The 416,563-nt window shown below is 72.7% G+C and carries 394 protein-coding genes, 3 tRNA genes, 5 pseudogenes and 2 riboswitches; of the genes and pseudogenes, 247 read left to right on the top strand and 155 right to left on the bottom strand.

Annotation, left to right across the window (positions count from 1 at the left end; translation table 11 throughout):
• Window positions 1-538 precede the first annotated feature (538 nt).
• The 15 genes from ABIB53_RS11160 to ABIB53_RS11090 all read left to right on the top strand — a co-directional run bounded on the left by ABIB53_RS11160 (window position 539) and on the right by ABIB53_RS11090 (window position 16,135).
• Window positions 539-1,282, top strand: a complete 744-nt coding sequence (locus tag ABIB53_RS11160; protein ID WP_191563667.1) for a tetratricopeptide repeat protein — start codon at window positions 539-541, stop codon at window positions 1,280-1,282.
• The gene (locus tag ABIB53_RS11155; protein ID WP_354588195.1) at window positions 1,279-2,286 is read left to right on the top strand and encodes an HAD-IIA family hydrolase; all 1,008 of its coding nucleotides are present in this window, start codon (window positions 1,279-1,281) and stop codon (window positions 2,284-2,286) included. The genes ABIB53_RS11160 and ABIB53_RS11155 overlap by 4 nt, the downstream gene beginning before the upstream one ends.
• Before the next feature lie 971 nt (window positions 2,287-3,257).
• A complete protein-coding gene (locus ABIB53_RS11150) occupies window positions 3,258-3,473 on the top strand; it encodes a hypothetical protein (protein ID WP_354588194.1) in 216 nt (71 codons plus the stop codon).
• Window positions 3,466-4,317 carry a TlyA family RNA methyltransferase gene (locus ABIB53_RS11145; protein WP_354588193.1) on the top strand — a complete coding sequence of 284 codons (852 nt, stop codon included), beginning with the start codon at window positions 3,466-3,468 and terminating at the stop codon, window positions 4,315-4,317. Before ABIB53_RS11150 ends, ABIB53_RS11145 begins: the two co-directional genes overlap by 8 nt.
• A complete protein-coding gene (locus ABIB53_RS11140; protein WP_068276314.1) occupies window positions 4,314-5,228 on the top strand; it encodes an NAD kinase in 915 nt (304 codons plus the stop codon). Before ABIB53_RS11145 ends, ABIB53_RS11140 begins: the two co-directional genes overlap by 4 nt.
• Window positions 5,225-6,970: a DNA repair protein RecN gene (gene recN / locus ABIB53_RS11135; RefSeq protein WP_354588192.1), complete on the top strand. Its 1,746-nt coding sequence runs from the start codon at window positions 5,225-5,227 to the stop codon at window positions 6,968-6,970. The genes ABIB53_RS11140 and recN overlap by 4 nt, the downstream gene beginning before the upstream one ends.
• A gap of 71 nt (window positions 6,971-7,041) precedes the next feature.
• The gene (steA, locus tag ABIB53_RS11130; RefSeq protein WP_354588191.1) at window positions 7,042-8,226 is read left to right on the top strand and encodes a putative cytokinetic ring protein SteA; all 1,185 of its coding nucleotides are present in this window, start codon (window positions 7,042-7,044) and stop codon (window positions 8,224-8,226) included.
• The gene (locus ABIB53_RS11125; protein WP_123091599.1) at window positions 8,223-9,188 is read left to right on the top strand and encodes a copper transporter; all 966 of its coding nucleotides are present in this window, start codon (window positions 8,223-8,225) and stop codon (window positions 9,186-9,188) included. Before steA ends, ABIB53_RS11125 begins: the two co-directional genes overlap by 4 nt.
• On the top strand, window positions 9,185-10,036 hold the full coding sequence (locus ABIB53_RS11120) for a hypothetical protein (RefSeq protein WP_354588190.1): 852 nt from the start codon (window positions 9,185-9,187) through the stop codon (window positions 10,034-10,036). Before ABIB53_RS11125 ends, ABIB53_RS11120 begins: the two co-directional genes overlap by 4 nt.
• Window positions 10,033-11,622: a lipid II flippase MurJ gene (locus ABIB53_RS11115; protein ID WP_163562363.1), complete on the top strand. Its 1,590-nt coding sequence runs from the start codon at window positions 10,033-10,035 to the stop codon at window positions 11,620-11,622. The genes ABIB53_RS11120 and ABIB53_RS11115 overlap by 4 nt, the downstream gene beginning before the upstream one ends.
• The gene (locus tag ABIB53_RS11110; protein WP_354588189.1) at window positions 11,619-12,743 is read left to right on the top strand and encodes a glycosyltransferase family 4 protein; all 1,125 of its coding nucleotides are present in this window, start codon (window positions 11,619-11,621) and stop codon (window positions 12,741-12,743) included. Before ABIB53_RS11115 ends, ABIB53_RS11110 begins: the two co-directional genes overlap by 4 nt.
• A gap of 11 nt (window positions 12,744-12,754) precedes the next feature.
• A complete protein-coding gene (gene pyrG / locus ABIB53_RS11105; protein WP_068276301.1) occupies window positions 12,755-14,488 on the top strand; it encodes a CTP synthase in 1,734 nt (577 codons plus the stop codon).
• Complete coding sequence (locus tag ABIB53_RS11100; protein ID WP_191681314.1) at window positions 14,485-15,129, top strand: NUDIX domain-containing protein; 645 nt, start codon at window positions 14,485-14,487, stop codon at window positions 15,127-15,129. The genes pyrG and ABIB53_RS11100 overlap by 4 nt, the downstream gene beginning before the upstream one ends.
• Window positions 15,102-15,557, top strand: a complete 456-nt coding sequence (locus ABIB53_RS11095) for a YchJ family protein (protein ID WP_354588188.1) — start codon at window positions 15,102-15,104, stop codon at window positions 15,555-15,557. Before ABIB53_RS11100 ends, ABIB53_RS11095 begins: the two co-directional genes overlap by 28 nt.
• Before the next feature lie 77 nt (window positions 15,558-15,634).
• Window positions 15,635-16,135 (top strand): PadR family transcriptional regulator, encoded by a 501-nt coding sequence (locus ABIB53_RS11090; protein WP_123091604.1) that lies wholly within the window; start codon window positions 15,635-15,637, stop codon window positions 16,133-16,135.
• A gap of 24 nt (window positions 16,136-16,159) precedes the next feature.
• Here ABIB53_RS11090 and ABIB53_RS11085 read toward each other — a convergent pair whose 3' ends face one another.
• Complete coding sequence (locus ABIB53_RS11085) at window positions 16,160-17,704, bottom strand: hypothetical protein (RefSeq protein WP_354588187.1); 1,545 nt, start codon at window positions 17,702-17,704, stop codon at window positions 16,160-16,162.
• A gap of 169 nt (window positions 17,705-17,873) precedes the next feature.
• Between ABIB53_RS11085 and aspS the strand changes: the two genes are divergently transcribed.
• From aspS to ABIB53_RS11070, 3 genes are read left to right on the top strand one after another with little or no spacing between them, the layout of a single operon-like run.
• Complete coding sequence (aspS, locus tag ABIB53_RS11080; protein ID WP_201468288.1) at window positions 17,874-19,697, top strand: aspartate--tRNA ligase; 1,824 nt, start codon at window positions 17,874-17,876, stop codon at window positions 19,695-19,697.
• Window positions 19,694-20,317: an HAD family hydrolase gene (locus ABIB53_RS11075; protein ID WP_354588186.1), complete on the top strand. Its 624-nt coding sequence runs from the start codon at window positions 19,694-19,696 to the stop codon at window positions 20,315-20,317. The genes aspS and ABIB53_RS11075 overlap by 4 nt, the downstream gene beginning before the upstream one ends.
• A 4-nt stretch (window positions 20,318-20,321) precedes the next feature.
• Complete coding sequence (locus tag ABIB53_RS11070; protein ID WP_354588185.1) at window positions 20,322-20,996, top strand: thiopurine S-methyltransferase; 675 nt, start codon at window positions 20,322-20,324, stop codon at window positions 20,994-20,996.
• Window positions 20,997-21,002: 6 nt separating this feature from the next.
• Here the strand turns inward: ABIB53_RS11070 and ABIB53_RS11065 are convergent, their stop codons facing one another.
• The 4 genes from ABIB53_RS11065 to ABIB53_RS11050 all read right to left on the bottom strand — a co-directional run bounded on the left by ABIB53_RS11065 (window position 21,003) and on the right by ABIB53_RS11050 (window position 25,456).
• Window positions 21,003-21,842 (bottom strand): alpha/beta fold hydrolase, encoded by an 840-nt coding sequence (locus ABIB53_RS11065; protein ID WP_354588184.1) that lies wholly within the window; start codon window positions 21,840-21,842, stop codon window positions 21,003-21,005.
• Between the two features lie 110 nt (window positions 21,843-21,952).
• Window positions 21,953-22,714 carry a GNAT family N-acetyltransferase gene (locus ABIB53_RS11060; RefSeq protein WP_354588183.1) on the bottom strand — a complete coding sequence of 254 codons (762 nt, stop codon included), beginning with the start codon at window positions 22,712-22,714 and terminating at the stop codon, window positions 21,953-21,955.
• On the bottom strand, window positions 22,711-24,933 hold the full coding sequence (locus tag ABIB53_RS11055; protein WP_354588182.1) for an MMPL family transporter: 2,223 nt from the start codon (window positions 24,931-24,933) through the stop codon (window positions 22,711-22,713). The genes ABIB53_RS11060 and ABIB53_RS11055 overlap by 4 nt, the downstream gene beginning before the upstream one ends.
• A 73-nt stretch (window positions 24,934-25,006) precedes the next feature.
• A complete protein-coding gene (locus ABIB53_RS11050) occupies window positions 25,007-25,456 on the bottom strand; it encodes an NUDIX hydrolase (protein ID WP_354588181.1) in 450 nt (149 codons plus the stop codon).
• A 133-nt stretch (window positions 25,457-25,589) separates the two neighbouring features.
• On the opposite strand from ABIB53_RS11050, the gene ABIB53_RS11045 reads away from it, so the two are divergent.
• Entirely contained in the window at window positions 25,590-26,993 is a 1,404-nt protein-coding gene (locus ABIB53_RS11045) for a replication-associated recombination protein A (protein WP_354588180.1), read from the top strand.
• A 19-nt stretch (window positions 26,994-27,012) separates the two neighbouring features.
• Here ABIB53_RS11045 and ABIB53_RS11040 read toward each other — a convergent pair whose 3' ends face one another.
• A complete protein-coding gene (locus tag ABIB53_RS11040; RefSeq protein WP_354588179.1) occupies window positions 27,013-27,885 on the bottom strand; it encodes a hypothetical protein in 873 nt (290 codons plus the stop codon).
• A 48-nt stretch (window positions 27,886-27,933) separates the two neighbouring features.
• Between ABIB53_RS11040 and ABIB53_RS11035 the strand changes: the two genes are divergently transcribed.
• The 10 genes from ABIB53_RS11035 to aroB all read left to right on the top strand — a co-directional run bounded on the left by ABIB53_RS11035 (window position 27,934) and on the right by aroB (window position 39,100).
• Window positions 27,934-28,311, top strand: coding sequence for a VOC family protein (locus ABIB53_RS11035; RefSeq protein ID WP_354588178.1), 378 nt, complete (start codon window positions 27,934-27,936; stop codon window positions 28,309-28,311).
• Between the two features lie 28 nt (window positions 28,312-28,339).
• On the top strand, window positions 28,340-28,984 hold the full coding sequence (locus ABIB53_RS11030; RefSeq protein ID WP_354588177.1) for a LysE family translocator: 645 nt from the start codon (window positions 28,340-28,342) through the stop codon (window positions 28,982-28,984).
• 112 nt (window positions 28,985-29,096) lie between these two features.
• Window positions 29,097-30,758 (top strand): HNH endonuclease, encoded by a 1,662-nt coding sequence (locus tag ABIB53_RS11025; protein WP_354588176.1) that lies wholly within the window; start codon window positions 29,097-29,099, stop codon window positions 30,756-30,758.
• Between the two features lie 215 nt (window positions 30,759-30,973).
• The gene (gene alaS / locus ABIB53_RS11020; RefSeq protein WP_354588175.1) at window positions 30,974-33,661 is read left to right on the top strand and encodes an alanine--tRNA ligase; all 2,688 of its coding nucleotides are present in this window, start codon (window positions 30,974-30,976) and stop codon (window positions 33,659-33,661) included.
• Window positions 33,658-34,188 carry a Holliday junction resolvase RuvX gene (ruvX, locus tag ABIB53_RS11015; protein WP_123091616.1) on the top strand — a complete coding sequence of 177 codons (531 nt, stop codon included), beginning with the start codon at window positions 33,658-33,660 and terminating at the stop codon, window positions 34,186-34,188. The genes alaS and ruvX overlap by 4 nt, the downstream gene beginning before the upstream one ends.
• The gene (mltG, locus tag ABIB53_RS11010; protein ID WP_354588174.1) at window positions 34,185-35,333 is read left to right on the top strand and encodes an endolytic transglycosylase MltG; all 1,149 of its coding nucleotides are present in this window, start codon (window positions 34,185-34,187) and stop codon (window positions 35,331-35,333) included. The genes ruvX and mltG overlap by 4 nt, the downstream gene beginning before the upstream one ends.
• A gap of 8 nt (window positions 35,334-35,341) precedes the next feature.
• Complete coding sequence (locus ABIB53_RS11005) at window positions 35,342-36,208, top strand: shikimate dehydrogenase (protein WP_354588173.1); 867 nt, start codon at window positions 35,342-35,344, stop codon at window positions 36,206-36,208.
• Window positions 36,209-36,255: 47 nt separating this feature from the next.
• On the top strand, window positions 36,256-37,497 hold the full coding sequence (gene aroC / locus ABIB53_RS11000) for a chorismate synthase (protein ID WP_068276251.1): 1,242 nt from the start codon (window positions 36,256-36,258) through the stop codon (window positions 37,495-37,497).
• The gene (locus ABIB53_RS10995) at window positions 37,494-38,033 is read left to right on the top strand and encodes a shikimate kinase (RefSeq protein ID WP_354588172.1); all 540 of its coding nucleotides are present in this window, start codon (window positions 37,494-37,496) and stop codon (window positions 38,031-38,033) included. The genes aroC and ABIB53_RS10995 overlap by 4 nt, the downstream gene beginning before the upstream one ends.
• Window positions 38,030-39,100 (top strand): 3-dehydroquinate synthase, encoded by a 1,071-nt coding sequence (gene aroB / locus ABIB53_RS10990; protein WP_354588171.1) that lies wholly within the window; start codon window positions 38,030-38,032, stop codon window positions 39,098-39,100. The genes ABIB53_RS10995 and aroB overlap by 4 nt, the downstream gene beginning before the upstream one ends.
• 15 nt (window positions 39,101-39,115) lie before the next feature.
• Here aroB and ABIB53_RS10985 read toward each other — a convergent pair whose 3' ends face one another.
• Both ABIB53_RS10985 and ABIB53_RS10980 read right to left on the bottom strand, forming a co-directional pair.
• The gene (locus ABIB53_RS10985) at window positions 39,116-39,778 is read right to left on the bottom strand and encodes a response regulator transcription factor (protein ID WP_354588170.1); all 663 of its coding nucleotides are present in this window, start codon (window positions 39,776-39,778) and stop codon (window positions 39,116-39,118) included.
• Complete coding sequence (locus tag ABIB53_RS10980) at window positions 39,775-41,004, bottom strand: sensor histidine kinase (RefSeq protein ID WP_354588169.1); 1,230 nt, start codon at window positions 41,002-41,004, stop codon at window positions 39,775-39,777. The genes ABIB53_RS10985 and ABIB53_RS10980 overlap by 4 nt, the downstream gene beginning before the upstream one ends.
• Before the next feature lie 141 nt (window positions 41,005-41,145).
• Between ABIB53_RS10980 and ABIB53_RS10975 the strand changes: the two genes are divergently transcribed.
• Window positions 41,146-42,072, top strand: coding sequence for an ABC transporter ATP-binding protein (locus tag ABIB53_RS10975; protein WP_354588168.1), 927 nt, complete (start codon window positions 41,146-41,148; stop codon window positions 42,070-42,072).
• Window positions 42,069-42,791 carry an ABC transporter permease gene (locus ABIB53_RS10970; protein ID WP_201466666.1) on the top strand — a complete coding sequence of 241 codons (723 nt, stop codon included), beginning with the start codon at window positions 42,069-42,071 and terminating at the stop codon, window positions 42,789-42,791. Before ABIB53_RS10975 ends, ABIB53_RS10970 begins: the two co-directional genes overlap by 4 nt.
• 111 nt (window positions 42,792-42,902) lie before the next feature.
• Here ABIB53_RS10970 and ABIB53_RS10965 read toward each other — a convergent pair whose 3' ends face one another.
• Window positions 42,903-44,495 (bottom strand): glutamate synthase-related protein, encoded by a 1,593-nt coding sequence (locus ABIB53_RS10965; RefSeq protein ID WP_354588167.1) that lies wholly within the window; start codon window positions 44,493-44,495, stop codon window positions 42,903-42,905.
• 75 nt (window positions 44,496-44,570) lie between these two features.
• Here ABIB53_RS10965 and ABIB53_RS10960 point away from each other — a divergent pair, with 75 nt between their 5' ends.
• The 4 genes from ABIB53_RS10960 to ABIB53_RS10945 all read left to right on the top strand — a co-directional run bounded on the left by ABIB53_RS10960 (window position 44,571) and on the right by ABIB53_RS10945 (window position 48,574).
• On the top strand, window positions 44,571-45,812 hold the full coding sequence (locus ABIB53_RS10960; protein ID WP_354588166.1) for a lipase family protein: 1,242 nt from the start codon (window positions 44,571-44,573) through the stop codon (window positions 45,810-45,812).
• Between the two features lie 129 nt (window positions 45,813-45,941).
• Window positions 45,942-46,502 carry an elongation factor P gene (efp, locus tag ABIB53_RS10955; RefSeq protein WP_068276228.1) on the top strand — a complete coding sequence of 187 codons (561 nt, stop codon included), beginning with the start codon at window positions 45,942-45,944 and terminating at the stop codon, window positions 46,500-46,502.
• The gene (gene nusB / locus ABIB53_RS10950; protein ID WP_201466672.1) at window positions 46,503-46,916 is read left to right on the top strand and encodes a transcription antitermination factor NusB; all 414 of its coding nucleotides are present in this window, start codon (window positions 46,503-46,505) and stop codon (window positions 46,914-46,916) included. It begins immediately after the preceding gene.
• 131 nt (window positions 46,917-47,047) lie between these two features.
• Window positions 47,048-48,574, top strand: coding sequence for an AI-2E family transporter (locus ABIB53_RS10945; protein ID WP_354588165.1), 1,527 nt, complete (start codon window positions 47,048-47,050; stop codon window positions 48,572-48,574).
• Window positions 48,575-48,609: 35 nt separating this feature from the next.
• Here ABIB53_RS10945 and ABIB53_RS10940 read toward each other — a convergent pair whose 3' ends face one another.
• The 4 genes from ABIB53_RS10940 to ABIB53_RS10925 all read right to left on the bottom strand — a co-directional run bounded on the left by ABIB53_RS10940 (window position 48,610) and on the right by ABIB53_RS10925 (window position 52,311).
• Entirely contained in the window at window positions 48,610-49,458 is an 849-nt protein-coding gene (locus ABIB53_RS10940) for a MetQ/NlpA family ABC transporter substrate-binding protein (RefSeq protein WP_354588164.1), read from the bottom strand.
• 85 nt (window positions 49,459-49,543) lie between these two features.
• Window positions 49,544-50,245, bottom strand: a complete 702-nt coding sequence (locus ABIB53_RS10935) for a methionine ABC transporter permease (RefSeq protein ID WP_068276216.1) — start codon at window positions 50,243-50,245, stop codon at window positions 49,544-49,546.
• Window positions 50,242-51,240 (bottom strand): methionine ABC transporter ATP-binding protein, encoded by a 999-nt coding sequence (locus tag ABIB53_RS10930; RefSeq protein WP_236571989.1) that lies wholly within the window; start codon window positions 51,238-51,240, stop codon window positions 50,242-50,244. The genes ABIB53_RS10935 and ABIB53_RS10930 overlap by 4 nt, the downstream gene beginning before the upstream one ends.
• Window positions 51,241-51,354: 114 nt before the next feature.
• Window positions 51,355-52,311 carry a pirin family protein gene (locus ABIB53_RS10925; RefSeq protein WP_354588163.1) on the bottom strand — a complete coding sequence of 319 codons (957 nt, stop codon included), beginning with the start codon at window positions 52,309-52,311 and terminating at the stop codon, window positions 51,355-51,357.
• Between the two features lie 141 nt (window positions 52,312-52,452).
• Here ABIB53_RS10925 and pyrR point away from each other — a divergent pair, with 141 nt between their 5' ends.
• The 22 genes from pyrR (at window position 52,453) to ABIB53_RS10815 (ending at window position 74,828) form a co-directional block, all read left to right on the top strand.
• Window positions 52,453-53,043, top strand: coding sequence for a bifunctional pyr operon transcriptional regulator/uracil phosphoribosyltransferase PyrR (gene pyrR, locus ABIB53_RS10920; protein ID WP_068276210.1), 591 nt, complete (start codon window positions 52,453-52,455; stop codon window positions 53,041-53,043).
• On the top strand, window positions 53,040-54,053 hold the full coding sequence (locus ABIB53_RS10915) for an aspartate carbamoyltransferase catalytic subunit (RefSeq protein WP_229298846.1): 1,014 nt from the start codon (window positions 53,040-53,042) through the stop codon (window positions 54,051-54,053). Before pyrR ends, ABIB53_RS10915 begins: the two co-directional genes overlap by 4 nt.
• Window positions 54,050-55,369, top strand: a complete 1,320-nt coding sequence (locus ABIB53_RS10910; protein WP_201466683.1) for a dihydroorotase — start codon at window positions 54,050-54,052, stop codon at window positions 55,367-55,369. Before ABIB53_RS10915 ends, ABIB53_RS10910 begins: the two co-directional genes overlap by 4 nt.
• Window positions 55,366-56,544, top strand: coding sequence for a glutamine-hydrolyzing carbamoyl-phosphate synthase small subunit (gene carA / locus ABIB53_RS10905; protein ID WP_354588162.1), 1,179 nt, complete (start codon window positions 55,366-55,368; stop codon window positions 56,542-56,544). Before ABIB53_RS10910 ends, carA begins: the two co-directional genes overlap by 4 nt.
• Entirely contained in the window at window positions 56,544-59,849 is a 3,306-nt protein-coding gene (carB, locus tag ABIB53_RS10900; RefSeq protein WP_354588161.1) for a carbamoyl-phosphate synthase large subunit, read from the top strand. The genes carA and carB overlap by 1 nt, the downstream gene beginning before the upstream one ends.
• A complete protein-coding gene (locus ABIB53_RS10895) occupies window positions 59,846-60,757 on the top strand; it encodes a dihydroorotate dehydrogenase electron transfer subunit (protein WP_354588160.1) in 912 nt (303 codons plus the stop codon). The genes carB and ABIB53_RS10895 overlap by 4 nt, the downstream gene beginning before the upstream one ends.
• A complete protein-coding gene (locus ABIB53_RS10890; RefSeq protein ID WP_354588159.1) occupies window positions 60,757-61,782 on the top strand; it encodes a dihydroorotate dehydrogenase in 1,026 nt (341 codons plus the stop codon). Before ABIB53_RS10895 ends, ABIB53_RS10890 begins: the two co-directional genes overlap by 1 nt.
• Window positions 61,779-62,687, top strand: coding sequence for an orotidine-5'-phosphate decarboxylase (gene pyrF, locus ABIB53_RS10885; protein ID WP_354588158.1), 909 nt, complete (start codon window positions 61,779-61,781; stop codon window positions 62,685-62,687). Before ABIB53_RS10890 ends, pyrF begins: the two co-directional genes overlap by 4 nt.
• 46 nt (window positions 62,688-62,733) lie before the next feature.
• Window positions 62,734-63,051, top strand: a complete 318-nt coding sequence (gene mihF, locus ABIB53_RS10880) for an integration host factor, actinobacterial type (protein WP_123091635.1) — start codon at window positions 62,734-62,736, stop codon at window positions 63,049-63,051.
• Window positions 63,048-63,659 (top strand): guanylate kinase, encoded by a 612-nt coding sequence (gene gmk / locus ABIB53_RS10875; RefSeq protein ID WP_191562793.1) that lies wholly within the window; start codon window positions 63,048-63,050, stop codon window positions 63,657-63,659. The genes mihF and gmk overlap by 4 nt, the downstream gene beginning before the upstream one ends.
• A gap of 8 nt (window positions 63,660-63,667) precedes the next feature.
• Complete coding sequence (rpoZ, locus tag ABIB53_RS10870; RefSeq protein ID WP_068276183.1) at window positions 63,668-64,024, top strand: DNA-directed RNA polymerase subunit omega; 357 nt, start codon at window positions 63,668-63,670, stop codon at window positions 64,022-64,024.
• Window positions 64,025-64,034: 10 nt separating this feature from the next.
• The gene (gene coaBC / locus ABIB53_RS10865) at window positions 64,035-65,288 is read left to right on the top strand and encodes a bifunctional phosphopantothenoylcysteine decarboxylase/phosphopantothenate--cysteine ligase CoaBC (protein ID WP_354588157.1); all 1,254 of its coding nucleotides are present in this window, start codon (window positions 64,035-64,037) and stop codon (window positions 65,286-65,288) included.
• 121 nt (window positions 65,289-65,409) lie between these two features.
• Window positions 65,410-66,633: a methionine adenosyltransferase gene (gene metK, locus ABIB53_RS10860; RefSeq protein ID WP_123091638.1), complete on the top strand. Its 1,224-nt coding sequence runs from the start codon at window positions 65,410-65,412 to the stop codon at window positions 66,631-66,633.
• Between the two features lie 47 nt (window positions 66,634-66,680).
• A complete protein-coding gene (locus tag ABIB53_RS10855; protein WP_354588156.1) occupies window positions 66,681-68,738 on the top strand; it encodes a primosomal protein N' family DNA-binding protein in 2,058 nt (685 codons plus the stop codon).
• A 23-nt stretch (window positions 68,739-68,761) separates the two neighbouring features.
• Window positions 68,762-69,709, top strand: coding sequence for a methionyl-tRNA formyltransferase (gene fmt / locus ABIB53_RS10850; protein ID WP_354588155.1), 948 nt, complete (start codon window positions 68,762-68,764; stop codon window positions 69,707-69,709).
• Window positions 69,702-71,192, top strand: coding sequence for an RsmB/NOP family class I SAM-dependent RNA methyltransferase (locus tag ABIB53_RS10845; RefSeq protein ID WP_354588154.1), 1,491 nt, complete (start codon window positions 69,702-69,704; stop codon window positions 71,190-71,192). The genes fmt and ABIB53_RS10845 overlap by 8 nt, the downstream gene beginning before the upstream one ends.
• Window positions 71,192-71,575: a VOC family protein gene (locus ABIB53_RS10840; protein ID WP_191681160.1), complete on the top strand. Its 384-nt coding sequence runs from the start codon at window positions 71,192-71,194 to the stop codon at window positions 71,573-71,575. Before ABIB53_RS10845 ends, ABIB53_RS10840 begins: the two co-directional genes overlap by 1 nt.
• 14 nt (window positions 71,576-71,589) lie before the next feature.
• Window positions 71,590-72,249, top strand: a complete 660-nt coding sequence (gene rpe / locus ABIB53_RS10835) for a ribulose-phosphate 3-epimerase (protein ID WP_354588153.1) — start codon at window positions 71,590-71,592, stop codon at window positions 72,247-72,249.
• A 105-nt stretch (window positions 72,250-72,354) separates the two neighbouring features.
• Window positions 72,355-72,481: riboswitch (FMN riboswitch) on the top strand.
• 12 nt (window positions 72,482-72,493) lie between these two features.
• On the top strand, window positions 72,494-73,258 hold the full coding sequence (locus ABIB53_RS10830; protein ID WP_068276161.1) for a nicotinamide mononucleotide transporter family protein: 765 nt from the start codon (window positions 72,494-72,496) through the stop codon (window positions 73,256-73,258).
• A gap of 11 nt (window positions 73,259-73,269) precedes the next feature.
• Window positions 73,270-73,533: a phosphoribosyl-ATP diphosphatase gene (locus ABIB53_RS10825; RefSeq protein WP_068276158.1), complete on the top strand. Its 264-nt coding sequence runs from the start codon at window positions 73,270-73,272 to the stop codon at window positions 73,531-73,533.
• A 15-nt stretch (window positions 73,534-73,548) separates the two neighbouring features.
• Complete coding sequence (hisG, locus tag ABIB53_RS10820) at window positions 73,549-74,388, top strand: ATP phosphoribosyltransferase (protein ID WP_191562797.1); 840 nt, start codon at window positions 73,549-73,551, stop codon at window positions 74,386-74,388.
• A complete protein-coding gene (locus tag ABIB53_RS10815; protein ID WP_354588152.1) occupies window positions 74,376-74,828 on the top strand; it encodes a PH domain-containing protein in 453 nt (150 codons plus the stop codon). The genes hisG and ABIB53_RS10815 overlap by 13 nt, the downstream gene beginning before the upstream one ends.
• Before the next feature lie 58 nt (window positions 74,829-74,886).
• Here the strand turns inward: ABIB53_RS10815 and ABIB53_RS10810 are convergent, their stop codons facing one another.
• On the bottom strand, window positions 74,887-75,978 hold the full coding sequence (locus tag ABIB53_RS10810; RefSeq protein ID WP_354588151.1) for an FUSC family protein: 1,092 nt from the start codon (window positions 75,976-75,978) through the stop codon (window positions 74,887-74,889).
• Window positions 75,975-76,535 carry a nucleoside/nucleotide kinase family protein gene (locus ABIB53_RS10805; RefSeq protein WP_354588150.1) on the bottom strand — a complete coding sequence of 187 codons (561 nt, stop codon included), beginning with the start codon at window positions 76,533-76,535 and terminating at the stop codon, window positions 75,975-75,977. Before ABIB53_RS10805 ends, ABIB53_RS10810 begins: the two co-directional genes overlap by 4 nt.
• Before the next feature lie 37 nt (window positions 76,536-76,572).
• Between ABIB53_RS10805 and hisF the strand changes: the two genes are divergently transcribed.
• Complete coding sequence (gene hisF / locus ABIB53_RS10800; protein ID WP_068276148.1) at window positions 76,573-77,361, top strand: imidazole glycerol phosphate synthase subunit HisF; 789 nt, start codon at window positions 76,573-76,575, stop codon at window positions 77,359-77,361.
• A 15-nt stretch (window positions 77,362-77,376) separates the two neighbouring features.
• On the opposite strand, the gene ABIB53_RS10795 is transcribed toward hisF, so the two are convergent.
• A complete protein-coding gene (locus ABIB53_RS10795; protein WP_354588149.1) occupies window positions 77,377-78,015 on the bottom strand; it encodes a TIGR03085 family metal-binding protein in 639 nt (212 codons plus the stop codon).
• 93 nt (window positions 78,016-78,108) lie between these two features.
• Between ABIB53_RS10795 and ABIB53_RS10790 the strand changes: the two genes are divergently transcribed.
• From ABIB53_RS10790 to ABIB53_RS10715, 16 genes are all read left to right on the top strand, one after another.
• Window positions 78,109-80,007, top strand: coding sequence for an ABC transporter ATP-binding protein (locus tag ABIB53_RS10790; protein ID WP_201466719.1), 1,899 nt, complete (start codon window positions 78,109-78,111; stop codon window positions 80,005-80,007).
• The gene (locus ABIB53_RS10785) at window positions 80,004-81,815 is read left to right on the top strand and encodes an ABC transporter ATP-binding protein (RefSeq protein WP_201466721.1); all 1,812 of its coding nucleotides are present in this window, start codon (window positions 80,004-80,006) and stop codon (window positions 81,813-81,815) included. Before ABIB53_RS10790 ends, ABIB53_RS10785 begins: the two co-directional genes overlap by 4 nt.
• Window positions 81,816-81,899: 84 nt before the next feature.
• Window positions 81,900-82,280, top strand: coding sequence for a phosphoribosyl-AMP cyclohydrolase (gene hisI / locus ABIB53_RS10780; RefSeq protein WP_354588148.1), 381 nt, complete (start codon window positions 81,900-81,902; stop codon window positions 82,278-82,280).
• A complete protein-coding gene (locus ABIB53_RS10775; protein ID WP_354588147.1) occupies window positions 82,277-83,854 on the top strand; it encodes an anthranilate synthase component I in 1,578 nt (525 codons plus the stop codon). Before hisI ends, ABIB53_RS10775 begins: the two co-directional genes overlap by 4 nt.
• A complete protein-coding gene (locus ABIB53_RS10770; RefSeq protein ID WP_354588146.1) occupies window positions 83,851-84,432 on the top strand; it encodes a Trp biosynthesis-associated membrane protein in 582 nt (193 codons plus the stop codon). The genes ABIB53_RS10775 and ABIB53_RS10770 overlap by 4 nt, the downstream gene beginning before the upstream one ends.
• Window positions 84,433-84,475: 43 nt before the next feature.
• On the top strand, window positions 84,476-85,258 hold the full coding sequence (trpC, locus tag ABIB53_RS10765; protein WP_068276129.1) for an indole-3-glycerol phosphate synthase TrpC: 783 nt from the start codon (window positions 84,476-84,478) through the stop codon (window positions 85,256-85,258).
• Window positions 85,255-86,535 (top strand): tryptophan synthase subunit beta, encoded by a 1,281-nt coding sequence (gene trpB / locus ABIB53_RS10760; RefSeq protein WP_201466737.1) that lies wholly within the window; start codon window positions 85,255-85,257, stop codon window positions 86,533-86,535. Before trpC ends, trpB begins: the two co-directional genes overlap by 4 nt.
• On the top strand, window positions 86,532-87,347 hold the full coding sequence (gene trpA / locus ABIB53_RS10755) for a tryptophan synthase subunit alpha (protein ID WP_123091655.1): 816 nt from the start codon (window positions 86,532-86,534) through the stop codon (window positions 87,345-87,347). Before trpB ends, trpA begins: the two co-directional genes overlap by 4 nt.
• Window positions 87,347-87,853, top strand: a complete 507-nt coding sequence (locus ABIB53_RS10750) for a MauE/DoxX family redox-associated membrane protein (RefSeq protein ID WP_354588145.1) — start codon at window positions 87,347-87,349, stop codon at window positions 87,851-87,853. The genes trpA and ABIB53_RS10750 overlap by 1 nt, the downstream gene beginning before the upstream one ends.
• 48 nt (window positions 87,854-87,901) lie before the next feature.
• Window positions 87,902-88,672: a DsbA family protein gene (locus ABIB53_RS10745; RefSeq protein WP_354588144.1), complete on the top strand. Its 771-nt coding sequence runs from the start codon at window positions 87,902-87,904 to the stop codon at window positions 88,670-88,672.
• The gene (gene lgt / locus ABIB53_RS10740; RefSeq protein WP_354588143.1) at window positions 88,672-89,583 is read left to right on the top strand and encodes a prolipoprotein diacylglyceryl transferase; all 912 of its coding nucleotides are present in this window, start codon (window positions 88,672-88,674) and stop codon (window positions 89,581-89,583) included. Before ABIB53_RS10745 ends, lgt begins: the two co-directional genes overlap by 1 nt.
• A 173-nt stretch (window positions 89,584-89,756) precedes the next feature.
• Window positions 89,757-94,310 (top strand): glutamate synthase large subunit, encoded by a 4,554-nt coding sequence (gene gltB / locus ABIB53_RS10735; RefSeq protein WP_354588142.1) that lies wholly within the window; start codon window positions 89,757-89,759, stop codon window positions 94,308-94,310.
• A complete protein-coding gene (locus tag ABIB53_RS10730) occupies window positions 94,303-95,760 on the top strand; it encodes a glutamate synthase subunit beta (protein ID WP_251720281.1) in 1,458 nt (485 codons plus the stop codon). The genes gltB and ABIB53_RS10730 overlap by 8 nt, the downstream gene beginning before the upstream one ends.
• Before the next feature lie 99 nt (window positions 95,761-95,859).
• The gene (gene pyk / locus ABIB53_RS10725) at window positions 95,860-97,305 is read left to right on the top strand and encodes a pyruvate kinase (protein ID WP_354588141.1); all 1,446 of its coding nucleotides are present in this window, start codon (window positions 95,860-95,862) and stop codon (window positions 97,303-97,305) included.
• A gap of 37 nt (window positions 97,306-97,342) precedes the next feature.
• A tRNA-Leu gene (locus ABIB53_RS10720) sits at window positions 97,343-97,425 on the top strand.
• Between the two features lie 51 nt (window positions 97,426-97,476).
• Window positions 97,477-98,085, top strand: coding sequence for an ANTAR domain-containing response regulator (locus ABIB53_RS10715; RefSeq protein ID WP_123091662.1), 609 nt, complete (start codon window positions 97,477-97,479; stop codon window positions 98,083-98,085).
• A 48-nt stretch (window positions 98,086-98,133) separates the two neighbouring features.
• On the opposite strand, the gene ABIB53_RS10710 is transcribed toward ABIB53_RS10715, so the two are convergent.
• The 3 genes from ABIB53_RS10710 to ABIB53_RS10700 all read right to left on the bottom strand — a co-directional run bounded on the left by ABIB53_RS10710 (window position 98,134) and on the right by ABIB53_RS10700 (window position 101,010).
• On the bottom strand, window positions 98,134-98,886 hold the full coding sequence (locus ABIB53_RS10710) for a DUF554 domain-containing protein (protein WP_354588140.1): 753 nt from the start codon (window positions 98,884-98,886) through the stop codon (window positions 98,134-98,136).
• Window positions 98,883-100,124 carry a hypothetical protein gene (locus tag ABIB53_RS10705; protein ID WP_354588139.1) on the bottom strand — a complete coding sequence of 414 codons (1,242 nt, stop codon included), beginning with the start codon at window positions 100,122-100,124 and terminating at the stop codon, window positions 98,883-98,885. The genes ABIB53_RS10710 and ABIB53_RS10705 overlap by 4 nt, the downstream gene beginning before the upstream one ends.
• 529 nt (window positions 100,125-100,653) lie before the next feature.
• On the bottom strand, window positions 100,654-101,010 hold the full coding sequence (locus ABIB53_RS10700) for a hotdog fold thioesterase (protein ID WP_123091664.1): 357 nt from the start codon (window positions 101,008-101,010) through the stop codon (window positions 100,654-100,656).
• Between the two features lie 208 nt (window positions 101,011-101,218).
• On the opposite strand from ABIB53_RS10700, the gene polA reads away from it, so the two are divergent.
• Complete coding sequence (polA, locus tag ABIB53_RS10695; protein WP_354588138.1) at window positions 101,219-103,894, top strand: DNA polymerase I; 2,676 nt, start codon at window positions 101,219-101,221, stop codon at window positions 103,892-103,894.
• 14 nt (window positions 103,895-103,908) lie between these two features.
• Here the strand turns inward: polA and ABIB53_RS10690 are convergent, their stop codons facing one another.
• Both ABIB53_RS10690 and ABIB53_RS10685 read right to left on the bottom strand, forming a co-directional pair.
• Entirely contained in the window at window positions 103,909-104,970 is a 1,062-nt protein-coding gene (locus ABIB53_RS10690; protein WP_354588137.1) for a sugar phosphate nucleotidyltransferase, read from the bottom strand.
• Window positions 104,967-106,880: an acyltransferase family protein gene (locus tag ABIB53_RS10685; RefSeq protein ID WP_354588136.1), complete on the bottom strand. Its 1,914-nt coding sequence runs from the start codon at window positions 106,878-106,880 to the stop codon at window positions 104,967-104,969. The genes ABIB53_RS10690 and ABIB53_RS10685 overlap by 4 nt, the downstream gene beginning before the upstream one ends.
• A gap of 123 nt (window positions 106,881-107,003) precedes the next feature.
• On the opposite strand from ABIB53_RS10685, the gene ABIB53_RS10680 reads away from it, so the two are divergent.
• Window positions 107,004-107,561: a hypothetical protein gene (locus ABIB53_RS10680; protein WP_354588135.1), complete on the top strand. Its 558-nt coding sequence runs from the start codon at window positions 107,004-107,006 to the stop codon at window positions 107,559-107,561.
• Window positions 107,561-108,397 carry a class I SAM-dependent methyltransferase gene (locus ABIB53_RS10675; RefSeq protein WP_229298871.1) on the top strand — a complete coding sequence of 279 codons (837 nt, stop codon included), beginning with the start codon at window positions 107,561-107,563 and terminating at the stop codon, window positions 108,395-108,397. Before ABIB53_RS10680 ends, ABIB53_RS10675 begins: the two co-directional genes overlap by 1 nt.
• Window positions 108,398-108,401: 4 nt before the next feature.
• Here ABIB53_RS10675 and ABIB53_RS10670 read toward each other — a convergent pair whose 3' ends face one another.
• The gene (locus ABIB53_RS10670) at window positions 108,402-109,661 is read right to left on the bottom strand and encodes a polysaccharide biosynthesis protein (protein WP_354588134.1); all 1,260 of its coding nucleotides are present in this window, start codon (window positions 109,659-109,661) and stop codon (window positions 108,402-108,404) included.
• A gap of 122 nt (window positions 109,662-109,783) precedes the next feature.
• Between ABIB53_RS10670 and ABIB53_RS10665 the strand changes: the two genes are divergently transcribed.
• The 5 genes from ABIB53_RS10665 to ABIB53_RS10645 all read left to right on the top strand — a co-directional run bounded on the left by ABIB53_RS10665 (window position 109,784) and on the right by ABIB53_RS10645 (window position 117,933).
• A complete protein-coding gene (locus ABIB53_RS10665; protein ID WP_354588133.1) occupies window positions 109,784-114,064 on the top strand; it encodes an alpha-(1->3)-arabinofuranosyltransferase domain-containing protein in 4,281 nt (1,426 codons plus the stop codon).
• The gene (locus tag ABIB53_RS10660; RefSeq protein ID WP_354588132.1) at window positions 114,045-114,890 is read left to right on the top strand and encodes a glycosyltransferase family 2 protein; all 846 of its coding nucleotides are present in this window, start codon (window positions 114,045-114,047) and stop codon (window positions 114,888-114,890) included. The genes ABIB53_RS10665 and ABIB53_RS10660 overlap by 20 nt, the downstream gene beginning before the upstream one ends.
• Window positions 114,887-115,984 (top strand): glycosyltransferase, encoded by a 1,098-nt coding sequence (locus ABIB53_RS10655; RefSeq protein ID WP_354588131.1) that lies wholly within the window; start codon window positions 114,887-114,889, stop codon window positions 115,982-115,984. Before ABIB53_RS10660 ends, ABIB53_RS10655 begins: the two co-directional genes overlap by 4 nt.
• Window positions 115,981-117,708, top strand: a complete 1,728-nt coding sequence (locus tag ABIB53_RS10650; RefSeq protein WP_354588130.1) for an MmpA family trehalose lipid delivery protein — start codon at window positions 115,981-115,983, stop codon at window positions 117,706-117,708. Before ABIB53_RS10655 ends, ABIB53_RS10650 begins: the two co-directional genes overlap by 4 nt.
• A 75-nt stretch (window positions 117,709-117,783) precedes the next feature.
• A complete protein-coding gene (locus tag ABIB53_RS10645; protein ID WP_163562367.1) occupies window positions 117,784-117,933 on the top strand; it encodes a DUF2613 family protein in 150 nt (49 codons plus the stop codon).
• Window positions 117,934-117,994: 61 nt separating this feature from the next.
• On the opposite strand, the gene ABIB53_RS10640 is transcribed toward ABIB53_RS10645, so the two are convergent.
• On the bottom strand, window positions 117,995-119,245 hold the full coding sequence (locus tag ABIB53_RS10640; protein WP_354588129.1) for a glycosyltransferase family 4 protein: 1,251 nt from the start codon (window positions 119,243-119,245) through the stop codon (window positions 117,995-117,997).
• Window positions 119,246-119,307: 62 nt separating this feature from the next.
• Here ABIB53_RS10640 and ABIB53_RS10635 point away from each other — a divergent pair, with 62 nt between their 5' ends.
• From ABIB53_RS10635 to ABIB53_RS10625, 3 genes are read left to right on the top strand one after another with little or no spacing between them, the layout of a single operon-like run.
• Complete coding sequence (locus ABIB53_RS10635; RefSeq protein WP_354588128.1) at window positions 119,308-120,183, top strand: class I SAM-dependent methyltransferase; 876 nt, start codon at window positions 119,308-119,310, stop codon at window positions 120,181-120,183.
• Between the two features lie 10 nt (window positions 120,184-120,193).
• Window positions 120,194-120,925, top strand: a complete 732-nt coding sequence (locus tag ABIB53_RS10630; RefSeq protein WP_354588127.1) for a class I SAM-dependent methyltransferase — start codon at window positions 120,194-120,196, stop codon at window positions 120,923-120,925.
• On the top strand, window positions 120,892-125,037 hold the full coding sequence (locus ABIB53_RS10625) for an alpha-(1->3)-arabinofuranosyltransferase domain-containing protein (protein WP_354588126.1): 4,146 nt from the start codon (window positions 120,892-120,894) through the stop codon (window positions 125,035-125,037). Before ABIB53_RS10630 ends, ABIB53_RS10625 begins: the two co-directional genes overlap by 34 nt.
• On the opposite strand, the gene ABIB53_RS10620 is transcribed toward ABIB53_RS10625, so the two are convergent.
• Entirely contained in the window at window positions 124,949-126,118 is a 1,170-nt protein-coding gene (locus ABIB53_RS10620; protein WP_354588125.1) for an acyltransferase family protein, read from the bottom strand. The genes ABIB53_RS10625 and ABIB53_RS10620 overlap by 89 nt on opposite strands.
• 93 nt (window positions 126,119-126,211) lie before the next feature.
• On the opposite strand from ABIB53_RS10620, the gene ABIB53_RS10615 reads away from it, so the two are divergent.
• The 5 genes from ABIB53_RS10615 to ABIB53_RS10595 all read left to right on the top strand — a co-directional run bounded on the left by ABIB53_RS10615 (window position 126,212) and on the right by ABIB53_RS10595 (window position 130,626).
• Window positions 126,212-127,258 (top strand): GHMP family kinase ATP-binding protein, encoded by a 1,047-nt coding sequence (locus tag ABIB53_RS10615; protein ID WP_191562822.1) that lies wholly within the window; start codon window positions 126,212-126,214, stop codon window positions 127,256-127,258.
• A complete protein-coding gene (locus ABIB53_RS10610; protein ID WP_354588124.1) occupies window positions 127,255-127,863 on the top strand; it encodes a D-sedoheptulose-7-phosphate isomerase in 609 nt (202 codons plus the stop codon). Before ABIB53_RS10615 ends, ABIB53_RS10610 begins: the two co-directional genes overlap by 4 nt.
• Window positions 127,860-128,423 (top strand): D-glycero-alpha-D-manno-heptose-1,7-bisphosphate 7-phosphatase, encoded by a 564-nt coding sequence (locus tag ABIB53_RS10605; RefSeq protein ID WP_354588123.1) that lies wholly within the window; start codon window positions 127,860-127,862, stop codon window positions 128,421-128,423. Before ABIB53_RS10610 ends, ABIB53_RS10605 begins: the two co-directional genes overlap by 4 nt.
• A 135-nt stretch (window positions 128,424-128,558) precedes the next feature.
• The gene (gene pgfA / locus ABIB53_RS10600) at window positions 128,559-129,632 is read left to right on the top strand and encodes a cell envelope lipid trafficking protein PgfA (RefSeq protein ID WP_148041564.1); all 1,074 of its coding nucleotides are present in this window, start codon (window positions 128,559-128,561) and stop codon (window positions 129,630-129,632) included.
• 1 nt (window position 129,633) lies between these two features.
• Window positions 129,634-130,626, top strand: a complete 993-nt coding sequence (locus tag ABIB53_RS10595; protein WP_201466785.1) for a UDP-glucuronic acid decarboxylase family protein — start codon at window positions 129,634-129,636, stop codon at window positions 130,624-130,626.
• An 11-nt stretch (window positions 130,627-130,637) separates the two neighbouring features.
• Here ABIB53_RS10595 and ABIB53_RS10590 read toward each other — a convergent pair whose 3' ends face one another.
• The gene (locus ABIB53_RS10590; RefSeq protein WP_354588122.1) at window positions 130,638-131,444 is read right to left on the bottom strand and encodes a class I SAM-dependent methyltransferase; all 807 of its coding nucleotides are present in this window, start codon (window positions 131,442-131,444) and stop codon (window positions 130,638-130,640) included.
• 211 nt (window positions 131,445-131,655) lie between these two features.
• On the opposite strand from ABIB53_RS10590, the gene rpsA reads away from it, so the two are divergent.
• A complete protein-coding gene (gene rpsA / locus ABIB53_RS10585) occupies window positions 131,656-133,149 on the top strand; it encodes a 30S ribosomal protein S1 (RefSeq protein WP_068276069.1) in 1,494 nt (497 codons plus the stop codon).
• Window positions 133,150-133,238: 89 nt separating this feature from the next.
• Entirely contained in the window at window positions 133,239-134,150 is a 912-nt protein-coding gene (gene coaE / locus ABIB53_RS10580) for a dephospho-CoA kinase (protein ID WP_354588121.1), read from the top strand.
• Here the strand turns inward: coaE and ABIB53_RS10575 are convergent.
• Window positions 134,147-134,743, bottom strand: coding sequence for a CHAP domain-containing protein (locus tag ABIB53_RS10575; protein ID WP_354588120.1), 597 nt, complete (start codon window positions 134,741-134,743; stop codon window positions 134,147-134,149). The two genes, coaE and ABIB53_RS10575, sit on opposite strands and share 4 nt — an antisense overlap.
• A 53-nt stretch (window positions 134,744-134,796) precedes the next feature.
• Between ABIB53_RS10575 and ABIB53_RS10570 the strand changes: the two genes are divergently transcribed.
• Window positions 134,797-135,147 (top strand): hypothetical protein, encoded by a 351-nt coding sequence (locus ABIB53_RS10570; protein ID WP_354588119.1) that lies wholly within the window; start codon window positions 134,797-134,799, stop codon window positions 135,145-135,147.
• Here the strand turns inward: ABIB53_RS10570 and ABIB53_RS10565 are convergent, their stop codons facing one another.
• Window positions 135,148-135,954, bottom strand: coding sequence for a LacI family DNA-binding transcriptional regulator (locus ABIB53_RS10565; RefSeq protein ID WP_354588118.1), 807 nt, complete (start codon window positions 135,952-135,954; stop codon window positions 135,148-135,150). It abuts the gene before it with no gap.
• Entirely contained in the window at window positions 135,915-136,184 is a 270-nt protein-coding gene (locus ABIB53_RS10560; protein ID WP_354588117.1) for a LacI family DNA-binding transcriptional regulator, read from the bottom strand. Before ABIB53_RS10560 ends, ABIB53_RS10565 begins: the two co-directional genes overlap by 40 nt.
• Before the next feature lie 264 nt (window positions 136,185-136,448).
• On the opposite strand from ABIB53_RS10560, the gene ABIB53_RS10555 reads away from it, so the two are divergent.
• From ABIB53_RS10555 to ABIB53_RS10540, 4 genes are all read left to right on the top strand, one after another.
• The gene (locus ABIB53_RS10555; RefSeq protein WP_354588116.1) at window positions 136,449-137,138 is read left to right on the top strand and encodes a DUF1349 domain-containing protein; all 690 of its coding nucleotides are present in this window, start codon (window positions 136,449-136,451) and stop codon (window positions 137,136-137,138) included.
• A gap of 131 nt (window positions 137,139-137,269) precedes the next feature.
• Complete coding sequence (locus tag ABIB53_RS10550) at window positions 137,270-138,172, top strand: glycoside hydrolase family 43 protein (protein WP_354588115.1); 903 nt, start codon at window positions 137,270-137,272, stop codon at window positions 138,170-138,172.
• 49 nt (window positions 138,173-138,221) lie between these two features.
• Window positions 138,222-140,312 carry an excinuclease ABC subunit UvrB gene (uvrB, locus tag ABIB53_RS10545; RefSeq protein WP_068276044.1) on the top strand — a complete coding sequence of 697 codons (2,091 nt, stop codon included), beginning with the start codon at window positions 138,222-138,224 and terminating at the stop codon, window positions 140,310-140,312.
• Between the two features lie 295 nt (window positions 140,313-140,607).
• A complete protein-coding gene (locus ABIB53_RS10540) occupies window positions 140,608-141,591 on the top strand; it encodes a TerC family protein (protein WP_201466810.1) in 984 nt (327 codons plus the stop codon).
• A gap of 361 nt (window positions 141,592-141,952) precedes the next feature.
• Here the strand turns inward: ABIB53_RS10540 and ABIB53_RS10535 are convergent, their stop codons facing one another.
• The 3 genes from ABIB53_RS10535 to ABIB53_RS10525 all read right to left on the bottom strand — a co-directional run bounded on the left by ABIB53_RS10535 (window position 141,953) and on the right by ABIB53_RS10525 (window position 145,409).
• Window positions 141,953-142,843: an EamA family transporter gene (locus ABIB53_RS10535; protein WP_123091969.1), complete on the bottom strand. Its 891-nt coding sequence runs from the start codon at window positions 142,841-142,843 to the stop codon at window positions 141,953-141,955.
• Window positions 142,840-143,526 (bottom strand): MBL fold metallo-hydrolase, encoded by a 687-nt coding sequence (locus ABIB53_RS10530; protein WP_354588114.1) that lies wholly within the window; start codon window positions 143,524-143,526, stop codon window positions 142,840-142,842. Before ABIB53_RS10530 ends, ABIB53_RS10535 begins: the two co-directional genes overlap by 4 nt.
• Window positions 143,527-143,615: 89 nt before the next feature.
• Window positions 143,616-145,409 (bottom strand): glycoside hydrolase family 15 protein, encoded by a 1,794-nt coding sequence (locus ABIB53_RS10525; protein WP_354588113.1) that lies wholly within the window; start codon window positions 145,407-145,409, stop codon window positions 143,616-143,618.
• Between the two features lie 75 nt (window positions 145,410-145,484).
• Here ABIB53_RS10525 and uvrA point away from each other — a divergent pair, with 75 nt between their 5' ends.
• Entirely contained in the window at window positions 145,485-148,691 is a 3,207-nt protein-coding gene (gene uvrA, locus ABIB53_RS10520) for an excinuclease ABC subunit UvrA (protein ID WP_354588112.1), read from the top strand.
• 97 nt (window positions 148,692-148,788) lie between these two features.
• Here the strand turns inward: uvrA and ABIB53_RS10515 are convergent, their stop codons facing one another.
• From ABIB53_RS10515 to ABIB53_RS10495, 5 genes are all read right to left on the bottom strand, one after another.
• Window positions 148,789-149,493 carry an ABC transporter ATP-binding protein gene (locus tag ABIB53_RS10515; RefSeq protein WP_240341679.1) on the bottom strand — a complete coding sequence of 235 codons (705 nt, stop codon included), beginning with the start codon at window positions 149,491-149,493 and terminating at the stop codon, window positions 148,789-148,791.
• A 5-nt stretch (window positions 149,494-149,498) separates the two neighbouring features.
• Window positions 149,499-150,419 carry an ABC transporter ATP-binding protein gene (locus ABIB53_RS10510; protein ID WP_083968863.1) on the bottom strand — a complete coding sequence of 307 codons (921 nt, stop codon included), beginning with the start codon at window positions 150,417-150,419 and terminating at the stop codon, window positions 149,499-149,501.
• Window positions 150,416-152,137, bottom strand: coding sequence for a branched-chain amino acid ABC transporter permease (locus ABIB53_RS10505; RefSeq protein ID WP_354588111.1), 1,722 nt, complete (start codon window positions 152,135-152,137; stop codon window positions 150,416-150,418). The genes ABIB53_RS10510 and ABIB53_RS10505 overlap by 4 nt, the downstream gene beginning before the upstream one ends.
• A complete protein-coding gene (locus ABIB53_RS10500; protein ID WP_123091694.1) occupies window positions 152,134-153,117 on the bottom strand; it encodes a branched-chain amino acid ABC transporter permease in 984 nt (327 codons plus the stop codon). The genes ABIB53_RS10505 and ABIB53_RS10500 overlap by 4 nt, the downstream gene beginning before the upstream one ends.
• A gap of 140 nt (window positions 153,118-153,257) precedes the next feature.
• Window positions 153,258-154,496, bottom strand: a complete 1,239-nt coding sequence (locus ABIB53_RS10495) for a branched-chain amino acid ABC transporter substrate-binding protein (protein ID WP_068276026.1) — start codon at window positions 154,494-154,496, stop codon at window positions 153,258-153,260.
• Between the two features lie 201 nt (window positions 154,497-154,697).
• Between ABIB53_RS10495 and ABIB53_RS10490 the strand changes: the two genes are divergently transcribed.
• The 10 genes from ABIB53_RS10490 (at window position 154,698) to ABIB53_RS10445 (ending at window position 163,991) form a co-directional block, all read left to right on the top strand.
• Complete coding sequence (locus ABIB53_RS10490) at window positions 154,698-155,129, top strand: Rieske (2Fe-2S) protein (protein ID WP_123091695.1); 432 nt, start codon at window positions 154,698-154,700, stop codon at window positions 155,127-155,129.
• 44 nt (window positions 155,130-155,173) lie between these two features.
• Window positions 155,174-157,186, top strand: coding sequence for an excinuclease ABC subunit UvrC (gene uvrC / locus ABIB53_RS10485; protein ID WP_068276019.1), 2,013 nt, complete (start codon window positions 155,174-155,176; stop codon window positions 157,184-157,186).
• On the top strand, window positions 157,183-158,100 hold the full coding sequence (gene rapZ, locus ABIB53_RS10480) for an RNase adapter RapZ (protein ID WP_123091697.1): 918 nt from the start codon (window positions 157,183-157,185) through the stop codon (window positions 158,098-158,100). The genes uvrC and rapZ overlap by 4 nt, the downstream gene beginning before the upstream one ends.
• Before the next feature lies 1 nt (window position 158,101).
• On the top strand, window positions 158,102-159,112 hold the full coding sequence (locus tag ABIB53_RS10475; protein ID WP_123091698.1) for a gluconeogenesis factor YvcK family protein: 1,011 nt from the start codon (window positions 158,102-158,104) through the stop codon (window positions 159,110-159,112).
• 9 nt (window positions 159,113-159,121) lie between these two features.
• A complete protein-coding gene (gene whiA, locus ABIB53_RS10470) occupies window positions 159,122-160,102 on the top strand; it encodes a DNA-binding protein WhiA (protein ID WP_068276011.1) in 981 nt (326 codons plus the stop codon).
• A gap of 173 nt (window positions 160,103-160,275) precedes the next feature.
• Entirely contained in the window at window positions 160,276-161,283 is a 1,008-nt protein-coding gene (gap, locus tag ABIB53_RS10465; protein WP_068276008.1) for a type I glyceraldehyde-3-phosphate dehydrogenase, read from the top strand.
• 30 nt (window positions 161,284-161,313) lie between these two features.
• Window positions 161,314-162,528, top strand: a complete 1,215-nt coding sequence (locus tag ABIB53_RS10460) for a phosphoglycerate kinase (protein ID WP_354588110.1) — start codon at window positions 161,314-161,316, stop codon at window positions 162,526-162,528.
• Window positions 162,525-163,316, top strand: coding sequence for a triose-phosphate isomerase (gene tpiA, locus ABIB53_RS10455; RefSeq protein ID WP_354588109.1), 792 nt, complete (start codon window positions 162,525-162,527; stop codon window positions 163,314-163,316). Before ABIB53_RS10460 ends, tpiA begins: the two co-directional genes overlap by 4 nt.
• A gap of 65 nt (window positions 163,317-163,381) precedes the next feature.
• On the top strand, window positions 163,382-163,627 hold the full coding sequence (gene secG, locus ABIB53_RS10450; RefSeq protein ID WP_123091700.1) for a preprotein translocase subunit SecG: 246 nt from the start codon (window positions 163,382-163,384) through the stop codon (window positions 163,625-163,627).
• A gap of 10 nt (window positions 163,628-163,637) precedes the next feature.
• Window positions 163,638-163,991 (top strand): RNA polymerase-binding protein RbpA, encoded by a 354-nt coding sequence (locus tag ABIB53_RS10445; RefSeq protein ID WP_083968861.1) that lies wholly within the window; start codon window positions 163,638-163,640, stop codon window positions 163,989-163,991.
• A gap of 12 nt (window positions 163,992-164,003) precedes the next feature.
• On the opposite strand, the gene pgl is transcribed toward ABIB53_RS10445, so the two are convergent.
• The 6 genes from pgl to tkt are packed head-to-tail and all read right to left on the bottom strand — an operon-like array spanning window position 164,004 to window position 172,389.
• Window positions 164,004-164,747, bottom strand: a complete 744-nt coding sequence (pgl, locus tag ABIB53_RS10440) for a 6-phosphogluconolactonase (RefSeq protein ID WP_354588108.1) — start codon at window positions 164,745-164,747, stop codon at window positions 164,004-164,006.
• Window positions 164,744-165,871, bottom strand: a complete 1,128-nt coding sequence (opcA, locus tag ABIB53_RS10435; protein ID WP_123091703.1) for a glucose-6-phosphate dehydrogenase assembly protein OpcA — start codon at window positions 165,869-165,871, stop codon at window positions 164,744-164,746. The genes pgl and opcA overlap by 4 nt, the downstream gene beginning before the upstream one ends.
• Entirely contained in the window at window positions 165,868-167,409 is a 1,542-nt protein-coding gene (zwf, locus tag ABIB53_RS10430; protein ID WP_354588107.1) for a glucose-6-phosphate dehydrogenase, read from the bottom strand. The genes opcA and zwf overlap by 4 nt, the downstream gene beginning before the upstream one ends.
• A complete protein-coding gene (locus ABIB53_RS10425) occupies window positions 167,406-169,022 on the bottom strand; it encodes a glucose-6-phosphate isomerase (protein ID WP_354588106.1) in 1,617 nt (538 codons plus the stop codon). The genes zwf and ABIB53_RS10425 overlap by 4 nt, the downstream gene beginning before the upstream one ends.
• On the bottom strand, window positions 169,019-170,146 hold the full coding sequence (gene tal / locus ABIB53_RS10420) for a transaldolase (protein WP_354588105.1): 1,128 nt from the start codon (window positions 170,144-170,146) through the stop codon (window positions 169,019-169,021). Before tal ends, ABIB53_RS10425 begins: the two co-directional genes overlap by 4 nt.
• A 5-nt stretch (window positions 170,147-170,151) precedes the next feature.
• A complete protein-coding gene (gene tkt / locus ABIB53_RS10415) occupies window positions 170,152-172,389 on the bottom strand; it encodes a transketolase (protein WP_240341680.1) in 2,238 nt (745 codons plus the stop codon).
• A gap of 202 nt (window positions 172,390-172,591) precedes the next feature.
• On the opposite strand from tkt, the gene ABIB53_RS10410 reads away from it, so the two are divergent.
• Window positions 172,592-173,578 carry a heme o synthase gene (locus tag ABIB53_RS10410; protein WP_251718790.1) on the top strand — a complete coding sequence of 329 codons (987 nt, stop codon included), beginning with the start codon at window positions 172,592-172,594 and terminating at the stop codon, window positions 173,576-173,578.
• Here ABIB53_RS10410 and ABIB53_RS10405 read toward each other — a convergent pair.
• From ABIB53_RS10405 to ABIB53_RS10380, 6 genes are all read right to left on the bottom strand, one after another.
• Window positions 173,502-174,881: an MFS transporter gene (locus ABIB53_RS10405; protein WP_354588104.1), complete on the bottom strand. Its 1,380-nt coding sequence runs from the start codon at window positions 174,879-174,881 to the stop codon at window positions 173,502-173,504. The genes ABIB53_RS10410 and ABIB53_RS10405 overlap by 77 nt on opposite strands.
• On the bottom strand, window positions 174,878-175,474 hold the full coding sequence (locus ABIB53_RS10400) for an ArsR/SmtB family transcription factor (RefSeq protein WP_354588103.1): 597 nt from the start codon (window positions 175,472-175,474) through the stop codon (window positions 174,878-174,880). Before ABIB53_RS10400 ends, ABIB53_RS10405 begins: the two co-directional genes overlap by 4 nt.
• An 85-nt stretch (window positions 175,475-175,559) precedes the next feature.
• Window positions 175,560-176,486, bottom strand: a complete 927-nt coding sequence (locus ABIB53_RS10395; RefSeq protein WP_354588102.1) for a COX15/CtaA family protein — start codon at window positions 176,484-176,486, stop codon at window positions 175,560-175,562.
• A gap of 58 nt (window positions 176,487-176,544) precedes the next feature.
• Complete coding sequence (locus tag ABIB53_RS10390) at window positions 176,545-177,069, bottom strand: DUF2231 domain-containing protein (protein ID WP_201466850.1); 525 nt, start codon at window positions 177,067-177,069, stop codon at window positions 176,545-176,547.
• 127 nt (window positions 177,070-177,196) lie between these two features.
• The gene (locus ABIB53_RS10385) at window positions 177,197-177,964 is read right to left on the bottom strand and encodes an ABC-2 transporter permease (RefSeq protein WP_354588101.1); all 768 of its coding nucleotides are present in this window, start codon (window positions 177,962-177,964) and stop codon (window positions 177,197-177,199) included.
• Window positions 177,961-178,665 carry an ABC transporter ATP-binding protein gene (locus ABIB53_RS10380; protein ID WP_354588100.1) on the bottom strand — a complete coding sequence of 235 codons (705 nt, stop codon included), beginning with the start codon at window positions 178,663-178,665 and terminating at the stop codon, window positions 177,961-177,963. The genes ABIB53_RS10385 and ABIB53_RS10380 overlap by 4 nt, the downstream gene beginning before the upstream one ends.
• Before the next feature lie 113 nt (window positions 178,666-178,778).
• On the opposite strand from ABIB53_RS10380, the gene ABIB53_RS10375 reads away from it, so the two are divergent.
• From ABIB53_RS10375 to ABIB53_RS10325, 11 genes are all read left to right on the top strand, one after another.
• Window positions 178,779-179,525: a helix-turn-helix transcriptional regulator gene (locus ABIB53_RS10375; protein ID WP_354588099.1), complete on the top strand. Its 747-nt coding sequence runs from the start codon at window positions 178,779-178,781 to the stop codon at window positions 179,523-179,525.
• A complete protein-coding gene (gene sufB, locus ABIB53_RS10370; protein WP_123091714.1) occupies window positions 179,522-180,943 on the top strand; it encodes a Fe-S cluster assembly protein SufB in 1,422 nt (473 codons plus the stop codon). The genes ABIB53_RS10375 and sufB overlap by 4 nt, the downstream gene beginning before the upstream one ends.
• On the top strand, window positions 180,940-182,145 hold the full coding sequence (gene sufD, locus ABIB53_RS10365; RefSeq protein WP_502914639.1) for a Fe-S cluster assembly protein SufD: 1,206 nt from the start codon (window positions 180,940-180,942) through the stop codon (window positions 182,143-182,145). Before sufB ends, sufD begins: the two co-directional genes overlap by 4 nt.
• Window positions 182,142-182,495 (top strand): non-heme iron oxygenase ferredoxin subunit, encoded by a 354-nt coding sequence (locus ABIB53_RS10360; RefSeq protein ID WP_123091716.1) that lies wholly within the window; start codon window positions 182,142-182,144, stop codon window positions 182,493-182,495. The genes sufD and ABIB53_RS10360 overlap by 4 nt, the downstream gene beginning before the upstream one ends.
• Before the next feature lie 50 nt (window positions 182,496-182,545).
• Window positions 182,546-183,304, top strand: coding sequence for a Fe-S cluster assembly ATPase SufC (sufC, locus tag ABIB53_RS10355; protein ID WP_068275960.1), 759 nt, complete (start codon window positions 182,546-182,548; stop codon window positions 183,302-183,304).
• Window positions 183,304-184,608 (top strand): aminotransferase class V-fold PLP-dependent enzyme, encoded by a 1,305-nt coding sequence (locus ABIB53_RS10350; protein ID WP_354588098.1) that lies wholly within the window; start codon window positions 183,304-183,306, stop codon window positions 184,606-184,608. Before sufC ends, ABIB53_RS10350 begins: the two co-directional genes overlap by 1 nt.
• Window positions 184,608-185,075 (top strand): Fe-S cluster assembly sulfur transfer protein SufU, encoded by a 468-nt coding sequence (gene sufU / locus ABIB53_RS10345; protein WP_201466855.1) that lies wholly within the window; start codon window positions 184,608-184,610, stop codon window positions 185,073-185,075. The genes ABIB53_RS10350 and sufU overlap by 1 nt, the downstream gene beginning before the upstream one ends.
• Window positions 185,072-185,398 (top strand): metal-sulfur cluster assembly factor, encoded by a 327-nt coding sequence (locus ABIB53_RS10340; RefSeq protein WP_068275952.1) that lies wholly within the window; start codon window positions 185,072-185,074, stop codon window positions 185,396-185,398. Before sufU ends, ABIB53_RS10340 begins: the two co-directional genes overlap by 4 nt.
• 39 nt (window positions 185,399-185,437) lie before the next feature.
• The gene (locus tag ABIB53_RS10335) at window positions 185,438-186,589 is read left to right on the top strand and encodes a serine hydrolase domain-containing protein (RefSeq protein ID WP_354588097.1); all 1,152 of its coding nucleotides are present in this window, start codon (window positions 185,438-185,440) and stop codon (window positions 186,587-186,589) included.
• Complete coding sequence (locus tag ABIB53_RS10330; RefSeq protein ID WP_354588096.1) at window positions 186,582-187,133, top strand: acVLRF1 family peptidyl-tRNA hydrolase; 552 nt, start codon at window positions 186,582-186,584, stop codon at window positions 187,131-187,133. The genes ABIB53_RS10335 and ABIB53_RS10330 overlap by 8 nt, the downstream gene beginning before the upstream one ends.
• An 87-nt stretch (window positions 187,134-187,220) precedes the next feature.
• Window positions 187,221-189,236 carry a BNR-4 repeat-containing protein gene (locus ABIB53_RS10325; RefSeq protein ID WP_123091722.1) on the top strand — a complete coding sequence of 672 codons (2,016 nt, stop codon included), beginning with the start codon at window positions 187,221-187,223 and terminating at the stop codon, window positions 189,234-189,236.
• A 48-nt stretch (window positions 189,237-189,284) separates the two neighbouring features.
• Here the strand turns inward: ABIB53_RS10325 and ypfJ are convergent, their stop codons facing one another.
• Window positions 189,285-190,193 (bottom strand): KPN_02809 family neutral zinc metallopeptidase, encoded by a 909-nt coding sequence (gene ypfJ, locus ABIB53_RS10320; protein ID WP_354588095.1) that lies wholly within the window; start codon window positions 190,191-190,193, stop codon window positions 189,285-189,287.
• Between the two features lie 169 nt (window positions 190,194-190,362).
• Between ypfJ and ABIB53_RS10315 the strand changes: the two genes are divergently transcribed.
• The 7 genes from ABIB53_RS10315 to ABIB53_RS10285 all read left to right on the top strand — a co-directional run bounded on the left by ABIB53_RS10315 (window position 190,363) and on the right by ABIB53_RS10285 (window position 198,353).
• Window positions 190,363-191,961, top strand: a complete 1,599-nt coding sequence (locus ABIB53_RS10315; RefSeq protein ID WP_191681759.1) for an ABC-F family ATP-binding cassette domain-containing protein — start codon at window positions 190,363-190,365, stop codon at window positions 191,959-191,961.
• A gap of 83 nt (window positions 191,962-192,044) precedes the next feature.
• Window positions 192,045-193,709, top strand: a complete 1,665-nt coding sequence (locus ABIB53_RS10310) for a nitrite/sulfite reductase (RefSeq protein ID WP_502914638.1) — start codon at window positions 192,045-192,047, stop codon at window positions 193,707-193,709.
• Complete coding sequence (locus ABIB53_RS10305; protein ID WP_201466868.1) at window positions 193,706-193,888, top strand: hypothetical protein; 183 nt, start codon at window positions 193,706-193,708, stop codon at window positions 193,886-193,888. The genes ABIB53_RS10310 and ABIB53_RS10305 overlap by 4 nt, the downstream gene beginning before the upstream one ends.
• Window positions 193,885-194,631 carry a phosphoadenylyl-sulfate reductase gene (locus ABIB53_RS10300; protein WP_354588094.1) on the top strand — a complete coding sequence of 249 codons (747 nt, stop codon included), beginning with the start codon at window positions 193,885-193,887 and terminating at the stop codon, window positions 194,629-194,631. The genes ABIB53_RS10305 and ABIB53_RS10300 overlap by 4 nt, the downstream gene beginning before the upstream one ends.
• Entirely contained in the window at window positions 194,628-195,731 is a 1,104-nt protein-coding gene (gene cobA, locus ABIB53_RS10295) for a uroporphyrinogen-III C-methyltransferase (RefSeq protein WP_354588093.1), read from the top strand. Before ABIB53_RS10300 ends, cobA begins: the two co-directional genes overlap by 4 nt.
• A complete protein-coding gene (locus tag ABIB53_RS10290) occupies window positions 195,728-196,411 on the top strand; it encodes a sirohydrochlorin chelatase (RefSeq protein WP_354588092.1) in 684 nt (227 codons plus the stop codon). The genes cobA and ABIB53_RS10290 overlap by 4 nt, the downstream gene beginning before the upstream one ends.
• Before the next feature lie 70 nt (window positions 196,412-196,481).
• Complete coding sequence (locus ABIB53_RS10285; protein ID WP_123091973.1) at window positions 196,482-198,353, top strand: ABC transporter ATP-binding protein; 1,872 nt, start codon at window positions 196,482-196,484, stop codon at window positions 198,351-198,353.
• 140 nt (window positions 198,354-198,493) lie between these two features.
• On the opposite strand, the gene ABIB53_RS10280 is transcribed toward ABIB53_RS10285, so the two are convergent.
• From ABIB53_RS10280 to ABIB53_RS10270, 3 genes are read right to left on the bottom strand one after another with little or no spacing between them, the layout of a single operon-like run.
• Complete coding sequence (locus ABIB53_RS10280; RefSeq protein WP_354588091.1) at window positions 198,494-199,333, bottom strand: SURF1 family cytochrome oxidase biogenesis protein; 840 nt, start codon at window positions 199,331-199,333, stop codon at window positions 198,494-198,496.
• A complete protein-coding gene (locus ABIB53_RS10275) occupies window positions 199,330-199,560 on the bottom strand; it encodes a hypothetical protein (RefSeq protein ID WP_251718810.1) in 231 nt (76 codons plus the stop codon). Before ABIB53_RS10275 ends, ABIB53_RS10280 begins: the two co-directional genes overlap by 4 nt.
• Window positions 199,557-199,835: a DUF3099 domain-containing protein gene (locus tag ABIB53_RS10270; protein WP_354588090.1), complete on the bottom strand. Its 279-nt coding sequence runs from the start codon at window positions 199,833-199,835 to the stop codon at window positions 199,557-199,559. The genes ABIB53_RS10275 and ABIB53_RS10270 overlap by 4 nt, the downstream gene beginning before the upstream one ends.
• Window positions 199,836-199,988: 153 nt before the next feature.
• On the opposite strand from ABIB53_RS10270, the gene fabG reads away from it, so the two are divergent.
• Window positions 199,989-200,711, top strand: a complete 723-nt coding sequence (gene fabG / locus ABIB53_RS10265; RefSeq protein ID WP_201466880.1) for a 3-oxoacyl-ACP reductase FabG — start codon at window positions 199,989-199,991, stop codon at window positions 200,709-200,711.
• Between the two features lie 59 nt (window positions 200,712-200,770).
• Window positions 200,771-201,526, top strand: a complete 756-nt coding sequence (fabI, locus tag ABIB53_RS10260) for an enoyl-ACP reductase FabI (protein ID WP_191564883.1) — start codon at window positions 200,771-200,773, stop codon at window positions 201,524-201,526.
• 115 nt (window positions 201,527-201,641) lie between these two features.
• Here fabI and serB read toward each other — a convergent pair whose 3' ends face one another.
• Both serB and glgC read right to left on the bottom strand, forming a co-directional pair.
• Window positions 201,642-202,328, bottom strand: a complete 687-nt coding sequence (gene serB, locus ABIB53_RS10255) for a phosphoserine phosphatase SerB (RefSeq protein ID WP_502914637.1) — start codon at window positions 202,326-202,328, stop codon at window positions 201,642-201,644.
• A gap of 59 nt (window positions 202,329-202,387) precedes the next feature.
• Window positions 202,388-203,638 carry a glucose-1-phosphate adenylyltransferase gene (gene glgC / locus ABIB53_RS10250; protein ID WP_354588089.1) on the bottom strand — a complete coding sequence of 417 codons (1,251 nt, stop codon included), beginning with the start codon at window positions 203,636-203,638 and terminating at the stop codon, window positions 202,388-202,390.
• Between the two features lie 66 nt (window positions 203,639-203,704).
• Here glgC and glgA point away from each other — a divergent pair, with 66 nt between their 5' ends.
• The gene (gene glgA / locus ABIB53_RS10245; protein WP_354588088.1) at window positions 203,705-204,895 is read left to right on the top strand and encodes a glycogen synthase; all 1,191 of its coding nucleotides are present in this window, start codon (window positions 203,705-203,707) and stop codon (window positions 204,893-204,895) included.
• Between the two features lie 12 nt (window positions 204,896-204,907).
• Here glgA and ABIB53_RS10240 read toward each other — a convergent pair whose 3' ends face one another.
• Window positions 204,908-205,654 (bottom strand): Rv1486c family protein, encoded by a 747-nt coding sequence (locus ABIB53_RS10240; RefSeq protein ID WP_068275902.1) that lies wholly within the window; start codon window positions 205,652-205,654, stop codon window positions 204,908-204,910.
• A 30-nt stretch (window positions 205,655-205,684) separates the two neighbouring features.
• Here ABIB53_RS10240 and ABIB53_RS10235 point away from each other — a divergent pair, with 30 nt between their 5' ends.
• From ABIB53_RS10235 to ABIB53_RS10210, 6 genes are all read left to right on the top strand, one after another.
• Complete coding sequence (locus tag ABIB53_RS10235) at window positions 205,685-206,470, top strand: ABC transporter ATP-binding protein (RefSeq protein ID WP_123091737.1); 786 nt, start codon at window positions 205,685-205,687, stop codon at window positions 206,468-206,470.
• 40 nt (window positions 206,471-206,510) lie between these two features.
• Window positions 206,511-206,963 (top strand): NfeD family protein, encoded by a 453-nt coding sequence (locus ABIB53_RS10230; protein ID WP_123091738.1) that lies wholly within the window; start codon window positions 206,511-206,513, stop codon window positions 206,961-206,963.
• Between the two features lie 61 nt (window positions 206,964-207,024).
• Entirely contained in the window at window positions 207,025-208,287 is a 1,263-nt protein-coding gene (locus ABIB53_RS10225) for an SPFH domain-containing protein (RefSeq protein WP_354588087.1), read from the top strand.
• A 61-nt stretch (window positions 208,288-208,348) separates the two neighbouring features.
• Window positions 208,349-209,119, top strand: coding sequence for a sulfite exporter TauE/SafE family protein (locus ABIB53_RS10220; protein WP_123091740.1), 771 nt, complete (start codon window positions 208,349-208,351; stop codon window positions 209,117-209,119).
• Between the two features lie 13 nt (window positions 209,120-209,132).
• A complete protein-coding gene (locus tag ABIB53_RS10215; protein WP_354588086.1) occupies window positions 209,133-209,846 on the top strand; it encodes a TSUP family transporter in 714 nt (237 codons plus the stop codon).
• Between the two features lie 9 nt (window positions 209,847-209,855).
• Window positions 209,856-210,662, top strand: coding sequence for a TrmH family RNA methyltransferase (locus ABIB53_RS10210; protein WP_354588085.1), 807 nt, complete (start codon window positions 209,856-209,858; stop codon window positions 210,660-210,662).
• Between the two features lie 139 nt (window positions 210,663-210,801).
• On the opposite strand, the gene ABIB53_RS10205 is transcribed toward ABIB53_RS10210, so the two are convergent.
• Genes ABIB53_RS10205 through ABIB53_RS10195 form a run of 3 tightly spaced genes read right to left on the bottom strand, consistent with a single transcriptional unit; the run spans window position 210,802 to window position 212,563 of the window.
• Window positions 210,802-211,362: a YbhB/YbcL family Raf kinase inhibitor-like protein gene (locus tag ABIB53_RS10205; RefSeq protein ID WP_354588084.1), complete on the bottom strand. Its 561-nt coding sequence runs from the start codon at window positions 211,360-211,362 to the stop codon at window positions 210,802-210,804.
• A gap of 50 nt (window positions 211,363-211,412) precedes the next feature.
• Window positions 211,413-211,793 carry a DUF3037 domain-containing protein gene (locus ABIB53_RS10200; RefSeq protein WP_354588083.1) on the bottom strand — a complete coding sequence of 127 codons (381 nt, stop codon included), beginning with the start codon at window positions 211,791-211,793 and terminating at the stop codon, window positions 211,413-211,415.
• Window positions 211,790-212,563 (bottom strand): HipA family kinase, encoded by a 774-nt coding sequence (locus tag ABIB53_RS10195; RefSeq protein WP_354588082.1) that lies wholly within the window; start codon window positions 212,561-212,563, stop codon window positions 211,790-211,792. The genes ABIB53_RS10200 and ABIB53_RS10195 overlap by 4 nt, the downstream gene beginning before the upstream one ends.
• Window positions 212,564-212,704: 141 nt before the next feature.
• On the opposite strand from ABIB53_RS10195, the gene ABIB53_RS10190 reads away from it, so the two are divergent.
• Window positions 212,705-212,790: transfer RNA gene (locus ABIB53_RS10190), tRNA-Leu, on the top strand.
• 69 nt (window positions 212,791-212,859) lie between these two features.
• On the opposite strand, the gene ABIB53_RS10185 is transcribed toward ABIB53_RS10190, so the two are convergent.
• Window positions 212,860-213,996 carry a serine hydrolase domain-containing protein gene (locus tag ABIB53_RS10185; RefSeq protein ID WP_354588081.1) on the bottom strand — a complete coding sequence of 379 codons (1,137 nt, stop codon included), beginning with the start codon at window positions 213,994-213,996 and terminating at the stop codon, window positions 212,860-212,862.
• A 147-nt stretch (window positions 213,997-214,143) separates the two neighbouring features.
• Between ABIB53_RS10185 and ABIB53_RS10180 the strand changes: the two genes are divergently transcribed.
• The gene (locus ABIB53_RS10180; protein ID WP_068275876.1) at window positions 214,144-215,466 is read left to right on the top strand and encodes a M20/M25/M40 family metallo-hydrolase; all 1,323 of its coding nucleotides are present in this window, start codon (window positions 214,144-214,146) and stop codon (window positions 215,464-215,466) included.
• On the opposite strand, the gene ABIB53_RS10175 is transcribed toward ABIB53_RS10180, so the two are convergent.
• A complete protein-coding gene (locus ABIB53_RS10175; protein ID WP_068275873.1) occupies window positions 215,450-215,662 on the bottom strand; it encodes a DUF5703 family protein in 213 nt (70 codons plus the stop codon). The two genes, ABIB53_RS10180 and ABIB53_RS10175, sit on opposite strands and share 17 nt — an antisense overlap.
• Before the next feature lie 37 nt (window positions 215,663-215,699).
• Here ABIB53_RS10175 and ABIB53_RS10170 point away from each other — a divergent pair, with 37 nt between their 5' ends.
• A complete protein-coding gene (locus ABIB53_RS10170) occupies window positions 215,700-216,032 on the top strand; it encodes a primosomal protein (RefSeq protein WP_068275871.1) in 333 nt (110 codons plus the stop codon).
• A gap of 9 nt (window positions 216,033-216,041) precedes the next feature.
• Here ABIB53_RS10170 and ABIB53_RS10165 read toward each other — a convergent pair whose 3' ends face one another.
• Entirely contained in the window at window positions 216,042-217,085 is a 1,044-nt protein-coding gene (locus ABIB53_RS10165; protein WP_201466907.1) for a magnesium and cobalt transport protein CorA, read from the bottom strand.
• 31 nt (window positions 217,086-217,116) lie between these two features.
• Between ABIB53_RS10165 and ABIB53_RS10160 the strand changes: the two genes are divergently transcribed.
• The 4 genes from ABIB53_RS10160 to mshC are packed head-to-tail and all read left to right on the top strand — an operon-like array spanning window position 217,117 to window position 220,458.
• Window positions 217,117-217,824, top strand: a complete 708-nt coding sequence (locus ABIB53_RS10160; protein ID WP_354588080.1) for an MSMEG_4193 family putative phosphomutase — start codon at window positions 217,117-217,119, stop codon at window positions 217,822-217,824.
• 9 nt (window positions 217,825-217,833) lie between these two features.
• Window positions 217,834-218,379: a DUF3090 family protein gene (locus ABIB53_RS10155; protein WP_354588079.1), complete on the top strand. Its 546-nt coding sequence runs from the start codon at window positions 217,834-217,836 to the stop codon at window positions 218,377-218,379.
• Window positions 218,349-219,188 (top strand): SCO1664 family protein, encoded by an 840-nt coding sequence (locus ABIB53_RS10150; protein WP_354588199.1) that lies wholly within the window; start codon window positions 218,349-218,351, stop codon window positions 219,186-219,188. The genes ABIB53_RS10155 and ABIB53_RS10150 overlap by 31 nt, the downstream gene beginning before the upstream one ends.
• 19 nt (window positions 219,189-219,207) lie before the next feature.
• Entirely contained in the window at window positions 219,208-220,458 is a 1,251-nt protein-coding gene (gene mshC / locus ABIB53_RS10145; protein WP_123091751.1) for a cysteine--1-D-myo-inosityl 2-amino-2-deoxy-alpha-D-glucopyranoside ligase, read from the top strand.
• Window positions 220,459-220,600: 142 nt separating this feature from the next.
• On the opposite strand, the gene ABIB53_RS10140 is transcribed toward mshC, so the two are convergent.
• Complete coding sequence (locus tag ABIB53_RS10140) at window positions 220,601-221,125, bottom strand: putative immunity protein (RefSeq protein WP_229298922.1); 525 nt, start codon at window positions 221,123-221,125, stop codon at window positions 220,601-220,603.
• A 17-nt stretch (window positions 221,126-221,142) separates the two neighbouring features.
• Entirely contained in the window at window positions 221,143-222,000 is an 858-nt protein-coding gene (locus ABIB53_RS10135; RefSeq protein ID WP_354588078.1) for a PAC2 family protein, read from the bottom strand.
• A gap of 89 nt (window positions 222,001-222,089) precedes the next feature.
• Between ABIB53_RS10135 and ABIB53_RS10130 the strand changes: the two genes are divergently transcribed.
• From ABIB53_RS10130 to ABIB53_RS10120, 3 genes are all read left to right on the top strand, one after another.
• Window positions 222,090-222,761, top strand: a complete 672-nt coding sequence (locus ABIB53_RS10130) for an HAD family hydrolase (RefSeq protein ID WP_354588077.1) — start codon at window positions 222,090-222,092, stop codon at window positions 222,759-222,761.
• Window positions 222,762-222,800: 39 nt separating this feature from the next.
• Complete coding sequence (locus tag ABIB53_RS10125; RefSeq protein ID WP_354588076.1) at window positions 222,801-223,904, top strand: alpha/beta fold hydrolase; 1,104 nt, start codon at window positions 222,801-222,803, stop codon at window positions 223,902-223,904.
• A 147-nt stretch (window positions 223,905-224,051) separates the two neighbouring features.
• Complete coding sequence (locus ABIB53_RS10120) at window positions 224,052-224,915, top strand: class I SAM-dependent methyltransferase (RefSeq protein ID WP_354588075.1); 864 nt, start codon at window positions 224,052-224,054, stop codon at window positions 224,913-224,915.
• A 7-nt stretch (window positions 224,916-224,922) separates the two neighbouring features.
• Here the strand turns inward: ABIB53_RS10120 and ABIB53_RS10115 are convergent, their stop codons facing one another.
• Window positions 224,923-225,759, bottom strand: a complete 837-nt coding sequence (locus tag ABIB53_RS10115; RefSeq protein ID WP_354588198.1) for a RecB family exonuclease — start codon at window positions 225,757-225,759, stop codon at window positions 224,923-224,925.
• 18 nt (window positions 225,760-225,777) lie between these two features.
• Entirely contained in the window at window positions 225,778-229,542 is a 3,765-nt protein-coding gene (gene metH / locus ABIB53_RS10110; protein WP_502914636.1) for a methionine synthase, read from the bottom strand.
• A 20-nt stretch (window positions 229,543-229,562) separates the two neighbouring features.
• On the opposite strand from metH, the gene ABIB53_RS10105 reads away from it, so the two are divergent.
• The 3 genes from ABIB53_RS10105 to arc are packed head-to-tail and all read left to right on the top strand — an operon-like array spanning window position 229,563 to window position 233,500.
• Complete coding sequence (locus ABIB53_RS10105) at window positions 229,563-230,705, top strand: site-2 protease family protein (RefSeq protein WP_354588074.1); 1,143 nt, start codon at window positions 229,563-229,565, stop codon at window positions 230,703-230,705.
• A gap of 43 nt (window positions 230,706-230,748) precedes the next feature.
• Window positions 230,749-231,783, top strand: coding sequence for a tRNA (adenine-N1)-methyltransferase (locus ABIB53_RS10100; protein WP_354588073.1), 1,035 nt, complete (start codon window positions 230,749-230,751; stop codon window positions 231,781-231,783).
• A 46-nt stretch (window positions 231,784-231,829) separates the two neighbouring features.
• Window positions 231,830-233,500, top strand: coding sequence for a proteasome ATPase (gene arc, locus ABIB53_RS10095; protein ID WP_083968855.1), 1,671 nt, complete (start codon window positions 231,830-231,832; stop codon window positions 233,498-233,500).
• A 6-nt stretch (window positions 233,501-233,506) separates the two neighbouring features.
• On the opposite strand, the gene ABIB53_RS10090 is transcribed toward arc, so the two are convergent.
• From ABIB53_RS10090 to ABIB53_RS10075, 4 genes are read right to left on the bottom strand one after another with little or no spacing between them, the layout of a single operon-like run.
• Window positions 233,507-234,076, bottom strand: a complete 570-nt coding sequence (locus ABIB53_RS10090) for a DUF3054 domain-containing protein (RefSeq protein WP_354588072.1) — start codon at window positions 234,074-234,076, stop codon at window positions 233,507-233,509.
• On the bottom strand, window positions 234,069-235,052 hold the full coding sequence (locus ABIB53_RS10085) for a ribose-phosphate diphosphokinase (RefSeq protein ID WP_354588071.1): 984 nt from the start codon (window positions 235,050-235,052) through the stop codon (window positions 234,069-234,071). The genes ABIB53_RS10090 and ABIB53_RS10085 overlap by 8 nt, the downstream gene beginning before the upstream one ends.
• Window positions 235,049-236,161 carry an alpha/beta hydrolase gene (locus tag ABIB53_RS10080; protein WP_354588070.1) on the bottom strand — a complete coding sequence of 371 codons (1,113 nt, stop codon included), beginning with the start codon at window positions 236,159-236,161 and terminating at the stop codon, window positions 235,049-235,051. Before ABIB53_RS10080 ends, ABIB53_RS10085 begins: the two co-directional genes overlap by 4 nt.
• The gene (locus ABIB53_RS10075) at window positions 236,158-237,165 is read right to left on the bottom strand and encodes an alpha/beta hydrolase (protein WP_354588069.1); all 1,008 of its coding nucleotides are present in this window, start codon (window positions 237,163-237,165) and stop codon (window positions 236,158-236,160) included. The genes ABIB53_RS10080 and ABIB53_RS10075 overlap by 4 nt, the downstream gene beginning before the upstream one ends.
• 36 nt (window positions 237,166-237,201) lie before the next feature.
• On the opposite strand from ABIB53_RS10075, the gene dop reads away from it, so the two are divergent.
• From dop to ABIB53_RS10050, 5 genes are all read left to right on the top strand, one after another.
• Window positions 237,202-238,692 carry a depupylase/deamidase Dop gene (gene dop / locus ABIB53_RS10070; protein WP_354588068.1) on the top strand — a complete coding sequence of 497 codons (1,491 nt, stop codon included), beginning with the start codon at window positions 237,202-237,204 and terminating at the stop codon, window positions 238,690-238,692.
• 36 nt (window positions 238,693-238,728) lie between these two features.
• Window positions 238,729-238,929, top strand: a complete 201-nt coding sequence (locus ABIB53_RS10065) for a ubiquitin-like protein Pup (protein ID WP_068275815.1) — start codon at window positions 238,729-238,731, stop codon at window positions 238,927-238,929.
• A 42-nt stretch (window positions 238,930-238,971) separates the two neighbouring features.
• Complete coding sequence (gene pafA, locus ABIB53_RS10060) at window positions 238,972-240,366, top strand: Pup--protein ligase (protein WP_354588067.1); 1,395 nt, start codon at window positions 238,972-238,974, stop codon at window positions 240,364-240,366.
• A 103-nt stretch (window positions 240,367-240,469) separates the two neighbouring features.
• Complete coding sequence (locus ABIB53_RS10055) at window positions 240,470-241,429, top strand: FKBP-type peptidyl-prolyl cis-trans isomerase (protein WP_191564917.1); 960 nt, start codon at window positions 240,470-240,472, stop codon at window positions 241,427-241,429.
• Window positions 241,430-241,492: 63 nt separating this feature from the next.
• A complete protein-coding gene (locus ABIB53_RS10050; RefSeq protein ID WP_068275809.1) occupies window positions 241,493-241,879 on the top strand; it encodes an FKBP-type peptidyl-prolyl cis-trans isomerase in 387 nt (128 codons plus the stop codon).
• Window positions 241,880-242,076: 197 nt separating this feature from the next.
• Here ABIB53_RS10050 and ABIB53_RS10045 read toward each other — a convergent pair whose 3' ends face one another.
• Window positions 242,077-243,186 carry a DUF3866 family protein gene (locus ABIB53_RS10045; RefSeq protein ID WP_354588066.1) on the bottom strand — a complete coding sequence of 370 codons (1,110 nt, stop codon included), beginning with the start codon at window positions 243,184-243,186 and terminating at the stop codon, window positions 242,077-242,079.
• 85 nt (window positions 243,187-243,271) lie between these two features.
• Between ABIB53_RS10045 and ABIB53_RS10040 the strand changes: the two genes are divergently transcribed.
• From ABIB53_RS10040 to ABIB53_RS10015, 6 genes are all read left to right on the top strand, one after another.
• Window positions 243,272-244,267: a helix-turn-helix transcriptional regulator gene (locus tag ABIB53_RS10040; protein ID WP_354588065.1), complete on the top strand. Its 996-nt coding sequence runs from the start codon at window positions 243,272-243,274 to the stop codon at window positions 244,265-244,267.
• Window positions 244,264-245,226, top strand: coding sequence for a helix-turn-helix transcriptional regulator (locus ABIB53_RS10035; protein WP_354588064.1), 963 nt, complete (start codon window positions 244,264-244,266; stop codon window positions 245,224-245,226). Before ABIB53_RS10040 ends, ABIB53_RS10035 begins: the two co-directional genes overlap by 4 nt.
• A gap of 48 nt (window positions 245,227-245,274) precedes the next feature.
• Window positions 245,275-245,580, top strand: coding sequence for a Sec-independent protein translocase subunit TatA (gene tatA, locus ABIB53_RS10030; protein WP_229298930.1), 306 nt, complete (start codon window positions 245,275-245,277; stop codon window positions 245,578-245,580).
• Between the two features lie 77 nt (window positions 245,581-245,657).
• On the top strand, window positions 245,658-246,437 hold the full coding sequence (gene tatC, locus ABIB53_RS10025; protein WP_068275800.1) for a twin-arginine translocase subunit TatC: 780 nt from the start codon (window positions 245,658-245,660) through the stop codon (window positions 246,435-246,437).
• A 16-nt stretch (window positions 246,438-246,453) separates the two neighbouring features.
• On the top strand, window positions 246,454-247,350 hold the full coding sequence (locus ABIB53_RS10020; RefSeq protein WP_201466954.1) for a diacylglycerol kinase: 897 nt from the start codon (window positions 246,454-246,456) through the stop codon (window positions 247,348-247,350).
• Window positions 247,351-247,376: 26 nt separating this feature from the next.
• Window positions 247,377-250,112 (top strand): DEAD/DEAH box helicase, encoded by a 2,736-nt coding sequence (locus ABIB53_RS10015; protein ID WP_354588063.1) that lies wholly within the window; start codon window positions 247,377-247,379, stop codon window positions 250,110-250,112.
• 52 nt (window positions 250,113-250,164) lie between these two features.
• Here ABIB53_RS10015 and ABIB53_RS10010 read toward each other — a convergent pair whose 3' ends face one another.
• Window positions 250,165-251,106 carry a 5'-3' exonuclease gene (locus ABIB53_RS10010; RefSeq protein WP_354588062.1) on the bottom strand — a complete coding sequence of 314 codons (942 nt, stop codon included), beginning with the start codon at window positions 251,104-251,106 and terminating at the stop codon, window positions 250,165-250,167.
• A gap of 54 nt (window positions 251,107-251,160) precedes the next feature.
• On the opposite strand from ABIB53_RS10010, the gene ABIB53_RS10005 reads away from it, so the two are divergent.
• The 4 genes from ABIB53_RS10005 to ABIB53_RS09990 are packed head-to-tail and all read left to right on the top strand — an operon-like array spanning window position 251,161 to window position 254,523.
• Window positions 251,161-251,586 (top strand): Lrp/AsnC family transcriptional regulator, encoded by a 426-nt coding sequence (locus ABIB53_RS10005; RefSeq protein WP_354588061.1) that lies wholly within the window; start codon window positions 251,161-251,163, stop codon window positions 251,584-251,586.
• A 51-nt stretch (window positions 251,587-251,637) separates the two neighbouring features.
• Window positions 251,638-253,230 (top strand): apolipoprotein N-acyltransferase, encoded by a 1,593-nt coding sequence (gene lnt, locus ABIB53_RS10000; RefSeq protein ID WP_354588060.1) that lies wholly within the window; start codon window positions 251,638-251,640, stop codon window positions 253,228-253,230.
• A complete protein-coding gene (locus ABIB53_RS09995; protein WP_354588059.1) occupies window positions 253,223-254,005 on the top strand; it encodes a polyprenol monophosphomannose synthase in 783 nt (260 codons plus the stop codon). Before lnt ends, ABIB53_RS09995 begins: the two co-directional genes overlap by 8 nt.
• A complete protein-coding gene (locus ABIB53_RS09990) occupies window positions 254,002-254,523 on the top strand; it encodes an FxsA family protein (protein WP_354588058.1) in 522 nt (173 codons plus the stop codon). The genes ABIB53_RS09995 and ABIB53_RS09990 overlap by 4 nt, the downstream gene beginning before the upstream one ends.
• Window positions 254,524-254,667: 144 nt before the next feature.
• Here ABIB53_RS09990 and ABIB53_RS09985 read toward each other — a convergent pair whose 3' ends face one another.
• Window positions 254,668-255,024 (bottom strand): RNA polymerase-binding protein RbpA, encoded by a 357-nt coding sequence (locus tag ABIB53_RS09985; RefSeq protein WP_068275780.1) that lies wholly within the window; start codon window positions 255,022-255,024, stop codon window positions 254,668-254,670.
• A 245-nt stretch (window positions 255,025-255,269) separates the two neighbouring features.
• Between ABIB53_RS09985 and ABIB53_RS09980 the strand changes: the two genes are divergently transcribed.
• Complete coding sequence (locus ABIB53_RS09980) at window positions 255,270-256,640, top strand: MFS transporter (protein WP_354588057.1); 1,371 nt, start codon at window positions 255,270-255,272, stop codon at window positions 256,638-256,640.
• On the opposite strand, the gene ABIB53_RS09975 is transcribed toward ABIB53_RS09980, so the two are convergent.
• A complete protein-coding gene (locus ABIB53_RS09975; protein WP_354588056.1) occupies window positions 256,641-258,017 on the bottom strand; it encodes a D-alanyl-D-alanine carboxypeptidase family protein in 1,377 nt (458 codons plus the stop codon).
• Between the two features lie 147 nt (window positions 258,018-258,164).
• Entirely contained in the window at window positions 258,165-259,283 is a 1,119-nt protein-coding gene (locus ABIB53_RS09970) for a methyltransferase (protein WP_354588055.1), read from the bottom strand.
• Between the two features lie 134 nt (window positions 259,284-259,417).
• On the opposite strand from ABIB53_RS09970, the gene ABIB53_RS09965 reads away from it, so the two are divergent.
• From ABIB53_RS09965 to ABIB53_RS09950, 4 genes are all read left to right on the top strand, one after another.
• Window positions 259,418-259,762, top strand: a complete 345-nt coding sequence (locus ABIB53_RS09965; protein ID WP_354588054.1) for a single-stranded DNA-binding protein — start codon at window positions 259,418-259,420, stop codon at window positions 259,760-259,762.
• Between the two features lie 12 nt (window positions 259,763-259,774).
• Window positions 259,775-260,062, top strand: a complete 288-nt coding sequence (locus tag ABIB53_RS09960; RefSeq protein WP_502914635.1) for an ECF-type sigma factor — start codon at window positions 259,775-259,777, stop codon at window positions 260,060-260,062.
• Between the two features lie 9 nt (window positions 260,063-260,071).
• Window positions 260,072-260,653: a GrpB family protein gene (locus ABIB53_RS09955; protein ID WP_354588053.1), complete on the top strand. Its 582-nt coding sequence runs from the start codon at window positions 260,072-260,074 to the stop codon at window positions 260,651-260,653.
• 87 nt (window positions 260,654-260,740) lie between these two features.
• Window positions 260,741-261,637, top strand: a complete 897-nt coding sequence (locus ABIB53_RS09950) for a DUF6892 domain-containing protein (protein WP_354588052.1) — start codon at window positions 260,741-260,743, stop codon at window positions 261,635-261,637.
• A gap of 89 nt (window positions 261,638-261,726) precedes the next feature.
• Here ABIB53_RS09950 and ABIB53_RS09945 read toward each other — a convergent pair whose 3' ends face one another.
• On the bottom strand, window positions 261,727-262,239 hold the full coding sequence (locus ABIB53_RS09945) for an MSMEG_6728 family protein (RefSeq protein WP_354588051.1): 513 nt from the start codon (window positions 262,237-262,239) through the stop codon (window positions 261,727-261,729).
• A 104-nt stretch (window positions 262,240-262,343) separates the two neighbouring features.
• On the opposite strand from ABIB53_RS09945, the gene ABIB53_RS09940 reads away from it, so the two are divergent.
• Window positions 262,344-263,135 (top strand): alpha/beta fold hydrolase, encoded by a 792-nt coding sequence (locus tag ABIB53_RS09940; RefSeq protein ID WP_123091780.1) that lies wholly within the window; start codon window positions 262,344-262,346, stop codon window positions 263,133-263,135.
• A gap of 163 nt (window positions 263,136-263,298) precedes the next feature.
• On the opposite strand, the gene ABIB53_RS09935 is transcribed toward ABIB53_RS09940, so the two are convergent.
• Window positions 263,299-264,345: an NAD(P)/FAD-dependent oxidoreductase gene (locus ABIB53_RS09935; protein ID WP_354588050.1), complete on the bottom strand. Its 1,047-nt coding sequence runs from the start codon at window positions 264,343-264,345 to the stop codon at window positions 263,299-263,301.
• Between the two features lie 65 nt (window positions 264,346-264,410).
• Between ABIB53_RS09935 and ABIB53_RS09930 the strand changes: the two genes are divergently transcribed.
• The 7 genes from ABIB53_RS09930 (at window position 264,411) to arfB (ending at window position 269,673) form a co-directional block, all read left to right on the top strand.
• On the top strand, window positions 264,411-265,256 hold the full coding sequence (locus ABIB53_RS09930) for a UbiA family prenyltransferase (RefSeq protein ID WP_354588049.1): 846 nt from the start codon (window positions 264,411-264,413) through the stop codon (window positions 265,254-265,256).
• Window positions 265,253-266,365, top strand: coding sequence for a type III polyketide synthase (locus ABIB53_RS09925; RefSeq protein WP_354588048.1), 1,113 nt, complete (start codon window positions 265,253-265,255; stop codon window positions 266,363-266,365). Before ABIB53_RS09930 ends, ABIB53_RS09925 begins: the two co-directional genes overlap by 4 nt.
• The gene (locus tag ABIB53_RS09920; RefSeq protein WP_251718887.1) at window positions 266,362-266,919 is read left to right on the top strand and encodes an isoprenylcysteine carboxyl methyltransferase family protein; all 558 of its coding nucleotides are present in this window, start codon (window positions 266,362-266,364) and stop codon (window positions 266,917-266,919) included. The genes ABIB53_RS09925 and ABIB53_RS09920 overlap by 4 nt, the downstream gene beginning before the upstream one ends.
• Before the next feature lies 1 nt (window position 266,920).
• Window positions 266,921-267,709, top strand: coding sequence for an MBL fold metallo-hydrolase (locus tag ABIB53_RS09915; protein ID WP_354588047.1), 789 nt, complete (start codon window positions 266,921-266,923; stop codon window positions 267,707-267,709).
• Window positions 267,710-267,711: 2 nt separating this feature from the next.
• Window positions 267,712-268,593, top strand: coding sequence for a DUF72 domain-containing protein (locus ABIB53_RS09910; RefSeq protein ID WP_354588046.1), 882 nt, complete (start codon window positions 267,712-267,714; stop codon window positions 268,591-268,593).
• A gap of 111 nt (window positions 268,594-268,704) precedes the next feature.
• The gene (locus ABIB53_RS09905) at window positions 268,705-269,178 is read left to right on the top strand and encodes a universal stress protein (RefSeq protein ID WP_123091786.1); all 474 of its coding nucleotides are present in this window, start codon (window positions 268,705-268,707) and stop codon (window positions 269,176-269,178) included.
• Between the two features lie 42 nt (window positions 269,179-269,220).
• The gene (gene arfB / locus ABIB53_RS09900) at window positions 269,221-269,673 is read left to right on the top strand and encodes an alternative ribosome rescue aminoacyl-tRNA hydrolase ArfB (RefSeq protein ID WP_201466977.1); all 453 of its coding nucleotides are present in this window, start codon (window positions 269,221-269,223) and stop codon (window positions 269,671-269,673) included.
• On the opposite strand, the gene ABIB53_RS09895 is transcribed toward arfB, so the two are convergent.
• From ABIB53_RS09895 to ABIB53_RS09885, 3 genes are all read right to left on the bottom strand, one after another.
• Window positions 269,670-270,101 carry a DUF309 domain-containing protein gene (locus ABIB53_RS09895; RefSeq protein ID WP_201466978.1) on the bottom strand — a complete coding sequence of 144 codons (432 nt, stop codon included), beginning with the start codon at window positions 270,099-270,101 and terminating at the stop codon, window positions 269,670-269,672. The genes arfB and ABIB53_RS09895 overlap by 4 nt on opposite strands.
• Window positions 270,098-271,045, bottom strand: coding sequence for a VOC family protein (locus tag ABIB53_RS09890; RefSeq protein ID WP_354588045.1), 948 nt, complete (start codon window positions 271,043-271,045; stop codon window positions 270,098-270,100). The genes ABIB53_RS09895 and ABIB53_RS09890 overlap by 4 nt, the downstream gene beginning before the upstream one ends.
• A gap of 96 nt (window positions 271,046-271,141) precedes the next feature.
• Entirely contained in the window at window positions 271,142-272,173 is a 1,032-nt protein-coding gene (locus tag ABIB53_RS09885; RefSeq protein ID WP_354588044.1) for a TerC family protein, read from the bottom strand.
• A 220-nt stretch (window positions 272,174-272,393) separates the two neighbouring features.
• Here ABIB53_RS09885 and ABIB53_RS09880 point away from each other — a divergent pair, with 220 nt between their 5' ends.
• A complete protein-coding gene (locus tag ABIB53_RS09880; RefSeq protein ID WP_354588043.1) occupies window positions 272,394-273,605 on the top strand; it encodes a DUF8462 domain-containing protein in 1,212 nt (403 codons plus the stop codon).
• A 4-nt stretch (window positions 273,606-273,609) separates the two neighbouring features.
• On the opposite strand, the gene ABIB53_RS09875 is transcribed toward ABIB53_RS09880, so the two are convergent.
• A complete protein-coding gene (locus ABIB53_RS09875; protein WP_354588042.1) occupies window positions 273,610-274,065 on the bottom strand; it encodes a DUF4190 domain-containing protein in 456 nt (151 codons plus the stop codon).
• A gap of 115 nt (window positions 274,066-274,180) precedes the next feature.
• On the opposite strand from ABIB53_RS09875, the gene tdh reads away from it, so the two are divergent.
• Together tdh and ABIB53_RS09865 are read left to right on the top strand one after the other, a co-directional pair.
• The gene (tdh, locus tag ABIB53_RS09870; RefSeq protein ID WP_354588041.1) at window positions 274,181-275,218 is read left to right on the top strand and encodes an L-threonine 3-dehydrogenase; all 1,038 of its coding nucleotides are present in this window, start codon (window positions 274,181-274,183) and stop codon (window positions 275,216-275,218) included.
• 4 nt (window positions 275,219-275,222) lie between these two features.
• Window positions 275,223-276,413, top strand: coding sequence for a glycine C-acetyltransferase (locus ABIB53_RS09865; RefSeq protein WP_191681915.1), 1,191 nt, complete (start codon window positions 275,223-275,225; stop codon window positions 276,411-276,413).
• 95 nt (window positions 276,414-276,508) lie between these two features.
• On the opposite strand, the gene ABIB53_RS09860 is transcribed toward ABIB53_RS09865, so the two are convergent.
• From ABIB53_RS09860 to ABIB53_RS09850, 3 genes are read right to left on the bottom strand one after another with little or no spacing between them, the layout of a single operon-like run.
• A complete protein-coding gene (locus ABIB53_RS09860; protein WP_123091792.1) occupies window positions 276,509-277,135 on the bottom strand; it encodes an L-threonylcarbamoyladenylate synthase in 627 nt (208 codons plus the stop codon).
• A 34-nt stretch (window positions 277,136-277,169) separates the two neighbouring features.
• Window positions 277,170-278,216: an ArsO family NAD(P)H-dependent flavin-containing monooxygenase gene (locus ABIB53_RS09855; protein WP_354588040.1), complete on the bottom strand. Its 1,047-nt coding sequence runs from the start codon at window positions 278,214-278,216 to the stop codon at window positions 277,170-277,172.
• Window positions 278,209-278,685 carry an OsmC family protein gene (locus tag ABIB53_RS09850; RefSeq protein ID WP_191681913.1) on the bottom strand — a complete coding sequence of 159 codons (477 nt, stop codon included), beginning with the start codon at window positions 278,683-278,685 and terminating at the stop codon, window positions 278,209-278,211. The genes ABIB53_RS09855 and ABIB53_RS09850 overlap by 8 nt, the downstream gene beginning before the upstream one ends.
• 107 nt (window positions 278,686-278,792) lie before the next feature.
• Here ABIB53_RS09850 and ABIB53_RS09845 point away from each other — a divergent pair, with 107 nt between their 5' ends.
• Complete coding sequence (locus ABIB53_RS09845; protein ID WP_354588039.1) at window positions 278,793-279,422, top strand: histidine phosphatase family protein; 630 nt, start codon at window positions 278,793-278,795, stop codon at window positions 279,420-279,422.
• Between the two features lie 67 nt (window positions 279,423-279,489).
• Here the strand turns inward: ABIB53_RS09845 and ABIB53_RS09840 are convergent, their stop codons facing one another.
• Window positions 279,490-280,971, bottom strand: coding sequence for a glutamate-cysteine ligase family protein (locus ABIB53_RS09840; RefSeq protein ID WP_123091796.1), 1,482 nt, complete (start codon window positions 280,969-280,971; stop codon window positions 279,490-279,492).
• 175 nt (window positions 280,972-281,146) lie between these two features.
• On the opposite strand from ABIB53_RS09840, the gene ABIB53_RS09835 reads away from it, so the two are divergent.
• Both ABIB53_RS09835 and ABIB53_RS09830 read left to right on the top strand, forming a co-directional pair.
• Window positions 281,147-282,319 (top strand): exonuclease SbcCD subunit D, encoded by a 1,173-nt coding sequence (locus ABIB53_RS09835; RefSeq protein ID WP_191563684.1) that lies wholly within the window; start codon window positions 281,147-281,149, stop codon window positions 282,317-282,319.
• Entirely contained in the window at window positions 282,316-285,483 is a 3,168-nt protein-coding gene (locus tag ABIB53_RS09830) for an AAA family ATPase (protein ID WP_354588038.1), read from the top strand. Before ABIB53_RS09835 ends, ABIB53_RS09830 begins: the two co-directional genes overlap by 4 nt.
• A gap of 328 nt (window positions 285,484-285,811) precedes the next feature.
• Here ABIB53_RS09830 and gcvP read toward each other — a convergent pair whose 3' ends face one another.
• The 10 genes from gcvP to ABIB53_RS09780 form a co-directional block, all read right to left on the bottom strand.
• Entirely contained in the window at window positions 285,812-288,715 is a 2,904-nt protein-coding gene (gene gcvP, locus ABIB53_RS09825) for an aminomethyl-transferring glycine dehydrogenase (protein ID WP_354588037.1), read from the bottom strand.
• Window positions 288,716-288,790: 75 nt separating this feature from the next.
• Window positions 288,791-288,884: riboswitch (glycine riboswitch) on the bottom strand.
• 88 nt (window positions 288,885-288,972) lie between these two features.
• A complete protein-coding gene (locus tag ABIB53_RS09820) occupies window positions 288,973-289,554 on the bottom strand; it encodes a MerR family transcriptional regulator (protein ID WP_191563686.1) in 582 nt (193 codons plus the stop codon).
• Window positions 289,555-289,722: 168 nt separating this feature from the next.
• Window positions 289,723-290,253, bottom strand: coding sequence for a bifunctional nuclease family protein (locus tag ABIB53_RS09815; RefSeq protein ID WP_083968841.1), 531 nt, complete (start codon window positions 290,251-290,253; stop codon window positions 289,723-289,725).
• Window positions 290,254-290,312: 59 nt separating this feature from the next.
• A complete protein-coding gene (gene ftsR / locus ABIB53_RS09810) occupies window positions 290,313-291,020 on the bottom strand; it encodes a transcriptional regulator FtsR (RefSeq protein WP_354588036.1) in 708 nt (235 codons plus the stop codon).
• Complete coding sequence (locus ABIB53_RS09805; protein WP_068275705.1) at window positions 291,021-291,470, bottom strand: FHA domain-containing protein; 450 nt, start codon at window positions 291,468-291,470, stop codon at window positions 291,021-291,023.
• A 92-nt stretch (window positions 291,471-291,562) separates the two neighbouring features.
• Window positions 291,563-291,943, bottom strand: coding sequence for a glycine cleavage system protein GcvH (gene gcvH, locus ABIB53_RS09800; RefSeq protein WP_068275701.1), 381 nt, complete (start codon window positions 291,941-291,943; stop codon window positions 291,563-291,565).
• Window positions 291,944-292,036: 93 nt separating this feature from the next.
• Window positions 292,037-292,876: a DUF881 domain-containing protein gene (locus ABIB53_RS09795; RefSeq protein ID WP_083968839.1), complete on the bottom strand. Its 840-nt coding sequence runs from the start codon at window positions 292,874-292,876 to the stop codon at window positions 292,037-292,039.
• Window positions 292,873-293,205: a small basic family protein gene (locus ABIB53_RS09790; protein ID WP_068275698.1), complete on the bottom strand. Its 333-nt coding sequence runs from the start codon at window positions 293,203-293,205 to the stop codon at window positions 292,873-292,875. The genes ABIB53_RS09795 and ABIB53_RS09790 overlap by 4 nt, the downstream gene beginning before the upstream one ends.
• Window positions 293,202-294,119: a DUF881 domain-containing protein gene (locus ABIB53_RS09785; RefSeq protein ID WP_240341648.1), complete on the bottom strand. Its 918-nt coding sequence runs from the start codon at window positions 294,117-294,119 to the stop codon at window positions 293,202-293,204. The genes ABIB53_RS09790 and ABIB53_RS09785 overlap by 4 nt, the downstream gene beginning before the upstream one ends.
• Entirely contained in the window at window positions 294,109-294,708 is a 600-nt protein-coding gene (locus ABIB53_RS09780; protein ID WP_224766839.1) for a CDP-alcohol phosphatidyltransferase family protein, read from the bottom strand. The genes ABIB53_RS09785 and ABIB53_RS09780 overlap by 11 nt, the downstream gene beginning before the upstream one ends.
• Before the next feature lie 41 nt (window positions 294,709-294,749).
• On the opposite strand from ABIB53_RS09780, the gene ABIB53_RS09775 reads away from it, so the two are divergent.
• The 8 genes and pseudogenes from ABIB53_RS09775 (at window position 294,750) to ABIB53_RS09740 (ending at window position 304,220) form a co-directional block, all read left to right on the top strand.
• Complete coding sequence (locus ABIB53_RS09775; RefSeq protein ID WP_354588035.1) at window positions 294,750-295,892, top strand: MalY/PatB family protein; 1,143 nt, start codon at window positions 294,750-294,752, stop codon at window positions 295,890-295,892.
• 255 nt (window positions 295,893-296,147) lie between these two features.
• Window positions 296,148-296,237: a potassium-transporting ATPase subunit F gene (locus tag ABIB53_RS09770; protein WP_068275687.1), complete on the top strand. Its 90-nt coding sequence runs from the start codon at window positions 296,148-296,150 to the stop codon at window positions 296,235-296,237.
• On the top strand, window positions 296,237-297,904 hold the full coding sequence (gene kdpA, locus ABIB53_RS09765) for a potassium-transporting ATPase subunit KdpA (RefSeq protein WP_354588034.1): 1,668 nt from the start codon (window positions 296,237-296,239) through the stop codon (window positions 297,902-297,904). The genes ABIB53_RS09770 and kdpA overlap by 1 nt, the downstream gene beginning before the upstream one ends.
• On the top strand, window positions 297,904-300,054 hold the full coding sequence (kdpB, locus tag ABIB53_RS09760) for a potassium-transporting ATPase subunit KdpB (RefSeq protein WP_354588033.1): 2,151 nt from the start codon (window positions 297,904-297,906) through the stop codon (window positions 300,052-300,054). The genes kdpA and kdpB overlap by 1 nt, the downstream gene beginning before the upstream one ends.
• A gap of 17 nt (window positions 300,055-300,071) precedes the next feature.
• Window positions 300,072-300,686: pseudogene (kdpC, locus tag ABIB53_RS09755) on the top strand (potassium-transporting ATPase subunit KdpC).
• 1 nt (window position 300,687) lies between these two features.
• Entirely contained in the window at window positions 300,688-303,183 is a 2,496-nt protein-coding gene (locus tag ABIB53_RS09750; RefSeq protein WP_354588032.1) for a DUF4118 domain-containing protein, read from the top strand.
• Window positions 303,180-303,869, top strand: coding sequence for a response regulator (locus tag ABIB53_RS09745; protein WP_068275672.1), 690 nt, complete (start codon window positions 303,180-303,182; stop codon window positions 303,867-303,869). Before ABIB53_RS09750 ends, ABIB53_RS09745 begins: the two co-directional genes overlap by 4 nt.
• A 102-nt stretch (window positions 303,870-303,971) precedes the next feature.
• Window positions 303,972-304,220 carry a hypothetical protein gene (locus ABIB53_RS09740; RefSeq protein ID WP_354588031.1) on the top strand — a complete coding sequence of 83 codons (249 nt, stop codon included), beginning with the start codon at window positions 303,972-303,974 and terminating at the stop codon, window positions 304,218-304,220.
• Between the two features lie 22 nt (window positions 304,221-304,242).
• Here the strand turns inward: ABIB53_RS09740 and ABIB53_RS09735 are convergent, their stop codons facing one another.
• Window positions 304,243-304,818, bottom strand: coding sequence for a TetR/AcrR family transcriptional regulator (locus tag ABIB53_RS09735; RefSeq protein ID WP_354588030.1), 576 nt, complete (start codon window positions 304,816-304,818; stop codon window positions 304,243-304,245).
• Window positions 304,819-304,904: 86 nt separating this feature from the next.
• Between ABIB53_RS09735 and ABIB53_RS09730 the strand changes: the two genes are divergently transcribed.
• Window positions 304,905-306,092, top strand: a complete 1,188-nt coding sequence (locus ABIB53_RS09730; protein WP_354588029.1) for an MFS transporter — start codon at window positions 304,905-304,907, stop codon at window positions 306,090-306,092.
• A 75-nt stretch (window positions 306,093-306,167) separates the two neighbouring features.
• Here ABIB53_RS09730 and ABIB53_RS09725 read toward each other — a convergent pair.
• The 10 genes from ABIB53_RS09725 to ald all read right to left on the bottom strand — a co-directional run bounded on the left by ABIB53_RS09725 (window position 306,168) and on the right by ald (window position 315,479).
• Window positions 306,168-306,241, bottom strand: a tRNA-Pro gene (locus ABIB53_RS09725).
• Between the two features lie 131 nt (window positions 306,242-306,372).
• Entirely contained in the window at window positions 306,373-307,920 is a 1,548-nt protein-coding gene (der, locus tag ABIB53_RS09720; RefSeq protein ID WP_502914634.1) for a ribosome biogenesis GTPase Der, read from the bottom strand.
• A gap of 51 nt (window positions 307,921-307,971) precedes the next feature.
• Entirely contained in the window at window positions 307,972-308,664 is a 693-nt protein-coding gene (gene cmk, locus ABIB53_RS09715; protein ID WP_354588028.1) for a (d)CMP kinase, read from the bottom strand.
• Between the two features lie 22 nt (window positions 308,665-308,686).
• Entirely contained in the window at window positions 308,687-309,814 is a 1,128-nt protein-coding gene (locus ABIB53_RS09710) for a prephenate dehydrogenase (RefSeq protein WP_191682139.1), read from the bottom strand.
• Window positions 309,811-310,761, bottom strand: a complete 951-nt coding sequence (locus ABIB53_RS09705) for a pseudouridine synthase (RefSeq protein WP_354588027.1) — start codon at window positions 310,759-310,761, stop codon at window positions 309,811-309,813. The genes ABIB53_RS09710 and ABIB53_RS09705 overlap by 4 nt, the downstream gene beginning before the upstream one ends.
• Window positions 310,758-311,384, bottom strand: coding sequence for an SMC-Scp complex subunit ScpB (gene scpB, locus ABIB53_RS09700; protein ID WP_229298963.1), 627 nt, complete (start codon window positions 311,382-311,384; stop codon window positions 310,758-310,760). Before scpB ends, ABIB53_RS09705 begins: the two co-directional genes overlap by 4 nt.
• Window positions 311,381-312,394, bottom strand: a complete 1,014-nt coding sequence (locus tag ABIB53_RS09695) for a segregation and condensation protein A (RefSeq protein ID WP_354588026.1) — start codon at window positions 312,392-312,394, stop codon at window positions 311,381-311,383. Before ABIB53_RS09695 ends, scpB begins: the two co-directional genes overlap by 4 nt.
• A gap of 4 nt (window positions 312,395-312,398) precedes the next feature.
• Window positions 312,399-313,274, bottom strand: coding sequence for a ParA family protein (locus tag ABIB53_RS09690; protein ID WP_232311864.1), 876 nt, complete (start codon window positions 313,272-313,274; stop codon window positions 312,399-312,401).
• A gap of 145 nt (window positions 313,275-313,419) precedes the next feature.
• Window positions 313,420-314,331, bottom strand: a complete 912-nt coding sequence (gene xerD, locus ABIB53_RS09685; protein ID WP_123091818.1) for a site-specific tyrosine recombinase XerD — start codon at window positions 314,329-314,331, stop codon at window positions 313,420-313,422.
• 32 nt (window positions 314,332-314,363) lie between these two features.
• Entirely contained in the window at window positions 314,364-315,479 is a 1,116-nt protein-coding gene (ald, locus tag ABIB53_RS09680; protein WP_191565034.1) for an alanine dehydrogenase, read from the bottom strand.
• Window positions 315,480-315,638: 159 nt separating this feature from the next.
• Between ald and ABIB53_RS09675 the strand changes: the two genes are divergently transcribed.
• The gene (locus tag ABIB53_RS09675; RefSeq protein WP_201467026.1) at window positions 315,639-316,268 is read left to right on the top strand and encodes a hypothetical protein; all 630 of its coding nucleotides are present in this window, start codon (window positions 315,639-315,641) and stop codon (window positions 316,266-316,268) included.
• A gap of 269 nt (window positions 316,269-316,537) precedes the next feature.
• The gene (locus tag ABIB53_RS09670; protein ID WP_354588025.1) at window positions 316,538-317,170 is read left to right on the top strand and encodes a helix-turn-helix domain-containing protein; all 633 of its coding nucleotides are present in this window, start codon (window positions 316,538-316,540) and stop codon (window positions 317,168-317,170) included.
• On the opposite strand, the gene hisS is transcribed toward ABIB53_RS09670, so the two are convergent.
• Together hisS and ABIB53_RS09660 are read right to left on the bottom strand one after the other, a co-directional pair.
• Window positions 317,115-318,476, bottom strand: a complete 1,362-nt coding sequence (gene hisS, locus ABIB53_RS09665; protein WP_201467030.1) for a histidine--tRNA ligase — start codon at window positions 318,474-318,476, stop codon at window positions 317,115-317,117. The genes ABIB53_RS09670 and hisS overlap by 56 nt on opposite strands.
• The gene (locus ABIB53_RS09660; protein WP_251718918.1) at window positions 318,473-319,177 is read right to left on the bottom strand and encodes an MBL fold metallo-hydrolase; all 705 of its coding nucleotides are present in this window, start codon (window positions 319,175-319,177) and stop codon (window positions 318,473-318,475) included. Before ABIB53_RS09660 ends, hisS begins: the two co-directional genes overlap by 4 nt.
• 48 nt (window positions 319,178-319,225) lie before the next feature.
• Between ABIB53_RS09660 and ABIB53_RS09655 the strand changes: the two genes are divergently transcribed.
• The gene (locus tag ABIB53_RS09655) at window positions 319,226-320,635 is read left to right on the top strand and encodes a DUF349 domain-containing protein (RefSeq protein WP_354588024.1); all 1,410 of its coding nucleotides are present in this window, start codon (window positions 319,226-319,228) and stop codon (window positions 320,633-320,635) included.
• A gap of 5 nt (window positions 320,636-320,640) precedes the next feature.
• On the opposite strand, the gene ABIB53_RS09650 is transcribed toward ABIB53_RS09655, so the two are convergent.
• From ABIB53_RS09650 to ABIB53_RS09610, 9 genes are all read right to left on the bottom strand, one after another.
• A complete protein-coding gene (locus tag ABIB53_RS09650) occupies window positions 320,641-322,962 on the bottom strand; it encodes a RelA/SpoT family protein (protein WP_354588023.1) in 2,322 nt (773 codons plus the stop codon).
• 9 nt (window positions 322,963-322,971) lie between these two features.
• The gene (locus ABIB53_RS09645) at window positions 322,972-323,523 is read right to left on the bottom strand and encodes an adenine phosphoribosyltransferase (RefSeq protein WP_354588022.1); all 552 of its coding nucleotides are present in this window, start codon (window positions 323,521-323,523) and stop codon (window positions 322,972-322,974) included.
• Window positions 323,520-324,743, bottom strand: a complete 1,224-nt coding sequence (gene secF, locus ABIB53_RS09640; protein WP_354588021.1) for a protein translocase subunit SecF — start codon at window positions 324,741-324,743, stop codon at window positions 323,520-323,522. Before secF ends, ABIB53_RS09645 begins: the two co-directional genes overlap by 4 nt.
• Window positions 324,740-326,698, bottom strand: a complete 1,959-nt coding sequence (gene secD, locus ABIB53_RS09635; RefSeq protein WP_354588196.1) for a protein translocase subunit SecD — start codon at window positions 326,696-326,698, stop codon at window positions 324,740-324,742. Before secD ends, secF begins: the two co-directional genes overlap by 4 nt.
• Window positions 326,698-327,087, bottom strand: a complete 390-nt coding sequence (gene yajC / locus ABIB53_RS09630; RefSeq protein WP_354588020.1) for a preprotein translocase subunit YajC — start codon at window positions 327,085-327,087, stop codon at window positions 326,698-326,700. Before yajC ends, secD begins: the two co-directional genes overlap by 1 nt.
• Before the next feature lie 144 nt (window positions 327,088-327,231).
• A complete protein-coding gene (gene ruvB / locus ABIB53_RS09625; RefSeq protein WP_354588019.1) occupies window positions 327,232-328,380 on the bottom strand; it encodes a Holliday junction branch migration DNA helicase RuvB in 1,149 nt (382 codons plus the stop codon).
• On the bottom strand, window positions 328,377-328,973 hold the full coding sequence (ruvA, locus tag ABIB53_RS09620) for a Holliday junction branch migration protein RuvA (RefSeq protein WP_354588018.1): 597 nt from the start codon (window positions 328,971-328,973) through the stop codon (window positions 328,377-328,379). The genes ruvB and ruvA overlap by 4 nt, the downstream gene beginning before the upstream one ends.
• Complete coding sequence (gene ruvC, locus ABIB53_RS09615) at window positions 328,970-329,533, bottom strand: crossover junction endodeoxyribonuclease RuvC (protein WP_354588017.1); 564 nt, start codon at window positions 329,531-329,533, stop codon at window positions 328,970-328,972. The genes ruvA and ruvC overlap by 4 nt, the downstream gene beginning before the upstream one ends.
• Window positions 329,534-329,646: 113 nt before the next feature.
• On the bottom strand, window positions 329,647-330,423 hold the full coding sequence (locus ABIB53_RS09610; protein WP_123091832.1) for a YebC/PmpR family DNA-binding transcriptional regulator: 777 nt from the start codon (window positions 330,421-330,423) through the stop codon (window positions 329,647-329,649).
• Between the two features lie 93 nt (window positions 330,424-330,516).
• On the opposite strand from ABIB53_RS09610, the gene ABIB53_RS09605 reads away from it, so the two are divergent.
• Window positions 330,517-331,035: a GNAT family N-acetyltransferase gene (locus ABIB53_RS09605; RefSeq protein ID WP_354588016.1), complete on the top strand. Its 519-nt coding sequence runs from the start codon at window positions 330,517-330,519 to the stop codon at window positions 331,033-331,035.
• On the opposite strand, the gene ABIB53_RS09600 is transcribed toward ABIB53_RS09605, so the two are convergent.
• On the bottom strand, window positions 331,032-332,402 hold the full coding sequence (locus ABIB53_RS09600) for a hypothetical protein (protein WP_354588015.1): 1,371 nt from the start codon (window positions 332,400-332,402) through the stop codon (window positions 331,032-331,034). The genes ABIB53_RS09605 and ABIB53_RS09600 overlap by 4 nt on opposite strands.
• 128 nt (window positions 332,403-332,530) lie before the next feature.
• Between ABIB53_RS09600 and fdhD the strand changes: the two genes are divergently transcribed.
• Window positions 332,531-333,364 (top strand): formate dehydrogenase accessory sulfurtransferase FdhD, encoded by an 834-nt coding sequence (gene fdhD / locus ABIB53_RS09595; protein ID WP_191564257.1) that lies wholly within the window; start codon window positions 332,531-332,533, stop codon window positions 333,362-333,364.
• Window positions 333,365-333,411: 47 nt separating this feature from the next.
• Here the strand turns inward: fdhD and ABIB53_RS09590 are convergent, their stop codons facing one another.
• Genes ABIB53_RS09590 through pgsA form a run of 4 tightly spaced genes read right to left on the bottom strand, consistent with a single transcriptional unit; the run spans window position 333,412 to window position 336,717 of the window.
• Entirely contained in the window at window positions 333,412-333,984 is a 573-nt protein-coding gene (locus tag ABIB53_RS09590) for a hypothetical protein (RefSeq protein ID WP_191681819.1), read from the bottom strand.
• A complete protein-coding gene (locus ABIB53_RS09585) occupies window positions 333,981-335,132 on the bottom strand; it encodes a glycosyltransferase family 4 protein (RefSeq protein ID WP_354588014.1) in 1,152 nt (383 codons plus the stop codon). Before ABIB53_RS09585 ends, ABIB53_RS09590 begins: the two co-directional genes overlap by 4 nt.
• Entirely contained in the window at window positions 335,129-336,079 is a 951-nt protein-coding gene (locus ABIB53_RS09580) for a phosphatidylinositol mannoside acyltransferase (RefSeq protein ID WP_354588013.1), read from the bottom strand. Before ABIB53_RS09580 ends, ABIB53_RS09585 begins: the two co-directional genes overlap by 4 nt.
• Window positions 336,080-336,084: 5 nt before the next feature.
• Window positions 336,085-336,717 carry a phosphatidylinositol phosphate synthase gene (gene pgsA, locus ABIB53_RS09575; protein WP_123091838.1) on the bottom strand — a complete coding sequence of 211 codons (633 nt, stop codon included), beginning with the start codon at window positions 336,715-336,717 and terminating at the stop codon, window positions 336,085-336,087.
• A gap of 94 nt (window positions 336,718-336,811) precedes the next feature.
• Here pgsA and ABIB53_RS09570 point away from each other — a divergent pair, with 94 nt between their 5' ends.
• Entirely contained in the window at window positions 336,812-337,270 is a 459-nt protein-coding gene (locus ABIB53_RS09570) for a hypothetical protein (RefSeq protein ID WP_354588012.1), read from the top strand.
• Window positions 337,267-338,148, top strand: a complete 882-nt coding sequence (locus tag ABIB53_RS09565; RefSeq protein ID WP_354588011.1) for an HTTM domain-containing protein — start codon at window positions 337,267-337,269, stop codon at window positions 338,146-338,148. Before ABIB53_RS09570 ends, ABIB53_RS09565 begins: the two co-directional genes overlap by 4 nt.
• Here ABIB53_RS09565 and ABIB53_RS09560 read toward each other — a convergent pair.
• The 6 genes from ABIB53_RS09560 to ABIB53_RS09535 all read right to left on the bottom strand — a co-directional run bounded on the left by ABIB53_RS09560 (window position 338,066) and on the right by ABIB53_RS09535 (window position 344,398).
• Entirely contained in the window at window positions 338,066-338,623 is a 558-nt protein-coding gene (locus ABIB53_RS09560; protein ID WP_068275577.1) for an HIT family protein, read from the bottom strand. The two genes, ABIB53_RS09565 and ABIB53_RS09560, sit on opposite strands and share 83 nt — an antisense overlap.
• 33 nt (window positions 338,624-338,656) lie before the next feature.
• Window positions 338,657-339,112: a GNAT family N-acetyltransferase gene (locus ABIB53_RS09555; protein WP_191564251.1), complete on the bottom strand. Its 456-nt coding sequence runs from the start codon at window positions 339,110-339,112 to the stop codon at window positions 338,657-338,659.
• A gap of 107 nt (window positions 339,113-339,219) precedes the next feature.
• Window positions 339,220-341,214 (bottom strand): threonine--tRNA ligase, encoded by a 1,995-nt coding sequence (gene thrS / locus ABIB53_RS09550; protein ID WP_191564250.1) that lies wholly within the window; start codon window positions 341,212-341,214, stop codon window positions 339,220-339,222.
• Window positions 341,215-341,332: 118 nt separating this feature from the next.
• On the bottom strand, window positions 341,333-342,322 hold the full coding sequence (locus tag ABIB53_RS09545) for a phosphotransferase enzyme family protein (protein ID WP_354588010.1): 990 nt from the start codon (window positions 342,320-342,322) through the stop codon (window positions 341,333-341,335).
• Window positions 342,319-343,548, bottom strand: coding sequence for an FUSC family protein (locus ABIB53_RS09540; RefSeq protein ID WP_354588009.1), 1,230 nt, complete (start codon window positions 343,546-343,548; stop codon window positions 342,319-342,321). The genes ABIB53_RS09545 and ABIB53_RS09540 overlap by 4 nt, the downstream gene beginning before the upstream one ends.
• Window positions 343,549-343,630: 82 nt before the next feature.
• Window positions 343,631-344,398, bottom strand: coding sequence for an aspartate/glutamate racemase family protein (locus tag ABIB53_RS09535; protein WP_354588008.1), 768 nt, complete (start codon window positions 344,396-344,398; stop codon window positions 343,631-343,633).
• Between the two features lie 76 nt (window positions 344,399-344,474).
• Between ABIB53_RS09535 and ABIB53_RS09530 the strand changes: the two genes are divergently transcribed.
• The gene (locus ABIB53_RS09530) at window positions 344,475-345,407 is read left to right on the top strand and encodes a LysR family transcriptional regulator (protein WP_354588007.1); all 933 of its coding nucleotides are present in this window, start codon (window positions 344,475-344,477) and stop codon (window positions 345,405-345,407) included.
• On the opposite strand, the gene map is transcribed toward ABIB53_RS09530, so the two are convergent.
• The 4 genes from map to ABIB53_RS09510 all read right to left on the bottom strand — a co-directional run bounded on the left by map (window position 345,388) and on the right by ABIB53_RS09510 (window position 349,920).
• Window positions 345,388-346,161 (bottom strand): type I methionyl aminopeptidase, encoded by a 774-nt coding sequence (gene map, locus ABIB53_RS09525; protein ID WP_191564246.1) that lies wholly within the window; start codon window positions 346,159-346,161, stop codon window positions 345,388-345,390. The genes ABIB53_RS09530 and map overlap by 20 nt on opposite strands.
• A 213-nt stretch (window positions 346,162-346,374) precedes the next feature.
• On the bottom strand, window positions 346,375-347,226 hold the full coding sequence (locus ABIB53_RS09520) for a MaoC/PaaZ C-terminal domain-containing protein (protein WP_354588006.1): 852 nt from the start codon (window positions 347,224-347,226) through the stop codon (window positions 346,375-346,377).
• Window positions 347,226-348,563 (bottom strand): 3-oxoacyl-ACP reductase, encoded by a 1,338-nt coding sequence (locus ABIB53_RS09515; protein WP_354588005.1) that lies wholly within the window; start codon window positions 348,561-348,563, stop codon window positions 347,226-347,228. The genes ABIB53_RS09520 and ABIB53_RS09515 overlap by 1 nt, the downstream gene beginning before the upstream one ends.
• Before the next feature lie 61 nt (window positions 348,564-348,624).
• Window positions 348,625-349,920, bottom strand: a complete 1,296-nt coding sequence (locus ABIB53_RS09510; RefSeq protein ID WP_354588004.1) for an acetyl-CoA C-acetyltransferase — start codon at window positions 349,918-349,920, stop codon at window positions 348,625-348,627.
• 118 nt (window positions 349,921-350,038) lie between these two features.
• On the opposite strand from ABIB53_RS09510, the gene ABIB53_RS09505 reads away from it, so the two are divergent.
• Entirely contained in the window at window positions 350,039-350,722 is a 684-nt protein-coding gene (locus ABIB53_RS09505; protein ID WP_068275547.1) for a TetR/AcrR family transcriptional regulator, read from the top strand.
• Between the two features lie 31 nt (window positions 350,723-350,753).
• Window positions 350,754-352,676: an acyl-CoA dehydrogenase family protein gene (locus ABIB53_RS09500; protein ID WP_354588003.1), complete on the top strand. Its 1,923-nt coding sequence runs from the start codon at window positions 350,754-350,756 to the stop codon at window positions 352,674-352,676.
• A 46-nt stretch (window positions 352,677-352,722) separates the two neighbouring features.
• Here ABIB53_RS09500 and ABIB53_RS09495 read toward each other — a convergent pair whose 3' ends face one another.
• Window positions 352,723-353,469 (bottom strand): flavodoxin family protein, encoded by a 747-nt coding sequence (locus ABIB53_RS09495; protein WP_354588002.1) that lies wholly within the window; start codon window positions 353,467-353,469, stop codon window positions 352,723-352,725.
• A 107-nt stretch (window positions 353,470-353,576) separates the two neighbouring features.
• On the opposite strand from ABIB53_RS09495, the gene ABIB53_RS09490 reads away from it, so the two are divergent.
• Window positions 353,577-354,758, top strand: a complete 1,182-nt coding sequence (locus tag ABIB53_RS09490; protein ID WP_354588001.1) for a MarP family serine protease — start codon at window positions 353,577-353,579, stop codon at window positions 354,756-354,758.
• A 7-nt stretch (window positions 354,759-354,765) separates the two neighbouring features.
• Here ABIB53_RS09490 and ABIB53_RS09485 read toward each other — a convergent pair whose 3' ends face one another.
• Window positions 354,766-355,134, bottom strand: coding sequence for a winged helix-turn-helix transcriptional regulator (locus ABIB53_RS09485; RefSeq protein WP_354588000.1), 369 nt, complete (start codon window positions 355,132-355,134; stop codon window positions 354,766-354,768).
• 231 nt (window positions 355,135-355,365) lie between these two features.
• Here ABIB53_RS09485 and ABIB53_RS09480 point away from each other — a divergent pair, with 231 nt between their 5' ends.
• Window positions 355,366-356,016, top strand: a complete 651-nt coding sequence (locus ABIB53_RS09480) for an NAD(P)-dependent oxidoreductase (protein ID WP_123091853.1) — start codon at window positions 355,366-355,368, stop codon at window positions 356,014-356,016.
• A 71-nt stretch (window positions 356,017-356,087) separates the two neighbouring features.
• Here ABIB53_RS09480 and ABIB53_RS09475 read toward each other — a convergent pair whose 3' ends face one another.
• A complete protein-coding gene (locus ABIB53_RS09475; protein WP_354587999.1) occupies window positions 356,088-356,321 on the bottom strand; it encodes a superinfection immunity protein in 234 nt (77 codons plus the stop codon).
• Window positions 356,322-356,359: 38 nt separating this feature from the next.
• Window positions 356,360-357,037 carry a response regulator gene (locus ABIB53_RS09470; protein WP_354587998.1) on the bottom strand — a complete coding sequence of 226 codons (678 nt, stop codon included), beginning with the start codon at window positions 357,035-357,037 and terminating at the stop codon, window positions 356,360-356,362.
• 78 nt (window positions 357,038-357,115) lie between these two features.
• On the opposite strand from ABIB53_RS09470, the gene ABIB53_RS09465 reads away from it, so the two are divergent.
• Genes ABIB53_RS09465 through ABIB53_RS09450 form a run of 4 tightly spaced genes read left to right on the top strand, consistent with a single transcriptional unit; the run spans window position 357,116 to window position 362,254 of the window.
• Entirely contained in the window at window positions 357,116-358,432 is a 1,317-nt protein-coding gene (locus tag ABIB53_RS09465) for an NAD(P)/FAD-dependent oxidoreductase (protein ID WP_354587997.1), read from the top strand.
• A 42-nt stretch (window positions 358,433-358,474) separates the two neighbouring features.
• Window positions 358,475-359,701 (top strand): MFS transporter, encoded by a 1,227-nt coding sequence (locus tag ABIB53_RS09460; protein WP_354587996.1) that lies wholly within the window; start codon window positions 358,475-358,477, stop codon window positions 359,699-359,701.
• 31 nt (window positions 359,702-359,732) lie between these two features.
• Window positions 359,733-360,665, top strand: a complete 933-nt coding sequence (locus ABIB53_RS09455; RefSeq protein ID WP_354587995.1) for an ABC transporter ATP-binding protein — start codon at window positions 359,733-359,735, stop codon at window positions 360,663-360,665.
• On the top strand, window positions 360,662-362,254 hold the full coding sequence (locus ABIB53_RS09450) for an ABC transporter permease (RefSeq protein WP_354587994.1): 1,593 nt from the start codon (window positions 360,662-360,664) through the stop codon (window positions 362,252-362,254). Before ABIB53_RS09455 ends, ABIB53_RS09450 begins: the two co-directional genes overlap by 4 nt.
• Window positions 362,255-362,258: 4 nt before the next feature.
• Here ABIB53_RS09450 and ABIB53_RS09445 read toward each other — a convergent pair whose 3' ends face one another.
• Both ABIB53_RS09445 and ABIB53_RS09440 read right to left on the bottom strand, forming a co-directional pair.
• Entirely contained in the window at window positions 362,259-362,864 is a 606-nt protein-coding gene (locus tag ABIB53_RS09445; RefSeq protein ID WP_354587993.1) for a GNAT family N-acetyltransferase, read from the bottom strand.
• Between the two features lie 129 nt (window positions 362,865-362,993).
• Window positions 362,994-364,286, bottom strand: a complete 1,293-nt coding sequence (locus ABIB53_RS09440) for an HNH endonuclease signature motif containing protein (protein ID WP_354587992.1) — start codon at window positions 364,284-364,286, stop codon at window positions 362,994-362,996.
• A gap of 66 nt (window positions 364,287-364,352) precedes the next feature.
• Here ABIB53_RS09440 and ABIB53_RS09435 point away from each other — a divergent pair, with 66 nt between their 5' ends.
• From ABIB53_RS09435 to ABIB53_RS09410, 6 genes are all read left to right on the top strand, one after another.
• Entirely contained in the window at window positions 364,353-364,862 is a 510-nt protein-coding gene (locus ABIB53_RS09435) for a GNAT family N-acetyltransferase (RefSeq protein ID WP_354587991.1), read from the top strand.
• Window positions 364,863-365,399: 537 nt separating this feature from the next.
• Window positions 365,400-366,647 (top strand): tyrosine-type recombinase/integrase, encoded by a 1,248-nt coding sequence (locus ABIB53_RS09430; protein ID WP_354587990.1) that lies wholly within the window; start codon window positions 365,400-365,402, stop codon window positions 366,645-366,647.
• A 238-nt stretch (window positions 366,648-366,885) separates the two neighbouring features.
• A complete protein-coding gene (locus ABIB53_RS09425) occupies window positions 366,886-367,029 on the top strand; it encodes a hypothetical protein (protein ID WP_354587989.1) in 144 nt (47 codons plus the stop codon).
• Complete coding sequence (locus ABIB53_RS09420; RefSeq protein ID WP_354587988.1) at window positions 367,022-367,759, top strand: hypothetical protein; 738 nt, start codon at window positions 367,022-367,024, stop codon at window positions 367,757-367,759. The genes ABIB53_RS09425 and ABIB53_RS09420 overlap by 8 nt, the downstream gene beginning before the upstream one ends.
• Complete coding sequence (locus ABIB53_RS09415) at window positions 367,756-367,944, top strand: hypothetical protein (RefSeq protein ID WP_354587987.1); 189 nt, start codon at window positions 367,756-367,758, stop codon at window positions 367,942-367,944. Before ABIB53_RS09420 ends, ABIB53_RS09415 begins: the two co-directional genes overlap by 4 nt.
• Window positions 367,945-368,269: 325 nt before the next feature.
• Window positions 368,270-368,782 carry a thermonuclease family protein gene (locus ABIB53_RS09410; RefSeq protein ID WP_354587986.1) on the top strand — a complete coding sequence of 171 codons (513 nt, stop codon included), beginning with the start codon at window positions 368,270-368,272 and terminating at the stop codon, window positions 368,780-368,782.
• 342 nt (window positions 368,783-369,124) lie between these two features.
• On the opposite strand, the gene ABIB53_RS09405 is transcribed toward ABIB53_RS09410, so the two are convergent.
• Window positions 369,125-370,003, bottom strand: coding sequence for a hypothetical protein (locus ABIB53_RS09405; RefSeq protein ID WP_354587985.1), 879 nt, complete (start codon window positions 370,001-370,003; stop codon window positions 369,125-369,127).
• Window positions 370,004-370,226: 223 nt separating this feature from the next.
• Between ABIB53_RS09405 and ABIB53_RS09400 the strand changes: the two genes are divergently transcribed.
• Window positions 370,227-370,571, top strand: coding sequence for a hypothetical protein (locus tag ABIB53_RS09400; protein WP_354587984.1), 345 nt, complete (start codon window positions 370,227-370,229; stop codon window positions 370,569-370,571).
• The gene (locus ABIB53_RS09395; RefSeq protein WP_354587983.1) at window positions 370,568-372,046 is read left to right on the top strand and encodes a hypothetical protein; all 1,479 of its coding nucleotides are present in this window, start codon (window positions 370,568-370,570) and stop codon (window positions 372,044-372,046) included. The genes ABIB53_RS09400 and ABIB53_RS09395 overlap by 4 nt, the downstream gene beginning before the upstream one ends.
• Window positions 372,047-372,257: 211 nt before the next feature.
• Here ABIB53_RS09395 and ABIB53_RS09390 read toward each other — a convergent pair.
• Window positions 372,258-372,623 (bottom strand): annotated as a pseudogene (locus ABIB53_RS09390) (transposase); the annotation flags it as partial.
• A gap of 222 nt (window positions 372,624-372,845) precedes the next feature.
• On the opposite strand from ABIB53_RS09390, the gene ABIB53_RS09385 reads away from it, so the two are divergent.
• From ABIB53_RS09385 to ABIB53_RS09360, 6 genes and pseudogenes are all read left to right on the top strand, one after another.
• Window positions 372,846-374,969 carry a GmrSD restriction endonuclease domain-containing protein gene (locus ABIB53_RS09385; protein WP_354587982.1) on the top strand — a complete coding sequence of 708 codons (2,124 nt, stop codon included), beginning with the start codon at window positions 372,846-372,848 and terminating at the stop codon, window positions 374,967-374,969.
• Between the two features lie 225 nt (window positions 374,970-375,194).
• A pseudogene (locus ABIB53_RS09380) lies at window positions 375,195-375,374 on the top strand (integrase core domain-containing protein); the annotation flags it as partial.
• 39 nt (window positions 375,375-375,413) lie between these two features.
• Window positions 375,414-375,707: a transposase gene (locus ABIB53_RS09375; protein ID WP_354587981.1), complete on the top strand. Its 294-nt coding sequence runs from the start codon at window positions 375,414-375,416 to the stop codon at window positions 375,705-375,707.
• Window positions 375,704-376,312: pseudogene (locus ABIB53_RS09370) on the top strand (DDE-type integrase/transposase/recombinase); the annotation flags it as partial. The gene ABIB53_RS09375 and the pseudogene ABIB53_RS09370, both read left to right, overlap by 4 nt.
• A 58-nt stretch (window positions 376,313-376,370) precedes the next feature.
• Window positions 376,371-377,767: pseudogene (locus ABIB53_RS09365) on the top strand (IS30 family transposase).
• Window positions 377,748-378,056: an integrase core domain-containing protein gene (locus tag ABIB53_RS09360; protein ID WP_502914633.1), complete on the top strand. Its 309-nt coding sequence runs from the start codon at window positions 377,748-377,750 to the stop codon at window positions 378,054-378,056. Before ABIB53_RS09365 ends, ABIB53_RS09360 begins: the two are co-directional and overlap by 20 nt.
• A gap of 207 nt (window positions 378,057-378,263) precedes the next feature.
• On the opposite strand, the gene ABIB53_RS09355 is transcribed toward ABIB53_RS09360, so the two are convergent.
• The 3 genes from ABIB53_RS09355 to ABIB53_RS09345 form a co-directional block, all read right to left on the bottom strand.
• Window positions 378,264-378,875, bottom strand: coding sequence for a CueP family metal-binding protein (locus ABIB53_RS09355; protein ID WP_354587979.1), 612 nt, complete (start codon window positions 378,873-378,875; stop codon window positions 378,264-378,266).
• A 136-nt stretch (window positions 378,876-379,011) separates the two neighbouring features.
• Entirely contained in the window at window positions 379,012-381,360 is a 2,349-nt protein-coding gene (locus ABIB53_RS09350) for a heavy metal translocating P-type ATPase (RefSeq protein ID WP_354587978.1), read from the bottom strand.
• A gap of 65 nt (window positions 381,361-381,425) precedes the next feature.
• Complete coding sequence (locus ABIB53_RS09345) at window positions 381,426-382,040, bottom strand: DUF305 domain-containing protein (protein WP_354587977.1); 615 nt, start codon at window positions 382,038-382,040, stop codon at window positions 381,426-381,428.
• 261 nt (window positions 382,041-382,301) lie between these two features.
• Here ABIB53_RS09345 and ABIB53_RS09340 point away from each other — a divergent pair, with 261 nt between their 5' ends.
• Entirely contained in the window at window positions 382,302-383,021 is a 720-nt protein-coding gene (locus ABIB53_RS09340) for a response regulator (protein WP_268884189.1), read from the top strand.
• Complete coding sequence (locus ABIB53_RS09335; protein ID WP_354587976.1) at window positions 383,018-384,211, top strand: sensor histidine kinase; 1,194 nt, start codon at window positions 383,018-383,020, stop codon at window positions 384,209-384,211. Before ABIB53_RS09340 ends, ABIB53_RS09335 begins: the two co-directional genes overlap by 4 nt.
• Window positions 384,212-384,399: 188 nt before the next feature.
• On the opposite strand, the gene ABIB53_RS09330 is transcribed toward ABIB53_RS09335, so the two are convergent.
• A complete protein-coding gene (locus tag ABIB53_RS09330) occupies window positions 384,400-384,756 on the bottom strand; it encodes an ArsR/SmtB family transcription factor (protein WP_354587975.1) in 357 nt (118 codons plus the stop codon).
• A 158-nt stretch (window positions 384,757-384,914) separates the two neighbouring features.
• On the opposite strand from ABIB53_RS09330, the gene ABIB53_RS09325 reads away from it, so the two are divergent.
• The 9 genes from ABIB53_RS09325 (at window position 384,915) to ABIB53_RS09285 (ending at window position 393,259) form a co-directional block, all read left to right on the top strand.
• On the top strand, window positions 384,915-386,501 hold the full coding sequence (locus ABIB53_RS09325; RefSeq protein ID WP_354587974.1) for an HAD-IC family P-type ATPase: 1,587 nt from the start codon (window positions 384,915-384,917) through the stop codon (window positions 386,499-386,501).
• A gap of 437 nt (window positions 386,502-386,938) precedes the next feature.
• A complete protein-coding gene (locus ABIB53_RS09320; protein ID WP_354587973.1) occupies window positions 386,939-387,424 on the top strand; it encodes a SigE family RNA polymerase sigma factor in 486 nt (161 codons plus the stop codon).
• A complete protein-coding gene (locus ABIB53_RS09315; protein ID WP_354587972.1) occupies window positions 387,421-388,536 on the top strand; it encodes a hypothetical protein in 1,116 nt (371 codons plus the stop codon). Before ABIB53_RS09320 ends, ABIB53_RS09315 begins: the two co-directional genes overlap by 4 nt.
• Before the next feature lie 658 nt (window positions 388,537-389,194).
• Window positions 389,195-389,677 (top strand): RNA polymerase sigma factor, encoded by a 483-nt coding sequence (locus ABIB53_RS09310; protein WP_354587971.1) that lies wholly within the window; start codon window positions 389,195-389,197, stop codon window positions 389,675-389,677.
• The gene (locus ABIB53_RS09305; RefSeq protein WP_354587970.1) at window positions 389,674-390,870 is read left to right on the top strand and encodes a hypothetical protein; all 1,197 of its coding nucleotides are present in this window, start codon (window positions 389,674-389,676) and stop codon (window positions 390,868-390,870) included. Before ABIB53_RS09310 ends, ABIB53_RS09305 begins: the two co-directional genes overlap by 4 nt.
• Before the next feature lie 470 nt (window positions 390,871-391,340).
• Entirely contained in the window at window positions 391,341-391,676 is a 336-nt protein-coding gene (locus ABIB53_RS09300; RefSeq protein WP_123093777.1) for a cupin domain-containing protein, read from the top strand.
• 20 nt (window positions 391,677-391,696) lie between these two features.
• A complete protein-coding gene (locus ABIB53_RS09295; protein ID WP_354587969.1) occupies window positions 391,697-391,984 on the top strand; it encodes a hypothetical protein in 288 nt (95 codons plus the stop codon).
• A gap of 157 nt (window positions 391,985-392,141) precedes the next feature.
• A complete protein-coding gene (locus ABIB53_RS09290; protein WP_354587968.1) occupies window positions 392,142-392,858 on the top strand; it encodes a helix-turn-helix transcriptional regulator in 717 nt (238 codons plus the stop codon).
• Window positions 392,859-393,091: 233 nt separating this feature from the next.
• Entirely contained in the window at window positions 393,092-393,259 is a 168-nt protein-coding gene (locus ABIB53_RS09285) for a CsbD family protein (RefSeq protein WP_354587967.1), read from the top strand.
• Window positions 393,260-393,276: 17 nt separating this feature from the next.
• Here the strand turns inward: ABIB53_RS09285 and ABIB53_RS09280 are convergent, their stop codons facing one another.
• Entirely contained in the window at window positions 393,277-393,411 is a 135-nt protein-coding gene (locus ABIB53_RS09280) for a hypothetical protein (protein ID WP_354587966.1), read from the bottom strand.
• A 676-nt stretch (window positions 393,412-394,087) separates the two neighbouring features.
• Here ABIB53_RS09280 and ABIB53_RS09275 point away from each other — a divergent pair.
• The 4 genes from ABIB53_RS09275 to ABIB53_RS09260 all read left to right on the top strand — a co-directional run bounded on the left by ABIB53_RS09275 (window position 394,088) and on the right by ABIB53_RS09260 (window position 397,255).
• Window positions 394,088-394,882, top strand: coding sequence for a mechanosensitive ion channel family protein (locus ABIB53_RS09275; protein ID WP_354587965.1), 795 nt, complete (start codon window positions 394,088-394,090; stop codon window positions 394,880-394,882).
• 127 nt (window positions 394,883-395,009) lie between these two features.
• Window positions 395,010-395,831, top strand: coding sequence for a DUF2382 domain-containing protein (locus ABIB53_RS09270; protein ID WP_354587964.1), 822 nt, complete (start codon window positions 395,010-395,012; stop codon window positions 395,829-395,831).
• A 92-nt stretch (window positions 395,832-395,923) separates the two neighbouring features.
• Entirely contained in the window at window positions 395,924-396,625 is a 702-nt protein-coding gene (locus ABIB53_RS09265; RefSeq protein ID WP_354587963.1) for a hypothetical protein, read from the top strand.
• Between the two features lie 480 nt (window positions 396,626-397,105).
• On the top strand, window positions 397,106-397,255 hold the full coding sequence (locus ABIB53_RS09260; protein ID WP_354587962.1) for a hypothetical protein: 150 nt from the start codon (window positions 397,106-397,108) through the stop codon (window positions 397,253-397,255).
• Here ABIB53_RS09260 and ABIB53_RS09255 read toward each other — a convergent pair.
• Window positions 397,252-397,563 carry an ArsR/SmtB family transcription factor gene (locus tag ABIB53_RS09255; RefSeq protein ID WP_251720802.1) on the bottom strand — a complete coding sequence of 104 codons (312 nt, stop codon included), beginning with the start codon at window positions 397,561-397,563 and terminating at the stop codon, window positions 397,252-397,254. The two genes, ABIB53_RS09260 and ABIB53_RS09255, sit on opposite strands and share 4 nt — an antisense overlap.
• A gap of 113 nt (window positions 397,564-397,676) precedes the next feature.
• The gene (locus tag ABIB53_RS09250) at window positions 397,677-398,327 is read right to left on the bottom strand and encodes a TetR/AcrR family transcriptional regulator (RefSeq protein ID WP_240312406.1); all 651 of its coding nucleotides are present in this window, start codon (window positions 398,325-398,327) and stop codon (window positions 397,677-397,679) included.
• 185 nt (window positions 398,328-398,512) lie between these two features.
• On the opposite strand from ABIB53_RS09250, the gene ABIB53_RS09245 reads away from it, so the two are divergent.
• A complete protein-coding gene (locus ABIB53_RS09245) occupies window positions 398,513-399,424 on the top strand; it encodes a MerR family transcriptional regulator (RefSeq protein WP_285838458.1) in 912 nt (303 codons plus the stop codon).
• 615 nt (window positions 399,425-400,039) lie between these two features.
• On the opposite strand, the gene ABIB53_RS09240 is transcribed toward ABIB53_RS09245, so the two are convergent.
• Window positions 400,040-400,702, bottom strand: a complete 663-nt coding sequence (locus ABIB53_RS09240) for a GntR family transcriptional regulator (RefSeq protein ID WP_354587961.1) — start codon at window positions 400,700-400,702, stop codon at window positions 400,040-400,042.
• 197 nt (window positions 400,703-400,899) lie between these two features.
• Here ABIB53_RS09240 and ABIB53_RS09235 point away from each other — a divergent pair, with 197 nt between their 5' ends.
• A complete protein-coding gene (locus tag ABIB53_RS09235; RefSeq protein ID WP_354587960.1) occupies window positions 400,900-402,282 on the top strand; it encodes a purine-cytosine permease family protein in 1,383 nt (460 codons plus the stop codon).
• A gap of 36 nt (window positions 402,283-402,318) precedes the next feature.
• Complete coding sequence (locus ABIB53_RS09230; RefSeq protein WP_354587959.1) at window positions 402,319-402,975, top strand: flavin reductase family protein; 657 nt, start codon at window positions 402,319-402,321, stop codon at window positions 402,973-402,975.
• A gap of 256 nt (window positions 402,976-403,231) precedes the next feature.
• Here the strand turns inward: ABIB53_RS09230 and ABIB53_RS09225 are convergent, their stop codons facing one another.
• The gene (locus ABIB53_RS09225; RefSeq protein WP_354587958.1) at window positions 403,232-404,218 is read right to left on the bottom strand and encodes a glycosyltransferase; all 987 of its coding nucleotides are present in this window, start codon (window positions 404,216-404,218) and stop codon (window positions 403,232-403,234) included.
• A gap of 640 nt (window positions 404,219-404,858) precedes the next feature.
• A complete protein-coding gene (locus tag ABIB53_RS09220; RefSeq protein WP_354587957.1) occupies window positions 404,859-405,101 on the bottom strand; it encodes a hypothetical protein in 243 nt (80 codons plus the stop codon).
• Window positions 405,102-405,273: 172 nt separating this feature from the next.
• Between ABIB53_RS09220 and ABIB53_RS09215 the strand changes: the two genes are divergently transcribed.
• From ABIB53_RS09215 to ABIB53_RS09185, 7 genes are all read left to right on the top strand, one after another.
• Window positions 405,274-405,885 carry a hypothetical protein gene (locus tag ABIB53_RS09215; protein WP_354587956.1) on the top strand — a complete coding sequence of 204 codons (612 nt, stop codon included), beginning with the start codon at window positions 405,274-405,276 and terminating at the stop codon, window positions 405,883-405,885.
• 147 nt (window positions 405,886-406,032) lie between these two features.
• Window positions 406,033-406,539, top strand: a complete 507-nt coding sequence (locus tag ABIB53_RS09210; RefSeq protein ID WP_354587955.1) for a hypothetical protein — start codon at window positions 406,033-406,035, stop codon at window positions 406,537-406,539.
• A 340-nt stretch (window positions 406,540-406,879) separates the two neighbouring features.
• Window positions 406,880-407,269 carry a hypothetical protein gene (locus ABIB53_RS09205; protein ID WP_354587954.1) on the top strand — a complete coding sequence of 130 codons (390 nt, stop codon included), beginning with the start codon at window positions 406,880-406,882 and terminating at the stop codon, window positions 407,267-407,269.
• A gap of 76 nt (window positions 407,270-407,345) precedes the next feature.
• Complete coding sequence (locus ABIB53_RS09200) at window positions 407,346-408,161, top strand: hypothetical protein (protein ID WP_354587953.1); 816 nt, start codon at window positions 407,346-407,348, stop codon at window positions 408,159-408,161.
• Between the two features lie 652 nt (window positions 408,162-408,813).
• Complete coding sequence (locus ABIB53_RS09195) at window positions 408,814-409,890, top strand: hypothetical protein (protein WP_354587952.1); 1,077 nt, start codon at window positions 408,814-408,816, stop codon at window positions 409,888-409,890.
• Window positions 409,891-410,396: 506 nt separating this feature from the next.
• The gene (locus ABIB53_RS09190) at window positions 410,397-410,888 is read left to right on the top strand and encodes a SigE family RNA polymerase sigma factor (RefSeq protein WP_354587951.1); all 492 of its coding nucleotides are present in this window, start codon (window positions 410,397-410,399) and stop codon (window positions 410,886-410,888) included.
• A complete protein-coding gene (locus ABIB53_RS09185) occupies window positions 410,885-412,405 on the top strand; it encodes a WD40 repeat domain-containing protein (protein ID WP_354587950.1) in 1,521 nt (506 codons plus the stop codon). The genes ABIB53_RS09190 and ABIB53_RS09185 overlap by 4 nt, the downstream gene beginning before the upstream one ends.
• A 104-nt stretch (window positions 412,406-412,509) precedes the next feature.
• Here the strand turns inward: ABIB53_RS09185 and ABIB53_RS09180 are convergent, their stop codons facing one another.
• From ABIB53_RS09180 to ABIB53_RS09155, 6 genes are all read right to left on the bottom strand, one after another.
• On the bottom strand, window positions 412,510-413,121 hold the full coding sequence (locus ABIB53_RS09180) for a hypothetical protein (protein ID WP_354587949.1): 612 nt from the start codon (window positions 413,119-413,121) through the stop codon (window positions 412,510-412,512).
• Window positions 413,122-413,435: 314 nt separating this feature from the next.
• Window positions 413,436-413,834 carry a hypothetical protein gene (locus ABIB53_RS09175; protein WP_354587948.1) on the bottom strand — a complete coding sequence of 133 codons (399 nt, stop codon included), beginning with the start codon at window positions 413,832-413,834 and terminating at the stop codon, window positions 413,436-413,438.
• Between the two features lie 142 nt (window positions 413,835-413,976).
• Entirely contained in the window at window positions 413,977-414,756 is a 780-nt protein-coding gene (locus ABIB53_RS09170; RefSeq protein ID WP_354587947.1) for a hypothetical protein, read from the bottom strand.
• Window positions 414,695-415,264, bottom strand: a complete 570-nt coding sequence (locus ABIB53_RS09165; RefSeq protein ID WP_354587946.1) for a peptidase associated/transthyretin-like domain-containing protein — start codon at window positions 415,262-415,264, stop codon at window positions 414,695-414,697. Before ABIB53_RS09165 ends, ABIB53_RS09170 begins: the two co-directional genes overlap by 62 nt.
• Window positions 415,265-415,433: 169 nt before the next feature.
• Complete coding sequence (locus tag ABIB53_RS09160) at window positions 415,434-415,766, bottom strand: hypothetical protein (protein WP_354587945.1); 333 nt, start codon at window positions 415,764-415,766, stop codon at window positions 415,434-415,436.
• A 261-nt stretch (window positions 415,767-416,027) separates the two neighbouring features.
• Window positions 416,028-416,390, bottom strand: a complete 363-nt coding sequence (locus ABIB53_RS09155; RefSeq protein WP_354587944.1) for an ArsR/SmtB family transcription factor — start codon at window positions 416,388-416,390, stop codon at window positions 416,028-416,030.
• Window positions 416,391-416,563 lie beyond the last annotated feature (173 nt).

Raw genomic sequence — 416,563 nt, 5'->3', positions numbered from 1 at the left:
GGAAGCTAAGCCCTTCAGCGCCGATGGTACTGCACTGGTGACGGTGTGGGAGAGTAGGACGCAGCCGGACAACCATTCACCACCCCCATTGCGGGGTGGACAAGAAACGCCCCGCGAGACCCCTTCTTCTTCACGAAGAAGCGATGGTCTTGCCGGGCGTTTCTTGCATGTCCGGGCCACGGCTAGTCTGAGGGCCCCCGGTAGACGAAGGAGTGAGCTGGTGAGCGATCAGCGGCGTGAAGGCGGTCCCGAGCGAGGTCGAGGCGATCGGGACGGCGGGCCGCGCGGAGCCGGCGGCGGTCGACCCAGCAGCGGCCGACCCGGAGGCGGGCGACCTGGCAGCGGTCGACCCAGCAGTGGTCATCCCGGAATCGACCGACCGGGCTCGGATCGTCGCGGACGCGACGACCAGGGCCGGGGTCGTGACAGCCGCACGGGCGCAGACCGCCCGGGTGGCCGTGACGCCCAGCGTGATCGCGACGGTCGTCCCTCTCGCGGAGGGGCGGACCGCGACGCACGGGAGAGCGGCCCTCGTCTGGTGCCCAAGCAGGGGCGCAGGCCCGAGCCGGCGATCGACGACGACGTCACCGGTGGCGAGCTCGACCGCTCCGTGCGCGGTCAGCTCCGCACCCTGAGCAAGGAGAACGCCGAAGGGGTGGCCCAGCACCTCGTCATGGTGGCCCGTCGCCTCGAGGAGGAGGACTACGTCGGAGCTCTCGCGCACGCCGAGACGGTCGTGCGTCGTGCCGGCCGGGTGCCCGCGGCTCGTGAGGCCCTCGGCTTCGTCGCGTACCGCTCCGGCGACTACGCCCGTGCGCTCACCGAGTTCCGCACGGTGCGCCGGCTCAGCGGGTCCTCCCACCTCCTGCCCCTCATGGTCGACTGCGAGCGTGGTCTCGGACGGCCCGAGCGAGCCCTGGAGCTGCTCCGCTCCCCGGAGGCTCGTGCGCTCGGCCCGGAGGACCAGGTCGAGATGCTCATCATCGGCTCCGGCATCCGTCGCGACATGGGCGCGCCCCAGGCTGCGGTGCTCGCCCTCCAGGGCAAGCTCGCCGGACCGCCCCGCCCGTGGTCGGCCCGTCTCTACTACGCCTACGCGGACGCCCTGCTCGACGCCGGCCGTCGTGACGAGGCTCGTGAGTGGTTCGGCAAGGCAGCCGTCGCCGACGCCGACGGCGAGACCGACGCCGCGGAGCGCCTCGACGAGCTCGACGGCATCCAGGTCATCGAGGACGGTGTCGAGGCCGGCGTCGAGGTCGACGAGGACAGCTCGCCGGCATGACCGACTCGCGTCCCCTCGTCGAGCGGTACGACGCACTCATCTGCGACCTCGACGGGGTGGTCTACAAGGGCGCGGTCGCCGTGCCGCACGCGGTGGACGTCCTCGAGTCGCTGCGCCAGCCGGTCGTCTACGCGACGAACAACGCCTCGCGCACACCGGCTGACGTCGCGGCGCACCTGCGGGAGCTAGGGCTCAGCGCTCTGGACGACGCCGTCGTCACGAGCTCCACCGCCGCCGCGGGAGTGCTGGCCGTAGAGCTCGATCCGGGAGCCCTGGTGCTCGCGGTCGGGGGTCCTGGGGTCGCGGACGCGCTGACCGCTGCCGGGCTCGTCCCCGTGGCGCCGTCGGCTCGTGCAGGACGGCACGTCGCCGCGGTCGTGCAGGGCTACGGTCCCGATGTCACGGCCGCGGACCTCGCCGAGGCTGCCTACGCGATCCAGGACGGCGCACGCTGGGTCGCGACGAACGTCGACCGGACGCTGCCCACCGATCGCGGTGTCGCCCCGGGCAACGGCTCGCTCGTCGGTGCCGTCCGTCTGGCCGTCGACGTCGAGCCCGAGGTGATGGGCAAGCCCGCCGCCCCGATGTACACGATCGCTGCCCGGTCCCTCGAGATCTCGCCCGACCGGGTGCTCGCTGTCGGCGACCGGCTCGAGACAGATCTCGGCGGGGCCGTGGCTGCTGGTACGGCTGGTCTGCTCGTCCTCACCGGTGTCCATGGGTGGGCCGATGCCGCTGCAGCCGGGCCGTCCACCCGGCCGGACCACGTCGTCGAGGACCTGCGAGGCCTGCTCGAGCCCTACCCCTACGGACGCGTGGAGGACGGCCGGCATCACCGGGGCTCGGCCGTGGCTGCCGTCCACGGCGGCGAGCTGCACGTCGAGGACGACGGGGTCGACGCGCTCCGCGCCGCGCTCGACGCGATCTGGGCCGCTCGAGACGCAGGAGCGAGCGAGCAGTGGTGCCGGGACTCCATGGCCGAGCTCGTCGGTACCGCGGGGTAGCGTGATCGCACGACGTGCCCGCCCGGGTGCCGCGACCGACGAAGGAGATGACCGATGGATCCCGCTCGACAGCTCGTACACCTCTCGCTGACGGTGGCGGACGGGGTGCTCTCCCGCACCCTCGACGTCGTCCGACTCGTCGACGGCCTGCTCGTCTCGGGCGCCCAGGCCAACGCCGCCTCGTCCCGGGAGCAGTCCGTGCGACGCTGGCCGGAAGAGGAGCAGGGCGACCTCGCGGGGGCGTCGGCGGCGCTGCGGACCCGCATCGAGCCCTCCTCTGCCAGTGCCGACGGGTCGGCGCGACCGGCCCGACCGGTCCGCACCCCGGCGCGGCGCGCCGCCACGACGACGAGCTCGAGCACCCCCCGGCGGGCTCGGGCGGCGGCGACGACCCCGGCGAAGACGACGACGCCGAAGACGACGACGCCGAAGAAGAGCACGGCCAGGAAGAGCACGGCCCAGAAGAGCGCTGCGACGACGACCAGCCCGGCCACGCCGTCGACGAAGAGCACCGCGAAGAAGAGCTCTGCCACGAAGAGCACTGCGAAGAAGGCTCCGGCGTCGGCGACCACCGCCTCGAAGTCCACCGCCTCGAAGTCCACCGCCTCGAAGTCCACCGCCTCGAAGTCCACCCCGGCGAAGTCCACCCCGGCGAAGTCCACCCCGGCGAAGTCCACCCCGGCGAAGTCCACCCCGGCCAAGCGCTCCGCCTCGAAGGCGTCGGCGACGACGTCCACGGCGAACCGTCCCGCGAAGAAGGCTCCGGCGACCAAGGCCGCCTCGACGAAGGCCACCTCCTCGAAGGCGTCGACGTCGACGGCCCCCACCACGAAGACCGGGGCGGGCGCGCCCCCTTCGTCCGCCGCCGCGACGGCCGCCTCCGCACCCAGCACCCCCAGCACGTCCACCCCCAGCACCTCCACGACCACGACCTCGTCGGCCGCCCCGTCGACGGGTGCCGACAGCCAGGCATGAGCTCGCACCCGGTGCCGGGGCCGCCGACGCCACGGCCGCCCGGCGTGCCGAGCCCGGCCGACGTCGCCCCGCCCGGCGAGGGAGACGCCGCCGTCGACGCGGCGCTGGCCGAGCTCGACGCCGCCGACCCGGCCGATCTCGACGCGGTGCTCTCGAGCGCCGAGTCGGTGCTCGCGACCCTGCAGCACCGGCTGCGCGACATCGGTGACTGAGCCGACGAGCCCCGCCGACGCGCGGCTCGACGTCGCGCTCGTCGCCCGGGGGCTGGCCCGATCCCGCGGTCAGGCGGCTGATCTCGTCGCCCGCGGCGCCGTGACCGTCGCCGGTCGGCCCGCCTCGAAGGTCTCCCTGCGGGTCCGCGCCGACGAGGAGATCCTCGTCGAGGGCGACGACGCGCGCCTCGTGAGCCGAGCCGCGCACAAGCTGCAGGGCGCCTTCACCACCTTCGGGCCGCAGGGCTGGCAGGTGACCTCGGCCCGCTGCCTCGACCTCGGGGCGTGCACCGGGGGCTTCACCCAGGTGCTCCTCGAGCAGGGTGCCACCGAGGTCCTCGCGCTCGACGTCGGGCACGACCAGCTCGACCCCGAGATCGCCGCGGACCCCCGGGTCGTCGACCTCAGCGGGACCACCGTGCGCGGCCTCGTCCCCACGGACATCGACGGACGGGTCGACCGGGTCGTCGCCGATCTCAGCTTCATCTCCCTACGCCTGGCCCTGCCCGCCGTCCGTGACTGCCTCGACGGCGCGGGCGAGGCGATGCTCCTCGTCAAGCCGCAGTTCGAGGTCGGACGCGCCCGGCTCGGCAAGCAAGGGGTCGTCACCGACCCGCGAGCACGGGCCGACGCCCTGCACGGCGTCCTCACCGACGCCGCGGAGCTCGGCCTGGGCGTCCTCGGCATCGCGCAGAGCCCGATCGCCGGGGGAGTGGGCAACGTCGAGTACCTGCTGTGGCTGAGCGCGCGGGCCGACGTCGGCATGCCGTGGCAGGCTCAGCTCGAGCAGGTCGCCGCCCTCACCGGCACCCGTACCCGCACCGACACGAAGGGAGCCCGATGAGCACGCGCCGCATCCTCCTCGTCGCCCACCCCGGCCGGCCGGAGGCGCTCGAGATCGCCGGCCAGGTCATCGACCGCCTGCGCGAGGCGGGCATCGAGGTGGCCCTGCCCACGGGAGAGCTCCTCGACGGACCCCTCGGCCGTGACCACGACGTCGTGCCAGCCGATGCCGACCAGCCCGGGGGCTGCGCGGCCGGCGTCGAGCTCGTCGTCGTCCTCGGCGGCGACGGCACGATCCTGCGCGGCGCCGAGATCGCCCGGGGGAGCGAGGCGCCCCTGCTCGGGGTCAACCTCGGCCACGTGGGCTTCCTCGCCGAGGCCGAGCGCGACGACCTCGAGGCGACCGTCGAGCACATCGTGCGACGGGCCTACACCGTCGAGGAGCGGATGGCCCTCGAGGTCACCGGGACCCTCGACGGCGAGCTGCTGTGCAGCAGCTGGGCGCTCAACGAGGTGACGGTCGAGAAGGCGTCGCGCGAGCGGATGCTCACCCTCACGGTCGAGATCGACGGTCGTCCGCTGTCGACCTGGGGCTGCGACGGCGTCGTCATGGCGACCCCCACGGGCTCGACCGCCTACGCCTTCAGCGCCGGCGGTCCGGTCGTGTGGCCCGGCGTCGAGGCCGTCCTCGTCGTGCCGATCAGCGCCCACGCCCTCTTCGCCCGGCCGCTCGTCCTCGCCCCGCAGGCCCACCTCGCCGTCGACCTCGTCGCCGGCACCGAGGGCCACGGGGTGCTGTGGTGCGACGGTCGTCGGGCCGTCGACCTGCCCCCGGGCGCTCGGGTCGAGGTGACCCGCTCCAGCGTGCCGGTGCGTCTCGCCCGCCTCACGAGCTCGCCCTTCACCGACCGGCTCGTGGCGAAGTTCGACCTCAGCGTCGCCGGCTGGCGAGGACGGCAGAGCGCGCAGTGATCGAGGAGATCCGCATCCGTGACCTCGGGGTCATCGAGGAGGCGACGGTCTCGCTCCACCCGGGGCTCACCGTGCTCACCGGTGAGACCGGGGCCGGCAAGACGATGCTCGTCTCGAGCATCGAGCTGCTCCTCGGCTCGCGCGCCGACGCGGCCCTCGTGCGCACCGGGGCGCAGGAGGCCGCGATCGACGCGGTCCTCGAGGTCGCCGACCCCGAGCTGGCGCGCGCCGCGGACGACGCCGGCGCCTCGGTCGAGGACGGCGAGCTCACCGTGAGCCGTGTCCTGCGCTCGACCGGACGCAGTCGGGCCTACGCCGGCGGGCGGACCGTGCCCGTCGGCACGCTCGGCGAGATCACCCAGGGCCTCGTCGCCCTGCACGGCCAGGCCGACCAGTGGCGGCTGCGCCAGAGCGCCCAGCACCGCGAGGTGCTCGACGCCTACGGCGGCGACCCGGTGCGGGAGGCAGCGACCGCCTTCGCGAAGGCGCGGCGGGCCTGGGTCGACGCGCGCCGTGAGCTCGACGAGCTGACGACGAGTGAGCAGGCCCGGGCGCAGGAGCTCGACGCCCTCACCTACCAGCTCGAGCAGGTCGACGCCGTCGACCCCCGCCCGGGCGAGGACCTCGAGCTGCGCGCCGAGAGCGAGCGCCTGGCCCACGCCGACGACCTGCGTCTGGGCTCCGCCCGGGCCCACGCCGCCCTCGCCGACGGCGAGCTGCCGGAGCGACCCGACACCCTCGCCCTGCTCGCCACCGCGGAGCAGTCGCTCGGCCCGCTCGTCGACGCCGACCCCGGGCTGGCCCCCTTGCGCGACCGTCTCGTCGAGCTGCGCGCGCTCGTCGCCGACGTCGCCGCTGATCTCAGCTCCTACTCGGCCTCCATCGAGGTCGACCCCGCCCGGCTCGACGCCGTGCACACCCGCCGGGCCGCCCTCACCGAGCTCACCCGGCGCTACGGGGGCGACGTCGACGCGGTGCTCGCCCGTCGTGACCGCTCCCGCGCCCGCGTCCTCGAGCTGCAGCAGGCCGACGACCGTCTCGGTGGCATGGCCGAGCAGGTCGAGTCCGCGGCCGCCGAGGTCGCCCGCCGCGCTGCCCACCTCACCGCGGCTCGCACGGCCGCGGCCGAGCGGCTCGGCGCCCGCGTGCAGGAGGAGCTGCGCCGCCTCGGCATGCCCCAGGCGGTCGTCGAGGTCTCGGTGACGCCGACGACGGGCGACGGGCCGGACAGCGTCCCGGCCGCCGATCTCGAGCCGGGGGATCGGGTCGTCGTCGGCGCCCACGGCGTCGACGTCGTCGAGATCCGCCTCTCCGCCAACCCCGGCAGCCCGGCCCGCCCAGTCACCCAGGCCGCGTCGGGCGGAGAGCTCTCCCGGATCATGCTCGCCCTCGAGGTCGCCGTCGCCGACGCGGGCGCCAGCGTGCCCACCTTCGTCTTCGACGAGGTCGACGCCGGCGTCGGCGGCAAGGCCGGGATCGACGTCGGCGCCCGCCTGCAGGCCCTGGCCCGCAACGCCCAGGTCCTCGTCGTCACCCACCTCGCCCAGGTCGCCGCCCACGCCGACCGCCATCTCGTCGTGCGCAAGTCGACCGACGGCGAGGTGACGTCGAGCGACGTCAGCGAGGTGAGCGGCGAGGACCGCCTCGCCGAGCTCGCGCGGATGATGGGCGGGGCCGGCACCTCCGCCGGTCTGCGCCACGCCGAGGAGCTGCTCGACGCCTGCCGCCGTCCCGCAGGGTGAGGCCGCACACCCTCGCCCCGCGCGCGCGAGCCTGGACGGGCACGGTCCCCCTTCGTGGGACGATGCCCGGGATGACGCTGCGCCCGAACCGATCTCGCTCCCGTGACGTGGACCCCTCCGGTCTGCACGGCACGGTGCGGGTCGACCGCCGCACGAAGAACCTCACGAAGCGGCTGCGCCCCGGCGACATCGCCGTCATCGACCACGAGGACATCGACCGCGTGAGCGGCGAGGCCCTCGTCGCGTGCCGACCGGCAGCCGTCGTCAACGCCTCGCCGTCGATCACCGGGCGCTACCCGAACCTCGGTCCCCAGGTCATCGTCGACGCCGGCATCCCGCTGCTCGACGACGTCGGCAGCGACGTGCTCGACCGGGTGAGCGAGGGCGAGGAGGGCCAGGTCGTCGACGGGGTGCTGCGCTGCGGTGACGTCGAGATCCCCGGCACGCTCCTCACGAGCGGCGGGGTGGCCGACGCGATGGTCGCGGCGCGCGCCGGCCTCACCACCCAGCTCGAGGCCTTCGCCGAGAACACGATGGAGTACATGCTCAAGGAGCGTGACCTCCTCTTCGACGGCGTCGGCATCCCCGACGTGCGCACGGACTTCACCGACCGGCACGCGCTCGTCGTCGTCCGCGGCTACCACTACAAGGAAGACCTGCAGGCGCTGCGCCACTACATCCGCGAGTACAAGCCGGTGCTCATCGGCGTCGACGGCGGCGCCGACGCGCTCCTCGAGCTCGGGCTGCGCCCCGACATGATCGTCGGCGACATGGACTCGGTCTCCGACGCGACGCTCACGTGCGGCGCCGAGGTCGTCGTCCACGCCTACCGCGACGGCCGCGCGCCCGGCGTCGAGCGGGTCGAGCAGCTCGGCGTCGAGGACTTCGTCGTCTTCCCCGCGACCGGCACGAGCGAGGACATCGCGATGCTCCTCGCCGACGACTGCGGGGCCAGCCTCATCGTGGCCGTCGGCACCCACGCCACCCTCGTCGAGTTCCTCGACAAGGGGCGGGCGGGGATGTCGAGCACCTTCCTCACCCGGCTGCGGGTGGGCGGCAAGCTCATCGACGCGAAGGGGGTGAGCCGGCTCTACCGGAGCAGGATCTCCGCCTGGTCGATCGTCGGGCTCGCACTCGTCGGGCTGCTCGCGGTGCTCGTCGCGATGTCCGCCACGCCCACTGGGCGTGCTCTGCTCCAGATCATCGGTGCCTGGTGGGACGACCTCTGGGCCGCACTCTCGGGGATCGTCACATGATCGACTTCCGCTACCACATGGTCTCGCTCGCGGCCGTGCTCATCGCGCTGTCCATGGGCGTCGTGCTCGGCGCCGGGCCGCTCAACGACGACATCGGCAACACCTTGACCAACGAGGTCACGCGGCTGCGCCAGGACAAGGACGACCTGCGTCGTCAGCTGACCCAGGAGCAGCGCACGGGGGAGGCCCAGGAGTCCTTCGGCGAGGAGGTCCTGCCCCAGCTCGTCTCCGGTGTGCTCGACGGCACGTCCGTCGCCGTCGTGCGCCTGCCCGAGTCCGACGACACCGAGGTCGCCGAGCTGCGCGAGACCCTCGAGCTCTCCGGGGCCAGCGTCGAGCCGACGGTCTCCGTCGCCGCCTCCTGGGTCGCCGGCGGAGAGGATGCCCAGGCCTCGCGAGAGCGCGCCGCCTCCGAGGCGCTCTCCGCGCTCGGGCGCAGCGACGCCGACGGCGCGGGGCTGGACGAGGCGCTCGGCGCCGTGCTCGGCGGTCGCGGCGAGGACGGGATGCCCGCACCGACCGACAGCCAGCGCACCGACGCCTTCGAGCGGCTCTCCGACGCCGGTCTCGTGAGCGGCGACGCCCCGACCTCGGCCGCCGACGTCGTCCTCGTCGTCGCCGGTCCGGTGGCGGGCGACCCCCAGGACTCCCCGGCCGACGCCGATCCCGCAGCCACCGCCTCGGCGACCCGGTGGGTCGAGCTCGCTGCAGCGCTCGACGCCCGCTCCGCGGGGGCGGTCCTCACGTCCGGTCCGGTGACCTACGGCTCCGGCGACGCCTCGCCGGTCACCGTCGCACGCGCCGACAGCGGTCTCAGCGAGGGGCTGAGCACCGTCGACACCCCGGAGAGCGCCGTGGGTCGCGCCGACGTCGTCCTCGGCCTCGACGAGCAGACCCGCGGCGACGCGGGCCACTACGGCCTCGCCGACGACGCCAGCGCCGCCATCCCGGAGGCCCCGTGACCGACCTGTGCTCCCTGGCCCTGCCCGCCGGGGCGGCGGTGCTGGGGGTGCACGGGATGCTGCGCGCGGTCGAGCGCGGTCCGGCCCGAGTGCGACGCGCGCTCGGCCGCACGAACTTCGCGGGTGACCCGGTCACCCTGGCGCAGGGCCCCGCGTGGGTCGGCGGGGTCGCCCTCGGCGCCCTCCTCGCCGCCGACCCGGTGGCCGCGGCCGCCGTCGCCGTGCCCGGTGCGGTGGGCCTGGTCGACGACCTCATGGGCGACCGCTCGACGAAGGGGATCCGAGGTCACCTCGGCGCGCTGCGGCGCGGCCGGGTCACGAGCGGTGCGGTCAAGGTCGCCGTCCTCGGCGCGACCGCCCTCGTCGTCGCGGTCGTCGAGCACGACCACGACGCCCCGCTCACCTCGCGGCTGCCGGCTCTCGTCGTCGACGCCGGCGTCGTCGCGGGCACCGCGAACCTCCTCAACCTCTTCGACCTGCGCCCCGGCCGGGCGCTCAAGGTCGCGGCGCTGATCGGGGCGCCGCTGCTCGTCGCCGCTCCGGGCCGTGCCCGGCCCGCCCTCGTCGCCGGTCTCGCCGCGACGGCCGCAGCGCTGCCGGGGGACCTCGCGGGTCGCTCGATGCTCGGTGACTGCGGCGCGAACGCCGCCGGCGCCCTCGTCGGCCAGGGTCTCGTGCGCTCGCTGCCGCTCGCCGGACGCGCCGGTGTGCTCGCCGCGGTGACGGCGCTCACCCTGGCCTCGGAGCGGGTGAGCTTCAGCCGGGTCATCGACCGCACGCCCGCGCTGCGGGCGCTCGACGCGTGGGGGCGCCCCACCCCTGCACCGGTCACACCGGTCACGCCGTGACCGAGGTGAGGACCGCCCCGGGGCTGCGGCGCACCGCCTCGCAGGTCGCCCTCGTCACCGTCGCCGCTCGCGTGGCCGGCCTGCTGCGCTGGGTGGCCTTCGCCCTGGCCGTCGGGGCCTCCGGCGTCGGCACCGTCTACCAGAGCGTCAACGCCGTGCCGAACCTCGTCTACGAGGTCGTCGCCGGGGGCGTCCTCGCCGCGGTCGTCGTGCCGCTCGTCGCCTCCGCCCGACGCACCGGTCGGGCCGACGAGGTCGGCTCGAGCCTGCTGACGCTCGCCGTCGTGCTGCTCCTGCCCGTCACGCTCGTCCTCGCGCTCGGCGCGCCGTGGCTGAGCAGGGTCCTGCTCGACGGGGTCGAGGCGCCCGGGGCCGCCGAGCTCGGCACCCGGCTGCTCGTCCTCTTCAGCCCCCAGGTCGTGCTCTACGGCATCGGCGTCGTCGTCGCCGGTGTGCTCCAGGCGCACGAGCGCCTCCTCGCCGCCGCGCTCGCGCCGCTGCTGTCCAGCCTCGTCGTCATCGGGACCTATCTCGCCTACGCCTGGGGTGTCGAGAGCACCCCGGCGGACACCGCGGTCCTGCCCACTGCCGGATGGCTGGTCCTCGGCATCGGGACGACCCTCGGCGTGGTCGCCCTGTCGCTGCCGCTGCTCGTCGTCGCCGCCCGCGCCGGGATCAGGCTGCGGCCGCGCTGGGCGCTCACCCCGCAGGACCGCACGCGGGCCCGCCAGCTCGCCGGTGCCGGGCTCGTCGGGCTCGTCGCCCAGCAGCTCGCCCTCCTCGCCGTCCTGCGCGTCGCGAACCGCTCGGGCGGTGACGGCACCTTCGTCGTGCACCAGTACGCGCAGACCGTCTACCTCCTGCCCTACGCCGTGCTCGCCGTGCCGGTCGCCACCACGGCCTTCGCCCGTCTCGCCGGCGACCCGGAGGGCGAGGGGGCGGCGCGCACGCTCAACCGCGCGCTGCGCGTCGTCCTCGCGCTGTCCGGGGCCGCCGCGGCCGCGCTCGTCGCCGGCGCCCCCGGGGTCGGCACGGTCTTCGGCATGCTCGACCGCAGCGCCGGCCGGGGCGAGCCGGGTCGCGCGCCGCTCGAGGCGATGCCCCAGGCCCTCGCGACGACCGCGGTCGGTCTCGTCGGCTTCAGCCTCGTCGCGCTCGCCCTGCGGGCCCTCCTCGTGCGCGGCAGCGCCCGGCGCGCCGGCTGGTCGGTCGCCGCCGGGTGGGCCGTGCTCGCCGTCGTGCCCGCGCTGTGGCTCAGCCGTGCCGACGGACCGGCCGAGACCCTCACCGTCATCGGCGCGTCGTCTGCCGTCGGCATGACCCTGTCGGCCGCGCTGCTCCTCCACGGGGTACGGCGGGCGTGGGGCGAGGAGAGCACGAGCGGCCTGCTGCGGCTGACCGGTGCCGTCGCCGCCGGTGTCGTGCTCGGCGGCGTGTGCGCGCTGGCGCTCGTGCGAGCGGACCTGACCGGCGCCGCCCAGGTCGGGGCCGCGGCGGGCCTGGGCGTCGTCTGCGCCGCCGTGTGCGCGGCGCTGGCCCTCGCGGTCGACCCCACGCTGCGCGAGGCCGTGAGGAGGCGCCCGTGAGCCGGGTCGTCCTCGTGCTCGGCCGCAGCGCCGGGGGCATCGGGGCGCACGTGCGCTCGCTCGCCGCCGAGCTCCTCGCCCTGGGCGATGACGTGCGGGTCGTGGCTCCCGGAAGCACCCACGCGGCCTTCGAGCTGCCCGGTGCCGTGCCGTGGTGGCCCGGCCGGACGGGCGCGGGCCCCACCGTCGAGAGCACGACGGCCGTGCGCCGGCTGCTCGCAGGTGCCGACGCCGTCCATGCCCACGGCCACCAGGCGGGCGTCGTCGCGGCCGCACTGCTCGCGGGGGTCGGCCGTGCCAGGCCGCGGCTGGCCACGAGCCTGCACAACGAGCTGCGGGGCGACCCGCGCTCCGCCCGGCACCGGCTCGGCACCCTGGCGGTACGGACCGCTCTCTCACGCGCCGACCTCGTCACCGGGGCGTCCACCGACCTCGTCGACCTCGCCGAGCAGCTCGGCGCCCGGCGTGCCGCGATCGACGAGGTGCCCTCGCCTCTCGTGCCGGGCCTCCTCGCCACCGACCGAGAGCAGTGGCGGGCCGCCCGTCGTGACGCGTTCCTGCGTGCCCACGACCTTCCTGTCGACCGACCCGTCGTGCTCACCGTCGCCCGCGTCGCGCCGCAGAAGCGGCTCGAGGACGTCCTCGCCGTCGCCGACCTCGTCGCGCTCGGGTCCGGGGAGGGGAGAGGGTCCCCCTTCGTCGTCGTCGGAGGGGGCGACGACGACCTGCGCCGTCGCCTCGTGTCCACGGCCGGACCCGACGTCCACCTCCTCGGGCCGAGCGACTCCGTCGTCGGCTGGCTGCTCGCCGCCGACCTCTTCCTCCTCACGAGCGAGTGGGAGGCGCGGGCGCTCGTCGTGCAGGAGGCGATGGCGGCCGGTCTGCCCGTCGTCGCCACCCGGACCGGGGGGCTGCCCGGTCTCGTCGAGGGGGTCGGTGCGCTCGCCCCCGTCGGCGACGTCGACGCGCTCGCCGCCCGCGTCCGGGACCTGCTGCGAGACACGCAGGCCCGGCGTGAGGCCGGGGAGCGGGGACGCGAGCGGGCGCGCACGTGGCCGAGCACGCACGAGCGGGCGGCCCGCTGGCACACCTGGTACGAGGGCGGCCCGGACGTGCCGTAAGGTGGAAGCCCGTGGCGGCACTCACCAAGCACATCTTCGTGACCGGAGGCGTAGCCTCCTCCCTCGGCAAGGGTCTGACGGCGTCAAGCCTGGGACATCTGCTCCGCGCTCGCGGTCTGAGCGTGACGATGCAGAAGCTCGACCCCTACCTCAACGTGGACCCGGGGACGATGAACCCCTTCCAGCACGGCGAGGTCTTCGTCACCGAGGACGGTGCGGAGTGCGACCTCGACATCGGCCACTACGAGCGCTTCCTCGGCGTCGACCTGCTCGGCAGCGCCAACGTCACGACGGGGCAGGTCTACAACCGCGTCATCGCCCGTGAGCGTCGCGGCGAGTACCTCGGTGACACCGTGCAGGTCATCCCGCACATCACCAACGAGATCAAGGACCGGATGCGGGCCGCGGCGGCCGGCAGCCCGGGGATCTCCGACGTCGACGCGCCCGACATCATCATCACCGAGATCGGCGGCACCGTCGGCGACATCGAGTCGTTGCCCTTCCTCGAGGCCGCGCGCCAGGTGCGCCACGAGATCGGGCGCGACAACTCCTTCTTCCTCCACGTCTCGCTCGTGCCCTACCTCGCGCCGAGCGGCGAGCTGAAGACCAAGCCCACCCAGCACTCCGTCGCCGCGCTGCGCCAGGTCGGCGTCCAGCCGGACGCCCTCGTGCTGCGCGCCGACCGCGAGATCCCCGCCGACATCAAGCGCAAGATCTCGCTCATGTGCGACGTCGACACCGATGCCGTCGCCGCGTGCATCGACGCGCCGAGCATCTACGACATCCCGAAGGTCCTGCACGCGGAGCAGCTCGACACCTACGTCATCCGCCGGCTCAGCCTGCCCTTCAAGGACGTCGACTGGGCGTCGTGGGACCTGCTCCTGCGCCGCGTCCACGAGCCCGAGCACGAGGTCGAGGTCGCCCTCGTCGGCAAGTACGTCGACCTGCCCGACGCCTACCTGTCGGTGACCGAGGCGCTGCGCGCCGGCGGCTTCCACCACGACGCGCGGGTCTCGATCCGCTGGGTCGCCTCCGACACCTGCCAGACGCCGGCGGGTGCCCAGCAGGCGCTCGGCGGGGTCGACGCCGTCCTCGTGCCCGGCGGCTTCGGCGTGCGCGGCATCGAGGGCAAGCTCGGCGCACTGCGCTGGGCCCGCGAGCAGCAGGTGCCCACGCTCGGCATCTGCCTGGGCCTGCAGTGCATGGTCATCGAGTACGCCCGCGACGTCGCCGGCATCGAGGGCGCGAGCTCGACGGAGTTCGACCCCGGCACCCCGGCTCCCGTCGTGTCGACGATGGAGGAGCAGAAGAGCTTCGTCGAGGGCGCGGGCGACCTCGGCGGCACGATGCGCCTGGGCTCCTACCCGGCGCAGCTGCTCGAGGGCTCGGTCGCGGCGACCGCCTACGGCGCCACGTCGGTCACCGAGCGCCACCGTCACCGCTACGAGGTCAACAACGAGTACGTCGACCAGCTGACGCAGGCCGGTCTCGTCGTCAGCGGCACGCACCCCGAGCTCGGTCTCGTCGAGTTCGTCGAGCTGCCGACCTCGGTGCACCCGTACTACGTCGCGACCCAGGCGCACCCCGAGTTCAAGTCCCGTCCCGACGCCGCGCACCCGCTCTTCGCCGGGCTCGTCGGCGCCGCCGTCCAGGCGCAGCGCGACGCGCGCCTCGTCGAGGTCGAGCGCCCCCGTCGCGACGAGGACGCCACCCGCGAGGACGACGTCGAGGTCACCCCCGCGTGAGCACGGACGGCGCGGGCCCCGGCCTGCACGACGAGCTCGTCACGCCCGACGTCCGGCGCAGCGAGGTGCTGCACGACGGCGCCGTGTGGGACGTGCGGGCCGACACCTTCGTCTACGAGGGCCAGGAGCTGACCCGGGAGGTCGTCGACCACCCGGGCGCGGTCGCCGTGCTCGCCCTCGACGACGACGACCAGGTCGTCCTCATCCGTCAGTACCGCCACCCCGTCGCCGCGCTGGACTGGGAGATCCCCGCCGGGCTGCTCGACGTCGCCGACGAGGACCCCGTCGTCGGCGCGCGCCGAGAGCTCGCCGAGGAGGTCGACCTCGTCGCCGACGAGTGGGCGGTGCTCACCGACCTGTGGACCTCGCCCGGCGGCATGAGCGAGGCGATCCGCATCTACCTCGCGCGCGGTCTGCGACCGGTGCCCGAGGCCGAGCGCTTCGAGCGCGAGCACGAGGAGGCCCACCTCGTCGTGCGCCGCGTCGACCTCGACGAGGTCCACGCCGCGGTCCTCGCGGGCACGGTGCACAACTCGACCCTCATGATCGCCGTCCTCGCGGCCCATGCGCAGCGGGCCCAGGGCTGGAGCGGGCTGCGCCCGGCCGACAGCCCGTGGCCGGAGCACCCGGGCCGCCGATGACCCCGGCCGCGGACCAGGCCCAGGCCTGCCCGTGCGGGGCGGGCACCCCCTTCGTCGAGCACTGCGGCCCCGTCCTCGACGGGACGCCCGCGGACACCGCCGAGGCGCTCATGCGCTCGCGTTACACCGCCTACGCCCTGCTGCAGCAGGGTGACCAGCGGGCCGGCGACCACCTGTGGCGGACCTGGCACCCCCGGACCCGCCCCGAGGTCGTCGAGCCCGGTCCTGGTCTGCGCTGGGTCGGCCTCGAGGTGACGCAGACCGAGGACGGCGGGGCGCAGGACGACCGCGGGGTCGTCGCCTTCGTCGCCCGGTGGACGACCGGCGAGGGGGAGCACCGCCAGGACGGCGAGCTCGTCGAGCGCTCGGACTTCGCCCGCCGTGGCGGGCGATGGGTGTACGTCGGGGCGCTCTCGGACGAGGTCTGACAGCTCCCTCGTCACGGGTCGTCTCGACTTCGTCCAAACCCCCGTCCGGAGGGGATCACCCGTCCTAGGCTGACGGCGTGGAGAAGGTCTCGACCGCGGGATACCTCGTCCTGGGTCTGATCGACCGACTGGGCGAGGCGACCCCCTATGACGTCAAGCAGGCGGCGCAGCACACCAATGCGTTCTTCGCCCTGCCGCACACGCAGATCTACGTGCAGTGCACGCGGCTCGTGTCCGTGGGCTACCTCGACGAGCAGCAGGAGGAGCACGGCCGCCGCCGCCGGCTGCTCACCGTGACGCCCGAGGGGCAGGCGGCGCTGCGCGACTGGGCGGACAGCGGCGTCGACACCCAGGTCGAGGCGCGCGACATCGCGCTGCTCAAGCTGTACTTCGAGGCCGACCCGGAGCGTCTGGCCCGCCAGCAGCTCACCGCCCACGAGGAGCTGCTCGCCCGGTACGAGGAGATCGCCGGCCAGGCCGAGGGGCTCGACCCCGGGCCGCGTCGCACGCTGCGCTTCGGGCTGGCCTTCGAGCGGATGCAGGTCGACTTCTGGAGCGGGCTCATCGCCGACGCGTGAGCACGCGTCAGGAGTCGAGCGGGCCTACTGGTACGACACGAAGCGGGGGCGCGGTCGCACGTCGAGCATCGTCTGCCGCGGGGTGAAGGTCGGGGTGTCCTCGTCGATGAAGTTCTTCCACCCCAGCTCGACCCCGTCGGGCAGGTCGGCCCGCACGGCGTCCCACGTCTGCTGCTTGAGCTCGGGGGTGCCGTGCCCGTCGGCGTGCACGACGGTGACGAGCTCCGGGCGGTCGGTGCGCAGCTGGTCGCGGTCGCGCAGCATCTGCAGCTGGAACTGGTGGAGCATGAAGACCTTCTGCGGCAGGTCGTGCTCGCGCACGAGCTCGGCCAGCCAGTCGGCGACCTCCTCGACCTCGTCGACCTCGACGTGCCCGATCTGCTCGAGCGGGCGCTGCCCGGGCTCGAGGCGCCACTCGGGGTCGAGGGCGAGACCGACGTGCGGCTCGAGGAGCAGCTCCTCGTAGCGCTTCGCCTGGCTGAGGAAGTCGGCCCGCCCGCTCTGGAGGTCGAGCAGGACGTAGACCCCGTCGTCGTGAGCCGCGTCGACCCAGGGCCGGTAGGTCGACGGGTCGCCCTCGGAGGAGTAGTCGCCGTCGGCACCGGGGGAGGAGTCGGCGATCGTCGCGATGATCTCGAAGGCCGGCAGGAAGGTGTCGCCCGTCGTCTGGGCGTACTCCTCGACGAGGTCCGTGACCCGCTCGACCGAGGCGTCGACGTCCTGCTCGCCGAGCAGCCCGAGGCCGGGGACGCCGGGGTGGCCGTACAGCGCGATCATCCGGCGGTCGCCGCCGAGCGGCAGCACCCCGCCGGTCGGCAGCTCGGTGGCGCGGGCCGCCATCGCCGCGGCGACGACGAGCGCGTCGCCGCCGAGGTGGTCGCCCTCCCCGAGGACGACGAGGGGGGTGTCGTCGAGGCGTCGCAGAGTGGTCATGACCTCGTCCTCGCGCGGGTCGGCGGCCTCGAGGACCTCGCTGTCCTCGTGCTGGCCGAGCACCGCGCGCACGGTGGCGAGCGCAGCGGCGTGGCCGGGCTCGTCGGGCGTCGTCACGACGACGCGCAGCGGGGCGTCACGGGTCACCGGGGGCAGGTCGTCGACGCTCTCCCGGGACGACACGGCCGGCCCGAAGGGGGTCCCTCCCGTCTCCTCGTCCGGCGCACCCATCCGCAGGACCGACTCGACGCCGAGCCGGTCGAGCTCGGCCCCGAGGTCGGGGCCGTCGACGAGGCAGGGGACCCCGGCGGCGACCGCTGCCGCGGCTGCGTCGGTGACGGCCTGCTCAGGTGCGTCCGGATGGAGGACGACGGCGGCGGGGGAGGAGTCGACGAGCGCCGCGGACACCGCGATCGCGCTCGCGGCCCCGTCGCCGGCGGCGACGACGGGCCACGTCGGGTCGGGGACGGGCACCGCTCCCGCGGCGGCCTCGTCGTCGGGCGAGCCACCGGGCAGGTCGACCGAGGTGCAGCCGGCGAGGCCGACAGCGCCGACCGCGCCGGCACCGGCGACCCAGCCGAGCACGGCTCGTCGGGTCGGCCGGGCGGACGGGGATGCGGTGTCGGGCCAGGTCACGGGCCCACGCTAACGACGCGGCCGGGGCCTGGCGTCGGCGCCCCGCCGCAGCGGGACGGCCCCGTGCGGTGGGCGGTCGGGCGTGGCCGAAAACCCCTTCGCGCTGTCCGTAGACTGGCCGGTGCTGCCCGCGACCGCGGTCAGGACCCTCCGCCTCGACAAGGACGACATGCTTCGCACCCACCAGGCCGGCACGCTGCGCGCCGAGCACACCGGGACCACCGTCACCCTCACCGGATGGGTGGCCCGGCGCCGCGATCACGGCGGCGTCGCCTTCGTCGACCTGCGTGACGCGAGCGGTGTCGTGCAGGTCGTCGCCCGTGACGAGGTGCTCACCGGTGCGGCTCACGGGCTGCGCGGCGAGTACTGCATCAAGGTCGTCGGCGAGGTCACCCCGCGCGAGCCCAAGGACGTCAACCCCGGTCTGCCGACCGGCGAGGTCGACGTCGTCGCGAGCACCATCGAGGTCCTCTCGGCCAGCGAGCCCCTGCCCTTCCAGATCGACGAGCGCGTCACCGTCGGCGAGGAGGCGCGCCTCAAGCACCGCTACCTCGACCTGCGCCGCCCGGGCGCGACCTCGGCCGGCGCCGGTCTGCGCCTGCGCAGCAAGGTCAACGCCGCGGCTCGCTCGGTCCTCGCCGAGCGTGACTTCGTCGAGATCGAGACCCCGACGCTCACCCGCTCCACGCCCGAGGGCGCCCGCGACTTCCTCGTCCCCGCGCGCCTCGCGCCCGGCGAGTGGTACGCGCTGCCCCAGAGCCCGCAGCTCTTCAAGCAGCTGCTCATGGTCGCCGGGATGGAGCGCTACTACCAGATCGCACGCTGCTACCGCGACGAGGACTTCCGCGCCGACCGCCAGCCGGAGTTCACCCAGCTCGACATCGAGATGAGCTTCGTCGAGCAGGACGACGTCCTCGAGCTCGGCGAGGCCGTGGCGAAGGCGGTCTGGGCGACGATCGGGGTCGAGCTGAGCACCCCCTTCGCCCGGATGACCTACGCCGACGCGATGGCGCGCTACGGCAGCGACAAGCCCGACCTGCGCTTCGGCCAGGAGCTCACGGACTGCACCGAGTACTTCGCCGGCACGCCCTTCCGGGTCTTCCAGGCCGAGTACGTCGGTGCCGTCGTCATGCCCGGCGGCGCGAGCCAGCCCCGTCGTCAGTTCGACGCGTGGCAGGAGTGGGCCAAGCAGCGCGGCGCGAAGGGGCTCGCCTACGTCACCGTCGGCGAGGACGGCGAGCTCGGCGGTCCCGTCGCCAAGAACATCTCCGAGGAGGAGAAGGCCGGTCTCGCGGCGCACGTCGGTGCGGCCCCGGGCGACGCGATCTTCTTCGGCGCCGGTGCCCCGAAGAGCAGCCGCGCCCTGCTCGGCGCCGCCCGGGTCGAGATCGGCAAGCGCTGCGGCCTCATCGACGAGTCGGCGTGGGCCTTCGTGTGGGTGCTCGACGCGCCGCTCTTCGAGCCTGCGAGCGAGGCCGTGGCCGCCGGTGACGTCGCCGTCGGCGGGGGTGCCTGGACCGCGGTCCACCACGCCTTCACCAGCCCGAAGGCGGAGTACCTCGACACCTTCGACACCAACCCCGGTGAGGCGCTCGCCTACGCCTACGACATGGTGTGCAATGGCAACGAGATCGGCGGCGGGTCCATCCGTATCCACCGCCGCGACGTCCAGGAGCGCGTCTTCTCCGTCATGGGCCTGGACGCGGAGTCGGCCCAGGAGAAGTTCGGCTTCCTCCTCGAGGCCTTCAAGTTCGGCGCCCCTCCGCACGGCGGCATCGCCTTCGGGTGGGACCGGATCTGCATGCTGCTCCTCGGGGCCGACTCGATCCGCGACGTCATCGCCTTCCCGAAGTCGGGCGGCGGCTACGACCCGCTGACCGACGCGCCCGCCCCGATCACGCCGGAGCAGCGCGCCGAGGCCGGCATCGACGCCACCCCCGAGAGCGACGAGGCCGCGCTCGGTGCGCCCGAGGTGTCGCCGACGCAGTCGTGATCTCGGTCCTGCTATGGGACTGCGACGGGGTCCTGCAGCACACGGCCCGTGACTGGGGCGCCGCGCTCGACGAGCGCGGCGGCCCCGGTCTTGCACGCCGGGTCTTCGCGGCGGAGGGGCCCGCGCTGCGCGGGGAGACCACCCTCGCCGCCGCGCTCGAGGTCGCCCTCGTCGAGCACGAGGCCACGACCGGGTCGCGCCCGGTCGAGGTGCCCGAGCTGCTCGCCATGTGGGAGAGCGTCGAGCTCGACCCGGACGCCGTCGAGGTGCTCGGTCAGGTGCGCTCGCTCGGCGTGAGCTGCCACCTGGCGACCAACCAGCAGGACCACCGCGTGCGCCACATGCGCGAGGTCATGGGCTACGACGCGCTCGTCGACGGCTCCTTCTACTCCTCGCTGCTCGGGGTAACCAAGCCGGACCCGGTCTTCTTCGAGCGCGTGCTCGACGCGCTCGGCGTGCCCGCCCACGACGTCGGCTTCGTCGACGACGTCGTGGCGAACGTCGAGGCGGCGGCCGCGCTCGGCATCCGCGCCGTGCACCACGACCCCGCGACCGGGGCCGCCGGGCTGCGACGCGACCTCGAGCCCCTCGTGCCGGGGCTGGTCGCGGTGGGAGCATGAGCCGGTGGAGATCGACCTCGACTTCTGGCGCCAGGCGTGGGTCGAGGGCCGCACGGCCTTCGACCAGCCGCGCCCGAACGACCTGCTCGTCGAGCACCTGCCGGCCCTCGGCCTCGCGCCGGGCTCGCGGGTCCTCGTGCCTCTGTGCGGTCGCAGCGTCGACCTCGACCACCTGCTCGCGGCCGGCCACGAGGTCGTCGGCACCGAGCTGAGCGAGATCGCCGTCGGCTCCTTCTTCGCCGCACGCGGCCTCGAGCCCCGGGTCGCGCGGGCGGGGGAGCGGCGGGTCTACGAGGCGCCCGGGATCACGATCTACCAGGGCGACCACTTCGAGCTCACCTCGCACGACGTCGAGGGCGTCGCCGCCGTCTACGACCGGGCCAGCCTCGTCGCGCTGCCGGAGACGCTGCGCGACCGGTACGCCGAGCACCTGCGCTCGGTGCTGCCCGCCCCGGTGCCGATGCTCGTCATCACCTTCGAGTATGACGAGGGGTCCTTCGAGGGCCCGCCGCTCAGCGTGCCCGTCGAGGAGGTCGAGCGGCTCTTCGGCACGACCCATGACGTCGAGGTCCTCGAGCGGGTCGACCTCGCCGCCCGCGGCGGCTCCTCCCGCCTCGTCGAGGCGGGGGTGCGCGGTGTCGAGGAGGTCGCGACCGCCCTTCGCCCCCGGCGGGGCTGACACGCGTCAGCGCGAGAGGAAGTCCACGAGGACGCGGTTGAGCTCGTCGGCGTGCGAGACGTTGATGCCGTGCGGCCCGCCGCTGATGACGTGCAGCTCGCTGTGGGGGATCGCCGTGTGGGTGCGGGCGCCGGAGCCCTCGAAGGGGACGGTGCCGTCGCCGTCGCCATGGACGACGAGGGTCGGCACCGTGACCTTGGGCAGGTCCTCGCGGAAGTCGCTGATGCCGAAGGACTGCATCGCCTCGAGCGCGGCGATCTTGCCGGCCTGCTGGCACAGGGTGATCGCCTCCTGGCGCTGCTCCTCGGTGACCTTGAGCTCGCCGTCGACCGAGAAGAAGTCGGTGGTGAACTGGTCGAAGAAGGCGTCCTTGTCAGCCGTGAGCGCGGCGGTCATCTTCGCCGCCTCGGCGGGCTCGAGCGGCCCGTCGGGGTTGCCCGGGGTCTTCATCATCATCGGGGGCACCGCCGCCGCGAAGACGACGCTGCGCAGCCGCTCCTCGCCGTGGTTGGCGACGTAGCGGGCGACCTCGCCACCGCCCATGGAGAAGCCGACGAGGGTGACGTCACGCAGGTCCAGCTCGGTGAGCAGCGCGTCGAGGTCGCCCGCGAGCGTGTCGTAGTCGTAGCCGGTCTTGGGCTTGTCGGCCTGCCCGAAGCCGCGGCGGTCGTAGGTGATGACGCGGTACCCGGCCGAGGTGAGCGCGGGGACCTGCTCCGACCAGGAGGCTCCGGAGAGGGGCCAGCCGTGGATGAGGACGACGGGCCGGCCGGTCCCTCCGGTGTCCTCGACGTGCACGGAGACGTCGGGGCGGATCGTGCGCTTGTCGACGGTGATGTCGGGCATGCAGGTGCTCCTAGGCAGGGGGTGCGGGGCTGTGCTCTGACGACGCTAGTTCGGCGCCGACCCTGCCCGTGGATGGGCGGGCCCCCTGTCCAGGGTCGCGTCTGCCCAGGTCAGGGCCTCGCGCCCGAGGTCCAGGCCGCGGTCTGCCCGTAGCCCAGATCGGTGTAGAGATGGCGCGCCACCGCGTTGTCGCTGTAGAGCTCGAGGGTGCACACGGGCGCCTCCGAGAGCCCGAGGCGGGTGAGCGCCCCGGTGAGCTCGCGACCCAGGCCTTGCCCGCGCGCGTCGGCCCGCACGACGATGCCGGTGAGGAGCGGGTGGCCGGCTCCGGTGTGCGCGCGGCACCCCGCGGCGAGCAGCTCGCCGGCGGCGTCGCGCACCCCGAGCCATCGCTGCCCGGGCCAGGCGAAGGGTCGGCCGTCGGTGCGTGGGTTCTCGCGCAGGATGAAGTCGGTGATCTCTGCGGCGTGCTCCTCGGGCAGGTCGACGACCCGCGCCCTCGGCGCCGGGGGCACCTCGGTGGTGACCATCCACTCCCACTGCACGAAGTCGCGGAGGTCGCCCCCGAGCGCGGCGACGACCGCCGCGGCCCGCTCGCTCTGGATCGTCACACCGGTGCAGCCCGTGCGGTCGAGCCACCGGCTCGTCGCCGGGTCGGTCATGACCTCGACGGCGAGCTCGTCGCAGCTCGCCACGAGGTTCATCGCCGTGCCGTGGGCGTGGGTCGGCCGCACGAAGGCTGCCGCCCACCCGGCCGGCGCACGCACCCCCTTCGCCTCCACGCGCGGGTCGGTGTCCCAGCGCACGTAGGGCAGGTCGTCGGTGAGCGCGAGCAGCTCGGACTTCGAGCCGATGTCCTGCACCCGGCTCACTCGGTGATCCCGACGCGCTCGTGCAGGCCCTTCATCCACCGCGGCGCCCACCAGTTCCACTCGCCGAGCACCGACATCGTCGCGGGCACGAGGAGCATCCGCACGAGCGTCGCGTCGATGACGATGGCGAGCACGAGGGCGACGCCGGTCTGCTTGACGGCGAGCACCTGCGCGAGGACGAAGCCGGAGAAGACGACGACCATGAGCAGCGCGGCGCTCGTGATGATGCGCCCGGAGCGCTGCAGGCCCAGCCGCACCGCCTCGTCCGTCGGGTGCCCCTGCTCGTGCAGCTCGACGACGCGCGAGAGCAGGAAGACCTCGTAGTCCATCGACAGCCCGAAGCCGAAGGCGAGGGCGAGGATCGGGATCGAGGCCTCCACCCCGCCCGTCGAGCTGAAGCCGAGGAGCCCCTCGAGGTGGCCGTCCTGGAAGACCCACACGAGCGCGCCGAGCGAGGCGCCGAGGGAGACGACGTTCATGACGAGCGCCTTGAGCGGCACGACGAGCGAGCCGGTCATGAGGAAGAGGAGCAAGAAGGTCGCGAGCACCACGGTGAGGACCGCGTAGGGCGCCCGCTCGGCGATGACGTCGGTGAAGTCGTGCAGCCCCGAGGCCTGGCCGCCGATGTGCCCGGCGAAGGGGGGGCGCTGCTCGTGCAGGGCGTCGACGAGGTCGCGGCTCGCGTCGCCCAGCCCGCCGTCGCCGGTGCGCAGCTCGACGACGCGCACCTGGGTGCCGGAGCCCGCCTCGCCGACGGTCTCGACGACCGGGTCGGTGACGAGACCGGGCAGCTCGCTCGCCGCCCCCTTCGCCCACCGGGTGACCTCCGACTCGGGGGCTGTCGTCACGTAGGTGACGTCGGCGCCGGCGAGGTCGGGGTAGTCCTCGCGGAAGGTCTCGAAGAAGGTCCGCTCGGGCGCCCCCTTCGGCAGCATCTCCGGGCCCGAGGAGGTGAGGTGCAGGCGCAGGGCCGGCAGGGCGAGGGTGACGAGGAGGGCGAGGACGACGGCGATGACCGCCCACGGCGCCCGCTGCACCCCGCTCGCCAGACGAGAGAAGACACCCGCGTCGGGGGCCTGCTCGGTGCCGCGGCGCAGCAGACGGCGCGCGGAGAGCGCGCACAGCGCCGGGATGAGGCTGACCCCGACGAGCAGCGCGAGGACGACGATGGAGACGCCGGCGGCGCCCGACGCGCGCATGAAGACGACGGGGAAGAAGAGCAGCCCGGTGAGAGAGATCGCCACGGTGACCGCGGAGAAGATCACGGTCCGTCCGGCACGGTCGAGGGTGAGCCCGGTGATGTGGGCGACGTCGGCGGGCGTGAGGGTGTCGGCGGGGGCGCCGTCGAGGACCCCGCGCGCCTCCTCGCGGAAGCGCGAGACGACGAGCAGCCCGTAGTCGATGCACAGACCGAGGCCGAGGACGGTGACGATGTTGACGACCGTCGCGTCGAGGTCGATGACGTGGGCGAAGCCGAAGAGGGTGGCGAGCGCGCCGCCGATCGAGGCGACCGCGCCGAGGATCGGCAGCCCGGCGGCGAGGAAGCCGCCGAAGACGACGACCATGATCGCGAAGGAGACGGGCAGGGCCAGACCCTCGCCGGTCTTCATGTCCGAGCCGACCTGGCCGATGATCGCGTCGACGAGGGCCTGGACGCTGCCGCGCTGGCTGTCGGTGGCCCGCGACGCGCTGACGACCTCGTCGAGCTGGGTGCTCACCTCGGCGCGGGCCGCCTCGAGCTCGGCGTCGCCGAGCCCGTCGTCGTAGGTGACGACCGTCGCGAAGCCGTCGGGGTCGTCGGCCGGGCCGGTGACGAAGGGGGCGGCCGCCGGGTCGCGCGGGCCCTGCTCGAAGACGAAGGGGTTGACGACGGAGGCGACGCCGTCGACGTCGGCGATGGCCTGCACCGCGTCGGCGTTGCCGCGGGCGACCTCACGGTCGTCGAGGTCGGCGACGCCCTCGACGAGGAGGGTGTCGGTCGTGAAGCCGCCCCCGCCCGCGCTGTCGAGGAGGGCGCTCGCCCGGTCGGCCTCGCCGGGGGCGACGATGTCGCCGGAGTGCAGCCGGTCGAAGAGGCCCTCGCCCGTCACCGCGCCGAGCGCGGTGGCGAAGGAGAGGACGACGAGGACCAGCCAGGTCGTCACGACCGCCCAGGGGCGGCGGCCGGTGAGGACGCCCCACCGGTAGAGCGCCGAGCGGCGGGTGGGGGTGCGCGTCACCGGGACATCGTGCCAGGTGGGCGGGGGTCGCCCGGCGCGGGTGGCTCGGCGCGGGTGGCTCGGCGCTGGTGGCTCAGCGCGGGAGCCGGTCGAGGAAGTCGGTCTGTGCCGCGACGAGGCACTCGCGGGCGGCGTAGAGGTCGAGCCACTGCGCGGTGTCGACCTCGGGGAAGGACCGGCGTCGACCGGAGCGGGGCGGCCACTCCATCTCGAAGGTCTCGCTCGCGACGAAGGCGAGCTCGGCGCCCGCCTCGACTGCCCAGACGTGCACGCGCTTGCCGCCGGACTGACGGACCTCGCCGAGGTCGGTGCGGGGACCGGGTGGTGCGTCGACGCCCACCTCCTCGCGGAACTCGCGCTCGGCGGCGGCCAACGGCTCCTCGTCGGCGCCGTGCTCGCCCTTGACGACGCTCCAGGCACGCTCTCGGCGGGCCCACAGCGGTCCGCCCATCCGGGCGACGAAGACGAGCGTGCGCTCGCCGTCGTGACGGTAGGGGAGGAGTCCGGCGCTCGTGCGGGGCATGCGGCGACGCTACGCCCGAGGTCCGACGACGCCAGGGCGAAGGGGCGGCCCGCCCGGGGCGAAAGGGGGGCGTTGCCCGCGCGAAGGTGGCGGCCCGCCCGGGCCGTCGGTCGTGGCGGCTAGCCTGCGGGACGTGCCAGACGACCTCTTCGCCGCCGCCGCGGACGACACCGGTGGCCGCAGCGACCTGCGCGCCCCGCTCGCCGTGCGCATGCGGCCGCGCTCCATCGACGAGGTCCGTGGCCAGGCCGAGGTGCTGCGTCCCGGGTCCCCCCTTCGCCGTCTCATCGAGGGCGCGTCCGGGTCGGCCGGCCCCATCTCCGCGATCCTCTGGGGGCCTCCGGGGACGGGCAAGACGACCCTCGCCCACCTCGTCGCGACCGCCGCCGACCGCGACTTCGTCGAGCTGTCCGCGGTGACCGCGGGCGTGAAGGACGTCCGCAAGGTCATGGAGGACGCGGCGGTGTCGCGTTCCCTCTACGGGCGGGCGACGGTCCTCTTCCTCGACGAGATCCACCGCTTCACCAAGGCGCAGCAGGACGCGCTCCTGCCGGGCGTCGAGAACCGCGACGTCATCCTCGTCGCCGCGACGACCGAGAACCCGTCCTTCTCCGTCATCGCCCCCCTGCTCTCGCGCTCGATCCTCGTCACCCTCGAGTCGCTCACCCGCGAGGAGGTTGCCGAGGTGCTCGACTCCGCGGTGGCCGACGAGCGTGGGCTCGAGGGCGAGTACGTCCTGCAGGACGACGCCCGCGACCACCTCGTCGCCGTCGCCGGGGGCGACGCACGCCGCGCGCTGACGAGCCTCGAGGCCGCGGCCGGGGTGGCCCTCGACGACGCCGGGGTGCGCCTCGACACCTCGACCGCGCTGCCGATCACGCTCGCCCACGTCGAGCAGGCCGTCGCGCGGGCGGCGGTGCGCTACGACCGCACCGGCGACCAGCACTACGACGTCGCCTCTGCCTTCATCAAGTCGATGCGCGGGTCTGACGTCGACGCCGCGCTGCACTACCTCGCGCGCCAGCTCGAGGCCGGCGAGGACCCCCGATTCATCGCGCGGCGGGTCGTCATCTCCGCGAGCGAGGACGTCGGTCTCGGTGACCCGACGGCGCTGCAGACCGCCGTCGCCGCGATGCACGCCGTCGCCCAGATCGGCATGCCCGAGGCGCGGATCATCCTCGCCCAGGCGGTCGTGCACAACGCCCTCGCGCCGAAGTCCAACGCCGCCTACACCGGCATCAACGAGGCGATCGCCGACGTGCGCGCCGGCAAGGTCGGCGCGGTCCCGCCGCACCTGCGGGGGAGCGGGTACACCCAGGCGTCGGACCGGGCGAAGGGGGCGAGCGGCGGCCAGAAGGTCGCCGGCTACGTCTACTCGCACGACGAGCCCGACGGCGTCGCATCGCAGCAGTACCTGCCCGAGGAGCTCCACGCCGAGCTCGCCGACCGCTCGTACTACCGGCCGACCGACCGGGGCTTCGAGGCCCGGCTGCAGGAGCGGTGGAGCTGGCTGCGGGGACGGCTGCGGGGGCGCTAGGGGCGCCAGGCGCCCCGGCTCAGCCGTCGAGACGCGAGGTGGTCATCTCGCGGTGGCCGTCCGCGTCGTCGACGACGAGGGTGCGTGCGCCCAGCATCTCCGCCTGCACCACGGCGCCGGCGATCAGAGCGTCACGCGTGCCCTCCGGCGCGTCGGGGGTCGTCTCGAGCAGGAGCACGTGCACGACGCCGTCGCGCACCGTGCCGAGGAGCACGTGCCCTGCCCACCCGGCGTGCTCGTCGTCGGGCGTCGCCTGCAGCCAGGCACCCAGCTCACCCTCCTCCCGAAGCCGGCGGGCGGCCGCCGCGTCGAGACCGGCCTCGGCGAGGTGGGCTCCGTCGGTGAGGCCGTCACCGGGCTCTGCGGTCGCATCGCCCATCCACGCGATCGTCACCGGCCCCTCCACCCCGGACTCGACCATCTGGGCCCACCGCTGGAGGACCTCGGGCGGGACCGCGGGGGAGTACTGGGGGACGGGCGAGATGTCGAGGCCCGTCGTCGGCCGAAGAGGGAGGTCGACGCGCGGCTCGGGAGGCAGCAGCTCGACCCGATCGCCGTCCGGTCGTCGGCGGGCACGCGCGGCGTACCCCGTGTCGAGCTCTTCCATGAGCCAGAAGCGCGTGTCGAGCGCCCACGCCTCTGGCCATCCGGGCTCCTCGACGCTCGTCTCAGGGGTCCACACCCCGTAGACCCCGTCATCAGCCGCCAGCCGGATGACGAAGGGGTGGGGTGCGTCGTGCCAGCGGAAGACGATCGCCACCCGGTCGCCCTCGGCGTGCACCTCCTCGACGACGCAGCCGTCCGTCGGCGGGCTGCTCACGAGGTCCTGCGCGGCCTCGGCGCACCGTCGCGCGAGGTCGGTGGTGTCGTCGGTGCCCATCTCGTCGCTCATGGACCCGATCCTGCCCGGGCTGTCACCCCTTCGCCCTAAGGTCGGCAGATGATCGACCACCTCGGGATCACCTGCGCGGACCTCCCGGCCGCGGCCGCCTTCTACGACGAGGTCCTCGCGGTCCTCGGTCACCGCCGGCTCATGGACCACGGCGTCGCCATCGGGTACGGCACCCACCAGCCGACCTTCTGGGTCGCTCGGGCCGAGGGCGACGGGCCGGGCCATGAGGTGCACGTCGCCTTCTCGGCGCCCGACGCGGCGACGGTGCGCGCCTTCCACGACGCGGCCCTGCGGCACGGCGCCGAGAGCCTCCACGCGCCACGGATGTGGCCCGAGTACCACGATCATTACTACGGCACCTTCGTGCGCGACCCCGACGGCAACAACGTCGAGGCGGTCTGCCACACCGCCACGGACGGGGACTGACGAGGTGGTGCGGCCCTAGAGTGCGCTGATGGTGACCATCGAGCAGGTCGTCGGCATCGCGCTGGCGAGCGTCGTCCTCATCGCCGTCCCGGGGCCCTCCGTGATGTTCGTCGTCGGTCGCGCGCTGAGCCACGGCCGTGGCAACGCCCTGGCGAGCGTCGTGGGCAACACGGCCGGCTGCTACCTGGCCGGGATCGCCATCGCTGTCGGTCTGGGGCCCCTGCTGGAGCGCTCCGAGCTGCTCTTCCAGGCGATCAAGTGGGTGGGCATCGCCTACCTGCTCTACATCGGCGTGCAGGCGATCCGCCACGCCGGGCCGCTGACGGAGGACGACGGGCGCGCGGTCCGCCCCCGTGACCGCAGCGCCTGGGGCGCCGTGCGCACCGGCGTCGTCGTCGGGGTGACCAACCCCAAGACCTTCGTCCTCTTCACCGCGGTCGTACCCCAGTTCGTCGACCCCGCTGCAGGTGGCACGACGGTCCAGATGCTTGTGCTGGGCGTCGTCCCGATGCTCATCGGCCTCGTCACCGACACGACGTGGGCGCTCGCAGCCGGCCGTGCTCGGATGTGGTTGGCGAGCTCGCCGCGCCGGATGACGACCGTGGGTCGAGCCGGCGGCGCCTGCATCATCGGGGTGGGTCTCTCCGTCGCCGGTTCAGGCGACCACCGCTGACCGGGCGCAGCAGCGCCGGCGCCATCTGTCTGACACCGCTGATCGCGCCATCTGTCTGACACCGCTGATCGCGCCGCGCAGCGTTGTCGGTGGTCATCAGTAGCGTCGTGACATGGACCTGATGGAGAGGGTGCCGGTGGCGACGCAGCCACCGCTCGACGCGACCGACGTGGCGTCGTGGTGCCAGGCGCTGCGCGCTCTCGGCGGGCCCGTCCCCGAGGACGAGGCGATCGAGCAGGTCGCCGCGCTCGAACGCCTGAAGTCCGCGGCGGCGGCCGCCCAGGCGCGGGTCAGCGCGACCCTCTGGCAGGCGCGGGTCGCCCGTGAGACCGACGCCGGGGTGCCGGCCGACCAGCGCGGCCGGGGTCTGGCCGACGAGATCGCCCTGGCCCGGCGCGAGCACCCGAGCCGGGGCTCGCGTCATCTCGGCCTCGCACGGGCCCTCGTCGAGGAGCTGCCGCGCACCCTCGACCACCTCGCCACCGGCACCACGAGCGAGTGGACGGCGACCGTCATGGCCCGCGAGACGGCCGTGCTCGAGCCCGACGACCGACGCCAGGTCGACGCCGAGCTCGCCGGTCGTCTGTCCGAGATGACCCCGCGGCAGGTCGAGCGGGCCGCTCGTGCCAGGGCGCAGGCGCTCGACGCGGCGGCAGTGGTCCGCCGACGCGCTCGCGCGGTCGCCGAGCGGAGGGTCTCCCTTCGGCCGCAGCCGGACGCCATGGCCTCGCTCACCGGGCTCGTCCCGATGGAGCAGGGGGTCGCCGCCTGGGCGGTGCTGCGGCGCGACGCCGAGGCCCGCAAGGCAGCGGGCGACGCCCGTGGCATCGGCCAGCTCATGGCCGACCTCCTCGTCGAGCGGGTGACCGGGCAGGGCACGGCCGACGCCGTCCCCGTCGAGGTGCAGCTCGTCATGACCCCGGGAACCCTGCTCGGCCTCTCCGACGCCCCCGCCGATCTGCCGGGGCACGGCCTGCTCCCGGCGGAGGTGGCCCGGGTCCTCGTGCTCGGCGGCGACGTGCCCCCAGGCACTCACGCAGGTACCCGCCCGGGGAGAGCAGGTACCCACGCGGGGGGAGACGCAGGCACTCGCGCGGGGAGAGACGCAGGCACTCGCGCGGGGAGAGCAGGTACCCGCGCGGGGAGAGATGCAGGCACCGACGCTGGCCCCCGCGCAGACATCGACGCGGAGCCAGACGCAGACGCAGACACAGACGCGGCTGACCCTGGCGAGGTCTGGGGCGGACGTCCTGCAGCCAGGGTCTGGTTGCGGCGGGTCTTCACGGACGAGATGGGTCGGGTCTGCGACGTCGACAGCCGCCGACGGCTCTTCCCCGCCGCGGTGCAGCGCCTGCTCCGGGTGCGTGACGGCGTCTGCCGCTTCCCCTTCTGCGACGCACCGGTCCGCCACGCCGACCATGTCGTCGGTGTCGTGCTCGGCGGGTCGACCTCTGCCGCCAACGGCCAGGGCCTGTGCGCCCGCCACAACCTCGTCAAGGCGCTCCCGGGCTGGGCCGCGGTGGTGTCCACGTCGGGCACCGAGGCCGTCGTCGTGACGACGACCCCGACGGGACATCGCTACCGCAGCCCGGTGCCCCCGGTCACGGAGCTGGCGCAGTGGCGTGGGGGCCGGCAGCAGGACGACGACCTCCGGCGCGGCGAGGCTTCGTGGAGGGACGAGGAGTCCCGGGCGCGTGAGGGGGATGAGCTGGGCGCGGAGCCCCACGTCTGGCAGGACGAGTGGAGCGACGACTGGTGGCAGGACACCGGCTGACCCAGGTCGGGCCGGTGGTGCCCGAATGGGCAACCGCCCGGCCGAGCACGCCGAGTACCCTGTCGTGGATGACTGTGCACCCCGGTGCGGCGAGCGCCGCGCGAGCTATGACGGGGGTCGCCGGACCCGGATCGGTCCGCTGACCCCCCTTCGCCCCTGCTCGCACCCTCACCGAACCCCCCACCGCCTGCACCAGACAAGGACTGAAACCCGAGATGGAAACTGCCGAGATCCGGCGTCGTTGGCTCGCCTTCTTCGAGAGCAAGGGGCACACGGTCGTGCCGTCCGCCCCGCTCATCCACGAGGACCCGAACCTCCTCTTCGTCAACGCCGGCATGGTGCCCTTCAAGCCCTACTTCCTCGGGCAGGAGACGCCCGCCTGGCAGCGCGCCACGAGCGTGCAGAAGTGCGTGCGCACCGGTGACATCGAGGAGGTCGGCAAGACCTCGCGTCACGGCACGTTCTTCCAGATGAACGGCAACTTCTCCTTCGGCGACTACTTCAAGCGCGACGCCATCACCTTCGCGTGGGAGCTGCTCACCTCGAGCCTCGAGGACGGCGGCTACGGGCTGGACCCCGAGCGCCTGTGGGCGACCGTGTACCAGGACGACGACGAGGCGGCGGCGCTGTGGCTCGAGCACACGTCGATCCCCGCCGAGCGCGTCGTGCGCCGGGGCAAGAAGGACAACTACTGGCACATGGGTGTGCCCGGCCCCGGCGGGCCGTGCTCGGAGATCTTCTACGACCGCGGGCCGGAGTACGGCCAGGAGGGCGGTCCGGAGGTCGACGAGGACCGCTACATGGAGATCTGGAACCTCGTCTTCATGCAGTACGAGCTGTCCGCGGTCCGCGCGAAGGACGACTTCGACGTCGCGGGCCCGCTCCCGGCGCAGAACGTCGACACCGGGATGGGTCTGGAGCGCATCGCGAGCATCCTCCAGGGCGTCGACAACCTCTACGACATCGACGAGGTGCGGCCGGTCCTGGCCAAGGCGGCCGAGATGACCGGCAAGACCTATGGCGCGACCGGCGCGAAGACGGCTGGCGAGTCGCACCCCGACGACGTGCGCCTGCGCGTCGTCGCCGACCACGTCCGCTCCTCGCTCATGCTCATCGGTGACGGAGTCACCCCGGGCAACGAGGGCCGCGGCTACGTCCTGCGCCGCATGCTGCGCCGTGCGGTCCGCTCGATGCGCCTGCTCGGCTACGACGAGCCGGCGCTGCCGCACCTGCTGCCCCTCTCGATGGAGCGGATGAGCGCGTCCTACCCCGAGCTGCGCACCGGCTTCGACCGGATCGCGCAGATCGCCTACGCCGAGGAGGAGGCTTTCCGGCGCACCCTCGCGCAGGGCACCCAGATCCTCGACACGGCGGTCGAGAGCACGAAGGGGGGCGGCGGCGACACCCTGTCCGGCGGCGAGGCCTTCCGACTGCACGACACCTACGGGTTCCCCATCGACCTCACCCTCGAGATGGCGGCCGAGCAGGGGCTGTCCGTCGACCGCGAGGGCTTCGTCGCCCTCATGGACGAGCAGCGCCAGCGCGCCAAGGCCGACGCCCGCGCCAAGAAGGGCGGTCACGCGAACACCGAGGTGTGGAAGCAGCTGCGCGCCGCCGGCGAGACCGACTGGCGCGCGTACGAGGAGCTGAGCTCCGAGGCCCGCGTCGTCGGCCTGGTGCGCGACGGCGAGAGCGTCGAGGAGCTGCTGCCGGGCGAGTCCGGCCAGGTCGTCCTCGACCGCACCCCCTTCTACGCCGAGTCCGGCGGCCAGGTCGCTGACGCAGGAGTCATCGGCGGCGACGGCAGCCACCTCGTCGTCAAGGACGTCCAGCGCCCGGTCAAGGGCCTCGTCGCGCACACCGTCGAGGTCGTCACCGGCCCGCTGCGCGTCGGCGGCCAGGTGCTCGCCGAGGTCGACCCGCAGTGGCGCGTCGACGCGTGCCAGGCGCACTCGGGCACCCACGTCGTCCACGCGGCGCTGCGCCAGGTGCTCGGCCCCACGGCCCTGCAGTCCGGCTCGTACAACAAGCCCGGCTACCTGCGGCTCGACTTCGCGTGGGGCCAGGCGCTGTCCGCCGACGCCCGCGCCGAGATCGAGCACGTCGCCAACCTCGCGGTGCGCGACGACCTGCCCGTCTCCGCGGCCTACATGACCCTCCCCGAGGCCCGCGAGCAGGGTGCGCTCGCCCTCTTCGGCGAGACCTACGGCGAGAAGGTCCGCGTCGTCGAGATCGGCGGCCCGTGGTCGCGCGAGCTGTGCGGTGGCACGCACGTGCGCCGGTCCGCCCAGATCGGGGCTATCACCCTCACCGGTGAGTCCTCCGTGGGCTCCGGGGTGCGCCGCGTCGAGGCCTTCGTCGGCATGAACGCGCTGTCCTACCTCGCGACCGAGCGCGCGCTCGTCGCCGAGCTCTCCGAGATCGTCAAGGCCCCCGGGCCGCAGCTGCCCGAGCGGGTCGCCGAGCTCGTCGCGCGGCTTCGCGAGACCGAGCGCGAGCTCGAGCGCATGCGTCGTGACCAGGTGAGCGCGGCCGCGGGCTCGCTCACCGACGACGCGAAGGACATCTCCGGCGTCACCGTCGTCGCGGCCCATGTCGCCGGGGGCGGCGCCGACGACGTGCGCCGCATGGTGCTCGACACGCGCGGCAAGCTCGGCGAGGAGCGTCCGGTCGTCGTCGCCCTCACGGGTGACGGCGGCGCGAAGCCCGTCGTCGTCGTCGCGACGAACGAGTCGGCCCGGGGCCGGGGGATCAAGGCCGGCGCGCTCGTGCGCGTCGCCGCCCAGACCCTCGGCGGCGGCGGTGGCGGCAAGGACGACATCGCCCAGGGCGGTGGCGCGGACCCGGCGAAGGTCGGGGACGCGCTCGCCGCCGTCGAGCGCGAGATCGGGGCGCTCTCCTGAGCGCCGCCTGGCGACCGGGGACCCGGGTCGGCGTCGACGTCGGCGCCGCTCGGGTCGGTGTCGCCGCGTGCGACCGGGACGGCGTGCTCGCCACCCCGGTCGCCACCCTGGCCCGCGACATGGAGAGCGGGTCCGACGTGCGCGAGCTCGTCGAGATCGTCCGCGAGCGCGAGGCGATCGAGGTCGTCGTCGGCCTGCCCCGCTCCCTCGACGGGAGCGAGGGACCGGCCGCCGAGCACGTCCGGGCGTGGTGCGCACAGCTGCACCAGGCCCTCTCCGGGCCGGGCGGCATCCCGGACACGCCGGTCCGCCTGGTGGACGAGCGCCTGACGACGGTGGATGCTCACCGTGGTTTGCACGCCAGCGGATTGCCGGGGCGCGCGCACCGCCGGGTCGTCGACCAGGCGGCTGCCGTCCTCATCCTCCAGGCCGCGATCGATCGCGAGCGCAGCCTGGGCGAGCCCCTCGGGGAGCTCTTCGCCGGACCCCCTGCTCGCAAGCCGCGACGTAAGGAACGACGAGCATGAACGCCCATCTCGAGGACGACATCTTCGACGACGACCGGCACCACCACTCCCACCGCAGCCGTCGCGACGCATCCCGCGCCCGCCGGCCGAAGCGGCGCGGACGGACCGCCGTCGCGCTGCTCCTGGCGGTCGCCGTCATCGCCGGTGGCGGCTACCTCGCCTTCGGCTCGCTGCGCGGCATCGTCCCCTCCTTCGGCTCCGACGCCGTCGAGGACTTCGCGGGCCCGGGCGCCGGGCAGGTCGAGATCACCGTCGAGGAGGGTGCCACCGGCTCCGACATCGGCTCGGCGCTCGAGGAGGCCGGGGTCGTCAAGTCCTCCGGCGCCTTCGTCCAGGCCGCCGCGGCCGAGCCCGACAAGGCCGCGAAGATCCAGCCCGGCACCTACGAGCTGAAGAAGGAGATGAAGGCCTCCGACGCCTTCACCTGGCTCGCCGACAACGCCAACCGCGTCGCCCAGGGCGTGACGATCCCCGAGGGTCTGTGGGCGATCGAGATCTACGAGCGCCTGTCCAAGGCGACGAAGATCCCCGTCGCCCGCTACGAGGCCGCGGCGACGTCGGAGCAGCTGAAGCTCCCCACGGAGGCCGGCGGCTCGATCGAGGGCTGGCTCTTCCCCTCGACCTACGAGTTCCCCAAGGACTCCACCCCCGTCCAGCAGCTCGACACGATGATCGCCAAGACCCAGGAGGAGCTGCAGAAGGCCGATGTGCCGCGCGCCCGCTGGGAGCGCACGCTCACCGTCGCCTCGATCGTCGAGGGCGAGTCCGGTGCCGCGGACCGCGGCAAGGTCGCCCGCGTCGTCGAGAACCGTCTGGCCGACCCCACCGGGCCGACCGTCGGGATGCTCCAGATGGACAGCACCATCCACTACCTGCTGAAGAAGCGCGGCACGATCACGACGTCGGACAAGGAGCGCGAGTCCGACAGCCCGTACAACACGTACAAGAACAAGGGCCTGCCCCCCGGCCCGATCAACAACCCGGGCGCCGCGGCCATCGAGGCCGCCGCCGACCCGGAGCCGGGGAAGTGGATCTTCTTCGTCACCGTCGACCCCGACACGGGCGAGACGAAGTTCGCCACGACGACCGCGCAGCACGAGCGCAACGTCCAGGAGTTCTGCCGCAACACGGGCAGCTGCGAGTGACGCAGCCGGTGACGCGGCGCGCGGCGGTCCTCGGCTCGCCGGTCTCGCACTCGCTCTCACCGGCGCTGCACCACGCGGCCTACGCGGCGCTCGGCCTCGACGACTGGGCCTACGAGCGGCACGAGGTCGACGAAGGGGGGCTCGCCCCCTTCGTCGCGAGCCTCGACCCGTCGTGGGCCGGGCTGAGCCTGACGATGCCGCTCAAGGTCGCGGCCTTCGACGTCGCGACCGAGGTGAGCCCGCTCGCCCGGGCCACCGGCGCGATCAACACACTCCTGCGCACGCAGTCCGGGTGGTCCGGTGACAACACCGACGTGCACGGCGTCGTCGCCGCGCTGCGCGAAGGGGGAGCCGAAGGCGCACGCAGGGCCCGGGTCCTCGGCGCCGGGGCCACCGCTCGCTCGGCCCTCGTCGCGCTCCAGGAGCTCGGCGTGCAGCAGGTCATGGTCGCCGCCCGCGACGAGATGAAGGCCGCCCGTCTCGTCCGCAGCATGGACCTCGACGTGCTCGTCGAGATCCGCGGCCTCGACACCTGGGTCTACGACTGGCCACCGGCCGATGTCGTCGTGAGCACGCTTCCCGGGGGGCCGGCGAACGAGGCGGCCGCGTCGGTCGTCACGGGGGCCGGCGCGGACCACGTGCGCCGCGGCCGGGTCAGCGAGATCGCCGACGGCGTCCTCCTCGACGTCGTCTACGCCGACTGGCCGACCCCCCTCGCCCGGGCGGCGGCGCGGGGAGGAGCCACGGTCGTGCCCGGCACCCGCATGCTCCTGCACCAGGCCGCCCGCCAGGTCGAGCTCATGACCGGCCGGTCGGTCGACGACGACGTCCTCGCCGCGATGTCGGCCGCGCTGCCCCCGCTGCCCCCCACCTGACGGACACGTGCGCGGAGCACCCCGCACCGGGTGCGAGGATTGGCCCCATGCTGCGTTGGTTGACCGCTGGTGAGTCGCACGGGCAGGCGCTCGTCGCGACCCTCGAAGGACTGCCCGCCGGCGTCGAGGTGACCACCTCCGACGTCGCCGGCGCGCTCGCCCGTCGACGCCTGGGCTACGGCCGGGGCGCGCGGATGAAGTTCGAGCAGGACGAGGTGACCTTCCTCGGCGGCGTGCGCCACGGGTCGAGCATCGGCTCCCCGGTCGCCGTGATGATCGGCAACACCGAGTGGCCCAAGTGGCAGACGGTGATGAGCGCCGACCCGGTCGCGGCCGACGCCCTCGCCGCCTCCGACGACATCGGTGCCGAGAAGGAGATCGCGCGCAACAAGCCGCTGACGCGTCCCCGGCCCGGCCACGCCGACCTCGTCGGGATGCAGAAGTACGGCGTCGACGACGCCCGCACGATCCTCGAGCGCGCCTCCGCCCGCGAGACGGCCGCACGCGTCGCCCTCGGCGAGATCGCCGAGCGCTTCCTCGAGCAGGCCTACGGCATCCGTCTCGTCGCGCACACCGTCGCCATCGGCGAGGCGTCCGTGCCCCAGGACGCCGACCTGCCGACCCCCGACGACACGGCCGCGCTCGACGCGAGCCCGGTCCGCTCGCTCTCGCGCCCCGGCACCGACGCGATGGTCGCAGAGATCGAGGCGGCCAAGAAGGACGGCGACACGCTCGGCGGTGTCGTCGAGGTCCTCGCCTACGGCCTGCCGCCGGGCCTGGGCAGCCACGTCCACTGGGACCGCCGTCTCGACGCCCGGCTGGCCTCCGCCCTCATGGGCATCCAGGCGATCAAGGGCGTCGAGGTCGGCGACGGCTTCACGACCGCGCGTCGCCGCGGCTCGGCCGCGCACGACGAGATCGTGCGCGGCGAGGACGGCGTCATCCGTCGCCGCACCGGCCGCGCCGGCGGGACCGAAGGGGGCATGAGCACCGGCGAAGAGCTGCGCGTGCGAGCCGCGATGAAGCCGATCAGCACCGTGCCCCGCGCGCTGCAGACCGTCGACGTCACCTCCGGCGACTCCGCGACGGCGATCCACCAGCGCTCCGACGTGTGCGCCGTGCCGGCCGCCGGCGTCGTCGCCCAGGCGATGGTCGCCCTCGTCCTCGCCCAGGCCTGCCTGGAGAAGTTCGGCGGCGACTCGCTCGCCGAGACCTCGCGCAACCACCGCGCCTACCTCGACTCGATCCCCGAGCTCATGCGCTCGTGGGACGAGCAGGACGCGCTGTGAGCGCCGTGAGCACGGCCCCGCTCGTCGTCCTCGTCGGCCCCCCCGGGGTCGGCAAGTCCACCGTCGCCGCGCTCCTCGCCGAGCGCGTCGGCGCCCCGCTGCGCGACAGCGACTCCGACGTCGAGGCGGCCGCTGGCCGCCCGATCGCCGACATCTTCGTCGAGGAGGGCGAGGAGTACTTCCGCGGTCTCGAGACCGCCGCGGCCGCGGCGGCCCTCGCAGAGCCCGGGGCTGTCGTCTGCCTCGGGGGAGGGGCGGTCATGACCCCGGCGGTCGACGAGGCCGTCGCCGCCGCCGCGTCGGCCGGTGCGCGGGTCGTCATGCTCGACGTCGGCATCGCCGACGCCGCGCGGCGGATCGGCCTCAACCAGTCGCGTCCGCTCCTCGCCATCAACCCCCGCGCCTCCTGGATCGCCATGATGGAGACGCGTCGCCCGACGTACGAGCGGCTCGCGACCGATGTCGTCGACACGGCCGGCCGCGACCTCGACAGCGTCGTCGCCGAGGTCGAGGCCCTCGTGCGAGACGCGTCGTGAGCGTCACGACTATCCCCGTCGGCCAGGACTACGAGGTCCTCGTCGGCCACGGCGTGAGCGACCAGGTCGCCGGCCTCGTGCCGAAGGGGGCGCAGCGCGCCCTCGTCGTCCACCCGGAGCCGCTCGCCGAGCTCGCCGGACCGGTGATCTCCTCCCTTCGCTCCCTCGGGCTCGAGGTGCTTCCCGCCGCCGTCCCGGACGCGGAGGCGGCCAAGGACATCTCCGTGGCGGCCCGGCTGTGGTCGCTCATGGGCGAGGCCGAGATGACCCGGACCGACGTCGTCGTCGGCGTCGGCGGCGGCAGCGTCACCGACCTCGCCGGCTTCGTCGCCGCCACGTGGCTGCGCGGCGTGCCGGTGATCCACGTGCCGACGACGGTGCTGGGGATGGTCGACGCCGCCGTCGGCGGCAAGACCGGGGTCAACACCCCGGAGGGCAAGAACCTCGTCGGCGCCTTCCACCTGCCCGTGGGGGTCCTGTGCGACCTCGACACCCTGCGCACCCTGCCGCCGGCCGACCTGCGGGCCGGTCTGGCCGAGGCGGTCAAGGGCGGATTCATCGCCGACCCTCGCATCCTCGAGCTCGTCGAGGCCGACCCGGCCGACCTCGTCGACCCGAGCTCGGCGCGCCTGCGCGAGGTCGTCGAGCGCAAGATCGCGGTCAAGGCGCAGGTCGTCGCCGCGGACCTGCGGGAGTCGCACCTGCGCGAGATCCTCAACTACGGGCACACCCTCGGCCACGCGATCGAGCACCACGAGCACTACCGGATGCGCCACGGCGAGGCCGTGGCCGTCGGCATGGTCTTCGCCGCCGAGCTCGCGCACCGCAGCGGGCTCCTCGACGCCGCGGTGCTCGCTCGGCACCGCGACGTGCTCACCTCGCTCGACCTGCCGACCGGGTACGACGGGGCGACCTTCGACGAGCTGCACGCGGCGATGCGTCGTGACAAGAAGACGCGGGGAGCGACCCTGCGCTTCGTCGTGCTCGACGCGCTCGCGAGCCCGACGCGTCTCGAGGGGCCCTCGGAGCAGCTGCTGCGCGAGGCCTACGCCGCGATCTCCGGCTGACCTCAGACCCCGTCCTCAGGCCTGCGCGTCGCGGACGACGAGCGCGACCTGCACGCGGTTCTCGACGTCGAGCTTGGTGAAGATCCGCCCGACGTGCGACTTCACGGTGGGCACGGAGAGGTAGAGCTGCTGCGAGATCTCGGTGTTCGACAGTCCCCGCGCGACTGCGCGGGCCACGTCGAGCTCACGCTCGGTGAGCCGGCCCAGCTGCTCGCGGGCCCGGTCGCGCACCGGGCCCTGCCCCTCGCCGTCGGTCACCGCCGCGATGAGCTGGGCCGTGACCGTGGGCGAGAGGGTGGGCTCGCCCCGCGCGACGGAGTGGATCGCGGCGACGAGGGCATCGGGGCGGGTGTCCTTGAGTAGGAAGCCGGCCGCCCCGACCTGCAGGGCCCGCAGGACGAGCTCGTCGGCGTCGAAGGTCGTGAGGACGAGCACCCGCGGCGGACGGGGTCGGGCGAGCAGGGCCTGCGTCGCCGCGATGCCGTCCATGCGCGGCATGCGGATGTCCATGAGCACGACGTCGGGCTCGTGGCGGGGCACGACCTCGAGGGCCTCGAGCCCGTCGGCGGCCTCGGCGACGACCTCGACGCCCTGGCTGCCCCCGACCATGAGGGTGAGACCGGCGCGCACCAGCGGGTCGTCGTCGACGACGACGACGCGGACGACCTCGCCGCTCATGCCGGCCACGGCAGGCGGACCTCGAGGGCGAAGCCCCCGCCAGGACGGGCGCCCGCGCGGGCGCTGCCGCCGAGCAGCTCGGCCCGCTCGCGGATGCCGAGCAGGCCCAGGCCCGAGGGGGTGCCGGACGGGGGAGGGCTCGCCGGGGCGATGTTGACGACGCTCACGAGGACATCCTCCCCGGGCGTGACGTCGACGCGCGCGACGGTCGGCGCGCCGGGGGCGTGCTTGCGCACGTTCGTCAGCCCCTCCTGCACGACGCGGTAGGCGGCCCGGGAGACCTCCTCGGGCACCTGGGCGACGAGGGTGTCGTCGTGCGCCCGTCCGCCGAGGGGGAGCACGAGGTCGACCGGGCCGTGCTCGCGCGCGTCGGCGACGAGCGCGTCGAGGACGGCGAGGGTCGGCTGCGGCGGCTCCTTCTCGGCGGCCCCGACGCCGGGGTCCCCGTCGCGGAGCACCCCGAGCACCGATCGCAGGTCGCGCATCGCCGCGCGCGAGCCGTCCTCGATGACACGGGCGGCCTCCCTCACCTGGTCGGGGGTGAGGTCGGTGCGCGAGGCGAGGGCGCCGGCGTGCATCGTCACGACGGAGATGCGGTGGGCGAGCACGTCGTGCATCTCGCGGGCGATCCGGTTGCGCTCGCCCGTGCGGGCCTGCTCCTCGCGGGCCTGCTGGGCACGCTCGGCGGCCTCGGCCCGGGCGAGCAGCGAGCCGACGAGCTCGCGGCGGGCGCCGATGTAGTAGCCGATGGCGACGAAGAGCGCGGTGATGACGAGGCTGAGCGCCACGTAGACGAGGAGCGGCATGCCGAGCTCGGTGACGCTGAAGAAGGACTCGTAGACGGCGGTCGCGACCACCGTCGGCACGAGGACGACGGCCACCTCGCGCCACCGACGCCGGGTCGCCAGCGACATGAGCGCGAGCATCGCGGGACCGGCGGCGACGGTGGAGAAGACCGAGACGACGGAGAGCGCGAGCGCGACGGCGACAGGCCAGCGCCGGCGGAAGAGGACGAGCGGGGCGGTGAGGACGCCGACGACGAGATCGAGCCAGAGCCGGGCGTCGTGAGCCGGGTCCCACGCCCAGCTGCCGTCGGGCAGGGTGCGCCCGAGCTCGCTCACCTGCACGGAGAAGAGGACGAGCGAGCTGAGGGCGACGACGCCCAGGCGCCACGTGTGACCCCACCACGAGATGCGGGGCTGGGAGGCAGGCGCGGGTCTGAGCACATCCACCACAGTAGGCAGCCCGTGGGCCCACCGGCAGGGACCCAGGGCTCGGCGCGGGCCGTGCGGGCCATACCCAGGTATGACACAGGGTCATCCGTCCGGCCGATGCGCCGGGGGAGGACGGCGGGCGAGGGTGGAGCCATGATCCAGATCGAGCACCTCACGAAGCGCTACGGCTCCTTCACCGCCGTCGACGACGTCTCCTTCACCGTCGAGCCCGGCAGGGTCGTCGGCTTCCTCGGCCCGAACGGCGCGGGCAAGTCCACGGCGATGCGCATGCTCGTCGGGCTCACGCCCGCCACCTCGGGCCGGGCGCTCGTCCACGGCCGGCCCTACCGGCTGCTCGAGCAGCCCGGACGCCACGTCGGCGTCATGCTCGACGCCTCCGCCCAGCACCCCGGCCGCACCGGCCGCGAGGTCATCCGTCTCGCCGCGATCCAGATGGGTGCGCGCCGCGGACGGGTCGACGAGGTGCTCGACCTCGTCGGGCTCACACCGAAGGAGTCCTCGCGCCGGGTGCGCAACTACTCGCTCGGGATGCGTCAGCGTCTCGGGCTGGCCGCGGCCCTCGTCGGCGAGCCCGAGGTGCTCGTCCTCGACGAGCCGGCCAACGGCCTGGATCCGCAGGGCATCCACTGGATGCGCACGCTGCTGCGCGACTTCGCCGACGACGGCGGGACCGTGCTGCTCTCCTCGCACCTGCTGCACGAGGTGCAGGTCATCGCCGACGAGCTCGTGATGATCGGCCACGGCCGGGTCGTCGCCCAGGGCTCGGTCGAGGACCTGCTCAGCGGGCGCGGGAGCCGGGTCCGCTCGGCCGACGACGACGCTCTCGCCGCGGCCCTGCGCGAGCAGGGTCTCGAGGTCACCGCAGCCGCAGGGGGGCTGCAGGTGGCCGGCGAGAGCGAGGTCGTCGGACGGGTGGCCCTGGCGGCCGGGGTGCCGCTCGTGTCCCTGGCCGCGGCGAGCGAAGGGGCGCTCGAGGAGATCTTCCTCGAGCTCACCTCGGCGCAGGCCCGCTCCGGGCACGACCAGGCGGCCCAGGACCGGGCGGAGGTGGCGGCATGAGCGCCCTCGCCACGACCACCTACGTCGAGCTGCGCAAGATGGTCGACACCCGGGCGGGCCGCTGGCTGCTCGTCGTCATGGCCGCGGTCGGCGGGGCGGCCGTCGCCGCCGTCGCGATCTGGGGCGATGCGCAGGAGCAGAGCCTGCAGACCTACCTCTCCTTCGCCGCCCTGCCGCTCGCCCTCCTCCTGCCCGTCCTCGGCATCATGTCGGCGACCCAGGAGTGGACGCAGCGCACGGGTCTGGTGACCTTCACCCTCGAGCCGCGGCGCGGTCGGGTCGTCCTCGCGAAGTCGCTCGCCGCTCTCGTCCTCGGCGTCGTCGTCCTCGCCGCCGCCGCGCTCGCCTGCGCGATCGCGACGCTCTTCTCGACCAGCCCCCAGGCGTGGGACCTGCCGGGCGCGATGGCCGGCGGGGTCGTCCTGGCCATGGGGATCTACCTGCTGCAGGGGCTCGCCTTCGGCATGGTCTTCCTCAGCACGCCCCTGGCGATCGTCGCCTCCTTCGTCCTGCCGACCGTGTGGACGATCGTCTCGACGCTCAACGAGCGCTTCGAGACCGCGGCGAGCTGGCTCGACCTCAGCCGGGTCACCGAGCCGCTGCTCGCCGGGCAGATGGCCGGCGACGACTGGGGGCGTCTGGCCACCTCGAGCCTGCTGTGGCTGGGGCTGCCGATGGCGCTCGGCACGTGGCGGGTCCTCACCCGCGAGGTGAAGTAGGAGCCGGCCCGGCGCATCGAACCACCCGTGCGCCCGTCGTCCACAGGGGGACGGCGGGCGCACGGGTCTGCCGACGGGGGTCTGCGCGGGGTGGCCCGCCGCGGGGCCAGGTCAGGAGGTGGGTGCGTCCTGGGGCCGGCGCTCCTCGGGCTCGACGAGGCCGCGCATGAGGTCGACGACCTCGTCGGCCAAGCCCGGCCCGAGCGATCCCCACCCGGGCTGGTAGCCGTAGATCTCGCGCAGCGGCACACCCGTGCGCGCCTCGCTGACGAGCTCGATGTCGTCGGCGTCGACGAGCCCCGGGTGCCACACCCCGACGGCCTCGGAGACCTTGAGCAGGTCGCGGCGCAGGGTGTTGAGATAGCTCGCGAGACGCACGGCCTTGAGCTGCGGGTCGAGGCCGTGGGCCAGCCACGGCGACTGGGTCGCCACCCCGGTGGGGCAGTGGTCGGTGTGGCACTTCTGCGCCTGGATGCACCCGATCGACAGCATCGCCTCCCGCGCGACGTGGAGCACGTCGCACCCCATCGCCATCGCGACCATCGCGTTGTCGGGCAGCCCGAGCTTGCCGGCGCCGACGAAGGTCACGTCGTCGGCGAGCCCGGCCCGCGCGAAGGTCGCGTAGACGCGGGCGAAGCCGAGGCGGAAGGGCAGGGCGACGCTGTCGGTGAAGATGAGCGGGGCCGCGCCGGTCCCCCCTTCGCCCCCGTCGACGGTGACGAAGTCGACACCGCGCTGCCGGTCGACCATCGCCTCGGCGAGCTGCTCCCAGAAGACGAGGTCGCCGACGGCGGACTTGATGCCGACGGGCAGCCCGGTGCGCTCGGCGATCTGCTCGACGACATCGAGCATCGAGTCGACGTCGGTGAAGGCGGTGTGCCGCGACGGGCTCGCGCAGTCCTGCCCGAGGGGGATGCCGCGGATCTGCGAGATCTCCGGCGTGATCTTCGCCGCGGGCAGCATGCCGCCCAGCCCCGGCTTGGCGCCCTGGCTCAGCTTGATCTCGACGGCGCGCACGGGAGCCGAGGCGCACAGCTCGACGAGCCGCTCGATGTCGAAGCGGCCGTGCTCGTCACGGCACCCGAAGTACGCGGTGCCGACCTGGAACATGAGGTCGCCGCCCTGGCGGTGGTGGTCCGACAGGCCCCCCTCGCCGGTGTTCTGGTAGGCGCCAGCGAGGGCGACGCCGTGGTTGAGGGCCTGAATCGCGGGACCGGACAGGGAGCCGAAGCTCATCCCCGAGACGTTGACGACCGACTCCGGGCGGAAGGCGTGCCGCCGGCCCCGCGGCCGGCCGATGACCTTGGCGGCCGGGAGACGGACGAGGTCGTCGTGCTCTCCCTTCGCCCCGTGCGCGAGCGCGGAGGAGGGGGCGACGTCGGAGAAGGTCCGGTGCTTGATGATGACGTAGGACTCGCCGCGCTCGACGTCGTTGTCGGTCCCGAAGCCGGTGTAGTTGTTCTCGAGCTTGCTGCTCGCGTAGACCCACGAGCGCTGGTCGCGGCTGAAGGGCCGCTCCTCGTCGTTGCTCGTGACGATGTACTGGCGCAGCTCGGGGCCGACGCGCTCGAGGGCGTAGCGCAGGTTGCCCACGACGGGGTAGTTGCGCCGGATCGCATGGGTGCGCTGGGTGAGGTCGCGGGCGGCGACCGCGGCCACCGCGCCCAGACCGCCGAGACCGGCCCACAGGGGAGTGCGTGACATGCCCGCAGTCTGCCCCCGCGCAGGTGCGCGTGGGACGATGCGCCGGTCCATCTCCACGACGAGAGGCAGCCGACGGTGAGCCCGACCCCCGATCGTCCTGCGCGCACCCGCGTCCTGCTCGCGGCGCTGCTCGCCGTGGCCCTGCTCGCGGGCGCCGCCGGCTGGTGGGTCGCGCGCGACGACGGCTCTGCCGCCGACGTCGCGGCCGGGCTCTCGGGAGCACCGGCCGGCGCGGACTTCTACCGCGCCGACGCGCAGGAGATCCGCGACGGCGAGCACGGCAGCCTCATCTGGTCGCGGGAGGAGACCGGGACCGGCCTCGAGGGGGCCCGCACCCACCTCGTCCTCTACCGCTCGGTGGGGGCGAAGGGGGAGCCCGTCGCGGTCTCCGGGACCGTCACCCTGCCGCCCGGCGAGCCGCCGGAGGGCGGCTGGCCGGTCATCTCGTGGGGGCACGGCACGACGGGGACGGCCGACACGTGCGCGCCCTCGCTCACCACGCTGCAGGGCCAGGCCCGCTTCTACACGAGCCTGACGCAGCGGGTGCTCGACACCTACCTCCAGCGCGGATACGTCGTCGTCGCCAGCGACTACGAGGGGCTGGGCACGCCCGGCCCTCACCCCTACCTGCTCGGCGAGAGCGCGGGTCGGGCGATGACCGACATCGTCAGCGCCGCGCGCGAGCTCGACGACCGGGTCTCCGGCACGTGGCTGGCGGCCGGGCACTCGCAGGGCGGCCAGGCCGCGCTCTTCACCGCGCAGTCCGTCGACGGGTACGCCCCGGACCTCGACCTGCAGGGCATCGCGGCGATCGCTCCGCCCTCGCAGCTGCGCCGGGCCCTCACGACCTCGATCCGGGACGACCTCGACCGCTCGACCTTCCTCGGCCCGCTGCTCTCCTCCGCCGCCGCGGTCGCGGGGGTGCCGCGCGACCGGGTCTTCAGCGCCCGGGGCGTCGCCCTGCTGCCCCAGCTCGAGGACCGGTGCCTCGAGGGGCTGTCCGCGCAGGACTCCTTCGGGGGCGTGCGCACGGGCGACCTCGTCCGACCGGGCGTCGGTCTCACCGAGGTCGAGAGGGTCGTCGCCGACAACGACGCGAGCGCGCTCACCCCCGAGGTGCCCGTCCTCGTCGTCCAGGGCACGGCCGACACGACGGTGCCGGTGATCCTCACCGACGCCCTCGCCCGGCAGTGGCGCGCAGACGACGTCGACCTCACCTACCGGCGCGTCGCCGGCAAGGGGCACGTCGACGTGCTCGAGGACGCCCGCACCTCCGTCGACCGCTGGCTGCAGCAGACGGCCCCCGCCCTGCCCTGACCCCCGCACGTCTCGCCCGTCCCTCGCCCCACGCGGTCGGGGCCCGGGCCCGCAGCCGATAGGATGCACGACGTCCCGTGCGCGGGGGCTCCTCCCGCGCGACCCCCGAGCACGAAGGCGCATCCCCACGTGGCTAGCACGAACGACCTGAAGAACGGCATGGTCCTCCGCATCGACAACCAGCTCTGGTCGGTGGTGGAGTTCCAGCACGTCAAGCCCGGCAAGGGCCCGGCCTTCGTCCGCACGAAGCTGAAGTCCGTCACGACCGGCAAGGTCGTCGACAAGACCTTCAACGCCGGCACGAAGGTCGAGACGGCCAACGTCGACAAGCGCACGATGCAGTACCTGTACAACGACGGCACCGACTACGTCTTCATGGACCCGGACACCTACGACCAGATCCCGGTCCCGCCCGAGACCGTCGGCGACGCCGCGAAGTACATGCTCGAGAACCAGGAGGCGGTCGTCGCCCGCCACGACGGCTCGGTGCTCTTCATCGAGCTGCCCGCCTCGGTCGTCCTCGAGATCACCTACACCGAGCCGGGCCTGCAGGGCGACCGCTCCACCGGTGGCACCAAGCCGGCGACCGTCGAGACCGGCGCCGAGATCGCGGTCCCGCTCTTCGTCGAGCAGGGCACGAAGATCAAGGTCGACACCCGCGACGGCAGCTACCTCGGCCGCGTGAGCTGAGTGGCGGCTCGCACCAAGGCCCGCAAGCGCGCGCTCGACCTCCTCTTCGAGGCCGAGTCGCGTGGCCTCAACGTCTCGACCCTGCTCTCGCAGCGGGTCGAGGCGCCGGTGACCGAGCACCCGCTGCCCGACTACACCCGTGAGCTCGTCGAGGGCGTCGTCGCGCACTGGAAGGACATCGACGAGCTGCTGTCGACGTACAGCCAGGGCTGGAGCGTCGAGCGCATGCCCGACGTCGACCGCGCGATCCTTCGCATCGGCACCTTCGAGGTGCTGTGGTCCGCGGACGTCCCGGAGTCGGTGGCGATCGCCGAGGCCAAGGCGCTCGCGACCGAGCTGAGCACCGACGAGTCCCCGCGCTTCGTGCACGGCCTGCTCGCCCGGATCGCCGAGGTCAAGCCGACCCTCATCTGAGGCGGGGGACCCCTCACGGGGGTCCCGACGCCCCTGCCGCAGGCCGCGCCCGACGATCCGGGCGCGGCCTGCCGCGCGTCGCGGCTCCGCGCTGGCGCATGCTGGACCCACCGACCCGACGAGGAGCACGCATGGGAGCCCACCGGGCCACCGAGCACGACGGTGACGACGTCACCGAGACCGCGCACGACGACGAGACCCGCCGCAACCCGGGGGCGCCCGACCTCGCCGCCGACACCGCGGTCGCGGCGACGGCGGGGGAGCGGACCCGCTCGATGGCCGCGCCCGGCACCGAGCGCCCGCCCCTGCCGGGCATGGAGGACACGACCAACCGCGGCGTCGACCGCGGGGTGATCATCGGCCAGGGGCTCGCAGCCCTCGCCCGCTGGTCCGTGCGCGGCATCGTCGTCGTCCTCGCGCTCGCCGGCTTCCTCTACCTGCTCGGCCGGGTGTGGGTGGGGGTCTTCCCGCTCGTCCTCGCGCTGCTCGTCACGACCGTCCTGTGGCCCCCGACCGCCTGGTTGCGCCGGCACGGGGTGCCGGCGGCGCTGTCGGCCATCATCGTGCTGCTCGGCTCGCTGGCGGTCTTCGCCGGCGTCATCGCGGCCATCGCGCCCTCGCTCGTCGACCAGTCCGGCGAGGTCGCGAGCGCCGCGAGCGGCGGGCTCACCGAGCTGCAGGACCGGCTCGGCGCCCCGCCCTTCAACGTCGACAGCACGACGGTCGACGAGCTGGTCTCGCAGGCCCAGGAGTGGCTGCGGGCGCGCTCGGGCGACATCGCGTCCGGCGTCTTCACCGGGGTGAGCGTCGTCGGCAACGCCCTCGTCACCCTGGCCCTCGTCCTCGTCCTCGTCTTCTTCTTCCTCAAGGACGGGCCGAACTTCCTCCCCTTCGTGCGCCGCGTCTCCGGCCGCACCGCCGGTCGCCACCTCACCGAGGTCTCGGTCCGGTCCTGGTACACGTTGAGCGGCTTCATCCGCACCCAGGCGATCGTCTCGGCGGTCGACGCCGTGCTCATCGGCACCGGTCTCGTCGTCATGCAGGTGCCGCTCGCCTTCGCGCTGGCCGTCCTCACCTTCTTCGGCGGCTTCGTGCCGATCATCGGTGCGGTGACCGCGGGCGCGCTCGCCGTGCTCGTTGCGCTCGTCTCGCAGGGCCTGACGACCGCGCTCGTCGTGCTCGCCATCGTCCTGGCCGTCCAGCAGCTCGAGGGCAACGTCCTGCAGCCGCTGCTCCAGGGGCGCTCGATGCAGCTGCACGCCGGCGTCATCCTCCTCGCCGTCGCCGCGGGCAGCACCCTCTTCGGCATCGTCGGGGCCTTCCTCGCCGTGCCCGTCATCGCGACCGTCGCGGTCGTCATGCGCTACATCAGCGAGCAGGTCGACCTGCGCACCGGCGACCTCCATGCCGACGAGGTGCCCGTGGCGACCAAGGACGGAGAGATCTCCGCCCGTCAGGGCGAGCTGGCCGCCGCGGGATACGTCGACCAGCCCGACGCGACGACCCTCGCCGAGGAGCTCACGGCAGCGCGTGAGGCACAGGACGAGGGTCGTCGGGGTCGGTCGGGCGTCGGCTCGCGGCTGGCCCGCACCGTGCGCTCGGCCCGCCAGGCCTGGCGCGAGGACGAGAGCCGCGCGGGGTCCGGCGCGAGCAGCTAGCGGCTGAGCAGGCCGGAGCTCAGCAGGCCGGGAGCTCAGTAGGCCGGGAGCACCGAGCCGTCGGACCAGGTGTCCTCGATGTACTTCTTCACCTCGGGGGAGTGCAGGAGGGTGTCGAGCTCCTTGAGGGCCGGGTTGTCCTCCTGGCCGGCCTGCACGGTGAGGAAGTTCGCGTAGACGTTGCCCTCGGCCTTCTCGACGAGCAGGGCGTCCTTCGTCGGGCTGAGTTCGGCCTCGATGGCGTAGTTGCCGTTGATGACCGAGGCGTCGAGGTCGTCGAGCGAGCGCACGAGCTGGGCCGGGTCGGTCTGCTTGAACTCGAGGTTCTTCGGGTTCTCGTCGACGTCGTAGAGCGTGGCCGACGTCGCGTCGACCCCGTCCTTGAGCGTGATGAGGTCGGCGTCGGCGAGCAGCTGGAGCGCGCGGCCCTGGTTCGACGGGTCGTTGTTGATGCCGATCTGGGCGCCGTCGGGCAGGTCCTTCACGTCCTCGACCGAGGTGCTGTACAGCGCGAAGGGCTCGTAGTGGATGCCCTCGAAGTGCGCGAAGTCGTAGCCGCGGTCCTTGACCTGCGCCTCGTAGTACGGCAGGTGCTGGAAGTAGTTCGCGTCGAGCGTGCCCTCGGAGAGCTGGACGTTGGGCTGGACGTAGTCGTCGAAGACGGTGATGTCGAGGTCGAGCTTCGCGTCGGGGGCGAGCTCCTCGTCGACGTACTCGAGGATCTTCGCGTGCGGGGTCGAGCTCGCGCCGACGGTGAGCGTCGTGACGCCGTCGGAGCCGGCGGCCGGGCCCTCGGCGTCGTCGCTGCCCGCGCCGCAGGCGCTGAGCGCCAGGGCGGCGCCAGCGGTCAGGGCGAGCAGGCGGGTGGTGCGGGAGGCGGTCATCGTCGTGCCTTTCGAGGAGATGGGTGTGGCGAAGGGGTGGACGCGGCGCTGCGTCCCGGGAGCCCGGCCCGGGGGCCGGGGCAGGTCAGCGGTGGTCGACCCGGCGGGCGAGCGCGTCGCCGAGCATCTGGACGAGCTGGACGAGCACGAGGAGCAGGACGACGCAGGCGATCATCACGTCGGACTCGAAGCGGTTGTAGCCGTACGTCATGGCGACGGCGCCGAGTCCACCGGCGCCGATCGCGCCGGCCATCGCGGTGTAGCCGATGAGCGCGATGACGGTCGTCGTCATGCCGGCGACGAGCCCGGGGCGGGCCTCGGCGAGGAGCACCTTGCGGGTGAGCTCCCAGCGGGTGGCGCCCATCATCGTCGCGGCCTCGACGGTCCCGCCGCTCACCTCGCGCAGAGAGGTCTCGACGAGCCGGGCGTAGAAGGGGATGGCCCCGATCGTCAGCGGCACGCACGCGGCCTGCCAGCCCACGGTCGTCCCGACGAGGAGCCGGGTGAGCGGGATGATCGAGATCATGAGGATGAGGAAGGGCAACGAGCGGCCGACGTTGACGACCGCGCCGACGGCCCGGTGGACCGCGGGGCTCGGGCTGATCCCGCCCGGCGAGGTCTGGTGGAGCAGCACGCCGACGGGGATGCCGACGAGCGCGGTGAGCAGCGCGGCGACACCGGTCATCGCGAGGGTCTCCCACGTCGCGGTGAGCAGCCCCTCGCGGATGACGGGGTTGTCGAGCCAGCGGCCGTCCTCGAGCGGGACGAGGGCGAGAGCAGGGGTCATGCCCGGGCCTCCTGCAGGGTGCGCTCGGCGAGGTCGCGGTCGCTGCCGACGGGCAGCAGCAGGCGAGCCCGGCCGAGGGTGACGTCGTCGATCGTCTCGATCGTCGCGGCGTGGACGCGCGCGGGCATGCCCGCGGCACGCAGGGTGGTGAGGGCCTGCTCGAGCTCGTCGGGCCCGCCGTGCCCGAGGGTGACCTCGACGACGCGGTCGGCCTCGTCGGCCGCGGGCACTGGCAGGGGCAGCAGGTCGCGGTGGACCTGCGTGGCGGGGTCGGCGGCGAGCGCGGCGATGGGACCGCTCTCGGTGACCCGGCCGTCCTGGAGCACGGTGACGACGTCGCAGATCTCGCGCACGACGGAGGGCTCGTGGGTGATGACGACGACGGTGATGCCGAGCTCGTCGCGCAGGTCGGACAGCAGCGCGAGCACCGAGCGGGTGGTCGCGGAGTCGAGCGCCGAGGTCGGCTCGTCGCAGATGAGGATGTCGGGCCGGGTGGCGAGCGCGCGGGCGATGCCGACGCGCTGCTGCTGCCCGCCGGAGAGCTGCGCTGGGTAGCTGTCGCCGCGGCCCGCGAGCCCGACGAGCTCGAGCAGCTCGGCGACCCGCGTGGCCCGCTCGGCCGCCGGACGCCCGGCGATCTCGAGCGGGAGGGCGATGTTCTGCGCCGCGGTGCGCGAGGAGAGCAGGTTCGCGTGCTGGAAGACCATGCCGAAGCGCCGGCGGAAGGCGCGCAGCTCACCGCCCCGCAGCCCGGCGACGTCCGTGCCGTCGAGGTCGACGTGACCAGAGGTCGGCGTCTCCAGACCGGTGATCGTGCGGATGAGGGTGGACTTGCCGGCGCCGGAGCGGCCGATGATCCCGTGGATGGAGCCGCGGTCGACGGTGAGGTCGATGTCGTCGAGCGCCCGGACCTCCCCGGCCCGGGTGCTGAAGCTCTTGCTCAGGGACCGCAGCCGCAGCAGCGGCGTCGGGCTCGGCGTGGGTGTCTCGATCACGAGAGACATAATGCGGCGTTATGGGTTCCAGAACCAAATCGGGGGTTGACACGCCCGCTCGTCCGTGGGTGTAGGTCGGGAGGTGCCCGCCGCGCGGCGCCGCGGAGGTGGTGCTCAGGCGGGCAGCCGGCCCCGGCGGTTCCTCGCCCGCAGTCGTACGGGTGGCAGCGGGGGTGCCGGGATGCGCGTGCGCTCGCCGTCGTACCCCGGGACGGTGCCGAACTGCTCCGAGCCCGCCTCGTAGGCCTCGCGGTAGGCGACGACCTCGTCGTGGGTGCGCCCGACGAAGTTCCACCACATGACGACCTCCTCCTCGAAGGGGGTGCCGCCGATGAGGACGAGCCGGGCACCGCTGTCGCCGGCGACGAGACGCACCGAGCGGGGGCCCGGGTCGAGGCAGGCCAGGTCGGCGGGCGAGAGCGCGACCCCGTCGACGCCCACCTCGCCCTCGTCGAGGAGCACGCCGTGCTCGAAGGCGGTGTCTACGGCGAGGTCGAGCGCGGCACCCGGGGCGAGGTCGAGCTGGGCGCCGAGCAGCGGGGTGCTCGTGCGCACGGGGGAGACGTCGACGCCGGGCAGGGTGCCGAGGAAGACGAGCGCCGTGCCGGCGCCGCCGGGCAGCGGGACCGCCTCCGGGGCGTGGTGCTCGAAGCCGCGCCCGCCGTGCCGGTCGGCGTCGGGCAGGGCGACCCAGAGCTGGACGCCGTGGAGGCGCTCCGACTCGTCGGTGCTCACCTCGGAGTGGGCGATGCCGGACCCGGCGGTCATGAGGTTGACCTCGCCGGGCAGGACCCGGGCGCTCACACCGGCGCTGTCGTCGTGCTGCACGACGCCCTCGAAGAGCCAGGACACGGTCTGCAGGCCGGTGTGCGGGTGCGGGGGCACGTCCATGACGCGCTCCCCGGGCCCGACGGGGACCGGGCCGTAGTGGTCGACGAAGCACCACGCCCCGACGAAGGAGCGGTCGCGGTGGGGGAGCGTGCGGCGCACGGTGAGGGCGCGCTGGCCGCCCAGGGGGACCTCGCGGCCCGCGAGCACCTGGACGTGCCCCGTCTCGTCCTCGCCTGCCATGTCCTCAGGGTAGGCCCCGGGCCCGGGCGTCCCTCGATCCGGACCAGGTCGTGGGCAGGGCGCCGGACGTCCTAGAGTGGCTCGCGACCGACATCCTTTAACCGCTGTCCTGTGAGGCAGGCAAGGAGGTCTGAGGCACTGATGTGTCCTGACACCGCACGACCCGGTCCGGCGAGCGACCCCGGACCCCCCGACGGCCGCGAGGTCCTCTCCGAGGACGACGTCGCCCGGGCCCTCAAGCGCATCGCGCACGAGATCATCGAGCACAACCGCGGGGCCGAGGGTCTCGTCCTGCTCGGCATCCCCAGCCGCGGCGTCGAGCTGGCCCGCCGGCTCGCCGCGCTCGTCACCGAGGTCGAGGGCAGCCCCGTGGCCTGCGGCTCGCTGGACGTGACGATGTACCGCGACGACCTGCGCGCCCAGCCGACCCGCGCCCCGGCCCAGACCCAGATCCCCGCCGGCGGCATCGACGGGCGCACCGTCGTGCTCGTCGACGACGTCCTGTACTCGGGGCGCACCGTGCGTGCGGCGCTCGACGCGCTCGCCGACTACGGCCGGCCGCGCACCGTGCGTCTCGCCGCGCTCGTCGACCGCGGCCACCGCGAGCTGCCGATCCGGGCCGACCACGTCGGCAAGAACCTGCCGACCTCGCACACCGAGCGCGTCGCCGTCCGGCTGCGCGGGTACGACGGCGTCGCCGACTCCGTGACGATCCGAGGAGGAGCCCGATGACCCGTCACCTGCTGTCCGTCGCCGACCTCGACACCGCGGGCGTGCGAGAGCTGCTCGACACGGCCGCCGAGATGCACCTGGTGCAGCGCCGCGAGGTCAAGAAGATCCCGACCCTGCGCGGCCGGACCGTCATCAACCTCTTCTTCGAGGACAGCACCCGGACCCGCTCCTCCTTCGAGATCGCGGGCAAGTGGATGTCGGCCGACACGATCAACATCACCGGCAAGGGCTCCTCGACGAGCAAGGGCGAGTCGCTGCGCGACACGACGATGACCATCGCCTCGATGGGCGTCGACGCCATCGTCATGCGCCACCACGCCTCCGGGGCGGCCCACCAGGTCGCCCGCTGGCTCGACGAGCTCGGCACCGGGACGAGCGTCATCAACGCCGGCGACGGCACGCACGAGCACCCGACCCAGGCACTGCTCGACGCGTACACGGTCGAGCAGCGGCTCGGCTCGCTCGAGGGGCGCCACGTCGCGATCGTCGGCGACGTCACCCACAGCCGGGTCTTCCGCTCCAACCTCGTGAGCCTGCGCCTGCTCGGCGCCCGCGTCACCGTCGTCGCCCCGCCGACGCTCATGCCGAGCGGTGCCCGGGCATGGGCCGAGCGCGACGGCTTCGCGCTGAGCCACGACCTCGACGCGGTGCTCGCCGGGACGCACGCCCCCGTGCCCGACGTGCTCATGATGCTGCGCGTGCAGCACGAGCGGATGAGCGGCGGGTACTTCCCGACACCGCGCGAGTACACCGTCGGCTACGGCCTGACCCGCGACCGCCTCGCGACCTTCACCGCGGCCAGCCCGGAGGGCGTCATCTGCCACCCGGGTCCGATGAACCGCGGTCTGGAGATCGCGGCCGACGCCGCCGACGCGGCGAGCTCGCTCGTCCTCGACCAGGTGAGCGCCGGCGTCGCGGTGCGGATGAGCGTCCTGTACCACCTGCTGGCCTCGGGAGAGGGCGATGTCCTGAGGCGCGAGGGACGAGCCTCGAAGGGAGCTGCGGCATGAGCCTGCTCGTCACAGGGGCCCGCCTGCTCGACGGCCCCGCCCAGGACCTCTTCGTCGAGGACGGCCGCATCGCCGCCCTCGGAGCCCGGGCCGGTGAGGCCGCGCGGGCCGCGGAGGACGTCGAGGTGCTCGACGCCGACGGCCTGCACGTCCTGCCGGGCCTGGTCGACCTGCACACCCACCTGCGCGAGCCGGGACGCGAGGACGCCGAGACGATCGCGACCGGGTCCGCCGCGGCGGCCGCGGGCGGCTTCACGGCGATCCTCGCCATGGCCAACACCTCGCCGGTCACCGACACCGCCGAGGCCGCCGAGCGCGTCCTCGACCTCGGCCGCGCGGCCGGTCTCGTCGACGTCCAGCCGATCGGCGCGGTGACGAAGGGGCTCGACGGCCACGAGCTCGCCGAGCTCGGCCTGATGCACCGCTCCCGCGCCGGTGTCACCGTCTTCTCCGACGACGGGCGGTGCGTCGCCGACGCCCGCGTCATGCGTCGCGCGCTCGAGTACGTCCGCGCCTTCGACGGCGTCGTCTCGCAGCACAGCCAGGACCCGGAGCTCGCCGGGGCGTCGGCGTGCTGCCACGAGGGCGAGCTGTCCGGACGGCTCGGGCTGCCCGGCTGGCCGGCGGCGGCCGAGGCGAGCATCATCGCCCGCGACGCCCAGCTCGCGCTCCTCACCGGCAGCCGGGTGCACGTCGCCCACGTCTCGACCGCCGAGGGCCTCGAGGTCGTGCGCTGGGCCAAGGCCCGCGGCGCCCGGATGACCGCCGAGGTCACGCCGCACCACCTGCTGCTGACGACCGACCTGCTGAGCGGCTACGACCCCGTGTACAAGGTCAACCCGCCGCTGCGCCCCGACGAGGACGTCGCGGCGCTGCGCGAGGGCCTGGCCGACGGCACGATCGACGCCGTGGCCACCGACCACGCCCCGCACGCCCGGCACGACAAGGAGCACGCCTTCGTCGACGCCGCCTTCGGGATGACCGGGCTGGAGACCGCCTTCGCGGTCGTCCACGACGTCATGGTGCGCCAGGGGAGCATGGACCTCGCGGGCCTGGCCCGCGTCATGTCGAGCGCACCGGCCCGCATCGCCGGTCTCGCCGAGCACGGCGGCGAGCTCGTCGTCGGGGCGCCGGCGCACCTCGCGCTCGTCGACCCGGGCGCCACGGTCACCGTCGACCGTGCCGCGACGGCCTCGCTCTCGCGCAACACGCCCTTCCACGGGCGCACCCTCACCGGCTCCGTCGTCGCGACGGTGCTGCGCGGTGCGCTCACCCGCACCAGTCCCGACCGCACGACCACGAAGGTGACCGCATGACGACCCGTACCGACCGGCAGCCCGCCCTCCTCGTCCTCGAGGACGGCCGCACCTTCGCCGGCGACGCCTACGGCGCGGTGGGCGAGACCGTCGGCGAGGCCGTCTTCTCCACCGGCATGACCGGCTACCAGGAGACCCTCACCGACCCGAGCTACCACCGCCAGGTCGTCGTCATGACGGCCCCGCACGTCGGCAACACCGGCTGGAACGACGAGGACGACGAGTCCACCCGGATCTGGGTGAGCGGCTACGTCGTGCGCGACCCCGCGATCCGCCCGAGCAGCTGGCGCAGCCGCCGCAGCCTCGGCGACGAGCTCGCGACGCAGGGCGTCGTCGGCATCAGCGGCATCGACACCCGCGCCCTGACCCGGCACCTGCGCGAGCGCGGCGCGATGCGCGTCGGCATCTTCTCCGGCGAGTCCCTCGCCGGCACCGAGGAGCTGCTGCAGCGCGTCCAGGACGCGCCGCAGATGACCGGCGCGGCCCTGGCCGCCGAGGTCGCGACCGCCGAGCCCTACGTCGTCGAGGCGAAGGGGGAGAAGCGCTTCACCGTCGCGGCCATCGACCTCGGCATCAAGTCGATGACCCCCGAGCTCATGGCGCAGCGCGGCATGGAGGTCCACGTCCTGCCCGCGACGACCCCCTTCGAGCGGGTCCGTGAGATCGCGCCCGACGGGGTCTTCTTCTCCAACGGACCCGGCGACCCCGCCGCGGCCACCCATGAGATCGAGCTGCTCCGCGAGGTGCTCGACGCGGGGATCCCGTACTTCGGCATCTGCTTCGGCAACCAGCTCTTCGGCCGGGCGCTGGGCTTCGGCACCTACAAGCTCAAGTACGGCCACCGCGGCATCAACCAGCCGGTCATGGACCGCTCGACCGGCAAGGTCGAGGTGACGGCGCACAACCACGGCTTCGCCGTCGACGCCCCCCTCGACGGGGCGACGGACACCCCCTTCGGCTCGGCCACCGTGAGCCACGTCTGCCTCAACGACGACGTCGTCGAGGGCTTAGAGCTACGCAGTGCTGCGGGCCGGTTGCTCGCCTTCTCCGTCCAGTACCACCCCGAGGCGGCCGCCGGCCCGCACGACGCGGCCTACCTCTTCGACCGCTTCGTCGACCTGCTGAGCTCGAGCAGCGACGCCACCCCCACCACCGACCAGGAGACCCACGCCTGATGCCCAAGCGCGACGACATCCGCAGCGTCCTCGTCATCGGCTCCGGCCCGATCGTCATCGGTCAGGCCTGCGAGTTCGACTACTCCGGCACCCAGGCCTGCCGCGTCCTGCGCGAGGAGGGCATCCGCGTCATCCTCGTCAACTCCAACCCGGCGACGATCATGACCGACCCGGAGTTCGCCGACGCGACCTACGTCGAGCCGATCACGCCCGAGGTCGTCGAGGCGATCATCGAGCGCGAGCGCCCCGACGCGGTCCTGGCCACCCTCGGCGGCCAGACCGCCCTCAACACCGCGATCGCCCTGCACGACGCGGGCGTCCTCGAGCGCTACGGCTGCCCGCTCATCGGCGCCAACGTCGAGGCCATCGAGCTCGGCGAGGACCGCGAGCGCTTCAAGGGCGTCGTCGAGCGCGTCGGCGGCGAGTCCGCCCGCTCGCAGATCTGCCACACGATGGACGAGTGCCTCGCGGCCGTCGACGGCCTCGGCGGCTACCCCGTCGTCGTGCGCCCGTCCTTCACCATGGGCGGGCTCGGCTCCGGCTTCGCCTACGACGAGACCGACCTGCGCCGCATCGCCGGTGCCGGTCTGCAGTACAGCCCGGTCACCGAGGTCCTCCTCGAGGAGTCGATCCTCGGCTGGAAGGAGTACGAGCTCGAGGTCATGCGCGACCACGCCGACAACGTCGTCGTCGTGTGCTCGATCGAGAACCTCGACCCCATGGGCGTGCACACCGGTGACTCCATCACCGTCGCGCCCGCGCTCACCCTCACCGACCGCGAGTACCAGCGCCTGCGCGACATCGGCATCGCCGTCATCCGCGAGGTCGGCGTCGAGACCGGTGGCTGCAACATCCAGTTCGCCGTCAACCCCGCCGACGGCCGGATCATCGTCATCGAGATGAACCCCCGCGTCTCGCGCTCCTCGGCGCTGGCGAGCAAGGCGACCGGCTTCCCGATCGCCAAGATCGCGGCGAAGATGGCCATCGGCTACACCCTCGACGAGGTCCCCAACGACATCACCGCCGAGACGCCGGCCTCCTTCGAGCCCTCGCTCGACTACGTCGTCGTCAAGGTGCCGCGCTTCGCCTTCGAGAAGTTCCCGGCCGCCGACCCCACGCTGACGACGACGATGAAGTCCGTCGGCGAGGCGATGTCGATCGGGCGCTGCTTCACCGAGGCGCTGCAGAAGGCGCTGCGCTCGATGGAGCGCTCGGGCGCCGCCTTCCACTGGGACGGCGACCAGCCCAGCCTCGAGCGCGGGCGCGAGATGCTCGACGAGGCGCGCACGCCCACCGACGGCCGTCTCGTCCTCGTCCAGCAGGCGATGCGCGCCGGCTGCGGCGTCGAGGAGGTCCACGACGCGACGAAGATCGACCCGTGGTTCCTCGACCAGATCGCCCTCATCAACGAGGTCGCGCAGGAGGTCCACGACGCCGACCAGCTGACCGCCGAGGTGCTCGCCGAGGCCAAGCGCCACGGCTTCTCCGACGGCCAGGTCGCCCGCCTGCGCCGGATGCCCGAGCAGGTCGTGCGCGGCGTGCGCCACGCCCTCGGCGTGCGCCCGGTCTACAAGACGGTCGACACGTGCGCGGCGGAGTTCGCCGCCCGCACGCCGTACTACTACTCCGCCTACGACGAGGAGGACGAGGTCGAGCCCCGCGAGCGCGAGGCCGTCATCATCCTCGGCTCGGGGCCGAACCGGATCGGCCAGGGCGTCGAGTTCGACTACTCCTGCGTCCACGCGAGCTTCGCCCTGCGCGAGGCCGGCTACGACACGGTGATGGTCAACTGCAACCCCGAGACGGTCTCGACCGACTACGACACGAGCAGCCGGCTGTACTTCGAGCCCCTGACCCTCGAGGACGTCCTCGAGGTCATCCACGCGGAGACCCAGGCCGGGCCCGTCGCCGGCGTCATCGTCCAGCTCGGCGGGCAGACCCCGCTCGGCCTGGCGCAGGCGCTCAAGGACGAGGGCGTGCCGGTCGTCGGCACCTCGCCGGAGGCCATCGACCTCGCCGAGGACCGGGGCCACTTCGGCCGCGTGCTCGCCGAGGCCGGGCTCAACGCCCCCAAGCACGGCACCGCCTTCAGCGCCGACGAGGCCGTGACGATCGCCGACGAGATCGGCTACCCGGTCCTCGTGCGCCCGAGCTACGTCCTCGGCGGGCGCGGCATGGAGATCGTCTACGACGACGAGACCCTCTCGGAGTACGTCACCCGCGCGGCGATCGCCAGCCCGGAGCACCCGATCCTCGTCGACCGCTTCCTCGACGACGCCATCGAGATCGACGTCGACGCCCTCTACGACGGCGAGGAGATGTACCTCGGCGGGATCATGGAGCACATCGAGGAGGCCGGGATCCACTCCGGCGACTCCAGCTGCACCCTGCCGCCGGCGACCCTCGGCGAGAGCGAGCTGCGCCGCGTGCGCGAGGCGACCCTCGCCCTGGCGAAGGGGATCGGGGTGCGCGGCCTGATGAACGTCCAGTTCGCGCTCGCCCAGGACGTCCTCTACGTCCTCGAGGCCAACCCGCGGGCCAGCCGCACCGTCCCCTTCGTCGCCAAGGCCACCGGTGTCCCGGTCGCCAAGGCCGCGGCCCGCGTCATGCTCGGCGCGAGCATCGCGCAGCTGCGCGACGAGGGCATGCTGCCCCGGCACACCGACGGCGGCTCGATGCCGGCCCACGCGCCGATGTCGGTCAAGGAGGCGGTCCTGCCCTTCAAGCGCTTCCGCACCCGTGAGGGCGACGTCGTCGACAGCCTGCTCGGCCCGGAGATGCGCTCGACCGGCGAGGTCATGGGCATCGACACCGACTTCGGCGCCGCCTTCATGAAGAGCCAGCTCGGCTCGCTGAGCACGGGGCTGCCCACCTCGGGCCGGGTCTTCGTCTCCGTCGCCAACCGCGACAAGCGGGCGATGATCTTCCCCGTCAAGCGCCTGCGCGACCTCGGCTTCACCATCGTCGCGACGGCGGGCACCGCCGAGGTGCTGCGCCGCAACGGCCTCGAGGCCGAGGTGGCCCGCAAGCACAGCGAGCGCACCGAGGGCGAGCCCGGCATCGTCGAGCAGATCCTCGCCGGCGAGATCGAGATGGTCTTCAACACCCCTTCGGGCCAGGACGCGCGGGCCGACGGCTACGCGATCCGTGCGGCGACCACCGCGATGGACAAGCCGATCGTCACGACCGTGCAGCAGCTCGGCGCCGCGGTCCAGGCCATCGAGGCGCGCATCCACGGCGAGCTGCGGGTCAAGCCGCTGCAGGAGCACGCGGCCGACCTCGACCTCTACGGGGCGAAGGGATGAGCACCGGCTCGATCGGCGCCGAGGCGGCCCGTCCGGGCGCCGGGGTGGTGCAGGTCGAGGCCGAGGTCATCGCCAACCAGCGGGTCGGGGCGTACCACCACCTCACGGTGGTGGCGCCCGGGCTGCCCGAGCTGGCCCGGCCGGGGCACTTCGTCGCGCTCGCGGTCGGGGGCACGCACTCGTCGATGCTGCTGCGCCGCAGCTTCTCCATCCACCGGGTGAGCCCGCGCGGCACGTACGGCCCGACCGTCGAGGTCGTCGTCGCCGCGCACGGGCCCGGCACCGAGGAGATCGTCGGGCTGCCGGTCGGGGCGCACGTCAACGTCATCGGCCCGCTCGGCCGGCCCTTCCCGGTGCCCAGCACCCCGGTCGCCTGCGTGCTCGTCGGCGGCGGGTACGGCTCGGCCCCGCTCTTCTGGCTCGCCGAGGTGCTCCGCGAGCGCGGCTGCCACGTCGAGGTCGTCCTCGGCGCGGCGAGCGCGGACCGGCTCTTCGGGGTCGTCCAGGCCCGCCGGGTCGCCGACGGCGTGAGCGTCACGACCGACGATGGCTCCGCCGGGACGAAGGGGTGGGTGAGCGACGTCCTGCCCGAGATCATCACGCGCACGGGCGCCTCGGTCGTCTACGGCTGCGGCCCCATGGGCATGCTGCGCTCGCTGCACGAGATCGCGCAGGAGCACGGCGCCGTCGCCCAGGTGGCGGTGGAGGAGGCCATGGCGTGCGGCATCGGCATCTGCATGACGTGCGTCATGCCGGTGCGCGACGACGACGGGGTCACCTCGATGGTCCGCTCGTGCGTCGAGGGCCCGGTCTTCCGCGGCGACCGGGTGCGGTGGGACGCCTTCGTCGACGGGCGCTGCCTCGTGCCGTCCGACGCCGTCGGCGCCCCGCAGGAGGTGGTGCGCTGATGGGTCACGACATCCACGAGGACGCTCAGGAGGAGCTCGCGCCGGTCGCGACGGCGCGCCCCGGTGCCTCCGTCGACATGTCCGTCGACCTCGCGGGGGTGCGGCTGCCGAGCCCGATGATGACGGCCTCCGGCTGCGCGGCCAACGGCCGGGAGATGCACCGCTTCGTCGACGTCGCCGAGCTCGGCGCCTTCGTGACGAAGTCGGTCAAGCTCGGTGCCGTCAGCGGGCGCGGGACGCCCCGCATGGCCGAGACCGACTCGGGCATGCTCAACAGCATCGGGCTCCAGGGCCCGGGGGTGCAGGCCTTCGTCGAGCGCGACCTCGCCTGGCTGCACTCGGTCGGGGCGCGGGTCGTCGTCTCGGTCGCCGGGTCGACGGCGAGCGAGTTCGCCGCCGTCGCTCGCACGGTGTGCCGCTCGCCCTACGCCTCGGCGGTCGCGGCGATCGAGGTCAACATCTCCTGCCCGAACGTCGCCAACCGCGGGCTCGTCTTCGCGTGCGACCCGGTGAGCTCGCACAAGGTGCTCACCCTCGTGCGCGAGGAGGTGCCGCGCGGCATCCCCATGCTCGCCAAGCTCAGCCCCGACGTCACCGACATCACCGAGATCGCGGCGGCCGTGCTGCGGGCCGGTGCCCACGGGCTGACGATGATCAACACCCTGCTCGGGGTCGTCATCGACCCGGTCCGGCTGCGCCCCCACCTCGCGGGCACGACCGGCGGCCTGTCCGGGCCGGCGATCCGTCCCGTCGCGGTCCGCGCGATCTGGCAGGTCACCGCCGCGATGCGCGACGGGCGCATCCCCACGGTGCCGGTCGTCGGCGCCGGTGGGGTGCGCACCGGGGCGGACGCCCTCGAGCTCGTCGCCGCCGGCGCGAGCGGGATCCAGGTCGGCACCGCCGCCTTCAACGACCCGACCGCCCCGGTGCGCGTCGGGCACGAGCTCGCCGCCGACCTCGAGCGGCGCGGGATCACCCGCCTCGCCGACGTCGTCGGCATCGCCCACGACGGAGGACTGGGATGAGCGAGACGGCGACCACGGCCTTCGGGGTGCGGCTGCAGGCCGCGATGGCGGAGCACGGACCGTTGTGCGCGGGGATCGACCCGCACCGCTCGCTCGTCGAGTCGTGGGGGCTCACCTACGACTACGCCGGCGTCGAGCGCTTCGCCCTCACCTGCGTCGAGGCCTTCGGGGGAGCGGTGGCGGCGGTCAAGCCGCAGTCGGCCTTCTTCGAGGTCTTCGGCAGCCGGGGCGTCGCCCTGCTCGAGCGCGTGCTCGACGAGCTGCGCGCCGCGGGCACGCTGAGCGTCCTCGACGTCAAGCGCGGCGACATCGGCACGACGGTCGACGCCTACGGCGAGGCCTTCCTCGGCACGCACGCCCCCTCGCCGGCCGACGCGATCACCCTCAGCCCCTACCTCGGCTACGAGTCGCTGCGCCCCGCGATCGACCTCGCCGTGCAGACCGGCCGCGGGGTCTTCGTCCTCGCGCTCACCTCCAACCCCGAGGGCGCGAGCGTGCAGCACGCCCGCGACGCGGCCGGTCGCTCCGTCGCGGCCGGTGTCGCGCAGGGCGCGGCCGGGGACAACGCCGCCGCGCGCTCACGGGGTGAGCTGGGCAGCGTCGGCCTCGTCGTCGGCGCCACCGTCGGCGACGCCGTGCGCGAGCTGGGGGTCGACCTGCCCGGGTCCGGCGCGCCGCTGCTGGCACCCGGTCTGGGGGCCCAGGGCGCGACCGCCGCGGACGTGCGGCGGGTCTTCGCCGGTGCCCTCGGGCAGGTGCTCGCGTCGAGCAGCCGCGACGTGCTCTCGGCCGGCCCGGACGTCGCCTCCCTTCGTGCCCGCGCCCGCTCGGTGGCTGCCTCGGTGGCCGAGGTCGTCGCCGATGACGAGGTGGCCGACGGCGTCCTGGGCGCGGGCGGCGAGTAGCATCCGACCCATCCCTCGTCCGTCAGCCGTGAATCGGAGTCTCGCCGTGGCCGTCCCACCCCTCACCCCGGAGCAGCGTGCCGAGGCCCTCGCGAAGGCGGCCGCGGCCCGTCGCGAGCGCGCCGCGATCCGTCTGCGGCTCAAGACCTCCGGCGGGTCGATCCGCGAGGTCATCGAGGACCGGCGGGGCAACGAGGCCGTGGCGAAGATGCGCGTGCTCGCGCTCGTCGAGTCGATGCCCGGCATCGGCCGGGTCAAGGCCGAGCGGATCATGGACGAGCTCGGCATCGCCCGCTCGCGTCGCGTGCGCGGCCTCGGCCAGCACCAGGTCGCCGCCCTCGTCGCCCGGTTCGAAGGCTCGTGACCGCCCGCCTGACCGTCCTGGCCGGTCCGACGGCCGTCGGCAAGGGGACCGTCGCCGCCTACATCCGCGAGCACCACCCCGAGGTCTGGCTCTCCGTCTCGGCGACGACGCGCCCGGCGCGACCCGGTGAGGTCGACGGCGTCCACTACCACTTCGTGCCCGGCGAGACCTTCGCCGAGATGGTCGCGACCGGCGAGATGCTCGAGTGGGCCGTCGTCCACGGCCGCGCCTCGTACGGCACGCCGCGCGGCCCGGTCGAGCAGGCGCTGGCCGACGGCCTGCTCCCGCTGCTCGAGATCGACCTCCAGGGCGCCCGCCAGGTGCGCGCGTCGATGCCCGAGGCCCAGTTCGTCTTCCTCGCGCCCCCGTCCTGGGACGACCTCGTCTCTCGCCTCGTCGGCCGGGGCACCGAGACGGAGGAGGAGCGGGCCGTGCGTCTCGAGACCGCGAAGGTCGAGCTGGCCGCCCAGAGCGAGTTCGACGCAGTCATCGTCAACGACGACGTTCGGCGTGCGGCCGAGGAACTCGTATCATTGATGAGATCCCCGTCGCGCGAGGCCTCTGCCGGCCTGCGCGCGGGACCGAAGGACCACCACCCCGAGCAGTGAGGACACCCGTGTCTGGCACCCAGGCCAACCCCATCGGCATCACCAACCCGCCGATCGACGACCTCCTGACGAAGGCTGACAGCAAGTACGCCCTCGTCCTCTACGGCGCGAAGCGCGCGCGTCAGATCAACGCCTACTACAGCCAGCTCCAGGAGGGGCTGCTCGAGTACATCGGCCCGCTCGTCGACGCCCAGGTGCACGAGAAGCCGCTGTCGATCGCCCTTCGCGAGATCAACGAGGGTCTGCTCACCAACGAGCCGACCCCCGAGCAGGACGAGTCCGGCGCCGCCGTGGCGGACGCCCCGGCGCTCGAGACCCCCGCCGACAGCGCTCCTACCAGCAGCGCTCCCGCCGACCAGGCCTGAGCGGGCTGACGTGCGCGTCGTCCTCGGCGTGACCGGGGGCATCGCCGCCTACAAGGCGGCGCTGCTCCTGCGTCTGCTCACCGAGTCCGGCCACGAGGTCACCGTCGTGCCCACCGAGGCGGCGCTGCGCTTCGTCGGCGCCCCGACGTGGGAGGCGCTCTCGGGACGCGCGGTCCAGACCGACGTCTGGACGGGCATCACCGACGTCCCGCACGTGCGGATCGGCCAGGAGGCCGACCTCGTCGTCGTCGCCCCGGCGACGGCCGACCTGCTGGCGCGGGCCGCGCACGGCCTCGCGGGCGACCTGCTGACGAACGTCCTGCTCACGGCGCGCTGCCCCGTCGTCATGGCCCCGGCCATGCACACGGAGATGTGGCAGCATGCCGCGACCCAGGCCAACGTCGCGACCCTGCGCGAGCGCGGGGTCGTCGTCGTCGAGCCCGACTCGGGACGTCTCACCGGCGCCGACACCGGACCCGGGCGGCTGCCCGAGCCGGAGGCGATCCACGCCGCGGCGATGGCCGCGGTCGAGGCGCGACGTGTCGACGGGCCCGCCCAGGACCTGCTCGGCCGCCGAGTGCTCGTGAGCGCCGGTGGCACCCGCGAGGCGCTCGACCCGGTGCGCTACCTCGGCAACCGCTCCTCGGGCAAGCAGGGCGTGGCGCTCGCCCGCGCCGCCGCGCAGCGTGGGGCGCACGTCACCCTCGTCGCCGCCTCGGTCGAGGTGCCCCTGCCCACGGCCGCCGAGGGCGTCGACGTCGTGCGCGTCGAGAGCGCCCTCGAGCTCGAGGCCGCCGTGCACGAGCGCGCGCCCGAGCACGACGCCGTCGTCATGGCCGCGGCCGTCGCCGACTTCCGCCCTGCGAGCTATGCCGGCAGCAAGATCAAGAAGTCGCACGACGGGCCGCAGGACGACTCGGCGCCGAGCATCACCCTCGTGCGCAACCCCGATGTCCTCGCCGGTCTCGTCGCGTCGCGGGCGGCCTCTGCCGACCCCACGTCGCCGGTCGTCGTCGGCTTCGCCGCGGAGACCGGGGACGACGAGGGTTCGGTCCTCGAGCACGGCCGGGCCAAGCTCGCCCGCAAGGGGTGCGACGCGCTCGTCGTCAACGAGGTCGGGGTCGGCGTGACCTTCGGCCAGGACACGAGCACCGTCCACCTGCTGCGGCCCGGTCACCCCGAGCGCACGGTCGGACCCGCGGACAAGGGCGTCCTCGCCCACGCCGTGCTGGACCTCCTGCTCGAGCTCCTGCCCGCCACCTAGACTGACCGCGCCCCGCACGACGCCGCGCGTCGTCGGGGCCTGCACTGCCCGCAGTGCGTCTCACCCCCGTACCTCGACACCCTGTCCGACACACACGCCCAACACACACCAGGAGCACCGCGTGGCTGGTCGCCTCTTCACCTCCGAGTCCGTCACCGAGGGTCACCCCGACAAGATCTGCGACCAGATCTCGGACACGATCCTCGACGCGATGCTCGAGCAGGACCCGCACAGCCGGGTCGCCGTCGAGACGATGGTGACGACCGGTCTCGTGCACATCTCCGGCGAGGTGACGACCGAGGGCTACGTCGAGATCCCCAAGCTCGTGCGCTCGCTCGTCGCCGAGGGCGTCGGCTACGACTCCTCCGAGAAGGGCTTCGACGGCCGCTCGTGCGGGGTCTCGGTCTCCATCGGGCAGCAGAGCCCCGACATCGCGCAGGGCGTCGACACCGCCTTCGAGAACCGCACCGGCGGGATCGACCCCAAGGACAAGCAGGGCGCCGGCGACCAGGGGCTGATGTTCGGCTACGCGTGCGACGACACCCCTGAGCTCATGCCGCTCCCGATCTTCCTGGCCCACCGCCTCAGCCAGCGCCTCACCGAGGTGCGCAAGACCGGTGTCCTGGACTACCTGCGCCCCGACGGCAAGACCCAGGTGACGATCGACTACGACGGCGACCGTGCCGTACGGCTGGACACCGTCGTGCTGTCGACCCAGCACAGCGCCGAGGTCGACCACGAGCGCCAGCTGCCGGCCGACATCCAGGAGCACGTCATCGGCCCGGTGATGGACGCCCTGCTCGACTCCGGTGTCGACCTCGACGTCTCGGCCTACCGCACCCTCATCAACCCCACCGGCAAGTTCGTCATCGGCGGTCCGATGGGCGACGCGGGCCTCACCGGCCGCAAGATCATCGTCGACACCTACGGCGGCATGGCCCGTCACGGCGGCGGCGCCTTCTCCGGCAAGGACCCGAGCAAGGTCGACCGCTCCGCCGCGTACGCGATGCGCTGGGTGGCGAAGAACGTCGTCGCCGCCGGTCTGGCGACCCGCTGCGAGGTCCAGGTCGCCTACGCGATCGGCGCCGCGCAGCCCGTCGGCCTCTACGTCGAGACCTTCGGCACCGAGACCGTGCCGGTGGAGAAGATCCAGGCGGCCGTGACCGCGGTCTTCGACCTGCGCCCGCTCGCCATCGTCGAGGAGCTCGACCTGCTCCGCCCGATCTACCGCCCGACGGCCGCCTACGGCCACTTCGGCCGCACGCAGGCCGACGGCTACGAGGACGCCTTCACCTGGGAGCGCACGACGAAGGTCGAGGCCCTCCAGGCAGCCGTCCGGGGCTGACCTCGCCGGGCGGCCGGCTGTCGGGGCCGGCCGCTAGGTTGACGCACGTGCTGGAGATCGAGATGCCGGCCGGGCCGGTGGATCAGGACCCAGGAGCGCGCCCCGCGCTGCCGGTGGCCCGTGTGCTCGTCGACACCGGGCTGGCGCACCTCGACCGCCCCTTCGAGTACACGGTGCCCGTCGAGCTCGACGAGCGCGCCGTGCCCGGCGCCCGGGTCAAGGTCCGCTTCGCCGGGCAGGACCTCGGCGGCTACCTCGTCGAGCGTGTGCCGGCGGCCGAGCACGAGGGGCGGCTCGCCCCCCTTCGCACCGTCGTCAGCGACGAGGCCGTCCTCGTCCCGCACGTGCTGCAGACCGCGCAGCGGCTCGCCCGCGAGCAGGCCGGCACGGTGATGGACGTGCTCCGCCTCGCCGTGCCACCGCGGCACGCCCGTGCCGAGCGCTCCCTCACCGAGCGCGCCCCCGAGGCCGTGGGCCCGCCCGACGCCCCGGACGCGCCACCCGTGTCGTGGACCCGCTACCGGGCCGGGGCGGCGCTGTGGAGCCGACTGAGCACCGGGCAGTCGCCGCGGGCCGCGCTCCTCACGACCCCCTCGCACGACCCGCTCGCCGACTGGCCCCGCACCCTGGCCGACGCCGCCCTGGCCACCGCCGCATCGGGGCGGGGGAGCGTCCTCGTCGTGCCCGACCGCCGTGACCTCGACCGGGTCGACGCCGCGCTCCTGGCCGCCCTGGGTCCCGACCGCCACGTCGTGCTCCACGCCGACCAGGGGCCCCAGGCCCGCTACACCGCATGGCTGAAGGTGCTGCGCGGTCACGTGCGGGTCGTCGTGGGGACCCGCGCTGCCGCCTTCGCCCCCGTGCACGACCTCGGTCTCGTCGCGTGGTGGGACGACGGCGACGACCTGCACGTCGAGCCGCGGGCTCCCTACCACCACGTGCGGCAGGTCCTGCTCGCGCGGGCCGAGCTCGCCGGGGCCGCGGCGCTCGTCGCGGGCCCGAGCGTGAGCACCGACGTCGTCGACCTCGTCGAGCGCGGCGAGCTCGTGGCCGTCGGCGGTCTCGGCGAGCGCACGTCGGCCGCTCGCGTGCGGGTCGCGGGCGAGGGACACGACGCCGAGCGCGACGGGCCCGCCGCCCGGGCGCACATCCCCTCCGCCGCGTGGCGTGCGGCCCGGGCCGCGCTCGACCACGGCCCCGTCCTCGTCCAGGTGCCCCGGCGCGGCTACGTGCCCGCCACCCGGTGCGCGACCTGCCGGGCCCCGGCGCGCTGCGCGACCTGCCACGGCCCGCTGTCCCTGCCCGGGTCCGGCGGTCAGCCCGTGTGCGGCTGGTGCCACCGTCGAGACGAGTCCTGGAGCTGCCCCGAGTGCGACGGGCGCACCCTGCGGGCGAGCGTCGTCGGCGCGCGGCGCACGTCCGAGGAGATCGGCCGCGCCTTCCCCGGGGTGCCGGTCGTGCGGTCGGGCGCCCCGGACGTCGTCGCGTCGGTGCCCGCCCGGCCCGCGATCGTCGTGGCGACCCCGGGTGCGGAGCCGGTCGCCGAGGGGGGCTACGCCGCGGCCCTGCTGCTCGACGCCTGGGCGCTGCTCGACCGCCCCTCGTTGCGCGCCTCCGAGGAGAGCGTGCGGCGCTGGCTCGGCGCCGCGGCTCTCGTGCGGTCGTGGGCCGACGGGGGAGAGGTCGTCCTGGCCGGCGCCCCGGAGCACGCCGTCATCCCGGCGGTCGAGGCCCTCGTGCGGTGGGATCCGGCCTGGTTCGCCGCCCGCGAGCTCGTCGAGCGGGCCGAGCTCGACCTGCCCCCGGCCGCGTGGGCGGCGCAGGTGCTCGGCAGCCGCGACCACCTGCGCGAGGTGCGCGACGGGCTGCTCGCCCTCGGGGCCGAGGTGAGCGGGCCTGCGCCGACGAGCGGCGCCGGGGCGCACGGCACCGCGCCGACGGCCCCCGCCCGCGAGGAGCACCTCGTCGTCCGGGTGCCGCGCTCGGCCGACCCGGGGCTCGTCGAGCAGGTCCGTGCCCATCTCGCCGTGCTGCGGGCCACCGAGTCGGGGCGCAAGGTCGCCGACCCGGTCCGCGTCCGCGTCGGGCCGCACGTGCTCGACTGACGAGGGCACCTAGACTGCCGCGGGTGCGCGTGATCTTTGCCGGGACCCCTGACGTGGCCGTGCCCTCCCTGCGTCTGCTCCTCGACAGCCCGCACGAGGTCGTCGCGGTCCTCACCCGACCCGACGCCCGCTCCGGCCGGGGCCGCACCCTCACCCCCTCGCCCGTGAGCGTCGTGGCGCAGGAGGCGGGCGTGCCCGTGCTCGCCCCGCGCAGCCTGCGCGACGAGGGGGTCGCCGAGCAGCTGGCGGCGCTGGAGGCCGACGTCGTCGCCGTCGTCGCCTACGGCGCGCTCGTCCCGGCCGCGCTGCTCGCCGTGCCGACCCACGGCTGGGTCAACCTCCACCTCTCCCTCCTGCCCGCCTGGCGCGGCGCCGCCCCGGTGCAGCGGGCGATCATGGCCGGCGACGAGGTGAGCGGGGCGACGACCTTCGTCATCGAGGAGGGCCTCGACACGGGGCCCGTGCTCGGCACGATGGCCGAGCAGGTCCGTCCCGACGACACCTCCGGCAGCCTGCTCGCGCGTCTCGGCAGCGCGGGGGCACCGCTCCTGCTCGCCAGCCTCGAGGGTCTCGTCAGCGGCGAGATCACCCCGCAGCCGCAGGGCGCCGACGGCGTGAGCCACGCGCCGAAGCTCACCGTCGAGGAGGCCGAGGTGCGATGGGCCGACCCCGGATTCGCCGTCGACCGGCACGTGCGCGGGTGCACCCCGGACCCGGGCGCGTGGACGACCTTCCGAGGTGACCGGCTGCGAGTCGGCCCCCTCGACCGGTCGGCCGACCGGCTGCCCGATCCTCGACCCGAGCTCGCCCCCGGCGAGCTCGCCGTCGGCAAGTCCTGGGTGCTCGTCGGCACGGCCGACGGGCCGGTCCGGCTCGGCGAGGTGACCCCTGTCGGCAAGCGGCCGATGGCGGCGGCGGACTGGGCGCGCGGCGCCCGGGTCCAGGCAGGAGAGAGGCTCGCAGATGGCTGACCAGCACGAGCGACGGCGCGGCCCCCGGCAGCGCTCCCGCAACGCCCCCGCGCAGCGAGCCCGTCAGGGCGACCCGGCCCGGCTGGCCGCCTACACGGTCCTGCGCGCGGTCGCCGAGGGCGCCTACGCCAACCTCGAGCTGCCGCACGAGCTGCGCCGCCGCCGGCTGTCGGGCCGCGACGCGGGCTTCGCGACCGAGCTGACCTACGGCACCCTGCGGATGCAGGGGCTCTACGACCCGATCATTGCCGTCGCCGCCGACCGGCCGGTAAGCCGCCTCGACGGGGGAGTGCTCGACGTCCTGCGCCTGGGCACCCACCAGCTGCTGAGCATGCGCGTGCCCCAGCACGCCGCCGCCGACCAGAGCGTCGCCCTGGCCCGCCAGGTCAACGGCGCCGGCGCCGCGGGGCTCGTCAACGCCGTCATGCGCCGCGTGAGCGAGCGCACCGTGCAGGAGTGGCGCGAGGCGGTCGTGCCCGCCGAGCCGACGAGCACCCGTCTGGCCGTGTCGACGTCTCACCCCGAGTGGGTCGTCAAGGCGTTGCGCCAGGCCCTCGTCGGTCACGGGGCGAGCGACGCCGCCCACGTCGACGCCGATCTCGAGCGCCTGCTCGAGGCGCACAACGCCGCCGCCCCCGTCGCCCTCGTCGCGCGGCCGGGTCTGTCCGACGTCGAGGAGCTGCTCACCGCCGAGCACCTCGAGACCGCCCCGGGCGACCACTCTCCCTTCGCCGTCCTCCTCCTCGGGGGCGACCCGGCGGGCATCCCCGCCGTCCGCGACGGCCGGGCGGCCGTGCAGGACGAGGGCAGCCAGCTGCTCGCCCTGGCCCTCGCGGGGGCGCCGGTCACCACCCCGGCCGGGCGCCGTGAGCGCTGGCTCGACCTGTGCGCCGGACCCGGCGGCAAGGCGGGCCTGCTCGCCGCCCTCGCCCGCGAGCACGGCGCCGACCTCGTGGCCAACGAGATCTCCGAGCACCGCAGCGACCTCGTGCGCGCCACCCTGCGCCCCTCGCTCGAGGCCGCGCGCGAGGCCGGGCTCGAGCTGACCGTGCGCACCGCCGACGGTCGTGAGGCAGGGGCAGACGAGCCCGGGCGGTACGACCGGGTGCTCGTCGACGCGCCGTGCACGGGTCTGGGGGCCCTGCGACGCCGGCCCGAGGCCCGCTGGCGCCGCACCCCGGCCGATCTCGCCGGTCTCGGCCCGCTCCAGCGCGACCTGCTCGCGAGCGGGCTCGACGCCCTGGCGCCCGGGGGCGTGCTCGCCTACGCGACGTGCAGCCCGCACCTGTCCGAGACCTCCTTCGTCGTGCGGGACGTGACCCGCCGACGTGACGACGTCGAGGCGCTCGACGCCCCGGCCGTCCTGCGCGAGGTCGCGAGCAGCGAGCTCGCCGGTCTCGGCGACGGGCCGGCGGCGCAGATGTGGCCCCACTTGCACGGCACGGACGGCATGTACCTGCACCTGCTGCGCAAGCGGGCCTGATGCACGTCCTCGTCACCGGCGTGCACGTCGACGACCCCGCCCGGGCGTACGCCTTCTACACCGAGGTCCTCGGCTTCCGCGACGTGCTCGTCGTGCCCGGCAGCGACCTGTACATCCTCGGCCCGAGCACCGGGTGGGAGCTCGGCGCGCAGATCAACCTCGAGCCGATCACCGACCCGCTGACCCGCGCCTACCAGCAGCACTGCCTGCGCGAGGCGCGCCCGGTGCTCATGCTCGGGGTCCCCGACGCCGAGCTCGAGTACCGCCGGCTCAAGGAGCGCGAAGACCTCGTCTTCCGCCTCGAGCTCACCCGCGACGCCATCGGTCTGCACTTCCAGATCGAGGACACCGTCGGCAACGTCCTGTCCATCCACGAAGCCTGAGGACACCAGACCCCGTGCAGATCTCCCCGAGCATCCTCTCCGCCGACTTCGCCCACCTCGCGGACGAGCTCGACGCCATCGCGACCGCCGATTGGGCGCACGTCGACGTCATGGACGCGCACTTCGTCCCCAACCTCACCCTCGGCCTGCCGGTCGTCGAGTCGCTGCTCGCCGTGAGCCCGATCCCCATCGACTGCCACCTCATGATCGAGGACCCCGACCGCTGGGCCCCGCCGTACGCCGAGGCGGGCGCGCAGTCGGTGACCTTCCACGTCGAGGCGGCGAAGGACCCGGTGCGCCTCGCGCGCGACCTGCGGGCGGCCGGCGCCCGGGCGAGCATGGCGATCAAGCCGGGCACCGACTTCGCGCCCTACGAGGACCTGCTGCCCGAGCTCGACATGGTCCTCGTCATGACCGTCGAGCCCGGCTTCGGCGGGCAGTCCTTCATGGCCGACCAGATGCCGAAGGTGCGCCAGGTGCGCGAGGCCGTGCGTCGCCACGGCGGCGAGATCTGGGTGCAGGTCGACGGCGGCGTCTCCGCGCGGACCATCGAGCAGTGCGCCGAGGCGGGCGCCGACGTCTTCGTCGCCGGGTCGGCCGTGTACGGCGCGGAGTCCGCGGCCGACGCGGTGGCCGAGCTGCGCGAGCTCGCGCAGCGGCACGCCCACGCCTGACCCGTCCCCCTTCGCCCTCGTCGCGTCCCGCGTGGGTGCGGCATCGGCGAGATCACACGCCGCGGGTTTTGCCCCGGGTGCCCGGGCGCGCGACGATGGCCCGAGCACGTGCCTCGTGACTCGGTGAAACTCCGAACCGGCGGTGAGAGCCCGCGACCCGGCCATGGTGGTCGGTGAACTCTGGTGAGACCCCCAGGGCCGACGGTCATAGTCCGGACGAGAGAGGCGCTGCGGGAGGACAGTCATGCCTGCAGAGGGTCAGAACCTCTTCCAGGAGATCATCGCCGCGCACCTGCAGATCGGGCCCTACGCCCTGTACTGGCTCGAGGCGGTCGGGATCCTCATCGGCGTCGTCAGCGCCTACCTCGGGATGAAGCGGTGGGTGTGGGCCTGGCCGGTCGGCATCAGCGCCAACATCATGCTCTTCGCGGTCTACCTCGGCGCGCTCTTCGGCGCCGACGAGCGGATCCCGCTCTTCGGGCAGGCCGGGCGTCAGGTCTTCTTCATCGTCACGAGCATCTACGGCTGGTGGCGCTGGACCCAGATCAAGCGCGAGCGCACGGCGGCGGAGCCGGGCGCGGTCGGCAGCGAAGGGGGAGCCGCGATCGTCCCGCGGTGGGCGACCTCGCGCGAGCGTCTCGTCGTCGCCGGCGTGTGGCTCGGTGGCACGGTCGTCGCGCACCAGGCCTTCGTCACGCTGTGGGCCGCGGCGCCGAACCCGTACTGGCAGCCCCAGTGGTGGTACTTCTGGAGCGACTCGTGGATCTTCGTCGGGTCGATGCTCGCGACGTACATGATGGCGCGCGGGTGGAACGAGTTCTGGCTCGCCTGGATCGCCGTCGACCTCGTCGGGGTCCCGCTCGGCTTCGCCACGGGGTACGTGCCCACCGCCGTCATGTACATCGGTTACGGCGCCTTCGTCCTCTACGGCTTCACCCAGTGGGTGGCGGCCACCCGGCGCGCGGCCGCGACCCCGACCGGGTCAGGGGAGCGCGTCGGCGCCGCCTAGACTGGGCGCCTGTGAAGACCTTCGACTCCCTCTTCGCCGAGCTCACGGCGACCGCGCAGACCCGGCCCGAGGGCTCGGGCACCGTCGCAGCGCTGGACGCCGGCACCCATGCCATCGGCAAGAAGGTCGTCGAGGAGGCCGCCGAGGTGTGGATGGCCGCCGAGCACGAGGGCAAGGAGCGCCTCGCCGAGGAGATCAGCCAGCTGCTCTACCACCTCCAGGTGCTCATGCTCGCCAACGACCTCGAGCTCGACGACGTCTACACCCACCTCTGATCAGGCAGGACCTCCGTGCGCATCGCCGTCCCCAACAAGGGCTCGCTGTCCGAGCCGTCCGTCGCCATGCTCCGAGAGGCCGGCTACCGCGTGCGCCGGGACTCCAAGGAGCTCGTCGTCGCCGACCCCGACAACGGGGTCGAGTTCTTCTACCTGCGCCCGCGTGACGTCGCCGTCTACGTCGGGCAGGGCCAGGTCGACGCCGGCATCACCGGCCGCGACCTGCTCCTCGACTCCGGCTCGGCCGCCGTCGAGATCATGTCGCTCGGCTTCGGCGGCTCGACCTTCCGCTTCGCCGGCCGGGCCGGCACGGCGAGCGGCGTCGGCGACCTCCAGGGCCGCCGCGTCGCGACGTCCTACGCCGGGCTCGTCGCCGCGCACCTCGCCGACCACGGCGTGCAGGCCGAGGTCGTGCGGCTCGACGGAGCGGTCGAGACGGCGATCACCCTCGGCGTCGCCGACGCGATCGCCGACGTCGTCGAGACCGGCACCACCCTGCGCAACCAGGGCCTCGAGGTCTTCGGCGAGCCGATCCTGCGCAGCGAGGCCGTCCTCGTGCGCCGGGCCGATGCCGCCGAGTCCGCGGTCGAGGTCCTGCACCGCCGGCTCATGGGCGTCGTCACGGCGCGCCACTACGTCATGCTCGACTACGACTGCCCGACGACGATCGTCGAGCAGGCGGTGACCCTCACCCCGGGCCTGGAGTCGCCGACGATCTCGCCGATGCACGACAAGGACTGGGTCGCCGTGCGGGCCATGGTCCCGCGCGGACGGACCAACGCGATCATGGACGAGCTCTACGACATCGGGGCCCGCGCGATCCTCGTCACCGAGATCACCGCGTGCCGGCTGTGAGCGGCGCAGGACGTCCCGGCGACGGGACGAATGCCCCCTTCGTCCCCCGGCGCGGGCGCCTCGTGGCGAGCGTCCTCGCCGTCCTCACCCTCGTCATCTTCCTGCTCGTCGCGATCTTCGTGCCCGAGCGCTTCCACCTCGTCGACCGGCTCGGCTTCTTCCTCATCGGGCTCGGCGTCGCCGGGCTGCTCAGCCGGTACATGACGATCCGGGCGGTGCCGCGGGCCGACGGCCTGCTCGTGCGCAACCTCGGGCCGCAGCAGGTCGTGCCGTGGGAGGACATCGAGGCGGTGCGCTTCTCCGACGGCATGCCGTGGGTGCGGCTCGACCTCGCCGACGGCGACGACATGGCGGTCATGGCGATCCAGCGGGCCGACGGCTCCGGCTCGCTCGCCCAGGCCCAGCGGCTCAGCGACCTCGTCGGCGCCCACCAGCGCTGATCACTCTGCGCGCTGCTCCGCGCGCACGAGCGCCGCTACTCCGCGCGCACGAGCGCCGCTACTCCGCGCGCACGAGCGCGACGGCGTCGGCGTACTCGAGGCCGGTGACCATGAGCAGGTCGACGACCATCGAGCGCACCTGCGCCCGGATGAGCTCGGCCGACAGGGTCGCCCCGGGCTCGCCCCGACCCGCGGCGCGCCCCACCCGCACGAGCTGCTCGCGCACCTCGATGCCCAGCCGCCCCTGGTCGAGCTCGCGGGCGAGCTCCTCGACGACGACCGCGAGACGGTCGACGACCCGCAGGTAGGGCTCGGGCACGGCCTCGCCGACCCTGACGGCGACACCCGTGCGGCGGGCGAGCACGCGCATGTTGCGCACGCACCGGTCGAGCGGGTTGATCGCCGAGGAGATGAGGCGCACCTCGGCGCGATGGCGCGCGTGCAGCGGTGAGATCGCGGCGATCTCGTTGGCCGCACCGGCCCCGTCGCGCAGGGAGGCGATCATCGCCTCGGTGCCCCGCGCCCGGCGCAGGACGTCGTCGGCGGCCTCGACGTCGCGCTCGCGCACGGCCGACGTGCACTCGTGCAGGACCGCCCCGATCTCCTCGGCGAGGTCGACGATGTCGCGGCGCGGTCTCGTCACGGGGGCGGCCGGCGCGATCATCGCGAGGGTGAGGGCGACGACACCTCCGAGCACCGCGTCGAGCCAGCGCGAGAAGGCCTGGTCGGGAGCGGCGACGAGGGTGGTGATGATGATCGACTGCACCCCGGCCTGGCTGGTGAGCAGCAGCCCGGCGCCGAGGAAGGTCGCGATGGTCATCGCGAGGGTCGCGACGACGGCGAGCTGCCACACCCCGCTGCCGAAGAGGTAGACGAAGAGGTCGCCGACGAGCACCCCGACGGCGACGCCGACGACGAGCTCGCTGACCCGCCGCAGCCGCTGGCCGTAGCTGAGCCCGAGCGTGACGACGACGGTGACGGGGGCGAAGAAGGGCTGCGGGTGACCGAGCAGGTCGCGGGCCAGCCACCACGCGAGGGCCGCGCCGAAGGCCGCGGTGAGGATGCGCACGCCGCGCTCCTGCACGCGGCGCACGCGGCTGCGCAGGCCCGCCCGGGGCCGCAGCGAGCGCATCTCGGCACGGATGCTCATCCGAGTCCGCTCGTGTCGAGGACGAGGTCGGCGCGCTCGGCCACGCCGCGCAGGACCTCGGCCTCCTGCGCGGCCCACCGCTCCCAGTGCGGGGCGAAGGTCTGCCCGTCGCGCGAGAGGGCTCGCTCGCGGCGCAGCCCCTCGGGGGCCTCGAGCCAGACGAGGAGGTCGACGAGCCCGCCCGCGGGCGGCGCGCCGGTGCCGCAGCCCTCGACGAGGACGTGCGGGGTCCACGGCAGGTGGGCGGTCGGGCCGGGAGCACCGGCGACCCAGTCCCACGTCGGCCAGGAGGCGTCGCGCCCGTCGCGAAGGGGGAGGAGCACGTCCCTCGCGAGGACGTCGGGGGCGGTGGCCAGACCGTCCCAGCCCGGGTAGATCTCGTCGAGCCGCACGACCGGCCAGCGAAGCGTCGCGGCGAGCTCGTCGGCCAGGCGGGTCTTGCCCGACCCGCTGCGGCCGTCGAGGCCGACGACGACGGTGCGGGTCGAGGGCGGGAGCGCCCGGACCCGTCGCAGGACCTCGTGCGCGGGCGCGACGTCCGGGGGCTGGGCTCTCACGACGGGCGAGCCTAGCCGGGGCACTACCCTGACCGACGTGTCCGTCGCCGTCCGTGTCATCCCCTGCCTCGACGTCGACGCCGGGCGCGTCGTCAAGGGCGTCAACTTCGCCGAGCTGAGAGACGCGGGCGACCCCGTCGAGCTGGCCCGCCGCTACGGCGCCGAGGGCGCCGACGAGCTGACCTTCCTCGACGTCACCGCGAGCAGCGGCGACCGGGCGACGACCTACGACGTCGTGAGCCGCACCGCCGAGGAGGTCTTCATCCCGCTGACCGTCGGCGGCGGGGTGCGCACGGTCGACGACGTCGACCGGCTGCTGCGCGTCGGTGCCGACAAGGTCGGGGTCAACACCGCGGCGATCGCCCGCCCTGAGCTCATCAGCGAGGTCGCCGACCGCTTCGGCGCCCAGGTGCTCGTCCTGTCCGCCGACGTGCGCCGTCGCCGGGGCGAGGACGGGGCGCTCGTCGGGGGCTTCGAGGTGACGACCCACGGCGGCCGTCGGGGGACCGGCATCGACGCGATCTGGTGGTGCGCGCGAGCCGCCGAGCTCGGCGCCGGCGAGATCCTGCTCAACTCGATGGACGCCGACGGCACGAAGGCCGGCTTCGACATCGAGCTGCTCGCCGCGGTCCGGGCCGAGGTCGGCGTGCCGGTCATCGCGAGCGGGGGAGCGGGCAGCGCCGAGCACTTCGTGCCCGCGGTGGCCGCCGGGGCCGACGCCACGCTGGCCGCGAGCATCTTCCACTTCGGCGAGGTCGGCATCGGCGAGGTCAAGGACGCCCTCGAGGGCGCCGGCTACCCGGTGCGCCGGGGCCGCGCACTCTGAGCGGCCCCGCCGACCTCACATCCCGAGGTCGGCCTCGGTGAGGGTGGCGACCGCAGCCTTCTCGCCGACGAACTCGACCTGGGCGACGCCCTTGCGCCCCGAGAGGAAGAGCAGGATCTCGCCCGGGTGACCGTGCACCTCGACGACGGGGTGGCCGGTGCCGACCCGCTTGCGGTGCTTGGCCGTGACGAGCTCGACGTCGACCCCCTTCGCCCCGCGCAGGAGGAGGGGGGCCATCTTCGCGAGCTGCTTGCCGAGGGCGGTCGTCAGCTCCTGGGGCAGGTGGCGGGGGTTGGCGTCGGCGGTGCCGCGACGCACGTCCTCGTGGTGAATGAACATCTCGACGAGGTTGGCCGCCTCGTCGACCCGGGCGACGCGGGTGGGGTGCCAGGCCGGCGGCCCGGTGCGCACGCGCTCGACGAGGGTGGCGAAGGGGGTGCGCGCGGCCAGCGACCGGGTCGCGGCGTCCGTGCGCCCGGCGAGGGCCGGGACGACGATGCCCGCGGCGAGGTCGAGACGGGCGCTCTCGCGGATGACGAGGTGCGCGGCGAGGTCGGCGACGCCCCACGTCCCGCACAGCGTCGGGGCGTCGGGACCGGCTGCGAGCATCGTGTCGCAGAGCGCTCCGCGCTCGTCGTGGGCGAGTCGGCTCATGGGTCTACCTCACTGGGGTGGTCCGGTGTGTGTCCTGCGCTGTCGTCCTGACGTGGGAGGGTATCCCGGCGGAGCAGGCGGAAGGGGTCTGGGATGGGTGAGGTCGCGGTGGAGCAGCAGCTCCGGCGGCGCGGACAGCTCGCGACGATCCTGCGCGCGCTGCGCATCATCGGGTGGGGCGTGCGGGTGACCCCCGGCACCTTCGCCCTCGCGGTCGTCGGCAGCGTGATCTTCGGCGTGGCCACCGCGGGCATGGCCTGGGCCGTCGGCTGGGTCACCGAGCACCACGTGACGCCCGCCGTCACCGCCGGCGAGGTCGACGGGGGCCGCCTGGCGATCATCTTCGGCGCGATCGCGGCCGTCGTCGCCGCGACGACGGTCGGCGTGCTCGGGCGGCGCATCTTCGGCGCGATGGTCATGTACGGCATCGCGGCCGACTACCGACGCCGCGTCACGCGCCAGTACCTGCGTCTGCCCCTCACGTGGCACCACCGCCACCCCTCCGGCCAGCTCCTGTCGAACGCGAACGCCGACGTCGAGGCGACGTGGTTCGTCTTCATGCCGCTGCCCATGGCGCTCGGCGTGCTCGTCATGCTCGCCTTCGGGCTGGTCCAGATGGCTCTCGTCGACCCGGTGATGATGCTCGTCGGGCTCACCTGCTTCCCGCTGCTCATGATCGCCAACGGCGTCTACCAGCGCCGGATGACGCCGCTGGCGACGACCGCCCAGCAGCTGCGCGCCGAGGTGAGCGAGGTCGCCCACGAGTCGCTCGAGGCGGCGCTCGTCGTGAAGTCGATGGGCGCCGAGGAGCGCGAGACGCGCCGTTTCGCCGAGGTCACCGGCCGGCTGCGCCAGGCCAACATCGCCGTCGGTCGCACCCGCGGCACCTTCGACCCCGTCATCGAGGCCATCCCGCAGCTCGCCACGCTCGTCGTCCTCGCCGCCGGCACCGCACGGGTGGGCAGCGGGGCGATGACCCCCGCCGAGGTCGTCCAGGTCGCCTACCTCATCGCCGTCCTCGCCTTCCCCGTGCGTGCCTTCGGCTGGGTGCTCGGCGAGCTGCCGCGCACCGTCGTCGCCTACGAGCGGGTCGAGCGCGTCCTGCTCGAGAGCGGGCACACGACCCACGGGCCGCGGCGCCTCGACGGCCGCGGGCCGGTCGAGCTCGCCCTGGAGGGCGTCTCCTTCCGCTACGAGAGCGCCGAGCGCACCGATCTCGCCGAGCGCGACGAGGACGAGGTCGCCGCGTCCGTCGGCGTCCCCGACCGCCCGCTGGCCGTCGACGGCGTCGACCTGCGCATCGCGCCCGGGCGCACCGTGGCGCTCGTCGGCCCGACCGGGTCGGGCAAGTCGACCCTCGCCGCGCTCACCACCCGTCTGCTCGAGACCACCGCCGGCACCGTGCGCTACGACGGCGTCGACCTCACCGAGCTCGCCGCCGGCGAGGTCAGCCGGGCGGCGGCCCTCGTGCCGCAGGGCACCTTCCTCTTCGACGACACCGTCCGGGGCAACATCACCCTCGGCGAGGAGATCGACGACGACGCGGTCGAGCGCGCCCTGCGCCTGGCGCAGGCGTGGGACTTCGTCGACCGGCTGCCGCACGGGCTCGACACCGAGGTCGGCGAGCGCGGCGCGTCGCTGTCCGGCGGGCAGCGCCAACGGCTCGCGCTCGCCCGGGCGGTCGTGCGAGAGCCCCGGCTGCTCGTCCTCGACGACGCCACCTCGGCGGTCGACCCCTCCGTGGAGCTGGCGATCCTCCACGGCCTGCAGGAGCGCAGCGGGGGCTCCACGGTGCTGCTCGTCGCCTACCGGCTCTCGACGATCGCGCTCGCCGACGAGGTCGTCCACCTCGAGGGCGGCCGGGTCGTCGACCGGGGGACCCATGCCGAGCTGCTCGGTCGGGACGCCTCCTACGCCCACCTCGTCACCGCGTACGCGCGCCAGGCCGAAGAACGCGCCGAGCGCGCCGAGCGCGCGGAGGCGAGCGCATGAGCACCGACACCCGTCCCGCGCAGGACGAGGCGCTGCCCGGTCTCGTCAGCTCGCAGGGGTCGACGTGGTCGACCTTGCGCCGCGGTCTCGCGCTCTCGCCCGAGCTGACCCGCGGCATCTGGGTGACGCTCGCGCTCGCCGGGCTCATGACGCTCGGCCGGGTGGTCATCCCGGTCGCGGTCCAGCAGGTCACCGACCACGGCTTCGGCGCGCCCGGCGGGGTCGACACCGGCTACGTCTGGCGGCTCGTCGCGGTGTGCGCCGTCGTCGTGCTCCTCACCGCGTGGTGCGGCTACCTCGTCAACGTCCGCCTCTTCACGGCCTCGGAGTCGGGGCTGGCGACGCTGCGCACGACGGCCTTCCGGCACATCCACGACCTGTCGATGCTCACCCAGAGCTCCCAGCGCCGCGGGTCGATGACCTCACGGGTGACCTCCGACGTCGACACGATCAGCCAGTTCGCCCAGTTCGGCGGCATCATCCTCGTCGTCAGCACCGGTCAGATCCTCGTCTCGCTGCTCCTCATGGCCTTCTACAGCCCGGTGCTGCTCCTCGTCGTGCTCGTGAGCTTCGTGCCGCTCTTCGTCGCCGTGACGCGGCTGCAGCGGGTCCTCGGCCGGGCCTACCTCGCGGTGCGCGAGCGCGTCGGCGACATGCTCGCCGCGATCTCCGAGTCGATCGGGGGCGCCGAGACGATCCGGGCCCACCACGTCCAGGACCGCACGGCAGCCCGGATCGACGGTGCGGTCGAGGCCCACCGCTCCGCCGCCGTGCGGGCCCACGTCCGCTCCTCGCTCGCCTTCGGCGTCGGGCAGTTCTTCACCGGCCTGACCCTGGGCACCGTGCTCGCGGTCGGCACGTGGCTCGCCGTGCACGGTCACCTCACCCTCGGCGAGCTGCTCGCCTTCCTCTTCCTCGTCAACCTCTTCACCCAGCCGGTGCAGCAGGCCACCGAGATCCTCAACGAGCTGCAGAACGCCGTCGCCGGGTGGCGCCGGGTCCTCGACGTCGTCGAGACCCCGGCCGACATCGCCGACCCGGGCGAGGACGGCGAGGTGCTCCCGCGCGGTCCCGTGGCCGTCGAGCTGAGCGACGTCGGCTTCGCCTACCCGGGCGGACCGCCGGTGCTCACCGACGTCAGCTGGCGGGTCGAGCCGCGCAGCCGCGTGGCCGTCGTCGGCGAGACCGGGTCGGGCAAGTCGACGCTGGCCAAGCTGCTCACCCGCCTCGTCGACCCCTCGTCGGGCGAGGTGCGCCTCGACGGCGTCGAGCTGTCGCGGGTGCGCTTCTCCAGCCTGCGCGAGCGCGTCGTCCTCGTGCCGCAGGAGGGCTTCCTCTTCGACGCCGACCTCGCGACGAACATCCGGCTCGGCGCGCCCGACGCGAGCGACGCGCGGATCCAGGCCGCCGTCGACGACCTCGGGCTCGGCCCGTGGCTGTCCGGCCTGCCGGCCGGGCTCGCCTCGCAGGTCGGCCCGCGCGGCGAGTCGCTCTCGGCGGGCGAGCGCCAGCTCGTCGCCATCGTCCGCGCCTACCTCGCCGACCCCGACCTCCTCGTCCTCGACGAGGCGACGAGCGCGGTCGACCCGGCGACGGAGGTGCGCATCCAGGACGCCCTCGACCGGCTGCTCGAGGGCCGCACCTCGGTGACGATCGCCCACCGCCTCTCCACTGCGGAGGCGGCCGACGAGGTCGTCGTCGTCGACGCGGGCCGCATCGTCGAGCGCGGGCCGCACCGCGACCTCGTCGGTGCCGGTGGCACCTACTCGGCGCTGCACGCGTCCTGGGCGGCCCAGCAGCAGCACTGAGGGTCGGTCAGGGCCCAAGGGTCAGGGTGGCCCGGGTGACGGGCGAGTTGTCGGGCGCGGGTGTCGCTGAGGCACGATGTGCGGGTGCCCGAGACCACCCCTTCGCCCCTGCCCGCCGAGATCGCCGACCGGCTCTCGCGCGACCCCGCCGGCCTCGTCGCCGCGGTGATCCAGCAGCACGACACCCGTGAGGTGCTCATGCTCGGGTGGATGGACGACGAGGCCCTGCACCGCACGCTGACGACCGGGCGGGTGACCTTCTGGTCGCGCAGCCGCGGCGAGTACTGGCGCAAGGGCGACACCTCGGGCCACGCCCAGCACGTGCGCTCCGTCGCGCTCGACTGCGACGGGGACGCGCTCCTCGTCCAGGTCGAGCAGGTCGGCGCGGCCTGCCACACCGGGGACCGCACGTGCTTCGACGCGGGCCGGCTCGACGCCGCCGTCGGCGACGGGGGAGCGGCATGACCGCGCTGCCCGAGCTCGGCTACGGACGCACGTGGCCCGATGCCGACACCTTCGGCGTCCTCGCCCGCGACCGGCGCGTCATCCCCGTCGTGCGCCGGCTCATGGCCGACGCCGAGACCCCGCTCTCGGTCTACCGCAAGCTGGCGAAGGGGGAGCCCGGCACCTTCCTGCTCGAGTCCGCCGAGCAGGGCGTGTGGTCGCGCTGGTCGATCATCGGGGCCCGCAGCCGCGCCACCCTCACCGAGCGCGACGGCGAGGCGCTGTGGATCGGCCAGCCGCCGGCCGGGGTGCCGACGACCGGCTCGCCGGTCGAGGTCCTGCGGGCCACCCTCGAGGCCCTGCGCACCGAGCCGGTCGAGGGCCTGCCGCCGCTGACGTCCGGGATGGTCGGCGCGATCTCCTACGACGCGGTCCGGCGCTGGGAGCGGGTCCCGGCGACCCTGCCCGACGTGCTCGGCGTCCCCGAGGTCGGCATGGTGCTCGCCACCGACGTCGCCGTCCTCGACCACTCCGACGGCTCGCTGCTCCTCATCGCCAACGCGATCAACTACGACGACACCGACGAGCGGGTCGACCAGGCCTACGACGACGCGGTGGCCCGTCTCGACGAGATGGTGCTCGCCCTCGCCGAGCCGGCGCCCAGCACGGTCGCCACCGTCGACCCCGACGTCGTCGCCGACGCCATGGCCTCGGTGACGAGCGACGTCACCCCCGAGCGCTACCAGGAGATCGTCGAGGAGGCGAAGGAGGACATCCGCGCCGGCGAGGTCTTCCAGGTCGTCCTCTCGCAGCGCTTCTCCATGGACTGCCCGGCCGACCCGACGGAGGTCTACCGCGCGCTGCGGGCGGCCAACCCGAGCCCGTACATGTACTTCTTCCGCCTGCCGCGCGCCGACGGCAGCACCTACGACGTCGTCGGCGGCTCGCCCGAGGCGCTCGTCACCGTCACCGGCCGCGAGGCGCTGACCCACCCGATCGCCGGCACCCGGCCCCGGGGCAAGACCCTCGAGGAGGACATCGCCCTCGCCGAGGAGCTGCTCGCCGACCCCAAGGAGCGTTCCGAGCACGTCATGCTCGTCGACCTCGGGCGCAACGACCTCCAGCGGGTGTGCGAGGCGGGCACCGTCGACTGCCTCGAGCTCATGGACGTCCGGCGCTACAGCCACGTCACCCACCTCGAGTCCACGGTCGTCGGCCGGATGCGCCCCGAGGTCAGCGCCTACGACGTCCTCGTCTCGACCTTCCCCGCCGGCACCCTGTCGGGGGCGCCCAAGCCCCGTGCCCTCGCCCTCATCGAGCACTACGAGCGCAGTCGCCGCGGCGTCTACGGCGGGGTCGTCGGCTACCTCGACTTCCACGGCGACATGGACATGGCCATCGCCATCCGCACCGCGCTCGTCGTCGACGGGCGGGCGCACGTCCAGGCCGGCGCCGGCATCGTCGCCGACTCCGTGCCCCACCTCGAGCACGCCGAGTGCGTGGCCAAGGCCGGGGCCGCCCTGCGGGCAGTCGCGACGGCCGGGGCGATGCGCACGGTGGGCCCCGCCCGGCCGTCCGACGGGGGCAGGGCATGAGGTCCGTGCTCACCCGCAAGCTCGTCGTCCTGCTCCTCGCCCTGCTCGGCGCGCTCGTCGCCCTCGCCGCCACCCGCGGGGTGTGGGTGAGCGGCACCGTCACCGACGTCGCCGGGGCCACCCCCGCCGAGGCGACCGGGGGAGAGGCAGCCCCGGGCCTGGCCGGTGTCGCCCTCGTCGGCGCGGCGGCCGCCGTCGCGGCCCTCACGAGCGGTCGGATCGGTCGCGTCGTCTCCGCGCTGGCCCTCATCGGCGTCCTCGTCGTCGTCGTCGTGCTCGTCGTACGGGTCCTGCTCGACCCCGCGGCGGTGCTCGGCTCGGTCGCCGGGGGCCGCTCCGGCACCACGGCGACCCTGCCGGCCGAGGCGTCCGTGACGGCCTGGCCGTGGGTCGCCGTGGCGAGCGTCGTCCCCTTCGCCCTGGCCGCCCTCGGCGTCCTCCTCGCCGGCGGCCGGTGGAGCGCGCTCGGCGCTGACTCCTCGGGAGGGCGCTCCGCGACCGTGGCCGGCGGCACCGGCACGGGTGCCCCGCGCTCGGACTGGGACCGCCTCAGCGAGGGCGAGGACCCCACGACGTGAGGCAGCGTGCCGGGGGCCCAGCCGCGGAGACTAACCTGGCCCCATGCCCAGCGTCCTGACCCAGATCATCGACGGCGTGCGCGAGGACCTCGCCGCCCGGGAGCTCGATCTCCCGCTGCGCGACGTGCAGCGACGGGCCGAGGAGGCCCCCGCCCCGCGCGACGCGTGGTCGCGGCTGCGCGCCCCCGAGCTGAGCGTCATCTCCGAGGTCAAGCGCTCGAGCCCGAGCAAGGGCCCCCTCGCCGAGATCCCCGACCCCGCAGCCCTGGCGAGCCAGTACGCGCAGGGCGGGGCGGCCGCGATCTCCGTGCTCACCGAGCAGCGCCGCTTCGGCGGCTCGCTCGCCGACCTCGACGCCGTGCGCGCCGCGGTCGACGTGCCCGTGCTGCGCAAGGACTTCGTCGTCACGCCCTACCAGGTGTGGGAGGCCCGGGCCCACGGCGCCGACATCGTCCTGCTCATCGTCGCCGCCCTCGACGACCTCCAGCTCGCCGAGCTGCTCGCCCTCACCGGCCGGCTCGGCATGACCGCGCTCGTCGAGGTGCACGACGAGGCGGAGACCGTCCGCGCCGTCGACTCCGGCGCCTCGGTCATCGGCGTCAACAACCGCAATCTCAAGACCCTGGAGGTCGACATCTCCACCTTCGCCAGGCTCGCCCCGCTCGTCCCCGACGGGTGCGTCAAGGTCGCCGAGTCCGGCGTCCGCGACGTCGCCGACGCCGCTACCTTCGCCGCTGCCGGCGCCGACGCGATCCTCGTCGGCGAGGCCCTCGTCACCGGCGGCGACCCGGCCGCCGCGGTCGCCGCGATGCGAGGCGTGCGATGAGCGCCCCCGTCCAGGCCGGCCGCTTCGGCCGCTTCGGCGGCCGGTACGTGCCCGAGGCCCTCATCCCCGCGCTCGAGGAGCTCGACGAGGCCCGCCAGAAGGCCGTCCTCGACCCCGACTTCACCGACGAGCTCGACCGGCTGCACCGCACGTACACCGGTCGTCCGAGCATCATCACCGAGGTGCCGCGCTTCGCCGCGCACGCCGGCGGGGTGCGGATGATCCTCAAGCGCGAGGACCTCAACCACACCGGCTCGCACAAGATCAACAACGTCCTCGCGCAGTGCCTGCTCGCCCAGCGGATGGGCAAGCGCCGCGTCATCGCCGAGACCGGCGCCGGCCAGCACGGCGTCGCGACGGCGACCGCCGCCGCGCTCATGGGTCTCGAGTGCACCGTCTACATGGGCCGGGTCGACACCGAGCGCCAGGCGCTCAACGTCGCCCGCATGCGCATCCTCGGGGCCGAGGTCGTCGCCGTCGAGCACGGCAGCGCGACGCTCAAGGACGCCATCAACGAGGCCCTGCGCGACTGGGTGACCAACGTCGGGCACACCCACTACGTGCTCGGCACGGTGACCGGGCCGCACCCCTTCCCCGAGATGGTCCGCGACTTCCACAAGATCATCGGCGAGGAGGCGCGCGACCAGGTGCTCGGGCTCACCGGTCGTCTGCCCGACGCCGTCGTCGCCTGCGTCGGCGGGGGGTCCAACGCGATGGGGATCTTTCACCGCTTCGTCGAGGACACCGACGTGCGCCTCGTCGGGATCGAGGCCGCGGGTGCCGGGGTGACGACGGGCCGGCACGCCGCCCGCTTCGCCACCGCCGACCCCGGCGTGCTCCACGGCGCGATGAGCTACCTCATGCAGGACCGCGAGGGTCAGACCCTCGAGACCCACTCGATCTCCGCCGGCCTGGACTACCCGAGCGTCGGCCCCGAGCACGCCCACCTGCGCGACACCGGTCGGGCCGAGTACCGGTACGCCACGGACGACGAGGCCATGGAGGCCTTCCGCCTGCTGTGCCGCACCGAGGGCATCATCCCGGCCATCGAGTCGGCCCACGCCCTCGCGGGCGCCCTCGTGCTCGGGCGCGAGCTCGGCCCCGACGGGCTCGTCCTCGTCAACCTCTCCGGTCGCGGCGACAAGGACATGCACACCGCCGCCCAGTACTTCGGGCTCGTCGACGGCGAGCTGCCGCCGCCGAGCGAGGAGGCGACCGCCGACGGCGGCGCCGAGAGCGTCACGCCCGTGCAGGACGACGGGGGAGTGCAGGAGTGAGCGTGCAGACCACGGACCTCGGTGTCGGCGAGGTCCTCGCCCGGTGCCGTGCCGAGGGGCGCGCCGCGCTCGTCGGCTACCTGCCCGTCGGCTACCCCGACGTCCCGACCTCGATCCGCGCGATGGAGGTCATGTGCGCCGCCGGGGTCGACGTCGTCGAGGTCGGCATGCCCTACAGCGACCCCCTCATGGACGGGCCGGTCATCCAGCGCGCGGCCACCGAGGCCCTCGAGCGCGGCGTCCACGTCGACGACGTCTTCGCCGCGACGGCCGCGGTGCGGGCCACCGGCACGCCGCCGCTCGTCATGTCGTACTGGAACCTCGTCCTGCGGCGCGGGGTGGCGCAGTACGCCGCCGACCTCGCCGCCGCCGGGGGAGCGGGTCTCATCACCCCCGACCTCGTGCCCGACGAGGCCCAGGACTGGGTCGAGGCCTCCGACGAGCACGGTCTCGACCGGGTCTTCCTCGTCGCCCCGAGCTCGACCCCGGAGCGGCTCGAGCGGGTCACCGCGGCCTGCCGCGGCTTCGTCTACGCCGCGTCGACGATGGGCGTCACCGGCGCCCGGACGAGCGTCGGCGACACCGCGGGCGAGCTCGTCGCCCGGGTGCGCGAGCACACCGACACCCCGGTCTGCGTCGGTCTCGGCGTGTCGACCCGCGAGCAGGCGGCACAGATCGCCCGATTCGCCGACGGGGTCATCGTCGGGTCCGCACTCGTCGCCACCCTCCAGGACGTCCCGGCGCAGGAGGGCCTGGAGCGCCTCGACGCGCTGACCCGCGAGCTCGCCGCCGGCGTGCGCGAGGGCCGGTGATGACCGGGACGACGACGACCGCGGACGCGACGACGACGTCGCGCCGCCCGCTCGTCCTCGACGTCCTCGGGCTGCTCGCCCGGCTCGTCCTCGGCGGGGCGCTCCTGCTCGCCGGCGGGCTGAAGATCGGCAACCCCTCCGGCTCGGCCCGTGCCGTGCAGGCCTACGACGTCCTCCCCTTCGAGGTGGCCCGGGTCGTCGGCTACGGGCTGCCCTACGTCGAGGTGATCCTCGGCCTGCTCCTCGTCCTCGGGCTCTTCACCCGGGCGAGCGCGGTGCTCGGGGGTCTGCTCATGGTGGTCTTCGTCGTCGGCATCGCCCAGGCCTGGGCCCGCGGCCTGACCATCGACTGCGGCTGCTTCGGCGGCGGCGGCCAGGTCGCCGCCGACCAGACCGAGTACGGCACCGAGATCCTGCGCGACCTCGGCCTGGCCCTGTGCGGCGCCTACCTCGTCGTGCGACCGCGCACCCTCGCCGGTCTCGACCGCGCCCTCCTCGGGCGCTGACCCCCCTTCGTCCCCACCCGACCAGACGCACAGCAAGGCAGGCACGTGATGAGCCAGGACAGGCAGGCCAAGATCCAGGCCGCGGCGAAGGGGCAGCGCACCGGCGCCAACCCCCTCCTCGTCGGCGGCATCGTGCTGATCGTCGCGGTGGTCGTCGTCGTCGCCGGCGTCGTGTGGTCGAGCCAGAAGGACGCCGTCCAGACCGGAGGCCCGCCGCCCGGGACCCAGATGGGACAGCCCTTCGACCCCTACCGGGACGCCCCGACCGTCGAGGGCGCCCCGACGCTCGACGTCTACGAGGACTTCCGGTGCCCGGCGTGCAAGCTCTTCGAGCAGGCCTTCGGCCAGACAGTCGGCGACCTCGCCCAGGAGGGCAAGATCGAGCTGCGGGTCCACCTCAAGACGGTCATCGACTCGAACTTCGGCCAGGAGGGATCCTCGATCGCCGCGAGCAGCGCGTTGTGCGCGGCCGACCAGGGCGGCTGGACCGGCATGCACCAGTGGCTCTTCGCCAACCAGCCGACGGAGCCCGGCGAGTTCACGACGGACCAGCTCGAGCAGGGCGCGAAGGCCGGGGGCCTGTCCGGTGACCAGCTCGACGCGTGGCAGGAGTGCAGCGACGCGGGCGTCTACCGGGCGTACGTGCGCAGTGTCGACGACCAGTCGGTCAAGGACCAGATCACCTCGACCCCGACGATCGTCGTCGACGGCACCCAGCTGAGCTGGGGCGCCCTCGTGCCCGACGGCCGGCCCGACGTCGACGCATTCACCCGGATCGTCACCACCGGTGAGGTCCCGAAGGACATGGTGGCCTCCTGATGAGCCTCGCACCCCTGACCGTCGCCGTCCCGGCCGCGCTGCCCAGCCCCGAGGTCGGGGCGTGGAGCATCGGCCCGCTGACGATCCACGCCTACGCGCTGTGCATCCTCGCCGGCATCATGGCCGCCGTCTGGATCGCCCAGAAGCGGATCGAGACCCGTGGCGGGCGTGAGGGCGTCGTCCTCGACATCGCCCTGTGGGCGGTGCCCGCCGGCATCATCGGCGCGCGGGTCTACCACGTCATCACCACCCCGGAGCCCTACTTCGGGCCCGGCGGCTCGCTCGTCGCCGCGCTGCAGATCTGGAACGGCGGGCTCGGCATCTGGGGCGCCGTCGCCGGGGGAGCGGTCGGCGCGTGGATCGCGGCCCGCCGCTACGACGTGCCGATCGGGGCCCTCGCCGACTCGGTCGCGCCCGCGCTGCCCGTCGCCCAGGCGATCGGGCGCTGGGGCAACTGGTTCAACAACGAGCTCTACGGGCGCGAGACAGACGTGCCGTGGGCGCTGGAGATCCACCGCTGGGACAGCTCCACGGGACGGGCCGTCCTCGACGCCTCCGGCCAGGCCGAGGTCATCGGGACCTTCCACCCGATCTTCCTCTACGAGTCGATCTTCTGCCTGCTCCTCGCCCTCGCCCTGCTCCTGCTCGACCGGCGCCGCTCGCTGCACCCGGGGCAGCTCTTCGGGGCCTACGTCATGGGCTACCCGCTCGGCCGGGTCGTGCTGGAGACGATGCGCACCGACGAGGCGCAGATCGTCCTCGGGCAGCGCCTCAACGTGTGGACCAGCCTCGTCGTCGTCGTCATCGGCGCGGTGATCTGGGTGCTCGCCGGACGGCGGGCGAAGGGCGCGACCGGCGCCCCGGACGCGCCGGAGGACCGGGTCGAGACGCCCTCGACGACCACCGGCTGAGCGGCGTCTCGCCATTCGAGATCGGACGGTCACCAGGTAAGACGCTGTCCTGCTACTCTCGCCGCGTGGCCGCTGCCGTCCACGCCGCCCGCACGCCTCGGGCCCGCCTGCACGTCTCTTCGCTGCGGCGACGCCAGGGCGTCCCCCTCGAGAGATAAGGACGGTGATCGTCGGTGACGACCTCGCCCTTCCACCGCTTCTCAGCGCACCCGGCCGACACGGGGCTCTACCGCCGTGAGGCCGAGCACGACGCCTGCGGCGTCGCCATGGTCGCCACCATGCGGGGGCACGCAGGCCGCGACATCGTCGACCACGCGCTGCTCGCGCTCATCAACCTCGACCACCGCGGCGCGACGGGGGCCGACCCGCTCGTGGGCGACGGCGCCGGCATCCTCACCCAGGTCCCCGACCGATTCCTGCGCGAGGTCGTCGACTTCGAGCTGCCCGCTGCCGGCGCGTACGCCGTGGGCACAGCCTTCGTCCCGCGCGAGGACGACCAGCGCGCCGAGGTCGTCGCCGCGATCGAGACGATCGTGCGCGAGGAGGGACTCGTCGTCCTCGGGTGGCGCGACGTGCCCGTCGAGCGCGACATCGTCGGCGACATGGCCCGCGAGGTCATGCCGCTCTTCCGCCAGCTCTTCGTGGCCGCCCCGGAGGGCGAGATCACCGGCATGACCCTGGAGCGCCTCGCCTACTGCGTGCGCAAGCGCGCCGAGCGCGAGGCCGACGTCTACTTCGCCTCGCTCAGCTCGCGCACCATGGTCTACAAGGGCATGCTGACGACCACCCAGCTCGAGCCCTTCTACCCCGACCTGCGCGACGAGCGCTTCGAGACCGAGCTCGCGCTCGTGCACTCGCGCTTCTCGACGAACACCTTCCCGAGCTGGCCGCTGAGCCACCCGATGCGCTTCATCGCCCACAACGGCGAGATCAACACGGTCAAGGGCAACCGCAACTGGATGCACGCCCGGGAGTCGCAGCTGACCTCCCCGCTCATCCCCGGCGACATCTCTCGCCTCTTCCCCATCTGCACCCCGGGCGCCTCGGACTCGGCCTCCTTCGACGAGGTCCTCGAGCTGCTCCACCTCAGCGGGCGCTCCCTGCCGCACGCCGTGCTCATGATGATCCCGGAGGCCTGGGAGAACCACGAGAGCATGGACCCGGCTCGCAAGGCCTTCTACGAGTTCCACTCGATGTTCATGGAGCCGTGGGACGGCCCGGCCTGCGTGACCTTCACCGACGGCCGCCTCGCCGGCGCCGTCCTCGACCGCAACGGGCTGCGCCCCGGCCGCTACTGGGTGACCGACGACGGTCTCGTCGTCCTCGCCTCGGAGTCCGGCGTCCTCGACCTCGAGCCCGAGCGGGTCGTGCGCAAGGGCCGGCTCATGCCCGGCAAGATGTTCCTCGTCGACACCCAGGAGGGGCGGATCGTCGAGGACGAGGAGATCAAGTCCCGGCTCGCCGAGGCCAACCCCTATGAGGACTGGCTGCACGCCGGCCGCATCATGCTCGCCGACCTGCCGCCGCGCGAGCACGTCATGCACACGCCGGCCTCCGTGCGCCGCCGCCAGCAGACCTTCGGCTACACCGAGGAGGAGCTGTCGATCCTCCTCACGCCGATGGCCAAGCAGGGTGGCGAGGCGCTCGGCTCGATGGGCACCGACACCCCCATCGCCGTGCTGTCGAGCAAGCCGCGCCTCATCTTCGACTACTTCAACCAGATGTTCGCGCAGGTGACCAACCCCCCGCTCGACGCCATCCGTGAGGAGCTCGTCACCGCCCTCGGCACGGCGATCGGCCCGGAGGGCAACGCGCTGACCGCCGAGCCCGCGCACGCGCGCCAGGTGATCCTGCCCTTCCCCGTCATCGACAACGACGAGCTCGCGAAGATCGTCCACATCAACGCCGACGGCGACCTGCCCGGCTACGCGACCCTCGTCGTGCGCGGCCTGTACGACGTCAGCGGCGGCGAGGCCGCCCTGCGCGCCCGGCTCACGGAGATCTGCGCGGAGGTCTCCGCCGCGATCGAGCAGGGCGCCCGCTTCATCGTCCTGTCCGACCGCGACTCGGGGCGCGACCTCGCCCCGATCCCCTCGCTGCTGCTCACCTCGGCGGTGCACCACCACCTCATCCGCGAGAAGACCCGCACCCAGGTGGGTCTGCTCGTCGAGGCCGGCGACGTCCGCGAGGTCCATCACGTCGCCCTGCTCATCGGCTACGGCGCCGCCGTCGTCAACCCCTACCTCGCCATGGAGTCCGTCGAGGACATGGTCCGTCGCGGCGTCATCGAGGGGGTGAGCGAGGAGCAGGCCGTGAAGAACCTCATCAAGGCCCTCGGCAAGGGCGTGCTCAAGGTGATGTCGAAGATGGGCATCTCGACGGTCGCGAGCTACCGCGGCGCGCAGGTCTTCGAGGCGCTCGGCCTCTCGCAGGAGCTCGTCGACGAGTTCTTCACCGGCACGGTCAGCCAGCTCGGCGGCGTCGGTCTCGACGTCGTCGCCGCGGAGACCGCCGCCCGTCACTCGACGGCCTACCCGCCGGACGGGATGGCCCTGCCGCACCGTCACCTCGCCACCGGCGGCGAGTACAAGTGGCGCCGCGAGGGCGAGCCGCACCTCTTCGACCCCGACACCGTCTTCCGCCTCCAGCACTCGACGCGGGCCCGGCGCTACGACATCTTCAAGCAGTACACCCAGCGCGTCGACGACCAGTCCGAGCGCCTCATGACCCTGCGCGGGCTCTTCGAGCTCGGCGGCGGCGAGCGGCGCGAGCCGATCGGCGTCGACGAGGTCGAGCCGGTGAGCGAGATCGTCAAGCGCTTCAACACCGGCGCGATGAGCTATGGCTCGATCAGCCAGGAGGCGCACGAGACCCTCGCCGTCGCGATGAACCGGCTCGGCGGCCGGTCCAACACCGGCGAGGGCGGCGAGGACCTCGAGCGTCTCGTCGACCCGGAGCGCCGCAGCGCGATCAAGCAGGTGGCCTCGGGCCGCTTCGGCGTGACGAGCGCGTACCTGACGAACGCCGACGACATCCAGATCAAGATGGCGCAGGGCGCCAAGCCGGGCGAAGGGGGACAGCTGCCGGGCCACAAGGTCTACCCGTGGGTGGCCAAGACCCGTCACTCGACCCCCGGCGTGGGTCTCATCAGCCCGCCGCCGCACCACGACATCTACTCGATCGAGGACCTCGCCCAGCTCATCCACGACCTCAAGAACGCCAACCCGGCGGCGCGCATCCACGTCAAGCTCGTCTCCGAGGTCGGCGTCGGCACTGTCGCGGCGGGCGTGAGCAAGGCCCACGCCGACGTCGTGCTCATCTCGGGCAACGACGGCGGCACCGGCGCCTCCCCGCTCACCTCGCTCAAGCACGCGGGCGGCCCCTGGGAGCTCGGGCTCGCCGAGACCCAGCAGACGCTCGTGCTCAACGGGCTGCGCGACCGGATCGTCGTGCAGGTCGACGGGCAGATCAAGACCGGCCGCGACGTCGTCATCGCCGCGCTGCTCGGCGCGGAGGAGTTCGGCTTCGCGACCGCGCCGCTCGTCGTCAGCGGCTGCATCATGATGCGCGTCTGCCACCTCGACACCTGCCCCGTGGGCATCGCGACGCAGAACCCCGAGCTGCGGGCGCGCTACTCCGGTCAGCCCGAGTTCGTCGAGACCTTCTTCGAGTACATCGCCCAGGAGGTGCGCGAGCACCTCGCCGCCCTCGGCCTGCGCTCCGTCGAGGAGGCCATCGGCCAGATCGGCATGCTCGACACGCGTCGGGCCGTCGAGCACTGGAAGGCCGCCGGGCTCGACCTCGCGCCGGTCCTGGCGAAGGTCGAGGCCTTCGACGGCTCCGGCATCCGCCACACGAAGGCGCAGGACCACGGCCTCGAGCGCGCGCTGGACCACCGCCTCGTCGAGATCGCCCGGCCGACACTGCAGGACGGCGCGCCGTCCCGCGGCGAGGTCGAGATCCGCAACGTCAACCGCACGGTCGGCACGATGCTCGGCCACGAGCTGACCAAGCGCTACCCCGAGGGCCTGCCCGAGGGCACCGTCGACATCACCGCGCGCGGCAGCGCCGGCCAGTCCTTCGGCGCCTTCCTGCCGAAGGGGGTCGCGCTGCGGCTCGTCGGCGACGCCAACGACTACGTGGCGAAGGGGTTGTCCGGCGGCCGCGTCGTCGTCACCCCGCCGGAGGACTCGGCCCTCGTCGCAGAGGACAACGTCATCGCCGGCAACGTCATCGGCTACGGCGCGACCTCGGGCGAGATCTACCTGCGTGGTGTCGTCGGCGAGCGCTTCTGCGTGCGCAACTCCGGGGCGACCGCGGTCGTCGAAGGGGTCGGCGACCACGGCTGCGAGTACATGACCGGTGGCACGGTCCTCGTCCTCGGCGCCACGGGCCGCAACTTCGCCGCCGGGATGTCCGGCGGGCAGGCCTACGTCCTCGACCTCGACGACGCGCTCGTCAACACCGAGCTCGTCGACGTCACCCCGCTGCGCACCGGTGACGAGCCGGTCGTGCGCCGGCTGCTGCAGGCCCACGTCGAGCACACCGGCTCGGTCGTGGCCCAGCGGCTCCTCGACGAGGGGGAGGCGGGTCTGGCCCGCTTCTCGCTCGTCCTCCCTCGCGACTACCAGCGCGTCCTCGACGTGCGGGCCGAGGCCGAGGCCGAGGGCCTCGACGCCGACGGCGCGCAGGTCTGGGACCGGATCATGGAGGCTTCCCGTGGCTGACCCCCAGGGCTTTCTCACCACCCGCGAGCGGGAGCTGCCCAAGCGGCGGCCCGTCGAGGTCCGGATCAAGGACTGGAAGGAGGTGTACGAGGAGCAGGAGCTCGCGCAGCTCGAGCGCCAGGCCGGCCGCTGCATGGACTGCGGCATCCCCTTCTGCCACTCCGGGTGCCCGCTGGGCAACCTCATCCCCGAGTGGAACACCCTCGCGTGGAAGGGCGAGTGGCACGACGCGATCGAGCGGCTGCACGCGACGAACAACTTCCCGGAGTTCACCGGGCGGCTGTGCCCCGCGCCGTGCGAGACCGCGTGCGTCCTCGGCATCAACCAGCCCGCGGTGACGATCAAGCAGGTCGAGGTGACGACGATCGAGGAGGCCTTCGGCCGCGGCGACGTCGCCCCGCAGATCCCCGACCGGCTCACCGGCAAGACCGTCGCCGTCGTCGGCTCGGGCCCGGCCGGCCTCGCCGCCGCCCAGCAGCTGACCCGCGCCGGTCACACCGTCGCGGTGTACGAGCGGGCCGACAAGCCCGGCGGGCTGCTGCGCTACGGCATCCCCGAGTTCAAGATGGAGAAGCGGGTCGTCGACCGCCGTCTGGCGCAGATGCGCTCGGAGGGCACCCGCTTCCGCTCCGGCGTCGACGTCGGCGTCGAGATCACCGGCCAGCAGCTGCGCGACCGCTACGACGCCGTCGTCCTGGCCGTCGGGGCGACCGTCCCGCGCGACCTGCCCGTCCCCGGTCGCGAGCTCGAGGGCGTCATGCAGGCGATGGACTTCCTGCCCGACGCCAACCGGGTCGCCGTCGGCGAGGAGGCGCCCGGCCAGGTCACCGCCGAGGGCAAGGACGTCGTCATCATCGGCGGCGGCGACACCGGCGCGGACTGCCTCGGCACGTCGATCCGCCAGGGCGCCCGCTCGGTGACGAGCCTGGAGATCATGCCGCAGCCCGAGCAGGAGCGGGTCGCCGGGCAGCCCTGGCCGACCTACCCCTCGCTCTTCCGGGTCGCCTCGGCCCACGAGGAGGGCGGCGAGCGTCTCTACGCGGTGTCGACCACCGAGATCGTCGGCGACGAGCAGGGCCGCGTCAGCGGGCTGCGTCTCACCGAGGTCGAGCGCGGGGCCGACGGCTTCACCCCGGTGCCCGGCAGCGAGCGCGAGCTGCCCGCGCAACTCGTGCTCCTCGCGATGGGCTTCCTGGGGCCGCAGGCCCAGGGGCTCGTCGAGCAGCTCGGCGTCGACCTCGACGAGCGCTCCAACGTCGTGCGCGACGCCCAGTACATGAGCACCGTGCCCGGCGTCTTCGTCGCCGGCGACGCGGGCCGGGGCCAGTCGCTCATCGTGTGGGCGATCGCCGAGGGCCGCGCCGCCGCGCACGGGGTCGACCGCTACCTCATGGGCAGCTCGAAGCTCCCGCGCCCGGTCAACCCGACCGACCGCCCGCTCATGGCCTGAGCAGGCCGGGGCGACCCCCCCTTCGCACGACCGCTGGCCCGCACCACGCCCTGTGGTGCGGGTCACGTGCGTCCTGCCCCCGGTCGTAGGATGAGGATCATGCGTCGCGCGAAGATCGTCTGCACCCTCGGCCCCTCGACCTCCACCCCGCAGAAGATCCAGGAGCTCGTCGCTGCGGGCATGGACCTCGCCCGGCTCAACCTCTCGCACGGCGACCACGCCGTCCACGAGGCGAACTACCGCGCCGTGCGCGCCGCGGGCGACGCGGCCGGGCGCGCCGTCGGCACGCTCGCCGACCTCCAGGGGCCCAAGATCCGCACCGGGCGCTTCGCCGACGGGCCGATCATCCTCACGCCCGGCGAGCACTTCACCATCACCACCCGCGACGTGCCGGGCGACCAGCAGGTCGTCGGCACCACGTACGCGGGCCTGCCCGGCGACGTCAGCGCGGGAGACCGCATCCTCGTCGACGACGGCAAGATCTCGCTGACCGTCGAGGAGGTCACCGACACCGACGTGCGCTGCGTCGTCGTCTACGGCGGGCCGCTGTCGAACAACAAGGGGATCAACCTGCCCGGCGTCGCGGTCTCCGTGCCCGCGCTGTCGGAGAAGGACGAGGACGACCTGCGCTGGGCCGTGCGGCTCGGGGTCGACTTCGTCGCGCTGAGCTTCGTGCGCAGCGCCCGCGACATCGACCGGGTGCACGAGATCATGGACGAGGAGGGCGCCCGCCTGCCCGTCATCGCCAAGATCGAGAAGCCCCAGGCCGTCGACGACCTCGACGCGATCGTCGACGCCTTCGACGGGATCATGGTCGCCCGTGGCGACCTCGGCGTCGAGATGCCGCTCGAGGAGGTCCCGCTCGTGCAGAAGCGCGCGGTCGACATGGCCCGCCGCAAGGCCAAGCCCGTCATCGTCGCCACCCAGGTGCTCGAGTCGATGATGGAGAGCAGCCGGCCGACGCGGGCCGAGGCCTCCGACGCCGCGAACGCCGTCCTCGACGGCGCCGACGCACTCATGCTCTCCGGGGAGACCGCCGCGGGGGCGTTCCCCATCGAGGCCGTCACCGTCATGGCCCGGATCATCGAGAGCACCGAGGACAACGGGCTCGAGCGCATCGACCACCTCTCCGGCATGGGCTCCGCCCAGGGCGCGGTCATCACCCGTGCGGCGGCGGAGATCGGCACCGAGCTCGACGTCAAGTACCTCATCGCCTTCACCCAGACCGGTGGCTGCGCGCGCCGGCTGGCCCAGCTGCGGCCAGCCCTGCCGACGCTCGCCTTCAGCCCCACCCAGAGCGTGCGCTCCCAGCTCGCCCTCGTGTGGGGGATCGAGACCTTCCTGACGCCTCCCGTGACGAGCACCGACCAGTACGCGATGATGGTCGACGAGATCCTCCTCGACGCGGGCCGGGTCGAGGAGGGCGACAAGGTGGTCATCGTCGCCGGCTCCCCGCCCGGCATCCCGGGCTCGACGAACGCCGTGCGCGTCCACCGCATCGGCGACGCCCGCAACGGCGTCGCGAGCGCCTACCGCATGATGTGACCCGTCGGGCGCCCCGGTAGGCTGCCAACCGCCCCCCGCCGGGGTGGTGGAATGGCAGACACGAGGCACTCAAAATGCTTTGCCCGTAAGGGCGTGCGGGTTCAAGTCCCGCTCCCGGCACCCGCTCCACCCCGTCCCCGAGTCCGTCGAGACACGACGAGTGAGGTCACCATGAGCTCCACCGAGACCAGCGCCACCGGCTCCTCCGCCCTGCGGATCCTCATCGCCGAGGACGAGGCGTTGATCCGTACCGACCTCGCCGAGATGCTCACCGAGCAGGGCTACGAGGTCGTGGGCCAGGCGAGCGACGGCCAGCAGGCCGTCTCGCTCGCCGAGCAGCTGAAGCCGGACCTCGCGATCTTCGACATCAAGATGCCCGTCATGGACGGTCTCGCCGCGGCCGAGGCCGTCGGCGGACAGCGCATCTGCCCGGTCATCATGCTCACCGCCTTCAGCCAGAAGGAGCTCGTCGAGCGCGCCCGTGACGCCGGTGTCATGGCCTACGTCGTCAAGCCCTTCAGCGCCTCCGACGTCCTGCCGGCCATCGAGGTCGCCAGCTCGCGCTGGTCCGAGCTCAAGGCGCTCGAGTCCGAGGTCGCCGACCTCGGCGAGCGTCTCGAGACCCGCAAGGCCGTCGAGAAGGCCAAGGGCGTGCTCATGAAGAAGCTGAAGATCTCCGAGGCCGAGGCCTTCCGCTGGATCCAGAAGACCGCGATGGACCGCCGCATGGGCATGCGCGAGGTCTCCGACGCCGTCGTCGCCGGGATGGACAAGGCCTGAGCGAAGGGGGATCCCCTCGGGTCCCCCTTCGTGCGTCCGCCCGCAGCCTCAGCGCAGCACGACGACGAGCTGGGTGAGCAGGGGCGCGACGAGGAGCGCGGGCAGCATGTCGCCCACGGGGATCTCGCGGATGCGCAGCAGGCGCAGGGCGATGCCGACGAGGACGAGCCCGCCGGTCGCGGTGAGCGCGAGGATGTGCGGCTCGGGCAGCACCGAGCCGAGGAGCACCCCGGCGAGCGTGAGGGCGCCCTGCACGACGAGGACGCTCACCGCCGAGAAGAGCACCCCGACGCCGAAGGTCGAGGCGAAGGCGAGGGCGGCGAAGCCGTCGAGCACCGACTTGAGCGCGAGCTTGTCGATGCCACGGCCGAGCCCGTCGTCGAGGCTGCCGAGGATGGTGAGCGGCCCGACGCAGAAGAGCAGGCTCGCGGTGAGCCACCCCTCGACGAAGCGCTCCCTCGACTCGTGGCTCGTGCCCCCGCGCCCCACGGCCCGCTGCACGGTGCCGGCGAGGCGCTCGAGACGCTCCTCGATGCGCAGCAGCGAGCCGATGATGCTGCCGACGAGCAGCGAGCCGAGGACGACGAGCACGGGGGCGCCCGAGCCGAGGGCGCCGCGCAGCACCGGTGAGGTCACCTCGACCGCGGACAGGCCCGCCATGAGGAGGGTGACGAGCCCGAGGCTGTCGGTGACGACGTCCCGGGTGCGCTCGGGCAGGCGGCCGCCGACGAGCATGCCGAGCCCCCCGCCGACGAGTACGGTGAGCACGTTGAGCGCGGTGCCGAGACCGACGAAGGTCACGATCCCTCCTTCGCCTCGGGACTGCTGCCGGGCACACGATAGAGGGTCAGCATTCGACCCTTCTCACCGATTTCGACCCGCCCCATCATCTGTGCGTTCGTCGGGATCCCGTCGTTGAAATCGGGCTCCGAGCTGTCCACGATGATGATTTTTTCCGTTGGAGCTGGGTCGGAGTCCAGCCAGAGGTGTTCGGCGTCCTCGGGGAAGGGCCACGGGAGCAGGTAATGGGGCTCCCACCCGTTCCTCTGCAGCTCGAAGGCAACTGCAGGCGCAGTCCCAAGGAGGGGGACGAAGCCCAGCCCGTGGATTCGGACCGACCTTCCCCGCCCATCGCCGAGGTTGTCTACGGCAATGGCCGCAGCTGTTGTGTTGGACGAACCGTTCTCGAGAGCGGGCCTCGCACCGGCGGTCTGCAAGACCACCGACACCGCAGCTACGCCAAGGCCGATTCGCGCAACTGGCCACGACGGCAGTGCAGGTGAAATCCGTTCCCATCTGGCGGCACCGCCCATTGCGACCGCTGACCAGGTAAAGGTGGCCACAGGGATCCAGTGCGCCAGCCAGTACGGTGCGTTCGGGTACCGAGGCATCAGGGCGGCGGTTGCCACGAGTGCGATGTTGGCCACCACGGCGATCTGCGCTGGGATGCGCGCGGCATGACGGCCCGGAAATTTTCCGGGTGCGAACGCGACGAATGTCAACGCAAGTAGCACCAGCCCGCCGATGGCCCTCGCGAGAGGTGACCCCGCCGTCAAGAAGTCGAAAGAGTAGCCTCGAAAACCGCCCGGCGCGGGGGCGAGGATCGCGACGTGCCGGATGGCTTCCCTCAGTCCTGTCCGAGTGTTGGTACCGGCGCCAGACTGTACCCAGGCCACGAGCTGCTGGACGTTGTTCGGGTTGTTTCGAATCAGCTCGACGATGACCGGCAACCAGAGAAGGCACCCGAGGCCAGCCGCGATCCAGATTGATCGGGCGCGCAGGGCGTCTCGCAGGTGAGTTCGTTTGCTCGTCGCGCGGAGGAGGCCAACGAGCCAAGTGATCAAGATGAACACGACCATGGACGCCACTAAAGGGACGAAGGCGAGATTGGCCTGCGCCGCCACTGAGGTGGCAGCGACCCACATCGGCCACGCGCGTCGGTGGCCCTGCACGACAGCCCACGTAGTCACCAAGCTGAGAAGCACAGGGAGCATTCCGAAGAATGGGTTCAGCGGGCGGTAGAGGAGCTGGGTGCTCATAGCCCACTGGGTGACGACTGTCGCTGCACCAAACAGAAGCACCCCTAGCTCGCCGGCCAGGCGCCTCGTCCATGTGAGGACCGCGGTCGAGCACAGGGCGGCGCTTGCGGTGCATCCCAAGGCGATGCCGAACGAGCCTCCCCCTGATAGCGCTAGGGGGAGGGACAAGATGTAGAACTCGATCGGTCCCAGGTGATGCGCTGCCAGAGCCGGGTCGTCTGCGCCGCTGGTGCTACGCATTCCAGACACGGGCCATGCACCATCGAGGACGCTTGCAGCCCGAATCGCGATGGTCGCGTCGTCACCCTGCGGCGTCCAGCCCTTGGCCAAGGCTTCCACTAGTGCGACCACGGGGGCGGCAGTGACGGCCAAGACCATCAGAGCAAACAGCCAGTCGCTCTCGTCCCAGGTTCTCGGATGCAGTCGTGAGATGGATCGGACGACTGAACCGGGTTTCCGGCGCTTTGAGCTCTTCCCAGAGCCGCTGCCTCGGGGGAGACCAGCCCGAAGTGTTCGCATGTCTCCTCGATCAGGCGCCGGGAGGGGCGTCTCGCAGCATGCAGGTGATGCGGGCGGTGCACACGCGACGGTGCTCGTCGTCGGTGATGACGACCTCCCAGGCGGCGACGGAGCGACCGAGCGAGAGCGGGGTCGCAACACCGACGACGTGGCCGGAGCGGGCGGCGCGGTGGTGCGTCGCGTTGATGTCGAGCCCGACGGCGATGCGTCCCTCGCCGGCGTGCAGCGCCGAGCCGATCGACCCGAGGGTCTCGGCGAGGACGACGGAGGCGCCGCCGTGGAGCAGGCCGTAGGGCTGGGTGTTGCCGAGGACCGGCATGCGCCCGACGACGCGCTCCGCCGAGGCCTGGAGCAGCTCGATGTCCATCCGCTCGACGAGCGTGCCGCGGCCGGTGGCGGCGAGCTGCTCGCGCTCCTCGTCGGTGAGCGGGGGGAGGTCGGCGAGGGGGTTCTCGGGCACGGTCGGGCTCCTTGGGCGGCGGTGCGGCAACGGGTCGGACCGGCTCAGACTACGACCGGGGCCGTCGCGACCCGGACACCCTGGGGTGTCACCTCCACCACCTAGGGTGGTGGCCGTGAGCCGACTTCTCCTCCTCGACGGGCACTCCCTGGCCTACCGCGCGTTCTTCGCCCTGCCGGTGGAGAACTTCTCCACGAGCACCGGGCAGCACACCAACGCGGTGTACGGCTTCACGGCGATGCTCATCAACGTCCTGCGCGACGAGCAGCCGACCCACGTCGCCGTCGCCTTCGACATCTCGCGCCAGACCTTCCGCAGCGAGCAGTACGCGGAGTACAAGGCGACGCGCTCGGCGACCCCGGGCGAGTTCCAGGGCCAGGTCGCGCTCGTGCGCGAGATCCTCGACGCCCTGCGCATCCGGCACGTGGGCATCGAGGGCTTCGAGGCCGACGACGTCATCGCCACGCTGACGACGATGGCACGAGCGCAGGACATGGACGTCGTCATCTGCACCGGCGACCGCGACGCCTTCCAGCTCGTGAGCCCCCACGTCTCCCTCCTCTACCCCGTGCGCGGCGTCTCCGAGGTCTGGCGGATGGACCCCGCGGCCGTCGAGACGAAGTACCTCGTGCCGCCCGAGCGCTACAGCGACCTTGCAGCCCTCGTCGGCGAGACGAGCGACAACCTGCCCGGCGTGCCGGGCGTCGGCCCGAAGACCGCGGCGAAGTGGCTCGGCCTGTACGGCGACCTCGAGGGCGTCGTCGCCCATGCCGACGAGATCAAGGGCAAGGCCGGCGAGTCCTTGCGGACCCACCTGCCCGACGTCCTGCGCAACCGGCGGCTCAACCACCTCCTGCGCGACCTCGAGCTGCCGGTCGAGATCGCCGACCTCGAGCGGGCGTCGTGGGACCGCGAGGAGGTCCACCGGGTCTTCGACAGCCTCGAGTTCCGCGTGCTGCGCGACCGGCTCTTCGAGACCTTCGAGACGACGACCGACGAGGTGAGCGGCGGTCTCGAGGTCCAGGGCTCCGTCCTCGCCGGGGGCGAGCTGGCCCCGTGGCTGCAGGAGCACGCGAGCACCGACGCGCTCGTCGGTCTCGACGTCGTCGGGTCCTGGGGGCGGGGGAGCGGTGAGGTGAGCGCGCTCGGGCTGTCCACCGGCGAGGGCGAGGCGGCCTGGGTCGACGTCGTCGACCTCGACCCGCGCGACGACGCCGCCATCGCGGCCTGGCTGGCCGACCCGGCCCGGCCGAAGGCGATGCACGACGCGAAGGGGCCGATCCACGCCTTGCGAGCCCGCGGGTGGGTCGTCGACGGGCTGACCGTCGACACCGCCCTCGCGGCCTACCTCGTGCGGCCCGACCAGCGCTCCTACGACCTCGGCGACCTCGTCGTGCGCCATCTCGGCCGTGAGCTGCGCGTCGAGGACAGCGGCGACGCCGACCAGGGCCAGCTCGACTTCTCCGCGGACGACGACGAGGCCGCCCAGGCCTCGATGGTCCGGGCCCGGGCGGTCGTCGACCTCGCCGCGGTGCTCGTCGACCAGGTCGAGCAGACCGGTGGCACCGAGCTCTTGCACGGTGTCGAGCTCCCCCTCGTGCACGTGCTCGCGGCGATGGAGCAGGCCGGCATCGCCGCCGACCGCGAGGCGCTGACCACCCTCGAGGCCGACTTCGCCGACAAGGTCTCGCAGGCACAGCAGGACGCGTGGGAGGCGATCGGCGACGAGCAGATCAACCTCGGCTCGCCCAAGCAGCTCCAGGTCGTCCTCTTCGACACCCTCGGCCTGCCCAAGACTCGCCGGACGAAGACCGGGTACACGACCGACGCCGAGGCGCTGGCCGACCTCTACGTCAAGACCGAGCACCCCTTCCTCGAGGCGCTGCTGCGTCATCGTGACGCCGCCCGGCTGCGGATCACCGTCGAGGGGCTCATCAAGTCCGTCGCCGACGACGGGCGGATCCACACGACCTACCAGCAGACGATCGCCGCGACCGGCCGGCTGTCCTCGACCGACCCCAACCTGCAGAACATCCCGATCCGCACCGAGGAGGGCCGGCGCATCCGCGAGGTCTTCGTCGTCGGGCCCGAGGCCGAGTGCCTGCTCTCGGCCGACTACAGCCAGATCGAGATGCGGATCATGGCCCACCTCTCCGGCGACGAGGGGCTCATCGAGGCCTTCCAGTCCGGCGAGGACCTCCACCGCTTCGTCGGGTCGCGGGTCTTCGGGGTCGAGCCCCAGGACGTCACCTCCGAGATGCGCAGCAAGGTCAAGGCGATGAGCTACGGCCTCGCCTACGGGCTGTCCGCCTTCGGCCTCTCTCGCCAGCTGACGATCAGCGCCGGCGAGGCCAAGGGCCTTATGGACGAGTACTTCGAGCGCTTCGGCGGGGTGCGTGACTACCTCCAGGAGGTCGTCGTCCAGGCCCGCGCCACCGGCTACACCGAGACGATGCTCGGCCGCCGTCGCTACCTGCCCGATCTCACGAGCTCGAACAGGCAGCGTCGCGAGATGGCGGAGCGGATGGCGCTCAACGCGCCGATCCAGGGGTCGGCGGCCGATGTCGTCAAGGTCGCGATGCTCGGCGTCGACACCGCGCTGCGCGAGCAGCAGCTGAGGTCACGGGTGCTCCTGCAGGTCCACGACGAGCTCGTCGTGGAGGTCGCCCACGGCGAGCGCGACCAGGTCGAGGCCCTCCTGCGCGAGCAGATGGGCAGCGCGGTGCCGATGGACGTCCCGCTCGAGGTGAGCATCGGCTCCGGACGCTCCTGGCACGACGCCGCGCACTAGGCGCTCCTAGCCCGTCAGCTTGTGCCCGTCGGCCCGTCGACGAGGGCGTCGGCGAGGCGGGCCCGCTCGTCGGCGCGCGCCCCGGCGCCGAGCGCGCACCGGGTCAGTCGGGCACCGGCTGCGACGACCGCGCCCGGGCCGAGCGCGCTGCGCTCGACCTCGGCACCGTCCTCGACCACCGCGCCGGCCATGACGACGCTGCCCGTCACGACCGCGCCCGGGCCGATCCGCGCGCCGGTGTGCACGGTGCTCCCCGCCCCGACCTGCGCACGAGGGTCGACGTGCGCCTGCGGGTGCACCCATGCGGTCGCACCGGTCGGTCGCTCGGCGCGGGGGCTGCCGCGCAGCACGGCGTCCGCCGACGCGGCGACGAGGGCGGCGGGGGACCCGACGTCGACGAAGTACGCGTCCTCGACGTGCGCGCGCACCGTGCGCCGCGCGACGAGCCCGGGCAGCACGTCGCGCTCCAGCGAGAGCGGTGCGCCACCTCTCGCGCCGAGGTCTCGCCCCAGCCGCCGCCGCACGACGTAGGTGCCGGCGTTGACGAGCCGGGACGGGGGAGCGTCGGACTTCTCGACGAAGGCGGTGACCACCCCTTCGCCCTCGACGACGACGCTGCCGTACGCGCGGGCGTCGGCAACCTCGCGGACGTGGAGGACCACCTCGACCTCCCGCGGGGAGCGCGCGAGCACGGCGAGTTGGGCGGCGAGGTCGTGACCGGTGAGCAGGTCGCCGTTGAGCACGACGACCGGGTCGTCCGGCTCGCCGGGGGGCAGCGCACCGAGCGCCGCCCCGAGCGCACCGCCGGTGCCGAGCGGCTCCTCCTCGACCGAGCAGCGCAGCTGCAGCCCGATGTCCTCGGCGACCGGGTCGAGGACGGCGAAGTCCGCAGCACGGTAGGAGGTCGCGACGACGACCTCGCGCACGCCGATCTCGGCGAGCATGCGCAGCTGGTGCACGACGACCGGCTCGCCACCGACCGGCAGGAGGGGCTTCGGGGTGCTCGCGGTGAGCGGTCGCATCCGGGTGCCGAGCCCGCCGGCGAGCACGACGCCGGCGGCGGGGGAGACGCTCACGACCCGGCGCGGGTCGTCAGCGGGCGGTCCTCGCCGACGGCCTGCAGCTGCGGCGCCAGCCAGGTCCAGAAGGTCTCGCCGGAGTCCTGCGTGAAGTGGATCCCGTCGCCGTACAGCTCGTCACCATTGAGGACGGCTCGATAACCACCGCTGCAGAGAAGGCCGAACTGATCCATAACGGGGATGTCATGAGATTCCGCCCAGGCGCGGACGAGGGCGTTCAGCTCTTCCGTGTATTTGTCGTTGTTGATGCGCTTGATCTCTTCGTTGCCGAGATCAGGCATGCGATGGCACGCCAGGTCGACGAGCACGACTTTCGCTCCACCAGTTGAGAGGTCTTGAACCATTCCTCGCAGTTGCTGCCGGATGTAAGCGGAGTGCTCGGGGCTGCCGAAAGGACGGACCTGCCCGTCGATGAGGCGGTCGACGAGGAACGTGTGAGGCACGAACAGTGCGACGACGTCCGCCTTCCCGTCTGCGACCGCAGAGCCCCAGTCATCCCGCCAGCCCATACATTCAGGAGTCGTCTCGACGGCTTCGCCGTCTGCGACCTTGGCTGCGGGCGTCAGGTCGCACCCGACATTCGTCATGCTGGTCAAGGAGATGTCGGGGTATGACGCAGGTTCGAAGGCGTCCGCAACGCTAGCGGGGACAGAGTTGCCGACGAGATAGATGTTCAGCACTTCGGGGCCAGGTCTGTATGGACTGGCTCGCACGGTGACCACGTCGTCAGGACTCGTGCTCACTGGCCGTAGCAGCGCCCCGATCGCAGGCAGGGACAGCGATGCGGTGATGAGAGCAGGGACGGCAGCAAAGGCTATAGCGCGACCCAGCCACGGGGCTGATGGAACGAGGGCCCGGGCGCCGTGGTGGCGTACCGGCTGCTCGACCCACCGGTAGGAGGCGGCGGCGAGCGCGAGGCTGAGGACGACCTGGAGCGCGAAGGTCGCGAGCTCGGGCAGCCCGGTGCGCGCGGGGGTGAGGAAGATCATCACCGGCCAGTGCCAGAGGTAGAGCCCGTAGGAGACGAGGCCGACCCGGCGCAGCGGCTCCAGGGCGAGCAGACGCTGGGTCGGCGACGGGGTGCTGCTCGCCGCGGCGAGGACGACCACGGCCACCGCGAGGCACATCGGCAGCAGGAGCCCGCCGAGCAGGGCGTCCTGGGCGGCCGTGGCCCACCAGAAGCAGGACAGGACGAGGAGCAGGGCCGGCAGCGCCGCGACCCGGGCCGCCTGGTCGACGCGGCGGGCGACGGCGGCCGGCAGGGCCCCGGGTCCGCGGGCCACGAGCGCGGCGACCATCGCGCCGGCCAGCAGCTCGTGGGCCCGGGTGTCGGTGCCGTAGTAGACCCGGCTCACGTCCGCGCCCGGGGTGTGCAGACCGGCCATGAGAGCGGCCGAGACGAGGGCGAGCCCGCCGAGGACGAGGGCGATCCGCACCCGGCGCCGGGTCCAGACGAGCAGGAGCGAGAGCACGAGGGGGAAGAGGAGGTAGAACTGCTCCTCGACCGCGAGCGACCACGTGTGGCGAAGGGGGGAGGGCACCGCGATCTGGGCGAAGTAGGCCTCGTCGCCGAGCAGGAAGCGCCAGTTGGCGACGTAGCCGAGCGTCGCGAGGACGTCGGTGCCGACGGAGGCCCGCTGGCCGACGGGGGAGAGGAGGGCGGTGAGCGCGACGACGGCGAGCAGGACGAGGAAGAGGGCCGGCAGCAGGCGGCGCATCCGCGCGAGCCAGAAGCCGGCGAGGTGGATCGACCCCCAGCGCCGGTGCTCGGCGAGCAGCAGCGAGGTGATGAGGAAGCCGGAGATGACGAAGAAGACGTCGACGCCGAACCACCCGCCCGGCAGCGCGCGCTCCACCCCGTGGTAGACGACGACCGCGAGGACGGCGAGCGCCCGCAGGCCGTCCACGGCGGGACGGTAGGTCAGGGACCGGTGCGGGTGAGGGGTGCGCGCTGGTGAGGCCGAGGTCATGCTCCCTGCTTCGGGTCAGTGGCCGACAGTATGACGCAACCGATGGGTAGCATTCGCGCCATGTCGGAGAACCCAGAAGCAAACGGCGCGATCTCTATCCCGGACAGCACGAAGTGGTCGGTCATCCTCGGCCTGCCCTTCCTCATGCTCGCGGGATACTTCTACCTCACGCCTGTATCCCTGCCGCAGGGTGGTGGGGGCCTCTTCTTCTGCGGATCGGCAGCTAGTCCCAACGTGGAGGCGCAAGCCACGTGCGACGGCCCGGAGACCTCCAACCGCTACAAGGCGGCCGCGGCTCTCGGCGCCGGGCTGGGCGTGCCGGTGCTCGGCCTCGTCCTCTTCGGCACGACCCGCCGCACGCAGTCGGCGCGCGACATCGACCTCCGGCACGACGACGACCTCGACGAGGACCGTGACGGCCTGCGCCGCGACGAGCGTGAGGCCCGCCACGAGCGGCGGGGCCGGCGCTCCCCGTTCGACGACGAGCGTCGGCGCGACGAGCCGGCGCGCGGGCGCACCGCGCGGCGACGCGACGAGGAGGACGACGTCGACTCGCTCGACCTCGACGACGAGCCCCGTCGGGCGCGTCGTCGCTCCGACGACGACTGGGACCGCTGATGGACCTCGCCCGCTTCCTCGACGGGGTCGAGGAGGCCTTCGCCGGCGACCCGCAGGACAACGAGCCGGTCGACGCCCGCTACGGGCAGCTCGTGCAGGACGTCGCGGGGTACACCTCGGCGGCCGAGCTGGCCGTGCTCAACGTCGCCGCCCGGCTGCTGCCGCCCGACGAGTGCTACCTCGAGGTCGGCTCCTACAAGGGGCGCTCGATGTGCGGGGCGGTGCAGGGCGTCGACGACCGCGTCTTCTACGTCCTCGAGAACTACCTCGAGTTCGGCATGCAGGGGGAGCAGGCCCGCCAGGAGCTGCACGACAACCTCGCGCGCCACGCCGCGCACGCCGACGTCCGGCTGCTCGAGGGCAACTGCTTCGAGCTGCTGCGCCGTCCGGGGCTGCTCGACCGCCCGGTCGGGGTCTACTTCTACGACGGCGAGCACACGGCGACCTCGCACTACCTCGCCCTGGGCATGATCGAGCCGTGGCTGGCCGACGAGGCGCTCGTGCTCGTCGACGACGCGACCTACCCGATGGTGAGCGACGCCCACGACGCGTACATCGCGCGGCACCCGCAGTGGCGGGTCGAGCGCCGCTGGGATGCGCGGTCCAACGACGACCCGCTGTGGGCCAACGGCCTGCACGCCCTGAGCTTCCGCCGCGACGCGGCGAGCGCCCGGGGCAGCGCGGAGACCTTCGACGTGCGCTGGCGCCGTCTCGCGTACGCCGGTGCCCTCGGCCCGGGGCAGAAGGCCGCGTGGAAGGCGATCCACACCTACCCCGGTCTCGTGCCCCTCGCCAAGAAGCTCTACCCGAGCAAGAAGGCCAGCACGATCGACTGAGCGGCTACTCGCTCGTCGCGTGGAGGGCCTCGGCCGTCTCGGGGCTGTCCGGGCCCGGGGTCTGCTCGTCGCGGGGCACGAGGAGCGCCCCGACGACGGCGACGACGCCCGCACCCAGTCCGGCGACGAGGAGGACCTGGCCCGGGCTGTCGTGCCAGACGAACCAGATCGCGGCGACCTCGACGACGACGACGGCGAGCGTGAGCCAGCCCAGGGCGCTGCGCCCGGCGCCGATCTCGGCGAAGAGCCACAGCTGGACGAGCGCCCACATCGTGCCGACGACGGCGAACCACACGAGCAGCGGCTCGGCGTCGGCGTACTGCGCACCGCCCGTCACCCGCACGAGCAGGCCCGGCACGACGGCGCACACGAGGGCGACGAGCAGACCGAGGACGACGACGACCGCACCCGCACCCCGGACCGTGCGCTGCCGGCCGGCGCCGCTGCCGGCGGCGACGGGCACGACGCTCAGCGCGACGAACTGGGTGCCCCAGAAGACGACCCTGCCGAAGAGTGCGGCGAGGGCGTAGGCCCCCGACTCCTCGCGGGTCAGCAGGTGGCGGGCGAGGAGCAGGTCGAGGCTCGTGAGGGCCATGAGCGCGGCGAGCGCGGCGTTGGAGCGCACGAGCTCGGCGAGCACCTCGCGAGCACCCGCCCCGGACGGGGTGGCCAGACCGCGCAGGAGGAGCGTCCCCGCCGCCCAGGTGAGGACCGCCGCGGTGCAGGTGGCGGCGAAGACCTCGTGGACGGCGAGATCCGCGACCACCGCGACGGCGCCCGCGACGACCCGGGTGCCGGCGGTGACGAGGTAGAGCACGGACAGCCGGCCGAGGCGGCCCTGCCCGAGCAGGACGCCCTGCTGGGCCCCGGTGATCGTCATCGGGACGAGCGTGAGCCCCAGCCACACCGCGGAGGCCGCGCTCTCGAGGTGGAAGGCGTCGCGCAGGGCGGGTGCGAGGAGCACGACGGCGGTCGCGAGGACGAGACCGACGACGGCGGCCAGCGCGGCACCGGAGGTCGCCCGCCCGTCGCGGCGGGCGGACTCGCCCTGACGCCGGGCGACGACGAGCTGCATCGCCCCGGCGGGCATCGCGCAGAGGATCCCCACGGTGTTGAGCGCCGAGAAGCCGCCGAAGTCGGCCGGCCCGAGCGTCGAGGAGAGCAGCGCGACGAAGAGATAGCTCATGACGTTCGCCGCACCCATGGCGACGCCGAGCAGGGCGCTCGCCGCACGGGTCGACCGCGCGGGCAGGATCCGTGTCACGACCCCTCCTCCCGGGCTGCGTGGGCTGCTGACGGGCGAGGCTACTCGCCAGTACCCCTCCCGGGGACGTCGGTTATGCTCGCACGGTTCGTCCGAGCCCCGACAGCCCGTGGAGTCCATCAGTGCGCCGAGCTGTGACCGGCTACCGCCTGACCGTGGCGCTCCTCCTGGCCCTCCTCTCGACGGTCGTGCTCGCGAACAGCTGGGGGGTCTTCCAGACCGACATCAAGCCCGAGGTGTACCTCGCGCCCGGCGAGATGCTGCGTCACTACCTCTCGTCGTGGACGAGCTCGCCCTACCTCGGCTCCCCGAACTTCAACGTCGGGCTCGTCCCGGTGCTCCTCGTGACGACGGCTCTCGGGGCGCTCGGCCTCGACCCCGAGCTCTCCTTCAAGCTCTTCCACCTCGGGCTCTGGGTGCTCGCCGCCTGGGGCGCGTCACGTCTGCTGCGCACCCTCGTGCCGAGCGCCTCGCGCTGGGCCGGTCTCGTCACCGGCGTCGCGTACGTCGCCAACCCCTACACCGTGACGGCCGGGTCGACCCTGGCGATCGCGTTGCCGCTGGCCCTCCTGCCCCTCCTGCTCGTCGCCTACGTGCGCGCCCTGCGCGCCCCCCGCTCGTGGGGCTGGCCGGCGGCCTTCGCCCTCGTCTTCGCCGCGATGAGCGGGATGAACGTCGCGATCGTGCCGGTGCTCCAGCTCCTCCTGCTGCTGCCGCTGGCGATCACCGTCCGGCACGAGCAGGGGCTGCGCTGGCGCCAGGTGCTCGCCGTCACCGCTCGCTGCGGGCTGCTCGTCGTGCTGCTCTCGCTCTACTGGCTGGTGCCGGCCGCCGCCGCCCTGACCACCGGTGGGCAGATCGTCGAGAGCTCGGAGACCCTCGAGGGCATCGCGAAGGTGTCCTCGCTCACCGAGGTCCTGCGCGGGCTGGGCCTGTGGGCGATCTACGGCCGGGACGCGAGCGGTCCGTGGGTGCCCCAGTACGCCGCCTACGTCGCCCAGCCCGTCTTCGTCCTGCTCACCGCCCTGTGGCCGGCGGCCGCCCTGGCCTCGCTGCGGTGGGTGCCGCGGCGCATGGAGCGGCTCATCGCCGTGACGACCGGTCTCGTCGCGGTCGTCATGGTCGGTCTCTTCCCCGCGTCGGGCAGCTCCCCCTTCGCCTGGCTGCTCGCCCGCTCCTTCGACCTCGTGCCGGCGCTCCTCGCCTTCCGCACGACGAACAAGATCGGCGCGGGCCTGGCCCTCTTCTTCGCCCTCGCGCTCGGCCTGGCCGCCGTCCAGGTCGTGCCCCGCGTGCTGCGCACGCCCGGTCTCGCACCGGTCGCCGTCTCGGGCACGCTCGTCGCGCTCTTCGCGTGGACCGCACCGGCCTTCACCGGCAACCTCTACATCTCGCCCCTCGACGTCCCGGGCTACTGGCACGACGCCGCCCGGCAGGTCGACGCCGGCGACGACCGCGGGCGGGTGCTCGTGCTGCCGGGGCAGACCCGCAGCGCCTACCGCTGGAGCCTGGAGCGCCCCGACGACCTGCCGAACTCCCTCTTCACCCGTGACGCCGTCATCCCCGAGACGACGCCGAACACCTCCGCGCCCGGTGCGAACTTCCTCGCCGCCCTCGACGACACCCTCCAGTCCGGGACCGAGCCGCGCCACGAGACCTCGGTCTACGCGCGCTACCTCGGGGCCGACCAGGTCCTCCTGCGCCACGACGTGCGCTGGGAGCCGTGGGGCGGGGCCCGGCCGGGGCAGACGGCGGACGCGCTGTCCGGGGACCCCGGGCTGAGCGGCGTGGCGAACTTCGGCCGCCCCGGCGAGAACACCCTCGCGCCCGGGTCGACCCCGGCCAGCCAGGCCGAGGCGCTGCTGCCCCCGCTGCAGCTGTACGGCGTCCAGGACGCCCGTCCGGTCGTGCGCGCGACGGCCCTCGACGGGCAGTACCTCGTCGCCGGTGACGGGTGGGCCGTCGCGTCGATGGCCGCCGCCGGTCTGCTCGACGAGAACCCGGGCTTCCGCTACGCGCAGGACGTGAGCGTCGACGAGCTGCGCTCGACCCTGCAGCAGGAGCGCTCGCGCCTCGTGCTCACCGACACCAACCAGCGGCGTGACGCGATCCCCAACCGGCTCACCGCCGGGCAGGGTGCCCCGCTCCCCGCCGACGTGCCCCTGGGCATCAGCCGCACCCTCGGCGACGACCCGGCCGACCAGAGCGTCCTCGTGACGAGCGGGGTGCAGGTGAGCGCGACCTCGCAGGGCGGGGCCTTCTTCGACCTGCCCTACGGCGTCCCGCAGAACGCCGTGGACGGCGACCCGAGCACCTCCTGGCTCTTCGGCGACTTCCGCCGGGCAGAGGGGACCTCTCTCACCGCGAGCCTGCCGCAGGCCCGCGAGATCGGCCGGGTCCGGATCACCCCGACGGCCCTCGGCGACGTGCGGATCAGCGAGCTCGAGGTCTCCGCGGGCGGCACGACCCGTCGGGTGCCGGTCGAGGGCACCCGCCCGGTGAGCGTCGACCTCGGGGGAGTGGAGGCCGACGAGGTGCGCGTCGAGGTCACGGGGATCACCGGCGACGGCTTCAGCCTCGTCGGGATCTCCGAGATCGACCTCGGCGACGACCTCGTCGCCGAGCGCACCGTCCGCACGCCGCAGACCTTCGACCGGCTGTACGGCGAGCTGAGCAGCGCGGAGCGAGCGGAGTTCGCGCAGATGCCGCTCGACGTGCTGCTGCGCCGGGTGACGGGCTCCGCGTCGGCCAGCGACGACACCGAGAGGTTCCTCGTCCGGGACCTCTCCGTGCCCGACGACCGCGAGTACCGCGCGAGCGCGCACGTGCGGGTCGACGGGGACGTGGAGCCGGTCTACGACGAGCTCCTCGACGACACCCGCGGGTGGACGATGACGTCGAGCGCCTACGACTTCTACAACCCCCTCGTGCGGGCGTCCCGGGCCGCCGACGGCGACGCCGGCACCGCCTGGGTCCCCTCGCAGGACATGCAGGACGCGTGGTGGCAGGTCTCCGGGCCCTCCCGCGCGGTCGACCGCGTGGTCATCAGGCAGGAGGCCGACGCCGAGGGCGAGGGCGAGACGCAGTACGCGTCGCAGGTCGAGGTGAGCGTCGACGGCGAGAGCGTCGGGCGCTACGACGTCGGGCGCGGACGGACCCGTCTCGACCTGCCCGAGGGCACGCGGGGCCGGACCGTGCGGGTGACGATCACCCGGGTCGACGGCCGCCTCGCGGGTCGCCCCGCCCGTTTCACGACGATCGACACGGGCCGCGACGTCCGGGTCGAGCCCGGTGACGGCTCCGCCTCGTGCGTGAGCGTCGCGACCCTCGACGGCGAGCCGGTGCGGATGCGCCCGAGCGACCCGGCAGCCCCGCTCGCCGGCCCCGGCTCGGACGGCACGACGTGGCGCGCGTGCGAGCGGGTCGAGCTCTCCGCCGGTGAGCACCAGCTGCGTCCGGTCGAGGGCTGGCAGCTCGACGACCTCACCCTGCGCGACGTCCAGGGCCGCACGGTGGCCCGACCCACGCCCCCTCCGGTGACCCAGGTCCACGACGACCTCGACCTCGGCACGACCGTCGAGGTCGGCCCCGCCTTCGGCCCCTACGTCCTGAGCACCGGGCAGGGCTTCGACCCGCGGTGGCGTGCGAGCATCGACGGCGAGGACCTCGGCGACCCCGTCGTCGTCGACGGCTACGCGGTCGGCTGGGTCGTCGAGGACAACGCCGCCCACACGGTGCACATCGACTTCGCGCCGCAGCGCTGGGCCAACGTCGCGCTCGGCGTGAGCCTGCTCACCCTGCTCGTCTGCCTCGTCCTCCTCTACCGCGCCGTCGTGCCGCGCGCCGTGCGACCGGGCCGCGAGGGGTCCCCCTTCGCCCGGTGGCGCCGACGCGACGACCAGGCCCCCGCGCTCGCGGGGGTGACGCGCGAGCACCACGACGTCTTCGAGGACCCGGACGCGGGGGAGCGGGTCGACCCAGCGCCGGACGACACGCCCTCGACCGGCGCCGTCGTGGACGCGCCGCCCGGTGCGACGGCCTCGCACCGGCGCCTGCCGGCCGCGCTGCGGACCCGGGTCGCGGCGGAGCTCGCGGTCGTCCTCGTGGGTGGGTTCTTCCTCGGTGTCGGCGGTCTGCTCGGCGGGCTCGCCGCCGTCGCCCTCGCCCGGCACCCCCGGGCCCGGTCGGGCATGCTGATCCTCGGCGGCGTCGCCCTCGTGCTCGCCGGGGTCGTGCTCTACGTCGTCCTCGGCCGCGACGTGTGGCCGACCGTGAGCGCCGACGTCGTCGCCCGCTCGCTCGTGCCCCACCACGTCGTGGCCGCCGGCCTCGTGTGGGCCGTCACCGGCGCCCTGTGGCGCTCCGTCGAGAAGGAGGACAGCGATGAGCCCGTCGAGCTCTGAGCGACCGCTCGTCACCGTGGTCGTGCCGACCCGGGACAACGAGCGCACGATCCGCGCCTGCCTGAGCTCCGTCGTCGCGCAGACCTACGAGCACGTCGAGCTCGTCGTCGTCGACAACCACAGCAGCGACGCGACCCCGCGCATCGCGCAGGAGCTCGCCGGCACCGTCGTCGTCGCCGGGCCCGAGCGCAGCGCGCAGCGCAACACCGGGATCGCGGCGGCCCGCGGCGAGTGGGTGCTCTGGCTCGACAGCGACATGGTCCTGCCGGCGCGCACGATCGACATCGCCGTCGACACCGCCCTGGCGACCGGTGCGTCGGCCGTCGCGCTGCCCGAGCGCACCGTCGGCGAGGGCTTCTGGACGGCCTGCCGCGCGCTGGAGCGCGAGTGCTACCTCGACGACCCGTGGCTGCACAACCCGCGTCTCGTGCGTCGCGAGCTGCTCCTCGGCGACGCGGGCTTCGACCTGTCGATGTCCGGCCCGGAGGACGCCGACCTGCGGATGCGGCTGCGCGACGCAGGTCGCCACATCGAGCTCGCCCCGGTGATCATCGACCACGACGAGGGGCGGCTGACGATCGCCGACGTCCTGCGCAAGCGCTACTACTACGGCCGCAGCATCCCCGCCTTCGCCGCGCAGCACGAGGGCGCGGTCTCGGCGCAGGGCCGCGCCGTCCTGCGCTCGTACGCCCGCAACCACCGCCGGCTGCTGCGCGACCCCGGGCACGCCGCCGGGATGGTCGCGATGCGATCGCTCGAGGTCGTCGGATACGCCCTCGGCGCCCGCCGCGGGCGGGCCGACCGGGCGCGGGGGACGAAGGGGTGACCCGTCGCCTCCTGTGGGTCTCGCTGCCCGACCAGCGGGCCCGGCGCGAGCTGTACTGGATGTCGCGCATGCCCGGCACGCACGTCACCGCGCTCGCCCAGCAGGAGCCGGTCGGCGACATCACCTGGGTGCCGAGCACCTACGTGCGCCCGGTGCGCCGCTTCGTCGAGGCCGGCGCGCTCGCCTGGGTCCGCGGGCTCGACGAGCAGCGCGCCGAGGACCACGACTGGGTGACCTCGCTCGAGCTGTGCTCGCTCGTCACCGGCCAGGCCTCGGCGTGGCGTCGGCGGGCCCGGGCCCGCGGGGCCCACCCCCTCCAGGCCGTCATCACGTGGGAGAACCTGCCCGACCAGCCGTTGTACCGGGTGCCGCCCTACCGGCAGGCCCTCGAGAGCTGTCGTGACGCCGACCTGCTCCTGTGCATGGTCGACGCGGCGCGAGACCACCTCCTCGCGCGCGGCTTCGACGACGAGCTCATCCGGGTGGTCAAGCCCGGCGTCGACACCGACCTCTTCGTGCCCGCCGAGCAGCCCGTGAGCGAGCCCATCGTCGTCTTCGCCTCGCCGCTCGCGGCGAACAAGGGCATCGACCGGGTGCTCGAGGCGATGCGGGTCGTGCGGGCGCGGGTGCCCGACGCCCGGCTCCTCGTCGCCGGCCGCGGCCCGCTCGAGCACCTCGTCCACCAGGCGGCCGCGCGACCCGGCTCGGGGGTCGAGCACATGGGCACCCTGGACGCGCCTGGCGTCGCGGCCCTGCTGCGCTCGGCCGCGGTCTTCGTCACCGCACCGCGCCCGACGTGGAAGTGGACCGAGCAGCTCGGGCTGGCCTACCTCGAGGCCCAGGCGAGCGGGCTGCCCGTCGTCACGACGGCGTGCGGCACGAACGACGAGGCGGTCCACGCCCCGAACTCGCTCGTCGAGGACTCCGTCGAGGCGATCGCCGACGCGCTCGTCGGATGGCTCGAGGACCCCGCCCGGCGAGCCGAGGTCGGGGCGCTCAACCGCGCCCGGATGCTCGCCGAGCACGACCTGCCGACCCAGTGCGCGGCGATGGGCGAGGCCTTCGCCGAGGTCGAGGCGCTGCACCGCTCGTGAGCACGCTGCGCGGCGCCCGCCTCGGGGCCCTCGTCGGCCTCGTCCTCGGGGTGCTGGCGCTCGGGCCGGCCCTGGCCCCCGGGTACACGCTGCACTACGACATGGTCTTCACCCCGCAGCTGCCGCTGTCGGCGCGCACGCTGGGGGTGGACGGCTCGGTCCCGCGCGCGGTCCCGAGCGATCTCGTCGTCGCGCTCGTCTCGACGCTCGTGCCCGGCTGGGTGGTGCAGAAGGTCGTCCTGCTCGGGTCCTTCGTCGTCGCCGGCGCCGGTGCGGGGCGTCTCGCGACGACCCGGCCGGGCAGCGTCGCCGCCGCCGCGCTCATGACGTGGAACCCGTGGGTGGCCGAGCGGCTGGCCATCGGGCACTGGGTCTACGTCGCCGGCCTCGCCCTGCTCCCGTGGGTGCTGGGCGCAGCCGTGGCCCACGTGCGGGCCCGCGCGGACGGCCCGGCGCGCGAGCGCTGGGCGCTGCCCGTCCTCCTCGTGCTCGCCGGGCTCGGCGGGTCGACCACCACCCTGCTCGCCGCGCTCGTCGCGGCGGTCGCCGTCGTCGCGGCCGGCACCGGACGACGAGACCGGGCGCGCGGCCTCGCCGTCGTCGCGGTGGTGAGCCTCGTGGTCTCCGCCGCGTGGTGGTGGCCCTTCCTCACCGCGGCCCCGTGGAGCGCCGACCCCTCCGGGGTCGAGGCCTTCGCGACGGCCGCCGACACCCCCTTCGGTCTCCTCGGCTCAGCCCTGCTCGGCGGCGGCATCTGGCACGAGCCGTCGTGGCCGGTCGAGCGCACCGAGGTGCTCGTCTCCGGGGTCGCCCTCCTGCTCACCCTCGCCGTGCTCGTCGCCGCCCTCGCGCGGCGGTCGTGGTGGGCCGACCCCCGCCGTCGCTCGGCGGCCCTCGTCGGCCTGCTCGCGCTGGTCCTCGCCGTGGTCCCGGCCACCGGGCCCGGTGCCGCCCTGACGACGGCGCTCGTCGAGCACGTGCCCGGCGCCGGCCTGCTCCGCGACTCGCAGAAGCTCCTCGCCCCCGCCGTCCTGCTCCTGGCCGTCGCCGCGGGCGCCGTCGTCGACGGCCTCGTGCGAGCACGGGCCGGCGTCGTCCTCGTCGTCGCCGCGGTCGTGTGGCCGGTCGCGACGCTGCCGGGTCTCGCCCTCGGGAGCGCGGGCGCCTGGGGGAGCGTCGACTACCCGGCCGCGTACGTCTCGGCCGCGGCCGCCGTCGACGACGCACCCGGGCAGGGCGCCGTCCTCGTCCTGCCGTGGAGCACCTACCGGGCCTACCCCTGGGACGCAGGTCGGGTCGTGCTCGACCCGTGGGACCGGCTCGTGCGGCGGGACGTCGTGCGCAGCGACGACCTGCCCGTGTCCGGGAGACGGGTGGTCGGGGAGGACCCGCGGGCGGCCGAGGTCGGCGAGCTGCTCCGCGGCGACGCCCCCGCGGCCGAGCAGCGCGAGCGGCTGCGTGCGCTCGGCGTGCGCTACGTCCTGCTCGACGCGAGCCAGCCCGGCGACCCCACGACGAGCACCGACCTCGGCGGAGCCGTCGTCGTGCGCGAGGGCGGGCTCACCCTCACCGATCTCGGGCCGACCCCGGTCGCGCCGCGACGTGATGCGCCGGTCGGCCTCGCCCTGGCCGGTCTCGGGTCGCTCGTCGTCCTCGTCGGCGCGGCCCGGGCGCACCGGCGGGTGCCCGCACGGCGTCGCGCGGACGACGCGACGCGCGGGTAACATCGTGACGAGCATCGCCCTCGCGGGCGCGACGCCACGGCTACACTGACGCCGGAACCCACGAGAGGACGTGCAGTGAACAACGACAACAAGGTCGCCTACAACGTCGCCGGCGCTGTCATCGGCGCGTTGCTCGCCGCCGTCGCGATCTTCTCGATCGTCCAGGTCCAGAGCAGCGCCCAGACGCCGCAGGAGCACACCCGGCTGATCTCGTACGACAGCTGAGCCCCACGCATCACGAAGGGGGAGGACCGGGCCGGTCCTCCCCCTTCGTCGTGCCCGGCGGTCAGGCCCGCAGCGGCTCCGGCTCGGGCAGACGGTGCTCCAGCGCCGCGTCACGGGGCGCGAGGAGGGCGTCGAGGTCGATGACGTCGTCCTGGTGGCGCGGGGCCAGCCCGAGGACCGAGGCGATGACGTGCTCGAGGCGCAGCCCGGTGCGGTGCCAGTCGAAGGACGCGGCGTAGGTGCGCGCCGCCCGACCGAGGTCCTCGCGCAGGCACGGGTCGTCGAGCAGGGTGCGCACGTGCTCCTCGAGCTGGGCCCGGTTGTCCGCGAGCAGGCCGGTGCGGCCGTGGACCATCGACTCGCTCGGCCCGCCGGCGAAGGAGTACGCGACCGCGGGCGTGCCGTGCAGCCCGGCCTCGACGATCGTCAGGCCCCAGCCCTCCTTGTGCGAGGGCATGACGACGACCCAGGAGGTCGCGAGCAGCCGGTGCTTGTCCTCCTCGCTGACGAAGCCGTGCATCCGCACCCGGTCGGCGACCCCGCGCTCTCGGGCGTGCGCGACGATCTCGTCGGCCCAGTAGCCGTCGCCGACGACGTGGAGCACGAGACCGGGGTGGTCGACCTCGAGCTCGGCGAGGAGGTCGACGGCCTGCTCGACGTGCTTGTGCGGCACGAGGCGGCCGAGGAAGAGCAGGCTCGGCTCCGGGGTGCGGGGGAGCGCGGCGTAGGTGTCGAGGTCCGCGGGTCGGTCGTTGCCCGAGTACACGAGGTCGACCCGCTCGCGGTCGACGCCGAGACCGACGAGCTCGTCACGGGTCGAGCGCGAGACGGTGACGTAGCGGCTGCGCCGGTAGACCCGGGGGGCCAGGCGAGACTCGAGCGCCCAGCCGAGCCGGGCCAGCCGGGGGCCGAAGACCGCCGACCACTGGTCCTTGTGGACGTGGTGGACGACGTCGATGACCGGGACGGGCGAGACGAGCGGTGACCAGAAGGGCACGCCGTTCTGCACGTCGAGGACGACGTCGTACTCGTGACCGTGGCGCAGGACGTGCCACAGCCCGTGGAGGTAGCAGGTGAAACGGCCCCCGCGGCGGCGCACGACGACGTCGCCGTGGCGGTCCTCGCGTCGGGCCCCGGGGAAGCGAGCGGTGTGGATGACGACCTCGTGGCCCTGCGCCGTGAGGACCTCGGAGGTGCGCTCGGTGAATGTCTCCGCGCCCCCGGCCTCGGGGTTCTCCCGGTCGCGCCACGACAGGTAGAGGATGCGCAGCGCCCCGTCGGCGCGGCTCGTCGTCGAGCTCCGTCGTGCCACCTGGCCCTCGTCCTCCCGTTCGGCCACCGGGGCGCCCCCGGTGCGACGGTTAGGGTAACCCCGTGGGTTACCGGACGGTAGGCGAAGGGCGGTCGCGGGCGTGTGAGATCTGCCGCTCGTGGAGCCGGGGCTGGGCGATCGGCCGCGACCAGGTCCTGTGGCGGTGCGAGGAGTGCGGTCATCTCGAGCGCGACCTCGAGCACTGCCCGGCGACCCACCGCGATCTGGCCTACGGCGGGGAGGCCACCCTCGACCGGGTCCGTCTCGACCTCACCTACCGGCTGCTCGTGCGCGGCGGCGTCCCCGCGTCGGTCTTCGAGATCGGCCACGGCGCCGGGCACCTGCTGCGCCGCTTCCTCGACGACGGCGCCCAGGTCGCCGGCGTCGACCCCGACCAGCTGGGGGTCGACGTCGACCCGGAGGTGGCGCGCCGCGGACGCCTGCACCGCGGCGGTGTCGAGGATCTCGTCGGCGAGGACCTCGGCCGGCACGACCTCGTCTACGGCATCCATGTCGTCGAGCACGTCGCCGACCCGGCGGCGACCTTCGCCACGGCCCGCGCCCTGCTGCGACCCGGCGGCACGCTCAGCCTCATCACCCCTGCCGGCGACTCGAGCGGTCTGCGCCTGCACGGCGAGCACTGGTGGATGCTCGAGGACCCCACCCACGTCCGCTTCTTCACGGCGCGCTCGCTCGCCCGGGCCGCTCATGACGCCGGCCTCGTCGACGTCGAGGTGCGCCGCCCGGTCCTCGACAGCCTGAGCGTCGACGTCGCGAGCCTGGCCCGACGCCGGGGGCGGCCGGCGCCCGGTGGCGTCCTGGCCTCGCGCCCGGTGCTCGCGGCGTCGGTGGCGAGCGTGCCGGCCGTCGTCGTCGCCCGGCTGGCGCGCCCGGCGCTGCGCCCGACCCTGCAGCTCGTGGCACACGCGCCTGCGTGATGATGGCGCCGTGAGCGACGACGTGCGGCGACCCGTGCCCCGGCGCGGCCTGCGCCGCTCGGTGCGGCTCTTCCGCGTCTTCCTGCTCGAGCAGAGCGAGCCCGACGCCTTCTACTCCGCTCTCGCGCACGACTCGCGCGACCTGCTCGCCGAGTGGGTCGACCTCGACGGCGCGAGCCTCGTCGACGTCGGCGCGGGCCCGGCCGACTTCGCGCGGGTCTTCCGCGAGGCGGGCGCCCGCTACGTCCCGCTCGACCACGACCCGACGGTGGCCTCGGTGCGCGACGGGGGCGTCGTGGGCGACGCGTCCCGGCTGCCGCTCGCCGACGGCAGCGTCGACGTCGTCTTCTCCTCCAACGTCTGGGAGCACGTGCGCGACCCGCGCGGGGTGGCCGACGAGATGCTGCGGGTCACCCGGCCGGGCGGGGTGGTCCTCCTCAGCTACACGAACTGGCTGTCCCCGTGGGGCGGTCACGAGACCTCGCCGTGGCACTGGCTCGGCGGGGAGCGCGCCGTCCGCCGCTACGCCCGGCGCCACGGCCACCCGCCGAAGAACAGGGTGGGCGAGACCCTGCACCGGGTGAGCGTCGCCGACGGACTGCGGTGGGCGCGCGCGAGCGGCGCCGAGGTCCTCGTGGCCCGCCCGCGCTACCTGCCCGACGCGGCCCGTCACCTCCTGCGCGTCCCGGGGCTGCGCGAGGTGCTCACGTGGAACCTCCTGCTCGTCCTGCGCCGGCGATGAGCGCCGCCCACGACGAGCGCGTCGCGGTGCTGCGCGCCCGGTGGCAGCGCCTGCTCGTCGTCGCCGGGCTCGCGCTCCTGCCGTGGCTCGTCGCCCCGGGGCGGGTGCAACCGGACACGAAGCTCGATCTCACCGTCTCGCCGTGGCGCTACCTCGAGCGCTCCACCCACGCGTGGAGCACCCACAACGGCGTCGGCGAGCTGCAGAACCAGGCGTACGGCTACCTCTTCCCCATGGGGCCGGTGCACGGGGTGCTCACGAGCCTGGGGATGCCCGCCTGGGGGGTGCAACGGGTGTGGTGGGCGCTCGTGCTCGTCGTCGCCGTCCTCGGCGCCGAGCGCCTGCTGCGTCGCCTCGGCGTCCCCGGCACGGTGCCGGCCCTGCTCGGGGGTGCGCTCTACGCGCTCTCGCCCCGGGTGCTCACCATGCTCTCGGAGAGCTCGGTCGAGCTGTGGCCCTACGCGCTCGCCCCCTGGCTGGTCCTCGTCGTGCTGCCCCTCGCCGACCCGGCCGCGGGGTGGCCCGAGCTGCGTCGCTCGGCGGTGCTCACCTCGGCGCTCACGGTCTGCCTCGGCGGGGTCAACGCGACGGTCGACCTCTTCGCCCTCGCCCCGGCAGCGCTGTGGGTCCTCGCCGCCGCGCGAGGTCGCACCCGGCGGCGGGCCGTCGGGCTGTGGCTGCTCGCCGTGCTCGTCGGGTCCGCCTGGTGGCTCGCCCCGCTGCTCGTGCTCGGCCGGTACTCCTACCCCTTCCTGGACTACATCGAGCTCGCGGCGACGACGACCGGGGTGACCGGCGTCGTCAACGTGCTGCGCGGAGCGGACCACTGGCTGGCCTACATCCTCACCGACGCCGACCACCCGGTGTGGCAGTCGGGCTGGGTCCTCGCGCAGAGCGCCGTGGCCGTCGTCGCCACGTGCGTGCTCGCCGGGCTCGCGCTCGCCGGGCTGCTCGCCCACCGGGCCGCGCCGGACGTCGGACGCGAGGCAGACCGCGACGTCGCGCCGGACCGCGACCCCGTCGCCGCTGCCTCGCGTCGGTGGGCGCTCGTGTGCCTGCTCCTCGGCGTCGTCGTCATGGCGATCGGTCGCACGGGCACCGCCTCGGGACCCCTCGCGCCGCTCGTGCAGGACCTGCTCGACGGACCGGCGGCGCCGCTGCGCAACGTCCACAAGGCCGACCTGCTCGTCCGCCTCCCGCTCGCGCTCGGCGCGGCGCTCCTCGCCGCCCGGGTCGGCTCGCCGGTCCCGGGCCGGCGGGTCCTGCGCCAGGCCGGCGCGGTCGCGCTCACCCTGGCCGTCGTCGGGTCGGTGCTGCCGGTGTGGCAGGGGCGGGTGGCCGACGCCTGGGGGTACGAGCGCATCCCGCTCGAGGTGCGCCAGACGGCGGGCGACCTCGACCGCGCCGCGCAGCGCGACGGGGGGAGCACCCTCGTCCTGCCCTCGGCCCGGATGGCCCACCTGTCCTGGGGACGCACGAACGACGAGCCGCTCAGCGCGCTCGCCGAGAGCCCGGTCCTCGTCCGGGCGGCCGCGCCGCTCGGCCACCCCGGGTCGACCCGCCTCGTCGACCGGGTCGACCGCCTCGCGTCCTCCGGGCGGGCCCAGCCCGAGCTCGCGTCGGCGCTGCGCCGGCTCGGGGTGAGCCGGGTCGTCCTGCGCTACGACGGCGCACCCGACGAGCCGACGTCCGACCCCTTCGCCATGGAGGCCGCGCTCGTCGCGAGCCCGGGGATCGAGCACGTGCGCACCCGAGGGGCCGGTCGCACCGCCCTCACCCAGTGGGCGGTCGACCCCGACCCGGCGGTGACGGAGGGGGTGCGCAGCGACCCCGTGGGCGCGGTCACCGTGGCCGCCGCCTCGCCCGAGGGCGTGCTCGACCTCGAGGCCACCGGCGTCGTCCGCCCCGGTGCGCCGGTCGTGCTCGCTGGCGACGCCGGGCCGCTGGGCCGGGACCCGCAGGTGGTCACCGACACCCTGCGGTGGCAGCTCTACAACGCCGGGCGACCCGTGGCCTCCGCGACCTCCCCGACCGTCGCCCAGGACGACCCCCGGCCGGGGACGACCGGGGCCCGGGCCCTGCCCCCCGGCGACGTCCTCGGCCGGGCGACGACGCGGACCTGGCCCGGGTACCGCTCCGTCGAGGTCAGCTCGACGGGCGCCGACCCCTTCGCCGGGGCCCGCGCCCCGGCCTCGGCGGGCCCGGGAGCCCTCGTCGACGGCGACCTCACGACGACCTGGGTCAGCGACCCGGACGACCCCGACCCCCGCGTCGTGCTCGAGCCCGACCGCCCTCTCGACGGGGGCGCGACCCCCGTCGTCGTCACGGTGCCCGACGGCCCCGCGCGGCCCGCACGGCTCGCGGTGAGCATCACCGGCGGGAGCGCTGCGGGCTACCGCGACGACGTGGCCGTGCCCGCGACCGGCCGGCGGGTCACCCTCACGGTGCCCTCCGGCGGGCAGCGCGTCGAGATCGCGCCGCAGCGAGCCGCGGGCAGCTCCGTCGTCGGGCTGAGCGAGGTCGACCTCGGTGCGACGCCCACCTACCCGTGGACCCGGCGCGCGGGGACCGCGCTCACCCTGCCCGCCGCGCCCGGGGCCGAGGCCGCGCTGCTCACCCGGGACCCTCGGGCAGACGCGTCGACCGCCCAGGGCGAGGACCCGGCGAGCCTGCGGCGCAGCGTCTCCGGCCTCGACGGCGATCTCGCGGTGACGGCCTGGCTGCGCCCGCGCCCCGGTGCGGCCCTCGAGCACCTCCTCGACCGCGGGTGGGACCTCGCGGGCAGCACGCGCGGCGACCAGGACGACGTCGGCGCGTCGCTGCGCTCCAGGCCGGGGGCGGCACTCGACGGCGACCCGCAGACGCGGTGGCAGCCCGACCCGGGTGAGGACCGGCCCCGCCTGGTCGTCGACCTCGGCTCGGCCCAGCCGGTGAGCCAGATCAGGCTCGGAGCACGTCTGGGCGGCCTCGTGCGTGTCACCACCGACACCGGCGCGTGGCTCGTGCCCGCGCAGGCCGGGGCTCTCGACGTGCCGGCGGGCACGACGCGGCGCGTCGAGCTCGTCTTCGAGCGGTCCGGCGAGTGGGTGGCGCCGGAGGTCGAGCTCGTCGGTCCGGCCCGCACCGCGGCGGGACCGGTGACGACGGCGTGCGGGCAGGCCGGTCGCGTGCGCGTGGACGGCGCGGCCGTCGACCTCGAGGTGACGGCGAGCCCGGACCAGCTGATCGCCGGGACGGTCCTGCCCGCCCGGACCTGCACGGCAGCGGCGCCCGTCGCGCGCCCGGAGGGCATCGCCCTCGAGGCCGTCGCCGGCGAGGCCTTCGTGCCCGAGCGGGTGCTCCTGCGCACCCCCGGGGCCCAGCCCGGCACCACGCCGACGCCGGGCCGCGCCGTCGAGGGCGTGAGCGGCGAGGCCGAGGACCGGACGATCACCCTCGGCGCAGGCGGTGACAGCGTCCTGACGACCGACCAGGGCGCCAACCGAGGGTGGCGAGCGACCGACGCCGAGGGGCGGGTGCTGCGCCCGGTGACGGTGGACGGGTGGCGCCAGGGCTTCGTCGTGCCGGCAGGGGAGGCCGGCGCCGTCCGGGTGGACTTCGTGCCGTCGACGACCCACCGGGCCGGGCTCGCGGTCGGCGGGCTGCTCGCGGTCGTCGCGCTCCTCGCCGGGGCGGCGAGCCTGCTCGGCGGGCGTCGCCGGTCCGTCTCGGCCGCGGCGGCGCCCGTCTCGGTCGCCGGGCCCGACACGGGCCGACGCGTAGCCGACGAGCCCATCACCGCGGGACCCGCGCCGGTGTGGGCGGCACCGCTGCTCGCCGCCCTCGTCGGGCTCCTCGTCGCCGGGCCTCTCGGACTGCTCGCGGCGGCGGCCGCCTCGCTCGTGCCCGCGCGGACGCGCAGCGCCGCCGTCGTCACCCTCCTCGGCGTCGCGGGGGTGGCCCTGGCCGTGCTCGGGGTCGCCGAGCGGCAGTCCCTCGGCGCGCTCGCCGCCCAGCTCCTCGGCAGCGCCGTGCTCGGGCTCGTCAGCGCGGGGCTGCTGCGCCCGCGGACGACCCGACCGGCTCCTGCCGCAGACGCCGCAGGGCCGGACGCTCCACCCCCACCCAGGTGAGCGCGGCGAGCCCGAGGCTGATGACGAGCACCGCGACGAGCAACCACCCCGCGGGGACGGCGAAGAGCGGCAGCGAGAGCGTGGTGAAGAGCACCTGCAGCACGAGGACGTGCCACAGGAAGACGCCGTACGACAGGTCGCCGGCCCAGCGGGCGGCCCCGGCTGCGGGGGACGCGCGGACGCGCTCGTCGACGCCCCTCGCGAGCGCGGCCGCGAGGAGCAGCGCGGCGAGCACCGCGTAGAGCAGCTCCTTGGCCACCGCCTCGGCCGGCGACGGCGCGACGAGGTCACGGGGACCGGCGAGCGGGGTGCACGCGACGAGCAGGACGAGACCGGCCGTGAGCAGGAGCGTGCCGGGGCTCGTCGCGACCGTCTCGCGCAGCGCGCCCCAGCGGGCGGGCAGGGCTGCGGCGTCGAGCGAGACGACCGCGGCCACCAGCCCGACGGCGAACCACGCCGCGTGCCCGACGACCGACGTCGCGAGCGGCCCGGACCACCCGGCGCCGGGGGCCGAGGCGGCCAGGGCCTGGACGGCGAGGCCGACGAGGGCGAGGACGAGGACGCCGCAGAGGACGGCCCGCCCGCGCGCCGCGGCGGGCAGGCGGCGCAGGAGGACGCCGAGGGCGCCCGCCGCGAGGGGGAGGAGCACGTAGAAGCACACCTCGGTCGTCAACGACCACGTCTGGGTGAAGGACTGGAGGGTCGGGCCGAGGAGGCCCTGCCCGACGACGAGGTGCACGAGCACCGTGCGCACCGACACCGGGTCGGCGGCACGACCGCCGATGACGAGCGCGGCGAGGACCACGGCCGCGAGGACGAGCAGGTAGGCCGGCAGGATCCGCACGGCCCGGTGGCGGGCGTAGCGCGCGATCCGAGCGGGGGGCGGGTCGTCGGCCAGCGCCCGGGCGAGCGCGGGGCGCCCCAGGAGGTAGGCGGAGATCGCGAAGAAGAGCGCGACCCCGCTGTCGCCGCGGGCGGCGAGCGCCCCGAGCACGCCGTCGCGGGACGCGCCCGACCAGAAGCCCACGTGCGAGACGAGGACGAGCAGGGCGCCGACGCCGCGCAGCGCGTCCAAGGTCACCACCCGATGCCGCTGCACGTGTCCCACCACCCCGTCGTCCTCACCTACTCTTCGGTAGTCACGAGCCAGTGTGGACTACGAGAGAGGGACGTCATGGATGCGGTCCGGCCGGTGCTGCGCGCCCGCGCCCCCCTTCGCGTCTCCTTCGCCGGAGGCGGCACCGACGTCTCCCCCTTCCCCGAGCGCGAAGGGGGAGCGGTCCTCTCCGCGACGATCAGCAGCTATGCCTACGCGACGCTGCGGCCGCGATCGGACGGCCGGATCACCGTCGAGTCCCACGACTACGGCACCTCCATCGGCTACGAGGTCGGCGGGCCGGTGGTCTTCGACGGGCAGCTCGACCTGCCCAAGGCCGCGATCAGCCGGATCATGGCCTTCGACGGGGCGATGGAGTCCCAGGGCTTCGACCTCTTCCTGCACACGAACGCCCCGCCCGGCTCCGGTCTGGGGAGCTCGAGCGCGGTCATGGTCGCCGTGATCGACCTCGTCGCGCGCCACTGCGGCATCCACCTCGACCCCTACGAGATCGCCGCCCTGGCCTACCGGCTCGAGCGCGACGACCTCGGCATCCCCGGGGGCTACCAGGACCAGTACGCGGCAGCCTTCGGCGGCTTCAACTTCATGGAGTTCCGCGGCGAGGGCGACGTCGTCGTCAACCCGCTGCGCGTCCAGGCCGACACGGTGCACGAGCTCGAGCACAACATGCTCCTCGCCTACACGGGTCGCACCCGCGTGAGCGACCACATCATCGAGGACCAGGTGACGCGCTACGAGAGCGGCGAGCACGAGGCGGTCGCCGGGCTGCGCGCCCAGCGCGACCTCGCCGACGCGATGAAGATCGCCCTGCTGCGCGGCCGGGTCGACGAGGTGGGCCGCCTCCTCGGCGAGGCCTGGCGCGAGAAGCAGCGGATGTCGACGCGCATCGCGACGCCTCTCATCTCCGAGGCGGTCGAGAGGGCGCTCGAGGTCGGCGCGCTCGGCGGCAAGGTGACCGGCGCCGGCGGGGGTGGGCACATGATCTTCATCTGCGAGTTCGAGCGGCGGCACATCGTCGCCGACACCCTCATCGGCATGGGGCTCTCGGTCTCGGAGTTCACCTTCACCCAGCACGGCGTGACGACGTGGCGGGGCCGGCGATGAGCGCCGACGTCGTCGCCGCCCGGCTGCGGGCCGGGACGCTCGCCTGGTCCCGCCTCGCCCGAGACCTCGCCGAGCCCGCGCTCGTCGCCCAGGTCGAGGCGGCCGGCTCGGTCGTCGTCGAGGCGCTGCACGAGGGCCGGACCCTCCTCGTCGCCGGCAACGGCGGCTCGGCGGCCATCGCCAGCCACGTCGCCGCGGAGTTCCTCGGCAAGTGCGTCCACGACCGCCACCCGCTCCCGGCGATCTCGCTCGCCGAGTCGCACAGCTCGCTCACCGCGATCGGCAACGACTACGGCTTCGAGCAAGTCTTCCTGCGCGGGGTGCAGGCCTTCGGCCGCGAGGGCGACGTGCTGCTCGCGATGTCGACCTCGGGAGCGAGCCCGAACGTCCTGCTCGCCGTCGAGGAGGCCCACGCCCGCGGCCTGCGCACGGTCCTCATGGTCGGGGAGCGGGGCGAGGGCCGCCGCGGGCTGGCCGAGCACACGCTCGTCGTGCCCTCGGACGAGACCCCGCGCATCCAGGAGGTCCACATGCTGTGGGCCCACGCGTGGTGCGAGGCGGTCGACGAGGTCCTCGCCGACGAGGCGGGGACGCGCTGTCCGTGACCGGCCCGCACCCGGCCGACGGGCCGCCGATCCCGCCGGCGGGGGAGGGCGCCCCCTTCGACCTCGTGCTCCTCGACCGTGACGGGACGCTCAACGTCCAGGTCGTCGACGACTACGTGAGGGAGCCCGGCGGGCTGCGCCTGCTGCCCGGCGCGGCGGCGGCCGTGGGGCGGCTGCGTGCCGCGGGCTGCCGGGTCGTCGTGGTCACCAACCAGCGCGGCGTCTCGCGCGGGCTGATGACGCTCGCCGACCTCGACGCCGTCCACGGGCGTCTCGAGAATGGGCTGGCCGCGGAGGGCGCCGCGCTCGACGCCGTCCTGTCGTGCGTGCACGCGGCGGGGGAGTGCGGGTGCCGCAAGCCCGCGCCGGGTCTGCTCGACGAGGCCTTCCGGCGCGCCCCGTGGGCCGCGCGCGAGCGCAGCGTCCTCGTCGGCGACAGCTGCTCCGACCTCGCCGCGGCGCGCGCCGCCGGCGTCCCGGCCCGTCGGGTCGGGCCGGGAGGCGCGGCCCCGTCGCTGCTCGACGTCGTCACCGACCTCCTCGGCGGGCGCGACGGCTGATCCCGCGGGCGGCGCACCGCGCCGACGACCGGTGCGGCGGTGTGACGTCCCCTACGCTGTGCGCAGGTTCCGGGCCGCGCGATCTCAGTGCTACTGTCCGGTAGGTTTTGCTGGCGGACCAAGGAGGGTTCACACGTGCGCAAGGTTCTTCCGGCAGTGGTCATCGGGCTCGGTGCATTCCTGCTGACGATGGGTCTGCTGCTCAAGTTCGTGGCCTACCCGCGCCTGGCCGTCGTCCCCCTCGACATGAACACGCAGGCCGTCGTCGTCGACGACGACGCGAGCTTCTTCGACGCCGACAACGTCAAGCCCGCCACGGGCAAGCTGACGACGATCTCCACCGTCATCGGCGACCCGCAGGCCTCCGAGGACGCCTCGGAGCAGACCGGGCGCAAGGTCGCGGTGTGGGAGCTCGGGCAGAAGTCGGACAACAACGACGACAACTACCCGATGTCCGCGAGCACGGAGCGCGTCGCCTTCGACCGGACCACCGGCGAGGCGATCAACTGCTGCGAGGAGAACGTCGACGGCACCCAGGTGACCCACGAGGGCCTCGTCGTGAAGTTCCCCTTCGACACCCAGCCGGTCGACACCTACCGCTGGTGGGACGGCAACACCAAGGCGGCCTACCCCGTGAAGTACGAGGGCGAGGACGAGGTGCAGGGCATGGGCGTCTACAAGTTCACGACCGACGTGCCGCTGACGAAGTACGCCACCCGCGAGCTGCCCGACTACGCGCTGGGCCTCAAGGACGCCGGCCCGATCCAGGCCGACCGCTACTACTCGAACAAGCGCACCTTCTACGTCCAGCCCGCGACCGGCGTCATCATCGACCGCGTCGAGGAGCAGCACCAGGAGTTCCGCGCCCCGGGTGCCGAGACGCTCGACGCGCTCGACACGACGTCGCGCTTCACCCAGGAGACGGTCGACGCCAACGTCGAGGAGTACAAGTCCAAGGGCGCGCTCCTCGCCGCCGTCAACGGCCCGGCGTCCTACGCGATGATCGTCCTCGGGGTGCTGCTGCTCCTCGCCGGCGTGCTCCTCTCGCTCGTCCTCGGACGTCGCCGCCGCGAGGACGCCGCCCATGCGCAGCCCGCCTACGCCGGCACCCCGGCCTACTACGACAGCCCGGCCCACGGGGACGCCCCCGCGCCGGTCGACCCCGACCAGGACACCGTGCGGCGCTCGGACCTGCGGCGCGACGGCTGACGTGCGGGTCGTCGTCACGGGTGGCGCCGGGTTCCTCGGCTCCCACCTGTGCGAGCGGCTGCTCGCACGCGGTGACTCGGTCGTCTGCCTCGACAACTTCGTCACGGGGTCGGCGGCCAACCTCGCCCACCTCGCGCACGACCCGCGCCTCGAGGTCGTCGAGGTCGACGTCACCGACGACATCGACGTGGCCGGCGAGGTCGACCTCGTCCTGCACTTCGCGTCGCCGGCAAGCCCGGTCGACTACCTCAAGCTGCCGATCGAGACGCTCACGGTGGGCTCGATCGGGACGCTCCACGCGCTTGACCTCGCCCAGCGCACCGGCGCCCGCTTCGTGCTCGCGTCGACCTCCGAGGTCTACGGCGACCCGGCGGTGCACCCCCAGCCGGAGAGCTACTGGGGCAACGTCAACCCCGTCGGGCCCCGCGGGGTGTACGACGAGGCCAAGCGCTTCGCCGAGGCGATCACGCTCGCGTACCGCACGACCCACGGGGTCGACACGGGGATCGTGCGGATCTTCAACACCTTCGGTCCCCGGATGCGGCCCAACGACGGTCGGGCCATCCCCAACTTCATCCGTCAGGCCCTCGCCGGCGAGCCGGTGACCGTCGCCGGGGACGGCAGCCAGACCCGCTCCATCTGCTACGTCGACGACCTCGTCGACGGCATCCTCGCGATGGCGGACTCAGGGCATGCCGGTCCGGTCAACATCGGCAACCCGCACGAAATCTCGATGCTCGCCCTGGCGCGCTGGGTCATCGAGCTCACCGGCTCGAGCTCGAGCGTCGAGCACATCGCCCGACCCGTCGACGACCCCACCGTGCGCCAGCCCGACACGACCCTCGCTGTCGAGCTCCTCGGCTGGCAGCCGCGGGTCGAGATCGAGGACGCGCTGCAGCGCACCATCGAGTGGTTCCGCCAGGAGGCCGCCCACGGCCTCGACCTGCCGCCGCTCACGCCCGACGACACCGAGCACATCCTCTCGGGCCACTGACCCGGTCGGTCCTAGAGCGGCTTGTCGGCGACGACGACGAGCGTGCCCGGCAGGTGCTCGCCGCGCAGGGGCGACCAGCCGCCCCACGTCTGCGTGTTGCGCGCCGGCCACTCCGGCTCGACGAGGTCGACGAGGGTCAGCCCGGCGCTGATGACCTCACGGACGCGGTCGCCGACGGTGCGGTGGTGCTCGACGTAGCTCACCTCGCCGAGGTCGTCGCTCTCGACGTACGGCGTGCGGTCGAAGTAGGAGCCGTGCGCGACCAGCCCCTCCGGGCCGGGGACGTCGGGGAAGGCCCACCGCACGGGGTGGCTCGTGGAGAAGGCCAGCCGGCCGCCGGGGCGCAGGACCCGCGCGAGCTCGTCGACGAGGGCTTGGCTGTCGGCGACGAAGGGGGTCGCGCCGTACGCGCTGAGGACGACGTCGAAGGACTCGTCGGCGAAGGGGAGGCGCTCCGCCGGGCACTGGACGAGGAGGGGGCGGGGTCGGTCGGGCGACGCCGCGTCGATGAGCGCCGCCGTGCGCAGCATCCCCATCGACAGGTCGGTGGACACGACGCGCGCCCCCTGGTCGGCGGCCCAGCGCCCGCCCTGCGCTCCGCCGCAGCCGAACTCGAGGACGTCGAGACCGTCGAGGTCGCGCTCGATGCAGCCGAGCTCGTGCTCGTGCCAGCCCTCGGGGCCCCACACGAGGTCGCGGTCGCCGAGGAAGGCGCCGTGCTCGAGGTAGTAGTCGAGGGCCTCGGCGTCCCACCACCCGCGGTTGGCGACGGAGGTCTCGTCGGGGTCGGACGGGCGACGGTCGACGCCGTGGGTCATCGCTCTCCTCGTGCGCTCGGGCGGCTTTTGGTGGTGGGTCCTCGTGTGGCTAGGATGGAGGGGTCTTTCCTGTGCTCCGCCCCGATCCTCCTCGGACCGCCGGCGCAGCCCACGGGGACATCGCAACTGTGGCACACGCACCACCTGCCGCAGGCGCACCCCGCACCACCTGTCCGCACAACGAACCTGTCCGCAACGGAGCTCCTACTACATGACTGCCACCACGGTCCCCGCGACCGCCCCCGAGATCGCTGTCAACGACATCGGATCTCAGGAAGACCTCCTCGCTGCCATCGACGCCACGATCAAGGACTTCAACGATGGCGACATCGTCGAGGGCCACATCGTCAAGGTGGACCGCGACGAGGTGCTGCTCGACATCGGCTACAAGACCGAGGGCGTCATCCCCTCGCGCGAGCTGAGCATCAAGCACGACGTCGACCCCGGCGAGGTCGTCGCCGTCGGTGACGCCGTCGAGGCCCTGGTCCTCCAGAAGGAGGACAAGGAGGGTCGTCTCATCCTGTCCAAGAAGCGTGCGCAGTACGAGCGCGCCTGGGGCACGATCGAGAAGATCAAGGAGGAGGACGGCGTCGTCACCGGCTCCGTCATCGAGGTCGTCAAGGGTGGTCTCATCCTCGACATCGGCCTGCGTGGCTTCCTCCCCGCCTCCCTCGTCGAGATGCGTCGCGTCCGCGACCTCCAGCCGTACGTCGGCAAGGAGATCGAGGCCAAGATCATCGAGCTCGACAAGAACCGCAACAACGTCGTGCTCTCGCGTCGTGCGTGGCTCGAGCAGACCCAGTCCGAGGTGCGCACCACCTTCCTCAAGGAGCTGCAGAAGGGCCAGGTCCGCACGGGCGTCGTCTCCTCGATCGTCAACTTCGGTGCCTTCGTGGACCTCGGTGGCGTCGACGGTCTCGTCCACGTCTCCGAGCTGTCCTGGAAGCACATCGACCACCCTGGCGAGGTCGTCGAGGTCGGCGACGAGGTCACCGTCGAGGTGCTCGACGTCGACATGGACCGCGAGCGTGTCTCCCTGTCGCTCAAGGCGACGCAGGAGGACCCGTGGCAGCACTTCGCCCGGACCCACGCGATCGGTCAGGTCGTCCCGGGCAAGGTCACCAAGCTCGTCCCCTTCGGTGCGTTCGTGCGCGTCGAGGACGGCATCGAGGGCCTCGTGCACATCTCCGAGCTGGCCGAGCGCCACGTGGAGCTGCCGGAGCAGGTCGTCCAGGTCGGCGCCGAGATCTTCGTCAAGGTCATCGACATCGACCTCGAGCGTCGCCGCATCTCGCTGAGCCTCAAGCAGGCCAACGAGGACGGCGCGAACCTCACCGAGTTCGACCCGACGCTCTACGGCATGGCCGCCGAGTACGACGAGCAGGGCAACTACAAGTACCCCGAGGGCTTCGACTCGGAGACCAACGAGTGGCTCGAGGGCTACGAGACGCAGCGCGAGGCCTGGGAGAAGCAGTACGCCGAGGCGCACGCCCGTTGGGAGGCGCACCGCGCCCAGGTCGAGAAGTCGGCCGCCGACGACGCGGCTGCCGCCGAGTCGGGCGAGTCGACGAGCTCGTACTCCTCGGACAGCGCCCCGTCCACGAGCAGCCAGGCCGCCCCGGCGTCCTCCGGTGGCTCCGCCGGGGGCACCCTCGCCTCCGACGAGGCGCTCGCGGCTCTGCGCGAGAAGCTCACCGGCAACTGACCTCAGGTCACCCCGTGCGAAGGGGGCCGCGCACCGCTCGGTGCGTGGCCCCCTTCGTCGTCTCCGCGGGCCCGCCTACAGTGGCGGCCATGCTGCACGTGGGACTCACCGGTGGGATCGGGTCGGGCAAGTCGAGCGTCGCGCGACGGCTCGCGGAGCTCGGCGCGGTCGTCGTCGACGCGGACCAGGTGGCCCGCGACGTCGTGGCGAAGGGGGAGCCCGCCCTCGCCGCGGTCGTCGAGCGCTTCGGCCCGCAGGTCCTGCGACCCGACGGCGAGCTCGACCGGCCGGCGCTCGGACGGGTCGTCTTCGCCGATCCGGAGGCGCTGCGCGCGCTCGAGGGCATCACCCACCCCGCCGTGTGGGAGCGCACCGCACGGCTGCGCGAGGAGGCCGCGGGCGCGGGCGCCGCGGTGCTCGTCCACGACATGCCGTTGCTCGTCGAGAAGCAGATGTCGCCCGAGTACCACCTCGTCGTCGTCGTCGACACCCCCGTGGAGACGCGCGTGCGCCGGCTCGTCGAGCACCGGGGGATGCCCGAGGAGGACGCGCGCGCCCGGATGCGCTCGCAGGCCGGCGACGAGGCCCGCCGCGCCGCCGCCGACGTCGTGCTCGACAACGACGGCACCCCGCAGGAGCTCGTCGAGCAGGTCGACCGCCTCTGGCGCGAGCGGCTCGCCCCCTTCGCCGAGAACCTGCGCACAGGGACCCCGGCCGCGCGGGACGACCAGCCGGCGCACGACGGCCCCGACGAGCACCGCGGTGCCCGGCTCGCCGCTCGCGTCGCGCACGTTCTGGGGGAGCGGTCCGCGCAGGTCGTGCCGGTGCCGTCGACCAGGGGCGTCGAGCTCGAGGCCGCCCTGCGGCCAGGGGGCGCCGAGGGCGACCTCGTCGGCCTGCTGGCCGCCGCGGGATACGTGCGCGACGACACCTCGGCGGAGGAGCACGTCTACCTCGGGTGCGACCCCGGTCAGACGGTGCGGCTGCGGCTCGTCCCCTAGCCGCGGCCGGGCAGGCCGTAGCCGACGAGACCGGGCTGGGTGAGCGAGAGGTGACGGACCTTGATGGCGTCGCCCTCGTTGCCGCCGACGGTGACGACGTCGTGCCCGCGCCGGGTGACGAGGAAGTGGACGTGCTCGCCGGGCATCGACCCCTTCGCCCAGACGAGCAGGTCACCGGGGACGGGCACGTACCCGCTCCCGGCCTCGCGGAAGCGCCCGGTGCCGCGCAGGTGATCGGTGAGGGTGAGGACGCCCGGGATGCGCCAGCCGCCCGACGCGGGGTTGCGCAGCGGGACCCCGGCCTCGCGCAGGACCCACGAGGCGAAGTCGGCGCACCACGGCTCGACGACGCCCTCGGCGTACCTCGTGCCGGGCCCCTGGTCGGCGTGCTCGGCCCGTGCCGTCGCAAGGACGCGGCGACGCGTGGGCGGCAGACCACGGGGGATCGCCGGGAAGTCCGGGTCGACCTGGCCGAGGGTGGGTCTAGCCGGCCGCTGCGTCGCGGCGACCGGTGCGCAGGCCGCGAGCAGGCCGAGCGGTGCGGCGGCGAGCAGCGCCCGCCGACCGGGTCCGCGTCCGTCCCCCCGTGCCATGGACGTGATCGTAGACCTCCGGCGTCGTCGGCCCGCTCGCCTACGCTGCGGCCATGCCGTCCTACCGGGTCGCGATCGACGTCCACGAGACCCACCCGGGTGTCTCCCCGCCGAGCCTGCTCCCGCTCGCCGAAGAGCTGCTCGCGCGCACCCACCGCGTCGAGGACCGGTCGGTAGAGCTCGTCCGGATGCAGCCGCAGGTGCACCTGCGCTTCCTCGTCGAGACGAGCACGGACCGGCAGGAGGACGACGAGGCCGAGGACGCCGTGCGCCGTCTCGTCGCCGATCTCACGGCGTCGGCCGTGCTCGGACGGTGGGTCCTGCGCCGGGGACCCGGCGGGCTCTGGCGGGTCGTGCGCGAGGGGGTCGCCCCGGAGCCGCCGGACGTGCCCGTCGACTTCTGATCAGGCCTGCGCGACGCGCCCGGTGGTGGACTCGCGGGCCACGAGAGTCCACGGCACCGCGACCTCCTGGCTGGGAGAGGTGTCGCCGTCGATGCGCGAGACGAGCATCTCCAGCGCCCGGCGCGCGAGATGGGTGAGGTCGGGGGAGATCGTCGAGATCGAGGGGTTCGCGTACCGCGTCTCGGCGATGCCGTCGAAGCCGATGACCGCGACGTCCTCGGGCACCCGTACGCCGGCCTCGGCGCACGCGCGCACCGCGCCGACCGCCATGAGGTCGTTGAAGCAGAAGACGGCGTCCGGGGGCGAGGGCAGGGCGAGGAGCTGCTGCATCCCCGCGTACCCGTCGCCCCGCTCGAAGTGGGGCACCCCGACGACGAGCTCGGGGTCGTAGGCGAGACCGGCCGCGCGCAGCGCCTGCCCGTAGCCGCGCAGGCGCTCCGACGCGGTGCCGCGCACGGTCTCCCGGCCGATCGCCGCGACGCGCCGCCGGCCGAGCGTCAGGAGGTGCCTGGTGGCCGCGCGGCCCGCCGCGACCGAGTCGACGGCGATGTGGTCGTAGCCGGTGGGGGTCGGCCGCTCGCCGAGCAGGACCATCGGCAGGTCGTCGTCGCGACCGGCGATCTCGTCGGCCGAGAGCGCGAGCGGCGAGAAGATCACCCCGTCGATGACGTGCGAGCGCATCCCCTCGAGGACGACGCGCTCCGCGTGCTCGTCGCCCCCGGTGGCGTCGAGCAGCACGATGAAGCCCATCGCGGCCGCCTCGCTCGTCACCTTCGCGGCGAGCTCGGCGAAGTACGGCGAGTCCATCGCCGGCACGGCGAGGGCGAGGAAGCCGGCACGGCGAGGGCGAGGAAGCCGGCACGCCCGTGCTTGAGGTTGCGGGCCGAGAGGTTGGGCCGGTAGCGCAGCTCCTCGATGGCCGCGGAGACCTTCGCCCTGGTCGCCTCGGTGACGTGGGGGTGGTTGTTGACGACGTTCGAGACCGTCTTGACCGACACCCCAGCCCGCTCCGCGACGTCCCGCAACCGTGCTGCCACGCCCGACCTCCTCCGCGGCACGTGGTCGTGCCGTCCTCACTCGTACCGCATCACTCGTACCGGATCACGGTTGGGCCCGCACCCTCGGGACCGGCGCACCCCGTCGGGTGCATTTTCGTCCCGACCTCTGGACAAGCATGTTATCCGTTGTAAAGCTGGCGCCCAGCACCCGCGTTTCCACCGTTGCAAAGGCGACGGTGACAGCGTCGGTGCAGGTCACGGCAATGTCGCCGAACGGTCGAGGAGGACGTCGACAACGTCGTCGTGACCCCGGCGGCGCAGGACGCCCGTGAGCTCGCTCCGGTGCCCCGGGCGGGGGCTCTCATCACGGGCGAGGAGTTCGACGACGCCTCGACCCCGGCGCTGACCTGGGTGCGTGAGAACCCCCAGGCCCGCGTCGAGGACGGGCAGCTGCGCTGGCCGGTCGAGGGCACCGACCTCACCGGCGGGGGCAACCAGGCCGGGCTGCTGCTCCACGACGCGCCCGACGACGGCGACTGGATCGCGCAGACGAAGGTCCACCTCGACCTCGGCACCGACGAGATCCGCAACTACCAGCAGGCGGGCCTCGTCGCGCACGCCACCGACGACGACTTCGCCCGGCTCGGCACCGTCGCGATCTGGAACACCCGGCAGACGGAGTTCGGTCGTGAGGTCGCCGCGGCTCCCGACGGCCGGACGTCGTACGGCGGTGCACTCGTGGGGACCGCCGCCCCCACCATGTGGCTGCGCCTGGCGCACCACCGCACGGCGGAGGGGGAGCACCTCTACCGCGCGGGGACGAGCCGGGACGGCCGGACGTGGACGTGGGGCGCGACCTGGGCGCTCGGCGCCGGCACCGAGCCGAGGATCGGGCTCTACTCGCACGGCGGGGCGTCCCCGGCCGCCGTGGCCTCCTTCGACCACCTGCGCTTCTACCGCACCCGGTGGCCCTCCGACCCCGGCGCCGGGTGAGCCGGTCAGGGGTGCGACGGGCTCGCTCGCGAGGACGGCGCACGGCCGCCGTCCTCGCGGGCGCGGCCCTCGCCCTCAGCGCGTGCCAGTCCCCGACACCCGACGCCGCCCCGCGGCAGGAGAGCGAGAGCATGACCGGCTTCACCAACCCCGTGTGGGCGAGCAACTTCCCCGACCCGCAGGTGCTCGACGCGGACGGCTCGTACGTCGCGATCGCGACGAACGGCAACGGGATGAACGTCCAGACCCTGACGAGCACCGATCTCGTCGACTGGAGCCAGGGATCGGACGCGATGCCCGAGCTCGCGAGCTGGACGTCGCCGGGCAAGGTGTGGGCGCCCGAGGCCGTGCAGATCGGCGACCAGTGGGTCATGTACTACACGACCCGCGCCCCGGACCCCGAGATCCAGTGCATCGGCGTCGCCGTCTCCGCGCAGCCGGAGGGGCCCTACGTCGACGACAGCGACGGACCCCTCGTGTGCGAGGAGGACGCGGGCGGGTCGATCGACGCCCACCCCTTCGTCGACACGGACGGCCAGGCCTACCTGTACTGGAAGAACGACGGCAACGCCGTCGGGGTCGACACGTGGATCTCGGTGCAGCGCCTCGGCCCGGACGGGACGACGCTGCTCGGCGAGCCCGAGCGGGTCATCCGCCAGGACCTCGCGTGGGAGGGCGACCTCGTCGAGGGGCCCTTCGTGCGGGAGGAGGACGGGGTCTACCACCTCTTCTACTCCGCCAACGACTTCGGCTCGGACCGGTACGCGGTGGGGCACGCGACCGCGGACGCGCCGACGGGCCCCTTCGTCAAGGACGACGAGCCGGTCCTCGTGAGCAACGAGGTGGCCGCCGGCCCGGGGCACAACTCCCTCGTCGAGCGGGACGGCCGGGTGTGGATGGTCTACCACGCGTGGGCACCGGACGCGGTGGGCTCCGAGGTGCCCGGACGCACGATGTGGCCCAGCGAGGTGACCTTCGACGGGCGCTCGGTGAGCGTCGACCCGCCGGCGTCGGAGGTGCCGACGCGACCCTGACCCCGGCGTCCCGGAATACGTTGTCGGTGCGTGCGCTTAGGTTGTCCATATGCGTCCCGTGACCGATCTGCAGCGCACGGTGGCCCCCTTCCAGGTGGTCTCCGAGTTCGAGCCCGCCGGCGACCAGCCCGCAGCCATCGCCGAGCTGGCCCGCCGGGTCAACGCGGGGGAGCAGGACGTCGTCCTCCTCGGCGCCACCGGCACCGGCAAGTCGGCGACGACGGCCTGGCTCATCGAGCAGATCCAGCGCCCGACCCTCGTCATGGCGCCGAACAAGACGCTCGCCGCCCAGCTGGCCAACGAGTTCCGCGAGCTGCTGCCCAACAACGCCGTCGAGTACTTCGTCAGCTACTACGACTACTTCCAGCCCGAGGCCTACGTCCCGCAGTCGGACACGTACATCGAGAAGGACAGCTCGATCAACGAGGAGGTCGAGCGGCTGCGTCACTCGGCGACCAACAGCCTGCTCACCCGGCGTGACGTCGTCGTCGTCGCGTCGGTCTCGTGCATCTACGGCCTCGGCACCCCGCAGGAGTACGTCGACCGCATGGTCCGCCTGTCCGTCGGCGACCAGGTCGACCGCGACACCCTGCTGCGCCAGTTCGTCACGATGCAGTACACCCGCAACGACCTCGCCTTCACCCGCGGCACCTTCCGGGTGCGCGGGGACACCATCGAGATCATCCCGGTCTACGAGGAGCACGCGATCCGCATCGAGCTCTTCGGCGACGAGGTGGAGCGCGTCTACACCCTCCACCCGCTGACCGGCGAGGTGATCCGCGAGGAGCAGGAGATGTACGTCTTCCCGGCGACCCACTACGTCGCCGGGCCCGAGCGCATGGAGCGCGCGATCGTCGGCATCGAGCACGAGCTCGAGGAGCAGCTCAAGGTCTTCGAGAGCCAGGGCAAGATGCTCGAGGCGCAGCGGTTGCGCATGCGCACGACGTACGACATCGAGATGATGCGCCAGGTCGGCAGCTGCTCGGGCATCGAGAACTACTCGATGCACATCGACGGCCGCCAGCCCGGGTCCGCGCCGAACTGCCTGCTCGACTACTTCCCCGAGGACTTCGCGCTCGTCATCGACGAGTCGCACGTCACCGTGCCCCAGATCGGCGCGATGTACGAGGGTGACGCCTCGCGCAAGCGCACCCTCGTCGACCACGGCTTCCGGCTGCCGAGCGCCATGGACAACCGACCGCTGACGTGGGAGGAGTTCCTCGAGCGCACCGGTCAGACCGTCTACCTCTCGGCGACCCCCGGCGACTACGAGATGGCCAAGAGCGACGGCGTCGTCGAGCAGATCATCCGCCCGACCGGGCTCGTCGACCCCGAGATCGTCCTCAAGCCGACGAAGGGTCAGATCGACGACCTCCTCGACGAGATCCGCACCCGCACCGAGCGCGACGAGCGCGTCCTCGTCACGACGCTGACGAAGAAGATGGCCGAGGACCTCACCGACTACCTCCTCGACAAGGGCGTGCGGGTCCGCTACCTGCACTCCGACATCGACACCCTGCGCCGCGTCGAGCTGCTGCGCGAGCTGCGGCTCGGCGAGTACGACGTCCTCGTCGGCATCAACCTCCTGCGCGAGGGTCTCGACCTGCCCGAGGTCTCGCTCGTCGCCATCCTCGACGCCGACAAGGAGGGCTTCCTGCGCAGCAGCCGCTCGCTCATCCAGACGATCGGCCGTGCGGCGCGCAACGTCTCCGGTCAGGTGCACATGTACGCCGACAACATCACCGACTCGATGCAGCACGCGATCGACGAGACCCACCGGCGGCGCGAGAAGCAGATCGCCTACAACACCGAGCGCGGCATCGACCCGCAGCCGCTGCGCAAGAAGATCGCCGACATCACCGACATCCTGGGCCGCGAGGACGCCGACACCGACGCCCTCATCGGCTCGGGTCGCACCCAGTCGCGCGGCAAGACCTCGCGCAGCGCGAAGGGGGCGCCCGCCGGCGGCAACCGCGGCAAGGACCTGCCCAGCGGCGAGCTCGCCAGCCTCATCCAGGACCTCACCGACCAGATGCACCAGGCGGCGACCGACCTGCACTTCGAGCTCGCGGCGCGTCTGCGCGACGAGATCTCCGACCTCAAGAAGGAGCTGCGTCAGATGACGCAGGCGACCGGCTGAGGGGTCTTCGCACAGCTGGGCGAGGAGCGGCCGCCGGGCCCACGGGGTGGTCTCCGGTCGTCACGGGCCCGACGCATCTGCGACGATGGTCTGCGCGGAGGGGAGTATCCCCACGCGGTGTCCTCGTCAGCACGGCACCTCGGCCCCCTTCGGCCGGGAGGCCCGGGGTACCGGCCCCTGGGTGGGAGAGACCTCCGGACATGACCGAACCCTGTCCGGAAGGCGACCCCACCACGTGACATCGATCCCCGCCAGCATCCCTGGCATCGCACCGAGCATCATCAGCGGCGGCACCATGGACGTGCCGACCTGGGTCTGGCTCCTCACCCTCGGCGTGGCCGCGGCGGTGCTGATCTTCGACGTCGTCCTCATCGCTCGCCGGCCGCACGTGCCGTCGAACAAGGAGGTCGGCACGACCCTCGCCATCTACGTCTCGGCCGCCATCCTCTTCGGCCTGGGCATCTGGTGGGCCGAGGGCAGCACCCGCGCGGGTGAGTTCTACGCCGGCTGGCTCACCGAGTACTCGTTGTCGATCGACAACCTCTTCATCTTCCTCATCATCATGGCGAGCTTCCAGGTGCCGGCGAAGTACCAGCAGATCGCCCTCATGTGGGGCATCATCATCGCCATCGTGCTGCGCACGATCTTCATCTTCGTCGGCGCCGCGGCGATCAACCGCTTCTCCTGGGTCTTCTACATCTTCGGCGCCTTCCTCATCTACACGGCGATCAAGCTCGCGGTGCAGAAGGACGACGACGACGAGGAGTTCGAGGAGAACCGCTTCCTCAAGTACATGGAGAAGACGATCCCCTCCACCAAGGAGTGGAGCGCGAAGGTCTTCACCAAGGAGAACGGCAAGCGGGTCGCCACCCCGATCTTCTTCGTCATCCTCGCGCTGGGCATGACCGACCTGCTCTTCGCGCTGGACTCGATCCCGGCGATCTACGGCCTGACCAAGGAGCCGTACATCGTCCTCACGGCCAACCTCTTCGCCCTCATGGGTCTGCGGCAGCTGTACTTCCTCATCGGTGGTCTGCTGAAGAAGCTCGTCTACCTGAGCATCGGCCTGGCCGTGCTGCTCGCCTTCATCGGCGTCAAGCTCATCCTCCACGCCCTGCACGAGAACGAGCTGCCCTTCATCAACGGCGGCGAGCACATCCCGGTCCCCGAGATCCCCATCTCGGTCTCTCTGGGCGCCATCGTCGTCATCCTCGGCATCACCACCATCGCCAGCCTGTGGAAGACCCGCAAGGACGAGCGTCAGGGCGTCGAGAGCTGACCCGCCCCACCCGTCACCAGTTTCTCGGGTGACCCGATAAACCCCGGCTCAGCATGGGTAAGAAGCTCGTGCTGAGCCGGGGTTTGTCATGTCGAGCGCGCGAGGAGGTGGGCGCGGATGCACGACGCTGGAGCCCACCCGCCGGTGAGCCTCACCCGTCACCAGTTTCTCGGGTGACCCGATAAACCCCGGCTCGGCAAGAGAAAGAAACTCGTGCTGAGCCGGGGTTTGTCATGTCGAGCGGGCGAAGGGGGAGGGGCCGACCTGGCCGGGCAAAGGGGGGGCGAGCTCACCTGTCCGGCCGAATCGGGAGGCGAACCCACCGGGCGGGGCGACGGGCACCCCCTTCGCCCCGGGACGGCTAGGCGCCGGTCTCGGTGAGGTGGGCGGGGGTCTCGCCCTCGGAGCGCTCCCGAGGTCGGCCGAGGACGAGGACGCTGGCGACGACGACGAGCGACATGCCGACGAGCTGTGGCCCCGAGAGGACCTGGCCGAGGACGACGAGGCCCGCGAGGGCCGCGACCGCCGGCTCGAGGCTGAGCAGGATCCCGAAGACCGTCGCGCTCATCCGACGCAGCGCGAGCAGCTCGAGCGAGTACGGGAGCACCGAGCTGAGCAGCGCCAGGCCCAGCCCCTTGAGCAGGTGCTCCGCGGTGACCGTGTGCCACCCGAGCGCGCCCGCGGGCAGCACGACGACCATGGCGACGACCATCGCCAGGCTCAACCCGTCGAGCCGGTCGAAGACCGCGCCGGTCCGCGAGGAGCACACGATGTAGGCCGCCCAGAAGGCTCCCGCGAGCAGGGCGAGACCGATGCCCCGCCAGCTGAGCTCGGACAGCGGCAGGTGGGTGACCTCGGAGACGAGCACGACGCCGACCGCGGCGACCGCGACGGCACCGAGGTCACGCACACGGCGCGACCCGGCAGCGGCGAGGAGCAGCGGGCCGACGAACTCGAAGGTCACGGCGACCCCGATCGGCAGGTAGGCCAGGGAGGCGTAGAAGGCCCAGTTCATCCCGCCCAGGGCGACACCGAAGAGCAGCACGGTGCGCCAGGCTGCGGGGGAGTGGCCGAGCAGGCGGGGCCGGGCGAGGACGAGCATGATCGCCGCGGCGAAGACGAGGCGCAGGAGCACGGACGTGCTCGCGCCGACCTCGGGGACGAGGGTCGCGGCGAGGGCCCCGCCGAACTGGACGGACAGGACCCCGCCGAGGACGAGGAGAGGTGCCGGGACGGCGTCGGCGCGGCTCACCAGCCCCGCTCGCGCCACTCGTCGAGGTGGGGCCGCTCGGCACCGATCGTCGAGTCGGCACCGTGCCCGGGGTAGAAGTGCGTGTCGTCGTCGTAGACCCCGAAGAGCCGCTCGACGACGTCGCCGTAGAGCAGCTCGAAGCTCTGCCCCTCCATCTTCGTGTTGCCCACCCCGCCGGGGAAGAGCGTGTCGCCGGTGAAGAGATGGGTCGACCCCTGCGGGTCGCGGTAGGCCAGGGCGACCGAGCCGGGCGTGTGCCCGCGCAGGTGCGAGACCTCGAGCACGACGTCACCGAAGCGCACCTCGTCACCCTGGCGCAGCAGGTGGTCGGGAGCCACGGGCAGCCCGACGGCGTCGTCGACGCCGGCGTAGGTCTCGGCGCCGGTCTCGCGGGCCACCTCGGGCAGAGCCCGGTGGTGGTCCCAGTGCTGGTGCGTCGTCACGAGGTGCCCGAGCGAGCCCCCGCCGAGCGCGACGAGCGCGAGGCAGCGCTCGGCCTCGTCGGCGGCGTCGACGAGCAGCTGCTCGCCGGTCGAGCGGCAGGTGAGCAGGTAGACGTTGTTGTGCATCTGCGACACCGACATCTTGCGGATCGTCAGCGCCGGCAGCTCGCGCACGTGCACGGGCCCGCCCGGGGTGACCTCGCCGGTGTACTCGTGGGTCTCGGTCAGCGTCTCGCTCATGGCGGCACGCTACCGCCGCCCGCCCGGCCGTGGGACCGGGCGTCCGGCGCCCGCCCTGCCGGGCCGAGGACCCGGGCGAAGGGGGAGCCTCAGGCGGTCGCGGTGGCCCGGGCCTTCGCGTCGGCGAGGTGGTAGGCCGCGCCGATGAGGGTGAGGTGCGAGAAGGCCTGGGGGAAGTTGCCCGCCTGCCGGTCGTGCTCGGTGTCGTACTCCTCGGCGACGAGCCCGACGTCGTTGAGCAGCCCGACGAGCCGGTCCATGAGCTCCTCGGCTCGCGCCACCTGGCCGGTCACCGCGAGCGCGCTGACGAGCCACCACGAGCAGGCGAGGAAGGGGTGCTCGTCGCCGGCGAGCCCGTCGACACCGCTCTCCGTGCGGTAGCGCAGGAGGAAGCCGCCGCGCATGAGGTCGTGCTCGACGGCCGCGATCGTGCCGTGCACCCGCGGGTCGTCCGGCGGCAGGAACCCGACGAGCGGGATGAGCAGCAGCGAGGCGTCGACCTCGTCGGTGTCGTAGTGCTGGGTGAAGGTCTGGCGCTCCTCGCTCCACCCGCGGTCGCACACCTCGGCGTGCACGCGGTCGCGCAGCGTCCGCCAGGTCTCGACGTCGCCGCTCAGCCCGTGCTCCTCGACGGCGCGGATGGCGCGGTCGAAGGCGGCCCAGACCATGACCCGGCTGTGGGTGAAGTGCCGCAGCGGGCCGCGGATCTCCCACAGCCCGTTGTCCGGCTCGTCCCAGTGGGTGGCGAGGGTGTCGACGAGGGCCCGCTGGATGGCCCAGGACTGGTGCGACTCCTCGAGCCCGAGCTCGCGGGCGTCCTCCAGGGCGATCATCACCTCGCCGAGGACGTCGGTCTGCTTCTGGTCGACGGCCCCGTTGCCGATGCGCACCGGCCGGCTGCCCGCGTACCCGGGCAGGTGGTCGAGCTCGCGCTCGGGGAGCTCGCGGCCTCCGTCGACCGCGTACATGATCTGCATGTCCTCGGGGTCGCCGGCGACGGCGCGCACGAGCCAGTCGCGCCACAGCTTCGCCGTGCCGACGTAGCCCGACTGCAGGAGCGCCTCGAGGGTGAGCGAGGCATCACGCAGCCAGCAGTAGCGGTAGTCCCAGTTGCGCACCCCGCCGAAGTCCTCGGGCAGGCTCGTGGTCGGCGCCGCGACGATGCCGCCGCGACGGGTGTCGGTGAGCAGGCGCAGCACGAGCAGCGAGCGGACGACGGCCTCGCGGTGCGGCCCTTCGTAGGTGCACCGGCTCGCCCACTCGCTCGATCGCGCGACGGTCGCCTCGACCCGGCCGCCGACGTCGAGCGCCGGGGGCACCTGCTTCCACGACGAGAACCACGTGAGGGTGAAGTCGAGCGTCTCGCCCGCGCGCACCTCGAAGCGGTCGCGGTGGTGGTGGTCGTCGGGGTGCGGCAGCCGGCTGCCCCGCAGGACGAGCATGTCGGGCCCGGCGATCGCGGTGAGGAGGTCGTCACCGTGGTGCGTCGTGTGGGTCACCCACGGGGTGACCTTGCCGTAGCCGAAGCGCACGACCCACTCGTGCTCCATCTCGACGGTGCCGGACACCCCTTCGACCCGGCGGATGATGTCGGCCCGGTTGTCGCCGAGCGGCATGAGATCGGTCACCCGGACCGTCCCGGACGCGGTCTCGTGGAGCGTCTCGAGGACGAAGGAGTCGCCGCGATAGCTGCGGGTGGAGCGCGCCTCGCCGACCGGTCCGATGAGCCAGCGGCCGTGCTCGGGGGTGCCGAGCAGCGCGGTGAAGCACGACGGCGAGTCGAAGCGGGGGAAGCAGAGCCAGTCGATCGACCCCCCGCGGCTGACGAGGGCGACGGTCTCGGTGTCGCCGATGACGGCGTACTCCTCGATCGGTGTGCTCATCCGCTCACCCTACGGGGGGCCGCCGAGGGGGCCGCAGGCGCAACGCTGTCGGTGGCGAGACATAAAGTTGTGGCCGTGACTTCCGCACCCCACGCCCGGCACGGCTCTGCCCTGCACGACCAGCTCGTCGTGCGAGGCGCCCGCGAGCACAACCTCAAGGACGTCTCGATCGAGATCCCGCGGGACAGCCTCGTCGTCTTCACCGGTCTGTCCGGGTCGGGCAAGTCCTCGATGGCCTTCGACACGATCTTCGCCGAGGGCCAGCGCCGCTACGTCGAGTCCCTGTCCGCCTACGCCCGTCAGTTCCTCGGCCAGATGGACAAGCCCGACGTCGACTTCATCGAGGGCCTGTCCCCGGCGGTCTCGATCGACCAGAAGTCGACGAACCGCAACCCCCGCTCCACCGTCGGCACGATCACCGAGGTCTACGACTACCTGCGCCTGCTCTTCGCCCGCGCCGGCCGCCCGCACTGCCCCCGCTGCGGCGAGCCGATCACCCGGCAGAGCCCGCAGCAGATCGTCGACCGCCTCCTCGAGCTGCCCGAGGGCACCCGCTTCCAGGTCCTCGCGCCCGTCGTCCGCGCGCGCAAGGGCGAGTTCGTCGACCTCTTCTCCGAGCTGCAGACGAAGGGGTACAGCCGCGCCCGCGTCGACGGCACCGTCGTCAGCCTCACCGACCCGCCGAAGCTCGAGAAGCAGGTCAAGCACACCATCGAGGTCGTCGTCGACCGCCTCGTGGCGAAGGGGGCGGAGCGCACCGCCCAGCGTCGCCTCACCGACTCCGTCGAGACCGCGCTGCGCCTCGCCGACGGCATCGTCGTCGTCGAGTTCGTCGACGCGCCGGTCGACGCCGACGAGCCGGGGGAGCGGCCCGCGCCGCTCGACGCGCAGGGCGAGCCGCTGCCGCGTGAGCGTCGCTACTCCGAGCGGATGGCCTGCCCGAACGACCACCCCATCGAGATGGACGAGGTCGAGCCGCGCTCCTTCTCCTTCAACTCCCCCTTCGGCGCCTGCCCGCACTGCACCGGCATCGGCACCGAGCTCGAGGTCGACCCCGAGCTCGTCGTCCCCGACGAGGACCTCACCCTCGAGGAGGGCGCGATCGCCCCGTGGGCGGCCGGCACCCAGTCCGCCCAGTACTTCCAGCGCACGATGAGCGCCCTCGGCGACGACCTCGGCTTCGACATGAGCACGCCGTGGCGGGCCCTGCCGGAGCGGGCGCGCACCGCGCTGCTCCACGGCCAGAACCACAAGGTGCACGTGCGCTACCGCAACCGCTTCGGCCGCGAGCGCTCGTACTCGACGGGCTTCGAGGGGGCGATCTCCTTCATCCGGCGCCGCCACGGCGAGACCGAGTCCGAGTGGAGCCGCGAGAAGTACCAGGGCTACATGCGCGAGATCCCCTGCCCGCACTGCCGCGGCACGCGCCTGAAGCCCGAGGCCCTCGCGGTCCTCGTCGGCGGTCGCAGCATCGCCGAGGTGTCCTCGCTCTCGATCGCCCAGGCGGCGACCTTCCTCCACGACGTCGACTTCACCCAGCGCGAGCGGGCCATCGCCGAGCAGGTCATCAAGGAGATCAACGCCCGGCTGGGCTTCCTGCTCGACGTCGGCCTGGACTACCTCTCGCTCTCCCGGGCCGCGGCGACGCTCTCCGGCGGCGAGGCCCAGCGGATCCGGCTCGCGACGCAGATCGGGTCCGGTCTCGTCGGCGTGCTCTACGTCCTCGACGAGCCGAGCATCGGGCTGCACCAGCGCGACAACCACCGGCTCATCGAGACCCTCACCCGCCTGCGCGACCTCGGCAACACCCTCATCGTCGTCGAGCACGACGAGGACACCATCGAGGTCGCCGACTGGGTCGTCGACATCGGCCCCGGTGCCGGCGAGCACGGCGGTCGCGTCGTCCACAGCGGCGAGGTCGCCGGGCTGCTCGAGAGCGAGGAGTCGCTCACGGGCAAGTACCTCTCCGGCCGCCTGCAGATCCCCGTGCCGGACGTGCGCCGGCCCCAGCAGCCGGGCCGCGAGGTCACCGTGCGCGGCGCCCGCGAGAACAACCTCCAGGGCGTCGACGTCACCTTCCCCCTCGGCAACCTCATCGCCGTCACGGGTGTGTCGGGCTCGGGCAAGTCGACCCTCGTCAACGACATCCTCTACACGGTCATGGCCAACAAGCTCAACGGTGCCCGCCGCGTGCCGGGCCGGCACAAGACCGTCACCGGGCTCCTCGAGAACCTCGACAAGGTGGTCCACGTCGACCAGAGCCCCATCGGTCGCACCCCGCGCTCGAACCCCGCGACGTACACGGGCGTCTTCGACAACGTCCGCAAGCTCTTCGCCGACACCGAGGAGGCGAAGGTCCGCGGCTACCAGCCCGGTCGCTTCTCCTTCAACGTCAAGGGCGGGCGCTGCGACGCGTGCTCGGGCGACGGCACGATCAAGATCGAGATGAACTTCCTGCCCGACGTCTACGTGCCGTGCGAGGTGTGCAACGGCGGGCGCTACAACCGCGAGACCCTCGAGGTCCACTTCAAGGGCAAGACGATCGCCGACGTGCTCGACATGCCGATCGAGGAGGCCGAGGACTTCTTCGCCGCGGTCCCGGCCATCGCCCGGCACATGAAGACCCTCAACTCCGTGGGTCTGGGCTACGTGCGCCTCGGCCAGCCGGCGACGACCCTGTCCGGCGGCGAGGCGCAGCGCGTCAAGCTCGCCTCGGAGCTGCAGAAGCGCTCCAACGGGCGCACGGTCTACGTCCTCGACGAGCCGACGACCGGTCTGCACTTCGAGGACATCCGCAAGCTGCTCCTCGTCCTGCAGGGCCTCGTCGACAAGGGCAACACCGTCATCGTCATCGAGCACAACCTCGACGTCATCAAGAACGCCGACTGGGTCATCGACATGGGTCCCGAGGGCGGCGACGGCGGCGGGCAGGTCGTCGCGACCGGCACGCCGGAGAGCGTCGCGGCGCAGCACGAGCGCACCGGGTCGCACACCGGCCGCTTCCTCGCCAAGGTCCTCGCCCGGCACGACGTCGTCGAGGTCGGCGAGCTCCCCGAGCCGGTCGAGACGACGCCGGCGAAGGGGGCGAAGAAGACCGCGACGAAGAAGGCGGCCACGAAGAAGGCGACGGCCACGAAGACCGCCCCGAAGAAGGCGACGGCCCCGAAGAAGGCGACTGCGAAGACCGCCGCGACGAAGGCGGCGACGACGGCCACCCCGGCCCCGGCGGAGATCTCCGGCCGGGCCCAGGCCGCGGCCCGTCGCGCCCGCAAGGCCGGCTGACCCGCCTCGTCGCGACCGCCCTGACCCGACCGCCGGGCACGACGACGGGGCCCCACCGGATGATCCGGTGGGGCCCCGTCGTCAGCGGTGCGGGTGCTCAGTCCTCGCCGAGGTAGGCCTTGCGCACCTCGTCGCTCGTCAGCAGCTCCTCGCCGGTGCCCTCGGTGACGATCTTGCCGACCTCGAGCACGTAGCCCTTCGTCGCGATCTTCAGGGCGGCCCGGGCGTTCTGCTCGACGAGCAGGATCGTCGTGCCCTGCTCCTGCAGGGTCGTCACCGTGCTCATGATGCGCTTCATCATCAGCGGGGACAGACCCATCGAGGGCTCGTCGAGCATGAGCAGCTTGGGGCGGCTCATCATCGCCCGGCCCATGGCGAGCATCTGCTGCTCGCCGCCGGAGAAGGTGCCCGCCGGCTGCTTCGAACGCTCCCCGAGGATGGGGAAGAGCTCGTAGGCGGCCTTGAGGTCCTTGCGGATGCCGTCGTCCTTGCGCCCGTAGGCACCGAGGAGGAGGTTCTCCTCGACGCTCATCCGGGGGAAGATCCGCCGGCCCTCGGGGGAGTGGGCCAGGCCCAGACCCACGATGTCGTGCGCGGGCACGGTGGAGATGTCCTGACCCTGGTAGAGGATCTGGCCGGCCACCGGGCGCAGCAAGCCCGAGATCGTGCGCAGCGTCGTCGTCTTGCCGGCACCGTTGGTGCCGATGAGCGAGACGACGTCGCCCTCGTCGACGGTGAAGGAGATGCCCTTGACCGCCTGGATCTTGCCGTAGGCGACCTTGAGGTCCTTGACCTCGAGCATGGGGCTCATCGCCGCTCCTCCTCGGGCTCGTGCCCCTCGTTCTGCTCGGGCAGCTCGCCCTCGGCGCGCAGCACCTCGATCTCCTCGTCGGTGAGGTCGGACGTGTCGATCTCGTCGTCGTCCGCACCGCCGATGTAGGCCTCGATGACGCGCGGGTCGGACTGGACCTCACCGGGGGAGCCCTCGATGAGGGTCTCGCCCCGGACCAGGCAAAGCACCCGGTCGCAGAGGTTGAAGATGAACCGCATGTCGTGCTCGATGACGACGACGGCCATGCCGAGGTCGCGGATCCGGAAGATGAGGTGCATCGCCTCTTCCGTCTCCTTGGGGTTCATGCCCGCCGTCGGCTCGTCGAGCAGGATGACCTGCGGGTCGGTCGCCAGGGCGCGCGCGATCTCGAGCTTGCGCTGCTCGCCGTAGGGCAGGTTGCGCGCGAGGCTCTCCGCCTTGTGGTCGAGCCCGACGAAGTCGAGCAGCTCGTGCGCGCGACGCAGGCTCTCCGCCTCCTCCTTGCGGAACTTCGGTCCCCGGATGATCGACGTGAAGGCCATCGAGGTCGTGCGGCAGTACCGCCCGACCATGACGTTCTCGAGCGCCGTCATGTTGTTGAAGAGCCGGATGTTCTGGAAGGTGCGCGCCATGCCGGCGGTGACGACCTCACGGGGTCGCGGCGGGAGCCGCTTGCCCTGGAGGGTCACCTCGCCCGAGGTGGGCTTGTACATGCCGGTGAGGCAGTTGAAGAAGGTCGTCTTGCCGGCACCGTTGGGTCCGATGAGACCGACGATCTCGCCCTCGTGGACGGTGAAGGAGACGTTGTTCACGGCCGTGAGACCGCCGAACCTCATGACGATGTCGCGCGCCTCGAGCACGACCTCGCCGGTCTCGGCGGGGGTGCGCTGCGGGGTGTCGCTCACGGTGGTGCTCATCGGGTCTCCTCCTCGATCGCGAGATTGCGGTCCTCGAGGACCTCGGCCAGCTCCTCGTCGTCCTCGTGGAACTCGAGCTGGCGGCGCCTGCTCGCGACGAGGCCCTCGGGGCGGAAGCGCATCATGAGCACGAGCAGCAGCCCGAAGAGCAGCAGCCGGTACTCGCTGAAGAAGCGCAGCTTCTCCGGCATGAGCTTGAGGACCACCGCGCCGAGGATGACGCCGGCGATCGTGCCCATGCCGCCGAGCACGACCGCGGCGAGCAGGAAGGCCGACTCGAGGAACTGGTACTGGTCGGGCGTCACCGAGGTGTCGTAGTGCGCCTTGACCGTGCCCGCGATGCCGGCGAGGAAGGCACCGCCGGCGAAGGCGAGCAGCTTGAGGCCGAAGACGTTGACGCCCATGGCCTCCGCCGCGCGCTCGTCCTCGCGGATGGCGACCCAGCCGCGCCCGATCCGGCTGTTGTTCATCCGCGCGAAGACGAGGATGAAGATGCCGGTGAGCAGGAGCATGAGCAGGTAGTAGTTCGCCGCCCGGCTCAGCTCGATGCCCGCGACGGTGTGGGTCGCCCCGAAGTCGAACCCGAAGATCTTCAGGTTCGGGATCGCGGTGACGCCGTTGGGCCCGTTCGTGAGGTCGGGGCCGTTGTTGCCGTCGAGGTTGAACATCGTCAGACGGAAGATCTCGCCGAACGCCAGGGTGACGATGGCGAGGTAGTCGCCGCTGACCCGCAGCGTCGGCGAGCCGACGATGAGGCCGAGGAAGGCCGAGAAGAGCCCGCCGATGAGCGCGGTGACGATGAAGGGCGGGTGCCAGTCGATCTGCGAGGACGCCGCGCCGGACAGGATCGCGCCGACGTAGGCACCGGCGCCGAGGAAGGCGATGTACCCGAGGTCGAGCAGACCGGCGAGGCCGACGACGATGTTGAGGCCGATGGCGGTCGTGGCGAAGATGAGCACGCCCGTCGCGATCGACATGTTGATCTCGGACCCGTCCTGGGTGAACGGGAAGAGGAAGGCCGCGGCGAAGGCGCCCAGGGTGAGGACGTGGCGGTGACGCTGCGCGGCCGCCCCGACGTACCCGAAAAAGCCGGCCTTGGCCAGACCCGTCCCGATGACCCCGACGGTGACGAGGAAGAGGACGAAGACCCACGCGTCGTCGCGCCCGAGGGCGTACGCGGCGATGGCCAGGGCCACCGCGCAGATGATCGCGATGAGCGCGATCTCGACCGTGCTCGGCGCCTTGACCGTGAAGGCGTCGCGGGTGGCGACGAGCGGACGGGCGAGGACGCCACCGGCGAGGGTGAGCAGCGCGCCGAGGAGGGCGACGTACACCCCTTCGTTGGCGTTGATGAGACCGCCCGCCTGGACCGCGACCCCGACGAGGGAGAGCGCGGCGAAGGCCGTCGACCCGATGCCGAGCGCCAGCAGCGCCGGCCCGGCCGAGAACCAGCCGATGACGGGGGCGAGCAGGCTGCGCGAGAGCGCGACGACGAGCACGGTGATGCCGAGCAGCATCGCGAAGATCTGCAGGCTCACCGGCCAGAAGCGGATGCTGATGTCGCCGAAGATCGGCTCGTAGGACCAGGACAGCAGACCCGAGACGAGCAGCAGGGCGCCGCCGACGAGACCGAGGATCACCCCGAGGCCGGAGCGGTCCGCCGGGGCCGAGGCCTCGGCGTGCTGGGGGTGCTGAGGAGCTGTGGTTGCGGTGCTCATGCGCGGTCGACCACCTTTGCGCCGAGGAGGCCCTGCGGCCGGAAGACGAGGATGAGGATGAGCAGGGCGAAGGCCCACACGTCCTTCCAGCTGGAGCCGCCGAACTGGTCGAGGCCGAAGGGCAGGAGGGTCGTGTACTGGGTCACGAGGGTCTCGACGACGCCGAGCACGAGCCCGCCGACGATCGCGCCCCAGATGTTGCCGATGCCGCCGAGGACCGCGGCCGTGAAGGCCTTGAGACCGGCGATGAAGCCCATCTTGAAGTTGATGTTCGTGTTGAGCAGGCCCTGCGAGACGCCGGCGATGGCGGCGAGCGCGGCGCCGATGGCGAAGGCCACGACGATGGTGCGGTCGACGTTGATGCCCATGAGGCGGGCGGTGTCGGGGTCCTGCGAGACGGCCTGCATGCCACGACCCGTGCGGGTCTTGGTGACGAAGTAGTAGAGCAGGGCGCCGCAGATGACGAGGCAGGCGATGGTGAAGATCGCCGCGCGCTGGATCGTCACGCCGAAGATCTCGAAGGCCGGGCCGGTGACGACGTCGATCTGCGGGAAGGGGATCTTCTGCTTCGCGCTCGGGAAGTCGAGCGGGTTGGCCTCGGAGACGATGAACGGCCGGTTGTAGAAGAGCCGGACGAACTCCTGGAGGAAGACCGAGATGCCGATGGCCGTGATGAGCGGGGCGAGACGCGGGGCGCCGCGCAGCGGCCGGTAGGCGACGCGCTCGGTGAGGACGGCGACGCCGACCGAGGCGATGATCGCGCCGATGACCATGACCGGCAGGATCCACAGGGCGGTCTGGCCCTGGAAGAGGATGAGGTAGGTGCTCAGCGCGCCGAAGGCGCCGATCATGAAGATCTCGCCGTGAGCGAAGTTGATGAGCTGGACGATGCCGTAGACGACGGTGTACCCGACGGCGATCAGCGCGTAGAGCGAGCCGATCGTCAGCCCGTTCACGAGCTGCTGCAGGAACAGGTCCACGAGGCCTCCTGGGTGTGGGGAGGGACGGGGGAGGGGGCGAGGGTGGCCCCGCGAGGTCGCCGTGGCGACCCGGGGACGGGGCGAGGGCTGTGCGCCCCCGCCCCGTCACCTGCTCGACGGCGAGATGCCGTCGCGCGGGATCACTTCTCGGTGAACTCCTCGGTGGAGACGTCGGTCCACTTGCCGTCCTTGACCTCGTAGGCCGTGAGGACGCGGGTCGTCGTGTCGCCGAACTCGTCGAAGGCGACCTTGCCGGTCGCGCCGTCGAAGGAGACGTCCTTCATCGCGTCGATCGTGGCCTGGCGAGCGCCCTCGACGTCGTCGGCGTCCTTGAGGGAGACCTTCATCGCCTCGATGATCGCGTTGGCCGCGTCGTAGGACTGGGCGCCGTAGGCCTCGTAGGGGTCGGAGTAGCCACCGGCCTCGTAGGCGTCGACGAAGGCCTTCGCCGAGTCGAGCTTCTCGGTCGGGGCGCCGATCGAGGTCGCGAGGTCGCCGTTGCTGTTCTTGCCGGCGAGCTTGACGAACTCGGGGCTGAAGATGCCGTCGCCACCCATGAGCGGGACGTCGAGGCCCTGGGCCTTCATCTGCTGGCTCAGCGGGCCGGCCTGCGGGTACTCGCCGCCGTAGTACACGGCCTTGGGGTTCTTGGCCTTGACCGAGGTGACGACGGCGTCGTACTTGTCGTCGTCGGGGTTGATCGTCTCGGCCGCCACGACCTTCCCGCCGAGCTTCTCGAACTCGGAGGTGAAGGACTCGACGAGACCCTGGCCGTAGGCCTTCTTGTCGTGGATCGTCGCGACCTCCTTGATGCCTGCCTTCTCGAAGAGGTAGCGCGCGGCGAAGGGGCCCTGGACGGCGTCGGTGGTGCAGGTGCGGAAGTAGTTCGCGTACGGCCGCTGCGGGTTGTCGGGGTCCTCGCCCTTGGTGAGGGAGACACCGGTGTTCGCCGGGGAGACCTCGACGATCTTCGCGGTGTTGAGGACCGGGGCGACCGTGCCGGCGACGGAGGAGTTGAGCGTGCCGACGACGCCGATGACGTCCTTGTCGCCCGCGAGCTTGGAGGCGGCGTTCTTGCCGACGTCGGGGTTGGCCTGGTCGTCCTCGGCCGCGACCTCGATCTTCCAGCCCTCGAGCTCACCGGACTCGTTGGCCTCCTTGACCGCGAGGTCGACGGAGTTCTCGATGCCCTTGCCGAGGGCGGACAGGTCGCCCGACAGGGGCGCGATGACACCGATCTTGACGACCTTCTCGTCGCCACCGCCGCCGCTGCCCGCGCCGTCGCCGCCACCGTCGCCACCGCGGGTCCCGCAGGCGGACAGTGCCATCGACATCGCGAGGAGCGTGGCCCCTGCTGAGATGACGGATCGCTTGGTCACGTTTCCTCCAGATGAAGAGATGCCGGGTCGTGCCCGGTGATCCACGACTGGCTCGTGGGCTGGCGTCAAGGTAGTGCGGTTCGTCGTCGGGCTGACCTCCCCATGCACGCACCGTGTCCGACCTGTTACCAGCGACGTCCTCCCAGGACCTGCACAGGCCGTTCGGGGCTCGTCCCTTGACAGCACTGCCAGGGTGGCGGCGTGAGCATTCACGAGCAGCCCCTGACCCGTCGTGCCGCCCTCGTCGTGCCCGCCGGCGGCGTCCTCGCCCTCTCCGCGTGCGGGGGTGACGGCGGGGGCTCGGGCGAGAGCACGAGCTCCTCGGCCGGCTCCGGTGACGCGGCCGCCGCCGGCGGGGTCTCCGTGCCGACGGCGGACGTCCCCGTCGGCGGCGGTGTCGTCCAGGACCGGGTCGTCGTCACCCAGCCCACCGAGGGCGAGTTCAAGGCCTTCGACGCGACCTGCCCCCACCAGGGCTGCGCCGTGGCGAAGGTCGAGTCCGGCACGATCACCTGCCCGTGCCACGGCAGCACCTTCGACGCCAGCACGGGCGACGTCACGGGCGGGCCCGCGCAGAAGGGCCTCACCGCGAAGGAGGCCACGGTCGACGGGGACACCGTCACCGTCGCCTGAGGGTCACCCCCTTCGCTGTCAGCCCGCCCGCCTAGGGTGAGCGGGTGGCCGACCCAGCGACCTACCGCCCTGCCCCGGGGTCGATCCCGACCGACCCCGGCGTCTACCGGTTCCGTGACGCCCACGGCCGGGTCATCTACGTCGGCAAGGCGAAGTCGCTGCGCTCGCGGCTGTCGTCCTACTTCCAGGACATCTCCGGGCTGCACCCCCGCACCGCGCGGATGGTGCGCACCGGCGCCTCCGTCGAGTGGACCGTCGTGTCGACCGAGGTCGAGGCGCTCCAGCTCGAGTACGCGTGGATCAAGGAGTTCGACCCGCGCTTCAACGTCAAGTACCGCGACGACAAGTCCTACCCCTACCTCGCGGTGACGATGTCCGAGGAGTTCCCGCGGGCGATGGTCATGCGGGGGAGCAAGCGCAAGGGGACCCGCTACTTCGGGCCGTACACCCACGCCTGGGCGATCCGCGAGACCCTCGACCTGCTCCTGCGCGTCTTCCCGGTGCGCACGTGCAGCAACGGCGTCTTCCGGCGCGCCCAGCAGGTCGGGCGTCCCTGCCTGCTCGGCTACATCGACAAGTGCTCGGCGCCGTGCGTCGGCCGGGTCGACCCCGACGAGCACCGCGCCATCGCCGAGGAGCTGTGCGACTTCATGGCCGGCAGCTCCGACCGCTTCGTGCGCCGGCTCCAGGCCCGGATGCGCGAGGCCTCCGCCGAGCTCGACTTCGAGGCCGCCGCACGGCTGCGCGACGACATCGGTGCGCTCACCAAGGCCCTCGAGAAGTCCGCGGTCGTCCTGCCCGACGGCACCGACGCCGACGTCTTCGCCCTCGCCGACGACGAGCTCGAGGTCGCCATCCAGGTCTTCCACGTCCGCGGCGGTCGCATCCGCGGCCAACGGGGCTGGGTCGCGGAGAAGGACGCCGAGACCCTCCCCGAGGTCGTCGCGCACCTCCTGCAGCGCGTCTACGGCGAGGAGGAGGTGCCGCGCGAGGTCCTCGTCCCGGTGCTGCCGGACGACCCCGACGCGATGACGCAGTGGCTGCGGACCCGGCGCGGCTCGCACGCCGACCTGCGCGTCCCGCAGCGCGGCGACAAGCGCGCGCTCATGGAGACCGTCGAGCGCAACGCCACCCAGGCGCTCGCGCGGCACAAGGTCGCCCGTGCCGGCGACCTCACGGCGCGCAGCCAGGCCCTCCACGACGTCCAGGAGGCGCTCGGCCTCGACGACGCGCCCCTGCGCATCGAGTGCTTCGACATCTCGCACATCCAGGGCCAGGAGGTCGTCGGGTCGATGGTCGTCTTCGAGGACGGCCTGCCCCGCAAGTCCGAGTACCGCCGCTTCGTCGTGCGCGGCGACGTCGACGGGCGCACCGACGACACCGCGGCGATGCACGAGGTGCTCACACGGCGCCTGCGCCATCTCGTCTCCGTCGACGAGCACGGCGGCGACCGCCCGGGCATCGACGACGAGACCGGCCGTCCTCGGCGCTTCGCCTACCCGCCGAACCTCGTCGTCGTCGACGGCGGCGCGCCGCAGGTGGCCGCCGCCCAGGCGGTCGTCGATCGGCTCGGCATCGAGGACGTCGCCCTCGTCGGCCTGGCCAAGCGGCTCGAGGAGCTGTGGCTGCCCGGCGAGGAGCACCCGGTGATCCTGCCGCGCAGCTCCGAGGGGCTCTACCTCCTCCAGCGGGTGCGCGACGAGGCGCACCGCTTCGCCATCACCTTCCACCGTCAGCGCCGCAGCAAGGCGATGACCGTCTCCGCCCTCGACTCGGTCCCGGGGCTGGGGCAGACGCGCAAGGCCGCGCTGCTCGGGCGCTTCGGCTCGGTCAAGCGGATCCGGGCGGCGAGCGTCGAGGAGCTCGCCGAGGTGCCCGGCATCGGCCCGGCGACCGCAGCCCGGATTGCGGCAGAGTTGGGCGCGCAGGCCCCCGAGCCGGCCGTCGACCCCCGCACCGGCGAGGTGCTCGACGACGCGCCCGCCCCGGTGGCGGGCGCCGACGCCGGGGCCGCAGCAGAGCAGGTCCCCATCCCAGAGCAGGAGGACGCACGATGAGCAGCGACGGTCCGCAGGAGCAGGGCCAGGGCGCCGACGAGCTGCCCGAGGTCTTCGTCGTCACCGGCATGAGCGGCGCGGGTCGCTCGACGGTCGCCAACGTCATGGAGGACCTCGGCTGGTACGTCATCGACAACCTGCCGACGATCATGCTGCCCCAGCTCGTCGAGCTGGCCACCGAGGCCGACGACGGCCGCGCGCAGGGCCTGCGCCCGCGCAAGGTCGCCATCGTCCTCGACATCCGGGCGCGAGGTTTCGCCGACCTCCACGAGTCGGTGGAGAAGCTGCGGGCGAGCGGCTGGACCCTGCGGCTGCTCTTCCTCGACGCCACCGACGAGGCGCTCGTGCGCCGCTTCGAGTCGGTGCGGCGCCCGCACCCGCTCCAGGGCACGGGCCGGCTGCTCGACGGGATCCAGCAGGAGCGCGCGCGCCTGGCGGACCTGCGCTCGTCGGCCGACCTCGTCATCGACACCTCGGGCCTTAACGTCCACCAGCTGTCGCGCAAGATCCACCCGCTCTTCACGACGACGGCCGGTCACAAGGTGCGCCTCGCGCTCATGTCCTTCGGCTTCAAGTACGGCGTCCCGCTCGATGCCGACTACGTCTTCGACATGCGCTTCCTGCCCAACCCCTACTGGGTCCCCGAGCTGCGATCGCACACCGGCCGCGAGGCCCCGGTCGCCGAGTACGTCCTGCGTCAGGAGGGAGCCGGCGACTTCCTCGACTCCGTCGAGCGGCTCCTCGAGCCGGTGATCGCCGGCTACCTGCGCGAGAACCGCAAGTACGTGACCCTCGCCGTCGGGTGCACCGGCGGCAAGCACCGCAGCGTCGCCGTCGCCGAGGAGCTGGCCTCCCGGCTCGCCGGCGAGGACGTCGAGACCTTCGTCGTCCACCGCGACCTCGGGCAGGAGTGAGATGACGGCCGCATTCACCCTCCCCGCGTCCATCACCCCCGAGCGTCACCTCGAGGTCGTCGCCCTCGGCGGCGGCCACGGCCTGGCTGCCTCGCTCACCGCGCTGCGCCACATCAGCGACGCCGTGACCGCCGTCGTCACCGTCGCCGACGACGGCGGCTCGAGCGGGCGGCTGCGCGAGGACTTCTCCGTGCTGCCCCCGGGCGACCTGCGGATGGCTCTCACCGCGCTGTGCGACGACAGCGACTGGGGCCACATGTGGTCGGCGGTCCTGCAGCACCGCTTCGACGGCGACGGCGACCTCGGTGGCCACGCCCTGGGCAACCTCCTCATCGTCTCGCTCTGGCAGCTCATCGACGACCCGGTCGCCGGTCTCGACCTCGTCGGACGACTGCTCCAGGCCCGGGGGCGGGTGCTGCCGATGTCGGCCGTCCCGCTCGAGCTCATGGCCCAGGTGCGCGGCGTCGACCCGGCCGACCCCGACGACCGCTCGACCGTCGTCGGTCAGGTCGAGATCGCGCGCACGACGGGGGTCGTCGAGTCGATCGCCGTCCTCCCGCACGACCCGCCGGCCCGCCCGGAGGCCGTCGAGGCCGTCCGCGGGGCCGACGCCGTCATCCTCGGCCCGGGGTCGTGGTTCACGTCCGTCCTCACGCACCTGCTCGTGCCCGAGCTGCGCCAGGCGCTCGTCGAGACCGACGCGCACCGCATCCTCACCCTCAACCTCGAGATGAGCACCGACGAGACCCAGGGCTTCTCCGCCGTCGAGCACATCGAGCGCCTGCGCAGCACGGCGCCCGAGCTCCACGTCGAGACGGTGCTCGCCGACCCCTCGGTCGTCGACGACCGCGAGGGCCTCGAGCGGGCCTGCGCGAGCATCGGCGCCGAGCTCGCCCTCTACGAGGTCGCGCAGCCGGGGCGTCCGGGGCAGCACGATGCGCTGCGGCTGGGTGCGGCGTACCGTGACATCCTCGAGCTGCCCCGGAGATCCCGGGGGAGCCGCGAGAGGTAGGACGCACGCATGGCGATGACCGCACGGGTCAAGGACGAGCTGAGCCGGCACGAGGTGACGAAGACCTGCTGCCGCAAGGCCGAGATCGCCTCGGTGCTGCGCTTCGCGGGCGGTCTGCACATCGTCGGCGGGCGGATCGTCGTCGAGGCCGAGCTGGACACCGCTCACGCCGCGCGTCGCCTGCGCCGCGACATCGCCGAGGTCTACGGCCACGAGTCCGAGCTGCTCGTCCTCGCCGCCGGCGGCCTGCGCCGCGGCACCCGCTACGTCGTGCGGGTCGCCCGGGAGGGCGAGGCCCTCGCCCGCCAGACCGGTCTCGTCGACGGCCGCGGGCGGCCCGTGCGTGGTCTGCCCCCCAAGGTCGTCGGCGGCTCGCAGTGCGACGCGGTCGCCGCCTGGCGCGGCGCCTTCATCGCCCACGGCAGCCTCACCGAGCCCGGCCGGTCCTCCTCCCTCGAGGTCACCTGCCCCGGTCCCGAGTCGGCCCTCGCCCTCGTCGGGGCCGCCCGCCGCCTCGGCGTGCCGGCCAAGGCGCGTGAGGTGCGCGGTGTCGACCGCGTCGTCATCCGGGACGGCGACGCCATCAGCGCCCTCCTCGTGCGCCTCGGGGCCCACGACGCCGTCCTCGCCTGGGAGGAGCGGCGGATGCGCCGCGAGGTCCGGGCGACCGCCAACCGGCTGGCCAACTTCGACGACGCCAACCTGCGACGCTCCGCCCGGGCGGCCGTCGCCGCCGGGGCACGGGTGCAGCGCGCGATGGAGATCCTCGGCGAGGACATCCCCGACCACCTCGAGCAGGCCGGCTCGCTGCGCGTCGAGCACAAGCAGGCCTCGCTCGAGGAGCTCGGGCGTCTCGCCGACCCGCCGATGACCAAGGACGCCGTCGCCGGCCGGATCCGCCGTCTGCTCGCCATGGCCGACAAGCGCGCCGCCGAGCTCGGGATCCCCGACACCGAGGCCTCGCTCTCGGCCGACCTCCTCGACGGCTGACACCCCCCTTCGCGCCCCTGCCCACCCCCTGTCGGCCACCCGCCGAGCACCTCCCGACCACCCGGCGTCCGCATCGCCGACCGGTGCGACGCACCTCACCCCGACCCCCTAGGGTGGAGGGGCACCCTGGGCCGCGCTGAGGCGGCCGACTCGACCACCTGAGAGGCATCACCGTGACCGTTCGTGTTGGGATCAACGGCTTCGGCCGCATCGGCAAGAACTTCTACCGCGCCGTGCTGGCGTCCGGCGCCGACATCGAGGTCGTCGCCGCGAACGACCTCATGGACAACAAGACCCACGCGCACCTGCTGAAGTACGACTCGATCCTCGGTCGCCTCGGCCAGGACGTCACCTACGACGACGACTCCATCAGCGTCGGCGGCAAGCGCATCCGCATCTTCGAGGAGAAGGACCCGGCGAAGATCGACTGGGCGAGCGAGGGCGTCGACGTCGTCGTCGAGTCCACCGGCTTCTTCACCGACGCGACGAAGGCCAAGGCCCACATCGACGGCGGTGCGAAGAAGGTCATCATCTCGGCCCCGGCCAAGAACGAGGACATCACCATCGTCATGGGCGTCAACGACGACCTGTACGACCCGCAGAAGCACACGATCATCTCCAACGCGTCGTGCACGACGAACTGCCTGGCCCCCATGGCCAAGGCGCTCAACGACGGTCTGGGCATCGAGCGCGGTCTCATGACGACCATCCACGCCTACACCGGTGACCAGCGCCTCCACGACGCCCCGCACAGCGACCTGCGTCGCGCCCGCGCCGCCGCGCTCAACATCGTCCCCACCTCGACCGGTGCGGCCAAGGCCGTCGCCCTCGTCCTGCCCGAGCTCAAGGGCAAGCTCGACGGCTACGCCCTGCGCGTGCCGGTCCCCACCGGCTCGGCCACCGACCTCACCTTCACCGCCGGTCGCGAGACGACCGTCGAGGAGGTCAACGAGATCGTGCGCAAGGCCGCGGAGTCCGGCCCGATGGCCGGCCGTCTCGTCTACACCGAGGACCCGATCGTCTCCAAGGACATCGAGACCGACCCGGCGAGCTGCATCTTCGACGCGGGCCTGACCAAGGTCATCGGCGACCAGGTCAAGGTCGTCGGCTGGTACGACAACGAGTGGGGCTACTCCAACCGCCTTGCCGACCTCTGCCTGCTCGTCGGCCAGAGCCTCTGACCCACCTCGGCTGACAAGGACGCACGGATCGTGAAGACCATCGCCGACCTCGGAGCGCTGCGCGGCCAGCGCGTGCTCCTGCGGTCCGACCTCAACGTCCCGCTCGACGGGAGCACCATCACCGACGACGGACGGATCCGTGCCTCGCTGCCGACGATCCGCGAGCTGACCGAGGCGGGTGCGCGCGTCGTCGTGTGCGCCCACCTCGGTCGGCCCAAGGGCGCTCCCGAGGAGCGCTACTCGCTGCGCCCCGTGGCGCAGCGCCTGGGCGAGCTGCTCGGCCAGGACGTCGCCTTCGCCACCGACACGGTGGGGGAGTCGGCGAAGGGGGTCGTCGCGGACCTCCAGGACGGCGACGTCGCCGTCCTGGAGAACCTGCGCTTCAACCCGGGCGAGACGAGCAAGGACGAGAGCGAGCGCGGTGCCTTCGCCGACGAGCTCGCCGCCCTCGCCGACGCCTACGTCAGCGACGGCTTCGGCGTCGTGCACCGCAAGCAGGCCTCGGTCTACGACGTCGCGACCCGCCTGCCGGCGGCCGTCGGCGGTCTCGTGCGCACCGAGGTCGACGTGCTGCGCCGCCTGACGAGCGAGCCCGAGCGGCCGTACGCGGTCGTCCTCGGCGGCGCGAAGGTCTCCGACAAGCTCGGCGTCATCGACAACCTCCTCGGCACCGCCGACCGCCTGCTCGTCGGCGGCGGGATGGTCTTCACCTTCCTCGCCGCCCAGGGCCACGAGGTCGGCACGAGCCTGCTCGAGGCCGATCAGGTCGACCGGGTCCGCGAGTACCTCGAGCGGGCCGAGCGCGACGGGGTCGAGATCGTCCTGCCCGTCGACGTCGTCGCGGCCACGGAGTTCTCCGCGGAGGCCGACCACGAGGTCGTCGCCGCGGACGCGATCCCCGCCGACCGCATGGGTCTGGACATCGGCCCGCGCTCCGGCGAGCTCTTCGCCTCGCGTCTGGCCGACTGCCGCACCGTCTTCTGGAACGGCCCGATGGGGGCCTTCGAGATGGCCCCCTACGCCGCCGGGACGAAGGCGGTCGCCCAGGCGCTCGTCGACGTCACCGCGACCGGCGCGCTCACCGTCGTCGGCGGTGGCGACTCGGCCGCCGCGGTCCGTCAGCTCGGCTTCGAGGACGCCGACTTCGGGCACATCAGCACCGGGGGCGGCGCGTCCCTGGAGTACCTCGAGGGCAAGGAGCTCCCGGGGCTGCAGGTCCACGAGACCCAGGAGGGCACGCGATGACCAGCCGCACCCCGCTCATGGCGGGCAACTGGAAGATGAACCTCGACCACATGCAGGCCGCGCACCTCGTGCAGAAGCTCGACTGGACGCTGCGCGACGCCAAGCACGACCACGCGGCCGTCGAGGTCGTCGTCGTGCCGCCCTACACCGACCTGCGCTCCGTGCAGACCCTCGTCGACGGCGACAAGCTCGCCCTGCGCTACGGCGCGCAGGACCTCTCGCAGCACGACAGCGGCGCGTACACCGGCGAGATCTCCGGCGCCTTCCTCGCGCGCCTCGGTTGCACCTACGTCGTCGTCGGCCACAGCGAGCGACGTGAGCACCACGGCGAAAGCGACGAGGTCGTCGCGGCGAAGGCCGCCGCGGCCTACCGTCACGGGCTCACCCCCGTCGTGTGCGTCGGCGAGGGTCTCGAGGTCCGCCAGGCCGGCGAGCACGTCTCGCACGTCGTCGAGCAGGTGCGCGGATCGCTCGCGGGCCTGAGCGCCGAGCAGCTGGCCACCGTCGTCGTCGCCTACGAGCCCGTGTGGGCCATCGGCACCGGCGAGGTCGCCACGCCCGAGGACGCCCAGGAGGTGTGCGCCGCGATCCGCGAGGAGCTCGCGCAGATCGCCTCGCCCGAGGTCGCCGACGCGGTCCGGGTCCTCTACGGCGGATCGGTCAAGTCCGGCAACGTCGCGGCGATCATGGCCGGTGCCGACGTCGACGGCGCGCTCGTCGGGGGGGCCTCGCTCGACGCCGAGGAGTTCGCCGCCATCTGCCGCTACCAGGCGCACCTCACCACCTGATCCGGCGCGGGCAGGTATCCTGCCGTGTCAGACCGACCGCACGACCGACCCGAAGGCCGACAGACGTGGACGCAGTACGCATCGCCCTCCAGGTGATCCTCGTGATCACCGGGCTGATCCTCACCCTCCTCATCCTCATGCACAAGGGCAAGGGCGGCGGCATCTCCGACATGTTCGGCGGTGGCATGACCGCGTCCCTCGGCAGCTCGTCGGTGGCCGAGCGCAACCTCACGCGCTTCACGGTCGTCGTGGGGCTGCTGTGGTTCGTCTCCGTCGTCGGCATCGGCGTCATCGACCGCTTCGACGTCTGAGGAGCAGCACATGGCTGGTGGAGGGAACGCGATCCGGGGCAGCCGCGTGGGCGCCGGACCGATGGGCGAGGCCGAGCGGGGCGAGAGCGCCCCGCGGACCTTCGTCTCGTACTGGTGCGGCAAGGGGCACGAGGTGCGCCCGAGCTTCGCCCTCGAGCCCGGGGTCGAGATCCCCGAGCAGTGGGAGTGCACCCGGTGCGGTCTGCCCGCCGGGCAGGACAAGGACAACCCCCCTGCCCCGCCGCGCGCGGAGGTCTACAAGACCCACCTCGCGTACGTCAAGGAGCGCCGCAGCGACAGCGAGGGCGAGGAGATCCTCGCCGAGCGTCTCGGCGAGCTGCGCCGCCGCCGCGGCACCGAGTAGTCGCCCGCCGCGTCAGCGGCTGAGGCCGGCTGCCTGCGCGGCGTCCTCGTCGAGGAACCACACGGTGCGGACGGTCCCGCGGACCTGCGCCGCCGAGGACACGTCGGGGCCGGCGCCGTCGAGGCCGTCGCGGACGGCCTGAGCCTTGTCCGCGCCCGCGACGACGAACCACACCTCGCGGGTGCGCTCCATCGCCTCGAAGGTCAGCGAGACCCGCTCCGGCGGCGGCTTGGGGGAGTCGTGCACCGCGACCGTGATCGCGTCCTGCGCCATCTGGGCCGGGTGACCGGGGAAGAGCGAGGCGACGTGCCCGTCGGGGCCGACCCCGAGCATGAGCACCTCGAAGCCGCCTCGGCCGACGGAGCGCAGCTCCTCGGCGTACCGGCCGGCGGCGTCCTCGACGTCGTCCGAGCCATCCGGCCCCGGCACGCGATGGACGCGATCGTCCGGCAGCCCGAGCCGCGGCAGGCCGGCCTCGTCGGCCTGGGTGTCATTGCGCTCGGGGTCCCCGGACGGGAGGTAGCGCTCGTCGCCCCACCACAGCCCGACGGCGAAGAGGTCGAGCGGCTCGCGCTCGTGCTCCGCCACGAGGGCCGCGACGCTCGCGCCCCCCATCGAGCCCCCGGTGAGACCGATCTCGACCGGTCGCCCGGCGGCGGTGGCCTCCTCGACCACCGCGCGCAGGCGCCGGCCGACGGCCGCCGCGAGCTCGGTCTTGCCGGGCTCGACGACGACCTCGACCGGCGCGCTGCTCACGAGCCCTCGCTCTTGTCCGCGAGCTTGCGGCGTGCGGCCTGCTTCACCGCTGCCGGCTCTGCCGACTTCTTCTCGGGCTCGGCCTGGACCATCGCCGAGCTGCGGGTCGCCCGGGCCTGCTTCTCCAGGCGCTCCTGGGTCTTGCGGCTCGACGAGGGGGAGGGGACCTCCCCCTTCGCCACGGCCTCGGTCATCGTCAGACGACGCATCGTCACCAGGGGGAGGCCCTTGGTGAGGGCGTCCTCGTAGACCTCGTCCGCGTCGAGCCGCCGCAGCTCGTCGGCGAGGCACTCGGCGTCGCTGCGGTGGGCCAGGGCGATCGCGCGCTGCGGCTGCCCTGTCTGGTCCATCGTCGCCGTCTCGCCGTCCTGAGGGCGCACGAGGTCGATGATCCCCGAGCGCCGCTCCAGGCGTACCGAGATGATCCCGCTGCGGTCGCGCGATCGCACGACCGACACCGGGCAGCGCAGCCGGTGCTGGAGCCAGCCCGCGAGCAGGTCGGTCGAGGGCGAGTCGCCGGCACCGGTGACCGTCGCGCTCGTCACGGGCTCGAAGGGGGCCCGGTCCAGCGCCGAGGCGAGCAGCCCTCGCCACAGGGTGACGCGCGACCACGCGAGGTCGGTGTCGCCGGGGCTGTAGGAGCGGGCCAGGGTCTTCAGAGCCGGCCCGATGCTCTCCAGCTGGGCCACGTCGGTGATCCGCCGCTGGGCCATCGCGCCGACAGGGTCGTGCGCGGGTGACTTCGGCGGGTCCTTCGGCCACCACGCGACGACGGGGGAGTCGGGCAGCAGCAGCGGGATGACGACGCTGCGGGCATGGGCGACGAGCGGCCCGTAGAGCCGCAGGACGACGACCTCGCTGGCCCCGGCGTCCCCGCCCAGACGGATCTGCGCGTCGAGGCGCGCCTTGCCGCGGGTGTTGCCCGAGGCAACCGCGACGATGCGGCACGGATGCTGGTGGCTCGCGTCGTTGGCGATCTCGACGGCGTCGTCGATGTCGGCCTCGTCGGCGATGACGACGAGGGTGAGGACGCGCGAGAGCGCCATCGACCCCACGTCCTGACGCAGCCGGACGAGCTTCTTCGAGATCGCCTGGGTCGTCGTGCTCGGCAGGTCGATGATCACGGCATCCTCCACTCGCGGCCGTCACGGTGCATCATCGCGTCAGCGCTCGTCGGGCCCCACGTGCCCGCGGGGTACTGGTCGATGGAGCGCTGCTTGGCCCAGTACTTCTCGATGGGGTCGAGGATCTGCCAGGACAGCTCGACCTCCTCGTGCCGGGGGAAGAGCGGGGGGTCGCCGAGCAGCACGTCGAGGATGAGCCGCTCGTAGGCCTCGGGGCTCACCTCGGTGAAGGCGCGCCCGTAGCCGAAGTCCATCGAGACGTCGCGCACCTCCATCTGGTTGCCGGGCACCTTCGCCCCGAAGCGCATCGTGATGCCCTCGTCGGGCTGGACCCGGATGACGACGGCGTTCTGCCCCAGCTCCTCGGTCTCGGTGTCGTTGAAGGGCAGGTGCGGCGCCCGCTTGAAGACGACGGCGATCTCCGTCACCCGCTTGCCCAGGCGCTTGCCCGTGCGCAGGTAGAAGGGCACGTTCGCCCAGCGACGCGTGTCGATGTCGAGGCGCACCGCGGCGTAGGTCTCGGTCGTCGAGGACTCGCCGACCCCGTCCTCGTCGCGGTACCCGATGACGTGCTCGCCGCCCTGCCAGCCCTCGGCGTACTGCCCGCGGGCGGTGTGCTTGCCGAGGTCCTTGGGGATGCGCACCGCGGCGAGGATCTTCTCCTTCTCGGCCCGCAGCGCATCCGCGGTGAAGCTCGTCGGCTCCTCCATCGCGGTGAGGGCGAGCAGCTGGAGCAGGTGGTTCTGGATGACGTCGCGGGCCGCGCCGATGCCGTCGTAGTACCCCGCGCGACCACCGATGCCGATGTCCTCGGCCATGGTGATCTGCACGTGGTCGACGTAGTGGCTGTTCCACACCGGCTCGAACATCTGGTTCGCGAAGCGCAGCGCCAGGAGGTTCTGGACCGTCTCCTTGCCGAGGTAGTGGTCGATCCGGAAGGTCGAGTCGGCCGGGAAGACCGACTCGACGATGTCGTTGAGCTCGCGCGCGCTCTTGAGGTCGTGCCCGAAGGGCTTCTCGATGACGACCCGACGCCAGGAGTCGCCCTCGCCACGTGTCAGGCCGCTGCGCTCGAGCTGCTGGCAGACCGTCGAGAAGGAGCCCGGGGGGATCGAGAGGTAGAAGGCGTGGTTGCCGTCGGTGCCCCGCTGCTCGTCGAGCTCGTGGACGGTCTCGGCGAGCAGATCGAAGGCCGCGTCGTCGTCGAAGACGCCCGGCACGAAGCGGAAGCCCTCGGACAGGGCCCGCCACACCTCCTCGCGGAAGGGGGTGCGGGCGTGGGCCCGCACCGCCTCGTGGACGATCTTGCCGAAGTCCTGGTCCTCCCAGTCGCGACGGGCGAAGCCGACGAGGCTGAAGCCGGGCGGCAGCAGACCGCGGTTGGCGAGGTCGTAGATCGCCGGCAGGAGCTTCTTGCGCGCGAGGTCGCCCGTGACGCCGAAGAGCACGAGGCTGCACGGCCCGGCGATCTTCGGCAGCCGCTTGTCCCGTGGGTCGCGAAGGGGGTTGTCCGTCGCCGTCACCTTGGCCGGCTTCATGCGTCGCCCTTCGAGACGGCCGAGGTCACGGCGGCGATACCGCCGTCACCGGTGAGGTGCAGGACGAGGACCGGACGCCCGTGGTCGACGAGGACCGAGGCGTCGCCCCCGGCCTGCGCGGCGACGAACTCGCCGAGGGTGAAGTCGCGGCCCGGGACCGGCAGGTCCTCGCGCGGTGTGTCGGTGACCTGGAGGAAGACCCCGGTCGCGGGCCCGCCCTTGTGGTACTGCCCCGTCGAGTGCAGGAAGCGCGGGCCCCAGCCGAAGGTCGTCGGACGACCCGTGCGCTCGGCGAGGGTCGTCGCGACCTGCGCGAGACCGGCGTGCTCCGCCCGGTCGAGGTAGGCCATGACGGCGACGTAGCCGTGCTCGGGGTCGAGCTGGGCGAGCAGGGCGTCGACCGCGTCGCTCACCGTGCTCGCGTCGCCGAGCCAGTCGCCGCCGAGGGCGCGCACCTCGACGTCGCCGTCGGTGACGTCGGGGGAGGTCGGGGCGTCCCCCTTCGCCTCGAGCAGGCCGCGGGCGGCCGCCTTGGCGGACTCGACGTCGGGCTGGTCGAAGGGGTTGATGCTCAGCAGACGGCCGGCGGCCGCGGTCGCGACCTCCCACAGGAGCAGCTGGGCGCCGAGGGTCCCGCCGACGTCGACGACGGACGGGGCGGAGCTGTCCGGCTCCTCCTCGTGGTCGGTGCCGACGAGGCGCACGAGCGTCGCGTCGTCCGGCAGGGCACGGTCACCGGGCGAGGGCAGGACGACGGGCAGGATCCCGCGCCCCTGCTTGCCGGTGGACTCCGCGATGAGCTGCTCGGCCCAGTCGCCGAAGCCGGCGGCCTGAGTGCCGTGCTCGAGGAGGTAGAGCTTGTCGCGCAGCGGGTCGGTGGCGGCCATCGCCGCGCCGAGGCGCAGGCCGGGGTTGGCCTCGTCGTCCTCGGCGAGCAGGTCGGTCACCGACTCGGCGTCGTCGAGGAGCTCCTCGACGTCGGCTCCGGCCAGACCGGAGGGCACGAGGCCGAAGGCGGTCAGCGCCGAGTAGCGCCCGCCGACCTGCGGGTCGGCCGAGACGACGCGGTAGCCCGCGTCGCGAGCCTCCTGCTCGAGCGGGCTGCCCGGGTCGGTGACGACGACGATGCGACGCGCCGCGTCGATGCCGGCGTCGGCGAAGGCCTGCTCGAAGACCCGGCGCTGGCTGTCGGTCTCGACGGTGGAGCCGGACTTGCTCGAGACGACGACGACCGTGCGCTCGAGGTCGGTCACGGCGGCCCGCACGACGTCGGGGTGGCTGGAGTCGAGGACGACGAGCGGGACGCCCGCGGTGGCGCAGATGACCTCGGGCGCCAGCGAGCTGCCGCCCATGCCGCACAGGACGACCCGGTCGACGCCGTCGGCGCGCAGCTCGTCGCGCAGCGCGGCGATCTCGCCGACGAGGGGGCGCGAGGAGCGGGCCAGGCCCACCCAGGACAGGCGCTTGGACGCCTCGTCCTCGGCCTCGGCGCCCCACAGGGTCGCGTCCTGCGCGAAGAGCCGGCTCGCGAAGCGCTCCTCGACGAGGGCGGGCACGGCGGAGGCGATCGCCTGCGCCGCCGCGCCCGCGGCGGAGACGGACAGGCTGCTCACTTCTCGCCGGCCTTGTCGAGCTCGGTGCGCACGCCGTCGAGCAGCTCGGCCCAGGACGCCTCGAACTTCTCGACGCCCTCGCGCTCGAGCTGGTCGGTGACCTCGGTGTAGCCCACGCCGAGCTCGGCGAGCCGGTCGAGGACCTGCTGCGCCTCCTCGTAGGTGCCGCTCACCTGGTCGCCGCGGACCTCGCCGTGGTCGAGGACCGCGTCGAGGGTCTTCTCCGGCATGGTGTTGACGGTGTTCGGGGCGGCGAGGTCGACGACGTACAGCGTGTCGCTGTAGTCGGGATTCTTCACACCCGTCGACGCCCACAGCGGGCGCTGCTTGCGTCCTCCCTCGGCCTCGAGACGCTCCCAGCGCGGCGTCGAGAAGACCTCCTCGTAGGCCTGGTAGGCCAGACGGGCGTTGGCGACGCCGGCCTTGCCCCTTAGGGCGAGGGCCTCGTCGGTGCCGATCTTCTCCAGGCGCGCGTCGATCTCGCTGTCGACGCGGGACACGAAGAAGGAGGCGACCGAGTGGATCGTCGAGATGTCCTCGCCGGCCGCGAGGGCCTTCTCGAGGCCCTCGAGGTAGGCGTTCATCACCGCGCGGTAGCGCTCGAGGCTGAAGATCAGGGTGACGTTGACGCTGATCCCCGCGCCGAGGGTGTCGGTGATCGCCGACAGGCCCTCCTGGGTCGCCGGGATCTTGATGAAGACCTGCGGGCGGTCGACGGTGTCGGACAGCGCCTGGGCGAGCTCGACCGTGCGCGCCGTGTCGCGCGCCGCGCGGGGGTCGACCTCGATCGAGACCCGGCCGTCGACGCCTTCGGTGGCCTCGTAGATCGGGCGGAAGACGTCGCACGCCTCGCGCACGTCGTCGGTCGTCAGCGCGAAGACCGCGTCGTCGACGTCCGTGCCGGACGCGGCGAGCTCGCGCAGCTGCTCGTCGTAGGCGTCGCCCTGGGCGAGCGCGGCCTGGAAGATCGAGGGGTTCGTCGTCACGCCGACGATGCCCTTGGTCTCGACGAGCTCGACGAGGTTGCCCGAGCGCAGCCGCTCGCGCGAGAGGTCGTCGAGCCAGACGCTGACGCCGACCTCCTCGAGGTCCTGGATGGGTGCGGGCTTGCTGGAGGTGCTCATGTCGCTCACTTTCCGCTCTCGACGTCGGCCTTGGTGCTCGCCGGCTCCGGGGTGCCGACGTCCGTGCCGGTCTCGACGTCGCGCCGGGGCGCGGTGGCGTCGAGGTCGGGGACGACGGCCCGGTTGCGGGACGCCTTGAGGGAGTCCTTCGCGGCCTTGACGACCGCGGCCGGCGTGAAGCCGAACTTCTCGTACAGGGTCTGGTAGTCGGCGCTCGCGCCGAAGTGCTCGATGCTCACGCAGCGGCCGGAGTCGCCGACGAGGTCGTGCCAGCCCATGGCGACCGACGCCTCGACGCTGACGCGCGCGGTGACGGCCGGGGGGAGGACCTCGTCGCGGTAGCGACGGGACTGCCGCTCGAACCACTCGCGGCAGGGCATCGACACGACCCGGGTCGCGGTGCCCGAGCGCTCGAGCTTCTCCTGGGCCTCCAGGGCGATGGAGACCTCGGAGCCGGTGGCGATGATGATGACCTCGGGGGTGCCCCCCTTCGCCTCGGACAGGACGTAGGCACCCTTCGCGGCGCCGGCGGCCTTGCCGTAGCGCTCCCGGTCGAGGACCGGGAGGTTCTGGCGCGAGAGCGCGAGGGCCGCGGTCCGGTCGTTCTCGAGGACCTGGCCCCACACGACCGCGGTCTCGTTGGCGTCGGCGGGGCGCACGACGTCGAGGCCGGGCATGGCGCGCAGCGTCGCGAGGTGCTCGATCGGCTGGTGGGTCGGGCCGTCCTCGCCGAGGCCGATGGAGTCGTGCGTCCACACGAAGGTCACGGGCAGCTGCTGCAGGGCCGCGAGCCGCACGGCGGGGCGCATGTAGTCGCTGAAGACGAGGAAGGTGCCGCCGTAGGGGCGGGTGAGCCCCTCGAGCGCGATCCCGTTGAGGATCATGCCCATGCCGTTCTCACGGATGCCGAAGTGCAGCGTGCGGCCGTAGGGCCCGCCGGACCACATGTCGGTCTGCTTGCTCTTGGGGACGAAGGAGGGCTGGCCGTCCATCGTCGTGTTGTTGCTGCCGGCGAGGTCGGCGGAGCCGCCCCACAGCTCGGGCACGAGGTCGGCGAGGGCGGTGAGCACCTTGCCGGACGCGGCGCGCGTGGCCATGCCCTTCTCGCTGTCGGCGGGGAAGGTCGGCAGCGCACGGCGCAGCCCCTTGGGCAGCTCGTGGGCGACGAGGCGGTCGAGCAGCTCGGCGCGCTCGGGCTGGGCCTTGCGCCACGCGGCGTACGTCTTGTCCCACTCCTTGTGCGCCGCCTTGCCGCGCGCCCCGACCTTGCGGGCGTGGGCGATGACGGAGCGGTCGACGGCGAAGGACTTCGCCGGGTCGAAGCCGAGGACCTCCTTGGTCGCCGCGACCTCGTCGGCGCCGAGCGCCGAGCCGTGGGCCGAGCCCGTGTCCTGCTTGCCGGGGGCCGGCCACGCGATGATCGTGCGCAGCTCGACGAGCGTGGGCCGGCGCGAGCGGCGCGACTTCTCCAGCGCCTTGAGCAGGGCGTCGACGTCCTCGACGTAGGCCGCCCCGTCGCCGTCCTTGCGCCAGTCGACGGTCACCGTCTCCCAGCCGTAGGCCTCGTAGCGCTTCGGCACGTCCTCGCTGAAGGAGATGTCGGTGTCGTCCTCGATGGAGATCTGGTTGTTGTCGTAGATCACCGTGAGGTTGCCGAGCTCCTGGTGGCCGGCGAGCGAGCTCGCCTCGGACGCCACGCCCTCCATGATGTCGCCGTCGGAGGCGATGACCCAGATGTGGTGGTCGAAGGGGGACTCGCCCGCCTTCGCGTCGGGGTCGAGCAGGCCGCGCTGGCGGCGCTGCGCCATCGCCATGCCGACGGCGGTGGCCAGACCGGAGCCGAGCGGGCCGGTCGTCACCTCGACGCCCTTCGTGTGGTGGACCTCGGGGTGGCCCGGGGTCTGGCTGCCCCAGGTGCGCAGCGCCCTGAGGTCGTCGAGCTCGAGGCCGTACCCGCTGAGGTAGAGCTGGACGTACTGCGTGAGCGAGGAGTGGCCGCACGACAGGACGAAGCGGTCACGGCCGAGCCACGCCGGGTCGGCGGGGTCGTGGCGCATGACCTGCTGGTAGAGCAGGTAGGCGACGGGGGCCAGGCTCATCGCGGTGCCGGGGTGGCCGTCGCCCTTGTGCTGGACGGCGTCGGCGGCGAGCAGGCGCGCGGTGTCGACCGCGGCGATGTCGAGGTCGTCCCAGCCGGCCGTGCGCGCGACGGGCTTCTTCAGCTCCGGGCTGCGCCTGCTCACGCTCGTGACCTTCGTCGTGGTCTTCTTCGCCGCCTTCTTCGCGGTCTGCGAGGGGGTCAAGGATGCCTTCTCTCTCGGGGGGCTGCCAGACCTGATCCAGCCTAGACCGGGTGGTGACACAGGTCGCACGTGCCGTCCAGGGCCGTTCCCCGTCGTCTCGTCGTCGACCCGGCGGTCTCGAGCCCGACGCACGGGCGATACCATGGAGGTTCTGCTCCCCACGCTCATCGAGGACCCCTTGACGACGATCGACCGGACGCACGCGCCCGTGCCCGTGACGTCATCTCGTCGACGCAAGGCAGCGGCCTACGTCGCGCTCACCAAGCCCCGGATCATCGAGCTGCTGCTCGTGACGACCGTGCCCGTGATGTTCCTCGCCCAGCGGGGCCTGCCGGACCTGTGGCTCGTCGTGGCCACGCTCGTCGGCGGCTCGCTGAGCGCCGGCGCGGCGAACACCTTCAACATGGTCTACGACCGCGACATCGACGCGCAGATGGGTCGCACGGCGCACCGTCCGCTCGTCACCGGCGAGGTGACGCCGCGGGCGGCGATGGTCTTCGGGGTCCTGCTGACGATCGCCTCCACCGCGTGGCTCGGCCTGCTCGTCAACCCGCTCTCCGCGGCGCTCTCGCTCGGCGCGATCCTCCTCTACGCCGTCGGCTACACGATGATCCTCAAGCGCCGCACCGCGCAGAACATCGTGTGGGGCGGCATCGCCGGGTGCATGCCGACGCTCATCGGCTGGTCCGCCGTGACGAACAGCGTCCAGTGGCCGGCGATCATCCTCTTCCTCGTCATCTTCTTCTGGACGCCGCCGCACTACTGGCCGCTGTCCATGCGCTTCACCGAGGACTACGCCCGCGCCGGCGTGCCGATGCTCCCGGTCGTCGAGGGCAACGTCACCGTCGCGCGCCAGATCGTCGCCTACTCGTGGGTCATGGTCGCGACCTCGCTCGCCCTCGTGCCCGTCGCCGAGATGGGCTGGCTCTACCTCGGCGCCGCGCTGCTGTCCGGCGCGCTCTTCCTGCGCGAGGCGCACCGGCTGCTCTCCGCCGCGCGCGCCGGCCTCTCGCAGGCGAAGATGCGCCCGATGCGCCTCTTCCACTTCTCCATCACCTACGTCTCGCTGCTCTTCCTCGGCGTGGCGCTCGACCCCCTGCTGCACCTGCCGCTGCCCGGCCTGGCCTGACCCCGCCGCGGCCTCGAGCCTCGTCCCGGCGCCCCGGGTCGTCGAGCCGGCCGGACGGCAGGTCCCGCAGCCTCGCCCAGGGCGAGAGCAGGGTCGCCAGGGTCGCGACGACGTGCAGCCCCGCCATGAGCAGGATCGTCTGACGCAGCCCCACGGCACCGCCGAGGCCGCCCGCGACGAGGGCGCCGAGCGGCATGGTGCCGAAGTTCACCACGGCCGCGGCGCCCGAGGTGCGACCGAGCAGGTCGGCCGGCACCCAGCGCTGGCGGAAGGCCCCGCGCACGACGTTGGCCCCGACGAGACCCAGGCCCACGAGAGCGGAGCCGAGCGGCACCAGCCAGATCCCGTGCCCCGGGCTGGCCAGGCCGACGAGCAGCGCGGGCGGGCCACCGGCGAGCTGGAGCACGAGCATCGCCCGGGCGCTGCCCAGCAGGCGCGACACCCGGGCGGCGACCACCGCGCCGACGAGGCCCCCGGTCGCCCCGAGGGCGAGGAGCAGCCCGACCGAGCCCGGGGTGGCCTCCAGGTCGCGCAGCAGGAAGAGCACGAGGAGCGTCTGGTAGCCGGTGAGCGCGAAGTTGCTCGCCCCGCCCTGGACGGTGAACCACGCGAGGTAGCGGTCGCCGAAGGTCACCCGCAGCCCCTCGCGCACCATCGGCCCGACCCGCTCGCGCTCCTGGTCCGGGGCGGCCCGCTCGGGCCGGCCGCCCCGGATCCGCCACAGGCAGAGCGCGGAGACGAGGAAGCTCACGACGTCGACGACGAGGGCGAGCGCGCCGCCGACGAGCTGGACGAGCAGACCGCCCGCCCCGGGGCCGGCGACCTGCATCGCCGACTCCGTGCCGTAGACCCGCCCGTTCGCCGCCTCGAGGTCCTGCGGGCGTACGAGCCGGGTGAGCAGCCCGGGGTAGGCGGTGCGGAAGACGACGTCCTTGACCCCGCTGCCGAGCGCGGCGAGCACGAGATGGGGCAGGCCGAGCACGCCGAGGGCCCAGGCGAGCGGGACGGAGGCGAGGACGAGCGCGCCGAGCAGGTCGGCGGCGATCATGAGGCGCCGGTTGTCGCCGCGGTCGACCCAGGCGCCGGCGGGCAGCCCGAGGACCAGCCAGGGCAGCCACACGGCAGCGGTGAGGACGCCCATCCAGCCCGCCGAGGCGCCCAGGGAGACGGCGAGGACGGGCAGGACGACGAGGGTCGTCATCGAGCCGAGGACGGAGACCGCCTCGCCGGACCAGAGCAGGGCGAAGTCCCGGTTGCGGCTCAGCGGGGGAGCGGGGGCAACCGGTGCGGGTGCGGTGGTCATGGCCGGCTGGGGAAGCCGCGCGCGGCGACGTAGATCGACTCGCGCCGCACGTCGTCGTCGGGGGTCTCGCGGGTGCTCCACCGCTCGAGGACGTCCATGACCTCCTCGGCGACCTGCCGCAGCTCGTCGGGGCTCAGGCGCAGCCAGTTCTGCGTGGCGAAGGCGGCGTCGGTCCACTCGCCGGTGCCGTCGTCGGCGGCGAGCCACTCCTGGACCCGCTCGGACGTCCGGCGCCACACGAGGGCCTCCGCGGCATCGGCGGCGGCCAGGGCCGCGGGGTCCGAGATCTCCGACCGGGACCACCGGGTGCCGCGCCCGACGAGGCGCCACCAGCGCTCGCGCCGGTCGCGCGCGAGCTCCGGCGCCTCCTCGATGAGGCCCGCCTCGGCGAGGACCTTGAGGTGATGGCTCGCGCTGCCGACGGCCTGGTCGGTCGCCTCGGCGAGCCGGCTCGCGGTCGCTGGTCCGTCGGCCTTGAGGGCGTCGAGGATGCGGGAGCGAAGGGGGTGGGCCAGGGCGGACAGGGCGCGCGCCTCGGTGAGGGTGCGGATCCCCTCACGGGCACGCCGGGTCTGCGGGGTGGGGTCGTCCATGTCACCGACACTAGACCCACAAGAGTGGTTGCACAAGATATCTTGTAGGTCTCCCCGGGTGCGACGGGGGTGGAGGTGCGGGGGGTCAGTCCTCGTCGACGGCGGTGCGCGTGAGCACGACGGCGCGGGTCACGGCGACGACGAGGAGCGAGGCGCCGAGCATGTGCGCGAGGACGAGCGCCTCGGGCAGCTTCGTGAGGTACTGCACGTAGCCGATGAGCCCCTGGGCGAGGGTCACCGCCATGACGACGCCCCACGCGCGGCTGGCCCGGCTCCTGCGCCCGGTGACCGCAGCCCCGAGCCACACGGCGGCCACGAGTCCGACGAGCAGCATGACGGAGTCGGCGTGGAGCCAGGAGATCGTCCGGGGGTCGAAGCCCGTGCGGGCTGGGGTGTCGGCATCACCGGAGTGCGGGCCCGAGCCGGTGACGACCGTGCCGAGCGCGAGGACGACGACGAGCACGGCGACGACCGCGGCCTGGGCCCGGTCGACGAGGGGGTGCACCTGCGCCGGCCCGGCGGGATGGGTCGAGCGCCACAGCATCCACGACGCGGTGGCGACGAGCACCATCGAGGCGAGGAAGTGGAAGGCGACGATCCACGGGTTGAGCCCGGTGAGGACGGTGATGCCCCCGACGACCGCCTGTGCGGCGATGCCCGCGAGGACGACGAGCGCCCCCGTGCGCAGGTCGCGACGCTCGCGCGCGTACCGGAAGAGCGCCCACAGCAGGCCGAGCGCGACGAACCCGAGCAGTCCCGTGAGGGTCCGGTTGCCGAACTCGATGAGCTTGTGGACGCCCTCCTCCTGCTGCACGGTCGGCACGTAGGAGCCGGGGACGCACTGCGGCCACGTCGGGCACCCGAGGCCCGACCCGGTGAGCCGGACGAGCCCGCCGGTGACGACGATGCCGACCTGGCAGACGAGGTTGGCGACGAGCAGCACCCTCAGGAGGGGGTGGACGACCCCCTTCGCCGGGGAGGTCGGGGCGATCGGGGCGGTCTGCACGGGCACCCCCCAACGGTAGGCCGACGCGGGCTGCAGGACCGCATCGGGTCCGCCGACCGGGGGCTCACCCTCCGCCGTGCGGGAGGCCCTGGCTCTGCTGCACGACGTCGCCCCACGCGACCTGGGCCCCGGTGTGGCCGGCGCGGACGACGAACCACAGCGCGGCGAGCGAGACGAGGACGAGGATCACCCGTGCGGCCAGCGCGACCGCGGGGCTGCCGACCACGGGCAGCCGAGGTACGCGGCCGGAGCGCGAGGGCAGGAGCCACAGCACGGCGAGGACGACGACCACGGCGAAGACGACGACGACGGTACGGGCGAGGTCGCCGGCCTCCGTGTGCGTCTCGAGCGCGGGGTCCTGCAGCCCCAGCGCCCGCAGCCGTCCCTCGAGCGCCTCGCCGCTCGAGGCGGCGACGACGGCGCTCGGCGCGGAGACGACCGCGAGGGAGAGGGTGGGCCAGGTGAGCGCCGAGCGCCACCGGGGCACGAGGGCGTAGGCCGCGGCCGCGAGGGCGGCCAGGGGCGTGAGCACGACCACCGCGTGGATGACGAGGACGTGGACGGGCAGACCGGCGACGGTGTCGAGCATGATCACCTCCGGGGAGCAGGGCCTGGACGTGTCGAACCTAGGGCGGCCAGGCCGTGCCGACCCGGTGGACCCGCTGTGGATGACCTGTGGGCCCTGATGCCCGTGACCGGGTGCCCGACCGCCCGGCTCAGTCGTCCCAGCGGAAGGTGCGCACGGCGACCGCGCTCAGCGCGAGCGCCCAGCCGAGGAGCACGAGCCACGACGCCCACGGCAGCCCGCCGTCGGCCGACAGGCGCATCGCGTCGCCGAGCGCGCCCGAGGGGAGCCATCGGGTGACGGCCGCCAGGCCGGGGGAGAAGACCTCGGAGGCGAGCAGCAGCCCGCCGGCACCTGCGAGGAGGACCCACACGAGGTTGGCGAGCGCGAGGACGGCCTCGGCCCGCAGCGCCCCCGCGAGGACGAGGGCAAGCGCGACGAAGGCCCACGCCCCGAGGGCGACGCTGACCACCCCGGTGGGCAGGCCCGACCAGGCCGGCCGCCACCCCATGGTCAGGGCGGCCGCCCCGACGACGACGAGCTGACCGACGAGCGCGGCGAGCACCGCCAGCGCCTTGCCCAGGAGCAGGCCGTCGCGGCCGAGCGGCGTCGTGCCGAGCAGCCGCAGGACGCCGTAGCGCCGGTCGAAGCCGGTCTGGATCGCCTGCCCGGTGAAGGCCGTGCTCACGACGACGAGGGCGAGGACCCCGGGGGCGACGGCGTCGACGCGGGGCTCGGGCAGGTCGGGGTAGGGCGCGAGGACGAGCCCGACGAGCGCGAGGAGGGGCAGGACGAGCGAGACGAGGAGCTGCTCGCCGTTGCGCAGCAGCACGCCGGCCTCGTAGCCGGCCTGGGCGAGGACCCGGCGGGACGCCGGGGCGGGGGAGGGGCGTGCGGAGGGCGGCGTCGTGGCGCTCATGCGGCCTCCCCGCTCGTCAGGGCGAAGTAGCGCTCCTCGAGGGAGTCGCCGCCGACCTCGGCGAGCGTGCCGGCCGCGACGACGCGGCCCGCGTGCATGATGACGACGCGGTCGGCGAGGCGCTCGGCCTCGGCGAAGGAGTGCGTCGTCACCAGGAGCGCCGTGCCCTCGTCGCTCACGCGGCGCAGGAGGGCGTGCACCTCGCGCTGGGCGTGGGGGTCGAGCCCGGCGGCCGGCTCGTCGAGGAAGGCCACCTCGGGTCGGCCGACGAGGGCGGCCGCGAGGGCGAGGCGCTGGCGCTGGCCCCCGCTGAGCCGGCGCACCGGCGTGCGGGCGAAGGGGGCGATGCCCAGGGCCTCGACGAGCTCGTCGCGACGGCTGACGCCGCCGTGGAGCCGCACGAGATGGGCGAGCAGGCGCTGCGGCGAGACCGACTGGGGCAGCCCGCCGTCCTGGAGCATGACGCCGACCCGCGCGCGGTGCGCGGCATCGGCGTGCCAGGGGTCGGTGCCGAGGACGCGGACCGTGCCGGAGTCGGGGCGCTGCAGGCCCTCGAGGCACTCGACGGTCGTCGTCTTGCCGGCGCCGTTCGGGCCGAGGACGCACGTGATCTCGCCGAGCTCGGCGGTGAGGGTGGCCCCGTCGACCGCGCGCACGGAGCCGAAGGACCGGTGGAGGTCGGTCACGGCTACGGCGGTCACGGGAGGGCAGTCTACGGTCGTCGGGGGCACCCCTTCGCACCCCCTGCCCGGGCCGCGGACGGTAAGGGTCACCTTCCTTTGTGACGCTCTCCCGATTTACGTAACATAGGTGTGTGGTTAATACGCGACGCGCGGCCCAGCCGCACGACCTCGGCCCTGCCGAGAGCGACGCGCGTACCCGCGACCGCGTCCTCGCGACCGTGAGCGAGCGAGGACCGATCACCGCGGCTCGTCTCGCCGCCGATCTCGGCCTCACCCCGCCCGGCGTGCGCCGGCACCTCGACCAGCTCGCCCTCGACGGTCTCGTCGAGGACCGCGACCCCGCGGCCAGCAAGCGCGGCCGCGGCCGGCCCGCCCGCGAGTGGGTCGTCACCGGCGCCGGGCACGACGTCCTGCCCGCGGGCTACGAGACCCTCGCCGGCGACGCGGTCCGCTTCCTCGCCGCCGCGGCCGGCCCGCAGGCCGTCGCCGACTTCGCCCGCGCCCGGATGGCCCGGGTCGAGGAGCGCTACGCGGCCGACGTCACCGCGGCCGGTCTCGACCCCCGTGCCCGCACCGAGGCGCTCGTCTCCGCCCTGCGCCGCGAGGGCTTCGCCGCCTCCGCCCGACCGGTGGGGGCCGGCGGTCTCGCCGGTGTCCAGCTGTGCCAGGGTCACTGCCCGGTGCAGCACGTCGCCGCCGAGTTCCCCGACTTCTGCGAGGCCGAGCGCGAGTCCTTCTCGCGACTGCTCGGCGTGCACGTCCAGCGCCTCGCCACGCTCGCGCAGGGCGACCACGTGTGCACGACCTTCGTACCCACCCCCGACATCCCCCCGTCCACCAGCTCGTCCACCCACCCTGAAGAGAGGGGCTCACGATGACCACGAACATCGAAGACCTCAACCCCGGCCTCAAGGACATCGGCCGCTACGAGTACGGCTGGGCCGACTCCGACACCGCCGGCGCCTCCGCGCAGCGCGGTCTGAGCCAGGCCGTCGTCGACGACATCTCCGGGCGCAAGAACGAGCCCGAGTGGATGCAGGCCCTGCGCCGCAAGTCCCTCGGCCTGTTCGAGAAGAAGCCGATGCCGAGCTGGGGCAGCGACCTCACGGGCATCGACTTCCAGAACATCAAGTACTTCGTGAAGTCGACGGAGAAGCAGGCCACGAGCTGGGAGGACCTGCCCGAGGACATCAAGGCGACCTACGACCGGCTCGGCATCCCCGAGGCGGAGAAGCAGCGTCTCGTCGCCGGTGTCGCCGCGCAGTACGAGTCCGAGGTCGTCTACCACCAGATCCGCGAGGACCTGGAGGAGAAGGGCGTCATCTTCGTCGACACCGACAGCGGGCTGCGCGAGCACGAGGACCTCTTCCGCGAGTACTTCGGCACCGTCATCCCCGCCGGCGACAACAAGTTCGCCGCGCTCAACACCGCGGTGTGGTCGGGCGGCTCCTTCATCTACGTGCCCCCGGGCGTCCACGTCGACATCCCGCTGCAGGCCTACTTCCGGATCAACACCGAGAACATGGGCCAGTTCGAGCGGACGCTGATCATCGCCGACGAGGGCAGCTACGTGCACTACGTCGAGGGCTGCACCGCCCCGATCTACAAGACCGACAGCCTGCACAGCGCCGTCGTCGAGATCGTCGTGAAGAAGAACGCCCGCGTGCGCTACACGACGATCCAGAACTGGAGCAACAACGTCTACAACCTCGTCACCAAGCGCGCGACGTGCGCCGAGGGCGCGACGATGGAGTGGATCGACGGCAACATCGGCTCCAAGGTGACGATGAAGTACCCGGCCGTCTTCCTCATGGGCGAGCACGCCCGGGGCGAGACCCTGTCCATCGCCTTCGCCGGCGAGGGCCAGCACCAGGACGCGGGCAGCAAGATGGTCCACGCCGCCCCGAACACCTCGAGCACGATCGTCAGCAAGTCCGTCGCCCGTGGCGGCGGCCGCACGAGCTACCGCGGTCTCGTCCAGGTCCTCGAGGGCGCGACGAACTCGAAGGCCTCCGTGGTCTGCGACGCGCTGCTCGTCGACACGATCAGCCGGTCCGACACCTACCCCTACGTCGACGTCCGCGAGGACGACGTTCAGATGGGTCACGAGGCGACCGTCTCGAAGGTCTCCGACGACCAGCTCTTCTACCTCATGTCCCGCGGGATGAGCGAGGAGGAGGCGATGGCGATGATCGTGCGCGGCTTCGTCGAGCCCATCGCCAAGGAGCTGCCGATGGAGTACGCCCTCGAGCTCAACCGCCTCATCGAGCTGCAGATGGAAGGAGCAGTGGGTTGAGCCTGCTGACGCAGAACCCGAGCACCCCCAACCCGAGGGCGCACAGCCACGGCGGCCCGGTGGTCCCGGACCAGTCGCGGGCGGAGCGCACGCGCTCCTTCGACCCCGCGGACTTCGCGGTCCCCACGGGCCGCGAGGAGGACTGGCGCTTCACGCCGGTCGCCGACCTGCACTCGCTGCTCGGCGGCGAGTCGACGGGCGGTGCGCTCTCCCGCGAGGAGGCGCTGCCCGAGGGCGTGACCACCTCGGTCATCACCTCGGAGCAGGCCCGTGAGCTCGGCGCGCCCGAGCCGGCCGACCGCGCCGCGGTCCTCGCCTCGAGCGCGTCCGACGGGGTCCTGCACCTGCAGGTCCCCGCCGATGCCGACGTGTCCGCGCCGGTGCACCTGCGCCTGTCCGGCGACGGCGGCACCGCCTACGGCCACGTCCTCGTCACCGTCGGCCGCTTCGCCCGCGCGACGGTCGTCGTCGAGCACACCGGCGACGCGCGCTACAGCGAGCTGCTGAGCGTCGTCACCGGCGACGGCTCCGACCTCACCCTCGTGAGCACCCAGGAGTGGGCCGACAGCGCCCAGCACCTGGCGCAGCACGACGTCGTCGTCGGCCGTGACGCCCGCGTGCGTCACATCGCCGTCACCCTCGGCGGTGGCGTCGTGCGGCTGAGCACGAACGCGACCTACGCCGGCCCCGGGGCCAGCTTCGAGGGTCTGGGCGTCTACTTCGCCGACAGCGGCCAGCACCTCGAGCACCGGCTCTTCGTCGACCACGAGGCCCCGCACTGCACGAGCAACGTCGAGTACAAGGGCGCCCTGCAGGGCGAGACCGCTCGCACCGTGTGGGTCGGCGACGTCCTCATCCGTGCGGCGGCCGAGGGCACCGACACCTACGAGCTCAACCGCAACCTCCTGCTCACCGACGGCGCCCGGGCCGACTCCGTCCCCAACCTCGAGATCGAGACCGGTGAGATCGCCGGTGCCGGCCACGCCTCGACGACGGGCCGGCTCGACGCGCAGCACCTCTTCTACCTCCAGTCCCGCGGGATCCCGGTGGAGGAGGCCCGTCAGCTCGTCGTGCGCGGCTTCTTCGCGAGCACGATCGGGCGGATCGGCGTCCCCGAGGTCACCGAGCGCATCATGGGTGCGATCGAGGCCGAGCTCGCCGGGGCCGACCTCAGCTCGCTCGCCCCCGCGGACGCCTCGTGAGCGCCGTCGCCGAGCCGACGTACGGCGAGCCCGTCCACGTCTGCCACCGGGACGACCTGCCCGAGACCGGGGCCGCCCAGGCCGAGGTCGACGGCCGGCTCGTCGCGATGATCCGCACCGAGGACGGCGCGATCCACGCGATCGACGACACGTGCACCCACGCGGCCGTGTCGCTGTCCGAGGGCGAGCTCGAGGGCTGCCAGCTCGAGTGCTGGCTCCACGGCTCGACCTTCGACGTGCGCACCGGCCAGCCCTCCGGGCTGCCGGCGACGATCCCCGTCGCCGTCCACCAGGTCAGCGTCGACGAGACCGGTGCGGTCTACGTCGCCCTGGCCACCGGCCGCCGCTGAGCGGCCCACCGACATCCCCCTTCGCACGACACGAGAGAAGTGAGCACCGCATGAGCACCCTCGAGATCCGCGACCTGCACGTCAGCGTCGACACCGAGGACGGCCCCAAGGAGATCCTCAAGGGCGTCACGCTGACGATCCGCAGCGGCGAGACCCACGCGATCATGGGCCCCAACGGCTCGGGCAAGTCCACCCTGGCCTACTCCATCGCCGGGCACCCGAAGTACACCGTCACCTCCGGCACCGTGACCCTCGACGGCGACGACGTCCTCGCGATGTCGGTCGACGAGCGTGCCCGCGCCGGGCTCTTCCTCGCGATGCAGTACCCCGTCGAGGTCCCCGGCGTCACGGTGAGCAACTTCCTGCGCACCGCGAAGACCGCCGTCACCGGTGAGGCGCCGAAGCTGCGCACCTGGGTCAAGGACGTCAAGGGAGCGATGGAGGGTCTGAAGATGGACTCCGCCTTCGCCGAGCGCAACGTCAACGAGGGCTTCTCCGGCGGCGAGAAGAAGCGCCACGAGATCCTCCAGATGGAGCTGCTCGAGCCGAAGTTCGCCGTCCTCGACGAGACCGACTCCGGTCTCGACGTCGACGCGCTGCGCATCGTCTCCGAGGGCGTCAACCGCGCCAAGGAGGCCACCGGCTCCGGTGTCCTGCTCATCACGCACTACACCCGGATCCTGCGCTACATCACGCCGGACCACGTCCACGTCTTCGTCGACGGCGCGATCGCCGAGCAGGGTGGCCCCGAGCTCGCCGACGAGCTCGAGGCGAACGGCTACGACCGGTTCATCACCGCGAGCGCCTGATGACCGGCCTCCTCGACGAGCGGGAGCTCGCCGCCCTGCGCGGCGAGTTCCCCATCCTCGGGCGGACGGTGCGCGACGACAAGCCGCTGGTCTACCTCGACTCCGGCGCGACCTCGCACAAGCCGCTCGCCGTCCTCGACGCCGAGCGCGACTTCCTCGTCACGGCCAACTCGGCCCCGCACCGTGGGGCGCACGCGCTCTCGGAGGAGGCCACCGAGGCCTACGAGGACGCCCGGCGCGTCGTCGCCCGCTTCGTCGGCGGCCGTGAGGACGAGGTCGTCTTCACCAAGAACGCGACCGAGGCGCTCAACCTCGTCGCGTACGCCTTCAGCAACGCCGCGCACAGCGACATCCCCGGTCACGAGCGCTTCGTGCTCGGGCCCGGCGACGAGGTCCTCGTCACCGAGATGGAGCACCACGCGAACCTCGTGCCGTGGCAGGAGCTGTGCCGGCGCACCGGGGCGACCCTGCGCTGGATCGGCGTCACCGACGAGGGCCGGCTCGACCTCACCGACCTCGGCGAGCTCGTCACGCAGCGCACGAAGGTCGTCGCCCTCACCCACGTGAGCAACGTCCTCGGCACGGTCAACCCCGTGCGCGAGGTCGCCGACGCCGCGCATGCCGTGGGCGCGCTCGTCGTCGTCGACGCCTGCCAGTCGGTGCCGCACCTGAGCATCGACGTGAGCACGCTCGGCGCCGACTACATCGCCTTCTCCGGGCACAAGGTCTACGGGCCGTCCGGCATCGGCGTGCTGTGGGGCCGCTCCGAGCTGCTCGCGGCGATGCCGCCCTTCCTCACCGGCGGCTCGATGATCGAGACCGTCCACATGGAGCGCTCGACGTACGCGCCCCCGCCCACCCGCTTCGAGGCCGGCGTGCCCATGACGAGCCAGGCGATCGGTCTCGGCGCCGCGCTGCGCTGGGTCGAGGGCATCGGCATGGACCGCATCGCGGCCCACGAGCAGGCCCTGACCCAGCTCGTCCTCGACGGTCTCGCCGAGCGCCCCTGGGTCCGCGTCGTCGGCCCGACGGACATGATGCACCGCGGCGCGGCCGTGGCCTTCGTCGTCGACGGCGTCCACGCGCACGACGTCGGGCAGATCCTCGACGACTCCGGTGTTGCAGTGCGTGTGGGTCACCACTGCGCCTGGCCGCTGCACCGCCGGTACGGCATCGCGGCCTCCGCGCGGGTCTCGCTCGCCGTCTACAACACCCCCGGCGAGGTCGAGGCCTTCCTCACCGCCCTCGACCGCATCCCCGCGGTCTTCGGCATCGACACGACGACAGGGAGCGTCTCCGTCTGATGGACCTCTACCAAGAGCTGATCCTCGAGCACAGCAAGCGCCCGCACGGTGCTGGGCTGCGCGAGGGGCACGACGCCGAGGTGCACCACGTCAACCCCACGTGCGGTGACGAGGTCACCCTTCGGGTGCACGTCGAGGGCGCCGGCGCCGACGCCCGGATCGCCGACATCTCCTACGAGGCGACCGGGTGCTCGATCTCGACCGCGTCGACCTCGATCCTGGCCACCGAGGTGACCGGGGAGGAGATCGCCGAGGCGATGCGCACCCACGCCGCGATGCGGCACATGCTCACGAGCAAGGGGGAGGACCCCGGCGACGAGGAGGTCATCGGCGACGGCGTCGCCCTGGCCGGCGTCGCGAAGTACCCCGCGCGCGTCAAGTGCGCGCTGCTGGGCTGGATGGCCCTCACCGACGCCCTCGCCCAGGCGGGCGTCGACGTCACCGCGACCGAAGGAGAGCAGGCATGAGCACGACGCAGACCCCCGCCAACGTGGCCGACGTCGAGGAGGCCCTGCGCGACGTCGTCGACCCCGAGCTCGGCATCAACGTCGTCGACCTCGGTCTCGTCTACGGCATCACCGTCGACCCGCAGAACCACGCCGTGGTCGACATGACACTCACCTCGGCGGCCTGCCCGCTGACCGACGTCATCGAGGACCAGGTGGCCCAGGCCGTCGACGGCCTTGTCGCCGGCCACCGCATCAACTGGGTGTGGATGCCGCCGTGGGGCCCGGACAAGATCACCGACGACGGCCGCGAGCAGCTGCGCGCCCTCGGCTTCAACATCTGAGCGCTCGCCGCGCGCGCGTGGCGCTGGCAGGCTGAGCGGATGAGCGAGCTCGCCGACGTCCTGCAGCGCCACGTCGACGACGGCGTCCTCGTCGGGGCGGTGGCGGCCGTCGGCCCCGCCGCCCCGACGCACGACGGGGGAGCCCGGCCGGTCGCCGCCGGACGGATGTCGCTCGACGGACCGCCGATGCCGCCCGACGCGGTGATGAGGGTCCAGTCGATGACGAAGGTCGTCCTCGCCGCGGCCGTGCTGCGGCTCGTCGAGGCCGACGGGCTGCGCCTCGATGACGAGGTCGCCCGCTGGCTGCCCGAGCTCGCCGACCCCCAGGTGCTCGAGCACCCCGGTGCGACCCTGGACCGGACGGTCCCGGCCGAGCGCGCGGTCACCGTGCGCCACCTCCTCACGTGCACCAGCGGCTACGGCATCGTCGACGAGACCAGCCCGCTCGGCGCGGCGATGGAGCGCTTCGAGCTCGCCGCTGGCCCTCGGCCGTGGGCGCTCGACGCGAGCACCTGGGTGGAGCGCCTCGGTGCGCTCCCGCTCGTCGGGCAGCCCGGCGAGGTCTGGCGCTACCACCACTCCTTCGGGCTGCTCGGCGTGCTGCTGTCGCGGCGCGCCGGCCGCCCCCTCCACGAGCACCTCCGCGAGGTCCTCCTCGACCCGCTGGGGATGCCCGACACCGGCTCGTGGGTGCCGCAGGACCAGCTGCACCGGCTCCCCGCCGCCTACCGGTGGGACGACGCCCTCGTCGAGACCGACCCCCTCCACGCCGGCTCGTACGCCGGCGACCCCGGCCGCGACGTGAGCCACGGCGAGCTCGTCTCCACGGCCGCCGACGTCCTCGCGCTGCTGCGCATGCTCCACGACGGTCGCGACGCCCAGGGGCACCCCTTCGTCGGTGACGAGCTGCGTCGTCTCATGCGCACCGACACCGTCCCCGACCGGGCCAAGACCCCTGAGAGCTTCCCGTACTCCGAGCGCTTCTGGAAGGGCACCGGCTGGGGGTTGGGCGTCGGCATCCGCACCGCCGGCCCCGGTGCGGGGCGCTTCGGCTGGACCGGTGGGCTGGGCACCGACTGCTGGCTCGACCCCTCGGGCTGGTGCGGCGTCGCGCTCGTCCAGACCGAGATCTCGCCCCCCGTCATGGGGCTGCTGGGCGATGTCGACGCGATCGCCGACCCCCGTGCCTGAGCGCGTCGTCGAGGTCGACCCGCAGCGCTACCCGCGGTGGCGCGAGCGCTTCGAGGAGAGCAACGCGCAGCGGGCGCAGGACGAGCGCCAGGAGGTCGTCGCGGTCGAGGTCTTCGAGCACGACCCGCTCGCGCTGCTCCTCGTGCGCCGCGGCGGCTACGGCGTCGGCGTGGCCGTCGGTCCCGAGCTCGTCGCGCACAAGGTCGGCACCCGCTACGTGCAGTCCCGCACGAAGAAGGGCGGGTGGTCCCAGCAGCGCTACGCCCGCCGTCGCGGCAACCAGGCCGACGAGCTGGTCGGCGCCTGCGGCGACCACGCGGCCCGGGTCCTGGCCGCCCTGCCCGACGGGGCGAAGGAGGTCCGCGGTCTCGTCCTCGGGGGAGACCGGGCGCTGCTCGCCCAGCTCCTCGAGGACCCGCGGCTGCGCCCCCTTCGCGAGCTGCCACGTCGTGAGCTGCCCGACCTGCCCGACCCCCGCCTGACCGTCCTGCAGGACGCCCTGCGCCGCGCACGTCACGTGAGGATCACGATCCGCGACCCCTGACGACGAGGGTCGCAGGGCACGCACTACCGTGCCCTGCGGAGCCGACGACCTGGGACGGTCGCGGCCGCAGCCAGGGGAGATCACGCAGTGCGCCGTCGGACCACCACCATGCTCGTCGCCGTGCTCGGCACCGCGCTGCTCGGCCTCGCGCCGGCGGCGCCCGGTCGGGCAGCCGGACCCGACCCGCTGCCCGAGCCGTACATGACCCGAGGTGACGTCGCCCGTGGCGCGCTGAGCTCGACCCGCCAGCCGGTCGTCCGCGCGCGCACGGTCGCGCCCCGGCGCACCGCGACGTCGACGCGGACCGCTCGGGTCGTCACGTCCTCGGCGTGGTCGTGGTACATGGACCCCCGGGTGCTCGGCACGTCGACGGCGACCTACCTCTCGAGCGTGCGCAACAACGGCGACATCCAGGTGACTCGCGTCGCGCGCGGCAGCGCCGAGCTCTCCCACGCCGTCCTGCACGCCCGCTTTCAGCCCGACGACCACAACGCCCCGTCGCTCACCGAGCTGCCGGACGGCCGCATCGCCGCCTTCTGGAACGGTCACGCGGCGGTGCCGGCGCGCTACCGGGTCACCGAGCAGGCGGGGGACGTCACGACCTTCGGACCCACCCAGCGCCTCGTCGGCTCCGGGCTGGAGCGCGACCGGGTGACGTACACGGTGATGCTCCAGCTGAGCGAGGGCGCCTACCGCTACCACCTCTTCACCCGCCGGGCGGTGGACAACGCCTGGGTGATGACGCGCAGCAAGGACCTCGTGCGGTGGACCCCCGCGGTGCGCCTCTTCGACCACCCCACCCGCGAGAACGCGCCCTACCCGAAGTTCGTCACCGACGGGCGGCGCACCATCCACGTCGCCGTCTCCGACACGATGGCGACGCCGACCCAGCTGAGCTCGATGTACCACCTCACGCTCGCCGACGGGGTCTTCCGTCGCAGCGACGGCTCGACGATCCGCACGCTGAGCGAGGTCGCCGGGTCCGGGGGCGCGGCGCCGCGGCCGATCGACCCGCGCGAGGCCACGCTCGTCTACGACGGGCGCAGCGCCGACGGCCGGGCCCGGATCTACGACATCGCCCTCGACGCCGCGGGGCGGCCGGCGCTCGTCCTCACGACGGGCGACGTCGCCACCGACATGTGGACCTACAAGTGGTTCCGCCTCGGCGCCGGCGGCTGGGCCGCGACGACCCTCGACCGGGCCCCCGGCCCGCAGCCGTCCGGCATCACGATGCGCCACGACGACCCCGGTCGGGTCTTCCTCGTCCAGGGACCCGGGTCGGTCGGGGAGCGCGAGCTCGTCGAGTACCGCACGGCGGACGAGGGCCAGACCTGGCAGCGACGACCGGTGACGTCCGGCTCGACCCAGGGCAACCGCACGCCGGCGACCCCCTGGGGAGCCCAGGACGGGCCGGTCGACGTCGCCTGGCTGGCCGGTCCGTACACGACCTTCAACAACGGCCTGTGGGACACCACGGTGACGATGTCGACGAGCGACCCCGCCCCGGTCGACCTCACCTCGACCTGGCCGATCGGGTGGGCCCGCGGGAAGGGGATCACGAGCACGATCACCGAGGGCGTCGGTGGCCGCGGCCTGCCCGGGGTGCGCGCCCGGCTCATGGCCCGGCTGCCGGGGCAGCCGGAGCGGGCGATGAGCAGCCGGCTCACCGGAGCCGACGGGAGCGTGCACCTCGCCGTCAACCGCTACTACCCCCGGGGCACCCGCGTGCGCGTCGACGTGCCGTCCGCCGGCGGCTGGGGGAGCGCGACGACGACGGCTGCGGCCGTCGAGACCGACACGACGGCGATCGACCTCGACTCGACGTGGCGCACCGGCTGGGACCGCGGGGTCGGCGTCTCCGCCTCCGTCACCGCCCGGCGCGACGGCTCGCCGCGCGCCGGCACCCCCGCCTGGCTCCTCGTGCGCAAGCCCGGCACGGACCAGCAGGAGTTCCGCACGGGCAGCCGGCTCACCGACGCGGCCGGGTCGGTCCACCTCCCGGTGAACCGGTACTACCCGAAGGGGACGCGCGTGCGCCTCCATGTGCCGGCCCAGGCGCCCTGGGGCTCGGCCACGAGCTCGTCGCACCGGACCGGCAGCTGAGCCGAGGCGTCACGCGCCGCGGCCCCGCGGGCTCACGGGGTCACGGGCTCACGGGTTCTCGGGGTCGCTGACCTCGAAGGTGTCGCAGTCGTTGATGCTCTGGGCCTTCATCCCCTTGATGAACCAGCCCTGGCGGGCCTTGGCCGACCCGTGGGTCCAGTCCTCGGGGTTGACCTGGCCGCTCGACTTCTTCTGGATCTCGTCGTCGCCGACGGACTTCGCGGCGCCGAGCGCGTTGCGGATCTGCTCGTCCGTGGGCTCCTCGAGCAGCGTGACGCCGTTCGCGTCCTTCGTGCCGCTCGCGTCCTGGACCCACATGCCGGCGAAGCAGTCGGCCATGAGCTCGACGCGCACCGCGCCGGAGTCGGCGCCGCGCGGGTCCTTCTGCGACTCCTCGAGGACGCCGTAGAGGTTCTGCACGTGGTGCCCGTACTCGTGGGCGAGGATGTACAGCTCGGCGAGCGGGCCGTCCTCGGCGCCGAGCTGGCTCTCCATGATCGAGAAGAAGTCGGTGTCGATGTAGATGCCGCGGTCGAGGGGGCAGTAGAAGGGACCGACCTGGTTGCTCGCGGTGCCGCACTGCGACTGGGTCGTGCCGGAGTACACGTTGAGCTTCGCGGGCGGGAAGTCCTGGCCCTGCTTGTCCAGGGCCGCCTTCATCTGCGGCTGGTTGCTCCAGAAGTCGTAGAGGCTGTTCTCGCCGCCGACCATCCGGCACTTCGCGCTGCGGTTCGCGTCGGCGCCGGTCTTGCACTCCTCGAAGCCCTGGCTCTGGCCGCCGCCCTGGGGGTCGGTCCCGCCGCCGTCGCCCCCGGGCAGACCGCCGCCGAAGAAGAGCGAGAGCACGAGCACGATGAGCCCGAGGAGCCCACCGCCGGCGACCACCGGACCGCGGCCGCCGCCCCCTCCGCCGCCCATCCGGGAGGTGTCGAGGGACGCGTTGTCGTTGAAGCTCATCGAGGGTGCCCTTCCGAGGCCGCGGGCAGGCCGGTCGGCCCGCCGTGAGTGCCGCTTAGACTAGACCTCGGTGGACCCGTGACGAGGCTTGCAGCCCCGCCGTCCGCCGACCCGCCCGCACCGCCGACGAAGGGGGCGCGGGTCCCCCTTCGCCCCCGCCAGGAGACCCATGATCACCGCCACGTCCGTGGAGCTGCGCGCCGGCTCGCGCATCCTCCTCGAGGAGGCGAGCTTCCGGGTCGCCGCGGGTGACCGCGTCGGTCTCGTCGGGCGCAACGGCGCCGGCAAGACCACCCTGACGAAGGTCATCGCCGGGCAGACCCAGGCGGCAGCGGGGACGATCCACTCCAGCGGCGAGGTCGGCTACCTGCCGCAGGACCCCCGCACCGGAGACCTGAGCATCACCGCGCGCCAGCGCATCCTCTCGGCCCGCGGCCTCGACACGATCGTCACCGAGCGCTCCCGCGCCGAGCAGCGGATGGCCAGCGCGGACACCGAGACGATGGAGAAGGCGATGCGCGCCTACGCCCGTCTCGACGCGGAGTTCGACGCCGCGGGCGGGTACGCCGCGGAGTCGGAGGCGAGCGCGATCGCCTCCGCCCTCAACATCGACGCGCACCGGATGGACCAGCCGCTGGAGACCCTCTCCGGTGGTCAGCGCCGTCGCGTCGAGCTCGCGCGGATCCTCTTCAGCGGGGCCGAGACGCTGCTGCTCGACGAGCCGACGAACCACCTCGACGCCGACTCCATCGCCTGGCTGCGCGACCACCTCAAGGGCTACAAGGGCGGGCTGATCATCATCAGCCACGACGTCGAGCTGCTCGAGGTCGTCGTCAACCGCGTCTTCCACCTCGACGCCAACCGCTGCGAGCTCGACCAGTACAACATGGGCTGGAAGGCCTACATCCAGGCCCGCGAGACCGACGAGCGCCGCCGCAAGCGCGAGGTCGCCAACGCCCAGAAGAAGGCCGGCGCCCTCATGGAGCAGGCCGAGAAGATGCGGGCCAAGGCGACGAAGGCCGTCGCCGCCCAGCAGATGATCCGGCGCGCCGAGCGGATGCTCGCCGGTGTCGAGGGGGAGCGGACCCAGGACAAGGTCGCCAAGCTGCGCTTCCCCGAGCCGGCGGCGTGCGGGCGCACCCCGCTGCGGGCAAGCGGGCTGTCGCGCAGCTACGGCAGCCAGGAGATCTTCACCGACGTCGACCTCGCCATCGACCGGGGGAGCAAGGTCGTCGTCCTCGGGCTCAACGGCGCGGGCAAGACGACCCTGCTGCGGATGCTCGCCGGCGTCGACGCCCCCGACACCGGGCAGGTCGAGCCGGGCCACGGGCTCAAGCTCGGCTACTACGCCCAGGAGCACGAGAACCTCGACGTCGACCGCTCGGTGCTCGACAACATGAAGTCGGCCGCGCCGGACCTCGGCGAGACCGACGTGCGCAAGGTGCTCGGCTCCTTCCTCTTCACGGGCGAGGACGTCGAGAAGCCGGCCGGTGTGCTCTCCGGCGGCGAGAAGACCCGGCTCTCGCTCGCGCTGCTCGTCGTCTCGAGCGCCAACGTCCTGCTCCTCGACGAGCCGACGAACAACCTGGACCCGGCGAGCCGGGCCGAGATCCTCGGCGCGCTCTCGACGTACAAGGGCGCGGTCGTCCTCGTGACCCACGACGAGGGGGCCGTCGACGCCCTCCAGCCCGAGCGGATCCTGCTGCTCCCGGACGGCGTCGAGGACCTCTGGGGCGCGGACTACCGCGACCTCGTGGGCCTCGCCTGACGCCCGGCCGGAGGTCGTCCAGCGGCCGTCCAGCGCATAAGACGCGATTATGGGTGACATAACACGAGGTTTATCCTGAGGCGGTGACTGTGACGCGACCCGAGCGACCGACCCGCACGAAGGCCACCGGTGCCTGGGCCGACGGGGACCGCACCCCGCTCAACCACAACGAGGAGTTCAAGCAGGCGGACGACGGCCTCAACGTCCGCCAGCGGATCCTCGACACGTACAGCCGCGAGGGCTTCGCCTCGATCGCGCCGGACGACCTCACCGGGCGGATGCGCTGGTGGGGCCTGTACACCCAGCGCAAGCAGGGCCTCGACGGCACCCACACGGGTGAGGACGGGCTCGACGACGAGTACTTCATGATGCGCATCCGCTCCGACGGCGGCGCCCTGTCGGTCGAGCAGCTGCGAGCCGTCGCCGACATCAGCACCGACTTCGCCCGCGACACCGCCGACATCTCCGACCGGCAGAACATCCAGCTGCACTGGATCCGGGTCGAGGACGTGCCCGCGATCTGGGAGCGCCTCGAGGCCGTCGGCCTCGGCTCGACCCAGGCGTGCGGCGACGTGCCCCGCGTCGTCCTCGGCTCGCCCGTCGCGGGCATCGCCGCCGACGAGGTGGTCGACGGCACCCCCGCGGTCGAGGAGATCCTCTCGCGCTACCTCGGCAGCCCGGAGTACTCGAACCTGCCGCGCAAGTTCAAGACCGCGATCTCCGGCAGCCCGAGCCTCGACGTCGCGCACGAGATCAACGACGTGTCCTTCGTCGGGGTGGAGCACCCCGAGCTCGGCCCCGGTTTCGACCTGTGGGTCGGCGGCGGGCTGTCGACGAACCCGATGTTCTCGCAGCGGCTGGGCACCTTCGTCACCCTCGAGGAGGTCGCGGAGGTCTGGGCCGGCGTCTGCGGCATCTTCCGCGACCACGGCTACCGCCGGCTGCGCAACCGCGCCCGGCTGAAGTTCCTCATGGCCGACTGGGGCCCCGAGCGCTTCCGCGACGTCCTCGAGCAGGACTACCTCGGCCGTGCGCTGCCCGACGGCCCGGCCCCCGAGGTGCCCGGCGACCTGCGCCGCGACCACGTCGGCGTCCACCAGCAGCAGGACGGTCGGGTCTGGGTCGGCGTCGCGCCGGTCGGCGGCCGCGTGAGCGGCACGACCCTGCACGCCGTCGCGGACGCCGCCGAGGCGGCCGGCTCGGGCCGGGTGCGCCTCACCCCGCACCAGAAGCTGCTCGTCCTCGACGTCGACCCGGCCGCCTCCGACGAGCTCGTCGCGACCCTCGACGGGCTCGGCCTGCCCGCGCGGCCCAGCGAGTGGCGGCGGGGCGTCATGGCGTGCACGGGCATCGAGTTCTGCAAGCTCGCGCTCACCGAGACCAAGGCACGCGCCCGGTGGACCGTCGAGCAGCTCGAGGAGCGCCTGCCCGAGATGGACGTGCCCTTCTCGATCCACCTCAACGGGTGCCCCAACTCGTGCGCCCGCAGCCAGGTCGCCGACATCGGCCTCAAGGGGATGGTGGCGAAGGGGGAGGACGGCGAGGTCGTCGAGCTCTACCAGGTCCACCTCGGTGGCGCGCTCGGCGTCGAGCCCGCGCTGGCCCGCAAGACCCGCGCCCTGAAGGTGCGCGCCGACGAGCTGCCCGACTACGTCGAGCGGGTCTCGCGCACCTACCTCGCGCAGCGCGAGCCGGGCGAGTCCTTCGCCCTGTGGGCGCGGCGCGCCGACGAGGACGACATCCGGTGAGCCGGGTCACCCCCGTCTACCACTGCCCGTTCTGCGCCGAGCAGGACCTGCGTCCCGCGCCCGAGCCCTCGGGCGCGTGGGTCTGCGGGTCGTGCGTGCGCGTCTTCTCCGTCACCCTGCACGGCAGCGACCGCGACCTCGCGGCGCCGCTCAGCTCGCCCCCCGAGGAGCCGTCATGACCGAGCCCGTCCGCACCCCCGAGCCGCCCGCCCGCAGTGCCGCCGACGAGGCGCAGCACCGGTTCGCCGCGCTCGAGGCCGAGCGCGGGGACACCTACGAGGGCCGCGTCGAGCTCGCCCGCGAGACCCTGCGCTGGGCGCACGAGACGTACGGCGCGGGTCTGACGACCGCGTCGTCGATGGGCGACGAGGTGCTCGTGCACCTCCTCGGCACGACCCTCACGGGCGCCGACGTCTTCTTCCTCGACACCGGCTACCACTTCGCCGAGACCCTCGGAACCCGCGACGCCTACGAGGCGATGCTCCCGGTGCAGATCCGCACGATCCTGCCGCGGCTCACCGTCGCCGAGCAGGACGCGGAGCACGGCCCGCGGCTGCACGACCGCGACCCCAACGCGTGCTGCGCCATGCGGAAGGTCGAGCCGATGAACCGCGCGCTCGAGGGCTACGACGCCTGGGTGACCGGCATGCGCCGTGAGGACGCCCCGACCCGCTCCGACATCGAGCTCGTCGGCTGGGACGACCGCCGCGGCATGGCCAAGCTCAACCCCATCGCCGGGTGGGCCCAGGACGACGTCGACCGCTACGTCGACGAGCACGGGGTCTTCCTCAACCCCCTTCGTCAGAGCGGCTACGCCTCCATCGGCTGCGCGCCGTGCACCCGACCGGTCGCCGAGGGCGAGGACGCCCGCGCCGGGCGCTGGTCGGGCACCGACAAGGTCGAGTGCGGCCTGCACACGTGAGCGGGGGCGGCTACCGCCTCGGCCTGGACCTCACCGACCGGCTCGTCCTCGTCGTCGGGGGCGGGCCGGCTGCGGTGCGCGAGGTCGGAGCCTGCCTCGACGCGGGTGCCCGAGTGCTCCTCGTCGCGCCCCAGGTCGACCCCGGGCTCGCCGGGCGGGACGGGCTGACCTGGCGGGCCGCCCCCTTCGACCCCGCCGACCTCTCCGGACCGGACCGCGTCTGGCTCGTCCACGCGGCGACCGGCGACCCGACGACCGACGGCGCCGTGGCCCGGGCTGCCGAGGAGGCGGGCGTCTGGTGCGTGCGTGCCGAGCCCGAGCCCCAGGCGGCTCGCGGGCACGGGGACGGGCGGGTCGGGCGCGTCGCCCTCGTCGGCGGCGGGCCGGGCGCGCCGGATCTCATCACCGTGCGCGGCGCCCGGCTGCTCGCCGAGGCCGACGTCGTCGTCACCGACCGGCTCGGACCGGTCGACCTGCTCGCCGACCTGCCGGCGCACGTCGAGGTCGTCGACGTCGGCAAGCACCGCGACCGTCACCCCGTCCCGCAGGACCGGATCAACGAGATCCTCGTCGACCGTGCCCGCCGCGGGCTCGACGTAGTGCGGCTCAAGGGGGGCGACCCCTTCGTCCTCGGCCGCGGGGGAGAGGAGGCGCTGCACTGCGCCGCCCACGGCATCGCCGTCGAGGTCGTCCCCGGGATCACGAGCGCGATCTCCGTGCCCGCGGCCGTCGGCATCCCGGTGACCCATCGCGGTATCACGACCTCCTTCGTCGTCGCGTCGGCGCACGAAGGTGCCGGCCCGTCGCTCGACGGGCTGCGCGACGCGCCGCAGGACGCGACCCTCGTCCTGCTCATGGGGGTCACCGCGCTGGGCCGGACCGCCGCCGACCTCGTCGCCGCGGGCCGTGCCCCCGGCACCCCCGTCGCGATCGTCGAGCGCGGGTGGATGCCCGGCCAGCGGGTCACCCGCACCACCCTGTCGCGGGCGGCTGCGGACGCCCAGGCCGAAGGGGTGCGTGCCCCCGCCGTCGTCGTCGTCGGCGAGGTGGTCACCGTGCCGGAGCGAGCGGCGCAGCTCCTGGCAGGCTCTGAGGCATGACGACCGTCCTGCTCGCCCACGGCTCGTCCGACCCGCGGCACCGCGAGGGGATCGAGGCGGTCGCCGACGGCCTGCGCTCGGCGCGGCCCGGCACGCCGGTCCGCGTGGCCTACCTCGAGACCGACGAGCCGTCGGCGGCCGTGCTCGGCCGTGACCTCACCGGTGACGTCGTCGTCGTGCCGATGCTCATCACCCCGGCGTACCACGCGCGCACCGACGTGCCCCGGGCGGCGCGTGAGCTCGCCGCCGGGGGTGCCCAGGTCCGGGTCACCGACCCCCTCGCACCGCACCCCCTGCTCCTCGACGCGGTCGTCGAGCGGCTGGCCTCGTCGGGGCACGCCCCGGACCAGGGCACCGACGTCCTGCTCGTCGCGGGCGGCAGCTCCGACGGCACCGCGAGGCGGTCCCTCGACGAGCTGCTCGTCGACCACACGCCGCCCGGGTGGGGCCGGTGGCGGGGCACGACGTTGCGCGAGCCGGAGGTCGTCGCGGAGGCGGTCGGGCAGGCCGCGCAGGCCGGTCACCGGCTCGTCGTCCTCGCCTTCACCCTCGCCGAGGGCGTCCTGCACGACGCCGCCGAGCGTCTCGCCGCCGAGCACGGGGCCGACTTCGTGCGCGGGGGCCTGGGCCGGACCCGCTCGGTCGTCGAGCTCGTCGCGCTGCGGGCCACCCCGGCTTGACCTCACCTGCACCTGAGGTCGCACGCTGGTCGGCGTCGTCGGTGGTGAGAGGGATGATGAGTGGGTGAGCATGACGAGCTGGCAGCTGATGCGCTCGATGACCCAGGACGCGGGCGCGACACGATCGCCGCTCCCGCCCGGCACGGGTCGTCGGGTGCTCTCGTACGCGCGGGGCATGAGCGGCACCATCGCCGCCTTCCTCGTGCTCGTCGCGCTGTCGTCGAGCACGGTGGTCGCGGCTCCGCTCATCCTCGGGCGTCTCGTCGACGACGGCATCACCCCCCAGCGGCGCGACGTCGTCGTCGGGCTCGCCCTGCTCGTCGCGCTCGTCGCCGTCGTCGAGGCGGTGACGACGATCGCCCAGCGCTGGTACTCCGCGCGGATCGGCGAGGGGCTCATCTACCGGCTGCGCACCCAGGTCTTCGAGCACGTGCTCGCCCAGCCCATCGCCTTCTTCACCCGGGCGCAGACCGGGGCGCTCGTCACCCGGCTCAACACCGACGTCATCGGCGCGCAGAGCGCCTTCACCTCCGTGCTGTCGAGCGTCGTGAGCAACGTCATCTCGCTCGTGCTCATCATCGGCGCGATGGCGCTGCTGTCGTGGCAGCTCACCCTCGCCTCGCTCGCGCTCGTGCCCTTCTTCATCCTGCCGGCGCGGTGGATGGGCCGGCGTCTGGCCGTGCTCACCGCCGAGCAGATGGGGCACAACGCCGACCTCGGCACCCAGATGACCGAGCGCTTCAACGTCGGCGGGGCCCTGCTCGTGAAGATCTTCGGCCACCCCGAGCACGAGCTCGCCGAGTACGACAGCCGGGCGTCGCGGGTGCGCGACATCGGCGTCGTCATCGCCGTCAACCGCGCGCTCTTCTTCGTCCTGCTCACCTTCATCGCGGCGCTCGCGACGGCGATGGTCTACGGGGTCGGCGGGATCATGGCGGTCGACGGCACGCTGTCGGTCGGCACGCTGCTCGCGCTCGCCGCCCTGCTCGGACGCCTCTACGGCCCGCTGACGGCGATCTCCAACGTGCGCGTCGACATCCTCACGACCCTCGTCTCCTTCGCCCGCCTCTTCGAGGTGCTCGACCTGCGTCCGAGCATCCAGGAGCGCGAGGGCGCGCGGGACCTCCCGCAGGGTGACGCCCTCGACGTCGAGCTCGACGACGTCCACTTCGCCTACCCCTCCGCCGACGAGGTCTCGCTCGCCTCGCTCGAGGCCCGGGCGACCGGGGACCGTGCCGGGTCCGGCGAGATCCTGCGCGGCGTGAGCCTCGACGCCCCGGCCGGCACCCTCACCGCCCTCGTCGGGCCGAGCGGGGCGGGCAAGACGACGCTCACGGCGCTCGTCGCCCGCCTCTACGACCCGACGGCGGGCGCGGTCCGGGTCGGCGGGGTCGACCTGCGCGACGCCACGCTGCGCTCGCTGCACGACAGCGTCGCCGTCGTCACCCAGGACGCCCACCTCTTCCACGACACCATCCGCGGCAACCTGCTCTTCGTGCGGCCCGAGGCCACCGACGAGCAGATGGAGCAGGCGCTGCGGGCCGCGCAGATCTGGCACCTCGTCGAGTCGCTGCCGTCGGGGCTCGACACGGTCGTCGGCGACCGCGGGCACCGCCTCTCCGGCGGCGAGAAGCAGCGCCTGGCGATCGCCCGCCTCCTGCTCAAGGCCCCGGCGGTCGTCGTCCTCGACGAGGCCACGGCCCACCTCGACAGCGAGTCCGAGGCGGCGGTCCAGCGGGCGCTCGAGATCGCCCTCGCCGGGCGCACGTCGATCGTCATCGCCCACCGGCTGAGCACGATCCGCGGCGCCGACCAGATCCTCGTCGTCGACGGCGGCGAGATCGCCGAGCGCGGCACGCACCACGAGCTGCTCGCCCGGGGCGGGCTGTACGCCGACCTCTACCGCACCCAGTTCGCCGAGGCCGACGCGCCGGTGGGCTGAGCCCGGGTCGAGGTATCAGGCGGTGCTGGGGCTCGTCCGGACACCTCGACCCGCGGGCGGGCCGAGGACCGCGCTGCGAGTCGAGGTACCAGGGGGTGCTGGGGCTCGTCCGGACACCTCGACCCGACCGGGCTGACGGGTCAGCCGTCCTCCTCGTCCCAGATCCGCACCTTCGCGCGGCGGGGCGGGGGAGCGGGTGCGGTCTCGTCGGGCACCTGCTCGTCCTCGAGCGCGGCCGCGGCGTCGCGCTCCTCGCGCCGCACGAAGAACCAGATGAGGACGAAGACCGCGGGGATGACGAGCCACCACTGGATCGCATAGGCCATGTGCGGGCCCGTGCCCGTGTCGGGGGCGTCGAGGTCGAGGGGCGTCGGGTCCGCAGCGGGCTGCTCCTGCTGCCGCACGACGTACCCGCCGAGCAGGGCCTGGTCGCCCCACTCCTGCGATGCCTCGGCGAGGTTGATGCTCGAAAGCTGGCCGGGGATCGGGTCGCGGTCGAGGGATCGCTCGCCCTGACGCACCCACCCCGTCACCTCGACCTGCCCCGAGGGCGGGGCCGGCACGTCGGGACGCACCTCGGCCCCCTCGTCGGAGTTGGGGATCCAGCCGCGGTCGACGACGAGCACCGAGCCGTCGTCGAGCTCGAGCCGTGAGAGCACCTCGTAGCCGTACACGCCGTCCCGGGGCCGGTTGCGGGCGAGCAGGTCGCCGTCGAGGTACTCGCCGCGGGCCTGCACCCGGGTCCACTCCCGCTCGAGGGGCACCGGCGAGGCACCGAGCACCTCGCCCACCGGCTGAGCGGGCGCCGCGTAGTGGCGCTCGATGCGGTCGGCTCGAGCAGCCTTGTCCTCGTAGCGGCCCCACTGCCACTGCCCGAGGTAGTAGCAGGCGACGGCGACGAGGGCCGCGACGAGCCACCAGCGCAGCCACGCCGGGGCGACGGCCCGGCGCAGCACGGCCCGGTGCTCGGCGACGCTCATGCCCACGGGTGCCCCTCGGGCGGGATCGCGTCGAGCTCGGCGAGGCGGACGGGGAAGCCACGCACCGAGAGGTGCTCGTGCAGCGTGCTCGTGTGCTCCTCGCAGGCCAGCCAGACCTTGCGCCTCGTCTCGTCGTGCAGCCGGGGGTTGCGCCACACGACGGCACGCACGGCAGCCCGGCGACACCCCTTCGCGCTGCAGACGAGCGGCTCGTCCGCCGGGCTCATCGGGTGATCTGTGCCCGGTCGACCGGTCCCGCCGAGGACATCGGGGTCCCGCGCCGCGGGCCGACCGCGTTGGCGACGACGACGGCGACGTAGGGCAGCAGGACGGCGAGGACGACGCAGGTCCAGCGCAGCCAGCCCTCGAAGAGGTAGGCCATGACGAAGCACGCGGTGCGCAGCGCCATCGTCAGCAGGTAGTTGCGGGTGCGGCGACGCCGGTCCACCGAGGCGGGCGGGGCCGCGCTCGTGACCGAGGCGACGTCGGGGGCGTGGGGCACCTCGTCAGCGTACGCCGCGATCCTGGGCGTCCACGGCGCGAGGCGGCTTCACCTACCAGGCGGTAGTGCTCTAGCGTCGGGCAGTGACGCACGGCACAGGCGGTGCGTCATCGACCTGACCGACGCGACACGAGAGCGAGGCGGAGCGCCGCCATGGCAGCGACACCCACCCCGAGGCGGGTCCTGGTGACCGGTGGCAACCGAGGCATCGGTCGGGCGGTCGCCGACCGGCTCGTCGCCGACGGTCACCGCGTCGTCGTCACCTCGCGCTCCGGCGACGCCGTCGAGGGCCTCGACGTCGTGGCCTGCGAGGTCGGCGACAGCAGCTCGGTCGACGCCGCCTTCACCGCGGCCGAGGAGATCCTCGGGGGCAGCGTCGAGGTGCTCGTCGCCAACGCCGGCATCACGAACGACACCCTCCTCATGCGGATGACCGAGGACGACTTCTCGCGGGTGGTCGACACCAACCTCACCGGCGCCTTCCGCTGCGTGCGCCGAGCGACGACGGGGATGGTCAAGGGCCGCTTCGGCCGTGTCGTCCTCGTCTCGAGCGTCGTCGGCCTCTACGGCTCTCCCGGACAGGTCAACTACGCCGCGAGCAAGGCCGGCCTCGTCGGCATGGCCCGCTCCATCACCCGCGAGCTCGGCGCCCGGGGCATCACCGCCAACGTCGTCGCACCGGGCTTCGTCGAGACCGACATGACCGCCGAGCTCGCCGAGAAGACCCAGGCCGAGTACAAGGCGGCCATCCCGGCCCGCCGCTTCGCCCAGCCGGGCGAGGTCGCCGGGGCGGTCTCCTTCCTCGCCTCCGACGACGCCGGCTACATCTCCGGCGCGGTCATCCCCGTCGACGGCGGCCTCGGCATGGGCCACTGACCCGCGTCACCCGACCCATCCCCTTCGTCACCGACCCACCCCCCTGCGAAAGGCGCACCATGCTCACCGGCAAGACCTTCCTCATCACCGGCGTCCTCATGGAGTCCTCCATCGCCTTCCACGTCGCGAAGATCGCGCAGGAGCAGGGGGCGAAGGTCATCCTCACGAGCTTCGGGCGCACGATGCGCATCACCCAGACCATCGCGCGGCGCCTGCCCGAGACCGCGCCGGTCATCGAGCTCGACGTCACCGACCAGGAGCACCTCGACAGCCTCGCCGAGCGCCTCGGCGAGCACTGCGAGCAGCTCGACGGGGTGCTGCACTCGATCGGCTTCGCGCCGGAGGGCGCCTTCAACTTCCTCGAGGCCGGATGGGAGGACGTGAGCACGGCGCTGCACGTCTCCGCCTACTCGCTCAAGGCGCTCGCCGTCGCGGCGCTGCCGCGGATGAGCGCGGGCGGCTCGGTCGTCGGCCTCACCTTCGACGCCTCCTTCGCCTGGCCGGTCTACGACTGGATGGGCGTCGCGAAGGCGGCCTTCGAGTCGACCAACCGCTACCTCGCGCGTGACCTCGGCCCGAAGGGCGTGCGCTGCAACCTCGTCGCCGCCGGCCCGATCCGCACGACCGCCGCGAAGTCGATCCCCGGCTTCGAGCAGTTCGAGGAGAGCTGGGACAGCCGTGCGCCGCTCGGCTGGGACGTCGGCGACCCGGTGCCCACCGCCCGCGCGTGCGTCGCGCTGCTCTCCGACTGGTTCCCCGCGACGACGGGCGAGATCCTCCACGTCGACGGCGGCGTCCACGCGATGGGTCTGTAGCCCCCGCGCGCATACCTCAGCTCTCCCGCCCAGGGCGGGAACATGCGACCTCGGGAAGGAAATGTTCTTTCCCGAGGTCGAGCTTTCCCGCCCTGGGCGGAAAAGTGGAGCCCCGTCAGCGAAGGGGGAGCGAGCCCTCGTCGTCGGGGGACCGCTCTGCGGTGAGGCCCAGGGCATCCAGGACCAGGGCGAGGTCGGGCTCGTCGACGCGCACGTCGGCGGCGTCGCGCAGCGCCGGCTTGGCGCAGAAGGCCACACCGGTGCCTGCTGCCGCGATCATGTCGAGGTCGTTGGCCCCGTCGCCCACGGCGACCGTGCGCTCGAGCGGCACGCCCGAGGCGGCGGCGAGCTCGTGCAGGAAGGCGGCCTTGGCCTGCCGGTCGACGACCGGGCCGTCGACGCGGCCGGTGAGACGGCCCCCTTCGGCCTCGAGGCGGTTGGCCCGCACGTGCTCGATGCCCAGCGCCGCGGCGAGCGGCTCGACGACCTCGACGAAGCCCCCGGAGACCAGCCCGACCGGCCAGCCGCGCTCGCGGAAGGCGCCGACGAGAGTGCGTGCACCCGGGGTGAGCGGCACAGCGGCGCGGACGTCGTCGAGGACCGAGACCGGCAGGCCGGCGAGGGTCGCGACCCGGGCGTGCAGGCTCTGCGCGAAGTCGAGCTCGCCGCGCATCGCTGCCTCGGTCACCGCGGCGACCTCGTCACGCGTGCCGGCGTGCTCGGCGACGAGCTCGATGACCTCGGCCTGGATGAGGGTGGAGTCGACGTCCATGACGAGCAGCATCGGGGCGGTGGTGTCCACGAGCGGCGACGCTAGCCGAGCCGCCGCACGCGCCGACCGCCCGTCCGCGGCCCGGACCGTCAGGGCGTGACGACCTGACCCTTGCCGACGACCGTGAGCCCGCTCTCGGTGACGACGAAGCCGCGCGCCTCGTCGTGCTCGCGGTCGACGCCGATCTTCGTGCCCTCGGGGATCGTCACGTCCTTGTCGACGATGACCCGCTGGAGCTGCACGTGCCGGCCGACGTCGACCCGGTCGAGCAGCACCGAGTCCTCGACGGTCGTGTAGCTGTGCAGGTGCACCTGCGGCGACAGGATCGAGTTGTTGACACGGGCCCCGGAGACGACGACGCCGGGGGCGACGCAGCTGTTGAGCGCCTCGCCGAAGCGGCCCTGGTCGCCGTGGACGAACTTCGCCGGCGGGTGGGGCTGCTGGTGGGTGTAGATCGGCCAGTCGTAGTTGTAGAGGTTGAAGATCGGGTGGATCGAGGTGAGGTCCATGTGGGCCTCGTAGTAGCTGTCGAGCGTCCCGACGTCACGCCAGTACGCGCGGTCCCGCTCGGTCGCACCGGGCACCTCGTTGGCGTTGAAGTCGTAGGCGTAGGCGTCCTGGCGGCTGACGAAGTCGGGGACGATGTCGCCGCCCATGTCGTGCTTGCTGCCCTCGACGGTGTCGTCGCGCGTCACCGCGTCGACGAGCGCGTCCGTGGTGAAGACGTAGTTGCCCATCGACGCGTAGACCTCGCCGGGGGAGTCCGGCAGGCCGATCGCGTCGGTCGGCTTCTCGCGGAAGGCCGAGATGCGCGTCGGGTCCGCCGCGTCGACCTCGATGACGCCGAACTGGTCGCTGAGCCCGATGGGCTGACGGATCGCCGCGACTGTGCACCCGGCGCCGCTGTCGAGGTGCTGCTCGACCATCTGCGAGAAGTCCATGCGGTAGACGTGGTCGGCGCCGACGACGACGACGATGTCGGGCCGCTCGTCGCGGATCGCGTTGAGCGACTGGTAGATCGCGTTGGCGCTGCCCGTGTACCAGGACTTGTCGAGACGCTGCTGCGCCGGGATCGCCGCGACGTAGCTGCCCAGCATCGTCGACATCCGCCAGGCCTGGGAGACGTGCCGGTCGAGGCTGTGCGACTTGTACTGCGTGAGCACGACGACCTGCCGGTAGCCGGAGTTGATGACGTTGCTCAGGGCGTAGTCGATGAGGCGGTAGTTGCCGCCGAAGGGGACGGCGGGCTTGGCCCGGTCGGCGGTGAGCGGCATGAGCCGCTTGCCCTCCCCGCCGGCGAGGACGATGACGAGGACCTTCGGTGCTCCGCGGCGAGACATACCGGCTCCCTTGTCTGGGTGTGGGCTCGGGTGACGAACCTATCGCCTTCGCCCTACGGTGGGCACGTGCGCGTCGACATCTTGAGCAAGGAGTACCCGCCGGCGATCTACGGGGGAGCCGGTGTGCACGTCGCCGAGCTCACCCGCGCCCTGCGCGGGCGCGGTGACCTCGACGTCCAGGTGCGCTGCTTCGGCGACCCGAGGGACGAAGGGGGGACCACCGGCTACCCGGACCTCGCCGAGCTCTCGGGGGCGAACCCCGCGCTGCAGACGATGGGCGTCGACCTCACGATGGCCCAGGACTGCGCCGGTGCCGACCTCGTGCACTCGCACACCTGGTACGCCAACCTCGGCGGTCATCTCGCGAGCCTGCTCCACGGGGTGCCCCACGTCGTGAGCGCCCACAGCCTCGAGCCCCTGCGGCCGTGGAAGGCCGAGCAGCTCGGGGGCGGCTACGCGCTCAGCTCGTGGGTCGAGCGCACCGCCTACGAGTCCGCCGCCGCGATCATCGCCGTGAGCCACGGGATGCGGGCCGACATCCTGCGCTCCTACCCCCAGGTCGAGCCCGACCGGGTGCGGGTCGTGCACAACGGCATCGACGCCGAGCAGTGGCAGCCCCGCGCCGACGAGGCGGTGCTCGCCCGGCACGGGATCGACCCGGCGCGCCCGAGCGTCGTCTTCGTCGGGCGGATCACCCGGCAGAAGGGCCTGCCCCACCTGCTGCGCGCCGCCCGGCTGCTGCCGCCCGAGGTCCAGCTCGTCCTGTGCGCCGGCGCGCCCGACACCCCCGAGATCCAGGCCGAGGTCGAGGGCCTCATCGCCGAGCTGCGCGAGGTGCGCGACGGCGTCGTGTGGATCGCCGAGATGCTCCCGCGTCACGAGGTCGTCGCCGTCCTCACCTCCGGCACCGTCTTCGTCTGCCCGTCGGTCTACGAGCCCCTCGGGATCGTCAACCTCGAGGCGATGGCCTGCGGCCTGCCCGTCGTCGGCACCGCGACCGGGGGCATCCCCGAGGTGGTCGCCGACGGCACGACCGGCTGGCTCGTGCCCATCGAGCAGGTCCAGGACGGCACCGGCACCCCGGTCGACCCGGACGGCTTCGTGCGTGACCTCGCGGCGGCTCTCACCAACGCGGTGAGCGACCCCGAGCGCGCGCGTCAGCGCGGCGAGGCGGGCCGTCGGCGTGCGGTCGAGGAGTTCTCCTGGGGCAGCATCGCCGAGCGCACCCTCGAGGTGTACGGCTCGGTCCTGCGCTAGGTCGGACCGGGCCTAGCGGGCGGGGACCCAGCCGGCGAGCTGGGCGCACGCGGCGTTCGTCGCGTCCGCGAGCAGCCGGTCGGCACCGCGCGCCAACGCGAGCAGCGTCGCGTCGCGGTCAGCCGCGGTGCGCGCGTCGATCGCGCCCGAGTGCTCCGTGCCGATCCGGGCGGCGGCCCCCACGGTGCCGGCGAGCGTGATGACCCGGTAGGCCCGGTCGTCGAGCGCGTCGGGCAGGCCCCACGCCCCGCCGAGCCGGTTGTCGGCGATCTCGCGGGCGAGGGAGTCGGCGAAGGGCTGGCCGCCCACCCGCTCGAGGTCGTCGCGGGCGGTCGTCACGAGCTCGAGCAGGTCGCGCTCGAGCTGACGGTGCGAGAGGGCCTCGACCCGGTGCACCGGCACCGGCTCGGCGTCGAAGGCGTGCCAGTCGACCCGTCGACCGGACGACCCGTACGTCGAGTGCTCGGGGACGAGCACGCCGCCGATGCCCGCGACGTAGAGCGCCTCGCCGGCCTCGACGGCGGCGTCGCGTGCCTCGTCGTCGGTCCGGGGGAGCGAGGCGACGTGACCGGCGCTGGGCAGCGCCACAAGGACCGCTCCCTCGCCGAGGTCGCGCCACAGGGTGAGCCGGTCGAGCAGGCCCGCGACGTGGTCGACGTCGGGCAGGGCCCGGGGGGCGACGCCGGCGAGGTCGCCGCCGCTGCCGATGACGACCGTCGCCCAGAGGGCGACGCGCACACTGCCGGGGAGCTCGAACACCTGCGCATCGTAGGCAGATAGGGTCAGGTCATGAGTGATGTCCTCGCCTTCGCCGGAGTAGGGGTGCGCCGTGGTCGCACCGATCTGCTCGACGGGGTCGACTGGGAGGTCGAGGAGGGCCAGCGCTGGGTCGTCCTCGGACCCAACGGCGCCGGCAAGACCACGCTGCTCCAGCTCGCCGCCGGCCGCATCCACCCGACGACCGGTGTCGCCGGTGTCCTCGGGGAGGTCCTCGGCGCGGTCGACGTCTTCGAGCTGCGGCCCCGCATCGGTCTCGCGTCGTCCGCGCTCGCCTCGGCGATCCCGCCCCAGGAGCTCGTCCGCGACGTCGTCGTCACGGCGTCGTGGGGCGTCACCGGGCGCTGGCGCGAGGAGTACCACGAGCTCGACCACGAGCGCGCGGCCGAGCTGCTCGATGCACTCGGCGCGGCCCACCTCGCGCAGCGCACCTTCGGCACCCTGTCGGAAGGGGAGCGCAAGCGGGTCCAGATCGCCCGCGCGCTCATGACCGACCCCGAGCTCATGCTCCTCGACGAGCCCGCCGCGGGCCTCGACCTCGGTGGTCGTGAGGACCTCGTCGCCCGGCTCGGCGCCATCGCCGAGGACCTCGCGTCGCCGGCCCTCGTCATGGTGACCCACCACGTCGAGGAGATCCCGCCGCACTTCACCGACATCCTCCTGCTGCGCGAGGGCCAGGTCGTCGCCCAGGGCCCGATCGAGATCACCCTCACCGCGCAGAACCTCACCGACACCTTCGGCCTGCCGCTCGAGCTCGAGCAGCACGGCGAGCGATGGGCCGCCCGAGCACGACGATGACCGCGCCGGTCCTGGCCGGGGCAGACGAGAGGACGCTGACATGGAGTGGTTGAGCGACAACCTGTGGCTGGCCTGGATCGCGCTGGCGATGATCTTCGTCGCCGTCGAGGCGGCCACCGCCGACTTCGTCTTCATCATGCTCGCCGGGGGCGCCCTCGCCGGCGCGCTCGCCGCCGGCTCCGGGGTGGTCTTCTCCCTCCAGGTCGTCCTCGCGGTCCTCGTCGCCATGCTGCTCATCGGGCTCGTCCGGCCCCTCGTCAAGCGCCAGTTCGCGACGTCCGAGGCCTCCGGGTCCATCGGGTCCGCGGCGCTGCAGGGGAGGCTCGCCCGAGTCATCGAGACCGTGACCGAGACCGACGGCCGCGTCAAGCTCGCCGGCGAGGTGTGGAGCGCGCGGGTCCCCGACGGCGCTCCCGCCTGCGAGCCCGGCGAGGAGGTCCGAGTCCTGCAGATCGACGGCGCCACCGTCGTCGTCACCAACCAGCCCGCCTGACGGGCACCGCAGGGGGACCCGGTCACCGCCGGGGCCACCCACCCCACCCAAAGGACACGACATGGAGAGCATCCCCATCCTCGTCTTCCTGGCCGCGCTCGTCGCCTTCGCGCTGGTCATCCTTTTCAAGACCGTGCGCATCGTGCCGCAGCAGACGGCGCTCATCATCGAGCGGCTGGGTCGCTACTCGCGCACCCTCGAGGGCGGCATCCACATCCTCGTGCCCTTCGTCGACAAGGTCCGCGCGAACATCGACCTGCGCGAGCAGGTCGTCAGCTTCCCGCCGCAGCCGGTCATCACGAGCGACAACCTCGTCGTGAACATCGACACCGTCATCTACTACACGGTCATCGACGCCAAGAGCGCGGTGTACGAGATCGCCAACTTCATCCAGGGCATCGAGCAGCTGACGGTGACCACCCTGCGCAACGTCATCGGCTCGCTCGACCTCGAGCAGACGCTCACGTCGCGCGACCAGATCAACGGCCAGCTCCGTGGCGCCCTCGACGAGGCGACCGGGCGCTGGGGCATCCGCGTCAACCGCGTCGAGCTCAAGGCGATCGACCCGCCGATGTCGATCCAGGAGTCGATGGAGAAGCAGATGAAGGCCGAGCGCGACCGCCGCGCGGCCATCCTCAACGCCGAGGGCACGAAGCAGTCGGCGATCCTCACCGCCGAGGGCGAGAAGCAGAGCCAGATCCTGCGCGCCGAGGGCTCGGCCCAGGCCCGCATCCTCGAGGCCCAGGGCCAGGCCCGGGCCATCCAGCAGGTCTTCGACGCGATCCACCGCGGCAAGCCGACCCAGAAGCTGCTCGCCTACCAGTACCTCCAGGTCCTGCCGCAGATCGCCCGCGGCGACAGCAACAAGATGTGGATCATCCCCTCGGAGGTCACCGACGCCCTCAAGGCGATGGGCGGCATGCTCGGCGGCGGCGCGGCCCCCGGCAGCGACGGCGGGCTGGACGACGAGCCCTTCGTCGAGGTCGACGGACCCGAGGACAACGCCTTCGCCGAGACCGCGCTCGAGGACCCGGCCGAGGCCCTCAAGGAAGCCCGCGGCCAGGCCGGGCAGGCCAGCCGCGAGGCCAGCGAGCACGCGACGCCCGCCAGCCGGGTGCAGCCCTCGAGCGGTCAGGGCCAGGGCGTGCGGCTGCCGCAGCCCCGTCCCGCGAGCGACGACGCGACGGGCGCAGGGGCACCGGCCGAGAGCGACGCGACGGCGCCGGCGAGCCCGCCGCCCCCGATCGCCCCGGAGCCCCCGGAGTCCGAGGGCCCGCCCGCCGGACCGGCCGGGCCCCCGTCGCCGGGGCGTCCCCCGCTCTGAGCGACACCCCTTCGCCCCACCCCGTGCCGACGACACCCGGGCAGCCACCTAGGCTGTCCGGGTGTCGTGGTGGGAGGTGCTGCTCGTCGTCCTCGCGGGCGTCTGGGCCGGGGGGATCAACACCGTCGTCGGCTCCGGGACGCTCGTGACCTTCCCGACGCTGCTCGCCATGGGCGTGCCGCCCGTCACCGCCAACGTCTCGAACTCCATCGGCCTCGTCGCCGGCGGCATCACCGGCACGTGGGGCTACCTGCCGGAGCTGCGTGGGGCGAAGCGGCTCGTCCTGCGCCTCGTGCCGATGTCGCTCCTCGGCGCGGTCATCGGGGCCCTGCTCCTGCTGTGGCTGCCCGCGGAGGCCTTCGAGACCATCGTGCCGGTCCTCATCGGGATCGGCCTGCTGCTCGTGATCTTCGGCCCGCGCATGCAGCGCTGGGCCGCCCGCCAGCACCACGACGGCGTCGAGCCGCGCTGGCAGGTCGTCGCCCTCATGTCCGGGGTCCTCGTCGCCGGGGTGTACGGCGGCTACTTCGGTGCGGCCCAGGGCGTCATCCTCATCGGCCTGCTCAGCTCGCTGAGCCCCGAGCCGCTGCAGCGGCTCAACGGCGTGAAGAACGCCCTGGGCACGGTTGTCAACGCCGTCGGCTCGCTCGTCTTCGTCGTCGTCTCGCCCGAGCTCGTCTCGTGGACGATCGTCCTCGCGGTGGGCTGCGGCGCCCTCGTCGGCGGGCTCGTCGGGGCGCGGGTCGGACGGCGCCTGCCGCCCGTCGTCCTGCGCTCGGTCATCGTCGTCATCGGGGTCGTCGGCATCGTCAAGATGGTCTTCTTCCCGTGACGACTCTCACCTCGTGACGACGACGCTCCTGCTCGGCGTCGTCGTGCTCATCGGCTCCTTCGTCCAGGCCAGCCTGGGCTTCGGGATCGCGGTGGTCGCCGCCCCCTTCGTCGTCCTGCTCGAGCCCGAGCTCATGCCGGCCTCGCTCCTCGTGCTCGGTCTCGTCCTGCCGCTCCTGCAGCTGCTCTCGGGCCCGCGCGACGTCGACCGACGACTTCTCGGCTGGGCCCTGGGCGGGCGGCTCGCGCTCACCCCGGTCGGGGCCTGGCTCGTCCATGTCCTGCCCACGCGCGGCATCGCCGTCGCCGTCGGCCTGCTCGTGCTCGTCTCGACGGTGCTGAGCATCCGCACGGTCGAGACGACCGCCCGGCCCTCGACCGCGCTCGGGGCCGGGGCCATCACCGGTGTCTCCGGCACGGCCGCCTCGATCGGCGGGCCCTTCCTCGCGATCGTCCTCCAGCACGAGGACCCCGTACGGATCCGCTCGACGCTGTCGGCCTTCTTCGTCGTCGGCTCGTCGGCCTCCCTGCTCTCGCTCGCCGTGAGCGGCCAGGTGACCCGCGAGCAGATGACGACCTCGGCCGTGTGGGTCCCCTTCGTCGTCGCGGGCATGCTCCTCGCCCGGCCGGTCCAGGACCGCCTGCCGCGCACGGCGATGCGCCACGGGGTCCTCGCGCTGTGCGTCCTCTCCAGCGTCGTCGTCACCGGCCGCGCGCTGCTCACCTAGGCTCGCGCCGTGCCCGAGACGATCACCGACCCCGCTGACCCGCGCCTGCGCGACTACGTCGGCCTCACCGACGTCGCGCTGCGCCGCGTCCTCGAGCCCGACGGCGGTCTCTACCTCGCCGAGTCCGAGAAGGTCATCCGGCGCGCGCTCGCCGCCGGCCATCGCCCGCGCTCGCTGCTCATGTCACCGCGCTGGCTCGACGACCTCGCCGACGTCGTCGCCGCGTGCGAGCAGGACGGGGTGCCGGTGTACGTCGGCGAGCCCGAGGTCGTCGAGGGCATCACCGGCTTCAACCTCCACCGCGGCGCGCTGGCCTCGATGCACCGGCCCGAGCTGCCCACCGTCGCCGAGGTCTGCCGCGACGCCCGCCGCGTGCTCGTCCTCGAGGACCTCGTCGACCACACGAACGTCGGTGCCGTCTTCCGCTCCGCCGCCGCGCTCGGCGTCGACGCGGTGCTCGTCACCCCGCGCTGCGCCGACCCGCTCTACCGGCGCTCCGTGCGCGTGTCGATGGGCACGGTCTTCCAGGTGCCGTGGACCCGGCTCGCGCAGTGGCCGGCGGACGTCGGCGCTCTGCAGGAGCTGGGGCTCGTCGTCGCCGCGCTCGCGCTGGCCGACGACGCCGTCTCGCTCGACGACCTCGCCGCCGACCCGCCGGACCGGCTGGCGCTCGTCGTCGGCACCGAGGGAGACGGGCTCTCGCGGCGCACGCTCGCGCAGGCCGACCTCACCGTGACGATCCCGATGCGCGGGGGAGTGGACTCGCTCAACGCCGCGGCGGCCAGCGCCGTCGCCGCGTGGGCCCTGCGCGCCTGAGCGGGCCCACCCCCTTCGCCCCACCGTGCACGCCCCCTCGCTCGGACAAAACCCTGCCAGCAGGGTCTTGACGAGCCAGGACCCCTTCGACAGGGTCCTGGCTCGTCGAAGGGCAGCCAGCAGGGTTTCGAAGGGGAGGTCAGGCGGGGGTCTGGTAGGTCCCGGTGACGACGGCGCGGGCGATGGTCGCGCCGAGGTAGTTGAAGGCGGCCACGGTGCACGTCACCGAGTCGTCGACGGGCAGGGCGTCGGGCTCGACGTCGAGGGCGTGCACCGCGAAGACGTAGCGGTGGGGGCGGTCGCCGGCCGGCGGGGCGGCACCGCCGAAGGCCTTCGTGCCGTAGTCGGTCGCCGTCATGAAGGCGCCGTCAGGCAGGCCCGCGCCGCCCTCGGCGCCCGCGTCCTCGGCGAGCTCGGTGACCTCGGCAGGGATGCCGAGGACCGTCCAGTGCCAGAAGCCCGCTGGCGTCGGCGCATCGGGGTCGAAGCAGGAGACGGCATAGCTCTTCGTGCCCTCCGGTGCACCGGACCATGCGAGGTGGGGGCTGCGGTTGCCGCCCTCGAAGCCCCAGTCGTCGAAGACCTGCGCCTCGGGCAGCGCCTGCCCGTCGGCGAAGGTGTCGCTGCGCACCTCGAAGGGGGGCACCTGCGGCAGGAGGTCGTAAGGCTCGGGAGCGGTGGGGCGGGAGTCGAGATCCATGCGCCCGACCCTAGGACGCGAGGGACGCGTCGCGTCCGGTCGCGGGCACCTCAGCGCACGAGCTCGTCGAGCAGCCGCTCGAGCTCGGCGGCCGGGTCCTGCGTCAGCCCGCCGTGCACCGGTCCCGGGCGCACGACCGTCGAGCGGGGGGCGCTGATCCACCCGAAGCGTCGCCCGTCACCGTCGAGGTCAGGCCGCCCGCCGCCGGTGCGGCCGAGGGCGACGTCGCAGACGACCTCGAGCGCCGCGTGCACCGCGGCGACGTCGAGATCGGGCGACAGGGCGCGCAGCCGCTCCTCGTCGAGGGCGAAGGTGGCGCGCAGGTAGTCGTGCCCCTGGCTGCGCAGCACGACGCCGACGTTGACGAACTCCTCGCGCTCGGCCCGCGGCACGCAGCGCAGCACGACGTACTGGTAGGTCTGCAGGGTCATCGGGACGCTCCCGGTAACCAGGCGTCGGGGGAGGCGAGGCGCTGGACGAGGTGGCGCACGTACTCGTCGCGGATGGCCTGCGTCGTCGGCAGGTGCTCGCCGGGGGTGAGCCACTCGTCGGGGACGAGGTCGACGATCTCGGTCAGCCGCTGCCGCGTGAGCACGGCGCAGGCCCGCTCGTGCACCTCGCCGAGGTCACCGGCGAGGTCGCGCAGGACGTGGGTCGACGCGTCGAAGGGCTGGGCGGCGAAGCGATCCGCGCTCGGTGCCTTGCGTGCCCACGCGTGGTGGAACCACAGCGCGGCCCCGTGGTCGATGGCCCACACCTGCCCGCCCCAGCGCAGGAGGTTGGGGTTGGCCCACGTGCGGTCGACGTTCGCGGTGCAGGCGTCGAGCCACAGGACGAGCGCGGCGACCTCGGCGTCCGCGGGCTGCGAGCCGTCGTAGCCGAAGGCACCCGGCAGGTAGTCCATGCCGAGGTTGAGCCCGACCGATGCGGTGAGCAGGTCCTGGACCTCCTCGTCGGCCTCGAAGCGGGCGATCTCGCCGGACAGGTCGACCTCGACGAGCTCGGGCACGGCGACGCCGAGGGCCCGCCCCATCTCGCCGACGAGCACCTCGGCGACGAGCACCGGCAGGCCCTGACCGGCGCCGCGCATCTTCACGACGTACATGCCGAGGTCGTCGGCCTCGACGAGGCCGGGCATGGATCCCCCTTCGCGCAGGGGGACGGCGTACCGGGTGGCACGGACGTGGCGAAGGGGGGTCACGGCGGCAGCCTACGGCCCGCGCCGAGGACCTCCGGCGGCCCGAGCACGCCTACGGCGAACCCGATTTCGGTCCGCGTCGCACCCGGTGTAGAGTCCTCGACGTTGCCCCGGTGGTCGCCCAGACCGCCGGATGCACCACTCGTCCGGGTGGCGGAATTGGCAGACGCGCTAGCTTGAGGTGCTAGTGCCCGTATTAGGGCATGGGGGTTCAAGTCCCCCCTCGGACACAGGTCGACCAGCACTGGTCGACGAAGGGCGGACCCGGTCGGGTCCGCCCTTCGTCGTCCCCGCGCCGGTCAGCCGACGGCGTCGAGGACCTCGGTGAGGTAGCGCGCCGCCCGGTCCGAGCCGATGATCCCCGGCGCCATCTTGTTCATGACGTACGAGACGGTGAGGGAGCGCTCGGGGAACATCACCGTCATCGACCCGCCCCAGCCGCCCCAGAAGCAGACCCGGCCGTCGGGGATGTAGGGCACGGTCTGCGGCTCGGGCAGCGCGAAGCCGATGCCGAAGCGCAGCGGGACGCCGAGGACGAGGTCGACGCCGCGTGACTGCTCGCGGAAGATCTGCTCGATCGTCTCCGGCGAGAGCAGCCGCACGTCGTCGACCGCACCCCCGCGCGAGATCACCGAGAAGGTGCGGGCGAGCGCCCGGGCGTTCGTGTGCGCGTTGAGCGCCCCGAGCTCGGCCCGGCGCCAGGGGATGGTGTTCGCCGCGGCCGCGCTGGCGACCGGTCCGGTGAAGGTGCGCACCATGGGGGAGTCGGCGGGGACCTGGCTGAGGTCCATCGGCAGCGGGGGAGGCGGCACGATCTCGGCGACGCGGTCGTCGTCGCGCTCCGTGGCGCCGATCTGCAGGTCGACGCCGAGCGGTCCGGCGATCTCCTCGGCGACGAGCTGTGTCAGCGTGCGCCCGCTGGTCCGGCGGACGATCTCGCCGAGGAGGTGCCCCTGGTTCTGGGCGTGGTAGCCCGAGGCCGTCCCGGGCTCCCACCACGGGGCCTGGGCCGCCAGCCGTGCCGTCGCCGTCTCGCGGTCGTACATGTCCGTGAGGACGAAGGGCTGGTCCCAGCCCGAGACGCCCGACGTGTGCGACATGACGTGGCGCACGAGGACGCCCTCCTTGCCGTTCGCGGCGAACTCGGGCCAGTACGTCGCGACCGGCGCGTCGAGGTCGACGAGACCGCGCTCGACGAGCAGGAGGACGGCGAGCGCCGTGACCTCCTTCGTCGTCGACCAGACGTTGACGATCGTGTCGCGCTCCCACGGGCGGGTGCGGGCGACATCGGCGTGCCCGCCCCAGATGTCGGCGAGGGTCTCGCCGTCGAGGTCGACGCTGATCGCGGCGCCGAGCTCCTCGCCCGAGTCGACCATGGCGGCGAGGGCGTCGCGCAGGCCCGTCAGGCGTGGGTCGGTGTGCCCGTGGATGGTCATGAGATCTCCTTCTCGTCAGCCGGTCCGCGCGCCGCCGGGGCCGCTCGTGCGGACGGCTGCGTCGCCTGCTCGCGACGCTAGCGCCTCGCTACCCGTCGGTCACGAGCTTCCGGCGGGCTCGTCCCGCCCGGCCCCTAGGGTGGGTCCATGGAGATCAGCGCGCCGCAGGACGAGGTGGTCCGGCTCTGCCAGGACCTCATCCGGATCGACACGACGAACTACGGGCCCGACGGGGAGGGCCCGGGGGAGCGCGAGGCCGCCGACTACGTCGTGGAGCAGCTGCGCGAGGTGGGCTACGAGCCCCAGCTCTTCGAGTCGCAGCCCGGCCGCGCGAGCGTCGTCCTGCGCATCCCCGGCGCCGACCGCGAGCGTGGCGCCCTGTGCATCCACGGCCATCTCGACGTCGTGCCCGCCAACGCCCAGGACTGGTCGGTCGACCCCTTCGAAGGGGTCATCAAGGACGGCTGCGTCTGGGGCCGCGGCGCCGTCGACATGAAGGACATGGACGCGATGATCCTCGCGTGCGTGCGCCACCTCGCGCGCACCGGCACGGTGCCGCCGCGCGACCTCGTCGTCGTCTTCTTCGCCGACGAGGAGGCCGGGGGCGTGCACGGCAGCCAGTGGCTCGTCGAGCACCACCCCGAGCTCTTCGAGGGCGTGACGGAGGCGATCAGCGAGGTCGGCGGCTACAGCGTCACCGTGCCGACGCCCGAGGGCGGCGACCGCCGGGCCTACCTGCTGCAGACCGCCGAGAAGGGCATCGTCTGGCTCCGGCTGCGCGCCTCGGGCCGGGCCGGCCACGGCTCGGTGCCCAACGATGACAACGCCGTGCTCCACCTCGCCCAGGCCCTCTCGCGCATCGCCGAGCACAAGTGGCCGCGAGAGTACATCGCCTCCGTGCGCGGCCTGCTCGACGGGCTCTCCGAGATCACCGGCACCGGGTACAGCGACGAGGACCTCGAGGAGCTCGTCGAGCACCTCGGCGGGGCCGCGGGCTTCGTGCGCGGGTCGCTCCAGGACACGGCCAACCCGACGATGCTCACCGCCGGGTACAAGCACAACGTCATCCCCCAGGAGGCCGTCGCCGCCGTCGACTGCCGCTTCCTGCCCGGGCACGAGGAGTCGCTCATGGCGACGATCGCCGAGCTCGCCGGCGACCGGGTCGTCGTCGAGGTCGAGCACCGCGACATCGCCCTGGACTCCCCCTTCGAGGGACCGCTCGTCGACGCGATGAAGGCCGCGCTGCTCGCCGAGGACCCCGAGGCGGCGATCCTGCCCTACTGCCTGTCCGGCGGCACGGACAACAAGGCGCTGTCGACGATGGGCATCACCGGCTACGGCTTCGCGCCGCTGCGCCTGCCCGCCGATCTCGACTTCGCGCCGATGTTCCACGGCATCGACGAGCGCGTGCCCACCGAGTCCCTGGAGTTCGGGGCGAAGGTCCTGCTGCGGCTCATCGAGACCTGCTGAGCCCCAGCGGGTCGTCGCGGCGCGGGACACGGATGATCTTGCGCCGTAGCCACGAGCGCTGGTGACCGCCGACGTAGCGCACCGTGCGGTGCAGCTCCCAGCGGCCGTACTCGGCGTGCTCGGCGAGCGCAGCGCGGATCTGCCCACGGGTGGTCTCGCGGGGGAAGCTGAGGACCTGGAACTCGTACTCGACCATCGTGCGCCATTCTCACCCCTGACGGTACGGTCGTGCCATGACCGCCGACCCGCGCGCCGCGCTGACCAAGCTCATCGCCACCTTCGAGCGGCACCTCGAGGCGTCCTCCGGTCGTAACGGCGAGGACGACCCGCGCGTGGTCGCCGCGTACGAGGACCTCGCCGACGCCTTCGAGGCCTACGACGACGCCCTCAACGAGGCCTACGGCGAGATGACCCCGCTCATCGTCGTCGACGACGCCGACCTCGACGACAGCGGCGACGAGGAGTACGACGACGACGAGGACGACGAGGGCTACTCCGGTCTCGACGACGAGGAGTACGACGACGAGGACAAGGCCGGCGACGAGCAAACCCCCGGCCGCCGCTGACCCGGCGACCTACAGCCAGCCGGAGCGCTTGAAGAGCCGGTAGAGCACGAGGCAGGCCGACACCATGACGGCGAGCACGACGTAGTACCCGTAGTAGACCTCGTGACCGCTCACCCGCACGCTCGCCGTGAGCTCGGGCATCCGCTCGAAGTTCATGCCGTAGACGCCGGCGATCATCGTCGGCAGCGCGGCGATGGCGACCCATGCAGAGATGCGGCGCATGTCCTCGTTCTGCTTCATCGACACCCTGTTCTGCTCCACCCCGACCTGCGCGAGGTGGGCGCTGAGCACGTCGGTGAGCAGGCGGTCCATCGACTCCAGGCTCTCCATCGCCTGGGTGAGGTGGTCCGACACGTCGCGGAAGAGCAGGCGCAGCTCGCCGTGCGCCACGGGCGACGACGGCGAGGTGAGGAAGGCCATCGGGCGCCCGAGCGGCTGCGCGGCTCGTTTGAACTCGAGGACCTCTCGCTTGAGCCGGTAGATGTCCTCGGAGGTCAGGCTGGACTCGGGCTCGAAGACCGCCGTCTCGATCGCCTCGAGGTCGACCTGCAGCTCGTCCTCGATGGCGAGGTACTCGTCGACGACGGTGTCGAGGACCGCGTGGAAGACCCCCCACGGGCCGTGCTGCAGCGGCTCCGGGTCCACCTCGAGGCGATGGCGCAGGTCGGCGAGCGGGCTGGCCTCGCCACGGCGCACCGTGAGGACGAAGTCCGGGCCGACGAAGACCATGAGCTCGCCGGTCTCGACGTCGGAGGTCTCGTCGACGTAGCGCAGCGGCTTGAGGACGGCGAACCACGAGTCGCCGTAGCGCTCGACCTTGGCCCGTTGGTCGCCGGCCACGGCATCCTCGATGGCGAGGGGGTGCAGGTCGAGCTCGTCGCCGACGACCCGTTGGAAGGTCTGGGGGCTCGGGTCCTTCAGCCCGATCCAGACGAAGTCCGACGACCCCTCCGGACGGCCGGGCGCCTCGGCACGCAGCCGGGCGATCTCGGTGCTGATGTCCTCGCACGGGAGGCGCACCCCGTCGCGATATCGGGCCTGGTCGACGATCACCGCGTCATCATCGCGCACGTAGCCTGACGTCGTGGCCTACTGCCTGCTGCTCCGACATGCCCGATCCAGCGCCAACGCCGCCGGCCTGCTCGCCGGATGGTCGGCGAGCGTCTCCCTCGACGACACCGGCCGTGCCCAGGCGCAGGAGGTGGTCGACCGGCTCGGCGAGCTGCCGCTCGTGCGGGTCGTCACCAGCCCCCTCGACCGCTGCCTCGAGACGGTCGAGCCGCTGCGTGCCCGCCTCGGCCTCGACCTCGACCTCGAGCCCGACATCGGCGAGGCGCACTACGGGGGGTGGACGGGTCGTCCGCTCGTCGAGCTCGCGAAGGAGCCGTTGTGGCGCACCGTGCAGAGCACGCCGAGCCAGGCCGTCTTCCCGCCCTCGGACGAGCACGCCCACGAGTCGATCGCGACGATGGCCCAGCGCGCCGTCGCCGCGATCCGCCGGATCGACGCGCAGGTCGAGGCGGAGCACGGGGCGCACGCGATGTGGCTCGCCGTGAGCCACGGCGACATCATCAAGTCGGTCGTCGCGGACGCCTCCGCCACACCGCTCGACGACTTCCAGCGCTTCGTCGTCGACCCCGCCTCCGTGAGCGTCCTGCGCTACACGCCCGAGCGCCCCTTCGTCCTGCGGGTCAACGACAGCGGCCCGCTGCGACCGGTGCCGCAGCCCTCGACGACCGCCCCCGAGACGACCCCGCCGGGAGACGCCGTCGTCGGCGGGGGAGCGGGCTAGGGTCGGGTCATGAGCGTCTTCGAGTACGACCCGCCGGAGCGATTCGTCGTCGGCACCGTCGGCCCTCCCGGGGACCGGACGTTCTACCTCCAGGCCAGCGACGGTCATCGCCGTCACCAGATCGCCGTCGAGAAGGTCCACGTCGGCGTCCTCGCGGAGCGGATCGAGACCCTCCTCGACGAGGTGGGCGGGCTCGAAGGGGGAGTGGCCGCGGCCGTCGGGTCGGCCGACAACGCGCCCCTCGACACCCCGATCACCGAGGACTTCCGCGTCCTCGCGCTCTCCCTCGCCTGGGACGAGGAGCGCCGGGTCGTCGTCATCGAGTGCCACGACCACGACCCCGACGCGCTCGCCGAGGAGGGCGACCCGCAGGGCGAGCCGCTCGTCGGCGGCCCGAGCACCCTGCGCGTGGTCCTCTCGCCCGCGAAGGCCCGCGCCTTCGCCCGCCGGTGCGAGACCGTCGTGTCCGCAGGGCGCCCGTCCTGCCCCTTCTGCGGTGGCCCGCTCGACCCCGAGGGGCACATCTGCCCCCGCGCGAACGGCTACCGGCGCTGACCGAGCGGCTGGCCCCGCAGCCCTGCGAGATCGAGACCCACCTCGCCGAGGGCGAGCTGACGATGCTCGGTGCCCACCCCGAGGCGAGCAACCTCGCGATCGTCTGCGAGGTCGAGCACGAGGGCGGCACGCTCACCGCGATCTACAAGCCCGTGCAGGGCGAGCGCCCCCTGTGGGACTACCCCGACGGGCACCTCGCCCATCGGGAGCGGGCGGCCTACCTCGTCGCCCGGCTGGGCGGCTTCGACTGCGTCCCGACGACCGTCCTGCGGGCCGGACCCCTCGGCGAGGGCTCGGTGCAGCGATGGGTCGGCACCCTCGACGAGCCCGCCGACAGCCCCGTCGCCGTCACCCGTCCGGGCCAGATCCCACCGGGCTACCTGCGGGTGCTCTCGGGCGAGGACGAGCGCGGCACGGGCGTCGTGCTCAGCCACCCCGACGACCCGGTGCTGAGATCGCTGTCGGTGCTCGACGCCGTGATCAACAACAGCGACCGCAAGGGCAGCCACGTGCTCCTCGAGGGCGACGGCGTCTACGGCATCGACAACGGCGTGAGCCTGTCCGTCGAGCCCAAGCTGCGCACCGTCCTGTGGGGGTGGGCGGGGGAGCCCCTCACGGACGCGGACCGGGCCCGTGTGGAGCGCCTCGTCGAGGCGATCGCCGGCTCGCCGGAGGCCGGTGAGCTCGACGAGCTGCTCACCGTGACCGAGGTCGACGCGCTCGTCGCGCGGTGCGAGCGGCTGCTGCGGGCGGGTCGTCATCCCCGGCCCGGCCACGGCTGGCCGAGCGTGCCGTGGCCGCCCGTCTGAGCCACCTTAGGATGGGCGCGTGAAGTCCTGGTCCGCGCCCGCCGTCCCCACTCTCCCAGGCAGCGGTCCCACCCCGCGGCTGCACGACACCCTCACGGACGCCGTGGCCGAGGTGCGCCCCGAGCAGGGCCGGCTCAGCCTCTACGTCTGCGGCGTCACCCCCTACGACACGACCCACATGGGGCATGCCGCCACCTACGTCACCTTCGACGTGCTCCACCGCGCCGCCCTCGACAGCGGTCTCGGCGTCGACTACGTGCAGAACGTCACCGACGTCGACGACCCGCTCCTCGAGCGCGCCGAGCGCGACGGCGTGGACTGGCGCGACCTCGCGACGAGCCAGATCGAGCTCTTCTCGCAGGACATGGCCGCGCTGCGCGTCATCCCGCCGAAGGCCTACGTCGGCGTCGTCGAGGCGATGCCGCGCATCGTCGCCGTCGTCGAGCGGCTCGTCGACGCCGGGGTGACCTACACCCTCACCGAGGACGCCACCGGTGCCCAGGACACCTATCTCGACGTCACCGCGGTCGGCGGTGTCGAGCAGGTGAGCCCGCTGCCCGAGGCGACGATGCTCGAGTACTCCGCCGAGCGCGGGGGAGACCCCGACCGTGCCGGCAAGCGCCACCGTCTCGACCCGATGCTGTGGCGCGGCGAGCGTGACGGCGAGCCCGCGTGGGAGAGCACCCTCCTCGGCCGGGGGCGCCCCGGCTGGCACATCGAGTGCACGGCGATCGCCCTCGACCACCTCGGCGAGACCGTCGGCGTGCAGGGCGGCGGGTCCGACCTCGAGTTCCCGCACCACCCGATGACCGCGCTCCAGGCGGTCGCCGCGACGCGGCGGTCCCCCTTCGCCACCCACACGACCCACCAGGCGATGGTGGGTCTCGACGGCGAGAAGATGAGCAAGTCCAAGGGCAACCTCGTGCGGGTCTCCGACCTGCGCCGCGAGGGCGTCGACCCGGCGGCGATCCGGCTCGTGCTGCTCGCCCACCACTACCGCACCGAGTGGTCGTGGACCGAGGACTCCCTGCGCCACGCCCAGCGCCGCCTCGACCGCTGGCGCCGCGCGACCTCGCTGCCGAGCGGCCCGGGTGTCGGCACGCTCGCCGACGAGGTGCGCACCGCTCTGGCCGACGACCTCGACACGGCGGCCGCGCTCGACGCGGTCGACCGCTGGTGCGAGCAGGCGGAGGCCGGCGAGGGCGCCGACGAGGACGCCCCCGCGCTCGTCGTCGACGTCGTCGACGCCCTGCTCGGCGTCGAGCTGTAGACCTCCTCCGACAAGACCCTGCCAGCAGCCCTTCGATGTGCCAGGACCCTGTCGAGACGGTCCTGCCACATCAAGAGGCAGCCAGCAGGGTCTCGTCAGTGGGTGGGGCGAGGAGGAGCGGGCGAAGGGGGGAGCGCACAGGTCAGCGGCGGGGGCCGGCGTCGCCGAAGGCGCCCCAGCAGATCGCGTCGCGCCGCGCCTGGTCCTCGAGGACGAGGTCACGGACGGCGGCGGGCAGCTGCTCGCGCTGCCAGTCGCGCTCGCCGACCCCCGCCGACGGGTCCTGCGGGTGAGCGTGATGCACGGCGCGGATCGCGTAGGCCGCGGCACCGAGGTCGTGCTCCGCTACGTGCGGCACGCAGGCAGCCTGGCCGGCTGCGTAGGCCGCGAGCCGGGCCGGACCGGTGAGCGGTCGTGCGGCGCCCATGGCGTGACCGCCGACGGCCCGGGCACGCATCATGGGCAGCTCGCCACCGGCCCAGGACCGGACCGCCTCGACGGCCGCCCGGGGCCGCGGGTCGCCGGGCACCTCCTCCTCGACGAGCCCGAGCACGTGCTCGGCGCACAGCGCCGCCCACAGCGCGAGCAGCCGGTGGTCCGCGTCGGTGAGGGTGCCGCCGCGCCGCACCGACACCAGACGCGGGTCGCGCACTTCCGGGAGGATCATCGCGGTCCGGGCGCCGCTCAGCCCGCGGCAGGCGGGTCGTCGCGGCGACGCCGCAGGTAGCGCTCGAACTCCTTGGCGATCGCGTCGCCGCTCGCCTCGGGCAGCTGGGCGGTGTCCTGCGCCTGCTCGAGCTGCTCGACGTACTCGCGGATGTCCTCGTCGGCCTCGGCCGCCTCGTCGACACCGCGCTCCCAGGCCCGGGCCTCCTCCTCGAGCGTGCCGTGGGGCAGGGAGACGTCGAGGAGGCGCTCGAGGGCTCGCAGCACCGCGTACGTCGCCTTCGGCGAGGGCACGTGCCCGGCGTAGTGGGGGATGCCCGCCCACAACGAGATCGAGGCCATGTCCTCGCGCCGGGCGGCGTCGGCGACGACGCCAATGATGCCGGTGGGGCCCTCGTAAGTGCTCGCCTCGAGGTCGTAGCGGTGGATCGTGCGCTCGTCGTCGCTCGTCGCGCTCACCGGGATGGGCCGGGTGTGCGGCACGTCGGCGAGCAGCGCGCCGATGGAGACGACCGTGCGCACGCCGAGGTCGGAGGCGAGGTCGACGATCTCCTCGCAGAAGGTCCGCCAGCGGAAGGACGGCTCGATGCCCAGGACGAGGACGACGTCGCGGTCGAGCTCGTCGGGGGAGGCGAGCAGGACGCGGGTCGTGCGCCAGTCGACGCGGCGCTGCCCAGGTCGGCCCATGACGACCGGACGGGTGACCTGGAAGTCGTAGTAGTCCTCGGGGTCGAGGGCGGCCACCGGGTCGGCGTCCCACGCCTCGGCGAGGTGGAGGAGGGTCGAGGTCGCCGCCTCACCGGCGTCGTTCCACCCCTCGAAGGCGAGGATCATCACCGGGTCCTGCAGCTCGGGGATGTCCTGCAGCTCGATCACGTCGGCTCCTGCTCGCTCGTCCTACCGGTCACCCGCCAGCCTATGTCGCCGTGCTCGTCGTCGGACGGTGCTCGTTACAGTGTCGAGGCGTGAGCATCATCCCCGCCGCGGTCCTGTGGGACATGGACGGCACCCTCGTCGACACCGAGCCCTACTGGATCCGCGCCGAGCACGAGCTCGTCGAGCGCTTCGGGGGGCGGTGGAGCGACGAGCTGGCCCACGAGCTCGTCGGCAACCCGCTCCTCGTGAGCGCGGACTTCATCATCGAGCGCTCCCCGGTGACGCTCACCCCGCACGAGGTCGTCGACGAGCTCATGAGCTCGGTCATCGCCCAGGTGCACGACCACGTCCCGTGGCGGCCGGGCGCGCAGGAGCTGCTCGCCGAGGCGGTCGCCGCCGGGGTGCCCAACGCGCTCGTGACGATGTCGTGGCGCCCCCTCGTCACCGCGGTCCTCGACACCCTCGAGCCCGGGTGCTTCGCCGCCGTCGTCACCGGTGACGAGGTGACCCACGGCAAGCCGCACCCCGAGCCCTACGAGCGGGCCGCGGCGCTGCTCGGCGTCGACCCGGCCGATGCCGTCGCCGTCGAGGACAGCCCGACCGGGGTGCGCTCGGCGACCGCCGCCGGCGTGCCGACGATCGCGGTCCCGCACGTCGTGCCCGTCCCGCCGATCGACGGCTCGGTGCAGCTCGAGACGCTCGACGGGGTGTCCCTGGCCGACCTCGTGACGCGGGCTCGGTCCCCCTTCGCCTCCGCCTAGACCGCTGCGCCGCGGGGCGCCCCGGTCCTACGATGGGGTGTGGCTGCGAACGCACCCGCGCCCCGTCAGCAGATCCGCTTCTGCCGCTCCGTCGACGGGACCCAGATCGCCTACGCCGTGCACGGGTCAGGCCCGCCGCTCGTCGTCGACTCCTGCTGGCTCAGCCACCTCCAGCACGACTGGTCCTCGCCGGTGTGGCGTCACCACCTGCTCGAGTGGGGCCGTGAGCACACGGTCGTGCGCTTCGACGAGCGCGGGCACGGGCTCTCCGACCGCGACGTCACCGACCACGGGCTCGAGGTGCGGGTCGCCGACCTCGAGGCGGTCGTCGACGACGCCGGGATGGAGCGCTTCGACCTGCTCGCCATGGCGCAGGGCGGGCCGGTCGCCATCACCTACGCCGCTCGCCACCCGCAGCGGGTCTCCCGGCTCGTCTTCTACGGCAGCTACTCGGGGCAGCAGTCGAAGGACCCGACCGAGGCGGCGATGGACGACACCCTCGACGCCCTCATCGCGGTGGGGTGGGCGCGGCCCGACTCGACCTTCCGCCGGGTCTTCACCTCGCTGATGATCCCCGGGGCGAGCGAGGAGCAGCGGGTCTGGCTCGACGAGCTGCAGCGCACCTCGACGAGCGCCGAGACCGCCCGGGAGTCGCGCCGCCAGCGGCTCGTCGCCGACGCGTCGCACCTGCTCGCGCAGCTCGACGTGCCGACCCTCGTCATCCACTCGAGGGGCGACCGGATGAACGACTTCTCCGAGGCGCGGTACCTCGCCGCCCACGTCGCCGGCGCCCGCCTCGTGGCGCTCGAGAGCGAGAACCACATCGTCCTCGAGGACGACGACGCCTGGCCGGTCTACCGGGCCGAGCTGAGCCGCTTCCTCGCCGAGCCCGTGCCGGGGGCCCCGCGGGCCGGCGCGTCACCCGCTGCCGCCCGGCCGGAGGGGCTCGCGACCCTCTCGCCCCGTGAGCGCGAGATCCTCGCGCTCGCCGCGCAGGGCCGGGACAACGACGAGATCGCCCGCTCCCTCGTGCTGAGCACCCGCACCGTCGAGCGTCACCTGAGCAACGTCTACGCCAAGCTCGACCTGCACGGGAAGTCGGCCCGCACGGCGGCCGTCGCCCGCCTGCTCACCGCCCGCTGAGACCCCTTCGCCGCTGCGTGCACCCCGCCACGGCCGACGGCCGAGGTCGTCCGCGTCCCCGCGGGCTACGTGCACGCACCGATGCGGCGCGCCCCGGTGCGCTCCTAGCGTCGACCTGTCAGGTCGGCACGCACGAAGGAGAGCGCCATGAGCACCATCGCACCCGACGGGCCCGCACCCGTCGACCCGCCCGCCGAGGACGCGGACACCGCACTCAAGGCGCGGCACCGCGCCATGTGGGCGCTCGGCGACTACCCCGCCGTCGCCCGAGAGGTCGTCGCCCCGCTGGGGCCGGTCCTCGTCGAGGCCGCGGGGGTCCATGCCGGGCAGCGCGTCCACGACGTCGCCGCGGGTCCCGGCACCGTGGCCATCCCGGCCGCCCGCACCGGCGCCCAGGTCGTCGCGACGGATCTCACGCCGGAGCTGCTCGATGCGGGCCGGGCGGCCGCCGAGGCCGAGGGGCTCGACATCCGGTGGGTCGTCGCGGACGCGGAGCACCTGCCGTGCGACACCGGCGAGTTCGACGTCGCCCTGTCGTGCGTCGGCGTGATGTTCGCCCCGCACCACCAGGCGGTCGCCGACCAGCTGGCACGGGTCGTGCGGCCCGGGGGGACCATCGGGCTCCTCAGCTGGACGCCCGAGGGCTTCGTCGGGCAGATGTTCGCCACGATGCGGCCCTACGCGCCACCGCCGCCGGCCGGCTCCCAGCCGCCGCCGCTGTGGGGGCACGTCGACCACGTCCGTGACCTGCTCGGCGACCGGGCGCAGATCACGACGGCGGTCCAGCAGGACCTCGTCGTCGACCGCTTCGCCGGCCCGCGGGACTTCCTCGACCTCTTCAAGAGCAGCTACGGGCCGACCATCGCGGTCTACCGCGCGCTGGGGGAGGACCCCGAGCGGGCCGCGGCGCTCGACGCGGAGCTGATCGCTCTCGCCGAGCGCTTCGACGTCGGCGACGGCACGACCGTGCTGCCGTGGGAGTACCTGCTCGTCACCGCGACCCGCCGCTGAGCCGGACCTAGAGGTCCACGGCGTCGAGGACGAGGTCGCCCGACCCGGCGATGACGCCGTCACGAGGTGGCAGCGGGGGCGGCGTGCCGCCGAAGGCGGGGCACAGCGCTCGGAAGTCGCACCACGAGCACAGCCGCGACGGGCTCGGTCGCCAGTCACCGCTCTCGTGGGCGCGCTGGATCGCGGCCGACACCGCCCGCACGTTGCGCTCGAGCGCGAGCAGGTCCGCCTCGTCGGGGGAGTAGCGGATGACCTGGGCGTCGCGCAGGTAGACGAGCTGGAGCAGGTCGGGCACCCGGCCCGTGCTGCGCCAGATGATGAGCGCGTAGAAGCGCATCTGGAAGAGCGCCCGGCCCTCGAAGCGCTCCGAGGGGGACCGCCCGGTCTTGTAGTCGACGACCCGCACCTCGCCGGTCGGTGCGACGTCGAGCCGGTCGATGATGCCGCGCAGCCGCAGCCCGTCGACCTCGACCTCGACCCGGCTCTCGCGCTCGTGCGGCTCCAGCAGGGTCGGGTCCTCGAGGGTGAACCACCGGTGGACGAGCGCCTCCGCCTGGGCGTACCAGGCCTGCTCGTCGGGCCCGTCGTCGGTGCCCACGAGCGTCGCGAGCTCAGGACGCTCGGCGAGCATCGCCGCCCAGCGACCGGGCACGAGAGCCACGGCGGCGTCCGGGGTGCGCTCGGGCGCGGGCAGGTCGAAGAGCGCCTCGAGCACCGCGTGCACGAGCGTGCCCCGGGCCGCCGCGGCCGACGGCGCCTCGTCGAGCCGGTCGACGGCCCGGAAGCGGTACCTCAGCGGGCACGCCTTGAAGTCCGCCGCCCGCGACGGCGAGAGCGAGGGCAGGGTCGTCGTGATCGTCGATCAGTCCTCGGGGTGGTAGCCGAGGTTCGGCGAGAGCCAGGTCTCGGCCTCCTTGAGCGTCCACCCCTTGCGCTGCGCGTAGTCCTCGACCTGGTCGCGGCCGATCCGGCCGACGACGAAGTACTGGCTGTCGGGGTGCCCGAGGTACCAGCCGGAGACGGAGGCCCCGGGCCACATCGCCATGCGGTCGGTGAGCTCCATGCCGATCTCGTCGACGTCGAGCATCTCCCACAGCGTCGCCTTCTCGGTGTGCTCGGGGCACGCGGGGTAGCCGGGAGCCGGACGGATGCCGTCGTACTGCTCCTTGATGAGCTGGCGGTTGTCGAGCTGCTCGTCGGGGGAGTAGCCCCACAGCTCGCGACGCACGCGCTCGTGGAGCATCTCGGCCAGGCCCTCGGCGAGGCGGTCGGCGAGCGACTCGAGGAGGATCGCCGAGTAGTCGTCGAGCTCTGCCTTGAGCCGGGCCACGTGCTCTGCCGAGCCCAGGCCGCCGGTGACGGCGAAGGCGCCGACGTGATCAGGCAGACCGCTCTCCTTCGGCGCGACGAAGTCGGCCAGGCTGCGGTTGGGCACGCCCTCGCGGTGCTGGCCCTGCTGGCGCAGCATGTGCAGCCGGTGGGCCACCTCCGTGCGCGACTCGTCCGTGTAGACCTCGACGGAGTCGCCGACCGCGTTGGCCGGGAAGAGCCCGACGACGGCGTTCGCGGTGAGCCAGCGCTCGTCGATGACGCGGCGCAGCATGTCCTGCGCGTCCTCGAAGAGCTTGCGGGCCGCCGGGCCGGTCGACGGCGCGTTGAGGATGTCGGGGAAGGAGCCCTTCATCTCCCAGGCGTTGAAGAAGGGCTGCCAGTCGACGTACGGCACGATGTCGGCGAGCGGCACGTCGCGCAGCACGGTGCGCCCGGGCACCTTGGGCGCCGGCGGGACCGAGCCCTCGTCCCACTGCATCGGAGTGGCTCGCTCGCGGGCCTGCTCGAGGGAGAGCAGCGGGCGGTCGTTCTGCTTCGCCGCGTGCCGCGCCCGGATCGAGTCGAAGTCGGCCTTGACCTCGCCCATGAGGCGCTCGCGGCCCTCGTCGGACAGCAGGGCGGCGACGACCGGCACCGATCGCGAGGCGTCCTTGACCCAGATGACGGGGCCGTCGTAGCGCTGGTCGACCTTGACCGCGGTGTGGGCGCGCGAGGTCGTCGCGCCACCGAGCATGAGCGGGATGCTCAGCCCCTGACGCTGCATCTCCTCGGCGACGCCGACCATCTCGTCCAGGCTCGGCGTGATGAGGCCGGACAGGCCGATGATGTCGGCCTTCTCCTCGCGGGCGGCGTCGAGGATCTTCTGCGTCTGGACCATGACGCCGAGGTCGACGACGTCGTAGTTGTTGCACTGGAGGACGACGCCGACGATGTTCTTGCCGATGTCGTGCACGTCGCCGCGCACCGTGGCCATGACGACCTTGCCCTTGCTGCGCTCGGGGGCGTCCGGGTCCTTCTCGGCCTCGATGTAGGGGATGAGGTAGGCGACGGCCTTCTTCATGACGCGGGCCGACTTCACGACCTGCGGCAAGAACATCTTGCCGCTGCCGAAGAGGTCGCCGACGACGTTCATGCCGTCCATGAGCGGGCCCTCGATGACCTCGATCGGCTTGCCGCCGCGCTCGGAGATCTCGCGCCGCAGCTCCTCGGTGTCGCTCTCGGCGTAGTCGTCGATGCCCTTGACGAGCGCGTGGGTGATCCGCTCGGAGACGGGCAGGGAGCGCCACTCGTCGAGCTGCTTGGCCTCGACCTCGCCGCTGCCGCGGTGGGCCTCGGCGATCTCGAGCAGCCGCTCGGTCGCGTCCTCGCGACGGTTGAGCACGACGTCCTCGATCCGCTCGCGCAGCTCGGCGTCGAGGGTGTCGTAGGGCACGAGCGCGCCGGCGTTGACGATGCCCATGTCCATGCCCGCGGCGATCGCGTGGTAGAGGAAGACGGCGTGGATCGCCTCGCGCACGGGGTTGTTGCCGCGGAAGCTGAAGGAGACGTTGGAGACGCCGCCGGACACGAGGGCGTGGGGGAGGTTCTCCTTGATCCAGCGCGTCGCCTCGATGAAGTCGGTCCCGTAGGCCGCGTGCTCCTCGATGCCCGTCGCCACGGCGAAGATGTTGGGGTCGAAGACGACGTCCTCGGCCGGGAAGCCGACCTCCTGCGTGAGGATCGTGTACGCACGCTGCGCGATCTCGAGACGGCGCTCGTAGGTGTCGGCCTGGCCGTCCTCGTCGAAGCCCATGACGACGATCGCCGCGCCGTACTTGCGGCACAGGCGAGCGTGCTCGACGAAGGGCTCCACGCCCTCCTTCATGGAGATCGAGTTGACGATGCACTTGCCCTGGGCGCGCTGCAGCCCGGCCTCGATGACCTCCCACTTCGAGGAGTCGATCATCAGCGGGACGCGGCAGATGTCGGGCTCGGAGCCGACGAGGTTGACGAAGGTCGACATCGCGGCGACGCCGTCGAGCATCCCCTCGTCCATGTTGATGTCGATGACCTGGGCGCCGGACTCGACCTGCTGGCGGGCGACCGACAGCGCCGCCGGGTAGTCCTCGGCCTGGATGAGCTTGCGGAAGCGGGCCGAGCCGGTGACGTTGGTGCGCTCGCCGACGTTGACGAAGAGGGAGTCGGCGGTGATGGTGAAGGGCTCGAGCCCCGACAGGCGCATCGCCGGCTCGACGGTCGGGGGCACCCGCGGGGGCACGCCCTCGACCCGTCGGCCGAGCTCGGCGATGTGCTCGGGCGTCGTGCCGCAGCAGCCGCCGATGATGTTGACGAGGCCGTCGCGCACGAAGCCGTCGACGACCTCGGCCATCTGCTCGGCCGTCTCGTCGTACTCGCCGAAGGCGTTGGGCAGGCCGGCGTTGGGGTAGATCGACACGAAGCAGTCGGCGACCCGGGAGATCTCGGCGACGTAGGGGCGCATCTCCGCCGCGCCGAGCGCGCAGTTGAGCCCGACGGCGAGCGGCTGGGCGTGCCGGACGCTGTTCCAGAAGGCCTCGGTCGTCTGCCCGGTGAGGGTGCGGCCCGAGGCGTCGGTGATCGTGCCGGAGATGATGACCGGCCAGCGGCGGCCCTGCTCGTCGAAGAGGGTCTCGAGGGCGAAGATCGCGGCCTTGGCGTTGAGGGTGTCGAAGATCGTCTCGACGAGCAGGATGTCGCTGCCGCCGTCGACGAGGCCGCGGGCCTGCTCGAGGTAGGCCTCGACGAGCTCGACGAAGGTGATGTTGCGCGCCGCCGGGTCGTTGACGTCCGGCGAGATCGACGCGGTGCGGTTCGTCGGCCCGAGGGCGCCGGCGACGTAGCGCGGGCGCTCGGGGGTCTCGACGGCGTCGCACGCCGCGCGCGCCAGCCGGGCCGCCTCGTAGTTGATCTCGTAGGACAGCTCCTCCATGCCGTAGTCGGCCATGGAGATGCGCTGCGCGCTGAAGGTGTTGGTCTCGATGATGTCCGCGCCGGCGGCGAGGTAGTCGTCGTGGATCGAGCGGATGACGTCGGGCGCGGTGATCGAGAGCAGGTCGTTGTTGCCCTTGAGCTCGCGCTCCCAGTCCGCGAAGCGCTCGCCGCGGAAGTCAGCCTCGCTCAGGCCCCGGCGTTGGATGAAGACACCCATCGAGCCGTCCAGCAGCAGGACGCGCTCGCTCATGAGAGCGGCGAGCGCGTCGGAGGCGTCAGGGCGGTGGGCGGGGGAGGTCACGTCTGGGGGAGTCCTGTCGGCAGGGCCATCGGGGGAGGTGCTCATTATCGCCTAGGGTGCCTCGCATGGCCGCATCCCCTGATCGACCGTCCGGCCTTCGAGTCGCGTCGGTCGGCGGCGTGCCGGTCTACGTCGGCTCGTCGTGGCTGATCCTCGCCGTCGTCGTCATCGCCCTCGTCGGTCCGGGCATCGCCGCGGACCGCCCGGACCTCGGGGCCCTCGCCTACGGCGTCGGCGCGCTCTACGCCGTCGGCCTGCTCGTCGCCGTGCTCGTCCACGAGGCCGCCCACGCGGTCGTCGCCCGCGGCGTCGGGCACCGCGTCCACGCCGTCGTCGCCGACATCTGGGGCGGGCACACGACGTACGACCCCTCCCGGGGCACCCCCGGGAGCGCGGCCGCCATCGCCGTCGTCGGGCCGCTGAGCAACCTCGTCCTCGGTCTGCTCGCCTGGGGGGTCCACCCCTTCGCGCCCGAAGGGGTGCCCTCGGGCCTGCTCGGGGCGTTCGCCTTCGTCAACGTCCTCCTCGCCGCCTTCAACCTCCTGCCCGGTCTGCCGCTCGACGGCGGGCAGCTCGTCGAGTCCGCCGTGTGGCGGCTCACCGGCAGCCGTCCGCGCGGCCGGGTCGTCGCCGGATGGTGCGGGCGGGCCGTCGTCGTCGTGGTCGTCGTGTGGGCGATCGGCCTGCCGCTGCTCTCCGGGGCCAGGCCCGACCTCTTCCGCGTCGTGTGGACCGTGCTCATCTGCGCCTTCCTCTGGCAGGGCGCGACGGCCGCCATCGCCGCCGGTCAGTCCCTCGGCGTGCTCGCCCGCCTCGACCCGGCCCGCGTCATCCGCCCCGCCCGGGCGGTCTCGGAGCGCGCCGTCCTCGCCGACGTCGACCCGCAGGCCTCTCACGGCGTGCCCGTCGTCGTCGACGCCCTCGGCCGCCCGCTCGCCCTGCTCTCGGCCGCCGCGATGGACGGAGTGCCCGAGGAGCTGCGCGAGCGCACCCCCGTCTCCGCCGTCATGGCGCGTCAGCCCTCCGAGTGGGTCGTCCCCCTCGAGGGCGACCCCGAGGAGGACCTCATCGCGCTCGTGCGGACCTTCCAGGACACCCGTGCCAGCCACCTCGCGGTGACGCGGGGCGGGGTGCTCGCCGGCGTCGTGTCCGTCCACGAGCTCGGCGCGGCGCTCGACGAGGTCCAGGGACGACCGCCGCGCCCATGACGTCGTCCGGAGCACCGCCCGCGGGTCCGTAGACTCGCGGGCTATGACTGCCACCGGATCCCAGTACCGCCGCGGCCCCTTCCGTGAGGGCGACCGCGTCCAGCTGACGGACCCGAAGGGGCGGATGCACACGATCACCCTCACCCCGGGCAAGCAGTTCCACACCCACCGCGGCCACGTGAAGCACGACGACCTCATCGGCTCGCCCGACGGCTCGACGATCACCAACACCGCCGGCACCGAGTACCTCGCCCTGCGCCCGCTGCTGTCGGACTACGTCATGTCGATGCCGCGCGGCGCGGCCGTCGTCTACCCCAAGGACGCCGGTCAGATCGTCACCATGGCCGACGTCTTCCCCGGTGCGACCGTCGTCGAGGCCGGTGTCGGGTCGGGCGCGCTGTCGATGTCGCTGCTGCGCGCGGTCGGCGAGAGCGGGCGGGTGCTGTCCTTCGAGCGCCGCGCCGACTTCGCCGACATCGCGGTCGCGAACGCCCGGGCCTTCTTCGGCGAGGACCACCCCGCGTGGACCGTCACCGTCGGCGACCTCGTCGAGTCCCTGCCCGGCGCCGCCGAGCCCGGCACCGTCGACCGCGTCGTGCTCGACATGCTCGCCCCGTGGGAGTGCCTCGAGGTCGTCGCCGACGCGCTCGCGCCCGGCGGCGTGCTCATCTGCTACGTCGCGACCGCCACCCAGCTGAGCAAGGTCGCCGAGGCGATGCGCGACTTCGGGACCTTCACCGAGCCCGAGGCGTGGGAGTCCCTCGTGCGCGGCTGGCACCTCGAGGGCCTCGCGGTGCGTCCCCAGCACCGCATGCACGGTCACACCGGCTTCCTCATCACCACCCGGCGCCTCGCGCCGGGCACCACCCCGCCCCTGCGCAAGCGCCGCCCCGGCCGCGGCTACGTGCCGGCCGAGGAGGACCAGGACGGCGCTCCCACGGGGGCCATGCTCGACGCGACGAGCCACCTGGGACCCGAGGGCCAGGACTGGAGCAGCGAGGCGCTCGGCGAGCGGGTCGCGTCGGAGAAGAAGATGCGCAAGCTCGTCCGGGGTGTGGTGCCCCCGACGCCGCGCTGACGTCGTGAGCGAGGATGGGGCTGACGCGACCTAGGAGGACGACCCGATGAGCACCGGAGCCACCGGCGCGGTCCCGCAGGGGCCCAGCCCCGCGGAGCAGCTGCGCACCACCCAGCGCGAGCTGAGCACGAAGACCTCGCAGCTGAGCACGCTGTCCTCGCAGAACGAGCGCCTCGTGCGCACGCTCAAGGACGCCCGGGAGCAGATCGTCACCCTGCGCGCCGAGATCGACCGCCTGGCCCAGCCGCCGTCGGCCTACGCGCAGCTCGTCGGGGTCCACGACGACGGCACCGTCGACGTCCTGAGCAACGGGCGCAAGATGCACGTCGCCGTCTCGCCGACGATCGAGGCCGACGCGCTCGAGGTCGGGCGCGAGGTGCTGCTCAACGAGGCGATGAACGTCGTGTCGGTGCACGACCCCGACGTCGCCGGCGACGTCGTGCTCGTCAAGGAGCTGCTCGACGACGGCCGTCTGCTCGTCCTCGCCCGCCAGGACGAGGAGCGCGTCGTGCGCCAGGGCGCGGCCCTGCGCCGCGAGCGCGTCCGCGTCGGCGACGCCGTGCTCCTCGAGGCCCGCAGCAACATCGCCCTCGAGCTCATCCCCAAGGCCGAGGTCGCCGATCTCGTCCTCGAGGAGGTGCCCGACCTCTCCTACGAGGACATCGGCGGCCTGTCCGGCCAGATCGAGACGATCCGCGACTCCGTCGAGCTGCCCTACCTGCACGCCGAGCTCTACGAGCGCCACCAGCTCAAGCCCCCGAAGGGGGTCCTGCTCTACGGCCCGCCCGGCTGCGGCAAGACGATGATCGCCAAGGCCGTCGCCTCCTCGCTGGCCCGCAAGGTCGCCGAGCGCGACGGGCGCGACGCGGCGACGGCGACGAACGCCTACTTCCTCAACATCAAGGGCCCGGAGCTGCTCAACAAGTACGTCGGCGAGACCGAGCGGCACATCCGCCTCATCTTCCACCGGGCCCGTGAGAAGAGCAGCGACGGCACCCCCGTCGTCGTCTTCTTCGACGAGATGGACAGCCTCTTCCGCACCCGCGGCTCGGGCGTGTCCTCCGACGTCGAGACGACGATCGTCCCGCAGCTGCTCGCCGAGATCGACGGCGTCGAGGGCCTCGAGAACGTCATCGTCATCGGTGCGACGAACCGCGAGGACATGATCGACCCCGCGATCCTGCGACCCGGCCGCCTCGACGTGAAGATCAAGATCGAGCGGCCGGACGCCCAGGCCGCTCGGGAGATCTTCGCGAAGTACCTCACCGCCGACCTGCCGCTGCACCCGCACGACCTCGGCGACCACGACGGCTCGCACGAGCGCACGGTCGTCGCGATGATCGACGCCGTCGTCGAGCGGATGTACGCCCAGATCCCCGAGAACCAGTTCCTCGAGGTCACCTACGCCGGCGGCGACAAGGAGGTCCTGTACTTCAAGGACTTCAGCTCCGGCGCGATGATCCAGAACGTCGTCGACCGCGCGAAGAAGCTCGCGATCAAGGAGTACCTCACCTCCGGCGTCGAGGGCCTGCGCGAGGAGCACCTCCTCGCCAGCTGCCTGGCCGAGCTGCGCGAGAACGAGGACCTGCCGAACACGACGAACCCCGACGATTGGGCGCGGGTCTCGGGCAAGAAGGGGGAGCGGATCGTCTACATCCGCACCCTCGTCGGCACCGCCTCGGGCACGAGCGCCGGCAAGTCCATCGACCTCGGCTGAGGCCGGCTACGCGTCCTCGTCCGGGCGGTCCGCCTCGGCGTCGGGACGGCGGCCGTAGCGGGCGCGCTCCTGCGGTGGGACGACCCCGCGTCCCGGTGTGGTGATGTCCTGCTCGCCGAGCTCGCGCTGCCCGAGGGGGTCGGGGGTGGGCTCGCCGACCACGACGCCCCGGTGCGGTGCCGGTGCCGTCGCGGCCGCCGTGCGCCGTCGCCCGAGCAGGGTCGCGACCGCCCGCCAGCCGAGCAGCCCGAGGGCGAGCGAGAGCGTCGCGACGACGACGAAGGGGAGCGCGGTGCCCTGACCGGACATGTCGCGCAGCGCCATCCCGCCGAAGACCGTCGCGACCAACACCGGCAGACCGGTGGCGAGGGTGACGGGTGCCCGGCCGAGGCCGGCGACGACGCCCACCCAGCCCAGGACGAGACCGGCGAGGAAGGGCCAGGCCGTCTCGAGCCACCCGGCGAGGGTCACCCCTTCGGCATGGCTGCGCCGACCGACGACGACGAAGACCGCGACGACGAGGACGTCGAGCGCGAGCGCGGTCGCGGCGGAGCGCGCGGTGTCGCGCTCAGGCACGGTCGAAGAGGGAGGGCTGGGGCGGGGCGTGCGTCGGGTCGACGCCGTCGAAGAGGCTCGAGACCGACTCCCCGGCGTGGATGCGCGAGATCGCCTGGGCGAAGAGGCCGCTCACCGAGCGCACCTGGAGCTGCGGCCAGCCGTCCGGCGCCGGCACCGTGTCGGTCGTCACGACCTCGTCGACCATCGGGTGCTCACGCAGCCGCTCGACCGCACGGCCGGCGAAGAGCCCGTGCGTGCACGCGACGGAGGCGCCGGTGCAGCCGAGCTCCTCGAGCTTGGCGAGCAGCTCGACGATGGAGCCGCCGGTGGCGATCTCGTCGTCGAGGACGATCGCGTGCCGGCCCCGCACGTCGCCGACGACCGACTCGACGACGACCGTGTCGTCGGACGTGCGCTGCTTGCTGCCGGCGGCGACCGGCAGGCCGAGGAGACGGGCGAACTGCGTCGCCTCCTTGGCGTTGCCGAGGTTGGGCGAGACGACGACGGCGTCGTCGAGATCACGCCCGCGGAAGTGCTCGGCGAGCACGCCGAGCGCGGTGAGGTGGTCGACCGGCACCGAGAAGAAGCCGTGGACCTGGGGTGCGTGCAGCGCCATCGTGATGACGCGGTCGGCCCCGGCGGCGGTGATCATGTCGGCGACGAGCCGCCCGCCGATCGAGATGCGCGAGGCGTCCTTCTTGTCCGAGCGCGCGTACGCGTAGTGCGGCACGACGGCGGTCACCCGCGCGGCCGAGGCGCCCCGGGCGGCGTCGAGCATGAGGAGCAGCTCCATGAGGTGGTCCTGCGTCGGCGCGACGAGCGGCTGGACGACGTAGACGTCGCGCTGGCGGCAGTTCGCCAGCAGCTGGGTCTGGAGGCAGTCGTTGCTGAATCGGGTCGTGCGGCTCGGCGAGAGCGGCACGCCGAGCTGGTCGCAGATCCGCTCGGCGAGCTCTCGGTGGGCGCTGCCGGAGAAGACGACGATCTCTCTCACTGCGCGTGCTCCTGGTCCTCGGCGTCGCCGACGGCGAGCGGGCGCTGCGAGCCTACCGACGCGTGCAGGTGGTGCGCGATCTCGCCCACGAGCTCGGCGTGCGCGGCGTCGGCCCCCGGGCAGGCGCCGGGCATCGAGGCGAAGCCGTGCGGCAGCCGGCGGTAGGTCGTGCACCGCACCGGCACACCGGCCTCGGCGAGGTGCTCCGCGTACCGCGTCGCGTCGTCGCGAAGGGGGTCGAGCTCGCCCGCCTGCACGAGCGCCGGGGCGACCCCGGTCGCGTCGCCGGCCAGGGGAGAGGCGAGCGGGTCGCGGTGGCGCGGGTCGGCCCGGTGGTCCTCGCGCACGCCGAGGGTGCCGTCGAGGTAGAGCGCGCGGAAGGCCGTGATGCCCGCACGGGTGAGCACCGGGCCGTCGGCGTGCTCGTCGATGGACGGGGAGCTCATCGTGAGGTCGGTCGCCGGGTAGATCAGGGCCTGGTGGCGCAGGACGGGCTCGCCCTCGGGACCGCGCAGGTCGCGCAGCTGCTGGGCGACGACGGCGCCGAGGTTGCCGCCCGCGCTGTCGCCCACGAGACCGACCCTCGTGAGGTCGGCGGCGGCGAGCACCGGCAGGCTCGCCCCGTGCTCGACGAGCCAGGAGACGACGTCGACGGCGTCGTGGGCGGCGGTGGGGAAGAGGTGCTCCGGGGCCATCCGGTAGTCGACGCTGACGACGACCGCCCCGACCTGCTCGGCCAGGCGCGAGCACAACGGGTCGTACATCGCGGTCGAGCCCTGCACCCACCCGCCACCGTGGAAGAAGACGAGGAGGGGCAGTGGGCCCGGCATCGCGGGCAGGTAGCAGCGAAGGGGGATGCGCGCCCCGTCGCGCACGGGGGCGCTCGCCGTCTCGACCCGCACCCCGCGGCCGACGGGCCCGGTGATCCACGTGAAGGGGGCGCGGGTCGGGTAGACGGTCTCGCGCTTGGCCCGGATGTCGTCGAGGTCGGAGTCCTCGACCGGGCGGCGCCCCAGCCGCTCGAGGAGGTCGGTCACCACCCGGGTGCGCAGCGCCGGTCGCGGGGCACGAGCCGGGCGGGGCCGGGCCAGGTGGGGACGCGCGGTCATGCGGGCTCCGCCGTCGGGCGCAGGTGGTGGGCCATCTCGGCGGCGAGCTCCTCGAGCGCGGGGTGCCCGGCGGCCGTGAGCCCGGGCAGGGAGAGGAAGCCGTGCGGCGAGCCGCGGTACCGGGTGTGCCGTACGGGCACGCCCGCGTCGCGCAGGGCCTGGGCGAAGGCCTCGCCGTCGAGACGGAGGGGGTCGAGCTCGGCGGTCTGCACGAGGGTGGGGGGCAGACCGGCGAGCTCGCCGCGGGCGGGGGAGACGATCGGGTCGCTGCCGTCGAGGTCGCCGAGGTAGAGGCTGCGGAAGGCGCGCAGCATGTCGGGGGTGATGACGGGGAAGCCGTGCGGCGGCACCTCGACGTCCTCCTGCTCGAGGACGAGGTCGACCTCGCGCTCGGTGAGGTCGGGCGCGGGGTAGGTGAGGGCGAGGTGGCGCAGGGCGCTCACGCCGTCGGCGACGAGCCCCTGGGCCACCGCCGCGGCGAGGTTGCCGCCCGCGCTGTCGCCGGTGAGGGCCAGCCGGTCGGGGTCGGCGCCCAGCTCGGCGGCGTGCGCGAGGACCCACCGGGTGACGTCGGCGCAGTCGTGCACGGCGGTCGGCGCGCGGTGCTCGGGGGCCATGCGGTAGCCCACCGAGACGACGACGGCCCCGGCGACCTGGGCGACGCGCGTGCACACGGGGTCGAAGGCGGTGGGGTGCCCCATCGCGAAGCCGCCGCCGTGGAAGTGCATGACGACCGGCAGCGCCCCCTCGACGTCGTCCGGCCGGTGCACCCGGACCCGCACGCGGGCCCCGTCGCGCACCGGGACCTCGCGGACCGTCGTCGTCACCCCCTTCGTCGGGGTGCCGATCGCCCACGTCAGGGGCCGATGGAGGGGCACCCGCCGACGGGTGCGGGCCAGCCGGGCCGGGCTGATCGTGTCGACCGGTCCGCTCGTCGCGCGCAGGAGGGCGGCGAGCGCCCTCGTCCGCAGCGGCATCCAGGCAGAGGGCGTCGCGGAGGGCATGCGGCCATTGAACCGCGCCCTCCTACGCTGGGGGACATGAGCGTGCGCAGAGTCATGGGGATCGAGACCGAGTACGGCATCTCCGTGCCCGGTCAGCCGTGGGCCGACCCCGTCCAGACCTCCGGTCTCGTCGTCTCGCGCTACGCGAGGGAGCACGGGCTGCGCGCGACGCACGGGGCGTGGGACTACTCCGACGAGCAGCCGCTGCACGACGCCCGCGGCTTCTCGATGCCCCGCGACGAGGCCGACCCGACCCAGCTCACCGACGAGGAGCAGCCGGGCCTGGCCAACGTCGTGCTCACCAACGGCGCGCGCCTCTACGTCGACCACGCCCACCCCGAGTACTCCTCGCCCGAGGTGATGACCCCTCGCGACGCCGTCGTGCACGACCGGGCCGGCGAGCTCGTCATGCGCGAGGCCGTCGAGCTGCTGTCGACCCGGCCGCCGGGAGTCACGCTCTACAAGAACAACACCGACGGCAAGGGCGCCTCCTACGGCACCCACGAGAACTACCTGCTCGACCGCGCCACCCCCTTCGCCCGGGTCGTGCGCGACCTCACGCCCTTCTTCGTCGCGCGTCAGGTGGTCATCGGGGCCGGCCGCGTCGGCCTGGGCCGCGAGAGCGAGGGCGCGGGCTACCAGATCTGCTCGCGGGCCGACTTCTTCGAGGCCGAGGTGGGTCTGGAGACGACCTTCCGCCGCCCGATCATCAACACCCGGGACGAGCCGCACGCCGACCCCGACCGCTACCGGCGTCTCCATGTCATCGTCGGCGACGCCAACCTCGCCGACGTCGCGAACCTGCTGAAGATGGGCTCGACCTCGCTCGTCCTCGCCCTCGTCGAGGCCGACGCGGTGCGCGGTCGGCTCGCCCTGCGCGACCCCCTTCGGGCCCTGCGCGAGGTCTCGCACGACCCGACGTGCACCGCGCTCGTCGAGCTCGCCGACGGCCGGCGGATGACCGCCGTCCAGCTCCTGTGGGCCTACCGCGAGCTCATCGGCGATCACCTCGGGCGGCACGGCAGCGACGAGGCGACCGACGAGGTCCTCGCCCATCTCGACCGGGTCCTCACGCTCCTCGAGAGCGACCCGATGTCGGCGGCGAAGGACCTCGACTGGGTCGCCAAGCTCTCGATCCTCCAGGGCTACCGCGACCGCGACGGGCTCGCGTGGGGCGACCCGCGGCTGCAGGCGGTCGACATCCAGTACAGCGACATCCGTCCGGCGAAGGGGGTCTTCGCCCGCCTCGAGGCGGCCGGCCGGATCACCCGGCTGACGACGCCCGAGGAGGTCGAGGCGGCGGTGACCACGCCGCCGGCCGACACCCGTGCCTGGCTGCGCGGGCGGCTCGTGCGCGACCACGCCCCCGACGTCATCTCCGCGTCCTGGGACTCCGTCGTGCTGCGCGTCCCCCGCGGGGTCGCGCGCATCTCGATGCCCGAGCCGACCGCCCTGGGCCGTGACGCGACCGCGGCCGCGCTCGCCCACGACACGGTCACCGAGGTCGTCGAGGCGCTCGGGGCATAGGTTGGGGGCTCGACCCGTCGACGAGAGGAGCCGGTGATGGCCGGTCAGGAGCAGGTGCGGCGCAGCGGTGGCGGCGGCGGGGACGAGACCCCCGGCGACGACGCCTTCGGCCAGGTGAGCGCGAGCAACGCCGCGCGCGACGAGGGGCTGGACTCGGTGCTCTCCGACATCGACGGCGTGCTCGAGACCAACGCCGAGGAGTTCGTCAAGAGCTTCGTGCAGAAGGGCGGCGAGTAGCCGCCGGTCCGGGCCGGGGGCGCTGCCCCTAGCCTGGGCGCCATGGAGCGGCGCATCTACGGCATCGAGACCGAGTTCGGCGTGACGTGCACGTCGCAGGGCAGGCGGCGCCTCACGCCCGACGAGGTCGCGCGGTACATGTTCCGCTCGGTCGTGCGGTGGGGCCGCTCGAGCAACGTCTTCCTCGGCAACGGCGCGCGGCTCTACCTCGACGTCGGCAGCCACCCCGAGTACGCGACCGCCGAGTGCGACGACCTGCTCGACCTCGTCGCGCACGACCGCGCCGGCGAGCTCGTCGTCCAGCAGCTCGTCGACGACGCGCAGACCCGGCTCGCCGAGGACGAGGTCGACGGCGAGATCTACGTCTTCAAGAACAACGTCGACTCCGCCGGCAACTCCTACGGCTGCCACGAGAACTTCCTCGTCGCCCGCACCGACGACTTCGGGGCGATCACCGAGGGGCTGCTGCCCTTCCTCATCTCGCGCCAGCTCGTCGCCGGCACGGGCAAGGTGATGTCGACGAGCCAGGGACCGGTCTTCTCGGTGAGCCAGCGGGCCGACCACATCTGGGAGGGCGTCTCGTCGGCGACGACGCGCTCGCGCCCCATCATCAACACCCGCGACGAGCCCCACGCCGACGCCGAGCGCTACCGCCGGATGCACGTCATCGTCGGCGACTCGACGATGACCGAGACGACGACGCTGCTCAAGGTGGGATCCGCCTCGCTCGTCCTGCGGATGCTCGAGTCGGGCGTGCGGATGGACCACCTGCGTCTCGAGAACCCCATCCGGGCGATCCGCGACATCAGCCTCGACATCACCGGGCGCGCCACGGTCCGGCTCGCCGACGGTCGCCAGATGAGCGGCCTGGAGCTGCAGCAGGCCTATCTGGCCGGAGTCCTCGAGCTCGTCGAGCGCGAGGGGATCGACGACGCGGTGACCACCCAGGTCGTCGAGCTGTGGCAGCGCACGCTCACCGCGATCGAGACCGACCGGCTCGACCTCGTCGCGACCGAGGTCGACTGGGTCGTCAAGCACCGGCTGCTCGACGCCTACGCCGCGAGCAGGGGAGTGGGCATGGAGGACCCCCGCATCGCCCAGCTCGACCTCGCCTACCACGACATCGACCCGCAGCGCGGGGTGCACCACGTGCTCCAGCGGGCCGGGCGGGTCGCCCGCGTCGTCGACGACGCCCGCGTCGCGGCCGCCGTCGACACCCCTCCGCAGACCACGCGGGCCCGGCTGCGCGGCGACTTCGTGCGGGCCGCGCGCGAGCACGGCCGCGACTTCACCGTCGACTGGGTCCACCTCAAGCTCAACGACGCGACCCAGCGCACGATCCTGTGCAAGGACCCCTTCGCCGCCGTCGACGAGCGGGTCGACGCCCTCATCGCCTCGATGCGCCCCGCCTCGCCGGAGCCCGCCGCGGCGCCCTGAGCAGGGCCCGCCGACCAGGGCCGTCGGACGGCTCGATCAGGCGGCTCTCAGGGGGCTGTGGTTATGGTGGAGGAGAAGTCACCCCCAAGACGAAGGACTCCTCGTGATCTCACGTGCCCGCGCGACCGTGGCGCTGACCGCGGCCGCTGCACTGACCCTCACCGCCTGCGGCGGTGACGACACCGAGGCCCCGGAGGCCGCCTCCTCGGGGGCGGTGGACCAGGTGAAGGTCACCGCCGGCACCGAGAAGGCCGCCCCGAAGATCGCCCTCGAGGACAAGAGCGTCTCCACCTCGAAGACCGAGGTCAAGACGGTCAAGGAGGGCAAGGGCGCCCCGGTGAGCAAGGACGACGTCGTCACCGTCGACATCGCCCTCTACAACGGCACCAGCGGCAAGCCGATCCCCAACACCGAGACCTACACCGCGGACCCCATCGCGATCGACCTCGGCAACGAGCAGATCTTCCCCGGCCTGCGCAACGGCATCGTCGGCCAGAAGGTCGGCAGCACCGCGACCGCCGTCGTCCCGCCGAAGGAGATGTTCGGCGAGACCGGCAACGAGCAGCTCGGCGTCGCCGCGACCGACTCCGTCGTCATGGTCTACGACGTCAAGGACGTCATGCTCAAGGAGGCCGAGGGCAAGGAGGTCGCCGCGAAGTCCGGCCTGCCCAAGGTCACCTACTCGACCGACAAGGCCGCGACCTTCGAGATGCCCAAGGGCAAGGCGCCGAGCTCCACGACGGCCCAGACGCTCGTCCAGGGCGACGGGGCGACGGTCAAGAAGGGCGACACCGCCTACGTCAGCTACACCGGCGCGCTGTGGAAGAACGGCAAGGTCTTCGACTCCAGCAAGCAGGAGGGGCGTCGCCCCTTCGCCGTGCCGGTCGGCGGCGGCCAGGTCATCAAGGCCTGGGACGAGGAGCTCGTCGGCACGAAGGTCGGCGACCGCGTCCTGCTCGTCGTGCCCCCGAAGGACGGCTACGGCAAGACCGGCAGCCCCGACGGCAGCATCACCAAGGACGACACGATCGTCTTCGTCATCGACGTCCTCGGCAAGGTCTGACCCGGCGCTCGCGCCGCGACGACCTGCCACGCCACCCGCAACCCCAGACCCCAGGAGGTCCGCATGCCCTTCGACCCGAGCACGACCAAGCCCGAGATCGAGTTCCCCGGCGACACCCCGCCGAGCGAGCTCGTGCTCGAGGACATCACCGTCGGCGACGGCCGTGAGGCCACCCCCGGCGACCCCATCAAGGCGCACTACGTCGGCGTCGCCCACAGCACCGGCGAGGAGTTCGACGCCTCGTGGAACCGCGGCGCCCCGCTCGCCTTCACCGTCGGCGTCGGCCAGGTCATCCAGGGCTGGGACCAGGGCCTGCTCGGCATGAAGGAGGGTGGTCGTCGCAAGATCACCATCCCGCCGCACCTCGGCTACGGCGACCGCGGCGCCGGCGGCGCGATCAAGGGCGGCGAGACCCTGATCTTCGTCGTCGACCTCGTCTCCGTCGGCTGAGGAGTCGGCTGACACCCCCTTCGCCCCACGCCTCGGGCCCCCACCGGTACGCCGGTCGGGGGCCCGTGGTGCGTCCGGGGGCTGTCTCAGCTTTCCCGCCCTGGGCGGGAACATTCGACCTCGGGCAAGAACATTTCTTTCCCGAGGTCGCACTTTCCCGCCCTGGGCGGGAAAGTGGGGACGAGGCCGAAGGGGGGTCAGAGGAGGGCGGCGGCGTGGCGGCCGGCGGCGGCGGCGGTGACGAAGGCCGCGCGCTCGGACGCGTAGCCGCGGCCCATCGTCGTGAGCGGCACCGGGCAGGCGCGCAGCGCCTCGTCGAGCCCGGCGGCGGGGACCAGGACGGGGGAGAGGCGACCGATCGCGGACGCGCAGACGGCCTCGACCGCGTCGCGCAGACCGGGGGAGAGGTCGTCGTCGTCGGCGAGCGGCACGTCGGCCGACCCGAGGACCACCCGGCCCAGCGTCGTCGCCGTGTGGTGCGACAGCCCGCGATGACGACCGCGCGGGTCGGCCGCGGAGACACGCAGGACCGCGACCCCACGACCGTGCAGCGTGTGCACGGTGTTGAGAACCTCGCCCTGGCTGATGCCGGAGTACCCCCACGGCGTGGCCGAGCCGGCGTTGCCCGGCCCCTGCGCGACGACGACGACGTCGGCGCCGAGGACGTACCGCGCCGCGAGCAGCGCCGAGTGCAGGGTGATCGTCTCGTGCTCCCCGCCGTACGCCTGGCCGACGCTCGTCGTGCTCGTGAGCATCCCGGTCTCGCGCATCGCGGCGACGAGACGGGAGTGGCCGAGCGGCAGCGAGCCCGTGTCGGTCATGACGTAGGCGACGCGAGCGCCGGGGCGGTCGGCGTGGATGCCGGCGACGACGGCCGGCAGGGCCGAGTGCAGCTCGGCGGCGACGACTGGCATGCCCTCGAGGTCACCGGCGACGACCTGGGGGTGGTCGGCCATCGCCTCGTGGTGGGGCGACTCCTGCTCCTCGAGCGCGAGGACCATCGTCTGCAGCGGCGCGTAGCGCGCCTTGACGATGTGGCCGGGCGGTCGGGAGCCGTCGGCTGCGACGGGGTCCGGGGGCAGCGCGTCGGGGATCGCGACGACGAGGGCCTGGCCCCCGGTGCCCAGCCCCTTGAGGAGCGCGCTCGCGTTGAGCAGCACCGTGTCGCCCACCCGCGGGGTGCCGACGAGCGGGGTGTCGGCGAGCGCGGCCATGACGCCGCCCTCGTCGAGCTCGACGTCGACGGTGACCACCGGCCCCCAGCCGCCCGTGACGGACGAGACCGTGCCGCGGCGCCAGTGGATCATGGCGCGAAGGCTATCTGCCCGCCTCGCGACCCTCGGGTAGCGTCGGGTGTGCGCCGCAGCGGCGCGAGCGGCGAAGGGAGAGCGCGTGGCCGTCAGCAACACCCCTCGGGCCAAGACCGAGCGGCTGATGAACCTCACGATGTGCCTGCTCTCGACCCGCCGGGCCCTGCCCAAGGCGCGCATCCGCACGATGGTCGAGGCGTACCAGGGCGTCGAGTCCGACGAGGCCTTCGACCGCATGTTCGAGCGCGACAAGGACGAGCTGCGGGGTCTGGGCATCCCGCTCGTCACCGAGCAGATCGGCGGAGCCTTCGAGGACGAGCCGGGCTACCGGATCGACCAGCGCGACTACGCGCTGCCCGACCTCTCCTTCGCCCCCGACGAGCTCGCGGTCATCGGCCTGGCCAGCCGCGTGTGGACCCACGCGGCGATGGCGCCCAGCGCCGCGACGGCCTGGCGCAAGGTCGCCTCGCTCGAGCCCGGCGACGGGGCGACGGAGGACCCCTTCGTCGGCATCGAGCCCACCCTCGGCGGCTCCGAGCCCTCCTTCCCCGCGCTGCAGGAGGCGACCGTCGCCGCCCGGACGGTGACCTTCGACTACACCCGCTCCGGGGCCGCGGAGCCGCAGACCCGACGGGTCGACCCCTGGGCTCTCACGTCGTGGCACGGCCGGTGGTACCTCACCGGGTACGACCTCGACCGCGAGGGCCAGCGGATCTACCGCCTCTCGCGAATATCGTCCGCCGTGCGCACCGGGGGCGAGATCACCCACCAGCGCCCCGAGGACCTCGACCCGCAGGGCGCGGTCGCACGCTTCGCCCAGGGTGACCGCCCGACGACCGTGGCCACGGTGCGCGTGCGCACCGGCGCCGGTCACGCGTTGCGCCGCCGAGCCCGCGCGAGCACCGACGCGGGGGAGGGGTGGGACCGTCTCGAGGTCGAGCACTCCTCGACGCACGCCCTGGCCGACGAGCTCGCCGGGTACGGCGGAGACGTCGTGGCCGAGTCGCCCGGGGAGCTCGTCACCGCCGTCCGGTCACGCCTCGAGGGCGTGCTCGCCAGCCTCGGAGGAGCCCGATGAGCCCCCGCACGCCCGCCGAGCCGGCGACCACCCGGGTCTCGCGGCTGCTGACGATGGTCCCGTGGCTCGTCTCGCGCCAGGGCATCGCGCTCTCCGAGGCCGCCGAGGGTCTCGGGGTCAGCGAGCAGCAGCTGCGCGACGACCTCGACCTGCTCTTCATGTGCGGGTACGGGCCGATGACCGACGAGCTCATCGACGTCAGCTACGAGCAGGGCCACGTCTACATTGACAACGCCGAGACGATCAGCCGCCCGCTGCGCCTCGGGGTCGCGGAGGCCACGACGATCATCGTGGGCCTGCGCGCGCTCGAGGCCTCCGGCGTCGGCCCCTCCGACGCCGTGCGGCGCGCCCTGGCCACCCTCGAGCAGGCGACCGGGTCCCTGCCCGGCATCGACCGGGTCGGCGTCGTCGCCGAGGGCGAGCGCGACCACGAGGTGCTCCAGACCGCGAGCAGCGCCGTGCAGCAGCGCCGCCGGGTCCACCTCACCTACCTCGTGCCCTCGCGCGACGAGCGCACCGAGCGCGACGTCGACCCCATGCGGGTCGTCGCGCTCGACGGCCACTGGTACCTCGAGGGCTGGTGCCACCTCGCCCAGGACACGCGCCTCTTCCGCCTCGACCGCGTCGAGGCGATCGAGCTGCTCGACGCCGACGGCACCCCGCCGCCGCAGGCGGTCTCGCGCGACCTGTCCCAGGGTGCGTACTCGGGGGCGCCCGACGACCGCGTCGTCACCCTGCTCCTGCGGCCCCGCGCCCGCTGGGTCGCCGAGTACTACCCGACCCTGTCGCAGGAGGAGGTCGGCGAGGACCTGCGGGTGCGGCTCACGGCCCGCGACGACGCCTGGCTGGCCCGGCTCGTCCTCGGCTGCGGGGGGCACGCGGTGCTCGAGGCGCCGCAGCCCGCCGTCGACGCGGTGCGCGCCCGTGCGCTCGCCGCGCTCAGCGGCTACCCAGCCTGACGGGCGTACACTCGCAGGCGTCCAACCATCTCGTGAAAGGCGTCCGCCATGCCTCAGTGGCTCGGTCCCGGCGAACTGCTCATCATCGCTCTGCTCATCCTGCTCCTCTTCGGCTTCAAGAAGCTCCCCGACGCCGCCCGCAGCCTGGGCAAGTCCGCTCGTGTCTTCAAGTCCGAGGTCAACGAGATGAAGGAGGAGGACCGCGCTCGCGAGGAGGCCAAGAAGGCCCGCGAGTCCGGCACCATCACCTCCGCTGGCACCCCGGTGCGTGACGACGTCACCCACCGCCAGGGCGACGCCCTCATCGACGAGACGAAGCCGCGCACGGACAACACCTCCGGCCCGGTCGTCTGACGACACCCCCCTTCGCGCCGCTCTCGCACGCCGCCGTGGCCACCCGACGACGCACGCCCAAGGACCCCGAGGGGCGGATGCCCCTCAAGGCTCACTTCATCGAGCTGAGGCGCCGGCTGATGATCGCAGCGGCGGCCGTCGTCGTCGGGACGGTCGTCGGCTGGATCTACTACACACCGATCTACGAGCACCTGTCCTCGCCCTTCCGCGAGTACAAGCGGTTGCACCCCGAGAGCGTCATCGCGCTGAACTTCGGCAACCCGACGGCGGCCTTCAGCCAGCAGCTGTCGATCTCGATCTTCGCCGGCATCCTCATGACGAGCCCGATCTGGCTGTGGCAGATCTGGGCCTTCGTCGTCCCGGGCCTGACCAAGCGCGAGAAGCGCATCTCCGGTGCCTTCTTCAGCGCCACCGTGCCGCTCTTCGCGGCGGGCTGCGCCTTCGGCTACTACACGCTGCCGAAGGCCCTCATCATCCTCTACGGCTTCACCCCCGACGAGGACACGAGCTCGAACATCCAGAGCACGACGGACTACTTCACCTTCGTCATGCGCTTCATCTTCGCCTTCGGGGCGTCGTGGCTGCTGCCGGTCGTCCTCGTCGCGCTGTGCGCCATCGGTGTGCTCACCGGCCGCCAGATGCTCAGGGCGTGGCGCCCGGCGGTGCTGCTCATCTTCGTCGCCGCGGCGGTCATCACGCCGACGCCGGACCCCTTCACGATGTTCCTGCTCGCGGGTCCGCTCGTCGTGCTGTACTTCGGCGCCTGCGGGATCGGCATGCTCATCACCCGCAAGCGGGAGCAGGCCCGACCGGCCTGGCTCGACACGCCGGAGGACCAGGCCTCCGCGCTCGACTGAGACGCGGGCTGTCGTCATGAGCTCTCGCCGCATCGGTCTGCTCGTCAACCCCACGGCCGGCAAGAACGCCGGCGCCCGGGTCGGCACGACCGTCGCCGACCTGCTCGAGCGCGGCGGTGCCGAGGTCGTCGACCTCACCGGGCTCGACGCCCGCCGGGCCGAGGCCAAGGCCCGCCGTGCGGTCCGCGACGGCGAGGTCGACACCCTCGTCGTCGCCGGTGGTGACGGGGCCGTCGGCCTCGGGGTCAACATCTGCGCGCAGACCGAGGTGCCCCTCGGCGTCGTCGCCGTCGGCACCGGCAACGACAACGCCCGTGAGCTCGGGCTGCCGGTGCGCGACGTCGAGGCCGCGGTCGAGCGGGTGCTGCACGGCTCGGCCCGCGCGGTCGACCTCGGCCGGGTGCGCAGCACCGACGCCAGCCAGGAGCGGTGGTACCTCGGCGTCCTGTGCGGCGGCTTCGACGCCCTGGTCAACGAGCGGGCGAACACGATGCGGTGGCCCCGCGGACCGGCCCGCTACAACCTCGCGATCGCCCGCGAGCTGCCCACCTTCGCCCCGATCCCGTACACGCTCACCCTCGACGGCGAGGTGTCCCACCACCGCGCGATGCTCGTGTGCGTCGGCAACGGGCGCGCCTACGGCGGGGGCATGCGCGTCACCCCCGACGCCGACATGGCCGACGGCCTGCTCGACGTGCTCGTCGTCGACGAGATCAGCGTGCCGGAGCTCCTGCGCGTCTTCCCCAAGGTCTTCCGCGGCGCCCATCTCGGGCACCCCGCTGTGAGCGTGCACCGGGCGCGCTCCGTGCGTCTCGACGCACCCGGCGTCGTCGCCTACGCCGACGGGGAGCGGCTCTACCCCCTGCCCGTGGACGTCGACGTCGTGCCCGGCGCGGTGCGCATCCTGATCTGACCCACCCGCCCGGTTAGCCTGACGACATGTCAGACGCCGTGGACGCCTTCGCCGCCGGGGTCGACTTCCCGCTCGACCCCTTCCAGATCGAGGGCTGCGAGGCCATCGCCGCCGGGCACGGCGTGCTCGTCGCGGCGCCGACGGGAGCCGGCAAGACGATCGTCGGGGAGTTCGCCGTGCACCTCGCGCTCCAGCGCGGGCAGAAGGCCTTCTACACGACCCCCATCAAGGCCCTGTCGAACCAGAAATACCACGAGCTCGCCGCCCGCCACGGGCACGCGCAGGTCGGTCTGCTCACCGGCGACACCTCGATCAACGGCGAGGCGCCGGTCGTCGTCATGACGACCGAGGTGCTGCGCAACATGATTTACGCGGGCAGCAGCACGCTCGAGGGCCTGGGCTTCGTCGTCATGGACGAGGTGCACTACCTCGCCGACCGCTTCCGCGGGGCCGTGTGGGAGGAGGTCATCATCCACCTCGCGCCGTCCGTGCAGCTCGTCTCGCTCTCGGCGACGGTGAGCAACGCCGAGGAGTTCGGCGACTGGCTCGACGAGGTGCGCGGCGGCAACGTCGTCGTCGTCTCCGAGGAGCGGCCGGTGCCGCTGTGGCAGCACATGCAGGTCGGCAAGGAGGTCTACGACATCTTCGTCGACGGCGCGACGCCGAGCGACGATGCCGACCGGTGGCGGGTCAACCCGCTGCTCATGGACGCCGTGCGCAGCGCCTCGCGCTCCGGCGAGGACGGCCCGGCCCGGGGCCGGGGCGGGCGGGACCGCGACCGGCGCGGCCGGGGCGGGCGGTCCCAGGGCGGGGCGCGTCAGCGTTTCGGCGGCGGAGCCTCGCGCACCGAGGTCATCACCCAGCTCGACCGCGAGGGGCTGCTCCCCGCGATCACCTTCATCTTCAGCCGGGTCGGCTGCGAGGGCGCCGTCGGGCAGCTCCTCGGCAACGACGTCCGGCTCATCAGCGCCGCCGAGGGCGAGCGCAACCGGCGCACCCTCGAGGAGCGCTCGGCCGTGCTCGAGGGCGAGGACCTCACGGTCCTCGGCTACCACCAGCTGCTCGCCGGCCTCGAGCGCGGGTACGCGCCCCACCACGCGGGCATGCTGCCGATCTTCCGCGAGGTCGTCGAGGAGCTCTTCACCGCGGGCCGGGTCAAGGCGGTCTTCGCGACCGAGACCCTGGCCCTCGGCATCAACATGCCCGCTCGCACCGTCGTCCTCGAGAAGCTCGTGAAGTTCAACGGCGAGGCGCACGTCGAGATCACCCCCGCCGAGTACACCCAGCTGACCGGCCGGGCGGGCCGACGCGGCATCGACGTCGAGGGCCACGCCGTCGTCGTGTGGTCGCGCGGCATGGACCCGCTCTCGGTGGCGGGCCTGGCCTCGACCCGCACCTACCCGCTGCGCAGCTCCTTCGCCCCGACGTACAACATGGCGGTCAACCTCGTGGCGACCGTCGGACGCCAGACCGCCCGCGAGATCCTCGAGAGCTCCTTCGCGCAGTTCCAGGCCGACCGGGCCGTCGTCGGCCTGGCCTCGAAGGTCCGCTCCCAGCAGGAGTCGCTCGAGGGCTACGCCGAGGCGATGCACTGCGAGCTCGGCGACTTCCGCGAGTACGCGCAGATCCGCCACCGCATCAGCGACCTCGAGAAGTCCGGGCGCAGGCAGCGCTCGGCGACCCGTCGCGCCGAGACCGCCGTCTCCCTCGACTCCCTCGAGACCGGCGACATCATCCGCATCGGGGGCCGCCGCTCCGGCCTGGCCGTCGTCGTCATCCCGGCCCGGCCCTACAAGGGGCAGTCCGGCGAGCCCATGGTGCTCACCGAGCACAAGCAGGTGCGCCGGCTCACGACCTCCGACCTCGACGGGCCGGTCACCCCCTTCGGCAAGCTCGCGGTGCCCCGGTCCTTCAACCCCCGCTCGGCCCGGCACCGGACCGATCTCGCGACGACGCTGCGGGTCAAGGCGCCCCACGAGGGGGCGCCGTCGATCCGGCGCGAGGCGAAGGAGGCCGCCGGGGGAGAGGACGCCCGGCTCGTGCGCCTGCGCCAGGAGCTGCGGGCGCACCCGTGCCACGCGTGCCCGGACCGCGAGGAGCACGCGCGGTGGTCCGAGCGCTGGTGGCGCCTCAAGCGCGAGCAGAGCGCCCTGCAGCGCACCGTCGACTCGCGGACCGGCTCGGTCGCGGCCCGCTTCGACCGGGTCGTGTCCGTGCTCGTCGACCTCGGCTACCTCGACGAGGGCGGCGACGCCGTGAGCGCGGACGGCGCCCGACTGCGCCGGCTCTACTCCGAGAAGGACCTCCTCGCCGCCGAGTGCCTGCGCGCCGGCACGTGGAAGCAGCTCACCCCGGCCGAGCTCGCCGCCGCCGTCTCGATGCTCGTCTACGAGCCGCGGCGCGACGACGCCGACCTCATGCCGCGGATCCCGACCGACGGCCTCGCCATCGCCTGGGAGGACATGCAGGAGCGCTGGCGCGACATCGAGGCTCGCGAGCACACCGCGGGGCTCGACCCCACCGACCCGCCCGACGCCGGGATCGCCTGGCAGGTGCACCGCTGGGCGAGCGGCCGCCGGCTCGACGAGGTGCTCCTCGACTCCGACCTCACCGCGGGCGACTTCGTGCGCCGGTGCAAGCAGATCGTCGACCTGCTCGACCAGATCGCGAAGGCCTCCGAGGAGGACCGGCTGCGCAGCACCGCGCGCAAGGCGATCGACGCCGTCATGCGCGGCGTCGTCGCCGCCGACCGCATCGACTGACGCGGCCGGCACCGGGACGCCGCGGGCAGGGCGAAGGGGGAGCGGGGCCGGGTCAGTCGGCCTGCGGGTACAGCGCGGCCGCCGCCCGGCCGAGGGGACCGGCGATGCCGTGGTCGAGCGCGAGCCGGCTCATCCCCGCCGGGTCGGGCAGCTCCGGGCCGATCGTCAGGTCGACGTCCGTCACCGGCACGTCCCGCGCCACGGCGACGACGCGCGGGGCGGCGTCGAGGTAGTCGCTGCCCGCCTCCAGCCGGGCACGCTGGGCGCCCTTGATCGACGGGTCGCCGCTGGCGATCGCCGCGCGGATGCCCTCGAGCGAGCCGTGGGTGGCGATGAGCCGGGCAGCGGTCTTCTCACCGATACCGGCGACGCCGGGCAGGCCGTCGCTCGTGTCTCCGCGCAGCACCGCCATGTCGGCGTACGCGTCGCCCGTGGGCACGTCGTACTTCGTGCGCAGGTAGGCCTGGTCGACGACGTCGGGGTCGCGCACGCCGCCGCGGGCGGTGTAGATGACCCGCGTGCCCGAGGCGTCGTCGACGAGCTGGAAGAGGTCGCGGTCACCCGTCACGACGTCGACGGGCATGACCCCGCGGTAGTGGTGGGCGAGGGTGCCGATGACGTCGTCGGCCTCGTAGTGGGCGGCTCCGACCTTGGGCACGCCCAGCACCTCGAGGCACTGCGCGATGACGGGCACCTGGGGACCGAGCTCGTCGGGCACTTCCTCGCCCTCTGCGGCGTCCTCGGCGACGCGGTGGGACTTGTACGTGGGGACCGCGTCGACCCGCCACTGCGGGCGCCAGTCGTCGTCCCAGCAGGCCGCGACGTGCGTCGGCCGGTAACGCACGACGAGGGTCGCGATCATGTCGACGAAGCCGGCGACCGCGTTCGTCGGGATGCCCGACGGCGCCTCCGCCCGGGCCGGGACGCCGTAGAAGGCGCGGAAGTACAGGCTCGCGGAGTCGAGGAGGAGCAGGCGCGGCGTCGCAGACGGCATGGCCGAAGCCTATGCGTCCGGCGCCACGGCGCCCCGTCGCCTATCGTCACCCGCATGGAAGAGGCTGACCAGCGCATCGTCGACCTGCTCGTCGTCGACGGCCGGATGAGCTACACCGACCTCGGGCGCGCCATCGGCATGTCGACGTCGGCGGTGCACCAGCGCGTGCGCCGGCTCGAGGAGCGCGGGGTGATCCGCGGCTTCACCGCCCAGGTCGACCACGCGCGGGCCGGTCGACCGCTCACCGCCTTCATCGCCGTCGAGCCGCTCGACCACCGCGCTCCCGACGACATCCCGCAGCGGCTGCGCGACGTCGCCGACGTCGAGTCCTGCTACAGCGTCGCCGGCGACGCCAACTACCTGCTCAAGGTGCGCGTCGGCACCCCCCAGGACCTCGAGGCGCTCATCGCGACCATCCGGGCCAAGGCGGAGGTCTCGACCCGCACGACGGTCGTGCTGTCGACCCCCTGGGAGGACTGAGCGCGCCGGGTCGACGGCGAAGGGATGGACGTCCCCGGGTTAGGCTCGGACGTGCCCGAGACCCCCTTCGCCCCGCCCGCTTGGGTGCGCGCCGTCCTCGCGGTCGCCGGCGGGCTGCTCGTCTGGCTCACCTTCCCCGACCACGGGATCCACCTCGCCGCGGTGCCCGGTGTCGCCCTCGTCGGCCTCGCCCTGTGGGGCGTGCGGGCGCGGGTGGGCTTCGGCCTCGGGATGCTCGCCGGCTGGGCGACCTTCCTGCCGACGCTGCACTGGTCGGGCATCTTCGTCGGCGCGATGCCGTGGGTGGCCCTGTCGACCGTGCAGGCCCTCTACGTCGCCGTCATGGGAGCGGTCCTCGCGGCCGTGCAGCGCCCGCTGCTCGCCCGGGGCCGTGTGGTCCTCGCCGCGCTCGCCCTGCCCGTGCTGTGGGTGCTGCAGGAGCTCGTCCGCGGCACCGTCCCCTTCGGCGGCTTCCCGTGGGCCCGTCTCGCCTTCGGGCAGGCCGACAGCCCGCTCGCGCGGTGGGCCTGGCTCGGCGGGGCGCCACTGGTCAGCCTCGTCGTCGCGCTCCTCGCGGTGCCGCTCGTGCTGCTCGTCGTGCGTCGCACGTTGCGCGCCGCCCTCCTCGTGCCGGTCGCCGTCGCCCTCGGGCTGACCGGCCTGCTCCTCCCGGTCCACGCCGAGGCGCCCGAGGGCTCGACGCCGGCCCGGATCGGGATGGTGCAGGGCAACGTGCCGCGCGCCGGCCTCGACTTCAACGCCGAGCGGCGTCAGGTCCTCGACAACCACGTCACGGGCACCGAGGAGCTCGGCCGCTCCGGTGAGCGCCTCGACCTCGTCGTGTGGCCGGAGAACTCCAGCGACATCGACCCGCTGCGCAACCCCGACGCCGCCGCCCAGGTGCAGCGCGCGCTCGACGCCGTCGACGTGCCCGTCGTCGTCGGCGCGATCCTCGACGAGCCGAGCCCGGAGGTGAGCAACGCCAGCCTGCTCTACGAGCCCGGCCGTGACGCCCCGACGGCCCGCTACGTCAAGCAGCACCCCGTCCCCTTCGCCGAGTACGTCCCGTACCGGGACTTCTTCCGCCTCTTCTCCGACAAGGTCGACCTCGTGCGGGTCGGCTTCGCGAAGGGGCCCGGGCCGCAGGCCTTCCCCGTCGAGGGGTCCGCGGGCGGCTTCTCCGTCGTGCCGACGATCTGCTTCGAGGTGGCCTACGACGGGCTCATGCGCGAGGCGGTCCACCACGCCGAGGACGGCGGGCTGCCCAGCGTGCTGCTCGTGCAGACGAACAACGCGACCTTCGGGTACACGGCCGAGTCGACCCAGCAGCTCGCGATCTCGCGGATCCGGGCCATCGAGCACGGCCGACCCGTCGCCCACGTCTCGACCGTCGGCGTGAGCGCCGTCATCGCCCCCGACGGGTCCGTCGCCCAGCCCACCGAGCTCTTCACCGCGGCCCAGGTCGTCGGCACCTTCGACGCCCGCACCGGGCTCACCCCCTCCGACCGGCTCGGCCCGTGGGTGGAGATCGGCAGCGCCCTGGCCCTCGTCCTGCTCGTCGTGGCGGGGCGACTGCGCGGGCGCCGGGCGGATAAAGTCGACACCTCACCGAAGACGAAGCTGGAGTCGAGTGCCCGTGCCTGACGCCCCCCTGCGGCCCCCCATCACCCGGGTGGCCGTGCTCATCCCGACCTACAACGAGCGCGAGAACCTCCCGCGCGTCGTGCAGCGCGTGCGCGACAGCGTGCCGAGCGCCGACGTCGTCGTCCTCGACGACAACAGCCCCGACGGCACCGGCGCGGTCGCCGACGAGCTCGCCGCCGCCGACGACCAGGTCCACGTCCTGCACCGCCAGGGCAAGGAGGGCCTGGGCGCGGCCTACCTCGCCGGCTTCCGCTGGGCGCTCGACGCCGGCTACGACGCCGTCGTCGAGATGGACGCCGACGGCTCGCACCGCCCGGAGGACCTGCCGGCGATGCTCGAGGCCGCGCGTGACGCCGACCTCGTCATCGGCTCGCGCTACGTGCGCGGCGGCAGCGTCGTCAACTGGCCGCTGTCGCGCAAGGCGATCTCCATGGGCGGCAACCTCTACATCCGCGCGATCCTCGGCATGCCGGTCAACGACGCGACGGCCGGCTACCGGGTCTACCGCGCCGACACCCTGCGCGAGATCGGCCTGGACCAGGTCGAGAGCGCCGGCTACGTCTTCCAGACCGACCTCACCGTGCGCACGGTGCGCGCCGGGATGCGCGTCGTCGAGGTGCCCATCACCTTCGTCGAGCGCGAGATCGGCGAGTCGAAGATGGACGGCGACGTCGTCAAGGAGTCGATGCGGCGCATCACCGGGTGGGGCGTGCGCCACCGCCGTGACCAGGCCGCCTCCCTCGTGCACCGCGAGCGGCGGTGGCACCGGCTGTGAGCCAGATCCACGGCCAGCCCGGAGCGCCGCGACGGCGGCGCCGCGTCCTGCCGTGGGTGCCGGTGGCCCTGCTGGTGCTCGTCGTCCTCGAGCTCGCGGTGATCATCGCCGTCGGCCGCCGGATCGGGGTCCTGTGGACGATCGTCTCGCTCGTCGCGCTCTCGGTCGCCGGCGTGTGGCTGCTGCGGCGCGAGGGCGCCCGGGCGATGCGCGCCCTGCGCACGTCCGCCCGCACGGGCGAGATGCCCAGCCGGGCGCTGGCTGACGGGATCCTCGTGCTCGTCGGCGGTCTGCTGCTCGTGCTGCCGGGCTTCGTCACCGACGTCGTCGGGCTGCTGCTCGTCCTGCCCTTCACCCGCCCCCTCGCCAGGCCGCTGCTCGAGGCGGGCATCCGGCGTCGCGTCTTCGGCGACCTCGGGGTGATCCGGGTGCGCACGGCCACCCACCGCGACGGGCGCACGCGCCGCGACGGCCCCGACCCCGGCGACGAGGTCGTCGAGGGCGAGATCATCGACTGAGCGAGGTCGTCGACTGCGCGAGCCCGAGGGATCCGACGGGGGAGGGGGTCCCCTTCGCCCGCAGCCCGCGCGCGACGTGCCGTCCTCGCACGACGAGAGCCGCCCCGGTCGTGCCGGGGCGGCTCTCGTACGAGGAGGGTGCGGTCAGGCGGAGCGCTTGCGCGGCTTCTCGCCGCGACGCTCGCGCAGGAGCGCCAGACGCTCCTCGAGGAGCTCCTCGAGCTCGGGGACCGAGCGGCGCTCGAGCAGCATGTCCCAGTGGGTGCGGGCGGGCTTGGTGGGCTTGAGCTCGGGCTCGGGGCCGTCGAGCAGCTTGCCGAGCTTGCCGCAACGGCACTCCCAGGTGCTGGGGATCTCGGCCTCGACCGAGAAGGGCAGCTCCGTGCGGTGGCCGTCGTCACACACGTAGGTGGTGATCTGCCGCTCGCTGGGGACGACGTTCGCGGTGGTCTCCATGCTGAACGACACCATGCGGGTGCCGCGAAGTGTGCGCTCTGCCATCTCAGTACTCCTCGTCGATCAGGGGGTGCGCCCGCCCTGCTGTCGGGCACACATGAAGAACGCCCGGGGGCGTCCAGTTTGTTCCGGCTCCGCGGCAGGCGTGAGGTACGTCGCCTGCGACTCAGATCACATGAGGGGGTCGATCTGCGCTCTTCGGCGAGCGAGCGATGTCGGCAGTCCGTCAGGTTACCGCGTCGTACCCGTGTCGCGCACATCGGCCCACGGGGCGAGGGTACGGTCCCCCTGTGACCCAGCACCGAAGCGACGTCGACGCCGATCTGCCCCTCGCGCCACCCGGCTCCGCGCTGCGGCACGGGGACTCCCGGACGCCACGTCGCACGGTCGTGTCCTGGGCGATGTGGGACTGGGGAGCCCAGCCGTACAACACGGTCATCATCACCTTCGTCTTCTCCGTCTACATCACGAGCTCGAGCTTCGGCGCGACGAACGCGACGTCGACCGCCCTGGCGATCGCCACCGGCATCTCCGGCCTCGTCGTCGCCCTCGTCGCCCCCGTCCTCGGGCAGAACGCGGATCGCAGCGGTCGCACCGTGCGCAACCTGCGGGTGCAGACCTGGCTCATGGCGGCCCTGGCCGCCTCGCTCTTCCTCGTGCGTCCCGAGCCGGGCTACCTCCTGCTCGGCCTCGTCCTGCTCGGCGTCGGGTCGATCGTCTCCGAGGTCGCCGGCGTGACGTACAACGCGACGATCGAGCAGGTGGCCACACCCCGCACCGTCGGGCGGGTGTCCGGCTTCGGGTGGGGGATGGGCTACCTCGGCGGCATCCTCGTGCTCCTGCTGCTCAACTTCACCCTCATCGCACCGGAGCGCGGCCTCTTCGGCGTCACCGGCGCCGACGGCCTCGACATCCGCGTCTCGATGCTCGTGTGCGGGCTGTGGATCGCCGTCTTCACCGTGCCCGCCTTCCTCGTCCTGCGCGACGAGCCGCGCGAGCGCGCGCCGCGCGTGGGCATCGCCGAGTCCTACCGGCTGCTCTTCGCCTCGCTGCGGGCGCTCTACGCGAGCTCGCCGCACACGGTGTACTTCCTGCTCGCCTCCGCGCTCTTCCGCGACGGGCTGGCCGGCGTCTTCGCCTTCGGGGCGATCCTCGCCGCGGGGACCTTCGGGCTCACCGCCGGCGAGGTCATCATCTTCGGCGCCGTGGCCAACGTCGTCGCGGGGCTGAGCACGATGGCGATGGGCGTGCTCGACGACCGGATCGGCCCGAAGCGGGTCATCATCATCAGCCTCGTCGCGCTCGTCGTCATCGGCCTGGGCATCTTCGTCCTCCACGACGGCGGCAAGCCCGTCTTCTGGAGCCTCGGGCTCGTCATGACCGCCTTCGTCGGACCGGCCCAGGCGGCCTCGCGCAGCTATCTCGCACGGGTCATCCCCGAGGGCCGCAGTGGTGAGATCTTCGGGCTGTACGCGACGACCGGGCGAGCCGTGTCCTTCCTCAGCCCGCTCGCCTTCGCCGCCTTCATCGCGCTCGGCGCGGCGGTGACGGGGGACGACAACACGCAGTACTGGGGGATCCTCGGCGTCGCGCTCGTGCTGCTCGCCGGGCTCGTCGTCCTCGTCCCCGTGAAGTCGCACGAGGAGCAGGTGCGGGGCTGATCAGCCCGCGTACTCCCAGTGCCAGGGCTCGGGCAGGCTGCCACCGGCCTGCGCCCAGGCCGGGTGGAACCACCCGTAGAGCGCGGCGTTCTGCTGCATCCACGCGTGCGCGGCGGTGCCGAAGCTGTTGATCCCGCCGCACAGGTCGAGGGCGAGCCCGAGCCCGTGGTTCGAGCGGCCCGGCGTGGCCGCCCAGCCGCCGCGCTGCTGCTTGACGATGACCTGCTCGGCGTAGGAGCGGTAGCTGTCGGTGATGCAGATCGGCGAGCCGGTGTCGCGGGCGTAGGCCTTGCTCATCTCGTTGAAGGCGGCCGCGGCCTTGGGGCGCAGCATCTCGCCGGCCGCCCCGATGAGCGGGCACAGGGCGTTCGGGGGCACCTGGCCGTTGGGGTAGGTGCCCTCGTTGTCCGAGCACGGTGCGGCGCCCTCGAAGGCGCTGACGTCCTGCCCGGCCTTCTCCATCGCCGCGGTGAGGCTCTCCTGGGCGTCCTGCGCGTCGGGGTCGGTGAGGCCGAGGAGGGACTTCACGAGCGGCCCGGCCTCCTTGAGCTCGGAGGCGTACTCCTTGCGCAGCGTCTCCAGCGTCGCCTTGCGCTCGGTGATGACGGCGGTGAGGTCCTTGCGGGCCTTGTCGGCCTTGGCCTTCTCGCTCTTGGCGCGCTTCTCCGCCTTCGCCCGCTTGCGAGAGAGCTGGGCGGCGGTGATCGTGTCGACCCGCACGAGGTCGACGCTGTGGATGCGCTCGTCGGTGAGATAGCTGAGGTCACCGGCGGAGTCGCCGGCCTTGGCCGGTGACTTCGTCATGATGTTGAGGAAGGCCATGGTGTCGGTGTAGCCGCCGGCCTCGGTGTAGGTGCCGAAGGCCCAGTCGCGCAGGTCCTCGCGGCCCGCGTCGAGCCGGTTCTTCAGCCGGGTGGACGCACGACGCGCCTCGTCGGCCTCCTTCTTCGCGGCGCGGTGCTTCGAGGTGGCCTCGGAGTAGCGCTCGAGGAGGGTGTTGGCCCGGGTGGAGTGACGGCGCAGCTCGGTGACGAGGGAGCCGATCTCCTTGTTGTTCTTGAGGATGCTCGCGGCGAGCGCGTTGGCCTCGTCGACCTGCTTCTTGACCTCGGCGGGGGAGAGGGCGTCGTCCTCCTCCCCCTTCGCGTCCTCGTCGTAGGCGAAGGGGTCGCTCGAGCTCTCGCTGCCGCTCGCGCCGGGAGAGGTGGGGTCTGCGGGCTCGCCGGCCGGGTCACCGGTGGTCGGGGCCGTCGTGCCCGTGGGTGCCGGCTCGGTGGTGCTCGTCGGGGCGGGGGTGGTGCTCGTCGGCGCGACGGGGGAGGGGTCGGCGACCGCGGCGGGGGCGGTCAGCGACCCGGCGACGGTGCACACGGCCACGGCCTGAGCGCATCGGCGCCACGAGATGGTCCCCACTCGGTGTGTCCCCTTGACTGTCGGTGGTGCCAGATGGCACGGGCCCCATGATACGTACGGCGCGGGCCCGACGGGAGGGGATCCCCAGACATCTGCGGCGGTCCTCTCGGATCAGCCCCGCTGCAGCCGCACGACGACCTCGTGGTGGCCGGTCTGCGGGAACATGTCGACGAGGCGCGCCTCCTGCGCGACCCACGACGGCAGGTCGGCGAGGTCGCGGGCCAGAGACCCGACGTCGCAGCTCGAGTAGACGAGATGGCGGGCTGAGGAGCGCTCGATGGCCTGCGTCAGCGCACCGATGCCGCGCCGCGGCGGGTTGACGACGACGAGGTCGGCGTCGGCGGTCGCGGCCTCGGCGTCGCCGGTCCCGAAGTCCGCGGCCAGGCCCAGCTCGGCCGCGGTGGTCCGGGCCGCGGCGACGGCCTCGGCCGAGATCTCCAGGCCTCGGACCGGCGTGCCGGCGGGCAGCACCCGCGCCGCGTGGAGGGCGAAACCGCCGACCCCGCAGTACAGGTCGAGCACCGACCGCGGGGAGACGTCGCGGACCCAGCCCGTGGCGGTCTCGTAGAGGGCGGCGGCCGCCGCCGTGTTGGTCTGGAAGAAGCCGCCGGGTCGCAGGTGCAGCGGCACCCCGCCGATGCTCATCGTCAGGTGCTCCTGCTCCGTCAGGAGCACCTCGTGCTCTCCCTCGAGGACGGCCTTGTGCTCGGGCTGGAGATTGACGCTGACGACGACGAGAGAGGGCAGCTCCTCGAGCAGGCGGGGCAGCGCGTCGCGCAGACGCGGCAGGTGCCGGTCGCTGCGCAGGACGAGACGGAGCATGAGCTCCTCGTCGGGGCTCACGGTGAGGAGCACGTGCTTGAGCTCGCCGCGCCGACGGGGCACGTCGTAGGGCGGCACCTGCAGCCGCTCGAGCCAGCGGGCGACCGGGTCGAAGGCGCTCGAGAGGGCATGAGGGTAGAGGCCGCACCCCTGGAGGTCGACGCCCCGACCCTCCCGGTCGAGGATGCCGAGGGTGAGAGCGCCAGGTGAGCCGCCGGCGACGAGCTTGGCCTTGTTGCGGAAGCCGGCCTCGGGGGAGGCGAAGGGGGAGCGCCACACGACCTCGGGCGCGACGCGGGCCAGCCGCTCCTGCACGTCCTGCTGCTTGCGCCGCAGCTGGACCTCGTAGGGGATGCCCATGAAGGTGCAGGACCGGCACGCCCCCGCGTCGAAGTAGTCGCACTGCACGCCCTCATCGTGCCACCCGTCCACAGCTGGGCCGTCGCGGCGGTCGCCGTCCACAGCCGCCGCCGGGCCCGTGCCCTCGGTCGCACGATGGCGGACCGTGGGGGCATCGCAGGCCGAGCGCAGGAGGAGCAGACATGGACGAGCATGGTCAGGGCAGCGGCACGGACGTCAACGAGGTCCGGCTCGTCGGGCGGGTGAGCGGCGAGCCGACCGCGCGCACGCTGCCGAGCGGCGACGAGGTGGTGACCCTGCGGGTCGTCGTGTCGCGCACGGATGGGCGGCCGGTGGACACCATCGACCTCGCGTGCTGGTCCGCGCGCTCACGACGGGCCGCGCAGCACCTCGCCGACGGCACCCGCGTCGAGGTCGAGGGGTCGCTGCGGCGGCGCTTCTACCGCACGCCCGGCGGGGCGGCCAGCCGGTACGAGGTCGAGGTACGCCGTCTCGTGCGCGAGAGGGTGCGTGTCATCACATGTTGACAGCCGGGGCGCGTGGTGCCATCGTGTCAACACCTGTTGACGAGGCGAGGTGGCCGGACGATGACCCAGGAGATGGTCGACATGGTCGTGACCTTCATGGACGACGAGGACCCCCGTGCCGCGCTCCGCGGGGGAGCGGAGCTGCGACGCGGTGTCGAGCGACGCGAGGCCGTGCTCGTGCGGCGGGCTCGCAGCGCCGGTCTGTCATGGGCGGAGATCGCCCACGAGCTGGGCGTCAGCCGGCAGGCGGTGCACCGCAAGTACGGCGGCTCACGCTTCGAGCGCGCCCGCTCGACGTAGCCTGCGACCGTGGACGAGTCATCAGCAGCCAGCACCCGCCGACGCCCCGACGTCACCGACGTCGAGCTCGTCGGCGGGACGGAGAAGGTCCGACTGCACCTCGTCGAGCACGACCCGGCATGGGCGCAGGCGTACGCCCGCCATGAGACACGTGTTCGAACGGCACTCGGGGGAGTCGCACGCTCGGTCGAGCACATCGGCTCGACCTCCGTGCCGGGCCTGGCGGCCAAGCCGATCGTCGACGTCCTCGTCACCGTGCCGGACATCACCGCCGAGGAGGACTACCTCGACGCGCTGGTGGCCGCCGGGTACCAGCTGCGGGTGCGCGAGCCCGGCCACCGGCTGGTCCGCACACCGGAGCGAAACGTCTTCATCCACGTGCTCGAGCCCGATGACCCGGCTGCGGACGACTACCTGCTGCTGCGCGACCACCTGCGCCGTGACGCCGACGACCGCGCGCTGTACGAGCGCACGAAGCGCGAGCTCGTCAGCCGTGACTGGCCGAGCATGAACCACTACGCCGACGCCAAGACCGAGGTCATCGAGGCGATCAAGGCGCGCGCCCGGGCGGCTCGGGACGGGTCGGCCTGAGCCCCTTCTGCAGATGGTGGGCGCCCTGGCGGGTTTCGCCGATAATCGACATTATGTCAAGTAGCGCACTCGGCTAGGGTCCCCCGCATGTCGACACCTGTCATCGAGCTCGGACCAGACGCTCTCCTCGTCGAGGGCACCCCCGTCGCGCTGCCCATCCCCATCGGCACCCTCGTCGCGGCCTGGGGCGAGCCCGAGCTCTGGGTCGGCACGGCCGGGTCCGTCGTCACGTGGCACGAGCTCGGGGTCTTCGCGCACCGTCTCGACGAGACGCACGTCAAGACGCTCTGCGTGCAGCTGCGTCCCGAGGCGGACGCCCCGGCCTTCGTCCCCCGGTCGGCCTTCACCGGCCGTCTGGTCGTCGACGGCGAGGTCGTCACCGACGAGCTGCCCGGGGCCGGCGTCGACGCACGTCGCGTCGCCGGGACCGCGACGACCGAGCGTCACGGCGTGCGTCTGCACGCGAGCTACGAGGGCGACCACCTCGAGTCCGTCGAGATGACCGTGCCGAGGACGACCCCGGCCGTGCCGGTCGAGCGCTACGCGCCGCGGCGGGTCGCCGACCCCGTGCGCTTCACCGACCTGGGGCTCAAGCTGGCCGTCGTCGACGAGCTGATGTACCAGCAGGAGGTGATCCAGCCCCGGCTCGACGCCCGTGACTTCGCCCGGTCCTGCACCGGGCGGACCATCGACCTCGACGCCGAGGGTCACCGGCCCGTCCCGGAGATCCTCGCCTACCTCCAGGACCTCCAGATCGACCGCAGCGAGGCCGCGCTCGTGCACGAGCTCGTCATCGACGCGGGCAACGACGTCTACCGCGAGGTCGCCCCGCTGTGGGACGGGGAGGACGACACCTTCGACATCGGGTCGTGGGCCGACCTCGACCTCCTCCCCCACCTCACGAGCCTCGACTTCGTCTCGCTCACCCCGGACGACGAGACGCTCGACGCGCTGCGGGCCCGTGGCCTGGATGTCGACGCCTGAGGGCCCTGCGCCGCTCGAGGTGGTCGCCGGCGTCCACCCCGGCTCGCCCGACGCACCCCGTGACGTCAGGGCGCCGCGATCAGCGCAGGTCAGCGCGGCGGTGCGCCGCTGGTGGGCCCGCCAGGAGGGATGACCGCTCCCCCGTCCTCTCGACCGGGCGGCCACACGTACGGCAGACCCGGCTCGACGTCGTCGAAGAGCGCCCCGTAGTGCGCGGGGAGCTTGGAGAGGAGCGAGGAGCGGTGGCTGCGGTGGAAGGCCTCGTCGCCGAGCCATGACGGCAGCGCGCCCGCCGCGGCGAGCTCGTCTTGGGTGCGCACGGCCTCCACACCCGATCCCGCCAGATCGTCCCGGATCGTCGCGGCGCAGGTGTCGGCGAAGCCCCGCGCGACCCACACCTCGCAGCACGTGAGCGAGCACCGCCCGAGCGCCTCGAGGCAGCCGCGCCACATCGTCACGGCGGGGTGGTTGCGCCACCCGTAGCCCGGCACGGTGAGTCCTCGCACCACCTGGATGCACTCGACGCGCTGCTTGCCCAGACGCTTGTCGTCGAGAGCCTGCGCGGAGGCGGCGAAGTCGGCGTACGGCAGGAAGGTCTGCACGGTCCTCCTCGTCGGGTCTCGGGCCTGGAGGCTCGGCTGCCGGTTCGGCGCTCGAGCGGTGGCAGCTGCCACCCTCGCACGAGGCGGGGTGTGAGACTGCGCGGGTGACCCCCTTCGCCCGGCTCGTCGAGCGCGTCCACCGCCGCCGGCACGACGGGGTCGTCCGTCACCGCGTCGACGTCATGGGCACCACCACCGCCTGGGTCGAGCGGGCGCCCGAGGGGCCGCCGACGGCTCCTGCGCTCGTCCTCGTGCCCGGCCTGTCGATGTCGTGGCGGGCCTACCAGTGGCTCCTCGAGCACCTGCCCCGGGACCGCGTGGTCGTCGCCGTCGACCCGCCGGCGTCCGGTCGCACGGGACGTCCGCAGCGCGGTCTCGACGCCGACGCGCAGGCGACGCACGTCGCGGCCTTGCTCGACCACCTCGGGATCCGAGGCGTCGACCTCGTCGGCCACTCGCTCGGCGCCCTCACCGTGGCGCGGCTCGCGGGCTCGCGGCCGGACCTCGCCCGGCGGGTCGTGCTCGTCGGTCCCTCCCCCGACCCGCACCTGCCGCACGTCCGCGACCACCTCCGAGCCCTCGTTGGCGACGCGCGCCGCGAGCGGCCGCGAGTGCTCGTGCAGGCCGCGACCGACTACGTCCGGGCCAGCCCCGCGCTGCTGCCCGCCTTCGTCGCGCAGATCGGCACGAGCGCGACCGAGCTCATGGCCGGGGTCGTGGCCCCGACGACCGTGCTGCGCGGGGGCCGCGACGCGGTGGCCGGCCGCCGGTGGTGCGCCGACCTCGCCGCCGCGGTCGAGGACGGGCGCTCCCTCGTCCTGCCCGGCGGCACCCACGGGCTGCCGCAGCACGACCCGGCCGATCTCGCCGCCGTCCTGCGCGACGTCCTGCGCTGAGCCCCGCTCGTGGTCCGCGAGACCCGGTCACCGCCGGCCCGCGACGACCGGGTCTCGCGGACTCCGAGCGGGTCTCGGCGGGTAGGAGCTGTGGGGTGGGAGGTGTGGGGTCGGGTGGGGGTGGGTTATGTCGGGTTGGGCTCGGTCGGGTCGGTCGAGCCGGTCAGGCAGAGCCGATGGAGCGCACCGCGGCGCTGAAGACCCACGGCACGCGCGCGGCCGCGGGCACGACGAGCCGGCGCACGGGTCGCAGCCGGGTCGCGGTCACCAGGCCGAGGGTGAGGGCGGTGTGCCGGCGGGTGACCGCCCGCCACCTCGCGTCGTACGAGGCGGGGTCGTCGTCCGTGACCGCGGCCACCGCCGCCTCGCCCTGGGCGACGCCGAGCATCGTCCCCTCCCCCGTGAGCGCGTCGACGTAGCCCGAGGCGTCGCCGACGAGCAGCACCCGACCGGCGACACGGGCTCGGGTGCGCTGGCGCAGCGGCCCGGCGCCCCGGGCCGAGCTCGCGGCCGCGGCGTCGCCGACCCGCTCGAGCAGCGCCGGGAAGCCGGCGAGATGGGTCTCGAAGGGGGCCCGCCGCCGGGTGAGGACCGCGACCCCCACCATCGTGTCGTCGACCGGGGTGACGTAGGCCTCGGCGTCCCGGCCCCAGTGGACCTCGACGTGGTCGCTCCACGGCGCGACGGCGAAGTGCTGGCGCAGGCCGTAGCGCGGCGTGCCGGAGGCGGGGCGCTCGAGCCCCAGCGCACGGCGCGTCGGCGAGTGCAGGCCGTCGGCGGCCAGGAGGTAGCGCGCGCGCACGTGGGTCTGGCGCCCGTCGCGCGTCACCCGCACGGCGACACCGTCGGCGTCCTGGGTGATCTCGCCGGCCCGCCCGGTGACGAGCTCGACGTCGGCCACGCCGACGCCGTCGGCGAGCGCTGCGTGCAGGGTCGTGCGCCGCACGCCCCGTCCGGGCCCGCTGCCGAAGCCGGCCTGCGCCGACCGCTCCCCCGCCACGTAGCGGATGCCCTCGATCGGCACCCCTGCGGGGTCGACCCCGAGCGCGCGCAGGGCCTGCAGGCCCGCCGGCATGAGCCCCTCGCCGCACGCCTTGTCGACGACCCCGACGCGCTGCTCGACGACGGCGCAGGACAGGCCGGCGCGCCGCGCGTGGAGCGCGGTGGCCAGGCCGACGGGCCCACCTCCGATGATGACGACGTCGAGCACCGACCCATCATGACTGCCCACCTCGCAGACGGCGCCTGCGCGGCCCGCCCGGTTACCGTGGCGTGGTGCCGCAGACCCCTCGACGCCCCGTCCTGCGGGCAGCCCGCGGCCTGGCCCTGACGACCCACCCCGGCCCCGCCGTGGCGGTCACGGCCCTGAGCGCCCTGCTCTCCCGCGCGGCCTCCCTCCCCCTCTCGCGCGGCAGCCGCGTGATCACCGCCGTGGGGTGCGGTCAGCTCGTCATCGGGTGGACGAACGACCTCGTCGACGTCCAGCGCGACCGGGCCGTCGAGCGGGCCGACAAGCCGCTGGCGAAGGGGGACGTCTCCCCCGTCGCCGTGGGGTCGGCGGCCACCCTCGCCGCCGTGAGCTGCGTCGTCGCCTCGCTCGGCTGCGGGCGTCGCTCGGGCCTGACCCATCTCGGGCTCGTCGGCTGCGGGGTCGCCTACAACCTCGGCCTCAAGAGCACGTGGTGGTCCTTCGCGCCGTACGCGCTCGCCTTCGGCTCGCTTCCCTCCGTCGCGACCCTGGCGGCCCCCTCCCCCGCCCTCGCGCCGTGGCCGACGACAGCCGGGGCGGCGCTGCTCGGGGTCGGGGCCCACCTCGTCAACGCCCTGCCCGACCTCGAGGACGACGAGGCGACCGGCGTCGCCGGGCTGCCGCACCGCCTCGGCGAGCGCCGCACCCGGCAGCTCGTCGGCGCCGTCCTCCTCGGGTCCACGCTCGTCCTGCTCGCCGGGCGTCGTCCCCTTCGCCGGGCCGATCTCGCGCCGCTCGCGGCGACGCTCGCCCTCGTGCCCCCGGCGGTCCGCACCCGCGGCCGCTCCTCGCTCGCCGCGGTCGTCGCGATCGCGGGCGTCGACGTCGCCCTGCTCGGCAGGGGCCGACCCCGGAAGGATCCCCGTAGATGACCGCACCCCCGCTCGACCGCGCCAGCAGGCTCCGCTCGGTCGGCGCCGTCCTGCCGCCGTACCGCTACGACCAGACCGAGCTCACGACGATGTTCCTCGACATCCTCGGCGAGCAGGACATCCACCCCGAGGTCGTGCGGCGCACCCACGCCAACGCCGGCGTGAGCCAGCGCCACCTCGCGATCCCCGCCGAGCGCTACGCCGCGCTCGAGGACTTCGGGGCGGCCAACGACGCCTTCATCGAGGCCGCCGTCGAGCTCGGCGCGGCCGCCATGCTCGACGCGCTCTCTCAGGCCGGGCTCACCCCCTCCGACGTCGACCTCGTCATGTCGACCACCGTCACCGGGCTGGCCGTGCCCTCGCTCGAGGCCCGGATCGCGGCGCGGATCGGGCTGCGCCCCGACGTCAAGCGGGTGCCGCTCGTCGGTCTCGGCTGCGTCGCCGGCGCGGCCGGCGTCGCCCGCGTGCACGACTACCTGCTCGGACACCCGCACGACGTCGCCGTCCTCGTGGCCGTCGAGCTGTGCAGCCTCACCGTGCAGCGCGACGACGCGTCGATGGCCAACGTCGTCGCGAGCGGTCTCTTCGGCGACGGGGCGGCCGCGGTCGTCCTGACCGGGGCCGAGCGCGAGGCGCCCTCGCCGTCGACGAGCCCGGGCAGCGACGTCGTCGTCGTCGAGTCGCGCAGCCGGATGTACGCCGGCACGGAGCGCGCCATGGGCTGGGACATCGGGCAGACCGGGCTGAAGATCGTCCTCGGCGCCGAGGTGCCCGGACTCGTCCTGGCCAACCTGCGCGGCGACGTCGACGGCTTCCTCGCCGACCACGGGCTGACCCGCGACGACATCGGCTGGTGGGTCGCCCACCCGGGCGGGCCGAAGGTGCTCGAGGCCATGCAGGACGCGCTCGAGGTGCCCCGTGAGGCCCTCGGCATGACGTGGTCCTCGCTCGACCGCATCGGCAACCTCTCCTCCGCCTCGGTCCTGCACGTCCTCGCCGACACCCTGCGCGACCGGCCCCCGGCCCCGGGGACGCACGGGATGCTGCTCGCCATGGGCCCCGGCTTCTGCCTCGAGATGGTCCTGCTCCACGCGGAGGAGTCACGATGAGGTCCACGACCGCCTACTACGGGCTCGTCGCCGCCGTCGGGGTCGAGCGCCTCGTCGAGCTCGTCGTCGACCGCCGCAACCGCCGCTGGGCGGCCGAGCAGGGCGGCGTCGAGACCGGCGTCGGCCACTACCCGGCGATGGTCGCCCTCCACACCGGGCTGCTCGCCGGGTGCGTCCTCGAGGTGTCGAGGGCCCGGCGCCCCTTCGTCCCCGCCGTCGGCTGGCCGGCGGTCGCGGGTGTCGTCGCCGCGCAAGGCCTGCGCTGGTGGTGCATCCGCACCCTCGGGCGCCAGTGGAGCACGCGCATCGTCGTCATCCCGGGCGCGCAGCGGGTGACCTCCGGCCCCTACCGCGTCATCCCGCACCCGAACTACGTCGCCGTCGCGACCGAAGGGGTGGCCCTGCCCCTCGCGCACTCCGCGGGCGTCACCGCCACCGTCTTCACCGTCCTCAACACCGTCCTCCTGCGCCACCGCATCCGCCTCGAGGACGAGGCGCTGCGCTCCCTTCGCCCCGGCACCACCGCCGAGGAGGAGACACCCGAGAGGAGCTGACATGACCGATGCCACGCTCGAGTTCGTCGGGACCGCGACGAGCCTGCTGCGGCTGGGTCCCTTCACGGTCCTCACCGACCCGAACTTCCTGCACCGCGGGCAGCTGGCCTACCTCGGCAAGGGGCTGGCCAGCCGACGTCTCACCGAGCCCACCCGCACCCCGGCCAGCCTGCCCGAGCTCGACGCGATCGTCCTGTCGCACCTGCACGGCGACCACTTCGACCGGGTGGCCCGCCGCGAGCTGACGCGGGACCCGCCGTTGCTCACGACGCCCCAGGCCGCGCCCCGCCTCGACCGGTGGGGGTTCGACGCTGTCGGGCTGAGCACCTGGAGCAGCCACGAGCTCGAGCGTGACGGGGTCGGGCTGAGCATCACCTCGACGCCCGGACGGCACGCCCCGGGTCTCGCGCAGGCGCTGCTGCCGGCGGTCATGGGCTCGGTGCTCACCCTCGACACCGGCAGCGGCGAGCCCCTGCGGGTCTACGTCACCGGAGACACCCTCTACCGCGAGTCGCTGCGCGAGGTCGTGGAGCGCTGCGGCCCGGTCGACGCCATGGTCGTCCACCTCGGGGGCACCCGCGTGCTCGGCCTGCTCGTGACGATGGACGACGAGCAGGGCGCCCGTCTCGTGCAGACGATCCGCCCGAAGGTCACCGTGCCGGTGCACTTCGACGACTACCGGGTATTCCGGTCGCCGCGCGAGGACTTCGTCGCCCGCTTCGCCCGCGACGCGCTGCCCGGCGACCTGCGGGTCGTCGAGCGCGGCCGGACGATCTCGCTGGTGCCGTAGCCATGACGTACTACGTCGGGGTGTCCGGGTGGCGCTACCGCGCGTGGCGGGGCGACTTCTACCCGCAGGGGCTCGTCCAGCGCCGCGAGCTCGAGTACGTCGCGCAGCGGATGACCTCGGCGGAGATCAACGGCTCCTTCTACTCCCTGCAGCGCCCGTCGTCGTACGCGACCTGGCACGACGAGACGCCCGACGACTTCGTCTTCGCCGTCAAGGGCGGGCGCTTCATCACGCACATGAAGAAGCTGCGCGACGTCGAGACGCCGCTGGCGAACTTCTTCGCGTCCGGGGTGCTCGCGCTCGGCCGCAAGCTCGGACCGGTGCTGTGGCAGCTGCCCGCGCGGACGACCTTCGAGCCGGGCCGCGTCGGGGACTTCCTCGCGATGCTCCCCCGCACCCTCGACGAGACCGCGCGGCTCGCCCGCGGGCACGACGACAAGCTCGCCGAGGGTCGCGCGCTCGTCGACCTGCCCGACGGCCTCGACGGGCGCCGGAGGGTCCGGCACGCCCTCGAGCCGCGGCACCCGAGCTTCGACACCGACGAGGCCCGTGAGCTGCTGCGAGCCCACGACGTCGCAATGGTCGTCGCCGACAGCGCCGGTCGGTGGCCGCGCATGGAGGACTCGACGACCGACCTGCACTACGTGCGCCTGCACGGCGAGACCGAGCTCTACACGAGCGCGTACCCGCCGAGCTCGCTGGACCGCTGGGCCGAGCTGTGCCGCGAGTGGCACGACCAGGGGGGCGACGTGCACGTCTACCTCGACAACGACGCGCGAGGTCACGCGCCGCACGACGCCGTCGCGCTCCTGCAGCGGCTCGGCGGAGTGCCGGAGCACCGCGCGACCTTCCCCGGCGGCGCGACCGAGCAGGGCGGCGGCTGACCAGCGCCCGGGCCGTCGGCGCCGCTACGCTGACGTGGGACATGCAGGACGGGTCGCCCCGCGCTGGTGCTCGCGCGATCCCGCCACCCACCTCACCGAGGAGCCCCCGAGATGCACGTCCTCATCGCCACCGACGGCTCGAAGCAGTCGCTGCGGGCCGCCCGCCACCTCAAGACCTTCGCCGACCCCGCGAAGATCGACACGATCACCGTCCTCGCCGTGACCCGCCCCCTCGCGGCGCTGTCCTTCCACGACGAGATCTCGCCCGACGCGCGCCGGCCCAAGCCGATGGCCGAGGCGTCCTTCCGCGCCGAGGCCGAGGCGGCGGTCAAGGTCGTCGCCGCCGAGTTCGACGACTGGGAGGGCACGACGGTCAAGCGCAGCGTGCGCAGCGGCACCCCGTCGACGGAGATCATCCGGGCGGCCAAGCTCGGTGACGTCGGCCTCGTCGTGCTCGCCAACGGCAACCGCGGGCTGAGCGAGAGCATCCTCATCGGCAGCACCGCGGCCCGTGTGCAGGCGTCGGCGCCGTGCCCGGTCCTCGTCGTGCGCCCGACCCCGAGGCCGCGGCGGCGCAAGAGCTGACGGCGGACGCGGGGCACCGCACGGGTCGGGGATGATGCAGGCGTGAGCGACGCCGACCTGCGGGTGCCGCCGGGGCCTGGGATCCCCGGCGGTCTCGTCATCCCCGGCGGCGAGCTGCGAGAGCGCTTCTCGCGCAGCTCTGGACCGGGAGGGCAGGGCGTCAACACGACCGACTCCCGCACGCAGCTCTCCTTCGACGTGTCCACGACGACGGCTCTGACCGCGTCGCAGCGACGCCGGGTGCTCGACCGGCTCTCCGGCCGGCTCGTCGACGGGGTGCTCACGGTCGACGCCTCCGAGCACCGCTCGCAGCGCCAGAACAGGTCGACGGCACGCGACCGCCTCGCGGCCCTGCTGCGCGAGGCGCTCGCCCCTCCCCCGCCGCCACGGCGGGCGACCCGGCGCACCCGTGGCTCGCAGGAACGCCGGCTGGCGGCCAAGCGGGAGCGCTCGTCGACCAAGCGCGCCCGCTCCCGGCCGCACGGGGACGACTAGCCGGTCGGCGGGCCCGGGTGCGGCCCCCGGGCCCACGCGAGGACCTCGTCGAGATCCAGCCCGTAGGTAGGCCCGCCGGCGCGCTGGTAGGCCCCGACCCTCTCGCCCCCGCGCTCGACGAGGCGTCGCCCTCCGGTCTCGTTGCCCCGGGCGAGGTGGGTGATGCCGACGCAGACCTGCGCGAGCCCCTGCCAGAGGTCGCGCTCCGACGACGGGGCGGCCTTCCACCTCGCCTCGAGCACCTCGTGCGCCGAGAAGGGGCGCCCCTCGCGCAGCAGCCGACGCGCCTCCTCGATCGTCTCGAGCGGCGGCAGGGGGTCCTCGCCCACCGGCTCTACCCCGGTCGCCCCGTAGGGCAGCGGTCGGCCGAGGGCGTCGCGCGGGCGGGACTGGCGCGGGCGCCCCTCGTCGTCGCGGTCGCGGCTCATGACGACCTCATCTCGTCGGGCAGCTGCAGGGCGACGACCCGCCCCGACGCGACCTCGTCCTCACCGGCGGTCATCGTCAGCGCGACGGTGACCTTGCGGCCCTTGACCTCCTCGACCCGCCCGCGCACGACGAGCTCGACGCCCATCGGGGTGGGGCGCTGGTAGCGCACCTCGAGCGTGCCGGTGACGTAGCGCAGCGACCCGTCGCTCTGGAGGTCGAGACCGGCGGCGTGCGTCCCGCCGAGCGCGGCCGACCCGGTGCCCGAGCAGTCGAGGACGGAGGCGACGAGCCCGCCGTAGACGTAGCCCGGCATCGCCGTCTGCTCGGGACCGGGGGTGAAGCGGGTGATCGTCTCGGTGCGCGACCCGTCGGCCCACCGGGTCTTGAGGTGGTGCCCGAAGGGGTTGCGTGCCCCGCAGCCGTAGCAGTGGGCCGCGTCGGCGGGGTAGTGGTCCTGGACGGCCGGTCCCGTCTCGGCCGGTGCGGCAGCGGCGTCGGCGGCCTCGGCCCGCCGGGTGCCCAGCCAGCGCCGGCTCGCCTCGACGAGCGAGTCCCCGAGCGGCGTCGGGTTGTGGGCGACCTCCCAGCGGTAGCCGTCCGGGTCGGCGAAGTAGCCCGAGTACCCGCCCCACTCCCGTCGCTGCCCCGCGGTGACCTGCGCACCGGCCGCGACTGCGTCGGCGAGCACCGCGTCGACCTGGTCGGCATCGGTGACGTTGTGCGCGAGGGTGATCGGCGCGATCCCCTCGGCCGGCTCGCCGACCTCGGCGACGAAGCCGGCGCGGTCCCACAGCGAGAGGACGAGGCCGTGGGCGAGGGGCAGGAAGAGCACCTCCCCCGGCTCGTGGAGGACCGGCTCCCAGCCGAGCCCGTCGACGTAGAAGTCGTGCGACCGCCCGACGTCGGCGACGGCCAGGGTGACGAAGTTCGCGCGCTGCTCCATGTCCGCCACGCTAGCCCGGCCCCGCCGCACGAGCAGGTGCGACGGGGCCGGGCATCGGTGCGGGCGGCTCGGCCGGCACCGAGGTGGGAGAGGAGGTCAGTGCGAGCTGCCGGCCTCCTGCGTCGTCGGCTCCTCGTCCCGGGCGTCGCGGCGGTTGGCCATGAGGCTCGTGATCGTCGTGATCGTCAGCGCGCCGACGATGACGCCGAGCGAGGCGAGGGTCGGGATCGTCGGGACCGACTCCCACACCCCGTGCGCCCAGTGGAGGATGAGCTTGACCGAGATGAAGGCGAGGATCGCCGCGAGACCGTAGCCGAGGTGGCGCAGCTTGCCGATCATCCCCTCGAGGACGAAGTACAGGGCGCGCAGGCCGAGCAGGGCGAAGGCGTTGGTGACGAAGACGAGGTAGGGGTCGCCGGTGATGCCGTACACGGCGGGCACGGAGTCGATCGCGAAGATGAGGTCGGTGCCGAGGATGGCGAGGACGACGAGCGCGAGCGGGGTCAGCGCCTTGCGACCGCGCTCACCGACGACCATCTTCGTGCCGCGGTAGTCGTCGGTCACCGGGTAAAGGCGACGGGCGAGGCGCACGATCTTCAGCTCGTCGACGTCGACGCTGTGCTCGCCGGAGCGGGCGTCGCGCAGGACGGTCCACGCGGTGAAGAGCAGGATCGCGCCGAAGAGGAGGAACATCCACGAGAAGCGCGCGATGAGCGCCGCGCCGACGGCGATGAAGGCACCCCGCATGACGAGGGCCCCGACGATGCCGATGAGCAGGACGCGCTGCTGCAGCACCCGCGGCACCGCGAAGCTCGTGAGGATGAGGATGAAGATGAAGAGGTTGTCGACGGAGAGCGACTTCTCCACGAGGTAGCCCGTGTAGTACTCGACGCCGATCTGGGAGCCGTGCCGGTTCCACACCCACAGCCCGAAGGCGAGGGGCAGGGCGATGTAGAAGGCCGACCAGCCGACGGCCTCCTTCATGGAGACCTCGTGCGGGCGCCGGGTGAGCAGGAAGTCGAGGGCGACGAGCGCCAGGACGCCGGCGATCGTCACCCACCACAAGGTGGCGTCCGCGATGGACTCGATACCGGGAGCGGCCGAGGCGGCCGAGGACAGGGAAGACACAGCAAAGACCTCGCATCGTCGAGCGGTGCGAGGTCTCCTTCGCCCGACGCCGGGCCGTGCACCGGGCGGGGCATGGACCCCGCGGAATGACCGGCGACACGCTGGGAAGTACTCCCCTCGTGGTTGCACATTAAACCAGGCGCGCCCTCAGCGGGGCAAAGCAGCGGGGGTGTCGTACCCCTCCCCTACAGTCGGTGACACCTGCCCGATGTGTAACAAGGTGTCACAGGAGGACGCGACGATGCGCAACCCGTACACCCCCGGTGAGCTGCCCCGCGTCCTCGCCGGGCGGGAGGACCAGCAGCACCGCATCCGCGGTGTCCTCAGCCGGGTGAGCGCGTACGGCGAGACCGGCGGCCCGCCCGTCGTCTTCCTCGGCCCGCGCGGCGTCGGCAAGACCTCCTTGCTGCGCGAGGCGCAGCGCGACGCCGACGAGCACGGGTTCCTCACCGTGTGGGTCTCCTGCCACCACGGCGCCCCCTTCCTGCCCGACCTCGTCAGCCGGGTCGACCACGCCCTGCGGGCGGCGGACGTCGTGGCGAAGGGGGACCGCCGCTCCCTCCGCCTCGACGAGATCGCCGTCGAGATCGGCGTCCCGACCGGGGTCAAGGTCTCCGCCCGGGCTGCCCCCGACGAGGGGGGCGGCGCCGAGACGGGCGCCCGGGTCTCGGCTCTCGAGGACCTCCTGCACGGCACGGCGACCCGGGTGCGCGAGCGCGGCGGGTCCGGCCTGCTCGTGCTCGTCGACGAGCTCCACGCCCCGAGCCGGACCGACCTCGCGGTCCTGCTCAACGCGATGCAGAACCTCGCGGGCGGGCGGGAGGACTCCCCCTTCGCCCTCGTCTGCGCCGGCCTCCCCTCGAGCGTCTCCGTCCTCACCCGGGCGGCCACCTTCGCCGAGCGCAGCACCTTCGTCACCCTGCCGCCGCTCGCGCCCGGGGCCGCGGCCCAGGCGGTGGGCGAGCCCGCCGAGCAGCTCGGCGTCGGCTGGACCGGTCCGGCGCTCGCCGAGGTCGTCGAGCGCGCCCAGGGCTTCCCCTACCTGCTCCAGGTGCTCGCCCACGCGACCTGGCAGAGCGCCTCGCCGGTGGCCGGCGACCGGCTCGGGGTCGCCGACGTCCGCGCCGGGCTCCCCCTCGTCGAGGCACAGCTCGACGCCATGTTCGCCGCCCGGTGGGGTGCGGCCACCCCGCTCGAGCAGCACCTGCTGACCGTCATGGCGCACGCGGGCAGCGCGAGCGTGACCCGCGCCGAGATCGCGGCGGGCATGGGCCGCTCGACCCAGTCGCTCGGCATGCCCCGCGAGCGGCTCATCGACAAGGGCATCGTCGAGCCCGCCGGGCACGGCCGGCTCCGCTTCACGATGCCCGGCTTCGCCGAGTACCTGCGGGCGACGACGGCGACGGGCGACGCCAGCCGCCCCTCGACGTGACGGGTCAGGACCCGGCGACCATCGCGGCGAAGAGCCCGGCGTAGAAGAGGACGAAGATCGCGACGACGGCGACGCCGACTCCGAGGAGCACCGTGCCGACGATGCCGAGGATGCGCCCGATCGAGACGAAGTCGCGGTGGCCGTAGCGCCCCGGGCTCGCGTCGATCTCGCGCAGGGCCTGGTTGCCGAGGTACCACGCGATCGGCGAGGTGACCCACACCCCCATGATGCCGACGATGCCGAGCACGAGGATCGTCACCGCCTGGGGGTGGTCGGGCGGCATCTGCGCCATCTGCGGGAAGGGGTGCGGCGCCCACGGGGCGGCCGCGGCACCCGGCACCTGCTGCTGCGGTGCCGGGTGCGTGCTCCCGGACGCGGGGATCTCGGTCGTGGTGCCGGCCCCCGCCGGACCGGTGACCGGGCCCTGCTCGACGTCGTCGCCCCTGCTCTCCTGCGTCATGCCCGCACCCTACGCGGGGGCCGTCAGGGCGACGATGGGGAGATCTCCCCCGGCCGCGCTACCGTGACCTCGGTCTCGACGCGGAGACCTCCCCCGACCCGTCAGGAGATCGACGATGCGTGCGCTGGTCAAGACCCGTCCCGGACCAGGTCTGGAGCTGGTCGACATGCCCGAGCCGACGCCCGGGCCGCGCGACGTCAAGATCCGCGTGCTGCGCGCCGGCCTGTGCGGCACCGACCTGCACCTACACGACTGGGACCGCTGGGCCGCCTCCACGGTCACGACCCCCCTCGTCCTCGGCCACGAGTTCAGCGGCGTCGTCGCCGAGGTCGGCTCCGACGTCACCGACGTCGAGGTCGGGGCGCTCGTCTCGGGCGAGGGCCACGTCGTGTGCGGCCGCTGCCGCAGCTGCCGGGCCGGCCGCCGTCACCTGTGCATCAACACCTCGAGCGTCGGGGTCAACCGCGACGGCGCCTTCGCCGACTACGTCGTCATCCCGGCGACCAACGTCTGGGTCCAGCCCGAGGACTTCGACCCCGACCTCGCCGCGGTCTTCGACCCGCTGGGCAACGCGACCCACACGACCTTGTCCTTCCCGCTCGCCGGCGAGGACGTCGTCGTCACCGGCGCCGGACCCATCGGTGTGATGTCGGTGGCGATCGCCCGGCACGTCGGCGCCCGCTACATCGCGGTCACCGACCTCTCCGACGAGCGTCTCGAGCTGGCCCGAGCCGCCGGAGCCGACATCTGCGTCAACCCGGCCCAGACCGACCTCAGCCAGGTGATGCGCGACCTCGGGATGCGCGAGGGCTTCGACGTCGGGCTGGAGATGAGCGGCGCTCCCCCGGCCGTGGCGTCGATGATCGACCACATGAACCACGGCGGGCGGATCGCGATGCTCGGTCTGCCCGGCGAGCCCTACCCCGTGGACTGGGGCAAGGTCATCACCCACATGATCACCATCAAGGGCATCTACGGCCGCGAGATGTACGACACCTGGTACGCCATGAGCGCGATGCTCTCGACGTCTCGCCCCCTTCGTGATGCGGTCACCTCCGTCATCACCCACCGCTACCCCGCCACCGACTGGGAGACGGCCTTCGACACCGCCCGATCGGGGCGGTGCGGCAAGGTCGTCATGGACTGGAGCTGATCGCATGTACACCATCGAGGACGACCTGGCCGCCGAGCTCGCCGAGATCGAGGCCGCCGGGCTCACCAAGCACGAGCGGCTCATCACGACCGCCCAGTCGGCGCACATCGCGACCTCGCGGGGCGAGGCGCTGAACTTCTGCGCCAACAACTACCTCGGCCTGGCCAACCACCCCGAGATCGTCGCCGCCGCCCACCGGGCCCTCGACGAGTCCGGTTTCGGCATGGCGAGCGTGCGCTTCATCTGCGGCACCCAGACCGGGCACCGCGAGCTCGAGCGGGCGATCGCGGACTTCGTCGGCACGCAGGACGCGATCCTCTTCCCGTCGTGCTTCGACGCGAACGGCGGCATCTTCGAGGTGCTGCTCGGGCCCGAGGACGTCATCATCTCCGACGCGCTCAACCACGCGTCGATCATCGACGGCGTGCGCCTGAGCAAGGCCCAGCGCCGCCGCTACGCCAACCGCGACATGGCCGACCTGCGCACCCAGCTCGAGGAGGCGAAGGGGGCCCGCCGCGTCCTCGTCGTCACCGACGGCGCCTTCTCCATGGACGGCTACCTCGCCCCGCTGGAGCAGATCTGCGACCTCGCCGACGAGTTCGGCGCGCTCGTCATGGTCGACGACTCGCATGCCACCGGCTTCGTCGGCGAGGGCGGCCGCGGCTCGCACGAGGCGTGCGGCGTCATGGACCGCGTCGACATCATGACCGGCACGCTCGGCAAGGCGCTGGGCGGCGGCAGCGGCGGTTACGTCGCGGCCCGTCAGGGCGTCGTCGACCTGCTCAAGCAGCGTGCCCGGCCCTACCTCTTCTCCAACGCCGTCGCGCCGGCCGTCGTCGCCGGCTCGCTGCGGGCGCTGGAGATCGCGCGCGACTCCGACGAGCCGCGTCAGGTGCTGCGCCGCAACGCCGAGCTCTTCCGCGCGCTCATGGGCGAGGCGGGCTTCGAGCTGCTGCCCGGCGAGCACGCGATCGTCCCGGTGATGTTCCCGGGCGAGGACGGCGCGCGCCAGGCCGGCCTGGTCGCCGACCGCATGCTCGAGCTCGGCATCTACGTCATCGCCTTCTCCTACCCCGTCGTGCCGAAGGGGCAGGCCCGCATCCGCGTCCAGCTCTCCGCCGCGCACAGCGAGGACGACGTGCGGGCGTGCGTCTCCGCCTTCGTCCAGGCCCGCGAGGACGTCGCCGCCGCCTGACTCCCCATTTTCCCGCCCAGGGCGGGAAAGCTCGACCTCGGGAAGGAACCTTTCCTTCCCGAGGTCGAAGCTTGTTTCCCGAAGGGGCGTCCCGGTCAGCCCTCGACGAAGGGGTGTGCGTCACCGGCGCCCTGACGGGCGATCTCGGCGGTGCCCGAGCTGTAGTCGACGACCGTCGTCGGGGCGGTGCTCACCTCGCCAGCGTCGATGACGACGTCGACGGCGTGGTCGAGCTCCTCCTTGACGTCCCACCCGAAGACCGGGGTCTCCTCCTGACCGGGCAGGAGGAGGGTGCTCGAGAGCATCGGCTCGCCGAGCTCGGCGAGCAGCGCCTGGACGACCGGGTTGTCGGGGATGCGCACGCCGACCGTCTTCTTCTTCGCGTGGAGCAGGCGCCGGGGCACCTCCTTCGTCGCCGGGAGGATGAAGGTGTACGGCCCGGGCGTCGTCGCCCGCACCGTGCGGAAGACGTGGTTGTCGACGTGGACGAGCTGGCCGAGCTGGGCGAAGTCGCGGCACAGCAGCGTGTAGTGGTGCTTGTCGTCGAGCCGCCGGATGTCGCGGATCCGGTCCTTGATGCTCTGGTCGTCGAGCCGCCCGCCGAGCGCGTAGCCGGAGTCGGTGGGGAAGGCGACGAGGGCGCCCTCGCGGATGCGCGCGACGACCTGACCGATCGTGCGCGGCTGGGGGTTGTCCGGGTGCACTTCGACGAAGGTGGCCATGAGGCCAGGGTAGGACGCACGGGGCGCCACCGGATCAGTCGCGGGCCAGCTCCTGCGCGAGCGTCGTCGCGAGGGCACGGGCGGGCCGCCCCACGCCGATGAGGGTCGCCGACGCCGGGCCGGTCCAGTCGCCGTAGCCGACGAAGGCCACCCGCGGGTCCGTGACCGAGCGGGCCCCGTCGACGACGGGGATGCCGTCGCGGGTGCGCAGGCGCAGGGAGCGCAGGTGCCGCAGCGCCGGGCGGAAGCCGGTCGCCCACACGACCGCGTCGAGGTCGACGTGCTCGCGCCCGATGACCGCCCCGGTCGCGTCCATCCGGTCGAACATCGCCCGCAGGCGCAGCGCCCCCTTCGCCCGGGCCTCGCGCACGCTGGGCATCGCGACGATCGTCCCCGCGAGCTCGGACTCGAGGTCGCGGGCATCACCGGTGATCCGGGCGCTCGCCCGCTCGAAGAGGTAGCGCCCGTCGACGTCGTCGGGCAGGAAGCGCAGCCGACCGAGGGAGGCGAGGTGCACGCGGTCGGCGTGCCCGAGCAGGTCGGCGGTGATCTGCACGCCGGAGTTGCCGCCGCCGACGACGGCGACCTGCTGCCCCACGAAGGGCTCGGGCCCGCGGTAGTGGGCGGAGTGCACCTGCGTGCCCTCGAAGCAGGTGGCGCCCTCGACGAGCGGGACGAAGGGGGCCCGCCACGTCCCCGTCGCGCTCACGACGTACCGGGCGCGCACGCTCCCCTCGCCGGTGACGACGTCGAGGCCGTCGTCGTCCGCACGCACGTCGCTCACGTGGACGCCTCGGCGGACGGGCACGTCGTAGCGCTCCTCGTAGGCGGCGAGGTAGGCGAGCACGTGGTCGACGGGCGGGAAGGCGTCGGGGTGCTCGGGCATCATCCACCCGGGCAGCGAGGAGTATCCCGACGGGGAGAAGAGGCGCAGCGAGGGCCACGTGCGCCGCCACGCGCCGCCGGGCTCCTCCTGCTCGTCGAGCACGACGTGGTCGACGCCGTGCCGGCGCAGCCAGTAGCTCGTGGCCAGCCCGGCCTGGCCCCCGCCGACGACGACGACGTCGGCGCGGTCAGCCATCCGTCTCCGGCGCCTGCTCCTGCATGCGGATCGGCGTCCCGCGCTGGACGGTGCGGGAGACCGTGCACAGCCGGTCGCGCGACTGGGCGACGGCGCGCGGCAGCATCTCGCGAGCCCGGTCACCCTCCTCGCCCGCGGGGAAGCGCAGGGTGAAGGTGACGTCGAGGTCGACCATGTGGTTGCCGTCCTGCGGCGTCGAGGTCTTCGTGCCGCTCGCGACGACCTCGAAGTGCTCGGGCTCGGCGCGCCGGCTCGTGATGTGGTCGACGTCGACGGCGCTGCACCCGGCGATGGCCGCGAGAAGGAGCTCGACGGGCGTGAAGTCGTCGTCCTCACCGCTGCCCAGGGCGATGCTGCCGCCGCGGGCGTTGCGCGCCTCGTAGCGCCCCAGGCCGGTGCGGGACAACGAGACCTCGCGATGCCCCGGTCCGCTCCCGCCGGTCGTCTCGGCGTCGTCCTGCTGGCTCATCGCGCTCCTGGGGTCGAGGGGAGATCGGGGTGCGCGTCCCATCTTCGCCAGAGCGGGTCGCCCGCGCCACCCGGTGACCAGGGCTGGGATCGTCCTACGGTGGCGCCATGACCTCCCACGGCCACGGCCGCCTCGTCCTCGTCCGCCACGGCCAGACGCAGTGGAGCCGCGACGGGCGCCACACCGGGCTCACCGACCTGCCGCTGCTGCCCGAGGGAGAGGCCGACGCGGCCTCCCTTCGCCCCTACCTCGCCCGCTTCGACCTCGCTCTCGTCCTGTCCTCCGACCTCGGACGGGCGCTGCGGACGGCCGAGCTCGCGGGGCTCTCGCCCGATGTCGACCCGGACCTGCGCGAGTGGGACTACGGCGGGGCCGAGGGCCGCACCACCGAGCAGGTCCGCGAGGACGAAGGGGGTCGGTGGACCGTCTTCGACGGCGTGCCGCCGGGGCAGACCCCGGGCGAGACCGTCGAGGAGGTGGCCGCGCGCGCCTCTCGCGTCCTCGCCCGGGTGCGGCCGGTGCTCGAGGGCGAGCACGCGGCCCCGGCCGACGTCTGCCTCGTCGGGCACGGGCACGCCCTGCGCATCCTCACCGCGGTCTGGCTCGGGCACTCCCCCCGCCTGGCCGCCCAGCTCGAGCTCTCCCCCGGCTCGCTCAGCCTGCTCGGCCGCTACCGCGAGGACGCGTCGGTCGTCGCGTGGAACGTGCCCGCCGCCGGTCTCGACGCCATCGTCTGACCCCCTTCGCCCGGCACCCCTTCGCCCCCTTCGCCGCTCGTGGCTCTCACCACCAGCGGCGGGGCCGCTACGGCAGCGGCCAGGTGTGCACCGGCTCGTTGGTGTGCATGTGCTCGACGTACAGCTCGAGCATCTGCGACAGGGCGCTCGCCCGGTCGGCCCCGCGCTCCTCGAGCCGGCGGACCGCCTCGGTCTGCCACACGGCGCCGTTCTGGCCCGTCGTGCAGCGTCCCTCGATGACGGAGAGGTAGCGGTCGCTCACCGCCGGTGAGACGCCCCAGTCCTCGAGCCCACGGGCCGCGACCGGCAGCAGGTGCCGCAGGGTGAGCTCGTCGACCCCGACCTCCCCCTGGCCCGGCCAGTAGAGCCGGGCGTCCATGCCGCCGCGCGCCGCGGCCTCGAAGTTGGCCCGCGCCGCCGCGAAGGACAGCCGGGTCCACACGGGACGCTCCTCGGTGGCCAGCGTGCGCACGAGCCCGTAGTAGAAGGCGGCGTTGGCCATGACGTCGACGATCGTCGGGCCCGCCGGCAGGACGCGGTTCTCGACCCGCACGTGGGGCTTGCCGTCGGCGATGTCGTAGATCGGGCGGTTCCACCGGTAGACGGTGCCGTTGTGGAGGTTGAGCTCGGTGAGGGCGGGGGTGCCGTGCTCCTCGAGGACGGCCACGGGGTCCTCGTCGGTCGACTCCGCGAGCAGCGCGGGGAAGTAGCGCACGTTCTCCTCGAAGAGGTCGAAGATCGAGGTGATCCACCGCTCGCCGAAGAAGACGCGCGGGCGCACGCCCTGGTTCTTCAGCTCGATGGGGCGCGTGTCCGTGGCCTGCGCGAAGAGCTCGATGCGGGTCTCCGCGTGCAGCCGGCGGCCGAAGAAGAAGGGCGAGTTCGCGGCGAGCGCGACCTGGGGGGCGCTCACCGCCTGGGCGGCGTTCCAGTGGTCGGCGAAGTCGGAGGGGCTCACCTGGAGGTGCAGCTGGACCGAGGTGCACGCCGACTCGGGTGCGATGGAGTCGGCGAAGGTCTCCAGCCGCTCCCCCGTCGGCCCCTCGATGTCGATGACGATGTCCTCGCCGCGCGCCTCGAAGATCGAGTCGTTGAGCGCGGTGTAGCGGTTGTTGCGGCTGATCCACTCGCCCTGGAAGTGCTCCGGGCGGATCGTCGGCAGGATCCCGATGGGCACGATGCGCGCGCCGACCGCCCGCGCGCGCTCGTCGGCGGCGTCGAGAGAGGCGCGCAGGTCCTGCTCGAGGGCGAGGGCGGCGTCGCCGGGCAGCGGGCGGGGGGCGACGTTGAGCTCGATGTTGTACTGCGCGAGCTCGGTCTGGTAGCCGGGGTCGTCGATGGCGGCGAGGACCTCGGCGTTGGCGAAGGCGGGATCGGCCGCCTCGTCGAGGAGGTTGAGCTCGATCTCGAGCCCGGTGAGGGGCCGCTCGGCCTCGAAGCTCGACTGCGCGAGCATCCGCTCGAAGACGTCGAGGTCCTGGTGGACCTTCTCCCGGTAGCGCTGACGCTCCTCTCGCGAGTAGCTCTGCGCCGATACTTCCTTGCCCACTCCGGCCTCCTGGGGTCGGTCCGCCGCGGTCGCGACCTGGGTGCCCAGGCTAGACGTCAGACCCGCGCCACGACGGGCGAGCGCGGGGGTCGGTCGGGGCCGCTCGTGCCAGGTCGGCGGCGGCACGCCCCACGAGGTCCGGGGCGTTGTCGGCGCGGGCTCGTACGGTCGTGCCATGCGGCTGATCCACACCTCCGACTGGCACCTTGGACGCGCCTTCCACGGCGTCCGGCTGCTCGACGCGCAGGCCGCCTACCTCGACCACCTCGTCGAGACGGCCCGCTCCGAGCGCGTCGACGCGGTCGTCGTCGCCGGCGACGTCTACGACCGGGCCATCCCCGCCCCCGACGCGGTCGAGCTGCTCTCCGACGTGCTCCACCGGCTGCAGGCGGTGGGGACCCAGGTGGTCCTCTCCCCCGGCAACCACGACTCGGCACGCCGGCTGGGCTTCGGGTCCGGGCTGCTCGAGCACGCCGGGGTCCACATCCGCACGAGCGTCGACGACCTCGCCCGGCCGGTGCTCGTCGGCGACGGCGCGATCTACGCGCTGCCCTACCTCGACCCCGCATCGGTGAGCGTCACCGACGCCCTCGAGGTGAGCACCCGCAGCCACGCCGCCGTCATCTCCGCCGCGATGGACCGGGTGCGCGCGGACGCGGCGACCCGAGGACCGCGCACCGTCGTCGCCGCGCACTGCTTCGCCGTGGGCGGGGCGAGCAGCGACTCTGAGCGAGACATCGCCTGCGGCGGTGTCTCGGCCGTGCCGACCTCGGTCTTCGACGGGGTCTCCTACGTCGCCCTCGGCCACCTCCATGGGGCGCAGCAGGTCGGCGAGCGGGCCTGGTACAGCGGGTCTCCCGTCGCCATGTCCTTCTCCGAGGCGGGGCACACGAAGTGCTCGCTGCTCGTCGAGGTCGACGAGACCGGCACGGCGCACGTCGAGCGGGTCGCGGCCCCGGTGACCCGACGCCTGGCCACCCTGCGCGGCGACCTCGAGGACCTCCTCGCCGACCCGGCGCTCGAGGACGCGCGGGACGCGTGGGTGCAGGCCACCCTCACCGACACCCTCGCCCCGCGACGGGCGATGGAGCAGCTGCGCACCCGCTTCCCGCACACCCTCTCGCTCGTCCTCGACCCCCGGGGCGGCGTCGTGCGCGAGCACCGGCGCCCCAGCCAGGTGGCCGGTCGGGCCGCGGTCGAGGTGTGCACCGACTTCGTCGCGGACGTGCGTCCCGGCGGCACCGTCGGCGACGACGAGCGCGCGCTCCTGCGCGAGGCCGTCGAGGCCGTGCAGCGGGCGCACGACGACGAGGGCAGCGCGACGACCCGTGAGCGGGGCGTCGCGTGAGGCTGCACCGTCTCGAGGTCGAGGCCTTCGGCCCCTTCGCGTCACGGCAGGTCGTCGACTTCGACGCGCTCGGCCAGACCGGGCTCTTCCTCATCACCGGGCCGACCGGGTCGGGCAAGACGAGCCTGCTCGACGCCATCTCCTTCGCGCTCTTCGGTCAGCTGCCGGGGGTGCGCGGGGCGAAGGCCCTGCACAGCCAGCACGCCGACCCGAGCACCCCGCCCGAGGTGCTTCTCGAGGTCACCCTCTCCGGGCGACGGCTGCGGATCACCCGGCGGCCCGCCTTCGAGCGGCCGGGCCGCAAGACGCCGGTCCAGGCCGCGATCGTCCTCGACGAGCACCTCGGCGGGCGGTGGACGACGCTCACGCAGCGCCTCGACGATGCCGGCCGCGTCATGGAGGACGCGCTCGGGATGACCCGCGAGCAGTTCCACCGCGTCGTCGTGCTCCCCCAGGGCGACTTCGCCTCCTTCCTCCACGCGAGCAGCGACGACCGCGGCGACCTGCTGCGTCGGCTTTTCGACGTCGAGACCTACGCCGGCGTGCAGGACTGGCTCCTCGAGGAGCGGCGCCGCGTCGAGCAGGTCGACCGCGACGCGGCTCGCGACCTCGACCGGCTGCGCGAGGAGGCCGTCCCCCTGCTCGCGAGCGGGCCCGGTCGCGGCGACGAGCCGGCCGTGGGGGCCGGGGCCGACCACCCCGAGCCCGCCGGCGCCGCGGCCTCCGACGGGACGCTCTCGCAGCTCGACGCCGCGGGGCTCGCCGACCTCCTCGCCCGCACGCAGCAGGCCGCCGAGAGCGAGCACGTCGAGTCCGCGGCAGCGGTCGAGCTCGCCGAGGCCGCGCTGCGGCGGCACGAGCACCAGGCCCGCCTGGCCCACCAGCAGGCCGCCAGCCACGACCGCGGCACCCAGGCCGCCGTGACCCGCGACGAGCTGCTCGCCCGCGCCGATGAGCACGACGACGCGTCCCGGTCGCTCGCGCGCTCCGCGGCGGCCCGTCGTGCCCTCGGGGCCCTCTCGGCGCTGACCCGGGCTCAGGAGGACCTGCGCCGGGCTCACGAGCAGACCAGCACCGCGCGCGCGGCGCTGCCCCCGCTCGCCCCGACGGCCCGCGGCGACCTCGACGGCTGGGTCGCCGACGTCGCCGGCGCCTCGGCCGCCGTCGCGAGCGCCCAGCACGAGGCCCGGTCGCTCGTCGGACGGCTGGAGCGTCAGCCGGGGCTGGTCGACGAGCGGGAGCGTGCTGCCGCCGACCTGGCGGCGGTCGCTCCAGCACGAGACGCGCTGCGTGCCGAGCTCGAGGCGGCCCAGCAGGCCTGGGACGCGGCCGCTGCGGCTGCCGCCGAGCTCGAGACCATCACGACCCGGGCGGCTCGTCTGCGTCGCGCGCTCGACGTGCGGCGGCGCCTCGACGACGCGCGGGGGCGTGCGCTGCCTGCCGCGGCGGACGCGGTCCGCGACGCGCGCGACCGGGCGCAGGACGCCCGACAGCGCTATCTCGACCTCCTCCAGGCCCGGCTCGACGGCATGGCGGGCGAGCTCGCCGCCGCGCTCGTCGAGGACGCGCCGTGCGCCGTCTGCGGCTCGACGACCCACCCGGCCCCGGCCACGACCGGAGAGCTCGTCGAGCCGGTCGCCGTCCAGCGCGCGCTCGCCGCGAGCACGCAGGCCGCCGACGCCCTCGCCGAGGCGCAGGGGCGCCGGTCCGAGGTCGAGGTCGAGGTCGCGACACTCGTCGCCACGCTCGGCGAGGAGGCGCGCGAGGCCGACGAGATCGCCGTCGATCTCGAGCAGACCGAGGCAGCCGCCCGAGCGTGCTCCGAGCAGGCCCGCGAGGCCGAGCGGCTGGGCCGCGCCGTCACCGGCCTCGTCACGCGCCTGGAGCGTCTCGCGGGCGAGGAGGACCGTCTCGTCCAGGCCCTCACCGCTGCGACCACCCGTCGCGACACCGCACTGGCCGCCCTCGTCGCCTCTCACGACGAGGTCGTCTCCTCGCTCGCGGCTCATGCCGCGGGGTGCCCGTGCGGTGCGGTGTCGCCGGCGGGTTCCTCGAGCGGGGTGGACGCCGCCGCCGAGCGAGCCGGTGACCTCGTCCTGGACGACCTGCTCGTCCAGCGGGTCGAGACCACGGTCCGCGCGGCCGTCCAGGTCGCGCAGGAGCACGAGCGCCTCCTGCGGGCGGGCGAGCGCCTGCTGTCGGCACTCGACGCGCACGACGCCGCGACGGGGCGTCACGACAGCGCGGCCGCGGAGCTCGCGAGAGCACTCGAGGCCGAGGGCCTGACGGACGTCGACGAGGCTCACAGCCATCTCCTCCAGGCGGAGCAGGTGGCGGGGCTCGAGCGGGCCGTCGCCTCCTACGCCTCCCGCCTGGCCGCGGCCCGCGCCGTCCTCGACGAGCCCGAGGTCGTGGCCGCCCTCGCCTCTGCCCGGCCCGACGTCGAGGCCCTCGACGAGCAGGCCCAGCACGCCCGGTCCCGGTGGACCGAGGCGACGCACCGCACCGCCGAGCTCTCCCAGGTGGTCGGCGCGCTGCGCTCCGCAGCCCGGCGTGCGCGCGCCCTCGCGCAGGCATCGGGCGACCTGGCCTCGCGGCGCGACCTCGTGACGAGCGTCGCCGACCTGGCCTCCGGTCGCGGCCCGCACAACCCCGACGGCGTCTCGCTGACGACCTACGTCCTGGCGGCCCGCCTCGAGCGCATCGTCTCCATCGCCAACGAGCGCCTCGACGCGATGGTCACAGGCCGTTACGAGCTCGCCGTCGACCACGGGCGTGGCGGCGACCGCCGTCGGCGCGGTGGCCTCGGTCTCCTCGTCCACGACCGGTGGAGCGGCGAGACGCGCGCGGCGACGACCCTGTCCGGGGGCGAGACCTTCATGGTGTCCCTCGCCCTGGCGCTCGGCACCGCGGACGCCGTGCGCGAGGAGTCCGGTGGCAGCGAGCTCGAGACGCTCTTCGTCGACGAGGGCTTCGGCTCGCTCGACGACGACGCGCTCGAGGAGGTCATGGCCGTCCTCGACGAGTTGCGCGCCGGGGGCCGGGCCGTCGGTGTCATCTCGCACGTCGCGGACATGCGCCACCGCATCCCCACCCAGCTCACCGTCACCCGCCGGGTCGACGGGTCGAGCGTCTCCGTCGTCGAGGACGCCGACGCGGCCTGATCTGCGCACCGCCGGCCACGGGCACGACGAGACGGGGGCTGCAGCGGTCGGAGTGCAGGCGACCACCCCTCCCGGTAAGGAGGCTCCCCCTTCGCCCCTCTCGACCCAGGACGAGCCGAACGCTCCGTCGCGCGCCCCTGCTGCCCCTTCGCCCTGATCTCCCCCGTCGTCGCACCCCGGAGACTCACGACGACCACTCAGCACGACAAACCCCGGCTCCGCACGAGTCTCTTGCTCATGCGAAGCCGGGGTTTATCGGGTGACCCGAGAAACTCGGGGCAGATGGGGCGAAGGGGCAGGTGAGGCGAAGGGGGAGGTGGGCGGGGGGCTAGAGGGCGGCGAGCTCCTCGGGCGAGGGGCAGGAGCACACGAGGTTGCGGTCGCCGTAGGCGCCGTCGATGCGACCGACCGGGGGCCAGTACTTGTCGGCCGACTCGACGTCGCCCGGGAAGACGGCGGAGGCGCGGTCGTAGGAGCGGTCCCACTCGCCGACGAGCGTCGCGGACGTGTGCGGGGCGTGGCGCAGCACGCTGGACTCGACGCCGTCGCCGGCGACCGCCTCGTCGATCTCGCGGCGGATGGCGATCATCGCGTCGCAGAAGCGGTCGATCTCGCCCTTGTCCTCGCTCTCGGTCGGCTCGACCATGAGCGTGCCCGCGACGGGGAAGGACATCGTCGGGGCGTGGAAGCCGTAGTCGATGAGCCGCTTGGCGACGTCGTCGACGCTGACACCCGTGTCCTTCGTCAGCTGGCGCAGGTCGAGGATGCACTCGTGCGCGACGATCCCGTCGTGCCCGGAGTAGAGCACCGGGTAGTGGTCGCGCAGCCGCGCGGCGACGTAGTTGGCGTTGAGCACGGCGACCTGGGTGGCCCGGGCCAGACCCGCACCGCCCATGAGCCGCACGTACGCCCACGAGATCGGCAGGATGCCCGCCGAGCCGTACGGCGCGGCGCTCACCGGGCCGACGCCCGACTCGGGGCCCGCCGCCGGCGCGAGCGGGTGGTTGGGCAGGTGCGGGGCGAGGTGCTCGCGCACCGACACCGGGCCGACACCGGGACCGCCGCCGCCGTGGGGGATGCAGAAGGTCTTGTGGAGGTTGAGGTGGCTGACGTCGGCGCCGAAACGGCCCGGCTGGGCCAGCCCGACGAGCGCGTTGAGGTTCGCGCCGTCGACGTAGACCTGACCACCCGCGTCGTGGACCATCGCGCACAGGTCGCTGATCGTGTCCTCGTACACCCCGTGGGTCGAGGGGTAGGTGACCATGATCGCGGCGAGACGCTCCTCGTGCTCGACGATCCTGTGCTTGAGGTCGTCCATGTCGACGTTGCCGGTGATGCTGTCGGTCTTGACGACGACGACCTTCATGCCCGCCATGACCGCGGAGGCGGCGTTCGTGCCGTGCGCGCTCGAGGGGATGAGGCAGATCGTGCGCTCGTGGTCACCGCGCGCGTCGTGGTAGCCACGGATGGCGAGCAGACCGGCGAGCTCGCCCTGCGAGCCGGCGTTGGGCTGCAGCGAGACGGCGTCGTAGCCGGTGATCTCGCACAGCCAGTCGCTCAGCTGGGCGACGAGGTCACGGATGCCCTCGGTCTGGTCGTCCGGGGCGAAGGGGTGCAGCCCGGCGAACTCGGGCCAGGTGATCGCGGCCATCTCGGTCGTCGCGTTGAGCTTCATCGTGCACGAGCCGAGCGGGATCATGCCGCGGTCGAGCGCGAAGTCGCGGTCGCTGAGCCGGCGCAGGTAGCGCAGCATCGCGGTCTCGCTGCGGTGGGCGTGGAAGACCGGGTGGGTGAGGTACTCGCTCGTGCGCACGAGCGCCTCGGGCCAGCTCGGCTCGGCCGGCGCGGTCGTCGAGCTGTCGACGACACCCTCCTGGCCGTCGGTCGAGCCCGGCCCGAAGGCGGACGCGACGGCGGCGACCTCGCCCGGGTCGGTCGTCTCGTCGACGCTCACGAGGACGGTGTCGGCGTCGTGACGCCAGATGTTGACCCCGGCCTCGACCGCGGCGGCGACGACGTCGTCGGCGCGGCCCGGCACGCTGACCCGCAGGGTGTCGAACCAGTGACCCTCCGCGACCTCGGCACCGCGCGCGGCGAGCTGCTCGGCGAGGTCACGGGCGGTCGCGTGGACGCGTCCGGCGATCCGGCGCAGCCCGTCGGGACCGTGGTAGACGGCGTACATCGAGGCCATGACGGCGAGGAGGACCTGTGCGGTGCAGATGTTGCTCGTCGCGCGGTCGCGGCGGATGTGCTGCTCGCGGGTCTGCAGGGCCAGGCGGTAGGCCTGGGCGCCGGCGGAGTCGACGGAGACCCCGACGAGACGGCCCGGCAGCGAGCGCTCGAGACCGGTCCGCACCGACATGTAGCCGGCGTGCGGCCCGCCGAAGGCCATGGGGACGCCGAAGCGCTGCGTGGTGCCGACGGCGACATCGGCGCCCCACTCCCCCGGAGGCGTGAGCAGGGTGAGGGCGAGCAGGTCGGCGGCCGCGGTGACAAGGGCGCCGGCGTCGTGCGCGGCGGTGGCCAGGGCGCTCCAGTCGTGGATGAGGCCGTCGGCCGCGGGGTACTGGACGACGACGCCGAAGACGTCGCGGTCGCCCGCGGCGGCACGCAGCTCCTGCGCGGTGCTCACCTGGGTGAGGTCGGCGACGGCGACGGCGATCCCGAGCGGCCGGGCGCGGGTCTCGATGACCGCGCGGGTCTGGGGGAAGAGCGCCTCGTCGAGGACGACGACGGCCCCGTCGGGAGCCTTGCTCGTGCGGCGCATGAGCGTCATCGCCTCGGCGGCCGCCGTGGCCTCGTCGAGCAACGACGCGCCGGAGACGCTGAGCGCGGTGAGGTCGCTCACCATCGTCTGGAAGTTGAGCAGCGCCTCGAGCCGACCCTGCGAGATCTCGGGCTGGTAGGGCGTGTACGCCGTGTACCAGGCCGGGCTCTCGAGGACGTTGCGCTGGATGACCGGCGGGGTGATCGTGCCGTAGTAGCCCAGGCCGATCATCGAGGTGAGGACCTGGTTGCGCCCGGCGAGCTCGCGCAGCTCCTCGAGGACGGCGAGCTCGCTCGTCGCGGCCTCGACGTCGAGGGCACCGGTCATCCGGATGGCCCCCGGCACGGCGGCGTCGCACAGGGCGTCGAGACTCGGGCGACCGACGACGGAGAGCATCTCCGCGACGTCGCTCTCACGCGGTCCGATGTGACGGGCGGCGAAATCGGGCAGGGACGGTGCGCTCATCGAAGGCTCCCTCGGTGGTCAGGCACGGCAGGTCAGCCTCCCCATCTGTCACGCGCACGGCGCTTCCAGAGGTGCCTGATCCGCGGGGTCCTGGCGCCTGAGAGGTTCCGGGGAGTTTGCCCCTTCGGCGCCCCGTCGACGTGGACGGGGACTCTCCCCCGCGGGGTGAGCAGCGCCTCGCAGACTACCAGCGGTGCGACGAGGCAGGAGATCACCCGCGGACGAGCGGGCTCCCGGCCCGGGTCACGGGCGAGCGGTCAGGCGAGCTTCGCGCGCCGGCGCGCGCCGAGCTCGTCACCGGCGACCTCGGCGAGCTCGCCGGTCACGTCGTCGTAGCGCTCGGAGGGCAGCTCCATGAGCGAGCCCTCGACCTCGCGCCACACCCGGCCGACGGCGATGCCGAAGACGCCCTGACCGCCCTGGACGAGGTCGATGACCTCGTCGGCGGAGGTGCACTCGTACACGCTCGCCCCGTCGCTCATGAGGGTGATCTGGGCGAGGTCCTCGACCCCGCGCTCGCGCAGGTGCTGGATGGCGACCCGGATCTGCTGGAGCGAGACACCGGTGTCGAGCAGCCGCTTGACGACCTTGAGCACGAGGATGTCGCGGAAGCCGTAGAGCCGCTGGCTGCCCGAGCCGTGCGCCCCGCGCACGGAGGGCTCGACGAGCCCGGTGCGGGCCCAGTAGTCGAGCTGGCGGTAGGTGATGCCGGCCGCCTTGCACGCCGCCGGGCCGCGGTAGCCGATGTCCTCGCTGAGGTCCGGCAGGTCGTCGTCGAAGAGGACGCCCTGCGCGCGCACGGAGGGCTGCGGCTTGTCGTCCTGGGACGTGGTGTCCACCGTGCCTCCTGCGCGTGACGGGCCCCTGCGGGCCCGCCGAGGGAATCACACCGCTGTGGTGCGACTCCTCCACGGTACGGCGGGCCCGGGAGGCGGTCAACGACCGAGCCGTCCACGCACCCGGGCGTGTCGGTCACGAAACGGTGTCGGCGAGGACCGCCGCGAGCCTCAGCGCCCGGGCTCGGGACCGGCGCCAGGCCCGGCGTCGGCTCCCCCGTCGCCCTCGCCCTCGCCCGCGGGCGTCTCGAAGTCCTCGGGGCTGATGTCCTCGAGGAACTCCTTGAAGCGCTCGACCTCGTCCTCCTCCTCCGAGGACTCGACCCCGGCCTGGGCGACGAGCTCCTCGGTCGCGAGGACGTCGGCGCCGCAGCGCAGCGCGACGGCGATCGCGTCGGAGGAGCGCGAGTCGACCCGAGTGCCGTCGTCGAGGACGAGGTTGGCGTAGAAGACCCCCTCGTCGAGGGTGACGATTTCGACGGAGGTGATCCGGCGCCCGACCGCCTCGACGACGTCGACGAGCAGGTCGTGGGTCAGCGGGCGCGGGGGCTCGACGCCCTCCTGCGCATAGGCGATCGACGTCGCCTCGGCGGCGCCGATCCAGATCGGCAGGTAGCGCGACCCGTCGCGCTCGCGGAGCAGGACGATGGGCTGGGAGGTCGGCATCTCGACCCTGACGCCGAGGACATCGAGTGCAATCACGAGACCACCGTAGTCCGCCGACCTGGGACCGCGCGGGGTGGGCGACGGGGTGACCTCGATCAGTCGTCGAGGTGCTGCAGCTGAGCGCGGACGAGCGCCGTGTGCAGGTCGAGGCACGCGGCCGCGACGGTCCGCGCCTGCGCGCCGGGGTCGGGCTCGACCGGACCGCGCCCATGCACCGAGCGCTGGGCGCGCACGTGCTCGACGAGGCCGACCTCGCGCTCGGCGGCGGTGCGGAAGGGGCGCAGGTGACGCACCTCGATGCCCGCGGCGACGAGGACGGCGGCGGCGCGCGCGACGTCGAGGTCGTCCTGCCCGTGGTGCTCCCCGGCCGGGCGCACGAGGCCGTAGCTCACGAGGTCGCGCAGCGTCGACCCGTCGATGCCGGCCGCCTCGGCGAGCTCGGACGCCGTGAGGCGAAGGGGGGCGCGCGGCGCGAGGACGTCGGGGTCGGTGAGCTCCCCCGCCGGCGGCGCCGCGGCCCGGGCCTGCCCGGTGGCCTCGTCGACGACGAGGCCACGGTCGAGCGCGTCGAGGTGCTCACGGATCACCTTGAGGGGCCAGAAGCGGTCGCGCTGCGCGGTGAGGACGAAGCGCAGCCGCTCGACGTCGGCGTCGCTGTAGCGGCGCGAGCCCTTCGGCGTGCGCTGGGGGGTGATGAGCCCCTGCGCCTCGAGGTAGCGGATCTTCGAGATCGAGATGTCGGGGAAGGTCTCGCCCAGCGCCGCGAGGACCGCCCCGATCCCGACGGTGCGGCCGGACGTCACCTACGCGGTGCCGGCGTAGAAGACGAGCCGGAACTTGCCGATCTGGACCTCGTCACCCGTGCGCAGCAGCGCGTCGTCGATCCGCTCGCGGTTGACGTACGTGCCGTTGAGCGAGCCGACGTCGCGCACCGAGAAGCCCTGCTCGCCGCGGCTGAAGACCGCGTGCTTGCGCGAGACGGTGACGTCGTCGAGGAAGATGTCGCTGCTCGGACCACGGCCGGAGGTGACCTCGGCGTCGTCGAGGAGGAAGCGGGCCCCCGTGTTGGGGCCGCGCAGCACGATGAGCAGCGCCGTGCCGGCGCGCAGCGCCTCGACCGTCGCCTGCTCCTCGCGGCTCAGCAGGTGGTCGACCTGGTCGTGCGCCTCGGGCGCGACCGCGTCGACACCCGTGAACTGCTGGGTGACGGGGTCCTGACGGTGCTGGGGCACCTGCTCGTCGGAGCCGGTCATCGAGAGTCCTCCTTGGCTGCTCGTTGCGTGGGGTCAGCCTAGACGACCGACCGCGGGTGCGGTCGGTCGCCCGGGCGAAGGGGGTGCGGGGCTCAGCCGAGCTGCTGCTGGTACGCCTCGGCGTCCATGAGCTCGCTGGTGTCGGCGCCGTCGCCGAGGGTGATCTCGTACATCCACCCGTCGCCGTAGGGGTCGGAGTTGACGAGCTCAGGGGTGCCCTCGAGCGCCTCGTTGACGGCGGTCACGGTGCCCGTGAGCGGGGCGTAGAGGTCGGAGACCGACTTCGTGGACTCGACCTCGCCGCACGAGTCGCCCTTGCTCACCTCGTCGCCGACCGTCGGCAGGCTGACGAAGACGACGTCGCCGAGGGCCTCCTGGGCGTAGCCGGTGATGCCGATGCGCACGCCCTCGGCGGTCTCGCGCACCCACTCGTGGTCGGTGGTGTAGCGCAGGTCGTCGGGGTACTCGCTCATGGCTCTCCTCGGTGCTCGTGGTGGGGCGTGCTCGTGTGCGGGGCTGGTCGTCGTCCGGTGGCGCTGACGCGGCGGGCCGCTCGTGCCGTGACCCTACCGGGAGGCCGAGGGCTCCGGGACGGGGCGAGCGTAACGAGGGCTCGAGACACGGTGCAACGCGTCGACGGACACCTCGTCCTGCTCGGTGACGGTGACCTGCCCCCCGCGCCCGCGCACCGACTCGGTGATGCCGCCGGGGATCTCCATCGCCGAGCTGAGCGTCTGCGCGTCGCCGATGACGGTGAAGGTGTACGGGCGGGTCAGGGTCTGCCCGTCGGCCTGGATCGAGCCGTCGGCGTCGGTGAAGTAGCTGCCCGCGACGAGCCGCACGTCGTCGACCTGCATCGCCTCGGCGCCCGCGTCGCGCAGCTCCTGCATCGCGTCGAGCAGGACCGTCGCCGAGATCGCGTCACCGTCGCCGTCGAGCGTCACGGTGACGCCCGGGCCGGTCGCGGGGACGGTGCCGGCGAGGATGCCCAGGGCGTCGAGCCGCTCCTGGGCGCTGCGGACGGCCTCGACGGACCCCCCTTCGCTGCGCAGCTGGTCACGGCTGGACTCGAGCTCGGCGATCTCGGTGTCGAGACGCTCGCCGTTCTGCGAGACGTCGTCGAGGATCCGCACGAGCTCGTCCTGGCGCAGGTCCTCGAGCCCCTGCTCCTGGGTCTCGCTGACCTGGGTGGCGATGGCGAAGCCGAGCAGGGCGGCGAGCAGCAACGCGAAGAGGTTGGCCCGGGTCGGCCGGGGGCGCGCCATGAGGTAGACGCGACGCCACGGGCTGCGGGTCTGCTCCTGCGGCTCGGCGGCCTTCTGCGCGGCGGCCTCCTCCACGGGTGCCTCCTCCACGGCGGGCTCCTGCGGCTCGTCGGGCTCGACGTCTCCGGGACGCTCGCTCATGCGCTGAAGAGGTGCCGGCGGATCGAGGCGACGTTGGAGAAGATCCGCACGCCGAGGACGACGACGACACCGGTGGAGAGCTGGGAGCCGACCCCGAGCTGGTCGCCGAGGAAGACGATGAAGGCCGCGACGACGACGTTGGAGAGGAAGGAGACGACGAAGACCTTGTCGTTGAAGATGCCGTCGAGGGTCGCGCGCACCGCGCCGAAGACGGCGTCGAGCGCCGCGATGACGGCGATGGGCAGGTAGGGCTGCAGGCCGAGGGGGACGTCGGGCTGCAGCACCAGCCCGATGACCAGCCCGGCGACGAGCCCGAGGGCGGGGATCATGGGGTCTCCTTCGTGGACTGCCCGCCGGTGGCGGGCCGGGCGTTGCGCAGCGTCGTCGACACCACGCTCGGCAGGGTCATCGAGTCGACGGTGCCGCTGCTCGTGGCGATGCCGAAGTTCTGCTGCAGACCGGTGAGGTAGGCCCCCCCGGGGCCGGCCGCGAAGCGGGACTGCATCGCCTGGGGGTCGCCGACGGCCTCGATCGTGTACGGCCGGGTCAGCGGGCGGAAGTTGACGAGGATCGCGTCGCCGGCGAAGCGGATCGCCGAGCGGCTCGTGAGGCGCTGCCCGTTGACCGCGACGGCCTCGGCGCCCGAGGCCCACAGCGCGTTGACGAGGACCTGGAGGTCGCGGCTCTGCACCCGTCCGTCGTCGGAGGTCTGCGAGCGCGCGTCGCCGTCGCCGTCGGCACCGGTCCCCTCGGCGTCGTCGACGACGACGCGCAGCCCGGGGCCGGTCACCGCGACACCGCCGTCGGCGACCCGCAGCCGCTCGACCTGGGCGGTGCGCTGCTGGACGAGGTCGGGGTCGACGGAGGTGGTCGCGGCGTCGACCTCCGCCTGCAGCGCGCGGGCCGTGCGGGTGCGCTCGTCGACGACCTCCTGGCGGGCCTGGATGCGCTCGACGAGCTCGGCGCGGGTCTGCGTGCGCGTCGTCTCGCGCGAGCGCAGGTCGGCGGCGGCGATGCCGACGACGAGACCGATGATGAGCAGGTAGACGACGAGGACCGGGGTGCGCCAGCCGGTGCTCGGCGGGAGCCCCTCGGCAGCGCGCGCGTCCGCCGCGGCCTGGTACCCGGGGTCGAGCGGGCGCTCGAGCATCGAGGTGATGAGCGTCATCGAGGCGTCCGGGCGACGCGAGCCCTCGGGGCCCGGCGGCGGCGTGCGCGGGGCGCGGGGGGTCCTAGGCGGCACGGGACCTCCTCGACGCGAGCGTCCAGACCTCGAGGAGGTAGACGGCCGCGGAGACGAGGTAGAGGCCGACGCCCCACCACGCGAAGGCCCAGCCCACCGGCCGGGCGAGCTGCGCGAGCGTGCTGTCGCCGACCGCGAGCAGCAGCAGCGGGAAGGCGTAGAGGAGGTTGAAGGTCGCCGCCTTGCCGACGAAGTGCACCGGCAGGCCACGGGCGGCCTCGTCGCGCACGCCGATGACGGCGAGTGCGAGGACGAGGTCGCGGCCGACGAGGATCGCGACGAGCCACCACGGGATGATGTCGCGGTAGGCCAGACCGAGCACCGTCGTGAAGATGTAGAGCCGGTCGGCCACGGGGTCGAGGACGGCGCCGAGGCGGGACGTGAGGTCGAAGTGCCGCGCGATCTTGCCGTCGAGGTAGTCGGTGATCCCCGAGAGCATGAGCGTCGCGAGGGCGATGCCGTCGTGCCGGGTGAGGATCGCCCACAAGAAGATCGGGACGCCGACGAGCCGCATCGCCGACAGCGCGTTGGGGAGGGTCCAGACGTCGCTGCCGCGGGTGGCGGCGCTCGGGCTGGGATCCGTCGTCACCTGGCCAGGGTAGGCGGTGCCCCGGCTGGCACAGTGCAGGCATGGCCCGATCCGTCCTCGACGTCCCCCTTCGCACCCTGCGCGCCCGGACCTCGGCGAAGTGGCGCGCCTACGACCCCGACGTGCTGCCGCTGTGGGTCGCCGAGATGGACGTCATGCCAGCACCCGCGGTCGTGCGGGCGCTCGCCCGGGTCGCCGAGACCGGCGACCACGGCTACCCGTGGGGCCCGGCCTACCCCGAGGCGGTGGCGCGGTGGTACGACTGCTCCTTCGGGGTCGCCGTCGACCCGGGCGCGTCGCAGCTCGTCGCCGACGTCATGACCGGTGTGGCGCACGCGCTGCGGGCGGTCACCGCGCCCGGCGCCGCGGTCGTCATCACCACCCCGGTCTACCCGCCCTTCCACAGCGTCGTCGGCGACGTCGGCGCGCGCCGCGTCGAGGCGCCGCTCGACGCGGACGGCCGGCTCGACCTCGAGACGGTCCGCGCCGCGCTCGTCGAGGGCGGGCCCGGCTCGAGCGTGCTGCTGTCGAACCCCCACAACCCGACGGGCGTCGTGCACTCCCCCGCCGAGCTCGAGGCCCTCCTGGCCCTCGCCGCCGAGCACGACGGCCACGTCGTGAGCGACGAGATCCACGCCCCCCTCGTGCTGCCGGGCGCCGGCTTCACCTCCGTCCTCGCGGTACCGGGCGGCTCCCGCGCCCTCGTCGTCACCTCGGCGGCGAAGGGGTGGAACCTCGCCGGGTACAAGGCGGCCGTCCTCGTCGCCGGCGAGGACGTGCGCGACGTCCTGCGCCGGCTGCCGGCCTCCGCCGGCTACCAGGCCAGCCACGTCGCCGTCCTCGCCCACGTCGCCGCCCTCGACGACGGCCAGGACTGGCTCGCCGCGCTCGTCGACGACCTCGACGCCAACCGCGCGCTGCTCGGCGACCTCCTCGCGCAGCACCTCCCGCAGGTGACGTGGCGCCCGATGGAGGCGACCTACCTTGCCTGGCTCGACTGCTCGGCGCTGGGCTGGCCGGACCCCTCGCGCGTCTTCCTCGAGCAGGGCCGGGTGGCGCTCAACCGTGGCCGCGACTTCGGGCGGGGCAGCGCCGACCACGTGCGGCTCAACCTCGCCACCTCGCCAGAGATCCTCGTCGAGGCGGTCGAGCGGATGGGACGGGCGGCCGCATCCGCGGGCTGACGCCGGTGGTGTGAGCAGGCCGTGAGCACGGCCCGGGGTCCACCGCCCCGGGCCGTATGGATGTCGTGAGGACGGGCCCGCGGGGGCGGCCCGCAGGCGTTGCATCGCAGGTGCGCCCGACCGGCGCCCGCTCGCCCCCGGCGAGCGGTCTCCCCTCGCCATCGGAGTCCTCACGGTGCTCGACCTCATCTACCTGGCGGCCGCGGTCGCCCTCTTCGCCCTCGTGGGCCTGCTCGCCCGGGCGGTGGAGCGGCTGTGATCGTCGTCGAGCTGCTCGCCGTCGTGCTCGGGGTCGCCGCGCTCGGCTACCTCCTGCTCGCCCTGCTCGCACCGGAGCGCTTCTGATGCAGGGCTGGCTCCTCCTCGCCTCCGTCGCGACCCTCGTCGTCGTCCTCGGCCTCCTCCACCGCCCCGTCGGCGACCACCTCGCCCGCACGTACACGAGCGAGCACGACTGGCGGATCGAGCGCGCGGTCTACCGGGTCCTCGGCGTCGACCCCCGGCAGGGGCAGACCTGGCAGGCCTACCTGCGGGCCGTCCTCGCCTTCTCGCTCGTCGGGGTCCTCGGCCTGCACCTGCTGCTGCGCTCGCAGCACTGGCTGCCGCTCTCGCAGGGGGCGACGACCCTCGACCCCGCCGTCGCGATGAGCACGGCGATCTCCTTCGTGACGAACACGAACTGGCAGGCCTACTCGGGAGAGACGCTGTCGCCGACGGTCCAGCTCCTCGGCCTCGTCGTGCAGAACTTCGTCTCCGCCGCCACGGGCATCGCGGTCGCGGTCGCGCTCGTGCGCGGCCTGGCCGGCGACCGGGCGAGCACCGTCGGCAACTTCTGGGTCGACCTCGTGCGCTCGTCCCTGCGGGTGCTGCTCCCGCTGGCCGCCGTCGGGGCCCTCGTCCTCGTCGCCGGCGGGGTGGTGCAGAACCTCGCGGGCTTCACCGACGTGACGACGCTGGTCGGGGGCACGCAGTCGGTCCCCGGCGGCCCGGTCGCCTCGCAGGAGGCGATCAAGCTGCTCGGCACCAACGGCGGCGGGTACTACAACGCGAACTCGGCCCACCCCTTCGAGAACCCCAGCGGATGGGTCTCGATGCTGCAGGTCCTCATGATCCTGCTCATCCCCTTCTCGCTGCCGCGCGCCTTCGGGCGGATGGTCGGGGACGTGCGCCAGGGGCGCGCGATCCTCGCCGCGATGGCCACCCTCTTCGCCGTCTCGACCTGCGCCCTGGGCTACCTCGAGCTGAGCGGTCGCGGCGCCGCGCCGCAGCTGGCCGGCGCCCCGATGGAGGGCAAGGAGGTGCGATTCGGGATCGCCCAGTCGGTCCTCCACGCGGGCTCGACGACGCTCACCTCGACCGGTGCGGTGAGCTCGATGCACGACAGCTACACCGCGCTCGGCGGCATGGTGCCGATGGTCAACATGCTCCTCGGCGAGATCGCACCGGGCGGCGTCGGCTCGGGGCTGTACGGGATGCTCGTCGTCGCCGTCATCGCCGTCTTCGTCGCGGGGCTGCTCGTCGGGCGCACGCCGGAGTACCTCGGCAAGAAGATCGGGCCGCGCGAGATGACGCTGGCCAGCCTGTACATCCTCGTCATGCCGGTGCTCGTCCTCGGCGGTCTCGCCCTGAGCCTGGCGATCCCGGCCGCGCGCGAGAGCGTCACGGCGTCGATGGCCAACACAGGTCCGCACGGGCTCTCCGAGCTCGTCTACGCCTTCGCCTCGGCGGCGAACAACAACGGCTCTGCCTTCGCCGGGCTCACGGCGAGCACGCCGTGGCTCACCGGTGCTCTCGGCGTCGCGATGCTGCTCGGCCGCTTCGTGCCGGTCGTCCTCGTCCTCGCCCTCGCCGGCTCCCTCGGCGCGCAGCGCCCCGTCCCGGCGACCGCGGGCACCCTGCCGACGCACCGGCCGCTCTTCGTCGGTCTGCTCGTCGGCACGGCCGTGCTCGTCACCGCCCTCGTCTTCTTCCCCGTCCTCACCCTCGGGCCCCTCGCAGAAGGACTGCTCTGATGTCCACCACGACCCGCACCCCCGCCCCGGCCACCCCCGCGGCACGGCCCGTGCCTCGGCGCACCCTCACCCCGGCCCAGCTGCGCGCCGCCCTGCCCGGCGCGGTGCGCCGGCTCGACCCGCGGACGCTGTGGCACACGCCGGTCATCCTCGTCGTATGGGTCGGTGCCGCGCTGACGACCCTCACCGCGGTCGTCGAGCCGCTCACCGGCGGACCGGCCAGCTCCGGCGGCTCGTCGATGCCCGGGTCCTTCGCGGCACTCGTCGCCCTGTGGCTGTGGCTCACCGTCCTCTTCGCCGGGCTCGCCGAGTCGGTCGCGGAGGGCCGCGGCAAGGCCCAGGCGGACTCGCTGCGGGCCACCCGCACGAGCACGACGGCCCACCTCGTCACCGGCTACGACCCGGCCGACCCCGGGGCCGAGCGCACCGCCACCCGCGAGGTGTCCTCCGCCGACCTCACCGTCGGCGACGTCGTCGTCGTGAGCGCCGGCGAGCTCGTCCCCGGTGACGGCGACGTCATCCACGGCATCGCCAGCGTCGACGAGTCGGCGATCACCGGCGAGTCGGCGCCGGTCGTGCGCGAGTCCGGCGGCGACCGGTCCGCGGTGACCGGGGGCACGCGCGTGCTGTCCGACCGGGTCGTCGTGCAGATCACCTCGCGCCCGGGCGAGACCTTCGTCGACCGGATGATCGCGCTCGTCGAGGGCTCCTCACGTCAGCGCACGCCGAACGAGATCGCGCTGAACATCCTCCTCGCCTCGCTGTCGATCGTCTTCGTCGTCGTCGTGCTGACGCTCAACCCCGTCGCCTCCCTCGTCGCCGAGCCGGCCAGCGTCGCCGTCCTCGTCGCCCTGCTCGTCTGCCTCATCCCGACGACCATCGGCGGGCTGCTGTCGGCGATCGGCATCGCCGGCATGGACCGGCTCGTCCAGCGCGGGGTCCTCGCGATGAGCGGGCGGGCCGTCGAGGCAGCGGGCGACGTGACGACCCTGCTCCTGGACAAGACCGGCACCATCACCTACGGCAACCGCCGCGCGAGCGCCTTCGTCGCGCTCGACGGCGTGGCGCCCGGAGCGCTCGTCGAGGCCGCGGTGCTCTCCTCCGGCGGCGACCCGACCCCCGAGGGCGCGTCGATCCTCGACCTCGCCCGCCAGGGCGGGGTCGACCCCGCCCTCGTGCCCGGCGGCGAGGTCGTCCCCTTCACCGCCCAGACCCGCATGTCGGGGCTGGACCTGCCCGACGGCACCCAGGTGCGCAAGGGCGCGGCGAGCGCGGTCCTCGCCTGGCTCGACGCGGCCGGCTCCGCCCCGGTCGGGCCGGCACGGGCCGAGCTCGACGCCCACGTCGAGCGGATCTCGGGCTCGGGCGGGACACCGCTCGTCGTCGCGACCCTCGCGCCCCAGGGGGCGGGCCGCGTCCTCGGGGTGGTGCACCTCAAGGACGTCGTCAAGGACGGACTCGTCGAGCGCTTCGCCGAGCTGCGGGCGATGGGCATCCGCACGGTGATGATCACCGGCGACAACCCCCTCACTGCTGCCGCGATCGCGGCCGAGGCGGGCGTCGACGACGTGCTCGCCGAGGCCACGCCCGAGGACAAGCTCGCCTACATCCGTCGGGAGCAGGAGGGCGGCCAGCTCGTCGCGATGACGGGGGACGGCACGAACGACGCGCCCGCGCTCGCGCAGGCCGACGTCGGCGTGGCCATGGCGTCGGGCACGTCAGCGGCCAAGGAGGCCGGCAACATGGTCGACCTCGACTCCGACCCGACGAAGCTCATCGAGATCGTCGCCATCGGCAAGCAGCTGCTCCTCACCCGCGGTGCCCTGACGACCTTCTCGATCGCCAACGACGTCGCGAAGTACTTCGCGATCATCCCGGCGATGTTCGCCGGGGTCTTCCCCGGCCTCGAGGCACTCGACGTCCTGCACCTGCACTCCCCCGCCTCCGCCGTGCTCTCCGCGGTGATCTTCAACGCCGTCGTCATCGTCGCGCTCGTACCCCTCGCCCTGCGCGGGGTGCGCTACCGACCGCGTCCCGCGGCCGAGGTCCTCGGCCGCAACCTCGCCGTCTACGGGATCGGCGGGGTCATCACCCCCTTCGTCGGCATCTGGCTCATCGACCAGCTCGTCCGCCTCCTGCCCGGCTTCTGAGACCCAAGGAACCCCTCATGCCCCTCCTCGCCCGCGGCACCGCCCGCACCCTGTGGGTCGCGACCCGCGCCCTGCTCCTGCTCACCCTCGTCCTCGGCCTGGGCTACACCGGCGCCGTCACCGCGGCCGCCCAGCTCGTCGTGCCCGGCCGGGCCGACGGCTCGCTCGTGCACGACCGCGACGGCCGTGTCGTCGGCTCCTCCCTGCTCGGCCAGTCCTTCACCGACGCGAAGGGTGTCGCCCTGCCCGGCTACTTCCAGTCGCGGCCCTCGGCCGCCGGTGACGGCTACGACGGGAGAGCCTCCGGCGGCTCCAACCTCGGGCCGCAGGACCCGGGTCTCGTCGCGACGATCCGCGAGCGGCGTGCGGAGGTCGCCGGGCGCGAAGGGGTGGCGACCTCGGCCGTCCCGGCCGACGCCGTCACCGCGTCCGCCTCGGGCCTCGACCCGCACATCAGCCCGCAGTACGCGCAGATCTAGGTGCCACGCGTGGCACGGGAGCGCGGTCTGCCGCAGGCCGAGGTGCGCCGGCTCGTCGCCGAGCACACCCGGGGCCGGGACCTCGGATATCTCGGCGACCCCGCCGTCGACGTCCTCGCGCTTAACCTGTCCCTCGACGAGCTGGAGGAGTGAGATGACCCGGGGACGGCTGCGGGTGCTGCTCGGCGCCGCCCCCGGCGTCGGCAAGACGTGCACGATGCTCGAGGAGGGGCGCCGGCTGCGCGCCGACGGGCGCGACGTCGTCGTCGGGCTCGTCGAGACGCACGGCCGCGCGGCGACCGCCGCGATGGTCGAGGGGCTCGAGGTCGTGCCGCGCACCCTCGTCACCCACCGGGGGCTCGAGCTCGCCGAGATGGATCTCGAGGGGGTGCTCGCCCGCGCCCCGCAGGTCGCCCTCGTCGACGAGCTCGCGCACACGAACGCCCCGGGCTCGCACCACGCGAAGCGCTGGCAGGACGTCGACGCCCTGCTCGACGCCGGGGTCGACGTCATCACGACGGTGAACATCCAGCACATCGAGTCGCTCCACGACGTCGTCGAGCAGATCACCGGTGTGCCGCAGTCCGAGACGACGCCCGACGCCTTCCTGCGCCGGGCCGACCAGGTCGAGGTCGTCGACCTCGCCCCGCAGGCGCTGCGCGACCGGCTCCTCGGCGGGGTCGTCTACCCGGCCGAGCGCGTCGACGCCGCGCTGTCGAACTACTTCCGGCTCGGCAACCTCATCGCGCTGCGCGAGCTCGCCCTGCTGTGGCTGGCCGACGAGGTCGACGAGGCGCTGCGGCGCTACCGCGACGAGCACGACATCGACACGACCTGGCAGGCCCGCGAGCGCGTCGTCGTCGCGCTCACCGGCGGGCCGGAGGGCGAGACGCTCCTGCGCCGCGGTGCACGGATCGCCGCACGGTCGTCCGGCGGGGGGCTGCACGCGGTCCACGTCACGGCCCAGGACGGGCTGCGGGCCCCGGACCCCGCGGCGCTCGTGGAGCAGCGGGCCCTCGTCGAGCAGCTCGGCGGCAGCTACCACCAGGTCGTGGGCGACGACGTGCCGGCTGCGCTCGTCGACTTCGCCCGGTCGGTCGACGCCACCCAGCTCGTCATCGGGGTGAGCCGCAGGGGCCGGCTCGCGGCCGCCCTCACCGGCCCGGGCATCGGCGCGACGGTGGTGCGCGAGTCCGGCGACATCGACGTCCACATCGTCACGCACTCGGCGGCAGGTGGTCGCTTCGCGCTGCCGCCGGTCGGGGGCGCGCTCAGCCTGCGCCGACGGGCCCTCGGGATGCTCCTCGCGCTCCTGGGCGGCCCGCTGCTCACCTGGCTGCTCGTCGCGCTGCGCAGCCCGGAGTCGATCACGAGCGACGTCCTCAGCTACCAGCTGCTCGTCGTCGTCGTCGCGCTCGTCGGCGGGCTGTGGCCCGCGCTCTTCGCCGCGGTGCTCTCGGCGGTCACGCTCGACTTCTTCTTCATCGACCCGCTCTACACGGTGACGATCGCCGACCCGCTGCACCTCCTCGCGCTGCTCCTCTACGTGACCATCGCGGCACTCGTGAGCGTCGTCGTCGACCGCGCAGCCCGACGCTCGCGCACGGCGCGACGGGCGGCGGCGGAGTCCGAGCTCGTCCAGACCGTCGCCGGCAGCGTCGTGCGCGGCGACGACGCGGTCCAGGCCCTCGTCGACCAGACCCGCGAGGCGCTCCACCTGCGCGGGGCCCGGGTCCTCGCGGGCGAGGAGGTGCTCGCGAGCGCCGGGGAGGTCGACCTCGCCGGCTCCGCGCCCGTGAGCACCCTCGACCTCGCGCCGGGCACGACCCTCGAGCTCACCGGCGAGGTGGCCGCGAGCGAGCGCCGGCTGCTCGGCGTCGTCGCCGCCCAGCTCACCGCGGCCCTCGAGCACCAGCGCCTCACCGAGACCGCCCGCGAGATCGAGCCCATCGCCGCCTCGGACCGGGTCCGCGGCGCCCTGCTGTCGGCCCTGAGCCACGACCTGCGCCGCCCGCTCGCAGCGGCCACCGCCGCGGTCGGCGGGGTGCGGGCGGCGGGGCCGGATCTGCGCGAGGAGGACCGCCGCGAGCTGCTCGACACCGCCGAGGAGAGCCTGGCCGCGCTGTCGGCGCTCATGTCCGACCTGCTCGACGTCAGCCGGCTCAGCTCGGGCGTGCTCACCATCGCGACGACGCCCACCGACCCGGCCGAGGCGATCGCGCCGGCGCTCGACGAGCTCGGTCTCGGCCCCGCGCAGGTGCGCCTCGCGCTCGCCCACGACGAGGTCGAGGTGCTCGCCGACCCGGTGCTCCTCCAGCGGGTCGTCGTCAACCTCCTCACCAACGCGGTGCGGCACTCACCGCCGGACGAGCCCGTGCTCGTGTCGACGAGCACCTTCGGCGGGCGGCTGGAGATCCGCGTCGCCGACCGTGGCCCGGGCATCGCGCAGGACCGGCGCGACGAGGTCTTCCTTCCCTTCCAACGGCTCGGCGACACCGACAACACGACGGGTCTCGGGCTCGGTCTGGCGCTCTCGCGCGGCTTCGTCGAGGGCATGCACGGCCGGCTCACGCCGGAGGACACGCCCGGCGGAGGCCTCACCATGGTCGTCTCCCTCCCCGTCCACGACCCCTCGCAGGAGGCCCGGTGAAGATCCTCGTCGCCGACGACGACCCGCAGATCCTGCGCGCGTTGCGCATCACCCTCACGGCGAAGGGGTACGACGTCGTCACCGCGCTCGACGGCGCCCAGGCGGTCGCCGCGGCCGTCGACCAGCAGCCCGATCTCGTCCTGCTCGACCTCGGGATGCCCCGGCTCGACGGCGTCGAGGTCATCCACGCCATCCGGGGCTGGTCGCAGGCCCCGATCCTCGTCGTCTCCGGCCGGGCCGGCTCGGCCGACAAGGTCGAGGCGCTCGACGCGGGCGCCGACGACTACGTCACCAAGCCCTTCGCCGTCGACGAGCTGCTCGCCCGGGTGCGCGCCCTCACCCGGCGCGTCCCCCAGGCCGCCGAGACCCCGGCGGTGCGCCTCGGCGAGGTGACGGTCGACCTCGCGGCCCGCAGCGTCGTGCGCGAAGGGGAGGGCGGCCGTCAGCACGTCCGCCTCACCCCCACCGAGTGGCAGGTCCTCGAGATCCTCGTGCGCAACCCCGGCCGCCTCGTCACCCGGCAGACCCTGCTGACGAGCATCTGGGGCAGCGAGCACGTCGCCGACACCGGGTACCTGCGCCTGTACGTCTCGCAGCTGCGCAAGAAGCTCGAGCCCGACCCGGCGCACCCGCGCCACCTGCTCACCGAGGCCGGGATGGGGTACCGCCTCGAGCTCGACGGCTGAGCACGGCTCCGGGGTCCCCCCTGACGCCCCGCTGCGCCTCCGCACGACCGTAGGGTCGGCAGCCCCGGGGCCACCGGGGCACCCGACCCGAAGGAGACAGACGTGAGCGAGTACAGCGTGGAAGAGCTCGACGCCGCACGCGAGGCCGCCCAGAACGCCGTGGACACCGCGACCTCCTGGGACTACAGCGCCGGCGAGACGAAGATCGCCGACAAGCTGCGCGAGGGCCTGGACGAGGCGCAGGTCGAGGTCGAGCCCGCCGAGCTCGAGCGGCTCGTCGCCGAGATCGACGCCCTGAGCACCGACGAGAGCGCCGGTCCCCCGACCGTCCGCGCCGCCACGCCGCGCTGACAGCCCCCGACCCGGCGAGGGATCAGGTCGACGACGGGTCGACGAGCTCTACCACGAGCTCGGCGGCCCGTTGCTGCACCCGCGGGTCCACCCCGCGGTGAGCCACTCCCCCTTCGAGCAGGAGGAAGACGTGCTCGGCCAGGCCGGCCGGGTCGTCGCCGCCGAGGCCGTCCTCGCACAGCAGCCGCTCGAGGAGGTCGCGCACGGCTCGTTTGTGCTCGCGCACGACGTCGAGACCGGCGTGGTCCGTGGGCAGCTCGGCCGCGGCGTTGAGGAACCCGCAGCCGCGGTCGACCGGGAGCGGGTCGTGCGCGTAGGCCTCGACGACGGCGAGCACCCGGGGGGCGTCGGCATCGACCAGCCGCTCCTGCAGTCGCCCCCACCACTGCTCGTGGCGACCCCGGAGGTAGGCGACGACCAGCGCGTCCTTGGACCCGAAGCGGTCGTAGAGGGTGCGCTTGGTGACGCCGGACTCCGCGGCGATCGTGTCGACCCCGACGGCGTGGATCCCGCGCCGGTAGAAGAGCTCTGAGGCGGTCTCGAGGATCCGGCGTGCGCCCGGTGTGAGGTCGACGCCCGGGCTCGTCGTGGGTGCCATCGCTCCCCCTTCGTCGTCGCTCGACGGCCGTCCGACCGTTCTCCTCCACACACCACCATCTCACAGACCGGTGTAGCGTCGAGGCGATGGTTCACCGATCTGTGAAGTCACCCATCAACGAGGCGCACCGCACCGCGCCCGACGACCCGTCGGCGATCCGGCTCGCGGCGGTGGGGATGTGCCTCGTCGGGGTCTGCTACGGGTTGGCCCGCTTCGCCTACGGGCTCTTCGTGCCGGCCTTCCGCGAGGACTTCGACCTCGGCCCCACGGCCGCCGGAGCCGTCGCGTCCGGCTCCTACGTCGCGTACTGCCTCGCCGTGGTCGCCGCGACGGTGCTCACCCCGCGCCTCGGCGCCCGTCGGGTGGCCGTGGCCGCCGGCACGGTCGCCACCGCAGGCACGGCACTCGTCGCCCTGGCCCCGACCTCGGCCGTCCTCGGCGCCGGGGTGCTGCTCGCCGGCGCGAGCACGGGCGTCGCCTCTCCCCCGCTGGCGCACGCCGTCGCCCGCACCGTCCGGGCGGCACACCGCGATCGCACGCAGGCGGTCGTCAACGCCGGCACGGGGCTGGGTGTCGCCGTAGCCGGACCCGTCGCGCTCGTCGCGCAGGACAGCTGGCGGGCCGCGTGGGCGGTCTTCGCCCTCCTCGCCGCCGCGACGACCCTGTGGGCGGCCCGGGTCGTCCCGCCGTCACGCGAGCGCGGAGCGTCGTCGCCGTCCCTGCTCCCCCGCCCCCTGCTGCCGGTCGGGGCCGGACGACTGCTCCTCGGCGCTGCCGTCATGGGCCTGGCGAGCGCGGCGGTGTGGACCTTCGGGCTCGACCTCCTCGTCACCGAGGGCGGCACGGGCACCGAGACCGCCCGTCTGGCCTGGGTGCTGCTCGGCGCCCTCGGGGTGCTCGGCGCCGCCGCGGGCGACCTCGAGGCCCGGTTGGGCCCGGCGAGGGCGTGGACCACGACGACGGTCGCGCTGGCGGGCGCCACCGCCGTCCTCGCGCTCGCCCCCGGCACGCCCGCGATCACCCATCCCGCGGCCGCCGTCTTCGGTGGCTCCTACATCGCGATGTCCGGCCTGCTCCTCCTGGGCGGCACTCGGGTGTACCCCGACGAGCCGTCCGCGGGCGTCGGCATCGCCTTCCTCGTGCTCGCGCTCGGCCAGGCGGCCGGCTCGCTCGCCCTCGGCGCGCTCGCCTCGGGCGCGGGCCTGCGCACCGCCGTCCTCGTGGCCGCGGGGGTCGGGCTCCTCGGCGCTCTCGCGCCGCCGCGGACGTCGTGAGATCGCGCCCGGGGACACGACGAGGCCCGGTGGACCATGTGGTCCACCGGGCCTCGTCTCGTGCTCTGCACGCCGTCGGGATGACAGGATTTGAACCTGCGACCCCTTGACCCCCAGTCAAGTGCGCTACCAAGCTGCGCCACATCCCGGTGTGCTGTGAAGCCGCCCCGTCGCCGGAGCGAAGTCACTCTAACTCAGCCGTCCCGCGTCTTCGTAATCGGCCCGGGTCGGGCCGCGGGTCGGCCCCCTTCGCCCGTGACGACGGGGGCCGCGGACCGGCTCAGCGCTCGCGACGACGGCGCTCGCGCACCCGCACGGAGATCTCGACGGGCGTGCCCTCGAAGCCGAACTCCTCGCGCAGCCGACGCTCGAGGAAGCGGCGGTACCCGGCCTCGATGAAGCCGGACGCGAAGACGACGAAGCGCGGCGGACGGGTCGAGGCCTGCGTCGCGAAGAGGATGCGGGGCTGCTTGCCGCCGCGCACCGGGTGCGGGTGGCCGGAGACGATCTCGCCCATGACGGCGTTGAGCCGGCCGGTCGGCACGCGGGTGTCCCACGACGTCAGCGCGACGTCGAGGGCCGGCACCAGCTTGTCGACGTGGCGGCCGGTGCGCGCCGAGAGGTTGACGCGCGGCGCCCACTGCACCTGGACGAGCTCGCGCTCGATCTCGCGCTCGAGGTAGTAGCGCCGCTCCTCGTCGAGCAGGTCCCACTTGTTGTAGGCGATGACGAGGGCACGGCCGGTCTCGACGACCTGGCTGATGACGCGCAGGTCCTGCTCGGCGATGGCCTCCTCGGCGTCGATGAGCACGACGGCGACCTCGGCCTTCTCGAGCGCGGTCTGCGTGCGCAGCGAGGCGTAGAAGTCGGCGCCCTTCGTCTGGTGGACGCGGCGCCGGATGCCGGCCGTGTCGACGAAGCGCCAGGTGCGCCCGCCGAGCTCGACGAGCTCGTCGACCGGGTCGCGGGTCGTGCCCGCGACGTTGTCGACGACGACGCGCTCCTCGCCGGCGAGCTTGTTGAGCAGCGAGGACTTGCCGACGTTCGGGCGGCCGACGAGGGCGACGCGGCGCGGGCCGCCGACCGGCATCGGCTCGGCGACCATCGAGCGGTCCGGGAGCACCTCGAGGACGGCGTCGAGGGCGTCACCGCTGCCGCGGCCGTGCAGGGCGGAGACGGGCCAGGGCTGACCGAGGCCGAGGTTCCACAGCGCGGCGGCCTCGCCCTCCATGCGCATGTCGTCGACCTTGTTGGCGACGAGGACGACGGGCTTGCCGGCGCGGCGCAGCAGGCGCACGACCGCCTCGTCGTCGTCGGTCGCGCCGACGGTCGCGTCGACGACGAAGAGGACGACGTCGGCCATGTCGATGGCGACCTCGGCCTGCTCGGCGACCTTGAGGTGGATGCCGGTGGCGGTGGCCTCCCAGCCGCCGGTGTCGATCATCGTGAAGCGGCGCCCGGACCACTCGCCCTCGTAGGCGACGCGGTCACGGGTGACGCCGGGCACGTCCTCGACGACGGCCTCCCGGCGGCGCAGGATGCGGTTGACGAGGGTCGACTTGCCGACGTTCGGGCGGCCGACGATCGCGACGACGGGCAGCTCGCCCTCGTAGAGCTCGTCGGGCTGCTCCTGGAAGCCGTCGACGAGCGCCTGGTCCTCGGGCGTGAGCTCGAAGTCCTCGAGCCCCGCACGCAGCACGCGCTCGACGCCCTCGTCGTCGGCGGCGCCGAGGTCGGCGGGCTTCGGGCTCTGGCTGTCCACGGGTCTCTCCTGGCGGGTCGAGGCGAAGGGGGCGGACCGGCCGGGTCGGCCCGTGTCCACCCCCATTGTCGCAGCCCCGTGGACCCCAGCGGTCCGCCCGGGCGCGTCGGCGCCCGGTCAGCCCGCGGAGCGCACCGCGTCGACGGCGGCGATCGCGGCCGCCACGCTCTCCTCGAAGGTCATCTCGGAGGTGTCGAGCGTGAGCACCCCGTCGGCGGCGACGAGGAACTGCGAGACCGTCGAGTCGTCGCGGTCACGACGCACGACCTCGTCGCGGGTCGCCTCCAGCGTCTGCTCGTCGGCGCCGCCGTGCAGCTCGACGGTGCGCCGGCGCAGTCGGGCCTCCTCGCTCGCGGTGAGGAGCAGACGCACGTCGGCGTCGGGGGCGACGACGGTCGTCACGTCACGCCCCTCGGCGACGACGCTGCCCTGCTCGTCGCCGATGACGGTGATGAGATCGCGCTGCTGCTCCTGGAGGGCGACGCGGACCCCGGGGTTGGTGGCGACGGCAGAGACCTGCGCGCTGATCTGCGAGGTACGGATCGCCTCGGTGACGTCCTCGTCGCCGACGAGGACCCCGGGCTCGGCCGGGTCGGCGCTCATCGCGAGCGGCAGGTCCCGTGCGGCCGCGGCGACGGCGTCGAGGTCGGTGAGGTCGACACCGGACTCGAGGCACCACCACGTGAGGGCGCGGTACATCGCCCCGGTGTCGAGGTAGCCGCCCCCGAGGTGGGCGGCGACGGCCCGGGAGACGCTGGACTTGCCGGACCCGGAGGGACCGTCGACGGCGACGACGAAGGGGGCGCTCATGGGTGTCGATCCTAGGCGGGGCTCAGGAGTGCAGCTGCCAGCCCCGGGCCAGCAGGGCGTCCTCGAGCGGGCCGGCGGCGGCCGGCACGACGGAGACCTCCGCGACGCCGAAGGGCAGGCCCAGGCCGTGGTCGAGGCGCAGGTCCTCGAGGTTGATGCCGGCCTCGCCGATGTCGGCGAAGAGCCGGGCGAGCTCGCCGGGCCGGTCGTCGACGACGACGCTGACGAGCGTGTAGGCCGTGGGCGCGGCGCCGTGCTTGCCCGGGATCCGGGAGTGCCCGGCGTTGCCGTCGGCGATGGCGCGGGCGAGGACGGCCCGGGCCCCCGGCGCGTCCTCGTCGAGGCCGTGCTCGAGGTCTCCGAGCGCGCCGATGACGCCGTCGAGCTCGTCGCGCAGGCTGGTGAGCACGGCCCGCACGGAGCCGGCGTTGCCGGCGAGGATCTGGGTCCACAGCCCGGGGTCGCTCGCCGCGATCCGGGTGACGTCGCGCACGCCCTGGCCGGCCAGGCCGACCGCGTGCTCGCTCAGCGGCTCGAGGCGGGCGGCGACAAGGCTCGCGGCGAGCTGGGGCACGTGCGAGACGGCGGCGACGGCGGCGTCGTGCTCGTCGGGCGTGAGCCGGCTGACGACCGACCCGACGGCCCGGGCGACGCGCTCGACGCGCTCGACCGCGGCGGGCTCGGTGCCCTCGTCGGCGCAGACCACCCAGGCCCGGCCCTCGAAGAGGTCGGGTCGCGCGGCGATGGCCCCGCTGCGCTCGCGCCCGGCCATCGGGTGCGAGCCGACGTAGCGCTCCAGGGGTGCGCCCAGACGCACGAGGTCGTGCCGGATGACTCCCTTGACGGAGGCGACGTCGGTGACCGTCGCCCCCGGCCAGCGGCGCAGCGCGTCGGCCACGACCGCCGGGGTGATGTCCGGCGGGGTCGCGACGACGACGAGGTCGGGCTCCGGGTGGCCGTCGTCGTCGTACCCCAGGCGCGGCCCGAGCCGGCCCGCGCCGAGGTCCCGGGCGAGGGTCATCGCCGTCACCGACTGGTCCTGCAGGACGGGCTCCGCACCCGCGCGGCGCAGGGCGAGACCGATCGACGCGCCGATGAGACCGGTGCCGATGATCCAGACCTGCGGGAGCGCCTCGGCGCCGCTGCTCACAAGCCGACCGCCTTGTACAGCTGGCCGATCTCACGCCGGCTGAGCGCCCGCCAGCGGCCGGACTTCGTCTGCCCGAGCTCGACGGGGCCGACCTGCACCCGGGTGAGGGTGAGCACGGGGTGCCCGACCTCCTCCATGAGCCGGCGCACGATGTGGTTGCGGCCCTCGTGCAGGACGATCTCGACGACCGCCTTGCCGGGGGTCGAGGCGACGACGGAGAAGGAGTCGACCTTCACCGGTCCGTCCTCGAGCTGGACACCGGCGCGCAGCGTCTTGCCGAGGTCGCGGGGCACGGGGCCGGACACCTGGGCGACATAGGTCTTGAGCACCCCATAGCGGGGGTGCTGCAGGCGGTGGGCGAGGTCGCCGTCGTTGGTGAGGAGCAGCAGGCCCTCGGTGTCGGCGTCGAGCCGGCCGACGTGGAAGAGGCGCTCGGGGCGCTCCGCGACGTAGTCGCCCACCGACGGACGGCCGAGGTCGTCCGACATCGTCGTGACGACGCCGAGGGGCTTGTTGAAGGCGAGGTAGACCCGGCTCTCGTCGAGCTGGACCCGCTCCCCGTCGACGTGGACGGTCTGGCTCGAGGGGTCGACGCGGATCCCGAGCTCGGTGACGACCTGGCCGTCCACCTGCACCCGGCCCGCTGCGATGAGCTCCTCGCAGGCGCGCCGCGAGCCGACGCCCGCCCCGGCGAGCAGCTTCTGCAGGCGCACGCCGTCGGGCGCATGGACGTCGACCTCAGGTGCAGATCGAGGCTGCGGGGCGATCGTCGGCTGGCCCTGGCGTGAGCGCCCGGTCGTGCCGCGGTTGCCGCCGTCGGGGCGGCCACGGCGCGGGCCGCCGCCCTGGCGCGAGCTCCCCTGACCACCCGGTCGGGAGCCTCCGGGGCCCCCCTGACGTCGGCCGCCGCCCCCGCCACCGCGGCGCTGTCCGTCGGCGGGGCTCATGCCCGGCCCTGCTCTGCGAGCTCGTCGATCATGTCTGCCTCCGGCAGGTAGGGAGCGATGGGCGGCAGGTCGTCGAGCGACTGCAGCCCCATCCGCTCGAGGAATGAGTCGGTGGTGCCGTACAGGGTCGAGCCGGACTCGCCGTCGTGGCTGACCTCGGTGATGAGCCCACGGGTGAGCAGGGTGCGCACGACGCCGTCGACGCTCACCCCGCGCACCGCGCTGATCCGGGCCCGGGAGATGGGTTGGCGGTAGGCGATGACGGCGAGCGTCTCCAGCGAGGCCTGGGTGAGCCGGGCCTGCTGCCCGTCGAGCACGAAGCGCTCGACGACCGATGCGTACGCGGGGTGCGAGTACAGGCGCCAGCCGCCGGCGACGGAGCGGATGGTCCACCCGCGGGTGCCGTCGGCGAGCTCGGCCTCGATCTCGGCGAGGGCGTCGCGCACCGTCTCGACGGTGACCTCGAGGGCGGAGGCGAGGGCGACCTCGCTCACCGGCTCCTCGACGACCATGAGGACCGCCTCGACGGCCCCCTTCGCCCCACCGGGCAGCTCGTCGACGTCGAGGGCGAGCTGGCCGCCCTCGTCGGGTGCGTCCGGGGCGATCTCGTCGGTCGTGCTCATCGCGGGTCTCCTGCCTCGACGGGCCGAGGGCCGGCGTCGTCCTGCTCGGGGGTCGCGCCCGCCGGGGTCTCCTCGGCGGTCGCAGCGGCCGGGATCTCCTGCGCGGCGGACCGCTCGAGGTCGGCCTCGTCGAACTCGTCGCTCACCTGCACGTCGCCGTCCTGGGCGCCGACCCAGCGCACCGTGAGCTCGCCGAGCGCCTCGGGCTGCTCGAAGGTCACCGCCTGCTCACGGAAGAGCTCGAGCAGGGCGAGGAAGCGGGCGACGACGACGAGCGTGGAGTCGGCGTCGCGCACGAGGGTGCGGAAGGACGCCGACCCGTGCTCGCGCAGCCGCTCGGCGACGATGCCCGCCTGCTCGACGACGCTCACCGTCGGCGCGTGGAGGTGGGCCAGGCCGACCGTCGGCTCCTCGCGCGGGGTGAGCGCACGGGCGGCGATCATCGCCAGCTGCTCGGGGGTGATCGTGATGACGAGCTCGGGCAGCAGGCTGGCGAGCTGGGGCTCCAGCCCGGCCTGACGGGGCGTCATCCGCGCGCTGCGGCTCAGCTCGGCGGCGAAGCGACCGGCGACCTCCTTGAAGGCGCGGTACTGCAGCAGCCGGGCGAAGAGCAGGTCGCGGGCCTCGATGAGGGCGAGGTCCTCCTCGTCGTCCTCGCGGCTCGTCGGCAGCAGCCGGGCGGCCTTGAGGTCGAGCAGGGTCGCGGCGACGAGGAGGAACTCCGAGGTCTGGCCGAGGTCGAGCTCGGCCTGGCTCTCGCGGATCGCCCGCAGGTGCACCATGAACTCGTCGGTGACCTTGGCCAGCGCGATCTCGGTGATGTCGAGCTGGTGCTTGCTGATGAGCCCGAGGAGGAGGTCGAAGGGACCCTCGTAGTTCTCGAGGTGGACGGTGAAGGCCTGCGAGGCGGCCCGCCGGGTGATCACTCCCCCTGGGACGGCCTCGGTCTCGGCGGGGACCGCCGCGGGCGGGTCGAGCAGCGCCGGGTCGAGTGCCGGGAGCTCGGTCATCGGCTCAGGCAGCCCCACCGCGGGCGATGAGCTCGCGGGCGAGCTGGCGGTAGGCGTTGGCGCCGTTGTGCGCCGTCGCGTACGTCGTGATCGGCTCGGCGGCGAGCGTGGCGTCGGGGAACTTCACGGTGCGCGAGATGACCGTGTGGAAGACGCGCTCGCTGAAGTGGTCGACGACGCTGCTGACGACCTCGCGGCTGTGCAGGGTCCGGCCGTCGTACATCGTCGCGAGGATGCCGTCGATCTCCAGGCGCGGGTTGAGCCGGTCCTGGATCTTCTCGATGGTCTCGACGAGCAGGGCGACGCCGCGCATCGCGAAGTACTCGGTCTCGAGCGGGATGATGACGCCGTGCGCCGCCGTGAGGGCGTTGACGGTGAGCAGCCCGAGGCTGGGCTGGCAGTCGATGAGCACGACGTCGTAGTCGTCGAGGACGGGGCGCAGGACCCGGGCGAGGATCTGCTCGCGGGCGACCTCGCCGACGAGCTGCACCTCGGCCGCGGAGAGGTCGATGTTCGCCGGGACGACGTCGAGGCCCTGGACGTTCGTGCGCTGGATGACCTCGCGGATGTCGTGACGGCGCTCGACGAGGAGGTTGTAGATCGTCACGTCGAGGGTGTGGGTCGGCACGCCGAGACCCACGGAGAGCGCGCCCTGGGGGTCGAAGTCGACGAGAAGGACCTTGCGACCGAGCTCGGCGAGCGCGGCGCCGAGGTTGATCGTCGTCGTCGTCTTGCCGACGCCGCCCTTCTGGTTGCACATCGCGATGATGCGCGCCGGGCCGTGCGCGGTCAGCGGAGCGGGCTCCGGGAAGTCGGGGAGAGGTCGACCCGTGGGGCCGACCTGGACCGTGCCGTGCTCGAGCTCGAGCGGCGGCGTCACCTCTGGTGCCACGTGCTGATCACTCCATCGCCGTACGTCGGTCAGCCTCACGCTGATCGAGGCGACCCTACCAGCGGCGCCGGTGGGTCTCCTGGTCGGCGAGCGCCGGGGCGCTCCGTCCCCTCCGGCGCGGGGGCGCGTCGTCTCACCGGGCGCGGGGGTGGCTCTGCGCGTAGACCTCGCGCAGCTGCTGCACGGTGACCATCGTGTAGATCTGGGTCGTCGTCACCGAGGCGTGGCCGAGCAGCTCCTGGACGACCCGGACGTCGGCGCCGCCGTCGAGCAGGTGGGTGGCGAAGGAGTGGCGCAGGGTGTGCGGCGAGATCTCGCCCCGCAGCCGGGCCCGGCCGGCCGTCGCGCTGATGATCGCCCACGCGCTCTGCCGCGACAGCCGGGTGCCGCGGCGGTTGAGGAAGAGGGCGGGGCCGCCGCGCCCCTTCGCCAGCATCTCGGGACGCCCGCGGACGAGCCACGCCGAGACCGCCTCGGTGGCGTAGCTGCCGAGCGGCACGACGCGCTCCTTGCTGCCCTTGCCGAAGAGCCGGACCGCCCCGGCGTCGAGGTCGACGTCGTCGACGTCGAGCCCGACCGCCTCGGAGATCCGCGCGCCGCTGCCGTAGAGCACCTCGAGCAGGGCGCGGTCGCGCAGCGAGGACGAGGTGTCCCCCGCTCCCGTCGCGTCGATGAGCGCCGACACCTCGGCGACGGAGATGGCCTTGGGCAGACGCGACGGGGGCCGCGGCGGCGCGACGTCGGCGGCGGGGTCGTCCGCGGCGAGCCCCTCGAGCGCGAGGAAGCGGTGCAGCCCGCGCACGGCCACGAGGGTGCGTGCCGCCGAGGTCGCCGCGAGCGGCGGGTGCTCCTCGCTCCCCCGGCGCAGGTCGGCGAGGAAGGAGGCGACGTGCTCCTCGCGCACCTCGTCGGGTGCGGTGACGCCCGCCGCCTCGAGATGGCGCACGTAGCGCTGCGCGTCGCGGCGGTACGCGGCGAGGGTGTGGCGGCTGACCCCGCGCTCGACGTCGAGGTGGGTCAGCCAGGTGCGCACCGCCCGGGCCATCGCGGTGGCCGCGGGCGGTGCTGACGACTGGGTCAGGCGAGGACCTCCGCGACGGGGGTGCACGCCATGTCGAAGGCGTCGGCGACGCCCTGGTAGGTCACGGCACCTGCGTGGGTGTTGAGGCCGGCCGCAAGCGCCGGGTCGGCCCGCATCGCGTCGCGCCAGCCGTGGTCGGCGAGCGCGGCGGCGTAGGACAGGGTCGCGTTGGTCAGCGCCCAGGTCGACGTCGAGGGGACGGCACCGGGCATGTTGGCCACGCAGTAGTACAGCGAGTCGTGGACCTCGAAGGTGGGGTCGGCGTGGGTCGTCGGGCGGCTGCCCTCGAAGCACCCGCCCTGGTCGATCGCGACGTCGACGAGGACCGAGCCGGGCTTCATCTGGCTGACCATCTCGTCGGTGACGAGCTTGGGGGCCTTCGCCCCGGGGATGAGCACGGTGCCGATGACGAGGTCGGCCCCGAGCACCTGCTCGCGGACGCTGAGCGCCGAGGAGGCGATCTGGTGGACGCGGTTGTCGTAGCGCCAGAAGCTCATCCGCAGCTTGTCGAGGTCGGTGTCGAGCAGGGTGACGTCGGCCCCCATGCCCAGCGCGATGTTCGCGGCGTTCTGGCCGGCGACACCGGCGCCGAGGACGACGACCTTGGCGTTGGCGACGCCGCCGACGCCGCCGAGCAGGACCCCGCGGCCGCCGTGGGCGCGCATGAGGGCCGAGGCCCCGACCTGCGGGGCGAGGCAGCCGGCGACCTCGGACATCGGGTAGAGCAGGGGCAGCATCCCCGAGCGCAGCTGGACGGTCTCGTAGGCGACGGCGGTGACCCCCTTCGCGACGAGCTCGTCGGTGAGCGGCTGGTCGGCCGCGAGGTGGAGGTAGGTGAAGAGCAGCAGGCCCTCGCGCAGCCGGTGGTACTCCTCGGCGACGGGCTCCTTGACCTTCATCACCAAGTCGGAGGCGCCCCAGAGCTCGTCCGCGTCGGCGATGATCGTCGCGCCCTGCGCGACGTAGTCCTCGTCGGGCAGCCCCGACCCGAGCCCCGCACCGGACTCGACGAGCACCTCGTGCCCTGCCGTGACCAGCTCATGGACGCCGACCGGGGTGATCCCCACCCGGTACTCGTTGTTCTTGACCTCGCGGGGGATGCCGATCTTCACGGGATGTGAGCCCTTCGTCGTCGGTGAAGCCGGCAGGACGCCGTTGTCCGCCGGCGCGGCCGTGGCCGCAGGGTGGGATTCTATGCACGGCGCGCGGTGCTCCGTGCACGACCCGACGCTCCTCGTCCCCCTTCGCCCCCCACCCGCCTGGGAGCCCCGATGAAGCTCTACGCCGACCTGCCGGCCCGCCGCACCGCCCAGGTCGCCTCCGACCTGCTGATGATCGCGTGGGTGTGGGGCTGGGTGTGGGCCGGCCGCACCGTGCACGACGTGACGATGCGCCTCGCCGAGCCCGGCAGACGGCTCGAGGGCGCCGGCTCGGGCTTCCGCGAGAAGATGACGAGCGCCGGCAACGGCGTCGACGACCTGCCGCTCGTCGACGACAAGGTCGCCACACCCTTCCGCGAGGCCGCCGGCGCCGGCACGGACATCGAGTCCGCGGGGCGCGACCTCGTCGACGCCGTCGAGCGCCTGTCTACCGCGCTCGGGCTCGTCACCGCCGTCGTGCCGATCGTCCTCGTCCTGCTCGTCTGGGGCACCCTGCGCTACCGCTTCGTGCGGCACGCGACGGCGGCCCAGCGCTTCGTGGACTCCGACGCCGACCTCGACCTCTTCGCCCTGCGGGCGATGGCCGGCCAGCCGATGCCGCGGCTCGCCGCCATCTCGCCCGACCCCGTCGGCGCCTGGCGCCGCCGTGACCCCGACGTCGTGCGAGCCCTCGCCCTGCTCGAGCTGCGCGACGCCGGCCTGCGCCCGCCCCGCCCCACCGGCACCGACTCCGTGAGCTGAACCGGCTGCACTCTCCCCCCTGCCTGCCCCCTTCGCCCCGCCCGCGCCGCGGGTCGTCCTGTCGCTGCACTCGCAGGAGGTCGTCGGCTGACTAGGGCGCTGCCCCGTACGGACGGGGCAGCGCCCTAGTCCCGCAGCCGTCCGACCTGGTGCGCACCCCTGGGAGGTGGCGCGGTCACGGCCTCCACCGCCGGCCGTGCGTTATGGCGCTCGTCCACAGGCGGCCCGAGGCGACAACCGCGGGTCGACGTGCGCCCCACGATGGGTCGATGGATATCGATCTCGTGGCGTTGCTCGCCGGTCTGGGGCACCCGGGGCGAGAGCCAGAGCAGGCGCTCGAGCCCTGCCCGTTCGACTGCGAGCTCTGCCCCGCACCGGGCGAGTGCGACGACTGCCTGGACTGCCTCTACGGCCCGGGCGTCGTCGACGAGCCGCGCCCCCTGGGCCCGCGCGTGGTGCGAGCGGGCCCACAGGTGCCGCTGCGCCACGACGAGCTCCTCGAGGCGCGAGGCAACCTCAGCATCAGCGATGTCGTCGGCCTGGTCCTGCGCGACCACCGGGGTGCGCAGGGCTGGAGCCAGCGTGAGCTCGCCGACGAGATCGGGTGGAGCAAGTCGGCCGTCGCCCGGGTCGAGTCGGACGCCGGCCGGATGCGCCTTGCCGCCGTCGTCGACGTGCTGCTGCGGTGTGAGCACCACCTGCTCGTCGTGCCCACCGGCGGTACGACGCACGCGGACGGCGCCCGCTGGGGGTACGTCGACCTCCTCGCGCTCGACGTCCGTGGTCGCCGACCCCCGCCGAGCGCCGACGTCGTCGTGCAGCGCGACGACTACGGCGCGGTGGTCGTCAGCCGGCGGCGACGACGCGGGGACGCAGGTCCTCGGGCGGGCACTGCCAGGTGAGGGGGTCGGCGTCGACCTGCTCGCCCGAGCGGATGTCCTTGACCTGGTCGCCGCCCTCGCCGGCGCCGACGAACCACACGAAGGGGATGCCCCGCCGCTCGGCGTGCCGGATCTGCTTGCCGAGCTTGGCCGCCGAGGGGGCGACCTCGCAGGCGATGCCGCGCGAGCGCAGGGCGGTGGCGACGGCGACGGAGGCGGGGCGTGACCCCTCGTCGAGGACCGCGACGAGGACGGCCGCCGGAGACATGCGGGTGGCCGTGACGAGCCCCTCGCGCAGGAGCAGCGCGAGCAGGCGGGACAGGCCAATGGAGATCCCCACGCCCGGGTAGGTCGTGCGCCCGTCGGTGGCGAGGGTGTCGTAGCGCCCGCCGGAGCAGAAGCTGCCCCAGTCCTCGTGGCCGACGACCTGGGTCTCGTAGACCGTGCCCGTGTAGTAGTCCAGGCCGCGCGCGATCCGCAGGTCGGCGACCATCGCGCCGGGGGCGTTGGCCATCCCGGTCTCGATGACGGCCCGCAGCGCCGCCAGGCCCTCGTCGAGGACGGGGTGCTCGACGCCGAGCGCGCGCACCTGCTCGACGAAGGAGGCGTCCTCGGTGCGGATCTGGGCCAGGCGCAGCACGGCGTCGGCCTGCTCCTGGGAGAGCCCGGCGTCGACGAGCAGGGCGGCGACCTTCGCCGGGCCGATCTTGTCGAGCTTGTCCACGACGCGCAGCGTGCCCGCGACGTCCTCGATGCCCAGCCCGCGGTAGAAGCCCTCGGGGATCATCCGGTTGTTCACCTGGATGACCATCGGCGGGACGGGCAGCGCCGCGAAGATCTCCGCCATGACGAGCGGCACCTCGGCCTCGAAGTGGGGCGCGAGCTCGCCGACGTCGACGACGTCGATGTCGCACTGCGTGAACTCCCGGAAGCGGCCCTCCTGGGGCCGCTCCCCGCGCCACACCTTCTGGATCTGGTGGCGGCGGAAGGGGAAGCTCAGCCGGCCCGCGTGCTCGACGACGTAGCGCGCGAAGGGGACGGTGAGGTCGAAGTGCAGACCGAGCTCGGCGTCGCCGCGCTCCCCCGGCTCGCCGGCGAGGCGCGAGACCGCGTAGATCTCCTTGTCGGCGTCACCGCCCTTGCCGAGCAGCCGCTCGACCGGCTCGACCGCCCGGGTCTCGATGCCCGGGAAGCCGTGCAGCTCGAAGGTCGAGCGGATGACGTCGATGAAGTGCTGCTCGACGACCCGGTCCTGGGGCAGGTGCTCCGGGAAGCCCGACAGCGGGGTGATCTTGGTGGCTCGTGCGGTGGGGCCAGAGGTGCTCACGCGATGTCCTGCAGGTAGGGGTTGGTGGCCTTCTCACGGCCGAGGGTGGTCGCCGGGCCGTGGCCCGGCAGGACGAGGCTGGAGTCGGCGCGCGGCGCGACGGCGTCGCGCAGGCTGCGCATCATCGCCTCGTGGCTGCCGCCGGGCAGGTCCGTGCGCCCGATGGAGCCGGCGAAGAGGACGTCACCGGTGATGAGCGTGCGGTCGACCTGCGCCTCGTCGGGCACGCCGACGGGCACGCCGTCAAGGGCGAACATCACCGAGCCCTCGGTGTGACCGGGCGCGTGGACGACGTCGAGCTCGAGCCCGGCGACGCTCACCCGCTCCGCGTCGCGCACCTCGACGACATGCTCCGGCTCGCGCCACGTCGCCTGGGTGCCGAACTGCTGCTCGAGCATCCCCAGCAGGCCCGGGCCGAGCGAGCTGCCGCCGAGCGGGTCGACGAGCCGGTAGCGGTCCTCGGAGTGGATGTAGGCGGCGAGCTCGCCCCCGCACACCGGGGTCACGGAGTACACGTGGTCGACGTGCCCGTGGGTGAGCAGGACGGCCGCGGGACGCAGCCGGTGCTCGGCGAGCACCTCGCGCAGGGTCTCCTCGACACCGATGCCCGGGTCGACGATCACGCACTCCTCGCCGGGCCCGGGGGCGACGACGTAGCAGTTGGTGCCGAAGGCGGCTGCAGGGAAGGTCACGGTCAGCACGAGGAGTGAGCCTACCCAGCGCGCGTCGTGCGGCTAGGCTCGCGTCTCGTGAGCGAGCAGACCCCTGAGCCGACTGACGCCCCGGACACCACGCCCGAGGTGCACGACGCCCCCAGCCCCACCCCTTCGGCCCCCTCCCCCGCCGCGATGGCACGGATGGCGCCCCGTCGACCCGCCGCGGTCCCGGTCCCCCCGGTGATCGAGACGGACCACTCGGCGTCGGCCGCCTTCGGCCGCGTCGACGACGAGGGCACGGTCTACGTCCGGGAGGGCGACGGCGAGCGCGCCGTCGGCTCCTACCCGGGCGCGACGCCGGAGCAGGCGCTGCTCTACTTCGCCCGCAAGTACGACGAGCTGCACGCCTCCGCCACCCTGCTGCGCCAGCGTCTCGACGCCCCGGAGGTCACCGCCAAGGAGATCGCCGACGGCCTGGGGGCCCTGAAGACCCACGCCGAGGGTGCCGACGTCGTCGGCGACCTGCCGGCGCTGGCAGCCCTCGTCGCCGAGGTCGAGACCGGGCTGGCCGACAAGCGCTCCCGCGAGAGCGCCCAGCGCGCCGAGGCCAAGAAGGCCGCCGCCGCCGAGCGCGAGGCGATCGTCGCCGAGGCCGAGTCCATCGCCGCCCAGCCCGTCGAGCGCATCCAGTGGAAGTCCTCGACCGCTCGCATGCGCGAGCTGCTCGACACCTGGAAGACCCACCAGAAGTCCGGCGTGCGTCTGGACAAGGACGTCGAGTCGGCGCTGTGGCAGCGCTTCTCGAAGGCCCGCAACTCCTTCGACAAGGGCCGCCGCCACCACTTCGCCGAGCTCGAGTCGAGCCGCGGCGAGGTCAAGGCGACCAAGGAGGCCCTCGTCGCCGAGGCCGAGCGCCTGTCGACGAGCACCGACTGGGGCCAGACCGCCGGCGCCTACAAGCGCCTCATGGACCAGTGGCGTCACGCCGGCCGCGCCGGCCGCAAGGACGACGACGCCCTGTGGGAGCGCTTCCGCGCCGCCCAGGACGCCTTCTTCACCGCCAAGGACGAGGAGCAGGCCCGCGAGGACGAGAGCTTCCGCGGCAACCTCGAGGTCAAGGAGCGCCTCCTCGTCGAGGCCCAGGGCCTCCTGCCGATCAAGGACCTCGGCGCGACGAAGGGGGCGCTGCGCTCGATCCAGGAGCGCTGGGAGGCCGCCGGCAAGGTGCCCCGCGGCGACGTCGACCGGATGGAGAAGGGTCTGCGCGCCGTCGAGCAGTCCGTGCGCGACGCCGAGGACACCCGCTGGAAGAAGAGCAACCCCGAGCTGTCCGCCCGCGCGAACAGCCTCGTCAGCCAGCTCCAGGCCAAGATTGCCGAGCTCGAGGAGCAGGTCGCCGCGACCGACGACGCTGGTCGCCGCCGCCGCCTCGAGGGCGAGCTCGAGTCGAGCCGCTCGCTGCTCGCCATGGCCCAGGCCGGCGCCGACGAGCTCGGGGGCTGAGGGGGCTACTCCTCCTCGACGCCCGGGCGACCGCCGGTCAGCCGGTAGGCGTCGAAGACGCCGTCGATCCGCTTCACCTGGCCCAGCACATGGGCCAGGTGGGTGGGGTCGCCCATCTCGAAGGCGAAGCGCAGCTTGGCCACGCGGTCACGGCTCGTGTGGACCGTCGCCGAGAGGATGTTCACCGAGCTGTCGGAGAGCACCCGGGTGACGTCGGAGAGCAGCCGGCTGCGGTCCAGCGCCTCGACCTGGATCTGGACGAGGAAGAGGTTGTTGCTGCTCGACGTCCACTCGACGTCGATGAGCCGCTCGGCCTCGCGGCGCAGCGAGCCGGCGTTCGTGCAGTCGGTCCGGTGGACCGAGACGCCGTTGCCGCGGGTGATGAAGCCCATGATCTCGTCGCCGGGCACGGGCGTGCAGCAGCGCGCGAGCTTGACCCACACGTCGTCCATGCCCTTGACGACGACCCCGGGGTCGCCGGCGCTGCGGCGCCGCGTGGCGATCGGGCCGGGCATGGTCGCCTCGGCGAGGTCCTCGGTCGCACCCTCGCGCCCGCCGGCCGACGCGATGAGCCGCGAGACGACGTGCTGGGCCGAGACGTGGCCCTCGCCGACCGCCGCGTAGAGGCCGTCGACGTCCGGGTGGCGCAGCTCGTCGGCGACGCTCGCGAGGCTCTCGTGGGTGAGCAGGCGCTGGAGCGGGAGGTTCTGCTTGCGGATGACCCGGGCGATCGACTCCTTGCCGGCCTCGGCCATCTCCTCCTTGCGCTCCCGGGAGAACCAGTGCCGGATCTTGTTGCGGGCGCGCGGCGAGCGCACGAAGCTCAGCCAGTCGCGCGACGGCCCGGCACCCTCGGCCTTGCTCGTGAGCACCTCGACGACGTCACCGGTCTCGAGCGTGGAGTCGAGGGGCACGAGACGGCCGTTGACCCGTCCGCCGATCGTGCGGTGCCCGACCTCGGTGTGGACCGCGTAGGCGAAGTCGACCGGCGTCGAGCCGGCCGGCAGGGCGATGACCTGCCCCTTCGGCGTGAAGACGTAGACCTCGCGGGCGTTGATCTCGTAGCGCAGCGAGTCGAGGAACTCGCCGGGGTCGGCGGTCTCGCGCTGCCAGTCGAGCAGCTGGCGCAGCCACGCCATCTCCGAGACGGCCCCGGTGTCCTCGCTGCCGGCGGCGCCGGCGCGGGCGGTCGGGTCGTCCTTGTACTTCCAGTGCGCGGCGACGCCGTACTCGGCGCGGCGGTGCATCGCGTGGGTGCGGATCTGGATCTCGACCGGCTTGCCCTGCGGCCCGATGACCGTCGTGTGCAACGACTGGTACATGTTGAACTTCGGCAGCGAGATGTAGTCCTTGAAGCGCCCCGGCAGGGGGTTCCACCGGGCGTGCAGCGCACCGAGCGCGGCGTAGCAGTCGCGGACCGTGTCGACGAGCACGCGCACGGCGACGAGGTCGTAGATCTCGCCGAACTCGCGACCGCCGACGATCATCTTCTGGTACACGGAGTAGTAGTGCTTCGGGCGGCCGGTGACGGTCGCGTTGATCCGGGCCTCGCGCAGGTCGAGGACGACCTGGGCGCGCACCGTCGCGAGGTACTCCTCGCGGGCGGGGGCGCGCTCGGCGACGAGGCGCACGATCTCGTCGTACACCTTCGGGTAGAGCGTGGCGAAGGAGAGGTCCTCGAGCTCCCACTTGATGGTGTTCATGCCGAGGCGGTGGGCCAGCGGCGCGTAGATCTCGAGGGTCTCCTGCGCCTTGCGCTGCGCCGAGCCGGGCGAGACGTACTTCCACGTGCGGGCGTTGTGGAGCCGGTCGGCGAGCTTGATGACGAGGACGCGGATGTCGCGGGCCATCGCGACGACCATCTTGCGCACCGTCTCGGCCTGCGCGGCGTCACCATAGGTGACCTTGTCGAGCTTGGTCACCCCGTCGACGAGCTTGGCGATCTCGGAGCCGAAGTCCTCCTCGAGCGCCTCGAGCGAGTACGAGGTGTCCTCGACGGTGTCGTGGAGCAGGGCCGCGGCGAGCGTCACCGGCGTCATTCCGAGCTCGGCGAGGATCGTCGTCACCGCGAGCGGGTGGGTGATGTAGGGGTCGCCGCTCTTGCGGCGCTGGCCCTCGTGGGCGCGCGCGGCGACCTGGTAGGCCTGCTCGATGATCGACAGGTCGGCCTTCGGGTGCGTGGAGCGCACGACCTGGAGCAGCGGCTCGAGCTCGGGGGTGCTCGTCGGCTGCGAGCGGGTGCCGATCCGGGCGAGCGAGGCGCGCGCGAGCTGACGCGGGGAGAAGCCCCCTCCGGCAGACCCCGACGACGCTCTCGGCTCGCTCATGCGCAGAGCCTAGACCGTCAGCAGGGCCCCGACCTCACGCCCCTCCAGACGGGAGCGGCCGGCGAGCGCCGTGAGCTCGACGACGACCTCGATCGCCACGACCTCGGCCCCCACCTGCTCGAGCAGCTCGGCCGCCGCGGCGGCGGTGCCGCCGGTCGCGAGCACGTCGTCGACGACGAGGACCCGCTCCCCCGGCGTGACGCAGTCCTCGTGGACCTCGATCCGGGCGGTGCCGTACTCGAGGGCGTAGTCGAGGCTCACCGTCGCGCCGGGCAGCTTGCCCGCCTTGCGCACCGGCACGAAACCCGCGCCGAGGGCCAGGGCGACCGCGGTGCCGAAGATGAAGCCCCGCGCCTCGAGCCCGACGACCGTCGTGATCCCGGCGTCGCGGTACGGGGCGGCGAGCGCCTCGCACACCTGGGCCAGCGCAGGACCGTCGGCGACGAGCGGGGTGATGTCCTTGAAGAGCACCCCCGGCTCGGGGAAGTCCGGGATGTCGCGCAGCAGGCCCGAGACGAGCTCGGCGGTCTGCTCGCGCGACGCGGACGCCGCCGAGCTCATCGCTTCGACCGCGGCGTGCGCCGGGGCTGGTTGCGCGGGCCGGACTGGGCGTAGCGGTGCACGGCGCGCCCGGTGACCGTCTGCTCGGCGTCGGGGTCGGGCGAAGGGGTGACCGGCGCCTCCGCGCCGTCCCCCCGCGTCGGCGTGGTCGCGCTCGAGGACCGCAGCGGTCTCGACGGCGCGTCAGACGCACCGGCCCCCGCCGGTGCACCGACCGTGGCCGGCGCGCGGTCGCCGACCCGCTCGTGGTGCCTCGAGGCGACCTTGTCGAGCTCGACGACGTCGGCGTCGCGCCGGCGCAGGTGCACGAGCAGCGGCGTCGCGATGTAGACCGACGAGAAGGCACCGACGACCATGCCGACGAAGAGCGCGAGCGAGAGGTCGAGCAGCGTGCCGGGACCGACCCGCGCGAAGCCGACCGCGAGGACCGCGATGATCGGCAGCACGGCGATGACCGTCGTGTTGATCGAGCGCACGAGCGTCTGGTTGACGGCGAGGTTCGCCGACTCCGCGAAGGTCTGGCGTCTCGTCTCGAAGGCGTCCGAGGTGTTCTCGCGGACCTTGTCGAAGACGACGACGGTGTCGTAGAGCGAGTACCCGAGGACGGTGAGGAAGCCGATGACCGTCGCGGGCGAGACCTCGAAGCCCGACCACGTGTAGATGCCGACGGTGATGAGCATGTCGTGCGCGAGGGCGACCATCGCCGCGAGCGACATCTTCCAGTTGCGGTAGTACACCGCCATGAGCGCGGCGGTGATGACGAGGAAGACGACGAGCGCGCGCAGCGCCTGCTGGCTCACCGACGCGCCCCACGACGCACCGATGGTGTTCTGGGTGACGTCGGAGGCCTGCACGCCGAAGGTCTGCGCGAGCTGGGAGCCCACGTCGTTCATCTCGGTCTCGGGCAGCTTCTCGGTCTGCACGCGGACCTGGTTGCCGCCGATGAGCGTGACGTTCGCCGAGGCCGCCGGGCCGGCGACCTCGCGGACCGCGTCGGTCGCCTCCTGCTGGTAGTCGCCGCTCGTCTGCGTCGTCGAGACGCGGAACTCCGAGCCGCCCTCGAACTCGAGACCGAGGTTGAGCCCGCGCACGCCGAAGCCGGCGAGGGCGATGAGCATGATGACGGCGCTGATCGCGTACCAGGTCTTCGCCTTGCCGACGAAGTCGATGGAGCGCTTGCCGGTGTACAGGTCGTTGCCGAAGTCGGCCATGCGGCTCATACGACCGCACCTCCGTCGCTCGTGACGCCGGGTCGGGCGGGCTTGCGCTCCTCCGGGACGTCGAACTGGCCGCGGCCCCTGTAGCGCACGCCGGCGTTGTGCAGGGACTCGACCTCGAAGCCGGACCACGGGTGGCCGGAGGCGAAGAACGTGCGGCGGGCGAGCAGGGTGAGCAGCGGGTGGGTGAAGAGCCAGAAGACCGCGAGGTCGATGGCCGTCGTCAGGCCCAGGGTGAAGGCGAAGCCGCGCACGCCGGAGCTCGCGAGGACGTACAGGACGATCGCGGCGATGAAGTTCACGCCGTCGGCCACGAGGATGGTGCGCTTGGCACGAGCCCAGCCGGCCTCGACCGCGGCCCGCAGGTTCCTCCCTTCGCGCAGCTCGTCACGGACTCTCTCGAAGTAGACGATGAAGGAGTCCGCGGTGACGCCGATCGCGATGATGAGCCCGGTGACCCCCGCCATGTCGAGACGGAAGTTGTAGCCCCACGCGAGCAGCGCGATGAAGAGGTACGTGAAGGCGAAGGCGACGACCATCGAGCCGATCGTCACGAGGGCGAGCGCCCGGTACTGCGCGACCGAGTAGACGATGACGAGGAGCAGACCGATGAGCCCGGCGATGATGCCGTAGCGCAGCTGCTCCGAGCCGAGCGTCGGGCTGATCGTCACGGCCTGGTTGGTCTCGAAGGTGATGGGCAGCGCGCCGAACTTCAGCGACTGGGCGAGGGCGCGCGCCTCCTCGATGGTGAAGTTGCCGGTGATCGAGGCGGTGCCGTTGGGGATCGCCTCGTTGAAGCCCGGGGCCACGAGGACGGTGCCGTCGTAGACCGTCGCGAGCGCGTTGTACGACCCCGGCGGGTTGATCGGGCTGGCCTGCGACAGGCTCGGCAGCGCGAGGAGGTCGCGCGAGACCTGCGCGTAGCGCTGGACGCCGTCGCCGCCGAAGGTCAGCTGGATCTCGACGGTGTTGGTGACCTGACCCTGCTGGGTCGTCTGGTACCCGGCCGAGGCGTCCTTGATGTCGGCACCGGCGACCATCTGCGGGCCGAGGACGTACTTCGTCGCGCCGTCCTCGGAGCAGGCGGTGATCGCCTTCTTCGGGTCGGTCGCGGGCCGCTCGTCGGAGCGCTGCGCGCAGTCGAGCTCGGTGAACTCGCGGTACAGACCGGTCGAGATGTTGTTCGGGTCGGTGGGGCCGTCGGGCTTGCCCGAAGGGGTCCACCCGTCCTGCGCGGGGGCCGTGGGCTCCCCGGTGGCGGAGGGGGCCGACGAGGCCGAGCCGGAGGCGGAGCCCCCGGAGGACGGCGTCGAGGACGCGCTGCCGGAGGACGAGCCGCTGCCGGAGGGGGTGGTCGACGTCGTCGCGGCGCTGCCGGCGGGAGCGGTGCGGGCCTCGTCGCGGGAGGCGGAGGTCGGCGAGGCGTTGCTCGCCGAGGGGTTGGACCGGGTCGTCGAGCCGCTCGTGCTGCTCGAGGACGAGCCAGAGCCGGAGGTCGCCGAGCCCGAGGACGACCCGGTGCTGCCGGGCGCAGGCTCGGTCGTGCCGGGCGCGGTCGCGAGGACCGGGCGGAACTGCATCTGCGAGGCGCTCGTGATCGCCTGGCGCTGGGCCTCGGTGGGGCGACCGGCCATGGCGACGACGATGTTCTCGCCGCCGAGGGTGGTCACCTCGGCACCGCTCGTGCCCTGGGCGTCGATGCGCTGGACGATGATGTCGCGGGCCTGGTCGAGCTGCTGCGAGCTCACCCGCTGCCCGCCCTCGACGACGGGCTCGAGGATGAACTGCGTGCCGCCCTGGAGGTCGAGGCCGAGGCGCGGCGCCCACGTCGCGTCGGACCGGGCGACGCCGAAGCCGAGGACGGCGGTGAGAGCGGCGCCCATGACGAAGAGCGCGATGAGGGTGCGCTTGGCCGCGTCCTTGGCCTTCGCGGCGCGAGCCGCGCCGCGGTCGGCCATCACGGCCGGCCCCGCTGGCCCTCGTCGTCCACGGCGCCCTCAGCGGTCACGACGGGGTCCTGGACCGGGTCGTCGGCAGGCTCCTCGCCGCGCGCGGCGGCCGTGCCGGCGACCTGGCCACGAGACATCTCGGCCTCGCGCACCCCGACGGCCCGCCGGTCGACGCGGATGACCGTCCCTGGGGCGATCTCGAGGTGGAGGACCCCCTCGTCGGTGCGGGTGATGGTGCCGTAGATGCCCGAGGTCAGCACGACCTTCTCGCCGACGGCGAGGGAGCTCTGGAAGTCCTGCATCGTCCGCTGGCGCCGGCGCCCCGAGAAGACCATGAAGACGATGAGCAGGAGCGGGAGCAGCAGGATGAGCAGGCTGGCGAACGAGCCGTCGTTCATGGGAGTTCAGCAGACCTTCGCAGACGGAGACAGGACACGCCGCCGGACGGCAGCACGGCCCGGGACACCCGGGCCGATCTCGCAGTGTAGGCCAGCGATCTGCGGACCGCCTGACCTGACGCGCCGAGCCCCCTGGCCGGTGCCTCAGCCGCCGAAGCGGCCGGGCTCGTCGACGGGCAGCATCTCCTGGGCCAGCCCGTCGGGCACGGCGAGCCCGAGGTGACGCCAGGCCAGAGCCGTGGCGACCCGCCCCCGGGGGGTGCGGGCGAGGTAGCCGGTGCGCACGAGGTAGGGCTCGGCGACCGTCTCGACGGTGTCTGTCTCCTCGCCGACGGCGACGGCGAGCGTCGACAGACCGGTCGGTCCGCCGCCGAAGCGGGTGCACAGGACCTCGAGCACCCCGCGGTCGAGCCGGTCGAGACCGGCGTCGTCGACGTCGAAGAGGGTGAGCGCCGCCTGGGCGGAGCGGGCGTCGACGACGTCGTCTCCGTGCACCTGCGCCCAGTCCCGCACCCGGCGCAGCAGCCGGTTGGCGATGCGGGGCGTGCCCCGCGAACGGCGAGCGATCTCGGCGATGCCGGCGGCGTCCGCGCCGACCTGGAGGAGCCCGGCCGAGCGGTGCAAGATCGTCTCGAGGTCGGCCGTCTCGTAGTAGTCGAGGTGGCCGGTGAAGCCGAAGCGGTCGCGCAGGGGCGCGGGCAGCAGCCCGGCCCGGGTCGTCGCCCCGACGACGGTGAAGGGCGGCAGCTCGAGCGGGATCGCGGTCGCCCCGGGCCCCTTGCCGACGACGACGTCGACGCGGAAGTCCTCCATCGCGAGGTAGAGCATCTCCTCGGCCGGGCGCGACATGCGGTGGATCTCGTCGAGGAAGAGCACCTCGCCCTCGGCGAGCGAGGACAGGATCGCCGCGAGGTCGCCCGCGTGCTGGATCGCCGGGCCGGAGGTGACCCGCACCGGCTGGCCGAGCTCGGCGCCGACGATCATCGCCAGCGTCGTCTTGCCCAGCCCGGGCGGGCCGGAGAGCAGGACGTGGTCCGGGGGCGCGGCACGGCGGCGCGCCGCCTCGAGGACGAGCCCGAGCTGGTCGCGCACCTTCGTCTGGCCGGGGAAGTCGACGAGCCGCTTCGGGCGCAGCGCCGCCTCGACCGCGGTGTCGTCCTCGGCCGCGGCGTCGACAATGCGCGCGGTCGCGTCGTACGACCCGTCGCCAAGGCTCACCGGCCCGTCGGCCGGTGGGCCGCCGGCAGGCTCGTCGGCCTCGCGGATCTCGGAGGTGAAGCCGTCGCGGCTCATCCGGCGAGCTCTCGCAGAGCCGCGCGCAGCGCGGCGGAGACGTCCGGAGCGTCGCCGAGACCGGCCGCGGCGCGGTCGAGCGCGCCCTCGGCCTGCGACGCCGAGTAGCCCAGGCCGACGAGGGCCTCGAGCACCTGGGTGCGCCACGGGGCGACGACCGGCTCGACCGGGGCCGACGCGACGGCCCCGGGCACGACGCCGATCTTGTCGCGCAGCTCGAGGACGAGGCGCTCGGCGCCCTTCTTGCCGATGCCGGGGACCTTCGTCAGGGTGCGCACGTCCTCGCTGCCGACGGCGGCCGCGAGGGTGTCCGGGGTGAGCACGGACAGGATCGCGAGGGCGACGCGCGGCCCGACCCCCGAGACCGTCATGAGCAGCTCGAAGGTGTCGCGCGCGCCGTCGGCGTCGAAGCCGTAGAGGGTGAGCGAGTCCTCGCGCACGACGAGCGACGTCGCGAGCGTGACCTCGGAGCCGGGGCGGCACGCGGCGGCGACGGCCGGCGGCGTGTGCACGAGCATGCCCACACCGCCGACGGAGACGACGACGCGGTCGAGGCCGACGTGCTGGGCGCTGCCGGTCACGGAGGCGATCACGCGCCGACCCCCTTCGCCGCGAGCCGGGCCCGCTCGGAGGCGACGGCCTGCTCGAGCCGGGCCGACCCCCCGCCACGCCAGGCGTGGCAGATGGCGACGGCGAGCGCGTCGGCCGCGTCGGCCGGGCGGGGCGCCTCGGGCAGGCCGAGGACGCGGGTGATCATCGAGGTGACCTGCGCCTTGTCGGCGCGTCCCGAGCCGGTGACCGCGGCCTTGACCTCGGTCGGGGTGTGCTCGTGGACGACGAGACCGCGGCGCGCGGCGGCGAGGTGGACCAGGCCGCTCGCCATCGCGGTCGTCATGACCGTCGGCACGTGCTCGGCGACGTAGACCCGCTCGATGGCGACGACATCGGGCTCGAAGCGGTCGAGCCACGTGTCGAGCTCGTCGGCGAGGTAGGCCAGCCGGTCGCCGGTCGCGCGCTCGGAGGTCGTGCGCACGACGCCGACGGCGACCATCCGCGGGCGGGCCCCGCTCGGTGCGAGGTCGCCCCGGGCGCCGACGTCGAGGACCGACAGCCCGCACCGGGTGAGACCGGGATCCACCCCGAGGACGCGCACGACATCTCCCTTCGACCGAACACCTGTTCGGGACCAACCTACGCAGACGGGCCGGACTGCGTCGTCAGCGACACGCGTCCGGCCCGGTGCGAGGACCTGCCCGGCGGGCGACCTCAGTCGTCGGACTCGAGCTCGGCGAGGACCTCGTCGGGGATGTCGCCGTTGACGTAGACGTCCTGGACGTCGTCGCTGTCCTCGAGTGCCTCGACGACGCGGATCATCTTGCGCGCGCCGTCGGCGTCGAGCGGGACCTGGAGGTTGGGCACCCACGAGGCCTCGGCGGAGTCGTAGTCGACCCCGGCGTCCTGGAGCGCGGTGCGCACGGCGATGAAGTCGGTGGCCTCGGAGACGACCTGGAAGACGTCGCCGTGGTCGTTGATCTCCTCGGCGCCGGCCTCGAGGACGATCTCGAGCAGGCCGTCCTCGGTCGCGTCGGGCTTGCCCTCGCCCTGGGCCTTGGGGACCATGACGACGCCCTTGCGGTCGAAGACGTAGGCCACCGAGCCCGGGTCGGCGAGCTGGCCGCCGTTGCGGGACAGCGCGGTGCGCACCTCGGCCGCGGCGCGGTTGCGGTTGTCGGTGAGGCACTCGACGAAGACGGCGACGCCGCCGGGCGCGTAGCCCTCGTAGACGATGGTCTCCCAGTCGGCCCCGCCCGCGGTGGCCCCCGACCCGCGCTTGACCGCGTTGTCGATGTTGTTGTTGGGGACCGAGGACTTCTTCGCCTTCTGGATGGCGTCGTAGAGCGTCGGGTTGCCCGCGGGGTCGCCACCGCCGGTGCGCGCGGCGACCTCGATGTTCTTGATGAGCTTGGCGAAGAGCTTGCCGCGCTTGGCGTCGATCGCCGCCTTCTTGTGCTTCGTGGTTGCCCACTTGGAGTGGCCGGACACTAAGACTCCCTCTGCTGCTGCTCGCGGTGACCTGATCGACGGCCAACTGTAGTCGCCGGGTGCGTCCTCGGCGGGCGTGCCTAGGCTGCGGCCATGGACCGACCCCTCGTCATGCGGCCGCGGGCGGCCGCAGACCTGCCCGCCCTCGTCGACCTCGTCGGCGAGCAGCAGCCGCAGAGCCGCTACCCCTACCGGTGGCCGCTGCCCTTCCCCGTCGAGGACTTCCTCGTGCGGCCGGGCGAGATCGAGACGTGGGTGGCCGAGGACGACGAGGGCCTGCTCGGGCACGTCTCGCTCACCCGGGCCGACGTCGACGAGCACGCGGCGGCGTGGTCGCAGGGCACCGGCCGGCCCGCCGGGGAGCTCGCGGTCGTCTCGGTCCTCGTCGTCGCGAGCCGGGCCCGGCGTCGAGGCATCGGGCGCGCCCTCATCGGCGAGGCGGTCGCGCGCAGCCGTGCGCTCGGCCTCCAGCCCGTGCTCGACGTCGTGCCGGTCAACGACGCCGCGCTGGCGATGTACCGCGGCCTCGGCTGGGTCGAGCTGTCGCGGGCCCGCGCGTCGTGGCAGCCCGACGACGCGCCCGACCTCGTCCTCATGACCCTGCCGGGCTAGCCGCCCGTCGGCGACGTGACCGGGGTCCCGGCGGTCCGGCTCCAGCCGAGGACGACCGCTGCGTCCGTGCGTCGGAAGAGGTCGCGGTCGGCGGCCTTGCGCAGGTCCAGGGTGCGACCGAGCCGGATGCTGTAGAAGCGGTAGTCGGTGTCCCCCACGCCCCCCGAGGCGCCGGCCCGGATGCCGTAGTCGGCCGCGGAGCGGCTCGAAACCGTCGTCGTCGTGATGATCGGACCCGACGTCCCCGCCGCGGCCACCACCCGCAGGGTGCCCCCGGGGCCCACGGACACGGACGCCGCGCCGGTGCAGCTGCTCGCGGACGTCGAGATGATCGACGGGTGCGCACCGGTGCCGCCGAAGCGCACCTCGCACCCGGTCTGGCGCACGCCGCCCGCGGGCGCCGAGCCGTGGACGAAGTCGCCGTACTTGTCCAGGGCGGGTGTCGTCGTCGCGTTGGCCAGCCCGGGCCGGGCGGTGGTCTTGGTCCAGGCGACCCACATGTTCGCGTAGGCGCCCGCCATGACCTTGCGGTCGGCGGCGCGGCGGAGGTCGATCCGCCGCTTCGAGCGCGTGTCGAAGAGGTCGACGTGCAGCTCGGTCGGCGAGGAGCTGATGCCGGTGATGATGCCGCGGCGCACGAGGGTCTCGTCGGGGTCGGCCGAGACGTTGACCGTGCTCCCCCGCTGCTCGTCGGAGTAGCGGATGCGCACCCGGCCCAGGCTGCTGATCCCGACGCTGCGCACCCCGGTGCAGTGGTGGCTGCTGTTGGCGTGGATCTTCGGCCCGGCGGAGCCGAAGCGGATGGCGCACCCGCCGGCGACCGTCTGGTCGTCCGTCGCGAGCCGGTCGTGGTAGCGCCCGTACGCGTCGACTCCGGGGTCGAGCTGTCGTGCGTCGACGGCGCTGCGGCCGAGCCAGCCGAAGGACGCGCCGCCGCGGACGACCCGGGCGCGCTGCGCCGCGCTGCGCATGTCGACCCGCTTGCCCCGCTTCGCGTCGAAGAAGCGCAGCGCGATGGTGCCGGGGCTGCGAGACGCGCCGACGGTGATCCCCCGTGAGGCCAGCGTCGTGTCGGCGCTCACGAGGAGCCGGGTCTGGGGGTACCGCGCCCCCGGGGCCAGCCGGACCTCGAGATCTCCTAGACCGGTCCGGGTCACGGAGACGGCGCCGATGCACGGCCGGCCGAGAGACGGCGAGAGGAAGGGTGTGCCCGCCCCGTCGAAGCGCAGGAGACAGCCCCCGATGACGTTGCGGTCCGGCGGGGCCGGGTCGGCCGCGGACGCGGGTGCGGCGGCGCCCCACGCACCGGTGGACATGACGAGCACGGCGAGCAGCACAGCTGCCGCCCGCCGGACGAGCGGACGCATCACTTTCCCCAACCCCTGCAACCCCTGCGACGTGGCGTCGAGCGACGCCTGGGCGAGGATCGTGCATCACTGTGCATGGTGTCAACCAGATGATGGCATCCTGGAGAGGACGAGCACAGGAGGTGCCCATGGCAGGTCGCAGCGCACGACGCCCGGTGACCCGGTACCGCGCCGGTGAGGTCGACCGGCGGGTCGACACCCTCGCCGTCGAGGAGCCGCTGGAGATCCGGGTCGACGGCGAGCCCTTCACCCTGACGATGCGCACCCCGGGCGACGACGTCGAGCTCGCCCACGGGCTGCTGCGCTCCGAGGGCGTCATCACCTCGCGCGAGGACGTCCAGGTCATGCGGTACTGCTCGGACACCACGACCCTCAACGTCCTCGACGTCGCGCTCACCCGCGCCCCCGGCGTGCCCCTGAGCGGCCAGCGCAACCTCGCCTCCTACGGCGGCTGCGGGCTCTGCGGGTCGAGCACCATCGACGCCGTCGCGGAGCGGGTGCTCCTCGGCTCACGGGTCGAGCACGCCGACGTCGAGGTCGAGCCCGCGGCGATCACCCGGGCCCTCGACGGGCTGCGCGAGGCGCAGACCCTCTTCGCCAAGACCGGCGGCGTCCACGGCGCGGCCGTCGCGAGCGCGCAGGGCGAGGTGCTCCACGCCCGCGAGGACGTCGGGCGGCACAACGCCGTCGACAAGGTCCTCGGCCGGCTCGTCCTCGACGACGCCCCGCCCGCTCCCCTGCTCGTCGTCAGCTCGCGCGCGAGCTTCGAGATCGTCGCGAAGGCCGCCGTCGCCGGCGTCAGCGTGCTCGCCTGCGTCTCGGCGCCCTCGAGCCTGGCCGCGGACGCGGCCGACCAGCTCGGTCTCACGCTCGTCGCCTTCGCCCGCGACGACCGGCTCACCGTCGTCACCTCGCCCGAGCGCGTCCGCCAGGGCGCCGCCGACGCCCCTGCGGCCTCCTGAGGCCGGTCCCGTCCGTCCCGGCGGGACGGCGACGGGGGGCGAAGGGGTCAGCGCGCGGCGAGCGCGTCGTCGAACTCGACGGTCTGCGGCAGCTCGGCATGACCGGCGAGGCGGAACCACCGCACGACACGCTTGCTGCGCACCCGCTGGACCTCCTTGACCGCGTCGTTGTGGAAGCGACGGGCCAGCTGCACCCGCAGCGCGGCCGCGTGGAGACGCTCGAGCGCCGCGGCGCCCGCTCCCCCGTCGGCCTGCACCTGCGCGACGACCTCGGGGCCGAGCGCCGCGCCCAGGGTCTCGGTGAGCTCGGACTCCACCCCTTCGCGCCCGGCGAAGTGCTGCCCCTCGAGGAGGTCGGTCTCGAAGGTCCGCTCCGTCGTGCGCTCGAGCGACTGGCTCGCCGCCGCCGCGACGAGGAAGCCCGTAGCCGGGTCGACGGCGCCGGAGTTGGCGACCTCGAGGGCGGCCTCGGCGCGTCGCACGAGCGCGGCGTCGAGCGCCGACAACGCGCCCTCGACCTTCGCGTGGAGGCGGTCGAGCCGGGCCGCGGAGTAGCTGAGGTACCAGGCGAGGAGGGAGACGACGGCTGCGGTGACCGCGACCCACTCGAGGACGCTCATCGACGCTCCCGCAGCCGGGTCGGGACCTCGCGCAGCGGCCGCGCGTCGAGGACGGTCTCGTAGACGGCGGTGATCTCGGCGGCGACGACCGACCAGTCGAAGTCGGCCGCCCGCTCCCGCCCGCACGCCGCGAGCTCCTCGCGCCGGGCGGGGTCGCGCAGCAGGGCGACGAGCTGCTCGGCGAGGTCGTGCGTGCGTTCGTTGCGGAAGGTCGCCCCCGCGCGGCCCCCGTCGAGGACCCGGACGAAGGCGGGGAGGTCGCTCGCGAGCACGGGCGCCCCGGCGGCCATCGCCTCGACGAGGACGATGCCGAAGCTCTCTCCGCCCGTGTGGGGGGCGACGTAGACGTCCACCGAGGAGAGGAAGGCCGCCTTGTCCTCCTCGCTGAGCGCCCCGAGCATCTCCGTCGCCGCCGCGACGTCCTGCGGCAGGCGCGAGTGCGCGGTCTGGGTCGAGCCCGGCCCGACGACGAGCAGGCGGGCGCCGGGGACCTCCCGCAGCACCTCGCTCATCGCCTCCGCGAGGACCGGCAGACCCTTGCGCGGCTCGTCGACCCGGCCGAGGAAGCCGATCGTCGGACGACCGGGCTCGCCCGACCACTGCGGCCGGCGCGAGGCGGCCGCGTAGGTCCGGGTCTCGACGCCGTTGGGGATGACGACGGCGTCGCCCCCGAGGTGGGTCGTCACCGTGCGGCGCGCGTCCTCGGAGACGGCGATGCGGGCGCTGATCTTCTCCAGCGACGGGCGCAGCAGCGGGTAGGCCGCCTGCATCGCCCGGGAGCGCAGGTTCGAGGTGTGGAAGGTCGCGACGACCGGCTGGGTCGCCGCCCACAGCGCGAGGACGGAGACGCTCGGGGTCACCGGCTCGTGGATGTGCAGCAGGTCGAAGTCGCCGTCGGCGATCCACCGGCTCACGCGAGCGGCCGTGAGCGGGCCGAAGTTGAGCCGGGCGACCGAGCCGTTGTAGCGGATGGGCACCGCACGCCCGGCCGAGGTGACGTAGTCGGGCAGGACCGTGCCCTCGTCGGCCGGGGCGAGCACCTCGGCGTGGTGCCCGTCGGCGAGCAGCCGGTCGGCGAGGTCGCGGATGTGGAACTGCACCCCGCCGGGCACGTCGAAGGAGTACGGGCTGACGAGGCCGACCCTCATGCGGCCGCCTCGTCCGGGGCACGGCGTCGTGCCGAGAGGTCGGCGACGAAGACCCGCTGCATCATGTGCCAGTCCTGCGGGTGCTCGCGGATCGCCGCGCCGAGCGCGTCGGCGCAGGCCTGGGTCGCAGCGGCGACACGCTGCGTGCGGGTGCCCTCGGCGGGCACGTCGACGGCCGGGTGGACGGTGATGTCCAGGCCCCACCGGTGCCGTCCGCGGCGCACGTGACGCATCGTCACGGGGAAGAGCGGGACGCCGGTCTCGACGGCCAGGGCCGCGGGACCGGCGGCGACCCGGGCGCGCTCGCCGGCGAGGTCGACCTCGACCCCGCTCGCGGAGAGGTCGCGGTCGGACAACAGGGGCATGACGACCGGGTCGCCGGTGCGCAGCTGCGCGAGGAGGGCGCCGAAGGTGCCGCGCTCCGCCGGGTGGATCGTCATGCCGAGCTCGCCCTCGCGGAAGTCGAGGAAGGCCTGGAACATCTCCTCGGGCCGCAGCCGCTCCGCGACGGTGACGACGTGCCCGAGATGGCGGGCGCACCACGCGCCGGCGAGGTCCCAGTTGCCCGTGTGGCCGAGGAAGGCGAGCACGGGGCGCCCCTGCTCGAGCTGGGCGAGCATCGGCTCGGTCCCCGTGATGTGCACGAGGTCGTCGACCTGCTCGCCCGACAGGGCCGGCAGGCGGAAGGCCTCGACGTAGTAGCGGAAGGCGCGGCGCACCCCCTCGGCCGTGAGCTCCTGCAGCTCGACCGGACCGAGGTCGGGCCGCACGCGGGCGTAGTTGCTGCGCAGCCGCTGCACCGAGGACCCGTCACGGCGGGTGACGACGGCCGCGACGGCGTCGAAGAGGGCGTAGGCGAGCGGCGCGGGCAGCAGGCGCAGCGCACGCCACCCGGCCCGGAAGGCCAGGACGCTCGCCCGCTCCTGGAGGCGGGGCAGGGCGGGCACCGTGCTCAGCCCCGGGCGTCGAGCGCCGCGGCGGCAGCCATGGCCTGGCTGCGCACGACGAGCATGCGCTGGAGCACGGTGACGGCGCTGGCGACGGCGAGGAGCGCGAGGACGACGGTGAGGACGCGCTCGGGCAGGCCGAGGCCGACGAGACCGGCGGTGACGAGCGCGGTGACGAGCCGGTCGGCCCGCTCGGCGATGCCGACGTCGGCGCTCATGCCCAGCCCCTCGGCGCGGGCCTTGGCGTACGAGACGAGGCTGCCGAGGACCAGGCAGGCGAGGGCGAGGTAGCCGGTGAGCTGGTGCTCGCCGCCGGTGAAGTACCAGATCGCCAGGCCCGAGAAGATCGCCGCGTCGCCGAAGCGGTCGAGCGTGGAGTCGAGGTAGGCCCCCCACACGCCCTTGCGCCCCTGCATCCGGGCCATGACCCCGTCGAGGGTGTCGGAGAAGACGAAGGCGGTGATGACGAGGACGCCGACGAGCAGCTCTCCGCGCGGGAAGAAGAAGAGCGCGCCGAAGCACACCCCGAGGGTCCCCACGACGGTCACGACGTCCGGGCTGATGCCGAGCCGCAGGAGCAGCCGGGCCACGGGTGTGAAGATCGTGGTGAAGAAGGCGCGCGCGTATTTGTTGAGCATGGCCCTGCCAGGGTAGTGGCCCGCAGCCCGCCGCCCGACCACCTGCGGGGCGCGTCGCCTTGCCTGGGAGCGGCCCAGCGGCGAGGGTGGCGCCATGGGCGAAGGGGTGTCGAGGGGCTGGCGGCTGGCCGTCACCGGCCTCCTCGTCGGCGGGGTGGTCGCCGGCAGCCTCGTCGGTGACGACCGGTGGTGGCCCTTCTCGCCGATGGCGCAGTACGCCTTCCTCGTCAAGGACCAGGGCGGGGTCATCAGCTCTCCGTACCTCGAGGCGACCACCGTGCAGGGGCAGGACGTGCGGGTCCGCCTGGACCGCGAGAACCTCGGCATGGAGCGCTCGGAGATCGAGGGCCAGCTGCGCAGCCTGCAGGCCGAGCCCTCCCGGCTGCAGGCCGTCGCCGTGCTCCACGCCCGGCGTCAGCCCGAGCAGCCCCGGTGGTCGCAGGTGCGGCTCATGGACGACCGGCGGGTGCTCGGCGACGACCCGAGCCACGAGCAGGTGACGCTCGCCACGTGGGACGTCGAGCACCCCGAGGACCCGGAGCGCGGCCTGTGAGGGGCCTCGACCTCGCGATGCCCGAGGTGCCGCTCGCCCGGGTCGCCTGGATGCGGCGACTCGTCTACCCCTTCGTCATCTTCGACGTCCTCGTCAACGTCACCGACCCGATCCCCCACGGAGACGTCCCCGCCGAGCTCTACCGCGAGCTGCCGGTGCGCGCCCTGCTCGGGCTGCCCGCCCCCTCCCCCGGCTACGTCAGGGTGCTCCTCGTCGTCATCGTGATCAGCGCGCTCGTCGCGGCGCTCGGACGCCTGCCGCGCCTCGCGGGCGCGGTGTGCGGCCTCGGGATGCTCGACTGGATGAGCAACGCCTTCTCGTACAGCAAGATCGACCACGACCACTTCGCGCTCATGGTCGCCCTCCTCGTGCTGCCGACCGTGGGCGCCGCGCGCGCCGGCGACCTCACCCCGAGCCGGGCCGCGGGCTGGGCGCTGCGGATGATCCAGATGGGCGTCGTCGCGACGTACGTCCTGTCGGCCGTGGCGAAGATGCGCTTCGGCACGTGGCTGTGGGCCAACGGCTCGACCTTCGTGTGGGCCTTCAGCCGGCGCGGCAACGACGTCGCGCAGTGGCTCGCCGGTCACCCCGCGCTCGTCCACCTCACCCAGTGGTCGCTGCTCGGGCTCGAGTTCGTCTCACCGGTGCTGCTGTGGCTGCGCGGGCGGGGTCTGGCGATCGGCATCGGCATCTGCTTCGCCTTCCACGCGACGACGGCCTACCTGCTGCACATCCACTTCCTGCCGCTCGTGGTCTGCCTCTTCGCCTTCCTGCCGCTCGAGCGGCTCGGCGAGCTCAGGCGGGGTCGGGCCAGGCCTGCGCGAGCCGGTCGCGCGCGTCCTCGAGCAGGATCGGCAGCGCCTTCGTCTGCGCGATGATCGGCAGGAAGTTCATGTCGCCGCCCCACCGCGGGATGACGTGCTGGTGCAGGTGCGCGGCGACACCGGCCCCGGCGACCTCGCCCTGGTTCATCCCGAGGTTGAAGCCGTGCGGCGCCGAGGTCGCCTCGAGCACCCGGATCGCCGTCTTCGTCATCGCGGTGAACTCCGCGGTCTCCTCGTCGGTGAGGTCGACGTAGAGGGAGACGTGGCGGTAGGGGCAGACGAGGACGTGGCCCGCGTTGTACGGGAAGAGGTTCATCACGACGAAGCAGTGCTCGCCGCGGGCGACGACGAGGCCCTCGGCGTCCCCCTTCGCCGGTGCCGCGCAGAAGGGGCAGCCGTCCCCGGCCTCGGCGCTCGGCCGCTCCCCCGTCACGTACGCCATGCGGTGCGGGGTCCACAGCCGGCCGAAGCCGTCGGGCACCCCGGCGAGGCCGCGCGCGTCCTCGGTCGGCAGCTCCTCGTGCGTCATGCGCCCGATCCTACGGAGCGCGACGGGGACCGCTCACGGGGTCCACTGCATGACGCGGGGCGAGGGGGCGCCGAAGCCCGTCGCCTCGAAGAGCTCGCGACCGGCGTCGCTGCTGCGCAGCTCGAGCCAGCGCACCCCTTCGTCGCGGGCCGCGCGCTGCAGGCTCGTCATGAGCGCGCGTCCGACGCCGGTGCGGCGGTGCGACGGGGTGACGAAGACGGACTGGACGTACCACCACTCGGGGCGGCCCTCGGCCATGAGGCTCGGCAGCTTGCGCACGCGCAGCGCGAGCAGGCACCCGACCGGCGTCCCGTCGCCCAGCTCGGCGATCCACCCGCGGTAGCCGTCGATCTCGGCGAGGAGCGCGTCGGCGTACTCGGTGAGGAACCCCGCACGGGTCGCGCGCCCGACCTCGCGGTCGTGCTGGATCCGCAGCGCGGCCAGGGCGAAGGCGTCGCGGCGCTCGATCGGGCGGATGGTCGCGTCCATGCGCCGAAGACTAGGCCCTGGGCCGCGCGCGCTACGGCGCAGTACTGGTCGTGATCACGACCAGTACTGCGCCGTAGCAGGCGTCGGAGCCGGTGCCGGGGCCGGCGTCAGACCTGGGCGCGGGTGTCGATCGCCTCGCGGATCTTCGCGATCGCGTCGGCGACGGGCACGCCGTTCTCCTGCGAGCCGTCGCGGTAGCGGAAGGAGACCGCGCCGGCGGCCTGGTCCTCCGCGCCCGCGATGAGGGTGAAGGGGACCTTCGACTTGCTCGCGTTGCGGATCTTCTTCGGGAAGCGGTCGTCGCTGCGGTCCATGTCGACCCGCACGCCGGCGGCGCGCAGCTGGTCGAGCACCTCCTGCAGGTAGGGCTCGAAGTCCTCCGCCACGGGCACGCCGAGCGCCTGCACCGGCGAGAGCCACACGGGGAAGGCACCGGCGTAGTGCTCGACGAGCACCCCGAAGAAGCGCTCGATGGAGCCGAACTTCGCCGAGTGGATCATCACCGGCTGCTGACGGGTGCCGTCGGCGGCCTGGTACTCGAGACCGAAGCGCTCGGGCTGGTTGAAGTCGTACTGGATGGTGCTCATCTGCCACGTGCGCCCGATGGCGTCCTTGGCCTGCACCGAGATCTTCGGGCCGTAGAAGGCCGCGCCGCCCGGGTCGTCGACGAGCGCGACGCCGAAGCTCTCGGCCGTCTCGCGCAGCACCTGGGTCGCGGTCTCCCACTGCTCGTCGGAGCCGATGAACTTGTCCTTCTTCTCGCCCTCCGTCGCGCGCGTCGACAGCTCGAAGTAGTAGTCGTCGAGCCCGAAGTCGGTGAGCAGACCGGTGACGAAGCGCAGCAGGTGCTCGATCTCGCCCGGTGCCTGCTCGGCGGTGACGTAGGAGTGGCTGTCGTCCTGCGTCATCGCGCGCACGCGGGTCAGGCCGTGGACGACGCCCGACTTCTCGAAGCGGTAGACCGACCCGAACTCGAAGAGGCGCAGCGGCAGCTCGCGGTAGGAGCGGCCCCGGCTGCGGAAGATGAGGTTGTGCATCGGGCAGTTCATCGCCTTGAGGCGGTACTCGGCGTGCTCCATGTGCATCGCCGGGAACATCGTGTCCGCGTAGTACGGCAGGTGCCCCGAGGTGTGGAAGAGCCCGTCCTTGGAGATGTGCGGCGTCGAGACGTACTCGAAGCCCTCCTCGATGTGGCGCCGGCGGACGTAGTCCTCCATCTCGCGCTTGATGACCCCGCCCTTGGGGTGGAAGACGACCATCCCGGAGCCGAGCTCGTCGGGGAAGGAGAAGAGGTCGAGCTCGGCGCCGAGCTTGCGGTGGTCGCGGCGCTCGGCCTCGGCGAGGCGCTCGAGGTAGGCCTTGAGGTCGTCCTTGGTCGGCCACGCCGTGCCGTAGATCCGCTGCAGCTGGGGGTTCTTCTCCGAGCCGCGCCAGTACGCGGCGGCGCTGCGCATCACCTTGTAGGCGTTGCCGATGACCTTCGTCGTCGGCACGTGGGGGCCACGGCACAGGTCGCCCCACGCGACGCTGCCGTCGCGGCGCACGTTGTCGTAGATCGTCAGCTGGGCGCCGCCGACCTCGACGGAGGCACCCTCGGCCGCCTCGTCGACGTCGCCGCCGGCCCCGCCCTTGAGCCCGATGAGCTCGCACTTGTACGGCTCGTCGGCGAGCTCGGCGAGGGCGTCCTCGTCGGAGATCTCGCGGCGCACGAAGGTCTGGCCCTCGTTGATGATCCGCTGCATCGCCTTCTCGAGGGCCTTGAGGTCCTCGGGCGTGAAGGGCTCGGCGACGTCGAAGTCGTAGTAGAAGCCGTCCCGGATCGGCGGGCCGATGCCGAGCTTGGCGTCCGCGTGCGCCTGCTGCACCGCCTGGGCGAGGACGTGGGCCGTCGAGTGCCGCAGCACGTCGAGCCCGTCCTGCTCCTGCGCCGTCACCGGCTCGACGACGTCGCCGTCGGCGAGGACGTGGGCGAGGTCGCGCAGCTCGCCGCCGACGCGGGCGACGAGGACGTCACGGCGGCCCTCGAAGAGGTCGGCGGCGGTGGTGCCCTGCTCGACCGCTCGCTCGTCTCCGGCGACGTGGACGGTGATCTGGGCTGGCACGGCGGCGCTCCTGGGGTGTGCGGGTACTCGGTCGGCGGTCCGGGGGCGCCGAGGACGGCGCGGTGGACCGGGGTCGACTCTATCCGGGGCGAAGGGGTGTCCCCACCTCGCCGGGGCCTCACCCCTGAGCGGTGAGCCGGGGGTCGAGGACCCCTTCGTCGAGGAAGGTCCGAAGCCGCACGAGGGTCGCCGCGAGATAGGCCTCGACCTCGGGGCGCAGCGCACTCGTGCTGCTCGCGAGCAGCGAGCTCGTGAGGTGCAGCTGGCGGCCGGCGAGCAGCCCCTCGAAGGTCGCGTCATCCAGCGGCGGGAGCGGGCGCACGGAGCCGTACCCGGCGAGCAGCGCCGTCGGCGCGTCGTCGTCGGGGCTGCGCCGCAGGGCGAAGGTCGCGACGGCCAGGTCGTGGGCGGCGGGGGCGAGCACCGCGTCGTCGAGGTCGACGACCCACGGGCGATCACGCCCGCTCTGCCACAGCAGCGCGTCGGGGCGCAGGTCGCCGTGGACGACGTGCACCTCGTGCTCGCGGGCTCGCGACAGCGCGGTCTGCGCGAGCCGCAGGCTCGCCTGGACGACGGCGACGTCGCGCGGGTCGCCCAGCGCACCGGTGAGCAGCTCGGGGTACCCGGCGAGCGGGTCGAGCAGCTCGGCGAAGGCGCCCTCGGGCGCCGCCCAGCCGCTCGCCTGCTCGTGCATGCGGGCCGCGGTCGCGCCGAGCGCCCGGGCCCGGTCGGCGTCGAGGTCGATGACCCCTTCGCCCTCGCACCACCACGTCGCGCTCGCGCGCAGCTGATCGTCGGGCGCGAAGCCGGGCAGGAGCACCTGCTCCTCCCCCGCCGGTCCGATCCACGGGGTGGCGACGTCGACGCCGGCCATCGCGAGGGCCTGCGCCCAGGCGGCGCGTCCGTGGACCCGGCCCTCGTCGGCGTCCATGACGGGCCGCAGCCGCAGCGCGAGGCGGCCACCGCCGACGAGGTCGACGGCGAAGGTCATGGCGCCCGGTGCGACCGGAGCCATCTGCTCGGCCTCGATGCCGAGCAGCGGCAGCGCCCGCTCCGCGGCGTCGCGCAGGGCGACGTCCCCGAGGTGGTCGGCGTCGTCCGCGCTCACAGCGTGTCCCCCGACCGCGGCTCCTCGGTGTCGCCGTCGGGGTCGGGGCCGATCGCCTCGACCGGCAGGGCGATACCCGGCCGGGCGGCGTCGACGACCTGGAGCATGCGGGTCGCGTCGACGAGCAGCGAGCCGTAGGCGAAGACCCCCGCCCCGGCCTCGTACACCTCGTCGCCGAGGGTCGTGATGCGGTCCTGGCAGCGGTCGAGGATCTCGGTGAGCTCGTCACGAGCGGCGTCGTCGGTCCGGTCGAGCAGCGACATGCCGCCCGCGAGGTCGAGGAGCACCTCGCCGAAGGCCTCGAGGTAGCGCTCGCTCGGCGGCTGCACGGGGTGCTCGGTGTCGCGCACCTCCGACAGCGTCGCCGCGATCCCGGCGATCTGGGCCTGGATCGCCCGCAGGGCACGCACCGCGTCCCGGTACCCGGTCCAGTCCGCGTCGGTGCGCTTGAGCACCATCCGCGGGTTCATCCGGGTGCTCTCCTGGCCGAGGTCGACGGCGGCGAGCACCGACGGCGCCTCGTCGGCCAGGCGCTCGCTGCGCTGGGCCCACTCCTGGGCCTCCTCGACGGTCCACGACCCGCCCTTGAGCGCCTCGCCGACGTCGGTGACGAGCCCGTAGGCCTCGCTGGCGATGCGCCGCAGCCGCTGCCGGGAGGTCTCGATGTGGGCAGGCGGCGCGACGGCGGCGTTGACGGCGATGCCGATCGCTCCGCCCATGACGGTCTCGAGCATCGTCGCGACGGTGAAGTCGGTGTCGGTGCCGCCTGCGGTGATGAGCGAGAGCAGGGCCATCGTCGGCACCATCGAGCCGTGGTCGCCCAGCGCCGGGATGCGCCCGATCGCCACTGCGACGGCGAGGACGGGGAGCATCGTCCACCAGTGCAGCCCGACGGCGAGGCCGGCGCCGGCGGCCATGAGCATCCCGATGAGCACGGCGACGAGCCGCTGCACACTGCCGCTCACCGAGCGGGCGATGGTGCGCTCGACGACGAGCATCGCGGCGAGCGGCGCGTACGTGGGAGTCGCGCTGTCGAAGACCGTCGAGGCGAGGGTCCAGGCAGCGGTGCCCGCGACGGCGGCCTTGACGACGAGCATCACCGTGCCGCGGGCCCACGGGTCGCCCTCGCGGGCGTTGCGGGCCGTGACGACGACCGGGGTGACGACCTCGCCCTGCATCCGGCGGCGCCAGGCCGCCTGCTGGGCCGGCGTCGGTTCATCACTCATGCGAGGGGACCGTAGTCCCCCGTCGCCCCGGTCACCGCATCGGCGTCCCCCCTCTGATCTGGGCGGACGCCCCGCCGACCGCTCAGCGCCCGATGAGGCAGAAGTCGGCGACCCGGTCCGCGTGGGCGCGCATCGAGTCGACGAGCGGCAGCGGCGCGGCGTGGCCCTCGCGGAAGAGGTGCTCGATCTCCGTGCACGCGAGGACGGCCGCCTCGGCCCCGCGGTCGGCGAGCTCGCCCATGACCCGGACGTGCTCGGCGCGGGAGGCGTCGGTGACGACGCCGCGGGTCAGCTCGTCGAAGACGACCCGGTCGACGAGCTCCCGGTCGACGGCGTCGGGGACGACGACCTCGACCCCCTTCGCGGCGAGCCGCTGCGCGTAGAAGTCCTCCTCCATCACCCAGCGGCTGCCGAGGAGCGCGGCGGTCGTCACGCCCTGCGCGGCGAGCTGGTCGGCGACCGCGTCGGCGATGTGGAGCACGGGCACGTCGACGCGCGCCTGCACCGCGGGGGCGACCTTGTGCATGAGGTTGGTGCAGATGGCGATCGCGCGGGCGCCCGAGGCCTCGAGGCGCTCGCCGGCCGCGGCGAGCGCGTCGCCGGCGCCGTCCCAGTCCTCGGCGAGCTGCGCGGCCCGCACCTGCTCGAAGTCGAGCGACTCGACCGCCAGACGGGCGCTGCGGTGCCCACCGAGGCGGTCTTGCACCCGGGCGTTGACGCAGCGGTAGTACTCGAGCGTGGAGTACCAGCTCATCCCGCCGATGAGACCGACCTTGTGCGTCGCCTGCGGCGCGTCGTCGGCGAAGGGGGACGCCGTCACGGCGTCGGGGGCGGCGGTGAGAGCACTCATGGGTCCATCGTCCCGACGCCGCGAGCTCTACGGAATCCGTCATCTCCTAGGAGGACCCATAAGCCATGCTTGGGTCATGGACGACGCGCCCGCCCTCGACCCTCGCCGGCTGCTCGTCTTCCGCGAGGTCGTCCGCGCCGGCTCGATCAGCGCCGGGGCGCGCCGTCTCGGGTGGACCCAGCCGGCGGTGAGCCAGCACCTCGCGGCCCTGGAGCGGGCCGCCGGGATGCCGTTGCTGCTGCGCGGGCCGCGCGGGGTCGAGCCGACCGAGCCCGGGCGGGCGCTCATGGCGCACGCCGACGCGGTCGCGGCCCGGCTGGCCGACGCGAGCGCCGAGCTCGAGGCCTTCGCCGACCGGGCGACAGGTCGGGTCCGGGTCGCGGCCTTCCCCTCCGGCGCCGCGGTCGTCCTGCCCCCGGCGCTGCGGCGGCTCGCCGAGGCGCACCCGGCGATGCGCGTCGACCTCGTCGAGGCCGAGCCCCCGCAGGCCCTCGACCTCGTGCGGGCGGGCGACGCCGACCTCGGTCTCGTCTTCGACTACGGCAGCACCGACGAGCCGGCGGGCGACCTCGTGGTCGTGCCGGTCGGGTCCGACGCGACGCGCCTCGTCCTGCCCCGCGACCACCCGCTGGCCGGCGCGAGCGGCCCGGCCGACCTCGGCGACCTCGCCGACGACACGTGGGTCGCCGGGTGCCCCCGGTGCAGCGCGCACCTCGTCGAGGCGGCGGGCGCGGCGGGCTTCGTGCCCGACGTGCGGCACACGACCGACGACTACGTGCTCGCGCAGGCGCTCGTCGCGCAGGGGCTCGGCGTCACGCTGCTGCCTGAGACGGCGCTGCAGGCCTACCGGCACCCCGACGTCGTCGTGCGGCCGGCACGGCGCACCCGGGCGCGCCGCCACCACCTCGTGCACCGCCCCGGGGCGCAGCACCTGCCCGCCGTGGCGGCCGTCGTCGCGGCGCTGCGGGAGTCGGTCCCTGCCGGGCCGGTCAGGCGGACGGCAGGGTGATGACCTGCACGCCGTCTTCGGTGATGGCGACCGTGTGCTCGCTGTGCGCGGTGCGCGCGCCCGTGGCGCTGCGCAGGGTCCAGCCGTCGTCGTCTGTGACGAGACGGGCCGTGTCGGCCATGACCCACGGCTCGATCGCGAGCATGAGGCCGGGGCGCAGCTGGTAGCCGCGACCGGGGCGCCCGTCGTTCGCCACGTGCGGGTCCTGGTGCATCGTCGAGCCGATGCCGTGACCGCCGAACTCGAGGTTGACCTCGTACCCGGCGTCCTTGAGGACCGTGCCGATGGCGTGCGAGATGTCGCCGATGCGTGCGCCGGGGGCAGCGGCCGAGATCGCGGCGGCGAGCGCCCGCTCGGTGGTCTCGATCATCGCGAGGTCCGCCGGGTCCTGGGTGGGGCCGACGACGAAGCTCAGCGCCGAGTCGGCCGCGACGCCGTCGAGGACGACGGCGAGGTCGAGCGAGACGAGGTCGCCGTCGGCGAGCTCGTAGTCGTGCGGCAGCCCGTGCAGGACGGCGTCGTTGACCGAGGTGCAGATGTAGTGCCCGAAGGGTCCCCGCCCGAAGGACGGCGCGTAGTCGACGTAGCACGACGTCGCACCCGCGCCGAGGATCATCTCCTTGGCCCACCGGTCGATGTCGAGCAGGTTGGTGCCGACGGTCGCGCGGTCGCGTGCGGTGCGCAGGATGTCGGCGACGAGCGCACCGGTCCGGCGCGCCCTCTCGACGTCGGCGCGGTCGAGGATCTCGATCATCGTGGGTCCCTCCAGGTCCGCGGCCGGTCGGCCGCCGCCCCCATCCTCTCCCACGGCTCCCCCACCCCTTCGCCGAACCCCGCTCCCGGTCCGCGAGCCCCGGTCGTCGCGGCCCCGCGAGGACCGGGCCTGACGGACGACGACCGGGCCTCGGCGAAGGGGGCGGCCACCTCAGCGGTGAGCGGCCGTCTGCGACCGTCGGGGCGAAGGGGGTCAGTCGAGGGTGAGGACGAGGTGCTCGACCTCGGGGCGGCGGGCCTTGCGCAGGGCGAGGACGGCCGTCGCGCCCGGCGCGGTGGGGCCCGCGACGAGCTCGACCCGGCCCGGCAGCAGCACCGGCTTCTTGAACCACACGTGGCTGGTCGACGGGCCGTTCGCCCGCGGCCCGAGGGTGCCCAGGCACCGGGCGTAGGTCCACATCCCGTGCGCGATCGCCGACGGGAAGCCCATGGCACGCGCGGTGAGCGCGCTCATGTGGATCGGGTTGACGTCGCCGGAGACCCGCGCGTACTGCCGGCCGAGGTCGCCGGGCAGCGACCACACCGCGGCGGGGTGACCGGTCGGCGTGGCCGGAGGGGCCTCGCCGCGCGGTGCCTCGGCGTCGCCGCGGCCGCGTGCGAGGTACGTCGAGCGACCCTCCCAGACGACCTCACCGGCGACCTCGGTGACCGTGACGAGGTCGACCGTGCGCCCCTTCGGGTGCGCCGTGAGCCGCTCGGCGTGCACGGTGATGTCGAGGACGTCGTCGGCGGTCAGCCGGCGGTGCACGGCGATCGCGTTCTCGACGTGGACGAGCCCGACGAGCGGCAGCGGGAAGCCGCGCCGGCTCATGAGCTCCATCTGCAGCGGGAAGCCGAGGACGTGCGGGTAGGTGTGCGGCAGCGTGTCGTCGGCGGCGAAGCCGCACAGCCGCTGGTAGGTGCGCAGGTCGCCGCGGTCGACCCGCTGCTCGGCGAGCCGCAACGAGACGTCGGGGAGGCTCTCCCCCTTCGCCCGGCCGCCGATCGCCGACCGCAGGAAGACCGGCCCCAGCCGCGGGGTGCGGGTGAGCGTCTCGGTCCGCATCAGGCGCCCAGGAGCATCTGGCCGCAGACCCGCACGACGGTGCCGGTGACGCCGCGGTTGGCGTCCCACGCGAACCAGCCGATGGTCTCGGCGACGTCGACGGTCTGCCCGCCCTGGCTCAGGCTGTTCGTCAGCCGGCCGATCTCGCGGGTGGCGAGCGGGATCTTCGCCGTCATCTCGGTCTCGATGAAGCCCGGCGCCACGGCGTTGACCGTGACCCCCTTCGCCCGGATCTGCTCGTCCTGCGCCAGCGCGGTCGTCATGCCGATGACGCCCGCCTTGCTCGCCGCGTAGTTCGCCTGCCCGCGGTTGCCCGCGATGCCGGCGATCGAGGCCACGTTGACGACGTGCCCGCCCTCGCGGATCGCCGGGACGAGCGCCTCGTTCATCGCGAGGATCGACGTGAGGTTGACGTCGAGCACCGAGGCCCAGCGCTCCGCGTCGGTGTTGGCGAGCAGCTTGTCGCGGGTGATGCCGGCGTTGTGTACGACGACGTCGAAGCCGCCGTGCCGGGCCTGGGCGTGCTCGACGATCTTCGCGCCCGCGTCGGGCGAGGTGACGTCGACCTGCAGCGCGGTGCCGCCGATGCGGTTGGCGACCCCGGCGAGCGGCCCGCCGGCGGCGGGGATGTCGACGCAGACGACGGTCGCGCCGTCGCGGGCGAGGACGTCGGCGATCGAGGCGCCGATGCCGCGCGCCGCACCGGTGACGACGGCGACCTTGCCGGCGAGCGGCTGGTCCCAGTCGGCCGGGGTCTCGACCGGCGCGACGGGCTCGCCGACGCGCACGACCTGGGCGTCGACGTAGGCCGAGCGCCCGGAGAGCAGGAAGCGGATCGTCGCGTCGACGACCTCGTCGGCGCCCTCGGCGACGAGCACGAGGTTGGCCGTGCCCCCGCCGCGCATCTCCTTGCCGACCGAGCGCACGACGCCCTCGAGGGCACGGCGCGCCGCGGACTGGGCGACCGAGGTCGCCTCCTCGACGGGCCGCCCGACGACGACGACGCGGCCGGTCGGGGCGAGCGTCTTCAGCGCCGGCGAGAGCACGGCGCGCAGCGACTCGAGGTCGGCCGGGCTCTCCACCGAGGTCATGTCCACGACGACGCCGGCGACCGAGGTCGAGGCGCTCGTCGCGACCGGGATGCCCTCGGCCTCGAGCAGCCCGCGGACGCGGTCGGCGACCGGCGTCTGCCCGTGGCCGCCGAGCAGGACGGCCCCGTGGATGAGCGAGTCGCCGACGCGGTGGCGCCGCAGCCGGGTCGGGCGGGGCAGCCCGAGCGAGGTGGCCAGCTGCTTGCCGATGCCGCCGCTGACGAGCTTGCCGTAGTCGAATGCCATGGAGGGGGTCTCCTCGTGTGTGGTGGGGCGAAGGGGGTGTGCGGCGCGGGCCGGGTGAGGCTCAGGCGCCCTCGAGGATCGCGACGACGCCCTGGCCGCCGGCGGCGCACACGGAGATGAGGCCGCGGCTGCCCGGGCCCTTCTCGTGGAGCATCTTGGCCAGGGCGGCGACGATCCGGCCACCGGTGGCGGCGAAGGGGTGACCCGCGGCGAGCGAGGAGCCGTTGACGTTGAGCCGGTCGCGGTCGATCGAGCCGAGTGGCGCGTCGAGACCGAGGCGGTCGCGGCAGAAGTCCTCGTCCTCCCAGGCGGCGAGCGTCGAGAGCACGGTCGCGGCGAAGGCCTCGTGGATCTCGTAGAAGTCGAAGTCCTGCAGCGTGAGGCCGTTGCGCGCCAGCAGGCGGGGCACCGCGTAGGCGGGAGCCATGAGCAGGCCCTCGGCGCCGTGGACGTAGTCGACCGCGGCGGCCTCGCCGTCGACGAGGTAGGCCTGCACGGTGAGCCCGTGCTCGGCGGCCCACTCCTCGCTGCCGAGCAGGACGACGGACGCGCCGTCGGTGAGCGGGGTCGAGTTGCCGGCGGTCATCGTCGCCTGCTCGCCCCTGCCGAAGGCTGGCCCCAGCGTCGCGAGCTTCTCCATCGACGAGTCCGGGCGCAGGTTCTGGTCGCGGCTCAGACCGGCGAAGGAGGTCATGAGGTCGTCCATGAAGCCCTCGTCGTAGGCGCGCGCGAGGTTGCGGTGGCTCTTCATCGCCAGCTCGTCCTGGGCCTCGCGGGTGATGCCCCACGTCTTGGCGGTGATCGCCATGTGCTCGCCCATCGACAGCCCGGTGCGCGGCTCGGTGTTGGCCGGGGTCTCGATGCCGATGTCGGTCGGACGGATCTTGCTCAGCGCGAGGGCCTGGTTCTTCGCCCCCTTCGCGCGGTTGACCGCGAGCAGCTTGGTCCGCAGCCGCTCGCTGATGGTGATCGGCGCGTCGGAGGCGGTGTCGACGCCACCGGCGATGCCGGACTCGACCTGGCCGAGGCGGATCTTGTTGCTCACGAGGATCGCGGCCTCGAGACCGGTGCCGCACGCCTGCTGGATGTCGTAGGCGCTCGTGTGCGGGTCCAGGCTCGAGCCGAGGACCGCCTCACGGGTGAGGTTGAAGTCGCGGCTGTGCTTGACGACGGCGCCGGCGACGACCTCGCCGATGCGCTGCCCGCCGAGGTCGTAGCGGGCGACGAGACCTTCGAGCGCGGCGGTGAGCATGTCCTGGTTGCTCGCCTGCGCGTAGGGGCCGAACTGACGGGCGAAGGGGATCCGGTTGCCACCGAGGACGGCGGCGCGACGCGGGAGGTTCGGGGTGGACGTCACGAAGGACTCCTCGGTGTGTCGTGGGGTGCAGCGGGCCGCGACCGGGCTGCCCGGGGCGGGTCATTTATGCGATACGGACGGTAGCAGGTACTTCTGGTGCCTGCTAGCGTCGAGCGCTGTGAGCACGACCACCGACGGACGCAGCGCGCGCTGGGACGCGCACCGCCAGCAACGACGCGTCGAGCTCGTCGAGGCGGCGCTGCACGCCATCCGCGAGCACGGCGCCTCGGTCGGCATGGATGAGATCGCGACCTCGGCGGGCACGAGCAAGACGGTCTTCTACCGCCACTTCACCGACCGCTCGGGCCTCTACCGCGCCGTCGCCGAGCGCGTCGACGAGCTCATCCTGCGCGACGTCGGCCGGGTCGTCGGGCAGAGCCTGCGCGAGACCGATCTCGCCGAGCTGGACGAGGATCCCCGCTCGCTCATCGCCGCGGCCGTGCGCGCCTACCTCCACCTCGTCGAGCGTGACCCCGAGGTGTACCGCTTCATCGTCTCGGCGCCGATCGTCGTCGCCGAGCGCACCGGCAACGCCGCCGAGGTCGCCGCCGACACGACCGGCCGGATGGCCCTGCAGATCGGCGACCTCATCGCCCAGGGCCTCGTCGCCCGCGGCAGCGACCCCGCCCCCGCCCGGGTGTGGGGGCTCTCGCTCGTCGGCATGGTCCGCGCCGCCGCCGACGCCTGGCTCGCCGGCGAGGTCGGCGAGATCTCCGCCGACGAGCTCACCGAGCAGCTCACCGACCTCGCCTGGCACGGCGCGAAGACCGCGTGGTCACCGGCACACCGCTCCCGGGCCTGAGATCGCCCGTCGCCCTGCCAGGATGCGGCTCATGGGTACCGCCGAGCAGATCCGGACCGTCCTCGACGGTCGATGGGGCGAGGTGCGCCAGCAGGTGCGCACCGAGCTCGACCCCGCCGACTTCGCACCGCCGCGCGACCTGCTGCCGATGGACGAGCACCGCCAGCGCACCCTCGACGCCGTCCTGCGGCTCGCCGGGACGACCGACTTCGCGCGCAACGGGCTGACCCGTGAGCAGGGCGGGACCGACGACCACGGCGCGTCCGTCACCGCCTTCGAGATGCTCGGCCACGCCGACCTGTCGGTCTTCGTCAAGGCCGGGGTCCAGTTCGGCCTCTTCGGCGGGGCGATCGCCGGGCTCGGCACCCAGCGGCACTGGGACGCCTACCTGCCCGGGATGGCCGACGGCTCGCTGCTCGGCTGCTTCGCGATGACGGAGACGGGGCACGGCTCCGACGTGCAGTCCCTGCTGACGACCGCGACCTACCTGCCCGAGAGCGACGAGCTCGAGATCCACAGCCCCTCGCTCGCCGCGCGCAAGGACTACATCGGCGGCGCCGCCCGCGACGCCCGTCTCGCGGCGGTCTTCGCCCAGCTCGTCGTCGACGGCGAGCAGCACGGCGTGCACTGCGTCCTCGTGCCGATCCGCGACGAGGACGGCACCGTCCGCCCGGGGGTCACCGTCGGCGACTGCGGCGCGAAGATGGGGCTGCGCGGCGTCGACAACGGGCGGCTCAGCTTCGAGCACGTCCGGGTGCCGCGGCACAACCTGCTCAACCGCTACGGCACGATCGACGACGACGGGCGCTACCACTCGCCGATCGAGAGCGCGTCGCGCCGCTTCTTCACCATGCTCGGCACGCTGGTGCGCGGGCGGATCTCCGTGGCTGGCGGCGCCGGTGCCGCGACCCGCACGGCGCTCACCCTCGCCATCACCTACGCCGAGCACCGCACGCAGTTCCACGTGCCGAGCGGCGAGCGCGAGGTGCACCTGCTCGACTACCGCGCCCACCAGGCCAAGCTGCTGCCCCGCCTGGCCCGCAGCTACGCGCTCATGCTCGCGCAGAACGCGCTCGTCGAGCAGATGCACCGCATCGCCACCGGCGAGGAGGACGGCGAGGACGCCCAGCGCGAGCTCGAGGCCCGGGCCGCCGGCATCAAGGCGCTGACGACCGAGCACGCGACCCAGACCATCCAGGTCTGCCGCGAGGCGTGCGGCGGGGCGGGGTACCTCTCGGTCAACCGCTTCGCCGACCTCAAGGCCGACACCGACGTCTTCACGACCTTCGAGGGCGACAACACGGTGCTCCTCCAGCTCGTGGCGAAGGGGATGCTCACGAGCTACTCCGACGCCTTCCACGAGCTCGACACCCGCGGGGCCTTCTTCTTCGGCGCGCGCCAGGTCACCGAGGCCGTCATCGAGCGCACCGTCGGCGGGTCGATCATCCAGCGCCTCATCAGCGGCAGCCCGGGCCGGGACGGTGACGCGGCGCTCGCCGACCGGGGCGGCCAGCTCGACCTCTTCGAGGACCGGGAGAAGCACCTGCTCGAGACCCTGGCGATGCGGCTGCGTCGTGCGGGCGACGACGGCGCCGACTCCTTCGCGATCTTCAACGACGCGCAGCCGCACCTGCTGCTCGCCGCCCGGGCGCACGTCGAACGCGTCGTGCTCGAGGCCTTCGTCGCAGCCGTCGACGCGACGCCCCCGGGCGAGGCGCGCGAGCTGCTCGACACGGTGTGCGACCTCTACGCGCTGAGCACCATCGCCCAGGACCGCGCGTGGTTCGTCGAGCACGGGCGCCTGTCGGCCCAGCAGTCCAAGGACCTGCTCGGCGCGGTCGACCGGCGGTGCGCGCAGCTGCGCCCGCACGCCCAGACCCTCGTCGACGCCTTCGCCATCCCCATGGCGTGGCGCGAGACCGAGCTGCTCGAGGACCTCGGCGACGTCAGCTGATCCCCCTTCGCCCTCCTGCCGGGGACCGGGCGAAGGGGGACCCGGCTCAGCTGCTCGGGATGCTGCGGGTCGGCGCGACGTAGCCGAAGCGCTCGCCGTCGGACCACGCCTGGCGGTCGTTGCCGTACGTCGGCAGACCGCCGGCACGGCGCAGCATGGCGGCGGTGTGCATGAGGTTCCACGCCATGATCGTCGAGTTGTGGGCGGTGAAGTCGCTGTCGAAGCCCACCGGCTGGTCGCCCTCCTGCTCGTCGCCGAAGGACGGGCCCGGCCCGATCTCGCCGATCCAGCCGGCATCGGCCTGGGGCGGGATCGTGTAGCCGATGTGGCTGAGCGCGAAGAGCAGCGACATCGCCGTGTGCTTCACCCCGTCTTCGTTGCCGGTGATGATCGCGCCGCCGGCGCGGCCGTAGAAGACCGACTGGCCCTGGTCGTTGAGCTCGCCGGACATCGCGTAGAGCCGCTCGACCACCCGGCGGCACACCGAGCTCTCCTCGCCCAGCCACAGCGGGGTGCCGATGACGAGGATGTCGGCCTGCTCGACCCGCGGCCACAGGTCGGGCCAGGCGTCGTCGGGGAAGTCCTCGCGCATGTCGGGCTGCACGCCCGGGGCGATGGGGTGGTCCATGGCGTAGAGGGTGTCGACCTCGACGCCGGCACCGCTCATGATGGCGCCGAGGCTCTCGAGCAGGACGCCGGTGTGGGACTGGGTGGAGTCCTTGGTCAGCGAGCAGTTGATCAGCAGCGCGCGCAGGTCGTCGTAGCGCGGCGCGGTGGGGGTGGTCTGGCTCATGACCTCAGGCTAGGGAGCATCCGCCCCGATGGGGCCCGTGCCGGCGCAGCACTTTCACAGCCGCGACACCTACGCTCCGGGGACCGCCCTCGACCTCAGGAGGCCTCATGGACGGCGCGCTGCTCGTCGACCTCCTCGTCGTGGTCACCCTGCTCACCGCCGTGCTCAGCGGGTGGGCCCGAGGCCTGGGCCGCACGGTCGGGGCGCTCGCGGGAGCCGTCGGCGGCGCGCTCCTCGCCCTCGCCGTCGTCGTCCCGTGGGCCGAGGAGCGGCTCGGGCCGCAGACCTCGCCCACCCTGCTCGTCGTCGTCGCCGGCATCCTGTGCGTCGTCACCGGCGCCGCGCTCGGCACCGCGCTCGGCGGCCTGCTCCACCGCGCGCTCACCCGCATCAGGCTGGGCTGGCTCGACGCCGCGGGGGGCGCCCTCGCGGGGGCGGTCATCACCGCCGTCATCTGGGTGCTCGTCGCCGCGCTCGTGCCGGTCGTCGGCTCGGCGACCGTGACCGACAGCGTGTCGAGCTCACGGGCGCTCGCCGCCCTCACCCGCGTCGTGCCCGACGAGCTGCAGGACCGCACCGCCCTCGCCCGCGCCCTCGAGCGCAGCCAGCCATGGCTCGCGGAGGTCGCCGGCAGCCCGTCGCAGCCCCCGTCGATCCCCGCCGTCGACGTCGACTCGGCCGCCCTGCAGAGCTCGAGCGCCTCGGTCGTGCGCGTGAGCGGGGACGCCCGCGCCTGCCGCAGCGTCGTCACCGGCAGCGGCTTCGTCGTCGCGCCGGACCGGGTGATGACCAACGCGCACGTCGTCGCCGGGGTGGACGCACCGGTCGTGCGGGCGCCGGGCGAGCTGCCGGTGACCGGCCGCGTCGTCTACGTCGACGAGCGCCAGGACCTCGCCGTCGTCGCGACCGACGGGCTCGACGCCCCCGCCCTCAGCCTGCGCACCGGAGCCCGGTCCGGCGACGTCGCGGTCGTCGCGGGGTACCCGCACGGCGTGCGCCAGCTCCAGCTCGAGGCGGCGCAGGTCGTCGGCCAGCGCAGCACGATCGTCACGACCGACGGCCAGTCACGGCTGCGTCGCGTGCTCACGCTCGCCTCCGACATCGAGCAGGGCAACTCCGGGGGCCCGGTCCTCGGATCCGACGGGCACGTCATCGGCGTCGTCTTCGCCAAGGCGGTCGCGGTCGACCGGGTGGCGTACGCGGTGCCGGCGTCGGTCGCCGCGCCGGTCGTCGAGCGCGCGCCGGGGATGACCGACGCGGTCCCTACGGGCAGCTGCACCGCCGCCTGAGCGCGGGTCAGACCCGCTCGGCCACCCGCTGCCGCGAGCCGAGCACCTCGTCCATGTGCTCGCGGGCCCAGTCCTCGAGGGCGAGCAGGGGCACGCGCAGCGAGTGACCGAGCGCGGTGAGCTCGTACTCGACCCGGGGCGGCACCTCGGCGTAGACGGTGCGCGTCACGAGCCCGTCGGCCTCGAGCCCGCGCAGGGTCTGGGTGAGCATCTTCTGCGAGACGCCGTCGACCCGGCGCCGCAGCTGCGAGAAGCGCTGCGGCCCGTCGGCGAGGACCCCGATGACGAGCACCGTCCACCGGTCGCCGATGCGGTCGAGCAGGGCGCGCGAGGGGCATCCCTGGACGTAGGGGTCGTAGTCCTGCGGTGTCGTCATGTCTCTCCTGCTCCTGCGGTGCCTGCTCTGGCCCCTGCGTGCTGCTGCTGCGCGTGCTGCTGCGGTGGGTCGGTGCGGCTCGAGCGGGGCGACGGCGGCGCGACGGTGACCGCCCGGTGACCTGGTCACCGCCAAGTGCCTTCTTCCCCTTCGATACCAGGTCACCTACGGTAACCAATGGAGCGGCCCGGCACCAGGCCCGGCCGCGCTGACCCACCAAGGAGCACACCCATGACCCGCATCACCGTCCTCGGGGGCACCGGCTACACCGGTCGCCACATCGCCGCCACCGCCGCGGCGAAGGGGCACGACGTCACGACGTGGAGCCGCAGCGCCCCGGCCGAGCCGGTCGAGGGCGCCACCCACCGCACCGGCGACCTCTCCGACCCGGCCGTCGTCGCCGCCGCGGTCGAGGGCGCCGACGTCGTCGTCTCCGCGGTCTCGCCACGCGGCGAGCTCGCGGAGCAGGGCGCGCTGCGCGGGATCCTCGCGACCGCGGCGCGGCAGGCCCAGGAGCGCGGCGTCCGCCTCGGCGTCATCGGCGGCGCCGGGTCCTTGCACGTCGCCGAGGGCGGCCCGCTCCTCGTCGACACCCCGGACTTCCCGGAGGCCTTCGCCCCGGAGGCTCGCGAGCTCACCGCGGTCCTGCAGGACCTGCGCGCCTCCGACGAGGCGCTCGACTGGTTCTTCCTCTCCCCCGCCGCGGGTTTCGGCGCGTACGCCCCCGGAGAGGCGACGGGCAGCTACCGCACCGGCGGCGACGTGCTGCTCGCCGACGAGCAGGGCGAGTCCTTCATCTCCGGCGAGGACCTCGCGCTCGCCGTCGTCGACGAGATCGAGCAGCCGGCGCACCGCCGCGCCCGCTTCACCGTCGCGTACTGACCGACCGGGGTCCCCGGCGCGCGCCGTCCCGGTGCGCGCCGGCCCCGCGGTCGCAGGTCAGCGGTCGCAGGTCAGCGGACCCCGAGGACCCGGTGCTCGCGGATCGACATGACGAGGGCCACCACCCAGCCGACGACGGTCCAGCCGAGGAGCAGGTTGACCCAGAAGACGCTGCACGTGTTGCGGTTGCCCCGCACCGCGGCGATCGCCCACGGCAGCATGTAGCCGGCCGTGACGACCGCGACGACGATCGCGACGAGCGAGCTCACGGGGCGGGACGTCCGGTCGGTGATGACGGTAGGCATGGGCCGGCGCTAACGCCCGAGGGTGCGAGGAGGCTGGGTCAGCCCTCTCCCGTGTCCAGGCCCGGGCGAGCGGGCTGCACGAGGTCGCGCCGGGACTCCAGGCCGAGCTTGCGCAGGATGCTGCGCATGTGGGTCCGCACGGTCGTCACCTCGATGCGCAGGCGCTGGGCCATCTGGGGGTTGGTCAGCCCGTCGAGGACGAGCTGGAGGATCTGCGCCTCCCGGTCGGTGAGCGGCTCGGCCGGCGTGAGACGCGGGGTCGGACGGTCGGCGCCGGGTCCGAGGTCGAGCACCTCTCCCCCGGCGCGCACCTGGCGCAGGGCGGCGAGGAGCGCGTCGGCCGAGACGGTCTTCGCGACGAGGGCGTCAGCGCCGGCGAGCATCGCCATCTGCACGTCGACGGTGCGGGTGAAGGACGTGAAGACGACGACCCGCGCGGTGCAGGCCGTCTTGATCGAACGACACAGCTCGATGCTGGCGCGGATGCCCCCGAGCCGCACCGGCAGGACGACGACGTCGGGCTGCAGCCGGGAGGCCTGCGACAACGCCTCGGCGGCGGTGCCCGCCTCGCCGACGACGGCGACGTCGTCGTGCTCGCGCAGCATCGCCTGCAGCCCGCGCAGCACGACGGGGTGGTCCTCGACGAGGAGGACGCGGATCGGCGGGCTCACGCCCTCACCCCCTTCGTCGACGCCGGTGCGCACCGAAGATCTCACGACGACCTCCGTGGTGCTCCCGATGATCATCCCGAAGGGAGGATGGCACCGGTCACGCGGGTGCCTAGCGTGAGGAGCATGGCCCAGCAGAGCGTCCCCAGCAGCATCTCCGGCCGACCCCGTCGGGTCGGCGTCGTCGTCGTCGGGGCGGGGGTGGTGGGCGCGAGCGTCGCCCGAGACCTCGCGCGGCGCGGCACCGAGGTCGTCGTCGTCGACGGCGCCCCGGGCATCGGCGGTGGGTGCTCCTACGCCAACGCCGCGATCCTCGCCCCCGGCCACGTGACGCCCCTCGCGACGCCCGCGCTGCTGCGCGAGGCACCGGTGCAGATGCTGCGTCGCCCGGCGGCCGTGGCCGTGCGGCCCGCGCGGGGTCTGGCTCCCTGGCTCGGGCGGCTCGCGGCGTCCGCCGCGCCGCACCGCTCCGGTCCCGGCGGCGAGCTCTTGCGCGCGCTGGCCAACGAGAGCACCACGCTGCACCGCGAGCTCGCCGACCGCGGTCTCAGCCCGACCCTGCGACGGACCGGCGCAGTCGACGTCTACCTCCGCGAGGCCCGGGGAGCGGCCCTCTCGCCGGAGCAGCTGCGCGCGCTCGAGCCGATGCTCGGCGAGGTCGCGGGCGGGTCGCACGACGAGGACGAGTGGACCGTCGAGAGCCGCAGCTACGTGAGCGCGACCCTCGAGGACGCCGTCGCGCACGGCGCCGAGCTGCACTTCGGCACCGACGTGCGCGCGCTCGTGCCGCACGCCGACGGCGGGCACCACGTCGTCACCGACCGCACCACCGTGCACGCCGATCACGTCGTCCTCGCCGCGGGCGTCCAGTCCTCCGTCCTCGCCGCGCAGGTCGGCGTCGAGCTCCCCCTTCGCGGCGGTCGCGGCTACGTCGTCGACGTCGCCGCCACCGAGTCCGACCTGCGCATGCCCGTGCGGATCAAGGAGCACCGCGTCGTCGTCACCCCGCTCGAGGACCGGGTGCGGGTGTGCGGGTCGATCGAGTTCGGCGACGAGTCCCGGCCGGCCGACCTGCGCCGCGCCGACGCGCTGCTCGAGGTCGCGACGCGGGTGCTCCCGGACCTCGCCGGCCGGGAGGTGATAGACCGGTGGGCCGGCGAGCGCCCGTGCACCCCGGACGGGATGCCGCTCGTCGGCACCTCGCGGGTCGCCCCGGGCCTGGCGGTCGCGACCGGCCACGGCATGTGGGGGATGATCCTCGCCCCCGTCACCGCACGCCTGATCACCGAGGCGCTCCTCGACGGCACCGCCCTGCCGACCGACGAGTGGCTGCACCCCGACCGCTTCACCCGCGGGTCCCACCGGCGGTCCCTCCCCGGTGGGGCGCGCGCGGGCCTGGCGCGACGCGGGCGGGTCGACGGCGGCGTCCGCGCCGCCTCCTAGACTGCGGACGCGGTGCGCCCCGGCACCCCCTGAGCGCGAGGTGTGAGGCCGACGTCCACGAGCCCCGACGCGTCCTGGCGCGGCCACGACCGCGGCAGCCGCGAGTACCGCCGCATCCTCGTCGCGCTGCTCGGGGCGGGTGTCGCGACCTTCGCCCAGCTGTACTCGCCGCAGGGCGTGCTCCCCCTCCTCGCGGGCGACCTCGACATCGACCCCGCGCGGGCCAGCCTGTCGATCTCCGCGGCGACGACGGGGCTGGCGCTGTCGGTGCTGCCGTGGTCGGTGCTCGCCGACCGGGTCGGGCGGGTGAGCGCGATGCGTCTCGCCCTCGTGAGCGCGACGGTCCTCGGGCTCGTCATGCCGTGGTGCCCGTGGTTCGAGGTGCTCGTCGTCGTGCGGGTGCTCGAAGGGGTGGCCCTCGGCGGCATCCCGGGCATCGCCGTGACCTATCTCAGCGAGGAGGTCTCGGCCCGCTCCGCCGCCGTCGCCGCCGGGACGTACGTCTCGGGCACGACCGTCGGGGGGCTGCTCGGCCGGCTCGTCGCGGCACCCGTGGCCGACGTCGCGGGGTGGCGCGTGGGGACGTTCGCCGTCGCCGTGCTCGCAGCGGTGGCGACGGCGGTCTTCTTCGCCGTCACGCCGCCGCCGAAGGGGTTCCGACCACGGCGCTCGTCGGTGGGGACGACCCTGCAGGCGGTGCGCCGGCACCTGCGCGACCGTCACCTCGTCGCGCTCTACGCGCAGGGGCTGCTGCTCATGGGCGGCTTCGTCGCCGTCTACAACTACCTCACCTTCCGGCTCGAGGCCCCGCCCTTCCTCGTCCCGGTGGGCGCGGCGAGCCTGCTCTTCCTCGCCTACCTCGCCGGCACCCTCAGCTCTCGTGTCGCCGCCGGGCTCGTCGCCCGGCTCGGACGACGCGCGGTGCTGCTCGCCTCGACCGGGGTCATGGTCGCGGGCACCCTCGTCACCCTCGCCGACTCGCTCCTCGTCGTCGTCATCGGCCTCGTCGTGCTCACCGCGGGGTTCTTCGGGGCCCACTCGGTGGCGTCCGGGTGGTCGGGCACGGCCGCTCGCGGTGACCGATCGCAGTCCACCTCGTTGTACACGCTGTGCTACTACGGCGGGTCGAGCATCTTCGGCTACCTCGGCGGGCTCGCCTGGAGCGCGCTGGGCTGGGGCGGTCTCGTGACGATGGTCGTCGCGCTGTGCTGCGCCGCCGCCCTCTGGGCGGCGCTGGGCATCCGGGAGGTCCTGCCCCGATCGGGCTGACGCGGCGCCGGACCCGTGCCAGCATCGAGACATGGAGCTGGCCGTCGAGCTGAGCGACGTCGTCAAGACCTTCGGGCGGGCCCGGGCGCTCGACGGGCTGGACCTGCAGGTGCGCACGGGCGAGGTCCACGGCTTCCTCGGGCCGAACGGCGCGGGCAAGTCGACGACGATGCGCGTGCTCCTCGGCCTCATCCGCGTCGACAGCGGCAGGGCGCGCCTCCTCGGGTCCGACCCCTGGCCGGACCCGGCCGCGCTGCACCGGCGGGTCGCCTACGTCCCCGGCGACGTCACGCTGTGGCCGACTCTCACCGGCGGCGAGGTCATCGACCTGCTCGGCCGGTTGCGCGGAGGTCTGGACCGAAGGCGGCTCGACGAGCTGCTCGAGCGCTTCGAGCTCGACCCGACGAAGCGCACGCGCACGTACTCGAAGGGCAACCGGCAGAAGGTCGCGCTCGTCGCCGCCCTCGCCGGCCGCGCCGATCTCTACCTGCTCGACGAGCCGACGTCGGGGCTCGACCCGCTCAAGGAGGCGGAGTTCCAGCGGTGCGTGCGCGAGGCCGCCGCGGACGGCGCGACGGTGCTGCTGAGCAGCCACGTGCTCGCCGAGGCCGAGGCGCTGAGCGACCGGGTGAGCATCATCCGGGCCGGTCGGCTCGTGCGATCGGGGAGCCTGGCCGAGCTGCGCCAGCTGACGCGCACGACGGTGAGCGCGCAGGTGACAGCGCCGCCCGGGGCGCTGGCCGACGTCGACGGGGTGCACCACCTGCGCGCGGACGGCGACCGCGTCAGCCTTGATGTCGACCCCGCGCACCTCGACGGGGTGCTCGCGGCGCTGTCCGCGCTCGGGGTGCGCTCCCTCGTCGCCCACCCGCCCACGCTCGAAGAGCTCTTCCTGCGCCAGTACGCGGACACGGACGCGGACACCCCGGGCGCCCCCGACGAGCGACCGCCGGGCCCGTCGTGAACCTCGGGCTGACCGGCACCGGCGAGCTCGCCCGGCTCGTCCTGCGCCGTGACCGGGTGCGCCTGCCCGCGTGGGTGCTCGGCCTGGGCGGGCTCGTCGCCTGGAGCGCGGTCGGTGTGCAGTCCGTCTACGACACCCCGGCGAAGGTCGCCGGCTACGCCGCCACGGTCGGGACGAGCCCGGTGAGCCGGCTGATGTCCGGGCGCCAGGCCGGCATCGACACGATCGGCGGGATCACCGCCAACGAGATCTCGCAGGTGGCCCAGCTCGGGGTGTGCCTCATGGTGATCTTCCTCGTCGTCCGGCACACGAGGGGCGACGAGGAGTCCGGTCGCTCCGAGCTCGTGCGCTCCGGGGTCGTCGGCCGCCACGCCGCGACCCTCACCGCCCTCCTCCACGCCGTCGCGGCCGCGTTCGCCGTCGGCGGGATCACCGCGATCTCGATGCTCGGCGTCGGCCTGGGCACGGCGGGCAGCGTCGCCTACGCCGTCGGCCTGGTGCTGCTCGGCGGATGCTTCGCGGCCGTCGCGCTCGTCGCCGCCCAGCTGACGTCCTCGGCCCGCACCGCGCTGGCCCTGGCGGGAGCCACCGTCGGCGTGGCGTACCTCGTGCGTGGTCTCGGGGCGATCCGCGACGACGCCCTCGTGTGGCTCTCCCCCTTCGGGTGGGCGCAGGAGATGCAGGCCTTCGGCACCGAGCGGTGGTGGCCGGCCGGGCTGCTCGTCGTCGCGACGGGCGCTCTGCTCGTCGTGGCGGCCTGGCTCGAGACCCGCCGCGACCACGGCGGCGCCCTCCTCCACCCCCGCCCCGGTCCGGCCCGCGCCTCGCGATGGCTCGCCTCCCCCTTCGCGCTCGTCCTGCGGGTCCAGCGAGGCGCGCTCGTCGGCTGGGTGGTCGGTCTCGCCGCCCTGGCCGTCATCTACGGGGCGGTCATCCCCACGATCCCCGACCTCCTCGCCTCCAACCCCGAGATCGGGCAGTACATCGGCGCGAGCGGCAGCGCGCAGGAGGCGCTCGTCGACGCCTTCGTGCGCTACGTCCTGCTCTTCCTCGCGGTCGTGTCGACGGCCTTCGGGGTGGCCTGCGTGACCCGGCTGCACGGCGAGGAGGAGTCCGGCCGCGGCGAGCTCGTGCTCGCCGCGGCGGTCTCTCGCACCCGGTGGGTGGGCGCCACGGTCGCCGTCGCGTGCGCCGGCTCGCTGCTGCTCCTCCTCACGTCGGGTCTGGGCCTCGTCGTGGGGTACGTCCTCGGCGGCGGCGAAGGGGTGAGCCCCACCGAGGTCGTCGGTGGCCAGCTGAGCTATCTGCCGGCCGTCCTCGTCGTCGTCGGCGTGGCCGTCCTCCTCGTGGGCGCACGACCCCGGGCGGTCCCGCTCGCATGGGTCGTCGTGGCAGCGGTCGCCGTGCTCGCCCTCCTCGGGCAGAGCCTCGGGCTGCCGGAGGGCGTCGAGCGGGTGTCCCCCTTCGCGGTGCTGCCGGGGGTGCCGGTCGAGCCCTTCGACCCGGTGCCCGGGGCGGTCGAGCTCGTCGTCGTCGCGCTCCTCGTGGGTGGGGGCACGTGGGCGTACCGCCGGCGCGACCTCGGCTGATCGGTCAGCCCGCGGTGAGACCGGACCCTGTCACGGTGGCCTCCGGGCTGGTCGCCTCGCGGCACATCGACCACACGACCGGACCGTCCGGGATCTCCGTCGACCCGGTGACGACGAAGCCGTGCCGCTCGTACAGGCGCACGTTGCGCGCGTCCGAGGTCTCCAGCGCGACCGACGACATCATGCCGTCAACCCGGCGCAGCCCCTCGGCGATCACCGCCGAGCCCAGACCGCGCCCGGCGCTGCCCGGACGCACACCGAGGGTGGCGAGGTCCCACGCCCCCGCGGGCCGCGCGGGCAGGTCCGCGGACATGACGACAGGCAGGCGGTCGTCCATGAGCTCGGCGACCCGGGCCTGCGTCGCATCGTCGGGGTCCGGCGCGCCCGGCGGCAGGAAGGCACCCACCCCGTGCACCTCGTCGTCGACGAGGACGACCCCGTGGCGCAGCGCGTGCGCCAGGTAGAGCAGCTGGAGCTCTTCGAGCCGGGCGAGGTGGTCGTCCGTGGGGATCGACCACCGCGTCCACGGGTAGTGCTCGAAGGCCCGTACGAGGGTGAGGGCCGCCTCGGGCAGGTCGACGGGGGTCGCTGGCCGGACGTCATGACTCACGCGGGCGACCGTACCGAAAGAACGCTCAGCCGCCCCGATGACCCCACCCAGCCACCCCGCATCAGCCGGATCGTTCCCGGCCGGAAACCACCCGACGCATCCCCGGCCCGCCCGCAGACCGGGGCCGGGTCAGAGGTGCCAGGTCACCCCGGTGCTCGTCACCGTCGCCATGAGGTCCAGCTGGTGCACCCTGGTGTGGTGCCGCTGGCACAGGAGGGCGGCGTTGCTGACATCCGTCAGGCCGCCGCGGGACCACCAGCGGACGTGGTGCGCGTCGCACCACTGCGGCGGGACGGTGCACCCCGGGTAGGTGCACCCCTGGTCGCGGTGCCACAGCACACGCTGCTGGCCCGGGGTGAAGAGACGCACCACACGGCCCATGTCGAGCACCTCGCCGGAGCCGCCGAGCACGACGGGCACGATGCCGGCGTCGCAGGCCATCCGACGGGCCACCGACGGTGCGAGGACCTGGCCGGTCGCGGTCGTCGCTCCCCCGTGGGCGTCGTCGCCCAGGAGTGTGGAGAGCGGGATCAGCACGTGGACCTGCGCCTTGTCGGTGCGGGGCACCTCGCCGGGCGCCGAGACGCCGCGGCGGATGATCTCGAGGAGCGCCTCGGCACGGCGCTGCGCCGGGCTGCGCTCGTCGCGCTCGCCCTCGGGCCCGGTCACCGGACCGGACAGGGCCGCGAGCGCGGCGTCGACGACGGCTGCTCCCTCGGGGTCGAGGACGACCCGGTAGGACGTGAGCCCTGCCGGTCCCTCGTGCCGGAAGAGCGCTCGTGCGGAACGCGCCCGGCGGTCGTCGTGCTCGAGGTCGTCGGCCGGACGCAGCAAGCGCCCGGTCCGGGTGACGGCCTGCGCGAGCTGACGCTCGGTGAGCCCGCTGATGCGCTCGTGCGGACCGTGCCCGCCGGGCCCCGTCGTCACGACGTCGTCGCGAGCACCGTCGAGAAGGATGCGCACGGCCTCGGCGAGGGACTCGGGCTCGGCGACCGGCGCCACCTGCGTCTCCAGCCGGACGAGCTGGTCGGCCTTGGTCAGCGGGAGGTCTCCGGCCGTGAAGGCCGCAGTCACCTCGGGGACGCGGGTCTGCCCCTTCGCCACCCGCAGCACCCGGGCGACGTGGTGGACGTCGGGCGCGGGTGCCCGCGCCGCCTCGGATCGTGCCACCCAGTCGTGGGCTGACCACGAGCGCTCGGCCGGCAGCCCGCGCTCGAGACCCTCGCGGACCACGGCGACCTCAGCCACGTCGGCGAGCTGGCGCAGCTGTCCGACGAGGGCGAGCGCGTCGTGCACCTCGTCGTCGGCGAGCCGCCACGTCTCGTCGCCGAGGTCGTGCTGCAGCTGCAACGACCGGAGTGCATCGCGGAGCCCGGGGAGGACACCTGCTCCGCCCCACCGCGCCGTCGCGATCGCTGCCATGGAAGAACTCTGCCAGCGACCACCGACAGCGCTGAGCCCCGTCGCGGCGGCTGGCACGATGACGCGATGACCTCGGCAGCTACGAGCCAGACCCGCCCGATGACCCCGGGCGACTGGCCCGACGTCGAGCGCATCTACCGCGAGGGCATCGCCACAGGGCTGGCGACCTTCGAGACGGAGCCGCCGACCTGGGAGCGCTTCGACGAGCACCGGCTGCCCGCCCCCCGCCTCGTCGCGACCGATGATCGGGGCGAGGTGGTCGGGTGGGCTGCGGTGACGCCCGTGTCGACGCGCCAGGTCTACCGCGGGGTCGTCGAGCACTCGATCTACGTCGCGTCCGTGGCTCGCGGTCAGGGTGTCGGCGGGCGCCTGCTCGCGGACCTGCTCGCCGCGGCGGACGAGAGCGGGATCTGGACCGTGCAGGCCACGCTCTTCCCCCAGAACCTCTCGAGCCTGGCCCTGCACCACGCCCACGGCTTCCGCACCGTGGGCACCAGGGAGCGGATCGCCCTCATGACGCACGGCCCCCTCGCCGGCACCTGGCTCGACACGGTGCTCGTCGAGCGCAGGAGATGAGCGGAGGGGGCGGGTCAGGTGGTCTCGAGGCTCGCCGGCGCGCGCACCTCGACGAGCGAACGGGGCAGGTGGTCTCGAGGCTCGCTAGCGCTCGCACCTCGACCAGCAACTGCGCTCGCACCTCGACCGGCGCACGGGGCGAGGTGAGCGCAGGCGCGGGAGGGTTCGCGGAGCATCAAGCGGACCGGACCGCAGCGAAGGGCGCGCAGCGCCCGAGGCGGAGGGAGGACCAAGGCTCCGCGAGCCCTCTCGCGCCGGAGCGGCGGCAGCAGGTGGTCTCGAGGCTCGCTGGCGCTCGCACCTCGACCAGCAACGGCACTCGCACCTCGACCAACTAGGGGGCGCGATCTCGGGGACGAAGAGGGTGGACGTAAAGGGACTCGAAACATTTTGGTGCATGCTTCAGACAACCCTGCGTACACCGGCAATTTGTCCCGGTTCCTGCGATAATCAGGACGCTAGCACGGATCGAGCCTGGACGTAAACGGACACGCGAGCACGAATTATGTACGCACTGTGTACGCAGAGGGAGTGGCGATGGCAAGGCGACGCAGAGGCTTCGGCTCAATCTTCGTCGAGCGCTCCGGCCGCTACCGGGCCCGATACGCCGACCCTGAGGGCCGAACCCGCGTCACCAAACATGGCAACACCGCCCCCTTGCTGCATCGAGCCCCGCACACCTTCGACACCCGAGAAGACGCAGAAGCATGGCTCACCGATGAACGACGCCTCATCAGTTCGGGAAGATGGTCGCCACCGGCTTCTCGGCACAAGGCTGCGCTAGCGGCGGAGACCGAGGAGGAAAGGAACACCTTCGCGAGCTACGCCCGCGCCTGGCTCGCAGGACGGCACGAGCTGCGAGCCTCGACCAAAGCGAGCTACACCACCGCCATCGAGCGCCACTTGATTCCTGCCTTTGGAGAGACGCTCCTGCCTGACATCACCGTCTCGTCAGTCCGCGCGTGGTTCGCGTCCTACGAAGACCGAACGCCCACTGCGCGGGCCCACGCCTACCAGGTCCTTGGAGCGATCATGGCGCAGGCCGAGGATGACGAGCTGATCGCCCGCTCCCCCGTGCGCATCAAGGCCGGAGGGCGCTCCAGAGTCCGACGCGAGCCCGAGGTGCTGACCCGAGCGGAGCTGTTCGCACTGGCGGATGCCATGCCAGAGAAGCACCGAGCGCTGACACTCATCTGCGGGCTCTGCGGACTCCGGTTTGGCGAGGCCGTCGCCCTGCGTCGCCGCGACGTCGACCTTGAGGATGGCACCATCACGGTGGCCCGCACAGCAATCCGTGCCGACGGCAAGAAGATCGCGGGACCGCCGAAGACCGCTGCCGGCAAGCGCACAGTGGCCATGCCTCCGAGCGTCGTCAAGGCGCTGCGCGAACACCTACGCGACCAACCCGTCTCCGGCCGTAACGCGTTGGTCTTCCCTGGCGCGAACGGTGAGCTCCTCGCCCCGACCGCGCTCTATGGCCGAGCCGCTCGTATCGAACGTCGGGGCCGGAAGACGTACGTGAAGAAGGCGTACGGGTTCTTCGCAGCCCGCGAAGCCATCGGCCGGCCCGACCTCAACTGGCACGACCTGCGAAGGACAGCAGCCACCCTCGGGGCGCAGGCCGGCGCCACGGTCCGTGAGATGCAGCACAGGTTGGGGCACGCCACCGGCGACATGGCGCTCTACTACCAGCGAGCCACTGGGGACCGAGACCGCGCCGTCGCGGAGGCCATGGACGCTGACTCCGGCGATAGGAAGCCGACGCCGCTTAGGAGGACCGAGTGAGCCCGAGCGGCCATACGCGGCAGATCAGTGCGTTATGGGGTCGTTCGGCTTCCGGCTTCGCGCGCCTCCTCGACAAGAGGCTCCGACCTTATGGGGTGCAGCATCGGACAGGGCGCAGCAACGAAGCTCTCGACGATGCATCGCTCCATCAGTGGTGAACGCTCGGAAGGGGATCGACGGCTTTGGTAGGTAGCGCGGACCATCCAGGGGTCAGCCACGACGCCGTGAGGACTGTGCGATGGCCGATGACACCGAGTCGACCCCGAACCCCGTCTCGAATGTGCGTGGGCATCTGCTCGAGGCGATGAGACTCATCGACGAGTTGGTGCAGTCGATGCGCTCTCTGGCCGCCCGTGCGGAGCCGGAGGTCGGCGATGAGTGAGCGGGAGCTGATGAAGGCCGATGGGGCGTTGCGTGACGCGCACAGGGATGTGACCCTGGCCCGTCTCCGTCTGGACGACCTCCACCAGGGAGTGTCGATGGCGTCCACTGCACTCTCGGAGGCCGAGCTGTACGCGCGTGGCCTGAGCCCTGAGTCATGGATGCAGTCCGTCGCTCCCGAGGACCTGGGTCGCGTCGGCGGGTTCTGTGACTCGGCGGCCCTTGTCGGCGTGGAGATCGCATCGCACCTGAAGACGGCCAGCGAGTCGATCGAGGAGGCCCGGCGAGCTCTGGAACGGGTAGACCGAGGAGGGCTCGAAGGGCCAGTAGCCGCCGACCTGGCTGTGCTGGAGGCCCGGACAGCCGCTGTCGGGGAGGTCGTGGACCTTGCCCTGCCGATGACCACCGCCGCCTCGGAGCACCTCTACTCGGCTGCGCACGGTGTCGGGGCCGGTCGGGTTCCTGGCGGGTATGCGACGGGCGTGGACCCGATCCCCGCGGTGACGTTCGGGTCGCTGAGCGTGGTCAGCAATGACCTCGGTCGGGCCGAGGCTGACGAGCGGCACCTCGGCAGAACGGTGGACCGGGCTGAGGCGAGAATCGCCCAGGTCGCAACCGAAGCAGAGTGCATCACCGCTGACGCGCGCGCGCGCCTGGGCCACTCTCAGTCCCAGCAGCAGGCTTCCTCGCACGTTGCGGTAGCGGTCTCCTTCGAGGGTCCCTCTCGATGATCGCCGTCAGTGCCACGCACGTAGACAGCCTTCTGGCACGAAGCGTTGCCCTGGCCGAACAGCGACGCGAGCTTCTGGGCGCGGGCATCCGCTCCGTCCTCGACCGGGCGGTCGCCCTGTGGGAACGGGTGGTCGCGGGGATCGCTTTCGACCCTGACGAAGCCACCGCCATCTACGGGGCATGACCGTGCTCGACCACCAGGTCCAGGGGGTCCAGCGGTCCGTGCGAGGGTCTCTCGACCTGGCCGAGTCCGTGCGGACCTCCCCCCGCCTGCTCGCCACGATCAGCGCAGCAGCGTCCACTGCGTCGTCGCTCAAGGCGGCGCTGCACTGTCTTGCCCCGAGACCGGAGCCGGGAGACTCGCAAGGGCGTGGTCTGAGCGCCTGCCTTCAGATGGCGGTCCGGTTCCTGCGCACGTCACTCCAGGCCTCGACCACTCTGGCGACCGACATGTCCCAGGCGATCGTCCTGTGTCCTGACCTCATGGGGACCGCCACGAAGGCGCAGTTATGAACCACCTCGGTCGAGCGGTCCTGCTCATCCTGGCCGGCATCGGCGCAGCGGTCGGCTTCGGGGCCGGCGATCACGGCGAGGACCGCGGCACGTCGGGACACCATGTCATCGTCGTCGCGGTGATTGATGGCGACACCATCCGCGTCCACGACCCCGACGGGCGTGACCTGGGCCGCGTGCGCCTGACCAGGATCGACGCACCCGAGCTGGGACGCGACGGCCAGCCAGACCAATGCTGGGCACCCCAGGCCCGCACCGCTCTGGCCAGCCTCACTCCGGTCGGCGCGACCGTCACCCTGCACCCTGACCCGGCCCAGCCTGACCGAGACCGCTACGGACGTCTCCTGCGGCACGTCGAGCACAACGGCCAGGACGTGGGCCGTCAGCTCCTCGAGGAGGGCTCGGCCCGGCACTCCCCCGCCCGCTCGCACCGCAGCGCGGAGTACGCAGCAGCACAAGACCAGGCTCAATCAAACCCTTCAGGCCTGTGGGGTCACTGCCCCACCTGACGGGCCGACAGGAAGGAACACCATGAGAGACCAGAGCGAGCGTCACGAAGCCGCCGCGAGAGAGGCACGCGAAGCGCGAGAGCGCATGCTCGAAGAGCAACGCAGACAGGACGAGGCCCGCCTGGTTGAGCAGCACCGTCACGACCTTGAGCGAGCCAGATCCCTCCAGCACGGCGAAGGGCGCTGACCGGTTCGCCTAACCCCTGGGTCGTCCGGCCTGAGTCGTCTCCGGAGCGTTGTCCGGGGCCGGGTGGTGCTGGCAGGCGCAGCCGCGGTAGTCCTGCGCGGGGTGCTTGGTGTCGTAGCAGTGGGCGTGATCGCCCTGGCGGCACTCGGGGCAGATCATGACGCTCCCGTGACGAGGGCCAGGTGGGGCCTTGCTTCCGGCTGGCTGCTGCTGGTCAGGCGAGGGCGGCGATCAGCGGTCGCGGGTGTCTGCGGGCACCGCTGCAGGAACTCGTCGAGGTGCCCGGCGAGGCCTGCTTCGGTGACCTGCGTGTCGCCGATGGCCACGAGAGCGGACTGCCAGCGAGCATCCCATCGGGGCATGGCGTAGCTGAGGACGATCACTCCCGCGCCGATGGCGCCGCTGACGATGGTCGCAGGGGTTCCCTCAGCAACTCCTTGGGCCAGGGCTACCGCGCCGACGATGAACCGGCCGCGCCACGCGAGGCTAACCAAGGGAAGACGGGAGAAGGCCCGGCCCACCCCGAGACCGAAGCCTTGGACGATCTGCCAGGGCAGGGCCCAGAAGTTCAACGCAAAGTCTGAGCGGACGGCACCGGAGCGGACCAGGCCGCTGCTGTGCGCGATGACGGCCGCGGCCTGCTCCGCGGGCAGGACCCCTTCACGCATCGCTGCGATCAGACCGTCGGAGACCACGACCGTGCGCCGCCCACCGCCGTTAGCGCCGATCGGGTAGACCCCGTCGCGGACCCGCAGCTCGATCAGTGGTGGGCCGAGCTTGCGCTGGCACAGCAGGGCCACCGCAGGGGCCAGGGTCGCTTCCTCGGCCGCGGTCGGTCGGCGCGCATGCAGGAAGAACCTGGCGGCCAGGGACTCCCCTACCCCGCACAGCAGCAGGACGGTGGTCACCGGCCCTGCGATGAGGACCACCCAGGCGGCCAGGGCCGGCAGGACCGGTCCGATCGTCATCACGAGCAGGATCGAGATGACGACTCCGGGTGTGGTCGCTAGAGCCTTGCTTGTCGAGCGGTTCATCACGCACCTCCAACGAAAGCACTAGTGCAGATCACTCGATATTGGTTATCGGTGACCGCTGGGAGCTCTCCCAGCGGCTTTCGTCTGTGAACCCAAGTGTGATCCCAGGGTCGGACAGCCCGAAGTGGTTATCCACAGGCCCGTCACGGGGGGCCACAGCTCGGCCAGGAATGGGTCTCATGGAAGGCACGCAGTTCCGTGAGCAAGCAAGAAGGAGAGCGAGATGACGGGTACGACGCAGGACGGCGGGAACGAGCTGGAGATTCTCGCGGCGGTCGTGCGCCTCCTTGGCAGGGCCGCAGATCGGGCCGTGGAGATCTCCTCGGTCGAGCCAGACCTGCTCCTGGAGTGCCTGGGTCTGGGTGCACGGATCACGGCCGGCAGGGTGGCCGGTCTGCTCCCTGAGGGCGTTGAGATCGACGGTCCGCCGGTCGCTCAGTCCGACCCCTTCGAGCTGGTGCGTGCCGCCGAGGCGCTGATGCGGACCCATCCGCTGGAGCAGTTCCCCCCGGGGACGGCGCACGTCGTGGTCGAGGTCTGCGACCTGGTGCGGGAGCACTGCCCGTGAGCGGCAACGACCGTCGCTCCGTCGGCGAGCTCCTTCTGGACTCGGAGCTTGCTGCCCGCGATGTCCTGATGGACGCCTACGAGGTGGACGGGGCCACGATGCTGCGCACCTGGGGCGAGGTTGTCGAGAGTGCCGGGGACCTGTGGGACTCGCTCCCCAGCCCCGGCCCCAGCCCCGAGTTCGCTTCTCCCGCCCCGGAGGACTCGCTGATGGCTCAGCTCAAAGCGATGAACGGGCACCTCATGCGATCCGGGCGTGGACAGCAGTGGCCAGGTGCCGGTGAACCGGACGAGAGGCTCCTGCGGATCGCCGAGAACCTGACCCGGGCCAGCGACCTGCTCACCTTGCGCGACTCGAACGTGATGAGCCCGGAGGTTCGCGCCGACCTCGGCGCTGCTCGCGCTCGGCTCGTGCACACCCTCTACATCGGCGCGCACGGGGTGCACGTGACCCTCAACCGCGAGCTGAGGAACATGCAGTCCCAGCGGGCCGCGGCGAGAGTCCACAACCAGTTCACCCACCCAGAGCTCCCCCGCGAAGATCTGGTCCGCGCGGTGAGCAGGTCACGCGACCGGGTCGCGGCCTTCGAGCAGCTGGCGGGGTCATACGTCTCTCGGACCTACCCGCACGCCCTCGACGGGGAGCACCTGCCGCCCCCGCCAGCTGACCGTCTACGGCAGGCCCTGGCGGCCTGGGACGTGCAGGCCCACCGGAGCCTGAGCCGCTCCCCCAGCGCCGAGAACATCCTCCTGACCAGCCAGACCCAGATGATGATCGCCCAGAGCGGGCAGGTCCTGCTCCGCGCCGCGTCCCAGGCCGGACGGATCGACCCGGACCTGTACGCATCGCGTCTCGGGCCAGCTCTGGACAACGCTCACGCAGTCTGGAGCAGCCTGTCCCGCTCGTGGAATCAGCTGCTGCCGCCGCAAGCCCTCCTGAAAGCAGACCCATCCTTGGTGGCGGCCGCGAAGGAGACCAGCGCGGCCTACCGCGAGGTCGCCTACGACCGGACAAGGCCGGCCAGCGCCATCGAGATCGCCGATCGGGTCGACCTGAGCGCAACGGTCCAGGCGGTCCAGCAGTCCATCTCCAGCTCGGTCGACATCGCGCACGTCATCGGCCACGCCACCACACAACCCGACGTGACTGCCCCAGCCCGCCGCCTCAACGCTCGAGCCCAACAGCTGCACGCCGAGCGGGGCGAGAGCTTTGACGCACCCCACGAGGGATGGGTGAGCGCGTCCGACCACCTCAACAACGCGCCCGCGGCACTCCCCCACATCGTTCGCGACGACCTGCTCACCCAGGCCGACGAGGTCGCGGCCACGGCGACGGTCGCGATGAGCGCGGCCTCCTCGCTGGAGACGATCCTCCCCTTCTCCCCCGCAGGAACACCCAGGAACGGACGGTTCCATCAGGACCGCACCCTGTCTCCAGCACCAGAAACCGGTGACCTACCTCCCCCGGTGCGGTGAGGTGTCACAGAAGCCTCAGACGGTCTGAGCCGCCCGCCTGGTGCTCAGTTCTGAACGCCTGAGCGCGCCGCCCGACACGGCCTCAGCTGCGCGGACGTAGCGACAAACAGCGCAGACCGTCCAACGAACGCCCCCGGTGACTCACCGCTAACCTGCGAACCGGCGCAGGTGGGAACGCTGTAGGTCTGATTGACACTTCGGGTGTGGTGTTTCAGGCCGCGCGTGCGGGCCAGTAGATGGTCTCAAACTCGATCGGGGTGGTCTTGCCGAGGGCGCGTTGTCGGCGCCGGCGGTGGTAGGTCGCTTCGATCCAGGTCACCAGCGCCAGGCGCAGCTCGGTCCGGCTGGTCCATCGGCGGCTGTTGAGGACGTTCTTCTGGACCAGGGCGAAGAAGGATTCCATGGCGGCGTTGTCCGCCGAGGATGCGACCCTGCCCATCGACCCGACCAAACCGTGCTGGTGCAGGGCGAAAACGTATGGGCGGGAACGGAACTGGCTGCCTCTGTCGGCGTGGACCACGCACCCGGCCACGGCTGCGTGGCCTCGTCGGGCGATGGCCATCTCGAGGGCGTCGACGTGACAGATTATGTCGCATCGCGGTCAGTCCGCTCGATGTTCGAGTAGCGGCCGCAGCACGTGATCATTGAAATGCGATCGAAGAGGGCCGGTGGCACGGCGCTGGCTGTGACGTACGGCTTGGCCGGGTGGGCCCGATCACGGGTGTGACCGAACTGCACCTGGACGCAGAAGACGGCGAGATCCCATGCCTCCACGGCGACCCCGGGGCAAGATGAGTGTGTGGAAACCTTTAAGCGGACTCCGCTGCAGTTGTTCAACCTGCCGCAGCACTTCGTAATCCCACTCTTCCAGCGACCGTACGTGTGGAAGGAGGTCGAGCAGTGGGAGCCGTTGTGGAAGGACATCCGCCGCATCGCCGAACTGCGGATCGCTGAGCCTCACCAGAGTCCGACCCACTTCTTGGGCGCCGTGGTCATCCAGTCTCACGAGGCACAGAGCAAGCGCCTCACGACCTGGAACGTGATTGATGGCCAACAGCGGCTGACCACGCTTCAACTGCTAGCCGATGCCACGAGTGCTCTGCTCGGTCAAACTGGTCACGAGCGCCTCGCTGCCCAACTCGAGCGCCTCACGCACAACGATGAGATCTACATCGACGACGGCGAGAGCCGGCTCAAAGTGCGTCATCTCAACAAGGACCAGGCCGCCTTCGATGAGGTGATGTCGGCTGAGCCCCCCGTCGATCACGCCGACCTCACACACGCTGACTCGCAGATCGCAGCGGCGCACAGCTACTTCTCGACGGTGGCCCACCAGTGGCTCGGTGACCCGGAGTTGGACACGCATGCTGTGAAGGCCAAGGAGTTGACCGGCGTCCTCCTTGATGGCCTCCAACTCGTGTCGATCGAGCTGGAGGTATCAGAGAACTCCCAGGAGATCTTCGAGACTCTCAACGCGCGCGGCACGCCACTGACCGCTGCCGACCTCGTGCGCAACTTCGTGTTCCAGAGGCTGGAGGCCGAAGGCGGGGACACAGCGAAGGCGTATCGCGAGGACTGGCCTTTCGAGACGAAGTTCTGGATGCGCGATGTGAGCGTCGGTCGCAACCTCGTCAGTCGCAGTTCGCTGTTTCTGAACCAGTGGCTCGTGGCGCGCACCGGAGAGGAGATCAGCCCTCAATCCACCTTCAATCGGTTCAAGTCATACGTCGAGCTCGAGGCGGGCCGCAAGATGGCGGACCTGCTGCCAGAGCTCAAGCAGCAGGCTCAGCAGTACGAGGCCTGGACTGACGCAGCAGCCCGACCGGGTGGAAGCCTCGACGCCACCGAGATGGCCGTGTATCGAATGCAGGCCAGCGGGATCGAGGTCCTCAAGCCGTTGTTGATCTGGTTGCATGAGCCGGGCCGCGACATCACCTCAGCAGTGAGAGACCACATCATCAACGCGGCAGAATCGTGGGTGGTGAGGCGCCAGCTCCTGCGTCTCTCGGGCAGTGATCTCGGCCGCATCGTGGCTGACCTGATCGCGGCGAACTCCTCCGGACCGAGCGAAGGACTGCTGGAGCGCGTGCTCGGACACTTGGCGCGCCTCAATGTCACGAGCACGTACTGGCCGGGGGACGAGGAACTGCGGCAGACGCTCGTGACTGAGCTCGCCTATCGGCGCTACCCGCGTGCACGCCTACGGATGTTCCTGGAGGCGGCCGAGAATCACTACCGAGCCGAGACGGGGCAACCGCAGATCGAGCGCAAGGGATACCCGATCGAACACCTCCTGCCACGCGCCTGGAAGGACACCTGGCCGGTCGAGTCCGCGGACGACGCCGAGGCACGCCAAGAACGGGTCCACAGGTTCGGCAACCTCACCCTCCTGACCAGTTCGCTCAACTCCAAGGTCTCCAACGGACCATGGCAGAACAAGCGCGCGGCGCTGCTTCACCACAACACGATCACCCTCACCGGCCGAGTGGTTGGCCGTACCGAGCACCAGGTCTGGGACGAGGAACTGATTGACGAGCGGACGAGCGAACTGATCGAGATCTTCATTCGCGTGTGGCCCGTGCCGGAGGGCCACCACGGCAAGGTCGTGGACCCTCAGACCAAGGCCGGCGACTGGGTCGAGCTGAAGCACCTCATCGATGCCGGCCTCCTGGCCGCTGGAGACAAGCTCATCGCCACCCATCGCGACTTCAAGGGCAAGGAGGCAACGCTGATGGCTGACGGCGCGATCGAGCTCGATGGCAAACGATTCACGGCGCCCTCGCCCGCCGGACACTGGCTGCGCAAGAAGTCGACCAACGGATGGTATTTCTGGGCGGTCGCGGACGGCCGGCGACTGCGTGACGTACGCACTGAATTCCAGAACATGGCCCCGCCCGACGACGAACTGGAGTTCCCGGTGTAGCACTGGAGGTCTCCGACACCGCAACTTGCTGACTGGGCGACGACTACGCGACAGTCCATCCGGAGTGACGCGGCAGATCCTCGCGATTCCGGGCGGCTGCCCACAGCCGTCTCTCCGCCAGGGGCTGCACGAGGTGCCTCTGCCCCGGTCGTCGCAGTTTCTTGGGGAGGTGCGAGTGGAATCAGATCAACCAAGAGTCAACCAAAACTCCGTAAGCCGGAGAAGGAACTCATCTGGCGACGTGGACCGTGGCGCGGCCTTGACGACGTCGAACTGGCGACCTTGGAATGGGTCGACTGGTACAACAACTCACGCCTACATGGCCACTGCGGCGACATCCCACCCGCCGAGTTCGAAGCCGCCTACTACGCTGACGGGACTGCTGCACGGATAGGTGACATCTGATCTGTGGCGCTGAGAGGTGCCGCTGGAAGGATGTGCGCTGTGCCCAAGCCCTATCCGAAGGAGTTTCGCGACGACGTGGTCCGTGTCGCGCGAAATCGTGAGCCCGGCCAGCATCTGAGGCAGATCGCCGCCGACTTCGGCATCAGCGAGTCTTGCCTGACGAACTGGCTGGCCAAGGCCGATGTCGAGGACGGTGTCAGGCCCGGGACCACCAGCGAGGACAACGCCGACCTACGCGAGGCCAAGCGGCGAATTAGGTTGCTGGAGCAGGAGAACGAGGTCCTGCGCCGCGCCGCGGCGTATCTCTCCCAGGCGAACCTGCCGGGAAAATGATGTACCCGCTCGTCCGCGAGCTGGCCAACGACGGGATACCCGTCACGGTGACGTGTCGGGTGCTCAAGATCGCTCGTGCCCCGTACTACCGATGGCTCACCCAGCCGGTGGCAGGCGCCGAGCGGGTCGAGGCGTACCGTGCGAACGCCCTGTTCGACGCCCACCGCGACGACCCGGAGTTCGGGTACCGGTACCTGCTGGACGAGGCTGCTGACGCCGGTCAGCAGATGTGTGAGCGGACCGCGTGGCGGATCTGCTCCAGCAACGGCTGGTGGTCGGCGTTCGGCAAGCCCGGGCGCGCTAAGCGCGCCAAGAGGCCGGGCCCACCGGTGCACGACGACCTGTGCGCCGTCGTCGACGAGCACGGGCTCACCCGGCACGAGTTCACTGCCGAGGCTCCCAACGAGCTGTGGCTGGCCGACATCACCGAGCACCGCACAGCGGAAGGGAAGCTGTACCTGTGCGCGGTCAAAGACGTCTACTCCAACCGGATCGTCGGGTACTCCATCGACTCGAGGATGAAGTCGCGCCTGGCGGTCACGGCTCTGAATAACGCCGTGGCGCGGCGCGGCGGTGACGTCGCTGGCTGCGTGCTGCACACCGACCGAGGCTCGCAGGGCGGATTCAACTGGTCGTCGCAACACCTCGTCGTGGAGGTGTTCAGTGGTTCGTCGTCAGCAGGCAGCAGATCGGGCGGTTCGTCCGAAGTTGAGGTCGCCTGGTCATCCGAGGTTCCAGCGGCATGTCGAGGTGGCGTTCTGGGAGCAGATCGCTGCGGGGTTGCTGCCCGAAGAGGCCGCCGGTGTGGCCGGCGTGGCGCCAGTGGTGGGCGCTCGGTGGTTCCGCAACGCTGGCGGGATGCCACCGTTCGATCTGACGTTGACGCCCACGGGCAGGCACCTCTCCTTCGTCGAGCGTGAGGAGATCGCGCTGCTTCGCGCGCAGGGCGAGGGAGTGCGTCAGATCGCCCGCCGTATCGGTCGTGATCCCGGGACGGTGTCGCGGGAGCTGCGCCGCAACGCCGCGACCCGCAGCGGGAAGCTTGAGTACCGGGCGTCGGTGGCGCAGTGGAAGGCTGACATGGCCGCCAAACGACCCAAGATCACCAAGCTCGTGGCCAACCCGCGGCTGCACGAGTACGTGCAGGAGCGCCTGGCCGGGCAGATCAGGAGGCCCGACGGCACGGTCATCCCCGGACCACAGCCGCCGCGGTTCACGGGGCGGAACAAGCCGCACCGCAAGGACAGGCCGTGGTCGCTGGCGTGCAGCCCGGAGCAGATCGCCAACCGGATCAAGCTCGACTTCCCCGATGATGAGTCCATGCGCATCAGCCACGAGGCGATCTATCAGTCGCTGTACATCCAGGGTCGTGGCGCGCTCAAGCGCGAGCTCGTGTGGTGCCTGCGCACCGGTCGGGCGCTGCGCGCGCCACGGGAGCGGTCACGACGCAAGACGTGGGCACACGTCACCCCCGAGACGCTGATCAGCGAACGTCCCGCCGAGGCCGCCGACCGGGCCGTGCCTGGCCACTGGGAAGGTGACCTCCTCATCGGCCTGGAGCGCTCGGCGATCGGCACCGTCGTAGACCGGAGCACCAAGTACACGATGCTGGTCCATCTGCCCCGTGAGGAGGGATACCGGCACAAGCAGAGCGTCAAGAACGGGCCGGCCTTGGCGGGGTACGGCGCCCTCACGATGAAGAACGCCCTGGCCCGTACGATGGCCGGCCTGCCCACCGAGCTGGCCAGATCGCTGACCTGGGATCGTGGCAAGGAGATGTCCGCCCACGCCCAGTTCCGGGTCGAGACCGGCATCCCGGTCTTCTTCGCCGACCCCCAGTCGCCGTGGCAACGTGGCACGAACGAGAACACCAACGGGCTGCTGCGGCAGTACTTCCCCAAAGGCACCGACCTGTCCCGCTGGTCCGCCCAGGAGATCGAAGCCGTCGCTCACGCCCTGAATACCAGACCCCGAAAATCACTGGGCTGGAAGACCCAGCGGAAGTCTTTAACGAGCATCTACTCTTGCTCCAACAAGCTGGTGTTGCATCGACCGGTTGAACCCGGTCAGTTCCGCTCACGGCCCTACGTCGCCGCGCTGCACCGGCACGGCCTGCGAGGGTCGATGGGCCGGGTCGCCTCCTCGGCAGACAACGCCGCCATGGAGTCGTTCTTCGCCCTCCTCCAGAAGAACGTGCTCAACAGCCGACGCTGGGACACGCGTGACCAGCTCCGCTTAGCGATCGTCACCTGGATCGAGCGCACCTACCACCGCCGACGGCAACGAGCCCTCGGCAAGCTCACCCCGATCGAGTTTGAGACCATCAACCGTGCCGCTCACGCGGCCTGACACACCACACCGGAAGTGACAACCAGATCTTCAGCAGTCCCCCTAACGCCTCACCGGGCTTGTGTTGCAGGCGGCCCTGCAGATCCCAAGGCCGGGCTGGGCCAGGGGCGGAAGTAGACCCGGGCGCACGCCGCTGCTCTAGACACCGTCGGTGCCCCGTCGACCGATTCACTGCTCACGAAGGTCGACTCGTGCGCAGGGGTGCGCTTAGGCGACCTTGAGGTTGGTGATGCAAGTGGGGTCGTCGTCCTCAGTGGTGGAGATCCTCTGGGTGCCCACCTTTTCGTTGTGCTTGATGGTCAACGTTGCCTTGATCCCGCGGGGCACCCATATGCCGATGAACCCGTTGTCATAGGTCGGACGTGCTTCGTCGATGAGGGTTTCACCGCTGTCCCCGGTCAGGGTGATGTGCACGTTCGCGTTGCGCAGCTCCCCAACGCAGGTGGTCAAGCTGTGGAAGTGGCACTGGTGTGTCGTGCGGCGGTAGGGCGCGATCGAGATGTACACCTCGTCTTCGGGCATGGCCAGCTCAGCCTCTTGCCCTCGGTCGCCGGTGATGCTGACCCTTCGTGGGTGCACCGATGCGATGAGGCCGGTCGGACGTTCAGCGACGGGCATGGTGTCGAGACGCTCGATGACGTCCGTGGTGCTCAGACCGGTCAGGTCGTGCTCGGACAGCACGTCGGCGACCCCCGGTGACGCACCGGTCGAGGAGTGCGCGCCCGGCGACGGCGCGGACGTGCAGCCTGCGAGGAGCAGGGCACCGATGGCAGCGGTTGCGGCCACGCGAGCACGGGTGGGTGCTTGGACGGTGTACATCGATGACTCTCCGTCTTGGTCTTGCTGCGTCATCACTTCGCTCCGATGAAGTCTGGTCGGGTTAGCCACGTCTGACAGGGCAGCTCGGGTCCCTGATCTGCTCAGGGGCGGTGGTTCGGTTCGTTCCGCGTACGCGCTAGTCGATGGTGCGGGCGCGCAGGCGTAGTGCGTTGGCGATGACGCTGACGCTGGACAGGGCCATGGCTCCGGCGGCAAGGACGGGAGAGAGGAGCAGCCCGAGCACGGGGTAAAGCACGCCGGCGGCGATGGGGATGCCTGCGGCGTTGTAGATGAAGGCGAACACGAGGTTCTGGCGGATGTTGCTCATCGTCATCTCGGAGAGGTGACGCGCCTTGGTGATCCCGGTGAGGTCGCCGCGAAGCAGCGTGATCCCCGCGCTCTCCATGGCCACGTCGGTGCCCGATCCCATAGCGATGCCGACGTCCGCGGCGGCCAGGGCGGGCGCATCGTTGATGCCGTCTCCGGCCATGGCGACCACTCGGCCTGCTTCGCGCAGGTTCTTCACGACGTCGCTCTTGTGGTCGGGAAGGACCTCGGCCTCGACGCGCTTGATGCCCAGGGATCGCGCGACGGCGTTCGCGGTGACCTGGTTGTCGCCGGTGAGCATGACGACGTCGATGCCTTCGGCTCGTAACGCTTCCAGCGCGGCCGGAGTGCTCTCTTTGACCGGGTCGGCGATGGCGAACAGGGCGGCGAGCTGGGTGTCGATGCCCATGTAGATCACGGTCGCCCCGTCAGCGCGCAGCTGGTCTGCGCGTTCGCGCCACGCGGCGGTGTCGATGTGGTGGGAGGCCAGGAAGTCGGCGTTGCCGAGCGTGACGTGTCGTTGCTCGACGACGCCCGTGACACCTCGCCCGACCGGGGAGTCGAAGTCAGCTACCTCGTGCAGGGTCAGGTGCTTAGCGGTTGCGGCTTCGACGATGGCCTGGGCTAGGGGGTGCTCCGATGCCCGTTCAACGGTGGCGGCGGTGCGCAGCAGGTCGTCGGGGTCACCGCCGCTGATTGGCTCGATGTGGGTGACGGTGGGGCGGCCCTCGGTCAGGGTGCCGGTCTTGTCGACCACGAGGGTGTCGACCTTCTCCATGCGTTCGAGCGCTTCGGCGTTCTTGATCAGCACCCCCAGCCCGGCTCCGCGCCCGACTCCGACCATGATCGACATGGGTGTGGCCAGGCCCAGCGCGCAGGGGCAGGCGATGATCAGGACCGCCACGGAGACGATGAGAGCATGTGCCAGCTTGGGGTCGGGCCCGGCGAGGGCCCACGCGGCGAAGGCGATGACGGCGATCGCGATGACGACGGGGACGAAGACGGCCGAGACCTTGTCCGCGGTGCGCTGGATCGGGGCGCGGGAGCGTTGGGCGTCGGCGACCATGGTCACAATCCTGGCCAGCATCGTCTCGGTGCCGACCCGTTCGGCGCGCATGACCAGCCCGCCGCTGCCGTTGATGGTTCCGCCGATGAGCGTGTCGCCGCCGCTCTTGGTCACGGGCATCGACTCGCCGGTCACGAGCGACTCATCAACTGAGGAGCGGCCGTCGATGACGGTGCCGTCGACCGGCACCGCCTCCCCGGGGCGGACCCGCAGCAGGTCTGCGACCTGCACCTGCTCTAGCGGGATCTCCTCGTCGACGCCGTCGGTGATGCGTCGGGCGGTCTTGGGGCTGAGGTTCAGCAGGGCCTTGATCGCACCGGAGGTCTGCTCGCGTGCTCGCAGCTCGAGGACCTGGCCGAGCAGGACCAGGGTGGTGATGACGGCGGCTGCCTCGAAGTAGACGTCGACGGTGCCGTCGTCGTTGCGGAAGGAGTCGGGGAAGATCCCCGGCACGGTCGTGGCCACGAGGCTGAACAGCCAGGCCACTCCGGTGCCCATCGCGATGAGGGTGAACATGTTGAGTTTACGGCTTCGTAGCGAGTCCCATCCGCGCACGAAGAAGGGCCACCCCGCCCACAGCACGACCGGTGTGGCCAGCACCAGCTGCAGCCACACCGAGACCCGCGCCGGGACGGCCTCGTGGATCCAGGGCACCAGGTGCCGGCCCATCTCCAGGACGGTGATGGGCAGGCTGAGCACGACCGCGACCCAGAAGCGACGGGTCATGTCTGCCAGCTCCGGGCTCGGGCCGCTGCTAGCTGAGATGGTCACCGGTTCCAGGGCCATCCCGCAGATCGGGCACGCCCCAGGACCGGCCTGGCGGACCTCGGGGTGCATCGGGCAGGTCCACTCGCTGGCAGAGGCTGACGCTGCCGGGTCCGGCGCTGCCGAAGAGCGGTCCACCGCTCCCACCTCGAAGCCCTGCGGGTCGGCCAGGAAGCGCTCCTGGCAGCTCGCGGAGCAGAAGAAGTACTCCTGCCCGTCGTGCTCCGTGTGCAGGGCCGTGCCCCGCCGGACCTGCATGCCGCATACCGGGTCCGTGGCGAGCGGGGTCGAGTCAGCGAGGTCAGGTCGGTCGTTCTCAGTGCTCATGAAGGTCTCCGATGTTGCACGCGAGGGTGGTGGGGAACGGAGAGCGGCGGATCAGGGCTGGCCGCTCAGAGCAGGTCCTTCATCGTGGTGATCTCGCTGTTCTGGGCCTTGATGATGTCTGCGGCCATGGTCTTGACCTCGCTATTGGAAGTCGTGGACTGCACGTCCTTGGCCATCGTCACCGCGCCCTGATGGTGCTTGATCATCATCGTCAGCCACATCTGGTCGAACTTCTCGCCCGTGGCGGACTCGAGGTCGGTCATCTCGGACTCGCTCATCATCCCGTCGCCGTGGTCCATCCCGCCGTGCCCCATGTCCTCGCTGGCCGGCTCGGCCCCCCACTGCTCCAGCCAGCCCTGCATGGTCTTGATCTCCGGGCCTTGAGCGGCCTTGATGTCCTTGGCCAAGGCCTGCACCTTCGCCGACGCGCCCGAGCTGTCGTCCAGGGCGAGGTCAGCCATCTCGACCGCCTGCTGGTGGTGAGGAATCATCATCTGCGCGAACATCACATCGCCCTCCTGCCCCGAGGACGCGGACCCACCGGTGCTCGAGGACATCGACTCCGAGCCGTGGTTCATGCCCGGCATGGACCCGTCGGAGTCGCTGGAGCATGCTGAGAGAGCGATCGCGGCCAGGGCGCTCACGCTTACGACGGCGGCACGGCGGGTGGTCAGGTGCATCGTCTGCTCCTTCGATAGGCGCGAGGTCTCCCGCGCGTGTTGCGGTCCCTCGACGATGCATCACCGAGGTGTTCGCCGTCTTGCGGTCGTGTTGAGATCTCCTCAAGACCGGGGCAGCCCGCGTTGCACCTATAGGCCCTCGACGTTGCCGCGCATGAGGGTGCCAGGCTTCCGCTGAGCTGGGTTGAGGTTTGACGAAGATCTACCACCGACAGCGCTCAAGGCTCTGCTCACGTGGCCGGGCTGGATCACACTGACGGCGTGAACGAGCAACCCAGCACCGACACAGCGCGCCGGGTCCTCGTCGTCGAGGACGAACGCACCCTGGCGGGGATGGTCGCGGCTTACCTGTCTCAGGGCGGGTTCACCGCCGAGATTGCCTATCGCGGCGACGACGCCGTCGCGGCCGTGCGAGCCGACCCACCCGACGTCGTCGTCCTCGACCTGGGGCTGCCGGGGATGGACGGCATCGAGGTGTGCCGACAAATCCGCACCTTCTCCGACTGCTACATCATCATCACCACCGCCCGCAAAGAAGAGGTCGACACCCTCATCGGGCTGTCCGTCGGCGCAGATGACTACCTCACCAAACCCTTCGGAGTACGCGAGCTCGTCGCCCGCGTGCAGACCCTGCTGCGCCGACCACGGGGCGACGACCAGCCCCACGGCACCGAAGGGGGTACCCGTGCCTTCGGGGCGCTGCTCGTCGACCCGCTGGGCCACCAGGTCCACCTCCACGGCCAGCCCGTGGCCCTGACCCCCACCGAACGCGACCTGCTGATCACCCTCGCCACCCGCCCGGCGATGGCCTTCAGCCGTCGCCAGCTCATCGACGAGGTGTGGGGCACCGGGTGGGTCGGCGACGAGCACCTCGTCGACGTCCACATCGCCCACCTGCGCAAGAAGCTCGACGACGACCCCGACACCGCCCGCTACATCACCACCGTGCGCGGCGTCGGCTACCGAATGGGCAAGGGATGAACCGTCCACACGGCCGACCCGCCCGCCCGCACGGGCTGGCCACCCGCCTCCTGCTCGGCCAGAGCATCGTGCTCCTCGCCGGGGCCGTGACAGTCACCCTCGTCGCGACCCTGCTCGGCCCGCCCATCTTCCACCGCCACCTCCTCGAGGCCGGGCACAGCGAGAACTCCCCCGAGGTCTTCCACATCGAGATGGCCTACCGCGACGCGTCATTCCTCGCGCTAGGACTCGGCCTGCTCATCTCCGTGACCGCCGCGGCCGCCGTCACCTGGTTCTTCACCCGACGCCTGCGGCGACCGCTGGCAGACCTCACCCACGCAGCCCGCGAGCTCTCGCGCGGCCACTACTCCACCCGCGTGCCAGACATCGACTCCGGCACCGAGCTGCAGACCCTGGCAGCCGCCTTCAACCACATGGCCGCACAGCTCGAGGGCATCGAAGACACCCGCCGACGCATGCTCGCCGACCTCGCCCACGAGCTCAGAACACCCATCACCACCCTGGCGGCCTACCACGACGGCCTCCACGACGGGATCACCCACCTCGGAGCGCACTCCCAGATCGCCCTGGCCGAGCAAACCGACCGCCTCGCCCGCCTCGCCGAGGACATCGACGAGGTCTCCACCGCCGAAGAGGGACGCCTGAGCCTGGCACTGGATCACATCCCCGTGACCGACGTGCTGTGGAACGCCGCGGAAGGCATACGAGAGCGCTACCGCGACGCCGCCGTCAACCTCATCGTCCAACCCGACAGCGCCGCCGGCCTCAACGTCATGGCCGACCAGCAGCGCGTCGGGCAGGTCATGACCAATCTGCTGACCAACGCGCTCCGACACACCCCCACCGGAGGAACAGTCACCGTGTCGGCCGAACGCCGCGGTGACGAAGTCGACATCGCTGTCAGGGACAACGGGGACGGCATCAGCTCCCAGCACCTGCCCCACCTCTTCGAGAGGTTCTACCGCGCCGACACAGCTCGTACCCGCGGGCAGTCGGGCTCCGGTATCGGCCTGACCATCAGTAAGGCAATCATCGACGCCCACCACGGCACGATCCGCGCCGAAAGCCCGGGACCAGGCCACGGCGCCACCTTCACCATCACCCTCCCCCTCGGACTGCCCTTCGCGGTATCCCGCCCCCTCCCCAGAGACCCCGACACCGCGCCGACCACTGAATCACTCGAAATCTAGAACCCCACCAAGAGGCGCACAAAGACAACCCTGGATCCCATCGCGATCCCGACATCGGCTGCTGCGAGATTGTTCGCCCCTGATGTGATGGTCGGGGGCTTGATTGGATTGAGGTTGGATCAGGTTCCTCGCGACCCCAGATCCGCCGGCGAGGCGCCCGGCACCTCGGTCCACCCAGATCAGGGCGGTCAGGTGGCGCTGGGGTCGTCCTTTGGGTCTAGGCGCAGGTGCTCTGCGTGGTAGATCGCTTGGTCGATCAGCTCGGAGACGTGGTCGTCGAAGAGCGAGTACACGACGTTGCGACCGTGACGTTCGCTCTCTACCAGGCCCATCGTGCGCAGCAGCCGCAGCTGATGCGATACGGCGGGCTGCTCCATCTGCACAGCTGAGACGAGCTGGCCAACGGACTTCGGCCCGTCCTGCAACGTCGCCAGGATGAGCAGTCTGCTGGGTGTGGCTAGGGCCTGAAGCGTGGAGGCGACGGACTTTGCCGTCGCCAGGTTCAGGCGCGTCTTCGAGGCGCGTCCGTCGACTCCATGACCCATGACCGCCACCCTACCAGAAATGCATGCACACGTATACATGTATGCTTCCATGGCTCGTCTCGTCCGCTCCAAAGGATCAACCCGTGGCTCTTACTGCTTCTCCCGAGGTCACTCCCGTCGATACTGCGACCCGGTCTAGGAGGGCCTGGCTTGCAGACGTGGTGTTCTCCGTGCCCGAGGCCCGGTGGGCGTCAGCTGCGACCGTGCTGTTCGTTATGGGCGCTCTTGCGCACCTCGCTGGAGTTCCAGCGTGGCTGTACTGGTCGATCTACCTGGCCTGCTACGTCACGGGTGGTTGGGAGCCGCTAATAGCTGGCATCCAGGCCTTGCAGGAGAAGACACTCGACGTCGACCTGTTGATGATCGTCGCCGCGATCGCTGCAGCAGCGATCGGTCAAGTTTTCGACGGCGCCCTTCTGATCGTGATCTTTGCGACCTCCGGAGCGCTTGAGGCCGTCGCGACCAAACGCACGACGGACTCTGTGCGCGCTCTGCTCACCCTGGCCCCGGAGCGGGCCGCACTTGTCGGCGGCGATGGTGTCGAGGAGGTCGTTGAAGCCGCCGCGCTCATGCCAGGTGATCTCATCGTGGTCCGACCTGGTGAACGTATCGGCGGCGACGGCACCGTGGTGCGAGGTCAGTCCGAGGTCGACCAGGCCACCATCACCGGCGAGCCACTTCCGGTGGCCAAGGGTGAAGGCGATGAGGTGTTCGCGGGGACGCTGAACGGCACCGGCACCGTCACCATCCGGGTGGACAAGCACCCGGCCCAGTCGGTCGTAGCACGCATCGTGGCCATGGTCGAAGAAGCGTCCGCGACCAAGGCGCGCACTCAGCTGTTCATCGACAAGATCGAGCAGCGCTACTCCGTGGGTGTGGTGGTTTCGACGCTGCTGCTGCTGGCCGTTCCCCTCATGCTGTTCGACGCGCAGTTCCAGCCGACGTTGCTGCGAGCGATGACGTTCATGATCGTCGCGTCCCCGTGCGCGGTGGTACTCGCAACGATGCCCCCGCTTCTTGCCGCCATGGCAAACGCCGGTCGCCATGGGGTTCTGGTCACTGCCGGGGCTGCGGTCCCCCTTCGGCCGGTCGGCACTTGCCGCACGACAGGCCCAGCCGGCGGGAGCGCGCTGATGGCCATGATCCAGCAGATCCTCAACGCCCCCACCTGGGTCGTCCTGCTCGTCGCCGGCGGGGTCGTGCTCGCCGAGGACGCGCTCTTCGTCGGCTTCGTCCTGCCGGGAGAGACCGCCGCGATCCTCGCCGGCGTCGCCGCGCGGCTGGGCCACGCCCCGCTCCTCGCCGTCGTCGCCACCGTCGTCGCGGCCGCGGTGATCGGTGACAGCATCGGCTACGAGGTCGGCCGCCGGGTCGGACCGCGCGTCCTGCGCTGGCCGGTGCTGCAGCGCCGACGTGCCCGGATCGACGACGCGCAGGACCTGCTCGTGCGGCGCGGCGGTGCGGCCGTCTTCCTCGGGCGGTGGGTCGCCTTCTTCCGCGCCGTCATGCCGGCGCTGGCCGGCACCGCCCGGATGCCTTACCGCCGCTTCGTCGTGTGGAACGCCGCGGGCGGCCTCGTCTGGGGCGTCGCCGTCGTCGTCGCCGGCTACCTCGCCGGCGCCTCCTACGCCAAGGTCGAGTCCGGCATGGGCCGGGGTGCCGCGGTAGCCGTTGGCACAGTCGCAATCACCTTGCTGGCCACGCACGCCACAGGCACAAGGCGGCACCACCGACCCCGAGAATGAACGCGGCCGGTTAGCCATTGATCCTCAGTGGGGTGGGCAGCGTGACGCAGCACGCCGGGACACGAGGCGAAGATGCTGAGATTGGTCCGCGCCCGCACGACATACCTGCGAAGGACTGAGCGCCGGGGACGAACCGCTTTGCACCTCAAGCACACACGCCCGTTTCGCTCTACGAACGCCGGCCGAGGTTGGGCCTGGTTGTGCGATTGACGATCGTTTTCGAACGTCGCCACGAGTCCGAACAGAGTCTGCTCAGTGATGGTTCGAAAGTCGGCGGTGGGCGACTCGAAAGGCCATCGACGGGAGTTTCGAGCGGATGTGCGGGCGCTTGGCGCGGGGACGGTTCGATTCGCGCACCACGGTTGGCTGCAACGGAGCAGCGGTGCGGCTCCGTTGATGTAGAGACGGGGCAGGCTGCGAGCTCAGGAGGTGGTGGCGTGATCGGCTTCGAGGACTTCGTGCGAGCCCGTCACGCGGGGCTCGTGAGATACGCGTACGTGCTGTGCGGCGACGCGCATCTCGCCCAAGACCTCGTGCAGCAGGCGCTGTCACGTTCCTACCCACGGTGGTCCCAGGTCTCGGCTGGTCGACCAGAGGCGTATGTGCGCCGAGCGGTGACGAACGCCTTCATCGACGAGACCCGTCGTCCGTGGCGCCGTGAGACCCGAGACGTGCTGCCCGACCGTCCCGACTCGACTGATCACGTCCGTGGTGTCGAGGACCGCGACGCTCTGCTGATCGCGATGACTGGTCTGCCACCCGTGCGCCGCGCAGTCATCGCCATGTCCTACCTCGAAGACCTGCCCGACGACGAGATCGCCGAGGCCCTCGACTTGCCCCGCGCGACGGTGCGCTCCCATCGCGCGCGCGGCTTGGCTGCCCTTCGTGACGTGCTGACCGCCCAGGAGGTGGAGACCCCATGACCCACCCGACCATCGACCCTGACCTTGAAGAGCTGCTGCGTGCGCGCCTGCGCCACGTCGCCGAGCAGGCACCGGCCAGTGACAGCGAGGCCGTCCTTGAGACCATCGCGGCACAGCAGACGCGGCGCCCCTGGCGTGCAGCGCTGCTCGGGTCGGCCGCAGCCGCCGCTCTCGTCGTGGGGTGGCTCTCTGTTGCTGCACGTGATGCCACACCGCCGCCGTCAGATCGCTACACGGTGGGAACCGCTCGGGGTCCGCTGCCCGCGATCCCGGATGGGTGGAGATGGGAGGCCTACCACGACGTCGCCGTCGCGGTCCCGGACACCTGGGGGTACGGCACCAGCGGCGTCCCGTACTGCGCGGTCAAGGACGTCGCCGAACGCACCACGGTCGGACGCCCGGGGGCGGTGCCCCTCTTGGGCTGCAGCGGGGGTCTCCAGCCGGACACGGTCGCGGTCGCCGGCACCTTCGTCGACATGAGCCCGAGTCGAGAGCTTCGCTACCGGGTACCGAAGGTCACCGACGGTGACACCACCGGGGACCGCACGACGCGGGTCGTGGGTGAGACAGCCATCGAGGTGCAGGCTGCCCAACCCCTTCGCGACCAGATCCTGGCGACCATCACACCGCTGCCCGCCTCGGGCATCAACGGGTGCCGACGCGACGTCCCCCTCATTAATGACCCTTTCTGGCGGCCGGCCGCGCAGCCGATGCCAGATCCCGACACCGTCGCTGATGTCGCGGTCTGCACATATGACCTCGGGACCGGCGGGGGCCTACGGGCAGCCACGCAGCTCCCCGACAGCGCGATCCGGCGCACCGTCGACGCGATCGTCGCTGCGCCGATGGGTGGGATCCCCGACCGCGAGGACTGTCGCGATGACTACGGCGACCGGATCACGCTGCTGCGGATGGGCGACACCAGCGGCCGCACTCACGAGGTCGTGCTGCGCTACTCCGGATGCGCCCACCGCGGCATCGACGACGGATCAGCCGTCCGAGCCCTGACCAAGCCGGCTCTGGCCGACACGCTCTCCGGCGCCCACCAACCCGACGGGTTCGGCATGGAGCTCAGCGACGTCATGCCTGAAGCCGCGCCCAAGACCCGTTAGGTACGGCCAGCGAGCTGCTCGGTGACGAATCGTCAGTGGACCGAGGTTGGGCCACGCCCCTCAATACAGTTGAGAGCGCTCGCACTGTCCTTGCATGCACTCCTCGACGGATCAGCAGCCACCGCAGGAAGATCCAGCGGTCGTTGCGGTCGAGAGCCTGCTCGCGTCCGCTAGTGCTCTGCACCCAGCCGGCCCTTGGCGAGGGCGCGCCCGCCATGTGATTCACATCTGCGCGTGCTGCACCGCGAACGCTTCCCCGGACTGGGTCATCTACGACACCGACGAGGGCATCGGCTGGCGCCGCCGACCCGACGACCTACCGACTGAGGATGAGATCGATGCTCCACGCAGGTTTGACGGCCACGCTGACCCGGCCGACGTCCTCGAATGGCTACGGGGAGAACGGGATCACCCTTGGACGGGCGACCTCGCAGGCGATTCAGACAGCCAGGCTGCCGTCAGGGCGCTACGACGATGGATTCGGACCACCTCGCCGACGGGATGAGACCAGACGCTCATCGACCATCGTTCCCACCGGCGACATTCCACCCGCGGAAGTTCGACTCCTTGAAGATCGTCTCGGGTCGGGCGGTCGTCGAACCAGAGGGTGATGTCAGACCTGATGGGAACTATCGGCTCCCTGCAGCGTCTATAGAGCGTGAGACTGCACGATCGCGACCGCCTAGAGGAGATCTACGCGGCCTTTTACCCCCGCCTGGTGGGTGAGCTGACGGTGGTGGCGGGTTCCCGCTCCTCCGCTGAGGACTGCGCGAACGAGGCGTTCACCCGCTTGGTCCTGCACTGGAACAAGGTGTCCAAGCACGACAGCCCCGTCGCCTGGCTACGCACCGTCGGGTACCGGCTGGCAGTAGACGAGCATCGTCGCTCTCGACGCCAGACACCCACGTCCGAGGCGACAGACGGGGCCGGTCCCTTTAGCCAGCAGTCCACGAGGCACGAGATCTGGCAGGCGATCCAAAACCTCCCCGCAGCACAACGCGAGGTCGTGGTGCTCCGCGCTGTCCACGACCTGACCGACGCCCAGATCGCGGAGGACCTGGCTGTCCCGGTCGGCACCGTCAAGTCCCGCCTGTTTCGGGCGCGGCAAACACTTCGCACCCGTCTGGGAGATCCCTCATGACCCCTTCGACCCGTGACCAGATCCAGGCCCTCATCGACGAGGAGAGCGACCGCGCCCGAGCAGACATGCCGCCGCTGGAGCACTTCATCTCCCGCGCCCGCTCACGTCAGCAGCGTCGGCGCGCTGCGGCCTGCGCTGCCGTGGCTGGCGCGGTGCTCGTCATCGGTGGCATCGGGTGGGCTCAAGGGGCCGGGGCACCGACCGGCGAAGCCCCTGCCGCCAGTAATGCGCCCACCCCGGCTGTGCAAATCGACGTCTCGACGTTGCCCGATCACCCAAGACAAGACCACGTGGCTGACCTGTTCGCCAAGGCGTTGAGCTCGCAGGGGCGTTATGGCGGTGGCACCTGGATCGCCGAGGAGAAGACCTTGAACATCTACGTCGCTGGACCAGTGGCTGGAAGGGCTGAAGCGACCGCAGATGCCGAGCGTGCCGCTGAGGAGATCACCCGCGAGACGAACTTCGACGTCGTCGTGCACGAGGGCGGAGCTCGCACCGAGACCGAGCTGGTCGCGACGATGGACGCGGTGTCCGACACCACAAACTACGACCCGGACGGCGTGGTCCAGGTCCGGGGTCAACGCATCGACTTCAGCACGGGCCGGGTCGACGTCGACGTCACCAGCGCCGCCGCCGTCCAGCTGGTGGAGAAGGAGTTCGGCGACGCAGTGCAGGTGCACGTCAAGAAGCCCTACACCCAAGACGAGCTCGACCAGATGTTCGGCATGCCCAACGCCCCGGCGGCCCCGACCGGCTCCAGCACATCACGTCGAGGAAGCCAGCCACCACCGTCCGCATCCGGGACCGCTACCAGCCCCCAAACCGCCACCAGGGTTGCGCCGTTCCCATCGGCAACCCCCGGCTCTGCCTACCTCGCGACAATCGGCGGACCCCTGTCGGTCACCGACTCCGGATGCGCGTACGTCAAGACCGTCGATCCCAGCTACCGCAACGTCGGTCGCCGGTACGTCCTGGCCGAGACCATCGCCGGCTCGTGGACCACCGAGCTGGTCGACGGCACGTGGGTGATCAAGGACGCCGCAGGTACCCAGATCGCCGTCGAGGGCCAGGAAGTCACGATGGGACTGGGGATAGGCCCCGGGACCGTCGACGGCACAGAAGCCTGCAAGGAGCTCCTTGACGATGCACAGCTCGTCGTCCTCCTGCCGCAGGGCCAAGCAGAGGCGGAATAGCTAGACACGGCCCCCAGTCCCACGTCAGCCTCGACCGACCGCGTCGGACCTCACCACCGTGTAGGTGCATGAGCCTGTCCACTGACGATCCCTTTCGAGCAGCCCGAGGAAGCGCTGCGGGAGGTCCTAAAGGGGCGTTCGAAACCCCAGCCCATTGACGGAGCTGCTCGAATACTCAAGCTGCAGCGACTTTCGAGCTGGGGGCTGGTGTCCTACAACCGAGCCGACCGATCGCGCCCCTCAACGCCCAGGTGAGAACCGCTGGTTCCTCGGCGCGAGCTCTGAGTCGCAGTCGCGTTCGACCATCATTGACGCACGCGCCGACCCAGTCGTCACCCGGCCTGAGCCGATCTGACCCCGAGAAGACACCGCCCGTGCGCTCTGCGAGGCTGGAGGTGCTGAGACGAAGCCCGGCTGGTTCGAAGCGTGCCCCGTCGATCCCCGGGTCTGACACCGACGGTAGGAGCGACATGACCGACGTCCTTTCCCTGAGCACCGTGGCCACCACCCAGCTGGCCGCTGCCCGCCACGCCAGGACCGGCCGCGCAGCCAAGACCATCCATGGCGGGCACGAGGCCACCCTGCGGCAGACCGTGCTGGCCCTGACCGCCGGCACAGCCCTGGGCGAGCACGACAGCCCCGGGCAGGCCACCTTGCAGATCATCAGCGGCCGGGTGCGCCTTCACGCCGGCGAGGAGCAGTGGGAGGCCTCCACCGGTGATTACCTGCCGATCCCGCCAGCCCGGCACGACCTCGAAGCCATTGACGACTCCGTCGTGCTGCTCACCGTGTCCACTACCGCCTGACCACGGCCAGTAGGACGATCATGACGAACCTTCCCGCAGGGCGTAGGAGCCTCGAGGCGACTGAGCAGCAATGGCAGGTAGTCCTCGAGGCCCTCATCCAGGTCTCCACAGCCTGGCGCGAGGTCTCGCCCGAGAGCCAAGGCCCGGTCAACGAGTTGCTCCAGGACGCCCGCAGCAACGTTGCCTACTGGCGCGCACGCAGCAAGGGTCTCGACGAGCGGGAAGCGTCATGCATGCTCCCTCAGGGCCCTCCGACTCCCCGCTACACCGACTACGACGGCATTCGCGAGGAGAATGCGAGCCGGTGAGGACCTCGAACAAGAGTCTGCTCGCTCGAGAACCCGTGGGTGTCTCTCAACGACGTAGCACGCACCTGCTCCCGCTATGCGCACCTGCTTGTCCCCCATGCGCCGAGCACCCATCCTCGCTACTGGTAGGTCCTTACCACGGGTCTACGGTCGGTGGATGGAACTCAACAAGCGGGTGGAGCGAGACACGCCACCCGTGCGGGTCGCGGTCCTCAACGACTACGAGGTCGTCGTCCGCGGTATCGCGGTGATGCTCGCCCCCTTTGCCGACCGGGTCGAGGTCGTCGAGCTCGACTCCGGCTTGCCGGTCTCTCAACCGGTTCATGTCGTCTTGTACGACACGTACGCGGCGGCCGCTGGCGATCACCGGGAGATTGACCGGCTCGCTCGAGACCCGATGGTGCAGCACACGGTGCTCTACACCTGGGCGATCACTGACAAGGTCATTCAGATCGCCGCTACCCGGCACGTGTCCGGGGTGCTGTCGAAGTCCCTCGGCGGCGCTGAGCTCGTCGAGGCGCTCGAGCGGATCTGGGCCGGCCAGAGCGTGATTTCACCGCCGGAAGTCGATGGTAAAGACACCCACGAGGGCGACTGGCCCGGCAAGGAGCACGGGCTCACACCGCGACAGTCGGAGATGATCGTGTTGATCGTGGCCGGGTTGAACAACAACGAGATCGCGCAGCGCTGCTACCTGAGCTTGAACTCGGTGAAGTCCTACATCAGAGCGGCCTACCGCACGATGGGCGTCGACTCCCGCTCCCAGGCCATCCTCTGGGGTGTCGAGCACGGCTTCCGCGCCAGCCCCCGGGCCCGCCTATTTCCCCACGGGGATGACCGCGAGGCGCCCCCAGTTCCACCAGACCCGCACTAGGCAGGAGCGCCCCCGCACCCTCGCCGGAGCAGAGGCCAGGACGGCGTGTCGGCCCCTGCCCCGGGGGGCGGACCGCCGTGGTCAGCCACAAGCACCATCGGCGGACCGGATCAGTCAACCCCGGGCCCCCGGGGTCAGGTCTCCACCCGAAGGGGCACTCTTCTGACGCGACCTCCCGCCGGGGCTTCGCTATGTTGAACGACAGGAGCACGATTGCTTTCGAGGAGACGTAGATGGGCATCGGCGACAACATCGAGAACGCGAAGGACCAGCTGGTCGGCAAGGCCAAGGAGGTCGCCGGAGAGTCCAAGGGCGACCCGGGCCTGGAGATCGAGGGCAAGGTCCAGCAGGACCCGGCCCTCCCCGCCCGGGGGCGCGCCGACGACGACAACGCCACGTGAGCCTCTGAGAGAGAGGATCACAGGTCGCGGCGAAGGGGGATGACCGGGGAGCGGTAGGCCTCGATGATCGCGATCTGCCGCAGCAACGGCGCCAGGTCGGGGTACTCGGCGCGCTGGGCTCGTTCGATCGGGTGACAGGTCGCGTACTCCACGCACAGGGTGTGCCCCGCTTCGGATCGGAGGCCGAGATGCTCGTCGCGTCCCCGTCCGTACCCGATGACAGGCCGGAGGGCCGCGAGGGCGGGTATTCCCACCACTCGTCCTCCCACGACTCGTAGAGACCTAGGTCCGATGCGTGCAACCACCCCCTGGCGCGCAGCGCCAGATCGACGTCGGTGAGGAACCGCTCGTAGGCGTCGTCCCGGCGCCGGTCAGCTTGCCGGCGAGAAGCGCGAGGTCGCTGGCCCTGGTCATCGCCTGGTGTGTCCACCATGACCGACGAGTCTCACAGAACCAGCGCGAGCTCGCAGCGCGAAAACATCGGCGGGGCGGCGCAGGCGGCGGCCAACGTGGAGAGGTCCACGCGTGCCGCCGGCCCCTTTGCCTGATTACTTCGTCAGTGCGTCGCGGACCGTGGCCAGCAGCGAGCGGGGTGAGGCGGGTGCGCGGGTGTCGCCGTAGGTCGTCGTATGCCCTTGCGAGCACGTCACCGTGTGCTTTGCGTGCTCGCCCAGGGCGTCGAACCGCCGGTCGGTGACCACTGAGATCTGCGCGCATCCGCACTGCGGACATTGCGTGGGCAGCGAATGTTCGTTCACGCTTACGACTCTGGCACACTACCCAGCGGACCGTAAATTTACGGTGTAAGCCAAGCGAGAGGTGCTCCTCGTGGAGAACGCGTTGAACCAGCTGTGGGTCGCCCTGGCCCTGTACGTGCCCAAGATCGTCATGTTCCTGCTCATCCTGGTCATCGGGTGGATCGTGGCCAAGGTCATCGGCAAGGCCGTCGACAAGATCCTCGAGCGGGTCGGCTTCGACCGCGCCGTCGAGCGTGGCGGGGTCAAGCGGGCCCTGGCGAAGTCTCAGTACGACGCCTCCTCGATCGTGGGCAAGCTCGTCTACTACACCCTGATCCTGTTCGTGCTCCAGCTCGCCTTCGGCGTGTTCGGGCCCAACCCGATCAGCGACCTGCTCACCCGGGTCATCGCCTTCCTGCCCAGCATCGTCGTGGCCATCGTCATCGTCGTTCTGGCCGCGGCCATCGCCACCGCCGTGCGCGAGCTCATCGCCAACACCCTCGGCGGGCTGTCCTACGGCAAGATCCTGGCCAACATCGCTGCCGCGTTCATCCTGGGCCTGGGCATCATCGCTGCCCTGAACCAGGTCGGCATCGCCACCACCGTCACCCTGCCGGTCCTGATCACCGTCCTGGCCACCATCGGCGGCATCCTCGTCGTCGGCGTCGGCGGCGGTCTGATCAAGCCCATGCAGGCCCGCTGGGAGAGCTACCTCGGGACGATGGAGAGCGAGACCCAGAACATCAAGGCCGAGGCCGCCAAGGCCCCCTCGGTCAAGGAGCAGGCCCAGCAGGCCAAGGACAAGGCCCAGGCCGCCGAGGCGCGCACCCGCCCCACCGGTGGCGCTCAAGCCGCCGACGTCCCCTTCGACCGCAACCAGGGCTGAGGCCCGCCGCGCCCGCCCCGGGCCAAACGGATACACCCCGAAGAGGGGTCCCTGCGGCCCGGCCGGGCCCGGCAACCTCAGGCTATGTTTACGAAGTAAGCCCCATCGATCGAAAGTGGAGGAATCAATGATTTCTACCGAGCAGATCAGCACCCTCATGGCTGGCGGCACCGTTATCGACGCGGCCGGCGAGAAGGTCGGCAAGGTCGGCCAGGTCTACCTCGACGACCAGAGCGGCCAGCCCGAGTGGGTGACCGCGAACACCGGTCTCTTCGGCACCAGCGAGTCCTTCATCCCGCTGCGCGGCGCCACCGTGCGCGGCGAAGACGAGGTCGCGGTCGCCTTCGACAAGTCCGTCATCAAGGATGCCCCCCGCGTCGACGCCGACGGTCACCTCGACGCCGACGACGAGGCCGAGCTCTACCGCTACTACGGGATCGAGAGCGCCGGCACAGATCAGGACCGGCAAGACCTCGCAGGACAGGGCCAGGACCTGCGTGGCGAAGGCCGGGATGTGCACAGCGAGGGGCAGGACACCTCCGGCCCTAACACCGATGACGCGATGACCCGCTCGGAGGAGCGCCTGAACGTGGGCACCGAGAAGGTCGCCACCGGGCGTGCCCGGCTGCGCAAGTACGTCGTCACCGAGAACGTCACCACCACCGTCCCGGTCCAGCGCGAGGAGGTCCGCCTCGAGCGCGAGCCCATCACCGACGCCAACCGCGACCAGGCTCTGTCCGGCGGCGACCTCACCGAGGAGGAGCACGAGGTGACCCTCACCGAGGAGCGCGTCGTGGTCAACAAGGAGACCGTCCCGGTCGAGCGCGTCAAGCTCGGCACCGAGACCGTCACCGACGAGCAGCAGGTCAGCGAAGAGGTGCGCAAGGAGCAGATCGAGGCCGATCTGCCCGACGAGGCCACCCGGCGCGAGAACACCGAGCGCGGCTGATCCCCACCGGCAGTCCCCCATGGCCCCGGTAGGTCATGGGGGACTGCTGCGTCTGCACCCCCAACCACACGCACACGAATCAGGAGCTGCACATGAGCACCAGCATGGGCGAAGAGAACCACCGCCGAGACCAAGACCGTGCTCGCCGCGCTGACGCCGACGGGCTGACCCGCCGCCACACCGACCGCGACACCCACGACACCGGGCGCACCTCGCCGAGCAAGGACAGCCGCCCCACCCACCACGACTCCCTGCGCACGCAGCAGAAGGAGCGGTTCGGCGGCATGAAGTTCGGTGCCGCGTTCTTCGGGTGGCTGACTGCCGTCGGCCTGACGGTCCTGCTGGCGGCCCTGGTCGCCGGCACCGGCAGCGCGATCGGGTTCAGCACCGACACCACCGTGCAGGACGCCGCGAACAACGCCAAGGACGTCGGCATCGCCGGCGCCGTAGCCCTGCTTGTCATCTTGCTCATCGCCTACTTCGCCGGCGGCTACGTCGCCGGCCGCATGGCCCGCTTCGACGGCGCCAAGCAGGGCATCGCGGTGTGGCTGTGGGCTGTGCTCGTCGCGATCGTTATCGCCGTCCTCGGCCTGATCGCCGGCGACCGCTTCGACGTCCTGTCCCAGCTCGACGCACTGCCCAGCATCCCCGTCAGCACCGACGACGCGACGACCACCGGGATCATTGCCCTGGTCACCGTCGCCGCGGTCACCCTCATCGGCGCCATCCTCGGAGGCATCACCGGCATGCGGTACCACCGCAAGATCGACAACGCCGACTACACCCTGGACTAACCCCGCGACCTGCGCTTATATAGGCGCCTCCCCCCGATGGCAGGCGGGTCTGGTAGCACCTCGTGATGCACCAGACCCGCCTGCTGTCGTCTGCAACCCGGCGCGGTGCTGCGGCGGCGACCCTCTACGCCCCTTTCACCTCTACGCCGGGAGAACGTAAGGAGAAAGTAGAGGCCGGGAGTAGTGTTGGCGCAACGGCCGCACAGCTAGCCCGCCTCAGACCGCAGCAGTGGTCGAGGGCGCCCGGGGGGCGGGGTTGAGGGCGACGAGGCAAAGAGGGAAGAGCCGGGAATCGACGGGGCGTGAGGTGCGGGGCGGGGCCTCGCACTGACCGGCGTCCCTACCCGGCTCTGCTCTCGCCGCTCTCAACTTCGGCCGGTGCCGCTGCCCAGGTACACCCCGAGGAGGGGTGACGACGGGCTCTCGCACGCGCTTTGATAGCGCATGAGCAGATGGCCTGCACTCCTGACCACTATCGGGGTGCTCCTCGTCGCCGCCGGGCTGACCGTCGTCATGGTCGAGATGCCCTCACCGCAGATCGACACCGCCGGTGGGCTCCTGGCGATCATCGGGTTGGGCTTGACGTTCGCTGGCGCGGTTCGCTGGACGCGCAGCTGGAGCGACCTCTAGCCGCGCTCGTCATCCTCTCGCGCTGCTGCTGCGGCGGGCGCCCACACCCTGTCGAGGTAGGCGCGCAGGTCGATGATCCCCTCGCGGTCCAGCGCGTAGATGCGGCGCGTCCCGTCGGCGAGGTCCGTGACCAGCCCCGCCTGCTTGAGGATCCGCAGGTGCTGCGAGACCCCGGGCCGCTTGATCGGCAGCTGAGCGGCGAGCATCCCCACCGGTTGGGGACCACCAGAGGCGAGCAGCTCGACCATCGCCCGACGGTTGGCGTCGCCCAGCGCCTCGAGCTGCAGCTGAGCGCGGTCTGTGTGCACGATCGGGAATCTAGCAGCCAGTCTTACGATGTAAGCAGGTTGGTGGTCCCTGGCTGACCGGGATCTCATCGACCGCCCAACTTGCTCTGCTCGGCGGCGGCCGGGTGAGGGTGCTACTGGGAGATGTGCAGCTCGATTCGCTCGATGAGCGCCTCGAGCCCGATCTCGAACTCGGCCTTGGAGTGGTCCTCGCTCAGCGCCGCTCGCAACCGCTCGACGGTGGGGAAGTCCTCGAGATCGAGCTCGGCGTCGTCCTCGGGGATGCGGGCCTCGCCCTCGTCGAGGGCCAGCTCGACCGGGGAGGTCTGCGCGCCGTGCACGACCGACTCCAGCAGCAGGTGCCCCAAGAGGAAGCCACTGAAGGACCGGTAGACGTGAACAGCCCCATCTTCGGTGAACCCGTGGCCGATGAGCGTGCTGAGGAAGTTCTCGACCAGGCTCAGGCTGCGCAGCGGGGGGCGCAGCCACGGCGCGGCGGGGTGACGGGTGGCCACCAGCGGGAAGGCGTGAGGGTGGGTTACCGCAACGGCTCGCACCTGATGGGCGAAGGTCTGCAGGTAGCCCTGCCAGGTCTCGGAGAGCTCGGAGTCAAGGTCTTCTTCCAGGCCTCGCAGCATCTGGGCGACGACGGCCTCGAGGAGGTCCTCACGGCCGGACACGTGCCGGTACAGCGACATTGCCTCGACGCCCAGGGCGCTGCCCAAGGACCGCATCGTCAGCTTCTGAGCACCTTGCGCGTCGATGTAGGCCAGGGCCGAACGCACGATGAGATCTCTACTCAGCCGTGCCCTGCCTGGCGTCTCTGACTGGGAGCCCATCGGCACCTTCCCTGTGGAGCGTTCCGTCACTTGAAACTGACCTTAGACGGCGATCGTACGTGTCTTGCTCGGCGCCCCGAGCGACACCGCTCGACAAGCCAAACTTACGTCGTAAGTCTACGATTAGGGGTATGAGAGGTATCCGAATCGGTGAGCTGGCCCGTCGAACCGGTCTGTCGGTGGACGTGCTGCGGGCGTGGGAGCGGCGCTTTGGTCTTTTTCAACCGCAGCGCACCTCCTCCGGGTATCGCCTGTACTCCGAGCGCGACGAACGAATCGCCCACGACGTCATCGCGCTGAAAGCTCAAGGGGTGCCCTTGGCCAAAGCCGTCGCTCTAGCCCGCGACGCGCCTATCCACACCCCCACCGCCCAGGTGCTGATCGCGCGGGTCGACGACGCGGTGCGAAGCCTGGATCCCGAAACTGCCAGGAGGGCCGTCGCGGCCGCGACCCAGACACTCGGGGTCGAGGCAGCAATGGTCGCCGTCTACCTGCCCTACCTCCGTCTCCTGGGACAGCAGTGGCAGGACGGGACCGTCACCGTCGCTCACGAGCACTTCATCAGCCACATCATCCGCAAGCACATCGGGAGCCTGGCGCAGGACCTCCACCCGGGGGGCCGCCGCACAGCCGTCATGGCCTGCCCCCCGGGCGAACGCCACGACATCGCCCTGCTGATGATCTCTACGCTCCTCACGCGACGGGGATGGACGGTGCGATACCTCGGGGGAGACACCCCTCTGGACGCGGTCGCCTCCGCGGCGGTGCGCGCCCGTGCCGACCTCGTCGTCCTCGGTGCCACCCGACCCGAGGCGCTTGCTGCCGCTGCGGACACGGCGGCCCGGCTCGTCGAGGTGACCCAGGTAGCCATCGGCGGCCCCGGCGCCTCACAGGCCATCGCAGATGAGATCGGCGCAACGCTCCTTGTAGCCAACCCCGTTCACTCAGCCTTACGCCTCGACGAGCTCATCCCCAAATCCGCAGACCGCTTCAAAGCACGACGCCAACCCCACGACCGGTCACTCATCAGCACAAGAACATAAGACCCGCCGGCGCTGCGTCCTGAGGGCGTGGTCTCAGCCGTAGCCCCGCGCAGGGAGGCGCCCGTCGCCCCTCTGCGCCCGCCGTGCCGGACGAGATCAGGGCGAGGAACAAGCGCAGATGGCCGATCACGGGTGGTTCGCAGAGTTCAAATCGTCACCCAGGCAGCCATCACGACCCTCGCAGTCGCCGGGGCTTGCGCCGTGACGGGCCTAGCCGTGGGCGCGATGCTGCTCCGTCTGACCGGGACTCGAGTGAACCCCCCATCGACACTCCCGTTGGCACTGCTCGGCTCGCTCACCGTCGCGAGGCATAGGGACTAGCGCACCTTTGATTCGTCCACGAATCACCCCACCTCAAAGTCGCAATAGACCCTCGTTAACGCACGATGCCGCACCCCATCGGTGGGGTCGGACGGCAGAACGCCCCGCGGGTGTCCACGCCCCGCCGCAGACGTAGCGTGCTTGGTCTGGCTCGTGTCTGCCCCGGCCGCGCTGGAACCATCCCGATCCCCATCGAGCGGCCGTTGGCCAGCCGCGGCCCTGAAGACTGAGCCCTCGACTGCCAAGCGGGTGAGAGCACCGCACGGCGATACCAGCAGGCCCGCAGACCTGCGCTCAGGGGAGCGGGGGCACGGTGTGACTGCGCAGCGTGGCGTAGGAGAACTCGACGAGGTAGTCGTTGAGGGCATGCGAGGCGGCCTCAGCGGACTGCGTATCGCGGTCAAGGACCGCGTGAAGGATCGAGGTGTGGTGATCGCCGCCGGCCTTCACCTCAGCCCTCTCGTCGACGACATGGGCGTACCAGAAGCGTCGGGACAGCCCTTGTAGGGGCGCGAGGGCGTCTGCGAGGTACTCGTTATGCGCGCTGCGGGCGAGGAGATCGTGCGTGCTCTTGATGGTCTCGGCGTACTCGCGCAAGCCGAGCCCGCCCACCTCGAGCTGGCGCACGACTCCCCGCATCTCCTCGCGATCCGCTGCTGTCGCGCGCTGGCAGGCCAGGCATACCGCCAGGGCCTCGAGCACTCGGCGCAGCTCGAGCATGCGCAGCTGGGCCTCTACTGAGGTCGGGGGTATGAGGACGCCCTTGTTGGGGTGGATCTCGACCATCCCGTTGCGCGCGAGCCGCTGCAACGCCTCGCGTACAGGCGTACGTCCGAGTCCGGTGAGCTCCATGAGCTGGGCTTCTGACATGAGCGAGCCGGGCTCGACGTCCTGGAAGACGATCATCTGCTCAAGCCGGTGGTAGGCCTGCACAGCCTTGCCCTGATGTGGCGTCACGTGTGCCTCCTCGAGGCCGATCCTAGGGCGAGGTGACGCAGTGGCCGTCGCCACCTGAGATCGTCACGCCGAACCTCTTGATATGCAACCAATATATTGGTTGCATATCAGCACTGCCACCGGAGGCACGCCCACGACGGATGTCGTCGTCTGGCAACCGGTGGTTGCCGTCGTCACCCAAGACCGAGGGGGCCATCATGGCCGGCACGTCCACGATCGAGCAGCGTTCCATCGACTTCATCCCGCCCGAGGAACGCCATGGGGGGCCACGCAGCCTGCTCTTCGTGTGGTTCGCGGCGAACACCTCAATCACGGCCGTGGTCACCGGCGCGCTGTTCGTGGTGCTTGGAAACTCAGCGCTGTGGTCGCTCCCCGCGATCGTCATCGGCAATGCGCTGGGTGGCTTCTTCACCTCCCTGCACTCAGCCCAGGGGCCACGCCTCGGGGTCCCGCAGATGATCCAGAGCAGGGCCCAGTTCGGGTACTTCGGGGCCACTTTGCCGCTGGTGCTCGCCCTGATGATCTACATCGGCTTCTACGCCACGGGCCTGGTGCTCGGCGGTCAAGCTACCTCGAGCCTGCTGCATGTCCCCGCCACCCTCGGAGCCGTGGTCTTCGCCCTGATGTCGACCGTGCTCGCCCTCTTCGGGTATCGCCACATCCACCGCTTCTCCCACCTGGCCGCAGTGCTCAGCCTCGTCGTCTTCATCGGTCTCTTCGCACGGGTGCTGACCGCCCCCTCCGCCTCCGAGCTCATGCAGGACGGCTCGTTCGCGGCTGCACCCTTCATCCTGGGGATCTCCCTGGCGGCCTCCTGGCAGCTGACCTTCGGGCCCTACATCGCCGACTACTCGAGGTACCTCCCCGCTGAGACGCCCCGCTCCCAGACCTTCGGCTGGACCTTCGCGGGCAGCGTGGTCGGGGGGTCCATCGCGATGACCCTCGGCGCACTCGCCGCAGCACTGGGCGGCGAGGAGTTCAGCTCGGCACCCGTGGCCTACCTGGCCGACCTCGGTGGAGTCCTCGCCCCCGTCGTTCTGGTCGCCGTGATCTGCGGCAAGCTCACCGGCAACACCCTCAGCTCCTATGGCGGGTACATGTCGGTAGCCACCATCGTCACCAGCCTGACCGGGCACTCAGTGATCCGACCCCGACACCGGGCCATCTACATCAGCGTCATCTCAGTCATCTCCTTGGGGATCGCGCTGGCCGCGACCGACAACTTCATCGCCACCTTCACCGACTTCCTGCTCTTCCTGCTCTACTTCATGACGCCCTGGTCGGCCATCAACCTCGTCGACTACTACTGGGTGCGCCGAGAGCGCTACGACGTCGGCCAGCTCTTCGCCCGCGACGGCATCTACGGGCGCTACAACACAGGCGCCTTCGTCGCCTACATCCTGGGAGTGGTCGTCCAGATCCCCTTCATGAACTCCAGCCTCTACGTCGGCCCCATCGCCAGCTGGATGGGTGGTGCAGAAGTGGCTTGGGTCCTCGGCATCCTCGTCTCCGGTGGCATCTACCTCGCCCTGTCCCGTCGAGCAGGGATCGGCGCGCCCGACCCCGTTCTGACTCGCTGAACTCGCCCCCACCCCCATGACCCGGAGGTCACCATCATGAAGTACGACCCGAGCACGCAGAAGAGCCCGCTGCCCTTCTCCCCGTTCAAGAGCTGCACCGTCCCCCGACCCATCGGATGGTTGTCCTCGGTCAGCCCCGAGGGGCAAGAGAACCTCGCCCCATACAGCCAGTGGCAGAACCTCACCTTCGACCCGCCCATGGTGATGTTCTCCGCGAACCAGTACCCCGACGGACGCCGCAAGGACACCGTTCTCAACGCCGAGCGGACCGGGTGGTTCGTGTGGAACATGGCCACCTACGACCTACGCGAGGCCGTGAACATCAGCGCGATGGCTCTACCGCCCCATGAGAACGAGTTCGAACGAGCTGGGCTGACTCCGAGCTACGCCGATCTGCACCCGGTGCCGATGGTCGCCGAGAGCCCCGTGCACTTCGAGTGCCGCTACCTTTCGACCCACCGCATGCGCGGTGACTCCGACGTCGGGACCATCGACATCGTCTTCGCAAAGGTCGAACGGATCCACATCGACGAGGACGTCCTGACCAGCGACGGCAAACTCGACATCCCGAAGATCAAACCGATCGCACGCATGGGCTACTACGACTACACCGTCGTCACAGACACCTTCGAGATGCGCATCCCGCAAGCCTCCGAGGGCGAAGCCGACGGCCTGGCAGGGCAACCCGCTTGAGACTCGGCCTGAGGGCAATCGCAGACCAGACAATCCTTGCCTCGTCGACAGGTTGCTTCGTCCAGCAGTCGCCACCGGCATGAGCGTCATACCCAGCTAAGCAACCGGCCATCCCAGTTGATCATCCTCACCGCACACCAGGCGCCAGATCTGCGCCCAGTTAAGCCCCCGTCGGCAGAGCATGGTGCGACGAGGTGGGCGTAGGCGGGCCTGCGGTACTCCCCTCCTCGCGGGCCCGTCTACCCCGTTGACGTCGCTACGGCCTCTGGCGGCGGGGTGCCGAGGTCACGAGTGATTCCTCGGGGCGTTCGGCGTGGGCGAGCACAGTGGGGAAGAGCCGGGCAAGGTCTTCGTCGAGGTGCTCGAGGTGGTAGGCGTCGGTGGGGTTCTGCACCGGGTCTGCGGCGAGGTCGCGGTCCTGCTGGTCGTGGAGCAGGCGCAGGTAGGCGACCTCGCGGGAGTCGACGGCCACGGGCATCTCGCGGTGGGCGCGCACGTGGCTGACGAGCGGGGGGAAGGTCGGGCTGCCGGAGCGGTCGACCGTGCCGACGAAGGTCTGCCCCATCGAGGCCATCGTGCGGTTGGTCAGCCCGAAGCGGTGGAGCCGCCCGTCCTCGTATTCGGCCGTCAGGCCCTTGCCGAAGGAGACCGACCACCCGTCGTGGGCGGCCGTCACCAGCGGGACCAGCCGGTCGAGGAAGGTCGTGGCGAGCAGGTCGTCGTCGTCGACGCGCAGCCAGGCCACCGGGCCGGGCCCGGCGTCGCGGGCGCGCAGGTCCTCGCGGATCGCCCCGACCCGGTCCTGCCAGCGGTGCGAGGGCACGGGCAGCAGCACGGGGTAGGTCGCCGCGGCGTCGAGCAGGGCGTCGCGCCACCGCGCCGGCATCTCGGCGCTGTACTGCACGACGTGGCGGTACCCGTAGGCGTCGTGGAAGCCCTGGTAGATCGGCGTCGCCCACTCGAGGAAGACCTGCTGGCGCGGGCCCATCCGCTCGGCCGACCACAGCCGCTCCCGGTAGGCCTGCTCGTCCTCGCCCGTCGAGGACAGCTGCCACTCCAGGCTGCCGGGGACGAAGACGCTGTAGCGCGTCGCACCGTAGACCGGGGGCACCCGGTCCGCCCTGACCGCTGACTCGGCCCGATCCAGCGCTGCCTCGAGCTCGACGATCCGCGCGGCCCGCTGCCTCGACCGTGCGGCGTGGTACTGCGCCTTCTTGCGCATCGCGGCATACCGCTCATCCATGCTGTCTCCCCTGCTACGTCCGAGCACCCCACCCGGACCGAACCGCGACCGTACCCAGCAAGAGCCGGCTGACCTGCGCGAACGACCGACCGAGTGCTTCTGTTACCGATTGGTTGCCTACTGGGACGGCACGAGGTGCGCGCCGGTTCCACGGCCGGGGACACCCGTCGTCGACGCGTCGCGAGGCGCCGTCCTCAGCCCTTCGAGGCGTGGGTACCTAGCCCCCCTGCGGGAGCGACTCGCCGTCGCACCGACCCCGAAGAGTGGACAACGTGTTGCCGGTCTCGGAGACGACCAACTTGTGTTCGCTCATGACCTTCGGACTGTGGATCTCGGTGCTGCCGCTGCTCGTCGTCGCGGCAGCCTGCGTGTCCCTCCTCGTAGCCACGCCCCGCTAACGCATCGGGACGCCCAGCAAGATCGCCACCGCAGTCCCTGGGTCGCCCACTCCGAACGCAAGCCTGATGACGCGTCGACCAAGGGTCGTCGTCGGCGCGAATAGCGGGGGGCGATTTCCCGAGGATCCTGCTGCGCTGCACGCTCCTCCCTCCGCCCGAGCACGCCGACCGGCAGGTGATTCGCGACGAATCGCTCTCAGTCGCAGTCGCACTTGACCATGATCAACTGGGATGGCCGTTGCTCAGCTGGGTATGACGCTCATGCCGGTGGCGTTGGCAAGGAGCATCAGGGCGACACCAAAGACGAAACTGCCCACGATCATGGTGAAGAAGCCGACGAAACCTCCATCGCGACGCTCCTTGGTCCGCGGAGCAAGGTGCTCAAGGCGCGCGTAGGCCAGCCAGCCCAGGCCAGCGGGTAGGCCCACGATGAGCCAGAACCAGTACCAGCGGTTGCCATAACCGGGGCGAGTCGACAACAGCACGCCCAAGGAGATGATTGACGCTCGTCGCATCCGCCGCCACTGCGCTGACGCTGGGAGCTGCCGCCGCACCGTCGGCTAACACCAGCTGTGTAGGACCCTCGGTCTCCGTCTCGCAGGAGGCGGCACCGTCGCAACCCTCTCGAGCAGAAGCGCACGCTGTTAGGTTTCGGGCATGAAAGCACTTCGAAAGTTCAGTGGGGTCCTGATCTCGACAGTGCTGCTCGCAGCTACGGGGGTGATGGCCGCGCCAACAGTCTCTGCGAACTTCAACGAGCAAGGTTGCGCCTACGGTGACGCCAAGCCGTGTCCCGCGAACAGCAGACACCACATCTTCTACTACGGCGACAGCATGTCTAGCTCCGCCACCTACTGGACCAATGCGACGCGGTCCGACAGCTACAACAACGTGCCAGGGTGGACGACCGCGCGGACGGAGTACCACGGCAGCTCCGACGTCCACATGATGCTTAGCGGCAACGGCGACGGGATACCGGGGAATCTCAGCGGTCATTACAGCTGCTCCGAAATCGGCTCGGGCCGAGTGTGCGACCACGGACATGTTCGGATCCGGAGCTCTGCCTTCGACGCCTTGGACGGATCGGAACGCCAGTCCCTCTTGTGTCACGAGATCGGGCACTCGGTGGGGTTGACCCATCCTGCGGACGACGGCCAAGTCGACAACCCCAGCGAGTTCCACTGCATGACCAACAGTTCCGCTGTTTACCCGCCGTTCCTGGGAACGCACAACACAGGCCACATGCAGGACGAGAGTTACTACAACTAAGTAAGAAGGCCAATCATGATCAAGGCGTCAAAGTTTGCGGCTCCCTGCGTTCTAGCTCTCGCCGTGCTTGGCGGATGCTCTTCCACCGCGTCAGAGTCGGCGGCACCCTCGTCGTCGACCCGCTCTACTGAGGCGACCGACCCTGGCGTGCGTGCCTACCACGGCAGGGTCATCGACAACGTGACTTCGGTCGACGATGCGAGCGAACACATCACCATCCTCGGAACAGTCCAAAGTGAGTCACACGGGTCACCTTCGGGCGAGATTGATTCGTTCATGACGGTTCGGTCGATCGTCGTGTCGGTCGATGAGGTTCTGAATGGGTCACTCGCCGACAGCTCCGTCACGGTTGAGAACGGGGTGTACGAGTGGCGCAACTCCGGCGATACCGACACCGCGAACGCCGAGCGGTACACCGAACCAGGACAGCCGTGGCTCAAGCCGGGCGAATCAGCAGTCCTGGTGCTCAAAAAAGTCTCCGCGAGCACCGGTAACCAGCAAGCCGAGTTCCATAGCTTTGGAGAGGCCGGGACTTACCGGGTGACGGATGGCAAGCTCGCTGCCACACCTCGTACCCCTGACCTCCTCTCCGCGCCTGGGCTCCCTCACGAACTCGTAGGTGACACCCCGGAGCAGGTAGAAGCAAAACTCTAGATGTACTCAACAGAGACGTTGGTGAGGGTCCGGGTCTTGTAATGAGAACCTTGTCGACCCGTCGCCCGCTTTCCTAGGCCCCTGCGGGTGCGGATTCACGAGGGCCACTGGAGGGTGGGCAGCGTGTTGCCGTGTCTCAGAGCCGGCGGGCTTGCCTGTGCTCACGACCTTCGGACCGTGGGTCTCGCTGCTGCCTCTGCATGTCGTCGCGGCGGTCTGCGTGTCGCTTGAGTAGGACCCTCAGATTAAGTGTGCGGTGACGATCGTTAGTGAACAGCACTCATACCCCTGCTAGCGCGGTCGCTGACGCCGGAGGCGCACCACCCGGCACAATCTCTAAATGGCACCTAGGGACCGTCTGAACGGGATGCAGGCTGATGAATTGGATGGTGCGGTTGGAGAGCTGGTGCGCGACGGGCGCGTGGCCGGCTGGGTGGCCGTTGGAGCCGAGGCCGCGCGCAGCTCGTCCTTCACCAGCAGCTCCGGGTATTGGATCCTCACCACGTGGGCAGATGGGACGGTGGAGATCGAGGAGGACTACGACCCCTATGTCCTGATCGCTGAGCTGCTCGCTGGAACCGTGGTCTACGAGGATGACGGCGGGGCGTACGACGTGCGCTGGGTCGCCCACCACAGACGATCAGCCCTGTGGGAGCGCCACGGTATCCACGAGCCAGCAGGTCACTACCTGGCTCTGGCGGCCACGCAGGACCGACGACGGGGACCGTAAGTCCCCCGATCCCCATCGGGTGGGCGCTCGAACCGACCATCGCTGAGCCTGCTGGTACCCGCCTAGGGTTGCGGGCATGGCACGCCTTCGAACAGTCGATCTGTGGGACGTCGCTTCGCGGGAGGGGCCTGCCTCATCGCTCGACCAGTCGATGGGGTTGGTGCACGAGCACTACTCCGCCTCATTATCGGAGTCCGGCCTCGTCGGGCCCAGCTCGCGCATCGACGTCAGCCTCCACTGGACCGACAAAGCCGACCGTCAGATCACGGCCCTGGCCTACTGCGACAATCCAGACGGCTCAGAACTCATCACCGCCGTCCTGCCCCGCTTCGTGGCCGGCCTGTCGGATCACGAGCAGGCTCTGCTTCTCTGCGATGTGGTTGATGCGGGGACGAAGCGGCTCGCCGAGGCCAGGCAGTGGGATCTCGGCACTGTCGACGCCTTGATCCGCTCGGCCCGCCTCGCCGTAGCTGGCCCATCAGCGCCAGCGTCCTCAGGATTCGACGTCACTGCGGCCGGACGAGGGGTGAGCGCACCCGAGCAGCCACACGAGATGGTGTTCATCGGCGGCGGGCCGACCAACGGGGTACCGGGTGACTACCTCCCCGAGGTCGAGCGGCTGCTCGAGTACGTCACGAGCAGCGACGAGTGGTTCCAGTGGTGGGCGAGGTCCCCGGTGAAGATCGCTGAGATCGTCATCTGGTTCGACGCCGAACGCGTAGGCCCACGAGTGCGCGTCGGGCGCAAAGTGTCGGCAGACGTCTGGCGGCCCGTGAAATCGATGCGCGGCACCGACCCCGTCGCACTGGCTCGAGAGGACGTGAGCGCTCTAACCCGCCGACTAGCAGAGCGCCTCGAGCTAGGCGCCCCGCCCTCCTTGCCCCAGGACTAATCCTCACCAACCGCCCAGAGCATGGACAGCGCGGTGGACGCGGTCCGGGGGCGGGGCCTGGATCAAAGCCTGCTGCACCGATACCACCCACCGCGCCAACCGGTGACGCCAGCAGTTCTGGTCGCCAGCGCCCTCCTGCTTACGGCTCTGATGCTGGGGATCACGGCCATCTCTTCGCACGCCCGGACTGCTTCTTTGAGGAGACAGTTCGGCCGAATGATTGCCATCGGGGCCGATCAACGGGTGGTTCGCAGAGTTCAAATCGTCACCCAGGCAGCCATCACGACCCTCGCGGTCGCCGGGGCTTGCACCGTGACAGGCCTAACTGTGGGCGCGATGCTGCTCCGTCTGACCGGGACTCAGGTGAATCCCCCATGGGCTCTCCTATGTGCTCTCATCGGCTCGCTCGTCGTCGCCCAGATACTCGCGGCGCTAGTCGCGCTCCGCGCGCTCAGACCCGAGCTCGCACGCGAGGCATAGGGCTAGCACGCTGCTGATTCGTCACCAATCACCCCACCCTCGCAGCCGCAATAGAGCTGCTGACCTGCGCCTGAGATCTAGTCGTGACCCGTCTGAACGTCGGACTGGATCCCGGGGATCGCGACGAGCCCTAGGTTGGTGTCGACACCCCCCATTTCACTTCGGAGACTTCATGCCCTCTCGCGCCCGCGCCACCGCCGCCCTCCTCGTCTTCGCCGGCGTGAGCTTCGGGACGCCGCTGGCCGCAGCTCACGCCGTAGAGCCGGTGGTCGTCACCCCGGGGGTGCCGGTGGTCTCCGACGCTGAGTGCGGTGTTGGTCAGGACACGATCACCATCCCTGAGACCGAGGGCGTGACCTACTCGCTGTCCTTCGACGACGTGACAGCGATCCTGCCGCAGGGCGTAGAGATCCCAGGCGCCCTTGCGCTGTTCGGTGACGGCTCGGAGTTCGCGTTCCAGTACGGCATCAAGCAGGCCGAGATGACTCTCGACATCACCGCCGACGAGGGATATGTCCTTGACGATCAGGCTGCGGACACCGTCGATGTCGTCGTCGACACCACCGCGTGCGCCTCGGTGGACTCCTCACCCCTGCAGGTCAGCAGCACCACGTGCGAGCAGCTGACCGTCACCAACCCCGCAAACAACCCCGAGGCCTACCTCCTGGTCGAGGACACCACCAGCTACGAGCCCTACGGCAGCATCGTCCCGGCAGGTGCAACGGCCACCGTGGACGTCCCCGCAGGCACCTACCACTGGGAAGGGTTCACCTCCGACATCGTCGGCGAGTTCTCCACCAAGGCCGACGCACGAAGCGGCGACACGAGCGCAGCTCGACGCTCCGCCGCCCGGGCCCTGGCCGACGACCCCACCACCGCTGTCCCCGACCAGCTGCCCAGCCTTCGCGGCGCTCAGAAGGCACCGGCCGACGAGGTCTTCGAGCTCACCGAAGCCGACCTCGACGCCCTGCGCGAAACCGGGCTGGACTTCGACGAGATCACCACCGGCGCCTTCGAGCTTGGCGCCGGCCGGATCGTGGTCGCGAGCTGCGACGACGAGTCACCGACGCCGGGATCACCTGCAGCCCCGGTCGCCGACCCCACCGACGTTGACGACGCACCGCAGGTCCCCGCCGTCGTGCAGACCGACGGCGGATCACCCGGCCACGGCCCCATCGGTGCGGCGGTGCTCGCCGGCATATCCGCCCTCGCGGCAGCCGCTCTAACCCGCCGGGCAGCCCGACGCTGACCACGCCGCGCCTCGAGGGACCAGGTGCACCTACTGCGACGCCATCCCGTCGTCTCGACGATCGCTGGGCTCGTGATCACTGCCCTCGTCGTCTTCGCTGCCGTCTACTCCCGAGAGTCCCACCAATTTCTTCAGCGATGCCAAGACGCCGGCCCGCCGCCGGGAACGGACCCCTCTCAGGTGGTCGTGACCTATGAGCCGGACCCTCTGCGTAACTCCCTAACCTGCACGTGGCAGGGCCTGCCTGGGTCGCCGACAGCAGATCAACGATCCGAGCGGTCCTTACCCATCCTCGACTTCACGCAGGACCGGTGACCGTCCCCGGGATCCTGCTCCAAAGTGCGTGCGGTGACGATCGTCACTGAGCGGGGCTGGGGCCACCGACGTGAACCGTTCGAGTAGATGCACCCGTTGAGGCACTGCACTGCGTCAGGGTGGGTGACAGGGCGTTAACGACATGAGGGGCAGCAGCAGTGAAGGTGAGGGCTTTCGGTGGTGACGACGAGGTGTTCGCCGTCTTCGAGGCCTTCGTGCAACAGCGCTCGACGGAGCTCCTGCGAACCGCGCGCCTGCTCACCGCGAACCACTCAGATGCCGAAGATCTCCTGCAGGACGCTCTTGCCGGGCTGGCTAGGCACTGGGAAGCGGTGTCGCGCGACGGTCACCCCGAGGCGTACGTCCGCCGCGCCCTGCACAACGGAGCCATCGACGGGTGGCGGCGACGCCGAACGCGACCACACGTCGTCGCCGAACCGAGCGAACACACCCCATCAGCCGGTGACCGCTTCGCCGATGTTGACTCCCGTCTCGCGCTGCGCGAGGCACTGACCCAGCTGCCACCGCGGCAGCGTGCGGTGATCGTCCTGCGCTACTACGAGCAGCTCACCGAGGCCGAGACCGCGGAGGTGCTCGGCTGCTCGATCAACACCGTGAAGTCCCAGACCCGCCACGCGATGACCCGCCTGCGCGGGCTCTCGCTCGAGGAGGTCCTTCGATGAGCCCAACCCTGCACCAGGCCCTCACCGACCTGGCCGAAGAGACCACCCGCGACGACGTCCCTATACGCCTGGCCGCGTCCGCGTGGGCCGACGGGCGAGCAGACTTGAAGCGGGGTGCTCGTGCACAACTCGTCGGCCTGTGCGCGGCCGCGGCCGCCGTGCTGCTCATCGCGCTGGTCCTGGTGCCCGCGGTCGTCCCCCGTGGCGTCGATGCGGCCGACGGCGCCGCGCTCGGGTACCCGCAACGGGTGCGCTTCGACGCCGACCCAGACCCGCTGCCAGCCAAGGGGGTGCGGGTGTCCGCGCTGATCGGCAGCTACGACCAGGACGCCGCCCTCGGATCGGTCGACGCCTCACGGTGGCAGGCTGTCACGCCAGATGGACGGGTATGGCGACTCGACCCGACTGCCGCGCCTGATCCGGGCGGCGGCAGGGTCATGACGGGCACGCCGACCGCGCCGGCGGTCTCTGCCGATGGTCGGATGCTCGCCGTGCCGGTCCAGGTCAGCCTCTCGTCGGACAAGGGCTCGAACGCGCGGGTGGAAGACCTGCTGCGCACCGAGATCCACGTGCACGACCTGGAGTCCGGCAGGCATCACGTCCTCACCCGCAAGTGCACCGACAGGGGTCCTAGCTGCTCTGTCGTCGGGCTGGCGTGGAGCCCGGACGGCAGCGCACTGGCCGTGATGATCGACGGCGAAGGGCAAGCACCGCTCCTGCAGGTCATCGCACCGGACGGGACCGTTATCGCGTCGACGCGAGGACGGGCCGGGGGGACCCTCGGCCGTGGCTTCTACGCGTGGGACAACCACCTCCTGGGGTGGACGAGCAGCTCTACCGTTCTGATCGCGGACGTGCGGACCAAACCGTTGCCAGTGACCGCACAAGGCTTCGACGCGGCGACCTGGACACTCGACATCGCAGACGGCGACGTCCGCGAGCTCGCGTTGCAACGCCTGCCAGTCGCGCTGGCGACATCAGCGGACGAGGGTCGGCGTCTGGAAACGGGAGCGTTGAGCCTCGTAGGGGGCTCGTTCCTTGCGCTCGACTCCGCCACCTCCACGCAAGTGGTGTGGTCCAGATCCGACCTCGAGCGAAACCAGTTCTTCAACAACAAGAAGCTGGACTGGAGCGCAAGTCCCGGCGAGCCTGAAGGTCCGAGCATCTCCACGGTCCGTGTCCTCGACGGCCCACGAGGCGGTATCGGGGTGGTCCTCGCAGGCAACGGGACCAGCATCACCGCCGCGACGGACGGGCCCGGTCAGCCCTTCCGCACCCGCACCGTCTACGATCCCGCCCTGGACATTCGGGACCTCGTCGTCGCCACCAACAGCCTCGACCACCGCGCCAGCGCGTCCATGTTCGGCACGTCGACCGCGTGGTGGGCGTGGCACCCGTGGTGGGCCACCGCACTTGCTGGCACCGCGGCGTTGGCGCTGCTCACTCTCGCTACGGTCCTGAACCGTCGCCGCATGGCGGCCCGTCGCACCGCTCCCCGCGCATCGTCATCAGCCTGACTGTCCGTGCCCCGTGCCCCGTGCCCCGAGCCCTGACCGCAGCCGCCTTCGGTATCCGCCGCTCCGGCAGGCGGGGGGCGTCGAGCCCGGTCCAGTGACGATCGTCAGTGGGCAGGGCTCGACGCACCTTGTCTACGGGAGCGGCCGATGCCGAGGGCGGCTGCGATCAGCGCGATGGCGCCTGCACCACCGAGCAGGAGGACCGGCCCGTAGTCCTTGCTCCTGGAAGGAGAGTCGGTCTGGACGACAGCTGGCCGAGCGACCTCGGTGGATGCTGAGGGTGCGGCGGCGGTCGAGGTCTGCCCCTCTCGGATTGTCAGGGTGACCGGGTCGGTGTCGTAGCCCTCGGCGAGGGTTGCGTAGATCTCAACCGGTCCGGTGACGTCGACAGGCAGAGTGACGCGCTGGGTGAAGGCATAGTCGGCGTCGGCGTCGACCGTGGCGAGGGTGGATCGGGTGCCGTCGGCGCTCAGGACGAGATTGATGTCGGCCGCGGGATCGCCAAGGACTGGTTCGGGGGTGGCGTCCTCGTCACCGTTGCCGGTGTCGTTGCAGTCGGTGCCGAAGGCGGCGCCGGCGATCGTGATCCGGTCCCCCGGCTTCGCGCTTGTTGGTGAGACCGTGATCGATGGCGCAGCGCAGTCGGCGTGAGCCGTCGGTGCGACGACAACCCCCAGCGCGAGGACAGCCGCGGCAGATGCGGCGGGGGCGGGCATTCGGTTCATGGTGCTCAGACGTTAGCGCCGCACGGGTGGTTCCGTCCCCGATCCTTGAGATGGGTGCAACTCGGTCCTAGTCGAAGTGGAAATCAGACGTCACTGAGCAGGTTTTGGCGGACTTTCGAACCATCACTGAGCAGGCGCCGCCGCGCCTCCTGGATGCGTTCGAAAACCATGGCAAGTCGGTCCAGCTGGGTATCACTCGGTGGGGAAGAACGGGGCTGTGCGCCCGTCGAGGTGGCTCTCCAGGTCTAGATCCCCGGTGCCCTCGAGGGGGTGCGACCTGAAGTCGAGCAGTCGGCTCCTGCGATTCAGCACTTGGCTGCAAATTTCACCGACACGGTCGATGTTCGACGGAATTGGGAGCCCTCGTAGCGGTAGTGCACCTGCATTGCCTTGAACGAGGCGCCGGGCCGGGCTGTGAGGTGCAGGACGAGGTTTTGGCTCGCCTGTTGACCGCTGCTGACCGTCGCGTCGGCCGCTGGGGTCAAGTCCCCGGACTTGACCTCGTCGGTCAGGTCCCATCCCTTCACGACGCCGATGAGCAGGGTTCCTTTGCCGTTGGCGTTCTTCTCGATCGGTGCGACGAAGCTGTCGACGATGCTCACATCTGCGGGATCGACAAGAGAGACCTGCTCGATCTGCAGTGGTGCGTCTCCCGAGTTCGTCAGGCTCTCAAACCCGTAGGTGTACTCACCCTCCTTCGTCATGGGTAGGCAGAGCTCGGCGGAGTCGCCGCCGAGCTCTGCCGGTCCACCCTCCGAGGCGCCCGGCCCTCCCGGCTGGTCGCCCCCGCCCTCGGGTGAGCACCCTGAGAGCAGCAGCGCCGCGCCGAGCAGCGCCCCTGTTGCTTTACTTCGTCGCACGGGCCACCAGCAGCCCGGGCTTACCGCCCGGGTCGTCCTTGGTTCCGCACAGCAGCCCCGACTTCGACCAGAACTGGAAGCCGATGGTGACCTCGCCGGAGTAGCCGGCCTGCGCGCTGACGTCGACGCCGATGAGGTCGCTGGTCTTGGCACCGATGGAGTTGGTCCAGGCCCTTGACGTGGTCTTCTTGTACGTCAGGCCCTTCGCCAGTGGCACGCAGTTCCACGCCGCTGGGGTCTTCGCGCCCTTCCAATAGGTTCCCCCGCCTGCGAACTTGTAGGCCTCGCTGAGGTACTTGTGGCTCCAGTTGGGCAGTCCGGACGTGCCGCAGCTGAGCTTGTAGAGGCCGAACCGGTAGGAGGTGTAGTCGTGCTCGTTGACGCTCGACCTGTCGAAGTCGGCGACGTCGTCGGTGGCCTTGACCTTCTTGGTGCCGCCGGAGGCGCTGAATGTTCCCTTCGCCCCGGATGCGGAGACGCCGATGCCGATCTCGGACTGTGCTGACTCCTTGAAGCTGAGCCAGTGAGACACCCCGTCGGTGTAGTCGTAGTGACCGCCCACGAAGACCTTGCGCGCTCCGAGGTCCTTCTGGAACGACTTGAAGCACCCCGAGGGGACCGGCCCGTAGTCCAGTGAGGACTTCTGGGCTAGCGACTCCGCGGCGGTGGCGTCTGCGTCGTCCTCGAAGGAGTCATCCGCTGCGTCATCGACGGAGGCGGTGGACATGGTGCTCTCGGAGCGGGCCGCGACCAGGTTCTTCGCCACCGGTTCCTTCGCCGATGGCGCTGAAGACGTCGCAGTGACCGTACCGGGCGGGGCCAGACGCAGATCGACCCCCGTTCGTCGTGTTCCGGTATGCCGTGCCCGTCGAGGAGACCTGCTGCGGGGCGGCCGCGAATGATCGTTGAACGAAATCACCACCATCCCCGTAGGCGATCACCGTCATGTTCACCGTGGCGTCGGAGTCCTCGTAGGGGTTGAGGTCAGCCTCCGAGCGCAGGGAGACCGAGTAGCGGCCCACGCCGTCAGTTGTCACTCCCGCCAGGGAGGTCATCGGTACCGGTGTGCTGGTCACCCCGTCGCTCACGAGAGACTGCTGGTTGGGGTCATCGGCGAAGAGCTGCACCTTGGTGTTCGCTGCTCGCGTGCCATCCGCGCGGAACACGATCCCGCTGACGATCACCGGGTACTGCGTGGCGGCGGCGGCGCTGCCGACGCCAGGTGCTATCAGCAGCGCACTTACTGCAGCAATCGCAATCGAGCTTCGTCGCATGTTCAGCCAATCTGTGAGAGCGGCACACCGTGGTGGCGTCACAGTAGGGGGCCGCGAGGCTCAAACGTGCGGGTTTCGGAATTATTGCGGGTGGGCCTTTCTAGCCGTACCGAGGGCTCCGCCAGATCGTGTGCAGTGACGATAGCGAGCGGTCCCTACTCGAGAGTGTTTACGACAAGGTCGTGGGATCGAGGTCATGCAGGGAGAGCCACGAGTAGTACCCCGGCACCTGCTCGCCCGTGGACCATGCGTACGGTCCCTCAGGACCATCCGTCGCCAGACTCGCAATGCGTGCCCGTACCTCTTCGGCGAGCAGGGTGAGTGCGTCGTCGGACAAGCCAGGTCGGTATGCGAGTCCGTATGAGTAGCCGCCCGGCTTTGCTTCGGCAACGATGTACGCCGCCGAGTTCTCTGACGGCCCCTCTGTGACGATCCAGGGGGACTCCTCGACTCCAAAGCCGGCCTCGGCGAGCGGGACCAGCTGCTTCGGTATCTCGGTCATACGCAGGGAACCTACCGACTGTCCGCTGAGGTCGTGTGCGGTGACGATCGTCGAGTGGGACACAGCAGGGGAACTTCAGCCTGCTCAGTGACGATGGTTTTCGGACGGCGACACGCCACGCACGTGGGTCGGCTCAGTGTCTGGTTCGAAAGTCGGCGTGAGACGGCTCGGTGAGGTGGTGTCGATCTTTTCGAGCAGGGCCCCAACCGCGATGGCGAAGGGGTGGTGCGAGGACCCGTCGCAGGGGTTCGTCTTCGCCGCTCAGACCTCGAGGGCTCGACGAGCTAGGGCGAGGCGCTCGGGTACGAGGGTGAACCACGCCCACTGACCACGACGCTCGCGGGTGAGCAGACCGGCCTCGACGAGGATCTTGAGGTGGTGGCTGACAGTGGGTTGGGAGATGCCCAAGGGCTCGGGCAGATCGCATGCACACGTCTGCTGCGCCGGTGAGCACCGCACGATCCCCAGGATCTGCAGTCGTACCGGGTCGGCTACCGCCTTCAGCAAGCGGGCGACGAGCTCGGCGTCCTCCCGGGTGATCGGCGCGCTGCCCTCGGCGGCGCAGCACCGCTCGACGGCCTGGGCCAGCGGGGCGCGTCCGTCGGGGGCGGGGGCGATCGTCATACCCCCATATTGACATACGTCAATACTGCCTGTCAGTGTTTCTGCATCGACACCCGTCGATATCACTTCAGATCGTGTGAGGACCCGCCATGAGCCGTGTGCAGCTCGCCCTCGACGTCGTCGACCTCGAGGCGTCCGTCGCCTTCTACTCCACCCTCTTCGGCGTCGAGCCC

This window comes from Janibacter sp. UYMM211, from assembly GCF_040547045.1.
GTDB lineage: Bacteria > Actinomycetota > Actinomycetes > Actinomycetales > Dermatophilaceae > Marihabitans > Marihabitans melonis.
This window is presented reverse-complemented; position numbering and strand designations above follow the sequence as displayed.

Bases quoted from the DNA above. Each gene is read 5' to 3' on its own strand.
- ABIB53_RS09560 (WP_068275577.1), bottom strand. From the start codon at position 338,623: ATGACGCACGAGGAGCTGCCGACCGAGGACGCGCGCGGCCTCGCCGGG.
- ABIB53_RS09475 (WP_354587999.1), bottom strand. From the start codon at position 356,321: ATGCCTACCGTCATCACCGACCGGACGTCCCGCCCCGTGAGCTCGCTC.
- ABIB53_RS09795 (WP_083968839.1), bottom strand. From the start codon at position 292,876: ATGAGCGAGCGTCCCGGAGACGTCGAGCCCGACGAGCCGCAGGAGCCC.
- ABIB53_RS09175 (WP_354587948.1), bottom strand. From the start codon at position 413,834: ATGACGAAGGAGGGTGAGTACACCTACGGGTTTGAGAGCCTGACGAAC.
- ABIB53_RS11155 (WP_354588195.1), top strand. From the start codon at position 1,279: ATGACCGACTCGCGTCCCCTCGTCGAGCGGTACGACGCACTCATCTGC.
- ABIB53_RS10335 (WP_354588097.1), top strand. From the start codon at position 185,438: ATGAGCGAGCTCGCCGACGTCCTGCAGCGCCACGTCGACGACGGCGTC.
- ABIB53_RS11030 (WP_354588177.1), top strand. From the start codon at position 28,340: ATGGTGACCATCGAGCAGGTCGTCGGCATCGCGCTGGCGAGCGTCGTC.
- ABIB53_RS10795 (WP_354588149.1), bottom strand. From the start codon at position 78,015: ATGAGCCGACTCGCCCACGACGAGCGCGGAGCGCTCTGCGACACGATG.
- ABIB53_RS10300 (WP_354588094.1), top strand. From the start codon at position 193,885: ATGACCGAGCCCGTCCGCACCCCCGAGCCGCCCGCCCGCAGTGCCGCC.
- ABIB53_RS10075 (WP_354588069.1), bottom strand. From the start codon at position 237,165: ATGCCCTCCGCGACGCCCTCTGCCTGGATGCCGCTGCGGACGAGGGCG.
- ABIB53_RS09350 (WP_354587978.1), bottom strand. From the start codon at position 381,360: ATGAGCACTGAGAACGACCGACCTGACCTCGCTGACTCGACCCCGCTC.
- ABIB53_RS09345 (WP_354587977.1), bottom strand. From the start codon at position 382,040: ATGCACCTGACCACCCGCCGTGCCGCCGTCGTAAGCGTGAGCGCCCTG.
- ABIB53_RS11140 (WP_068276314.1), top strand. From the start codon at position 4,314: ATGAGCACGCGCCGCATCCTCCTCGTCGCCCACCCCGGCCGGCCGGAG.
- scpB (WP_229298963.1), bottom strand. From the start codon at position 311,384: ATGAGCACGACCGACGAGATCGCCCCGGACGCACCCGACGAGGGCGGC.
- ABIB53_RS10390 (WP_201466850.1), bottom strand. From the start codon at position 177,069: ATGCTCGACACCGTCGCCGGTCTGCCCGTCCACGTCCTCGTCATCCAC.
- ABIB53_RS09535 (WP_354588008.1), bottom strand. From the start codon at position 344,398: ATGAGTGCTCTCACCGCCGCCCCCGACGCCGTGACGGCGTCCCCCTTC.
- ABIB53_RS11025 (WP_354588176.1), top strand. From the start codon at position 29,097: ATGGACCTGATGGAGAGGGTGCCGGTGGCGACGCAGCCACCGCTCGAC.
- ABIB53_RS10155 (WP_354588079.1), top strand. From the start codon at position 217,834: ATGAGCGTCTTCGAGTACGACCCGCCGGAGCGATTCGTCGTCGGCACC.
- xerD (WP_123091818.1), bottom strand. From the start codon at position 314,331: ATGGCCCGGGCGGTGCGCACCTGGCTGACCCACCTCGACGTCGAGCGC.
- metH (WP_502914636.1), bottom strand. From the start codon at position 229,542: ATGAGCACCTCCCCCGATGGCCCTGCCGACAGGACTCCCCCAGACGTG.
- yajC (WP_354588020.1), bottom strand. From the start codon at position 327,087: ATGAACGACGGCTCGTTCGCCAGCCTGCTCATCCTGCTGCTCCCGCTC.
- ABIB53_RS09265 (WP_354587963.1), top strand. From the start codon at position 395,924: ATGAGCACCAGCATGGGCGAAGAGAACCACCGCCGAGACCAAGACCGT.
- ABIB53_RS09425 (WP_354587989.1), top strand. From the start codon at position 366,886: ATGGCCGATGACACCGAGTCGACCCCGAACCCCGTCTCGAATGTGCGT.
- fdhD (WP_191564257.1), top strand. From the start codon at position 332,531: ATGGCAGGTCGCAGCGCACGACGCCCGGTGACCCGGTACCGCGCCGGT.
- ABIB53_RS11050 (WP_354588181.1), bottom strand. From the start codon at position 25,456: ATGCCCCGCACGAGCGCCGGACTCCTCCCCTACCGTCACGACGGCGAG.
- dop (WP_354588068.1), top strand. From the start codon at position 237,202: ATGAGCGTGCGCAGAGTCATGGGGATCGAGACCGAGTACGGCATCTCC.
- ABIB53_RS10675 (WP_229298871.1), top strand. From the start codon at position 107,561: ATGGACCTCGCCCGCTTCCTCGACGGGGTCGAGGAGGCCTTCGCCGGC.
- tpiA (WP_354588109.1), top strand. From the start codon at position 162,525: ATGACCAGCCGCACCCCGCTCATGGCGGGCAACTGGAAGATGAACCTC.
- ABIB53_RS10705 (WP_354588139.1), bottom strand. From the start codon at position 100,124: ATGAGCACCCAGCTCCTCTACCGCCCGCTGAACCCATTCTTCGGAATG.
- ABIB53_RS11150 (WP_354588194.1), top strand. From the start codon at position 3,258: ATGAGCTCGCACCCGGTGCCGGGGCCGCCGACGCCACGGCCGCCCGGC.
- ABIB53_RS11065 (WP_354588184.1), bottom strand. From the start codon at position 21,842: ATGCCCGACATCACCGTCGACAAGCGCACGATCCGCCCCGACGTCTCC.
- ABIB53_RS10985 (WP_354588170.1), bottom strand. From the start codon at position 39,778: ATGAGCGGCGAGGTCGTCCGCGTCGTCGTCGTCGACGACGACCCGCTG.
- ABIB53_RS09775 (WP_354588035.1), top strand. From the start codon at position 294,750: ATGGCCCGATCCGTCCTCGACGTCCCCCTTCGCACCCTGCGCGCCCGG.
- pyk (WP_354588141.1), top strand. From the start codon at position 95,860: ATGCGTCGCGCGAAGATCGTCTGCACCCTCGGCCCCTCGACCTCCACC.
- ABIB53_RS10340 (WP_068275952.1), top strand. From the start codon at position 185,072: ATGAGCACGACGCAGACCCCCGCCAACGTGGCCGACGTCGAGGAGGCC.
- ABIB53_RS09600 (WP_354588015.1), bottom strand. From the start codon at position 332,402: ATGCGTCCGCTCGTCCGGCGGGCGGCAGCTGTGCTGCTCGCCGTGCTC.
- ABIB53_RS09675 (WP_201467026.1), top strand. From the start codon at position 315,639: ATGAAGCTCTACGCCGACCTGCCGGCCCGCCGCACCGCCCAGGTCGCC.
- ABIB53_RS09605 (WP_354588016.1), top strand. From the start codon at position 330,517: ATGGACCGACCCCTCGTCATGCGGCCGCGGGCGGCCGCAGACCTGCCC.
- ABIB53_RS09915 (WP_354588047.1), top strand. From the start codon at position 266,921: ATGACCGATGCCACGCTCGAGTTCGTCGGGACCGCGACGAGCCTGCTG.
- ABIB53_RS10530 (WP_354588114.1), bottom strand. From the start codon at position 143,526: ATGAGCGAGACGCTGACCGAGACCCACGAGTACACCGGCGAGGTCACC.
- ABIB53_RS09235 (WP_354587960.1), top strand. From the start codon at position 400,900: ATGGCCGGCACGTCCACGATCGAGCAGCGTTCCATCGACTTCATCCCG.
- ABIB53_RS09540 (WP_354588009.1), bottom strand. From the start codon at position 343,548: ATGAGTGATGAACCGACGCCGGCCCAGCAGGCGGCCTGGCGCCGCCGG.
- ABIB53_RS10200 (WP_354588083.1), bottom strand. From the start codon at position 211,793: ATGACCCTGCAGACCTACCAGTACGTCGTGCTGCGCTGCGTGCCGCGG.
- ABIB53_RS10915 (WP_229298846.1), top strand. From the start codon at position 53,040: ATGACCCGTCACCTGCTGTCCGTCGCCGACCTCGACACCGCGGGCGTG.
- ABIB53_RS10750 (WP_354588145.1), top strand. From the start codon at position 87,347: ATGACCGGGACGACGACGACCGCGGACGCGACGACGACGTCGCGCCGC.
- ABIB53_RS09205 (WP_354587954.1), top strand. From the start codon at position 406,880: ATGGCACCTAGGGACCGTCTGAACGGGATGCAGGCTGATGAATTGGAT.
- ABIB53_RS10505 (WP_354588111.1), bottom strand. From the start codon at position 152,137: ATGAGCACCGCAACCACAGCTCCTCAGCACCCCCAGCACGCCGAGGCC.
- ABIB53_RS09835 (WP_191563684.1), top strand. From the start codon at position 281,147: ATGCGGCTGATCCACACCTCCGACTGGCACCTTGGACGCGCCTTCCAC.
- ABIB53_RS10810 (WP_354588151.1), bottom strand. From the start codon at position 75,978: ATGAGCATCCGTGCCGAGATGCGCTCGCTGCGGCCCCGGGCGGGCCTG.
- ABIB53_RS11040 (WP_354588179.1), bottom strand. From the start codon at position 27,885: ATGAGCGACGAGATGGGCACCGACGACACCACCGACCTCGCGCGACGG.
- ABIB53_RS09965 (WP_354588054.1), top strand. From the start codon at position 259,418: ATGGACGAGCATGGTCAGGGCAGCGGCACGGACGTCAACGAGGTCCGG.
- ABIB53_RS10120 (WP_354588075.1), top strand. From the start codon at position 224,052: ATGAGCACCATCGCACCCGACGGGCCCGCACCCGTCGACCCGCCCGCC.
- ABIB53_RS09335 (WP_354587976.1), top strand. From the start codon at position 383,018: ATGAACCGTCCACACGGCCGACCCGCCCGCCCGCACGGGCTGGCCACC.
- ABIB53_RS10745 (WP_354588144.1), top strand. From the start codon at position 87,902: ATGAGCCAGGACAGGCAGGCCAAGATCCAGGCCGCGGCGAAGGGGCAG.
- ABIB53_RS10910 (WP_201466683.1), top strand. From the start codon at position 54,050: ATGAGCCTGCTCGTCACAGGGGCCCGCCTGCTCGACGGCCCCGCCCAG.
- mltG (WP_354588174.1), top strand. From the start codon at position 34,185: ATGAACGCCCATCTCGAGGACGACATCTTCGACGACGACCGGCACCAC.
- ABIB53_RS10385 (WP_354588101.1), bottom strand. From the start codon at position 177,964: ATGAGCGCCACGACGCCGCCCTCCGCACGCCCCTCCCCCGCCCCGGCG.
- tal (WP_354588105.1), bottom strand. From the start codon at position 170,146: ATGAGCACCTCCAGCAAGCCCGCACCCATCCAGGACCTCGAGGAGGTC.
- ABIB53_RS10050 (WP_068275809.1), top strand. From the start codon at position 241,493: ATGCCCTTCGACCCGAGCACGACCAAGCCCGAGATCGAGTTCCCCGGC.
- ABIB53_RS10225 (WP_354588087.1), top strand. From the start codon at position 207,025: ATGGAGAGCATCCCCATCCTCGTCTTCCTGGCCGCGCTCGTCGCCTTC.
- ABIB53_RS10790 (WP_201466719.1), top strand. From the start codon at position 78,109: ATGGGTGAGGTCGCGGTGGAGCAGCAGCTCCGGCGGCGCGGACAGCTC.
- arc (WP_083968855.1), top strand. From the start codon at position 231,830: ATGAGCACCGGAGCCACCGGCGCGGTCCCGCAGGGGCCCAGCCCCGCG.
- ABIB53_RS10935 (WP_068276216.1), bottom strand. From the start codon at position 50,245: ATGACCCCTGCTCTCGCCCTCGTCCCGCTCGAGGACGGCCGCTGGCTC.
- ABIB53_RS10615 (WP_191562822.1), top strand. From the start codon at position 126,212: ATGGATGCGGTCCGGCCGGTGCTGCGCGCCCGCGCCCCCCTTCGCGTC.
- kdpB (WP_354588033.1), top strand. From the start codon at position 297,904: ATGTCCACCACGACCCGCACCCCCGCCCCGGCCACCCCCGCGGCACGG.
- ABIB53_RS10965 (WP_354588167.1), bottom strand. From the start codon at position 44,495: ATGTCACGCACTCCCCTGTGGGCCGGTCTCGGCGGTCTGGGCGCGGTG.
- ABIB53_RS10940 (WP_354588164.1), bottom strand. From the start codon at position 49,458: ATGACCGCCTCCCGCACCACCCGCCTGCTCGCCCTGACCGCTGGCGCC.
- tatA (WP_229298930.1), top strand. From the start codon at position 245,275: ATGCCTCAGTGGCTCGGTCCCGGCGAACTGCTCATCATCGCTCTGCTC.
- ABIB53_RS10010 (WP_354588062.1), bottom strand. From the start codon at position 251,106: ATGCCGTCTGCGACGCCGCGCCTGCTCCTCCTCGACTCCGCGAGCCTG.
- ABIB53_RS11125 (WP_123091599.1), top strand. From the start codon at position 8,223: ATGATCGACTTCCGCTACCACATGGTCTCGCTCGCGGCCGTGCTCATC.
- ABIB53_RS09490 (WP_354588001.1), top strand. From the start codon at position 353,577: ATGGACGGCGCGCTGCTCGTCGACCTCCTCGTCGTGGTCACCCTGCTC.
- kdpA (WP_354588034.1), top strand. From the start codon at position 296,237: ATGCAGGGCTGGCTCCTCCTCGCCTCCGTCGCGACCCTCGTCGTCGTC.
- ABIB53_RS09920 (WP_251718887.1), top strand. From the start codon at position 266,362: ATGAGGTCCACGACCGCCTACTACGGGCTCGTCGCCGCCGTCGGGGTC.
- ABIB53_RS10140 (WP_229298922.1), bottom strand. From the start codon at position 221,125: ATGATCCTCCCGGAAGTGCGCGACCCGCGTCTGGTGTCGGTGCGGCGC.
- ABIB53_RS10280 (WP_354588091.1), bottom strand. From the start codon at position 199,333: ATGAGCGTCGCCGAGCACCGGGCCGTGCTGCGCCGGGCCGTCGCCCCG.
- ABIB53_RS10550 (WP_354588115.1), top strand. From the start codon at position 137,270: ATGACCGGCTTCACCAACCCCGTGTGGGCGAGCAACTTCCCCGACCCG.
- ABIB53_RS09650 (WP_354588023.1), bottom strand. From the start codon at position 322,962: ATGAGCGAGCCGAGAGCGTCGTCGGGGTCTGCCGGAGGGGGCTTCTCC.
- ABIB53_RS10660 (WP_354588132.1), top strand. From the start codon at position 114,045: ATGAGCCCGTCGAGCTCTGAGCGACCGCTCGTCACCGTGGTCGTGCCG.
- ABIB53_RS10005 (WP_354588061.1), top strand. From the start codon at position 251,161: ATGGAAGAGGCTGACCAGCGCATCGTCGACCTGCTCGTCGTCGACGGC.
- ABIB53_RS10970 (WP_201466666.1), top strand. From the start codon at position 42,069: ATGAGCGCCCTCGCCACGACCACCTACGTCGAGCTGCGCAAGATGGTC.
- ABIB53_RS10590 (WP_354588122.1), bottom strand. From the start codon at position 131,444: ATGACCCACGGCGTCGACCGTCGCCCGTCCGACCCCGACGAGACCTCC.
- ABIB53_RS09925 (WP_354588048.1), top strand. From the start codon at position 265,253: ATGACCGCACCCCCGCTCGACCGCGCCAGCAGGCTCCGCTCGGTCGGC.
- ABIB53_RS09270 (WP_354587964.1), top strand. From the start codon at position 395,010: ATGATTTCTACCGAGCAGATCAGCACCCTCATGGCTGGCGGCACCGTT.
- ABIB53_RS10770 (WP_354588146.1), top strand. From the start codon at position 83,851: ATGAGGTCCGTGCTCACCCGCAAGCTCGTCGTCCTGCTCCTCGCCCTG.
- ABIB53_RS09430 (WP_354587990.1), top strand. From the start codon at position 365,400: ATGGCAAGGCGACGCAGAGGCTTCGGCTCAATCTTCGTCGAGCGCTCC.
- whiA (WP_068276011.1), top strand. From the start codon at position 159,122: ATGGCGATGACCGCACGGGTCAAGGACGAGCTGAGCCGGCACGAGGTG.
- ABIB53_RS09355 (WP_354587979.1), bottom strand. From the start codon at position 378,875: ATGTACACCGTCCAAGCACCCACCCGTGCTCGCGTGGCCGCAACCGCT.
- ABIB53_RS09195 (WP_354587952.1), top strand. From the start codon at position 408,814: ATGCCCTCTCGCGCCCGCGCCACCGCCGCCCTCCTCGTCTTCGCCGGC.
- gcvH (WP_068275701.1), bottom strand. From the start codon at position 291,943: ATGAGCGAGTACCCCGACGACCTGCGCTACACCACCGACCACGAGTGG.
- fabI (WP_191564883.1), top strand. From the start codon at position 200,771: ATGCTCACCGGCAAGACCTTCCTCATCACCGGCGTCCTCATGGAGTCC.
- ABIB53_RS10925 (WP_354588163.1), bottom strand. From the start codon at position 52,311: ATGGCAGGCGAGGACGAGACGGGGCACGTCCAGGTGCTCGCGGGCCGC.
- ABIB53_RS09570 (WP_354588012.1), top strand. From the start codon at position 336,812: ATGGGCGAAGGGGTGTCGAGGGGCTGGCGGCTGGCCGTCACCGGCCTC.
- ABIB53_RS09585 (WP_354588014.1), bottom strand. From the start codon at position 335,132: ATGAGGGTCGGCCTCGTCAGCCCGTACTCCTTCGACGTGCCCGGCGGG.
- ABIB53_RS10230 (WP_123091738.1), top strand. From the start codon at position 206,511: ATGGAGTGGTTGAGCGACAACCTGTGGCTGGCCTGGATCGCGCTGGCG.
- ABIB53_RS09165 (WP_354587946.1), bottom strand. From the start codon at position 415,264: ATGCGACGAAGCTCGATTGCGATTGCTGCAGTAAGTGCGCTGCTGATA.
- ABIB53_RS10510 (WP_083968863.1), bottom strand. From the start codon at position 150,419: ATGAGCACCACCGTGAGCGACACCCCGCAGCGCACCCCCGCCGAGACC.
- lgt (WP_354588143.1), top strand. From the start codon at position 88,672: ATGAGCCTCGCACCCCTGACCGTCGCCGTCCCGGCCGCGCTGCCCAGC.
- ABIB53_RS10170 (WP_068275871.1), top strand. From the start codon at position 215,700: ATGACCGCCGACCCGCGCGCCGCGCTGACCAAGCTCATCGCCACCTTC.
- ABIB53_RS10610 (WP_354588124.1), top strand. From the start codon at position 127,255: ATGAGCGCCGACGTCGTCGCCGCCCGGCTGCGGGCCGGGACGCTCGCC.
- aspS (WP_201468288.1), top strand. From the start codon at position 17,874: ATGCTTCGCACCCACCAGGCCGGCACGCTGCGCGCCGAGCACACCGGG.
- steA (WP_354588191.1), top strand. From the start codon at position 7,042: ATGACGCTGCGCCCGAACCGATCTCGCTCCCGTGACGTGGACCCCTCC.
- ABIB53_RS10100 (WP_354588073.1), top strand. From the start codon at position 230,749: ATGACTGCCACCGGATCCCAGTACCGCCGCGGCCCCTTCCGTGAGGGC.
- ABIB53_RS09695 (WP_354588026.1), bottom strand. From the start codon at position 312,394: ATGACCGAGCTCCCGGCACTCGACCCGGCGCTGCTCGACCCGCCCGCG.
- ABIB53_RS10315 (WP_191681759.1), top strand. From the start codon at position 190,363: ATGATCACCGCCACGTCCGTGGAGCTGCGCGCCGGCTCGCGCATCCTC.
- ABIB53_RS10895 (WP_354588160.1), top strand. From the start codon at position 59,846: ATGAGCACCGGCTCGATCGGCGCCGAGGCGGCCCGTCCGGGCGCCGGG.
- ABIB53_RS09705 (WP_354588027.1), bottom strand. From the start codon at position 310,761: ATGAGCCCCGCCGACGGACAGCGCCGCGGTGGCGGGGGCGGCGGCCGA.
- glgC (WP_354588089.1), bottom strand. From the start codon at position 203,638: ATGTCTCGCCGCGGAGCACCGAAGGTCCTCGTCATCGTCCTCGCCGGC.
- ABIB53_RS09160 (WP_354587945.1), bottom strand. From the start codon at position 415,766: ATGACCGAGATACCGAAGCAGCTGGTCCCGCTCGCCGAGGCCGGCTTT.
- ABIB53_RS10015 (WP_354588063.1), top strand. From the start codon at position 247,377: ATGTCAGACGCCGTGGACGCCTTCGCCGCCGGGGTCGACTTCCCGCTC.
- ABIB53_RS09285 (WP_354587967.1), top strand. From the start codon at position 393,092: ATGGGCATCGGCGACAACATCGAGAACGCGAAGGACCAGCTGGTCGGC.
- ABIB53_RS09185 (WP_354587950.1), top strand. From the start codon at position 410,885: ATGAGCCCAACCCTGCACCAGGCCCTCACCGACCTGGCCGAAGAGACC.
- ABIB53_RS09400 (WP_354587984.1), top strand. From the start codon at position 370,227: ATGACGGGTACGACGCAGGACGGCGGGAACGAGCTGGAGATTCTCGCG.
- ABIB53_RS09890 (WP_354588045.1), bottom strand. From the start codon at position 271,045: ATGGAGCAGCGCGCGAACTTCGTCACCCTGGCCGTCGCCGACGTCGGG.
- ABIB53_RS10205 (WP_354588084.1), bottom strand. From the start codon at position 211,362: ATGGATCTCGACTCCCGCCCCACCGCTCCCGAGCCTTACGACCTCCTG.
- ABIB53_RS09895 (WP_201466978.1), bottom strand. From the start codon at position 270,101: ATGAGCCGCGACCGCGACGACGAGGGGCGCCCGCGCCAGTCCCGCCCG.
- ABIB53_RS09905 (WP_123091786.1), top strand. From the start codon at position 268,705: ATGCACGTCCTCATCGCCACCGACGGCTCGAAGCAGTCGCTGCGGGCC.
- ABIB53_RS09410 (WP_354587986.1), top strand. From the start codon at position 368,270: ATGAACCACCTCGGTCGAGCGGTCCTGCTCATCCTGGCCGGCATCGGC.
- ABIB53_RS09515 (WP_354588005.1), bottom strand. From the start codon at position 348,563: ATGGCATTCGACTACGGCAAGCTCGTCAGCGGCGGCATCGGCAAGCAG.
- ABIB53_RS09230 (WP_354587959.1), top strand. From the start codon at position 402,319: ATGAAGTACGACCCGAGCACGCAGAAGAGCCCGCTGCCCTTCTCCCCG.
- ABIB53_RS10830 (WP_068276161.1), top strand. From the start codon at position 72,494: ATGCCTGCAGAGGGTCAGAACCTCTTCCAGGAGATCATCGCCGCGCAC.
- alaS (WP_354588175.1), top strand. From the start codon at position 30,974: ATGGAAACTGCCGAGATCCGGCGTCGTTGGCTCGCCTTCTTCGAGAGC.
- ABIB53_RS10845 (WP_354588154.1), top strand. From the start codon at position 69,702: ATGGCTGACCAGCACGAGCGACGGCGCGGCCCCCGGCAGCGCTCCCGC.
- ypfJ (WP_354588095.1), bottom strand. From the start codon at position 190,193: ATGAGCTTCAACGACAACGCGTCCCTCGACACCTCCCGGATGGGCGGC.
- ABIB53_RS09670 (WP_354588025.1), top strand. From the start codon at position 316,538: ATGGATATCGATCTCGTGGCGTTGCTCGCCGGTCTGGGGCACCCGGGG.
- ABIB53_RS10975 (WP_354588168.1), top strand. From the start codon at position 41,146: ATGATCCAGATCGAGCACCTCACGAAGCGCTACGGCTCCTTCACCGCC.
- ABIB53_RS09295 (WP_354587969.1), top strand. From the start codon at position 391,697: ATGACGAACCTTCCCGCAGGGCGTAGGAGCCTCGAGGCGACTGAGCAG.
- ABIB53_RS09730 (WP_354588029.1), top strand. From the start codon at position 304,905: ATGGTTCACCGATCTGTGAAGTCACCCATCAACGAGGCGCACCGCACC.
- ABIB53_RS10775 (WP_354588147.1), top strand. From the start codon at position 82,277: ATGACCGCGCTGCCCGAGCTCGGCTACGGACGCACGTGGCCCGATGCC.
- ABIB53_RS09180 (WP_354587949.1), bottom strand. From the start codon at position 413,121: ATGCCCGCCCCCGCCGCATCTGCCGCGGCTGTCCTCGCGCTGGGGGTT.
- ABIB53_RS09530 (WP_354588007.1), top strand. From the start codon at position 344,475: ATGGACGACGCGCCCGCCCTCGACCCTCGCCGGCTGCTCGTCTTCCGC.
- uvrB (WP_068276044.1), top strand. From the start codon at position 138,222: ATGCGTCCCGTGACCGATCTGCAGCGCACGGTGGCCCCCTTCCAGGTG.
- ABIB53_RS10840 (WP_191681160.1), top strand. From the start codon at position 71,192: ATGCACGTCCTCGTCACCGGCGTGCACGTCGACGACCCCGCCCGGGCG.
- pyrF (WP_354588158.1), top strand. From the start codon at position 61,779: ATGAGCGAGACGGCGACCACGGCCTTCGGGGTGCGGCTGCAGGCCGCG.
- carA (WP_354588162.1), top strand. From the start codon at position 55,366: ATGACGACCCGTACCGACCGGCAGCCCGCCCTCCTCGTCCTCGAGGAC.
- ABIB53_RS09865 (WP_191681915.1), top strand. From the start codon at position 275,223: ATGTACACCATCGAGGACGACCTGGCCGCCGAGCTCGCCGAGATCGAG.
- secD (WP_354588196.1), bottom strand. From the start codon at position 326,698: ATGGCCGACCGCGGCGCGGCTCGCGCCGCGAAGGCCAAGGACGCGGCC.
- sufC (WP_068275960.1), top strand. From the start codon at position 182,546: ATGAGCACCCTCGAGATCCGCGACCTGCACGTCAGCGTCGACACCGAG.
- pgsA (WP_123091838.1), bottom strand. From the start codon at position 336,717: ATGCTCAACAAATACGCGCGCGCCTTCTTCACCACGATCTTCACACCC.
- ABIB53_RS09480 (WP_123091853.1), top strand. From the start codon at position 355,366: ATGACCCGCATCACCGTCCTCGGGGGCACCGGCTACACCGGTCGCCAC.
- ABIB53_RS09330 (WP_354587975.1), bottom strand. From the start codon at position 384,756: ATGGGTCATGGAGTCGACGGACGCGCCTCGAAGACGCGCCTGAACCTG.
- ABIB53_RS09860 (WP_123091792.1), bottom strand. From the start codon at position 277,135: ATGGCCACCTTCGTCGAAGTGCACCCGGACAACCCCCAGCCGCGCACG.
- ABIB53_RS09420 (WP_354587988.1), top strand. From the start codon at position 367,022: ATGAGTGAGCGGGAGCTGATGAAGGCCGATGGGGCGTTGCGTGACGCG.
- ABIB53_RS09950 (WP_354588052.1), top strand. From the start codon at position 260,741: ATGTCGACACCTGTCATCGAGCTCGGACCAGACGCTCTCCTCGTCGAG.
- ruvB (WP_354588019.1), bottom strand. From the start codon at position 328,380: ATGAGCCGCGACGGCTTCACCTCCGAGATCCGCGAGGCCGACGAGCCT.
- ABIB53_RS11035 (WP_354588178.1), top strand. From the start codon at position 27,934: ATGATCGACCACCTCGGGATCACCTGCGCGGACCTCCCGGCCGCGGCC.
- ABIB53_RS09300 (WP_123093777.1), top strand. From the start codon at position 391,341: ATGACCGACGTCCTTTCCCTGAGCACCGTGGCCACCACCCAGCTGGCC.
- ABIB53_RS09845 (WP_354588039.1), top strand. From the start codon at position 278,793: ATGACCTCCCACGGCCACGGCCGCCTCGTCCTCGTCCGCCACGGCCAG.
- tatC (WP_068275800.1), top strand. From the start codon at position 245,658: ATGCCCCTCAAGGCTCACTTCATCGAGCTGAGGCGCCGGCTGATGATC.
- ABIB53_RS09225 (WP_354587958.1), bottom strand. From the start codon at position 404,218: ATGGATGAGCGGTATGCCGCGATGCGCAAGAAGGCGCAGTACCACGCC.
- ABIB53_RS10400 (WP_354588103.1), bottom strand. From the start codon at position 175,474: ATGGACGACCCCACCCCGCAGACCCGGCGTGCCCGTGAGGGGATCCGC.
- ABIB53_RS10020 (WP_201466954.1), top strand. From the start codon at position 246,454: ATGAGCTCTCGCCGCATCGGTCTGCTCGTCAACCCCACGGCCGGCAAG.
- der (WP_502914634.1), bottom strand. From the start codon at position 307,920: ATGGGGGTGGACACGGGCCGACCCGGCCGGTCCGCCCCCTTCGCCTCG.
- ABIB53_RS09520 (WP_354588006.1), bottom strand. From the start codon at position 347,226: ATGCGGACCGAGACGCTCACCCGCACCCCGCGGCTGGGGCCGGTCTTC.
- tdh (WP_354588041.1), top strand. From the start codon at position 274,181: ATGCGTGCGCTGGTCAAGACCCGTCCCGGACCAGGTCTGGAGCTGGTC.
- ABIB53_RS10575 (WP_354588120.1), bottom strand. From the start codon at position 134,743: ATGGCACGGGGGGACGGACGCGGACCCGGTCGGCGGGCGCTGCTCGCC.
- ABIB53_RS09465 (WP_354587997.1), top strand. From the start codon at position 357,116: ATGGCCCAGCAGAGCGTCCCCAGCAGCATCTCCGGCCGACCCCGTCGG.
- ABIB53_RS10785 (WP_201466721.1), top strand. From the start codon at position 80,004: ATGAGCACCGACACCCGTCCCGCGCAGGACGAGGCGCTGCCCGGTCTC.
- ABIB53_RS10175 (WP_068275873.1), bottom strand. From the start codon at position 215,662: ATGGTCGAGTACGAGTTCCAGGTCCTCAGCTTCCCCCGCGAGACCACC.
- cmk (WP_354588028.1), bottom strand. From the start codon at position 308,664: ATGAGCGCCCCCTTCGTCGTCGCCGTCGACGGTCCCTCCGGGTCCGGC.
- ABIB53_RS10235 (WP_123091737.1), top strand. From the start codon at position 205,685: ATGAGTGATGTCCTCGCCTTCGCCGGAGTAGGGGTGCGCCGTGGTCGC.
- ABIB53_RS09750 (WP_354588032.1), top strand. From the start codon at position 300,688: ATGACCCGGGGACGGCTGCGGGTGCTGCTCGGCGCCGCCCCCGGCGTC.
- ABIB53_RS09435 (WP_354587991.1), top strand. From the start codon at position 364,353: ATGACCTCGGCAGCTACGAGCCAGACCCGCCCGATGACCCCGGGCGAC.
- ABIB53_RS10945 (WP_354588165.1), top strand. From the start codon at position 47,048: ATGGGAGCCCACCGGGCCACCGAGCACGACGGTGACGACGTCACCGAG.
- ABIB53_RS09790 (WP_068275698.1), bottom strand. From the start codon at position 293,205: ATGATCCCCGCCCTCGGGCTCGTCGCCGGGCTGGTCATCGGGCTGGTG.
- ABIB53_RS09735 (WP_354588030.1), bottom strand. From the start codon at position 304,818: ATGGCACCCACGACGAGCCCGGGCGTCGACCTCACACCGGGCGCACGC.
- zwf (WP_354588107.1), bottom strand. From the start codon at position 167,409: ATGAAGCCGGCCAAGGTGACGGCGACGGACAACCCCCTTCGCGACCCA.
- ABIB53_RS09910 (WP_354588046.1), top strand. From the start codon at position 267,712: ATGACGTACTACGTCGGGGTGTCCGGGTGGCGCTACCGCGCGTGGCGG.
- ABIB53_RS10565 (WP_354588118.1), bottom strand. From the start codon at position 135,954: ATGGACTCGCCGTACTTCGCCGAGCTCGCCGCGAAGGTGACGAGCGAG.
- ABIB53_RS10525 (WP_354588113.1), bottom strand. From the start codon at position 145,409: ATGAGCACACCGATCGAGGAGTACGCCGTCATCGGCGACACCGAGACC.
- trpB (WP_201466737.1), top strand. From the start codon at position 85,255: ATGAGCGCCCCCGTCCAGGCCGGCCGCTTCGGCCGCTTCGGCGGCCGG.
- ABIB53_RS09415 (WP_354587987.1), top strand. From the start codon at position 367,756: ATGATCGCCGTCAGTGCCACGCACGTAGACAGCCTTCTGGCACGAAGC.
- trpC (WP_068276129.1), top strand. From the start codon at position 84,476: ATGCCCAGCGTCCTGACCCAGATCATCGACGGCGTGCGCGAGGACCTC.
- ABIB53_RS10045 (WP_354588066.1), bottom strand. From the start codon at position 243,186: ATGATCCACTGGCGCCGCGGCACGGTCTCGTCCGTCACGGGCGGCTGG.
- ABIB53_RS10540 (WP_201466810.1), top strand. From the start codon at position 140,608: ATGGACGTGCCGACCTGGGTCTGGCTCCTCACCCTCGGCGTGGCCGCG.
- ABIB53_RS10445 (WP_083968861.1), top strand. From the start codon at position 163,638: ATGGCTGGTGGAGGGAACGCGATCCGGGGCAGCCGCGTGGGCGCCGGA.
- ABIB53_RS10275 (WP_251718810.1), bottom strand. From the start codon at position 199,560: ATGAGCCCGGCGGACGAGCCGCTCGTCTGCAGCGCGAAGGGGTGTCGC.
- ABIB53_RS10185 (WP_354588081.1), bottom strand. From the start codon at position 213,996: ATGACCATCCACGGGCACACCGACCCACGCCTGACGGGCCTGCGCGAC.
- sufU (WP_201466855.1), top strand. From the start codon at position 184,608: ATGGACCTCTACCAAGAGCTGATCCTCGAGCACAGCAAGCGCCCGCAC.
- ABIB53_RS09875 (WP_354588042.1), bottom strand. From the start codon at position 274,065: ATGACGCAGGAGAGCAGGGGCGACGACGTCGAGCAGGGCCCGGTCACC.
- ABIB53_RS10405 (WP_354588104.1), bottom strand. From the start codon at position 174,881: ATGACCACCGCACCCGCACCGGTTGCCCCCGCTCCCCCGCTGAGCCGC.
- sufB (WP_123091714.1), top strand. From the start codon at position 179,522: ATGACCACGAACATCGAAGACCTCAACCCCGGCCTCAAGGACATCGGC.
- aroC (WP_068276251.1), top strand. From the start codon at position 36,256: ATGCTGCGTTGGTTGACCGCTGGTGAGTCGCACGGGCAGGCGCTCGTC.
- ABIB53_RS10700 (WP_123091664.1), bottom strand. From the start codon at position 101,010: ATGGACATCGAGCTGCTCCAGGCCTCGGCGGAGCGCGTCGTCGGGCGC.
- ABIB53_RS10680 (WP_354588135.1), top strand. From the start codon at position 107,004: ATGTCGGAGAACCCAGAAGCAAACGGCGCGATCTCTATCCCGGACAGC.
- ABIB53_RS10410 (WP_251718790.1), top strand. From the start codon at position 172,592: ATGGAGGTTCTGCTCCCCACGCTCATCGAGGACCCCTTGACGACGATC.
- coaE (WP_354588121.1), top strand. From the start codon at position 133,239: ATGCTGCACGTGGGACTCACCGGTGGGATCGGGTCGGGCAAGTCGAGC.
- ABIB53_RS09500 (WP_354588003.1), top strand. From the start codon at position 350,754: ATGGGTACCGCCGAGCAGATCCGGACCGTCCTCGACGGTCGATGGGGC.
- ABIB53_RS10080 (WP_354588070.1), bottom strand. From the start codon at position 236,161: ATGACCGCGCGTCCCCACCTGGCCCGGCCCCGCCCGGCTCGTGCCCCG.
- ABIB53_RS09555 (WP_191564251.1), bottom strand. From the start codon at position 339,112: ATGGACGCGACCATCCGCCCGATCGAGCGCCGCGACGCCTTCGCCCTG.
- ABIB53_RS09290 (WP_354587968.1), top strand. From the start codon at position 392,142: ATGGAACTCAACAAGCGGGTGGAGCGAGACACGCCACCCGTGCGGGTC.
- ABIB53_RS09590 (WP_191681819.1), bottom strand. From the start codon at position 333,984: ATGAGCGTCCTCGAGTGGGTCGCGGTCACCGCAGCCGTCGTCTCCCTC.
- ABIB53_RS09495 (WP_354588002.1), bottom strand. From the start codon at position 353,469: ATGAGCCAGACCACCCCCACCGCGCCGCGCTACGACGACCTGCGCGCG.
- ABIB53_RS10035 (WP_354588064.1), top strand. From the start codon at position 244,264: ATGAGCCCCCGCACGCCCGCCGAGCCGGCGACCACCCGGGTCTCGCGG.
- ABIB53_RS09215 (WP_354587956.1), top strand. From the start codon at position 405,274: ATGAAAGCACTTCGAAAGTTCAGTGGGGTCCTGATCTCGACAGTGCTG.
- gcvP (WP_354588037.1), bottom strand. From the start codon at position 288,715: ATGAGCGCACCGTCCCTGCCCGATTTCGCCGCCCGTCACATCGGACCG.
- ABIB53_RS10475 (WP_123091698.1), top strand. From the start codon at position 158,102: ATGACGGCCGCATTCACCCTCCCCGCGTCCATCACCCCCGAGCGTCAC.
- ABIB53_RS10180 (WP_068275876.1), top strand. From the start codon at position 214,144: ATGGAGATCAGCGCGCCGCAGGACGAGGTGGTCCGGCTCTGCCAGGAC.
- ABIB53_RS09805 (WP_068275705.1), bottom strand. From the start codon at position 291,470: ATGACCGGCTCCGACGAGCAGGTGCCCCAGCACCGTCAGGACCCCGTC.
- ABIB53_RS09305 (WP_354587970.1), top strand. From the start codon at position 389,674: ATGACCCCTTCGACCCGTGACCAGATCCAGGCCCTCATCGACGAGGAG.
- fabG (WP_201466880.1), top strand. From the start codon at position 199,989: ATGGCAGCGACACCCACCCCGAGGCGGGTCCTGGTGACCGGTGGCAAC.
- ABIB53_RS09985 (WP_068275780.1), bottom strand. From the start codon at position 255,024: ATGGCAGAGCGCACACTTCGCGGCACCCGCATGGTGTCGTTCAGCATG.
- ABIB53_RS10890 (WP_354588159.1), top strand. From the start codon at position 60,757: ATGGGTCACGACATCCACGAGGACGCTCAGGAGGAGCTCGCGCCGGTC.
- ABIB53_RS09155 (WP_354587944.1), bottom strand. From the start codon at position 416,390: ATGACGATCGCCCCCGCCCCCGACGGACGCGCCCCGCTGGCCCAGGCC.
- ABIB53_RS09200 (WP_354587953.1), top strand. From the start codon at position 407,346: ATGGCACGCCTTCGAACAGTCGATCTGTGGGACGTCGCTTCGCGGGAG.
- ABIB53_RS10290 (WP_354588092.1), top strand. From the start codon at position 195,728: ATGACGACCGTCCTGCTCGCCCACGGCTCGTCCGACCCGCGGCACCGC.
- ABIB53_RS09855 (WP_354588040.1), bottom strand. From the start codon at position 278,216: ATGGCTGACCGCGCCGACGTCGTCGTCGTCGGCGGGGGCCAGGCCGGG.
- ABIB53_RS10105 (WP_354588074.1), top strand. From the start codon at position 229,563: ATGGCCGCATCCCCTGATCGACCGTCCGGCCTTCGAGTCGCGTCGGTC.
- rapZ (WP_123091697.1), top strand. From the start codon at position 157,183: ATGAGCAGCGACGGTCCGCAGGAGCAGGGCCAGGGCGCCGACGAGCTG.
- map (WP_191564246.1), bottom strand. From the start codon at position 346,161: ATGATCGAGATCCTCGACCGCGCCGACGTCGAGAGGGCGCGCCGGACC.
- ABIB53_RS09485 (WP_354588000.1), bottom strand. From the start codon at position 355,134: ATGACGACACCGCAGGACTACGACCCCTACGTCCAGGGATGCCCCTCG.
- secF (WP_354588021.1), bottom strand. From the start codon at position 324,743: ATGAGCCGCATGGCCGACTTCGGCAACGACCTGTACACCGGCAAGCGC.
- ABIB53_RS10515 (WP_240341679.1), bottom strand. From the start codon at position 149,493: ATGCTCGAGGTCAAGGACCTCAAGGTCGCCTACGGCAAGATCCAGGCG.
- rpsA (WP_068276069.1), top strand. From the start codon at position 131,656: ATGACTGCCACCACGGTCCCCGCGACCGCCCCCGAGATCGCTGTCAAC.
- ABIB53_RS09455 (WP_354587995.1), top strand. From the start codon at position 359,733: ATGGAGCTGGCCGTCGAGCTGAGCGACGTCGTCAAGACCTTCGGGCGG.
- ABIB53_RS09645 (WP_354588022.1), bottom strand. From the start codon at position 323,523: ATGAGCTCGGCGGCGTCCGCGTCGCGCGAGCAGACCGCCGAGCTCGTC.
- ABIB53_RS09315 (WP_354587972.1), top strand. From the start codon at position 387,421: ATGACCCACCCGACCATCGACCCTGACCTTGAAGAGCTGCTGCGTGCG.
- ABIB53_RS09850 (WP_191681913.1), bottom strand. From the start codon at position 278,685: ATGAGCCAGCAGGACGACGCCGAGACGACCGGCGGGAGCGGACCGGGG.
- pyrR (WP_068276210.1), top strand. From the start codon at position 52,453: ATGTGTCCTGACACCGCACGACCCGGTCCGGCGAGCGACCCCGGACCC.
- ABIB53_RS10570 (WP_354588119.1), top strand. From the start codon at position 134,797: ATGCCGTCCTACCGGGTCGCGATCGACGTCCACGAGACCCACCCGGGT.
- ABIB53_RS09405 (WP_354587985.1), bottom strand. From the start codon at position 370,003: ATGAACCGCTCGACAAGCAAGGCTCTAGCGACCACACCCGGAGTCGTC.
- ABIB53_RS10065 (WP_068275815.1), top strand. From the start codon at position 238,729: ATGGCCGGTCAGGAGCAGGTGCGGCGCAGCGGTGGCGGCGGCGGGGAC.
- ABIB53_RS09440 (WP_354587992.1), bottom strand. From the start codon at position 364,286: ATGGCAGCGATCGCGACGGCGCGGTGGGGCGGAGCAGGTGTCCTCCCC.
- pafA (WP_354588067.1), top strand. From the start codon at position 238,972: ATGGAGCGGCGCATCTACGGCATCGAGACCGAGTTCGGCGTGACGTGC.
- ABIB53_RS10350 (WP_354588098.1), top strand. From the start codon at position 183,304: ATGACCGGCCTCCTCGACGAGCGGGAGCTCGCCGCCCTGCGCGGCGAG.
- ABIB53_RS09245 (WP_285838458.1), top strand. From the start codon at position 398,513: ATGAGAGGTATCCGAATCGGTGAGCTGGCCCGTCGAACCGGTCTGTCG.
- carB (WP_354588161.1), top strand. From the start codon at position 56,544: ATGCCCAAGCGCGACGACATCCGCAGCGTCCTCGTCATCGGCTCCGGC.
- ABIB53_RS10715 (WP_123091662.1), top strand. From the start codon at position 97,477: ATGAGCTCCACCGAGACCAGCGCCACCGGCTCCTCCGCCCTGCGGATC.
- ABIB53_RS10285 (WP_123091973.1), top strand. From the start codon at position 196,482: ATGACGAGCTGGCAGCTGATGCGCTCGATGACCCAGGACGCGGGCGCG.